The organism is Streptomyces sp. NBC_00237, assembly GCF_026342435.1.
Taxonomy (GTDB): Bacteria; Actinomycetota; Actinomycetes; order Streptomycetales; family Streptomycetaceae; genus Streptomyces.
This window is the reverse complement of sequence record NZ_JAPEMT010000001.1, coordinates 1,287,843-1,749,215: the sequence shown is the minus strand read 5'-3', so window position 1 is coordinate 1,749,215 and position 461,373 is coordinate 1,287,843. Positions and strand designations below refer to the sequence as shown.

The window sequence follows — 461,373 nt, the reverse complement described above, 5'->3', positions numbered from 1 at the left end:
GGGTGCCGCCGCTTCGTATCGGGCCGAAGCCGTCGCCGGGATTGAGGGTGGGGTTACGACGCCCCGGCGACGGATTCGGTGGTCTCACACGACGGGATCAGCGGCTGTCACTGCCCGTCGCCTGGGCCGCCGCGCGCCCCGCCTCCAGCCGCGCCACCGGAATGCGGAACGGCGAGCAGGACACGTAGTCCAGCCCCACCTCGTGGAAGAAGTGCACCGACTCCGGGTCACCGCCGTGCTCGCCGCACACGCCCAGCTTCAGGTCGGGCCGCGTCTTGCGCCCCGCCTCCACCGCGGAGCGCACCAGCGCGCCGACACCGTCACGGTCGATGGTCTCGAACGGCGACACCCCGAAGATCCCCTTCTCCAGGTACGCCGTGAAGAACGAAGCCTCCACGTCGTCCCGCGAGAAGCCCCACACCGTCTGCGTGAGGTCGTTCGTGCCGAACGAGAAGAACTCCGCCGCCTCGGCGATCTGCCCCGCCGTGATCGCGGCGCGCGGCAGCTCGATCATCGTGCCCAGCGCCAGCTTGAGGTCTATCCCCGTCGCCGCCTGCACCTCGGCGATGACCGCCTCGGCCTCCTCGCGGACGATCTCCAGCTCCTGGACCGTGCCCACCAGCGGAATCATGATCTCCGCCCTCGGGTCGCCCTTCGCGTTGCGCCGCTCGGCGGCCGCCTCCGCGATGGCCCGCACCTGCATGGTGAACAGCCCGGGAATCACCAGGCCCAGACGCACACCGCGCAGCCCCAGCATCGGGTTCTGCTCGTGCAGCCGGTGCACGGCCTGGAGCAGCCGCAGGTCGTTCTCGTTGGCGTCCTTGCGGGACTCCGCGAGCGCGACGCGGACCGACAGCTCGGTGATGTCGGGCAGGAACTCGTGCAGCGGCGGGTCGAGCAGCCGCACCGTGACGGGCAGGCCGTCCATCGCCTCGAAGAGCTCTATGAAGTCCTGCTTCTGAAGCGGCAGCAGCCCCTTCAGCGCCTCTTCGCGCTCGTCGTCGGTGTCCGCCAGGATCAGCCGCTCGACCATCTCGCGACGCTCACCGAGGAACATGTGCTCGGTACGGCACAGGCCGATGCCCTGCGCCCCGAAGCGCCGCGCCCGCAGTGCGTCCTCGGCGTTGTCGGCGTTCGCCCGCACCCGCAGCCTGCGCCGCCGGTCCGCGTACGCCATGATCCGGTGCACGGCCTCGACCAGCTCGTCGGCGTCGTCGGCGCCCGCGTGCATCCGGCCCTCGAAGTACTCGACGACCGGGGAGGGGACCACCGGGACCTCGCCGAGGTAGACCTTGCCGGACGAGCCGTCGATGGAGACGACGTCGCCCTCCTCGACCACGGTGTCGCCGACCGTCAGCCGACGCCGCTTGGTGTCGACCTCGATCTCCTCCGCGCCGCAGACACAGGTCTTGCCCATGCCGCGCGCGACGACCGCCGCGTGCGAGGTCTTGCCGCCACGGCTCGTCAGGATGCCTTCGGCGGCGATCATGCCGTCGAGGTCGTCCGGGTTGGTCTCGCGGCGGATCAGGATGACCTTCTCGCCGGAGCGCGACCACTTGACGGCCGTGTACGAGTCGAAGACCGCCTTGCCGACCGCGGCGCCCGGCGAGGCGGCGATGCCCCGGCCCAGCAGCTGCGTCTTCGCGCTCTCGTCGAAACGGGGGAACATCAGCTGCGCGAGCTGCGCGCCGTTCACGCGCTGGAGCGCCTCGGCCTCGTCGATGAGGCCCTGGTCCACGAGCTGCGTGGCGATGCGGAAGGCCGCACCCGCCGTGCGCTTGCCGACGCGGGTCTGGAGCATCCAGAGCTGGCCGCGCTCGATCGTGAACTCGATGTCGCAGAGGTCCTTGTAGTGGGTCTCCAGCGTCTCCATGATCTGCATGAGCTGGTCGTACGACGCCTTGTCGATCGACTCCAGGTCGGCGAGCGGGACCGTGTTGCGGATGCCCGCGACGACGTCCTCGCCCTGCGCGTTCTGGAGGTAGTCGCCGTACACACCGGCGTGACCGCTGGCCGGGTCGCGGGTGAAGGCGACGCCCGTGCCGGAGTCAGGGCCGAGGTTGCCGAAGACCATCGAGCAGACGTTGACCGCGGTGCCCAGGTCGCCGGGGATGCGCTCCTGGCGGCGGTAGAGCTTCGCGCGGTCGGTGTTCCACGAGTCGAAGACCGCGTTGATCGCGAGGTCCATCTGCTCGCGCGGGTCCTGCGGGAAGTCCCGCCCGGCCTCGTCGGAGACGATCTTCTTGAACTTCTTGACGAGCTTCTTGAGGTCGGCGGCCTCCAGGTCGGTGTCGACCTTGACCTTCTTCGCCGTCTTCGCCTCGTCCAGCGCGTCTTCGAACAGCTCGCCGTCCACGCCGAGGACGGTCTTGCCGAACATCTGGATGAGGCGGCGGTAGGAGTCCCACGCGAAGCGCTCGTCCCCGCCGACCTGCTGGGCGAGGCCGGACACCGACGCGTCGGAGAGGCCGATGTTGAGGACGGTGTCCATCATGCCGGGCATCGAGAACTTCGCGCCGGAGCGGACCGAGACGAGGAGCGGGTTGTCGGCCTGGCCGAGCTTCTTGCCCATCTTCGCCTCAAGGGCGTCCAGGTGGGCGCTGACCTCGTCGCGCAGCTCCTTGGGAGCGTCACCGCTGTCGAGGTAGACCTTGCACGCCTCGGTCGTGATCGTGAACCCCGGAGGCACCGGAAGACCCAGGTTGGTCATCTCGGCGAGGTTGGCGCCCTTGCCACCGAGAAGGTCCTTGAGGTCCTTGTTGCCCTCGGTGAAGTCGTAGACGAACTTCTGCTCGGAAGTCGGCTTCGCTACGTGGGGTTCTTTGTTTTCCGACACGGTCTCGGCTCCTCGAAGACGCGTTGGCTGCCCTGACGGCGAGGAACATACCCAGATCGAAGGTGTCTGGGTACGTCCACTTAACCGTCATACGGCTTTAACCACCCGTCCGCCAGCAGATCGAAAGTGATCCGGCGTGCGCAGGCCAAAGCCTCACGCCTTCAAAGCCTGAACGCATCATTACGGAGTGAGAGCACTCGGCACCAAGTAACAACTCTCCGTGACTCATGATCTCGGAGAATGAAAAAAGAAAGGGTGGCACTGGGTGCCACCCTTTGAAAAATGCAGCCCGCCTTCAGTCGCTCATCTGAGCGACTACACCATCAGGCGTGGCGAGAATCACGCTCCCGCACGCTCATCAGAGCACCCCGAATCTCACCCTCCGGACGTGTCCAGCTCCGCTTCGTCGCTGATCCCGGCACAGTCGTACGGGTCCTTCAGCCAGCCATCAGGCAGCACAACCCGCCCATTTCCGGACGTACGCCCCCGAGGCCCATCCGCACCCTCGGGCCACGGCTGGTCCAGATCAAGCTCGCTCAGATGAGCGTCCATTTCGGCGAGAGAAGACGCTACAGCGAGCTTCTTCCGCATCTCGCCGCCCGTGGAGAAGCCCTTGAGGTACCAGGCCACGTGCTTCCGGAAGTCGATGACACCCCGTGCCTCGTCGCCGATCCACTCCCCGAGCAGCTCCGCGTGCCGCCGCATGACGACCGCGACCTCGCGCAGCGTCGGCTTCGCACGCTCCTCACGGCCCTCGAAGGCCGCCACCAGGTCGCCGAACAGCCACGGCCGCCCCAGGCAGCCACGGCCCACGACGACGCCGTCACAGCCGGTCTCGCGGACCATCCGCAGCGCGTCGTCCGCCGACCAGATGTCGCCGTTGCCGAGCACCGGGATCTCCGGCACGTGCTCCTTGAGCCGCGCGATCGCGTCCCAGTCGGCGGTGCCGCCGTAGTGCTGGGCAGCCGTACGGCCGTGCAGCGCGATGGCGGTGACGCCCTCGTCGACGGCGATGCGACCGGCGTCCAGGAAGGTGATGTGGTCGTCGTCGATGCCCTTGCGCATCTTCATCGTCACGGGCCGGTCGCCCGCGTTGCCCACCGCCTCGTGCAGGATCGCGCGCAGCAGCGGCCGCTTGTACGGGAGGGCCGAGCCGCCGCCCTTCCGCGTCACCTTGGGCACCGGGCAGCCGAAGTTCAGGTCGATGTGGTCGGCGAGGTCCTCGTCCACGATCATGCGGACCGCCTTGCCGACGGTGACCGCGTCCACCCCGTACAGCTGGATCGAACGGGGCTGTTCCGTCGCGTCGAAGCGGATGAGCTGCATGGTCTTCTCGTTGCGCTCGACCAGCGCCCGCGTCGTGATCATCTCGCTCACGAACAGGCCCTTCCCGCCGGAGAACTCACGGCAGAGGGTGCGGAAGGGGGCGTTCGTGATGCCTGCCATGGGCGCGAGCACCACGGGCGGCTGCACGACATGGGGGCCGATGTTGAGCGAGGTCATTAGTTCATTGTCGCCCACTCGCCGCACCCGGTCGGCCTGAAGCCCGGCCCCCGCACACGAGCGGGCCCGGACCGCCGAAGCGACCCGGGCCCGTTCACGTACGAGGGATCAGCTCTGCTGGGTGCCTTCGGCACCCTCGGCGGCACCGGCCGCCTTCGCCCGCATCTTCTCCAGCAGCTCCGCCTTCTTGTCGGCGGCGCTCTGCCGGTCGGCGTTGCGGTGCGGGCCGTTGTTCGCCCGTTCGTCGCGGGACTGACGCTTGCGCTGGCCGCCGCCCTGGCCCACGGGGTTGTTGATGTTCTTGCTCGTGGTCATGGGTTCTCCCACAGTGAGGTGAAGTGATCTACGGATTCATCGGTGGGGGACGGGCGCGGCGACGTCGGTGCACGTCAGCAGGGGCCCGTCACGCTCTCACTCGTAAATCGGCGTCTGGAAGAACATGAGAATGAAGGTACCCCCTCCCCGCCCCGGCCCGCACCAGAATTGCTCGCCCACGCCCGCCGCTCCCCTGCCGCGCCCCTGCCGCTCCCCCGCCGCTCCGGGGTCAGCCGTTCCCCTCCAGGAAGCGCAGTACGGCCAGCACCCGCCGGTGGTCCCCGCCCGCCCGGGGCAGGTCCAGCTTGGCCAGGATGGAGTTGATGTGCTTGGCCACCGCGCTCTCGCTCAGCACCAGCTGCCCGGCGATCCCCGCGTTGGAACGGCCCTCCGCCATCGACGCGAGCACCTCGCGCTCGCGGTCGGTCAGCCTCTCCAGCGGATCGCTGCCCCTGCGGACGAGGAGCTGGGCGACGACCTGCGGGTCCAGGGCCGTCCCGCCGTCGGCGACCCGGCGCAGGGCCTCGATGAACTCCTCGACGTCCGCGACCCGCTGCTTGAGGAGGTAGCCGATCCCGCTGGTGTGCCGGGCGAGGAGTTCCGCCGCGTACCGCTCCTCGACGTACTGCGACAGCATCAGCACCGCCGTGTCCGGCCATCTCTCCCGTACGGCGAGCGCCGCCCTGATGCCCTCGTCGGTGAAGTCGGGCGGCATCCGTACGTCGACGACCGCGAGGTCAGGGCGGTGTTCTTCGACGGCGACGAGCAGCCCCTCCCCGTCCCCCGACTCGGCGACGACGTCGAAGCCCGCCATCTGGAGGATCTTCACGACTCCCATGCGGAGGAGGACGGAGTCCTCGGCTATCACTGCGCGGCGGCGCTGCACGGCAACTCCACGGTCATCACGGTCGGTCCCCCGGTGGGGCTGCTGAGGCGGAACGCGCCGTCGACGGAGGACACCCGCTGCGCCAGGCCGCGCAGCCCCGTGCCGCCCGAGGGGTCGGCGCCGCCCGTTCCGTCGTCGGTGACGATCACCCGAAGTATCCCTCCGAGGCGGGTCACGGCCACCTCCGCCCTCGTCGCGCGGGCGTGCTTGGCGATGTTGGTGAGGGCCTCGGACACGACGAAGTAGGCGACGGCCTCGACGGCGGGCGCGGTCCTCTCGGGGGCGTCCACCCGCAGCCGTACGGGGAAGGGCGCGCGGGCGGCGAGCCCCGACAGGGCCGGGTCCAGGCCGAGTTCGTCCAGGACCGAGGGGTGCAGGCCGCGCACCAGGTTGTTCAGTTCCTCGATGGACTCCTTCGCCGCCCGGTGGGCTTCTTCGACGACCTCCATGACGTCGGGCGGCAGATCGGTGCGGTCCTTCCACAGCGCCTTCGCGATGCCCAGGTTGAGGGCCATGGCGACGAGGTGCTGCTGCGCCCCGTCGTGCAGGTCCCTCTCGATGCGCCGCCGTTCGGCGTCGGCCGCGTCCACCGCTCCGGCCCGGCTCTCGGTCAGGTCGGACACCCGCTGCTGGAGGGCCTCGGCCTTGTCGTCCCGCAGCAGGGCGGGCGCGATGCGCTGCTCCAGCCGTACGAGAGCGGCGGCCGACGGCGGAACGGCGAACAGGGCCGCGACGCCTGCGGCCATGCTGAAGGCGGCCCAGGTGGTGTAGCCGTGGTGCGCCAGCCGGAATTCGGCGGGCAGCAGCCACACCCACACGAACACGGTCGTCGCGGCGACCGCGAGCAACGCCAGTACCAGCACGGCCAGTTCGACCAGCGCCAGGCACGGCCCGACCAGCCAGTGGTACGCGAACTGCCGTCGCGCGACCGCGAACCGCAGCCTCGGTATCTCCACCCCGCACAGCTCCCGGAACCGCCACCGCTGCGCCTCGGTCAGCCCGTACCCGGCGACGACGACCAGCGCGATGGTGATCGGCAGGACGAACGGCGCCGAGCCCGAGCTGCCGTCCAGGAGCCCGATGGCCTCGATCGTCCCCCACACGAACAGCGGCGCGGTGAGCAGGTGCAGCGGCACCCCCGCACCGACGAACGCGAGGTCGCGGCGCAGCCGCGTCAGGGCGCGGGCCCGGCGGGAGCGCCGCTCGGGGGCCACCCGGCCGGGGAGGGAGGTGAGCGGCCCGGGACTCACCCGGGTCAGGAGGTTCATGATCCGACGGTAGACGGCGGGTCCGACAACGCGCCATGAAGCCTGTTGCCGGGCAGGGGTGCAACCAGTGCCACCCCAAGTCGGCAAGCAGCGTTCCTGACCCGGGCCTCCGTAGTGCGGAGTGTTGATCACGAGCCCGACAGCCGGGCCCGTGAACGCGATCCGCGACCACGAAAAGCCCCGGAAGGACCGCCCCGCCATGGCACTCCTCGCCCTCAACACCCCGATCCCCACCACCCTTTCGGCCCTCTGGCAGGGCAGGCTCCTCACCCTCGCCGGGCTCGCCCTGCTCCCCTGGATGGGGTACCTGGCCGCGACCCTGCCGCCCGTCGAGGCCGCCGCCTGGATCGCGCTGGACACCCTGGAGGCCGCCTGCCTCCTCGCGGCGGGCACCCGCCTGCGAGAAGGGCGCGCCGCCCGTCTGCCCGCCGCCGGTGCGGCCCTCCTGCTGGCCGCCGACGCCTGCACCGACCTGCTGACCTCCGCGCCGGGCCCGGAGCTCGCCGCCGCCCTCGCCATGGCCGGGTGCGCCGAGCTCCCCCTCGCCGCGCTGTGCGCCGTCCTGGCACGCCGGAGCCCCCGGCCGCAGAAGCGGGCGACCGGGGGCTCGGGAACGTATCAGCGGGTCAGCAGCCGATGAGGCGGACCGCCAGGTACTCCTGGATCATGTCGAGCGACACGCGCTCCTGCTTCATGGTGTCGCGCTCGCGCACGGTCACCGCGTTGTCGTCCAGGGTGTCGAAGTCGACCGTCACGCAGAACGGCGTGCCGATCTCGTCCTGGCGGCGGTAGCGGCGGCCGATGGCGCCCGCGTCGTCGAACTCGATGTTCCAGTTCTTGCGCAGGTCCGCGGCGAGGCCCTTGGCCTTCGGCGAGAGCTGCGGGTTGCGGGACAGCGGCAGGACCGCGACCTTGACCGGCGCCAGGCGCGGGTCGAAGCCCATGACGACGCGCTTCTCCATGACGCCCTTGGCGTTGGGCGCCTCGTCCTCGCGGTAGGCGTCCAGCATGAAGGCGAGCATCGCGCGGTTGACACCGGCCGCGGGCTCGATGACGTACGGCGTCCAGCGCTCGTTGGCCTCCTGGTCGAAGTAGACCAGGTCGTGGCCGGAAGCCTTGGAGTGCGCCTTCAGGTCGAAGTCGGTGCGGTTCGCGACGCCTTCGAGCTCGGAGAACTCCTGGCCGCCGAAGTTGAAGCGGTACTCGATGTCAGCGGTGCGCTTCGAGTAGTGGGAGAGCTTCTCGGCAGGGTGCTCGAACCAGCGGATGTTCTCGGGGTTGATGCCGAGGTCCAGGTACCAGTTCCAGCGCTGCTCCATCCAGTATTCCTGCCACTGCTCGTCCTCGCCCGGCTTGACGAAGAACTCCATCTCCATCTGCTCGAACTCGCGCGTGCGGAAGATGAAGTTGCCCGGAGTGATCTCGTTCCGGAAGGACTTGCCCATCTGCGCGATGCCGAACGGCGGCTTCTTGCGCGAGGTCTGCTGCACCTGGGCGAAGTTGGTGAAGATGCCCTGCGCGGTCTCCGGGCGCAGGTAAGCCTTCGAGCCGGTGTCCTGGGTCGGGCCGAGGTGCGTCTCCAGCATGCCGGAGAACTGCTTGGGCTCGGTGAACTGGCCCTTGGTGCCGCAGTTGGGACAGTTGACGTCCGCCAGGCCGTTCTCGGGGGTGCGGCCGTGGTGCTTGGCCTCGTACGCCTCGATCAGGTGGTCGGCGCGGTGGCGCTTGTGGCAGGAGGTGCACTCGGTGAGCGGGTCGGAGAAGGTCGCGACGTGGCCGGACGCCTCCCACACCTCGGGGGCCAGGATGACCGACGAGTCGATGCCGACCACGTCTTCGCGCGCGATGACCATCGCGCGCCACCACTGACGCTTGATGTTCTCCTTGAGTTCGACACCCAGCGGCCCGTAGTCCCAGGCGGCCTTGGAGCCGCCGTAGATCTCACTGCTCGGGTAAACGAAGCCACGGCGCTTGCTCAGGCTGACGATGGTCTCGATCTTGTCGGCGGCCACGGTGCTCTCTTCATTACGACGACGAAGGTGTGTGTCCCCGCCGGTGCGCGCAGCTCCCGCGCGCGGCCCCCCTGCACGGCCACGACCCGGCACGGCCCGGCGAATGCCTCAGGTTACCGGCGTGCGGGGGCCCCGGATCAAATCGGTATCGGGGACAGAGCGGACAAGCGCACTATTGACAATCGTTTCCACTTTTGTTGAAAATGAGTGTCATGAACGTACGACGCCTCATACCCGTGACCGCCACCGCTGCCGCCGTCTCCCTCGGACTGCTCACCCTGTCCGCCTGCGGAGGCAGCTCCTCCGCCACGGAGGGCAAGAACGGCGGGGACGGCAAGGACGCAGCGGGGAAGCTGGACGTGATCGCGTCGTTCTACCCCATGCAGTACCTGGCCGAGCAGATAGGCGGCGACAAGGTCGCCGTCACCACGCTGACCAAGCCGGGCGTCGAGCCGCACGACCTGGAGCTCAAGCCCAAGCAGACCGCCCAGCTCGGCGAGGCGGACCTGATCCTCTACCTCGGGGGCCTCCAGCCCGCCGTCGACGAGGCCGTGAAGCAGTCCGGGGCCAAGGCCACCGTCGACGCCGCGACCCTCACGAAGATGGAGACCCACTCCGCCGAGGCCGGGCACGGCCACGAGCACGGCGCGGAAGAGGCCGGGCACGAGGGCCACGACCACGGCCACGAGCACGCCGAGGGCGGCACCGACCCCCACGTCTGGCTCGACCCGGTGAAGTACGCCGAGATCGCCAAGGGCGTCGAGAAGGCCCTCGCGAAGGCGGACCCGGTCAACGCCGCGACGTACAAGAAGAACAGCGAGACACTGGTCACGAAGCTGGACGGCCTGAATGTGGCTTTCCAGAACGGCCTGAAGAACACCGCCACCAAGACCTTCATCACCACCCACGCCGCCTTCGGCTACCTCGCCGAGCGGTACGGCCTGGAGCAGGAGGGCATCAGCGGCGTCGCCCCGGAGTCGGAGCCCAGCCCCGCCCGGATCAAGCAGCTCCAGAAGATCGCCAAGGAAGACAAGGTCACCACCGTCTTCTTCGAGACGCTGGTCAGCGACAAGACGGCGAACACCCTCGCCAAGGACACCGGCCTGAAGACGGACGTGCTGGACCCCCTGGAGGGCATCACGGACAAGTCCAAGGGCTCCACCTACATCGAGGTCATGCAGTCCAACCTCGAAGCGCTGAAGAAGGCCCTCGGCGCCAAGTGATCCCATCCCCCGCAGTCCCGGAGGCGCGAACCGTGCAGAACGACGCCGTCATATCCCTGAGCGCGGCCACCGCCGTGCTCGGCTCGCGCCCCGTGCTGCGCGGGATCGACCTCGCCGTGCAGCGCGGCGAGGTCGTCGCCCTGCTCGGTGCGAACGGCTCGGGCAAGTCCACCGCCGTACGCTCCGTGATCGGGCAGGTGCCCCTGACGGGCGGCTCGGTCGAGCTCTTCGGGACGCCGCTGAAGCGCTTCAAGCAGTGGGCCCGGGTCGGGTACGTGCCCCAGCGGACCACCGCCGCCGGAGGCGTGCCCGCCACGATCCGCGAGGTCGTCTCCTCCGGGCGGCTCTCCCGCACCCGCCTCGGACTGATGTCCAGGGCCGACAGGGCCGCCGTCGACCGGGCCATCGACCTCGTCGGGCTCGCCGACCGGGCCAAGGACTCGGTGAGCGCCCTGTCCGGCGGCCAGCACCAGCGGGTGCTGATCGCGCGGGCGCTCGCGAGCGAGCCCGAGCTGCTGATCATGGACGAGCCGATGGCCGGGGTCGACCTGGTCAGCCAGGAGATCCTCGCCGCGACCCTGCGCGCGCAGGTGGCCGCCGGGGCCTCCGTCCTCCTCGTCCTGCACGAGCTGGGCCCGCTGGAGCCCCTCATCGACCGCACGGTCGTCCTGCGCGACGGCCTCGTCACGTACGACGGGCCGCCGACCGACGGCACCGCGCTGCCGGGACACGACCCGCACCACCTGACCAAGGAGGACTGCCACCCGCACGCGGCCCCGGCAGCGGCCTCCCCGGTACCGACGGGACTGCTGACCTGATGCTGACCGACATCCTCTCCACCGCCTTCATGCAGCGGGCCCTGATCGCCGCCGTGCTCGTCGGCATCACCGCGCCCGCCATCGGCATCTACCTCGTGCAGCGCCGTCAGTCCCTGATGGGCGACGGCATCGGGCACGTCGCGATGACCGGTGTCGGCCTCGGCTTCCTGATGCAGACGAGCCCGGTGTGGACGGCCACCGTCGTCGCCATCGCGGGCGCGGTGATCATGGAGCTGATCCGCTGGTACGGCAAGACGCGCGGCGACATCGCGCTGGCCATGCTCTTCTACGGGGGCATGGCGGGCGGCGTCCTGCTGATCAACCTGGCGCCGACCGGCTCGAACGCCAATCTGTCCTCGTACCTCTTCGGATCGCTCTCCACGGTCTCGCAGGAGGACGTGACGGCGATCGTGATCCTCGCGGCCTTCGTGGTCGCGGTGACCGTCGGACTGCGGCGGCAGCTGTTCGCGGTCAGCCAGGACGAGGAGTTCGCGCGGGTCACCGGGCTTCCGGTGCGGGCGCTGAACCTGCTGGTCGCGGTGGTGGCCGCGGTGACCGTGACGGTCGCCATGCGCGTCGTGGGGCTGCTCCTGGTCAGCGCGCTGATGGTGGTGCCGGTGGCCGCCGCGCAGCAGATCTCGCGCAGCTTCACCGTCACCTTCGTGCTCGCCGTCGCCGTCGGCACGGCGGTCACGCTGGCCGGAACGGTCGCCTCGTACCAGTACGACGTGCCGCCGGGCGCCACGATCGTGCTGCTCGCCATCGCGGTCTTCATCGCACTGACGCTTCTGGCCGCACCCCTGGCACGACGCAGGGCCCGCGCGGGACACTCGACGGGGCCGACGGGCCAGGGCGACGCCGTGGCACCCGTGACGGCGAAGGTCTGAGGCGGGGCGCGTCCGCGCTCCTGGCACAATGGCCCGACGTATGTACTCGCGTAATGGGCAACCTGAGGAGGCACCTGTGACGACGGCGCCGAGCGGTGCGAGAGCGACGACGAACACCGCACCGGTGAAGGGCCGCTCCACCCGGCAGCGGACCGCCGTGGCGGCGGCGCTGGACGAGGTGGACGAGTTCCGCAGCGCGCAGGAACTCCACGACATGCTCAAGCACAAGGGCGACTCGGTGGGCCTGACCACGGTCTACCGCACGCTCCAGTCGCTGGCCGACGCCGGTGAGGTGGACGTGCTGCGCACCAGCGAGGGCGAGTCCGTCTACCGGCGGTGCTCGACGGGCGACCACCACCACCACCTGGTGTGCCGGATGTGCGGCAAGGCGGTCGAGGTCGAGGGCCCGGCGGTCGAGTCGTGGGCCGAGTCGATCGCGGCCCAGCACGGATATGTGAACGTGGCCCACACGGTGGAGATCTTCGGTACGTGCGCGGAGTGCGCGGCCGCCTGATCCAGCTCAGCACCCCGAACGCCCCAACTCCCTTGCGGAGTCGGGGCGTTCAGTGTTTTTCGGCCAACCCTCACCGACCACCGCACGCACTCCTGACAGATATTCAGCTTCCGTGGCACGCTCCTCACGCACACCGATTTCCGCACCGCTCCCCTCTTCGCAGAAGGAGTCAGCGTGAGACGTCGTCCCCACAGTGCAATGTTCGGCCTGGCGGCTGCCGTAGGCGGTCTGCTCGCCACCGGGGCGGTTCCCGCTTCCGCGGCCGACACGTCCTCCCCCTCCCCCGCCCTCTCCGCCGAGCAGCAGGTACGGAACTTCTGGACGCCGGAGCGGATGCGCTCGGCCCAGCCGCTGGACCTGCTGAAGGTGCTCCCGTCGACAGTCGCCCCCGCACGGGCGGGCGGCCCCGCCACCTCGGTTCCGGCCACGAAGGCGTTCCCGCAGAAGGGCGGCGCGTGGACCGGCGGCGGGGCGGTCGTGAAGACCTCGGGCCGGGTGTTCTTCACGTACCAGGGCCGTACGGCCTCCTGCTCGGGCAACTCCGTCACCAGCCAGAACAAGTCCACCGTCGTGACGGCGGGACACTGCGTGAAGATGCAGGGCGCCTGGCACACCAACTGGGTGTTCGTGCCCGCCTACAACGACGGCGCGACCCCGTACGGGACGTGGACGGCGGCCAAGACGTCCGCCACCGACCAGTGGGCGGCGAGCGAGGACATCAACTACGACGTGGGCCTCGCGGTCGTGAACCCGCTGAACGGGCAGAAGCTCGCGGACGTGGTCGGGGCGCAGGGCGTGCAGTTCAACGGCGGCTACAACAAGCCGATGTACGCGTTCGGCTTCCCTGCGGCCTCGCCGTACGACGGGAAGAAGCTGATCTACTGCTCCGGGAACACGACGAAGGACTTCCTGTTCTCGAAGGACCACAGCCTGGCGTGCGACATGACGGGCGGGTCCAGCGGCGGCCCCTGGTTCAACTCCTTCAACGAGTCGACGGGGACCGGGCTCCAGGCGTCCGTGAACAGCTTCGGCTACACCTTCCTGCCCGGCAGGATGTTCGGCCCGTACTTCGGCAACGAGGTGAAGGCCGCGTACGACAAGGCCCAGGCGAGCTGACGCCCTGAGCCGTGGGGGGCCGGTGCGGGCCCGCACCGGCCCCCTTCCCGGTCGGCTCAGACGTCCTGGTCGGTTCTGACGTCCCGGTCGGCTCAGACGGTCTTCGGCGGAAGCCTGACCACCGACACGAAGAAGTCGTCGATCTGACGGACCGCCGCGATGAACTGCTCCAGGTCCACCGGCTTGGTGACGTACGCGTTCGCGTGGAGCTTGTAGCTGCGCAGGATGTCCTCCTCCGCCGAGGACGTGGTGAGCACCACCACCGGAATGTGCGAGAGCTCCTCGTCCTTCTTGATCCGCTCCAGGACCTGCTTCCCGTCGTACTTCGGCAGGTTCAGGTCCAGCAGGATCAGATCCGGCCGCACCGCGTCGACGTGCGCGCCCTCCCGGTAGAGGAAGTCGAACGCCTCCTGGCCGTCGCGCACCACGTGCAGCGTGTTGTGGATCTTGTTGTCCGCGAACGCCTCGCGGGTCATCAGTTCGTCGCCCGGGTCGTCCTCGACGAGCAGCACCTCGATGGGTGTGGCGGGACTGGTCATGTACGCGCTCCTGCTCCTCAAGATGTGGGCCCCGGGCCGAACCCGGTGGCGCCGGTACCCTGCTCCCCGGCCACCGGCAGGCTGAAACGCACGAGGGCCCCGGGCTCCCCGCCCCCCGCGTCCTCCAGGCGAATGCTTCCCCCGTAGTACTCGACGATCTTCCGGCACAGGGCGAGCCCGATGCCCGTCCCCGCGTACTCCTCGCGGGAATGCAGCCTCTGGAAGAGGACGAAGACCTTGTCGGCGAATTCCCTCGGCACTCCGATGCCGTTGTCGCGCACGGTGAATTCCCAGTCCCCGCCCACCTTTTCGCATCCCACCTCGATCCGTACGGGCAGCCGCTCGGGATGTCGGAATTTGACCGCGTTGCCGATCAGGTTCTGCCAGAGCATGGCGAAACTGGTGGGGTCCCCGGTCACCACGGGCAGCGGCAGGTCGCGTACGACGATGTCGGCGGCGGACTCCTCGACGGCCGCCGCGAGGTTCGCCAGGGCCCGCTCCAGCGCCGCACCCATGTCGACGGCGACCGGGTCGGCGTCCAGGCGGCCGACCCGGGAGAAGGTGAGGAGGTCGTTGATCAGGGTCTGCATGCGCTTCGCGCCGTCGACGGCGAAGGCGATGTACTGCTTGCCCCGGTCGTCCACGACGTCCCCGTAGCGCTTCTCCAGGAGCTGGCAGAAGGAGGCGACCTTGCGCAGGGGTTCCTGGAGGTCGTGCGAGGCGACGTAGGCGAACTGCTCCAACTCGGCGTTGGACCGCCGCAGTTCGACGGTCTGCCCGTCCAGGTCGGCGGCCTGCGCGGCGAGCTGTGCCTCGCGCTGCCTGACCTCGGCGAGCTCGCCCGCGATCCGGCGGCGCATCAGGTCCACCGACGCGCCGACGGCCCGTACGTCCGAGGGCCCCGGCACCTCGATGCGCCGGTCGAACTCGCCGCCCGCGACCTGCTCGGCGGCGGTGCGCAGGGCGGCCAGCGGGCGGACGACCATGCGGCTCAGCAGCAGCGACAGGAGGACCCCGGTGGCGGCGATCACGCCGAGCATGACGAGGAACGTCACGTCGCGCAGGGTGCGCAGCCCGGCGATGTCGGCGCGGGCGGCGAGCCGCGCCTCGTCCATGTGCCGCTCCTGGACGTCCAGGAGGGCGCGCAGTTCGTCGAAGGACTTCTTGCTCGCCGCGACGCGCGGCTGCACGGCCGCCACGCTCGCGCCGCCCCTGATGGCCGCGATCAGGGGCTCGGCCTGCGTCCTGCGCCACTGGGCGGCCTTGTCGCGTACGGCGTCGAGATCGTCGGCGAAGGGCGGCCGGTCGCCCAGCAGCCGGGCCGTTTCGCGGAGTTGGCGGGGTTCCTCGCGCACGCCCGAGACGTACGGGTCGAGGAAGGCCGGCTGGCCGCTGAGGGCGTAGCCGCGCACCCCGGTCTCCTGGTCGAGGAGGGAGCGGTGGAGGAGGAGGGTCGCGGAGCGGCCGGGCTGGAGGTGGTCGACGAGGTCGGCGTTGCGGTCGTTGGTGCGGCTGAGCAGGCTCGCGCCGAGCCCGGCGCAGACGGCGAGGAGTACGGCCATGGCCAGGAGCACGAAGCGGATCCAGCCGCGCACGGAGAGCCGGGCGAACCGGCCCCGCAGCGCGCACACCACCCGGCCGGGCGCCGGGGCTCCCGCCGCGCCCTCGTCGGAAGCCTCCGGTCGCGCGCCCATGTCAGTCGCTCGCCCAGGCCAGGTGGAGTACCGCTATGTCGTCGGCGAGACCGCCGTGCGGGGCGGCGGCGACGGTGGCCGAGTGGACCAGCGCCTGGACGAACTCCCGCGCGGGCAGCGCCTCGTACTCCCTGGCGAGCCGCAGCAGTCCGTTCTCGCCGAGCCGGGTACGGGGCCCGGTGAGGCCCTCGAAGAGACCGTCGGTGAAGACCACGATGCCGGTGCCGGGGTCGAGCGGGAGGTCCGTCTCCGGCCAGGTGCCGGTGCCGGGGGCGATGCCGAGCGCCATCCCGCCGGGCGGGTCGTACCAGGTGGTGCCGGAGGGGGCGCGGACCAGGAGGCCCGGATGCCCGGCCCGCACGACGCGCACCGAGCGGCGGTCGGCGGGGAAGACGAGGCTGGTCAGGGTGGCGAAGACCTGCCGGGCGGACCGCTCCGCCGACATGATCTCCTCCAGGAGGCGGAGTTGGGCGGGTCCGGTGCAGCCGCTCAGTACGGCGGCCCGCCAGGCGACGCGCAGGCACACCCCGAGGGCGGCCTCGGCCGCGCCGTGCCCGGAGACGTCGCCGATGACGGCGTGCACGGTGCCGTCGACGGTCTGGACGACGTCGTAGAAGTCCCCGCTGAGCAGGCCCTGTTCCCGCCCCGGGTCGTAACGGGCGTCCACCTCGAAGCCCGTCGAACGCATCAACGGCACGGGCAGCAGACCGAGTTCGAGCCGGGCGTTCTCCTCGGCGCGCAGCCGCCCCTCGTGCAGGGCGACCGACGCCCGCTCGACCTGCTTGCGCTGGACGGCGTACCGGACGGCCCGGCTCAGGGTCTCGGCGTCGAGCCGCCCCTTGACCAGGTAGTCCTGGGCGCCCTCCGCGACGGCGGTCTGACCGGCCTCGCCCTCGACGAGGCCGGTCAGGACGACGATGGCGGCGTCCGGGTGCGCGGCGAGGAGCTGGCGCACCGCGTCGAGCCCGCGCACGTCCGGCAGGTGCAGATCGAGCAGCACGCACACCGGGCCGAGGTGTTCGGCGAGGAACTTGCGGGCCTCGCCCAACGTGGTGCACCAGTGGACGTCGGCGCGCAGGTCGCTGTCCCGCAGGACCTCCGTGAACAGCACGGCGTCGCCCGCGTCGTCCTCGACCAGCAGCAGGACCGCGTCGAGGTCCCTCGCGCCGGATTGCGTACCGGTCACCACGAGTCGCTCGGCCACTGCTTACCCCCCACCGGTGGAGGCGGCCGGTCCGCTGCGGACGGCGCACCCCCTTGCGGCCAGATCATACTGCCGGGGGCCGGGGCCTCAGCCCTGTTCGGGAACCTGCGGGAGGGGTGAAATCCCGCTGTCCCGCTGCTCGTTGGGGATCGCGCCGCCGAACCTGCGGTCGCGCTGCGCGTACTCGTAGCAGGCGTCCCAGAGGTTGCGGCGGTCGAAGTCGGGCCACAGCACGTCCTGGTAGACGAATTCGGCGTACGCGCTCTGCCAGAGCAGGTAGTTGGAGGTGCGCTGCTCGCCGCTGGGCCGCAGGAAGAGGTCCACGTCGGGCATGTCCGGGTAGTACAGGTACTTGGCGAAGGTCTTCTCGTTGACCTTCGACGGGTCGAGCTTCCCGGCGGCGACGTCGCGGGCGACGGCCTGGGCGGCGTCCGCGATCTCCGCGCGCCCCCCGTAGTTGACGCAGAAGTACAGGGTCATCGCGTCGTTGTCGACGGTCTGCTCCTGCGCGATCTGGAGCTCCTGGACGACCGACTTCCACATCTTCGGCATCCGGCCGACCCAGCGGATGCGGATGCCGAGTTCGTTCATCTCGTCGCGGCGGCGGCGGATGACGTCCCGGTTGAAGTTCATCAGAAAGCGCACCTCGTCCGGTGTGCGCTTCCAGTTCTCGGTGGAGAAGGCGTACAGCGAGAGGTTCTTGACGCCCATCTCGATGCAGCCCTTGAGGACGTCCAGGACGACGCCCTCGCCGACCTTGTGGCCCTCCGTGCGGGGCAGGCCGCGCTCCTTGGCCCAGCGGCCATTGCCGTCCATGACGATCGCGACGTGCTCGGGGACGAGCTCACCGGGGATCTTCGGGGGGCGCGCACCGGACGGGTGCGGCTCGGGGACCTTGTACTCGCGCTTGTTGCGCCCCAGAATTCCGCGTCGTGCCATGGTCCTTAGCTCTCCCTTGTCGCTTGCCTTGCGTACTGTCCGCCCTGCGTGCTCACGCCTTCTCCACGTACCTGAGCGAACGCAGACCCCGCTCCAGGTGCCAGTGCAGATAGGCCGACACCAGACCGCTGCCCTCCCGCGCGTGCCTGGGCTCGCACGCGTCGGCCGCCGCCCAGTCCCCCGTGAGCAGCGCGCTCAGCAGCCCGACGGCCTCCGCAGAGGGTACGACGCTCCCGGGCACCCGGCAGTCACCGCATATGACGCCGCCCGCCGACACGGAGAACAGCCGGTTGGGTCCGTCGATGCCGCACTTGGCGCAGTCGTCGAAGCTGGGCGCGTACCCGTTGACGGCCAGCGAGCGCAGCAGGAAGGCGTCCAGGATGAGGTTCGGGGCGTGCTCGGCGCGGGAGAGGGTGCGCAGGCCGCCGACCAGGAGGAGGTACTGCTGCACGGCGGGCTCGCCCTCGTGGTCGGTGAACCGTTCCGCCGTCTCCAGCATGGCCGTGCCCGCGGTGTAGCGGGCGTAGTCCGTGACGATGCCGCTGCCGTACGGGGCGATGATCTCGCCCTGCGTGCAGAGCGGCAGTCCGCGCCCGATCAGCTCGCTGCCTCGGGCGAAGAACTGCACGTCCACGTGGGAGAAGGGCTCCAGGCGGGCCCCGAACTTCGACTTGGTGCGCCGCACGCCCCTGGCGACCGCCCGGACACGGCCGTGGTGGCGGGTGAGGAGCGTGATGATGCGGTCGGCCTCGCCCAGCTTCTGGGTGCGCAGGACGATGCCGTCATCACGGAACAGACTCATGACATCCATTGTCCCGTACGTGGGGAGTCCCGCGGGCGGGGCTAGGGGAGCTCCCCCCGGCTGCGGGCGTTGACGTACGCCGTGGCGGCGCTGAGCCGCTCGGACGCCGTGGCGGGGCGCACGTCCCCCTGGTCGACGTTCCACTCGCGGCCGGCGCCCGCCGGGGTCAGCCGCAGCAGGCGGCCCACCTTGGCGACGACTCTGCCGACCCGTCCGTTGGTGAGGTCCACCACGTACGAGCCGAGAGAGGGCGGCTTCACCGCTCGTCCGGCGGCACGTGGCCGGCTCTCTCCCGCATCGCGTGCAATTCCTCCACGGTTGCCTCCGCTTCTCTGACGCATTCCGCACCCGGGATACACCCGTGGTACACCCGTGGTACGGATTTCCATCATTGTCATGACTTCCCGCCCTGCATGGATTTCACGTTTTGCATTACGGATACGGGGCCGTCTGACTACTCTCGGGTGAGGTCTGCTCTGCGGAAAGCGCAGGAATTCGAAGCTCCGCACACTCTCCCGAAAAGTTTCCGGGACCCGGACGCAACCTCCCGGGACTCCGCACGTCTGGTCGGTTGAAGGCGCCCTTCAGCCCATGTTCCAGACCGCGCACGCCACTTCCTCGGGAGAGAACCCCATGTCCTTGAACCGCCCCCGCCTGCTGGGCGCCGTCGCCGGTGTCGCCCTCCTCATCGGCGGTGCCTTCACGGCCCAGGCCGTCGCCGACTCCGGCCCGAAGCCCGCCCCCAAGGTGACCAGCACGGGCGACGCCGCACCGGCGCCCGCTTCCGCTCCCGCTTCCACTCCCGCGAAGGGCGGGGTCACGGGTCCGAAGGTCGTCACCCCGGGGACGCCGAAGGGTGTGTCTGACCCCGGCCCGGCCCCGGCCGGGAAGTCCGGTGACGCTCCCCGCGTGATCAAGCCGGGCAGGGGCGTCGCCCACGCACCGGCCCCCGCACCGCAGAAGTAGCGGCCGCACCGGAGCGGGCGGGCCCGCGCGCAGGCCCGCCCGCTCCCCCCTTTCCCGCCCCGCCGCCCCCGCTGGACCCGCACCACCGGATCGAGGCCCATGCAGTACGTCGTGCACGCCGCCCCTGTCGCACCCCCGTGGTGGTTCCGCCTGCTCGCCCGCCTGTCCGGGACGCGGGTGTCCGGGCCCCGGCAGGCGCGCCCGCTGCGGGCGGTGGCGGACACTCCGTACGACGGCGACGACGGCGAGCCGCCCACCCTCACCGACCTCTACCGCGCCCGCCGCCTCGACATGGTCCGGCTCGCCCTGTTCCTCGTCGACGACCTGCACACCGCCGAGGACGTCGTCCAGGACGCGTTCGCCGCCGTGTGCCGCACCCACGGGACCTCCCTGGCCGGGCTCCAGGACCCCGGGGCCTATCTGCACACCGCCGTCCTCAACGCGGCCCGCTCGGTGCTGCGCAGGCGCCGCACGGCGCGGGCGTACGTCCCGCCCCACCAGGCGGCAGGTCCGCCGGTCGACGAGGGCCTCCTCCTCGCCGAGGAACACCGCCATGTGCTGGACGCGCTCGGGGAGTTGACCGGACGCCAGCGCGAGGTACTGGTACTGCGCTACTGGTCGGAGCTGACCGAGGCGCAGATCGCCCAGACCCTCGGACTGTCGCGCGGAACCGTCAAGTCCACGGCGAGCCGGGCACTGGACATCCTCGAAAAGAAGCTGGGAAGCACACCATGACGCAGACGGAAGACCGACTGCGGGCCGCGTTCGCCGCGCGGGCGGCCCAGGTCACCCACGCGGACCTGCGCCGCGCGGCGCCTCCGCACGGGCCGCGCTGGGGGGTGCGCCGGATGCGGCACGTCGCGTACGCGCTCGTCGGCGCGGCGGCGGCGGTGGTGGCCGTATGCCTGCTCGTCCTGCTGCCCGGAAGCCCGCTGGACCCGGTACCGGTGCCGGTGCCGCCCGCGCAGTCGCCGCGCACCGGCGAACCCGCACGGCCGACGACGGGAGTGATCCCCGGGCCCGCCCCTGCGGTGACCCGTACTCCCTAGTGGTCCAGTGGTCCAGTGGTCTGGTGGTCTGGTGGTCTAGTGGTCTGGTGGTCTAGTGGTCTAGTGGTCTAGTGGTCGACGATCTCCTCGCGGGACTCGACCTCCCCGTCCCGCAGGATCAGGAACTCCCGCTCCCGCTCCGTCAGGACCTTCAGGAACCCGGGCTCGGCCTCCAGGACGTACCCGTGCAGCGCCTTCGGCAGCCCCTTCACCTCGATGCGCTCCAAGGGCATCCACGGCGTACGTACGAGAGCGGCGCTCAGCAGCATCGCCACGATCGCCACGCCCAGTACCAGGCCCATGAGGTGCCGTCCCGCCCAGCGCGAAGCCTCGCCGACCTGTCCGTGCGCTCTCCTGGCCAGCGCACCGAGGCCGACCATCAGTGCGGTCACGCCCAGGGACACCAGCAGCAGCCACCAGCGGTGGAAGCTCAGGACGTACGCGGTCATGCCCGCGACGGCGATGGCGAGCAGTCCGATCCCGGCGAGGTCCCACCGCCCGGTGCGGGGATCCGTGCGCCCCTCCTCGCGCAGCCGCGCGGACAGCAGGAACCCGCCGACCACCCGGAAGAGGAACGCCGGGAGCAGCACCGCGAGCAGGACGGCGGCGACGGCGGCGTCCGCGAGCACCGTGCCGAGCACGATGCCGATGCTGTCGTCGAGGTCGAGGGTGTGCAGGACGGCGAAGGCGGTGTGCCACTGGTAGCCGGAGACGGCGAAGAGGCGCAGGAGGAGGAAGAGGAACGCGGCGGTGGTGAGGGTGAGGCCGCTGCTCCAGCCGCGCTCGCCCTTCCCCTCGTCCCGTGCCTCCGCCGCCCGGGCCCGCTCCGTGTACTCCATGCGGACAAAACTGCCACACCCTGACAGAAAGGGCCCTCCGGCGCGTGCCGTGCGGCAGAAGTGCAGGGCAGGGGACCACAGGGCCGCCGGAGTGTCAGGACGGCGTCCGCGCGGCCGCCGCCAGCAACCGCGCCGCGTCCTCCCCGCCCAGCTGGAGAGCGGCCCCCACGGTGCCCAGCACGTCCCGCTCCGCCGCGTTGTACGGCCCGTCCGCGAGGGCGATCCGCGCCCCCTGGAGCAGCAGGGACTCCCGCCCCGCCGGAGCCAGGTGCGGAGCGAGCGGTTCCAGCGCCTCGTGGAGCTCGATGGCCAGCGTGGCGCTGTACGGGCAGTCGGTCCCCGCCTCCGTCTCCTGGGCCAGGTACCGCCCCGAGTCCGCCGACAGCGCCTCCACGAGATGCGTGAGCTGGTCCTCCGTACAGTCCTCGAAGCCCGCCGAGCGCACCGTCGCCGCCGCGGCGGCCGTCACCGTACGGGACGACGTACCGCCCGCCGCGAGGACCGCCAGCGCGACCGTGTGCACGGCGTCCCGGAGCATCGCCGAGAACCGCACCGTCGTCGGCCGGTCCAGCGCTTCCACCCCGAACTCCTCGGAACAGGAGGCGCATTGGACGACAGGACCGACCGCCCCCCGCCCGGCCACCGGAATGCCGAGGACCGTCAGCCGCTGCCGCCCCGCCCGCCGCGCGTAGTTGCGGTCGCCGCCGCAGCCGGGGCAGAAGAACTCTCCGTCGCCGACGGTGGTCCACGTGGTGCGAACGCCCCACAGTCGATGCGTTCGGCCTCGTCCTGACAGCACGGCGTACCTCCATAACGCTTCGGCACCTTTGCCGGGGTTGGACGTGATGTTAGCCACATCCGCGACGCCCCGTCAGCACCCCGGGAAAAGACCGAGGTCCCGCCCCCGGCAGCGCGCGGGCGGGACCTCGGGAAACGCGGGGGAAACAGTCAGGTCAGCGCGCCGCGCGGTTCACCGCGGACACAACTGCCTTCAGGGAGGCCCGAGTCGTGTTCGGGTCGATGCCGATGCCCCACAGGACCTGGCCGTCGATGGCGCACTCGATGTACGAGGCGGCCTGCGCGGAGGCGCCCTCGCTCATGGTGTGCTCCTGGTAGTCCAGCAGGCGGGCGTCGACGCCGACGGTGGTCAGTGCGTCGAAGAAGGCCGAGATCGGACCGTTGCCGACACCCGTCAGCACCGTCTCCGCGCCGTCCACGACCGCCTCCACCGTCAGGGTGTCGCGGCCGTCGGTGTCCGTCGTGGTCTGCCCGGAGCGGACCTGGATGCGGCCCCACGGGTTGTCGGCGTTCGGCAGGTACTCGTCCTGGAAGACCGACCAGATGGCCTTCGGGGTGACCTCGCCGCCCTCGGAGTCCGTCTTCTGCTGGATGATCTTCGAGAACTCGATCTGCATGCGGCGCGGCAGGTCCAGCTTGTGGTCGTTCTTCAGGACGTACGCGATGCCGCCCTTGCCGGACTGCGAGTTGACCCGGATGACGGCCTCGTAGGAGCGGCCGACGTCCTTGGGGTCGATCGGCAGGTACGGGACCGCCCACTCGATGTCGTCGACGGTCTTGCCCTGCTTCGCCGCGTCCGCCTCCATGGCGTCGAAGCCCTTCTTGATGGCGTCCTGGTGGGAGCCGGAGAAGGCGGTGTAGACCAGGTCGCCCGCGTAGGGGTGGCGCGGGTGGACCTCCATCTGGTTGCAGTACTCACTCGTGCGGCGGATCTCGTCGATCTGCGAGAAGTCGATCTGCGGGTCGACGCCCTGCGAGAAGAGGTTCATGCCCAGGGTGACCAGGTCGACGTTGCCGGTGCGCTCGCCCTGACCGAACAGGCAGCCCTCGATGCGGTCCGCACCGGCCATCAGCGCCAGTTCGGCCGCGGCGACCGCCGTGCCCCGGTCGTTGTGCGGGTGCACGGACAGGCACACGTGCTGGCGGCGGGTCAGGTTGCGGGACATCCACTCGAAGCGGTCCGCGTGCGTGGACGGCGTCGAACGCTCCACGGTGGCGGGCAGGTTGAGGATGATCTCGCGCCCCTCCTCGGGACCCCACACGTCGCACACGGCCTCGCAGACCTCCAGGGCGAAGTCCAGCTCGGTGTCGGTGAAGATCTCCGGCGAGTACTGGTACCCGAAGATCGTCTCCGGGCCGAGGATCTTGTCCGCGTACTCCATGACCAGCCGCGTGCCGTCCACGGCGATCTGCTTGACCTGCTCCTTCGTGCCTCGGAAGACCACGCGGCGGAAGGTGGGGGCGGTCGCGTTGTACAGGTGCACGGTGGCGCGGTGCGCGCCGCGCAGGGACTCCACCGTGCGCTCGATCAGCTCTTCGCGGGCCTGGGTCAGGACGGAGATCGTCACGTCCTCGGGGATCGCGCCGTCTTCGATGATGGAGCGTACGAAGTTGAAGTCGGTCTCGCCGGACGACGGGAAGCCGACCTCGATCTCCTTGTAGCCCATGCGGACCAGCAGGTCGAACATCTCGCGCTTGCGGGCGGGCGACATGGGGTCGATCAGTGCCTGGTTGCCGTCGCGCAGGTCGGTGGAGAGCCAGCGGGGGGCCTTGGTGACGCGGGCCTCGGGCCACGTCCGGTCGGGGATGTCGACGGCGTCGTACCGGCCGTACTTGTGGACCGGCATCCCGGACGGCCGCTGGAAGTGCACGGCGTTCGTGACGGGGGTGGGGTTGCCGACGGACCGCTCGGATGCGGACTGCTGGGGGGTCATTGCGTAGGGCTCCTCGGGTCTCCTGCAAGGGGACGGCCGACTGGTTGAGCGCAGCACCAGATCCCGCGGGGAGGGAGTCGGCCTACGACTACAGGCCCTCGCCGCGGCAGCTAAGGAGAAGCAGCCCGTAACGCATGATGTGCCGCAGCCTAACCGAGGGGCGGCGGGGGCGCCGGTCCGTATCAGTATGCAAGACCCGGCATGAGTGCCGTGGAAACTGTGATCCTTCACTCCAAGCAATGAAATATGGACCGAATCTTGGTCGCAGGTAGTGACACGGGGATGACCCAGTGCCACATTGCTCGCCATGGAAGCCATCCATCCCGTTTTCTGCACCATCGTGCCGCCCCACGTCCTCGACAAGCTCGCACGGGCCGAGGACCCCTCGCTCGCCGGACCCGCCCGCCGCACCCTGGAGGCTGACGCCCAGCAGCGCACGCACCGCCGGCTGACCACGGTCCTCGGCGCGCCGTCCCTCGCGCCCTCCCCGGGGGCCGCGGACAACAAGGTCCACCGCACCGTTCACGACGCCCAGCACAAGACGAACCTGCCGGGCAAGGTCGTCCGGAAGGAGGGTGCCGGGCCCGTCAAGGACGCCACCGTCAACCGTGCGTACGCCGGTCTCGGAGCCACTTTCGAGCTGTTGCTCAAGGCGTTCGGCCGCAACTCCATCGACGGCGACGGCATGCCGCTCAGCGCGAGCGTGCACTTCGACCGGGAGTACGGGAACGCCTTCTGGGACGGCGAGCAGATGGTCTTCGGCGACGGTGACGGCGAGATCTTCCTCGACTTCACGCTCCCCGTCGACGTCATCGGCCACGAGCTGGCGCACGGCGTCACCCAGCACACGGCGAACTTCAGCTACTTCGGCCAGCCGGGTGCGCTGAACGAGTCGGTGTCCGACGTCATCGGCTCCCTCGTCAAGCAGTACGTCAACGACCAGACGGCGTCCGAGGCGGACTGGCTGATCGGCCAGGGCCTGCTCGCCGAGCGCGTCCAGGGCGTCGCCCTGCGCTCGATGAAGGCCCCGGGCACGGCGTACGACGACGACGTCCTGGGCAAGGACCCGCAGCCCGCGACGATGGACGACTTCGTCACCACCGGCCGCGACAACGGCGGTGTGCACATCAACTCCGGCATCCCCAACCACGCGTTCTACCTGCTGGCCGACGCGCTCGGCGGCAAGGCGTGGGAGCGGGCCGGGCAGATCTGGTACGACACCCTCACCGCGGGGACGCTCACCGTCATCCCGACCTTCGCGGAGTTCGCGCAGGCCACGGTGGTGGCGTCGCGCAAGCGGTACAAGGACGGCGAGGAGACCGAGGCGCTGCTGAAGGCGTGGGAGCAGGTCGGAGTGCCGGCGCAGCCGAAGGCGAAGCTGTAGCGCTCCCGCTGCGGCAGCCGAAGGCAAGGCCGTAGCGCTCCCGCTGCGGACCGGTTCGAGCAAGGGGGCGTCCCGGAGGCCGGGGCGCCCCCTACCGGTCGCGCCGTCCCCGTACTAGAACGGACCCCATGGTTATTCAGGTAGTCCGCACCGGAGGTTTCGCCGGGATCGAGCGCCGCGCCGAAATCGACACCTCGGGCAGGCCCGACGCCCACGAGTGGCACGCCCTGGCCGGGCGGGCGGCGGCCACGGGAGGGGGCCTGCGCATGCCGGGCGCGGCGGTCCCGGACGGCTTCTCGTACGAGATCACGGTGGACGGGCAGACCTTCCGCTGTGCCGAGCCGCAACTGTCGGACGCCCAACGGGAGTTGATCTCCAGGGTGCTGAAGGAGGGCGCGTAACGACGCGTGGCGTCCGGACCGTTGACAGCGTTACCCGTCGGTACGGAGCATCTCCCCCATGACGACGCTGCCACCCGGCTCCCGGTACCCGCTGCCCCGCTTTCCCGCCAACTTCCTGTGGGGCGTGTCCACTTCCGCGCACCAGATCGAGGGGGCGGCGGCCGAGGACGGGCGCGGTCCCTCCTCCTGGGACGCCTTCGCCGCCGAGCCGGGCCGCGTCAAGGACGGCTCGAACGCGTCCGTGGCCACCGACCACTACCACCGCTACCCCGAGGACGTCGCCCTCCTCAAGGAGCTGGGCGTGGACGCGTACCGCTTCTCGGTCTCCTGGTCACGGGTGCTCCCGGACGGGGCGGGCGCGGTCAACAAGGCCGGGCTCGACTTCTACGACCGGCTCGTCGACGCCCTGTGCGAGGCCGGGGTCCGCCCGGTGCCGACCCTCTTCCACTGGGACACGCCGCTGGCCCTGGAGCAGGCGGGCGGGTGGCTGGAGCGGGACACCGCGTACCGGTTCGCGGAGTACGTGGACGTGGTGGCGGCCCGCCTCGGGGACCGGGTCGGCCGCTGGATCACGCTCAACGAGCCCGCCGAACTCACCCTGCTCGGACATGCGCTGGGCGCCCACGCACCCGGCAAGCGGCTCCTCTTCGACGCCCTGCCCGTCGCCCACCACCAGCTCCTCGCGCACGGTCTCGCGGTGGAGGTGCTGCGCGGGCGCGGCTCGGGCTCCATCGGCATCGCCAACTCGCACGGCCCGACCTACGCGGCCTCGGACTCAAAGGAGGACCGGGGTGCGGCCGACTTCTACGACCTGCTGCTGAACCGCCTCTTCGCCGACCCGCTGCTCCTCGGGACGTACCCGGACGGCATCGCGGAGATGCTCCCCGGCCCGGTCGAGGAGGATCTGCGGCTGATCTCCCAGCCGTTGGACTGGTACGGGATCAACTACTACCAGCCGACGAAGGTGGGCGCCCACGACCCGTCCCTCCCGGCGGACTTCGCGGGCATCGAGATTCCGCCGGAGATGCCCTTCTCCGTCCACCGCCTCGAAGGCCACCAGCGCACCGCCTTCGACTGGCCGGTGGTACCGGCCGCGCTCTACGAGCTGCTGGTGGGCTTCAAGGAGGAGTACGGCGACCGGCTGCCGCCCGTCGTCATCACCGAGAACGGGTGCAGTTACGAGGGCATCGACGACCAGGACCGGATCAGGTACCTGGACGGGCACCTGCGCGCGCTGAACGACGCGATGGACTCGGGCGTCGACGTGCGCGGGTACTTCGTGTGGTCCCTGATGGACAACTGGGAGTGGGCGGAGGGGTACGCGCAGCGGTTCGGCCTGGTCCACGTCGACTTCGACACCCTGGCGCGGACGCCGAAGGCTTCGTTCAGGTGGCTGCGGGACGAGCTGCGGGCGCAGAGGTGACACGGGGCCGGACGACGTCCCGTTGACAGGCGCGGCGGCCCCGGCCCTCCTCGGGGCTCCGCACTCCGCCCCCGCCTCGTCCCCTTGGGCGGCGGGGCCGCCCCCCGGGGGCGGAACGGGCGGGCAAGGGGGCGGCCCCGCACTGCGGGCCCACCCCGCTCCCGCCCCGCCCGCTACCGCCCGCGCATCCCGGGGGAGCCCAGCTCCACCCCGTACCGCCCGCGCCTAGAACCCGAGCTTGCGCAACTGCTTCGGATCCCGCTGCCAGTCCTTGGCGACCTTCACGTGAAGGTCGAGAAACACCGGCGTCCCCAGCAGCGCCTCGATCTGCTTCCGGGACTTCGTCCCGACGTCCTTCAGCCGCTGCCCCTTCGGCCCGATGATGATCCCCTTCTGGCTCGGCCGCTCGATGTAGACATTCGCGTGAATGTCGAGCAGCGGCCGGTCCGCCGGACGGTCCTCCCGAGGGATCATCTCCTCGACCACGACGGCGATCGAGTGCGGCAGCTCGTCCCGCACGCCCTCCAGCGCCGCCTCCCGGATCAGCTCCGCGACCATGACCATCTCCGGCTCGTCGGTCAGGTCCCCCTCCGGGTACAGCGGCGGGCTCTCCGGCAGCATCGGCGCGATGAGATCGGCCAGCAGCGACACCTGCTGGTCCCCCACCGCCGAGACGGGCACGATCTCCGCCCACGTGATCCCCAGCTCGCGCCCGAGCTCGTCGATCGCCAGGAGCTGCTCGCGCAGCTGCTTCGGCTCGACCAGGTCGGTCTTCGTCACGATGGCGATCTTCGGGGTCTTCTTGATCCCGGCGAGCTCCTTGGCGATGAACTTGTCACCGGGCCCGAGCTTCTGATCGGCGGGAACGCAGAAACCGATGACGTCCACCTCGGCCCACGTCGTCCGCACGACGTCGTTCAGCCGCTCGCCGAGCAGCGTCCGAGGCTTGTGGAGCCCGGGGGTGTCCACCAGGATCAGCTGCGCGTCCGGCCGGTGCACGATGCCGCGCACCGTGTGCCGGGTGGTCTGCGGGCGGCTGGAGGTGATGGCCACCTTCTTGCCGACCAGAGCGTTCGTGAGGGTGGACTTGCCCGCGTTGGGGCGGCCCACGAAGCAGGCGAAGCCCGCCCGGTGGGGGGCGAGGCCGGCTGCGGGGGTTTCAGGGGTACGAGCGCTCATGGCCCCCATTCTCCCCGATGCACGCCGAAGGGCCGACCAGTGGTCGGCCCTTCGGCGAAAGCTCCGGTGGGTGGCGGCGTCCTTACGCCAGCCCGCCCTTCGCACCGCAGGAGCCCCAGGCACCCGCGCCCTGGCCCGCGAGGACCTTCTCGGCGACGGCGATCTGCTGCGCCGGGGTCGCCTGGTGGGCGCTCGGGGCGTGCGCGGTGCCGCCGAAGGCCGCCCAGGTCTGCTGGGTGAACTGGAGACCGCCGTAGTACCCGTTGCCGGTGTTGGTGGCCCAGTTGCCGCCCGACTCGCACGCCGCGACGGCCGACCAGTTCGCACCGGAGGCGGCGGACGCGCTGCCCGAGCCGGTGAGGATCATCGCCGCTGCGGCACCGGCAGCGACGAAGGAACCGGTGATGCGGCGGGCGGCGGTGGTGCGGATCAGGGAGGAGAACACGTAGTGACCTAACGCTGGGGGACGTGGACCGCCGCATCCGAGGCACTTGCGGAGCCTCGTGCGCTTCCGAGGCACTTGCGGAGCCTCTTCACAGGAGGCCCTTGCGTGGCCCCTTGCGGCGTGCCTCCACACTCCCAGCGCCGGTGCCCCGATTCCACGGTCCTTCGTGAGGTGTACGGGGGCCGGACGGCCCGCCCCACCCGCCTTGCGGGGGCGTACCGAAAGCCCCGGGCCGAAGGTCCCGCCGCCCGCGTCCCACCGGCGAACGGGACCTTCGGCACGACGACGGGCGGGGGACTCCCGACCCACCGCCCGTCACTCACGTGTCCTGTGTCACAGCCCTGCGTCACCAGGGCTGCCCCGCCGGGGCCGGTTCACGCCTCGACGCGCGCCCGCACCGTCGCGTCCGGGCCCGCCACGAACACCGGGGTCCCGGCCCCGCCCAGGTCCCGTACCGCCGAGAGGTCCGCGGCGGCGGCCGTGTCGGCACCCGTCACCACGGCGGCGGCCTCCAGCGAGGACGCACCGCTCGCGACGGCCATGGCGACGGCGGTCCGCAGCGCGCTGAGGTTCAGGGAGTCCAGGGCGACGGTCCCGGCGACATAGGTGCGCCCGGTCTCGTCGCGTACGGCCGCGCCCTCCGGCACGCCGTTGCGGGCGCGGGTGGAGCGGGCGAGGGTGATGAGCTTCTGGTCCTCGGGGCCGAGGGGCGCTTCCTGCGCGGGCTGGGGCGTGGTCATGCCCCTGAGCATAGGGAAGCGCCCCGGCCCGCCCGTGCGACGGGTGGGCCGGGGCGCACGCCCGAGCGGTCGGGGCAGGTCAGACCTTCTTGCCCTCGGGGCCTTCCTTGGCGACCCTCTCCGCCTTGGCGACAGCCTTGGCGAACCCGTCCTCGAATGCCTGGATGTCGGCCTTCAGGAAGCTCATCTCGGCGACGGTGACGATGGCCCCGCCGACCCGTGCCTGCGCCAGGTCGTACTGCATGGAAGGCATCTCCGGGTCCGCCGAGGTGACCCGCAGCCGGATACCGGTCGAGCTGGCGCCGCGCTGAGGGACCGAAAGGTCCTCGTGCACCAGGGTCGACTTCCCTTCCTCGCCCTCCAGCTTGGCGGTGAACTTGCGACAGGCGGCAGGGACCGGCGGCATCTCCATCAGCTTCTTGGCCTCGGCCTCGGTGAACGCGGTCACCCCGGCCATCAGGATCGGGCCCTCCTGCGACTTGGTGAAGCCGAGGGCACCCGAGTTCTGCGGCTTGGGGCCGCCCTCCGCGCCGACCGCCGAGTCCAGCAGGAACTGGCACTCCGCCTTGTCCGACTTGCCCATCCGGAAGCCGGACCCGGCCGCGTCGCCCTCCGACAGCTCCGCGTCCTTGCTCCACCCCGTCGGCAGGTCCTTGACCTCCAGGAGGGCGGACTGCACCTGGCGCTGAGTGAACGGCTTGACGTCCGGCTTCGGAGTCGGCGTCGCCGACTTAGCGGCCGGGGTCTTCTTCGCCTCGCCCTTCGACTCGGCGTCCGCGCTGCCCTCGCAGGCGGTGAGCAGGACCAGGGACGAGGCGACCAGGGCCGTGGCGGCGGCTCGGAGCGGACGGATGCGCACAGGGACTCCAGGAAGGATGTTCGATTACTGTCGCGAACTTAAGCGCCAAGTAAAGGGAACTCCAAATCCAGGCACGCGCAGATATGGGGACACGAATACGGGGATACGCGGATACGGGGACACCGTGAAGGCACTCCGGACCGCGCGCCCGCGCAGGCGCTACCCCGCCACCGGGTACATCGCCCCCCGCCGCCCCTCAGGCGACGCCAGCCACTCCAGCTTCTCGGCGGTACCCGTGCTCGGACGCGGCGTGTGCAGCACGATCGTCAGGTCGGGGCGGGCCGGTACGCGCAACTGCGTGCTCTCCATGTTCAGCTCCCCCACCAGGGGATGGAGCAGGTCCTTGAACGTCTGGCCGCCCGGCGCGATGTCCCTGCGCGCCCACAACTCCGCGAATTCCGAACTGAGTTCCTTCGCTTCCGCAACGATCTCCCGGAACCCCTCGTCGTCGGGGCACTCCGAGCACGCCGACCGGAACTGCGCGACCACCCGGCTCGCGGTCGCCTCCCAGTCCTTGGCCCTGGAACGGTAGACGGGGTCGGAGAAGAAGGAGAGCAGGCAGTTCTGCACGACGTCGGGGCGCATGCCGAGCACCGCCGCCGCGGCGTCGTTGTACTGCACGGCGTTCCAGTACACGTCCATGATGTGCGCCGGGTACGGCATCCACGCGTCGATCAGACGGCGCAGCCCGCCGCACATGTCCGCGTCGCCCGGATCCACCTCGGGGGCGGGCGGGTTGAGCCCCGCGAGCACGTACAGATGACGGCGCTCGGAGCTGTTCAGCCGGAGCACCCGTCCCACCGAGTCCAGCACCTGCGGCGAGACCGTTATGTCCCGGCCCTGCTCCAGCCACTGGTACCAGCTGACGCCCACTCCGGCCAGCACGGCGACCTCCTCGCGGCGCAGCCCGGGGGTGCGGCGGCGCGCCCCGCCGTCCGGGAGGCCCGCCTGCGCGGGGCTGATCCGGGCCCGTCGGCTGCGCAGGAACTCCCTCAGCTCGCCGAGCCGGTGCTCCTTCATGCTCACGTGCCCACTGCCGCTCGCACTCGTCCCGCTCGCACTGTGGTGTGCTGCCGTCGCCATCCTGCGTGTCCCCCGATTCCGGCTGCCTGGTGGTGGCGCCAACAGGATAAGTTCCCGCTCCCCACGGACATTCCGGGAAAGGGAGGGTGTGGGACATGGCACTCGACACACCCCCCGAAACCACCGTACCGACCCCGGTCGCGGCCCCCGCGCCCGTCTCCGCCCCCGCCCCCGAGCGGCTGACCGGCCGCGCCGCGCTCGTCCTGTTCGTGCTGTGCGCCGCGCAGTTCATGGTGGCGCTGGACTTCTCCGTACTGAACGTGGCCCTGCCCGCGCTCGGCGCCGACCTCGGCATGAGCCAGTCCGCTCTCCAGTGGGCGGTCACCGCCTTCGCGCTCCCCTCCGGCGGCTTCCTGCTGCTCTTCGGCCGCACCGGGGACCTGTTCGGCCGCCGCAAGCTGTTCCTCGCCGGGCTCGCACTCTTCGGTACGGCGTCCCTGCTGGCGACGTTCGCCTGGGACCCGGCGTCCTTCCTGGCCGGACGCTCACTCCAGGGTGTCGGCGCCGCCGCGATCGTCCCCACCGGCATGTCGCTCCTCACCACCACCTTCCCCGAGGGCCCGCGGCGCGACCGTGCTCTCGGCATCAGCGGCACGCTGCTCTCCCTGGGCTTCACCGTCGGCATGGTCCTGGGCGGCGTCCTCACCGACACCCTCGGCTGGCGCTCCACGATGGGCCTGCTCGCGCTCTTCACGCTGATCGTGCTCCCGCTGGCCCCCGGCATCCTGACCGAGTCCCGCAACCCGGAGCGCCCGCGCCTGGACGTCCCCGGCGCGATCACCGTCACCGGTGGCCTGCTCGCACTGATCTACGCGCTCTCCACGGCCGCCGAGCGCGGCTTCGGCGACACGGACGTCATCGTCACCCTCGTCGTGGGCCTCGCGCTCCTCACCGCCTTCGTCGTCATCGAGTCGCGGGCGAAGGCCCCTCTGGTGTCCCTCCCCATGCTGCGCCGCCCGACGGTCGCCTGGGGCAACGTGGGCGGCCTGGTCACCTTCGCGACGATGACCACGGCCGTGTTCGTCCTGACCCTCTACCTCCAGGAGGTCCTGCACCTCTCGGCCTCGCAGACGGGCCTGGTCTTCGGCGTGCAGGGAGTCCTCTCGGTGGTCGCCGGCGCCCTCACCCCGAAGGTCGTCGGCCGCTTCGGCGCCCGCCGCACCCTGGTCCTGTCGCTCCTCGCGCAGGGCGTCCTCATGGCGGGTCTGCTCACCATCGGCAAGGACTCGGGTGCCGTTCTCGTGACGGTCTTCATCTCCCTGGCGAGCATGGTGCACCTGGGCGCGATCGTGTCGTACGGCCTGACGGTGACCTCGGGCGTCCCCGACTCCGAACAGGGCCTGGCCACCGGCCTGGTGACCACCACCCAGCAGGTCTCCATGACGATCGGCATCCCGCTCCTGGGCGTCCTCGCCACGACCCAGGGCGACCTCTTCTCGGGCGTACGCCTGGTCCTGGGCCTGGCAGCCGCCATCACCTTCGTCACAGCCCTGCTCGTCGCCATGGGCCTGCGCCGCAGGGCCTGAGTGCCGCAGGGGGGGTGCGCTACGCCCGGTCCAGGCGCAGCCGGGTCGCCTTCGGCATTCCGGCGACCACGAGGTCGTACGAGTCCTCGACCATCTCGCGCACGAGACGGTCGGGGACGGTGCCGTCGAGGGTGACGGTGTTCCAGTGCCGTTTGTTCATGTGCCACCCGGGCGCGATCGCCGGATGCTCGCTCCGCAACCGAATCGCCGTCTCCGGCTCACACTTCAGATTCACACCGAGCGGCACGGCGTCCAGAGCGCTCAGCGCGAAGACTTTCCCCAACACCTTGAAAACGGAAATCTCCGGAGTGAAGGGAAACTCCTCAACCGCTTCATTGAACTCAAGACAGAACGATCGAAGCTGAGCGGGCGTCATACCCCCAGTATGCCGCGCCCCACCAGAGCCCCATCAGGGGCGCGGGGAACTGCGCGAGCAACCACAACACACCCGCACCTACCCGAAACAGCCGCGCGGCGAGCGCTTTAGGTGAAGGGGCGGGACAGGGGAATCATCCCGCCGAAGGCGGACCGGGGCCCGGGCGCGGAGCCCCCGGTATGAACAGCACCCCCCGGGCCCGCACGGAAAACCCCGCCCCCCTAGGCGTCCTCGGACGCCACCGGCTCCGCCAACACCGTCACAATCTTGTTCCGCCGCCCCGCAGGCGACTCCGCCGTCAGCCTCACCCGCCGCCCGTCCGGCAGGTCAACCATCGCCGACGCCCCGGCGATCGGCACACGCCCCAGCGCCTTCGCCAACAACCCGCCCACCGTCTCGACATCCTCGTCGTCGAACTCGTCGAGCCCGTAAAGCTCCCCGAGATCGTCGATATCAAGCCGCGCGGTCACCCGGAACCGCCCGTCCCCGAGCTCTTCCACCTGGGCGACCTCACGGTCGTACTCATCGGTGATCTCACCGACGATCTCTTCCAGAATGTCCTCGATGGTGACGATCCCCGCCGTCCCGCCGTATTCGTCGATCACCACGGCCACGTGATTCCGCTCCTGCTGCATCTCCCGCAGCAGATCCCCGGCGTTCTTCGTGTCGGGCACGAAGACAGCGGGCCGCATCGCCGTCGACACCACATCGGATTCCGCATCCCGGTTGATGTGCGTCTTGCGGACCAGATCCTTCAGATAAACAACCCCGACAACGTCGTCCTCGTTCTCCCCGGTCACGGGAATCCGCGAGAACCCCGACCTGAGCGCCAACGTCAACGCCTGCCGCACCGTCTTGAACCGCTCGATCGACACCAGGTCGGTCCGCGGCACCATCACTTCGCGCACCAGGGTGTCCCCCAGCTCGAAGACCGAATGGACCATGCGCCGCTCGTCGTCCTCGATCAACGACTCCTGCTCCGCGAGGTCGACCATCGCGCGCAGTTCCGCCTCACTCGCGAAGGGCCCCTTCCGGAACCCCTTTCCGGGAGTGAGCGCGTTGCCGATCAGAATCAGCAACTGCGGAATCGGCCCCATGATCCGCGCCAGCGGCAGCAGCACGTACGCCGAAGCCGTCGCCGTGTTCAACGGATGCTGCCGCCCGATCGTGCGCGGCGAAACCCCCACCGCGACGTACGAGACAAGCACCATCACTGCGATGGCGACCAGCAACGCCTGCCACGTCTTGTCAAAAACCTCAAGGAAGCCATAAGTAACAAGAACGCCCGCAGCCATCTCACAAGCAACCCGCACCAACAACGCGACGTTCAGATACCGCGTCGGATCGGCCGCCACCTGTGCCAGCTTCGCGCTGCCGCGCTTTCCCGCCCGTACCGCCTCGTCCGCCCGGAAACTCGTCACCCGCGCGAGACCGGCCTCGGCGCACGCCGCCAGCCAGGCCACGACGACCAGGGCGACAGCTCCGACAATCAGTTGCGGGCTCATGAGACGGTCGGCGCCGGGGAGGGGCCGGTGTGGCCCTTCTCCGCCCGCCAGCCGTCGACGATGGCCGCCTGGAGGCCGAACATCTCGGCCTTCTCGTCCGGCTCCTCGTGGTCGTACCCCAGCAGGTGCAGCACACCGTGCACCGTCAGCAGCTGGAGCTCCTCGTCCATCGAGTGCTCCGTCTCCGCGTCCTTGCCCTGCTGCTCGGCGACCTCCGGGCACAGCACGATGTCACCGAGGAGCCCCTGCGGGGGCTCCTCGTCGTCCTTCGTCGGCGGACGCAGTTCGTCCATCGGGAAGGACATGACATCGGTCGGACCCGGAAGGTCCATCCACTGGATGTGCAGCTGCTCCATGGCGTCGGCGTCCACGACGATCACCGAGAGCTCGGAGAGCGGGTGGATGCGCATCCGCGTGAGGGCGTAGCGGGCGATGTCGAGGATCGCCTGCTCGTCGACCTCGGTTCCGGACTCGTTGTTGACGTCGATCGACATGGTGCTTGGCTGCTACTTCCCGGTCTGGCCGCCGCGTCCCTTGTCGGCCTCGGCGGCGCTGTCGTACTTCTCGTACGCGTCGACGATACGGCCGACGAGCTTGTGCCGTACGACATCCTCGGACGTGAGCCGCGAGAAGTGGATGTCCGGAACGTCCCCGAGGATGTCCTGGACCTGGCGCAGACCGCTCTTCGTGCCGTTCGGCAGGTCGACCTGGGTGACGTCACCGGTGATGACGATCTTCGAGTCGAAGCCGAGGCGGGTGAGGAACATCTTCATCTGCTCGGTGCTGGTGTTCTGCGCCTCGTCGAGGACGACGAACGCCGAATTGAGCGTCCGGCCGCGCATGTACGCCAGCGGGGCCACCTCGATCGTCCCCGCGGCCATCAGGCGCGGGATCGTCTCGGGGTCCATCATGTCGTGCAGCGCGTCGTAGAGCGGGCGCAGATACGGGTCGATCTTGTCGAAGAGGGTGCCGGGCAGGAAGCCCAGGCGCTCACCGGCCTCGACGGCGGGGCGGGTCAGGATGATCCGGTCGACCTGCTTGGACTGGAGCGCCTGGACCGCCTTCGCCATGGCGAGGTAGGTCTTGCCCGTACCTGCGGGGCCGATGCCGAAGACGACGGTGTTCTTGTCGATGGCGTCGACGTACCGCTTCTGGTTGAGCGTCTTGGGGCGGATGGTGCGGCCGCGGCTGGAGAGGATGTTCTGCGTGAGCACCTCGGCGGGGGTCTCGGTGACGGCCTCGCCGTTCTTGCCGCCCGCGCCGTTCCCATTTCCGTTGCCGTTCGCCCTGAGCATGGCGATCGAGCGTTCCACTGCGTCCTCCGTCATCGGCTGTCCGGTGCGGAGCACCAGCATCATCTGGTCGAACAGCCGCTGGATCAGGGCGACTTCCGCCGTCTCCCCCGTAGCGCTGATCTCATTGCCCCGGACGTGGATGTCGGCCGCCGGGAATGCCGCTTCGATCACGCGCAGCAGGGAGTCGCCTGATCCGAGCACCATCACCATGGGGTGCGTGGCGGGGATCTTGAACTCGGCACGGGCCTGCGGCTTACGTGTGGGTGTCTGAGTCATGGGCCGGCACTGTGGCCTGCACATACCTCCCGTTGCAGGGTTCTCGCTGCTCGACAACCTCTGGATTCCCAAGCGTACGACTCACCGCTGACAACACCCAGGGGGTTTTGGAAACGGGGTCGTACGGGTGTGCCAACAGGGCACTTCGGCCCGGCCACGAACTCCACTCGGTCCCCCGGACTTGCGGCCCCGGACCCCCGGGGCCCTCAGGCCCTGAACCCGATCGTCGGCACCGCTCTGCGCAGCGGCCAGGGCCTGGCCTGCGCCGGAAGGAGGTCCTCCAGGAACGCGTACCGGCGCAGCGCCTCCTGGTCCTGGGCCTCGTACCCGCGCACCTGCCGCCACCACGCGCCGATCTCCGACCACCCCGGCGCGGACAGCGATCCGCCGAACTCCTGTACGGACAGGGCTGCGGTCAGCCCGGCGAAGGCGAGCCGGTCGGCGAGTGGCCAGTCCGCGAGGGTGCCGGTGACGAAACCGGCGACGAAGACGTCCCCCGCTCCCGTCGGGTCCAGCGCCTCGACGGCGATCGCGGGCACCTCGGCACTCTCGCCGGTCGCCCCGTCCACCGCGTACGCGCCCTCGGGCCCCAGCGTGACGACTGCCAGGGGCACCTTCTCGGCGAGCTTGTGGGCGGCCCGGCGCGGACAGCGGGTGCGGGTGTAGCGCATGGCCTCCTCGGCGTTCGGGAGGAAGGCTTCGCAGTGCTCCAGGTCGGCGAGCGCGGACAGGTCCCAGCGGCCGGTGTCGTCCCAGCCGACGTCGGCGAACACCTTCGCACCACGCCTGGCGGCGGAAGCGGTCCACTCCTCGCTCCGCCCCGGTGCCAGGGAGGCGATGGCGGCACGCGCGCGGGGCGGGCAGGACGGGAAGGGCGCGGAGCCGCCCGGCGGGGGCGCCTCGTGCCCGTGCGACACCATGGTGCGCTCGCCCTCGTACGCCATGGAGACGGTGACCGGGGAGTGCCAGCCGGGGACGGTGCGGGACATGTCGAGGTCGATGCCCTCACCGTCGGAGAGTGCGTCCCAGCAGTACTCGCCGTAGTGGTCGTCGCCGAAGGCCGCAGCGAGGGAGGTGCGCAGGCCCAGGCGGGCGAGGGCGGTGGCCATGTTCGCCACCCCACCGGGGCTGGAGCCCATGCCGCGCGCCCAGGACTCGGTGCCGCGCACGGGGGCGCTGTCGAGACCGGTGAAGATGATGTCCAGGAACACCGTGCCGGTGAGGAACACGTCGCACAGGGGGCCGCCGGGGTCCCGCAGGCCGTCGAGCGGGTCGACCCGCCGGGCGGGGTCCTGGTCGCCTTGGTGGATGTGCGTGCTCACTGTGCGCTCCCCGTCGTGCGTTGCGTGCGTGTGGGTCCTGCGGTTTTGCGGCCAGTGTGCACGATCGGCGGGGCCGTACGGGGCTCTGTGAACAGGGCGTCACGTGCACGTCGCAAAGCCGCCGAGAAGCAAAGGGATCGCCCCGTCTACCCCACCCGCCCAACGGCAAACAACATGTGTCGTAGGTCACAGCACTGGTTCCCTTTTCTTGTGGTCTGCGCGCTTGATAAGAATTGGGCCGCGTTCCTGTCCGTCGACGGTCGCCCAACCCCCTCTGCCCTTCGGCCGTCATGACGTCCTGTCATCACGCACGTCTCCTCAGGAATGCCCGTGTTCTCGCGCTCCCGCGCCGCTTCGCCGCGCCCCGGTGCCTCCGTTCCCCTCCCGCCTCCGGTGCTCCCGAACGCCGCTCTGTGGCCGCTCGTCGCCGTTTTCACCGCGGGCTACCTCGCCGCGTACCTGCTGCCGACCGTCGTCGGGCGGCTGGCCTCCGGACTCGGGCTCACCCCGGCCGGGGCAGGTCTCGTCGGCAGCACGCTGCTGCTGTGCTCGGCCTCCGCGGGCTTCTCCCTCGCCTCCCGGGTGGAGCGGATCGGGCCGCGTCGTGCGGCCCGTGCGGGGCTGCTGCTGATGCTGCTGGGGTACGGCTGCGCGACCCTGGCCTCCGGTCTCGTGCCGGTGGTGGCGGGTGCGGCGGTCGGCTGCTTCGGCTCGGGAACGGCGACGGCGGTGGCCGCAGCGGGCATCGCCGCCCGGCGCGACCCCCACCGGGCATCCGTACTGGGCCTGTTGAGCGTCTCCGCGACGGCGGGCGCGCTGTACCTGACGGTGCCGCATCTGGACGGCGGACACCGGCCGCCCTTCGCGGCGCTCGCATTGATCGCCGTACTGGTGTGGCCCGCGGCGGGGCGACTCGCCGGGCGTCCGCGGGAGGACGCATCCGTCACGGCGTCGCCTCTTGAGGCGGCGGCGGCTGCGACCCGGCTGCCGCACCGCGGGGCGGGCCTGGTGCTCGCCGGGGCGATGCTCTGCTGGTCGATGTGCCAGAACGCCCTGTGGGGCGTCAGCAACCGCATCGCCACCGTGCAGGCGGGTCTCACCGAGGTGAGCGCCGGAGCGGTGTTCGCGGCGGCTCTGGGCGCCGGGCTGATCGGTGTCACCGCTGCCGGTGCTCTCGGGGCGCGGCTCGGGCGGGCGGTGCCGGTGGGTGTCGGCACGGCGTTCATCGCGCTCTGTGTGGCGCTGAGCTCGTCCGCGACGGGCGCTGGCTCCTTCGCGACGGGCGAGATCCTGTGGAACGCGGCCTACCCGGTGGTGCTGTCGTACCTGATCGGTCTGGCCGCGTCGATGGACCCGCGCGGCCGGTGGGCGGTGTTCGCAGGTTCCGCCTCCTCGCTGGGGGTGGCATGCGGCCCGGTGGCGGGCAGTGTCCTGTCCGAGCGGGCGGGCTTCCCGGCGATGGGGCTCGTACTGGGCTGCGTACTGCTGCTGACGGCGGTGCCGATGACGCTGGTGGCGCTGCACACGGGAGGCCGTCCGCTGGTCGCAGGGGCGGTACGGCGCAGGGGCGGGGCCCCTGCCGCCGTCCTGGCGGGCACATCGGGCGCGCTCGCCGGGCAGGTGCCTCAGGTGGGCGCACCGGAGCAGGAGGTCACGGAGATCTCCCTGCGGCCGCTCACCCGGCGGGTGCGGTCCCCGTTCGCGCGCAGCGCTGTGCCGCGGGTGCCGCGGGTGCGGGAGCGGCGGAGGGCCGGGGTGCGGTCGTGACGCGGGGTGCGGGGCCGGGGCCCGGCCCCGCACCCCGCCTCCGTCAGTGGATCCGGTACTTCTCCCAGAAGGGCGTGAGGTCCTTCGTGGTCGCCGCCTGCGCCGCGCGTTTGAAGTCGGCGGTGGTGGAGACGCCGAGCCAGTGGTCGCGGGCGTACTTCTTCAGCATGGCGGCCGTCTGCTGGCTGCCGAGGGTGCTTTCGAGGTCCTGCAGGGCGCAGGATGCACCGCTGTAGGCAACCCCCACGTACTCGGAGCGCCTGCCATCCGCGTAGAAGCCCATGGAGCGGGTCATCGCAGACGTGTCGTCCCACCACCAGGGGCCCTCCGCGCAGAATTCGGAAGTGTCCCCGCCCTCGTAGGTGTGCGCCGCGTACGAAGCGAAGCCCTCGTCGAGCCAGGGGTCGGCGAACTGGTCATTGCCGACGATCCCGTACCACCACTGGTGGGCGACCTCGTGCACGACGGCGGACATGTCCGGAGCCGTCGCCAGCATGACGAGACCGGGGAACTCCATGCCTCCGAAAGTGATGCCGTCGCTCATGACGAGGTCGATCTCGCCGTACGGGTAGCGGCCGAAGCGCTTGCCGAACTCGTCGATGGAGCCGACGCCGTCCTTCATCGCGAGGGCGACTCCCTCGGCCGAGGTGGTGGCGGTCCAGTACCCGTGCACCTTGATCCCGCCCGGCGAGGTGACCGTCCTGGTGCGGAAGGGCCCCGCCGCCCACACGAAGTCCCGTACGCCTCGTGCGACGTTGGTGCTGACCGTACGTCCCGGAGCTCCCGCGCGCCGGGTCGTGGTGCCCGTCGCGGGCACCTTCAGGGAGTCGGGGTGGTCGAGGGCGACCCGGAAGTCCCCGGCGAGGGTGAAGTAGCTCTCGCCGAAACCGACATCGGGGTCGAGGTGACGGCCCTTGGCGTCCTGCACGGACAGCAGCGGCAGCACGTTCCCCACGTAGCGGTGGGCGCCGTCGCGGCCGAAGCGGTGGACGCGGTCCGGGACGGTGATCGCCACGTCGAAGGAGACGTTCGCCCGCGCCCCGTACGGCAGCGGCTTCTTCAGGTCGATGCGCAGGGCCGAGCAGCGCACGGTGAGCGGATGCGGGGTGCCTCCCGCGACCTTGCTCACCCGCACCGGCGACGGCTTCCCCGGGGTGCCGCAGCCGTCGTCGGGGTGTCCGTTGCCCCACAGCCGTACGTCGACGAACCGCAGCGGAGTACGGGCGGAGTTGCGGAAGGAGACCGTCTGACGGCCCGTCCACGTGGTGCCGTCCGCGTCACTGCGCAGGCGTACGTCGTAGGAGGGCCGGTCCGGTGTCGCGGCCTGCGCCTGCGCCGGTGCGTCGGGCGCGGGACCCTGCGCGGCGGCCGACTGCGGGACGAGTAACGCGGCGGCTGCGAGCGCCCCCAGCAGAGGGCGCCATAATGTGATCGAGGTCATGACAAGCACGCTAGGGCGGCGGCACGCCCGGACGAGGGAGTTCCGGAGCACTGTCGCCGCGGGACTCCCTCCCGCCCCTCAGACCCGCTTCGGCACCGACACCCTCATCAGGTCGTCGGCGACCGTCAGTTCCCCTTCGAAACCCACTGCCCGCGCCTGACGCTCGAACTCCTCCGGGTCGCTGTAGCGCTGCGAGAAGTGCGTCAGGACCAAGTGCCGTACGCCCGCATCCCGTGCCGCCTTCGCGGCCTGCCCTGCGGTCAGGTGGCCGTGGTCGGTGGCCAGGCGGACGTCCTCGTCGAGAAACGTCGACTCGATGACGAGCATGTCGCAGCCTTCGGCGAGCACGTGCACGCCCTCGCACAGCCGGGTGTCCATGACGAACGCGAAGCGCTGCCCCCGGCGTTCCTCGCTCACCTCCGCGAGGGTGACGCCGTTCAGCACGCCCTCCCGCTGGAGGCGGCCCACGTCCGGGCCCTTGATGCCGTACGCGGCCAGCTTCTCGGGCAGCATGCGACGGCTGTCGGGCTCGACCAGGCGGTAGCCGTAACTCTCCACCGGGTGCGACAGCTTGTGGGCGGACAACGTGTATCCGGGAGTGGTGGCCAGGACGCCGTCCGCCGACACCGGTGCCTCGGCGATGTCGACGCTCTCGCGGTAGGCGGTGGAGTACCGCAGCCGCTCGAAGAAGTGCTGTCCGCTCGCCGGGTAGTGCGCGGTGACCGGGTGCGGGACCTGGTCGAGGTTGATGCGCTGGATCACTCCTGCCAGGCCCAGGGAGTGGTCGCCGTGGAAGTGCGTGACGCAGATCCGGTCGATGTCGTGGGCGGCGACCCCGGCCCGCAGCATCTGGCGCTGGGTGCCCTCGCCGGGGTCGAAGAGGAGGCCCTCGGCGTCCCAGCGCAGGAGGTAGCCGTTGTGGTTGCGGCGACGGGTGGGCACCTGGCTGGCGGTGCCGAGGACGACCAGTTCGCGAGCGGACACCGTTCGCCTACCCGGGGGGCCAGGTGAGACCGCGCCCGCCCAGGACGTGCGCGTGCGCGTGGAAGACCGTCTGGCCCGCGCCGGAACCCGTGTTGAGGATGATCCGGTAGCCGCTCTCCGCGACCTTCTCGTCGAGGGCGACCTGTCCCGCCTCGCGCAGCACGTCGGCGGCGATCTGCGGCTCGGCCGCGGCCAGCGAGGCGGCGTCCGGGTGGTGCACCTTGGGGATGACCAGGACGTGCGTGGGCGCCTGCGGGTTGATGTCCCGGAAGGCGAGGGTGGTCTCGGTCTCGCGGACGACCGTGGCGGGGACCTCCCCCGCGACGATCTTGCAGAACAGGCAGTCCGCCTGCGGTTCACCGGCCATGGACGGCCTCCTCGAAGATGCGGTGATCGGACACGGCGCATGCTATCCGCCCGCGTGCGCACCCGACCGGCCCGATGCGCACGGCCGGCCGGGGCCCGTGCTCCTGCGGCACCCGCCGTTACGGGCTGCGCCGCCTCAGTGCGCTGCGGCTGATCCAGTACGTCAGGAACACCGCCCAGATCGTCGGTGCCACCGTCGCCCCGAGGAACCAGGCGGGCAGCCCAGGTACCGCCGCCAGGACGACGCCCAGCGCACCCAGCAGTCCCACGGCGCCCGCCATCCACATCACCGGCGGACAGCCCCGGGCAAGCCGCAGCAGCGGGCCGCGCAGCCGCTCCGGCATCCTGCGGCGCACCCACCACCCCCACAGGAGCCAGATACCCACGAGCGCGGGCAGCCCCACGACGAGCGCCCCCGGCCCGCTGTCCTCCTGGACGGCCTTCGTGATCATGCCGACGGCGAGCCCCAGCAGGGCGACCCAGCGGGCGAGGGCGACGGTGTTCCACGCCATCACCTCCAGGTTGTACCGGCCGTCCCGGTCCCCCGGATCGAGGACGGATGCTTCCGCGAAGCCCTCCGCGGCCCGCTTCCAGCCGCCGCGACGACGGTGGTGCAGGTCGAGCAGGGCGAGGTTGTGCCGGGCCGCGGCGTGCCCGGGATCCAGGCGCAGGGTGGTGCGGTACGCCTCCACCGCCACGTCCGTCCTCTTGAGGCGGTGCGCGGTGAGCCCCACCAGGAAGTGCGCGTACGGCTCCTCGGGGGCGAGCGACACCGTGTGCCTGGCCACCTCGTACGCCTCCGTGACCTGCCACGGGCCGCCCTTCGACAGGACCTCCGCGACGGTGGCGTGCGTGCCCCAGCGCTGCGGGGCCAGCCTGACCGCCTCCCGGGCCGACCACTCGGCGGCCGGGAGGTTGCCCAGCGCGGCCAGTTCCTCCGACCGCACGATCAGCGCGGTGATGCTGCCCGGGTCCAGCCGCAGCGCCTGGTCCGCCGCGTGCAGAGCGCCCTGCGGGTTCTTGGCCCCGCGCAGGCTGCGGGCGAGCAGGGTCCACCCGTGGGCGTCGTCCGGATGGGACGCCAGGTGCGTTCCCAGTGCGGCGGCGGCCTGTTCGTACCGCCCGAGGTCGTACAGCCCCTCGGCCCGTTCCAGACTCATGAACGCCTCACGCCCGCACGCCTCACGCCCGCACGCCTCGCCACCGCACGCCTCACGACCGCCCCGCCCGTGCACCGGACGAGCGCATCGCCGCCCGCTCGAACCAGATGGTCAGCAGGGTGGGCACGAGCGCCAGCCAGAACAGGATCTGCGGCACCAGCCGTTCCGTCCACGGCACGGCGACCACCACGACCGCGCACAGCGTGCACCACGCGGCCTGCCCGACGGCGACCTTGCCCCAGAAGTTCGTCCGGACGAACTCCCCGAAGCTCAGCCGCACTCCGGTACGCATCCTCCGGTAGCGCCGCCACGCCCCGAAACCCCACACCGCGCCCATGACGGCGAGCGCGTACAGCCGGGTGCCCAGCGGCACGGGCAGGTCGGCGGGGCCTCCGCCGGGGAAGAGCCGCCCCGTCACCCCGGCGATCGCCACGCACAACAGCGCCAGCCAGCGGGTGCCGCGCAGCATCCGGTACACGGCGGCCCGGAGCGCCTGGTGCATCTCCCGGTCCTGCGGGAGCACGCCCAGCGCCGTCGCGTACGAGTCGGCCACCTCGGAGAGCTTCGCCGTCGGGTCGGCGGCCCTCGCCTCAGCGAGCACCTTGTGCGCCCAGGTGCACTCCGGATCGACGGCGAGCGCGCTGCGGGCCGAACTCTCCACGAGGTCCTGCCTCTTGAGGAGCTCGGCGTAGAAGTACACCGCGTGGTGCGCGTCCGGCTCCCCGGGAGCCAGCCGCACCGCCTCGAACGCCACCTCCAGGGCCGCGGGCCACTGGTCGAAGGGATGCGTCATCGACCGGGCGAGGGCGACGTGCGCGCTCCACTCGTCCGGTGCGCAGCGGACCGCCTCCCGTCCGGCGGCCAGCGCCTTGTGCCAGTTGGGGGCGCCGTGGAAGAAGTAGGAGCGCAGGATGTGGGCGTACGCGTAGTCCGGGTCGTACGCCGACGCCTGATCGAGGGCCCGCTCGGCCTCCTCGTACTCCCCGGCCGCCGTGTGGCACCGGAACATCCGCGCCCAGGCCCGGACGTCGGACGGCTCCTCCGCCAGCCGCCGGGCGAGGAGTTCGCGGGCCTCGGCGTGCCTGCCCACCTCTATGAGGAGGTCGGCCCGGTCCGCCGCCTGGTCCAGGGAGGACCCCGCCGCCCCGCTCACAGCTTGCGCTTCTTCTTGAGGTGCGCGAGCAGGTCGTCGTACATGCCGCCGTCGTTGGCGAACAGTGCGACGTTGCGCGCGGAGGAGAACCACGCCTCCGTGGAAGGCCGCAGCTGCCTGGCCGCCGACAGCAGGTCCTTCGTGTTGATCATGCGTACGGTGCCGGTGCGCGCGGAGTCCATCAGGGCGCTCTCCGACGCGCTGTCGCAGAGGTGCGCGAGGTCGGCCCCGGAGAACCCCTCGGTGACCTTGACGAGCTTGCCGAGGTCGACGGACTCGATGGGCCGGTCCTTGAGGTGGTAGCGCAGGATCGATTCCCGGGCGGGCTCGTCCGGCGGGAGCACCAGCAGGGTGCGGTCCAGGCGGCCGGGGCGGCGCAGGGCGATGTCGACGTCCCAGGGGACGTTGGTGGCGGCGAGGACGAAGACGCCCTCGTTGTCGCCCTCGACGCCGTCGAGTTCGACGAGGAGCTGGTTGACGGCGTTGCGCAGCCCGCTGTGGTGGGAACGGCTGCGCTTGGCGCCCAGGGCGTCCAGCTCGTCCAGGAAGACCACGCAGGGTGCCTTCTGGCGGGCCGTGCGGAACACCTCGTGGACGTTCTTCTCGGACTGCCCGATGTACATGTCGAGGACGTCGCTGAGCGACACCGACATGAACGAGGCACCCAGTTCGCCCGCGACGGCCCGGGCGATGAAGGTCTTGCCGCATCCCGGCGGCCCGTACAGCAGCAGTCCGCCGCGCAGGCTCTTGCCGAACAGCTTGCGCAGTTCCGGGTTGCGCATGGGTGCCAGGAACGCGGCCTCCAGGCGTTCCTTGACCTCCTGCATGCCGCCGACGTCGGAGAGGCGCAGGCCGCCGGGGGCCTCGATGTCGAACGCGGGGGCGCCGTCGGCGTCGCCGCCGCCGTCGGAGGTGAGCGGCCGCTCGAATCCCTCGGGGCCGCCCTGGTGACCGGATGCGGTGAAGCGCGGCGGCAGCACGTCGCCGACCTCCTGCTCGGCGGCCCGCCAGTCGAACCCGCCCTGTGACTGGGGCTGTTCCGGGGGTGCGGCGGGGGTGGCGGGCACGGCGGGGGTGGCAGGGGCGACAGGAACAGCGGGGCCGCCCATGGCGCGCATCATCAGTTCCCGCGCCTGCGGATCGCCGGGCGCGTGCGTCAGGGCGACGGCGGCCTCCGTGACGGCGGCTTCACCGTGCCCCGCCTCCAGCAGCAGGTGGGCGAGGTGCAGCCGTAGGGGGACGTCGCCGGGGGCGGCCGCGACGGCCGCGCGCAGGCTGGATATCAGAGGTGACTCGTCGGACATGCGGCCACCCTATGAAGGAGGTGCACCCCGGTGCCCGCTCGGGTCGCTGTCCGCGGCGCGGGAACCTCCCTCCCTACGGCTTCCCCAGCCCCGCCAGCAGCAGTTGCCCGTACTCCCGGTGCGCCAGCGGCAGCCGGTACGCGCCGTCCTCCTCCGGCAGCACCACCGACGCCTCGATCAGCGCCGTCAGTTCACCGCCGTCCGCGAACACCGTCTCGACCTGCTGCGCGGTGAACTCCCCCGTGAACGCCGACAGCCGTGCCCACAGCAGCCGTTCGGCCCGCCCGCACAGGTCGTGGCTCCAGGCGATCGCCCTCAGGAGGGTGCGGTGCCGGGCAGGCTGCTTGGGGCCGTGTATGAGCACCCCGAACCGTGCCCCCGGCTCGCACAGGCTGCCGTACAGCTGTTGCGGGGTGATGTTGCGGCCGAGCGTGCGGGCGGCCAGCAGGACGCTCAGCGGATCGCCGTCGAGGCGCTCGGCGAGCAGCCGTGTCCAGAACACCGGCAGATCCACCCCTTGCACCGCCGCCTTCTCCCGCAGGAGTTCGACGGTGTGCTCCCGCGACAGCGGCCGCAGCGCCACCCGGTGTTCGCCGGGCACCCCGACCGGGCTGCGGCTGGTGACCAGGATCTGGAGGCCGGGGCACGAGTCGTGCAGCCTGCCCACCAGATAGGCGCAGCCCGTCCGTACGTGCTCACAGGTGTCCAGTACGAGCAGGCCGCGACGCCCCGCGAGGAGCCGCAGCACCGCCTCCATGGGGTCGGTGCCGCTGCCGGGTGCGGTGCCCGCGTGGAGGGCGGCCGCGATGGTCTGCGGGACGAGGGCGTTGTCCGCGCAGTCGGAGAGGTCGGCACGGTGCACGGGGAGATCGGTGACGGCTTCTGCGAGGCGGGCGGCGAGGTGTGACTTGCCGACCCCGGCGGGGCCGGTGAGGGTCACCAGCCGGGTGTCCGCGAGCACCTCAAGAAGGTCGCCGAGGGCCGGGTCGTGGGGAATGCGGGGGACGGGAAGGCCGTATGCGGGGGGCATGGGCCCACTCTGGCCGGGCCCGGCTCCCCCGCGCGCCTCTGCGGACCGTAGATCCGTACACCTAATTCCCCTGGTGGGCGTTACGTAGGTATGCGGCAGCAGCCCCCCCCCTCCTGCCGCTCCCTCCCCCAGCGCACACCGGCTGAGCGTAACCAGGAAGTTGCCGAGCCCGACCCCAGCGCTCCACCCGACCGTGCGACGGCCTTGCGGTCACTTGCCCGTGGGGCAGCCGCACGTGGGTCCCGGGTCCGGCGCGGGATCGGGTCCGACGGTGACGGTCACCGTGACGGTGGGGCGCGGCGCGGGCGGCTCCGGGGCGGGCGTGGGGGCGGTGGTGGGCCGGGTGGCCGTAGCGGTGACCGTCCGGGTGGGCCGCCAGGTGGGCCGCTGGGTGGGCTCCGGCGGCGGGCGCCAGGTGGGCGGGCGGGACGTGGGGCGCGCGGAGCAGTCGCCGAGCACGTTCGCCCGGAACACCGTGCGTCCGCCGACCTCGGCCGTCAGGTCTCCGCGGACACAGCGGCCGTCGCGCTCCTCGGTGACCTTCCCGTCGACTCTGATCTCCTTGCCGTCCTTGGTCTGTCCCTCGCACGCCACTGTCGCGATGTTCCGCGCCGACGGCGCGGACGTCACCAGGGAGGGCCGCGCCGACGGATCGGCGCTCACCCTCGCGCGGTCGCCGACAGTGGCCGTACAGGTCATCCAGTTGACGTCGATCCCGGCGCGCTCCAGTGCCCGGGTGCCGGTCTGGTCGGTGGTCAGGGCCACCGCGAAGGAGTTCAGGCCCCCGCCGCCGCCCGGCTCGCAGGCGGCCACCCCTGCCACCGTCGCCCCGGCGAGGACTGCCGCCGCGAGGGTGCGCCTGTGCCGTAATCGCCTCCATGCCCCCATGGGAGGCAGCGTCCCACCGCCCCCGAGCGAGGGACAGACGCGTTTCAGCCGCCGAGCAGCAGCCACTCCTGGAGCTCCACCAGGTTCCCCTCGGGGTCCTTGAGGTGGGCCGCCCGCATCCGTGGGGTCATCGGCGCGGGCCCGTGCACCAGGACGGCACCCCGTCCGGTGATGTCCTCGCAGTACCGGTCCAGGTCGTCCACCCGCAGCACCACGAACGACCGGTGCCCCTCGGGTTCGTCGGCCACCTCCCCCAGCAGCTCGGCCATCACGGCCCTGTCCTGGAGTGCGATCCCCGCCGACCCCGTCGACAGGGAGAACTTCTCGTACGGCCCGTCCGCGAACCCGGACTGGGGCTTCAGCCCCAGCACCTCGCCGTAGAAGCGGTAACAGGCGGCGAAGTCGGAGACCAGCAGCCTCACTTGTGCGAGTTCCATGACGCTCTCCCTGTGTGCGAGTGACACCTGTGGTGGTCTGCGCAGTTCAGGTGCGGCCGGTCACCTGTGCCGGACGCGGTTCAGGACCACCGTCCGGTGCGTCCCAGCAGCAGAGCGGTGGCCGCCGTGCCCGCCGTGCTCGTACGGAGCACGCTGCGGCCCAACCGGTACGGTGCGGCCCCCGCCTGCGCGAAGAGCTCCAGCTCCTGCGGGGAGACGCCGCCCTCCGGTCCGACGACCAGCACGATGGAGCCTTCCTGAGGCAGCTCGGCGAGCGCCAGGGCACCACTGTCGGCGTCCCGGTCCTCGTGCAGTACGGCGGCGAAGTCCGCCGTGGCCAGAAGCGCACCCACCTGCTTGGTGCTCATGACGTCCGCGACCTCGGGGAAGCGCAGCCTGCGCGACTGCTTGCCCGCCTCCCGTGCGGTGGCCCGCCACTTGGCGAGGGACTTGGCACCCCGCTCGCCCTTCCACTGCGTGATGCAGCGCGCCGCCTGCCACGGCACGACGGCGTCGACACCGGTCTCGGTCATCGTCTCCACGGCCAGCTCGCCCCGGTCGCCCTTGGGGAGCGCCTGCACCACGGTGATGCGCGGCCTGGGCTCCTCCTCGACGACGGCCTTGGTGACCTGGACGACGAGCCGGTCCTTGCCCTCCGCCGCGACGACGACGGCTTCGGCGCCGTTGCCGCGCCCGTCGGCGAGGACGACGTCCTCCCCCGCTGTGAGCCGTCGCACCGACACCGCGTGCCGGCCTTCGGGGCCCTCCAGGACGTACTGGCCGCCCTCGGGCACTCTCTCCACGACGAACACCGGCGCCGTCATGACGTCGACCTCCTCAAAGCCATCTCCGTCCACGCCGAGTCCGCCTCGGCCGACAACACCTGTACGAGCCGCCCGGCGGGCAGGTCCCGGGCCAGCCGGTGCCCCTGCCCCGCCCACAGGGCCATGCCCTGGGCGTCCCCGACGCGTGCGGCGGCCTGCCGCAGCCCGGCAGTCATGTAGTGCACCTCCGGGTACGCGGAGGGCGCGTACGGGCCGTGCTCGCGCATGAAGCGATTGACCAGACCGCGCGCGGGGCGCCCGGAGAACGCCCGGGTGAGTTCGGTGCGGACGAACAAAGGGTTCTTCAGCGCGTTCTTGTGCATGGCGTGCGCACCGGACTCCGGGCACGCCAGGAACGCCGTACCGAGCTGCGCGGCGTCCGCCCCCGCGGCCCGCACGGCGGCGATCTGCGCCCCGCGCATCAGCCCTCCGGCGGCGATCACCGGAAGCTGCACGGTCTCGCGGACCTGCGTCACCAGCGACAGCAGCCCGAGCCCTCCGCTGCCGTCGGTCTGCGGGTCGTCCCGGTGGGTGCTCTGGTGGCCGCCCGCCTCGATGCCCTGCACGCACACGGCGTCCGCGCCCGCCCACTCGGCGGCCTGCGCCTCCTCCGGAGTGGTGACGGTGACGATCGTGAAGGTCCGTGCGTTCGCCAGGGCGTCGAGCTCGTCCCTGGAGGGACATCCGAAGGCGAAGGACACCACCGGCACCGGATCGTCGACGAGGAGCGCCAGCTTGGCCTCGTACCCGTCGTCGGTGCCGTGGTCGTCGCGCTCGGCGATCGGCGTCTCGTACCAGGCGCTCTCGCTCGCGAGCTGCTGCCTGTACAGGTCGAGGGCCGCGGGGTCGGCGGCGGGCTGCGGCATGAACAGGTTGACCCCGAACGGCTTGGAGGTCAGTGCGCGCAGCTGCTTGATCTCCTCGTACATCCCGTCGGCGGTCTTGTACCCGGCGGCGAGGAAACCGAGCCCGCCCGCCTCCGACACGGCGGCGGCCAGCTCGGGGCGGGACACCCCGCCGGCCATGGGCGCGGCCACGATTCCGCGCCGGCACAGCTCTCCCAGCGCGGGCACCACCCGGGTCTCAACAGACATGCCCGCATCGTTTCACGACACGGCCGACCCGCCGAATCGAACCAAAACGGGACCGGACCTGGTGGTCCGGCCCCGCTCCGACGCGAACAGGCTCAGCGCCCGCCGAAGAACGTCACAAGAACGCTCTAGCGCCCGTTGAAGGCGTCCTTCAACCGCGAGAACAGTCCCTGCTGCCCCGGCTGACTGTGTCCCCCGGGGGACGACCCCCGGACCCCCAGCACGGGTGCCAACGGCTCAGCGCCCGTTGAAGGCGTCCTTCAACCGCGAGAACAGTCCCTGCTGCCCCGGCTGGAACTGCCCCGTGGGCCGCTCCTCGCCGCGCAGCTTCGCGAGCTGGCGCAGCAGGTCCTCCTGCTGCGGGTCCAGCTTCGACGGCGTCAGCACCTCGACGTGCACGATGAGGTCGCCTCGGCCACCGCCCCGCAGGTGCGTCACTCCGCGCCCGTGCAGCGGCACCGACTGGCCCGACTGCGTACCGGGCCGGATGTCGATGTCCTCGACCCCGTCGAGCGTTTCCAGCGGCACCTTCGTGCCGAGCGCGCCCGCCGTCATCGGGATGGTCACCGTGCAGTGCAGGTCGTCGCCGCGCCGCTGGAAGGTGGGGTGCGGCTGCTCGTGGATCTCCACGTACAGGTCGCCCGCGGGGCCGCCGCCGGGGCCGACCTCGCCCTCGCCCGCGAGCTGGATGCGGGTGCCGTTGTCGACACCGGCCGGGATCTTCACCGTCAGGGTGCGACGGGAGCGGACCCGGCCGTCTCCGGCGCACTCCGGGCACGGCGTCGGCACGACCGTGCCGAAGCCCTGGCACTGCGGGCAGGGCCGCGAGGTCATGACCTGGCCGAGGAACGACCGGGTGACCTGCGAGACCTCTCCGCGCCCGCGACACATGTCACAGGTCTGCGCGGAGGTCCCGGGAGCCGCACCCTCGCCGCTGCACGTGGTGCAGACGACGGCGGTGTCGACCTGGATCTCCTTGGTGGTGCCGAAGGTCGCCTCGTTGAGGTCGATCTCCAGGCGGATCATGGCGTCCTGGCCGCGGCGGGTGCGCGAGCGCGGGCCGCGCTGGGACGCCGTACCGAAGAAGGCGTCCATGATGTCGGAGAAGTTTCCGAAACCGCCCTGGCCGAAGCCGCCCGCACCGCCTCCGCCGGAGGCGGACAGCGGGTCGCCGCCGAGGTCGTAGACCTGCTTCTTCTGCGGGTCCGACAACACCTCGTAGGCGGCGTTGATCTCCTTGAAGCGCTCCTGGGTCTTCGGGTCCGGATTGACGTCCGGGTGAAGCTCACGAGCGAGGCGCCTGAACGCCTTCTTGATCTCGTCCTGGGAAGAGTCGCGGCGCACGCCGAGAACGGCGTAGTAGTCCGTGGCCACTTACGACTCCGCCAGGATCTGTCCGACGTAACGTGCCACTGCGCGTACCGCTCCCATCGTTCCGGGGTAGTCCATGCGGGTCGGTCCGACCACGCCTAGTTTGGCGACTGCCTCGTCGCCCGAACCGTAGCCGACTGCGACCACGGACGTTGAACTGAGTCCTTCATGGGCGTTCTCGTGCCCGATGCGCACCGTCATGCCGGATTCGGTGGCCTCGCCGAGCAGCTTCAGCAGGACGACCTGCTCCTCCAGCGCCTCCAGTACGGGGCGGATGGTGAGCGGGAAGTCATGGCCGAAGCGGGTGAGATTGGCGGTGCCGCCGATCATCAGCCGTTCCTCGGTCTCCTCGACGAGCGTCTCAAGGAGAGTCGCGAGAACCGTCGAAACGGTTCCCCTGTCCTCCGGCTCGAACGACTCGGAAAGGTCCTGCACCAGTTGCGGCACGTCGGCGAACCTACGGCCCACGACCCGGCTGTTGAGCCGCGCCCGCAGATCCGCGAGAGACGTCTCGCCGAACGGCGCCGGGCAGTCGATCATCCGCTGCTCGACGCGGCCGGTGTCGGTGATCAGCACCAGCATCAGCCGGGCGGGTGCCAGTGAGAGAAGTTCCACATGCCGCACCGTGGAACGCGTCAGCGACGGGTACTGCACGACGGCCACCTGCCGGGTGAGCTGCGCGAGCAGCCGCACGGTGCGGGCGACGACGTCGTCCAGGTCGACGGAGGCGTCCAGGAAGTTCTGGATGGCACGCCGTTCCGGCGTCGACAGGGGCTTCACCCCGGCGAGCCGGTCGACGAACAGCCGGTATCCCTTGTCGGTGGGGATGCGCCCTGCGCTGGTGTGCGGCTGGGCGATGAATCCCTCGTCCTCCAGGGCCGCCATGTCGTTGCGCACGGTGGCCGGGGAGACGCCGAGCTGGTGCCGCTCGGTGAGGGCCTTGGAGCCGACGGGCTCCTCCGTGCCGACGTAGTCCTGGACGATGGCGCGCAGCACTTCAAGTCTGCGTTCACTGAGCATCGCGCACACCTCCAAGCCGTGATGTTCCCTGGTGCAGATCGGACATGTGGAGCTTGTGCCCCGGTGTCCCGCTTGGCACTCCCTGTGGGCGAGTGCCAGCGATTCCCCGGGCCAGTGTACGGCGGCGGGGCACATCCCGGGCAAGGGCGGCTGCTCACGCTAGCGTCACGGTATGGACATGCGATGGGAAGAGGCCGGCTGGGAACGTCTCGCTCCGGGCGTCGGCAGGCGTCGCCTGCCGGGCTGGGACGCCACGGTCGGCCTGGTGACAGGCGGGCAGGGGGCGCTGCTGTACGACACGGGATCGACGCTGCGCGAGGGTGCGGAGGTACGGATGCAGGCCGAGGCGCTCCTCGGCCGCAGAGTGACGCACGTCGCTCTCAGCCACCCGCACTTCGACCACGTCCTGGGAACGGGGGTGTTCGCCGGCGTCGAGGTCTTCGCCGCGGCCGGCATGGACACCCTGCTGACCTCGCAGCGCGAGTCGATGGCCACGGACGCGGCCCGGCAGGGTGTGCCGCAGGACGCGGCCGCCGAGGCGTCGGAGCTGCTGCGCGCCCCGCAGCACCTGGTGTCCGACGAACGCACCCTGGATCTGGGCGGCGGGCGCAGCGTGCTGTTCGCCAACCTGGGTCCCGCGCACAGCAGCCACGACCTGGTGGCCCTCGTACCGGGCGTGGAGGGCGGCCCCGAGGTCGTCTTCTGCGGAGACCTGGTGGAGGAGTCGGGAGAGCCGCAGGCGGGCCCTGACGCGGTCGGCAGGAGGTGGCCCGAGGCCCTGGACCGCCTCCTCGCGCTGGGCGGTGAGGACGCCGTGTACGTGCCGGGGCACGGGGCGGCGGTGGACGCGGCGTTCGTACGGGCCCAACGGGACGCGCTGGCGCGCCGTTTCGGGGACGCCTGGCTGGCTCCGCGGTGCGTGTCGTAGCGTCTGACGAATGCGCAGCTACAGCCCGGACTTCACGCCGCCGTGGAAGAAGCCGAAGCCCGTCCCCGAACTGCCCGCCGAGTACGACCTGGTGGTGGAGGAGGAGTCGACGGGCTTCTGCGGTGCGGTGGTCCGTACCGAGAAGACGGCGGAGGGTCCCACGGTCACCCTGGAGGACCGCTTCGGCAAGCACCGGGTGTTCCCGATGGCACCGGCGGGCTTCCTCTACGAAGGTGCGCCCGTGACGCTGGTGCGGCCGTCCTCGGGAGCCGGTCCCGCGCGTCCCGCCCGTACCGCTTCGGGATCCGTCGCCGTCGCCCACGCCCGCGCGCGCGTGGCGCGAGCGGGCCGCATCTATGTGGAGGGGCGGCACGACGCGGAGCTGGTGGAGCGGGTGTGGGGCGACGACCTGCGCATCGAGGGCGTCGTCGTGGAGTACCTGGAGGGCATCGACGACCTGCCGTCGATCGTCGCCGGGTTCGCACCGGGCCCGGACGCCAGGCTGGGCGTCCTCGTCGACCACCTGGTGCCCGGTTCCAAGGAGTCCCGGATCGCCGCACAGGTGACGGACGCGAACGTCCTGGTCGTCGGGCACCCCTACATCGACGTCTGGGAGGCCGTGAAGCCGTCCTCCGTCGGCATCCCCGCCTGGCCGCGGGTCCCGCGCGGCCAGGACTGGAAGACGGGCGTGTGCCGGGCCCTGGGCTGGCCCGAGAACACCGGGGCTGCCTGGCAGCACATCCTGGGGCGGGTGCGCTCGTACAAGGACCTTGAGCCGTCCCTGCTCGGTGCGGTGGAACACCTCATCGATCACGTGACGGTCGGCGACATCCCTCCGGGGTGAGTGGCGCCGGGCCCGGCCGTCGGTCTCCGCGAGGGCCGGCCTCCACCCGGCGGTCAGTCCACCAGGTCCCGCACCACCGCGTCCGCGAGCAGCCTGCCGCGCAGGGTGAGGACCGCCCGTCCCTCGGTGTAAGGACCGTCCTCTAGGAGGCCGCCCCTTACCGCCTTCTCCGCGGCGGCGAGCCCCGCGGGCTTCAGCAGTGAGAGCTCGCAGCCCTCCACGAGGCGCAGTTCGAGGAGGATGCGCTCGACCCTGCGGTCCTCGTCGGACAGCACCTCGCGTCCGGCGCCCGGGGACTTCCCGTCGCCCAGCGCCTGTGCGTAGGCGCCGGGATGCTTCACGTTCCACCACCGGACGCCACCGACGTGGCTGTGTGCTCCGGGACCCGCTCCCCACCAGTCGGCGCCGCGCCAGTACAGCTCGTTGTGCAGGCAGCGACCCGCTTCGGAGGTGGCCCAGTTGGAGACCTCGTACCAGGAGAACCCGGCTGCCGAGAGCGCCTGCTCCGTCATCAGGTAGCGGTCCGCGTGCACGTCGTCGTCGGTCATCGGGACCTCGCCGCGACGGATGCGCCGGGCCAGCTGGGTCCCCTCCTCGACGATCAGGGCGTACGCGCTCACGTGGTCGGGGCCCGCGCCGATCGCCGCGTCGAGGGACGCCTGCCAGTCGGCGTCGGACTCCCCCGGGGTGCCGTAGATCAGGTCGAGGTTCACATGGTCGAACCCGGCCGCCCGCGCCTCCGCGACACACGCTTCGGGCCGCCCGGGGGTGTGCGTGCGGTCCAGGATCTTCAGTACGTGCTGCTTGGCGCTCTGCATGCCGAAGGAGACCCGGTTGAAGCCGCCCTCGCGCAGCTCCGCCAGATAGGCCGGGTTCACCGACTCCGGGTTCGCCTCGGTGGTGACCTCGCAGTCGTCGGCGAGGCCGAACTCCTCGCGGATGGCCCCCAGCATCCGTACGAGATCGGCGGCGGGCAGCAGGGTGGGAGTGCCGCCGCCCACGAACACCGTGCGCACCGGCCTGGGGTCGTCTCCGAGCACCTTGCGCGCGAGGCGCACTTCCTCGATCAGCGTCGCCGCGTAGTTGTCGCGCGAGGCGAGGGCGCCGCCCGAACCGCGCAGCTCGGTCGCCGTGTAGGTGTTGAAGTCGCAGTAGCCGCAGCGCGTCGCGCAGTACGGCACGTGCAGATAGAACCCGAGGGGCCGCTCCCCCGCTTCCCGCAGCGCGTCGAGAGGCAGCGCCCCGTCCTCGGGCATGGGCTCACCATCAGGCAGTACGGAAGGCATGCCCCCATTGTCCGCCCTCCGCGCCCCTTCCCCGTCCCACCCCGGTCCGGGCCTCTGCGCACCGGCCTACTCGGCCTGGAGCACCAACAGCGCCAGGTCGTCGTCGGGCGGCTCGGACGCGAAGGAGTGCACCGCCCGGGTGATCCGCTCCGCCACCCCTTGCGCCGAGAGCCCCACGCACTGGGCCAGTTCCACCGCGAGCCCTTCCTCGTCGTCGAACATCACCCGGCCGCTGCGGCGCTCGGTCACCCCGTCGGTGACGCCCAGCAGCGTCTCCCCCGGTGCCAGGACGAACGTCTCGCTCCCGTACGCCGCGTCGTCGAGCACCCCGAGCAGCACTCCCGGGCGGCCCACAGCCCGTACCTGCCCGTCGGGCCGCAGCACCAGCGGCAGCGGATGCCCGGCGCTGGAGACCGTGCACCGCACCCCGCCGCCGTCCGCCTCCGTCAGCGGCTCCAGCTCCCCGTACAGCATCGACAGGAACCGTGCCTGCGGCCCGTCGGGGAGCTCCTGTCCACCGGCCGCCGCAACGAGCCGGGCGGCTGCGTCGGCGGACTCCGTCGCGTCGTCGAGGAGCAGCCTGTTGAGCCGGTCCAGCACCTCCGACACCTGATAGCCCTCGCGCGCGAGCAACCGCAGCCACGGGCGCACCAGCCCGGTGACCACAGCCGCCTCGGGGCCGTTCCCCTGAACGTCGCCCAACGCGAAGCACCAGCGTCCTTCGGCGGCGTGGAAGACGTCGTAGAAGTCGCCCCCGGCAAGCCCCTCACCGCGCGGCTGGTAGACGAGTTTGCTGGTCAAGCCGGGGATCTCGGCGACCTGGCTGGGCAGCAGGGCACGCTGGAGAACGTGCGAGATGGTGGCCTGCTGGGTGTAGCGGCGGGCGGCGCCCACCGCGAGTGCGACCCTGCGGACGAAGTCCTCGATCAGTCCGGTGACCTCGTCCGGGATGCGCGCTATCCCGGCTCTGCCGAGCATCAGGACGCCGACCCTGCGCCCACCCACCACCATGCGGCAGGCGAGCACCGCACCGGCCCCTCCGAAGCTCTCGCCCGCGCCCGGCCAGGGCAGTGGCACGGGGCCGCCGCGGGCGGAGTCCGGCACCTGGGGCGGTTCCTTCTCCAGCAGGATGCGCAGCTCCTCCACGCACGCCTCGCGCGCGTGCCAGACCCGGGCGAGCCGCGGCTCCGCCGACGGGCCGCCGCCCTCCGGGTCGAGCCACACGGCGCACCAGTCGGCGAGGCGGGGCACCAGGAGCTGTGCGGCGAGCGCCACCACCATGTCCTGGTCGAACTGTCCGGCGAGCAGGTCGGACGCCTCGGCGAGGAACGACAGGGCGCCGCGGTTGATCCAGTCGGGGTCCTCGTCGCGCATCGGCCGCCGGGGCAGCGGGGCGAGGATCTCGGCGGCCCTCAGTCCGCGCTGGAGGGCCCGCTGCGAGGCGAGGGTGGCGGGCGTGAGGGTGGGTTCGTCGACGGGTGACGGCTGCCAGCCCTCCAGCGGGAGGGCGGCCCAGACGGTCTTGAGGCCGGTCCGGTAGGTGACACCCCAGCTCTCGGCGAGCCCGGCGACGAGGTGCAGTCCCCGGCCGTACTCGGGGGCGCCGGAGCGATCACGGCGCTGCGGTTCGTTGCGCACGACCCGGGAGGGGTGGTGGTCGGAGACCTCGATGACGAGTGTGGCGGCCTCGCTGGTGGCGCCCGCGGGCTCGATGCGGCAGAGCAGTTCGACGGTCGTGCCGGCGTGCACCACCGCGTTGGTGACGAGTTCGTTGACGATGAGGCAAGCGTCGTCGGCGAGGCGGCCGACGAATTTCTCGTCGGTGGGCAGCAGGGGGGTGCCCGTCCAGTCCACGATGGCGGCCCGCAGGAACTTGCGGGCAGCGGACGGGGCGAGCGGATTGCCGGGCAGGTTGGTGCGGACGTAGGGCTGGATCTCGTGCCTCCCTGCCCGCGGGGCGGTAGCACGGGCCACGGCGTCCCGCTGCATCGGAATGGGTGTCACGGTGCGGCTCCTGATCGGTTGTCGCAGCGCGCCGCCTACGACTGATCGGTTGTCGCAATGCGCCGCTCGCGACAACCACAGGGTGACAGACTGAGCCCGCCCATAAGCACCGAGTCACCGAAGTGGGCCTCAATGAACGAAGATCGTGCCGTTTCGCGCCCAGGTGTCCGCTCCGGCGACCGCCCAGGATCACGTACTGCCACCAGCCCAGGAATCGCGTCGGCCGACGGCTCCCGCTCGGCGGACCACCCCGGCCAGGACTGGGTGCACGCCTCCGAGTTGCGCCCTCTGCTCGCCGCGATGACCGCTCTGCGGGACGGCGACTTCCGGGTGCGGCTGCCAAAGACGCAAGAAAAGACACCGGCCGAACTGTCCGCCGTCTTCCATCAGATCGCCACCCGCGAAGAGCACTACGGTGCGGAACCGGTCCGGGTGCGCAGGGAAGTCGTCCGGCACGGCACGCCCTGGTGGTGCCCGAGGTGAACGCCACACGGGTGCTGGACGCCGTGGCGGGCGGCGACCCCACCCAGTGCGTCGATCTGCACGACGGGAACCGGCAGTGGCACGACGACCTGCGTCGAATCGGGTGCACGGTCAACAAGAGTGGTCGACCAGCTTTTCCTGTTCACGGGCGAGGTCACCCGGGTGGCCCGGAAGGTCGACCCCAGGGACGGCTCGGCGGCCGCACCAAGGTGCCGGGACTTTCGGGCAGTTGGCTGGACGTGACGGAGGCCGTGAACACGAGGGCGTCCCGGCTGACGGCGCAGGTGCGTGACATCGCGGCGGTGACGACGGCGGTGGCCCGTGGTGACCTCACCCGTACGGCCACCGTCGAGGCCACCGGCGAGCTGCTCGAACTGAAGCTGACCGTGATCACGATGGTCGACCAGCTCTCGGCCTTCGCCGACGAAGTCACCCGCGTCGCCCGCGAAGTCGGCACGGTGGGCCAGCTGGGCGGCCGCGCCCAGGTGCACGGCGCCTCCGGCGTCTGGAAAGACCTCACCGACAACGTCAACTACATGGCGGACAACCTGACCACCCAGGTGCGCCCCATCGCCGAGGTGGCGTCCGCCGTCGCCCAGGGCGACATGTCCCGCTCGATCACCGTGGAGACCCGCGGCGAGGTCTCCGAACTCAAGACAACATCAACCTGGTGGTGTCCAACCGCCGCGAAACGACCCGCGCCAAGGACCGGCTGGATTCCAAGCTCGCCCTCCTGGGTGCTGCGCCAAAGTCAACGTGTTCCTGGAACTGCGCCGCAAGAACCGTCAGCCGGAACGGATGCTCGCCCAGGAGCGGCGCCAGTTCGGGCTGCTCGCCGAACAGTTGGCGCAGATCGGGGAACAGGTGGAGGCGGAGTGCCCGAACGCCTCCTCACCCCTGCGGGAACAGGTGGCCCGCATGCAGGAGACCCTGACGGAGATGCGCCGCGGCCGCAACGGCCAGGGGCGCGGCGCAACTCCGTATCGTCAGGGAACCCACTCACGTACTGCGGAGACCTCAGGCTTCCCTGGAACCCGCGTACATCTCGTCGATCAGGTGCTTGTACTCGCGCTCGACGACGGGCCTCTTCAACTTCAGGCTGGGTGTCAGCTCACCGTTCTCGACGTCCAGGTCGCGGGGCAGCAGCCGGAACTTCTTGATGGTCTGCCAGCGCTGGAGGCCCTCGTTGAGCTCCTTGACGTAACCCTCCACGAGGGACTGCGTCTCGGGGGCCGCGACGATGTCCGCGTACGACGTCGCCTTCAGGCCCTGTTCCTTCGCCCAGCCGAGGATCGTCGGCTCGTCGAGGGAGATGAGGGCCGTGCAGAAGTTCCGGTCCGCGCCGTGCACGAGGATGTTGGAGACGTAGGGACAGACCGCCTTGAACTGTCCCTCGACCTCGGCGGGCGAGATGTATTTGCCTCCGGACGTCTTGATGAGGTCCTTTTTACGGTCGGTGATCCTCAGATAGCCGTCCGCGGACAGCTCGCCGATGTCACCGGTGTGGAACCAGCCGTCGGACTCCAGGACTTCGGCCGTCTTCTCCGGCAGCCCGTGGTAGCCCTGCATCACGCCGGGGCCGCGGAGCAGGATCTCGCCGTCCTCGGCGATGCGGACCTCGGTGCCGGGGAGCGGCTTGCCGACGGTGCCGGTTCGGTACGCCTCACCCGGGTTCACAAAGCTGGCGGCACTGGACTCGGTGAGCCCGTACCCCTCCAGGATGTGGATTCCGGCGCCGGAGAAGAAGTACCCGATGTCGGGAGCGAGCGCCGCCGAGCCGGACACACAAGCACGCAGCCGCCCGCCGAACGCTTCGCGAATCTTGGAGAAGACGAGGGCGTCGGCGACCTTGTGCTTGGCGTTCAGGCCGAACGGCGCGGTGGCCTGTCCGGTGCGCCGGAAGTTGTCCTGCGTGACCTTCGCGTACTCACGGGCGACGCCAGCCGCCCACTGGAAGATCTTGTACTTGGCTCCGCCACCGGCCCGCGCCTTGGAGGCGACGCCGTTGTAGACCTTCTCGAAGATGCGCGGCACGGCGGCCATGTACGTCGGCTGCACGACCGGCAGATTCTCGATGATCTTGTCGATGCGGCCGTCGACGGCGGTGACGTGCCCGACCTCGATCTGCCCCGAGGTGAGCACCTTGCCGAAGACGTGCGCCAGCGGCAGCCACAGGTACTGGACGTCGTCCTTGTTGATCAGTCCGGTCGCGACGGTCGCCTTCGCCATGTACGACCAGCAGTCGTGCGGCAGCCGTACGCCCTTGGGGCGGCCGGTGGTGCCGGAGGTGTAGATGAGGGTGGCGAGCTGCTCGGCGGTGATCGCGGCGACGCGCTCCTTGACCGCCCCCGGGTTCTTCTCCAGGTACGCCGCTCCGCGGGCCTCCAGGTCGGCGAGCGAGAGCACCCAGCCCTCCGGGTCGCCTTCGACGGCCTGGGCGTCCTCGGCGTTCACGACGACGACGTGTGCCAGGTTCGGGAGCTCCGCGCGCTTCTCGCGGGCCTTGGCCAGCTGGGCGGCGTCCTCGGCGATCAGGACGCGGCTCTCGGAGTCGGAGAGGATGTACGCCGACTCCTCGGCATTGGTGGAGGGGTAGATGGTGGTGGTGGCCGCTCCGGCACACATGACGCCGAGGTCGCTGAGGATCCACTCCACCCGCGTGTTGGAGGCGAGGGCGACGCGCTCCTCGGGCCGTACGCCCAACTCGATGAGGCCCGCACCGATCGCGTACACCCGCTGGGCGGCCTGCGCCCAGCTCAGCGAGCGCCACTCGTCGGGTCCCCGGCCGCTGGACGGCGGCACCGGATACCGGTAGGCGTCTCCGTCGGGCGTGGCGGCCACGCGCTCGATGAAGAGGGCCGCAACGGACGGCGGCCGGTTCTCGATCATGGTCTGTGTGTCGCTCACGACGTCCTCCGGGCCCACGGCATTGCTGCGCGACTGGCTGGTATTTAACTGGCGAGTAACAAACGATCAGTGATCAGACTAGAGCGCATGGGCCTGGTGCGTAAGGGTCCCCGGGCCCTCCTTTTCATAACGGGTCGGGCAGGGCCCCCGGCAGACCCGAACGGCGGGCAGGGCCCGCCGCGCCATGGCGCGGCGGGCCCTGCCTCAGCTGTGTTCGTACGCGAGCACTCAGCTCACGGGGGAAGCCGCGACGGCCGGAACGGCCGCCGGGGGGGGCCGAAACGCAGGAAGCGCCCGTCCGTGGATCGGACGGGCGCTTTCATGGGAATCGCTCGGCAAAGCCTCCGGGGTTCATTCGGATTCAGCGCTTTGCCGTTGTTCTCAGGCGGACGGCTACTCCTCGCTCCACCTGTATGCCGCGCGGTCGGGCCGCCTACTTCTTGGCCTTGCCCCCGGATTCGTCGCTGGAGAGCACCGCGATGAACGCGTCCTGCGGAACCTCGACGCTGCCGACCATCTTCATGCGCTTCTTGCCCTCCTTCTGCTTCTCCAGGAGCTTCCGCTTGCGGGAGATGTCGCCGCCGTAGCACTTGGCGAGAACGTCCTTGCGGATGGCGCGGATCGTCTCGCGGGCGATGACCCGGGAGCCGATGGCCGCCTGGATGGGCACCTCGAATGCCTGGCGCGGGATGAGCTCGCGCAGCTTGGCGACGAGGCGCACCCCGTACGCGTACGCCGCGTCCTTGTGCGTGACGGCGGAAAAAGCGTCGACCTTGTCGCCGTGCAGCAGGATGTCGACCTTGACGAGCGCGGCGGACTGCTCGCCGGTGGGCTCGTAGTCGAGGGAGGCGTAACCGCGGGTCTTGGACTTCAGCTGGTCGAAGAAGTCGAAGACGATTTCCGCCAGCGGCAGCGTGTAGCGGATCTCGACACGGTCCTCGGAGAGGTAGTCCATGCCGATGAGCGTGCCGCGGCGGGTCTGGCAGAGCTCCATGATGGCGCCGATGAACTCGCTGGGGGCGAGGATCGTGGCCCGTACGACCGGCTCGAAGACGTCCGAGATCTTGCCCTCGGGGAATTCGCTCGGGTTGGTGACGATGTGCTCGCTGCGGTCCTCCATGACCACGCGGTACACCACGTTGGGCGCGGTCGCGATGAGGTCGAGGCCGAACTCGCGCTCCAGGCGCTCGCGGATCACGTCGAGGTGCAGCAGGCCGAGGAAGCCGACGCGGAAGCCGAAGCCGAGCGCCGCGGAGGTCTCCGGCTCGTACACCAGGGCGGCGTCGTTGAGCTGGAGCTTGTCGAGGGCCTCGCGCAGGTCCGGGTACTCGGAGCCGTCGAGCGGGTACAGGCCGGAGAAGACCATCGGCTTCGGGTCCTTGTAGCCGCCGAGCGCCTCCGTCGCCCCCTTGTTCAGCGAGGTGATGGTGTCACCGACCTTGGACTGCCGGACGTCCTTCACACCGGTGATGATGTAGCCGACCTCGCCGACGCCGAGACCGTCGGACGGCGTCATCTCGGGCGAGGAGACACCGATCTCCAGCAGCTCGTGGGTGGCGCCGGTCGACATCATCTTGATGCGCTCGCGCTTGTTGAGCTGGCCGTCGACCACACGGACGTACGTCACGACGCCGCGGTACGAGTCGTAGACCGAGTCGAAGATCATCGCGCGGGCGGGCGCGTCCTTGACGCCGACCGGGGCCGGTACGTCGCGCACGACGCGGTCGAGCAGCGCGTCGACGCCGACGCCGGTCTTCGCGGAGACCTTCAGCACGTCCTCGGGCTGGCAGCCGATGAGGTTGGCGAGCTCCTCGGAGAACTTCTCCGGCTGGGCGGCCGGGAGGTCGATCTTGTTCAGTACGGGGACGATCGCGAGGTCGTTCTCCATCGCCAGGTACAGGTTGGCGAGGGTCTGCGCCTCGATGCCCTGCGCCGCGTCGACCAGCAGGACCGTGCCCTCACAGGCGGCCAGCGAGCGGGAGACCTCGTAGGTGAAGTCCACGTGGCCCGGAGTGTCGATCATGTTGAGGATGTGGGTCTTGCCCTTGCCCTCGCCCTCGGTGGGCGCCCAGGGCAGACGTACTGCCTGGGACTTGATGGTGATGCCGCGCTCGCGCTCGATGTCCATGCGGTCGAGGTACTGGGCACGCATCTGCCGCTGGTCGACCACACCGGTCAGCTGGAGCATCCGGTCGGCAAGCGTCGACTTGCCGTGGTCGATGTGCGCGATGATGCAGAAGTTGCGGAGCAGTGCCGGGTCGGTACGGCTCGGCTCGGGCACGTGGAGAGGAGTCGCGGGCACGCAGGGTCCTGATTCTTGAGAAGACGGCACTGCGGATGCGTCGCGGCGGTGTGCGTCGGGCGCGCGCGTGCGTCGTTCTCGTCTCGGTCCGGAAGTTGTGAAGTCTTCCCATGGTCCCATGGCCGGGGGCCTGCGGCCGGTTTGGGCCGGTCGGGGGACGGCTGGTAACCTGGGCAGCTGTGTCTCGTGACCCTTGCGGGTGGCGGGGCGCACACATCGAGATTCAACCGAACCTGTAAAGGCTCTTTCGTGGCGAACATCAAGTCCCAGATCAAGCGGAACAAGACCAACGAGAAGGCGCGCCTGCGCAACAAGGCCGTCAAGTCGTCGGTCAAGACCGCCGTGCGCAAGGCCCGCGAGGCCGTCGTCGCCGGTGACGTCGAGAAGGCCACGCTGGCCGTTCGCGACGCTTCCCGCGCGCTCGACAAGGCCGCCAGCAAGGGTGTCATCCACAAGAACGCCGCCGCCAACAAGAAGTCGGCGCTGGCTGCCAAGGTCGCCACCCTGCAGGCCTGAGCATTCAGCTCTGAGGTACCTGTAGTGAATCGTCGGCGCCAGGATTCAGCGGACCCTCTCTACCGCTCCTGACCCGACACCCCCGCCGCGCACCGAAACGCGTTCGCCACGCGGGTGCGGTGGAAAACAGCTTGAACCCAGAACCCCGGTCTCCGTCCTTCCCCAGGACGGAAGACCGGGGTTCTGGCGTTCTAGCGTCCGCTCCGTGCCCGAGCCGCCTGCGCCACCGCGACCACGGCCTTCTCCAGGGCGTACTCGGGGTCGTCCCCGCCGCCCTTCACCCCCGCGTCCGCGTCGGCGACCGCGCGCAGTGCCGCCGCGACACCGTCGGCGGACCAGCCGCGCATCTGCTGGCGCACCCGGTCGATCTTCCAGGGGGGCATGCCGAGGTCCCGGGCGAGGTCTCCGGGGCGCGCGCCGCGCGGTGCGGAGGCGAGCTTGCCGATGGCCCGTACGGCCTGTGCGAGGGCGCTCGTGATCAGCACGGGCGCGACACCCGTCGACAGCGACCAGCGCAGGGCTTCGAGGGCCTCGGCGGCCCTGCCCTCCACCGCACGGTCGGCGACGGTGAAGCTGGATGCCTCGGCGCGGCCCGTGTAGTACCGGCCGACGATCGCCTCGTCGATGGTGCCCTCGACGTCCGCGACCAGCTGGGACACGGCGCTGGCGAGCTCGCGCAGGTCGCTGCCGATGGAGTCGACCAGCGCCTGACACGCCTCGGGAGTGGCGGAGCGGCCGAGTGCCTTGAATTCCGACCGTACGAACGAAAGGCGCTCGGCGGGCTTGGTGGTCTTGGGGCAGGCGACCTCACGGGCTCCCGCTTTGCGGGCCGCGTCCAGTAGGCCCTTGCCCTTGGCGCCGCCCGCGTGCAGCAGGACGAGGGTGATCTCCTCGGCGGGGGCGCCGAGGTACGCCTTGACGTCCTTGATCGTGTCGGCGGTGAGGTCCTGGGCGTTGCGCACGACGACGACCTTGCGCTCGGAGAAGAGCGAGGGGCTGGTCAGCTCGGCGAGGGTGCCGGGCTCCAGCTTGTCGGGCGTGAGGTCGCGCACGTCGGTGTCGGAGTCGGCGGCGCGGGCCGCCGCCACGACCTGCTGCACGGCGCGGTCGAGCAGCAGGTCCTCCTGCCCCACGGCGAGGGTGACGGGGGCGAGCGGATCGTCGGTCGAATTCTTCCTGGTGGCCATCGCGGTCAAGCATCCCACGGGGCACTGACAGTGCCCGCAGGGTGCCGCTCCAGGGGGCTTCTAGGGGGCGTCCGTCAGCGGGGCCTCCAGCCACCCCTCGTACTCCGCGGCCAGTGCGTCCAGCGCGGTGGCGTCGAGGCGCCCCTCGGGGTCCTCGACCACCACCAGCCACTGGGCGTCCTCGGCGTCGTCCTCGCCCGCCAGCGCGTCCCGTACGAGCTGGGGCTCCTCCGCCGTTCCGAAACGGTCGGAAAGCTCCTGAGCCACCTCCTCGGCGGCGTCCCGGTCCGGCAGCACCAACACATGTCGTACATCGCTCACACGGACATTGTCCGGCACACGTCCGCCGCCCCGCCGACGGGACCGGTTTAGGTGCCCGAGGCTACCGATGGACCCGATCAGGATGCCGGGGCGCCCGCCCCCTTGGGGATGATCTGGATGTCCAGTTCGACGGCGATGGAGGACCCGACGGCCGCGATGCCGTGGCCGAGCATCGTCTGCCAGGTGAGGGTGAAGTCCTCGCGGTGCAGTTCGGCGGTGGAGTGGACGGCGGCGCGGGTCTCGCCCTGGATGCCGTTGCCCATACCGAGGTACTGACTGTCGAGGGTGACGGTACGGCTGACTCCGTGCAGGGTGAGGGCACCGGAGACGGCCCAGCGACTGCCGCCGCGGTGCACGAAGCGGTCGCTGTAGAACTCCATCGTCGGATAGTTCGCAACGTCGAAGAAGTCCTTGCCCCGCAGGTGGTCGTCGCGCATCTTGACGTTGGTGTCGATGGACGCGGCGTCGATGACGACGTGCATGGCCGAGTGCTCCATGCGCTCACCGATGCGCACCGCACCCGCGAAACTGTTGAAGCGGCCGCGGATGCGGGCCAGGCCGATGTGCCGGGCGGAGAAGCTGATCTGGGAGTGCATCAGGTCGATCTCCCACTCGCCCGGCTCGGGGAGCTGCGGCGGGGCGGCGACCTGGAGGGAGATGTCACCGAGGCCGGAGTGGCCGCTCTCCGCCACGGTGGCGCTGCCACGGTACGGAGTGAAACCCTCGGCGGTGACGGCGAGCCGGTACTCGCCTGCGGGGACGGCCGCCACGAGGGTGCCGTACGGATCGGTCTCGCCTCCGACGATCCGGCGTCCGGCAGCGTCGGTGACGACGAACTCGGCCTGGCGGACGGGCTCGTTGACGGGGTCAAGGACGCGGCAGGTGAGGACTCCGGCGGAGGAGGGGACGGAGAGTCCGGAGAGCGGATTGGCGTGGCCTGCGGTGGTCGAACGTCGGCCGAGCCAGCGGGAGATCATGATGTGCGCACCCCCGTGCGATTCGTTGCTACAGGGACGCGGCGAAGCACGACGAACCGTCGGGATGGCGACCCTTTGACGAGAAAGCATTCGATCACCCTTGGGGCGTTCGAGGCAAACGGGAGGCTCGGTGCGGAGATGGGCAGGCGTGTCCCTGACGTCTGAATTGAGCATTCCGCTTAGGCGTACGCACTGCTCACCGGCTAATTACCCGGAGTAAGAGAAGGGTCAGAGCGGAGTCGCGGAGACCTCATGCAGCCGCCCATATTCTGGTACGGCCGCTCCAGCCCGGGTTCCGCAAGAGGCTCGGGGCCTCTCCGCGTAACGGCTGGAATCAGCCCCCCAGCGGCACCGCCGCCAACTCCTCCCCCGCGCCGACGACCGCGATCGCCCCGTCCCGGTCCGTACGCAGCACCACCGCGCCCTGCGCCCCGAGCGCGGCCAGGGCGGTGGGTGCGGGGTGTCCGTACGGGTTGTCGCGGCCCACCGGAACGAGCGCCAGCCGGGGTGCCACCCGGTGGAGCAGTCCCGGGTCCTGGTGCGCGGACCCGTGGTGGGGGACCTTGAGGACATCCACCGGCGGCAGGGCGGGATGGGCCCGCAGCAGACCCTGCTGTGCGGGCGGCTCCAAGTCTCCTGGCAGCAACAGCGTCAGCACCCCCTGTGGACCTTCGTGCCGTACGAACAGAGTGACGCTCGCGTCGTTCGGCTCACCCGGTACGGGGGCCGGGGGCGGAGGCGGCCACAGCACCCACCCGTCGAGCGGCCCCACGCGGTACCGCTCCCCCGGCCGGACGGCGGTCACCGGCACCCTCGCACGAGCTGCCGCCCGCCGGACGAACTCGGCCCGCTCCCTCGGTGCCGCCAGCGGAGTCGTCCGGATCTCACCGACGTCCCGGCCGCGCAGCACCCCGGGAAGCCCGCTCACGTGGTCGGCATGGAAGTGGCTGAGCAGCACCAGGGGGACCCGGGTGACGCCGAGGTCACGCAGGCACCGGTCCACCCGCACCGGGTCGGGCCCCGCGTCGACGACCACGGCTGAACCCTTCTCCCCGGCGGCGAGCACGGTGGCGTCCCCCTGGCCCACGTCGCACAGCACGAACCGCCACCCCTCGGGCGGCCATCGGTGGAGGAAGCCGGTGAGCGGCACCGGCCGCAGCACCGCGAGCAGCAGGAGCAGTACGCACACGAGGCTCAGCCACGGGTGGCGCGGGGCCCTGCGCAGGGCGAACACGACGGCGATGGTCACCGCCGCGAGCAGCGCCCCGCCCTGCCAGCCTCCCGGCCAGCCGATCTCCGCTCCGGGCAGCGCGGCTCCGGCCCTGGCGACCCCGGCGATCCACCCGGCGGGCCACCCCGCGACGCGGGCGAGCAGTTCGGCGACGGGCATCGCCGCGGGAGCCACCGCCAGGGCGGCGAACCCGAGCACCGTGGCGGGCGCGACCGCCAGCTCCGCGAGGAGGTTGCACGGGATCGCCACCAGGCCGACCCGGGCGGCCAGCACCGCGATCACCGGAGCGCACACCGCCTGCGCGGCGCAGGCCGCCGCCAGCACTTCGGCGAGCCGGGGCGGCACTCCGCGCCGTTGCAGCCCGGCGCTCCAGCGGGGGCCGAAGGTGAGGAGCGCCCCGGTGGCCAGCACGGACAGCAGGAACCCGTAACTGCGGCCAAGCCAGGGGTCGTACAGGATCAGCAGGAGAACGGCGGCGGCCAGCGCGGGGATCAGCGATCTGCGCCGTCCGGTGCCGATCGCGAGGAGGGTGATCAGGCCGCAGGCGGCGGCCCGCAGGACGCTCGGCTCCGGACGGCACACGATCACGAAGGCGAGAGTGAGGACACCTCCGCCCAGCGCCGTGGTCCGCAGCGAGAGCCCGAGCAGGGCTGCGAGCCCCCGACGTTCGGCGCGCGGGGCGAGCGAGGGCGGGCCGATCAGCAGCACCAGCACGATGGTGAGGTTGCTGCCGGACACCGCCGTCAGGTGCACCAGGTCGGTCGATTCGAAGGCATCGTGCAGGTCGGGCTCCATCCGGGAGGTGTCGCCGACGACCAGCCCGGGCAGCAGGGCCCGTGCGTCCGGCGGCAGGTCTTCGGTGGCCTCCTGCAGTCCGGCCCTGAGCGTTCCGGCCGTACGCTGCACCGTGTTCGGCGGCGTGATGGTCAACGGCCCCGCGTCGCCCGGCACGCGCAGCACTGCGGCGATACGGTCGCCGTCCCGCACGGGCGGCGCCAGCCGCGCCCCTGTCACCTTCAGCCGGGTGGAAGGCAGCAGCCGCAGCCACTGTGCGGTGGGCCCCCGGACCGGTGCGACGACGAGCACCGGTGTCCGTACGGCGGTCACCGCACCGTCCGTGGTGGTGACCCGGGTGAGTTCGGCGTCCAGGACGACGGCTCCGGGTGTCGCCCGGTCGCCCTGCACCCGGGGGCGGGTCCGCCGCGGATCGCCGGTGACGGTCGCCTCGACCTCCACCACGGCGTGCCTGCGAGCCAGTTCGGGCACCGGGCCGCGATGGAGGTCGGCCGAGTGCAGTGCGGCCGAGGCGGCTGCCGCCGCGGCGCAGAGGAGCGCGGTGACGACGGCGGTGACGCGCCGGGGCAACCGGCTTCCGGCCACTGTCGCGCCCAACGCCCCGCCCGCGGACGCGCCGCCCTCTGGCGCACGTCCCGCTCCGCTCCCCGGACTGACCGGCGCGCTGCGCGCCGGCCCGCGTGCCGTGAGCAGCACCGCCGCAACGGCCCCGGCCAGGACGACGGCGAGCAGCAGGACCGCTGTGGCAGCCGGGGCGCCCACCGTCACCGCGGCGGCTGCCCAGGCTGCCAGCGCGGGCGGCACCAGCCTCAGGTCGGCCGGTCCCTCCTGGTGCGGGTCCGAGGCTCCCAGCCGGTGCCCTGAGGCGGCGTGCACGGCCTGCCGGTGCCGGGCCGGACCTGCGGGGCGTCGGGGTGCCCGGGGTTGCGCTAGGGCGTCGGCGTCGGGTCCGTGGGAGCCGGAGCGGTTCATGGCCGTACGAGCTTCTGAAGGTCGCTGAATCTGCGGGCGCCGATCCCGTTGACCTCCCGGAGTTCCTCCACGGAGCGGAACCCTCCGTGCTGGGTGCGGTAGTCGACGATGTGGCGGGCCAGGACCGGGCCGACCCCCGGCAGGGTGTCGAGCTGCTCCACGGTCGCGGTGTTGAGGCTGACCGGTCCGGCGGGCGGTCCGGCTCCGGGGCCCACGCCCACTCCGCCGCCCGTCGCGAGTGCGGGCTGGGGCGGCCCTCCCACCACCACGTGTTCCCCGTCGGTCAGTACGCGGGCTCTGTTGAGCCCCTCGGTACTGGTACCGGCCTTGACTCCGCCCGCTGCCTCCAGTGCGTCGGTGACCCGCGATCCGGCGGGCAGCCGGTGCACGCCCGGCCTCCTTACCTTGCCGCTCACGTCGACGACGACGACGACCGCGCCGCCCGGGGCCGAAGGGACCTGCCCCGGCCCAGAAGCCGGCACAGGACCCGACGACGACTGGGGCAGCGGCGCTGCGGGCCGGGGCGCGGCGACGGCCCCTGCCGTTCCGGTCTTCTCCGGGATCCGTACGGCCTCCGGGCGACCGGAAAGGAAGTGGTGGAAGGCGAATCCGGCGGACACCACCAGCACGGCCGCCAACGCGCCCAGGGTCCGCGGCTCCATGCCGCACCGGACCTGCACCCACACGGGCACACGCTCCCGCGCGGCGGCCCAGGCCCGCTTCAGCCCGCCCGCGCCCCGTTGCCGCACTGCGGACGGGATCGCCGCGCCGGAGGGTCCGGAGGGTCCGGAGGGGCGAGGAGACGGGCGCGGGCTCGAAACCGGAGATGCGGGAAGCCGGGGCGTCGAGACCGAAGGTGACGAAGAGGCCGGATAAGCAGAAGAGGCCGACAGCACGGAAGCCAGGGAGGAGACGACAGCAGCGGCGACAGCCGAAGCGGAGACGGCCGGGGCAGAAACGGCCGGGGGTGGGGCTGTCGGCGAGGCATCCGTCGGGAGCCCGCCGGACGGACGTACCGCGGTGGGTGACGCGGAGGCCCGCGCTCCCAACGCCCGTGCCACGGCTGCGGGTCGCGCGAGGAGAGCATCCGCCCTCCGCCGGGACACCGCGGCGGCGGCTGCGGCCCCGCGCCGGCCGGACCGTACGACCGACGGGGTCCGGAGCCTCGTACGGGAGGAGAAGTGAGTGCGGCGACCGGGAACACGGCCCGGTCCTGTCGTTTCGTTGCGTGATCGAAGTGCCATGGACCCGACGGTAGGCAGATCCGCCCAACGCCGCTGATCTTGGTCAATTCCTGTGGATAAGCCACGAGTTGTGGAAAACTCGCCCACTCTTTCGAGGGATCTTCCCTGCCTCAGGGAACCTCCGCGCGGCGAGGCGGCATCCTCAACGCGTCGAGACCACTGCCCCGAGCAGCCCCGGCCCCGTGTGCGCCCCGATCACCGCACCCACCTCGCTGACGTGCAGGTCGACGAGTCCGGGCACCCGTTCACGAAGCCTCTGAGCCAGGGTGTCGGCGCGTTCCTGAGCCGCCAGATGGTGCACCGCGATGTCCACGGCCCGCCCACCGGCCTGCTCCACGGCAAGCTCCTCCAGCCGCGCGATCGCCTTGGAGGCCGTACGGACCTTCTCCAGCATCTCGATCCGCCCGTCGTCGAGCGCGAGGAGCGGTTTGACCGCGAGCGCCGAGCCGAGAAGTGCCTGCGCGGCACCGATCCGTCCGCCGCGCCGCAGGTAGTCGAGAGTGTCGACGTAGAAGTACGCCGAAGTACCCGAGGCCCGTTTCTCGGCGGCTGCCACCGCCTCGTCGATCGTCCCGCCCGCTTCAGCGACCTCGGCCGCCGAGAGGGCACAGAACCCGAGCGCCATGGCGATCATCCCGGTGTCCACCACCCGCACCGGCACGGGAGCCTCGCGCGCCGCGAGCACGGCCGCGTCGTACGTCCCGGAGAGCTCGGCAGGCAAGTGCAACGAAACGATGCCGGTCGCCCCTGCCTCGGCCGCCGCCCGGTAGGTCGCGGCGAACACCTCGGGGCTCGGCCGGGACGTGGTCACCGAACGACGCTTCTGCAGGGCCTGGGCAAGCGAACGCGCGGAGATCTCGGTGCCCTCTTCGAGCGCCTGATCGCCGAGGACGACGGTCAGCGGCACCGCGGTGATGCCGTGCCGCTCCATCGTCGGGTGCGGCAGGTAGGCCGTGGAATCGGTGACGATCGCGACATGGGCGGACATGAGCGGGAGGTTACCCGCAGGCGAAGCCCGGCGGCAGCCCGGCCCCTCGGCACCGGCTGCCGCCCGGCCGAACTCAGGTGGTGCTCTCGGGGCGGGGGGCCTTCTGCCACGGGTACGTGGGCTGGCGGTTCGGGTCACGGCCGGTGATCGCCTGGGGCGCGGAAGCCGCGGCGCTCCCGGAGTTCTCCTCGGGGGCCCCCGGCCCCGTGCCCGCGGTCCGCGGCCAGGTCTGCGAGGGTGTGGCGGTCGCTCCCGGCTGCCGGGCGGTGTCCCGCTGCTCCGGTTCCGGCTCGACCGCGGCCCAGTGCCGCAGCGCCCCGGACTCCATGCGGATCTGCTCGCTCAGCGAGGCGAGGTCGTCGTCCGCGAACTTCTGCGCCCGGTCCCGGACCGCCCACCGCAGCGAGTCCGCCGAGGAAACGACCTGTTCCGTACGCTCGCGGAGCTCGGGAATCCGATCGGCGGCCCGCTCCTTGTCGGGGTCCCGCTCCAGGCGGCGCAGCTCGTCGTCCAGCTGGTGACCGTACTCACTGAGCCGCTCGAACAGCGCGACGGATTCCGTCAGCGAGGCGTCGGAGGTCACGCCTGTGGTCAGCGCTTCCTGGGTGGCCCGCATGGACGTGCGCAGCGAGAGCCGCAACCGGGCCAGTTCGCTGCCCATGCCGGGCTGGCCGTAGCTCTTCGCCTTCAACGTGGTGTCCTCGACGGTGCGCCTGGCCTGGGCGATGGTGCGGTCCACTCCGCGACGGGCGGCTCCGACCGCCTTCACAGTGACGTACACCCCCAGTCCCACGAAGGCGAAGAAGAGCAGCGCCATGATCAGGATGACGACAGCTTCCATGACGCCCCTCCGCGATAGTCCGACAGACCCGGCCGAACGACCGGTCACCGGCTCACGAGTGAACCGGCTTCTCCACGGTAAACGGAGAGGGCAGGCGAGAGGTTCCATCGGAACCCCCAACCTGCCCGTAGGGGAAAGCCCTCAGCCAGTGTTCCCGGCTGCTCCTTTCATACGATTCCGGGCGTAGTGCCGGAACTGTCTCTCGGTGTTACGCCGGGACGATGTTCACCAGCTTCGGAGCCCGCACGATCACCTTGCGGATGCCCGCACCACCCAGGGCCGCAACGACCGCAGGGTCGGCCAGGGCCAGCTTCTCCAGCTCGTCGTCGCCGATGGAGGGGGAGATCTCCAGGCGCGCCTTGACCTTGCCCTTGATCTGGACGACGCAGGTCACGGTCTCGTCGACGACGTACGCCGGGTCCGCGACGGGGAAGTCCTGGTGAACGACCGACTCGCTGTGACCCAGCTTCCGCCACAGTTCCTCGGCGATGTGCGGGGCCAGCGGGGCGACCAACAGCACCAGACGCTCGGCGACAGAGCGCGACACCGGGCCGCCCGACTTCGTCAGGTGGTTGTTCAGCTCGGTGACCTTGGCGATGGCGGTGTTGAAGCGCATTCCGGACATGTCCTGACCGACACCGTCGATCGCCTTGTGCAGGGCACGCAGGGTGTCCTCGTCCGGCTCGGTGTCCGTGACAGTGGCCTCGCCGGTCGTCTCGTCGACGACGTTGCGCCACAGGCGCTGCAGCAGCCGGTACTGACCGACGACCGCACGGGTGTCCCACGGGCGCGACACGTCCAGCGGGCCCATCGCCATCTCGTACAGGCGCAGGGTGTCCGCACCGTACTCGGCGGAGATCTCGTCCGGGGTGACGGCGTTCTTCAGGGACTTGCCCATCTTGCCCAGGACTCGGCTGACCTTCTCGCCCTGGTAGTAGAAGCCGCCGTCGCGCTCCTCGACCTCGACCGCCGGGACGGCAATGCCGCGTGCGTCCCGGTAGACGAATGCCTGGATCATGCCCTGGTTGTACAGCTTGTGGAACGGCTCGGACGAGGAGACGTGCCCCAGGTCGAACAGCACCTTCGACCAGAATCGGGCGTACAGCAGGTGCAGCACCGCATGCTCCTGGCCGCCGACGTACAGATCGACGCCGCCGTGCGGCATGCCCTCGCGCGGCCCCATCCAGTACTGCTCGACGGCCGGGTCGACCAGCTTGTCGCTGTTGTGCGGGTCCAGGTAGCGCAGCTCGTACCAGCAGGAACCGGCCCAGTTGGGCATGGTGTTGGTCTCGCGGCGGTACTTCTTCGGGCCGTCCCCCAGGTCCAGAGTGACGTTGACCCAGTCCTGGTTGCGCGACAGCGGCGTCTCGGGCTGCGCGTCGGCGTCCTCCGGGTCGAAGGTGCGCGGCGAGTAGTCCTCGACCTCGGGCAGTTCCAGCGGCAGCATCGACTCGGGCAGGGAGTGCGCGATGCCGTCCTCGTCGTAGACGATCGGGAAGGGCTCGCCCCAGTAGCGCTGACGGCTGAACAGCCAGTCGCGCAGCCGGTAGTTGATGGTGCCCTCGCCGAAGCCGTTGTCGGCCAGCCACTCGGTCATGCGGATCTTCGCGTCGACGACGCCCAGCCCGTCTAGCGAGACGGTGTCTGCGGCTGCGGAGTTGACGATCTTCCCGTCGTACGAGGCGAACGCGTCGTCCCACTCGGCCGGGTCCTCGCCGCGCCCGTCCGTCGGCTCGACGACGCAGCGCATCGGCAGCTCGAAGGCTCGCGCGAACGCGAAGTCACGGGTGTCGTGCGCGGGCACGGCCATGATCGCGCCCGTGCCGTAGCCCATCAGCACGTAGTCGGCGATGAAAACGGGGACTTTTCCACCACTTACCGGGTTGGTCGCGTACGCACCGGTGAAGACGCCGGTCTTCTCCTTCGCGTCGGTCTGCCGCTCGACATCGGACTTCGCGGCGGCCTGCTTGCGGTACGCGGCGACTGCCTCGTCCGGAGTGGCGTGCCCGCCGGTCCACACGTCGTGGGTGCCCTCGGGCCAGGCATCCGGGACGATGCCCGCGACCAGGTCGTGCTCGGGCGCCAGCACCATGTAGGTGGCACCGAACAGGGTGTCCTGGCGCGTGGTGAAGACGGTGACCTTCTTGTCGGCGTTGCCGTCCACGGCGAAGTCGACGCGGGCGCCCTCGCTGCGACCGATCCAGTTGCGCTGCTGCAGCTTGATCGCCTCGGGCCAGTCCAGGCCGTCCAGGTCGTCGATCAGGCGGTCGGAGTAGGCGGTGATGCGCATGTTCCACTGGCGCAGCTTCGCCTTGAAGACGGGGAAGTTGCCGCGCTCGGAACGGCCGTCGGCGGTGACCTCCTCGTTGGCCAGCACGGTGCCCAGGCCCGGCGCCCAGTTCACGGGTGCGTCGGAGGCGTACGCCAGCCGGTACTCGCTCAGCAGGTCGGCACGTTCAGCGGCGTTCATACCGGCCCAGGTGCGGCCGCCGGGAACGGCACGCTCACCGCTCTCGAACTGGGCGACCAGCTCGGCGATCGGGCGGGCCTTCTTGGCGTCGGCGTCGTACCAGGAGTTGAAGATCTGGACGAAGATCCACTGCGTCCACTTGTAGTACTCGGGATCGATCGTCGCGAACGAACGGCGCTTGTCGTGGCCGAGGCCCAGGCGGCGCAGCTGGTCCTTCATGTTGGCCATGTTGGCCTCGGTGGAGGTCCGCGGGTGCGTGCCGGTCTGCACGGCGTACTGCTCGGCGGGCAGGCCGAAGGCGTCGAAGCCCAGCGTGTGCAGCACGTTGTGGCCGGTCATGCGCAGGTGGCGGGCGTGGACGTCGGTGGCGATGTAGCCCAGCGGGTGGCCGACGTGCAGACCCGCACCGGACGGGTACGGGAACATGTCCATGATGAACTTCTTGGGCTTCGCGGCCAGCTCCGCGTCGCCCGACAGGTCTCCGTCACCGGGGTTGGGCGCCTCGTAGGTGCCTTCCTGGTCCCAGAAGTCCTGCCAGCGTGCCTCGATGTCGGCGGCCATGGCAGCCGTGTAGCGGTGCGCGGCTGCCGTCTCGGCAGCGGCAGCGGCATTCATCTCGCTCATGATTTTCGAAGCTCCATCGATTTCGTCTCTGCCTACGGATCTCTGCCTGCGGAAATGAAAAATCCCCTCGCACAGGAGGGGACGCCGCGCCGAGTCCGACCAGGTGTTTTCACCGGTCGGTACTGATCAGCGCGGCTCACTAAGCAGAAGGCGTACGGCACGCATGGCGTCAGGGTACCGCAGGGGTCGCGGGCGCCGCATCGAGCTTGCCGGGGCGCGGATGGGGTGCGAGGTTCCGGCGGATGCGCTGCAGGGTTCTCCGGCCTCGTACGGCCTTCCTCCGTCAGGTGCTGCGCGGACCGTACCCGTCCGCACTCCCCGGGCACTGGGGAACCACCAAACCCCCCTGTGCCCCGCACCACGCCGCCTAGCCTCCCGCCACGGGACCACATTCCCGAGCTTCCGGAGTCCTCGCCCATGAATCTTCGTCCGCGTGCGCACCACAAAGCGGCCGCACCGGCCGTACCACCGGCCCCGGGCCGACGGCCCTCCCGACGCGCGTTCCCCCGCCTGCTGTCCGTCCTCGCGCTGCCCGTGCCGCCTCTGGTCGCCGTCCTCGGCGACGACGGTCTCCGAGCGGCGCTCGACTTCACCACGGGTGTTCTGACCCTCGTGTCGTTGACCGCGTCCGTCGCCTGGGGCCTACTCGCCACCGACCGGCTGCTGCTGCGACCCCGGCACCGGCTGATCGCGCAGGGGGTACACCGTGTCACCGCGATCTCCTCCCTGTGCCTGCTCCTGCTGCACCTCACGGTCAAGGTCGCGCTCGGCCACGTCTCGCTGCTGGCGACCCTCGTGCCGTTCGCGGGCCGCCCCTCCGGCACGGCGGTTCTCGTCGGATTCGGCTCGCTGGCTGGAGTCCTGATGGTCGCGGCCGCCACGACGGGGGCCTTGCGCAGCGCGTTCGCGGCCCCCGGCCGTGTGCTGCCGGGGCGGTGGCGTGCGCTGCACATGCTGGCGTACCCCGCGTGGTGCTCGGCCCTGCTGCACGGCCTGTTCACCGGTCGGCCCGCCGCCGGGTGGGTCGTCGTGACGTACGCCCTGTGCCTGGCGTCGGTGACGGCGGTGCTGTGTCTTCGGCTGCTCCCCGAGCGCCTCAAGAAGAGCATCGTTGCCGGCGCGCTGGCCCCGCCGCGGCACGGGCCCGCTCCGCGCCGGCTTCCCCACGGCAAAGAGCCGCGCGCCGCTCTGCCCCAGCCCCGGCACGCGCGTACCCCTACAGGAGACCGCAGGTGAACGCCCGCAACGCTCCCCTTCCCGACGTCCCGCACGTCATCACCGTCGGACTTCCCCACCTCACCAGCGGCTTCGACACGGCCGCCCGCCTCGATCTCGCCACCCACCTGAAGGTGCACGGCCCCCTCGCCCCTGTTCCGGGCGATCGGCTGGCCGCTCTCGCCGAGGACATTTCGCTCCTCGGCCGGGGCGGCGCGGGTTTCCCGTTCGCCGGGAAGTTACGGGCCGTGGCCAAGGCGGCGGCCCGTCGCGGACTGCGCCCCGTCGTGGTCGTCAACGCCAGCGAGGGCGAACCGGCCTGCCGCAAGGACTCCGTGCTGGTCAACCGTGCCCCACACCTCGTACTGGACGGTGCGCTGCTCGCCGCGGAGGCGCTCGGTGCGCACACCCTCGTCGTCGCCGTGACCCGGGACTCCACAGAGGCGTCGATGCGGGACGCTTTCGACGAACGTGGCCTCACCGACCGCCGTATCCGCAACCGCGGTATCCGTGCCCGGATCGTGCGCACTCCCGAGCGCATGGTGTCCGGCGAGGCGTCCGCCGTGATACGCGCCGTGAACGGCGGTCCCGCGCTGCCTCCCGGCCGCCGCGAACGCGCCGCCGAGTCCGGTGTGGCGGGCGCTCCCACCCTGTTGTCCAACGCCGAGACGTTCGCGCAGCTCGCGGTGGCCGCCAGATTGGGCCCGCGTCGCTATACCCGTACCGGTGTTCCCGACGAGCCCGGCACCGTCCTCCTCACCCTCTCGGGTGCCGTTGCCCGCCCTCTGGTGGTGGAGGCCCCCTCCGGTGTTCCGCTGGGCTACGTCCTGCGGTTGGCCGGTGCCCCACCGCTCCCCCAGGGTGTTCTGACCGGCGGCTACCACGGCAGCTGGATCGACGCGTACGCCGCACACGACGCCGCCGTGTCCCGAGCCTCCCTGGCGTCGTTCGGCGGGGCCCTGGGTGCGGGTGCGCTGCTGCCGATCGGCCCGGAGACCTGCCCCCTGGGCGAGACGCTGCGCGTCGCGAACTGGCTGGCCGCCGAGAGCGCGGGCCAGTGCGGGCCTTGCAGGCTCGGACTGCCCGCTGCGGCCGGTGGGCTCTCCGACGTGCTGGAGGGGGGTGGCCAGGCCGCGTTGGAGGCATTGCGAGAGGTCACCCAGGCGGCGAAGGGCAGGGGTGCCTGCAAGCACCCGGACGGCTCGGTACGGTTCCTGCTGTCCGCCCTGAACGCCTTCACCGACGATCTGGCGGCGCACGTACTGGGTCCCGGCTGCGGGCGTCCTACGAGCGCCGTGCTGCCCCTGCCCGCCCCTGCACGGCGCGGAACCCACCCCACCGAGGGAGCGCCCAGCGGCGAGAAGCTGGAGGTCGACTGGACCCTGTGCCAGGGACACGGCCTGTGCGCGGACGTGGTCCCCGAGCTGATCCGTATGGGGCATGACGGCTACCCCGCCTTCGCGGACGCCTCGGTGCCCCTGCATCTGCACGACCGCGCCCGCCGTGCGGTACGCCGGTGCCCCGCCCTCGCCCTGCGCCTGGAGGAGTCCCCTGCCGGGCGTGCTCCCGCCGCTTCCCCCCAAGCCCCTGGAGCAGGGCAGTAATTGACAGCCACCAACAGGGCCTGCGTACGACAAAGAGGCGGGCCGTCCGATCGGACGGCCCGCCTCTTCTTTCACTGTGGAGCTAAGGAGAATTGAACTCCTGACCTCCTGCATGCCATGCAGGCGCTCTACCAACTGAGCTATAGCCCCGTGCTGTGCACTTCGTGTCGTTTTCCGTGGTTTCCCCCGGCGACATCGCCAACTTTAGACGGTGCATCGCCGCATCACCAAATCCCTTTCCACGCCCTCTCGCAGCAGGCACACCATCCACCCAGCCACACCCCTAAGTGACGGTACGGTCACCTTCCGTGAGTACATCTCGGTTCGTAACCCCTGCTCTCGCACACAACGATCGCGCACGACCTCCGGCTGTCGTCGCCGGAGCGGTCTGCCTTCTTTCCTTCGCCACCTTCTGGGCCGCTCAACGCTTTGCCCGGGTATCGATGATCGACCTGACCGTCTATCGCGCGGAGGGAGCGACGGTGCTGTCCGGCGGGGACCTCTACGCGATGCGCGTCACTGCCGCGAACCTTCCGACGACGTACCCACCCTTCGCGGCACTGCTGTTCACCCCGCTGTCGCTGTCGGACCTCAACTTGCTGCGTGTCCTGGCGACGGCCGGCAACCTCGCCCTGCTGGTGGCTCTGGTGCACCTCTCCCTCCGGCTGGCCGGAGGGAGCCGCCCGAAGGCCGCACTGTGGTCGGCCGCGGCGGCCGTCTGGTGCGAGCCCGTGTGGACGACGTTGCGGTACGGGCAGATCAACCTCGCCGTCGCAGTCGCCGTCCTGTGGGACCTGACACGCAAGGAGGAGCACCGGTGGGCAGGGGTGGGCATCGGGCTCGCCACGGCAGTGAAAATCACCCCCGGGCTCTTCGTCGTCTTCCTGCTGCTGGCCGGACTGTCCCGGGGGCGACGGGCAGGTGCGTATCGCGACGATCCTTGGCTGCGACAGGCCGCGGTCGCTGTCGTCGCGTTCCTCGCCGCGACGGTCGGCTCGGCCGTACTACTTCCCCGCGACTCCCACACCTTCTGGACCCGGGCCCTCTTCGATTCATCCCGAGTCGGCAACATGGAGGACACCGCCAACCAGTCTCTGGGCGGCGTCCTGGCCCGTCTCCTGCACACAGGCGCACCCGGGGCGTGGTGGGGCGCCGTCGCCGCGCTCGTCGCCGTAATGGGGCTGTACACGGCCGTGGACGCCGCCCTACGCGGTGACCGTGCCCGCGCCGCCCTGACGTGTGCGGTGACGGCCCTGCTGATCAGTCCGATCTCGTGGTCACATCACTGGGTGTGGTGCGTGCCGCTGATCGCCTTCCTCGCCGTGCGAGCGGCGGGGGAAGGACGTGGCCGCAAGGCAGGAGCGTGGACGGCGGGCGCCGTCTTCTTCTCGTACGCACTGTGGGCGGTTCCGCACGGCCGCCATGGGCGTTCCGAACTCGATCAGGATCTCGGCCAGTTCGTCCTGTCCGCGAGCTATCCCGTGGTCGGACTGGCCTTCGTCCTCGCGGGCTTCGGTCTCACGAACTTCGCCAGGACGTACATGCCGGGAGGACGCGACTCCTGGGACGCGCACGCTACGCACGCACATGCAACGGGCGAAAAACGTCAGGCCCGCGCGAAGGAGTAGAAGCGCTTGAGGGTGCAGTGCTCGTCGAGCAGACGGCCGTAGATGGGCTCGCCCTCCAACTCTCGGTACGTCTCGATCGGATCGCCTTTTATGATCAGCGCCCGCGCGCACTCCTCACACCAGTACTGGTACTCGGAATTGACCGGTTCCATGTCGCGAACGATCGGTGTGCCGCTGCCGCACCAGTCACACTTCCGCCTGTGTGCGCCCATCGTCCCCTCCCCTTCGGCGGCCGCCCCCTCCGGCCGTCGATTCTGTCACGGCTCCGCAAGAGGGACAGCAAAAAGATCCCGCCCCCAGACGGGGACGGGATCTTGATTGTGGAGCTAAGGAGAATTGAACTCCTGACCTCCTGCATGCCATGCAGGCGCTCTACCAACTGAGCTATAGCCCCGCGTGTTCCCGGTGCTGCGGGGGTGTTTCCCGCTCTGCGCTGCGAACAAGAAGAACTCTAGCCTGTGACCTGCCGGAAAGTGAAATCCAGGTCGGTCACCTCTCCCGGAGGTGCCGGGAGGCCCCAGGGACGGCTCAGTCGTCGTCCCCGAGCACGGGCTCCGGGAGGGTCCCGGCGTTGTGCTCCAGGAGCCGCCAGCCGCGGGCGCCCTCGCCGAGGACGGACCAGCAGCAGTTAGTGAGTCCGCCCAGCCCCTCCCAGTGGTGCGACTCCAGCCCGAGAAGGCGGCCGATGGTGGTGCGGATGGTGCCGCCGTGGCTGACGACGACGAGGGTGCCGCCGTCGGCGAGCTTGTCGGCGTGCGCCAGGACTACCGGAGCTGCCCGGTCGGCGACCTCGGTCTCCAGTTCACCGCCGCCGCGCCGGACCGGCTCGCCACGCTTCCAGGCGGCGTACTGCTCGCCGTACTGCGTGACGATCTCCTCGTGCGTGAGGCCCTGCCAGGCGCCCGCGTACGTCTCGCGCAGACCGGCGTCGTGCGTCACGTCGAGCCCCGTGAGGGCGGCCAGCTCGGCGGCGGTGGCCGCGGCCCGCTTGAGGTCGGAGGCCACCATGGCGTCCGGCTTCAGCGAGGCCAGCAGACGTGCCGCACGGCGGGCCTGCGCCACTCCCGTTTCGGTCAGCTCGATGTCCGTACTGCCCTGGAAGCGGCGCTCCAGGTTCCAGGAGGTCTGGCCGTGCCGCCACAGGACGATGCGACGGCCACGGTTGCTCCCAGCTGCGCGCTGCCGTGCCCCTGTGCCGTTCAGAACGCGTCTCCGTCCAGGTCTCCGTCCCGCTCGCCGGCAGGGTTCAGCTTGGCGTGCTCCTCGGCCTTGCCGCGGGTCTTCACCGCGTCGTCGGGCAGAGCGATCTCGGGGCAGTCCTTCCACAGGCGCTCCAGCGCGTAGTAGACGCGCTCCTCGCTGTGCTGGACGTGCACCACGATGTCGACGTAGTCGAGGAGGATCCAGCGGGCCTCGCGGTCGCCCTCGCGGCGGACCGGCTTGGCGCCGAGCTCCTTGCTGAGCTTCTCCTCGATCTCGTCGACGATCGACTTGACCTGGCGGTCGTTGGGCGCGGAGGCCAGCAGGAAGGCGTCCGTGATGGACAGCACATCGCTGACGTCGTACGCGATGATGTCGTGCGCGAGCCGGTCGGCTGCCGCCTGGGCGGCAGCGTTGATGAGCTCGATGGAACGGTCAGTGGCGGTCACTAGCAGGCTTTCGTCGGCGGTCGGTGATTACCACAAGGGTCTCACGTACTGCTGACATGCCCCGCCGGAGTTTTCCGGCGGGGCATGCGCCGCCGTCCGGCTACCTGCGTCGTTCGGGAACCTTGTAGTCCTGGCCCAGGACGACGGCGACCTCCGCGTTCGGCGCGGCCACGCCCTTGGAGACGGCGGTCTGCGGCAGTCCCAGGGTCTTGGCGACCTCTTCGGCCGTCGACTTCTGCGCGACGTCGGCGTACGTGACCTTCGAGGTGGTCGCCTTGGTCGTCTTGCCGCCGTCGGCGAAGGTGTACCCGCCGTTGACCAGTGCGACCCGTGCGGCTTCGGCTGCCGTCGGCTTGCCGGTGGCGTTGCGCACCCCCACACGCACGGCGGCACCCTGCTCCGGGGCGGTGGCGGTGCCTCCGAGGACGGTCTTGACCACGGTGTCGGACTCGCTGACGCGCCCGTCCGAGCCGACCGGCAGAAGCACCGTCTTGTAGGCGCCCTTCTTCGCATGGGCGGCGAGCTTGGCCAAGGACGTGGCGAGCGACTGCTCCGGCAGCGACGGGTCAAGAATCATGCCGAGCGTCCGGACGGTGACGAGTGCGGTGTCCGGCCGGTCGGAGAGCTTCTTCAGGATGCCCTGCATGACGGCGCCGAAGCGGGCGAGCTGTTTGGCCTCGGGCTCGCCCGGTGCACGGTAGGTGGCGTAGGCCACAGCCATGTTGCCGCTGAGGTTCTGCCCCTTGCCCTGCTTCACGAGGGGTGTCCCGCCCTTCTTCGTGTCGGGCACGGCGGTGTCGGTGTCGATCTCGATGTTGCTGACCTGCTCGACGAGGTTCTCCAGGTACGGGGTGTCGAGCCGCCAGGTGCCCTCGATGCGGGTGCCGAGTGCTGTGCCGAGGGACTCGCGGGTGCCGGAGGCCCCGTCGTCGTTGACGGACTTCGCGAGGGTGGTGGCGACCCCGTTGTCGTCGGAGACATTGAGGGTGTTGGGCAGCAGCACGGTAGTGCCCTGCCCGGTGCTGGTGTTGTCGACGAGCAGCACTGTCGACGTCGCGCTGCGGTCCTTGACGTCGTGCAGGTGCAGGGCGATCACATCGCGCTTCTGGGCGCCTGTCGCGACGGGGCCGCCGCTCTTCTCGGAGGACATGCCGGGCAGCTTGTCCGTGTACCAGAGGTAGCCGACGCCGCCCACGACGACGAGCGCGAGGGCGACGCCGAGGGCGACGACACGGGAACGTCCACGCCGTTTGGCCTCTTCGCGTCGCTCCGTGCGGCTCTCGGTGAACTTCAGCCAGTCGATGACGTCTTCGGAGTTCTCGTCCGGCTCTTCGACGAAGGAGAACTGCTCGGTGGCGTACTCGGGTGTGCCGGGGCGTCGCGTGGGCGGCAGCGTCTCTTCGACGGCCTCGGTGTCGGGCGACGGGGGCTGACGGGCCTGCGGGGGCTCCGGGGCGGGAGCCTGCTGCGGGATCCACTGCTGCGGCGGCACTTGTTGCTGTCCGGTGTCGTATCCGTACTGCTCCGGGATCTGCTGCTGCGGAGCCTGGGGTGCGTACGGGTCGAACTGGGCGGTCTGCTGGGACGGTTGCGCGTAGGCGTCGTATCCGTACGCCTGCTGCTGGGACTGCTGCTGCGCCGCGTAGGGGTCGTAGCTCTGCTGTGGCTGTGGCGTCTGCGCCTGCGCGGTCTGCTGGTACACCGGCTGCCCGTACGCGTCGTAACCGATGATCTCCGGCTGCGGCTGGGCGTAGGGGTCCTGCGCGTAAGGGTCGTACGGGTTCTGGCGGTCGTTCACCGGTGCCCCATTTCCGTGCTGCTGCTCAGTGCCGTGTGCCGTCAGTCGCGGTACAGCTCGCGCTTGTCGATGTAGCGCACCACGCCGTCGGGCACCAGGTACCAGACCGGGTCGCCGCCACGCACGCGCGCACGGCAGTCCGTCGAGGAGATCGCCAGGGCGGGCACCTCCACCAGGGACACACCGCCTTCGGGCAGCCCGTCGGACGTGAGGTCGTGTCCGGGGCGGGTGACGCCGATGAAGTGGGCGAGGGCGAAGAGTTCCTCCGCGTCGCGCCAGGTGAGGATCTGCGAGAGGGCGTCCGCGCCGGTGATGAAGAACAGGTCGGCATCCACGTTGAGGGAGCGCAGGTCCCGCAGGGTGTCGATGGTGTACGTCGGGCCCCCGCGGTCGATGTCGATGCGGCTGACGGAGAACTGCGGGTTGGAGGCGGTCGCGATGACCGTCATCAGGTAGCGGTCCTCGGCGGGAGTGACCAGCTTGTGGCTCTTCTGCCACGGCTGTCCGGTCGGTACGAACACCACCTCGTCGAGATGGAACAGCGCGGCCACCTCACTGGCGGCCACCAGGTGGCCGTGGTGGATCGGGTCGAACGTGCCGCCCATGACGCCGATGCGGCGCTTGCCCGTGCCGTCCGCGCTGATGCCACCGGCCGGACCGGTAGGCGTTACCTGCTCTCCCATGCGTGCAGACCCTACTGGCCCGTCTGTCCGGCCCGGTCCCCCGGTCCGGTTCAGCGGTCCCGGTTGAAGCGGGTGGTGATCCACAGCAACAGCATGAGCGCGATGAAGGCGCCGCCGCCGGTGACGAGGGGGCTGAGGGAAGCGTGCTCGTCAACGTGCCCGCCGGCTTCACCGGAGGCGAGGGTCACGAGCTGGGACGCGGTCTGGTGGAGGCTCATCTTCGGCGGACCTATCGGGAGACGGAGGGGAGACTTCTGCAACATCGTATGCGCCGGGGGCGGGCACACTCACGCCGACTCAGTCGTTGAGCGGATATCGGCCCCTGGGCAACCGGTCCGGGCGGGGCCGCGTCAGCAAGGAGAGGGCCTCCGACGCTCCCCTCTACGCTGGGGCCGTCCGGGGGACGGGACACGTCTCGTACGAGAGCAGGGGTCATTCATGACAGACGGCAATCACGAGCAGGGACGGGACAACGGGGAGGACGGCGGGCACGAGAACCTGCCCGGTCGGCAGCGCCGGCGGTTCCCCGGAATTTCCTCGCGGGCGTACGAGCACCCGGCGGACCGGTCCGCCCTGGTGGCACTGCGCAAGCTGAGCGGTTTCGACACGGTGTTCAAGGCGCTGAGCGGACTGCTGCCGGAGCGAAGCCTTCGGCTGCTGTTCCTGTCCGACTCGGTACGGGTGAGCGACGAACAGTTCGCCCACCTCAACTCGATGCTGCGGGACGCCTGTTACATCCTGGACCTGGAGAAGGTTCCGGCGATGTACGTCACGCAGGATCCGAAGCCCAACGCGATGTGCATCGGTCTCGACGAGCCGATCATCGTGGTGACGACAGGTCTGGTGGAGCTCCTCGACGAGGAGGAGATGCGGGCGGTCGTCGGCCACGAGGTGGGTCACGCACTGTCCGGGCACTCGGTGTACCGGACGATCCTGCTGTTCCTGACGAGTCTGGCGCTGAAGGTGGCGTGGATTCCGCTGGGCAACATCGCGATCATGGCGATCATCACGGCGCTGCGCGAGTGGTTCCGCAAGTCGGAGCTGTCGGCCGACCGGGCGGGGCTGCTGGTGGGACAGGACCTCCAGGCATCCATGCGCGGACTGATGAAGATAGCGGGCGGCAACCACCTGCACGAGATGAACGTGGACGCGTTCCTCAAGCAGGCGGAGGAGTACGAGGCGGGCGGCGATCTGCGCGACTCCGTCCTGAAGATCCTGAACGTTCTGCCGCGTTCGCACCCGTTCACCACGGTGCGGGCGGCGGAGCTGAAGAAGTGGTCCGAGAGCCGCGAGTACCAGCGGATCATGGACGGCCACTACCCGCGGCGGGACGAGGACAAGGACACCTCAGTGACGGATTCCTTCAGGGAGTCCGCAGCGCACTACGCGGACACCGTGAAGACCAGCAAGGACCCGCTGATGAAGCTGGTCGGAGACATCGCGGGCGGCGCGGGCGACCTCGGAGGCAAACTCCGGGACAAGTTCACCGGCAGTTCGGGGTCGGGTTCCGGCAAGGGCGGTTCCGAGGGGAACGGCTCCGGGGCCTGAGCGACGTACCGGTCCGGCGCGGCCCGAGGGCCCGTCCGGACCGGTGTGTGGCGGATCAGGCAGGGGGCCCGGACGGTTGCGCCGCGGCGGCGAGGGTGCCGCAGAGCATTCCGGTCGCCGCCCCCGTGGCGTACGGATCGATGGCTGACGCGGTGGGGGTGGCGGGGGCCGAGGGCGTGCCCGTGGAGGCCGCAGGGGCCTGAGGCGCAGCCTCGGGAGCCTTCTCGCGCCTCTGGGGAGCCTTTCCCGGGTCCGGGGCCCGCAGGCCCGCCAGCAGGGGCTGCCAGGCGCGTTCCGCTCCCGGTGCTCCGCATGCCTGCGGGCCGGCGAGGGTGGACGAGGCGAGGAGTTCCGTACGGTGCCTGCGCAGGTCCTCCGCGTCGTACCGGAAATGCAGTTCGCGGCGGACGGTGAACAGCGAGGCCGCTTCGGGTCGTTCGGCGCCCTTCTGGGCGGCGGCCCTGAGCGGGTAGACGAAGGTGTGGTCGGTGGTGACGTCGAGGAGGTCCGGGCCGAGTTCGACGGCGCGCAGGGCTCCGCTGGCGCGTGCCGCGCCCGCCAGTGCCACCTTCCCCGGGTCGAAGCGGACCAGCCATCCTGATGCCTGTGCACCGGGTGCCGTAGGGGTGTCGAAGGCGGCGTCGAACTGGTCCTGCTGATCGGGGTCGAGCAGGAGACGCACCGGGCGGACCGCCCCGCCGGTGAGGACCTCGGGGTCGAGGGAGGACTGCACCAGGTAGTCCTTGGCGATGGTAAGTGCGGCCTGCACCTGGCTTTCGGAGAAGTGCTGGGTGCCTCGGGCCACGGGAAGCTGGATGCCTTCGGCGCCGGTGCGGAACTGGGCGGCAGGGCTGTGCAGGAAGAGTTCGGCGGGTTCCCCGCCGGGCACCCGGCCGACGGGGGCCAGGGGGACGACGGTCACGCGCAGGGCTTCGGGGTGGTGTTCGGAAGCGGGCTGGACGGGGGTGCGCACGCCCATGTAGACGGCGGTGGCGAAGGCGAGGACGACGAGCAGCACGAGGAGCAGTACCTGAGGGCGCCCGTTGCGCGCGGCCGGGGGAGGCGGCGCGGGTGGGAGCGTCCGGACGGCGGGCGCGTGGTCCGCCGCCCGTTCCGTTGCGGAGTACTCCTGGAGCCGGGCGGCGCGGACGAACGATTCGTCGAATACGACGGACCGGTAGTCGTCGTCACCACTGTTGGGGGTGCCCTCGGGCGGGGTGCCCTCGGGCGGGTCCGATCGACCTGCCATCGCTTCTCCCTGAGCCCTACGGTGGGGAGAGAGTCTCCCTTTCAGAGTAGGTCGCGAGAAGCGAAGGTAAACGCCCCGGTACGACAGAATTTCAGCGGAAGTTCCGTCATTCTGAGCGGCGTTGAAGGTTTGGCGAGGGATTCTTCGGATCCGGCGGATTCACGGTGTGCGGGGTTGCGCGGAAACGGCCGGAGCCGTGTATTCCGCCGATGCCGACGGGCCGTTGCCGGGGGTGCGGGGAAGAGTGGCGTCGACGCCACTTGTGCTGGCGGGTGCGGGCACCTGTCCGTCACGGCTGCCGGAGGCGCCCCGGTACACGGCGGCGAAGGCGAAGGCCACCATGCCGATGCCCATCAGCAGGGCGAGCATCCAGGCGACGGGCCGGTGCCAGCGGGAAGAATTGCGGTACGGACGCAAGGCGCCTCCGTACGGCCCGTAGGGGCCGGGGAAGGCGGGGTTGCCGTAGCTGTCGTAGCCGCCGCCCCTGTCGCCGTAGGGGACCGTTCCGTCGCGCGTCTCGTACGGAGCGTCGCCGTCAGGCGGCATCCCGCCCGCCCAGGCACGGGCGGCGTCCGCCTCCGCACGCGCTTCGGCGGCCGCCAACAGGCGTTCCACCGCGCTCGGTTCATGAAATTCGGCGGCTTTGACGAAGTCCTCGTCGAATACCACGGAGGCGAAGTCCTCGTCCGCGCCCCCGCGGTCGTCGTCAGGTTCCCAGCCATCCGAGAACGGCTTGCCCTCCACGTCGTCCGGCACTCATTCAGCGTAGACCCGAGCGGTCGTTTTGGGCAGAGAACGGACAGAGGACACGAGGGCGTCCGACGACGCGCGAACGGCACGACAGCGCGAGGGAGCGCGTGTGACAGTGCGCGCGAACGTGCACGAGGGCGCGAGGGAGTGCGTGCGACAGTGTCAGCGAATATGGCCGTCGCCGGTGACGATGTACTTGGTGGACGTGAGTTCCGGCAGTCCCATCGGTCCGCGCGCGTGCAACTTCTGCGTGGAGATGCCGATTTCGGCACCGAAGCCGAACTGCCCGCCGTCGGTGAAGCGGGTCGAGGCGTTCACCGTGACCGTCGTCGAGTCGACGAGCTGGGTGAAGCGCCGGGCTGCCCCCTGCGAGGTGGTGACGATCGCCTCGGTGTGACCGGAGGACCAGCGCCGGATGTGCGCGACGGCGCCGTCCAGGGAGTCCACCACGGCTGCCGCGATGTCGTACGACAGGTACTCGGTCTCCCAGTCGGCTTCGACGGCCGGTACGACGGTGGCCTTCGAACCTTCGGCATGCGCGAGGACACCTGCGTCGGCGTGCACGGTGACACCGGCCTCCGCGAGGGCGTCCAGGGCGCGCGGCAGGAAGGCGTCGGCGATGTCCTTGTGCACGAGGAGCGTCTCGGCTGCGTTGCAGACGCTGACACGGTGTGCCTTGGAGTTGATGAGGATGTCGACCGCGGTGTCGAGGTCGGCCTGTGCGTCGACGTACACGTGGCAGTTGCCGGTGCCGGTCTCGATGACCGGGACGGTGGACTCCTCGACGACGGTACGGATGAGGGAGGCGCCCCCGCGCGGGATGAGCACGTCGACCAGACCGCGGGCGCGCATCAGCTCCCGTACGGAGTCGCGGGACTCCCCCGGGACGAGTTGCACCGCGTCGGCGGGCAGCCCGGCTTCTTCGAGGGCGTGCCGCACGACACCCACCAGGGCGGTGTTGGAGGAGTAGGCGGAAGAAGAGCCACGCAGCAGTACGGCGTTTCCGGACTTCAGGCACAGGGCGGCAGCATCGACGGTGACGTTGGGGCGTGCCTCGTAGATGATGCCGACGACGCCGAGGGGGACGCGCACCTGCCGCAGGTCGATGCCGTTGGGGAGGGTGGAGCCGCGCACCACTTCACCGACCGGATCGGGCAGGGCCGCCACGTCGCGCACGTCGGCGGCGATGGCACGCACGCGCTCGGGAGTGAGGGTGAGCCGGTCGACGACCGATTCGGCGGTACCCGCCGTACGGGCGCGGTCCACGTCCTCCGCGTTGGCCGCGACGATCTCCTGAGTGCGGGCGAGGAGGGCGTCCGCGACGGCCAGGAGGGCGGCGTCCTTCGCCGCGCGCGGGAGCGGTGCGAGCACGGCTGCGGCCTCACGGGCGCGGGAGGCGGCGGCGAGGACCGGGGAGCGGTCGGCGGGGGCGGTGTGCTGGGTCATGGGGGCAGCGTAATCCGGTGCCTGTGGGGAGCCGGGCGGTGTTTCGGAGGCCGAGACGGCCCCCTGCCCCCGGACGGCAGTGGCGGGTGGGCATCAAGGTGCCCCATGTCGCGTGGGTACCCCCTTTGCCCACGTCACGGAACCGCTTCTGGATTCCGTTCCCGCCCCCCTGGGGCCACTGCCGGTGGGCTGCGTCGTAGATCAGTACGGGTGCACGCCCACCGGGGCAGCCGGGGGTGGTCCGTATCCTTCCGCGACGCGCTGGTGGTAGGTGTGGCGGTCGATGACTTCGAGGCCGACGATCTCCCAGGGCGGCAGTTTCGCGGTGGACCGGTGCTCGCCCCACAGACGCAGGGCGACGGCCGCCGCGTCGTGCAGGTCCCGAGCCTCTTCCCAGTAGCGGATTTCCGCGTGGTCACCGGCGTAACGGCTGGTGAGCAAGAAGGGATGGTCGTGCGCGAGCTGTTCGAGGCCGCGTCTGACCTCGGCGAGCGGGGCCTCGGCGCCGGAGACGCTGAGGGTGATGTACCAGAGGCGTGACACCTCGGGGTCCTGTCGCCGGGTTGGCCGGGGCTGCCGGTCGGGCTCGGTCTCCCGGCCGTCGCGGTTGTCGCCGCCGTCGTCGAAGTCAGCGCCCGCCCCGACGCTCGTCAGGGCTCGCTCGGCTGTCCCTCGGGGCGTAGCCCCTGGGCGCGCTCGTCTCACCGGCGGCCTCCTGATGCGTTTGTGTGCTGTACCCCCGCAACAAAGTTGACCAGTCCCGGGCCGGTTGCGGGCGGTTTTCCCGAAGGTCTCCACCGAGAGGCTGGACTTTCGGCCGTTTCGTGGACGCCTGGTGCGCATCTCGAATTGCTTGAGCGACCGCTCAACTAACTGTCAGTGGTGGAGCAGTACCAGGTCGTCGCGGTGCACGACCTCACGTTCGTACGCGGGTCCGAGTTCCTTGGCGAGGTCGCGGGTGGAGCGGCCGAGGAGTTGCGGGAGTTCCTTGGCGTCGAAGTTGACCAGTCCGCGGGCGACGGCGCGGCCAGTGCTGTCGCGCAGTTCCACAGGGTCGCCCGCGCCGAACTCTCCTTCGACGGCGGCGATGCCCGCGGGCAGCAGCGAGGTGCGCCGCTCGACGACGGCCCGTACCGCCCCGTCGTCGAGGGTGAGTGCACCCTGCGGGGTGGAGGCGTGCGCGAGCCACAGGAGGCGGTCGGCGCTGCGTCTGCCGGTGCGGTGGAAGTAGGTACCGGTGTCGCGCCCCGCGAGAGCGTCAGCGGCGTGAGTGGCGGAGGTGAGGACGACGGGAATGCCGGCGGCGGCGGCAATGCGGGCGGCCTCGACCTTGGTGACCATGCCGCCGGTGCCGACGCCCGCTTTGCCGGCGCTGCCGATCTCGACGTGAGCGATGTCGTCGGGTCCGGTGACCTCCGCGATGCGGGAGGTGTGGGGCTTGGCCGGATCTCCGTCGTACAGACCGTCGACGTCCGAGAGAAGGACCAGGAGATCGGCGCGCACGAGGTGGGCGACGAGGGCGGCGAGCCGGTCGTTGTCGCCGAAGCGGATCTCGTCCGTGGCGACGGTGTCGTTCTCGTTGACGATCGGCAGGGCACCCATGGCCAGCAACTGGTCGAGAGTGCGGTAGGCGTTGCGGTAGTGGGCGCGGCGGCTGGTGTCGGTACTGGTGAGCAGGACCTGGCCGACACGGACGCCGTAGCGGGCGAAGGAGGCGGTGTAACGGGCGACGAGGAGCCCCTGGCCGACGCTGGCTGCGGCCTGCTGGCGGGCGAGGTCCTTGGGGCGCTTCTGGAGGCCGAGGGGAGCGAGCCCTGCGGCGATGGCACCGGAGGAGACGAGGACGATCTCGCGGGCACCGCCGCCGCGCGCCTTCGCGAGGACGTCGACGAGGGCGTCGACCCGGTCGGCGTCGAGTCCGCCCGCGGCGGTGGTCAGCGACGAGGAGCCGATCTTGACGACTACTCTGCGTGCCTCGCCGACACCCTGCCTGGCGTCCTGACCCGGTCGTGCGCTTGCCCCTGCCACGTTCGTGCATCCCCTTGGTTCGCCTGCGCCGTGCCGCGCGCCGCTTCTCGCGTGCGGTCACCGTGTCCCGTGTCCGCGGCTCCCGTGTGCCGGGTCCGCGGGGGTTTCCCGCAATGTACGTGAGGGCCGTGGTGCGGTGCTCGGGAGTTCCGGCCCCCGGACGCGACGACGGCGGGTCCCGGACTTCTCCGGGACCCGCCGTCAACGTACGGGAGGTACGGGTGGTCAGCCCTGCGGGTGGCGGTGCCGCCAGCCCGCCCACGCCGACTCGACCATGTCGCGTACGTCGTAACGGGCTTCCCAGTCGAGTTCGGTGCGGATGCGGTCGGCTGCGGCGACGACGCGGGCGGGGTCTCCCGCGCGGCGCGGGGCCACCTCGGCCTTGACGTCCTGGTGGCCGCTGACCTCGCGGATGACGTCGATCATCTCGGCGACGGAGACGCCTGCGCCCTTGCCGATGTTGAGCACCAGGCGGGCCTCGGGGTCGGCGACCAGCTTGTGGGCTGCGGCGACGTGTGCGGAGGCGATGTCGGCGACGTGGATGTAGTCGCGGACGCAGGTGCCGTCGGGGGTCGGGTAGTCGTCACCGAAGATCAGTGGGGACTTACCTGCGTCGATGCGCTCGAACACCATGGGGACGAGGTTGAAGACGCCGGGGTCGCCGAGTTCGGGCGAGGCGGCACCCGCGACGTTGAAGTAGCGCATGCAGGCGGTGGCCATACCGTGCGCCTTGCCGACGGCCTGGACCATCCACTCGCCCGCGAGCTTGGTCTCGCCGTAGGGGCTCATGGGAAGGCAGGGGGTGTCCTCGGTGACGAGGTCGACGTCGGGCATTCCGTAGACGGCGGCGGAGGAGGAGAAGACGAAGTGCTTGATTTCGGCGGCGACGGACGCTTCCAGAACGGTCTGGAGACCGACCACGTTCTCTCGGTAGTAGAACAGGGGCTGTTCCACGGATTCGCCCACCTGCTTCTTGGCGGCGATATGCACCACACCGGTGACACCGTGCTTCTTCAGTACGTCGTCCAGGAGCGCACGGTCGAGCACCGAGCCGCGTTCCAGGGGAACACCGGAGGGAATCCGCGCCTCCGACCCCGTACTCAGATCGTCAAGGACCACAACGCTTTCCCCGCCATCGGCGAGAGCCTTTACCACGTGTGAACCGATGTATCCCGCACCGCCAGTTACCAGCCAAGTCATAGAGGCACTATACAGAGGCGCTTTGATCACTGATCGGGGCATCTCTGGGCAGGGGATCAGGGGCTTCACCCATGGGCTAGCCTGGCGAGGACTGTCGAAATCCTTCAAGATCCTTCAAGGCTCATCAGTTGGCCGTCCCTCGCATACCCGCAGTTGTGAGGGGTCAGTAATCAAAACGTACCGAGGACGTGAACACAGAGGTGGCCTTGTCAAGCCCGTCTCCCTCGCCGGACAGCCTCCCGACGACCGTGCCGGACATCAGTGTTGTGGTCATCGTCTACAACGATGCCAAGCGGTTGCCGACGGCCGTGCAGTCGGTCCTGGACCAGACGTTGCACAACGTCGAAGTGATCATCGCGGACGACTGCTCCACGGACGATTCGTACACCGTGGCCAGGAATCTCGCGTCCGAGCACCCACAGCGGGTCCGGGCGATCCAGCTGGAGGAGAACAGCGGCGGCTGCGGTGAACCGCGCAACCAGGGCATCGCGGTGGCGCGCGGCCGCTACGTGATGTTCCTCGACAGCGACGACACACTCGAACTCAACGCCTGCCGCAACATGCTGGAGGCCGCCGAGACCACCGGTGCAGATCTGGTGTCCGGCCTGTGCCTGCGCGTGCACGTCGACAGCAGACACGGCAAGACGACCGAGTGGTACCGCTGGCTGTACAACTCCACGCGCACGATCGACTCCGTCGCGGAACTGCCAGACCTGCTGGTGTTCGACACCCTGTCGACCAACAAGTGCTACCGGCGCGAATTCCTGATCGAAAGCAATCTCGCTTTCCCCAAGGGGATTCATTACGAGGACCTGCTTTTCTCTGCCCAGGCATATCTGGCAGCCTCCCGCATTACCTTGATTCCGAATACTGTTTACTTCTGGAACGTGGTCGAGAAGACCGAGAAGAAGTCGATCAGTAATCGCCGCAACGAAATCAATAATTTCGCCGACCGAGTGGAGATCCACCGGCGGATCGACGAAATTCTCAAGTCCCGCTCGATGGGCGACCTGAAGCTGCACAAGGACATCAAGTTCTTGAAGCACGACCTGGTCCTCTACCTGCGCGAACTGCCGTTCCTCGACGACGACTACCGGCACGCCTTCGCCGAGATGGCCCGGGAGTACGTCCAGTCCTTCGCCCCCGAGGCGTACAACGAGTTGCACCCCGCCCACGCCATCTGCGCGTACCTCCTCCTCCAGGAGGACTGGGACAACCTGATGCCGGCCATCGACATGCTCCTGAACCGGAGCAAGCTCGCGGTGCCGCTGGTGGAGAAGGACGGAAGGATCTACTGGTGCGAGGAGCACTTGGAGGATCCTCACGCCCGCGCCCTGCTCGACGTCACCGACCTCGGCTACCACACCAGGCCGGTGGACAAGCTGGACCTGCGCAACAGTCTCACCGGATACACCGAGCGCCCCACCGTCGTGGAGCTCGCCGGGGCGATCGTCAACCCGCTGCAGAAGATCGGTCCGGATGCGAAGCTGTCCGCCGAGATCGTGCTCAAGGCACGCCGCGCAAGCCTCCAGACGTTCCACTTCCCCGTCCGCAGCGTGCGCGTCGACGGCGACAGGGTGCGCTGGGAGGCCGCCCTGCCGCTGGCAAAGGAACTGCGTCCTCTGGGCATCGTCGACGACGTGTGGAATGTTCGGCTGCACCTGAAGGTCGACGGGAAGTTGACGGTGAACGCAATCACCGTCGGCAACACCGACATCGAACGCACCGGCATCATCACCGTCAAGCCGCGGCTGACGCGGCTGGCGGGCGACCGCATAGAGGCGGAAGTCTCCGGACGCGGTCACCTGGCGTTCCACCTCGTGCAACACAGCACGGCGTCCCAGAAGACGCGTGCGCTGATCCAGAACAACATGGACAGTCTGCCCGCGCGGATCGCCAAGACCACGTACCGCAAGGCCCGCGACGTGCGCAAGGAGCTCAACTCCGGCGCCCGCAAGATCGACGGCTATCACCGCATGATCAAGGCCCTGCCCGTCCGCAAGGGCACCGTGGTCTTCGAGAGCCACCTGGGCAAGCAGTACAGCGATAGTCCGCGCGCCCTCTATGAAGAGCTCAAGCGCCGTAACGCCCCCATCCACGCGATCTGGTCGTACGCGGGCGCGAAACCCAACGGCTTCCCGGACGACGTGGAACTGGTCAAGCGCTGGTCCTGGAAGTATCTGAGGGCGCTCGCGCAGGCCGAGTTCTGGATCGACAACCAGGGCTTCCCCCTGAAGCTGGCCAAACGCCCCGAGACGACGTACATCCAGACCTGGCACGGGTCCGCGCTCAAGCGCATGGGCTTCGACGAGCCGAGCTACCGGCTGATGTCGGAGACGGAACAGGCTTCTTACCAGAAGTCGCTGGACCGCTTCGACCACTTCGTGGTCCGTACCGAGCACGACGTGCGCACCCTTGCGCGCGCCTACCGCATGCCGGAGAGCAAGCTGCTGCGCACCGGGTACCCGCGCAACGACGCCCTGGTGAAGGGGCGCGACGCGACGGGTGAGAGCGCGCAGGTGAAGGACCTGAAGAAGCGGTTGGGAATTCGTCCCGGGCTGCCTGTCGTGCTGTACGCGCCGACGTTCCGGGCCAATGCCCAGGGCAAGGTGCAGAAGTTCGAGTTTCCCTTCTCCGTCGAGGAGTTCGCGGAGCGGTTCGGCGACACGTTCACGCTGCTGGTGCGCACGCACTACCTCAACCAGGTGGCGCTGCCTCCGGCGATGGCGGGGCGGGTCGTCAACGTCTCGGACGAACCCGACATCACCCCGCTGCTGCTCGCGTCGGACGCGCTGATCACGGACTACTCGTCGGTGATGTTCGACTTCGCTCTGCTTCAGCGGCCCATGGTGTTCTTCGCGTACGACTGGGAGGAGTACTCCCAGGACATCCGCGGCACGTACTTCAATCTCGTGGAAACGGCACCGGGTCCGGTCCCGCGCACCGAAGAGGCGCTGTTCACGGTGCTGGACGACCTTGACGGCGTACGCGCGCAGTACGGCCCGCAGGTGAAGGAGTTCGTGGACCGGTACGGCGAGTACGACCACGGTGACGCTGCCGCGCAGATCGTGGACAAGTTCTTCGGAGGAGAGGGCCGGAGCCGATGACTGGACGCGACATCTTCTTCGTGGCCAACGAGGTCGACGAACTCGGCGGTGTGGCCCGCTGGCAGACGCAGATGGCTTCGCTGCTGGCGGAGCGGGGACACCGAGTCACTGTCGTCGGCATCGCACCCGCCGAGGTCGCCATGGACCTCGGGGAGGACCCGCCGTACGAGACGGTGACGCTGTACGACCGGCGTCCGGTCGGCCGCAAGGCGGTACAGGGGCTGCGCGGCACGGTCGACGTGGCCGCACGGCTCCACAACTCCCGCCGGGAGGCCGGGATACTGGAGAAGTCCGCGAAGTTGTCGCACATGTTCCGCACCGCCGCACCGGGCGCGATGATCGTCGTGACGCAGGTATGGGCGATGGAGTGGGTCGAGCTGGCCGACACGGCGGGACACCCGGTCATCGGGATGAGCCACGAGAGCTACGAGTACTCCCGGCAGTCCTCACGCTTCGGCCGGGTCGCTCAGCACTACAAGGACATCGACCGGCTTCTGCTGCTCACGCAGGAGGACGCCGACCTGTGGGCGGTGAAGGGCCTCAACAACGTGGGGTTCATGCCCAACCCGCTGCCGATGATGCCCGAGACGGTCTCTCCGCGTACGGAGAAGACAGTCGTCAGCATCGGGCGGCTCAGCCACCAGAAGGGTCTCGACATACTGCTCGACGCCTGGGCGGAGGCCGCTCGGCAGATGCCGGGTTGGACGCTGAAGCTGTACGGCGCGGGCGAGCTTGAGCAGTCGCTCAAGAAGCAGGCCACGGAGCTGGGCCTGGACGATTCGGTCGAGTGGGCCGGGCAGACCCGGGACGTGGTCGGGGCGCTGCACGGGGCCTCGGTGTTCGTGCAGTCCTCGCGTGGCGAGGGCTTCCCGCTGGCGCTGCTGGAGGCCATGGCGTGCGGGGTGCCGTGTGTGGCCTTCGACTGTGCGCCGGGCGTGCACGAGATCGTCCAGGACGGTGTGGACGGGCTGCTGGCGCGTCCCGGCAACACTCCTGAGCTTGCCCGGCAGCTGGTGCGGCTGATGCAGAACCAGGAGTTGCGGGACCGGATGGGCGACCTCGCCCGGGAGAACGTACAGCGGTACTCGCCCGAGTCGATCACTCAGCGGTGGGAGGAGCTCTTCGAGTTCCTGGAGCGCTGAGGTTCCTGGAAAGCTGAGCGCGAAGACACGAGGGGGGCTCCCGGACCTAGGGTCGGGAGCCCCCCTCTTCTTTGGTGTTCAGCGGGCCAGCAGCCGCTGGAGGCGGCGGCGGACCACGTCCAGCATTCCGTGCACCCCACCGGCGATCCGCACCATCAGGGCCCCCCGTGGCGTCACGTGCACCTGGACGAGCAGGGGGCGTCCCAGACGCGGTACGACCCTGCGGCGGGCCACTCCGGGGTGGGCGGCACGGACTTCGGCGGGGATGCGCTCGCCCCCCGCACACACCACGTCGGCCTGCACCCGCCAGGACACCAGGCGGGCGGCGTCGGTCAGGTCCTTGGCGGTCACCTCGAAGGCGGCCTGCCAGCTGTCCGCGGTGCGGCGCAAGGGCTGTTCGCGGATCTTCGCGGGGAGGGCTTCGCGTTGGTCGGTCAAGCGCAGTACGACCCGTTTCGGGTCCAGCGGGCCGAGCAGGCCGTGGAGTTCCGGGATCGTCAGGGTGAACCCGAGCGTGCGCCCCACGAACGCGGTTCCGTTGACGGTCACCGGGAGCTTGTGCGGGGGCAGTGCCGTGAGTCCGTCGAGCAGCACCTCGGGCTGCCGACCGGACAGCACGGGCTCACCTGCCGCGTTGGTGTACGGGGGCGGCAGGAGGCAGGGAGGCTGCGCCGCCAGGCCCATGACCCTGTCCAGCTCGACCGGCTGCTCCCAGGCCGTCAGGGAACGGGCCAGCCAGCGGGACGGGGCTTCGGCTGCCTCGTACGCGGCGTCATCGAAGCCCGCGAGGTAGGTACGGGCATGCGCCCACCAGCCGGCCCGGTAGTCGGGTGCGCGCTGGGCGAGTTCCCGTACGTACATGGGCAGGTCGTAGTCGAGAAACTTGGTCTGGGCGGCGACGGCGAGAGCGTCCTGTCCTGCCGTGCGGAACACCTCGACGACGCGGCGGTGGGCCTCCACCCGGTGTTCCCAGTTGGCGAGGGTGGCACGGCGCAGGGAGATCGACAGGGCGGCGTCGGCGCGGCGGACATGCCAGACGTAGACAGGGGTGTCGATGACCGCCATACGAGGGGCTGCCGCGTACACCTTCGCGGTGAAGACGAAGTCCTCGTAGTGGAAGGCGCCGTCGGGGAAGACGGCTGCGTGTTCAGCGAGGAAGTCGCGTCGGTAGAGCTTGTTGACAGAGAGGGTATCGATAAGGAACTCGGGGTGGGCGGTGATGCCTTTGAGGACAGTGCCCGGCAGGGTTGCACCGGCGGTGGTGTCGTAGAGGGCGGGCGCCCATACGGTGTCGTGTTCCTCGGGGAGTTCGCGGCGCACGCACTGTCCGGCAACGACGTCGATGCCGGGGGCGGCTTCGGCGAGGAGCGCGTCGGCGGCACCCTCCGGATAGACGTCGTCGCTGTCCAGGAACATCACATAGGGGAAGGCAGCTGCGGAGATGCCGTCGTTGCGGGGGCTGCCGCAGCCCCCGCTGTTCTCTGTCCGGTGCAGGGGGCGCACCCGGGGATGCCGTGTGGCGAGGGCGTCAACCGCTTCGCGGGTGCCGTCGGTGGAGGCGTCGTCGACGACGATCACTTCACCGACAGCGTCTCCCTGAGCAAGGGCCGACTCGACAGCCGTGGCGATGCGGTCCGCGTCGTTGTAGACGATGACGACCACGGTGATCTGTGCGGGTTGCACCCTGATGCTCCTCAATGATGTCGCACCGGCCGTGCCGACCGGACTCTCCGCGCGCCGCTGCCCCGGGAGACCCGCCTCAAACTCCGGTGCAACCAACGTCACAGGCCGGTGGCCACCCCTGGGTCCTCCAGGGTAGACGCCTCACACCCCGACTTCCGCTTCACCGTATTTGACCGGACTGTCAGCACCGCCCTGGAACCCCTCACCCAGGCGGCCGCAAAGCGAACGTCTGCTCCCGCTTGTCTTCACTCAGCACTGACAACACCCGTCGAACTGCCGAACACGCCAGCCTCACAGCACGACCGGCACCCCGGCATGCCGTGCACGCTGCTTACGAACAGATGTAGAACGCCTCGATTGAACCTTGTTGTCCCCACGTACAACATTTAGGGATACATACACAAATACCTCGGCTCTGTCCTGCACCAGGACTTCACCGACTTCGAGATCCTGGCGGTCGACGACTGCTCGCCCGACGCGTCCGGTGCGATCCTGGACGAGTACGCCGCGCTCGACCCGCGCGTGCGGGTCCTCCATCTCGCCGAGAAGGCCATCCGCAACCGGCTGCACCCCCACCTGAAGAAGTCCGAGCCCTCCGGCGCCTTACGCTGACCCTTCACCCCAAGCTCCTCGACCTGCTTCAGGTCGTATGGAACAAGGCGTACCACCGCGAGTTCATTCAGGCCCAGGACTTCACGTTCCCACCCGGCTACCACGAGGACGCCCCCTGGACGTTCTGTTCGCTGATGGCGGCGGAATCGATCGCCACCCTGTGCCACGCCCGTGTGCACTACCGGCAGCGCCGCGAGGGCGGCAACATCCCGCGCACGACGAACCGCAAGCACTTGGACGTCGGTGTCGCTGCGGGTCTCCAACCACAAGAGCGGCAAACAGTACGTATACACGGTGGTGCTGGAACCAACTGTCGGTGGCCGACGGTTATCTGCAGTTCTCCGGCCGTCCGCTGGGGGCCAAGCTGACGCGGGCAGACTGGCGCGAAGGGCGTTAGTTGCTTCCTCTCCGGCACCTCGCCCGCGGACCTGACCGATCCTGAGCTGGTACTGAGGGCACTGACCTGGAGCACCTTTGGCTGGTCCGGGACAGTCAACTGGGGCTGCCGGACACCTTGAAGAGGGTGCCGTTCTGGTGCACCGAGTGGTTCGAGGCTCTGGCGCTCTGCAAGTACATCGTCACCAGCGCGCACCTGCCGCACTGGGTGGAACACCGTCCGGGCCAGGTGATCGTGCAGACCTGGCACGGCACGATGCTCCAGCGCATCGGTTTTGGACATCGACGGGCCGGTGGTCGAGACCTGATACCCGCGCAACGACTATCTGTACACGCCCGACCGTGACGTACGCGTCAAGGAGATCCGGGAGAAGCTGGACCTTCCGGAGGACAAGAAGGTCGTCTTGTACGCACCGCCGTGGCGCGACGGCCTGTCGCACGACAGGGGCCAGTTTCGTCTCGATCTTTCGTCTTCGACGTGTTGAAGTACCCGGACATCGCGGATCTGTATCTGGTGTCGGACGTACTGATCACCGACTATTCCTCCGTGATGTTCGACTTCGCGCCCACGCGGCGCCCGATGCTGTTCTTCACGGCTGATCGCGACGTCCGAGGAATTTGATGAGGGCGGTGCGCGAGGTGGACGACGGCAGGGCTGCGGCTCGGGTCGCGGACCACACGTTCGAGGCCGATACGGACCCGCGTCACGAGGACGTACGGAGAGAGCGCATGGAAAGGGGGCGTTGCTCCAAGAGTTTCGCTCTTGGAGCAACGCCCCCTTTTCAACGCGTCAGACGCCGGGCGAAAACATAACTGACGAGGTGTCAGAAAGGCTTGAACTCGTCGTATTCCTTCTGCGAATTGTCGCGCTCCGCCTCGCGGTCCTTGCGGCGGGTCGCGGCGGGGCGCGGCTCGTCCAAGCGGTGGTCCTCGCCTCGGCGGCCGAGCATCTCGGCGCCGGCCATGACGGTGGGCTCCCAGTCGAAGACGACGGAGTTCTCGTCGGAGCCGATGGCGACGGCGTCGCCCGCGCGGGCACCGGCCTTCATCAGCGCGGTCTCGACACCCAGGCGGCTGAGGCGGTCGGCGAGGTAGCCGACGGCCTCGTCGTTGCTGAAGTCGGTCTGCTGCACCCAGCGCTCCGGCTTCTCGCCGCGCACCCGGTAGACGTTCTCTTCCTCGTCGTGGACGACCTTGAAGCCGTTGTCGTCGACGGCCTTCGGACGGATGACGATGCGGGTCGCTTCCTCCTGCGGCTTGCGGGCGCGCATCTTGGCGATGCCCTTGGCCAGGGCGAAGGACAGTTCCTTCAGCCCCGTGCGGGAGACGGCCGACACGTCGAAGACCTTGTAGCCGCGGGCTTCGAGCTCCGGGCGGATCATGTCCGCGAGTTCCTGGCCGTCCGGGATGTCGACCTTGTTGAGGACGACAAGGCGCGGCCGGTCGTCCAGACCGCCGTACAGCTTGAGCTCCTCCTCGATGACGTCGAGGTCGGAGATCGGGTCGCGGTCGGACTCCAGGGTCGCCGTGTCCAGTACGTGGACGAGGACCGAGCAGCGCTCGACGTGCCGCAGGAACTCCAGGCCGAGGCCCCGCCCCTCGCTGGCACCGGGGATCAGGCCGGGGACGTCGGCGATGGTGTAGACGGTCGAGCCGGCCGTGACGACGCCGAGGTTGGGGACGAGCGTCGTGAACGGGTAGTCCGCGATCTTCGGCTTGGCTGCGGAGAGCACCGAGATCAGCGAGGACTTGCCCGCGCTCGGGTAGCCCACCAGGGCTACGTCGGCGACGGTCTTGAGCTCCAGGACGATGTCCGCGGACTTGCCGGGCTCGCCCAGGAGAGCGAAGCCGGGGGCCTTGCGTCGGGCCGAGGACAGCGCCAGGTTGCCGAGGCCACCGCGGCCTCCCTCACCGGCGACGTAGGTGGTGCCGTGGCCGACGAGGTCGGCGAGGACGTTTCCGTCCTTGTCGAGGACGACGGTGCCGTCGGGCACGGGCAGGATCAGGTCCTGGCCGTCCTTGCCGGAACGGTTGTCACCTGCGCCGGGCTGGCCGTTGGTGGCCTTGCGGTGCGGGCTGTGGTGGTAGTCGAGCAGAGTGGTCACAGCCTGGTCGACAACGAGGGTGATGTCGCCGCCGCGCCCGCCGTTGCCGCCGTCCGGGCCGCCGAGCGGCTTGAACTTCTCACGGTGTACGGAGGCGCAGCCGTGGCCTCCGTTACCCGCGGCGACATGCAGTTCGACGCGGTCCACGAAGGTGGTCATGGGTGTCCTCCAGTACAGGTAATGCGGAATGTCTACATACGTAACACGCCGAGGGCGGACACGCTTCCCCGGTTAGCCGGGAAAGAGCGTCCGCCCTCGGAACGTGCGGTGATTCGCTCCGAGCACCTCTATGAGGTGCCCTTACGAAAGCTGGCTTGTTCAGCCGGCGATCGGAACGATGTTCACGACCTTGCGACCACGGTGCGTACCGAACTCGACCGCACCGGCGGCGAGGGCGAACAGCGTGTCGTCGCCACCACGGCCGACGCCCGTGCCCGGGTGGAAGTGGGTACCGCGCTGGCGGACCAGGATCTCACCGGCGTTGACAGCCTGACCGCCGAAGCGCTTCACGCCGAGCCGCTGGGCATTGGAGTCGCGACCGTTCCGAGTGGACGATGCGCCCTTCTTGTGTGCCATGTCTCAGTCCCTTTACTTCGCAGCCGTGGGGATACCGGTGACCTTGATCGCCGTGTACTGCTGGCGGTGACCCTGGCGACGGCGGTAGCCGGTCTTGTTCTTGTAGCGGAGAATGTCGATCTTCTCGCCCTTGTGGTGGTCCACGACCTCGGCCGTGACCTTGATCCCGGCCAGGACCCACGGGTCGCTGGTCACGGAGTCGCCGTCGACAACGAGCAGAGTCGAAAGCTCGACCGTGTCGCCAACCTTGGCAGTGGAAATCTTGTCAACCTCAACGATGTCGTCGACAGCAACCTTGTGCTGGCGACCACCGCTGCGCACGATGGCGTACACGCGGATCTCACTCTCACTCGAAGACGGGACCCCTGATGCCAGCCGCTACCGGCATGAAAACAGGACGAGCGGCCTCTCCCGTACGCACCGAAGTGGCCCAGGAGGGGGTTGCTCAGGGGTTTGGCGCACAAAAAGACGCCGACGGTCAAGGTTACGGGGCCCCGACCGGTGGGTCAAACCGGGCTAACGCCCGCCGTCCTGCTGTCCACCCGACGCGCCCACGGCCTTCACCAGGGAGCTGTACGCGTCCCTGATGCCGTCCTCGGACAGGTCGAGGTGTTCCAGGATGGTGAAGCGCCCAGGACGCGTCTGCGGCGCGTACCGCACGGCCGTGACGAACTCCTCGACGGTGAAGCCGATGTCGCCCGGCAGCACCGGCATGGCGTGCCTGCGCAGTACGTCGGCGAACAGTCCGGCCTCCTCGTGGGCACCGCGCAGGTGCATCGCGAAGACGGCACCGATGCCGACCTGCTCGCCGTGCAGCGCCGAGCGCTTCGGGTACAGCAGGTCGAAGGCGTGGCTGATCTCGTGACAGGCGCCCGAGGAGGGACGGGTGTCACCGCTGATCGACATCGAGATGCCGGACAGGACGAGGGCCTCCGCGAGCACCGTCAGGAAGGCGTCCTGGGTGACAGTGCCAGGGTGGCGCAGCACCGCCTCACCGGCCTGCCGGGCCATGGCGGCGGCAAGTCCGTCGACCTTCTCGCCGTTGACCCGGTGGGACAGTTCCCAGTCGGCGACGGCGGAGATGTTGGAGAGGGCGTCGCCGATTCCGGAGCGTACGAAGCGGGGCGGGGCGTCCCGGATGACATCGAGGTCGATGAGCATCGCGATGGGCGTGGGCACGCCGTAGGAGCCGCGTCCGTTGTCGTTGTCAAGGATGGACACCGGGGAGCACAGGCCGTCGTGCGAGAGGTTCGTCGCGACGGCGACCATGGGCAGGCCGATGCGGGCGGCCGCGTACTTGGCCACATCGATGATCTTGCCGCCTCCGAGGCCGACGACCGCGTCGTACCGCTTGCGGCCCTTCATCTCCTCGGCGAGCTGCACGGCCGCGTCGATGGTGCCGTCGGTGACGGGGTACCAGTCGGCGCCCGGCAGAACGGGTGCCAGTTTCTCCTTCAGCATCCGGCCCGAGCCGCCGCTGATGGCGATGGCGAGCGCGCCCGAGCCGGAGATCCGCTGATCGGCGAGGAGGCCCGCGAGGTCGTCGAGGGCCCCGCGGGAGATGTCGACGGCGACCGGTGAGGGGATCAGCCGGGTCAGTACTGGCACGCGATCTCCCGGCCCTTGGCGAGGTCGTCGTGATTGTCGATCTCGACCCACTTCAGGTCGCCGATCGGGGCGACGTCGATGCGGAAGCCCCGGTTGACGAGCTCCTGGTAGCCGTCCTCGTAGTAGAGGTCGGGGTCCCGCTCGAAGGTGGTCTTCAGGGCGTCGGCCAGCTCTTCGGCGGCCTCGCCCTCGATCAGCGTGACACCGATGTACTCACCGGTGGCGGACGCCGGGTCCATCAGCTTGGTGATCCGCTGCACGGCGTCGCTGTCGTCCGTGATGACCTTCATCTCCTCGTCGGCGAGGTTCTTCACCGTGTCGAGGGCGAGGATGATCTTCTGGCCCTTGCCGCGGGCGGCGAGCAGCGTCTCCTCGACGGAGACCGGGTGCACCGTGTCGCCGTTGGCGAGGATGACACCCTCCTTGAGGACGTCGCGGGCGCACCAGAGGGAGTAGGCGTTGTTCCACTCCTCGGCCTTGTCGTTGTCGATCAGCGTGATCGTGACGCCGTACGTCTTCTCCAGCTCCTCCTTGCGCGCGTAGACGGCTTCCTTGCGGTAGCCGACGACGATCGCGACCTCAGTGAGGCCGACCTTCGCGAAGTTCCCCAGCGTGAGGTCGAGGACGGTGGTGTCGCCGTCGACGGGCACGAGTGCCTTGGGCAGCGTGTCGGTGTAGGGACGCAGACGCCGTCCGGCGCCCGCCGCCAGTACCAGGCCGATCATGGGGTTCTCCTTCGTGCGGGTCGTGCAGGGATGGTGCGTGGAGTGGTGCAAGGGGTGGCGCAGGAGGATGACGCAAGGGGTGCTGCGGGGCAAAGGGTACGGGGCGGCCTCCCCCGGTGGTGCGAGGGTGGCCGCCCCGAAGGTGGTGCGGGGCGGCCCTCGACGGGGCCCGCGTGAAGGGCCGTAGCCCTGGTGAGAGCCTGTAACCCCGGTGAGGAGTCCCGTCGAAGCCTGCCGGAGGAACCGGGGGAGACTTAGATCTCCTCCGCGACGTAGCCGCGCAGCCACGTCTTGAAGTCCGGACCGAGGTCCTCGCGCTCGGCGGCGAGGCGGACGATGGCCTTCAGGTAGTCGCCGCGGTCGCCGGTGTCGTAGCGGCGGCCCTTGAAGACGACACCGTGCACCGGTCCGCCGACGCTCTCGTCCGCGGCAAGGGTCTGCAGGGCGTCGGTGAGCTGGATCTCGCCGCCTCGGCCGGGCTCGGTCTTGTGCAGGACCTCGAAGACGGCCGGGTCGAGGACGTACCGGCCGATGATGGCGAGGTTGCTCGGAGCGTCCTCGGTGGCGGGCTTCTCGACCAGGCCGTTGATCTTGACGACGTCGCCCTCGGCGGTGGCGTCGACGGCCGCGCAGCCGTACAGGTGGATCTGCTCCGGGTCGACCTCCATCAGCGCGACGACGCTGCCGCCGTACGCCTGCTGGACCTCGACCATACGGGCGAGCAGCGGGTCGCGGGGGTCGATCAGGTCGTCGCCGAGGAGGACGGCGAAAGCCTCGTTGCCGACGTGCGGCGCGGCGCACAGCACGGCGTGACCAAGGCCCCGCGGGTCGCCCTGGCGGACGTAGTGCATGGTCGCGAGGTCGCTGGACTCCTGGACGCGCGCGAGGCGGTCGGCGTCGCCCTTCTTCGTGAGCGCCGACTCCAGCTCGTAGTTGCGGTCGAAGTGGTCCTCAAGGGCGCGCTTGTTGCGGCCCGTGATCATGAGTACGTCGGAGAGCCCCGCCCCGGCGGCTTCCTCGACCACGTACTGGATCGCGGGCTTGTCGACGACCGGCAGCATCTCCTTCGGAGTGGCCTTGGTCGCGGGCAGGAAGCGGGTGCCGAGCCCTGCGGCCGGGATGACGGCCTTGCGTATGGGGCGAGGGGTGGCGCTGTTGCTCATGAGGTTTCGAACTCTCCGTTTTTCAGGGGCATTTCACAGCCTTCGGGCCCTGGGAGGTCCCGGACAGGTCCCGACCGCGCCCCGGACAGATCTCGGGCAGGTCTCGGACAGGTACCGGATACCAGGGTGGCCAGCGCCCGGTCGGCGCTGGCCACCCTGGTTCCGGCCCGGGGGCCGGTTCCGCTGGGTACTGCGGGTGTTACGCGTACTTCTGGTGCTTGCCTGAGTGTCGCTGGTGCTGCCTGTTGCGGAGACAGCGGGTGATGCAGCGGACCCCTGCATCAGGTGAAGCACTGCCCCTGTCGGAGCAGTGCTTCACCTGGTGATGCGTCAGTCCTGCGCGGGGGCGGACACGGAGGGGAGCGTCTGCTCCGCCGCGGCCGTCTTCTTCGCAGTCTTCTTGGCCGCCGTCTTCGTAGCCGCCTTGGTCGCCGTCTTGGCGGTCTTGGCAGCCGTCTTCTTCGCGACGGTCTTCTTGGCGGCGGTCTTCTTGGCCGCTGCCTTCTTCGCCGGTGCGGCCTTCTTGGCGGCGGTCTTGCGCGCCGTCTTCTTGGCCGGGGCCGGAGCCTCGTCACCCTCGGGTGCCGGAGCCTCGGTCACCACTGCCTCAGTCACCGCGATCTCAGCCACCGCGGCCTCGGCGGCCACCGACGGTGCGGCGTCGACGACGAGCACGGCCGCTTCGACCGACCCCGCGGGCGAACCTGCGGGAGCCGTGGCCTTGCGCGTCGCCCTGCGGCGGGCCCGCGGCGGCGCGGCGTCGGCGACGGGCGCGGCGGTCTCGGGCTCGGCGGCCCGAGCAGCCGGAGCCTCCTCGACGACCGGCGCGGGTGCGACCGGCGCAGGTGCGACCGGAGCCGTCTCCACCACGGTCACCTCGGCGGCCTGGGCCTCCTTCGGCGCACCGGCCGGGGCCGACGCCTTCCGGGTGGCCCGACGGCGCCCACGGGGCGCCGCAGCGGCCTCCTCCACGACGGTCTCGACGACCGCGGGAGCGGCCTCGGCCACCGGGACCTCAGCCACGGAGGCAACAGGAGCCTCGGGGGCCACTGCGACCTCGGCGACCACTGCGGCCTCAGGGGTCTTCTCCACCGCAGCCTTCGCCTTCATCGGCGACGCGTGCTCGATGTAGTCCGCAGGCGAGGTCTTGCCGCGCGGCGCACCGGCCGGGGACGACGCCTTGCGGGACGCCCGGCGGCGCCCGCGGCCACGCGTGGCTGCGGCTTCGGCCTCCGCGGCGCTGTTGTACAGCTCCTCGTCCGGTACGAAGTCCGGGGAGGGCAGCGCGATCGGCGCGGCCACCTCGGCGGCGACCTCCGCCTCCGTCTCCACCTCAAGGGGCTCGTACGCCTCGTGGTGGTCGTGACCGGAGCCGTTGTCCTGACCGGAGTGCTCCGGGTGGGCGGAGTCCGAAGCGTGCTCGACGTGCTCGGCGTGGTCCGTGTGCTCGGAACCGCTGCCGCCCTTGCCGCGCTTCTTCGAGCGCTTGGAGCCGCCGCCACCGCCGATCGCGGTGGGCTGCTCCATGTGCACGATGACGCCGCGCCCGTTGCAGTGGACGCAGGTCTCGGAGAAGGACTCCAGGAGGCCCTGGCCGACCCGCTTGCGGGTCATCTGGACGAGGCCCAGCGAGGTGACCTCCGCCACCTGGTGCTTCGTACGGTCGCGTCCCAGGCACTCCAGGAGGCGCCGCAGCACCAGGTCGCGGTTCGACTCCAGGACCATGTCGATGAAGTCGATGACGACGATGCCGCCGAGGTCGCGCAGCCGCAGCTGGCGCACGATCTCCTCGGCCGCCTCCAGGTTGTTCTTGGTGACGGTCTCTTCGAGGTTGCCGCCCTGTCCGGTGAACTTCCCGGTGTTGACGTCGACGACGATCATCGCCTCGGTCTTGTCGATGACCAGGGAGCCGCCGGAGGGGAGGTAGACCTTGCGGTCCAGCGCCTTCATGAGCTGCTCGTCGATCCGGTACGTCGCGAAGACGTCGACCTCCGACGTCCAGCGCGACAGCCGGTCGGTGAGGTCCGGCGCGACGTGGGCGACGTACCCGTAGATCGTCTGCCATGCCTCGTCACCGCTGACGATGACCTTGGAGAAGTCCTCGTTGAAGATGTCGCGGACGACGCGGACGGTCATGTCCGGCTCGCCGTAGAGCAGCGTCGGCGCGTTGGTGGCCGTGTTGCTCTTCGCCTTCTTCTGGATGTCTTCCCACTGTGCCTGCAGACGCTCGACGTCGCGGCGCAGCTCGTCCTCGCTCGCACCCTCGGCGGCGGTGCGCACGATGACGCCCGCGTCCTCGGGGACGATCTTCTTGAGGATGGTCTTCAGACGCGCCCGCTCGGTGTCCGGGAGCTTGCGGCTGATGCCGGTCATGGAGCCCTCGGGCACGTACACGAGGTAGCGGCCCGGCAGGGACACCTGGCTCGTCAGACGTGCGCCCTTGTGACCGATCGGGTCCTTCGTCACCTGGACGAGTACCGACTGGCCGGACTTGAGAGCGGTCTCGATGCGGCGCGGCCCGTGGGCCATGCCGAGCGCCTCGAAGTTGACCTCACCGGCGTACAGGACGGCGTTGCGGCCCTTGCCGATGTCGATGAACGCGGCCTCCATGGAGGGGAGGACGTTCTGCACCTTGCCCAGGTAGACGTTGCCGACGTAGGACGTCGACTGCTCCTTGTTGACGTAGTGCTCGACGAGGATGTTGTCCTCAAGAACGCCGATCTGGGTGCGCTCGCCGTTCTGGCGTACGACCATGACGCGCTCGACGGCCTCGCGCCGGGCCAGGAACTCGGCCTCGGTGATGATCGGGACGCGACGACGGCCCTGCTCGCGGCCTTCGCGGCGGCGCTGCTTCTTGGCCTCCATGCGGGTCGAGCCCTTGATGGACTGGACCTCGTCGAAGCCGGTGCCCAGCTCGCGCTCGACGGCGGCCTCCTTCTTGCGGGGCTCGCGGACCTTGACGACGGTGCGCTCCGGGTCGTCGGACCCGCCCTGCGCCTCGTCGTGGCCGGAGTCACCGCTGCGACGGCGACGGCGACGACGGCGACGGCTGCTGGACGAACCGGCACCCCCCTGGTGCTCGTCGTCGTGCTCCTCGGAGTCGTCCTCCTCGGAGACACTGTCCGCGTCCTGCTGCGGCTCTCCCGCGTCCTCGTACCTCTTGTGGCCGTTGTCGGAGTCGGTGTCCTCGGCGTCCAGGGCATCACCCCGGCGGCGACGGCGGCCACCACGACGGCGACGGCGGGCGCGGCGGTCGTCGGAGTCGTCCGACTCGTCGTGGCCCTCGCCCTCGTGCGCCTGCTCGGCGTCCTCCTCAGCCTCGTCCTGCGGGGCTTCCTGGACCTCGGCACGGGCCTGCTCTGCGGGGGCGCTCTCGCCGCGACGGCGACGGCGGCGACGGCCACCGGACTGCGCGGGCTCGGCCTCCTGCACAGGTGCCTCGACGACGGCCTCGACCTCGACCGTCTCCTCCTCGTCCTCCTCCGGCTCCTCGACCGGCGCGGCGGCCGCGGCCATGGCGGCGGTCTCCGGGGTCTGGAACATGGGCTCGGCGAAGACCGGCGCCTGGAAGACGGCGACTGCGGGCCGCTGTTCACGGCGGCGCGAACGCGGGCCGCTCTCCTCGGCCTTCGCCTCGGCGGCAGGGGCGGCCGGCTCGGCGGTGAACTTCGGGGTGGCGACCGGACGGCTCGCCCGACGACGGGCACGCCCACGCGGCGCCTCGTCCTCGACGGGCTCCGGCGCGGCTTCCTTCACGGTCTCCGTTACGGCGACGGGCTCGGCCGCAGCCTGCATCCCGGCCGCAGCGGGAGCGCCCGCCGGAGCGGTGGCCTTGCGCACAGCGCGACGACGCGCACGGGGCGCGGGCGCCTCCTCGATGACCGGGGCCTCTTCGGCGGCGGCCTGCTCGTGCTCCTGCTCCTGCTCCTGCTCCTGCTCCTGCGGTACGGCGACGGGCTCGGCCGGGGTCTCGGCGGTGGCCGACGCGGGCGAGCCGGCGGGGGCGGTGGCCTTGCGCACGGCACGGCGACGCGTACGGGGTGCGGGCGCCTCCTCCGCGACGGGCTCGGCGGCGACGGGGGCCTCCATCACGGGGACCTCCACCGCAGGGGTCTCCGCCACGACCGGCGCGGTCTCCTCGACGACCGGCGCGGTCGCCTTGCGGGTGGCACGGCGACGGGTACGCGGCGCGGGGGCCTCCTCGGCTGCCGGAGCCTCCTCGACAGGGGCGGCCACAGCTGCCTCGGTCCCGGCCGGGGCACCCGCCGGGGCGGTCGCCTTACGGGTGGCACGACGGCGTGCCGGAGCGGCCGTCTCGGCGGCAGGAGCCTCCTCGACGGGGGCCTCGACGGGGGCCGAAGCGGTCTCGGCCGGGGCGCCCACCGGCGCGGTGGCCTTGCGCACGGCACGACGGCGCGTGCGCGGCACGGGGGCCTCCTCGGCGGACGGCTCGACGGGAGCGGCACTCTCGGCCGCGGGGGCCGGGGTCTCGTCGACGACCGGTGCGGGCGAGCCCGCCGGGGCGGTCGCCTTGCGCACGGCACGACGGCGCGGGCGCGCGGGGGCGGCGCTGTCGCCGACGCTGGTGTTCGCGGTGTTGTCAGTGGTGTCAGTGGTGTCAGTGGTGTCGGTCACGGCACCCTCTCCGGCCGGTATGGCCGGAGCCGCGGCCTCTACGGTCTTGGCGGCATCCGACGGTTCCGGCTGGTCCTGCTGGGTCGCGACGGCCCCGGGGGGACCGGCGGGACGCGAGGCCGCGCGGCGCCTGCGGCGCGGCGGCAAGGTGTCGCTGGGCGAAGTCTTCTCGGCCTCAGCGGGATCGATCGGCTCAAGCATGCGGGGTTCTCCCGTCGCGCTCCCGGGCGCCGCGCCTGAATCCGGTCCGGCCGCGGCCCACGCTGTGCGCGGGGCCACCGTCCGGGGCGCGGGCGCCGCACGGGAGCTGATCTCTAGCTCGCCGGTTCCGTACGTACGAAGACGTACGGCCTGGCGAAAGTCCGGTTAGTTACGCGGCCCGACCCAGGTGGCTCCCGAGTACCAGGGCTGCGCTGCAACGACTGCCCTCAGGCGGAACCGGAACCTTCAGGCGCCTTCGCGGCGGCGGGTGCGGGGGCTGTGGTAGAGCCTGCCTGCATCGCCTCGCGGTCGGGCGCGAGCGGGTCGGTCACCGTTCCGGACTCCTCGTCGAGAAGCCCCTGCGCCAGCCTGGTCACCGCTGCGGGGACCGGCGGCGCCAGGTCGGCCACAGCGCGGAGACCGGAAAGGACGTCGTCGGGTCGTACGGCGGGTGTCATGTGCCGCACTACCAGCCGCAGTATCGCACAGGGCTCCGCCGTGGGCCTATCTCCTGCCTCACCCTGTGGGCGGGCGACGCTCTCGGAGAGCGGTACGGATGCCATCTCCACGACGGCCTCGCGGGCGTCGAAGCTGCGCATGCCGTTCTTGGTGCGGCGCTGGACCTCGACGGTCTCGGCGGCGAGGAAGGTCTCGACGGCCTTGGCGGCCTCCTCCCCGCTCACGCCGTTCAGCCGCAGCTCCCAGACGGAGGCGGTGAGGCGGTCGGCGAGGCCGGAGGTGTGGGCCTCCACGGCGTCGATGATGTCGAGGCCGTCGGGCATCGACTCGTCGAGCAGTCCGCGCAGCGTCTGCGGGTCGCGGGTCGCGGTGAGGGCGATCTCCAGGTACTCGGCCTCGGAGCCGGTGCCGGTGGGGGCCGCGTTGGCGTAGCTCACCTTGGGGTGCGGGGTGAAACCGGCCGAGTACGCCATGGGCACCTCGGCTCGGCGCAGGGCCCGCTCGAAGGCGCGCTGGAAGTCTCGGTGGCTGGTGAACCGGAGGCGGCCTCGCTTGGTGTAGCGCAGTCGGATGCGCTGCACCGCCGGTGCGGGCGGCGGGCCTTCGGGCTGTCGCTTGCCCAGTGGTTCTTCTCCTCGGTGCGGGGCGGCGCGTCTTCCGCGCGCCCACAGTCCTGTGGGGTGTCCCCGCGCGGCGGTTCGCGTCCGGCCCGGCCCTGCTGAGCAGGGGGTCTCGGAGGTGGCTGCTGCGCCGGGGGCGGTCTTTGTACTACCCAGAGTACGCGCCGGTGGGCCGTGTGGTTCCCGGGGCCGGGATGATCCACTCCTGAGGTGGGCGGAGGTCTAGGAGGTTCGCTTCTCCAGCACGGGGGGCTCGCTGTCCACGGACGCGCTGACCGGGGCTGGGGTGGGGGCGGGGGCGGTGCCGCCCACCAGGCCCCGCCAGAGGTCACGGCGTGCCTCCCGCACGGCGGACAGCGCCGAGCGCACCGCCTCCCGTGCCGTACGGCCCGCCGCCGCGGCGGCCCGTTTGGCAGGCCGCCAGACGCCGTCACGGACCCAGTGGCCGACGGGGGTCATCACCTCGCGGTACGTCCAGGCCACGGGGCGGCCCAGGGTGTTCCACGCCAGCCACTTCAGCGCGCGGCCGAGCGCCCGGGACACGTACCCGGCGACCTGCCAGCAGATAGAGAGGGCCGATCCGATCTCCCTGCAGAGCCACACCAGCGGTGCGACGAGCAGGATCCTCACGCACCAGGCGACCGCGTGGCCGAGGGGGGTGAGTACCGCTGTGTACAGCCAGACGGCGGGGGTCACCAGGAGCGTGCGGCCCAACCACCCCAGGCCCTGCCCGAGCGGCTTCAGGACCCAGGTCCAGAGCGCCACCAGTGGTGCGATCAGCAGCCAGGTGCCGAGGAACTTCAGGGCCGCCCCCAGGGCGCGCCCCACCGCCGCGCCCGCCGCACCGAGGAGCTGTCCCAGCCACCGCAGCCCGTGTCCGAGGGGTGTCAGCACAGCGCCGTAGAGCCATCGCGACAGGGGCACGATGGCGTGTCGCCACAGGGCGGCCCACGGTGTGACGAACACCGCTCGGGCGAGCCACCCCAGCGCGCGGGCGACAGGGGTGAGCACCGCTTCGTACAGCCAGACGGCGGGGATCACCAGGAGCGTGCGGCCGAGCCACGCCAGGGCGCCGCCGAGGGGGTTCAGGACGCCCCTGCGCAGGAGTTCGCCGCCCGCGCGGAGCAGGTCCCAGACCACTCGTACGGGTACGACGAGGACGAGGACGACGATCCGGACCGGAATGCGGACGAAGGCGGTCAGGCAGCCTTCCTGCTGAACGGGCACCTGCACTGGTGGCTGTGCGCCGCGCACCGGTGCTGGTGGCTGTGCGGGCACCTGTGCTGGTGACTGCGTTGGTGCTTGCGCGGGCACCTGTGCCGGTGCTTGCGCCGGCTGCTGTGGTCGCTTGTCGAGATCCATGGACGGTCCTCCCCCGTTTCCCGTTCAGGACGCTGCGACGCCCCGTTCGGATGCTCCCCCGGCGCACGAAGAAGGGTCCGGCCGGAGGTGCGCTCCTCCGGCCGGACCCTTTCTGCGCCTGCGTCTGCGTCTGTTACTTCGGAACTACTTCACGACCGACAGGGGCAGCAGCTTCTTGCCCGTCGGGCCGATCTGGATCGACGTGTCCATCTGCGGGCAGACGCCGCAGTCGAAGCACGGGGTCCAGCGGCAGTCCTCGACCTCGGTCTCGTCCAGGGCGTCCTGCCAGTCCTCCCAGAGCCAGTCCTTGTCGAGACCGGAGTCCAGGTGGTCCCAGGGGAGCACCTCTTCGTAGGTGCGCTCGCGGGTGGTGTACCAGTCGACGTCGACGCCGTACTCGGGCAGCGTCTTGGCCGCGGCCTGCATCCACCTGTCGTACGAGAAGTACTCGCGCCAGCCGTCGAAGCGGCCGCCGCCCTCGTAGACGGCGCGGATGACCGAACCGATGCGGCGGTCGCCGCGCGAGAGCAGGCCCTCGACGATGCCGGGCTTGCCGTCGTGGTAGCGGAAGCCGATGGAACGGCCGTACTTCTTGTCGCCGCGGATCTTGTCGCGGAGCTTGGTGAGGCGTTCGTCGGTCTCCTCGGCGCTCAGCTGCGGCGCCCACTGGAAGGGCGTGTGCGGCTTGGGCACGAAACCACCGATGGAGACGGTGCAGCGGATGTCGTTCTGCCCGGAGACCTTGCGGCCCTCGGCGATGACGTTGACCGCCATGTCGCCGATCTGCAGGACGTCCTCGTCCGTCTCGGTGGGCAGGCCGCACATGAAGTACAGCTTCACCTGACGCCAGCCGTTGCCGTACGCCGTGGAGACCGTGCGGATGAGGTCTTCCTCGGACACCATCTTGTTGATGACCTTGCGCATGCGCTCGCTACCGCCCTCGGGGGCGAAGGTGAGGCCCGAGCGGCGACCGTTGCGGGTCAGCTCGTTGGCGAGGTCCACGTTGAACGCGTCGACGCGGGTCGAGGGGAGGGAGAGGCCGATCTTGTCTTCCTCGTACCTGTCCGCGAGTCCCTTGGCGATGTCGGCGATCTCGGTGTGGTCCGCGGAGGAGAGCGAGAGGAGACCGACTTCTTCGAAGCCGGTGGCCTTCAGGCCCTTCTCGACCATTTCGCCGATGCCGGTGATGCTTCGCTCCCGCACGGGGCGCGTGATCATGCCGGCCTGGCAGAAACGGCAGCCGCGGGTGCAGCCGCGGAAGATTTCTACGGACATGCGCTCGTGGACGGTTTCCGCGAGCGGGACGAGGGGCTGCTTGGGGTAGGGCCACTCGTCGAGGTCCATGACGGTGTGCTTGGAGATGCGCCACGGCACGCCGGACTTGTTCGGCACGACGCGGGCGATGCGCCCGTCGGGAAGGTACTCGACGTCGTAGAACGCCGGGACGTAGACGTTGCCGGTCTTGGCGAGGCGGAAGAGGACTTCCTCGCGGCCGCCGGGGCGGCCCTCCGCCTTCCAGGTCCGGATGATGGCCGTCATGTCGAGGACGGCCTGCTCGCCGTCGCCGATGACCGCGCAGTCGATGAACTCCGCGATGGGCTCCGGATTGAAGGCCGCGTGGCCGCCCGCCAGGACGATGGGGTCGTCGAGGGTGCGGTCGGCGGCGTTCAGCGGGATGCCCGCGAGGTCGAGGGCGGTCAGCATGTTCGTGTAGCCCAGCTCGGTGGAGAAGCTGAGGCCGAACACGTCGAACGCCTTCACCGGGCGGTGGGCGTCCACGGTGAACTGCGGCACGTCGTGCTTGCGCATCAGTTCTTCGAGGTCGGGCCACACGCTGTAGGTGCGCTCGGCGAGGACGCCGTCCTGCTCGTTGAGCACTTCGTAGAGGATCATGACGCCCTGGTTGGGGAGCCCGACCTCGTACGCGTCCGGGTACATGAGCGCCCAGCGGACGTCCGCGCTCTCCCACGGCTTGACGGTGGAGTTCAGTTCACCGCCGACGTACTGGATGGGCTTCTGCACGTGCGGCAGGAGGGCTTCCAGGCGGGGGAAGACCGACTCAACAGGCATCGCGGTGTCTCTCATGAGCGGGCAGGGGGACCCTCAAGCCTAACGCGGCCGGGAGGGTGGGTAGGAACGCGCGGGCGGTCGGGGTGCCGGTTGCCCTCGCTGCCGGTGCCCCACCCGCCCTCGCGCCTTCCCGGGCCGCGCCCGCCGCCGGGGCGGGCTAGATGCCCGGCACCCTCCCCCACACGCCCGGCAGCTCCCGTTCGCGGTCCGCCGCCCTCGCCTCCTCCTGGCCGTACAGCAGGCCCCAGACGAAGGCGGACTCCCCCGCCGCGTGTGCCTGGATCGCCAGGTTCCTCAGTTCGGTGCGGGCGACCACGCTGTCCTGGTGGTCGCCGAGCACGCTCTGGACCTCCTTGACCCTCTTGCGGAGCTTGTTCGCGGGTTTGCCGAGGGCGGGGCGGGCGGACTCCGCCGCGTAGCGCAGGCGTTTGGCGGCCTTGCGGGCGTCGTGGAGGGCGAGGTCGCGTTCGGCGCCCGGCGGGAGCGCCAAGGCGTGCTCGGTGCGGTCGGCGAGGCGGGCGTGGTCCTTGACGAGGGCCTGGTGGAGGACGGTCGTGGCGTTCCTTCTCGCCGCCGCCCGCAGGGGCGGGTCGGCGAGGAAGGCGTCCAGGGAGCGCAGGAGTTCCAGGTAGCGCTTCCCGTCGAGGACGGCGACGGTGCGGCGCCGGGAGCCACTGCGCCGGGCGACGGACCAGATGCGCAGACGTCCGCGCACAGGGCCCAGCAGGAGGGTGCGCGGGAGGGCGGAGAGACGGCTCAGGAGGCGGTCGGTGAGGACTTCCTGGTCGCGGTCGACGCCCAGTTCGCCTGCCAGCCACTTGAGTTCCTCGCCGAGCGGGTCGGTGACGGTGCGGTCGAGGACCTTCCGGTACGTCTTGAAGGCGCTGCGCATCCGGCGGGTGGCGACGCGGAGCTGGTGGACGGAGTCGGGAAGGTCACGGCGTACGGCGGGGTCGTAGATTGCCATCGCCTCGGCCTGTTCACGGACGTAGGCGAGGACGTGCGCACCAGCGGTGGTGCCTTCTTCGAGCGCCTGTGCTGGTGCCTGCGCCGGACCGCCGCCGGTCTCCGCGAGGGCGCGGGCCAGTTTGGACGGCGACTGGGAGGGTCGTACGCCCGCTTTGCGCAGCCTCTTGTCGACGGCGTCCAGGAAGGCGGGGTCGCCGTCGTCGGCGAGTTCGACCTCGATCTCCGTGAAGGAGGTGTCCGCGCCCGCTCCCCCCAGCCGCTGCGCGGTCACTCTGTCCACGCTGGCCTCGGCGAGCAGTTCCCCCGCGTTGTCCCGCAAGTGCCACACCTGGCGCGAGGACTTCAGCCGTACGGTCGCCAGCAGTGGCTCTCCCAGGGTGCGCGCACGCACCAGGGCGGACAGGGGGCGCGGCACGGTGTCCGCTGTTGCCGTCGGCGCTGTCAGGGGGAGGCGGATCTCGTCCCGTACGTTCGGGGCGACGGGGAGTTTGAGGTGCCAGCCCGCGTCGTCTCCGCCGGTGCGGCGGCGCAGGGTGATGCCGTGGGCGGCCAGCGCCAGGTCGTCGGTGTCGTAGTAGACGGCGTCGAGGTCGACGACGCCCCGGTCCTGGACGGACGAAACCCCGGCCACCTTGTGGAAGTCAGGCAGCCGGGGTTCGCCCTCGGTGTCGGTCGTGGTGGCTTCGTACTTTCGCTCGATCTCGCGCTTGGTGTCCGCCATGACATGAATCTAGACGGATCGCCGCGCCCCAGACAGGGGCACGCCATCACGCAGTTATCGGCCTCTGCACCCGGATCGACTGGAGGAGTCCGATCGCGACCCACACGGCGAACATCGAGGATCCTCCGTAGGAGACGAAGGGCAGCGGCAGGCCCGCGACCGGCATGATGCCGAGGGTCATGCCGATGTTCTCGAAGGACTGGAAGGCGAACCAGGCGATGATTCCGGCGGCGACGATCGTGCCGTACAGCTCGGTGGTCTCGCGGGCGATGCGGCAGGCCCGCCACAGGACGACGCCGAGGAGGACGAGGATCGCGCCTGCGCCGAGGAAACCGAGTTCCTCGCCCGCGACGGTGAACACGAAGTCCGTCTGCTGTTCGGGGACGAACTGTCCGGTGGTCTGCGAGCCCTTGAAGAGACCGGTGCCGGTGAGGCCGCCGGAGCCGATGGCGATGCGTGCCTGGTTGGTGTTGTAGCCGACGCCCGCCGGGTCGAGGTTGGGGTTGGCGAAGGCGGCGAAGCGGTTGATCTGGTACTCGTCGAGGAGGCCGAGGACGGCCACCAGGACGGCGCCGAGGACGCCCGCGCCGACCAGGCCGAAGATCCAGCGGTTGGAGGCTCCGGAGGCCAGCAGCACCCCCAGGATGATCATGGCGATGACCATGACCGAGCCGAGGTCGGGCATCAGCATGATGATCAGGATCGGTACGACGGCCAGGCCCAGCGACTTGAGCACCGTGCGGTGGTCGGGGTTGGCCTGATCGCCGGCGTCGACCCGGGAGGCGAGCATCATCGCCATGCCCAGGATGATGGTGATCTTCGTGAACTCGGAGGGCTGGAGGGAGAATCCGCCGCCGATGACGATCCACGCGTGCGCGCCGTTGACGGTCGCGCCGAGCGGGGTGAGGACCGCGATCACCAGGACGACGGAGAGCCCGTAGAGGATCGGCACCGCGCCGCGCAGGGTGCGGTGGCCGAGCCAGATCGTGCCGACCATCAGCGCGAAGCCGATGCCGGTGTTCATGAGGTGCCGGAAGAGGAAGTAGTACGGGTCGCCGTGGTTGAGGGTGTCGCGGCCCCTGGTCGCGGACCACACCAGGAGGGCGCCGAGGCCCGACAGTGCGAGCGCGGACAGGAGCAGGGGCCAGTCGAGCCTGCGCAGGACCGAGTCGCGTGCGGTGAGTTTGGCGAACGCGCCGCGCTCGGGCGCGTACCGCTGGACGGAGAAGCCGTGGGTGCTGCCTGCCATGGTCAGTCACCCACCCTCTGGATGCCGGTGCCTCGGGCGCCCGGGTTGCCGCCGCCCCTGCCGCCGGTGTTGGCGGGCGGCGGGCCCGCGACGCCGACCGGTTCGACGGGCTCGTCGGGCACGGGGACGTACGGCTTGATGTCGGGTGCGTCGATGGAGCCGTCCGCCTCGATCTTCGGGAGGTTCTTCTGGGGCTCGGGCAGGAGTGCCTTCTTCGGGTCGAACTTGCCGTCCTTGTCGAGCCCGTAGAGCGCGTTGTAGATCTTCCGGACGGCAGGTCCCGAGGCGCCGGAGCCGGTGCCGCCCTGCGCGATCGTCATGACGATCGAGTAGTCCTTGGTGTACGTGGCGAACCATGAGGTCGTCTGCTTGCCGTAGACCTCGGCGGTACCCGTCTTGGCGTGCATCGGGATCTTGTCCTGGGGCCAGCCCTGGAACCTCCAGGCGGCGGTGCCCCGGGTGGCGACTCCCGCGAGGGCTTCGTCTATCAACTTGTGCGTGCTCGCGTTCATCGGAAGCCGGCCCTGCGTCTTCGGCTTGATCTCCGTGACCTTCTTGCCGTCGGCGCTGACGACGGCCTTGCCGACGGAGGGGGTGTGGATGGTGCCGCCGTTGGCGATGCTCGCGTAGATCGACGCCATCTGTATGGGGGTGACGAGGGTGTCGCCCTGTCCGATGGAGTAGTTGACGGAGTCACCCGCGCGCATCTGGTTGCCGTCGATGCAGTTCTCGAAGGCGATCTTCTCGACGAAGCTGCCGTCCTTCTTGCCCTGCTTGCACCAGGCGTCCTTGTTGGCCGACCAGAACCGCTGCTTCCACTGGCGGTCGGGGACGCGTCCGCTGACCTCGTTGGGGAGGTCGATTCCGGTCTCCTTGCCGAGGCCGAACTGGTGGGCCGTCTTGTAGAACCAGTCCTTGGCGTTCTTCTTCGGCTTGGTGCCGCCGTCGCGCTGCCACTGCTGGTGCGCGAGGGCGTAGTAGACGGTGTCGCAGGAGACTTCGAGTGCGCCGCCGAGGCTGATGTTGCCGTGGCCCTTGGACTCGTAGTTGGTGAAGGTCTGACCGCCGATGGAGTACGAGCTGGGGCAGGGGTAGCTGCCGTTGAAGTCGTATCCGGCGTTGACGGCGGCGGTCGTCGGGATGACCTTGAAGATGGAGCCGGGGGCGGCCTGCGCCTGGATGGCCCGGTTGAGGAGGGGGAAGTTGGAGTCCTTGCCGGTGAGGGCGGCGTAGTCCTTGCCGGAGATGCCGCCGACCCAGGCGTTGGGGTCGTAGGTGGGGTTGGACGCCATCGCCACGACGCGGCCGGTCTTGGCCTCCATGACGACGACGGCGCCCGCGTCGGCCTTGTAGTTGGTGTTGGTGTTCTTGTCGAAGCCCTTGCGGGCTTCCTTCATCGCGTCGAGGAGCTCGTACTCGGCGACGGCCTGGACGCGGGCGTCGATGCTGGTGACGACGTTCGCACCGGGCTCCGCCTTGTCGGCCTTGGCGCGGCCGATGACGCGGCCCAGGTTGTCGACCTCGTAGCGGGTGACGCCCGCCTTGCCGCGCAGTTCCTTGTCGTACGTGCGCTCCAGGCCGGAGCGCCCGACCTGGTCGGAGCGGAGGTACGGGGAGTCGCTGTCCTTGGCCTTCTCGATCTCGGCGTCGGTGACGGGCGACAGGTAGCCGAGCACCTGCGCGGTGTTCGCCTTGCCGGGGGCGGCGTAGCGGCGCACGGCGGTGGGTTCGGCGGTGATGCCGGGGAAGTCCTCGGCGCGTTCACGGATCTGGAGGGCCTGCTGGGTGGTGGCCTTGTTGGTGACCGGGATCGGCTGGTAGGGCGAGCCGTTCCAGCAGGGTTGGGGGGTCTTGGAGTCGCAGAGGCGCACCTTGTCGGTGACGTCCTTGGCCTTCATGTCGAGGACGTCGGCGAGCCGGGTGAGGACGGCTTTGCCGTCGTCCTTCATCTTCATCAGCTCGGTGCGGGACGCGGAGACGACGAGCTTGGTCTCGTTGTCGGCGAGCGGGACGCCGCGGGCGTCGAGGATGGAGCCTCGCACGGCGGGCTGGACGACTTGCTGGACGTGGTTGTTCTTCGCCTCGTCGGTGTACTCCTGGCCGTTGCGGATCTGGAGGTACCAGAGGCGTCCGCCGAGGGTCAGCAGGAGGGAGAAGACGAGGATCTGGAGGACGATCAGCCGGATGGTGACGCGGGGGGTCCTGCCGGTCTCGGGGATGTTGCTCACAGGCGCTTCACTCCCTTGATGCGTCCGGCGCGCTGGGCTCGGTTGCGGGCGGCGCGCAGCCGCAGGCCGCCCTTCTGCTCGCCGATGCGCAGTCCGGTGCCTCCCGCGAGCCAGCCGGAGGAGACGTCGGAGGAGGAGGATTCGGAGAGGGGGTCGTTCTCGGCGCGGCGGGCGAGCGCCATGATGCCGGGGACGACGAAGGGTGCGAGGAGCAGGTCGTACAGGGCCGCGGTGAACAGCAGTCCGCCGAGGCCCACGTGGCGGGCGGCGGTGTCGCCGACGAGGGCGCCCACTCCCGCGTACAGGAGGGTGGAGCCGAGGGCCGCGGCGACGACGACCAGCATGGGGGCCGTCGCGGAGCGGAGCTTGCCGTTCTCGGGCTTGACGAGGCCCGCGAGGTAGCCGATGACGCACAGGACGAGGGCGTAGCGGCCTGCGGCGTGGTCAGCGGGTGGGGCGAGGTCGGCGAGGAGGCCCGCGAAGAAGCCGATGAGGGCCCCGCTGACGTGTCCGTAGACGAAGGCGAGTCCGAGGACGACGAGGAGGGTGAGGTCGGGCACGGCGCCGGGGAGCTGGAGTCTGGCGAGGACGGTGACCTGGACGACCAGGGCGACGACCACCAGGGTGGCGGAGAGCAGAATCCGGTTGAAGCGCATCAGGTTCTTCAGCTCCTGGTCACTGGTCGGCGGCGTTGCCGTCGGCAGCACCGTCGCCGTTGTTGTTTCCGTTGCCGTTGTTATTGCCGTTGTTATTGCCGTTGCCGTTGCCGTTGTTGGCAGCGCCACCGTTGTTCTCACCGACAGGGGGCTTCGGTGTCACGGTGACGGTGACCGTGGGGGCGGGCTTGGGCTTGTTCGGCAGGACGGTGTCGCGGGGGTCGGTGCGGGGGGCCGCGACGACGACGCCGACGATGTCGAGCTTGGTGAAGCCGACGTACGGACGGACGTAGACGGTACGGGTGAGGTCGCCGCCGGAGGGGTCGACGCGGACCACCTCGCCGACGGGGACGCCCGGCACGAAGGGCTTCGCGGCGCGCGAGCCGAAGGTCACCAGGCGGTCGCCGGGCTTGACCTTGGCCTTGCCGTTGAGGAACTGGACGCTGAGCGGGCGGTCGCCCTGTCCGGTCGCGAAGCCGAGCTCGTCGGTCTTCTCCATGCGGGTGCCGACGGTGAACTTGGTGTCGTTGGCGAGCAGCACGGTGGAGGTGTTGGGGCCGACGGTGGTGACCCGGCCGACGAGTCCGTCCGCGTTGACGACGGTCATGTCGCGCTTGATGCCGTCGTTGCTGCCGACGTCGATGGTGACGGTCCAGGAGAAGCCCTGGGCCGCTCCTATGGCGATGACTTCGGCGCCCTTGATGCCGTACTGTCCGGCGCCCGCCTTCTTCAGCATGCCGTCGAGCTGGCGCACGCGGCTCTGGTTGCGGTCGTCGCTGCCCAGGCGCAGCTTCAGTTCCTGGTTGTCCCGTTCCAGCGCTTTGAGCTGGTCGTGGTCGTCACCTGACTTGCGTACGGCGCCGATCGCGTTGCCGATCGGGTCGACGGCGGTGGCGACGCCCTTCTCCACCGGTCCGAAGACGGCGGCGGCGGCCTGCCTGGCTCCGTCGACGGGTGACTGTTCGCCGCCGCGGATGTCGACCGTGATCAGCGCGAACGCTACGGCGATCAGCAGCACCAGGAGCAGCCGGCTCTCTCGTGTGTCCCTCACGTGCGGCGGCCGTGCCTTCCTCGTCGGAAAAATGCGTATGCGTGTATATCAACGATCCGCCGCACGGGACGACAGGCCCCGTACGGCGGATTCTTCGGCAGCGCCCGGGGCCGGCAGGTGGCTCCCGGACGCTGTTTCCTCGTCCTTGCTATCTGCGGGGCTGGGCGTCCAGCACTTGCTGGAGCGCCTCGAACTCCTCGACGCACTTGCCGGATCCGAGCGCGACGGAGTCGAGCGGGTCCTCGGCGATGTGGATCGGCATGCCGGTCTCGCGGCGCAGGCGCTCGTCGAGGCCGCGGAGCAGGGCGCCGCCGCCGGTGAGGACGATGCCTCGGTCCATGACGTCGCCGGAGAGCTCCGGAGGGCACTTGTCGAGCGTCGTCTTGACGGCGTCGACGATCGCGTTGACCGGCTCCTCGATGGCCTTGCGGACCTCGGCGGCGGAGATCACGACGGTCTTCGGCAGACCGGACACGAGGTCACGGCCGCGGATCTCGGTGTGCTCGTCCTTGTCGAGGTCGTACGCCGAACCGATGGTGATCTTGATCTGTTCGGCGGTCCGCTCCCCGAGGAGGAGGGAGTACTCCTTCTTGATGTGCTGGATGATCGCGTTGTCCAGCTCGTCGCCCGCGACGCGGATCGACTGTGCCGTGACGATTCCTCCGAGCGAGATCACGGCGACCTCGGTGGTGCCGCCGCCGATGTCCACGACCATGTTGCCGGTGGCCTCGTGGACGGGCAGGCCGGAGCCGATGGCGGCGGCCATGGGTTCCTCGATGATGTGCACCTGGCGGGCGCCCGCCTGGGTGGACGCCTCGATGACGGCGCGGCGCTCCACTCCGGTGATGCCGGAGGGCACGCAGACCACGACGCGGGGGCGGGCCAGGTAGCGGCGCTTGTGGATCTTCAGGATGAAGTAGCGGAGCATCCGCTCGGTGATCTCGAAGTCGGCGATCACGCCGTCCTTCAGGGGCCGTACGGCAACGATGTTGCCCGGCGTACGGCCGATCATCTTCTTCGCCTCGGAGCCGACGGCGAGGATGCCGCCGGTGTTGGTGTTGATGGCGACGACGGAGGGCTCGTTGAGCACGATGCCCTTACCCCTGACGTACACCAGCGTGTTGGCGGTCCCGAGGTCGACAGCCATATCACGGCCGATGAACGACATTGGTTCCCTCTTCTTCCCCATGAGGATGCGTCGGGCCTTCCCGATTGGAGCGTTCGATGGCTTGTATCGGTAGGCGAAGTGGGTGGTGCGCTGAATGGTGTGGGCGCGGTGACTTCCATCGTAGTGCCGCATGTGCGGTCACCGCGCGAGGGTCCTTCGCCATTGTGAGCGGAACACATACCCGTCTCACCCATGGTGACGCTGTGTCGGAGGGATGCGTTCCCTCCGACGGGGCGCATATACCGAAGGGCGACCGAATTACTTCGGTCGCCCCAGGCAGGAGGCGCTGTTTGGCTGACATTCAGTCAGAAAGCGCCTGAGTCTCTACGGAGTCCGTACGGTTTCTCTACGGTCAGACGAGACCCGGGAAGAACAGCTTCAGCTCGCGCTCGGCGGACTCCTCGGAGTCCGAGGCGTGGATGAGGTTCTCGCGGACGATGGTGCCGAAGTCGCCCCGAATGGACCCCGGAGCCGCGGCAATCGGGTCGGTCGGACCGGCCAGCTGGCGTACGCCCTCGATGACGCGCTCGCCCTCGACGACGAGGGCGACGATCGGGCCCGAGGACATGAAGGCGACGAGCGGCTCGTAGAAGGGCTTGCCCTTGTGCTCACCGTAGTGCGCCTCCAGGGTGTCCTGGTCCAGGCTGCGCAGCTCCAGCGCGCCGATCGTCCAGTTGGCCTTGCGCTCGATGCGGCCGATGACCTCGCCGATCAGTCCGCGGCGGACGGCGTCGGGCTTGAGCAGGACGAGGGTGCGCTGGGTCACGGTGCGGGCTCCTTGAGTGCGGCGGTACGGATGCGGTGGTCCGCAGATTACAGGGCCGAACGGGGGACCTGTCACGCAGCGTCAGGTCCGCCCGGTCGCCCTGTCGGCTTCGCCGCGCGTCCTCACGCGCCGGACGGGCTGGAGGTGTCCTGGGCCGCCCACCGGGCCTTCGCCTCGTCGATCTTGCGCCCGTAGTGGATCGACGCCCACCACAGACCGCCGAAGACCAGACCGAGGAAGAACATCACCGGGACCCAGAAACCGCTCACCACGAGCCCGACCTGGAGCGCCCAGCCGAGCTGGAGCCCGCCGGGGCGCGTGATCATTCCGCAGAGGAGGACGGAGAGCAGCATCGCGATGCCGCACACCGTCCAGACCGTGGCCATCGACAGGTCCTCGGACTTCATCGCGACGAGTCCCGCGAAGCCGATCACGAAGAACTCGCCGATGAGAGTGGAAGCACAGAGCGTACGCATGGACGGATCTCAGCTCCTTCCCAGCAGCAGCCGGGCCTCTCCGACGGTGATGACCGATCCGGTGACGAGGACTCCGCCGCCGGAGAACTCGCCGTCTTCCTCGGCGAGGGTGATGGCTTCCTCGATGGCGTCGTCGAGACGGGCCTCGACCTGGACGCGATCGTCGCCGAAGACCTCGACGGCGATGGCGGCCAGTTCGTCGACGTCCATGGAGCGCGGGGTGGAGTTACGGGTGACGACGATCTCGGCGAAGATCGGCTCGAAGGCTTCGAGGAGCCCCCGTACGTCCTTGTCGCCGCTCGCGGCGACCACACCGATCAGCCGGCTGAAGCTGAACGCCTCGCTGACCGCCTCCGCGGCGGCCCGCGCCCCCGCCGGGTTGTGCGCGGCGTCCAGGACGACGGTGGGGCTGCGTCGGACGACCTCCATGCGGCCGGGCGAGGTGACCGAGGCGAAAGCCTTGCGGATGGTGTCGAGGTCGAGGGTGCGGGCGTGGTCGGCACCGATGCCGAAGAAGGCTTCGACGGCGGCGAGCGCGACGGCCGCGTTGTGCGCCTGGTGCGCCCCGTGCAGGGGGAGGAAGATCTGCTCGTACTCTCCGCCGAGTCCGCGCAGGGTGACCAGCTGGCCGCCGACGGCGATCTCGCGGGCGACGACGCCGAACTCCATGCCCTCGCGGGCCACCGTGGCGTCCACGCCGACGGCCTTCTTCAGCATGACCTGCGCCGCGTCGACGGGCTGCTGGGCGAGGACGACGGTGGCGTCCTGCTTGATGATCCCGGACTTCTCGGTCGCGATCTCGGCGGTTGTGGTGCCGAGGCGGTCCGTGTGGTCGAGGGAGATCGGGGTGACGACGGCGACGGCCGCGTCGATGACGTTGGTGGCATCCCAGGTGCCGCCCATGCCGACCTCGACGACGGCCACGTCGACGGGTGCGTCGGCGAAGGCCGCGTACGCCATGCCGGTCATGACCTCGAAGAAGGAGAGCCGGTAGTCCTGCGACGTGTCGACCATGTCGACGTACGGCTTGATGTCCTGGTACGTCTCCACGAAGCGCTCGGCGCTGATCGGGACGCCGTCCAGGCTGATGCGCTCGGTGATCGACTGCACGTGCGGGCTGGTGTAGCGGCCCGTGCGCAGCTCGAAGGCGCCGAAGAGGGCCTCGATCATGCGGGCGGTGCTGGTCTTGCCGTTGGTGCCGGTGATGTGGATCGAGGGGTACGCCTTCTGGGGCTCGCCCAGTACGTCCATGAGTGCCGCGATGCGGGTCACCGAGGGTTCGAGTTTGGTCTCGCCCCAGCGGCCCGCGAGTTCGGTCTCGACCTCGCGCAGCGCCCTGTCCACCTCCGGGTCGGCGGGCCGGGAGGGCACCGCGTCACCGGCGGGTGCGCCGCCGTGGGTGCGCAGGGTGCGGCTGCCCGCCTCGATGACGGCGAGGTCGGGATCGCGATCGGTCTCGGCCGCCACGATTTCTTCGAAGGCGTGGTCGTCGGGCTGGTCGTCGTGCTGGGGGAGGTCACTCACACCGCCAGTCTACGGAGGGGGTACGACAACGGCCGACAGGACCTTCGGCCCCTCCCCCTCGGGACCTTTTATCCCTTCCATACCGAACGGGTGTGTGACCCTGGTAGATCACGATTCGGGAGGTTATCGAGTGAGCGACGAGACCACGCAGGCCCCTGCGCGCATCCGCGGCGGCCGCACCAGCCGCGACATAGGCATCGACCTGGGTACGGCGAACACACTGGTGTACATGCGGGGGCACGGCATCGTCCTCAACGAGCCCTCCGTGGTGGCGGTGAAGGCGGGTTCGACGACAGCACTGGCCGTCGGCGCCGAGGCCAAGGAGACCATCGGCCGCACCCCCGGTTCGATCACCGCGATCCGCCCCCTGCGCGACGGTGTGATCAGCGACTACGAGGCGGCCGAGGAGATGATCCGGCACTTCGTCCGCAAGGCGGTGCCGGGGCGCTGGACCCGCACCCGCATGGTGGTGTGCGTACCCAGCGGTGTGACGCCCGTGGAGCGCCGGGCCATCGTGCACGCGGCGAACCGGGCGGGTGCGCGTGCCGTGCACCTCATCGAGGAGCCCATGGCGGCGGCGATCGGGGCCGGGCTGCCGGTGTCGTCCGCGCGCGGCTCCATGGTGGTGGACATCGGCGGCGGTACGACCGAGGTCGCCGTGATCTCGCTGGGCGGCATCGTGACCGCCCAGTCGCTGCGGGTGGGCGGCGACCGGATGGACGCCGCGATCACCGACTACGTGCGCAAGGAGCACCAGTTGCTCATCGGCGAGCGCACCGCCGAGGACATCAAGGTGGCGATCGGCTCGGCGTGGCCGGTGCCCGACGACCCGGCGCTGGAGATGCGGGCGTTCACGATACGCGGGCGGCAGAAGGTGGGCGGTCTGCCGATGACCCTCGACCTGTCGGTGTCCGAGGTGCGTACGGCTCTGAACGAACCCGTCGAGGCGATCATCGCGGCGGTGCGCACCACCTTGGAGGAGTGCCCGCCGGAGCTGTCCGGCGACATCATGGAGCACGGCATCGTGCTGACCGGCGGCGGCGCCCTGCTGCCCGGCCTGGATCTTCGGATCGCGGCGGCGACCGGCATCCCGGTGCACGTCGCGGACAATCCGCTGGACTGTGTGGCGATCGGCTCCGGCAAGTGCGTGGAGGACTTCGACAACCTCCAGAAACTTCTGAAGGCGAGCTGAGCAAGCGCTCAAAGAGTTGAGCGGTTGCTTAAAACATTGAGCGGTTGCTCGAAGAGTCGGGCAACCGCTCAACAGGAGCTAGACCCCGGCGGGGAGCACCGCGAGGACGCGGTACTTCCCGTCGTGGAGACCCGCCTCCAGGGTGCCGCCCATGGACTCCACCCGCTCCCCCATGGAGAACGTGCCGGTGCCCGCGGACACGGGTTGCTTGGCGGGGGCGGTGTTGGGCAGGTCGTTGCACACCTCGATGCGCAGGTGGACACCGTCGAGGGTGATCCGCACCCGGACCTCCTGGCCCGGTGCGTGCTTGACGGCGTTCGTCAGACACTCCTGCACGACCCGGTAGACGGCCGCCTGCCGCAGCGGCGACAGGGCACCCGCCCGTCCGTCGATGTCGAGGACCACTCGACTGCCCGCCTGTTCCCCCTCGCTCGCGAGGACGGCGAGCCCGTCGATGCCGGGTGTGGCGTCCTTCTCGCGGGCGCGCTGCACGATGATCTCGTTGAGGATGCGGTGCGCCTTGCGGGCCGTGTCGGAGAGCTCGTCGAAGTCCTTCTGATGGGCCTCGCCCCGCGCCCGTACGGCCAGCACCTCGGCCCGTACGGCGAGCAGCGTCAGCTCGCGCCCCACGAAGTCGTGCACGTCCCGCGCGACCGACAGCCGCTCCTGCTGCACGGCCTGGAGGGCCGCCGTGCGCCCCCGCTGGACCTCCAGCTCCCGTACGAGGTCCTGCCGGTACCCGGCGACGCCGACACCGGCCGCGAGCACGCCGATGGGCACGACGAGGCTCAGGAACTCCATCAGGGTGTCCGCCTGCTGCTCGGGCCAGCCCGGCATCAGGAACATGACGTACGCGAAGAGCCCGTACCCCAGTGTCGCGACGATCGCGGCGGCCCTGCCCCGGTAGCGGCCCACCGAGTACAGGGCGAACTGGATCAGGGTGAGTTCGTGCAGCCAGCCGAGGAAGCCGAGCGCTATGACGTACGGAATCCAGGGTGCGCGCCGGCGCAGCAGCAGCGAGCTCGCGCCCACAGCGAGGACGGCGGCGGCGGAGATCCCGTTGAGGGCGTTGTCCGCCTCGGCGAGCCCGGGGACGTCCAGCAGCATCAGGGCGAAGCAGATCAGCGGGATGAGCAGGTCCAGGGCGCGCCTGTCGACCGTGCGGCCTTCCAGCCAGTGACGGCCCGCCGCCCAGGCCCGGTGGGCCGCAGAGGCGGTGGGCTTGTCGTGCATACGCTCCATAATGCAGGGCCTTTCGCCCTGGTTGGTCGGACTTCTGTCCCGTTGTGCGTGATATGCGGCACTCGTCAGGGTGCATCAGACAGGGTGCACGACGCAGGGGCCCCGCACCACTCGGTGCGGGGCCCCTGCGTCGCGTATCGCTTGTGCCTACTGGGCGGGCAGGGCCTCGATCTGCGCGGTGATGCGCGCGATGTCGGCCTCGGCCTTGCTCAGGCGGCCGCGGATCTTGTCCACGACGTTGTCGGGGGCCTTCGCGAGGAATGCCTCGTTGCCGAGCTTGGCGTTCGCCTGGACGACCTCCTTCTTGGCGGCCTCCAGGTCTTTGGTGAGGCGCTTGCGCTCGGCGGCGACGTCGATGGTGCCGGAGAGGTCCAGGGCGACCGTGGCACCGGCGACGGGCAGCGAGGCGGTGGCGTGGAAGCCCTCGCCGGGAGCCGTCAGGCGCAGGAGCTGGCGGATGGCGGCCTCGTGCGGGGCGAGAGCCGTACCGTCCAGGGAGAGCTCGGCCGGGACCTTCTGGCCGGGCTGGAGGCCCTGGTCGGAGCGGAACCGGCGGACCTCGGTGACGACCTGCTGGACGAGCTCGATCTCCTGCTCGGCGCCCGCGTCGCGGAAACCGGAGTCCTTCGGCCAGTCGGCGATCACGAGGGACTCGCCGCCCGTGAGGGTCGTCCAGAGCGTCTCGGTGACGAACGGGACGACCGGGTGCAGCAGACGCAGGGTGACGTCCAGGACCTCGCCGAGGACCCGGGCGGAGACCTTCGCCTGCTCGCCCTCCGCGAAGAACGTCGTCTTGGACAGCTCGACGTACCAGTCGAAGACCTCGTCCCACGCGAAGTGGAAGAGGGCGTCGGACAGCTTGGCGAACTGGTAGTCGTCGTAGAGCGCGTCGATCTGCGCGACGACGGTGTTGAGGCGGGACAGGATCCAGCGGTCGGTCGCCGTCATCTGCTCGGGGGCCGGAAGCTCGCCCTCGACGGTCGCGCCGTTCATCAGGGCGAAGCGGGTCGCGTTCCAGATCTTGTTGGCGAAGTTCCGCGAGCCCTGGACCCAGTCCTCGCCGATCGGGACGTCGACGCCCGGGTTGGCGCCGCGGGCCAGGGTGAAGCGGACGGCGTCGGAGCCGTACTTGTCCATCCAGTCCAGCGGGTTGACGACGTTGCCCTTGGACTTCGACATCTTCTTGCCGGTCTCGTCGCGGACCATGCCGTGGAAGGCGATGGTGCGGAACGGGACGTCACCCATGGCGTACAGGCCGAACATCATCATCCGGGCGACCCAGAAGAACATCAGGTCGTAGCCGGTGACCAGGACGGAGTTCGGATAGAACTTCTCCAGCGACTCGGTCTGCTCCGGCCAGCCCATGGTCGAGAAAGGCCACAGGCCGGAGGAGAACCACGTGTCGAGGACGTCGGTGTCCTGGTGCCAGCCCTCGCCCGTGGGCGCTTGGTCGTTCGGGCCGACGCAGACCATCTCGCCGTTCGGACCGTGCCAGACGGGGATGCGGTGGCCCCACCACAGCTGGCGCGAGATGCACCAGTCGTTGAGGTTGTCGACCCAGTCGAAGTAGCGCGGGGTCAGCTCGGCGGGGTGGATGTTGACGCGGCCGTCGCGGACGGCGTCACCGGCGGCCTTGGCGAGCGTCTCGACCTTGACCCACCACTGCATCGACAGGCGCGGCTCCAGCGTGGTCTTGCAGCGGGAGCAGTGGCCGACGGAGTGGACGTACGGGCGCTTCTCGGCGACGATCCGGCCCTCGGCGCGCAGGGCGGCGACGATCGCGGAACGGGCCTCGAAGCGGTCCAGTCCCTGGAAGGGGCCGGGCGTGAGGATGATGCCGCGCTCGTCGAGGACCTGGATGGTCTCCAGGTCGTGACGCTGGCCGATGGCGAAGTCGTTCGGGTCGTGCGCCGGGGTCACCTTGACGGCGCCCGTGCCGAACTCCGGGTCGACGTGCGTGTCGGCGACGACGGGGATGCTGCGGTCGGTGAGCGGCAGCTTGATCTTCTTGCCGATGAGGCGGGCGTAGCGCTCGTCGTCGGGGTGGACGGCGACGGCGGTGTCGCCGAGCATCGTCTCGGCGCGGGTCGTGGCGACGACGATGGTGTCCTCGCCGTCGCCGTACTTCATGGAGACGAGCTCGCCGTCGTCGTCCTGGTAGTCGACCTCGATGTCGGAGATGGCCGTCAGGCAGCGCGGGCACCAGTTGATGATGCGCTCGGCGCGGTAGATCAGGCCGTCGTCGTACATCTTCTTGAAGATGGTCTGGACGGAGATCGACAGGCCCTCGTCCATGGTGAAGCGCTCGCGGTCCCAGGCGACGCCGTCGCCGAGGCGGCGCATCTGGCCGGAGATCTGGCCGCCGGACTCTTCCTTCCACTGCCAGACGCGCTCGACGAACGCCTCCCGGCCGAGGTCGTGGCGGGACTTGCCGTCCTTGGCGAGTTCACGCTCGACGACGTTCTGGGTGGCGATGCCCGCGTGGTCCATGCCCGGCTGCCACAGCGTCTCGAAGCCCTGCATGCGCTTGCGGCGGGTGAGGGCGTCGATCAGCGTGTGCTCGAAGGCGTGGCCCAGGTGCAGGCTGCCGGTGACGTTCGGCGGGGGGATGACGACGGTGTACGCGGGCTTGTCGCTCTTCGCGTCGGCGGTGAAGTAACCGCGTTCCACCCAGCGCTCGTACAGCGGCCCCTCTACGGCGGCCGGCGTGTAGGTCGTCGGCAATTCAGAGGTGGCTGCGGGCTGCGGAGTCTGAGAGTTCTCGGTCACGCCGCCAGTTTACGGGCCCGGGGCCACCGCTTCGAAACGCGTTTCTTTGGTAACAGTGCGGCCCCCGGGAGCCGTCCCGTCCCACCCGTCCGACAGGATGTTCGGGACGCATAAGCATCTGGAGGGGGAACCCGGCACATGAGTTACAACCAGCCCGGCCCGTACGGCGGCCAGCAGCCGCAGCAGCCGAACCCGTACGGCGGCCAGCCCGGCCCCTACGGCCAGCAGCCGCCGCAGGGCCAGCCTGGTTACGGCTACCCGCAGCAGGCACCGCCGCCGCAGGGCTACGGCTACCCGCAGCAGCCCCAGCAGCCGAACCCGTACGGGGCTCAGCCCCAGCAGCCCCCGTACGGCCAGCAGCCTCCCTACGGCCAGCCGCCGCAGGACCCGTACGGCCAGCAGCCGTACCCCGGTGGCCCGGAGCCGAAGAAAAAGAAGACCGGCCTGATCGTGGGCCTCGCGGTGGTCGTCCTGGCGGCGGCGGGTGCGGGCGCGTACTTCGCGTTCTTCCGGGGCATCTCGGACGACGGCCCGCACAAGCTGGTCGCTCAGGAGAAGGTGTTCGGCGGCACGTACACACAGGCGAAGAAGTCCGACGGGACGTCGAAGGACGACAAGTCCTTGCAGGAGTTCACCGCGGCGGGCGTCGCCAACCCGCAGCTGGTGGGCATGACCTACACGGACATCGACCTGTCCAAGGTGAGCCCGACGGACCCCAGCTCGCTCGAAAAGCTGAAGAAGGTCAAGTCCGTGAGCTTCAACGGTGCCTACGGCAAGATCAGTGACCCCGAGAAGGCGCTCGACAACTTCTTCGCCAAGCTGAAGGCCGACGCCGACAAGGCCACCGCCGAGAAGAAGGACGACGCCAAGCTTCTGGGCAGCCCGCAGGACTTCAGCCCGAGCTCGCTCGACAACGCCCTCATGCGGTGCCAGGCAATCCAGGGCAAGGACGTGCGGACCAAGGCCCTGGTCACGACCAACATCTGCGTCTGGGCCGACTACAGCACCCTCGCGGGAGGCTCCGCCAGCGCGGCCCAGCAGCCGCTGAGCATGGAGGAGACCGCGGAGCAGATCGCCAAGCTCCGCAACGACGTCCGCGTCAAGCAGTAGCGCCCGGCAACACGCAGGAGGGCCCGCCCAGTGGATTCCACCGGGCGGGCCCTCCTGCGTACGTACAGAAAGGGAACCTACGCCGACTTCTCGTGACGCCCGTCGGTCTTGCCGATGATCCGCGGCTCGCGCGGCACCAGTGTCGGGTTCACGTTGGAGTGGACGACCTCCTCGGTGATGACCACGCGGGCGACGTCCTTGCGGGACGGCACCTCGTACATCACCGACTGGAGGACCTCCTCCATGATGGCGCGCAGACCGCGCGCGCCCGTGCCGCGCAGGATCGCCTGGTCGGCGATGGCCTCCAGGGCGGGGAGGTCGAAGTCCAGCTCGACGCCGTCGAGTTCGAAGAGGCGCTGGTACTGCTTCACCAGGGCGTTGCGCGGCTCGACCAGGATCTTGAGGAGTGCTTCGCGGTCCAGGTTGTGGACGGAGGTGATGACGGGGAGACGGCCGATGAATTCGGGGATCATCCCGAACTTCACCAGGTCCTCCGGCATGATCTCCGAGAACTGGTCGCTCGCCTGGATCTCCCGCTTGGAGCGGATCGTCGCGCCGAAGCCGATGCCCTTGGCACCCGCCCGCGACTCGATGATCTTCTCCAGGCCCGAGAAGGCGCCGCCCACGATGAACAGCACGTTCGTCGTGTCGATCTGGATGAACTCCTGGTGCGGGTGCTTGCGCCCGCCCTGCGGCGGCACCGAGGCGGTGGTGCCTTCGAGGATCTTCAGGAGGGCTTGCTGGACGCCTTCGCCGGATACGTCGCGCGTGATCGACGGGTTCTCGCTCTTGCGGGCGACCTTGTCGATCTCGTCGATGTAGATGATCCCGGTCTCGGCCTTCTTGACGTCGTAGTCGGCCGCCTGGATCAGCTTCAGGAGGATGTTCTCGACGTCCTCGCCGACGTAACCGGCCTCGGTGAGGGCGGTGGCGTCCGCGATGGCGAACGGGACGTTCAGCATGCGCGCCAGGGTCTGCGCGAGCAGCGTCTTGCCGGAGCCGGTCGGGCCGAGCAGCAGGATGTTGGACTTCGCGAGCTCGATCGCGTCCTCGCGGCTGGCGCCGCCGCCGTTCTCACCGGCCTGGACGCGCTTGTAGTGGTTGTAGACCGCTACGGAGAGGGCCTTCTTCGCGGGCTCCTGCCCGACGACGTACCCCTCCAGGAACTCGTAGATCTCGCGAGGCTTGGGGAGTTCCTCCCAGCGGACCTCGCTGGTCTCGGCGAGCTCCTCCTCGATGATCTCGTTGCAGAGATCGATGCACTCGTCGCAGATGTACACACCGGGACCTGCGATGAGCTTCTTCACCTGCTTCTGGCTCTTTCCGCAGAACGAGCACTTGAGCAGGTCTCCGCCGTCACCGATGCGTGCCACGAGGTGAATCCCCTTCGCCTGGGAGTTGCCGGGTGCAGCGACTCCTGGTGCCTCAATCTTCGACGGTACCTTGCCTGACCCCCCGTTCGGGCCCCCCTTGGCACGGTTCACGAGGACGTGCACGGTGCCAAGGGGTGGGCAGGACCCGTTACTTCACGGTAGAGGCCGTCAGGCCGCAGCCGACGCCGTGCTCTTGCGCGTGGAGACGATCTGGTCGACGAGGCCGTACGCGAGGGCGTCGTCCGCCGTGAGGATCTTGTCGCGCTCGATGTCGTCGCGGATCTTCTCGATCGGCGTCGTGGAGTGCTTCGCGAGCAGGTCCTCCAGCTGGGTCCGCATGCGCAGGATCTCCCGGGCGGCGATCTCCAGGTCGGAGAGCTGCTCGCGGCCGGTCTGCGAGGACGGCTGGTGGATCAGCACGCGGGCGTTGGGGAGCGCCATGCGCTTGCCCGGCGTACCGGCGGCCAGCAGGACGGCGGCGGCGGAGGCCGCCTGGCCCATGCAGACCGTCTGGATGTCGGGCTTCACGAACTGCATCGTGTCGTAGATCGCGGTGAGCGCCGTGAAGGAGCCGCCGGGCGAGTTGATGTAGATCGAGATGTCGCGGTCGGGGTCCATCGACTCCAGGCACAGGAGCTGCGCCATGACGTCGTTGGCGGACGCGTCGTCGATCTGCACGCCGAGGAAGATCACGCGCTCCTCGAAGAGCTTCGCGTACGGGTCGTACTCGCGCACGCCCTGCGAGGTGCGCTCGACGAAGCGCGGGACGATGTAGCGGTTGTCCACCTGCGGGCCCGTGTACAGGCCGTTGTCAGGGGCGGAGAAGTTGCTCATATGGGTGTTCACCATCCTGGTGGCGTCTCTGGGGCAGGGTTACGGAGCAGTGACAGACGGGGTTCAGGCCCCGGTGCCGCCGCCGCCCGGAACACCCGAAGCAGCGGAGATGATCTCGTCGATGAGGCCGTATTCCTTGGCCTCCTCGGCGGTGTACCAGCGGTCGCGGTCGCCGTCGCGGATGATCGTCTCGACGGTCTGGCCGGAGTGCTGGGCGGTGATCTCCGCCATGCGGTTCTTGGTACGGAGGAGGTACTCGGCCTGGATCTTGATGTCCGAGGCCGTACCACCGATGCCGGCCGAGCCCTGGTGCATCAGGATGTCGGTGTTCGGCAGTGCGAAGCGCTTGCCCGCGGCGCCGCCGGTCAGCAGGAACTGGCCCATGGAGGCCGCCATTCCCATGCCGATCGTCACGACGTCGTTCGGGATGTACTGCATGGTGTCGTAGACGGCCATGCCAGCCGTGACGGAACCGCCGGGGCTGTTGATGTAGAGGTAGATGTCCTTCTCCGGCTCGGCGGCCAGGAGGAGCAGCTGCGCCGTGATCTTGTTGGCGATGTCGTCGTCGACCTGCTGGCCGAGGAAGATGATGCGCTCGCCCAGAAGTCGGCTGTAGACCTGGTCGCCGAGGCCTCCACCGAGGGACGGCTCGCCGGCGGCGTAGGGCATCAGATTCGTCACGTATTCCACCTGCTCGTCTCTGACGGCTCCGGCCGTCTCAGCGTCTTTGTACGGGGGGTCGGGCATCCCACCCAACCCGCCTACTCATGGACCCTAACGCGCAGGTAGGACAACGCCATCCCGCTTCCTGAACTGTTCGCTGGGAGCGCAAGGTGGTGGGTTCAGGTGTACGGGCCCGTGCGAGCGGGGCGCGGGCGGCTGTGCGCGTGCCGCGGGAGTACGGCGACGGGCCCGGCCGCAGCGAGTGCGTCCGGGCCCGTCGTCGTAACTCGGGAACTACTGAGGCTTACTTGGCCTCGGCGACGTCCTTGACCTCGGCGTCGTCGGCCTCGGCGGCGGCGTCGGCGTCGACCGTCTCGGCGGCCTCGTCCTCGTCGTCGTCGAGCTCGACGAGCTCACCGTTGGTGTCCTTGACCGTGGCGGCCTCGACGACGACCGCGAGGGCCTTGCCGCGGGCGACCTCGCCGACGAGCATCGGGACCTGGCCGCCCTCGACGACGGCCTGGGCGAACTGGTCGGGGGACATGCCGGAGGACTGCGCGCGACGCATGAGGTGCTCGGTGAGCTCCTCCTGGTTCACGTTCAGCTTCTCCTTGTTGACCAGCTCGTCGAGGATGAACTGGGTCTTGATGCCCTTGATCGCCTGCTCGGCGGTCTCGGCGTCGAACTCTTCCTCGGTCTTGCCCTGGATCTCCAGGTACTTCGCGAGGTCGAGGCCCATCTGACCGAGCTGGTGGTGCTCCAGGTTGTGCTTGCGGGTCTTGACCTCGTCCGCGAGGAGGTTCTCGGGGATCGGGACCTCGACGAGCTCGATGAGCTTGTCGAGCACGCGCTCCTGGGCCTGGGTGGCCTGGTCGTACTGCTTCATGTTCTCAAGGCGCTTGCGGCTGTCGGCGCGCAGCTCCTCCAGGGTGTCGAACTCCGACGCCATCTGGGCGAACTCGTCGTCCAGCTCGGGAAGTTCGCGGGCGGCGACGGCGGACACCTTCACGGTGACCTCCGCGTCCTTGCCCTCGGCGGAGCCGCCCTTGAGCTGGGAGGTGAAGGTGGCTTCGCCACCGGCCTCCAGGCCCTTGACGGCGTCGTCGATGCCTTCGAGCAGCTCGCCGGAACCGATGGTGTACGAGACACCCTCGGCCACGCCGTCCTCCAGGACCTCGCCGTCGACCTTGGCCTCCAGGTCGATCGTGACGACGTCGCCGTCTTCGGCGGCGCGCTCCACCGGTTTGGTGGTGGCGAAGCGACCACGCAGGTCCTCGACAGCCTTGTCGACGTCCTCGTCGGAGACGGTGACGGCGTCAACCTCGACCTCGATGCCGGAGTAGTCCGGGATCTCGATCGTCGGGCGGATGTCGACCTCGGCGGTGAAGGCCAGCAATTCGCCGTCCTTCAGCTCCGTGATGTCGACCTCGGGCTGACCCAGCGGGTTCAGCTCACCCTCGTTGACGGCCTCGGTGTAGAACTTCGGGAGGGCGTCGTTGACGGCCTCCTCCAGAACAGCGCCACGGCCGAACCGCTGGTCGATGACTCGGTTCGGGATCTTCCCCTTGCGGAAGCCCTTCACCGTGACCTGCTGGTTGATCTTCTTGTACGCCGCGTCGAGGCTGTCCTTGAGCTCCTCGAAGGGCACCTCGATGCTGAGCCGAACCCGGGTCGGGTTCAGGGTCTCCACGGCGCTCTTCACGGTTCGGTCTCCTTGGTGGCTGACTTCTGGGGGTTCTGCCGAACCGCTTCAGTGGGGCGGTCCTGCTGATCGAGCCCGGTACATCAGACACACGGGCACGCAGCTTGCATAGTAACGGCAAGCGGACGTGCTCCCACAATGCGATCTTGTGGGTGGACCTGGGACGGCCGCCGGACGGCCTGAAGCAGGATTGTGCTGGTCGGGGTGGCCGGATTCGAACCGACGACCTTCCGCTCCCAAAGCGGACGCGCTACCAAGCTGCGCCACACCCCGTCGGTGCGACACGTAGGGTACATGCCCCGGGGCACTGCGTCGGCCGCTTTACCGGCTCGTGGATACGGGGTGTGCGTCGATGCGCCCCGACCCGCTACAGTGCTGTCCGTACCCCGGTCGCTTCGGCGGCCGAACGGTGCGTGTGCGGGCGTAGCTCAATGGTAGAGCCCTAGTCTTCCAAACTAGCTACGCGGGTTCGATTCCCGTCGCCCGCTCCAGACAGCCTTCGGCCCGGTGAGTTCGCTCGCCGGGCCGGAGGTTTTTTCGCGTGCGGTCGTCTTCTTCAACGGGTTCTCATGGTTCTCAGCTGTTGGTGCTCACCTGTTGGTTCTCAGCTGTCGGTTCTCAACCGTTGGTTCTCAGCTGTGCGCCGGGCTTCAGAAGCTGATGGAGTTGAGGGTGCTGGCTATCGAGTTCAGGAAGCGCTGGATGTCGTCCGCCATGCCGGTGGAGGCGAGGAAGAAGCCGAAAAGCATCGCTACGACAGCGGGTCCCAGCTTGAGCGAGCCGCCTCGTATCAACACCACGAGGACGACTGCCAACAACAGCACCACTGACAGTGAAATGGCCACAACTGATCACACCCTTGGTCGGTCCGCCTTGCCGGCCCGGGGACTCACAGCCCAGTGCTTCCCCCGCTAGGCCATCGTGCCACCAACACCCCATCGCTGACTGCGGGGTGACACACAGTGGGACGGCCACGATGGCCGGATCAAGGCGTGATCTTGCCGCCGCAGTGGTGTAGGTGACACAAGAGGGTGACGTGCGACGGGTGACGTGTGTGCGGCGCGGGACTAGGGTGCCTCAAATGTCTCCGACTCCTCAGACACAACAGAGGGTCCCTCTTCCGCAGGTGCGGGAGCCGGTCCCCCCACTCGCCCCCGTAGGGGGTCCAGGGCGGAGACCGGTGGCGAAAGCCGCGCGGGGACAGGGGGGTGAGGGGCGCGACGCCTATTTCGACAACGCGAAGTACCTCGCGATCGTGCTGGTCGCTGTGGGGCACTCGTGGCCGCTCGTGCTCTCCGGGAGCAGGACCACCGAGACCCTGTACATGTGGGTGTACGTGTTCCACATGCCGGCGTTCATTCTGATCTCCGGCTACTTCTCGCGCTCCTTCGACATGAAGCCGCGGAAACTGATGCGGCTTGTTTCGAGCGTTGTCGTTCCGTATGTGGTCTTCCAGACGGCGTACGCGGTGTTCTTCGGCGTCATGGGGGACGAACGGGTCCCGGTGCGGATGCTGTCGCCGTGGTTCCTGATGTGGTTCCTGATGGCGCTGTTCTTCTGGCGGCTGCTGACGCCCTTGTTCATGGCGGTGCGGTGGCCGGTGACGCTCGCGCTGCTGCTGGCGGCGGGCGCTTCCGCCGTGCCGGGGATCAGCGAGCAGCTGTCGGCGCAGCGGATCCTTCAGTTCCTGCCGTTCTTCGTGCTGGGGCTGCGGCTGCGTCCCGAGCACTTCCGGCTGGTGCAGCGGTGGTCGGTGCGGTGGGCTTCGATTCCGGTGTGTGCGGTGTCGATGGCGTTCCTGTACTGGGTGGTGCCGCACGTCCAACTGGACTGGGTGTACCGCAACCACGCGTCGCAGGACATGGGCCAGCCGTGGTGGGTGGGGATGCTGATGACGTTCGCGATGTTCGCGGCGGCGCTGGTGCTGACCGCGTGCTTCCTGGCGTGGGTACCGAGGCGGCGCATGTGGTTCACCACGCTGGGCGCGGGGACGATCGGCGGATACCTGCTGCACGGTTTCGTGGTCCGGTACGCCGAATACGCGGGCTGGGCGGAGAAGTTCGGCCTGAACACCCCCCTGGGGAGGGTCGTGGTGACGGTGGGTGCCGTCGCCCTGGTGACGGTGCTGTGTACTCCTGTCGTACGCAAGGTGCTGAAGCCGGTGACGGAGCCCGATCTGGGGTGGGCGTTCCGGAAGGAGCCGAAGGACGTCAGCCGGTGAAGAGCGGCCGGCCGACGAGGTGGTACGGGGTGAGGGCGGTCAGGAGGATGCCCGGCGTGGCGTACAGGGTGGTCGCGGCGGGGTGTGTCAGTCGCGGCACAGGAGCAGCAGGGCGCGGTCGTCGTTGACGTCCTTGGCGACCGCTTCGATGAGGTGCCAGGCGGCACCCTCGAAGCCCGCCGCGACATAGCGGTCGGCCTCGCCGGTGAGGCGGTCGACGCCCTCGCTGATGTCCCGGCCGGGGGCCTCCACCAGGCCGTCCGTGAAGAGCATCAGGACGTCACCGGGGGCCAGTACGCCCTTGCCGGGGTCGAACTCCGCGCCGTCGTACACCCCCAGGAGGGGGCCCTCGCCGGACTTCTCCTCCCAGCGTCCGCTGCCCGCGTGCAGCTGGAGGGCGGGGAGGTGGCCCGCGGAGAGGAGTTCGTACTCCCCCGTCTCCAGGTCGAGGACCAGATGGATGGAGGTCGCGAAGCCCTCGTCCCAGTTCTGGCGCAGGAGGTAGCCGTTGGCGGCGGGCAGGAAGTCGTGCGGCGGGAGGGAGCCGAGGAGGCCGCCGAAGGCACCGGAGAGCAGCAGGGCGCGGGAGCCCGCGTCCATGCCCTTGCCGGAGACGTCGGTGAGGACGACTTCGAGGGTGCGCCCTCCGTTGGTGCGGGCGGCGACGACGAAGTCCCCGGAGAAGGACTGACCACCCGCAGGGCGCAGTGCCATCTCCCGGTGCCAGCCCTTGGGGAGCTGTGGCAGGGCGCTCTGCACGCGGATGCGTTCGCGCAGGTCGAAGAGCATCGTGCCGCCGCGTCTCCACGGCACGCCGACCCGGGCCCTGAACTGGGCGATGACCAGGCCGAAGAAGCCGCAGGCTGCGACGGTCAGGACGGTGCCGGGGGTGACGCGCGCAGGGCCCTGTGTGTACGGGCCGAGCACGACGGACTCGACGATCAGGGCGGTCGCCGCAGCCGCGTACAGGCCCAGCAGACTGGCCGGGCGGAGCAGCAGTCCGCCCGCGACGATCGGCAGGACGAGCATGGACGGCGCGCACCAGACCGGCAGCACGATCGTGCCGAAGGCGATGGCCGGGACGGTGAGCAGGAGGGCGGCCAGCGCGATCCAGTCGGAGCCGTCGCCGCGGAAGTAGTCGACGCCGGAGCGGCGCAGCCCGTTGCGGACCCGGTGTGCGGACTTCCGCCACCGGGCCGTGTACGAATCGACTCTCCGTGCCGCGCCCATTGTCGTGGACCCTATCCACCCTCACGGCTGCTTCGCAGGGGGACCCCCATGACATCGCGTTCGAAATGAGTGGCTTGTCATGACCGGCCACTGGTAGGGATGGGCATATGACGACGGAACTGCGAACGCTGACCCCGGCCGAGTGGGACACCTTCTACGCGACGCTCGAACGGGCCTTCGGGGTCACGGAGTCGAAGGAGGAGCGGGAGCTCTACCGCGACCTGACGGAGTTCGACCGCACGATCGGCGTGTGGGAGGGAGACCGGTGCATCGGCACCGCGGGCGCCTTCAGCTTCCGGCTGACGGTGCCCGGCGGGGCGTCGCTGCCGGTCGCCGGGGTGACCATGGTGAGCGTGGCCGCCACGCACCGGCGGCGCGGGGTGCTCACGTCGATGATGCGGCAGCAGCTGGACGACGTACGGGCGCGTGGCGAGGCCGTCGCGGTGCTCGTGGCGTCGGAGCCGGTGATCTACGGCCGGTTCGGGTACGGCGTGGGCACGTTCGAGATGCGGGCCGAGATCGACACCGCGCGGGTACGGATCGCCGTGCCCGAGGGAACGGACGACGTACGACTGCGGTACGCGTCGGTGAGCGACGCGGAGGTCCACCGCAGGTGCGAGGAGATCTACGCGCGGGCAGTAGCCGGGCGTCCCGGGATGCTGGCGCGTCAGCCGGGCTGGGAGCGGATGCCGGTGCTGGACCCGGAGAAGGACCGGGGCGGCGCGACGGCGCTCCAGTGTGTTCTGGCCGAGAACGCCGAGAACGCCGAGGACACGGACGGTACGGTGCTGGGCTTCGCCCGGTTCCGGGTGAAGCCGCAGTGGAGTGCGGCGGGGGCCGACGGGGTGGTGGTCCTGGAGGACCTGGAAGCGGTGGGGCCGAAGGCTCCGCAGGCCGCGGCGGCACTGTGGCGGTTCCTGTTCGACCTGGATCTCACGTCGAAGCTGACTGCCCGGAACCGCCCGTCGGACGACGCGTGGCTGCACCTGGTTTCGGACACGCGGCGCAGTTCCCTGGTGCTGCGGGACTCGATGCACGTACGGCTGGTGGACGTGGGGGCCGCGCTGGAGGGGCGGACCTACCGGACGCCGGTGGACGTGGTGTTCGAGGTGCAGGACGCCTTCTGCCCGTGGAACGAGGGGCGTTGGCGGCTGACCGGCGACGCGAAGGGCGCGGTGTGCGTACGGACGGCGGATCCGGCGGATCTGGCGCTGTCCGTGCGGGAGTTGGGGGCTGCCTACCTCGGTGGGGTCTCGCTGGCCTCGCTTGCGGCGGCGGGGCGGGTGCGGGAGCTGCGCGAGGGGGCGGTGGCGGAGGCTGCGGCGGCGTTCGGGTCGGATGTGGCGCCGTGGTTGCCGCATGGGTTCTGAGCGGGTGCTCCATGCGTTCTGGGCGGGTGCTCGATGCGCAGTGAGCGGGTGCTCAATTCGTTGGGGGCGGGTGCTCGATCTGTTCTGACCGGTCAGGGTTTCTGGCAGGTCGGGCACCAGAAGAGGTTGCGGGCGGCGAGGTCGGCGGTGCGGATCTCGCTGCCGCAGAGGTGGCAGGGCATGGCGGCGCGGCGGTAGACGTACACCTCACCGCCGTGGTCGTCCTTGCGGGGCGGGCGGCCCATGGCCTCGGGGGTGTGTTCGGGGCGGACGGTGTCGATGCGGTTGAGGCGGACGCCCTCGTGCATGAGGTCGACGAGGTCCTGCCAGATCGCGTCCCACTGGGCGTCGGTGATCGCTTTTCCGGGCGTGTACGGGTCGATGCCGTGCCGGAAGAGGACTTCGGCGCGGTAGACGTTGCCGACGCCCGCGACGACCTTCTGGTCCATGAGGAGCGCCGCGATCGTGGTGCGCGAGGCGCGGATGCGGCGGCGGGCACGGTCGGGGTCGGCGTCCGTGCGGAGGGGGTCCGGGCCGAGGCGGTCGTGAATGGCCTGCTTCTCGGCGTCGGTGATGAGGGTGCAGGTGGTGGGGCCGCGGAGGTCGGCTCGCGCCTCGCCGGTGGGGGTGGAGATGTGGAGGCGGACGGTCTCCGCCTTGGCACCGCGCCCCTGGGTGTCCTCGAAGGTGACCTTGCCGAAGAGGCCGAGGTGGATGTGCACCCAGCCGAGGGGGGCGAAGCCGAGGAAGAGGTGTTTGCCGTGGGCCTCGGTGGTGGTGAGGCGGTGGCCGTCGAGGAGGGCGGCGGAGTCGGCGAACTTGGCTTGGGGGCTGGTGATGCGGAGGGGGGTGGGGTGGGGGGTGTGGGTGAAGCGGGTGGCGTACTCGTGCGCGAGGCGGTGGATGGTGTGGCCTTCGGGCACGGGGCCTCCTCCGGAGGGGCGGGGGGGGTACGGGGGGGTGGCCGGGGCCCCTGTGAACGGTGTGGGCGGTGTCGGGGTGGGGCGGGGGTGCTCCGGGGTGGGCCCGGAGCGAGGGGGGCCGCCCCCTTGCCCGCCCGTTCCGCCCCCGGGGGGGGCGGCCCCGCCGCCCAAGGGGACGAGGCAAGGCGGAGCCCGAGGGGGCGAGGCGGGGGTGGAGCCCAAGGGGGCTAGGCGGGGGCGGAGCCCGAGGGGGCGAGGCGAAGGCCCCGCCGCCCAAGGGGGCTCGGCGGAAGGAGCCCAAGAGGGAGGCGGGGTGGGGGCGGGCCGGGGGTGGGGGCCTGCGGGAGGGGGGTCAGCTCTGGGGGTGGTGGGGCGGGATTTCGGGGAGGACGCCCGTGGTCTCGTACGCCGAGAGCATCTCGATGCGGCGGGTGTGGCGGGCCTCGTCCGAGTACGGGGTCGAGAGGAAGATCTCGACGAACTTCGTGGCCTCGGCCTCGGTGTGCATGCGCCCACCGATGGAGACGACGTTCGCGTTGTTGTGCTCGCGGCCGAGTGCGGCCGTCTGCTCGCTCCAGGCGAGAGCCGCCCGTACGCCCTTGACCTTGTTCGCGGCGATCTGCTCCCCGTTGCCGGAGCCGCCGATCACGATGCCGAGCGAGTCCGGGTCCGCGGCCGTCTTCTCGGCGGCGCGGAGGCAGAACGGCGGGTAGTCGTCCTGGGCGTCGTAGATGTGGGGACCACAGTCGACGGGGTCGTGGCCGTGGGCCTTGAGCCACTCGACGAGGTGGTTCTTGAGTTCGTATCCGGCATGGTCGGAACCGAGGTACACGCGCATGGGACGAGTGTGGCATGCGCCGCGCGGGGTAGGGCGCATCGGGGTAAGGACCTTGGTCGCTCGTCATTCGGGACGTACGGACGTACATCCGGGGCCTTCGTCCGTACAACGATCCGGAATCAGACCTTCCGGATCGCTTCGGGCTCGGCTTGAATGCGGAGGCTCGGCAGACCGAACGGTCTGTGAGGCAGACCGATCGTCTGCACCGGGTGTCATGACCTGCGGCCCGAAGACGTGCCCGAAGTAACGAATGAGGTTTGTGCATGAGTGCGCACCCGACTCAGTTGGAGAAGCCGGACAGAGGCTCCGACGGCGGCCCCTCGGACAACGGCGGCCTCCAGGCCGGTCTCAAGAACCGCCACCTGTCCATGATCGCGATCGGCGGCGTCATCGGCGCCGGGCTCTTCGTGGGCTCCGGTGCGGGCATCGCCGCGGCAGGGCCCGCGATCCTGCTGTCGTACGCCCTGGTCGGCGCGATGGTGGTGTTCGTGATGCGGATGCTCGGCGAGATGGCCGCCGCGCGGCCGTCGTCCGGGTCCTTCTCCGCGTACGCCGACCAGGCGCTCGGCCGCTGGGCGGGCTTCTCGATCGGCTGGCTGTACTGGTTCTTCTGGGTCGTCGTGCTCGCGGTCGAGGCGACCGCCGGCGCGAAGATCCTGGAGGGCTGGATTCCGGCGGTACCGCAGTGGGGCTGGGCCCTGATCGTCATGCTCGTGCTGACGGCCACCAACCTCGCCTCGGTGTCGTCGTACGGCGAATTCGAATTCTGGTTCGCGGGGATCAAGGTCGTCGCGATCGGCGCGTTCGTCGTCATCGGCATGCTGGCCGTCTTCGGCATCCTGCCCGGCTCGGACAACCCGGGGGCGGGACTCGCGCATCTGACGGACACCGGAGGATTCTTCCCCAAGGGGTACGGGGCGATCCTGACCGGTGTGCTGATGGTGGTCTTCTCCTTCATGGGCTCGGAGATCGTCACGCTCGCCGCCGGTGAGTCGGAGGACCCGCAGCGCGCCGTCACCAAGGCCACCAACAGCGTCATCTGGCGCATCGGCATCTTCTACCTCGGCTCGATCTTCGTCGTCCTGACGCTGGTGCCGTGGAACGACAAGTCGCTGGTCGCCGAGGGCGGCTCGTACGTCGCCGCGCTGAACTCCATCGGCATCCCGCACGCCGGTCAGATCATGAACGTGATCGTCCTGACCGCCGTACTGTCCTGCCTGAACTCGGGTCTGTACACGGCCTCCCGGATGGCCTTCTCGCTCGGCCAGCGCGGGGACGCGCCGCGCTCCTTCACCAAGGTCAGCAAGCAGGGCGTGCCGCAGATCGCGATCCTGTCGTCGGTCGTCTTCGGCTTCGTCGCCGTCTTCTTCAACTACATGTGGCCGGACACGGTCTTCCAGTTCCTGCTGAACTCGTCGGGTGCCGTCGCGCTCTTCGTCTGGCTGGTCATCTGCTTCACGCAGCTGCGCATGCGCGGGATCATCCTGCGCGAGGACCCGTCGAAGCTGGTCGTGAAGATGTGGCTGTTCCCGTACCTGACGTGGGCGACGATCGCGATGATCTCGTTCGTGCTGGTGTACATGCTGACCGACGACGCCGGGCGCACGCAGGTGCTGCTGTCGCTGCTGGTCGCCGTACTGGTGGTCGGTTTCGCACTGATCCGCGAGGTCGTGCAGAAGCGCAACGGCACCCTTCCCCCGGCCGCTTCCCGTGACTGACGGTCAGAGTGACTGACGGCCTGAGTGACTGACGGCCTGAGTGACTGACGGTCAGAGCGGTTCGAAGGACTCGGTGACCCGCTCGTAGTTCTGGAACGCTTCGGTGCGGGCGGGTGTCTTGAACCAGACGTTGAGCTGGTACGACTTCCCGCCCGCGTTGAAGCCGACCTGACGGCCCTGACGGGGCGCGCCCCCCTCGGCGTAGGTGTACTCCCAGATGACGGCGGGCCGCCCCTGGAAGGTCGTCCGCTCCAGCCGGATCTTCTGGTAGTCCTGCACGTCGCGCGACTCCCGCTCGAACGCCTCCCACTGCGTCAGCAGGTCCTCCCCCTGCGCGAGCGTGTACGCGGCGGCGATCTCCTGGCTGCCGTCCGGCGAGTGGTAGTGCACGTTGGCCGGGTTCTTGGCGCTGCGCCTCCAGCCGGAGGGCGGCACCCAGGAGAATCCGGTCTCGTTACGCGCTCCGGGCCGGGCGGCACCGGTGGGCGGGCGGGCCGTTCCGGCGACGGTCGGGGGCGGGCTCGCGCTCGGACTCGAACCGGGGTTGGCGGCCTTCTGGCTGGGGCTCTCCTGGCTCAGTACGAGGGCCAGACCGATGCCCGTGGCCACGACGACTCCGGCGGCTGCCGCGAGGAGGGGGCGGCGGGTTCTGGGGCGCGGGGAGGGTGGGGGTGGGACGGGGTCGCGGGTGAGGACGAGTGGGGTGTCCGGGGTTTCGGGCTCCGGGGCCGTTGCGACCGCTGGGCTCTCGGTGCTCTCGGTGCTCTCGGTGCTCTCCGCGCCCTCTGTGTTCTCGGTGATTTCTGGGCTCTTTGTGGCTCCGGTGGCAGTTGTTGCCTCCGGAGCCTCTTCTGTTTCCGGAGCCGTGGGGGTGTTCGGGGGCGTCGTGGTGTCCGGGGACTGCGGGGCGGCCTGAGTGGGCTCCCGGTCCGGGGGCGGAGGTGTGGCCGGGGCAGGGGCTGAGGCGTCGGGTGAGGGGGCGGGGGTTTCCTCGGCGGGCGTGGTGGCGGGTGGGGTGAAGTGGGTGGGGCTGTAGGTGCGGGGCGGCTGGTCTTCTGGGGTGGGCGAGGGGCGGACGGTGTCGGGGGCTTCGACCTCCGCCTCTGCGTTGACCTCGGTCTCGGCTTTGGCTTTGGCTTCGGGCTCGGCTTCGGCTTCTGGCGCGGCTTCGGCTTCGACGCGGTCGGTGGGGGTGATGCTGAGGGAGGTCGCCGTAGGGCCTCGGAGTCCCGGGCGGCGGCGGAAACGTACGCCTCGGCCCTGGTGCTGTGGCGTGGGGGCTGGGGCTCCCGTGGACGCGCCGGGTGTGTGCTCCGCCCCTGGCTCCTCTGCTGGTGTCTCCCCTGCTGGTGCTTCCTCTGCTAGCGCTTCCTCTGCTGGTGTCTGCCCTGCCGGAGCCGCGGGTGCTTCCTCCGTCTGTTGCTCCCCCGTGGCCCTGCCGGGCTCGCCTCCTGTGGGCCGACGCGTCACGGACTCGGGCGCGCTGCGCGTCCCGGTCGGCGGGACCCGGAGTTCGGTGGTGTCGGTGCGCCGATCGCCCCCGGCGACGGGCTCCGGTGCGGACGGGCGTTCCGGCTCGGGTTCGGGCTCGGGTTCGGGTTCCGGCTCCGGCGCGGGTTCCGGCGGGGTCGCCGGGCTCGGGTCCACCCGGGTCGGCTCGTGGCGGGGTTCCGGTGGTTCCTGAGGCTCCTCCGACGGAGGCACCGGAGGCACAGGAGGCATCGACGGCAGAGGAGGCACCGGCGTCGGCCGGATCGGGCCCGGTTCCACCAGGGTCGGCGTACGGGACGGGAGCAGGACCGCCGTCAGGGCGGCGTGAAGCTCCTCCACGGTGGGGCGGGCTTCCGGCTCCTTGGCCAGGAGGGCGGCCAGGACAGGGGCCAGCTCCCTCGCCTCGGGCGGTAGGTCCGGCTCCTCGTACAGGACGGCGTGGAGGGTGGCCATGGTGGTGGGGCGGGTGAAGGGGGACGTACCGGCGACGGCCGCACAGAGGGTGGCGCCGAGGGACCACAGGTCGGAGGGGGCGCCCTGCGGACGGCCGCCGACGCGCTCGGGTGCCATGTAGTCCGGGGAGCCGACCAGCATGCCGACGATCGTGAGGGCGGTGGTGTTCTGGATGGCGGCGATGCCGAAGTCGGTGAGGACGACGCGGTCGTTGCCACGGCCCAGCAGGACGTTGCCCGGCTTGATGTCGCGGTGCAGGACTCCGCGCGCGTGCACCTCGCGCAGGGCCGCCGTCACCCCCAGCCCGATCCGGGCCGCCTCCCGTGGTGACACCGGTCCGTCCTCGACCAGGAGTTGCTCCAGGGAGCGGGAATCGACCAGTTCCATCACGATCCACAGGCGTTCGCCCTCGTCGGCGACGTCGTACACCCGAACGACATTCGGGTGGTCTATACGTGCTGTGGCCCGCGCTTCCCGCAAAGTCCTTTCCCGGCGAATTCGGGTGTCCTCTGCATCCAGTCCGTCCATGCGCATTTCTTTTACGGCGACGGCGCGGTCCAGGATCTCGTCATAAGCACGCCACACGCGCCCCATGCCACCCTGGCCTATCGTCTGCCCCAACCGGTAACGACCGGCGATCAATAACCCCTGCATCCCGCCACTCGTATAGCCCGGCATTCCCGTCCCCCTCCCCAGCGCCTGCTGCGACCAGGACAGAAGCATTAACTTCCCACCATTGCATCACAGTTGGACGCAATCTTGTGGTACTCCTGCATGTACAGCCGACGCTTCAGCCGACGCTGCCAGAATAAGGGGGCTGGGAAATGCTCGAAAAGATCGGGAAAGAGATCATTGGCAAGCGCGCCGGATCTTGTCTCGCGGTCGCAGCCGCGTCCGTTCTCCTTTTGCCGACCGCGGCGTTCGCCGCCGATCCGACGCCCGGCAGCAGCGAGGGCGGGACCCCCGGCCCCAGCGCTCCTGCGGATCTGAAGATCTCAACCGAACTTCCCGAAAAGATTTCGGTCGACAACAAAACCGGAAAGACAAAAATCACCGCGACAGTGGCGAACAAGGGCAGCAAGGCGACCGGCCAGATCACCATGGCCGTCGTCGGCTTCGACGGTCTGAAGGTCGACGCCGCCCAGGGCTGCGTGCCGATCCCGGCCGACAAGCTGCCGAAGGGTTCGAACAGCGGGTTCGCCTGCATCGTCGCCGACCTCGCCGCGGGCGCGTCGAAGTCGTACGCCGTCGACGCGACCTTCGACCTCAAGAAGAAGGGCAAGATCTGCCTGCCGGTGACCGAGGGCACCAGCGAGAAGCTGCTGTGGCAGCAGGGTCCGGTCGACTTCGGCACCTCGAAGCCGACGCCGAACGCCCCGGACACCCCGCTGCTGCTGGGGACGGCGAACGTGCCGTTCGGTCCGGACGAACCGGCTCCGGCGTCCCCCTCGCCGGGCACGAGCAAGCCCGGTAAGCCCGGCAAGCCCGGCGGGCTGCCGCGCACCGGTGTCGGCTCCGACGCACTGCCGCTCGGCATCGCCGGCGGGCTGCTGCTCGCCGCCGGGGGCGTCGGGTTCTGGTGGTCGCGGCGGGACCGGGTGTCCTCCCACTGAGCTCAGTGAACACTGAGTGCGCGCTCGGTGAGCCGCGTACGAAGGAAGGGCCCCGGTCTTCACCGGGGCCCTTCCTCCACTCCGTACGGGCGAAGCCGTACGGCGTCAGCCCTTGCGGCCCACGAGCTTCCAGGCGGTCGGGAGCGCGCCCATCGCCAGGGCCGCCTTCAGGGCGTCGCCGATCAGGAAGGGGACCACGCCTGCGGCGAGCGCGGCGGAAAGGTTCATGCCGGTCGCGGCCATCAGGTACGGGACGCCGACCGCGTAGATGATCGCGGAGCCGACGACCATCGTGCCCGCCGTGCGCAGCATCGAGCGGTCGCCGCCGCGCCGGGCCAGCGCGCCGACCGCGGTGGCGGCGAGCAGCATGCCGATGACGTAACCGAAGGACGCGCCGCCGGGGCCCGACGTGCCGTTCTGGAACCACGGCACGCCCGCCATGCCCACCACGGCGTACAGCGCGAGGGCGAGGAAGCCCCGGCGGGCGCCGAAGGCCGTGCCGACGAGGAGCGCGGCGAAGGTCTGACCGGTGACCGGGACCGGGGTGCCCGGGACCGGGATCGCTATCTGGGCGGCGATGCCGGTGAGCGCCGCGCCGCCGACGACGAGTGCGATGTCTCGTACGCGAGTGGCCGGAAGCAGGTCGGCAAGGACCGCGCCGGGGCGGGTGGTTACGGCAGCAGTGCTCATCGGGACTCCGCGGTGAAGAAGGGGGGCAGTCAGGGACATGGCGACGTTAACCCGGGGGCCGTCGCCGGATCACCCTAGAGCGCCGACAAAGCCGGGAACAGGGGCTTGGTGGACTTCGTACAAAGCCCTGAAGGCCAGCTGACGCAGGCGTGACGCGCGTCACTGGCGACGAAGAGAGATAGGTCCCTTTTGCGCGGTGAGGTTCGGTGAGGAGACACTGTGGGGTCCCGCCAAAATCCCGCGACCGTCGAGCCCTGCTCCACGGTCCTTCGAGAGCACGAGCGTCATGCACGACCAGGCCGTACGAGATCCGCTTGACCAGAAGGAGCCCCTGTCCGCCGGGCTCAAGCAGCGCCATCTGACGATGCTCGGCCTCGGCGGGGTGATCGGCGCGGGGCTCTTCGTGGGCTCGGGCGCGGGCATCGCGGTCGCGGGGCCGGGGATCGTGCTCTCGTATCTCATCGCGGGCGCCATCGCGATGCTGGTGATGCGGATGCTCGGGGAACTGTCGGCGGCGATGCCCGCTTCGGGCTCGTTCTCGGTGCACGCGGAACGGGCGCTCGGCCGGTGGGCCGGGTTCAGTGTGGGCTGGCTGTACTGGTTCCTGCTGGTCGTGGTGCTGGCGGTGGAGGCCACGGGAGCGGCGAAGATCGCGAACGGGTGGGCGCCCGGGGTGCCTCAGTGGGCCTGGGTGCTGATCTTCATGGTGGTCTTCACGCTCGCCAACCTGGCGGCTGTGAAGAACTTCGGCGAGTTCGAGTTCTGGTTCGCGGCGCTGAAGGTTGGCGCGATCGTGTTGTTCCTGGCGCTGGGCGTGCTCGCGATCTTCGGGCTCCTCCCCGACACGGAACCGATCGGTCTGGCGAACCTGACCGGTGACGGCGGCTTCTTCCCGAACGGGGCGTCCGGCGTGATCTCCGGCGTCCTCGCGGTCGTCTTCGCGTTCGGCGGCCTGGAGGTCGTCACGATCGCCGCCGCCGAGACGGACGACCCGGCCCGCGCGGTCGGGCGTGCCGTGCGCAGTGCGGTCTTCCGCATCCTGTTCTTCTACGTCGGCTCGATGCTGGTCATCGTGACGTTGCTGCCGTGGGACTCGATGACGCCGGGGCTGAGCCCGTACGTCGCCGTGCTCGACCGGATCGGCATTCCGGCGGCGGGGACCATCATGAACATCGTGGTGTTCGTGGCGCTGCTCTCGGCGCTGAACGCCAATCTGTACGGCTCGTCCCGCATGGTCTTCTCGCTGGCCGAGCGCGGCGAGGCGCCGAAGGGGCTGCTGAAGGTCAGCGGGGGCGGGGTGCCGCGCCGGGCCGTGCTCGCCTCGGTCGCCTTCGGGTTCCTCTCGGTCGTCCTCAATCTGCTGTGGCCCGACACGGTCTTCCTGTACATGCTCAACGCGGTCGGCGCGGTGCTGCTGTTCGTGTGGGGGCTGATCGCGGTCTCGCAGCTGAAGCTGCGGCGGCGCATCGAGCGTGAGATGCCGGAGCGGCTGACGCTGAAGATGTGGGCGTTCCCGTATCTGACCTGGGCGGCGCTGGCCGCGATGGGTGTCGTCCTGGTCCTGATGCTGCTCGACGACACGGCCCGGCCGCAGCTTCTGTGGTCGGCGGGGGCGACGGCGCTGGTGCTGCTGGTGGCGCTGGTACGGGAGTTCCGGGCCAAGCGCGCCTGAGGCGGGGTGGGGCGCGGGGGTGTGGGGGTGTGGGGGTGTGGGGGTGTGGGGGTGTGGGGCGGGAGCCGCGAGGGGTGCGGGGCGGGCGTCGCGGGAGGGGGTGCGGGAGTTGCGCGCGAGGCGTGCGCGGATTTTCACGGTGTGTGAGCGTGGTGTCCGTATAGCGGTCGACGGTTCCCTCTGAGCGGTGACGTACCGAGACTGTGAGCCACTCGCAGCTCGCTCCCCCACCGTCTCAGCTAGTGAACAGGGCACGCCCATGTCTCGGACCTCCGCGCCCCCGCCGACGCCACAGACCACCGACGCCCCACCGACCTCCGACGGCACTCCCGCCTCCGACGGCACACTCGGACACGGCCTCAAGCAGCGGCACCTCTCCATGATCGCCCTCGGCGGGGTGATCGGCGCCGGGCTCTTCGTGGGTTCGGGCGCGGGCATCGCCGCCGCGGGCCCCTCCATCGTCATCGCGTACGCGATATCCGGCCTGCTCGTCATGCTGGTGATGCGGATGCTGGGCGAGATGTCGGCGGCGAACCCGAGCTCGGGTTCGTTCTCCGCGCACGCCGAGCGGGCGATCGGCCCGTGGGCGGGCTTCACGGCGGGCTGGGCGTTCTGGTTCCTGCTCTGTGTGGCGGTGGGCCTGGAGGGCATCGGCGCGGCGAAGATCATGCAGGGCTGGTTCCCGGGGTCCCCGCAGTGGGCGTGGGTGGCGCTGTTCATGGTGATCTTCCTGGCCACGAACCTGGCGGCGGTGAAGAACTTCGGCGAGTTCGAGTTCTGGTTCGCGGCGCTGAAGGTCGGCGCGATCTCGCTCTTCCTGATCATCGGCCTGCTGGCCATCTTCGGCGTCCTGCCCGGCAGCGACACCGCGGCCCCCGGCCTCACCAACCTCACCGGTGACGGCGGCTTCTTCCCCAACGGCAGCGAGGGCCTGATCATCGGCCTGCTGGCCTCGGTCTTCGCGTACGGCGGCCTGGAGACGGTCACCATCGCGGCGGCGGAGTCCGAGCACCCGGTGCAGGGCGTCGCCAGGGCGGTCCGTACCGCGATGTGGCGCATCGCGATCTTCTACATCGGCTCCATGGCGGTCGTCGTCACCCTGGTCCCGTGGGACGACCCGAAGGTCGCCTCGATCGGCCCGTACGTCGCCACCCTCGACCACCTGGGCATCCCGGCGGCCGGTCAGATCATGAACGTGATCGTCCTGGCCGCTCTCCTCTCCGCCATGAACGCCAACATCTACGGCTCCTCCCGCATGGCGTACTCGCTGGTCTCGCGCGGTCAGGGCCCGGCCTTCCTCGGGAAGCTGTCCGGCGGGGTGCCGCGCGTCGCGGTCCTGTGTTCGTCGGTCTTCGGCTTCGTGTGCGTGGCCCTCAGCTGGATCAGCCCGGACAAGGTCTTCCCCTGGCTGCTGAACATGATCGGCGCGCTGATCCTGGTCGTCTGGATCTTCATCGCGGTCTCCCAGCTGATCCTGCGCCGCCGCACGGAGCGTGAGACTCCGGAGAAGCTGGTCGTACGGATGTGGCTGTTCCCGTACCTGACCTGGGTGGCGCTGGCGGGCATGGCGGTCATCTTCGTCCTGATGCTGCGCCAGCCCGACACACGTCTCCAGCTCGCCGGGACGGGCGGCCTGACGGTGTTCCTGATCGTCCTCGGTCTCGTACGGCAGAAGCTGGCGAAGGCCCGCAACTAGCCCTCTCCGCCCCTCTCTTAGGTCCTGGGTCCGCACGCTCTCGGCGTGCGGACCCAGGACTTTTTACTGAGGCATACCTAAGCTGCTGAGTCGAATAACTGCTGGTAGCGTGCAGATGCATAAGACTTGCAATAAGCAATCGGAGGGGTCGGACGACATGGCCATCTACACGCTTCCTGAACTTCCGTACGACTACGCGGCTCTTGAGCCCGTGATCAACCCGCAGATCATCGAGCTGCACCACGACAAGCACCACGCTGCGTACGTCAAGGGCGCGAACGACACCCTTGAGCAGCTCGCGGAGGCCCGTGACAAGGACGCCTGGGGCTCGATCAACGGGCTGGAGAAGAGCCTGGCGTTCCACCTGTCCGGCCACATCCTGCACAGCATCTACTGGCACAACATGGCCTCCCCCAAGGACAGCGGCGGCGGTGAGCCGACGGCCGCCGACGGCGTCGGCGACCTCGCGGACGCGATCACCGAGTCCTTCGGCTCCTTCGCCAAGTTCAAGACGCAGCTGACGAAGGCCGCCGCGACGACGCAGGGCTCCGGCTGGGGCGTCCTCGCGTACGAGCCGGTCTCGGGCCGTCTGATCGTCGAGCAGGTCTACGACCACCAGGGCAACGTCGGCCAGGGTTCCGTCCCGGTCCTGGTCTTCGACGCGTGGGAGCACGCCTTCTACCTCCAGTACAAGAACCAGAAGGTCGACTTCATCGACGCCATGTGGGCCGTCGTCAACTGGCAGGACGTGGCGAAGCGCTACGCCGACGCGAAGAACCGCACGCCGCTCATCACGCCGTGAACGCCGTGTGAATTCCCCGCCGTGAGGCGGGACCCCTCATCGCCCTGCTCGTGATCGTCTTCTCAACTTTCACCGGGCGGGTGGAATGACGAAGAGCCCCTGCGAGGACATGACTCGCGGGGGCTCTTCTGTGCTCCTGTGCTGGCGCTCGGTCCGTGCTCCTGTGCTGGTGCCCGGCCCGCACCTGTCGCCTCTTCCTTCTCGCAGAGGCGGGCCAGGGGCGCGGGGCTCACCTGGGGAGGTAGCCGGTGCGGCCGACGGCGACGAACTCCTTCGCGAGCCCCGTCTCGTGGAGGCGGGCGAAGGGGGTGAACGGGACCCCGAACTCGGACTCGCCCCGGTCGAAGTTCCACGTCTTGTGGAACTCCACCCTGTAGTAGTGCGGATTCGGCCGCTCCACGCGGAACTGCACGCCTCGGACAGCGAGCCACCAGTCGGGGCTGGTGGAAGCGGCGATGGTGACGCCGTGCCAGGTGTCGAGGTGCGACCACTCCCCCGCCTCGGCCTCCATGAGGCGGGCGTTGACGGCGGCGCGGACGGACGGGAGCGCCACGAGGGTGCTGGCGTCGAGGCGGTAGGTGTCGCCGGTGCCGTCGAGGTAGTGGCGCAGGGCGGCGGCGGCGCGGCGCAGCCCGATCAGCCACCAGAGGCCCGCGAGAGCGGAACACCCTGCCCGCACCGCTCGGTCGGTCGGGCGGACGGGCAGGGTGGCATGGGGGGCGTTGTCGTTCGGCAGGGGCGGGTCGGTGCGGCCCCGGGCGGGGGCCGTGGCTATGTGGCTGTCGCTGCGTATCTCGCCGGTCTCCATAGGGGGACGCTAAGCGGGAAGGGCTCGGAGCGCCTGTTGAGCGAGGCGCACGAGGGTCACTCGAAGATCGGGTCCTGCGTGCGCGTCCGCTTGAGCTCGAAGAAACCGGGCGTCGAGGCGACCAGGAGGGTGCCGTCCCAGAGACGGGCCGCTGCCTCCCCCTTCGGCGAGGGGGTGACCACAGGGCCGAAGAAGGCGACCTGCTCCCCGTCCGCCCCCGGCACCGCGATGACCGGCGTCCCGACGTCCTGGCCGACCAGTGAGATGCCGGACTGGTGCGAGGCGCGCAGCTCCTTGTCGTAGGTGTCGGACGTGGCGTACGAGAGGAGGTCGGCGGGCAGGCCGACCTCGGCGAGGGCCTCCGCGATGACCTCGTCGGTGATGCCGCGCCCCTCGTTGTGGATGCGGGTGCCGAGTGCCGTGTAGAGCGACCCGGTCACGTCCTCCCCGTGCAGCTGCTGGGCCGCGATGACGACCCGTACCGGCCCCCACCCCTTCTTGAGGCCCTCGCGGTACTGCTCGGGCACGTCGCGCCCCTCGTTGAGGACGGAGAGGCTCATGACGTGCCAGTGGACCTCCACCGGACGCACCTTCTCGACCTCCAGCATCCAGCGCGAGGTCATCCAGGCCCACGGGCACAGCGGGTCGAACCAGAAGTCGACGGGGGTCTTCACGGTCTCGGACATGTCTCTCCTCATTGATATTTCAAGAGTCGCGCGCTGTGCGCCTGTCAACCACCTTGGCCCCCGTCCCATTCCCCTGCACGCCACGTCAGGAGCACATGGGAGGATCGGTCCTGTTTCGAGGAGTTGTCGAACAGTGTTCGCCGAAGAGCATTCGCCGAGCAGCCTGTGTCGAGCAACGTCTGACGCGCCACGAAGGAGTGCCCGTGCCCGGTGAGAACCTGTCCCGCGACGAAGCCCAGAAGCGGGCCGAGCTGCTGTCCGTCGACGGCTACGAGGTCGCGCTCGACCTGCGGTCGGCGGTCGGCGACCACGAGGGGGACGGCCCGCGCACGTTCCGCTCGGTGACCACGATCCGTTTCCGCAGCACCACGCCCGGCGTCTCCACGTTCGCGGACCTGGTCGCGCCCTCCGTCAACGCGGTGACCCTCAACGGCACGGAACTGGACCCCGCGAAGGTCTTCGACGGCGTCCGCGTCACCCTGGACGGCGTCGCAGCGGAGAACGTCCTCGTGGTGGACGCCAACTGCGCGTACAGCCGTACCGGAGAGGGCATGCACCGCTTCGTCGACCCGGAGGACGGCGAGGTGTACCTGTACACCCAGTACGAGCCCGCCGACGCCCGCCGGGTGTACGCCAACTTCGAGCAGCCCGACCTGAAGGCCCCGTACCGCTTCTCTGTGCGCGCACCCGAGGGCTGGACGGCGTGGAGCAACGGCGTCGGCACCCTCGAAGAGGGCGTGTGGACGTTCGCGGAGACGCAGCCGATCTCGACGTACATCACCGCCGTCCTGGCCGGTCCCTACCACTACGTCAGCGACTCCTACAGCCGCACCCTCGCCGACGGCACGACGCTCGACATCCCGCTCGGCGCGATGTGCCGTAAGGGGCTCGCGAAGCACTTTGACGCGGACGACGTCTTCCTGATCACCAAGCAGGGCCTGGACTTCTTCCACGACAACTTCGACTACCCGTACCCCTTCGGGAAGTACGACCAGGCGTTCGTCCCGGAGTACAACCTGGGTGCGATGGAGAACCCCGGCCTGGTGACCTTCCGCGAGGAGTACATCTTCCGCGGCAAGACCACGGATGCGGCGTACGAGGGACGCGCGAACGTCATCCTGCACGAGATGGCGCACATGTGGTTCGGCGACCTGGTCACCATGCAGTGGTGGGACGACCTGTGGCTGAAGGAGTCCTTCGCGGACTTCATGGGTTCCTTCTCGATGGTGGAGGCCACGCGTTTCACCGACGGCTGGATCACCTTCACCAACCGCCGCAAGGCGTGGGCGTACCGCGCCGACCAGCTGCCGTCCACGCACCCGATCACGGCCGACATCCGTGACCTGGAGGACGCGAAGCTGAACTTCGACGGCATCACGTACGCCAAGGGTGCTTCCGTGCTGAAGCAGCTGGTGGCGTACGTCGGGCGGGACGCCTTCCTGGAGGGCGCGCGCCGTTACTTCAAGGCGCACGCGTACGGCAACACCCAGCTGGGCGACCTGCTCGCCGCGCTGGAGGAGACCAGCGGCCGCGACCTGGGCGAGTGGTCGCGCTCCTGGCTCCAGACGGCGGGCGTCAACTCCCTCACCCCCCAGGTCACGTATGACGCCGCAGGCCGCATCACCGAGCTGGCGGTCGTGCAGGAGGCGGCCGCTTCGCACCCGGAGCTGCGCCCGCACCGCGTCGCGGTCGGCCTCTACCGCCTCGAAGGCGGCGAGCTGGTCCGTTACGCCCGTACGGAGACGGACGTGGCAGGGCCGCGCACCGTCGTCACCGAGCTGGCGGGCGCTGAGAAGCCCGCGCTGATCCTCGTCAACGACGACGACCTGACGTACTGCAAGATCCGCTTCGACGAGGGCTCGCTGGAGACGCTGCGCGCACACCTCGGCGACATCACGGACCCCCTCGCCCGCGCCCTGTGCTGGTCGGCGCTGTGGAACCTCACCCGGGACGCCCTGATGCCCGCCCGGGACTTCATCGACCTGGTACTGCGGTTCGCGGGCCGTGAGTCCGACATCGGCGTGCTCCAGATGCTCCACGCGTGGACGCAGACGGCGCTCGGCCACTACGCGGCGCCCGATTGGCGCGAGGAGGGGGCGCGGCTGCTCGCCGAGGGGGCGCTGCGCGAGCTGCGGGGCGCCGAGCCGGAGAGCCAGCACCAGCTGACGTGGGCGCGCTTCTTCGCCGCGGTGGCGTCCTCGGACGCCGACCACCAGCTCCTGGAGGGGCTGCTGGCGGGCACGGCGCGGATCGACGGCCTGGACGTCGACCAGGAGCTGCGCTGGGCGTTCCTGACGCCGCTGGCGGCGCACGGGCGCGCCGACGAGAAGGTGATCGACGCGGAACTCGCCCGTGACGACACGGCGTCCGGCAAGCGCCACCAGGTGCGCTGCCTGGCCGCGCGTCCTTCCGAGGCGGTCAAGGCGCAGGCGTGGGCGACGGTCGTGGAGTCCGACGCGCTGTCCAACGCACTCGTGGAGGCCACCAACGCAGGATTCGTGCGCGGCAGCCAGCGCGAGCTGCTCGCCCCGTACGCGGAGAAGTACTTCGCGGCGATCGAGCGGGTGTGGGCCGAGCGGTCCATCCAGATCGGCGTGCTGATCGTCCGCGACCTGTACCCGTCGCTCCAGGACCCGGCCGCCACGCTGGCGGCCACGGACGCGTGGCTGACCGCGCACGAGGGTGCTGCTCCCGCGCTGCGCCGTCTGGTGCTCGAAGCGCGCGACGACCTGGCGCGGGCACAGCGGGCGCAGGAGTGCGACGGAGCCTGACGGCCTCGGGAAACGGAGTTTTCCCGCACCCCGCCCGGGGTACTGCTCGGCAGTCGAACAGCCGTACTTTAGGGCGGGGTTGTCCCGGAATGTCGACGGGACTGTAACAGCGGTTAGAGACGGGGGTACGGGCGGGAAAGTCGTCGGCATGAACAACGACACGCACCCCCAGGCGCAGTCCACCCCGCAGTCGTCGCCCGTGGCCCCCAAGCCCAGGACCGGGTCCCCCGCGGTGTCCTCGGCGGCCGCGGCGGCCGCCGCCCGCGCCCTGCCCCTCAGCCACCTCTCCGACGTCCAGCGGCGGGTCCTTTCGACCGCGCAGCTGCGCGAGCACGGGATCTCGGCGGCGAAGGCGGCGGCGCAGTGCCGGGCGGGCGGTCCGTGGCAGCAGCTGCTGCCGGGGGTGTTCCTGCTGCACCAGGGCGTGCCGACGAGCGAGGAGCGGCTGCACGCGGCGCTGCTGTACACCGGGCGGGGCGAGGAGGGTGCGGTGATCACCGGCCTGGCGGCCCTGGCACTGCACAGGTTCTCGTCCGCACCGCCTCTGCTGGGGCTCGAACACCTCGACGTCATGGTGCCCCGTACGCGGCGGCTGCGCTCCGTCGGTTTCGTACGGATCGTCAGGGCGCACGCGCTGCCCGGTACGCAGGTGATCACCGGGCTGCCGGTGGCCCCGGTGGCGCGTGCCGTCGCGGACGCGGTGGCGCACCTGACGGACGCTGACCTGGTGCGGCGCATCCTGGCGGAGGCCGTGCGCGGCGGGCACTGCGAACCGGCGGCGATCGTACGAGAACTGAACCTTGCCCGGTTGCTGACCCGGCCGCACGTGAGTGACGCGGTGGACGCCCTGCTGGCGGAGGGCCGGTCGATCGCGGAGGACCGCCTCTACGCGATGGTGAGCGATTTCGGGCTGCCGGACCCGCTGTGGAACGTGGACCTGCGGCTGCCGGGCGGGCCGCACCTGGGCGGCGTGGACGCGTTCTGGCCGGACCAGTCGGTGGCGGTCGAGCTGGACACGCGGGCTCCCCGCCAGGACGAGGACGCGCTCTGGTCGGAGTACGCGCGCAAGCGCGAGCACCTGGAGCGCCTGGGCATCACCGTCGTCCACCTCACCCCCCAGAAGCTGCGGGAGGCGACGGACCAGCAGGCGGCCGTGGTGCGGACGGCGCTCATGGCGTCCGTCGACCGCGACCCGGCCGCCTACGTCGTCGTACTCCCCCGATGAGCCGGTGGGCGGCGGCGACCTGGGCCGCCGTCGGCACTCGGCAGGTCCTGCGGGTCAGGATGTGGACTTCACCCGGCCGGTGGCCGGTCGGGTGCGCCACAGTTCGAGGCCGGTGTCGACCAGTTCGACCCGGTCGAGGGCGCTGACGGCGTCGAGGGGGTGCCACGCGGCGAGGTCGGTGGAGCCGCCCGTCTCGTGGCGCAGTTCACCGCCGGTGACCCTCGCCTCGTACACGATGCGCAGGCCCTGGAAGTCCGCGAAGGACCCGAGCCTGCGCGGGTAGCGGCGGCGGATGGAGTCCAGCCCGAGGAGCTGGACCGGCTCGACGGCGTAACCGGTCTCCTCGTCGACCTCGCGCACGACCGTCTCCAGCGGGTCCTCGCCGTGCTCCAGGCCGCCGCCGGGCAGCGTCCAGCGTTTCGCACCGTCCCGGGCCACCCAGCGGGCCAGCAGCACCTTCTCGTCCCGTACGCACACGGCGTAGGCGGCCACTCTCAACTCTGCGTTCATTAGTTGAGGCTAGGCGGTACGCGGCCCACCGCACCTGGATCGGGCACAAACCGGTGCGGCGGGACCGGATCCGGAGCGGGCTCCGGTCCTGTCGGCGGCCCCACCTTTAGCGGGCATCGCCGCGTCGCGTCCGGCGGCTGTGGGGCGGGGGGACGCGGAGCGGCCGTCCCTTCCTCCCTGACGGGTCCGCGCGGTTCCCGTCAGGCGGCAGCACGCCAGTGGCGGGTTCCTGCCACGGCGTATTACACCTCAGTCAACTCTCCCCAAACAACTGTCACTTACGACATGCTGACCGGTCATTGGGCACCGAAATTCGGACTCTTTCTGTCCGGAGTTCTTCCAGATCCTTCACATTCAGGGATGCACATGACCGCCACCCCCCAGCCTTCCGCGCCGCGCGCGGGCGGCGTCAGACGTACCGCGCGAATAGCCTTCGCGGCCTCGCTGGTTGCCGCGCTGTGTGCGACCGCGCCGCTGCCCGCCTTCGCCGCGGGCACGCCCGACCCCACTCCCCCGGCTCCCAAGTCCGCCGAGGCCAAGCTCGGCAGTGTCGACGAGGCGCTGCTCACCGAGGCGCAGACGTCCGGCGCGAAGGACGTCACCGTGATGGTGGCGACCGCGCCGGGTGCGACGGAGCAGGTCAAGGCCCAGTTCGACGGCGTACCGGGGGCGAGCGTCGGGCGTACGGACGACGCGCTCGGCTACGTGCGGGCCACGCTGCCCATCGCGAAGGCCGAAGCCGCGCTGAAGTCGGCCGCGAAGCTCTCCAGCGTCCACGCGATCGACCTCAAGCAGGAGATCAAGCTCGACGACCCGACACCGTCCGGCGACCGCGCCCAGGGCGCCGCCAAGGCGGCTGTGGGCTCGTACCCGGCACCGGGGAAGGACACCCCCGCCGAGAACCCGTACAACCCGTCCTTCGAGACCGGCGCCGTCGACTTCGTGAAGAAGAACCCGACGGCGGACGGGCGCGGCGTCACCATCGGCATCCTGGACTCGGGCGTCGACCTCGGTCACCCGGCGCTCCAGAAGACCACCACCGGCGAGCGCAAGATCGTCGACTGGGTGACGGCGACGGACCCGGTGGCCGACGGCGACCTGACCTGGCGTCCGATGATCACCGAGGTCAAGGGCCCGACCTTCACGGCCGGCGGCCGGACCTGGACGGCGCCCGAGGGCACGTACAAGTTCAACCTCTTCCGTGAGAACTCCACCGCCGGCGGCGACGCCAAGGGCGACCTGAACCGCGACGGCGACACCACCGACGTCTGGGGCGTGCTGTACGACCAGGCTGCCGGGACCGTCCGGGTGGACCTCGACAACGACGGCGACTTCGCCGACGAGACCGCGATGACGCCGTACAAGGACAAGTTCCAGGTCGGCTACTTCGGCAAGGACAACCCGGCGACGGACGTCGTCGAGCAGGTCCCCTTCGTGGTCGAGTTCCGCAAGGACGTCGTCTACAACCAGGCCGGTGCCAAGGCCGACTTCGTCAACATCGGGCTCATCGAGAGTGAGCACGGCACCCACGTCGCAGGCATCACCGCCGCCAACAAGCTCTTCGGCGGCAAGATGAACGGCGCGGCCCCGGGTGCGAAGCTCGTGTCCTCCCGTGCCTGCACCTGGGACGGCGGCTGCACCAACATCGCGCTGACCGAAGGCATGACCGACCTGGTCAAGAACCGCGGCGTGGACATCGTCAACATGTCGATCGGCGGTCTGCCCGCGCTCAACGACGGCAACAACGCCCGCGCCGAGCTCTACACCCGCCTGATCGACACCTATGGCGTGCAGCTGGTCATCTCGGCCGGCAACAGCGGCCCGGGCACCAACACCATCGGCGACCCCGGTCTGGCCGACAAGGTGATCTCGGTCGGCGCGTCCATCTCCAAGGAGACCTGGGCGGCCAACTACGGCTCCGCGGTGAAGTCCGCGTACGCGATGATGCCGTTCTCCTCCCGGGGCCCGCGTGAGGACGGCGGCTTCGCGCCGACGATCACTGCGCCCGGTTCGGCGATCAACACCACCCAGACCTGGCTGCCCGGCGGCCCGGTCGCCGAGGCGGGCTACCCGCTCCCGGCCGGTTACCAGATGCTCCAGGGCACCTCGATGGCCTCCCCGCAGGCGGCGGGCGCCTCGGCGCTGCTGATCTCGGCCGCCAAGCAGGCCAAGCTGGACCTGACCCCGGCGAAGCTGCGCACCGCGCTGATCAGTCAGGCCGACCGCATCAAGGGCGCGCAGGCGCACGAGCAGGGTGCCGGTCTCATCAACGTCGTCGACGCGTGGAAGTCCCTGAAGAAGGGCGCCACCGCGCACGAGTACACGGTGAAGGCCCCGGTCGACACCGCGATGGAACAGGCGCTCAAGACGCCCGGCTTCGGCACCGGTCTGTACGACCGTGAGGGCGGCCTGAAGGCCGGTCAGAAGAAGACGTACGACATCACGATCACCCGTACCTCGGGTCCGGCCGGTGACGTCCGGCACGAGCTGCACTTCGAGAACAACAACGGCACCTTCAAGGTCGTCGGCAACGACGTCGTGAAGCTTCCGCTGAACACGCCGGTCACCGTGAAGGTCTCCGCGCAGCCCCGCACCGGCGGCATCCACAGCGCCGTCCTGGAGGTGTCCGACAAGGCCACCGAGGGCATCGACAAGCAGATCCTCACCACCGTCGTCGCCGCCGACGAGGTGGCGAAGCCCGGATACACGCTGAAGAAGTCGGGTACGGCAACGCGCAACGCCTCCACCTCGTACTTCGTGAACGTCCCGGCGGGCGCGAAGAACCTGGAGGTCGCACTCGGCGGACTCGCGGCGGGCAGCCAGACCCGGTTCATCTCGATCCACCCGTACGGTGTGCCGTCCGACCCGACGTCGACGACGAACTGCTACCCGAACTACAACAACCCGGCCAACACCTGCCGCCCCGACGTCCGCTCCTACAAGGAGCCGGCTGCGGGCGTCTGGGAGATCGAGGTCGAGTCGCGCCGTACGTCGCCGCTGCTGGACAACCCGTACACGCTGGACGTGACGCTGCTGGGCGCGGGCTTCGACCCGGCCGTCAAGGTCGTCCCCGAGGCGAAGGTCGGCACTCCGGCCCCCGTCGAGTGGAAGGTCACCAACAACTTCGGCGCGCTCACCGGCAAGCTGAAGGGCGGCTCGCTGGGCTCCGCGAAGGTCGCCAAGCCGACCATCAAGCAGGGTGAGACGCAGGAGACCACGGTCGTCCTGGGCGAGGGCGCCGAGCGCCTCGACGTCGCCATCGGCAAGGTCTCCGACGCCAAGGCCGACCTGGACCTGGTGGTCCTCAAGGACGGCAAGGAGGTCGGCAAGGCCGCCGACGGCGACTCCGAGGAGGCCGTCAGCCTGCTCAAGCCCGCCGCCGGTACGTACACGATCGTCGTGGACGGCTACTCGATCCCGGCCGGCACCACCACGTACGACTACCGCGACGTGTTCTTCGCGGCGTCGCTCGGTAGTGTCACCGCCGACGAGACGAAGCAGGTGGAGCTCGCCAACGGCGCGTCCGCCCAGGTCACGGCGTCGGTGAACGTCGGGGGCGCGGCGCCGGAAGGGCGCCAGTTCTTCGGCGAGGTGCAGCTGCTGAACGCACGCGGCACGGTCGCGGGCACCGGCAGCGTGCAGATCGAGAAGGTCGTCCAGTAACGGACTGATCTTCTTGTACGCGTGAGGGGCGGGCCGGGAAGTCTCCGGCCCGCCCCTTGCTCTTACCCCCTGCTAGATCTCGACCATGACCTGGTCGAGGGACTTGCGGACCAGGTCGGGGACCTGGCAGTCGTCCGCCGGGTAGCCGACCGGGATCACCGCGAACGCCTTCTCGTTGACCGGGCGGCCCAGCACCTCGGCCAGGAAGCGCATGGGACTCGGGGTGTGGATGAGGGCGGCGAGGCCGGAGAGGTGGAGGGCGGACAGGAGCATGCCCACCGCGATGCCGACCGACTCGTCGACGTAGTAGTGCTTGCGCTTGGTGCCGTCCTCGGCGAGCCAGTAGCGCTGCTGGAAGACGACGATCAGGGCGGGGGCGTCGGTGAGGTGGGGTTTCACCTCGTCGGTGCCGAGCGGGCGCAGGGCGTCGAGCCACTCCTCGCCGAGCCTGCCCTCGTAGGAGATCTGCTCCTCCTCCTCGGCGGCCTCGCGTATCCGGCGGCGTACGTCCGGGTCCTTGACCAGGACGAAGGTCCAGGGCTGCTGGTGGGCGCCGGAGGGGGCGGTGGCACCGCAGGCGATGGCGTCGCGGACGACCTGGTCGGGGACGGGGTCCGTGGAGAACTGGCGGACCGTGCGGCGCTCGTCCATGCGGGTGCGCAGCTCGGCGGCGCGGGCCAGGGATTCGGCCGCGTCCATCCGGGCGGGGGTGTAGGGCACCGGCCGGTAGGGGTCGCCGTGGGTCGGTTCCCACTTGTTCTTTGTCACAGTCATGGCCAGAGCATGAAGGGGGCAGGGGTCCTGTGTCCGGTGGTTCGGGAAATCCGGTGCCCGCTGTCCGCTCTGCGGACACTTCACGGTGCCTCGGTCCGTCCCTCGGACAATCGATTGGACAAGCCGGACGGCACCTCCCGCATCATGGGTGCCATCGCCGCAGGTCGTCATGCCTGCACACGCAAAGGACTGAGGAGTCACCGTGAGGGTCGGAATCGTCGGAGCCACCGGTCAGGTCGGCGGAGTTGTGCTGCGGATCCTCGCGGAGCGGAAGTTCCCGGTCACGGAGCTGCGGCTGTTCGCCTCGGCGCGGTCCGCCGGTTCGACGCTGGAGTGGGACGGCAAGCCGGTCACCATCGAGGACGCCTCGGCGGCCGACTACACGGGCCTCGACATCGTGATCTTCTCCGCCGGTGGTTCCACCTCCAAGGCGCTGGCCGAGAAGGTCGCCGCGCAGGGTGCCGTCGTCATCGACAACTCGTCCGCCTGGCGGCGCGACCCCGAGGTGCCCCTCGTGGTGTCCGAGGTGAACCCGCACGCGGTCGCGGACCGCCCCAAGGGCATCATCGCCAACCCGAACTGCACGACGATGGCCGCGATGCCCGTGCTGAAGCCGCTGCACGGCGAGGCGGGCCTCCTCACGATGATCGCCACCACCTACCAGGCCGTGTCCGGCTCCGGTCTGGCCGGTGTCGCCGAGCTCGACGGCCAGGTCAAGAAGGTCGTCGACCAGGCGGCGGAGCTCACCCACGGCGGCGACAAGGTCGAGCTGCCCGAGCCGAACGTCTACAAGAAGCCGATCGCGTTCAACGTGCTGCCGCTGGCGGGCAACATCGTCGACGACGGCTCCTTCGAGACGGACGAGGAGCAGAAGCTCCGCAACGAGTCCCGCAAGATCCTGGAGATCCCGGAGCTGAAGGTCTCCGGCACGTGTGTCCGGGTGCCGGTCTTCTCGGGCCACTCGCTCCAGGTCAACCTGCGTTTTGAGCGACCGCTCACTGTGGAGCGCGCGTACGAGCTGCTCGGCGGCGCACCGGGGGTGGCGCTCTCCGAGATCCCGACGCCTCTGGAGGCGGCGGGACAGGACGTCTCCTTCGTCGGTCGCATCCGCGTCGACGAGACCGTCGACAACGGCCTCGCACTGTTCCTCTCCGGCGACAACCTCCGCAAGGGTGCGGCGCTGAACGCCGTACAGATCGCGGAGCTGGTGGCGGCGGAGCTCAAGGGCTGACCCATCCCGCAACTCACGGGGCGGTGACACCGGGGGGACCGTGTGTCACCGCCCCTTCTCGTCTGTGCTGGGTCCGACCGTAAATCTCACTGCCGACAGGGCCCCGCGCCGTGGAAGGATGGCCCAGAACGTCACGATCCGAGGAGATGACAGGGTGCCCGGTACCAATCTGACCCGCGAAGAAGCGCAGGAGCGCGCGCGGCTGCTCACGGTTGATGCGTACGAGGTCGAGCTCGACCTCAGTGGTGCGCAGGAGGGCGGTACGTACCGCTCGGTGACCACGGTGCGCTTCGAGTCCGCCGAGGACGGGGCCGCCAGCTTCATCGACCTGGTCGCGCCGACCGTGCACGAGGTCGTGCTGAACGGTGAGGCACTGGATGCGAAGGCGGTCTTCGCCGCATCGCGCATCGCGCTTCCGTCGCTGCGCGGCGGGGCCAACGAACTGAAGGTCGTCGCGGACTGCGCGTACACCAACACCGGTGAGGGTCTGCACCGCTTCGTGGACCCGGTCGACGAGCAGGCTTATCTGTACACGCAGTTCGAGGTGCCGGACGCGCGGCGGGTGTTCGCGTCGTTCGAGCAGCCCGACCTGAAGGCGACCTTCCAGTTCACCGTGAAGGCCCCGACGGGCTGGACCGTGATCTCGAACTCGCCGACGCCGGAGCCGAAGGACGACGTCTGGACCTTCGAGCCGACGCCGCGCATTTCCACGTACATCACCGCTCTGATCGTCGGCCCGTACCACGCGGTGCACTCGGTGTACGAGGGCAAGGACGGGCAGCGCGTGCCGCTGGGCATCTACTGCCGTCCGTCGCTGGCCGAGCACCTGGACGCGGACGACATCTTCGCCGTCACGCGGCAGGGCTTCGACTGGTTCCAGGAGAAGTTCGACTACGACTACCCGTTCGCGAAGTACGACCAGCTCTTCGTGCCGGAGTTCAACGCGGGCGCGATGGAGAACGCGGGCGCGGTCACCATCCGCGACCAGTACGTGTTCCGCTCGAAGGTCACGGACGCCGCGTACGAGACGCGCGCCGAGACGATCCTGCACGAGCTCGCCCACATGTGGTTCGGCGACCTCGTCACGATGGAGTGGTGGAACGACCTGTGGCTGAACGAGTCGTTCGCCACGTACACCTCGATCGCCTGCCAGGCGTACGCCGAGGGCTCGAAGTGGCCGCACTCCTGGACGACGTTCGCGAACTCCATGAAGACGTGGGCGTACCGCCAGGACCAGCTTCCCTCGACGCACCCGATCATGGCCGACATCCGTGACCTGGACGACGTGCTGGTCAACTTCGACGGCATCACGTACGCCAAGGGCGCGTCGGTCCTGAAGCAGCTTGTGGCGTACGTGGGCATGGACGAGTTCTTCGCGGGCGTGCAGGCGTACTTCAAGGCGCACGCCTTCGGCAACACGCAGCTGAGCGACCTGCTGGGCGCCTTGGAGCAGACCAGTGGCCGCGACCTCAAGACGTGGTCGCAGAAGTGGCTCCAGACGGCCGGGATCAACATCCTGCGCCCGGAGATCGAGACGGACGCCGACGGCGTCGTCACCGCCTTCGCGGTGAAGCAGGAGGCTCCCGCGCTGCCGACCGGTGCAAAGGGCGTCCCGACGCTGCGTCCGCACCGCATCGCGATCGGCCTGTACGACCTGGACGGCGCGGGCAAGCTCGTGCGCACCGACCGCGTCGAGCTGGACGTCGACGGCGAACTGACCGCCGTGGACGCCCTGGTGGGCCGCGCGCGTCCCGCCGTCGTGCTGCTCAACGACGACGACCTGTCGTACGCGAAGGTGCGCCTGGACGAGGCGTCGCTGGCCTTCGTCACCGAGCACCTGGGCGACTTCACCGAGTCGCTGCCGCGCGCCCTGTGCTGGGCGTCCGCGTGGGACATGACGCGCGACGGCGAACTCGCCACCCGTGACTACCTGTCCCTGGTGCTGTCCGGCATCTCCAAGGAGTCGGACATCGGCGTCGTGCAGTCGCTGCACCGTCAGGTGAAGCTGGCGCTGGACCTGTACTCGGCGCCGTCCTGGCGCGAGGCCGGTCTGACGCAGTGGACCGAGGCGACCCGGGCGCACCTGGCGTCCGCCGAGCCGGGCAGCGACCACCAGCTCGCTTGGGCGCGCGCGTTCGCCGCGACCGCGCGCACGCCGCAGCAGCTGGACCTGCTGCGCGGGCTCCTGGAGGGCTCGGAGTCGGTCGAGGGCCTGGCCGTCGACACCGACCTGCGCTGGGCGTTCGTGAACCGTCTGGCGGCCGTGGGCGTCGTCGACGAGGACGAGATCGCGGCGGAGCTGGAGCGCGACAACACCTCGGCCGGCCAGCAGCACGCGGCCTCGGCCCGTGCGGCGCGTCCGACGGCTCAGGCGAAGGCGGAGGCGTGGGCGTCGGTCGTGGAGTCCGACGAGCTGACCAACTCCCTCCAGGAGGCGGTCATCGGCGGCTTCGTGCAGACGGATCAGCGCGAGCTGCTCGCCCCGTACACGGAGAAGTACTTCGCGGCGGTCAAGGGCGTGTGGGACTCGCGTTCGCACGAGATCGCGCAGCAGATCGCGGTGGGCCTGTACCCCGCGCTCCAGGTGTCGCAGGAGACGCTGGACGCGACGGACACCTGGCTGGCGTCGGCGGAGCCGAGTGCGGCGCTGCGGCGGCTGGTGTCGGAGTCGCGGTCGGGTGTTGAGCGTGCGCTCAAGGCGCAGGCAGCGGACGAGGCTGCCGGTGCGTAACACCATGTCGCCATGACATGGCGGAGGGCCCCGGCGCGGGTGGGTGTGCGCCGGGGCCCTCTGTTGTTCCCGTGCGTGCGGGACCGCTGTCCACCGCACGCACGGAGTCTGGTGCGCTAGTTGCTCAGGTCCTCGTAGCGGGCCTTGAGCTCGGTCTGGCCCTGCTCGGTGACGGTGCCGTGCAGGCGCATGCGGGCGACGCCGCCGTCGGGGAAGGCGTCGAGGCGCACGTGGGTGGCGACGGCCTGCGCGGCGAGCTTGAACCGGTGCAGGGTGTCGGGCTGGAGCTTCGTCCGGGGGAGGATCTCGAACCAGTCGCCGGTGTCGCCGTTGCGGCCGCTGAGCGCGATCCACCCGGCGGAGTTGCCCTTGAGGTAGGCGGTGTCGATCTCGACGGCGCGGACGGCGCCCTGGGCGACGAGCTTGAAGCGCACCCAGTCGTTGGTGTCGCGCACCCGGCGGCGGCGGTTCTCCCAGCCGTCGTCCATCTTGCGGGAGGTGCCGGGCAGGATGATCTGCGTCGGCGACGAGTAGAACTTGTCCGACGCGTCCTCGTAGGTGCCGCCGTTCTGTACGGCGACGAGGTCGACGGTGCCCAGGAGCTGGAGCCACTCGGGGTCCGGGACGACCTCGCCGTGCACGCGCAGGCGGGCGACGCCGCCGTCGGGGTGCTGGCACAGGCGCACGTGCGTGAAGCGGCGCTCGACGTCGATCTCGAACGCGTTGGCCGCGTGGCCCCTGACGGGTGTGACGGGAACGATCTCCTCCCACTTCACGTCGTCGGCGAGGAGCCGCTCGGGGCTCGGGGAGCCCTCGACGGCGGTCGCCTGGATGCTGACGCGCTGCGGGTAGTTGCCGCGGAAGTGGGCGGTGTCGACGATGATGCCCCGGATGACTCCGGCGGCACCGAGGCGGATGATCGCCCAGTCGTGGTCCTCGGCCTCGGGGAAGGGGTGCTGGGCGTCGACGCCGCGGCGGCGGCGGGTCTCCCAGCCGTCCATGATCTTTCCCTTGTGCCCGAAGTGCTCCGGGTCGAAGACGGCGCGTTCGCGGATGAGGAGGTTCTCGCGCTCGGCAAAGAACTCGTCGTTGGCGGCGATGACACCGGCGCCGAGGCGACGGTCGGCGAGGTCGACGAGCTCGGTGAACGGGAGGTCGCCCGCACCGCGGTAGTCGGCGTAGGGGTCGCCTCCGCCGTAGGGGGCTGCGTCGTTGGCGTGCGGGTCGCTCTCGTTGGTCGTCATGGGTACGACTGTGGCTCCCGCCCACCTCTCAGGTCCATCGAAAGTTTCCGCACAGGCTGTGAAGCGGAACTGAAAGGTGGGGGCGGGTTCCGCTCCTCACCTCTCAGCCCCGTGGGGGCGGGTTCCGCTCCCCACCTCTCAGCCCCGTTCGGCCGCGACCGTCCGCAGCGCCGCCAGCGTCCGGCCCACCGCGGGGCCGTCCTCCGCGCCCCGTCGCACCGCGGCCACCACGTGCCGTCGGGGCCGGTCGGCCTCCAGTACGCGCATGACGACACCGGTGCGGCGCTCGGCGGCGGCCATCCGGGGTACCAGGGCGACGCCCATGCCCGCCTCGACCATCGCCAGGATGGCGGTCCACCCGGCGGCGCTGTGCGCCTGTACGGGCACGAATCCGGCCGCCTCACAGGCGGCGGTGGTGATCTCCGACCAGGGACCGCTGCCGCCGAAGATCCATGCTTCGCCGGACAGGTCCGCGAGCCGCAGGCCGGGGGCGGCGGCGAGGGGGTGGTGCGTGGGGAGCGCCACGTCGAGGGGGTCGGCGAGCAGCGGGATGCGGGCGAACCGAGGGTCTCGGGCGGTGGGCGCGTGCGCGGCGAGCGAGAGGGCGAGGTCGACGGTGCCGTCGGAGAGGAGGTCATACGCCTCTGCCGCCTCGGCCTCCCGCACCCGTACCTCCAGGCCCGGATGCGTCACACGCAGGCGACGTACGGCGGGTACGACGAGGGCGGGCACGGCCGTCGAGAAGGCGCCGATCCGCACCTCTCCCGTGTCGCCCTTCGCGTAGCCCTCCAACTCGGCGTCCGCTCGTTCCAGTTGCGCGAAGACCGCCTCCGCGTGCCGGAGCACGAGGTGGGCCGCGTCGGTGAGGCGGACCCGGCGGCCGTGCGCCTCCAGGAGGGTGACGTCGAGCTGTTTGGCGAGGTTGGAGAGTTGCTGGGAGACGGCTGAGGGCGTCATCAGCAGCGCCTCGGCGGTGGCCGTCACGGTGCCCCTCTCGCGCAGGGTCCGCAGGATGCGCAGCTTCTTGATGTCCCACTCGGTCATGACCCGCAACTTATCGGGCTCCCTTGAACCGGGCGGTCCGGGTTGTCCGGGCGGTACGGGGGGTACGGGCGGTCCGGGTGCCTCCGGTGGCGCCGGTCGTGGCCCCGAGCACCACGCCGCCCAGGATGAGCCCCGTGCACAGCACCTGGAGCGGCCCGGTCTCCTCGCCGAGCACCGCGTACGACAGCAGCGCCACGCACACCGGCTGGAGGTAGTAGACGATGCCCGCACGGGCGGCGCCGATGAGGGAGATCGCCTTGTTCCAGGCGAAGAAGGCGACGGCGGAGGAGAAGACGCCGACGTAGAGGAGCGGGCCCACGGTGCCGGGGCGCACCTCGAAGCCGCCCTGGACGGCGAGGCTGATGCCGTACGCAGGCGCCAGCATCAGCGCCCCGAGGACGAACGTGCTGAAGAGGAAGGCCAGTCCGCCGATCTCCGCGGGCTTGCGGCGCAGCAGGGCGCTGTACGAGCCGAAGCACAGGGCGGCGGCGATCATCCAGAACGCACCGGCCGACAGACCGAGGGTGAGTGAGCCCTTACTCACCAGGAGCAGCACTCCGGTGCAGGCGATCAGCATGCCGACGACACGGCGGGCGCCGAGACGCTGTCCGCCCAGGCGCTCGTACACCGCCATGACGACGGGCGAGGCGGCCATGATCATGCCCATGGTTCCGGCGGGGGTGTCGAGTCCGGCCTGGTTGACCAGGGTGTTGTAGACGGTGACGCCGAGCAGGGCGGCGAGGGCGACGAAGCCGAGGTGCTCGCGGAGCACGGCGCGCTGCCGCCAGGTCGCGCGCACGGCGAAGGGAGCGACGGCGAGCAAGGCGACGATCCAGCGCCAGAAGGCGGCCTGAATCGGCGGTACGGAGTCGTGCAGACCGCGCGAGGTGACGAAGCTGCCGGACCAGACGACGGTGGCGACGGCGGCGAGCAGGAGGCCGAGACCCACACTCCTGCGTACCGTCGCCGTGGTCGTGCCTGTGGTGGTGCCTGTGATCGTGCCTGTGGTGGTGGTGCCGCTCGGTGTGCGGATGCGGTCGAGTACTGCCATCGCTGCCCCCGGGGTGGTGCGGTGATCGGTGAGATCACCACGGTCACACCGGAAAGACATTCAGGTCCATCGAAACTTTTCGATGAAACTGTTCAGGAGAAGCGAACAATGGCGACGTGAGTGAACGCACCGAGGGCGTCGGCGGCCCGTACGTTCAGTACGGGCCGCCGACGCCCTCGGAGGAGCGAAGTCCGGGTGTCAGACCTGCTTGCGCGACTTGTCGAGCACCATCACCAGGCCGGCGATGACCACGAAGAGGCCGATCGGGGCCGCGACGAAGAGACCGAGCGTCTCGGCGACGCTCAGGCCGGGGCCCGGGTCGTCACCGTCGTCCCGTACGGCCGCGAGCGCGGGAGACGACAGGAGCAGCATCATCAGCGTCGTACCGGTCGCGACAGCGCCGGCGCGCAGAGCGTTCTTCTTGTCCACGGTGCAAAAGTAGCGAACGCCTAAGCGGGGCGCTCGCCCGGGGGTGCCGTAAGGGGTTCCGCCCCTGCATCCGCACCCGCGTGCGCACCACTGTCAGAGGCTTCGCGGATCGCCTCCACGAGGGCGTGCAGGCGGGGTGAGGCGGCCAGTTCCTCCAGGGTGAGGGGGCGGCCGGTGGCGTCGGCGAGGGGCAGCCGCCAGTTGGGGTACTGGTCCCAGGTGCCCGGCAGGTTCTGCGGGCGGCGGTCGCCGACGGCGTCGGGCAGCCAGATGCCGACCATCCGGGCGGGGGTGCGCAGCAGGAAGCGGTGCACGGCCCGTACGGCCGCCTCCTCGTCCTCCCCTCCTTCGGGCAGCAGGCCCAGTCGGGTGAGGTACGAGAGCCAGTCGGTGACCTCTGTGGCCTCCTCGGCGCGCTCCCGCGCCAGCGGGCGGGTGAGCAGGCCCAGGCGGTGCCTCAGGGCGACGTGGTCGCCGGTGAGGCGGGCGGCGGTGGACGGCAGGTCGTGGGTGGTGGCGGTGGCGACGCAGCCCTCTCGCCAGGCTTCTGGGGGCAGCGGGCGGCCGGTGCCCGCCCAGTCCCGTTCGAACCACAGGACGGAGGTGCCGAGCACGCCGCGTGCCGCCAGCGCGTCGCGGACGCCGGGTTCGACGGTGCCGAGGTCCTCGCCGACGACGACGGCACCGGCGCGGTCCGCCTCCAGGACGAGGACGGCGAGCATCGCCTCGGCGTCGTAGCGCACGTACGCGCCTTCTGTGGGCGGCAGGCCCGCAGGCACCCACCAGAGGCGGAACAGACCCATCACGTGGTCGATGCGGACGGCCCCGGCATGCCTCAGGAGGTTGCGGAGCAGGCTGCGGTACGGGGCGTAGCCGGTCGCGGCGAGCACGTCGGGCCGCCAGGGCGGCAGGCCCCAGTCCTGGCCGCGGGCGTTGAAGGCGTCCGGCGGGGCTCCCACGGACATGCCCGGTGCGTACGCGTGGGCCTGGGCCCAGGTGTCGGAGCCGTCGGGGTGCACGCCGACCGCCAGGTCGTGCACCAGGCCGACGGCCATGCCCGCCTCGCGGGCGGCGCGCTGGGCGGCGGCGAGCTGGCAGTCGGTGAGCCACACGGCCCGGCAGTGGAAGTCGATGAGGCCGCCCAGCTTGGCGCGTTCGCGGGCGGTGTCGGCGGAGTCCCGGTCGGCGAGTGCGCCGGGCCACCGGGTGCGGTCCGGGCCGTACAGGTCGACGAGGGCCAGCCAGGTGGCGTGGTCCTCCAGTGCGGTGCCCTGTTCGGCGAGGAAGTCGCAGTAGGCGGCGCGGCGGCCGGGGCTCAGCGGCACCCCGGCCACGATCGTCAGCGCCTCCCGCTTGAGTGCCCATACGGCGTCCCGGTCGAGCAGCGCGTCCCTGAGGAGCACCCCTTCGCGCAGGGCGGCGGCCTCGGCGAGGAGTTCGCCCAGGCGGGTGCGGTCGGCCGGGTCCGTCACGTAACCGAACTCGGGTACGTCCTCGATCCGCAGGTGCACGGGGTCGGGGAAGCGCCGGGTGGAGGGGCGGTACGGGGAGGGGTCGGTCGGCGTGCCGGGGACGGCGGCGTGCAGCGGGTTGACCTGGAGGAAGCCCGCACCGAGGAAGCGCCCGGCCCAGGCGGCGAGGTCGGCGAGGTCGCCGAGGTCGCCCATGCCCCAGGAGCGGGTGGAGAGCAGCGAGTAGAGCTGGACGAGGAAGCCGTGCCGGGGGCCTTCGGGTGCCTTCGCGCGCGCGGGGGCGACGACGAGGTGGCAGGAGGCTTCGCGGCCGTCGGGCAGGCGGACGGACAACCGGTGGACGCCGTGCGGGAGTTGTGCCCAGTGGCCGCTCGCGCCCGTGGCCGCGGGGCCGTCGCGGTGCGCGGGCGGCGGGGCGGGCCAGGTGCGGGCCTCGCCCTGTTCGGTGGCAACCCGCAGTTCGGTGCCCTCCGGGAGCGCGGCGAGGGCCTCCGGAAGCGTCTGGGCGCCCCGCCACAGGACGAGCGTGGGCGGAAGCACCTCGGTGCGGGCGCGGGCGTCGTGGGCGGCGAGAGCGGCGTCCACGGCCTCGGGGGTGCTCGCGTCGACGTCCAGGGCGGCGAGCACGGCGACGGCGGTGGCCGCGGGAACGTGGACGGTGCGGTCGGCCGACGGGGAGTAGGACACGGCGACGCCGTACAGGGCGGCGAGCCGGGCCAGGGGGGCGGGAACGGGGGGCGGTTCCGGTGGTGAGGGCTCCGCGGGCGACGCGGGCTCCGCGACCGGCTCCACCGGTTCCTCCGGTGTCGTACGCCCTGCTGCCATCAGACCCCCGGGTACTGGTACTCCGTGCCGGACGCGGTGCCGTACGACGTCGGCTCGCTGGTGAGGGGCGTCGCGTCGGTGAGCGGGGGCTCACTGGTGAGCGGCGCGGCGTCCGCGAGGGGCGGCTCGCTGGTCAGGGGCGGCTCGGCGCCGCACCCGCAGGCACAGGTCCCGTCGAGGACGGAGTCGGGGCCCGAGACCTGTGGGGACAGGGCGGAGAGGAGGAGCTGGGCGGAAGCGGCCACGAGGGCCTCCCTTGATGGGGGACGCGGACTTCAGCGTCTCTACCCAGAGGGCGGAGTCGCAGACATTTACGGCCGTTGAACGTGAGCCGTGTCACATTCGTTCCCCCGGCGGGGAGTTGGCGCAAGAAGTTGAAGGAATCGGACACACGGCCGCAGACTGTCCGGCACATCCGGTGCGGACGGGCGAAACGCGGTCGGCGCTCGCATTGACACTGTCGGCGGACGGGTGATGGGCTCGGCGCGCGCAGGTCACGGAACGATCAATACCGCACGCGGCAGCAGTCGGCCGCGGACGGACACCGAAGCCGTACACCGCAGAGGTGCGCGGCACGTGAGCCAGAGGAGTACGGCGTGCAGTTGGGGCGCAGAAGGGGCGCGACCGCCGTCGCGTTCGCCGTGATGGGCGGCCTGCTCGGCGGTGCGCCGGGTGCGGTGGCCGCTCCGCCCGCCCCGGACGTTCCCGCTCCCGCGACGAGGGACAGCGACAGTGACTCCGCGCTGCCGCCCGTGTGGCCGCGCCCGCAGTCGATGCGTGCGGCCGGTGCCGGTGTACCGGTGGGTGACGAGGCGGTGCTGGTGGTCGCGCCCGGCACCGATCCGTACGCGGTGGACGCACTGCGCAGTGTGCTGCGGGGTGCGGGTGTGCACACCCTCTACGAGGTGGCACCGGGCGAGGCGCTGCCGCCGCGCGGTCCCGTGGTGCGGGCGGGGGCCGCCGACGAGGTGCTGACGGCTTTGCGCGCACCGGCGCGCGGGGACCTCCCCCAGGGGGGTTACCGGATCGCGGTGGGGAAGGTCGCGGGTCGCGACACGGTGGCGCTGGACGGTGTCGGCGCGGACGGTGTGTTCCACGCGGTGCAGACGCTGCGGCAGTTGATCCGTACCGGAGGGGGACGCCCCACGGTCGCGGGCGTCTGGGTGCGGGACTGGCCGGGGACGGCCGTGCGGGGCATGGCGGAGGGCTTCTACGGGCGCCCCTGGACCACCGAACAGCGGCTCGCCCAGATCGACTTCATGGGACGCACCAAGCAGAACCGCTATCTGTACGCGCCCGGCGACGATCCGTACCGCCAGGCCCTGTGGCGCGATCCCTACCCGGCCGCCGAGCGCACCTCCTTCCGGGTGCTCGCGGAGCACGCGCGGCGCAATCACGTGACGCTGGGCTGGGCGGTGGCGCCGGGGCAGGCGATGTGCATGTCGGACGACCGGGACGTGCGCGCGCTCACCCGCAAGGTGGACGCCATGTGGGCGCTCGGGGTGCGGGTCTTCCAGCTCCAGTTCCAGGACGTCAGTTACAGCGAGTGGCACTGCGGGCAGGACGCGGACGTGTTCGGGTCGGGACCCGCCGCCGCTGCGAAGGCGCACGCGCGGGTAGCGAGCGCGGTGGCCCGCCACCTCGCGGAGCGTCACCCGGGTGCGGAGCCCCTGTCGCTGATGCCGACGGAGTTCTACCAGGACGGGGCGACCGACTACCGGCGCGCGCTGGCCGCCGCGCTGGACGAGCGGGTGCAGGTCGCGTGGACCGGGGTGGGTGTGGTGCCGCGCACCATCAGCGGGCGCGAACTGGTCACCACCCGGAGCGCGTTCGGGCATCCACTGGTGACGATGGACAACTATCCGGTGAACGACTACGCGCAGGACCGTATCTTCCTCGGCCCCTACACGGGCCGTGAACCGGCCGTGGCGGGCCGCAGCGCCGCCCTGCTGTCGAATGCCATGGAGCAGCCCTCCGCGTCCCGCATTCCGCTGTTCACGGCCGCCGACTTCGCCTGGAATCCGCGCGGTTACCGGCCCGACGAGTCCTGGCGGGCGGCGATCGACGACCTGGCGGGCGAGGACGCGAAGGCCCGGGAGGCGATGCGCGCGTTCGCGGGCAACCACGCCTCCTCGATCCTGGACCCGCACCACGAGTCGGCGTACCTGCGGCCGTTGATGGACGCGTTCTGGACGTCCCGCTCCTCCACCGACGCCTCGGTGCGCGACGCGGCGGCACAGCGGCTGCGGACCGCGTTCACGGTGATGAAGGAGACCCCGAAGCGGCTCGGTGCGGCCGCCGGGGGCACGTTCGACGACGAAGTGCGGCCCTGGATCGACCGGTTCGCCCAGTACGGCGCGGCGGGTGAGCAGGCCGTCGACATGCTCCAGGCGCAGGCGGCGGGCGACGGCGCGGGCGCCTGGCGGCACTCGCGGGCGCTGGACGCCTCCCGTACGGCGCTGAAGGCGCCCCGGGTGACCGTCGGCAAGGGAGTGCTGGACCCGTTCCTGTCGAAGGCGGTGCGACAGGGCGCCGCGTGGACCGGGGCGGACCGGGAGCCGGGGCAGGTGACGCAGGGGCCCGGCACGTACACCGTGCGGCTCCGGCACGCGCGTCCGGTGTCGACGGTCACGACGATGGCCGACCCCGGAGCGACGGACGCCGCCGTGGAGGTGCACGTCCCGGGTGAGGGCTGGCGACGGGTCGGGACGCTCACCGTCGACGGGTGGACGCAGACAGCGGTGGGCGGCACCCTCGTGGACGCGGTGCGGCTCTCCTGGAGCTCGCTGGCTCCCCGGGCGCAGCGTGTGGTGCCGTGGTTCGCGGACGAGCCGGAGGTCAGGCTCGCGCTGTCGCGGGCGGAGGTCGACGCGGAGATCGGCGGGCCGCCGGTACGGGTGCGGGCGGCGCTCACCGGGCAGCGGCCGGGCGAGGTGCGCGGGGGGCTCGTCGCGAAGGCGCCCCGGGGCATCGAGGTCGTCGCGCCGAAGACGACCGTGGTGCCGCGCGGTGCGGACGCCTCCGTTCCGCTGGACGTCACGGTCGCGAAGGACACCCCGGCGGGCGAATACAGCATTCCGGTGTCGTTCGGCGACGGGGCCGAGCAGACGCTCACCGTACGGGCGGCTCCCCGCACCGGCGGGCCCGATCTGGCGCGTACGGCGCGGATCTCGTCGTCGGGCGACGAGACGGCGGACTTCCCGGCGTCGGACGCGGCCGACGGGAGGGCGGACACCCGCTGGTCCTCGCCCATCGGGGCGTCCGCGTGGTGGCAGGCGGAGCTGGCGGGGCCCACCCGGGTGGGCAGGGTGTCCCTGCACTGGCAGGACGCGCACGCGAAGGCGTACCGCATCCAGGTGTCGGCGGACGGCCGCACCTGGCGCACGGCGGCCACCGTCAGGGACGGCCGGGGCGGCCGGGAGACGGTGCGCTTCGACGCGAAGGACGCACGGTTCGTGCGGGTGCAGGGCGACGAGCGGGCGACCCGCTTCGGGTACTCGCTGTGGTCGGTCGAGGTGTACGCCGTCGCGGAATAGGCGGGGGGGCGGGCGCGAGTGAACGCTCACTCGCCGAACGCCCGCAGAGGGTGAGCGTTCACTCACCGCGGACCTGTGGGAGGTGAGCGCTCACTCACCTCCCACAGGTCCGCGGAGACAAAAAATCCCGGTCTCAGGCGGAGATGCCGTCGATCCGGGCCAGGGCGTCATCGGCGCCGAAGGGTTGCAGGTACGGCAGCCACCGCGGATCGCGGTGTCCCGTCCCGATGATGCGCCAGGCCAGCCCGGACGGCGGGGCGGGCTGGTGACGCAGTCGCCAGCCGAGCTCCAGGAGGTGCCGGTCCGCCTTGACGTGGTTGCAGCGGCGGCAGGCCGCCACCACGTTCTCCCAGGCGTGCTGGCCGCCGCGACTGCGGGGAATGACGTGGTCGACGCTGGTTGCGACGCCACCGCAGTACATACAGCGCCCGCCGTCCCTGGCGAAGAGCGCACGGCGGGTGAGGGGAACGGGACCCCGGTAGGGGACCCGCACGAAGCGTTTCAGCCGGACCACGCTGGGAGCGGGGACGACCCGGGTCGCACTGTGCAGAAAGGCGCCGGACTCCTCAAGGCACAGGGCCTTGTTTTCGAGTACGAGGACGAGCGCGCGGCGGAGCGGTACGACGCCGAGGGGCTCGTACGACGCGTTGAGGACCAGGACATGCGGCACGGATGCCTCCTTGTACGCCGGCGGCGCGTGGCTCGCGCCGGGACGATCTGGGACCAGTCTCCCCTCATGCCTGGTCGTGGCGCCACCACGTCCGGGTAACGGGCCACAAGTGTTTTGCACCACACGGGGGAACCGCCCGGCCGGGTGTCCGGAACCACAGGCTCGGCGCCCCACTGTCAACAGGGTGGGGCACCTTGCCCCGTTAGTGTGGTGGGTCTGCCACATCGCATGGAGGTGCCCGAGGTGTCCTGGTCCGCCCTACTGGTCGCAGATCCGCCCGCCGATCCCGTCACGTTCGACGAGGCTGCCGAGAAGGCGAGCAATGCCGCGAGCTGGGTGGAGCAGAACTGGTCCACCTGGCTGAGCGTGGGCCTGCGCATCCTGCTGATCGTCGTGATCGCCACGGTGCTGCGTTCGGTGATCCGGCGCACGATCACCAAGCTGATAGCCCACATGAACAACAGCGCGCAGGCGGTGGAGGGCACCGCGCTGGGTGGTCTGCTGGTGAACGCGGAGCGCCGTCGCCAGCGCTCCGAGGCGATCGGTTCGGTGCTCCGTTCGGTGGCGTCGTTCCTGATCCTGGGCACCGCCGCACTGATGGTGCTGGGTGCTCTGAACATCAACCTGGCGCCTCTGCTGGCGTCCGCGGGTGTCGCCGGTGTGGCGCTCGGTTTCGGCGCCCGCAACCTGGTCACCGACTTCCTGTCCGGTGTCTTCATGATCCTGGAGGACCAGTACGGCGTCGGCGACACCATCGACGCCGGGGTGGCGACCGGTGAGGTTATCGAGGTGGGCCTGCGCGTCACCAAGCTGCGCGGCGACAACGGCGAGATCTGGTACGTGCGCAACGGCGAGGTCAAGCGGATCGGCAACCTGAGCCAGGGCTGGGCGACCGCGGGCGTCGACGTCCAGGTCCGCCCTTCGGAGGACCTGGAGCACGTCCGTGAGGTGCTCTCCGAGGTCGCCGAGGACATGGCGAAGGCCGAACCGTGGAACGAGCGGCTGTGGGGACCCATCGAGGTGCTCGGCCTGGACTCGGTGCTGCTGGACTCGATGATCGTGCGCCTCTCGGCGAAGACGATGCCGGGCAAGGCGCTGGGGGTGGAGCGCGAGCTGCGCTGGCGGGTCAAGGCCGCCTTCGACAAGGCGGGCATCCGGATCGTCGGCGGTCCCGCGCCGGTGATCGAGGCGGACCCGGCCGACTCGTCGGCGGGCGTCGCCGCCCCGTCAGCGATGGCCAACCCGCTCTCCCCGCAGGCGATGGCGTCCAACCCGATTCCGCCCGCCGGGGCGACACCGGGGTCGGGCCCCGCCGCTCCCGCCCCGAATCCGAACCTGAACAAGTGACCACGCGGGGCCCGGACAAGCCCCGCACACGTAAGGGCCGGTACGCCCGGCTTCGTACCGCAAGAGGCACAACAGCCCCAAGAACGCACTTCTGCGCCCCCGCAGGTAACGCTTTGGTTGCCTCGGGGGCGCTTCCCATTGACGGGCCTTTCACCTGCGCCTTACGTTCCTCGCACCGAATAGGAAACTTTCCTAACAACGTAGTTGGGAGAGCAGGCAGCCGAGAGGCGGGTGACTTCGTCATGGCCACAACACCGGGCACACCGAGTGTTCTGCGAGCGATGAACGACCGGGCGGCACTCGATCTGCTGCTGGCGCACGGCCCTCTCTCCCGCACCCGGATCGGCAAGCTGACCGGCCTCTCCAAGCCGACCGCGTCCCAGCTGCTGGCCCGCCTGGAGGCCGCCGGGCTGGTCGTCGCGACCGGCACCACCGAGGGCCGCCCCGGCCCCAGCGCGCAGCTGTACGCGGTCAACGCCGGTGCCGCGCACGTCGCCGCGCTGGACGTCACCCCCGAGCGCATCCGGGCCGCCGTCGCGGACCTCACGGGCGAGACCGTCGGCAGCTTCGAACTGGCCACTCCCGGCCGCGCGTCGACGGGTGTCGTCCGCCAGGTGGTGCAGGCGATCGACGGGGCGGCGAAGGACGCCGGAATGGTCCCGGCCGACCTGCACCGGGTCGTGATCGGCACACCGGGCGCGTTCGACCCGAGCACCGGGCGGCTGCGGTACGCCTCGCACCTGCCGGGCTGGCACTCCCCCACGCTGCTCGACGAGTTGGCCGCGGTGCTGCCGATGCCGGTCGAGTACGAGAACGACGTGAACCTGGTGGCGGTCGCCGAGCACCGGCTGGGGGCGGCGCAGGGCCACGAGGACTTCGTGCTGCTGTGGGCCGAGGCGGGCCTCGGCGCGGCCCTCGTCCTCGGCGGGCGGCTGCACCGCGGCTGGACCGGCGGCGCCGGCGAGGTGGGCTTCCTGCCGGTGCCCGGCGCCCCGCTGATCCGCCGGGTGGCGCAGGCGAACGGCGGCGGCTTCCAGGAACTCGTCGGCCCCGTCGCCGTACCGAGGATCGCGAAGCGGCTCGGCATGGAGACACCCGAGCAGCCCGCTGTCGAGGTGGCCGTCGACCTGCTGGAGCGTGCGTCACGCGGGGAGACGGGGACGGCCGGACTGCTGCCCGAGTACGCGCACCGCCTCGCCGTCGGACTGGCGTCCGTGGTCGCGGTCCTCGACCCCGAACTGATCGTCCTGTCCGGAGCGTTGACCGCCGCGGGCGGGGAGCCGCTGCGGGCCCTCGTACAGACGGAGCTGGCCGATCTGGCCGCGCCCCGGCCCCGGCTCGTGATCGGTGAGATCCACCAGAACCCCGTGCTGAGAGGCGCGCTCCAGAGCGCCTTGGAAGCCACCCGCGACGAAGTGTTCGACACCTCGTCCCGCTAGCCCCCGTCCGCCCCCGTCACACACCCCCGTGCCCCGTCCTGTCCCTGGGAGCTTTGTCATGCGCAGAAACCGCCGTCTGACCGCCGCCGCTGTCGCCGTCGCCGCGATATCCGTGGTCGCCACCGCCTGTACCGGCTCCGCCGAGAACGTGTCGAAGGACGACCCGAAGGCCAACACCACGATCAACTTCTGGCACGGCTGGGCCCAGCCGAACGAGGTCAAGGCGATCAAGGAGAACGTCGACCGCTTCGAGAAGGCGCACCCGAACATCAAGGTCAACGTCGTCGGCAACATCAATGACGACAAGCTCAACCAGTCGCTGCGCAGCGGCGGTTCCAACGGCCCGGACGTCGTGTCGTCGTTCACCACGTCCAACATCGGCAAGTTCTGCTCCTCGGGCGCCTTCGCGGACCTGAAGCCGTTCATCGAGAAGTCGAAGCTGGACCTGGAGAAGACCTTCCCGAAGGTCATGCTCGACTACACCCAGTTCGAGGGGAAGCGCTGCGCACTGCCGCTGCTGGCGGACGCGTACGGCCTCTACTACAACAAGGACGCCTTCGAGAAGGCCGGGATCAAGGAGGCCCCGAAGACGTACTCGGAGCTCCTGACGGCCGCGAAGGCGCTGACGAAGACCAAGGGCGACGGCTACGAGCAGCTGGGCTTCATGCCCGCCTTCCACGGCTACGAGACGACCTCCGAGCACTACCTGGGCTCCTGGGGCCCGGAGTACTTCGACAAGGACGGGAAGTCGCAGGTCGCCAAGGACCCGGCGTTCGCGGACATGTTCACCACGCAGAAGAAGATGGTCGACGAGCTCGGCGGGCTGAAGAAGCTGGAGAAGTACCGCAACACCTTCGGTGACGAATTCGGCGCGAAGCACCCCTTCCACACCGGCCAGGTCGCCATGCAGATGGACGGCGAGTGGCGGCTGGGGATGGCGAAGGACGCCAAGACACCGTTCAAGATCGGTGTCGCGCCGATGCCGGTGCCCGACAGTCAGGTCGCCGACTACGGCAAGGGCTACCTGTCCGGCACGGTGATGGGCATCGCCCCGCAGAGCAAGAAGCAGAACGCCGCGTGGGAGCTCGTGAAGTTCATGACGACCGACACCAAGGCGGTCGTGGAGTTCTCCAACGGGATCCACAACGTGCCCTCGACCTTCGAGGCGCTGAAGTCGCCCGACCTGAAGATCGAGCCGGAGTTCAAGACCTTCATCGACATCGCCCGGCACCCGAAGTCCAACACCGCTGCGGGTGCGGTCAACGGCGCCACGTACCTGAACACCATCCAGGACTTCGGCTACCAGTACGAGAAGGGGACCGAGACGGACCTGAAGGCGGGTCTGGACAAGCTCGCGAAGCAGATCGACACCGACATCGCGAAGGCGAAGTAGTTCTCCCATGACCACGAACACGGTCCGTGCGGAGCGCGGGAAGTCCAGTCTTGCCGCGAAGCACAGAAAATCAGCGCTGCGTACGGCGGCCTTCATGTCGCCGTGGCTGATCGGCTTCGCGGTGTTCTTCGCGTATCCGCTGATCTCCACCGTGTACTTCTCGTTCACGAAGTACGACGGCTTCGGCGCTCCGGTCCTCAACGGCCTCGACAACTGGAAATACGTCTTCCAGAACTATCCGCTGTTCTGGCCCGCGATGCGCAACACGCTGTGGCTGGTCGTCGTGATGGTGATCTGCCGGGTCGTCTTCGGCCTCGGCATCGGTCTGCTGATCACCAAGATCAAGACGGGTACGGGAATCTTCCGCACCCTCTTCTACCTGCCCTACCTCGCCCCGCCGGTCGCCGCCACCCTCGGCTTCGTCTTCCTGCTGAATCCGGGCACCGGGCCGGTCAACGCGATCCTCGGCGACCTGGGCCTGCCCACTCCCGACTGGTTCACCGACCCGGCCTTCTCGAAGCCGGCACTCACCATCCTCGCGGTGTGGGGCATCGGCGACCTCATGGTCATCTTCATGGCCGCGCTGCTCGACGTGCCGAAGGAGCAGTACGAGGCGGCGGAGCTGGACGGCGCGTCCTCCTGGCAGCGGTTCCGCTTCGTGACGCTGCCGAACATCTCGCCGATCGTGATGTTCGCCGTCGTCACGGGTGTCATCCAGGCGATGCAGTACTACACCCAGCCGCTCGTGGCGGGGAAGGTCGCCTCCGGCATCATCGGCAACTCGGGCCAGCAGGTGGAGCCCGGCTTCCCGGACAAGTCGACCCTGACCCTGCCGCAGCTCGTTTACAACCTCGGCTTCCAGCGCTTCGACTACGGCGCCGCCGCGGTCACCGCGCTCGTCCTGTTCGTCCTGGCGATGGCCTTCACGGCCCTGCTGATGCGACGTCGCGGCGGCCTCCTCCAGGCAGGTGAGTGACTCCCATGTCCACCACGACACTTGAGCGACCGGTCAACACGGATGCGCCCACTCCGGCGCACCGCACCGCACGCCGCAAGGCGGCGCTGCACTGGATCGGCGTGCACTCCCTCGGGATCGCGGCGGCGCTGTTCTTCGTGCTGCCGTTCGTCTTCCTCTTCCTCACCTCCCTGATGAGCGACTCGCAGGCGCTCACCAGCGACCTGGTGCCGCACACCTGGGAGTGGGGCAACTACGTCAAGGTCTTCGAAACACCGGGCTTCCTCACCTGGTGGAAGAACAGCCTGCTGTACGCCGGTCTTGGCACTGTCCTCACGGTGATCTCGTCGGTCCCCGTGGCGTACGCACTCGCCAAGTTCCGCTTCCGCGGCCGCAATCTGTCGCTGCTGCTGGTGATCTCGATGATGATGCTGCCGCAGCAGGTCGTCATCATCCCGATGTACCTGTTCTGGTCGAAGCAGCTGGACCTCACCGGCACCCTGTGGCCGCTGATCATCCCGCTCGCCTTCGGGGACGCGTTCTCCATCTTCCTGCTGCGGCAGTTCCTGCTGACCATTCCCAACGAGTACCTGGACGCGGCGAAGGTGGACGGCTGCGGCGAATTCCGCACGCTGATCCGCATCGTGCTGCCGATGGCCAAGCCCGGCATCGCGGCGATCGCCCTGTTCCAGTTCTTCGCCCTGTGGAACGACTACTTCGGCCCGCAGATCTACGCCTCGGAGAACCCGGCGGCGTGGACGCTGAGTTACGGCCTGGAGTCCTTCAAGGGCGCGCACCAGACAAACTGGAATCTGACCATGGCCGCGACCGTACTGGTCATGGCCCCTGTGATCCTCGTCTTCTTCTTCGCCCAGAAGGCGTTCGTCGAGGGTGTCACGCTGACCGGAGTGAAGGGCTAGGTCATCACACTCATGAAGCTCGCAGTAGTCGGTGGAGGCTCCACCTACACACCCGAGTTGATCGACGGCTTCGCCCGGCTGCGGGACACGCTCCCGATCAGCGAGCTGGTCCTGATCGACCCCGCGGCCGACCGGCTGGACCTGGTGGGCGGACTCGCCCGCCGGATCTTCGCCAAGCAGGGCCACCCGGGCACCATCACCACCACCTCCGACCTGGACGCGGGCGTCGCGGACGCCGACGCGGTGCTGCTCCAGCTCCGCGTGGGCGGCCAGGCGGCCCGCAACCAGGACGAGACGTGGCCGCTGGAGTGCGGCTGCGTCGGCCAGGAGACGACGGGCGCGGGCGGCCTCGCGAAGGCGCTGCGCACCGTCCCCGTCGTCCTCGACATCGCCGAGCGCGTGCGTCGGGCCAACCCCGACGCGTGGATCATCGACTTCACGAACCCGGTCGGCATCGTCACCCGCGCACTGCTCCAGGCCGGTCACAAGGCGGTCGGTCTGTGCAACGTGGCGATCGGCTTCCAGCGGAAGTTCGCGAAGCTGCTCGACGTCGCTCCGGCCGAGGTCCATCTCGACCACGTGGGCCTCAACCACCTCACGTGGGAGCTGGGAGTACGTCTCGGCGGCCCGACCGGCGAGAACCTCCTCCCGAAGCTGATCGCCGAACACGGCGAGACCATCGCCGCCGACCTGCACATGCCGCGCGCCGTCGTGGACCGCCTCGGCGTCGTTCCCTCGTACTACCTGCGGTACTTCTACCAGCACGACGAGGTCGTACGGGAGCTGGGCACGAAGCCCTCCCGGGCAGCCGAAGTGGCGGCCATGGAGAAGGAGTTGCTGGCCCTGTACGGCGACCCCACCCTCGACGAGAAGCCGGAGCTGCTCGCCAAGCGCGGCGGCGCCTTCTACTCGGAGGCGGCCGTCGACCTGGCGTCCGGGCTGCTGGGCGGCGGCGGATCACCTGTGCAGGTGGTCAACACGTACAACAACGGCACCCTCCCGTTCCTCCCGGCCGACGCGGTCATCGAGACGCAGGCGCGCATCGACGCGAGCGGGCCGACGCCTCTGAAGGTGGCACCGCTGGACCCGATGTACGCGGGTCTCGTCGCAGGCGTCACGGCGTACGAGAACCTCGCGCTGGAGGCCGCCCTGCACGGCGGCAGGGAGCGCGTCTTCAAGGCGCTGCTCGCGCATCCCCTGGTGGGCCAGTTCGAGTACGCGGAGGCGCTCACCGACAAGCTGATCGCGCACAACAGGGAGCACCTGGCGTGGGCGTGAGCACCACCCGTGGCGTCGAGGACGGCAGCGTCCTCGCGATCGACGCGGGCAACAGCAAGACGGACGTCGCCGTGATCGGTGCGGACGGCCGGGTCCTGGGCACCGGCAGGGGCGGCGGTTTCCAGCCACCCCTGGTAGGGGTGCAGGTGGCGGTCGACGTGCTCGCGGGCGCGGTCGCGACGGCCATGTCAGCGGCGGGCGTCGCAGGCGTCGAGCACGTGTCGGCCTGCCTGGCCAACGCGGATCTCCCGGTCGAGGAGAGGGAGCTGGCGGCGGCGGTGCAGGCGCGCGGCTGGGGCCGTACGACCGAGGTCCGCAACGACACCTTCGCGATCCTGCGGGCCGGGGTGGACGAGCCGCGCGGGGTCGCGGTGGTGTGCGGGGCGGGCATCAACTGCGTCGGCATGCTCCCGGACGGGCGCACGGCCCGGTTCCCGGCGATCGGGAAGATCTCCGGGGACTGGGGCGGGGGCGGGGGGCTCGCGGACGAGGCGATGTGGTTCGGGTCGCGGGCGGAGGACGGGCGGGGGGCTCCGACGGCGCTGGCTCGGATACTGCCCGCGCACTACGGGGTGGAGTCGATGTACGCCCTCGTGGAGGCGCTCCACCTGGGGCGCATTCCGGCGGTGCGGCTGCACGAGGCGGCTCCGCTGGTGTTTTCGGCGAGTGCGGGGGGTGATGCGATCGCCCGGTCCCTGGTGCACCGGCTGGCGGACGAGGTGGTCGCGTTGTCCTCCGTGGCGTTGGGGCGGCTGGGGCTGCTGGAGGAGGAGGCGCCGGTGCTGCTCGGGGGGAGTGTGCTGGCGGCCCGGCATCCGGAGCTGGACGAGCGGATCGGCTCGCTGCTGGCGGAGCGGGCGCCGAAGGCGGTGGTGAGGGTGGTGGAGGTGGCTCCCGTGCTGGGGGCCGCGCTGATGGGGCTGGACCGGGTGGGGGCTCCGGTGGACGCGCACCGGGTGGTGCGCGGGCACTACGCGTAAGGGGTACGGGGGTGGGGCGGGGCCTTCTGACGGGTGCGGGCCCTGGGGGTGGGGCGGGGGCGCTCCGGGGTGGGCCCGGAGCGAGAGGGGCCGCCCCCTTGCCCGCCCGTTCCGCCCCCCCCCCCCCCCCCCCCCCCCCCCCCGGGGGGCGGCCCCACCGCCCAAGGAGGCTAGGCGAAGGCCCCGCCGCCCACGGAGGCGAGGCGGAGACGGGCAGGCCCCGCCGCCCAAGGGGGTTGGGCGGGCGGGGTGAGGTGGGGGAAATGCGGAGGACACGGGCCCGGTGAGGGCACCCATGGCCCCGGGGGGCGGCGACACATAGGATCGGCCATTAAGTGGCATGTCCCTGGCGCGAATTGGGCACCGCGGGACCCGGGCGAAATGATCGCCAGGGGTCCCGTACGGGAACCAAACGGATCTCTCCGACGTATTCATGTGGAGGGGTGCCCGCCGGAGGGCGGGCCAGCCGTCCACGACCGAGGGGGAGGTCTCGTGGCACACCCGCCGATGGGCGGCCCAGGGGGGACCGCCGTGGCTCCGACGCCCGCCGCGCCCGCCGCACCCGGGCCGCTTCAACCGCACCACCCACCGCCCGCCGCCCGCCGCAGCGCCTGGGCCGAGGGCAGGGACAAGCTGCGTGCCGCCGCGACGACCGAGCCCGGCCGCCTGCGGATCATCGGGGCCGTGCTGGCGGTGCTGGTGATCGCGTTCGGGGCGGTGACCGCCTGGCAGGTCGCCGACCGCAAGTCCGCCGCCGACGACGTGGTGACGCGCAGCCAGCCGCTGTCCGCGGACGCGGCGAGCATCTACCGCTCCCTCGCCGACGCCGACACGGCCGCCGCCAGCGGATTCCTCGCGGGCGCGCAGGAGCCGCCCGCAGTGATCAAGCAGTACAACGACGACATCGCCGAGGCATCCCGCCTGCTGGTCAAGGCCGCGGCGAACACCTCGGGCACGAGCGCCTCGGGGCAGCACATCGCCAAGCTCAACCAGGCGCTCCCCCGCTACACCGGCCTCATCGAGCGGGCCCGCGCCAACAACCGCCAGGGACTGCCGCTGGGCGGCGCCTACCTGCGGTACGCGAACGACCAGATGACGACCCAGCTGCTGCCCGCCGCGAAGAAGCTGTACGACGAGGAGACGGACCGCCTCTACCGCGACTACGACGACGCGACGGCCTGGCCGTACGTGGCGCTCGCGCTCGGCGTGCTGGCGCTCGGCGGCCTCGGCTGGGCGCAGCGGCGCAACTACCGCCGTACGAACCGGGTGCTCAACCACGGTCTGCTCGGTGCGACGGTCGCCTCCACCGCCGTCCTGCTGTGGCTGGCGGTCGGGCACACGGTGGCGGCGGCGGGCCTCGACGACTCGCGGACGTACGGACAGGAATCGCTGAAGGTCCTCAACGACGCCCGCATCAGCTCCCTGCAGGCGCGGGCGAACGAGAACCTCACCCTGGTCTCGCGCGGCGCGGTCACCACCGCGAAGGGCGACGACAAGTACGAGGCGGAGTACACGACCGGCATGGCCGACCTGGAGAAGCAGCTGGCCGGTGCGGGGCGGCTGGCCGACGACGGCGGGGGCAAGGGCCCGGTGCAGAAGGCCGCGGACAGCGTGAAGGTCTGGAAGAACCAGCACAAGGACGCCCGCGAGACCGACAACCAGGGCGACTACGACGCGGCGCTGGAGAAGGTCATCGGCACGAGCGACTCGACGGGCCAGTCCTTCAGCAAGGTCGACCAGGCGCTGGCGGCGGCCCTGGACTGGGAGCAGCGCGAGTTCACCGAGGCGGCCGAGGACGGCCGGGGCGCCCTGTCGGGCCTGGCGATCGGCGCGGCGGTACTGGCCGTGCTCGCGGCGGGCGCGGCACTGCTGGGCATCGGGCGCAGGCTTTCGGAGTTCAGGTGATGAGGGGGATGGGCGGACGCGACGCACGGAGCGCGGACGACGCACGGAGCGCAGAGGGCGCGCGGAGCGCACAGGGCGCGCGAGGTGCGGATGGCGCGCGGGGTGCACAGAAAGCGCACGACGACGCGGTGGCCGAAGGGAGCGCGATGAGGAAGACCGGTGCACGGTCCGGTGCCGAGAACACCGGGGCGGGACAGGGCGGTTCGCGTACGGCCGCCCGTACCCTGCGCGGCGGCTGGCGGCTGGGCCTGGTCGCGCTGGGTGCCGCGGTCGCCCTGACGGCGGGTGTCGCGGTGCTGCCGCTGCCCACCGACGGAGGCAGCGAGAAGGTGTCCGCCACGGGCGGCACGGCCGCGCAGGCCGCCGCGAAGGCACCCGACTGCGAGGCGCCCGAGAAGAGCCTGCGCGCGGCCTCGGTGGACGGCCCCACGATCGAGAAGATCAAGGCGCGCGGCAAGCTGGTCGCGGGCGTCGACCAGAACAGCTTCCGCTGGGGCTACCGCAATCCGGCCTCCGGCAATCTCGAAGGCTTCGACATCGACATCGTCAAGGCCATCGCGAAGGAGCTGCTGGGCAGCGAGGACAAGGTCATCTACCGGGCGATACCGACCAGTCAGCGCATCCCGATGCTGGAGTCCGGCAAGGTCGACATCGTGGTCCGCACGATGACGGTCAACTGCGACCGCATCAAGAAGGTGGCGTTCTCCCACGCCTACTTCCAGGCGGGACAGCAGGTGCTGGCCCCGAAGGAGTCCAAGATCACGGGGTACGACGACTCGCTCCAGGGCAAGAAGGTCTGCATGGCGAGGGGCTCCACGGCGCTCGACGCGATGACGGAGAAGTCGCACGGCGCGATCTTCAACACCCCCGAACTCCTCGTCCCCAACCAACTGGACTGCCTGGTGCGGCTCCAGCTCGGCCAAGTGGACGCGATCGTCACGGACAACGCGCTGGCCGCGAGCCAGGCGGCGCAGGACCCGGCGATCGAGCTGAAGGGCACGGAGCCCTTCACCACCGAGTACTACGCCGTCGCGACGAACAAGAGCGCCTCCGACCTGGTGCGCCGGATCAACAAGGTGCTGGCGGCGTACGGCAAGGGGCCGTGGCAGAAGTCGTACGACGAGTGGCTGTCGAAGGACCTCAAGGGGCTCACAGGACCACCGGCTCCGAAGTTCCTCGACTAGACGCTCCCGCACACAAAGAGACGGCCCACACACAAAGAGACGGCCCGCTCACGAGGCACCCGCACACGGGACATCCGCATACGAGACATCCGTACGAGAAGTCCGGACAAGAAGCAGGAGAGGTGATCGATGGGCGTCGCGGGATCGTCCCCCGGCTCGGCGGGCAGTGCCCAGGGCCCGGTGCTCGACCGGGACCAGGCGGACCGCGCGCTGGCGCGGCTCGGCGCCGAGCACGAGGCGATCGAGACGTCGCTGCTCGCCCTCCAGGACCATGCGGGCCGCCGCCTGCTGGAGGGTGCGGAGCTGACCGGGGTCACCAAGGACCGGTGGGCGTCCGCCGAGCAGTCGATCACCCTGCTGTGGACGTACTTCGACACGTACACGGCCGCCTTGGAGGGTGCGCGCGAGGTGCGGGCCCGGCGGCGCTGGCCGAGCCGGGAGGATCTCGCCGAGCTGACCGACGTCCTGACGGGCAAGGGCGTCACCGTGTCCGGCGGTGCGCACGCGCACGGCGCTCCGGCGTCGATCACGGGCCCGGCGAAGCTGTCCGAGCAGTTCTCGCTCGCCGCCCTGGTGAGCCGGATGAACGAGCTGTACGCGTCGTCCCTCGACATGGTCGTGGCGGCCGACGCGGTGTGGTCGGCGCTGCCCGCCCGGATAGACCTCCTGGCGGCGGAGCTGCACCGCACGCGTTCTCTGGCGCACTCGGTGGGCGTACGGCCCGGCGAGCACCCGGCGGGCGACGACCTGGAGTCGATCACGCAGGAGCTCGCGACGCTGCGCGCCCAGGTGGTGTCCGACCCGCTGGCCTTCTGGCGGCCCGCGCCCGGGAGTTCGGCTCCCGGCGGAGGCCGCCCGGACACCGACCGCTACGACCGTGCGGCGCGCGCCCTGGAGGAGGTGCGGCGGGAGGTCGACGCGGTGCTGACCGTGCGGCAGGACGCCGAGCAGCGGCTCGTACGGCTGCGGGACGTGCTCTCGCGCGCGGACCGCACCCTGAGCGAGGCCCGTTCCGCGCGGGGCGAGGTGCTCGCGAAGATCGCCGCGTCCGAGGTGCCCGCGGTGAGCGGCCCGCCGACCGCCCTCCAGGAGCTTCTCGCGGCGGCCGCCGAGTACCGCAGGCGCGCCCAGTGGCACCGCCTCTCGCCGTTGCTGGACTCGCTGGAGCGGGACGCGGAGAGCGAACTGATGCGCGCCCGGGAGTCATTGACGGCGGTCACCGCCCCGCTGGCCGTCCGCGCCGAGCTGCGCGGCAGGCTGGACGCGTACCGGGCGAAGGTGGCCCGGCACGGCATGGCGGAGGACCGGCAGCTCATCGAGCGCTACGACGCGGCCCGCCGGATGCTGTGGAGCGCCCCGTGCGACCTCCGCGTCGCCGAGCAGGCGGTGCTGCGCTACCAGGAAACGGCCAGGGAAGTCCTCGCGCCACGCCCTTCGGAAGCCCCACGGCCGCCCGCCGGGTACCCCCCGGCACCCACCTACGAGCCCAACGACCGCACCAACGGGGGTAATTGATGAGTACGACCTGCCAGCGCCCCGGTTGCGGGGGCAACTACGAGGACATGGGCGGCGGCGAGCTCTACTGCGACACCTGCGGGCTCGCCCCCGTGGTGTCGCCGAACGGGATGATCGCCGCGACCGCCACGGGCATCACCGGCGGCGGCAAGAACTCCTCGCGGGGCTCCGCGCGGGGCTCCAACAGCAGTTCCGTGCGCAGCAGTTCCCGGGCCTCCTCGCAGGCGTCCCGCTCCTCCCGCTCGGCGACGTCGCGGCGCTCCGTATCCGGCCGCCTGTCGCGCGCCCTGTCCGGGTCGACGACGTCCCGCTCGGTGTCGGTGCGCTCCTCCGGCAAGTCGACGGCCGCCTCCGGCCGCAACCGGCTGGGCGCGGGTCTGGTCACCGTGCCCGAGGTGCCGCGCCCCGACCCCCGTACGGCGATCATGGAGAACCCGGAGGTGCCCGAGCGCAAACGGTTCTGCTCGCGTTCCGAGTGCGGGGCGCCGGTGGGCCGTTCGCGCGGCACCAAGACCGGGCGCACCGAGGGTTTCTGCACCAAGTGCGGCAATCCGTACTCCTTCGTCCCGAAGCTGAGCACGGGCGACGTGGTGCACGGCCAGTACGAGGTCGTGGGCTGTCTGGCGCACGGCGGTCTCGGCTGGGTCTACCTCGCCGTCGACAAGGCGGTCTCCGACCGCTGGGTGGTCCTCAAGGGCCTCCTGGACACGGGTGACCAGGACGCGATGGCCGCCGCGATCTCCGAGCGCCGCTTCCTCGCCGAGATCGAGCACTCCAACATTGTGCGGATCTACAACTTCGTCGAGCACCTGGACACCCGCACCGGCTCCCTCGACGGCTACATCGTCATGGAGTACGTGGGCGGCAAGTCGCTCAAGGAGATCGCCAACGAGCGCCGCGACACCGGTGGCAAGCGCGACCCGCTGCCGGTCGAGCAGGCGTGCGCGTACGGCATCGAGGCGCTCGAAGCCCTCGGCCACCTGCACAGCCGCAATCTGCTCTACTGCGACTTCAAGGTCGACAACGCGATCCAGCAGCAGGACCAGCTGAAGCTGATCGACATGGGTGCGGTGCGCCGCATGGACGACGACGAGTCGGCGATCTACGGCACGGTCGGCTACCAGGCTCCGGAGGTCGCCGAGCTCGGCCCCTCGGTCGCCTCCGACCTGTACACGGTGGCCCGCACGCTCGCCGTCCTCACCTTCGACTTCCAGGGCTACACGAACGTCTTCGTGGACTCCCTCCCGGAGCCGGACAACATTCCGGTCTTCCATCAGTACGAGTCCTTCTACCGGCTTCTCGTACGGGCGACGGACCCCGACCCGGCCCGCCGGTTCGCCTCCGCCTCGGAGATGGCGGACCAGCTGACGGGGGTCCTGCGGGAGGTCGTGGCGCTCCAGACGGGGAAGCCCAGGCCCTCGCTGTCGACGCTGTTCGGCCCGGAGCTGCGGGTCACGGACACCGGCCTGTTCGCGGAACTGACGGGTTCCGTTTCGCAGTTGGGCGTACGGTCGCTGCCCGCGCCGCGCCGGACGAAGCAGAGCACGAAGGCACAGGCGCAGGCACAGGCGCAGGCGCAGGCCCGGATCCCGGCCCAGTCCCAGGGGCCGGGTCAGCCGCAGATCCTGGCCCAGGGGCCGGGCCGGCTCACCCCCGGCCAGCAGCACTCCGCCGCCGTCGCCCACGCCCCCACACAGGGCTCCCTCCCGATGCCTCCTGCGGCACCCGGCGCCCCGCCCACCCCTCCCGGCGCACCCCCGGCCGCCCCCGGAACGGCCCCCTCCGTCGCGCCGGAGAACGCGACCGCGTACCTGCTGCCGCTCCACGCACCCACCACCGCGCTCGCCCTGCCGGTTCCCCGCGTCGACCCGAACGACCCGAACGCCGGGTTCCTGGCGGGCCTGATGGCCTCGGCCCCGGCCGAGCTGATCACGGCACTCCAGCAGGCGCCGGGCGACTCGGTGGAGCGGCGGCTGCGCGAGCTGCGGGCCCGGCTGGAGATGGGTGAACTGCCCACCGCCTCGGAGACCTTGCAGGGCCTGGAGAGCTCCTACCCGGACGACTGGCGGGTGGTCTGGTACCGGGGCGTCGCCTCCCTGACGGCGGGCGACCATGAGACGGCGGCGCTGTCCTTCGACGCGATCTACGACGCGTTCCCCGGCGAGGCCGCGCCGAAGCTGGCGCTGGCGGTGTGCGCGGAGGTGCTCGGCCAGCTGGACAACGCCGCGGAGTACTACCGCCTGGTGTGGACGACGGACCCCAGCTACGTGAGCGCCGCGTTCGGCCTCGCGCGCGTGCAGCTCGCCGCGGGCGACAGGGCCGGTGCCGTACGGACGCTGGAGTCGGTGCCCGAGGCGTCGATCCACTACACGGCGGCACGCGTGGCGGCCGTACGGGCGAGGCTGCGGCGGCGCGCCGCGCAGGAGCCGTTGATCGACGATCTCCTGGCGTCCGCGGCGCAGGTGGAGTCCCTCCAGGGCTTCGGTCTGGACGCCGTACGCCGTGAGCAGTTGGCCACAGAGGTGCTGGGCACGGCTCTGGACTGGGTACTCTCCGGTGGGCACGGGGCCCGCCCCGTGCAGACCGCGCTGCTCGGCAGCCCGTTGGACGAGCGGGGCCTGCGCTTCGGCCTGGAACGTTCGTACCGGGTGCTCGCACGGCTCGCGCAGCGCGGCGACGAGAGGATCGACCTGGTGGAGCGGGCCAACCGCCTCCGCCCCCGGACTTGGGTGTGATGATGTCGCAGACGCACCAGCTGTCGGCCTGCCCCGGCTGCGAGGAGCCGCTGGAAACGGGCGACTCGTTCTGTGAGGTGTGCGGGTACGACCTGACGGTGGTGCCGGAGCCTCCGGCCGACCGCCCGACCGTGGCCATCGGGACGCACGAGGCGGAACACGGCACGGGGCCCGGACCCCGGGCTCAGGCCCCGGGCCGCCCGCTCAACGGATCGGGTACGGACCGGGAGGCGGGGCCGCACGCGCCCGCCTCCGAGCGGTCCGCGCATCCGCCGACCCAGGACGTCTCCGCACCCGACTTCGGCGGTGGGCGCCACGCGGCCGCCCGCGACCTGGACGACACCGGCGAGGACACCGCCGACATGCCCGTCGTCGAGCTGCCGCTGCCCCCGCTGCCCTCCGTGGACGACTACGCCCTCGCCGCTCCCGGCGCGGGAGCCCCGTCCGGCGCGGCGGCCGCCGAGCAGAAGGTGTGCGTGGCCTGCCGGGCCGGGCGCATCGACACCGACGGCTACTGCGAGAACTGCGGCCACGCCCAGCCCCGCGAGCGCGACCACCAGGAGTTCGAGCTGGGCACGGTCTCGGCCGTCAGCGACCGGGGTCTGCGCCACCACCGCAACGAGGACTCGTTCGCGATCTCGGAGGCGGTGCTGCCCGACGGTTCGACGGCCACGATCGCGGTGGTCTGCGACGGGGTGTCGTCCGCGACCCGCCCCGACGAGGCGTCCGCCGCCGCCGCGAGCGCCGCGAACGCCCTGCTCCAGGAGTCGCTGCCGCGCGGCACCCACCCGCAGCAGGCCCTGCACGAGGCGATCCTGGCGGCCGCCGAGGCGGTCAACGTGCTCGCCACCCAGCAGGCGCAGCCGATGGAGCACGACCCGCACCGCCACCAGAACGCACCGGCCTGCACGCTGGTCTCCTCGATCGTCGCGGGCGGCCTGCTGGTCGTCGGCTGGATCGGCGACAGCCGGGTGTACTGGGTGCCGGACGACCGCAGCGCACCGCCCGCCCGGCTCACCGAGGACGACTCGTGGGCCGCGCAGATGGTCGCCGCGGGCCTGATGGGCGAGGCGGAGGCGTACGCCGACGACCGGGCGCACGCGATCACGGGGTGGCTCGGCGCGGACGCGTACGAGATCGATCCGCACACCGCGTCGTTCAAGCCGGACCGGCCGGGAGTGGTCGTCGTCTGCACGGACGGTCTGTGGAACTACGCGGAGTCCGCGTACGAGATGGCGCAGGCCGTTCCCGTCGACGCGGCACAGCGTCCGCTGCACAGCGCGCAGGTGCTGGTGGGGCACGCGCTCGACGGCGGGGGCCACGACAACGTAACAGTGGCGGTCGTGCCGTTCCCGATGCTGCCGCAAGGGGCAGGCTCCGCCTACGCGTAGTCCGTCCCTTCGCATCCCTTCGCGATCCCTTCGCGATCCCTTCGCACCAGGGCGCTCCCCCACGGGCGTCCGTTCCCCCCACCCCACAGGACTCAGCAGGACTCACCAGGAGCCGATTCGATGGCCAATTTCTCCAAGTCCCACGCGCCGCAGTTCTCCGTCGACGTGTACCAGAACGAGTACCTGCCGGAGGGCGGCCGGGAGGTCAACGCGATCGTCACCGTGACGTCGACCGGCGGCGGCACGAGTGGCGGCGCACCGCTGGCGGGCGTCTCCGCCTCGCCCTCGTACATACCCGGAGCCGCCCCCACGGCGGCCGTGGTGATCATGGTGGACTGCTCGGGGTCGATGGACTATCCGCCGACGAAGATGCGCGGTGCCCGTGACGCCACCGAGGCGGCGATCGGTGCGCTGCGCGACGGGACCGCCTTCGCGGTGGTGGCCGGTACGCATCTGGCCAAGGAGATCTACCCGGGCCAGGGCAAGCTGGCCGTCGCCGACGCGACCACCCGGGGGCAGGCCACGGCGGCGCTGCGTTCGCTCACGGCGGGCGGCGGCACGGCGATCGGCACCTGGCTGCGGATGGCCGACCGGCTCCTGGCCACCTCCGAGGCGCCGATCCGGCACGGCATCCTGCTGACCGACGGCCGCAACGAGCACGAGGCGCCGAAGGACCTGGCCGCCACCCTGGAGGCCGTCGCGGGCCGTTTCACCTGCGACGCCCGCGGGGTGGGCACGGACTGGGAGGTGAAGGAGGTCACGGGCATCGCCTCCGCGCTCCTCGGTACGGCGGACATCGTCGCGGACCCGGCGGGGCTCGCCGCGGACTTCACGCAGATGATGGAGAACGCGATGGGCAAGGAGGTCGCGGATGTGAATCTGCGGCTGTGGACGCCGGTCGGTGTGGAGATCAAATTCGTCAAGCAGGTGGCTCCGACGGTCGAGGAGCTGACCTCCCGGCGGACCGAGGCGGGGCCCCGCGCGGGCGATTACCCGACGGGTTCCTGGGGCGACGAGTCGCGTGACTACCACGTGTGCGTGACGGTGCCGGAGGCCGGTGTGGGCCAGGAAATGCTGGCCGCGCGGGTCTCGCTGATCCTCCCGGACGCGGCGGGCGGCACCCCGCAGACGCTGTCGCAGGGGCTGGTGCGGGCGGTGTGGACGGACGACATGGTGGCCTCCACGTCCATCAATCCGCAGGTCGCCCACTACACGGGCCAGGCGGAACTTGCACAAGCAATCCAACAGGGTCTGGATCTGCGGAAGTCGGGCGATTTCGACGGCGCGACGTCCAAACTGGGACGGGCCGTACAGCTCGCGGCCGCGTCGGGGAACGCGGATACTGCGAAACTGCTTGCGAAGGTGGTGGACGTCGTCGACGAGGCGACGGGTACTGTGCGGCTGAAGGCGAAGGTCGCGGAAGCGGACGAGATGACTCTCGAAACGCGTTCCACGAAGACCGTCCGAGTGAAGAAGTAAGAACCAGTACAACCGTTTTCGATCACGGACTGTCTCTTGACCGAGGGACACCGAAAAGCTGTGTACGGCCTGCGGGCCGGACGAGGAGAGGGGGAAGCGCCGACATGCCGACCTGCCCGAACGGACACCAGTCGGGTTCCGACGACTGGTGCGAGGTCTGCGGCCATCGCATGGCCGGCGTCGCACCGCCGCCTCCGCCGCCCGCCTACGGATACCCGCAGCCCGATCAGGGGTACGGGCCCGACGCCACCGCCCAGGCGGAACTCTGCCCGCAGTGCCGCACGCCGCGCGAGCCGATGGCGCCGTACTGCGAGGAGTGCCGGTGGAACTTCCTCACCCAGCAGGCCACGTACGCCCAGCAGCCGCAACAGCCTCAGCAGCCGCACATGCAGCAGGGGTACGGGCAGCAGGGGCGTGACCCGTACGAGTACCAGGGGTCGCGGCCCTCGCAGATGAACCGGCCCGCGGAGCCGTATCCGCAGCAGGGGGGCTACCCCCAGCAGGGCGGCTACCCGCAGCAGGGGCAGGGCCAGCAGCAGCACGCCGGTGGCGGTGACGACGACTGGATGCTGACGCCGCCGTCGCAGCAGCAGGGCGGGTATCCCCAGCAGGGACAGCAGGGCGGCTACCCGCAGCAGGGTCAGGGTGGCGGGCACTGGTCCGCGACCGTGGCGCCGGACCGCGACTACTTCATGGCGATGATGCAGCGCAGCGGGCCGGAGGCGGGCGGTCTGAACCTGCCCGCGTACTCGCCCGAGCAGCAGATCCAGCTCAGCGGGCGCAACCAGATCACGATCGGGCGCCGTCGGCACTCCACCGGGGAGTCCCCGGACGTCGACCTCGCGGTGCCGCCGGAGGACCCGGGGGTCTCGCATCAGCACGCGGTGCTGGTGGAGCAGCCGGACGGGGGGTGGGCGGTCGTCGACCAGAACTCGACGAACGGCACCACGATCAACGGGGGCGAGGATCCGATCCAGCCGTATGTGCCGGTGCCGCTCCAGGACGGGGACCGGGTGCATGTCGGGGCGTGGACGACGATCACGATCCGGCGCGGCTGAGTTTTCCGGCGGGGCCGGGGTGAATGCCGGGGGCTCTGCCCCCGGACCCCGGCCCGCCTTCGGCGGGATGGGCGCGCGGTTCCTCGCGCCCCTGGTGCGGCGCTAGAGGGGCCAGGCGTAAGGGCCGTCGGGGTCGTCGAGCCAGGCCCATTGGCCTGATGACGTGACCGTGACGCCGAAGCGTTCGCGGCGGGGGCGGCCCTCCAGGTGCCAGAGCGCGAGGGCCTCGTGCGGGTCGAGGCTGCTCGTGCTCAGGGAGAGCAGGAAGCGGAAGAGGTCGTTCTCCAGTGCTGTGCGGGGGAGGCCGCCCGTGTAGCGGGGGGTGGGGGTCGCGAGGCCCCCGCGCAGCGGGACGAAGTAGGCGGGAGTGGGGAGGAAGCGGCCCTCCGCGTAGCCCTCGTCGCGGACGCGCAGGGCGATCAGCCCCGTCGAGAGGGGGGCGAGGATCCGTGCGCCGGGCACGCACTGGCGCAGCCACTCCGCGGGTACTGACGGCACCGTGCACGTGGCCATGATCCGGTCGAACGGGGCGCGTGCGGGGCAGCCCCCGGCCCCGTCGCCCGCCTCCACCACCGGCGCGTACCCGGCCTTCGCCAGGTGTGCCCGCGCCGACTCGACGATCTCGGCGTCGAGGTCGAGGGTGGTCACCCTGTCCTCGCCGAGGCGGTGCGAGAGCAGGGCCGCGTTGTAGCCGGTGCCCGCGCCGATCTCCAGGACCCGGTGGCCGTCCCGTACCTCCAGCTCGTCCAGCATCCGGGCCATCAGTGAGGGCTGGCTGCTGGAGGAGAGCAGGATGCCGTCGCGCACCCGGGTGGCGAGTGCGGTGTCCGCGTAGGTGCCGCGCAGCCAGCGGGCACGGCGGCGGGGGTCGGGATCCTCCGCCCAGAGGCGTTCGTAGCCGCCCGGCCCCGGCCGGAACCAGTACGGCACGAACAGATGGCGGGGCACGTCCGTGAAGGCCGCCCGCCAGGCCGGGTCCTTCAGTGCTCCGGCCGCGGCGATCTCCCGTACGAGAGAGTCCCGCTCCTCGGCGTACGAGTACAGGTCCCCGGACTCCGCTGTTGCGCCCATACGCCCACTGTGGCGCGGGCACGGGCCCCTTGGCGAGAGGGCAACGGGTCAGGGACGTCGGGGACGAGGACCCGAGACCTCCGCCGGGGTGTCTGAGACGATGGAACGGTGAACGAGATTCCGCGGGGAACGCTTCAGGAGCAGACCTTCTACGAGCAGGTCGGCGGGGAGGAGACCTTCCGACGCCTGGTGCACCGCTTCTACCAGGGAGTCGCCGAGGACCCGCTGCTGCGGCCGATGTACCCGGAGGAGGACCTCGGTCCGGCCGAGGAGCGGTTCACGCTGTTCCTGATGCAGTACTGGGGCGGGCCCCGTACGTACAGCGACGAGCGCGGGCATCCTCGGCTGCGGATGCGGCACGCGCCGTTCAAGGTCGACCGGGCGGCGCACGACGCGTGGCTGAAGCACATGCGGGACGCGGTCGACGAGCTGGGCCTGGAGGCCGAGCACGAGCGGCAGTTGTGGAACTACATGACGTACGCCGCCGCCTCCATGGTCAACAGTGAGGGCTGAACCGCCTTTTTGGGTAATGAAGTTGGGCGAAAAGGGCCCTTCCTTCAGCGGAACTCGGTGATCCGCTACCGGAATTCGGTCACGATCACATCAAGCCGGAACGGCGAAAGGTTTTCGTCCCTCTGATCGTCTGACAGCATCCGAACCGGCCAACGGGCTTCGGAAGCGCTTTCCAGGCAGGGCGTCAGGGGGACGGGTGTCAGGGTTTGTCTTTCTGCGGGTGCGCGCGCACCGGCTGCTGCTCACGGCGGCGCTGCTCGCGGTCCTGCTGACGACGTCCGTACTGGCGGCGCTCACCGCGTTCTCCGGCTCCATCGGGGACGCGGGACTGCGCCGCTCGCTCGGCTCCCGCGACGCCCCGGCCGCCGCGCTCACCATCTCCAGCGGCAGCATCGACAAGAACAACCGGCCCGCCGCCGACAAGGTCGTCGCCGAGGCCGCCCGGCGCACCTTCGACGGGCTGCCCACCCGCACCACCACGCTCGACCAGTCCGGCCCCTACGCGCTCCCCCGCACCCTCCAGCCCCCGGCCGCCCGCAAGGGCGACCCGGACCTGACCCGCTTCGCGGGCGTGGACCCCGGCAAGGTACGGCTGGTCTCCGGAGCCTGGCCGAAAGCCCTCCCGGCGGGCTTCGGCAACGGCACCGTCATCGAGGTCGCGCTCCCCGACAACGCAGCCAAGGCGCTGAAGGTGACCGCGGGACCCACCGTCCTCACGCTCACCGACCGCCTCACCGGCCCGCCGCGCACCATCCGGGTGACCGGCCTGTACGCGCCGAAGCAGGCCGCCGATCCGTACTGGAAGCTGGACGAGCTGGGCGGCCGAGGCATCCGGACCGGGTCCTTCACCACGTACGGCCCGCTGCTCGCGGACCCGGCGCTGCTGCGTTCCGGGCAGGTCTCCCAGGGCACGTCCGCCTGGCTCGCCACCGCCGACTTCCGCACCGTGGACTCCTCCCGGATCGACGCCCTGCGCACCGCCTCCCAAGGAGGCGTGCGGTACGTGAAGGCCACCGCACCGTTCACGACGGGAGCCGTCGACGTCGCGCAGGGGCTGCCCACACTGCTCGACCAGGCGCAGCGGGCACTCCTGGTGGCCCGCTCCACGCTGATGATCGTCTCGCTCCAGCTGATCCTGCTCGCCGCGTACGCCCTGCTGCTCGTGGCCCGGCTGCTGAGCGCGGAACGCTCCGGCGAGACGGAGCTCCTGATCGCGCGCGGCGGGTCCCGGCAGCGGATCGTCGGCCTGGCCGCGATCGAGGCCGTGCTCCTCGCGCTGCCCGCCGCCCTCGTGGCGCCGCTGCTCGCGGGGCCGCTGACCCGGCTGCTGTCCGGGCAGGGGGCGCTCGGGCGGATCGGGCTGACGCTGGAGACCGGCGGCCCGTTCGGGTCGGCGGGAATCTGGCTGGTCGGTGTGGGGGTGGGGCTCGGGTGCGCGGCGGCCGTCGTCGCCCCGGCCATCGCGGCGGGCCGCACCCGCAAGGGGCGCTCCGTGCCCGCGCCGATGAAGGCGGGCGCGGACCTGGCACTGCTGCTGATCGCGGTCGTCGCGTACTGGCAGCTGGACCGGCAGACCTCCGGCACCGGGCCGCTCACCGGCGACCGCACCGGCGAGCTGGGGGTGGACCCGCTGCTGGTGGCCGCGCCCGCGCTGGCGCTGCTCGCGGGCACCGTACTGACGCTGCGGCTGCTGCCGCCGCTGGCGAAGCTCGCCGAGAAACGGGCGGCACGGGGCCGTTCGCTGCCCGCCGCGCTGGCGGGCTGGCAGCTGGGACGGCGTCCGCTGCGCGGGGCGGGCCCGGTGCTGCTGCTGGTGCTGGCCGTCGCGATGGGCATGCTCGCGATCGGGCAGGGCGCGTCCTGGGACCGCTCGCAGGAGGACCAGGCGGACTTCCGCAGCGGGGCCTCGGTGCGGGTGCTCACCGGCTCCCGGGCGGACTCCGGGCAGGCGGACGCGTACGGGAGGATTCCCGGCGTACGGTCCGTCGCGCCCGCCGCGCGGCTGCCGATGCCCCTGTCGGACGGGCCGGTCGCGAGCGTGCTGGCCCTGGACACCGCCGGGGCGGGCGAGGCGCTGATGCTGCGCGAGGACCTCGTGGACGGCGACAGCCTCACCACCCGGGCCGAGGGCTTGCGCGTCCCCGAGGGCGAGCGGCGCACCGGCGTGGAACTGCCGGGCGGCGGCGCGTCCTTCACCCTCGACCTCGGGCTGCGCCGCTCCGACGGCAAGCCGTCCACGGTGTCCGGTACGGTCATCGCCACCGTGGAGGACCGGTTCGGTGCCGTCCACCGGCTGCGCGCAGGACGGCTCGCCGCCGACGGCCGCCGGACCGCGTTGCGCGTGGACACCGTCAAGGAGGCGGGCCCCCTGGCCGGACCGCTGTACCTGACGGGCCTGGAGATGACGCTCCCGCAGCCGTTCGACACCGACCAGTCCCTGGTCCTGACGCTGCACCGGGCGCTGGGCTCCGACGGGAAGCCGGTGCCCGCACCGGCCGCCCTCTCCTGGAGCGGGACGGCCGTCGACCCCCTGATGGTCCGCGACGGCGCGACGGACGCGGTCAAGACCCTCACCGTGCAGCCCGTCGAGGGGACCTTGATGGAGGCCGCCTTCCTGTCGGGCGTCGACCCCGCTCCGCCCGAGGAGCGCTGGGAGGAACGCACCACCACCGTGCGCGTGGACGCCGTCGGCACGAACGAGCGTCCGCTGCGGGCGCTCGCCACGGACGCCTTCCTGGCGGCCTCCGGGGCCAAGCCCGGCGCGGAGATCGACTTCGACGTGCACGGCGAGAGGCTGACCCTCGTCGTCGCCGGGACGCTGAAGCAGTTGCCCACCACCGGTCCCGCCACCGCCGACGCCGACGCGGCGAAGGCCGACGGCGGGGCGCTCCTGGTCGACCTGCGGGCCCTCAACCTGGAACTGACCCGCCGTCTGGCGATGTCCGTGCCGCCCTCCGAATGGTGGCTGGGTGCGGCTCCCGGCAAGGGCGCCGACATCGCCGCGTCGCTCCGTGCGCGCCCGGACATCGACCCGCAGCAGGTCCTCGTACGGGACGAGACGCTGCGGGAGCTGAACGACGACCCGCTCGGCGCGGGCCCGCAGGCGGCGCTCCTCGCGGTGTCCGTGGTGGCGGCGCTCCTCGCGGCGGTCGGGTTCGCGGTCGGCGCGGCGGGCTCGCTGCGGGAGCGCACCGCCGAGTTCGCGGTGCTCAGGGCGCTGGGCACGCCGTCCAGGCAACTGGCCCGGCTGATCGCGGCCGAGCAGTCGCTCCTGATCGGCATCGCGCTGGTCGTGGGGCTCGCCCTGGGCGCGGTGCTGACCCGGGCGATCGTGCCGCTGATCGTGCTGACCGGGCAGGCGACGCAGCCGCTGCCGAACGTGCTCGTCCAACTCCCGGCGGGGCAGATCGCGCTGCTGCTGGCCGGTGTCGTCGCCGTACCCCTGCTGGTCGTCCTGGTGCTCGCGGTGCGGCGCGGCGATCCGGCCACCACTCTGCGCGTCCAAGGAGGCGGCAACTGATGAGCCCCCGTGCTGGTGGCCGTTCCGGCCTCCCTACAGATGACGGTTCTGGTATCCCTACAGAGGGCCGTTCCGGTCTCCCTACAGAGGGGCGTTCCGATCACCCTGCTGTCGCCCCCTGGGTGCGCACCCGGCTGCGCACCGCGCCCGGTGCCGCCGTCGCGCTGGGAGTGCTGGTGCTGCTCACGGCGTTCCTCGCCGCTGCGTTTCCGCGTGCGGTGACGACGTACGAGGACGAAGGGCTGCGGCACGCGATCGACTCGGCCCCCGCCGGGCAGCGGGTGATCCAGGCCACGTCGAACGCCTCGTTCCGCTCCCTGGGCGACGCACCGGAGGAGTCCGAGCCGGCGCTGACCCCGGAGGACATGCGTCAGGGCCTCGCCGAGGTGCTCAAGGCGCCCGCGAAGCCGCTCCAGGTGCTGCCGGGGCAGGCGGTGCACGCGGTGCTCACGCCCACGGAGCTGGCCGCGACGGACACGTGGCTGCCCAAGCTGGCCCCGGCGGCGATGCCCTCCTTCGCCGTGACGGCGCGTTCCGGCCTCGCCGGGCAGGCCCGGTTCGTCGCGGGGCGCGCCCCCGTCCACCAGGGCGACAAACCCGCCGGTGCGGTCCTCGGCCTGGAGGCGGCGGTCAGTGAGGCCACCGCGCGCACCCTGGGCCTCACGGTCGGCTCGGTGGTGCACCTCGACGCGGAGTCCCGAGGCGCGACCTCGGGCAACTCCGCCCGGGTGAAGATCTCCGGGATCTTCGCGCCGCGCGCCCCGCAGTCCCTGTACTGGGCCGTCGATCCGAACCTGCTGAAGCCCGGCATCAAGGAGGAGGGCAACCCGGACCTGGAGCACTGGTGGTCGACGCTGCTGGTCGCGCCGGAAGCGGCACCGTCCCTCTTCCATCTCGCGCCCGAACTCGAACGGGTCTGGGAGGTCGCCCCGCGCACCGACCACCTCACCGCCGCCGAGACGTCCGCGCTGGTCCAGTCGATCGCTTCGCTGGAGAACGGGCCCGGGGCCAGCGCCCTGCGCGCCCGCATGAAGCAGCCGGTCACCGTCGGCACCGGCATCGAAGGCATCGTCGCCTCCTACGAGTCCAACCGGACGGCCGTCGCACCGGTCATCTCCGTCGCCGGTTACGGCGTGGGGACGGTCGCCGCGGTCGTCCTGCTCATGGCGGGCGCGCTCGCCGGGGCCCGCCGGTACGCCGAGCTGTCCCTCCTGCGGGCGCGCGGCGGCTCCGTGCGGGGCATCGCGGGGCGGCTGGGCGCTGAGCTGGGAGTGGTGGCGGTGCCCGCCGCCGTGCTGGGCTGGGCGGCGGCGTACGCGCTGCTGCCGCACGCCCCGCTCGCTCCCTCGCTGCTCGCCGCAGCCGCCGTCGCGCTGCTCGCCAGTGCGGCACTGCCGGTGCGGGCCGCCGTCTCCCATCTGCGACCGCGCGTCCACGGCGGCCGGGGCGACATCGCCCACGCCAAGCCGTCCCGTCGTCGTACGGTCGTCGAACTCACCCTGGCCGTACTGACCGTGGGCGCGGTCGCCGCCCTGCGCAGGCGCGGCACCGACGACGGGGCGGACGCGTTGATCAGCGCCGCTCCGGTACTGATCGGGATCGTCGCGGCGCTCGTCCTCGTGCGGCTGTACCCGCTGCCCCTGCGGTGGGCGGCGCGCCCGATGGCGCTGCGCCGGGGCGCGATCGGCTTCCTGTCGGCGGCGCGTGCGGGGCGTGCCCCGGTGACGGCGATGCTGCCGCTGCTGGCGCTGCTGATCGCCCTGACGACGGCGGCGTTCGGCGGTTCCGTACTGGCCGGGGTGAACGAGTCCCGGGACCGGGCGGCGACTGTCCGGGTCGGCGCGGACGCCCGGCTGGACGCGCGCGGCAAGGACGTCAGGGGGTACGACGAGCGGGCCGTGGCGGCGGTGCGCAAGGCGCCGGGGGTCCGCGAGGTCGTTGCGGTCGGGCTGGATTTCTTCCTGTCGCTGCCGGACAAGAAGAGCGAGATCACGCTGGTGGCCGTCGACCCGGTCGCGTACGCGCAACTGTCCGGCGGACCGGACGCCGGGGGCTTCGCGCCCGCCGCGCTGAAGGGCGGCAAGCGGGGCGGGACGTTCCCGGTGCTGGTGTCGCCCGACGCCGCGAAGCGGCTGCGCGGCACGGGCGACCTCGCCCTGCGCAGCGCGAGCCACGGGGACTTCACGGCCCGCGTCGCCGGGACCGTGCCGCGTACGCCGGTGCTGCCCGAGGGCGACTTCATGATCGTCAGCAAGGACGCCTTCGCCTCGGTCACCGCCAGGTCCCTGCTGGTCAGCGGCGACGGCCTGACGTCGGATGGGCTGACGAGGGCGGCGGGCGTACCGGGCCTCGTACATCTGTGGAGCGAGGAACGCGCGAGGTTCGTGGACCAGCCGCTCCAGGCGGGGGCGATGCGGATCTACACCGTGTCCGTCGCCGCCGGGGCGGGCTTCGCCGTCCTCGCGGTACTGCTGTCCCTGCTCCAGTCCGCCCCGGAGCGCGGCGCGCTGCTCGCCAGGCTGCGCACGATGGGCCTCAGCCGGGGGCAGGGCCGGAAGCTGCTGGTCCTGGAGGCGCTGCCGCAGGCGCTGCTGGCGGCGTTCGGCGGGGCGCTGGTCGGGTGGGCGGCGATCCGGCTGCTGGCCCCCGACATCGACCTGACCGCGCTGGCGCTGGCCACGAGCGGCCGGACCTCCCCCACCCTGTCCGCCGCGCTCGGCGCGGACACCGTCTCGCTGCTGGTCCCCGCTGTCGCGGTGGTGTGCCTGGCGGCCGGTGTCGCGGCGGTGCAGGCGTGGTGGACGACGCGACGCACCACCACGACCGAACTGAGGGCAGGAGACGCACGATGACCGAAACGGCGACGGGTACGGGGGCTCCCGCACGTACGGGGGCCTCGGGTACGGGTGTGACGCTCGCGGAGCTGGAACAGCGGGCGGCGTCCCGGCGCGACCGGCCCGAGTTCGGGCACGACGCGCTGATCAGCTGCGACCGGCTGGTACGGGTCTTCACCACGGACGGGGTGGAGGTGCAGGCCCTCCAGGGGCTGGACCTGCTGGTCAAGGAGGGCGAGTTGATGGCCCTGGTGGGCGCGTCCGGCAGTGGGAAGTCGACGCTGATGAACATCCTCGCGGGCCTCGACGAGCCCACGGCGGGCGCGGCGAAGGTGGCGGGCTGCGACCTGCTGGCGATGGGCGCGAAGGAGCGCCTGAACTACCGCCGCAACGTCGTCGGCTTCATCTGGCAGCAGACCGCCCGCAACCTGCTGCCGTATCTGACCTCGGCCCAGAACGTGGCTCTTCCCATGCAGCTCAAGGGCCGGGGAAAGGCGGCGGAGCGTACGGCCCGCGTGGACCACCTCCTGTCCATGATGGAGGTCGCCGACTGCCGCGACCGGAGGCCCTCGCAGATGTCGGGCGGCCAGCAGCAGCGGGTGGCCATCGCGGTGGCGCTCGCCAACGAGCCGTCCGTGCTCCTCGCCGACGAGCCGACGGGCGAACTCGACTCCACGACCGCCGACCAGATCTTCTCCGCGTTCCGCCGCGCCAACGAGGAACTGGGCACCACCATCGTCATCGTCACCCACGACCAGACGGTGGCCACCGAGGTCCGCCGCACCGTGGCCATCCGCGACGGCCGCACCTCCACGGAGGTCCTGCGCCGCACGGAGGTGGACGCGGCGACGGGCCAGGAGTCGGTGGTCGCCCGCGAGTACGCGATGCTGGACCGGGCGGGCCGCCTCCAACTCCCGGCGGAATACACGGAGTCCCTGGACATGCGGCACCGGGTGATGCTGGAACTGGAACCCGACCACATCGGCATCTGGCCCGACGACCAGTCCTGAAGTGCCCCGCGCAGCGGCGTGAACCCGAGCCCCCACGCAGGGCGAGCCGCATCAGGCCGGAGTCACCTGAAGCGCACCCAGCCCGCCGGAGGCCCTGCGCACCGACACCGATCCGTACGGCGTCCGCAACCTCAGCCAGCCCCCCGCAGCGAACACCGCCACCGGCGCCCCGGCCCGCAAGAACCCCAGCGACTGCGCCGCATGCACCGCCCGCAGCGGAAGCTCCGTCGCGCCCAGCGTCCGCGACCAGATGTCGTGCCCGATCCGGTCCCGCGCCTGACGGGTCCGCCCCGCCTCGCCCAACTCCTCGTCGCGCGCACGGAATTCGGCGACCGCAGCCGCCACCGCGCCCCGCATGGCTGCGGCGTCCGGCACGGGAGTGACCTCCCGCCAGCCGCCGCGCGGCGGAAGCAGACCGGCCCACGGCGGCCCGGTGACCGCGTCCGGGACCCGTACCGCACCGGTCGACTCCTCGACGCCGTCGAGGAGTTCACCCGCGGAGACGGTGACATCGAGTTCCACCGCCCGCGCCAGCCTCGCCGTACGCACGGCCAGGACGTCGAAGGACGGCGGACGCCCGAAGACGGCGAGTGCACCGCCGTGTGCCTGGAGGCGGACGGCGGCGGCCCGGTCGTAGCGGAGCAGACGTCCCAGGAAGGCGGCGAGGTCCGCCGCCTCCCCGGGTCCTTCGAACTCCAGCGTCCGGACCCCCGCCTGCACGCTCATGCCCGTCCCCTTGCCCGCTCCGTCATGCCCGCTCCGTCATGCCTGCTCCGTCATGCCGCGACGGCCTTCGAGCGGTCGGGCCCCGTGACGTCGGACGCCTTCGCGTCGTCGTCCAGGTACTCCAGCAGGAAGGACTTCTCCTCGGCGGTGATCCGCCGGGGCCGTCCCTCCGCCAGGTTGAACGGGACGACGACCGTGGCCGCCCGCACGTACACCTGGTCGGGGTCCTTGATCTCGTACGCGATCGTCAGGGACGCCGCGCCTATCTTCGTCACCCACGACTCGATCCTCACCGGCTCGTGCCGGTGAACGAGGGGCCGCACGTAGTCGATCTCGTGCCGGGCCACGACGGACCCGCCCGTGAAGGACGTGCTGCCCTCCCCCGGCGCCAGCCGGAACATGAAGTCGATCCGCGCCTCTTCCAGGTACCGCAGGAAGACGACGTTGTTGACGTGCCCGAAGGCGTCCATGTCCGACCAGCGCAGGGGGCAGGAGTAGATGTGCCGAGCCACCAGCTATCAGCCTCGCGTGAGCTTCTTGTAGGTGGCGCGGTGCGGACGGGCCGCATCGGCGCCGAGACGCTCGATCTTGTTCTTCTCGTACGACTCGAAGTTGCCCTCGAACCAGTACCACTTGGACTCGCCCTCGTAGGCGAGGATGTGCGTCGCCACCCGGTCCAGGAACCAGCGGTCGTGGGAGATCACGACAGCGGCACCCGGGAACTCCAGGAGCGCGTTCTCCAGCGACGACAGGGTCTCGACGTCGAGGTCGTTGGTCGGTTCGTCGAGGAGGAGCAGGTTGCCGCCCTCCTTGAGGGTCAGCGCCAGGTTGAGGCGGTTGCGCTCACCACCGGACAGCACGCCCGCGGGCTTCTGCTGGTCCGGGCCCTTGAAGCCGAAGGCGCTGACGTACGCGCGCGACGGCATCTCGACCTGGCCGACGTTGATGTAGTCCAGCTCGTCGGAGACGACGGCCCACAGCGTCTTCTTGGGGTCGATGTTGGCGCGGCTCTGGTCCACGTAACTGATCTTGACAGTGTCGCCGACCTTGATGGAGCCGCTGTCCGGCGTCTCCAGGCCCTGGATCATCTTGAACAGCGTGGTCTTGCCCGCACCGTTCGGGCCGATGACGCCGACGATGCCGTTGCGCGGCAGCGTGAAGCTGAGGTCGTCGATGAGGACCTTGTCGCCGAACGCCTTACTGAGGTTCTCGACCTCGACGACGATCGAGCCCAGACGCGGGCCCGGCGGGATCTGGATCTCCTCGAAGTCCAGCTTCCGCATCTTGTCGGCCTCGGCCGCCATCTCCTCGTACCGGGCGAGACGGGCCTTGGACTTGGTCTGACGCCCCTTGGCGTTGGACCGCACCCACTCCAGCTCTTCCTTGAGGCGCTTGGCGCGCTTCTCGTCCTTCTTGCCCTCGACCTTGAGGCGGGTGGCCTTCTTGTCGAGGTACGTGGAGTAGTTGCCCTCGTAGGGGATCGCGCGACCCCGGTCGAGCTCCAGGATCCACTCGGCGACGTTGTTCAGGAAGTAACGGTCGTGGGTGACGGCCACGACGGCACCCGGGTACTTCGCGAGGTGCTGCTCCAGCCAGTTCACCGACTCGGCGTCGAGGTGGTTGGTGGGCTCGTCGAGGAGGAGCAGGTCCGGGGCCTCGATGAGCAGCTTGCAGAGCGCCACGCGGCGCTTCTCGCCACCGGAGAGGTTGGTGACCGCCCAGTCGCCGGGCGGGCAGCCCAGGGCGTCCATGGCCTGCTCCAGCTGGGCGTCGAGGTCCCAGGCGTTGGAGTGGTCCAGGTCTTCCTGGAGCTTGCCCATCTCCTCCATGAGCTCGTCGCTGTAGTCGGTCGCCATGAGCTCGGCGACCTCGTTGAAGCGCTTGAGCTTGCCCATTTGCTCGGCGGCGCCGTCCTGCACGTTCTCCAGGACGGTCTTCGACTCGTCGAGCTTCGGCTCCTGCATGAGGATGCCGACGCTGTAGCCCGGCGACAGGAACGCGTCACCGTTGGACGGCTGCTCCAGACCGGCCATGATCTTGAGAACGGTGGACTTACCGGCACCGTTGGGGCCCACCACACCGATCTTCGCGCCGGGCAGGAAGTTCAGGAAGACGTCGTCGAGAATCACCTTGTCGCCGTGCGCTTTACGCGCCTTGCGCATGGTGTAGATGAACTCAGCCAAGAGAAACCGTCCGGCAGATCGTGGGGTGGGCAGATACACCCCATCTTGCCTGACGTCACTCCCCCGGCGGAAACCGGATACCCGGCGGGCGGCGGGGCCGGACGCCGGGGGTGGGGGGCCGCGTCCCTTGTCCTGCCTGGCCAAGGGGGGTGCCGGTTGGCCGCCGGAGGGATTCCGGCGGCTTTTGGCGGCTGTGGCGGCTTTGGCAGCTTTGGCGGCGGGTCAGTCGTTGGCGGGGGCTTCGGGACCCGGGGCGGCGGCCGGTGTGGTGCCCGGGGCGGGCTTCTTCTTGCGGAGCAGGACGATCGCTCCGGTGCCGAGCACGAGCAGGCCCAGCGCGATGTAGAGGATCGGCGTGGTCGCGCCCGAGGCGCCGGTCTCGGCCAGGTTCTCGCCGGTCCCGGGGGTGAGCGGGGCGGGGTTGCCGCCGGTGGCGGGGGTGGGGCGGTTGGCGGGGGCGTCGGCGGTGCCGATGGCGACGGAGCCCGCGGTCTCGCAGTCCAGGACGCCCTTGAAGTTCCCGCCCGGTCCTTCGGGGCCGGAGACCGTGAGGTCGTATGCCTGGTCCTCCTGGAGCGGGATGGTCACCGTGCGCGAGGCGTGCGCCGGGATGGTGTGCCGGGTGCCGAGCAGCTCGAAGGTGAAGGGGGCGTCGCCCGCGTTCGCGCCGGTGATGTCGATGCCGTTCTTGGCGCAGTTCTTCTTCGCGGAGAGCGCCGGGACGGCGCCCGGGGCCCCTTCCCCGGCCCAGGTGACGGTGGCCTCGGCGACGACGGCGGAGGCGCTGGAACCGGCCAGGATCTGGGTCTGGCTGTGCGTGTCGCTGACCAGGGCCCGCCCGATCGGGACCCTGGCGTCCGCCTGGACGGTGAGCGCGCTCGTGCCGGGGCGGGTGTCCGGCGGCAGGTAGAAGTAGACCTCGGCCCCGCGCGCGGCCTCCTGGACGGTCTTGCCGTCCTTGTCGACGACCCGCATCCCGTGGGGTGCGTCGCCCGCCGGTGCCACGGTGACCCGCTCCGCCCTGGTGCGGACGGTCACCGGGCCCACCCGCTCACCGGCCCGGCCCGCCACGGCCGACGGGTCGAGGGCGAGGGACGCCTGGGGCTCCGGGGTGTTCTCGGCGGCCCGCTCCAGGTAGGCGGCCAGCTTGCGGGCGCTGCGGTTGGCCGGTATGGCCTCGACGTCGTCCGAGAAACGCCAGATCGCGGCCTGGGTGCCCGCCGCGGCGGCCTTGTCGTCGAGCGACTTCACTCCCGCGTTCTTGGCGAGCTCGGAGAGGTCGTTGATCTGCGGGTAGGAGTTCTCCAGGATCCAGCGGATCTTCCCGGCGTTCTTGTTCTTGTACAGCGAGGACTGGTCCCAGCCGACCTCCCGGTACGTGGTCCCCTGGCGGGCCGCGGTGCGCAGGTCGACGCCGTAGCTCTGGAGCGTCCCGCCGCCGGTCACGGTCATCTCGTAGAGACCGGCCTCGGTCTTCCACTCCTCGCCGGCGTCGCGGATGGTGACCGCGCCGTGGACGGTGAGGGCGCCGAGGGTGGCGGCGACGCCGCCCGCGTTCCGGGGCTGCTCGTCGGCCGCTGCGGTTCCGGTGCCGAGCGCCGTGCCCGCGAGGAGCAGGCCGGGGGCCAGCGCGGCGACGGCCAGACGGCGGACGGTGCGGATCGTGCGGGCGGTGACCGTCGTTCGGGCGGTGACGGTCTTACGGGTCGGGCGGGTGGTGCGGCGCCTTCGCTCCGAAGCTGGCGCTTCGTCAAACATGCAAGTCCCCTCCGGGCGAGGTTCATTCGCATGGTGCGTCTGTGGGGAGTGCCTCGCCTGCAACCTCAAGAGCCCCATGGGTATCCGGGAATCCTAAGGAGGCTAGGCCGAACAGCCCCCCGCCATGCGTCCGGACGTCCGATTCCGAATCGGAATCGTTATCGCCCGTAACCCTCCTCTCCCGTATTTGTCGATAAGTACCCTCCATATGACGGGCATTCAGGACACGGCGGTGACGCTGTGTGGTGAATCCGTGCGCTCACTCCGTGTGGTGGGGTCCTGGGCCGCCGCCCAGCTCACCGGGCTCTCCCCGCCCCATCCGACCGTCGCGGGCGATCCGGACTTCGGTGCTCCGCCCGTGCCGCCCCCGGCCTTGGCGGCGCGGACCGACGCCGGTTCCACCAGGCTGGGGTCCGCCCTGGCCACCCGGCGGAAGGCGGAAGTTCCCCGGGTCAGGTCGTGGCCCACCGCCACGGCGTCGACGTCCGCCGAGAGCCAGCGCCGGTCGTCCTTGACCTCGTCCTTGACGCGCAGTCGGCCGTAGACGACCAGCGGGTCCCCCACGTCGACCGAACCGCTCAGGTTCTCCGCGAGCGCGCGCCTGGCCCACACCGTGTAGAAACTGGTCGGGCCGTCGACCCAGGTGTTCTGCTCCCGGTCGAAGCGCCGGGCCCGCACTGCCAGCCGCAGCCGGGTCACCCCGTCGCCCAGCGGCGATTCCGTGAAGATCGGCGCGGTGGCGGCGTTGCCGACCAGGGTCACCATCGTCTCGTTCATTGCTGCTCCCCCGTACTTCGCTCGACCGGCCGTCGTCCGGCCGGTCCGTCCATGCTGGCCGGTTTCCGGGAATCCCGCCGGGCCTGTGGACGGCGGCCCGGATGGGGAAAACCCCGCCACCCGAAGGGGTGACGGGGTCCTTGCCTGAGGGGGTCCGCGCCTGACGGGGTCCGCGCCGGACAGGGGCCTTGCCGGACGGCCTGGGCCAATGCCGGGCCAGTGCCGGACCGGCCAGTGCCAGTGCCGGACCGGCCGGGCTAGCCCGGACCCGCCCCCGTCCCCGTCACCGCCGCATACCGCTCCCGCACTTCCCGGTAGCGCAGCAACTCCGCCGAGACGGGGTCGAGGACCTTCGCCCGGCCGCAGCCCGCCGCCGCCTCGCGCAGCCGCCGTTCGGCGTCCTGCCCGTACCGTCGGGCGGGGCCCCTGGCCGCCGCCCAGCAGCCCCATTCCACGACCGGTCCGCCCGCCACCCCGGCCAGCATCAGCAGGAACGGCGGGAACAGGTCCGGCTCCAGCACCCCCAGGACCTGGCCCAACAGCCATAGTCCGCCGTAGATCTGAAGCAGCGTCATCGACGCCTGGGCGAGCACTGCGGCGGGCCACCACGCGGGCCGAGGAGGGCATCCCCTGCCCGGGCGGAGCCGCGCGTTCGGGGGCGGGGTGCCCTGCGGCGCGACGGCCGCCGCCGCGAGGGCGTCCAGTTCCTCCGGCAGCCCCTCGGCGCCGCGCACCGCGGATTCCCGTACGGCCTGCGCCCAGGGCGCGGGCAGCCCGTCGGTCGCGGCGTCAGCGACCGTCCGTACCGCCTGCTCGACCCGCTGGCGCGCGGTCACCTCCACCTCCCTCGGCCGGTCGAACGCCCGCCCCGGCAGGGCCGGTCCGCTGCCGCCGCCCGCAACCCGTCGCGCGTCGTACCAGCGCCACAGCCGCAGCCACGGCGACCCGCAGGCCCGGCCCGCGTTGCGCCGCCACTCCCGCTCGGCCGCCTCCCCGGCCGCCGCCGCGCCGACCGCCGCGGCGAGCCGGTCCGCGAACTCCTCCCGTGCCCGCTCCCCCAGCCCGGCCCTGCCCTCCGCCACGTACACCGGGCGCAGCCGGAGGGCCGTCGCGTCCACGTCGGCGGCGAGCCGCCGCCCGGCAGCGCCCCTTTCCTGTACGAACGTCCGCAGCAGTTCCCGGAGTTCCTCCACGCCGTCACCCGTCAGGGCGGAAAGCGCGAGGACGGTGGCTCCGGGCTCGCCGTGCTCGCCGAGCGCCATGCCGTCCTCGTCGAGGAGGCGGCGCAGGTCGTCCAGGACGAGGTCGGCACAGTCGCCGGGCAGCCGGTCGATCTGGTTGAGCACGACGAAGGTGACCTCCGCGTGCCCGGCGAGCGGGCGCAGATAGCGCTCGTGCAGGGCGGCGTCCGCGTATTTCTCCGGGTCGACGACCCAGATCACCGCGTCGACGAGGGCGAGCACCCGGTCGACCTGTTCCCGGTGCGCGACCACCGCCGAGTCGTGGTCCGGCAGATCCACCAGCACCAGCCCGCGCAGCCCCTCGTCGCCGCTGGTCCCCGCGCCCGTACCGGCCTGGAACGGCCGTCTGCGCAGCCGTCCCGGGATGCCGAGGCGGTCCAGCAGCCCCGCCGCCCCGTCGGTCCAGCTGCACGCGATCGGCGCGGACGTGGTGGGCCGCTTGAGGCCGGTCTCCGAGATCCTCACTCCGGCGAGGGAATTGAAGAGAGTGGACTTGCCGCTTCCGGTCGCGCCCGCGACGGCGACGACGGTGTGCTGCGCGGAGAGCCGCCGCCGCGCCACCGCCTCGTCCAGCACCCGCCCGGCCTCGTGCAGGGTGTCGTCCGCGAGCCGGGCGCGCGAGAGGCCCACCAGCTCCCGCAGAGCGTCCAGCCGTACGGACAGATCCGCCGCGTACTCCCCGCCCCCCGGCGGCAGGTCGCCGAACTCCTCCGGAGGGAAGTCCTCCGGCCCTCCGGCGCACATCTGAGGCTCGTGCGCGCCCGGCCCGCCCGCTGCGTGCCGGACCGCCGCCCGCCGCGCGATCAGCCCGTCGTCCCAGCCGCCCCGCTCCTTCGCCCCTCCCGCGTCCGTCACCGGGTCCACGTCCGGGTCCAGCACGACCGCATCCACATCCACGTCCACATCCGTCTCCGCACCCACCGCCGTCACCTCTCCTTCTTCGTCACGGACAGCGCGGCGATCAGCTCGGCCTGCGGCTCCGGCGTCACGTCCAGCGCGTCCAGGGGTGCCAGCCGTCGGTCCCGCTCGGCGTGCAGCACCCGTTCGATGTACGTCGTCACCAGCTCGCCGCCCCGGTCGCGCAGCCTGAGCGCGCCCTGGGCCCCGATCCGTTCGGCCAGCCGCTCCCCCGCCGAACGGGCCCGCCGTCCGCCCAGGAGCGTCGCCGCGAGGAGGGCCGCCACGGTTTCCGGGTCGGGGGCCGCCGGCCGTTCCATCTCCCGTACCTCTTCCTCCGCCAGCTCCTCCAGGACCCGCCGCCAGCGCCGTACGACCAGGCCGATGCGCTCGCCTGACTCGGGGTCGGGTCCTGCCGGAACCACTGCTTGCGCTGCGGGCTCGGCGCCCCAGGCGGCCCGTACGCGCTCGTCGGCGGCGGCGACGGCGCACTGGAGGAGGGCGATGAGGCTGTCCACCAGGGAGTCGAGCAGTTCCCCGTCGGTGGCGTCCGTCGGGTGGGCGCGCCAGCGGGTGAGGGCGTCGCCCGAGAGCACCGCGCCGCGCTCCAGCCGACTGCGCACCCGCTCGCCCTCCGACTCGTAGGCGTCCTCGACGGCCGACGTCAGCCGTACGGCGGCGGCGTACTGGGCGGAGACCGCACCCGCCAGCTCCGGCATCCGGGCGTTCAGCGAGTCCATGACGCCCCGTGCGGTACGGGCGACGGCCTGCTGCCGGGCGGCGGGATCACGCACCCGGTGGGTGAGCCACTCCAGCAGGGGGGCGACGGCCGTGGAGGGCAGCAGTCCGCTGCCGCCGCCCGCCGACTCGGGGAGTTCGGGGATGGTGAAGCGGGGCACCTCGCCGAGGCCCGCCCGGGTGAGCAGCGCCGCGTACTGCCGCGACACCTCGCCGACCACCTGGTGGGGCACCCGGTCGAGAACGGTCACCAGCATGGCGTCGTACTCCTTGGCGGTACGCAGCAGATGCCAGGGCACCGCGTCCGCGTAGCGCGAGGCCGTGGTCACCATCACCCAGACGTCGGCGGCGCAGATCAGTTCGGCCGCGAGCACCCTGTTGGCGGCGACGAGCGAATCGATGTCGGGGGCGTCCAGCAGGGCGAGCCCCACGGGCAGCGACTCGGAGGTCTCCACCCGCAGCACCCCGCTCTCCTCCTCGCCTCCCTCCTCCGTCTCCTCCTCGCACCGTTCCGGCAGCCATACGCGCGTCAGTTGGGGCAGTACGCGCTGTCCCGCGAACCAGTGGTGGTCGTCGGGATGGCACACCAGCACAGGTGTGCGCGTGGTCGGCCTCAGCACACCTGCCTCGGTGACCCGTCGTCCCACCAGAGAATTGACGAGCGTCGACTTCCCCGCCCCGGTGGACCCGCCGATGACGGCGAGCAGGGGGGCTTCGGGATCGCGCAGCCGGGGCACCAGATAGTCGTCGAGCTGTGCGAGGAGTTCCACCCGCGTCTGCCGCGCCCTGGGCGCCCCGGGCAGCGGAAAGGGAAGGCGCACGGCGGCGACACGGTCGCGCAGGGCGGAAAGTGCGTCAAGCAGCTGAGGCCGTACGTCCAAGGTCACCACATACGAAGAATGCCCAATTATGACCGCTTTTTGAAGCTTATAGACCGTCTCTGCGCGCCGATATCCGCGCAATCGGTGACAATGCGCACCCTGGGACACTTGGGGCGAGTGGGGCACAGGCATAACGAGTGCACAACACCCGGGGCGCGAGGCGCCAAAAGCGGTGCGAGATTCGTACCTGCCTGCGATTATCGGGGTCGCTTCACTGAACCTCCACATCGTGCCACGCAGGTGAAGCAACCGGGCCAAGGTGATCGGAGCCCTATCCTTGTCCCCGGCAACGGCCACAAACGGCCCCACAGGCCGACCCGGGCCCCAGGCCCACCACCCGGCCCCCGTAGCTCAGTGGATAGAGCAGGCGCCTTCTAAGCGCTTGGCCGCAGGTTCGAGTCCTGCCGGGGGCGCACACCAAAGCTGACCAGCGATGACGCTGGTCGGCTTTCTTTTTTGCCGACTCTTGCGGCTGCCGTGCCGCGCTCGGGCCAAGCGCCTTGTCCTCCCGGATGGTCGGCGACCTCTTGTGTACATTCGCCCGAAATGCACCAGTCGCTCACCAGCTCGGGAACTGCTCTTGGACATCTTTCTCGTCTCCGGCAACGTCGACGCTCCCGGCGGCAGCGCCCGGCGGGCGCGGGAGTTGGCCGGGATGTTCGCCGCGCGGGGGCATCGGGTGCGGCTGATCGGGATCGCACCCGTTCCCCAGGGGGAGCGGCGGGTGGCGCGCGGGGCGGATGTTCCGTACGAGGTCGGGATTCTGTACGGCGGGCTGCCGCCCGTCGCCCCCGCCGCGCCCCGGAATCCGCTGGCCCTGGTCGCGCGGGGGCGGCGGTGGGCGCACGAGCGGGGGATGCGGGCGAAGGCCGGGGAGTTGTCGGCGGCGTTCCGGGGGGTGCGGGAGGGGGTCGTCGTGGTGCTGGAGGGGTGGGCGCTGGAGTGGGTGGCGCTGGCGGACACCGCCGGGATGCCGGTGGTGCTGGTGAGCCATGAGGCGTTCGCCGTCACCAGGAGTGCGGCCCGGTTCGGGCGGTTGCGGTGGCTGTGCCGGACGGGGGTCGACCGGGTGCTCGCGCCGACCCGGCAGGACGCTGACTGGTGGGCGCTCAACTGGCTCACCAATGTGGGGGTGATGCCTGCGCCCGTACGGAGTGGGGAGGTGGCTGCCGCGGACCGTCGCGGCAAGTGCGTGGTGAGTCTCGGGCGGCTCGATCACGACAAGGGGACCGACATCCTGCTGGACGCCTGGGCGCTGGTCGCCCCGCGGTGTCCCGGCTGGCGGCTGCGGGTGTTCGGGGAGGCCGGTGGCGGTGCGCTCGGCAGGGCGCGCGAGGAGGCTCTGCGGAAGCAGTGTGCGGAGCTGGGGATCGCGGACTCCGTGGAGTGGGCGGGGTACGTCCAGGAGAGTGCGCGGGCGCTGCGCGAGGGAGCCTTCTTCGTACTGCCGTCGCGGCAGGAGGGGTTTCCGCTGGCGCCTCTTGAGGCGATGGGCGCCGGGTTGCCCTGTGTGGCGTTCGACGTGTCGCCGGGGGTGCGGGAGATCGTCACGGACGGGGTGGACGGGCTCCTGGTCCGGCAGGGGAATCTCGATGAACTGGCGCGGAAGATGGAGACGTTGATGGTGGACGAGGAGCTGCGGGAGCGGCTCGGGGAGGCGGCGCGGGGGGTCGTGCAACGGTACGCGCCGGAGGTGGTCGGGGAGCGGTGGGAGGCACTGTTCGCACTGTTGCGGCGCTAGCACCTCCCCCGGCGAGAGGTTGTTCGCGCTGGCTGGTGCGGCGCTGACGCCTCCCCCGGCGCGAGGTGGTTCGCACAGGTGCGGCGCCGGTGCCTCCCGTCGTGGCGGTCACCTGTCCGCGTCGTGGCGGTCACCTGTCCGCGACGTGGCGGCTACCTGTCCACGACCGCGCTCGCCACCAGCAGGGCGAAGCCCGCCACCACGAACAGGGTGCGCGCCCCGTGCAGGCGGTTCCAGCGGGTCTCGAAGGCGGCGCGGGCTTCGGTGTCCGTCGTCGGGGCGTTCTCCGACGTCGCGAGGGCGTTGTTGAGGGGGATGTTGCCGCCCGCCGTGACGGCGTGGTTGAGGACGGTGAGGGCCAGGCCGCCGATCAGCAGCCAGAGCTGGAGCGAGGTGCGGCCGCCCTCCGGGGGGACGATGAGGGCGGCGACGGGGAAGAGCACCGACGCGAACATCGTCGTCACGAAGATGCCGCGCGGCACGTCCTCGTTGATGCGCCGCATCGCCGCCGCGAACTGTTCGTCGGAGACCCGCGCGAGTGCGGGCATGATGCCCGTCCGGAAGATGAGCATCATGCCCGCGTAGAGGCCGACGGAGACAACTGCCAGTGCGAGCAGAAGAGTTGACATGCCGCACATGATGTACGGAGTCACCCCCGCACGGCATCCCCCTTACGTCACGAGACGATGTCCTTGCGGGAGAAGCCCCGGAAGGCCAGGGCGAAGAGGATCAGCGCGTACGTCACCGAGATCGCCGCCCCCTTGAGCATGCCGCCCCACTCCAGCTGTGGTTGCAGGGCGTCCACCCAGGCGAACTGCCAGTGCGCCGGGAGGAAGTCGCGCCAGTCGCCGAGGGCGGTCACCGCGTCCAGGACGTTCCCGACGATGGTCAGGCCGACCGCCCCGCCGACCGCGCCCAGCGGGGCGTCCGTCTTCGTGGAGAGCCAGAAGGCGAGGGCCGCGGTGACCAGTTGGGAGACGAAGAGATAGCCGACGATGATCGCGATGCGGGGGACGGCCGTGCCCGCCGACAGGGCCCCTCCGGTGGGGAGTTCCAGGGGACCCCAGCCGTAGGCGGCCGTTCCCGCGATCAGGGCGACCACCGGCAGCAGGATCATCGCCGCCAGGCTGAAGGCGAGGGCCACCGCCAGCTTGCTCCAGAGCAGGCGCGTGCGGGGCACCGGTGCGGCGAGCAGGTAGCGCAGCGACGACCAGTTGGCCTCCGAGGCGACGGTGTCGCCGCAGAAGAGGGCCACGGGGATGATCAGGAGGAAGCCCGCGGAGACGAAGAGGCAGGTGGCGGCGAAGTTCGCACCGGATGCGGTCGCCGTGTCCATCAGGTTGATGCGGCCGCTCGCGCTGCCCCCGCGTTCGGAGGGGGTGCCTCCGATGGCGAAGGCGGCGATCAGGACGAAGGGCAGGGCGCCCAGGATGATCGCCATGACCATCGTACGGCGGCGTCGCCACTGGCGTTTGGCCTCGACCCGGAGGGGAAGCGTGCGTCCGGGCCGGTAGCCGGGTGCCATGTCGGTCACGACAGTGCTCATGCGGAGCCTCCGATCAGGGTGAGGAACGCGTCCTCCAGGCGGCGGTGCGGTCCGACGCCCGTCAGCGGCACGTCCATGCGCACCAGTTCCGCGATGAGCTGCTGCGCGCTCGCGCCGTCGAGGCGGACCAGGAGCCCGCCCTCGGCCCGTACGGCCGTCTCGATGCCCGGCAGCGCGGTCACCTTCTCGATCACCGCTTCGGTGACCTCGCCGTCGACGGTGACCAGGAGGGTGTCGCCGGAGCCGATGATCTCGGCGACGGGGCCCGCCTGGACGAGCTTGCCGTGGTCCATCACGACGAGGTCGGTGCAGGACTGCTCGACCTCGGACAGGAGATGGCTGGAGACGATGACGGTGCGGCCGCCCGCCGCGTACCGGATCATCACGTCGCGCATCTCGCGGATCTGCGGCGGGTCCAGGCCGTTGGTCGGTTCGTCCAGGATGAGCAGGTCCGGCATGCCGAGCATGGCCTGCGCGATGGCCAGGCGCTGGCGCATGCCCTGGGAGTACGTCCGTACGGCGCGCTGGAGGGCGTCGCCGAGCCCGGCGATCTCCAGGGCCTCCTCGATGTGCGCGTCCGCCGTGGGGCGTCCTGTGGCCTGCCAGTACAGGTCCAGGTTCGCGCGTCCCGACAGGTGCGGGAGGAAGCCCGCGCCCTCGACGAACGCGCCGACCCGGGAGAGGACGGGTGCGCCGGGGCGGATGGCGTGCCCGAAGACGCGGATCTCGCCGCCGTCGGGAGTGATCAGGCCCATCAGCATGCGCAGGGTGGTGGTCTTGCCCGCACCGTTGGGGCCGAGGAGCCCGAGGACCTGGCCCTTCTCGACGCGGAAGGACAGGTCACGGACGGCGTACCGGTCGCCGGACGTGCCGTACCGCTTGCTGAGGGCGGTGATCTGGAGGGGGACGTCGGCGAGCGCCGGGTCCGGTGCCGGGGCGGTGGTGCGGCGGCGCGCGCTCAGCAGCAGGAGGGCCGCCACCAGGGCGCTCGCGAGCGGGAGCCCCCACACCCACCAGGCGATCCCGGCGGAGGCGGTGGCCAGCTTCGGGTCGGTGGGGACGCTGAGGCCGCCGCCGTCGAGCGACACGGTGTACGTCGCCGGCTCGGCCGGGGAGGCGTAGCCGAGGTCCGTCGCGGTGAGCAGGAGCCGCATCCGGTGCCCGGCCTGGAACGTGTGGTCGATGGCCGGGAGCGTGAGCTCGACGGTTCTGCCCGCCTTCGCGCCGGTGACGCGGACCGGGGTGACGAGCTGGTGCGGGAGGACCTGTTGGCCGTTGGCGCTCGCGTCGTAGACCTTCGCGAAGAGCACCATGTCGTCACTGGTGGACTTCACGCGCACCTTCACGGTGGGTGTTCCGGTGACCTGGACGCCCGTGTCGAGGGGCGCGGAGTCGTAACGGGCGTACTGGCCGGGGAAGTCGAGGGAGAGGCCCACACCGAGCCCGGAGAGCTGCGAGAGGGCGCCCGCGCCGGGCACGGAGGAGATGGCGGGCGGATTGGCGCCCGCCGGGTTGGCGAAGGTCTGCTCGGGCGCCCGGCCGGTCAGCGGAATGTTCCGGACGTCGCCGCGCAGGCCCGGGTAGCGGTCGGCGGTGGCGCCGCGCAGGTTGGCGGAGCCGTTGGTGGAGTCGACGCCTCCGGTGCGGCTGACGCGGAAGGCGGGACCGGTGTCGGCGGAGGTGTCCTTCTTGAGGTGCCGGTCGAACCAGGCGGAGACGCGCTCATCGGCGCGGTCGGTCTCCGGGTCGCCGCCGTCGTGCCCGCCGGACAGCCAGTCGACGGCGACGGGAGCACCGTTGCGCTCGATGGCACGGGCCATCTGGTCGGCCTGGCCGAGGGGGAACAGGGAGTCGCTCTGCCCCTGGAGGATCAGCGTCGGCACCTTGATGCGGTCGGCGACGGCGGACGGGCTGAGCGCCTCCAGGACGGTGCGCGCGGCGTCGTCCGGCTTGCCGCTGACGGCGACCCTTTCGTACAGCTCGCACAGCTTCGGTTCGAAGCGCTGGCAGCCGCCGCCGGTGGTGATGAAGATCCCGGCCCAGAGCTTCTTGAACACCCCGTCGGGGAAGAGGGACTGGGCGAGGTTCCAGTACGTGATCCGGGGGGCGATGGCGTCGACGCGGGGGTCGTACCCGGCGGCCAGCAGGGAGATCGCGCCGCCGTAGGAGCCGCCGGTGACGCCCACACGGGGGTCGCCGTCCTTGTCGAGCAGTACGTCCTTCTGCCGCGCGAGCCAGTCGACGAGGCGGGTGACGTCCTTGACCTCGGCGTCGGGGTCGTTGAGGCCGATCCTGCCGCCGGACTTGCCGAAGCCCCGGGCGGACCAGGTCAGGACGGCGTACCCGTCGCGGGCGAGCTCCTCGGCCTGGGCGCGGACGTCGTCCTTGGACCCGCCGAAGCCGTGCCCGATCAGGACGGCGGGGCGGCGGCCCGTACCGTCTCCCCCTCCCGCTCCCGCGACGAAGTACGAGGTGTCGATGCGTGCGCCGGGCATCTCCATCATGCGGTCGGACCTGTGCACCGGAACCGGGTCGTCCGCGGCGGCCACGGACGCCCAGACACCACCGCCCAGCAGCACCGCGAGCACCGCCACGACGGCGGCGGGCCGACGTCCGCGCAGGCGCCCACGCGGAAGTCGGCGAAGGGGATTCTCCATGCTTCCGACCCTACGGGTGCACCCCGGGCCTTTAGGCTGCCGCCAGGCGGAACTCGCTCCACTCCGAGGGGAGTAGGCCGCCCGGCCGCACTACCGCAGCCGGTGTACGTCCAGACCGGCACGCACACACCAGCGCAGGATGCCGGAAGCGCACACCAGCGCTGGATGCACGCAGCGCACACCAGCGCTGGATGCACACCCGACCCCCGAGGGAGCGCCCGCATGGAGATCCGCCGCGCCACCAGCACAGGCGAACTGATCGACGCCCAGCACCTGTACGACGGGCCCGCGCTCAAGGAGTGGGCGGCGCGCTTCCTCGCCGCCCCCGGCCATCTGATGCTGATCGCGTACGTCGACGGCTTCCCGGCCGGGATGGTCTCGGGCATCGAGATGACGCACCCCGACAAGGGCACCGAGATGTGCCTGTACGAGCTGTCCGTCGACGAGGCCCACCGCAGGCGCGGCATCGGGCGCGCACTCACCGAGGCGCTGGCGGCGCAGGCCCGGGAGCGCGGCTGTTACGGCATGTGGGTCGGCGTGGACACGGACAACGCGGCGGCCCTGGCCACCTACACGGCGTCGGGCGCCCGGTCCGACGGCGTGTTCGCGATGCTGACCTGGGACTTCGACGCCTGAGCCGCGAGCAGGACGCCCTCACGTGGCTGGAACCAACCCCGCCCCAGGTACGTTCGAATGGTCGATGCAGACTTTGTACTCACTTGTCCACCAGCAAAGGGATCGCACATGATCACGCTCAGCAAGGAAGACGGACCGGCGGACCTGGCCGGTGTGACCCACATGTCCATCGGGGTGTCCTGGGACCCCACCTCCGGCAGCAGCGGCGGCGTCCTGGGCAAGCTCATGCGCACGGTCGGCACGGACCTCGACCTGATCGCCATCGCCATGGCGGGCGGTGACCCGGTGCGGCTGGCCGGTCTGGACTCCCTGGACCCGCTGGGCAACGGCGGCCTGGTGCACAGCGGCGACAACCAGACCGGCAAGGGCGCCGGTGACGACGAGACGGTGACCGTCGAGTTCAGCAAGGTGCCGCCGAACGTCACGTCGATCGTGTTCGTCGCCGCCGCCTACAAGAAGGGCGCGGCCTTCTCCAAGGCTCGCAACATCAGCTTCAAGGTGTACGACGCCACGGGCGGCAGCGTCCAGCAGGTCGCGGACATCTGGCCGTCGCTGCTCACCAGCGACAACGGCTGCGCGGTCGCCAAGGCGGTGCGCAACGGCCAGAGCTGGCAGCTGGAGGTCATCAACACGACCGGCAAGATCAAGCAGGGCGACGAGCAGGCCCTGATGCGTTTCGCCGTCAACAAGTAGGCGTGCCGGGCGAAGCCGTGATCGTCGCAGGGCAGGCCGCACCCCAGCACCGCCGCAGCTCCCGAGGTCCGGCCGCCGCGCGTGGCTGACGCGGGCACGTGAGCAGAGGGGCGGGCACCTTCGCGGAGGTGCCCGCCCCCGCGTTTTCCACAGGTCTGTACAGGGGCTGACCTGCTCGGGTACGGTTCAGACCGCGTTGCCCGCCGTACGAGCGGGCCCAGGCCGAAGGAGGTGGGACCCATTACCGCTGTCGCAGGTTGGGTGCTCTCGCCTCTCGGTCGCCGTACGACTCCGTCATCGTCACTGTCGTAACGGACGTGGCCAAAGAGCGCCCTCGGTAATCATTCCGAAAGGCTCTCCCATGTCGCTCACCACGCTCTCCCCCGCGCGCTCTGCCGCTCCCTCCACCGCTCTGGTCTCCGCTGTCGTCGCACAACTGCGTGCGGCCGGCTGCGTGTTCGCCGAGGACGAGGCGGCACTGTTGCTGTCCACCGGCCGCAGGGGCGAGGCGCTCGCCGAACTGGTCGAACTGCGGGTGGACGGGCTGCCGTTGGAACACGTCCTCGGCTGGGCGGAGTTCTGCGGGCTGCGTATCGCCGTCGACCCGGGTGTCTTCGTCCCCCGCCCCCGTACGGAATTCCTCGTCGGGCACGCCGTCGCGCTGGCCGCCGCACGGCAGCCGGGGGCCGTCGTGCTGGACCTGTGCTGCGGGTCGGGCGCTGCCGCGGCGGTGCTCGGGGCCCGGCTGCCGGGCATCGAGCTGTACGCCGCCGACGTGGAGGGTGCGGCGGTGCGGTGCGCGCGGCGGAACGTGGAGCCGGTGGGCGGGCGGGTGTACGAGGGGGACCTGTACGCGCCGCTGCCCGCCGGGATACGGGGCCGGGTGGACGTCCTGGTCGCCAACGCCCCGTACGTCCCGACCCAGGACATCCCCCTCCTCCCCTCCGAGGCGCGCGACCACGAACCCCTCGTGGCGCTGGACGGCGGCGTGGACGGCCTGGACGTGCAGCGCCGGGTGACGGCGGAAGCGGCACGGTGGCTGGCACCGGGCGGCAGCCTGCTGATCGAGACGAGCGAGCGGCAGGCGGAGCGGACGGTGGCGGCGATGGTGCGGGGCGGGCTGGTGGCCCGTGTCGAGGAGGACGAGGAGACGGGGGCGACGGTCGCCATCGGGACTCTTCTGTCCTCCCTGTCTCCCCTGTCTCTCGTGTCCTCCGTGTCCTCCGTGTCCTCCCTGTGCCCTCCGGGCGGTCCCCCGCGCGCTTCCCTCGGTACGGCCCGTTGAGAGCCGGTGACGCGCTGACCGGGTGACCTGGGGTGGGCGGGGCGTTTGTGCGGGGGGCCGCCGCTGGTACCGGTGTGCGGTGACGAAACTACGCCGCTCCCTGATCTCCGCCGCCGCGCTGGTGGTCGCCGCCCTGCTGACCGGATTCGCGGACGGTCCGACCGCGGAGCCCGTGGACTGCCGGGTGGCCAAGTGCGTGGCGCTGACCTTCGACGGCGGGCCGGGCCGGTACACGGCCGAATTGCTCGACCTGCTGGCGGAAGAGCGTGTTCCGGCGACGTTCTTCCTGATCGGGAAGGGGCCGGTCTTCACGTACCCGGAGCTGGTGCGGCGGATGGCCGACGAGGGGCACGAAGTGGGCAACCACTCGTGGACGCACCCTCGGCTCACCGAGGTGCCGGTGGCGGAGGCGCGGCGGCAGCTGGTGCTCACGCAGGACGCCATCGAGCAGGTGACGGGGCGGCGGCCGACGCTGATGCGGCCGCCGCAGGGGCGGACGAACGCGGAGGTGGCGGCCCTGTGCAAGGAGTTGGGGTTGGCGCAGATCCTGTGGAACTCGCGGGCGCTGGACTGGCGGGAGCACGATCCGAAGGTGATCGAGGAGCGGATTCTGAAGTCGGCGAAGAGGGGTGGGGTTGTGCTGCTGCACGACATCTACGAGGGGACGGTGCCTGCGGTGCCGGGGATCGTGAAGGGATTGCGGGAGCGGGGCTTCACCCTGGTGTCGGTGGAGCGGCTCTTCGCGCCGGGGGTGGTGGAGGCGGGGGAGGTGTATCGCCACGCGTAACGCTTGGCGCTTGGCGGGGTGGGGCGAGGCGAGCGGTAGGGCGGGGCTCCCTCGGAGAGGGCGGGCGGCGGTGGGGTGGGGCGGGGCCAGCACCGGGGTGGGCCCGGAGCGAGGGGGGCCGCCCCCTTGCCCGCCCGTTCCGCCCCCCGGGGGGCGGCCCCGCCGCCCAAGGGGGCTAGGCAAGGCGGAGCCCAAGGGGGCGAGGCGGAGGCGGAGCCCAAGGGGTGGGTCGCAGCGGGTGTGCCCCGACTGTTGCTCGGTCGAGAAGAGGGAGCGGCCCCCGCCGGAGGTGAGGTTCCGGTGGGGGCCGCCAGGGAGCGGGGTCGGCCCGGGGGAAGGCCGACACCCGCAGGTGAGGGTGGGTCAGTTGTTGCGGGGGAAGCCGAGGTCGACGCCCGAGGGAGCGTCGGCCGGGTCCGGCCAGCGGGTCGTGGTGACCTTGCCGCGCGTGTAGAAGTGGATGCCGTCGTTGCCGTAGATGTGGTGGTCGCCGAAGAGCGAGTCCTTCCAGCCACCGAAGGAGTGGTAGCCGACGGGGACCGGGATCGGCACGTTGACGCCGACCATGCCCGCCTCGATCTCCAGCTGGAAGCGGCGCGCCGCACCGCCGTCACGGGTGAAGATGGCGGTGCCGTTGCCGAAGGGGGACGCGTTCATGAGGGCGACGCCCTCCTCGTACGTGTCCACGCGCAGCACGCACAGCACCGGGCCGAAGATCTCGTCGCGGTACGCGTCGGAGTCGGTCGGCACGTGATCCAGGAGGGACAGGCCGATCCAGTGGCCGTTCTCGAAGCCCTCGACCGTGTAGCCGGTGCCGTCGAGGACGACGGTGGAGCCCTGGGCGGCGGCGCCCGTGACGTACGAGGCGACCTTGTCGCGGTGGGCGGCGGTGATCAGCGGGCCCATCTCGGACGTCGGGTCGTTGCCGGGGCCGATCTTGATCTTCTCGGCGCGCTCGACGATCTTCGCGACGAGCTCGTCGCCGATCGCACCGACGGCCACGACGGCGGAGATCGCCATGCAGCGCTCACCGGCCGAGCCGTACGCGGCGGAGACGGCCGCGTCGGCGGCGGCGTCCAGGTCGGCGTCCGGGAGGACCAGCATGTGGTTCTTGGCGCCGCCGAGGGCCTGGACGCGCTTGCCGTTGACGGAGGCGGTGGCGTGGATGTGACGGGCGATCGGGGTCGAGCCGACGAAGGAGATCGCCGCGACGTCCGGGTGCTCCAGGAGGCGGTCCACGGCGACCTTGTCACCGTGCAGGACGTTCAGGACGCCGTCCGGCAGACCGGCCTCGGTGGCGAGCTGCGCGAGGCGCAGGGACGCCGAGGGGTCCTTCTCGGAGGGCTTCAGCACGAAGGTGTTGCCGCACGCGATGGCGATCGGGAACATCCACATCGGCACCATGGCCGGGAAGTTGAACGGCGTGATGCCCGCGACGACACCGAGCGACTGGCGGATCGAGGAGACGTCCACGCGGTTGGAGACCTGGGTGGACAGCTCGCCCTTGAGCTGCGTGGTGATGCCGCACGCCAGCTCGACGATCTCCAGGCCGCGGGCCACCTCGCCGAGCGCGTCCGAGTGCACCTTGCCGTGCTCGGCGGTGATCAGCGCGGCGATCTCGTCGCGGTGCGCGTCCAGCAGGGCGCGGTAGCGGAAGAGGATCGCGGTGCGGGTGGACAGGGACGAGGTCCCCCACGTCGCGTACGCGGCCTTGGCGGACGCGACGGCGGCGTCCACCTCCTCGACGGAGGCGAGGGCGACACGGGTGTCGGGGGCGCCGGTGGCCGGGTCGGTGACGGGGCCCCAGTTGCCCGACGCACCCTCGACGGTCTTGCCACCGATCCAGTGGTTGACGGTCTTCATGAACTGCACTCCTTCAGAGGTGGTGGCGTCGGGCTGCGACGTGCCGGTCGTACTGTTCGCGGGCCAGGACCGCCGACGGGCGGGTCGCGGTCTCGGCCACGGGAACATCCCACCATGCGGCGCCCGTCGCGGGGCCCGACACTGTGTCGCCCGTTTCGGTCCGGACGTAGACACATGTGGGAACCGTGCTCGCACGCGCCTCTTGGAGGGCTTCCCGCAGGTCAGCGATGGTTTCGGCGCGCAGGGTACGCATGCCCAGTGATGCGGCGTTGGCGGCGAGGTCGAGGGGCAGGGGGTCTCCCGTGTACGTGCCGTCGGGGGCGCGGAAGCGGAAGTCGGTGCCGAAGCGCTCCGCGCCGACGGTCTCGGAGAGGCCACCGATGGAGGCGTACCCACGGTTGTCGAGGATCACCACCTTGATGGGCAGACGCTCCTGTACGGCGGTGACGATTTCCGTCGGATTCATCAGGTACGTGCCGTCGCCGACCAGCGCCCAGACGGGGCGGTCGGGTGCGGCGAGCTGGACGCCGATGGCGGCGGGGATCTCGTAACCCATGCAGGAGTACCCGTATTCGACGTGGTACTGGTCGTGCGAACGGGTGCGCCACAGCTTGTGGAGGTCGCCCGGGAGCGAGCCGGCCGCGTTGATCAGGATGTCATCGGGGGTGACCAACGTGTCGAGTACGCCGAGGACTTGGGCCTGGGTGGGGGCGGCCTTGTCGTCGTGGACGGCGTACGCGGCGTCGACGTGCCTCTCCCAGCCCCCCTTCGCCGTACGGCATTCCGTCCGGTACGCCTCGTCGGTGCGGTAGTGCGGGACGTACTCGGTGCCGCCGTCGACGGGTTCGACGCGCGTCTTGCCACGCAGTTCTTCGCCCAGCCTGCGCAGGCCCGCGCCCGCGTCGCCGACCAGGGCGAGGCCGCTCAGCTTGTGGGCGTCGAAGTCGGTGATGTTGAGGTTGACGAAGCGGACTTCGGGGTTCTGGAAGAGGGTGCGGGAGGCGGTGGTGAAGTCCGTCCAGCGGGTGCCGACGCCGATCACCAGGTCGGCGGTGCGGGCGAGGTGGTTGGCGGCGGCGGTGCCGGTGTGGCCGATGCCGCCGACGTCGGCGGGGTGGTCGTACGGGAGGGAGCCCTTGCCCGCCTGGGTGGAGGCTACGGGGATGCCGGTCCGCGTGGCGAAGCGGGCGAGGTCGTGCTGGGCGCGGCTGTGGCGGACGCCGCCGCCCGCGACGAGGAGGGGGCGGCGGGCGGCCCGTACCGCCTTCGCGGCGTGGAAGGTGTCGTGCGGGTCCGGTGCCTGGGCCCGGACCCGCCAGACGCGGTCCCGGAAGAACTCCTGGGGCCAGTCGTACGCCTCGGTCTGGACGTCCTGCGGCAGGCAGAGGGTGACGGACCCGGTCGCGGCGGGGTCGGCGAGGACGCGCATCGCGGCGAGGGCGGCGGGGATCAGGGCTTCGGGGCGGGTGACGCGGTCGAAGTACGCGGAGACGGGGCGGAGGCAGTCGTTGACCGTGACGTCCCCGGAGTGCGGGACTTCGAGCTGCTGGAGGACGGGGTCGGCGGGGCGGGTGGCGAAGGTGTCGCCGGGGAGGAGGAGGACCGGGAGGCGGTTGACGGTGGCGAGGGCGGCGCCGGTGACGAGGTTGGTGGCGCCGGGGCCGATGGAGGTGGTGACCGCGTGGGCGGAGAGGCGGTTGCTGTGGCGGGCGTAGGCGGTGGCGGCGTGGACCATGGCCTGCTCGTTGCGGCCCTGGTGGAAGGGCATGCGGTCGGGGCCGAGCTCGGTGAGGGCCTGGCCGAGGCCCGCGACGTTGCCGTGGCCGAAGATGCCCCAGGTGGCGGTGAGGAGGCGGCGGCGGGGGCCGTGGTGTTCGGTGAACTGGTGGGTGAGGAAGGTGAGGAGGGCTTGGGCGGTGGTGAGGCGGCGGGTGTTCGGCGGGGGCATGAGGGGCTTCCTCCTCCGGAGGGGGTGGCGTTACGGGGGTGGGGCGGGCTTCCTGGCCGGGTGCGGCGGGAGTGGGGGCGGGCGGGGCCAGCATCCGGGTGGGGCGGGAGCGAGGGGGCTGGGCGGGGCGGAGCCGGGGTGGGGCCGCGGTGAGGGGGCCGCCCCCTTGCCCGCCCGTTCCGCCCCCCGGGGGGCGGCCCCGCCGCCCAAGGAGGCGAGGCGGAAGCGAAGTACAAGGGGGCTGGGCTCGTTCCGCTGTTAGCGGTAGGGGGTTCCGTGGTCGTCCTGGAAGGTGATGTGCCAGGTGCGGGTGGGGCCCGCCATGACGTTCAGGTAGTAGAGGGCGCGGTCGGGCGGTGCGATGGACGGCCCGTGCCAGCCGTTGGGGACCAGGACCGTGTCGCCGGAGCGGACCTCGGTGAGGAGGTCCGCTCCGCCGGGGCGGGAGGGCGACACCCGCTGATAGCCGATGCCGCAGCCGCCCTCGATCTCGTAGTGGTAGACCTCCTCCAGCACCGACTCCCGCCCCTGGACCGCCTCGTCGTGCTTGTGCGGCGGGTACGAGGACCAGTTCCCCGGCGGGGTGACGACCTCCACGGCGATCAGCCGGTCGCAGGCGAAGGCGTCCGCCGCCGCGAAGTTCCGTACCGTGCGCGCGGTGCGGCCGCCGCCCCGGGACTCCACGGGGACCTCCGGCGCGGGGCCGTGACGGGCGGGGAGTCGTCGCTCGCACTTCGCTCCTGCCAGGGCGAAGCGGCCTCCCGCACCGGAGGCGATCTGGGCGTGGGCGTCGCGCGGGAGGTACGCGAAGTCGGTGACCCCGTCGAACACCCCTGCTCTGCCCCGGAGTTCGATGATCACTCCGTCGACCAGGACGCTACAGGCCCCGGCCAGCGGCAGCACGATCCATTCGCAGTCCCCGGTGGGGAGGTGGTGGGAGCCGCCGGGCCGCAGTTCGAGCACGCGCAGCGACGCGTACTCCCAGCCCGCCCGTTTCGGTCCGATGTCGAGGACGTACGGCCCGTGCGCCTCGGCCCCGGCCGCCACATGGAGATGCTGGGGATGTTCACTCAACTTCCGTACCGCCCGTCGTCGTCAGCAGTGCGTCGATCTCGTGCCCGTACGGCATCGCGGACGAACACTCCAGGCGGGTGGCCACCAGCGCCCCCGCCGCGTTCGCCCTCCGTACGGTGTCCTCCAGGGGGCGCCCCGCGAGGAGCCCCTCGCACAGCGCCCCGCCGAACGCGTCCCCCGCGCCGAGCCCGTTGAGCACCTTCACCTCAAGAGGTGGCACCCGTACCTCCGTGCCGTCCCGGTGCACGGCGAGCACCCCCTCGGGCCCCTGCTTGACGACGGCGAGCGTCACCCCCGCGTCCAGCAGCGCGCGGGCCGCCTCCCGTGGTGCGCGCGCGCCCGTGGCGATCTCGCACTCGTCCACGTTGCCGACGGCGACCGTCGCGTGCCGCAGCGCCTGCTCGTAGTACGGGCGCGGGTCCTGCCCGGTCCAGAACACGGGCCGCCAGTCGAGGTCGAGCACGGTGTGCGGGGCGCGCGAACGGGCCGCGAGGGCCTCCAGGGTGGCGTCCCTGCTGGGCTGCGCGCACAGCCCCGTACCGGTGGCCCAGAAGGCGCGGGCGGCGCGCACGGCGTCGAGGTCGCTCTCGCCGGGGTGGATCTCCAGGTCGGGTGCGCGGGGCCGCCGGTAGAAGTACAGCGGGAAGTCGTCCGGCGGGAAGACCTCGCAGAAGGTGATGGGGGTGGGGTGGTCGGCGACCTCCGTGACCCACCGCGCGTCGACCCCGAAGGCCGCCAACTCCCTTCGCAGGTAAGCCCCGAAGGGATCGGCTCCGGTACGGGAGACCAGCGCGACGCGGCACCCCAGCCGGGCCGCGGCGACCGCCACGTTCGCGGCCGAGCCGCCGAGGAACCGGCCGAAGGTCTCGACCCGGTCCAGCGGCACGCCGGGCTGGAGCGGATAGAGGTCCACGCCGAGGCGGCCCATCACGATCAGGTCGTACACGAGCCCCTCCTCCGTGCGGATCGGCGTGGTGGCGGCGGGTGGACGGCGGCGGTTTCAGGTCTATCCGCGGGCTCGGAACACTGTCAATGGTTTGTCAGGACATACGGACGACCGCTTGCTCCCCTTCACCCCGACGCCCCTGCCAGGACGTCCCCTTGACACCCCTCCCGACCGGCCCGGACCCTTCCCCCATGGCCGCCGACGGACGTCACACGCGCATCAGGATCGGTTCCGCCCCGGACTCCTGGGGCGTCTGGTTCCCCTCCGACGACCGGCAGGTGCCCTGGCGGCGCTTCCTGGACGAGGTGGCGGCTGCGGGCTACGAGTGGATCGAGCTGGGTCCGTACGGCTATCTGCCCACGGAACCGTCCGTGCTGCTGCCGGAGTTGGAGGCACGCGGCCTGCGGACCTCCGCCGGTACGGTCTTCACCGCGCTGCACCGCGAGGGCGTGCGGCACTGGGAGTCGACCTGGGCACACGTCTCGGCGGTGGCCAGGCAGGCGCGGGGCGTCGGCGCGGACCACCTGGTGATGATCCCGGCGTTCTGGCGGGACGACAGGACCGGCGAGGTGCTGGAGGACTCCGTCCTGACGCCCGCGCAGTGGCGCACGCTCGCCGCGCAGACGGAGCGTCTTTCGCGGCAGGTGCGGGAGGAGTTCGGGCTGAAGGTGGTCGTGCATCCGCACGCGGACACCCACGTCGACGGCGAGGAGGCCGTCGTACGGCTCTTGGACGGCACGGACGCGGGGCTGGTGTCGCTGTGTCTGGACACCGGGCACTACGCGTACTGCGGGGGCGACAGCGTCAAGCTGATCGAGACGTACGGGGAGCGGATCGGCTATCTGCACCTGAAGCAGGTCGATCCGGTGGTGCTGGCGCGGGTCCGGGACGAGGAGCTGCCGTTCGGGCCCGCGGTGGGGCTGGGGGTGATGTGCGAGCCACCACGAGGGGTGCCCGAACTGGCACCAGTGCTGGTGGCAGCGCAGCGGCTCGCCCAGGCGCGCGACAGTGAGCTGTTCGCGATCGTCGAGCAGGACATGTATCCGTGCGCGGCGGACGTGCCGTTGCCGATCGCACGGCGGACGCGGGAGTTCCTGCGGGGGTGCGGGGCTTCCTGAAGGGGGCGGGGCTTCCTGGGCGGGGGCCATGTGCCGGTCTCTGATCAGCAGTCGCGGACTCCGGCGATCTTCTTGCCGCCGCGCAGGTAGACGTTGCTCACCCAGGCGAAGTCGCTTCCGCTGGGCAGCGTGACCTTGCTCCACCAGCGGTTCACGGTCCCGTCGGGGGCCTTCACCGGGGTCGTGTTCTTGTTTGTCTGGCAGTAGTCGAGGAGCCAGATGCGGGACTTGGTGGCCAGGACGTACGCGCTGGTGCGCGGTGCCACGCGGAGGTTGACGTTGTTGGCGTACAGGTACACCTCCTTGGCGTTCCGCGCCTGAGCCCCGGCCTCGGTCCGCTGCTGCTCGGCACTGAGGACGGGAGGCGAGGGCGTGTCGTCGGCCCGGACGGCGGGAACGGCCAGCAGTCCGGCGGCGAACACGGTGACTGCGGTGGCGGTAGCGAGTCGCGTGGGTGTCATGGAACGGGATTCCCCCTGGTGGGACCGGGTGTCTTCGACGACGAGCCTGCCCGCCGAACCCTCTTGTCCCGCTGCCCCGCCGCCCCACTTCACCCGATCGGCCCCGCACTACACCCCCGGGCGGGCCGGGCCGGGCACATCGGCCCGGCCCGGCCGGCGTGTCCTGGTCCTCCTCCGCACCACTTCCGTCACGGAGGTGTCCCGCGCGTCACGCTTGTCGCCATTACGCGGGCCTTCCGTCACAGGCACACCACAGGCCCACTCTCATCGTCACGGAGTGTCGTTCACGGGGCAGAGGCTGAGTGATCGCCAGCGACAGCCGCAGCTCCCCCGACGGCCCCCCGGCCGTGGCTGCGGACGTCGCAGGGAGGTGCACCGATGATGACGGACCACAAACTCTGGTCGTACAAGGAGATCGCCGCGCACATCCAGGTCCAGACGGACACCGTGCGCTCGTACCGCAAGCACGGTCTGCTGCCGCCGCCCGACCATGTGGAGGGCGGCAAGCCCTACTGGTACGCGGACACCATCCGGGGTTGGGTGGCGCGTCGGCCCGGCAACAGAGGGCGGCGCGACTGACCCGCCCGTCCTGCCTGGCAGGGCTGGCCGCCCGAGGCCGAGGGTGTGGGCCGCTCCGCGCCGCCCACCCCCCCTCGAAAGGCGAGACCACCCTCCCCCCTTGGGCTCCGCTTCCGCCTCGTCCCCTTGGACGGCGTCTCGCCCAGCCCCCTTGGGCGACGCCTCCGCCGAGCCCCCTTGGGCGGCGGGGCCGCCCCCCGGGGGCGGAACGGGCGGGCAAGGGGGCGGCCCCTCTCGCTCCGGGCCCACCCCGGAGCCGCCCGTTGTTACCTCCGCCTATGGGTGCGCCGCACCCCGGTGCGCCTGCGGCGGGCCGCCCCAGACCCTTCCCCAAGCTCTCAACTTCGTTCGAGCAGGGGAGACCCCACCCTTCACCTAAACTCGCGAGGCTTGGGGGTTCGGATGTGCGGGTGCGTCGTGGCTGGGCGCGCAGCTCCCCGCGCCCCTGAAGGGGCACGTCCACGCAAGCCCCAGCGGAGCCGGGAGCGCACGCGCGGCGGAGCCGCACAGGGGCACAGGCCCGCGCCCCTGACGGGGCACGTCTACCGCAGCCATCACCACGACTCCGACTCCACCCGCCCCAGCCTCGGCATCTCCCCCACCCCCGCCCGGCACTTCAGCGCCAGCAGCGGGAAGAGCAGCACGGACAGCATTCCCGCCCCGACCAGCGCCGCCGCCTCACTCTCGGCGAGCACCTTGTCGTCGACGCCGATGGTGGTGATCGCCACGACGAGCGGAAGCGCGGTGGAGCTGAAGAGCATCAGCGCCGTACGGTCCCGCCCCTGGAGGTCGGGCGGCGCGAGGAACCGTACCGGCAGCCCCCGTACGACCACGAAGAGGGCGAGGAACACCGGCAGCAGGAGCAGCGCCCGGCCCCCGTCCAGCAGCGAGCGCAGGTCGAACTCGATGCCGGTGACGACGTAGAAGACCGGCACCAGGAAGCCGAAGCCCATCGCCTCCACCTTGGAGAGGATCTCCTCGCTGCTGCCGGGAGCGGCCCCGTTCAGGACGAGGCGGGTGACCAGCCCCGCCGCGAACGCGCCCAGCAGCACGTCCAGGCCCAGCACCTGCGACAGCCCCAGCATCACGGCAAGGAGCAGCACGACGAACCGCACCGCGAACTGGCCGCTGCTGTGCAGCGTCTTGGCGATGACCGTGGAGAACCACGGCGGCTTGGGCCGCATCGCCCAGTACACCGCCGCCGCGGTGAGTACGGCGAAGGCGGCGAGCAGCGCCGTCGACTGCCAGGCGCTGCGCCCGCTGAGCAGCAGCGCCATCGCGATGATCGGCCCGAACTCGCCGACCGACCCGAACGCCATCATCACCGTGCCGAACCGTCCCCCGAGGTCGCCGGAGTCCCGCAGCAGGGGCAGCACCGTGCCGAGCGCCGTGCTGGTCAGGGCGGTGCCGATGAACAGGCCCTTGGAGAAGCCCCCGTCGTCGCCGAGGCTCGCGAGCAGGGTGCCGAGACCGAGGCCCAGCGCCAGGGCGGTCAGCCAGGCGGCGGCGGAGCGCTTCAGCGTGCCGAGGGGGACCTTGCCGAACTGGATCTCGTAGCCGGCGAGAAAGATCAGCATCGCGAGCCCGAGCTGCGAGAGCGCGTCGATCACCGCGCCGCGCTGCGCCCAGCCGAGGACGTCGGGCCCGATCAGGATGCCGAACAGAATCTCGAAGATGACGAGCGGAACGGGCAGCCAGCGTCCGATCCCGTACGCCAGCACGGGTGCGAGCACCGCGACGGCCATGATGAGAATGAGGGTCCCCGAATCTGACATAAAGGTCGTTTACCCCAGCTTTGTGGTCTGCGCGACACGAGTGAGGGGGCGTGGAGGCGGGGAGCGCTGGATTTGATACCCCCTAGGGGTATAGTGTGTGCAGCATCAGGAGGGCACGGCAGCCCCGTGGCCTCCCCGGGCACCACCGTCGCGCGTCACCCGCCCCGCGCACTTCTTCCCACGCACTTCTTCCCACGAGGAGCACCGACATGACTGCCGAGACCCAGACCGCCGCCACCACCGAGACCCCCCAGGCCGCGGGCTCCTGCTGCTCGCCGTCCGGCTCCTGCGGCACCTCCGGCACGGCGGACGTCACCGTGGGCGCCGTCACCACGGTGTACGAGGTCAAGGGCATGACCTGCGGTCACTGCGAGGGCGCCGTCTCCGGCGAGATCTCGGAGATCGAGGGCGTCAGCTCGGTCAAGGCCGTCGCCTCGACCGGTCAGGTCACCGTCGTCTCGGCCGCCCCGCTGGACGAGGAGGCCGTACGGGCCGCCGTCGACGAGGCCGGGTACGAGCTGGTCGGCGCCCTCTGACCGCCGCCCCACCGCTTTCGGGCCGTGCCCGGACCAGTTCCCCATACTGGTCCGGGTACGGCCTCGCCCGTTTCCTGGAGCCCCGATGAACAGCGCCACCCCACCAGCCCCCTCCGCCCCTCTCGACACGCATGTCGAGCTGGCCATCGGCGGCATGACCTGCGCCTCCTGTGCGGCCCGCATCGAGAAGAAGCTCAACCGGATGGAGGGCGTCGCCGCCACCGTCAACTACGCGACGGAGAAGGCGCGCATCGCGTACGACGGGGCGGCGGTCGGTGTCCCCGACCTGATCGCGACCGTGGTGAAGACGGGGTACACCGCCGAGGAGCCCGCCGCCGCGGCACCGGAGGCGGGGACGGAGGAGCAGCCGGCCGACCGGGAACTGGGTGTCCTGCGGCAGCGGCTGATCGTGTGTGCGCTGCTCGCCGCGCCCGTCGTCGTGCTGTCGATGGTCCCTGGCCTCCAGTTCGACAACTGGCAGTGGCTGTCGCTGACGCTGGCCGCGCCGGTCGTCGTCTGGGGCGCGCTGCCCTTCCACCGCGCCGCCTGGACCAATCTGCGGCACGGCGCGGCCACCATGGACACCCTCGTCTCGACCGGCACCCTGGCCGCCTTCGGCTGGTCGCTGTGGGCCCTGTTCTTCGGCGACGCGGGCATGCCGGGGATGCGGCACGGCTTCGACCTGACGGTGGGGCGTTCCGACGGCGCGTCCACCGTCTATCTGGAAGTGGCCGCCGGGGTCACCGTGTTCCTCCTGCTCGGCCGCTGGCTGGAGGCCCGCTCCAAGCGGCAGGCGGGGGCCGCCCTGCGCGCGCTGATGGAGCTGGGCGCGACGGACGCGACCGTACTGCGCGGAGTTCAGGAGGTACGGATTCCGGTCCGGCTCCTGTCCGTCGGCGACCGTTTCGTCGTACGGCCCGGGGAGAAGGTCGCCACCGACGGCACGGTCGTCGAGGGCAGCTCCGCCGTGGACGCGGCGATGCTGACCGGGGAGTCGGTGCCCGTGGACGTGGTCGTCGGCGACCGGGTCACCGGGGCGACGGTGAACGCGGGCGGCCGGATCGTCGTCGAGGCGTCGGCGGTGGGCTCCGGCACCCAGCTCGCCCGGATGGCGAAGGCCGTGGAGGACGCCCAGAACGGGAAGGCGCAGGTACAGCGGCTCGCCGACCGGATCTCGGCCGTCTTCGTGCCCGTCGTGCTGCTGATCGCGCTGGGCACCCTGGTGGGGTGGCTGCTGCTCACGCGCGACGTGACGGCCGCGTTCACCGCCGCCGTCGCGGTGCTGATCATCGCCTGCCCGTGCGCGCTGGGGCTCGCGACGCCGACCGCGCTGATGGTGGGCACGGGGCGGGGCGCGCAGCTCGGCATCCTGATCAAGGGCCCGGAGGTGCTGGAGTCGACGCGGCGGGTGGACACCGTCGTCCTCGACAAGACCGGCACGGTGACGACCGGCCGGATGGAGCTGAAGGACGTCCTGGTGGCCGACGGCGTCGACCGGGCCGAACTGCTGCGGCTGGCGGGCGCGCTGGAGCACGCGTCGGAGCACCCGATCGCGCGGGCGGTCGCGCGCGGGGCGGCTTCCGGGGCGGCTTCCGGGGCGGATGTTGGGGTGACTTCCGGGGCGGATGCCGGGGACGGCGGGCCGCCGCCCATCACCGGCCTTCCGCCCGTCACCGGCTTCGTGAACGTCCCCGGCCTGGGGGTGCGGGGCACGGTCGAGGGACACGCCGTCCTCGTGGGCCGGGAGAAGCTCCTGACCGACGCCGCGATCGAGCTGCCGGGCCCTCTGGCCGACGCGAAGGCCGCCGCCGAGGCCCGGGGACGTACCGCCGTCGTGGTCGCCTGGGACGGCGAGGCGCGCGGGGTGCTGACCGTCGCGGACACCGTGAAGGACAGCAGTGCCGAGGCGGTACGGGAACTGCGCGCGCTCGGCCTCGTACCGGTGCTGCTGACCGGGGACAACCGACGGGTGGCGGACGCGGTGGCCGCCGAGGTCGGCATCGATCCCGCGCAGGTGTACGCGGAGGTCCTGCCGGAGGAGAAGGCGGCCGTGGTCGCCCGCCTCCAGGGCGAGGGGCGGACCGTGGCGATGGTCGGTGACGGCGTGAACGACGCGGCGGCGCTCGCCACCGCCGATCTGGGCCTGGCCATGGGCACCGGCACGGACGCGGCGATCGAGGCGGGCGACCTGACCCTCGTACGCGGTGATCTGCGGGTGGCCGCCGACGCGATCCGGCTCTCCCGCCGGACCCTGGCGACCATCAAGGGCAACCTCTTCTGGGCCTTCGGCTACAACGTCGCGGCGCTGCCGCTGGCCGCCGCCGGGCTGCTCAACCCGATGATCGCGGGATTCGCGATGGCGTTCTCTTCCGTCTTCGTAGTGACAAACAGCCTTCGGCTACGTACCTTCACATGACGTACACCAATACACACGAACGCGTCGCATCCGTGGAGCACTGTGCAGCATCACGAAGTGACGTAGATCACTGTGTTTGGGGGGTAACCATTGGCCGGGGTCGCGAGTCTAAGAAGCGATGCCAAGAACGTCTTGGGGGATGTTCTACGCGGGATGTCTTGGGGGACGTCCCCGGCAAGCGTTGGCCGGGACACGTACACCGGGGAGCTTTGAGCGGCCCTCCCGTTCGCTACGTGTCCTGGCGGACCGCAGCAGGGCGTACGGCCGCAGGAAGTACGCCGTACGAATGCAGGACGCACGAGTGCAGGACGCAGGACGCACGACGCAGCACCCAGAGACTTCTGGCGGCGCAAGCCACCAGAGCCCGGTGGGGATCCCGTGGGGGGAATCCGATCCGGGAAAACAGGAAAGCGCCCCGCATCGTCGACCCGTGGGGGGATCGACGGCGGGGCGCTTTTCGCTGTACCGGGCCCGTGTGGGCGCCAGTACGGGGCCCGTACTCGGCCGGTTGTCCGGCCGTGCCGCGCCCGGAGCGGCGGAGGGTCAGCGACCCTCGACCGGGACGAAGTCGCGCAGGACCTCGCCGGTGTAGATCTGGCGCGGGCGGCCGATGCGCGAACCCGGCTCCTTGATCATCTCGTGCCACTGCGCGATCCAGCCCGGCAGGCGGCCGATCGCGAAGAGCACGGTGAACATGTCGGTGGGGAAGCCCATCGCCCGGTAGATCAGACCCGTGTAGAAGTCGACGTTCGGGTAGAGGTTGCGCGAGACGAAGTACTCGTCGTTGAGCGCGTGCTCCTCCAGCTTCAGCGCGATGTCCAGCAGCTCGTCGGACTTGCCGAGGGCCGAGAGGACGTCGTGCGCCGCCGCCTTGATGATCTTGGCGCGCGGGTCGAAGGACTTGTACACCCGGTGGCCGAAGCCCATCAGGCGGACGCCGTCCTCCTTGTTCTTCACCTTCTGGATGAAGGCGTCGACGTCGCCGCCGTCGGCCTGGATGGCCTCCAGCATCTCCAGCACGGACGCGTTGGCGCCGCCGTGCAGGGGGCCCCACAGGGCCGAGATACCGGCGGAGATCGAGGCGAACATGTTCGCCTGCGAGGAGCCGACCAGGCGCACGGTGGAGGTCGAGCAGTTCTGCTCGTGGTCCGCGTGCAGGATGAGCAGCTTCTCCAGCGCGGAGACGACGACCGGGTCCGGCACGTACTCCTGGGCGGGGACCGAGAAGGTCATCCGCAGGAAGTTCTCGACGTAGCCGAGGTCGTTGCGCGGGTAGACGAACGGGTGACCGATCGACTTCTTGTACGCGTAGGCCGCGATCGTCGGCAGCTTGGCCAGCAGCCGGATCGTCGACAGGTGGCGCTGCTCCTCGTCGAACGGGTTGTGGCTGTCCTGGTAGAACGTGGACAGCGCGGACACGACCGAGGACAGCATGGCCATCGGGTGCGCGTCACGCGGGAAGCCGTCGAAGAACCGCTTGACGTCTTCGTGCAGCAGCGTGTGCTGGGTGATCTCGTTCTTGAAGGTCGACAGCTCGTCGTCCTTCGGAAGCTCGCCGTTGATCAGCAGGTAGGCGGTCTCCAGGAAACTGCTCTGCTCGGCCACCTGCTCGATCGGGTACCCGCGGTAGCGCAGGATGCCCTGCTCGCCGTCGAGGTAGGTGATGGCGGATTTATAGGCGGCGGTGTTGCCGTATCCGCTGTCGAGGGTCACCAGACCGGTCTGGGACCGAAGCTTCCCGATGTCGAAGCCCGTGTCGCCGACGGTGCTGGCGATCACCGGGTAGGTGTACTCGCCATCGCCGTACCGCAGTACTACAGAGTTGTCGCTCTCGCTCACGTCATCCCTCACCGACGTAGTGCCTCTTCTTCGAGGTGCCCTGACTGTCTCTACCATCCCCCACTTGGCTCAGCAGAGTGCACTCGGGGTCGGCCAATAGGCCATTTCGCGGCACTGAGTGCCGCCAACCTGCTCATACTGCCCCCTTCGCCCCGGTTCCGGAACCCCCGGGTGATGTTTCCCACCGATGGCCCCCTGTGGTTTGCCGACCGGCCTGCCGAGGGGACGGTACGTACGTTCCGCCCGCGAGCCGGTGAGCGAGCGCGGTGCACCGGCGCCCGGCGGAAACGGTGCGCACGGCCTGCCCGATGGCCTTCCTCGAACCCACCAGGACCACCAGCTTCTTGGCCCGCGTCACGGCCGTGTAGAGCAGATTCCGCTGGAGCATCATCCAGGCCCCGGTGGTGACCGGAATCACCACCGCCGGATACTCGCTCCCCTGCGAGCGGTGGATGGTGACCGCGTACGCGTGCGCGAGCTCGTCGAGCTCGTCGAAGTCGTACGGGACCTCCTCGTCCTCGTCCGTACGGACGGTCAGCGTCTGCTCGACGGGGTCCAGCGCGGTGACGACGCCGACGGTCCCGTTGAAGACCCCGTTCTCCCCCTTGTCGTAGTTGTTCCTGATCTGGGTGACCTTGTCCCCCACCCGGAAGGTCCGCCCGCCGAACCTCTTCTCGGGGAGGTCGGGCCGGGCGGGCGTGATGGCCTGCTGGAGGAGCCCGTTCAGATTCCCGGCCCCCGCCGGGCCCCGGTGCATGGGTGCCAGGACCTGCACGTCCGTCCTCGGATCGAGCCCGAACTTCTGCGGAATGCGGCGCGCCGCCACGTCCACGGTGAGCCTGCCCACCTCCTCGTTGTCGTCCTCGACGAAGAGGAAGAAGTCCTTCATCCCCTGGGTGACCGGATGCTGCCCCTCGTTGATCCGGTGCGCGTTGGTCACCACCCCCGACTGCTGCGCCTGCCGGAAGATCTGCGTGAGCCGTACGTACGGAACCGGCCCGCCCTCCGCGAGCAGGTCCCGCAGCACCTCCCCCGCGCCCACCGACGGCAGCTGGTCCACGTCACCCACAAGGAGGAGGTGGGCACCGGGTGCCACTGCCTTGACGAGCTTGTTGGCGAGCAGCAGATCCAGCATGGACGCCTCGTCCACGACCACCAGATCGGCGTCCAGCGGCCGTTCCCGGTCGTACGCGGCATCCCCGCCCGGCTTCAGCTCAAGGAGCCGGTGCACGGTGGACGCGTCCGCCCCCGTCAGCTCGGACAGCCGCTTCGCCGCCCGCCCGGTCGGCGCGGCCAGCACCACCTTCGCCTTCTTCGCCCGTGCCAGCTCGACGACGGACCGCACGGTGAACGACTTCCCGCACCCGGGCCCGCCCGTCAGCACGGCCACCTTCTCCGTCAGCGCCAGCTTGACGGCGGCCTCCTGCTCGGGCGCGAGCGAGGCCCCGGTCTTCGTCGCGAGCCACCCGAGCGCCTTCCCCCAGTCCACGTCCCGGAAGCCCGGCATCCGGTCCTCGCCCGTCCGCAACAGCCGCACCACCTGGGCGGAGAGGGAGAGTTCGGCCCGGTGGAAGGGCACCAGATAGACCGCCGTGACGGGCTCGCCACCCGGCCCCTCCGGCCCCGGGACCTTCTCCCGTACGACCCCTTCCGGGTCCTCCGCCAGCTCTGCCAGACAGTCGATGACCAGCCCCGCGTCCACCTGGAGCAGCTTCACCGCGTCGCTGATGAGCTGCTCCTCGGGGAGGAAGCAGTGCCCCTGGTCGGTGGACTGCGAGAGCGCGTACTGCAAGCCCGCCTTCACCCGGTCCGGGCTGTCGTGCGGGATGCCGACCGCCTGGGCGATGCGGTCGGCGGTGAGGAAGCCGATGCCCCAGACGTCGGAGGCGAGGCGGTAGGGCTGGTTCTTGACGACGGAGATCGAGGCGTCCCCGTACTTCTTGTAGATCCGCACCGCGATGGACGTGGACACCCCGACGCTCTGGAGGAAGACCATCACCTCCTTGATCGCCTTCTGCTCCTCCCACGCGACGGCGATCATCTTGGTCCGCTTGGGCCCGAGCCCCGGAACCTCGACGAGCCGCTTCGGCTGCTGCTCGATGATGTCGAGGGTGTCGACGCCGAAGTGCGTGGTGATGCGGTCGGCCATCACCGGGCCGATGCCCTTGATGAGCCCGGACCCCAGATACCGTCTGATCCCCTGGATGGTGGCGGGCAGGACGGTCGTGTAGTTCTCGACGGTGAACTGCTTGCCGTACTGCGGGTGGGACCCCCAGCGCCCCTCCATCCGCAGGGACTCCCCCGGCTGCGCGCCGAGCAGCGCCCCGACGACGGTCAGCAGGTCCCCCATGCCGGACCCGCGTCCGGTGTCGACCCGGCCGACGGTGTACCCGGTGTCCTCGTTGGCGTACGTGATCCGCTCCAGCACCCCTTCGAGCACGGCCGCTCCCGGCCCTGCGCCCTTGCCCGCCCCTGTCCCGGCCCCTGAGCTGCTCATGGTCACGACGGTACCGCCGGGGTACGACAGTGCGGACGGGCTGTGGACAACTCCCGGAGCGGTGGCGATCAGGGCGAGTGCCTGGAAGTGGCGCGTGGGTACGGCGACGTGCCGGTGCGGGCCAGCATGGGCGTGACCGGACCGGCCGTGCGCTTCACCGCCGAGGGGTGGTCGTCCTTCGTGGGGGCCGTGAAGGGCGGATTCGCCGCCGCCCGACGTGCGGGGCCCTCAAGCGGCGAGGGCCCTGCCCTCCTCGGCACCCTTGTCAGCCTTGGAGCAGGTCCTTGGCGGTGGCCTGGTGCCGGGGCCGCGGACTCATCGTCATGACGAACTGGCCTTCGCTGATCTCGGGATGGGTGAATCCGGCGGGCCGGAGCGAGAAGCCTCCTGTGCACAAGCCGAGGGGCCCGGTCCGTCGACCGGGCCCCTCGGAGTCCCCCCTTGTCAGGTCTCCCCCGAATCCCCCCGGATTCCCCCGGAAGTCCTGATGCCACGTATGACCCGCGAAGGGGGCGGAGGGTTGTACGGGAGCGGGGTTTTCTTTGGGTGGTCATAAGGTGCCGACATTTGGGTGCAGACGTAGCGTTTCCGGTATGAACGACGACTCCTTTCAGCAGGAAGTGCTCAGCGAGCTGGGCGACGAACGGCTCACTGAGATCGCCGGGCTGCTCGGCACGGATGCGGCGGGCGCCCAGAGCGTGGTCGCGTCCACGGCGGACGCCTTTGCGGGCGGGCTCGCGGAGAAGGCCGAGAACGCGACTCCGGAGGAGGCCGAAGAGGTGCGGACGGCCCTTGCGGAGGCCGCTGATCCGCCCCTTCAGGGGGTGGCGACGCTCGGCGGGGGGCTGGGTGGGCTGGTCGGCGGCGGGATGATGGCCGGGATGCTCGGGAAGATGGCCAAGCCGGTGGCCAATGCCGTGGCGAAGAAGACCGGGCTGCCTGCGGCGAGCGTCACCCGAGCCATCGAGATCGCACTGCCGGTGGTGCTGGCGGTCCTGACGAAGCGGGCCACGGAGAAGAGGAATCCGGGGGCGGCGGGGGCTGCTCCGGCCGGGAGTGCGGGCGGCGGACTCGGGGACCTGCTGGGGCAGGTGCTGGGCGGCGGGAAGAAGTAGTGCCGCAGGGCGGGACACAGAAGGAGTAGTGCGACCGTTCGTTCGGTGGCCCGCTCGGTGCGTCTCTTTCTGTGATCATGCGCTTTGTGCGCAAATGTCCCCTGTGACGCATCCAGCCATTCCAGTCAGACGGCACCGGGCACGACGTGCGGCGGTGGGTGCGGCCACGGTGGCCGCGACCTTCACCCTGGTCGCTGTGAACCCGTTCGCCGGGAGCGGGCCGGGCGCTGCGGCTCTGGGCGCTGCGCGTGCCCTGTCGATCGCGGCGCCCCACCAGGACCAGGGCGCCGACGCGACGCTGGTCCGCCTGAATTTCCCGACCGTCGCGCCGCTCGGGCTGACCGCCTTCTCCGGCCGCTACGGCACCTCGCAGTCCGAGGGCGTTCCCGCCGAGGACGCGGGCGACTTCTCCGACCCGGACGGCGTGCTGCGGCACGTCACGATCCGGGGCACCGAGGTGAGCCGGACCTCCAGCCAGTCCGGAAAGGCTTACGCACAGGCCCAGTTGACGGCGCTCGACCTCACGCTCGGCACCCAGCGGAGCTTCCTGACCATCGCCCGCTCCCCCTCCGCGCCCGGTGGTTCGGTGAGCAGCCTGGACACGTACGCGGAGTGCGTGCCACCTCCGGTGGGCCCCTTCGCGCTCGCGTACGCGAGGACCGCGGCGGGCGTGATCGAGGCGTTCGGCCGACAGATTCCGGTGGGCACGACGACCCTGGACGTCTCCGGTGCGGACCTGGGCCGCCCGGCCGAGCTCGGGCCGAGCACGGTGACCATCACCTACCAGCCGTACCAGGATCCGCCGGGCGCCGCGGCGTCCCGGGTCGGCACGGCGCGGGCGGGCGTGGACATCACCGCCGACGCCGTGCTGAAGAACAAGGCGGGCGCGACCGTGTACACCGGGCAGGTATTGGATCTGCGCCTCGGCGACGTACTCGCACACTGCGTCCCCGAGCCGACGCCGACACCCACGCCGACTCCTACCCCAACGCCGACCCCCACGCCCACCCCGACTCCTACCCCAACGCCGACCCCCACGCCCACCCCGACGCCGACCCCGACCCCCACCCCCACGCCGACCCCCACCCCGACGCCGACCCCGACCCATTCCGGCAAGCCCACTGACGGCGGCAAGCCCCACGGGGGCGGCGGGCACGGCGGCGGAGGCGGGGGCCTCGCGCACACCGGCGCGGACACCGCAGGCCCCCTGCTGCCGGTCGCGGGCGTTCTCGTCGCCATGGGCGCCTTGTTGCTCTGGACGATCCGCCGGACGACGACGCCCCGCCACTGATTCCCGCACCGCCACTGAGCGGACCGCACGAGGCCCTGACGTCCGCAAGACGGCGCACGTCAGGGCCTCTGGGCGTTCGATTCGGCGTTCGCTACTCCAGCACGTGCTGCCGGTACCGCTCCACGATCTCCGTCAGGACCTCCGGGCCGGGGCGGGCCCACAGGGACTCGTTGAAGATCTCGACCTCGATCGGGCCGGTGAAGCCCGTCGCGTCGACCATGGACCGGAAGGCCCGCAGGTCGATGCTGCCGTCGCCCAGTTTGCCCCTGCCCAGGAGGACTCCTGCTGGGAGTGGGGTGATCCAGTCCGCGACCTGGAAGGAGTGGATGCGGCCGGTCGCGCCCGCCCGCGCGATCTGCGCGGGGGCCTGGTCGTCCCACCAGACGTGGTAGGTGTCGACCACCACTCCGACGTGGGAGGCGGGGAAGCGTTCCGCCAGATCCAGGGCCTGACCCAGGGTCGACACCACGCAGCGGTCCGAGGCGAACATCGGGTGGAGGGGTTCGATGGCGAGGCGGACACCGCACGCGAAGGCGTACGGGGCCAGGATCGCGAGCGCGTCGGCTATGCGTTCGCGGGCGGCAGCCAAGTCCCGCGCGCCGGGCGGGAGTCCGCCGGAGACCAGGACCAGGGTGTCCGTGCCCAGGGTGGCCGCCTCGTCGATGGCGAGGCGGTTGTCGTCGAGGGCTGCGGTGCGCAGTTCCGGGTCGGTGGCCGTGAGGAAACCGCCCCGGCACAGGCTCGTCACCGAGAGCCCGGCGTCCCGCATCAGCTTGGCCGCGCGCTCGACTCCGTACTCCTGGACGGGGGACCGCCAGAGGCCGACCCGGGAGATTCCGGCCGAGGTGCAGCCCTCGGCCAGCTCCTCCAACGACCATTGCTTGATGGTTTCTTGATTGATGCTCAGGCGGGACGGGGATGCGGCGGTCACTGGGGGACTCCGTGGACGGTGAGCAGGGCGCGCATGCGGGACGCGGCCAGGGCGGGGTCCGGGAACAGGCCCACCCCGTCGGCCAGTTCGTAGGCGCGGGCCAGGTGCGGGAGGGAGCGGGCCGACTGGAGGCCGCCGACCATCGTGAAGTGGGACTGGTGGCCCGCCAGCCAGGCGAGCAGGACGACGCCCGTCTTGTAGAAGCGGGTGGGGGGCTGGAAGAGGTGGCGGGAGAGGGCGACGGTGGGGTCGAGGAGCTTGCGGAAGGCCGCCGCGTCGCCCGTGTCGAGGACGCGGACCGCTTCGGCGGCCAGTGGGCCGAGCGGGTCGAAGATGCCCAACAGGGCGTGGGAGAAGCCCTGTTCGTCGCCCGCGATCAGTTCGGGGTAGTGGAAGTCGTCGCCCGTGTAACAGCGCACGCCCTCCGGCAGGCGGCGGCGCAGATCGATCTCGCGCTGGGCGTCGAGGAGCGACACCTTGATGCCGTCGACCTTGTCGGGGTGGGCGGCGATGACCTGAAGGAAGGTCTCGGTCGCCGCGTCCAGGTCGCGGGAGCCCCAGTAGCCGTCCAGGGCCGGGTCGAACATCGGGCCCAGCCAGTGCAGGACGACCGGTTCCGTGGCCTGGCGGACGAGGTGGCCGTAGGTGGCGAGGTAGTCCTCGGGGCCGCGAGCCGCCGCCGCGAGGGCGCGGGAGGCCATCAGGACGGCCTGGGAGCCGGTCGACTCGACGAGGGCGAGCTGTTCCTCGTAGGCGGCCGTCACCGTCGCCAGGTCATGTGCGCCTGGGGGGAGTTGGTCGGTACCGACGCCGCACGCTATCGCGCCGCCCACCGACTTCGCCTCGGCGGCCGAGCGGCGGATCAGCTCCGCCGCCCCCGCCCAGTCCAGGCCCATGCCGCGCTGCGCGGTGTCCATGGCCTCGGCGACTCCGAGGCCGTGCGACCACAGGTGACGGCGGAACGCGAGGGTGGCGTCCCAGTCGACGGCCGCCGGAGCGTCGGGGGACGTGTCCGCGTAGGGGTCGGCGACCACGTGGGCTGCGGAGAAGACCGTACGGGAGACGAGGGGGGCGCGCCCGGCGACGTGTGAGGACGGCTCGGTGCGGGGGGTGTGGGTGTACGTTCCGCCGCCCGCGACGGGGAGGGTGAGAGTGAGGGTGCTCACGGGATCAGCTCCGAGGTGTCGTAACGGCGGTCGCCGGGCGCGGACTTGGGCGAGAATCGGGGGGCCGAGGCGGGGAACGGCGCGTCGCCCGGCACCGACCGGGTCAGGTTCCGCGCGCTCACGGGGTCAGCTCCGGAGCATCGCGACGGCGGGACCCGGCCGAGGCCCCGGCGCGCGGGGAACATGCGTCCCCGGTCTCGCCCCCGCCCGCCACCGGCAGGATCAGCGCGCTCACAGGGTCAGCTCCGGGACGTCGTAACGGCGGCCCTCCGCCGAGGACTTGAGGCCCAGCTCGGCGAGCTGGACGCCGCGTGCGCCCGCGAGGAGGTCCCAGGTGTACGGCTCGTCGAGGACGACGTGGCGCAGGAACAGCTCCCACTGCGCCTTGAAGCCGTTGTCGAAGGCCGCGTTGTCGGGGACTTCCTGCCACTGGTCGCGGAAGGACTCGGTGACCGGGAGGTCGGGGTTCCAGACCGGCTTGGGGGTCGAAGAGCGGTGCTGGACACGGCAGTTGCGCAGCCCGGCCACGGCGGAGCCATGGGTGCCGTCGACCTGGAACTCGACCAGTTCGTCGCGGTTGACACGGACCGACCAGGAGGAGTTGATCTGGGCGATCGCGCCGCCCTGAAGCTGGAAGATGCCGTACGCGGAGTCGTCGGCGGTCGCGTCGTACGGCTTGCCGTGCTCGTCCCAGCGCTGCGGGACGTGCGTGGCGACCTGGGCGGTGACGGAGGTGACGCGGCCGAAGAGTTCGTGCAGGACGTACTCCCAGTGCGGGAACATGTCGACGACGATGCCGCCGCCGTCCTCCGAGCGGTAGTTCCAGGAAGGGCGCTGCGCTTCCTGCCAGTCGCCCTCGAAGACCCAGTAGCCGAACTCGCCCCGTACGGACAGGATTTCGCCGAAGAAGCCGCCGTCGATGAGGCGCTTCAGCTTCAGCAGGCCGGGGAGGAAGATCTTGTCCTGGACGACGCCGTGCTTGATCCCGGCGGCGCGGGCGAGCCGGACCAGTTCCAGCGCGCCTTCGACGCCCGTGGCGGTCGGCTTCTCGGTGTAGAGGTGCTTGCCCGCGGCTATCGCCTGCTTGAGGGCGTCCTCGCGGGCCGAGGTGACCTGGGCGTCGAAGTAGATGTCGATGGACTCGTCGGCGAGTACGGCTTCGAGGTCCGTGGACCACTCCTCGATGCCGTGCCGCTCGGCTATCGCCTTCAGGGCGTGTTCGCGGCGGCCGACGAGGACGGGCTCGGGCCACAGGACGGTGCCGTCGCCGAGGTCGAGTCCGCCCTGCTCGCGGATCGCGAGGACGGACCGTACGAGGTGCTGGCGGTAGCCCATGCGTCCGGTCACGCCGTTCATGGCGATCCGCACTGTCTTGCGTGTCACGTCAGTCCCCAGATCCTCTTCGTACGGCCGCCACGCGCTCGCGGCCATTGCCGTTTGTGCCGCTCATGGCGCTGAGAGAGCGCGCAGGAAGCACGTAGAAAGCACGCCGAAAACAGGTAGAAAGCGCTTTCTATGCGCTACGAGCCAAGAAGCTAACCTGTGCACGGCAGTGCGACAAGCCCCGGAGGCCGACCAGATGACCCCGGCGACCAGACGCACGGAGACCGGCCGGAAACCCGACGAAGACCGGGTGAACACCGGACGCAGACGAACGAAGGCGGATGAGGGCGGCGCGATGACAGTGACGTTGGCGGACGTGGCGGAGCACGCCCAGGTGTCCCCGGCCACCGTGTCCCGGGTGCTGAACGGCAATTACCCGGTGGCGGCGGCCACGCGCGAGCGCGTGCTGCGGGCGGTGGCCGAGCTGGACTACGTGGTGAACGGGCCCGCCAGCGCGCTGGCCGCCGCGACGTCCGACCTGGTCGGCATCCTGGTCAACGACATCGCGGACCCGTTCTTCGGGATCATGGCGGGCGCGGCCCAGGCGCACATCAACACGCCGCCCGCCGGAGCCGACGGCTCCGGCGCCGCCACCGCTCCCGTCCGTACGAACGCGGAGCGCCTCGCCGTCGTCTGCAACACCGGCGGCTCCCCCGCCCGCGAGCTCACCTACCTCACCCTCCTCCAGCGCCAGCGCGCGGCGGCCGTCATCCTGACCGGCGGCGCGATCGAGGACCCGGAGCACTCGGCGGCGGTCGCGGCGAAGCTCGCCAGGCTGGCGGCGGGGGGCACGCGCATCGTCCTGTGCGGGCGGCCCGCGCTCCCCCCGGCCGAGGGGGCGGCGGTCTCCGCCACGCTCTCCTTCGACAACCGCTCCGGAGCGCGCCGCCTCACCGAGCACCTGCTCTCCCTCGGCCACCGCCGGATCGGTTACGTCGCCGGGCCCGCCGAGCGCACCACGACGCGGCACCGCCTGGAGGGGCACCGGGAGGCCCTCTCCGCGGCGGGCGTCGAGGACGATCCGGCGCTCACGCTGCACGGGTCCTACGACCGGGCCACCGGCCGGGAGCGCGCCGAGCAACTCCTCACCCTGGCACCGGACTTGACTGCCGTCGTGGCCGCAAACGACACCATCGCGCTCGGGGTCTGCGCGGCGGCGCGGGAGCGGGGGCTGCGCATCCCCGACGACCTCTCGGTGGCCGGTTTCGACGACCTGCCGTCGGCGACGGACACCGTCCCGGCACTGACGACCGTACGACTGCCGTTGTATGAGGCGGGGGCGCGGGCGGGGGTGCTGGCGAGCGGGGCGGGCGGGGCCGGTGGGACCGGTGGGGTGGAGGAGGTTGCGGCGGAGCTGGTGGTGAGGGGGTCGACGGGGGCGGTGCGCGAGCACGGTCGCACAAAGGGGATAAAGCGGCATTCCGCTTGAGAGGACCCTTCCACCACTCCATTCTTTTCCTCATGACCTTCACCCCTTCCTCTCGGCCTTCCTCTCGGCCTTCCGCCCGCACGCGCCGCAGGTCATGCCGAGGGGCGGGGTGATGGACCTGCCCGCGCTGCGGGCGGGGACTCCGCTCGCGGTGACCGCCACGTGGGGCTCGCGCACGGTGTGCGGGATCGATGTCGTCGCCTTCGTGCTGGACGAGGACGAACAGGTCGCGTTCGACGAGGACTTCGTCTATCTCGGGGCGCCGGAGAACCCTGCGGGAACCGTGCGGCTGCTCACCGACGGGCCCACCGAGCAGACCGTCGCCGCCGATCTCGCCGCCCTCCCGCCGTCCGCCGCCCGGGTGGTCGTGGCGGCCGCCGTCGACGGCGACGCGACCTTCGGCGACGTGGGCCCGCTCCAGATCGCGGCGTCACTGGGCGGCGGCGAGGCGACGCTCGCCCGGGCCACTCTGGACGCCGCGACCACCGAACGGACCCTGCTGCTCGGCGAGTTCTACCGGCGGGCGGGGGCCTGGCGGTTCCGGGCGGTGGGGCAGGGGTACGACCACGGGCTCGACACGCTGGCCCGGGGGTACGGGGTGGACGTCGCCGCGTAGGCGAACGCCCCGAGAGCCCCGGACCTCAACCCCTGGACCTCAAGTCCCCCGGCCCCAAGTCCCCGGAACTCAGCGGCCGCCCGCGATGCGCAGGACCGTGCCCGTTGTGTACGAGGCGTCGGCGGACAGGAGCCAGGCGATGCCCGCCGCGATCTCGGAGGGGGCGGCGGCGCGGCGCAGCGGGATGGCGGGGGCCATGCGGGCGGGGCGGTCCGGGTCGCCCATGGTGACGTGCATGTCGGTGTCGGTCAGGCCGGGGGCGACTCCGTTGACGCGGATGCCGTCGGGGCCGAGCTCCTTGGAGAGGCCGAGGGTGATGGTGTCGACGGCGGCCTTCGAAGCGGCGTAGTGGACGTACTCGCCGGGGCTGCCGATGGTGGCGGCGCCGGAGGACACGTTGACGATGGCGCCCCGGGTGTGGTGGGCGGTCATGTCGCGGACGGCGCGGCGGCAGCAGAGCAGGGTGCCGAGGACGTTGACGTCGAGGACGCGGCGGAGGTCGTCGGTGGGGGCGTCGGCGAGGGAGGTGAGCTTGCCGGTGACGCCCGCGTTGTTGACGAGGTTGGTGAGGGGGCCGAGTTCGGCGGCGACCGTGTCGAAGAGGCGGTCGACGTCGGGTTCGTGGGAGGTGTCCGCCTGGACGACGAGGCAGCGGGCTCCGGTGGCGCGGACGGCTTCGGCGGTTTCCTCGGCGGCGGGCTCGTCCTGGACGTAGGTGAGCGCGATGTCGTGGCCGTCGGCGGCGAGGCGGTGGCAGGCTGCGGCTCCGATGCCTCGGCTGCCGCCGGTGATGAGGGTGATGGGGCGGGGCATGGCAGGGTCTCCTGGGGGTTGGGCGTCGCGCTCCCTGCATGATCCATGAGGTGGGGGTGTGAGATTCGTGCGGGTCCGGTGGGTGGTCGGCGTCACTACCGGGGGCTCCGCCCCCGGACCCCGGCCCGCCTTCGGCGGGGTTTGTGCCCCTGGCCCGCCCCTTCACCTAAAGCGCTCGCCGCGCGGCTGTCCCGTTCGCGTGCGGGTGCGTTGTGGCTGGTCGCGCAGTTCCCCGCGCCCCTAGAGGGGGCCCCGTGGCTGGTCGCGCCCGCGCGGCGGAGCCGCACATAGACACAGCCCCGCGCCCCTAAAGGGGCGCTTCTGCGACGGTGGTGAAGAAGGCTGTGTGGGCTGTTGCGCTTGCCGGGAGTTCTGGGTTCCAAGGGAGGATCTGGACGTCCGGGCCGAGGCGGGACGGGGGGAAGGGGGCCGCGTTGATGCGTGTGTCCGCGAGGACCACGTGGAGGGTGAGGGCGGCCGCGCTTTCCCAGGGCACCGTCGCCCAGTTCACGCCGCCCTCCGGGGGCGGGGACAGGAAGGGAACGCCCAGGGCGGACAGGGCGCGCAGGTCCGGCCAGGCGTGCGGGCGGGCCAGGTGGACGTCCGTGTCGTCGGCCGGGGAGAGCGCGAGGAGCGGCCGGGTGGAGGGGCTGATCAGGGATTTGAGCTTGGCCTGGGCGTCGGCGAGTTCGTGGGCCGCCTCCGGCGGCTCGGTGCTGCCGAGGGTCTCCGCGAGGGCGTGGAAGGATTCCCGTACTTCCGTCAGGGAGCGGCCCTGGCCGATGTCCAGGACGACCGTCGGGATGTGCTCTTCGAGGTGCTTGGCGGTGTCCGGTTCCATGCCGTAGACCGCGCTGCCGCCGTAGCTGACGGCGACGAGCAGGTCGATTCCGGCGGCGAGGACCGCGTCGGGGTCCAGGGCCGGGCCCGCTCCGAAGTACGTGACGTCGGCAAGGGGCAGGCCGCCCGACTTGGCCGGGTCGGGGGTGGGGCCGTCGTGGTAGGAGCCGAAGATTCCGGCGGGGCGCAGACCGTGGTCGTACAGGCTCGCGCCCGCCTGGATGTAGGCGGCGATACGGCGGGGGCGGGTGGGCGCGGTCACCAACTGGCCCCGGGAGTCGGTGAATTGCCACGGCGTGGATGCGGTAGTGGTCATGGCCGTGTCCTGCCCCGTGCGCAGCGGAGCTACGCGGTGCCGGGCGGGGCGGTTCCGGCCGGGCCGAGGGGGTACCGGGAACGGGGGTCGCGCCCGATGATGTGCAGGTCGCGACCCGCGCATCCGTACGCCGCACACGTACGCAGGAACGTACGCGGGACAGGTACAGAAGGAGTTGTCGCACGGTGAAGGTCGCCTTTTCCACCCTCGGGGTGCCGGGAATGCCCATGTCGGAAGTCGTCGCGCTGGCGGGGGCGTGCGGGTTCCAGGGGGTGGAGCTGCGGGCGCACCCGGAGGAGCCGGTGCATCCGGGGATCGGGAAGAAGGAGCGGGCGGAGGTCGTGGAGACGTTCGCGGCGGGCGGGATCGAGATCCTGACCGTCGCCGGGTACGCGCAGGTGGCCGCCCCCGGTGAGGACGGGCCCGTACTGGAGGAGATCCGGGGGCTGTTGGAGCTGGCGCGGGACGTCGGGGCGTCGTACGTACGGGTGTTTCCGGGGGCCGGGGACGACGTCGAGGGCGGGGACGGGCGGGCCGCCAGGCGGCTCGGTGCGGCGGCGGAGATCGCCGACGAGTACGGCGTACGCGTCCTGCTGGAGACGCACGACTCGCACCGCAGGGGCGTGGACGCGGCCCGGGTGGTCGCCGCCGTCGGGCACAAGGACGTCGGCGTGCTGTGGGACGTCATGCACACGTGGCTCGGCGGCGAGGACCCCGTCACCTCGTTCGGGGTGCTCGCCCCGCACCTCGGCTACGTACAGGTGAAGGACATCGCGTCGGCGGACGACACCACTCCGCTCGCGCTGGGGAGTGGAGTGCTGCCGCTGGACGCGTGCCTGGCGCAGCTCAGTGGGGCTGATGTGTGGGTGTGCTGGGAGTACGAGAAGCGGTGGTATCCGCAGGCGGCGGAGCTGCCGGGCCTGCTGGTGGCGGGACGGGAGTACCTGGCGTCGCGGGCTTCCTCGTGAACCGGAACTGGGCGAGGGCCACCCCGCCCACCAGCAGCGCAGCCGCGACCCAGCGCAACCCGCTGGCCTGCTCGTCGAGCAGCAGAGCCGCCGACGTCATGCCGAAGACGGGCACGAGGAGCGTGAAGGGGGCGACGGAGGAGGCGGGGTGGCGGCTCAGCAGGAAGCCCCACGCCCCGAAGCCGAAGACGGTGACGACCCAGGCGACGTAGAGGATGATCCCGACGCCCGTCCAGTCGAGGGCGGCGAGCGCCGCCACGTCGCGGTCCCAGCCCTCGAAGAGGAGGGAGAGGGCGAGGAGGGGGAGGACGGGGACGGTGGAGACCCAGACCATGAAGTTCAGGGGGTCGGGGGCGGCGGCCCTGCGGGTGAGGACGTTGGAGACGCCCCAGCAGGCGGCGGCAGCGATGACGAGGACGAAGGCGAGGACGGGTCCGCTCGCACCCTCGTCGTAGGCGGCGACGCCGATGCCCGCGAGGGCCACCAGCATTCCCGCCTGCCGGGTACGGGTGAGGCGCTCCCCCAGCGTCGCCATGGCGATGACGGCGGTGAAGACGGCCTGCACCTGGAGGACGAGGGAGGAGAGCCCGGCGGGCATCCCCTGGTCCATCCCGACGAAGAGCAGCCCGAACTTGCCGACGCCCAGGGCGAGTCCGACCCCGATGATCCACTTCCACGCCACCTTCGGGCGGCCGATGAAGAAGACGGCGGGGAGGGCGGCGGCGAGGAAACGGAGGGCGGAGAAGAGAAGCGGCGGGAAGTGGGAGAGGCCGACCTCGATGACGACGAAGTTGACTCCCCAGACGGCGGCGACGACGACCGCCAAGGCGATGTGCGCGGGGCGCATGGGCACGTGCGAGGGCATGGAGAGAGCGTCGCTTCCGGGGACCCTTTAGCACCAGCACGAGCTTCTTCATGGTGGGATGAAGCACTGCTGACGAAATGAGGCCCTCGTGCTCGATCTCGCCCGGCTGCGCGCACTGCACGCGGTGTCCGTCCACGGGTCGGTGGCGGGCGCCGCGACCGCGCTCGGCTACACCCCCTCCGCCGTCTCGCAGCAGCTCGCGAAGCTGGAGCGCGAGACGCGGACGAAGCTGGTGGAGCGGCGGGGGCGGGGGATCGTCCTGACGGACGAGGCCGTTCAACTGGCTGCGACCGCACAGGAGTTGCTGGCCATCGTCGAGCAGGCGGAGACCACGCTGGAGGAACGGCGGGGGTTGCCGGGCGGGCGGCTGGCGGTGGGGGCGTTCCCGTCGGCGGCGCGGGGGCTGATGCCGGGAGCGCTGGCGGAACTGGCCGCCCTCCACCCGGCGTTGGACGTACGGATGACGGAGGTCGATCCGCATCTGTCGGTGGACCTGGTGGCCAAGGGCGTACTGGACCTGGCGGTCGCCCACGACTGGGACATCGCACCGCTGCCCGCACCGGAGGGCGTCGAGCAGGCGGTGATCGGCGACGACCGCTGCGACCTGCTGGTGCCGGTGGGGCACCGATTCGCGGGGCGTACGGACGTCCGCCGGGAGGAGCTGGCGGCGGAGCGGTGGATCTGCCAGCCGCCGGGGACGGTGTGCCACGACTGGCTGATGCGGACGCTGCGGGAGGCGGGCTACGAGCCGGACATCGCGCACCAGGCGGAGGAGAACCACACCCAGGTGGCGCTGATCGCGGCGGGGCTGGGGATCGCGGTGATCCCCCGGCTGGGGAGGGGGCTCCTGCCGGAGGGAGTGGTGACGGTGCGGCTGGACCCGGTGCCGGTGCGGAGGCTGTACGCGGTGTGGCGGGTGGGGGCGGCCCGGCGCCCGGCGATCCGGGAGGCGGTGCGGGTGCTGCGGGGGCGGTGGGAGGGCGGGTGAGAGTGCGCTCCTCGTGCGGGCGGCTGGGGAGCGGTGGGGGCTCCGCGCTGGTCAGAGGAGGTGGTCGGCCCTGCCCGCCTTGATGTCGAGGATGAGGTTGCGGAGGGCTTCGCGGGTGTCGGTGAGAGGGGTGCCCTCCGCGCCCAGCACAGCGATGTAGCCGTTCCCGGCGTCGTCCGTCCCGAGCCGGAAGCAGCTCGCTCCCTCACCGCAGAACGGTTCTTCCCAGGCGATTTCCGACATGGGCTGTCTCCTCACAGGTCGCGAGCGATGTTGCGGATGAAGTCCCGTGATTTCTCGGGCGCGAGCGCGAGGCGCTCCATCCAGTCCAGGTGTGCACGGCACTGCGCGAGCTGGGCATCCCCATAGGGGAATTCGGGACCGTGCGTACTGTCTATCCGGAGGGTGTCCAGCTGAGGAACCGGCCCCTCGGCGTAGTTCACGGTCTGCCCCGCGCCGGGAAAGGCCCCGGCGCCGAAGGGGATCACCCGCAGCGTGATGTTCTCCCGCTCGGAGAGTACGTTCAGGTGCTCAAGCTGGGCACGGGCCACGTTCCGGCCGCCGAACTGCATCCGCAGCGCCCTCACCTGAGCGCTCCACGCCCACCACCTCGACCAGTACGGCCTGATCCTGGCCCTCGTCGACACCGAATTCATCGCGGTGGCGGGCAAGTTGACCTCCGACGCATACCTGGACGTCTTCCTGCGCCACCACCACAACTCCCTCCGCCTCATCGTCTGGGACCAACACCCGCCCCACACCGACCCCGACGCCACCTCACCGACACGTCGACGCTCGCCGCCCGCCCGCAACTGGACAGGCGCGTAAGCCCCTTGGCGGCTAGGCCCGGACCGACCGGCCATCGACGATCGCGCCAGATCCCCAGGCCCCGGCCCCCGCGACAACCGCAGCAACGCCCTGCGCATTCGCCCGCATACGCCCCGTATTCAGGGGGTGCAAAGAACAATCCGCAGAGCGAATCATTCGGAATGACATTCTTCAGCTGAATCGGTCATTTTGGTGCGCGGGCATCGCGAACAACTGATTTGAGCAACCCTCTGACCGAAACTCGACGATGGAACCCCGTGGACACCCTTGATCGCTCGGTGTAACTTCGTGATCACAAGCGGGGGAAACCTTCAACTCGCCTTACAAAACGGGGGTGGCGGCATGCGTTACAACGACTAATTCTAGTGAGTCACGGACAGATCTATGATCTGAGTCCAGTGACCACCAGCGAGTCTGCGGACAGAGCTCGACTCTGTATCCAGCGACCGCATTTGAGCAGTCGGGCTCGGGGAATCCCGAGCCCGACTCTCTGCGTGCATTCATGCATTAGAGGATGACGTCAAACTTAGAAATTCTGGGGCACAGCGATGACCACTTCGGTGCAGTACAACCCTCTGGACGCTGCGACGCTCGCGGACCCGTACCGGGTCTATGCGGAGTTGCGCTCAACGACTCCGATCTTCTGGCACGACCAGATGGAGTGCTGGGTGCTGACGCGCTACAAGGACTGCCAGTCGGTACTGCTCAACCCCGAGGTGTTCGCCACGGACTGGCGCCGAGCAGGAGAAACCGTCGCCGAGCCCTGGCTGAGCCTGCAGACTCTGGACCCGCCGGAGCATGCCCCGCTCCGCAGCCTGTTCATGAACGCGCTCCGCGGCCGGGACCTGAACGCGATCGGCGCGCGGGGTGAAGCCCTGGTCGACTCCGCGCTCGACAATTTGGGCGACAAGGCCGAATTCGACCTTATCCCCGAAGTCATCGCACCCCTCGCGCTGGCCACCATATCGGACCTGCTGGGCATCCAATGCCCGGAACTGTCCACATTCTCCAACATCTCCGACACCATTGTTCGCAGCATGGACGCGTCACTGGAACCGGATGACAAAACCCGCGCCGAACTGCGTAAACAGGGCATTGAGGCGCGAGCCCAGTTGAGCTCGCTGGTCGAGTCCTGGTTCGAGGCCGACCCCAACCCGGGAATGCTGGCCGACGTAACCAGTAAACGCGATTCCGTAGCGGTTCCGGACCACTTTGTCCGCAATACCGTGCGCGTTGTTTTCCAGTCCGGATACAGCTCGATCGTCTCGGGTGCCGGAAATGCGATGCTCGCGCTGCTACAGCACCCCGAATCAGTGGAAAAGCTGCGCGATCCGGAACTTTTTGCCACCGGGTTCGACGAACTGATGCGGTACGACTGCTCCGTCCAGGGCACCAGCCGTATGGCTACGCGCTCGACCACGATCGGTGACACCGCCATCGAACGCGGCGACGTGGTACTGGTGCTCTTCGGCGCGGCGAACCGCGACCCCGCCCAGTTCCCCCGCCCCGACGAACTGCTTCTGGACCGCAAGCCCAACCAGCACATGGCGTTCGGCCGTGGCCCGCACACCTGCGTCGGCAACCTCTTCACCCAGGTCACCTTGCAGGCGCTGATCAAGAGCGTCCTGCGACGCTCTACCCCGCTGCGGCTGGCCGCGGAACCGGTCCGTCGGCGCACCGCGACCATGCGCTACCTCGACACGCTGCCCGTCACCTTCAGCGCCGAGAACCCGACGGAGCAGACGGCCCGATGACCGCACCCTCGTCCGCACCCGCATCCCGTGTGCGGCGTCTCGTCTCGCGCGCCGTCCCGGCAGCGGGCCCGGTGCGCCAGGTGGCGTTCTCCACCCTCCTGACGACGATGGGTGACGGACTGTTCGTCACCGTCAGCACCCTGTTCTTCACCCGTGTGGTGGGGTTGAGCCTGGTCGAGGTGGGACTCGGCCTCACCATCGCGAGCCTGGCCGGCCTGCTGTTCGCCATACCCCTCGGGCACGTGGCCGACCGGAAGGGCGCGCACCGTGTCCTGTTGATCCTGACCACAGCGGTCATTCCGGCCATACTGTGCTACTTGTGGGTCCGCTCGTTCTGGCTCTTCGTCATCGTCGCCTGCGTAGTGGGAGTGCTGCAGCGAGGCTGCCGGACGGTGCTTCCGGCACTGATCGCGGACATCGCCGCACCCGACGACCGGGTGACCGCCCGTGCTCACCTCCAAGTGGTGACCAACGTCGGAATCTCCGTCGGTGCGGGAGCCGCCGGCATCGCCCTCTTCATCGACACCCGGACCGCGTACCAGGCCCTCGTCGTCGGCGCCGCGCTGATGTACGTCGCCTCGGCGGCAGTCCTGACCCGCCTCCCGAAGGGGCCCGCCGCCGCAGATCACCCCCAACGAGCCCGCATGTCACTGGTGTTGACAGACCTTCCCTTTCTCGCTTTCACCGGGCTCAACGCCCTCCTGGCACTGAACAGCGGGTTGATGGAAATCGCCCTGCCCCTGTGGATCGTCATGCACACCGACGCCCCGGCCTGGATGTTCAGCGCGCTGATCGTCATGAACACCGTGCTGGTCGTGCTCTTCCAACTGAAAACCAGCTCCCGCGGAGACAGTCTGGCCGGCGCGGCACGTTCCTCACGATGGGCCGGACTGTTCCTCGCTGCCACCTGCCTGCTCTACGCGGCAGCCGGCAGTGACGTGGGCGCGCTGCTCGCCGCGGCCATCCTCGTTCTGGCGATGATTGCCCACACCTGGGGCGAGATGCACCAGGTCTCCGGGGAATGGGGACTCAGCTTCAGACTCGCGCCCTCTCACGCGCACGGCCAGTACCAGGGAATGCTGGCCACCGGACGCGCCGCGACCAGCGTGGCTGCCCCGATCCTCCTGATCGCGGTCATCAGCGCGGGAAAGCAGGGATGGCTGGTCCTGGCCGCCCTCTTCGTGCTCTCCGGGCTGCTGGTACCGGCCACGGCACGCTGGGCAGAGCGAGCGGGTAACCGCACCTGAGCGCAGTCGCCCCGAAGCACAGAAAGAAGGTAGACAGGTGGAACAACAGACCCGCACAGGCGAAGTGCACGACATCGTCCTTCGCGGAAACCCTGTCCTGCACCAGCCGTGCCAGCAGGTCGTATCGTTCGACACCGCCCTTGCACAGCTCATCGACGACATGTTCGCCACCATGTACGCAGCGGACGGCGTGGGCCTGGCGGCGAACCAGATCGGTGTACCCCGGCGCGTCTTCGTCTACGACTGCCCGGACACCGACGGACGGCCGCAACGTGGGCACGTCGTGAACCCGGTTCTGCGCTCCATCAACCCCGGCGATCAGCAGATAGCGCACGGCGACGAGGGCTGCCTGTCAGCGCCGGACCGCTTCGCCCTGCTCGCCCGACCGGAATACGCCATTGTGGACGGCGTTGACCTGCACGGCAAGCCCGTCACCGTAGAAGCAACCGGATGGCTCGCTCGTTGCCTGCAGCACGAAACCGACCACCTCAACGGGATTCTCTTCACCGACCGGGTCCATGACACCCAGGACAAGCCGTAGCCAATCCCTAGGGTCCAGGCCCACCCAGGGCTGCCGTCAGTTTCCGGTGGTCGTGCTCGATCCGGGTAGGCGGTCGCGGCGGCGGGTTAAGCCCGTCGGTCGCTCGGGCTTCGACGAAAGGGCGGCATCGGGGTGGCCAGCCGCAGGCGCACCCCGATGCCGATCGACCGCGTGACGCGCGTTAGAAGCAGAGCCCGCGCCCCACCGGGAAGAGCACCTTCAACGGGTCGTCCGCCCGTTGGACCGGCACGGGCAGGCGGCCCGACGGGCGTACCTTCCCCGTGAGCACCCGGGCGGCCGCCCGCATCTCGACGTCCGTCCAGGAATAGGCGGCCAGGTGCGCCCGGACCCCCAGACCCGTCAAGTGGGCGACGTCATAAGGGTTCTGGACCGCGAGGGCGATCACCGGGACGCCCACCGCCACCAGTTCCGCGACCAGCGTCCGCTGCGCGCTCGTCGCCGACACGTTCCGCGTGGCGATGAGCACCGCGTCCGCGCCCGCCCGCGCCGCCGCCACCGCTTCGTCGATCTTGGCGCGGGAGGGGGCCGAGCCGGTCGACAACGCCATTGCCGTGAAGCCCAGTTGGGTGAGGGAGGCGGCGAGGACGGAGGTGGGCGGGCCCGTCGTTCCGGAGGGGGAGGCCGGGTCGACGCCGACGACCAGGACGCGGCGGTGCCTGCGGCGGGAAAGGGGGAGCAGGCCGCCCTCGTTGACGAGGAGCGTCGTCGTCGCGTCCGCGATGCGGTCCGCCGCCGCCAGATGGGAACGGATGCCGACCGTCCGGTCGACGCCCCGGTGGGTGACGTACGGACGGTCGAAGAGGCCCCGGCGGGCCTTGAGGCGGAGGATGCGCAACAGCGACTCGTCGAGGCGGGCTTCGGTCAGCTCGCCGCCCTTGACGGCGGCCAGCACCGCGTTCCAGGCGACCGCCAGGTTGGGCGGGTTGAGGAGCTGGTCGCAGCCCGCCTTCAGCGCGAGGACCGGGACGCGGTCGTCGCCGTACTTCGTGCGTACGCCCTGCATGCCGAGGGAGTCGGTCACCACCACTCCCCCGTAACCGAGTTGCTCGCGCAGGACGCCGGTGAGGATGGGGTGGGAGAGGGTCGCGGGGTCCTCGGCCGGGTCGAGGGACGGGACCACGATGTGCGCCGTCATGATCGAGTCGATCCCGGCGGCTATCGCGGCGCGGAAGGGCGGCGCGTCGAGGGCCTCCCACTCCTGCCGGGTGTGGTCGATGTGCGGGAGCTGGTCGTGGCTGTCGTCCTTGGTGTCGCCGTGGCCGGGGAAGTGCTTGGCGGCGGTGGCGATTCCCGCCCCCTGGTAGCCCTTCACCTGGGCGGCGACGAGGGCCGCGACCGACTCCGGCACCGAGCCGAAGGAGCGGACGCCGATGACCGGGTTGGCGGGGTCGACGTTGACGTCGGCGACGGGGGCGTAGTTCTGGCGGATGCCGAGGGCGAGGAGTTCGCGGCCCGCGATGCGGGCGGCCTCGCGTGCGTCCCGGGTGCCCCGCCGGAAGGCTCCCGCGCCGAGCGCCATGGCCCCCGGCATCAGAGTTGCGGGCTTGCCGACGCGGGCGACGATGCCGTGCTCCTGGTCGGTGGAGATGAGGAGGGGGATGCGGTGGTGTTCGGCCAACCCGGCCTTCTGGATGCCGTTGGAGAGGTCGGCGATCTGGTGCGGGTCGCGGGTGTTGTGCGCCCAGGCGAAGTAGATGATGCCGCCGACGTGGTACTTGGAGATCAGTTCGGCGGCGTTGCGTACGCCCGTCTCCTTGAGGTTCGCGTCGACGTCCGCCTGGTCGGGGGCGGTCGCGGAGTGCCCGTAGACCCGCATCACGAAGAGCTGGCCGACCTTCTCCTCCAGGGTCATGGAGGCGATCAGGCGTCTGAGCCGGGCGTCGGAATGTGCGGAGGGCCGTTCGGCGGCCCCGACGGGAGCGACTCCCGTGACGGCTGCGGCCACTGCGGCGGCGCTCGCGCCCAGCAGGGTGCGGCGGGATGGCGTGAAGGTGCGGATCGGCACGGGGGTACCCCTTCGTGAAGCCCTCGACGGACGCGTCAGTCCTTGACGGAAACTTCCAGCGGGGTCACGCTTCCCTGAAAGTAAGTACCCGTCAAGAGGCGTGCAGGGGTACGGAGTTGGGTCCTGCCGGAGAAGGGGGAGGGGCCGCCACCGGCGCATTCGGAGGGGGGCGCACCGGTGGCGGCGTGTGCTGCTGGCCGCAGGCGGTTGGAGAGGGGAGTCAGCGAACGCAGCCAGCAGCGTGGGCCGACACCGCTCTGCGGAGACTCACCAGCAGTACGGCAGTTGGACGGAGCGGGGCGCGGCTGGGTTCCCGGGATTTCATGGTCCCGGGAAATTGGTACGGGAGTGAGAGCGGGCGCGGGGAGTGACGCGGGAGGCCCGGGGGCCGGGCGGCCGAACTCGGGTGCGAGCAGGGCCCGTCGGCGTGCCCCGTACGACGTAAAAGCCCCCGTGAGCCTGGCGTGCGCCCGCCGCGACGGGCCACTCTGGGCGAAGGTGCAGAGGTATCGGGGGGATGCTGCATGCGCAAGAAGACAGACGCGGTCCGGGCCGGAGGCACCGCAAGGACCTGGGCCACCGCAAGGCCATCGGCCACCGCAAGGGCCGGAGTCACCGCAAGGGCCGGAGCCCCCGCAAGGACCTGGGCCGCCGCAAGGCCATCGGCCACCGCGAGGACCTGGGCCACCGCGAGGCCATGGGTCACCGGATGGGCCGCCGCCCTGCTGGCCGTCACCGCGCTCACCGGCTGTCAGACCGTCTTCGGGGGCGACGACGGCACCGAGGACCCCGGCAGGGCCGTCGACTCGCTGCCCGTCACCCCGTCCGGGTACGGGGCCGTCTTCCTCGACGTCCGCGAGTGCAGCTCGTACGGGAAGACCCCGCGCGAGGTCTCCTGCGGCAGCGAGCGCGCGGCGGCGAAGGTCACCGCCCGCTACAACGGGCAGGCGGGGAACGGCCCTTCGTGCCCGGTCACCACCGACTTCGTCCTGCACATCTCCGAGTCCAGCCCCACCGGTGACGAGAACGGCGACGGCGTCGTCCCGCGCGGCTACGCCTGCATGCGCAACCTCACCGACCCCCACCCGGGCGACCCCGGCGGAGGCGGCGGACCGCACACGATCGTCGGGGACTGCCTGTACATGGCGGGCGGCGGCCGGGTGAAGGAGACCGCGTGCGACGGCTCCGGGGCGCGCTCCCCGGAGTACGAGGTGACCCGCGCGGTCGACACCCGCCCCCAGTGCCCGCCCGCCACCCGGCTGTACGTGCAGCTGGGCGGCGGGAACCCGGTGGGCTGCGCCCGGCCGGTGTGAACCACGGGGGACGCTACGGGCGCAGCGACTGCTCCCTGTTCAGCTCGGTCCGGTCCAGGGCGGCGTCGTACGCGGTGAGCCGCTTCGCCGTCGACGGGTCGGCCTGGACGGCGGCGGGTGCGACGCCCGCCCACTTCAGGACCCGGGCGACGGCGGCGGCCCGCTCGTCGACGGGCAGGCCGGAGATGCTCGCGCCGTGGTTGGCGCCCGGCACGGTGTAGACGTGGTTGTCGCCGCCCGGGGCCGGGCGGAAGCGCTCGGCGCCCCACGGGTCGTTGCCGCCGTACACGTACATCATCTGGCGCGCGTTGCGGTTGACCCAGCGGTCGACGTCCTTCATGGCGTTGTCCTGCCACGTCATGGAGATCTCGCGGGGCACGTAGGCGCGCGGCTGGAAGTACTCGGGGCCGTACTTCATCAGGCCCTTGAGGTGCGGGTACGTGTACTGGGGGGCGCCGAGCTGGGTGCCCGCCTGGTAGTAGTACGGGGTGTACGGGTCCAGGCCCTGGTCGGTGTAGGACGCGAACGGGGACTTGGCGTCGACGTAGTTGTAGATGACGTCGTCGGAGGAGTCGGCGGCGGGGACGTCGGCGCACTCGGACTCGTCGCTGTACTGCCAGAACGCCCAGACGAAGTCGAGGACGGACGACTCGTACGACTTGTCGAGGCTGCCGACGGTGCGGAAGGTGGCCTTGTTCTCGGCGGCCCACTTCTTGAGCTTGGCGCTCAGCGGACCGCGCCGCACCAGGGCCTCGCGCTGCACCGCGTTGAGCTTGTCGCGGCACCCCTTGGTGGAGACGGTCTGGAAGAAGCGGTCGTACGCCGAGTCCTCGCGGTTGTTCACGTCGTTGGGGGCGACGTACGCGACGACGCCGTCCATGTCGCGCGGGTGGAAGCGCTCGTAGTAGGTGGCGGTCATGCCGCCCTTGGAGCCGCCGGTGGCCAGCCACTTCTTGCCGTAGATCTTCTTCAGGGCGGTGAAGACGCGGTGCTGGTCGTCGGCGGCCTGCTTGATGTCGAGCTTCGACCAGTCGGCGGGCTGCGGGCGGGACGGGGTGAAGAAGCGGTACTCCATCGACACCTGGTTGCCGTCGATCAGCCGGGTCGGCTCGCTGCGCGACGGGTTGGTGTAGAGGTCGTAGCCGCTGGTGAAGAAGACGCTGGGCCGGTTCACGTCCTTGTGCAGGATCGTCAGGCGCTGCTGGAAGGTGCCCTTCCAGGGGCGGGCGTGGTCCACCGGCTGCGTGTAGTTCAGGACGAAGAAGCGGTAGCCGTCGACCGGCTTCTCCTCGACCAGGCTCATGCCCGGTATCGCGAGGAGGCGGTCCTTGATGTCGGCCTGTACGTCGGACTTGGCGTCGGCGGCCGGTGCCGACGCGGGTCTCGGCCCGGCGGGCTCGGCGGCCTGCACCGCCCCTCCGGTCGCTCCGACGGCGCCTATGAGCACCGCTCCCGCGACCACTCCCCGGAACGTCTTGCGCATGAACCACTCCCCTGTCGGCACACGGACAACAGGGTGAACCTAGTTCCCTCAAACCCCTTTGTCACCAGGCGAGTTGGACAATTCAGCACAAGATCCAGCCCGAGGCGGTCCCCCTCCCCGCCACCGAGCCCTCCACCCGCACGCACCGGCTCTTCCCGTACACCGTCACCGGCCCCGCCCGCTGCGTGTACGTCCCCGCGTCGACGGCCGGCCTGCCGCCCCGCGCCTGGATGCTGACCCGTATCTTCTGCCGCACGCCCGACCTCTTGGCGACCGCCATGGCGCACACGTAGTTGCCGCTCCGGAACACGCGGACCTCGCCGGTCGCGAAGCCGTACGTCTTGACACGTGTCCCGGCGCAGGAGGCCGCCGCCGCGTCCGCCCGGCCCACGGCCGGACCGCCCACGGTCAGCAGCCCGGCCACGACCGCCACAGCGAACGCACCGGTCACTCTTCGCCTTATTCGTCCCATTGGACCCACGCCTGCCCCCACCCGCCCCGCCGAACACCTAACGCCCGACCGAACATGTTCGCCCCGCCGACCCGGGGATCGTATGCACGTACGACGCACGAAGGCCATGCATCGGTTGCACGGGCAAAGAGGACGACCGGCGGCGGACGGCGGAACAGGCGGTGAAGGGGGCGGTGAAGGGGGCGGCGGACCGGGCGTCCCCCACCGGCCCGGCCGACCGGCGGATCAGACCGCCGCCGGTTCGTCCTCCCCCACGAAGGTCCGCCACAGCCGCGCGTACGTGCCGTCCAGCGCGAGCAGCTCGTCGTGCGTGCCGTCCTCCGCGACCCGCCCGTGGTCCATGACCACGACCCGGTCCGCCCGGGCGGCCGTGGTCAGCCGGTGCGCGACGACCAGCGTCGTACGGCGGCCGGTGAGGCGGTCGGTCGCCTGGTTGACCAGCGCCTCGGTGGCGAGGTCCAGAGCCGCCGTCGCCTCGTCGAGGAGCAGCACGTCCGGGTCGACCAGCTCGGCCCGGGCGAGCGCGATGAGCTGGCGCTGCCCCGCCGAGAGGTTGCGGCCCCGCTCGGCGACCTCGTGCAGGTAGCCGCCGTCGAGCGTGGCGATCATGTCGTGCGCGCCGACCGCGCGGGCCGCCGCCTCGACCGAGGCGTCGGTGGCGTCGGGCCGCCCGTAGGCGATCGCGTCACGGACGGTCCCCGCGAAGAGGTACGCCTCCTGCGGGACGACGCCGAGGCGGTGCCGGTACGCGGTCATGTCGAGGTCGCGCAGATCGGAGCCGTCCGCGGTGACGCGGCCCGAGGTCGGGTCGTAGAAACGCGCCACCAGCTTGACCAGAGTCGACTTTCCCGCGCCGGTCTCGCCGACGAAGGCGACGGTCTGCCCCGCCGGTATGTGCAGCGAGACCTCCGACAGCGCCTCCTCCTCATCGCCGTACTTGAACGACACGTCCTCGAAGGCGATCTCCCCGCGCAGCGACAGCACGTCCTTCGGAGCGTCGGCCCCGACGGTCGACGTCGGCTCGCGCAGCAGTTCCTGGATGCGGCGCAGCGAGACCGTGGCCTGCTGGTAGCCGTCGAAGACCTGGGAGAGCTGCTGGACGGGGGCGAAGAAGAGGTCGATGTACAGCAGGTACGCGACGAGCGCGCCCGCCGTGAGCGTCCCGGCCTCGATCCGCCCCGCCCCGACGATCATCACGGCCGCGGCCGCCACCGACGCGAGGAGCTGCACGAACGGGAAGTACACGGAGATCAGCCACTGTCCGCGCACCCGCGCCTGCCGGTAGCTGCGGCTGCTGTCGGCGAACCGCTCGCGGCCCGCCCTCTCCCGCCCGAAAGCCTGCACGATGCGCAGTCCGGCCACCGACTCCTGGAGGTCGGCGTTGACGACGCCGACCCGGTCGCGGGCCAGCTCGTACGCCTGGACGCTCTTCTTCCGGAAGAAGTACGTGCCGACGACCAGCAGCGGAAGCGTCGCGAAGACGACGAGGGCGAGCTCCACGTCGATGACGACGAGCGCCACCATCACGCCGAGGAAGGTCACGACGGACACGAAGGCCGTCACCAGACCGGTCTGGAGGAACGTCGACAGCGCGTCCACGTCCGTCGTCATCCGGGTCATGATCCGCCCGGTCAGCTCCCGCTCGTAGTAGTCCAGTCCGAGCCTCTGCAACTGCGCGAAGATCTTCAGCCGGAGCGAGTACAGGACCCTCTCCCCGGTGCGTCCCGTCATCCGGGCCTCGCTGATCTGCGCCCCCCACTGCACGAGTACGGCGAGCAGGGCGAGCCCGGCGGCCGTCCACACCGCGCCGAGCGCGAGCTGGGTGACGCCTTCGTCGATGCCGTGCCGGATCAGCACCGGCAGCAGCAGCCCCATCCCCGCGTCGACGGCCACCAGACTCAGGCTGACCAGCAGCGGGAGCCCGAAGCCGCGCAGCAGGCGGCGCAGGTTGTACGAGTCCTCGGGGGCGACGGCACGGGCCTCGTCGATGTCCGGCACGTCGTCGGCGGGCGGCAGGGCGTCGACCTGGGCGAGCAGTTCGGGGGTGGCCGGCATCCCGGGCGCGTGGTCGGTGCCCTTGGCCGGGTCGGACTCGTCCCGTATCCACAGGTCGGGGGTGATGCCGCGCTCGGCGTCGAACTCGGCGTCCAGCTCCGCCTGCACCGACCGGTCGTCGGGCGCGGCGGGAACCGTCTTCGGCGTGTGCCCCGGCGATACGCCGCCCAGCTCGTCCGGGTCGGTGAGGAGGCGGCGGTAGAGGGCGGAGCGGCGCTCCAGCTCCGCGTGGGTGCCGATGTCGGCGAGGCGTCCGTTGTCGAGGACGGCGATGCGGTCGGCGAGGTTGAGGGTCGAGCGGCGGTGCGCGATCAGCAGCGTCGTCCGCCCCGCCATGACGCCCTTCAGCGCCTCGTGGATCTCGTGCTCGACCCGGGCGTCGACGGCGGAGGTGGCGTCGTCGAGGAGGAGCAGACGGGGGTCGGTGAGGATGGCGCGGGCGAGCGACAGCCGCTGCCGCTGGCCGCCGGACAGGGTCAGGCCCTGCTCGCCGACCTTGGTGTCGTACCCGTGGGGCAGCTCGTCGATGAAGCGGTCGGCCTGGGCGGCGCGGGCGGCGGCGCGTATCTGCTCGTCCGTCGCGTCCGGGACGCCGTACGCGAGGTTGGCGCGGACGGTGTCGGAGAAGAGGAAGCTGTCCTCGGGGACGAGGCCGATGGCGGCCCGCAGCGACTCCAGGGTCAGCTCGCGCACATCGTGCCCGCCGACCAGGACCGCGCCCCGCGAGACGTCGTAGAAGCGGGGCAGCAGCAGCGAGACGGTCGACTTGCCGCTGCCGGACGACCCGACGACGGCGACGGTCTCGCCCTCGCGGATCTCCAGCGAGAACCCGTCGAGGACCGGACGCCCCTCCTCGTACGCGAAGCCGACGCCGTCGAACTCGACGGTCGCGGGAGCATCCGCCGGAAGCTCCTTCGTCCCGTCCTCGATGGCCGGCTCGGTGTCGATCAGCTCCAGTACGCGCTCGACACCAGCCCGCGCCTGCTGCCCGACGGTCAGTACCATGGCGAGCATCCGCACCGGGCCGACGAGCTGGGCGAGGTACGTGGAGAAGGCGACGAAGGTGCCGAGGGTGATCTGCCCCCGGGTGGCGAGCCAGCCGCCGAGGGCGAGCATGGCGACCTGGCCGAGGGCGGGTACGGCCTGGAGGGCGGGGGTGTAGCGGGAGTTGAGCCTGACGGTCCTCAGCCGCCCTGCGAACAGCCGCCGCGAGACCTCGCGCAGCTTGCCGGTCTCCTGGTCCTCCTGCCCGAAGCCCTTCACGACGCGGACGCCGGACACGGCCCCGTCGACGACTCCGGCGACTGCGGCGGCCTGGCCCTGGGCGTACCAGGTGGCGGGGAAGAGGCGCTTCTTGCTGAGCCGGGCGATGAACCAGAGGGCGGGGGCGACGGCGAGGGCGACCAGGGTGAGGAGCGGGGACAGCCACGCCATGATCACGAGGGAGATGACGAAGAGGAGGACGTTCCCGATCGTCATCGGGAGCATGAAGAGGAGGCCCTGGATCAGCTGGAGGTCGCTGGTGGCGCGGCCGACGACCTGCCCGGTGGACAGCTCGTCCTGGCGGCGGCCGTCGAGACGGGTGATCGTCCCGTACATCTCGGTGCGCAGGTCGTGCTGGACGTCGAGGGCGAGCTTGCCGCCGTAGTAGCGGCGTATGTACGTCAGGACGTACACGACGACGGCCGCGCCTATGAGGAGACCGGTCCACACGGCGAGCGACCGGCTCCCCTTCCCGATCACGTCATCGATCACGATCTTCGTGATGAGCGGTACGAGGGCCATGACGGCCATGCCGAGGAGGGAGGAGCCGAGGGCGAGCAGGACGTTGGTGCGGTAGCGCCAGGCGTACGAGGTCAGACGGCGGGCCCAACCCGGCCCGCTCAGCTCTTCGGGTTGCTCTTTTCGTTCGTTCCCTGCCACGTGGTGCCTCCCGGTCGTTCCATGGTCCGCCGGAAGGCTCCAACGTCGCGAGCTGCGGATTTCATCCCGCCGCAACAAACGAACGGGGGTGCGGCAGCCCCTCTCAGTGCGCCGGAGCCTCCGGCACGGGCGGGATCACCTCGTGCGGGACGGCGGGCGGGGTGACGGCCGGAACCGGGGCCTGGAAGGTGCGCGGCTTGCCGCTCGCGGCGGGGTTCAGGTCGCGGTGGGCGGCGCGGGAGACGGCCTGGATGGTGTCCACGCCCTGCTGCATCGTCTTGTTGCCGTGCGTGAGGACGGTGATCGTGTAGTCGTGGCCGAGGCCGGTGAAGACGCCGAGGGAGTGCACCCGCCAGCCCTTCGTCGCGCGCGGCAGCCACCCGTTCTTGACCTGGACCTTCGCCGCGCCCGGCGCACCGGCCGGGGTGCCCCAGCGCTGGGCGGGGACGACGCGGGCCATCCGGTCCAGGGCGTACGCGCGGGAGGCGTCGGTGAGGACGGTGTTCCGCCGGGTCAGCAGGGCCAGGAGCTTGCTCTGCTCGGAGGCGTTGACCTGGGTGAGCCCCCAGTAGCCGTTCGCGCCGGGCTTGGTGCGGGTCATCCCGGCGGCCTTCAGGAAGGCGTTGATCTTCCCCGTGCCGAGCTGCTTCCAGAGCGCGCTGGTCGCGTTGTTGTCGGACTTGGTGATCATGGCGGTGACGCGGTTGCGCTCGGTGGCGCTCAGTGCCCGCTTCTTCTTCTGCGCGTCGTGCAGCAGAGCGCCGAGGACGGTGACCTTGACGATGCTGGCGGAGTCGAAGGAGTCCCAGGACCTCAGGGAGCAGTACGTGTTGGTCGACCGCTCGTAGAGGGCGAGGGCGACGGTGCCGGGGCGGCCGCGCAGGGCGGCGGTGAGGTCGGCGGTGAGCTTCTTCGCGAGCCCGGCCTTGTTGGAGCTGCACGTCACCGTGGGTGCGGCGGCGGTGGCGGGGCCTGCGGCGGCCACCGGGAGGAGGACTCCGGCGGCGAGGGCGGCGGCGGTGATCCCCCTGCGTATTCGGCGGTTCTGGATGGTGCTGGTGCGTGCGGACATGCTTCCCCGTCCCCCTGGACTCAAGTGGCTCGGGAGTGCCTTTCCGGCACTCCCGCCTCACATGACTCGGGCGGACGGAAAAGGTTGTACGTCACAGGGAAAGAGGAGGGACGGAATCTCGGCGTCACCCGAAACGACGGGATCACACCTTCGAGGGACTGCGTAACCGTTCCCACAGATATACGCTTGGCCGTCTATACGTTCTCACGCATGAGTGATCCTTTCGAGATCGAGATCGAGCCGGAGGTTCGGCTGTGGCTGATGAACCTGCCCGCCGACGACTACGAGGCGGTCGAGGACGCGGCAGAACGCCTCCGCCGCATGGCCACCAGCCTGCGGGAGCCTTTCTCCCGCTACCTGGGAGACGGCGTCCGGGAGCTGCGCTTCAACATCGGCCACGACCGCACGGCCGTCCGCATCACCTACTGGCTCGCCCCCGGCCACCGGGTCGTCATGCTGACCGTCTTTCGCAAGAAGCGGCAGCGGGAAGTCGCCGAAGTAGCCCGCGCACGGCGGGCCAAGGCCGAGTGCGAGGCCGAGCACAAACCTGCGGAAGACGAATTCAGCCGCACCGATTGAGGGAGGATGACCCCATGGTCAGTCACGCAGAGTGGAAGCGATCCCGGGACCGGAAGGTCGCCGAGGGGATTGCCGAGGACCCCGAGCGGGAGCGGCGGCGCAAGGAGCGCGATCTCGCCTGGGACCTCGGGCAGATCATCTACGACAGGCGTACCGCACTCGGGCTCTCGCAGACCGTGCTCGCCCGCCGGGCGGGCATGTCCCAGCCCCAGCTGTCCAAGATGGAACTGGGCGGGACCGTGCCCACGCTGCCGCTGCTGGGCCGCCTGGCGCTGGCGCTGGAAGCCGCGCTGACGATGGAGTTGAGCGGCGACACCTGGACGGTCGAGTTCCGCCCCTTCACCGAGGAGTCGGCAGTCGACGCGTCGGAGTCTCAGAGCCGACCGCCCGAGGTCAGGGTGGCTGCACAGGGATAGGACCCGCCCAACGGGCTACCCGTGCGTCGGCGCGAACATCCGCAGCCGCGCCGGGAGGACGACGACCGAGGGGCCGGGGGCCTTGAGCGCCGCCGCGAGGTCTCCGGCCAGCGTCTCCGGTGTCGTACGGACCCCGGGCACGCCGAAGGACTCCGCCAGCGCCACGAAGTCGGGCCGGACCAGCTCGGTCCCCGTCGGCTCCCTGTACGCCCCGTCCGCGTACTCGCGCAGGATGCCGTACCCCCCGTCGTCGACGATCAGCCACGTCACGGGGAGGTCGTGCTGCCGGGCGGTGGCCAGCTCCGCGATGGAGTACATCGCGCCGCCGTCCCCCGACACGGCGAGGACGGGGCTGTCGGGGTCGGCGACGGCCGCACCGAGGGCTGCGGGGAAGGCGTAGCCGAGCCCGCCCGCCCCCTGCGCGGAGTGCATGGTGTTGGGGCGGGCGGGGTCGAAGGCGGACCAGGCCCAGTAGGTCAGGATCGTCATGTCCCAGAAGCTGGGGGCGGCGGCCGGGAGGGCCTCGCGGATCGCGGCGAGAAGCTGCTGCTCCTGGTCGAGGCCCTGGGCCGCGATGCGGGTCCGGACGCGGTCGAGTACGTCCCGTACGGCGGTGGCGGCCGTGTCGTCCGGCCGGACCTCGTCGATGGTCTCCAGGAGTGCGGTCAGTGCGAGGCGGGCGTCGGCGTGGATGCCGAGGGCGGGGTAGTTGGACTCCAGCTTCCCGAGATCGGCGTCGATCTGGACGATCCGCCCGCGCGGGGCGAACGTGCGGTAGTTGGTGGTGAGCTCACCGAGCCCGGACCCGACCACCAGCAGGACGTCGGCCTCCTCCAGGAACTCGGTCATGTGCCGGTCCTCCAGCCAGGACTGGAGGGACAGCGGGTGCGTCCAGGGAAAGGCGCCCTTGCCGCCGAAGGTGGTGACGACGGGGGCGTTCAGCCGCTCGGCGAGCTGCCTGAGCTTCTTCGACGCGTCGGAACGGACGACTCCGCCGCCCGCGACGATCACCGGGCGGGTCGCGGTGGAGAGCAAGTGCGCGGCGACGGCGGTGAGTTCGGGACGGGGCGCGAGCTCGTGCGGGATGCCGTCCGGCGCGACCACGACCGGAATCTCCGTCTCCGCCTCCAGTACGTCCTGCGGAACCTCGACCCACACGGGCCCGTGCGGGGCACTCAGCGCGGACTCCCACGCCTCGGCGATCACGGACGGGATCTGGGACTGCGTACGGGCGAGGTGCACGGACTTCACGACGTCGCGGAAGGACGCCTGCTGGTCGCGGAGCTCGTGGAGGTGGCCTCGGCGCCCACCGCCCAGTCCGGCCGTCGGGACCTGGCTGGAGATCGCCAGTACGGGCGCGGAGGCGGCGGCGGCTTCCTGGAGGGCGGGGAGGGAGGTGAGGGCTCCCGGCCCGGTGGAGAGGAAGAGCGGGGCGGCCTCCCCGGTGACCCGCCCGTACCCGTCCGCGGCGAACCCGGCGTTGTTCTCGACGCGGAGCCCGACGTACGAGAGCTGCGAGCGGCGCAGGGCGTCGAAGAGGGCGAGGGCGTGCTGCCCCGGCAACCCGAACACGGTGGTCGCGCCGAGGCCCCGGAGGGTCTCCACGACCAGGTCACCGCCGGTACGCCCGGGGGGCGGGGCGAGGGCGGCGGCGGTCTGGGCGGGGGTGGGCCGCAGGACGAGGTCGTGGTCGTGGGTCATGGGGTCAAGCTTCGCTCATGGGGTGGGGTCATCTTCAGCCCGTCCGGCGCTTGAGGACGCGCGGGCGCAGCCGACCCAGCCCGTCCGGCGCTTGAGGACGCGCGGGCGCAGCCCGTGCAGGGGGCGAGGGGCGTAGCCCCAGGCGGTAACAGCACCCACCCACCGCCCCGCACCTTTCCCCCCCACCCCAGTCCGGGATCAGCCCCGCGCAGCGGCGATCTGCCGCGACATGATCGTCGTCAGCTCGTACGCCGTGTGCGACGCCGCCACCGACGTGATCTCCGCGTGGTCGTACGCGGGCGCGACCTCGACGACGTCCGCCGAGACGAGGTTGCAGGAGGACAGCCCCCGGATGATCTCCAGCAGCTCGCGCGAGGTGAGGCCCCCGGCCTCCGGCGTCCCGGTGCCCGGCGCGTGCGCCGGGTCCAGCACGTCGATGTCGATCGAGATGTACAGGGGGCGGTCCCCGATGCGCTGACGGAGCTGGTCCGCGACCTCGTCCACACCCCGCCGCATGACATCGGCGGACGTCACGATGCCGAAGCCCATCTTCTCGTCGTCCCGCAGGTCCTGCTTGCCGTACAGCGGCCCCCGCGTACCGACGTGCGACAGCGCCTCCGTGTCGAGGATGCCCTCCTCGACGGCCCGGCGGAACGGCGTTCCGTGCGTGTACTCCGCCCCGAAGTACGTGTCCCACGTGTCCAGGTGCGCGTCGAAGTGCAGCAGCGCCACCGGTCCGTGCTTCTTCGCGACCGACCGCAGCAGCGGCAGCGCGATGGTGTGGTCCCCGCCCAGCGTCATCATCCGCGCGCCCGACCCGAGCAGGTCGTCGGCGGCGGCCTCGATCGTCTCGACGGCCTCGTTGATGTTGAACGGGTTCGCCGCGATGTCACCGGCGTCCGCGACCTGCGCCAGCGCGAACGGCGACGCGTCCTGAGCCGGGTTGTACGGCCGCAGCAGTCGCGACGCCTCGCGGATGGCGTTGCCGCCGAAGCGCGCGCCCGGCCGGTAGGAGACGCCCGCGTCGAAGGGAACGCCGACGACCGCGACATCCGTACGCCCGCCGACCTCGTCCAGGCGCGGCAGCCGGGCGAACGTCGCCGGACCGGCGTACCGGGGAATGCGGGACGAGTCGACGGGGCCGCGGGGCTCGGAAGAGGGAGTGTTCATACCGTCGAGCGTAGGCAGGGCTGCGGATTCCGCACATGTACGGATGGATGAAGAGCCCGCTCCACCTGTACGTGACGGACAGAACCGCCTCCCACCACGCCCGGGCCCCCTCCGCGCTCCCGGAACCCGTGTGGTCCCTCCAACACCGCACTCCTCTGGACACCCCAGTGACCGGCCGGTAACTTTTGCCGGGTATCTGAGCAAGCGCTTAGCGGCCTGCACGCCCGAAGCGCCCGGCTCAAGGCAGGGATCCACCACTCGCAGAGGGAGCGTCACGTGCGCCGTACCGTATTCAACGAGGACCACGAGGCGTTCCGGGAGACCCTGAGGGCCTTCATCGAGGCCGAGGTCGTGCCCGTCTACGACGAGTGGTTCGCCGCAGGCCAGGCCCCCCGCGACTTCTACTACAAGCTCGGCGAGCTGGGCGTCTTCGGCATCAACGTGCCCGAGGAGTTCGGCGGCGCGGGCCTGAGCACGCACAAGTTCGAGGCGATCCTCACCGAGGAGACCACCCGCGCGGGCGTCACCTTCGGCGGCTCGGGCGTCCACGTCCTCCTGGGCCTCCCGTACCTCCTCATGCTCGCCACCGACGAGCAGAAGAAGCGGTACCTGGAGAAGTTCTGCACCGGTGAGGAGATGTGGGCCCTCGCGATGACCGAGCCGGGCACCGGCTCCGACGTCGCGGGCATGAAGACCACCGCCAAGCTCTCCGAGGACGGCTCGCACTACGTCCTCAACGGCGCGAAGACCTTCATCACGGGCGGCGTCCACGCCGACCGCGTCATCGTCTGCGCCCGCACCTCCGCGCCGACCGCCGAGGACCGCCGCTTCGGCATCTCCCTGTTCGCCGTCGACACGAAGTCCGAGGGCTACTCGGTCGGCCGCAAGCTCGACAAGCTGGGCCTGCGCACGTCCGACACCGCCGAGCTGGCGTTCGTCGACGTGAAGGTGCCCGTCGAGGACCTGCTCGGCGAGGAGAACAAGGGCTTCGGCTACCTCGGCCACAACCTCGCCTCCGAGCGCTGGGGCATCGCGTACGGCGCGTACGCGCAGGCCAAGGCCGCCGTCCGGTTCACGAAGCAGTACGTCCAGGACCGCACGGTCTTCGGCAAGCCGGTCGCCACCTTCCAGAACACCAAGTTCGAGCTGGCCGCCTGCCAGGCCGAGGTGGACGCCGCCGAGGCGGTCGCCGACCGCGCCCTCGAAGCGCTCGACGCGGGTGAGCTGACGGCAGCGGAAGCCGCCTCCGCGAAGCTCTTCTGCACCGAGGTCGCGCACCGCGTCATCGACCGCTGCCTCCAGCTGCACGGCGGCTACGGCTTCATGAACGAGTACCCGATCGCCCGTCTGTACGCGGACAACCGCGTGAACCGCATCTACGGCGGCACCAGCGAGGTCATGAAGATGATCATCGCCAAGGACATGGGCCTGTAGCACCCGCCTGCTACAACAACCCCCATGAACAACAAGGCACTTGAGTCCCTGCTCGATCTGCTCGACCTGGAGCGGATCGAGCAGGACATCTTCCGGGGCGTGAGCCGCTCGGCCATCGTCCCGCGCGTGTTCGGCGGCCAGGTCGCGGCTCAGGCCCTGGTCGCCGCCGGGCGGACGGTCCCCGAGGACCGCCTCGCCCACTCCCTGCACGCGTACTTCCTGCGCGCGGGCGACCCCTCGGCCCCGATCGTCTACACGGTCGACCGCATCCGCGACGGCCGCTCCTTCACCACGCGCCGGGTCGTCGCCGTCCAGCACGGCCAGCCGGTCTTCCACCTCTCCGCGTCGTTCCAGACGTACGAGGAGGGCATGGAGCACCAGGCCCCGATGCCCGCGTCCCCGGACCCGGCCACCCTCCCCACGGCCGCCGAGACCCTCCCCCGCTACGCGGACCGGTTCGTCGACCCGGGCACGGTGGACCGCCTCCTCGAAGCCCGTGCCGCGATCGACCTGCGTTACGTCGACTCGCCCCCGTACGCCACGGTCGGCGAGCCCCGGGACCCGCGCTCGCAGGTCTGGTTCCGTACGAACGGCAAGCTGGCCGACGACCACCTGCTGCACGTCTGCCTCGCCACGTACGTCTCGGACATGACGCTCCTCGACTCCGTCCTGCTGGCCCACGGCCGGGGCGGCTGGGCGACCGGCGACGTCGTCGGGGCGTCACTCGACCACGCGATGTGGTTCCACCGCCCCTTCCGCGCCGACGAGTGGCTGCTGTACGACCAGGAGTCGCCCTCCGCTTCGGGCGGCCGGGGCCTGGGCCAGGCCCGCATCTACACGCAGGACGGCCGCCTGGCGATCTCCGTCATCCAGGAGGGCGTGGTTCGCGTCCCGCACTGATCGGGCATACGGTCCGCATCATGGCGGAGGACAACACAACGGACACCCCTGCGGCACCCGACGGCGGCGGCGAGAGCACCTTCACGGTGATCGTCGCGGCGGTCGCCAACCTCGGCATCGCCGTCGCGAAAGCCGTCGCGGGCGCGATCAGCGGCTCCAGCGCGATGCTGTCGGAGGCGGCGCACTCGGTGGCCGACACGGTCACCGAACTCCTCCTCCTGACCGCGCTCAAACGCAGTGAGAAGCCCGCCGACGCCCGGCACCCCCTGGGCCACGGCCCGGAGCGCTACATCTGGGCGATGCTGGCCTCCGTCGCCACCTTCGTCGGCGGTGCCGTCTTCTCCCTCTACGACGGAATCCACACCCTCGCCCACGGCGAGCAGCTCGGCGATCCCCTCGTCTCGTACATCGTCCTGGGCGTGGCCTTCCTCCTGGAGGGCTACTCGCTGCGCACCGGCATCAAGCAGGTCCGCTCGGAGGCCGCCCGCCTGGGCGCACGCCCCGGCCGCTACTTCCGGCTGACGCCCGACACCGCCGTCAAGGCGGTCGTGATGGAGGACTCCGCCGCCCTGGTCGGCCTGCTGCTCGCCGCCTGCGGCCTGTTCCTGGGCCGGCTCACGGGCTCCGGCGTCTGGGACGGGATCGCCTCGATCCTCATCGGCCTGCTCCTCGTGTACGTCGCCTGGGTGCTGGGCCGCAGCAACGCCCAGCTCCTCATCGGCCGCGCCCTGCCCCCGGAGATGCGGGCGGGGGTCCGGGAGGAGCTCCTCTCCGTCCCCCACATCGTCGACGTCCTCGAACTGACCACCCTCATCCAGGGCCCGAACGAGATCCTGGTCGCCGCGAAGATCGACTTCCGGGACGTCTCGTCCGCCGCCGAGGTGGAGTGGGCCTGCGAGGAGGCCGAACAGCAGCTCCGCGAGCGCTACCCCGCCATCGCGCGGGTCTACCTGGATCCCACCCCCCGGCGAGGAGGGGGACGCGGTCAGCGCAGACCGGCGGCGTCCAGCAAGTAGTCCGTCATCGGCTCGTAGAAGAACGGGTCGACGACGTGGTCGTCCAGCGGAATGGTGACCGCCATGATCCCCTCCGCCTCGCCGAGGAACAGCGCCGGGTCGTTGCAGTCCGCGTACCCGATCGAGTCGATGCCGCGCTGCCCGGCGCACCCGGCCCACCCGTGATCGGCGAAGACCAGATCCGGCAGCGGCTCCCCGTTGCGCTCAAGACCGTCCAGGATCGCGGTCATCGGCGCGGGCGAGTGGGTGTGCCACAGGCTGGCCCCCCGCTCGAAGACCGCCACGTCGGCGAACTGCACGACGTACCCCTCGTCCGCCGTCAGCCCACCCGGAATCCGTACGACGTCGCACCCGGCGTCCCGCAGCGCCCGCGCGGTCGCGCCGTGCACGTTCAGCAGCGCCCCGGGGTGCCCGGTCGCGAACAGCACCCGCTGCTTGTCGGCGGCGGCCTTGCGCAGCCGCGCGGCGGCCCGGTCCAGGGCGTCCACGGTCAGCTCGGGGTCGATGGTGTCCTGCCCGTGCCGGTGCTCGGGGTCGTCGCTGACCCCGCACCGCTCCGCCATCACGGCCAGTACGTCCTGCTCGTCGGCCCACCGGTCACCGAGCTCGATGCCGAGCCAGTAGTGCCGGTCGCCGTTGGCCAGCTTTCTGTAATGCGAGAGGTTGTTGTCGCGTGGAGTGGCGACGTCGCCCGCGATGCGGGTGCGGACGAGATGGTCGACGAGGGCGGCACGGCTCAGTATCGGCATGGGGACCATTCTGCCGGGCGTGTTCGCGGGCGCACGGAGGGTTCCGGCGGGTGGGGCAACGCGACGCAGCCCCTGGCCGACCACGCCAGGGGCTGCGTCGTGCACAAGCGTCCGCAGGCCGGGTGCACTTACCGGCGCTGCGAAGCCCGGCCGTTCGTCAGCAGGTGACCGGAACGTTCAGGACCGCCGGGCCGGAGGGAGGGGAGCTGAAGGCGGACACGGCGAACTCGGCGTGGACCGTCGACCCGCACGGGGCGGTGCCGCTGACGCCGCGGACCTGAGTGGTCGTGGACTGGAAACGCACCGTCTGCGTCTGGGCGCCGAGCGAGGCACCGCCGACGACGCCGCCGGAGAGGGTCGTGATCAGGTCCTTGACCGGAAGCGTGGAGCCCGGGCTGGGCGGGCCCGCCAGGCTGATCTGACCGTACAACTGCACGTTGGTGCCGGTGACCGCGGCGCACACCTTCGTGGACAGGCCCGCCTGGAGGGCGGAAGGACCGCACGTCACGATCGTGGCAGGGGTGGTGGGGGTCTGAGCGGCGGTGGCCGGAGCCGCACCGAGTAAGACCAGACCTGCCGTCGCGGTGGCGAGCAGAGCAGTACGAGACATGAGGGTGGTTCTCCCTGTTCAGAAACGTCGTTCGTAGGCATCGCTGACGCACTCAGGATGCAGTCGCAATGTGACATTGCACTGAACACCAGTGTGTGTGGAGGCGGCGTGAAGGTCAAATCCCCTGTCTCCATGGGGTGTTCGCGCCTTCACCACGTGCGGGGCGGACAGCCACGTGAGGTGCCTCATCGGACGGACCGGAGGAACATCGCGTCAGGTGCGCGTGGCTCAGCGCGGCGCCCGGCACACCGCCCTAGCGTCTCCCCATGCTGATCATGCTGAACGCGAAGACCCTGGCCAAGGCCGTCATCGGCGCGGTGAACCGTCCCCTCGCCAAGCTCCGGTTCGCCCGGTCCGCGGGGGCGGCGGCGCCCCTGAAGATCGAGGTGGGGGCCCACACCAGCCGCCGCCCGGGGTGGATCGGCACCGACGTCTGCTGGCGGACCCGGCACTACCTGGACGCCACCCGGACCTGGCCGGTGCACCCCGCCTCGGTGAGTCACGTCTACGCGGACAACGTGATCGAGCACATCCGCCTGGAGCCGAACCGCCGCCTCTTCCGGGAGGCGCGCCGCGCGCTCGCTCCCGGGGGGCGGATCCGGCTGGCGACGCCGGACGTCGAGCACGCCGTACGGCTCTACACGGCGCGCGACGAGACGACGGTGCGGCAGATGGCGCGGGACCGGCAGGCGGGGTACGAGATGCACCACCCGGTGGACCTGCTGCGGTCGATGTTCCAGGACTGCGGGCACCACGAGGGGTACCTGTGGGACTTCGACACCCTGACGGCGGAGCTGGAGGCGGCCGGATTCACGGCTGTCCGGCGGTGTGCGGCGGGCGAGAGCGACGATCCGGCGCTGCGGGGCCTGGAGTCCCGGCCCGGACTCGCGCTGATCGTCGAGGCGGAAGCCGCCGTCTGAGACCCCGGCGGGTCAGTCGCCGAGCGCCCCGAAGGCTCCGTGGGCCAGGCGGCGCAGCAGGGCCTCCGTCGCGCCCCGGCCGGGCAGGCCCGAGCCCAGGTGGGGGGTGGAGTTGAGGAGGCCGAAGACGGCGTGGACGGCGGCGCGGGCCTCGGATTCCGGGGTGGCGGGGTGGAGGTCGCGCACCGCCGCCACCCACAGTTCCGCGTACTCGCGCTGGAGGCGGCGCACCCGGCGGCGGTCCGCGTCGCGCAGGCGGTCCAGTTCGCGGTCGTGCAGCGTGATCAGGGGGCGGTCGTCGAGGGCGAAGTCGATGTGGCCGTCGATCAGGGCGGCGAGCAGGACGGAGGGGTCGCCGGGGGCCGCGTCGACCCGGGCCCGGCCGCCCTCCAGGAGGCGTTCGCTGATGCCCAGCAGGAGTTCCGCGAGCATCGCGTCCTTGCCGGGGAAGTGCCGGTAGAGGCCGGGGCCGCTGATGCCGACCGCCGCACCTATCTCGTCGACGCCGACCCCGTGGAAGCCGCGCTCGGCGAAGAGGCGCGCGGCTTCCTTGAGGATCTGCTCGCGGCGGGTGGGGGCCGCGACCCGGGTCGTACCGCCGGGGGCGGCTTGGGTGCTCATGGCACCATTCTAGACCGGCGCGTTAGCGGTCGTTAACCTGTCGGACATCTCGCCCGGGCCCGCCGGGGCGGGCCCCGAGGGTGACCGCGCGCAGCAGCCATTCGACCGGGCCGTGCCCGAAGCGCCGCATCAGCGGGGCGCTCACCGCGAGCTGGGTCGCGTACAGGACGAGGGCGAGCAGGACGGGAACGGCCACGCCCAGTTTGCCGTACAGGCCGAGTCCGTACCCCGTGAAGATCAGGGCCATGACCAGGGACTGGGTCAGGTAGTTCGTGAGGGACATCCGGCCCGCGGGGGCGAGGACGGCGACGACGCGGCGGCCGGGGCCGGTGCGGAAGAGCAGGAGCATTCCGGCGAGGTAGGCCGCCGTGAGGGCCGGGGCGGTGAGCATGCCGAGGGCCGATCCGAGGGCGGCCCAGCGCCCCTGGCCCAGTTCCACAGTGGCGGCGAGGGCCGCGGCGGGCAGGCCCACGGCGAGTCCGATGCGTACGGTACGGCGCAGCGTGGCGGGGTCGGTGCGGTCGAACCAGCCGGTGCGCCCTGCCGCGAGCCCGCACAGGAACGCCGGGACGACCGTCCCGGCCCCGAGCAGCACCGCGAGCGCGGCGAAGGGCAGCTGGTCGAGGTTCGCGCCGAGGACGTCGGAGAAGGAGCCCCGGTAGGCGGTGGCGAGGGCGGCGGCTTCGGTGTCCGCGTCGGCGAGGTCGGCGGCGGGCGGCGGGACGAGCGCCACCAGCGCGGAGAGCAGGAGCAGCAGGGCGCTGAAGGCCCCCCACACCCAGTACGCGGCGGTGCGGGCGCCGCGCGGTGAGGCGTTGCGGGCGGCGAGCAGGATCAGGCCGAGGACGGCGTACGCCATGAGGACGTCGCCGCTGAAGAGGAGTACGGCGTGCAGCAGGCCGAGTACGCCCAGGCCCAGCATCCGGCGCAGGGTGCGCGGGACGACCTTGGCCCCGGCGCGCTCGGCGGAGGCCATCTGCATCGTGAAGCTGTACCCGAAGAGGAAGGAGAAGAGCAGGTAGAACTTCCCCTGGGCGAGGAACGCCACCAGCCACCGCACGACGGAGTCGACGGCCGTGCCGTCACCGTTCCCGGCTTCCCCCGCACCGCCACCGGCGGCGACCGCACCCGCCCCGCCCACCATGTCGGCCGCGCCGCTCATCATCAGCACGTTGACCAGCAGAATCCCGAGCAGCGCGAACCCGCGCAGGGCGTCGACCTCGACGATGCGCCGGGGCGCGGGCAGTGGCGGGAGGGAGTCACGGAGCGGGGCGTGCGGGGGCCAGTGCACGATTCCCGGCGGCGGGGGCCACTGCGCGGCTCCCGCCCGAGGCGGCCACTGCGCACCGGGCTGCGGCGGGGGCCACTGCGCGCCCCCGGGCGGTGGAGGCTGGTGCGCGGCACCGGGCGGAGGCCACGGGGCGGCACCGGGCGGCGGGGCGGAAACCGGAACGCCGGAAACCGGAACGTCGGGAGACGGAGGGCCGGGAGACGGAGGGCCGGGAGACGGAGGGCCGGGAGACGGAGGGCCGGTCGGTATCCCCGTCGGGTCTTGCATGCTCATGCGGCGAATGATCCCCGATCCGCCCCGCTCCCCGAAACCCCGTCCGCGCCCCGGGGTGGCCCCCGACCCCCACTGCCCCGGGCCCCTGCGCAACTCCCCTCCCCCGCCCGCCAGTCACCGTACGGCCACCCTGGACAGGACCGTTAGCGGTCGTTAACCTCGGAGGCACGTTAACGGTCACTAACCTCGCGCGCACCCCGCGCGACGCGCACCTCCGGCGGGCAAGGGAGCTCGACAGAATGCAGGAAGCACCGGTGCTGACCAGTACCGCGGACCCGTCATCGGCGGCCTGGCAGGCCAACGAGGCCGCCCACCGGGCACTGGCGGACGACCTCCGCGCCCGTCTCGCCACCGCCCGCCTCGGCGGCGGCGAGAAATCCCGGGCCCGGCACGTGGCGCGGGGCAAGCTGCTGCCGCGCGACCGGGTGGACACCCTCCTCGACCCGGGCTCCCCCTTCCTGGAGCTGGCTCCGTTCGCCGCGAACGGCATGTACGACGACCAGGCCCCGGCCGCCGGGGTCATCGCCGGGATCGGGCGGGTGAGCGGCCGCGAGTGCGTGATCGTCGCCAACGACGCCACCGTCAAGGGCGGCACGTACTACCCGATGACGGTGAAGAAGCACCTGCGCGCGCAGGAGGTGGCCCTCGAAAACCGGCTCCCCTGCCTCTACCTCGTCGACTCCGGCGGCGCGTTCCTCCCGATGCAGGACGAGGTGTTCCCCGACCGCGAGCACTTCGGCAGGATCTTCTACAACCAGGCGCGGATGTCGGGCGCGGGAATCCCGCAGATCGCCGCCGTCCTCGGCTCCTGCACGGCGGGCGGGGCGTACGTCCCGGCGATGAGCGACGAGGCCGTGATCGTCCGCAACCAGGGCACGATCTTCCTCGGCGGGCCGCCCCTCGTGAAGGCGGCCACCGGCGAGGTCGTCACCGCCGAGGAGCTGGGCGGCGGCGAGGTCCACTCCCGTACGTCGGGCGTCACCGACCACCTCGCCGAGGACGACGCGCACGCGCTGCGGATCGTACGGAACATCGTCGCGACGCTCCCGGAGCGCCAGCCGCTCCCCTGGTCGGTGAAGCCGGTCGAGGAGCCGAAGGTCGACCCCGCCGGGCTGTACGGGGCGGTCCCCGTCGACTCCCGCACCCCCTACGACGTGCGCGAAGTGATCGGACGCGTCGTCGACGGCTCCCGCTTCCAGGAGTTCAAGTCGGAGTACGGGCAGACGCTCGTCACCGGCTTCGCGCGCATCCACGGCCACCCCGTCGGCATCGTCGCCAACAACGGCATCCTCTTCTCCGAATCCGCCCAGAAGGGCGCGCACTTCATCGAGCTGTGCGACCAGCGCGGCATCCCCCTCGTCTTCCTCCAGAACATCTCCGGCTTCATGGTCGGCCGGGACTACGAGGCCGGGGGCATCGCCAAGCACGGCGCGAAGATGGTGACGGCCGTCGCCTGCACGCGCGTGCCGAAGCTGACCGTCGTCGTCGGCGGTTCGTACGGCGCGGGCAACTACTCGATGTGCGGCCGGGCCTACTCCCCCCGCTTCCTGTGGATGTGGCCCAACGCCAAGATCTCCGTCATGGGCGGCGAGCAGGCCGCCTCCGTCCTGGCCACGGTCAAGCGCGACCAGATCGAGGGCCGCGGCGAGGAGTGGCCGACGGACTCCGAGGAGGAGTTCAAGGACCCGATCCGCGCCCAGTACGAGCAGCAGGGCAACGCCTACTACGCGTCCGCCCGCCTCTGGGACGACGGCGTCATCGACCCCCTCGAAACCCGTCAGGTCCTCGGCCTCGCCCTGACCGCCTGCGCCAACGCCCCGCTCGCCGACCCCGCCTTCGGCGTCTTCCGGATGTGAGACGACACATGACTTCCCTGTTCGATACGGTCCTGGTCGCCAACCGTGGCGAAATCGCCGTCCGCGTGATCCGTACGCTCCGTGAGCTGGGCATCCGCTCGGTCGCCGTGTTCAGCGACGCCGACGCGGACGCGCGGCACGTGCACGAGGCGGACGCGGCGGTACGGATCGGCCCGCCCGCCGCAGCCGAGAGCTATCTGCGCATCGACCGCCTGGTCGAGGCGGCGGTGCGCTCGGGGGCGCAGGCCATCCACCCCGGGTACGGATTCCTCGCGGAGAACGCGGAGTTCGCGTCCGTGTGCGCGTCGGCCGGGCTCGTCTTCATCGGCCCTCCCGCCTCCGCGATCTCCCTCATGGGCGACAAGATCCGCGCGAAGGAGACGGTGCGGGCGGCGGGCGTGCCGGTCGTACCCGGCTCATCTGGCTCCGGCCTGACGGACGATCAACTCGCCGACTCCGCACGGGAGATCGGCATGCCGGTCCTGCTGAAGCCGTCCGCAGGCGGCGGCGGCAAGGGCATGCGGCTGGTCCGCGACGCGGCACTCCTGGGGGACGAGATCGCCGCCGCCCGCCGCGAGGCCCGCTCCTCCTTCGGCGACGACACACTCCTCGTCGAGCGGTGGATCGACCGCCCCCGGCACATCGAGATCCAGGTCCTGGCCGACGGACACGGGAACGTCGTCCACCTCGGCGAGCGCGAGTGCTCGCTCCAGCGCCGCCACCAGAAGATCATCGAGGAGGCTCCTTCGGTCCTGCTGGACGAGGCGACGCGGGCCGCGATGGGCGAGGCGGCGGTCCAGGCGGCCCGCTCGTGCGGGTACTCGGGTGCGGGCACGGTCGAGTTCATCGTGCCGGGCGACGACCCGTCCTCGTACTTCTTCATGGAGATGAACACCCGCCTCCAGGTCGAGCACCCGGTGACCGAGCTGATCACCGGCATCGACCTGGTGGAGTGGCAGCTGCGCGTCGCATCGGGGGCCGAACTCCCCTTCACCCAAGCCGACATCACCCTCACCGGCCACGCGATCGAGGCCCGCGTCTGCGCGGAGGACCCCTCCCGCGGCTTCCTCCCCTCCGGCGGCACGATCCTCGCCCTGCACGAGCCGCAGGGCAACGGCGTCCGGACGGACTCGGGCCTCTCCGTCGGCACGGAGATCGGCAGCCTGTACGACCCGATGCTGTCGAAGGTCATCGCGTACGGTCCCGACCGCCCGACCGCACTGCGGAAGCTGCGCGCGGCACTGGCGGCGACGGTGACCCTGGGCGTCCAGACGAACGCGGGCTTCCTGCGGCGCTTGCTGGCGCACCCGGACGTGGTGGCGGGCAACCTGGACACGGGTCTGGTCGAGCGCGACGCGGACTCGCTGGTGGACCCCGGGGTCCCGGCGGAGGTGTACGCGGCGGCGGGGCTGCTGGCACAGGCGGAGCTGAGCACCCCTTCCCCTGGCTGGGCGGACCCCTTCGACGCCCCCAGCGGCTGGCGGCTCGGCGGCACCCCGGCCTGGACGGCGCACCACTTCAAGGTGCCCGGCCATGACCCGGTGACGGTACGGGTCCGGGAGGGGGCCGTGCAAATTTCACCCCCTGGAGGGGGTACCCCCTGTTCGAGCGGAGCCGAGAACTTGGGGGAGATTGAGCAGCGGGGGCCCGGGGGCAGCGCCCCCGGCGTTTCCGCACCGGGTGCCCACGCGGCGGAGCCGCACGTTTCGCAGCCGGGAAGGGGCGGGGCCGGGGATGCCCTCCCCGCACGACTCGGTTCCGGCACACCCCAAGGAGCCCCGCTCACCGTCGAGGTCGGGGGCCTCACCCACACCCTCCACCACCACGGCGAGTGGCTGGGCCGGGACGGCGACGCCTGGCACCTCCAGGCGTACGACCCCGTCGCCGCCACCCTCACCGGCTCCGCCCACAGTGGCGCGGACGCCCTGACCGCCCCCATGCCCGGCACGGTGACCGTCGTCAAGGTGGCCGTCGGCGACCACGTCACCGCAGGTCAGAGCCTCCTGGTCGTCGAGGCCATGAAGATGGAGCACGTCATCTCCGCCCCCCACTCCGGCACCGTCGCCGAACTCGACGTCAAGGCCGGGGCCACCGTCGCCATGGACCAGGTCCTGGCCGTGGTCACCCCCGACGAGACCCCCGGCGAGACCCCGGACGAGGAGGAGGACACCAAGTGACCGCGCTCCCCATGGTCGTCCCCGACCCCCAACTCCCCACCCGCGTAAGGATCTACGAGGTCGGAGCCCGCGACGGCCTCCAGAACGAGAAGGGCACGGTCCCCACCGCGACCAAGGCGGAGTTCATCCACCGCCTCGCCGCGTCGGGCCTCACCACCGTCGAGGCGACGAGCTTCGTCCACCCCCGGTGGGTGCCCCAACTCGCCGACGCGGAAGCCCTGTTCCCGCTCCTCCAGGACCTGTCCGACACCGTCGGCCTCCCCGTCCTCGTCCCCAACGACCGGGGCCTCGACCGCGCCCTGGCCCTCGGGGCCCGGCACGTCGCGGTCTTCGCGAGCGCCACCGAGTCCTTCGCCCAGGCCAACCTCAACCGCACGGTCGACGAGGCCCTCGCCATGTTCGAGCCCGTCGTCACCCGCGCGAAGGAGGCGGGGGCGCAGGTCCGCGGCTACCTCTCGATGTGCTTCGGCGACCCCTGGGAGGGGGCCGTCCCCGAAACCCAGGTCGTGAAGGTCTGCCGAGCCCTCCTCGACATGGGCTGCGACGAGCTGAGCCTCGGCGACACCATCGGCGTCGCCACCCCCGGCCAGGTCGCCTCCCTCCTGACCGCCCTCAACGCCGACGGCGTCCCCACGGACACCGTCGGCGTCCACTTCCACGACACCTACGGCCAGGCCCTCTCCAACACCCTGGCCGCCCTGCGCCACGGCGTCACCACCGTCGACGCCTCCGCCGGGGGCCTCGGCGGCTGCCCGTACGCGAAGTCGGCCACCGGCAACCTCGCCACCGAAGACCTCGTCTGGATGCTGAACGGCCTCGGCATCGACACCGGGGTCGACCTCTCCCGCCTCACCGCCACCAGCGTGTGGATGGCGGAGCAACTGGGCCGACCCAGCCCGTCCCGCACTGTTCGCGCCCTCTCCCACAAGGACTGACGATGGACCACCGCCTCACCCCCGAGCACGAAGAACTCCGGCGCACCGTCGAGGAGTTCGCCCACGACGTCGTCGCCCCGAAGATCGGCGACCTGTACGAGCGGCACGAGTTCCCGTACGAGATCGTCCGCGAGATGGGCCGCATGGGCCTCTTCGGGCTGCCGATCCCCGAGGAGTACGGCGGCATGGGCGGCGACTACCTCGCGCTCGGCATCGCCCTGGAGGAGCTGGCCCGGGTCGACTCGTCGGTCGCGATCACCCTCGAAGCGGGCGTCTCGCTCGGGGCGATGCCGATCTACCGGTTCGGCACCGAGGAGCAGAAGCAGGAGTGGCTGCCGAAGCTGTGCGCGGGCGAGGCGCTCGGCGCGTTCGGCCTGACCGAGCCGGACGGCGGCTCGGACGCGGGCGGCACCCGTACGACCGCCGTCCTCGACGAGGCGACGGGCGAGTGGGTGATCAACGGGTCGAAGTGCTTCATCACCAACTCCGGCACCGACATCACCGCCCTGGTCACGGTCACCGCCGTGACGGGCCGTAAGCCGGACGGCAAGCCGCTGATCTCCTCGATCATCGTCCCGTCCGGCACCCCCGGCTTCACGGTCGCCGCCCCGTACTCCAAGGTCGGCTGGAATTCCTCCGACACGCGTGAGCTGTCCTTCTCCGACGTACGGGTCCCGGCCGCGAACCTGCTCGGCGAGGAGGGGCGCGGCTACGCCCAGTTCCTGCGCATCCTCGACGAGGGCCGCGTCGCGATCTCGGCGCTCGCCACCGGGCTCGCCCAGGGGTGCGTCGACGAGTCGCTGAAGTACGTGAAGGAACGGCACGCCTTCGGGAAGGCGATCGGCGAGAACCAGGCCATCCAGTTCAAGATCGCCGACATGGAGACGCGGGCGCACATGGCCCGGATCGGCTGGTACGACGCGGCGTCGCGGCTGGTCAACGGCGAGCCGTTCAAGAAGCAGGCCGCCATCGCGAAGCTGTACTCGTCCACGGTCGCCGTCGACAACGCGCGGGAGGCCACCCAGATCCACGGCGGGTACGGCTTCATGAACGAGTACCCGGTGGCCCGCATGTGGCGCGACTCCAAGATCCTGGAGATCGGCGAGGGCACGAGTGAGGTGCAGCGGATGCTGATCGCACGGGAGCTGGGCATGTCCGCCTGACCCTTCGATACCTCTCCATCCGCTTTCGTACGGGTGAAACCGGACAGCCTTCCGCGACCTTAAGAAGGTTAGGCTAGCCTTCCTAGGAATCGATGATTCCGGTCTGCCTCCCGGCTCCGCCCGTACGAAAGCGATCCTCCATGCCCTCCCAGCCCCGCCTCTCCCGTCCCACCCGTCGCGGACTCCTCGCCGTCGGCGGCGCGTTCGGCATCGGTGCCGCACTGGCCGCGTGCGGCGGCGAGAAGACCTCAGGCGGCACGTCGGACACGGGCGCGGCCGAGAAGTCCGGCCCCTGGTCCTTCGTCGACGACCGAGGTACGAAGGCCGAGACGAAGGCCGCCCCGAAGAACATCGTCGCCTTCACCGGGATGGCCGCCGCCCTGTACGACTACGGCGTCGAGGTCAAGGGCGTCTTCGGCCCGACCAAGGGCAAGGACGGCAAGCCGGACGTCCAGGCGGGCGACCTGGACATCTCCAAGGTGGAGATCATCGGCAACGCCTTCGGCGAGTTCAACGTCGAGAAGTACGCCAAGCTCATGCCGGACCTGCTGATCTCCGACATGTGGGAGAAGGGCAAGCTCTGGTACGTCCCGGAGGCGTCCGAGAAGAAGATCTTCCAGCTCGCTCCGCAGATCGGCCTCTGGGCCTCGCAGACCAACATGGAGAAGGCGCTGGCCCGCCGCGCCGGTCTGGCCGCCTCGCTCGGCGCGGACCTCAAGGCGCAGAAGACCGTCGACGCGAAGGCCCGCTTCGAGAAGGCTTCGGCGCGGCTGCGCGCGGCGGCGAAGGCCCACCCCGACATCACGGTCATGATCGGCTCGGCCTCCGCGGAACTCTTCTACGTCTCCCTCGCGAAGACGAGCGCGGACACCCTGTACTTCCAGGAGCTGGGCGTGAAGTTCGTCGAGCCGAAGGTCGACAAGGCGGGCTTCTTCGAGCCGCTGAGCTGGGAGAACATCGGCAAGTACAAGGCCGACGTGATCATGATGGACAACCGGTCGGCGGTGCTCCAGCCCAAGGACATCGCGGGGAAGCCGACGTGGGCGGGGCTGCCCGCCGTCAAGGCCGGTCAGGTCGTTCCGCGCGTCACGGAGCCGATCTACTCCTACGCGAAGTGCGCGCCGATCCTGGAGGACCTGGCCAAGGCCATCGAATCCGCGAAGAAGGTCTCCTGACCTTGGGGGGTGCGGCGGGTGTGCGGGCGCGTTCTGGTGGGGGTTCGTACGTGCGGGCGCGTCATGGCTGGTCGCGCAGTTCACCGCGCCCCTGACTGCCCTCGCCCAGCCCCCTTGGGCGGCGGGGCCGCCCCCCGGGGCCGCCCCCCGGGGGCGGAACGGGCGGGCAAGGGGGCGGCCCCCCTCGCTCCGGGCCCACCCCGGAGCACCCCCGCCCAGCCCCGACGCCGCCCGCCCCCTCCGAGGGAACCCCGCCCCACCCCCGTACCCCTGCCAGGAGGCCCCTGTGTCCGACACCACCGACACCACCATCCCCTTCCGCCTCTTCCACCTCTCCGTCCTCCGCACGGAGCGCCTCAGCCCCTCCCTCCTCCGCGTCACCTTCGGCGGCCACGGCCCGGACGGCCTCACCGGCTTCGCCTCCGGCGGGCGGGACCAGTCCCTCTCCCTGTTCCTCCCGCAGCCGGGGCAGGAGGAGCCCGTCCTCCCCCCGGAGACCGACCCCGACTGGTTCACCTCGTACCGCGCCCTCCCCGAGGGCACCCGCGCCGTCATGCGCTCCTACACCGCCCGCGCCCACCGCACGGACCCCGACGAGCTCGACATCGACTTCGCCCTGCACCCCGACGGCGGCCCCGCCTGCCGCTGGGCCGAGCAGGCCGCGCCCGGCCACCGGGTGGCCGTCCTCGGCCCCGCCGTCGCCGACAACGCCGGAGTCCGCTTCCGGCCCGCCGACGACACCGACCACGTCCTGATCTGGGCCGACGAGACCGCCCTCCCCGCTGCCTCCGCCGCGCTGGAGGAACTCCCCTCGGATCTGCCCGTCAGGGCCTGGATCACCGTCCAGCACCCGGACGACGCCGTGGAGTTGCGGGCCCCCGCCGGGGCCGAGATCACCTATCTCGTACGGGACGAGAACGCCCCCGCCCCCGTCGACGCGATCGCCGCCGCCGAAATCCCCGCCACCGGCACCCCGTACGTCTGGATCGCGGGCGAAGCCTCCTGCGTCCGCGCCCTGCGCCGCCACTTCGTGAACGACCGGGGCCACGACCGCCGCCGCATCACCTTCACCGGCTACTGGCGCCAGGGCCTCACCGAGGACGGCCTCCGCGAGAACCCGTCCGAGTACGAGATCTCGTAACGCCCCACGAAACCCCAAGAACCCCCACAAACAGGGAGGGGGTGCACCGGACGGTCCCGGCGCACCCCCTCCCCCCCTGCCCGGTCACCTCACGGAGCGGGCCACGGCACCTGCGTCGACCTGTAGTAGTCGATGCCGAGCGCGTCGAAGCGCGGACCCTGCTGGGCCAGCCGCAGCTTGTACGTCTCCCAGTCGTGCGTGGACTTCGGCGACCAGCCCAGCTCCGCGATGCCGGGCAGGCGCGGGTACGCCATGAACTCCAGCTGGTCGCTGGTGGCCAGCGTCTCCGTCCACAGCGGGGCCTCCACGCCGAGCACGGACGACTCCGGGGCGCCCGCCAGGTAGCTGCCCGGGTCCCAGTCGTAGGAGCGCCGCACCTCGACGTAGCCCGCCCAGTTCAGGCCCAGCGGAGTGGACTTGTTGTACTTCATGTCGAGGTAGCTGCGGTCGGCCGGGGAGAGCACCAGCTTGGTGCCGCCCTTCGCGGCCTCGACGACGGTCCGGCGCTCGGCCTCACTGGTCTTGTCGTAGCCCCAGTACTGGACGACCTTGTCCTTGACCTGGTCGGCGCCGACCAGCTGGTGCCAGCCCATGACCTTCTTGCCGTACGTGCCGACCACCTTCTGCGCGTGGTTCATCATCTTGGCGAAGTCCTCGTGGCTGGTCGAGTGCGCCTCGTCGCCGCCGATGTTGATGTACTTGCCGGGGGTCAGCTGCGCGATCTCGCGCACCACGTCGTCGATGAACTTGTACGTGATCGGCTTGCTCGCGCACAGGCTGCTGAAGCCGACCTCGGTGCCCGTGTAGAGCGGCGGCGCGATGCCGTTGCAGTTCAGTTCGGCGTACGAGGCGAGGGCCGCGTTGGTGTGGCCCGGCATGTCGATCTCGGGGACGACCTCCATCTTGCGGGAGGCCGCGTACCGCACCAGGTCCTTGTACTGGGCCTTGGTGTAGTAGCCGCCGGGGCCGCCGCCGACCTGGGTGGATCCGCCGTACGTCGCCAGCCTCGGCCAGGAGTCGACGGCGATGCGCCAGCCCTGGTCCTCGGTGAGGTGCAGGCGCAGGGTGTTGATCTTGTAGAGCGCGGCCTGGTCGACGTAGCGCTTGACCTGCTCGACCGTGAGGAAGTGGCGTCCGACGTCGAGCATCACGGCCCGGTAGCCGAAGCGCGGGACGTCCCGGACCGTGCCGCCCGCGACCTGCCACGGCCCGGCCTGCTTCGTCGGCTTCTCGACGGCGGCGGGCAGTTGCTGGCGCAGGGTCTGGATGCCGTGGAAGAGCCCGGCGGACGTGCGGGCGGTGATGGTGACGCCGCCGCGACCCGACTCCAGCCGGTAGCCCTCGCCGCCGAGGGACCTGTCCTTCCCGGCGAGCTTCAGCCGGATGCCGCCCCGGTCGTCCCGCGAGGTGACCGGCAGCCGGTACCCGGTGGAGGGGCGCAGCACCCTGGCCAGGGCCTCGCCGACCTCGCGCGCCTCCCGGGAGTGGCCCACCCTGATGTCGGTCTTCGGGCCGATCGTGTACGCGGAGCCGCCCGCCTTCACCTCGGAGGGGGCCGGAATGACCTGGCCCAGCGGGCGGGGGCCGTCGGCGGCCTTCGCCGCGGAGGCGCTGTCCGGGGCGGGCGCGGCACCGACCGAGGCCGTTCCCGCTACGGCGACCAGCAGTAACGGAGCGAGGAGGCGGGGAATCGTACGACGGTGTCTCACAAGGCGTCCCTTCGACGGGGCATCGCGGATGTGGCATGTTCGCGGCACGTACATGGCAGGACACATGGCTACCCGCCAAGTCACAGCCAGGTCAAGGGTGTAGACCAGTTCCTCACACCTACGGCGCAACCCGCCCGGTGCGAGAATTCCCCCATGGCGATGGCGGAAATCATGCAGAAGGACGGCACCTGGAGCTTCGAGGGGGACTCGGTCCGGCTCGTTCCCGGCAGCGACAAGGGGGTGAGCCTGCTGCGCCGCACGCTCGGGGAGATCACCGTGCCGCTGGAGGCGGTGGCGGGCATCTTCTTCGAGCCGGGGAAGAAGACCGGGCGGCTCAGGCTGCGGCTGCGCGAGGGGGCGTGCCCGCTGATGCAGATAGCCGGGGGGCGGCTGGACGATTCCTCGGACCCGTACCGGCTGGTCGTGGAGAACGACCGCACGGGCGTGGCCGAGTACTTCGTGGACGAGGTGCGCAACGCGCTGCTGCTGGACCAGATCGGCTCCGGTCCCGTCGACCGCTATCTGCTCGGCGGACCCGTGCTGCCGTACACGGCCGGGGCGGGCGACGCCTCGGTCACCGTGGACGAGCGGCAGGTCCGGCTGACGTGGACGTGGACGACGGAGACCTCGAAGTCCTCGGGCGGACCCCGGACGATCCCCCTCGCCGAGGTGATGGCGGTGGAGTGGCTGCCCGCCGTCGGCCTGGAGCACGGCTATCTGCGGTTCGTCACGTCCGCCGCCGGCCACACCATGCCACCGAAGTACGACCCGCACGCGGTCCATCTGTACGGGCTGAAGAAGGACCCCCTGATGGCGCTCGCGGCGGCCGCGGTGGTGGCGCGGATGCCGCATCCGCACGCGCGGGAGGAGCCCGAGGACGCGGTGCCCGCCGCGCTGGAGGCCGCCCCCCGGGACGCGGCGCCCGCCGCCGAGGACCACGACGTACTGCTGCGGCGGCTGCGGGAACTGGGCGAGCTGCACCAGGCCAAGATCCTCACGGACGAGGAGTTCGCGATGGCCAAGCAGGCGGTGCTGAAGCGCCTGTAGGCCGTCCCCTCCCCCCTTCAGGTCCAGACCAAGGGCCCTAATTTTCGCGATCAAGAAGAATCCTGCCCGATATCGGGCAGGATTCTTGCACAAGGGGTCACTCTCCCCCAGTATCGACGAGTGCTTGAACGCCGTACGCCCTCCGTGTCGTCGCACGACGACCTCGTCGACCATCTGGTCCGCTCCACCGCGCTGCCGCGCGGCGAGGCGGCCCGGGTGGTGCTCGACGTGCTGGCGTACTTCGACGAGACGACCGAGGAGTTCGTCCGCCGCCGCCACCGCGAGCTCCAGTCCGGCGGCTCCGTGAACGCGGAGATCTTCGACCGGATCGCCGCCGAGCTGCCGCACCGCGCGGTCGCTCCCCCGGAGCTCTCGCTCCGCCAGTTGCGGCGCATCGTCTACGGCTGATTCTTCTACGGCTGATTCGTCTACGGCTGAGCAGCACCACAGACCACTCGGAGGACAGTTCATATGTGCGGAATCGTCGGATACATCGGCAAGCGCGACGTCGCGCCCCTGCTGCTCGAAGGGCTCCAGCGCCTGGAATACCGGGGTTACGACTCCGCGGGCATCGTGATCAACACGCCCAAGGCGTCCGCCCTGCGCATGGTCAAGGCCAAGGGCCGGGTCCGTGACCTGGAGGCCAAGGTCCCCAAGCGCTTCGCGGGCACCACCGGCATCGCCCACACCCGCTGGGCCACCCACGGCGCGCCCTCCGACGAGAACTCGCACCCGCACCTGGACGCCGAGTCCAAGGTCGCCGTCGTCCACAACGGCATCATCGACAACGCCGACGACCTGCGCGCCAAGCTGCTCGCCGACGGCGTCGTCTTCGCCTCCGAGACGGACACCGAGACGGTCGTCCACCTGATCGCCCGCGCCCAGGCCGAGACCCTGGAGGAGAAGGTCCGCGAGGCGCTCCGCCACATCGAGGGCACGTACGGCCTGGCCGTCATGCACGCCGACTTCCCCGACCGCATCGTCGTCGCCCGCAACGGCTCCCCGGTCGTGCTGGGCATCGGCGAGAAGGAGATGTTCGTCGCCTCCGACGTCGCCGCCCTCGTCTCGCACACCCGCCAGATCGTCACCCTGGACGACGGCGAGATGGCGACCCTGAAGGCCGACGACTTCCGCACGTACACCACCGAGGGCTCGACCACCTCGGCCACGCCCACCACCGTCGAGTGGGAGGCCGAGTCGTACGACATGGGCGGCCACGACACGTACATGCACAAGGAGATCTCCGAGCAGGCCGACGCCGTGGACCGCGTCCTGCGCGGCCGGATCGACGACCGCTTCTCCACCGTGCACCTGGGCGGCCTCAACCTCGACGCCCGCGAGGCGCGCGGCGTGCGCCGGATCAAGATCCTCGGCTGCGGCACGTCGTACCACGCGGGTCTGATCGGCGCGGGCCTCATCGAGTCCCTCGCCCGCATCCCCGCCGACGCCGAACCCGCCTCGGAGTTCCGCTACCGCAACCCGGTCGTGGACCCCGACACCCTCTACATCGCGGTCTCGCAGTCCGGTGAGACGTACGACGTGCTGGCGGCCGTGCAGGAGCTGAAGCGCAAGGGCGCCCGCGTCCTGGGCGTCGTCAACGTGGTCGGCTCCGCCATCGCCCGCGAGGCCGACGGCGGCGTGTACGTGCACGCGGGCCCCGAGGTCTGCGTCGTCTCCACCAAGTGCTTCACCAACACGGTCGTCGCCTTCGCGCTGCTCGCCCTGCACCTGGGCCGCATCCGCGACCTGTCGGTCTCCGACGGCAAGCGGATCATCGCGGGCCTGCGCAAGCTGCCCGAGCAGATCTCCGAGATCCTCGCCGACGAGGACAAGATCAAGGAGATCTCGGAGGCGTACGCGGGCGCCCAGTCGATGATGTTCATCGGGCGCGTGCGCGGCTACCCGGTCGCCCTGGAAGCCTCCCTGAAGCTCAAGGAGATCTCCTACATCCACGCCGAGGCGTACCCCGCCTCCGAGCTCAAGCACGGCCCGCTCGCCCTCATCGAGCCCGCCCTGCCGACCGTCGCCATCGTTCCGGACGACGACCTGCTGGAGAAGAACCGCGCCGCCCTGGAGGAGATCAAGGCCCGCAGCGGCCGGATCCTGGCAGTCGCCCACCGCGAGCAGGAAAAGGCCGACCACACCATTGTGGTGCCGAAGAACGAGCCGGAGCTGGACCCGATCCTGATGGGCATCCCGCTCCAACTCCTCGCCTACCACACCGCGTTGGCGATGGGCCGCGACATCGACAAGCCGCGCAACCTGGCGAAGTCCGTCACGGTCGAGTAGTCGCTCCCGTACGAGCGCGAGAAGGGCCCCGTACGCCGCCACCACGGCCGTACGGGGCCCTTCCCTCCATCGGGGCCGGTTGTCGCCCAACTGCCGGCCCCAGCACGGTGCCTGACCAGCTGTCAGCCCGTGGCCGTCACGCCACGGCCCGAGGCGCGGCCCGGCAGTGCGGTGGGCCACTTCGCCCACACCGCCGTGGCCCCGTACCAGGCGAGGAGCCCGGCGAGCGCCGCGACCCAGCCCGCGACCTTCGCCGGCGTGCCCGCTTCCGCGAACCGGGCGATGCCCAGCAGCAGCAGGGACACGAACAGCAGCCCGTACATCACCTGCGGAAGCAGACCGCCGCCGGCGGCTCCCAGGGTGAGGCTGAGCGCCAGCAGGGCCCAGAGCAGCAGGAAGAGCCCTGCCGCTTCAGCGCTGACCGAGGTGTCCCCGGACGCGGTGCCCCAGGTGAACCAGAAGGCGCCGAGGCCGACGAACGCGGTCCCGTCGAACGCGTTCCGGCCCCGGAACTCCAGGAGTCCCGCGACGAAGAGCGTGATGCCGCCGACGAACAGCGCGACGGTGACGGCGCTCGCCGCCGAGATCCCGTCGAGCGCGCCGGTGTGGCCGATCCCGAAGGCGAGCAGGGTCAGGCCGAGTGCGAGATGGCCGAGGGTGGAGGCGGAGGCTGTGGTGCTGGTTCCCGCGGCGACGTCGTTGTCCACGGCGGGGCTCCCTTCCTGCGAGTACGCGCACTGGACGCGTACGGGTGGTGCGCTGTCCCCTGTCTTCGGGGGCTGCGACCTTTATCTACCCTTCACAAGGTTACAAATCACCCCTACGCGGGGGTAGTTTCAGGAATCGCCGACGTACGTCAAGGGCACCAAAAGGGCCAACTCGCTTACACGGAAGGCAAACTGAAAGTGCGTCACGAACCGGGAACGTTCGAGGGCGTTACGGGATGACGACGACCGGACGCTGCGCCCGCTTCGCCAGCCGCCCCGCGACCGAGCCGAAGAGCCGCCCCACGATGCCCTGCGTCGAGCCCACCACGATCGCGTCGGCCTCGTACTCCCGGCCGACCTCCTCCAGCTCGTGGCAGATGTCGCCGCCGCGCTCGACCAGGATCCACGGGACCTCGGACAGATAGTCCGCGCAGGCCAGTTCCAGCCCGAGGACTTCGGTGCGGTGGTCGGGGACGTCCACGAAGACCGGTGGCTCGCAGCCCGCCCACACGGTGGTCGGGAGCCGGTTGGCGACGTGGACGATGATCAGCCCCTGGCCGAGCCGCCGGGCCATGCCGATGGCGTAGGCGAGGGCGCGCTCGCTGGAGGTGGAGCCGTCGAAGCCGACGACGACACCGTGCCGGAAGGCGGGATCGCAGGAGTGTCGCGGATCTTCCAGCGCGTAGAGGTCACCGCTGCGCTCCGCACCGTATTCGGCGCGGGGATCGGCGACCTGCTTGCGGTCCGCGGGTTCGGGAGTTTCGTGACCGGCCATCGGTGTCTCGGCGTCTGAATCCTCAAGGAGCTGACAACGGAGCGGGTGGAAGGGACGGCGGAACAACTCGTTACGGCGTTTCGGGTGGCAGCCCGGCGGCAGCGGAGCTGTCCGGGAATCATCTTCCCAAGCCCATACCCCCAAGGGTACGGCCGCACTCCTCCACTGCCCAGACCCCGCAGGGGCGCGGGGTTCCTGGAGCATGCACGACCCCGGGCCGTATCGCAATGCCCGCTGGCCTGTACAGCGGTTTACCGCTGGGCCGTGCGGCGGTCCACCACTGGGCCGTACGGCCGTCCGTCGCTGCTCCGTACGGGCGCCGGTCAACGTGACCGTCCGGGCGGCCCGTTCGTTGGTCAGGGTCCCGCGTCCCCCCGTCCCCGTCCCCCACGCCCCCGGAGGGAGTACTCCGTGCCCGGTTCCTCGCCCTTCCCCTCGCCGTACGACTACGAACGTGACCGGCCCCACGGCGCGCACCTCCCCCAGGGATCCCATGGGTCGCACTCCACGCGCGGATCCCAAGGGCCACATGGGTCTCACGGGTCCCATGGGTCACAGGGGTCATACGGAGCCCACAGGCATCACGGCTCTCACACCTCGCACAGCGCTCACAGTCCTCACGGTTCTCACGGGCACCTCTCGCCACCCGAGGCCGATTCCATCCCGGTGGCCACTTCCGGCTCGGTGGCCGACCTGGTCCGCTGGGCGGCCTTCAGCTGTCTGCTCGTCCCCGTCGTGCTGCTCGTGTACGGCGCCCCTCCCGGCGGCACCGCCCTCGCGGCCGGGGGTCTCGCCGTCGTCACCGTCGTCTGCCGGCTCCTGCTGCGCCGCTCCGAGCGGATCGCCGCCCGCGACCTCGCCGAGGAACTCCAGACGGGCACCCACCGCGGTCGGCACAGCCGCACCGGCTCCGGAGCGCACCGAGGCGGCCGCAAGACGGACACCTAGCCGCACGGCCGGGACAGGTGGGGATTCCGGCCGGGTCGCGATCCGGCCCTGGACGAGTCCCGGCCGAGTTCCGACGGAGCCGCATACGGCTCCAAAACAAGAACAATGCGTGAAGAATCAACGGAATGACGCGCTCTGAGCGAGGTCGTGCGCCGGGTGAGTGACGGAATCGCACATGCGCGCCCGTAGTTTTTCAGCCAACTTCACCGACCTCCCCCACCCTTGGTGCAGTGGCCCGCCAACCCCGGTGCCACCAGGGAAGAAAGGACCGCTGGCCGCCCGCGCACCCTACGGGGACGGGCCATGAGCGGGAGGCGTACTTCCCTGCGACGCCCGGGAGTGGAACGCTTCCTGATCGAATGCTTCACGCCAAGTTGCCATGTCGACATAGCGGGGCTTTCGGAACTTGTCACGCCGACGCCACACAACACAGTAGATTCGATCATGGGTTATTCGACGGCGGGGGAACCGTGCAGGACCTAGAGGGACTGCGACTTCAAGGAGCAGTGTGCAGGAGCGACAGGCCCGTCACGAACAGGGAGCCGCGACCAGCGAGGGGGGCTTAGCGCCATGAGCCAGGACTTGGCCGCACCGCCGGAGGCCACCCGGAAGCTCTCCGGGCGCCGCCGCCGAGAAATCGTAGCGGTGCTGCTTTTCAGCGGGGGGCCCATCTTCGAGAGCTCCATTCCGCTCTCGGTATTCGGCATCGACCGGCAGGACGCGGGAGTTCCGCGCTACCGCCTGCTGGTGTGCGCCGGCGAGGAGGGACCCCTGCGGACCACAGGGGGACTCGAACTCACCGCGCCGTACGGCCTGGAGGCGATGAGCCGCGCCGGGACGGTCGTCGTACCGGCCTGGCGGTCCATCACCTCGCCGCCGCCGGCGGAGGCGCTGGACGCGCTGCGCCGGGCGCACGAGGAGGGGGCCAGGATCGTCGGTCTGTGCACGGGAGCCTTCGTGCTCGCCGCAGCCGGTCTGCTCGACGGCCGGCCCGCGACCACGCACTGGATGTACGCACCGACGCTCGCCAAGCGCTATCCGTCGGTGCACGTCGATCCGCGCGAGCTGTTCGTCGACGACGGCGACGTGCTGACGTCGGCGGGAACGGCCGCCGGGATCGACCTGTGTCTGCACATCGTGCGGACGGACCACGGGACCGAGGCGGCGGGGGCGCTGGCGAGGCGACTCGTCGTACCGCCCCGGCGCAGCGGCGGGCAGGAGCGCTACCTCGATCGGTCTTTACCCGAAGAAATCGGGGCGGATCCGCTGGCCGAGGTCGTCGCGTGGGCGCTGGAGCACCTCCACGAGCAGTTCGACGTGGAGACGCTCGCCGCGCGTGCGTACATGAGCCGCCGTACGTTCGACCGGCGCTTCAGGTCGCTCACTGGGAGCGCTCCACTCCAGTGGCTGATCACCCAGCGGGTGCTTCAGGCACAGCGGCTCCTGGAGACCTCGGACTACTCGGTCGACGAGGTCGCGGGGCGGTGCGGCTTCCGGTCGCCGGTGGCTCTGCGCGGGCACTTCCGGCGTCAGCTGGGGTCCTCGCCCGCCGCCTACCGGGCCGCGTACCGGGCCCGGCGGCCCGCCGGTGATCCGGTGGCGATCGGGTCGGCGCTGTCGGATGCCGTTCCGCAGCAGGTCAGGCGGGCGGCGGCGGCCTCGGCTGCGGTGCCGGTGGGGGCTTCGGCCCCCGCCCCGGACCCGGCCAAGGCCGAGGTCTACGCCCGCCGCCACTAGCCGGGGCCCTCGGGCAACGCGACCGGCCCCGCTCCCCGACTTCCTCGGGCAGCGGGGCCGCGTCCCGTACGGACGAACGGCACCGCGCCACTCAAGGGCCGCCGCGCCCCGTAGGGTGAGCCGCATGAACGATCGCATGGTGTGGATCGACTGCGAGATGACCGGGCTCTCGCTGACGGACGACGCACTTATCGAGGTGGCCGCACTGGTCACCGACTCGGAGCTCAACGTGCTCGGCGACGGCGTGGACATCGTGATCCGCCCGCCGGACGCCGCCCTGGAGACCATGCCGGAGATCGTGCGCCAGATGCACACCTCCTCCGGCCTGCTGGACGAGCTGGCGCGGGGGACGACCCTCGCCGACGCCGAACAGCAGGTCCTCGCGTACATCAAGGAGCACGTGAAGGAACCCGGGAAGGCCCCGCTGTGCGGGAACTCCGTGGGGACCGACCGCGGATTCCTGGCGCGGGACATGCAGGACCTCGAAAAGTATCTGCACTACCGGATCGTGGACGTGTCGTCGGTGAAGGAGCTGGCCCGGCGCTGGTTCCCCCGGGCGTACTTCAACAGTCCGGACAAGAACGGCAACCACCGCGCGCTGGCCGACATCCGTGACTCGATCGCCGAGCTGCGCTACTACCGGGAAGCGGTGTTCGTACCGCAGCCCGGGCCGGACTCCGACACCGCGCGGAAGATCGCCGCCAAGTACGTCATCCCTGCTGAGGGGGGCAAGTAGGAGGTTGAGGGGGCCCTGTGAGGGGCCCCGGAAAACCTGGGCGCGAGCACCCTCGCGAACCCTGTACACTTTTTCTCAGCCGGTCGGAAGAAAGCACCAAGAAGACCGGTCATGGTGGGTGTAGCTCAGTTGGTAGAGCACCTGGTTGTGGTCCAGGTGGCCGCGGGTTCAAGTCCCGTCACTCACCCTGTTTGATCAAGGTCTGACCTGCGAAAGCGGCTCGGGCCTTGATCTGTTTCTAGACCGTGGGAACAAACTGGGAACCGATCATGTGATCTGCGCCCTACCCTCGCCCCATGGCAAGCATCGTGGAACGCCCCAAGAAGGGCGGCGACAGCACCTTCCAGGTGAAGTGGCGCGAGGGCGGCGGCTGGGAAACAGAGCGCTTCGGCGACATCGACTCGGCCAAGTCCTTCAAGAAGCTCGTCGAGGCTCATGGCGGGCAGTGGCCGCACGGCTGGGTCCGTGGACAGGGATTCGTCGAGCCGGAGACCAACCCCGATGACGTCCCGCTGATCGAGTGGGCGCACCGGTACGCCGACCGGCTGACTGGCATCGACGAGCGCACCCGCAAGGACTACAAGCGGGACATCGACCGGCACTTCGCCCCGGCCACTCACACCCGGCGTGACGGGTCCGTGATGACGTACGGCGGCATCGTCCACACCGAGCGCTCGGGGGCCTCCACGCTGGCCACCTTGTGCAACGTGACGCAGGACGACGTGACCGACTGGGTCCGGGCACAGGAGACGGTGGTCAAGGACCCTGACGACCCCGCAGAGGTCCTGTCACGCAAGGCGAGTCCCAAGTCCATCGCGAACCGGCACGGCCTCTTGTGGTGCGTTTTCCAGGCCGCGCTGGACGCGACGCCGCCGCTCCGCGCCACGAACCCGTGCGCCAAGACCTCGTTGCCCCGGACGGACGCAGGGACCGAGGAGGAGATGTGCTTCCTGGAGCACGACGAGTACGTGCGGATCGTTGCCGAGATGCGCGCGTTCGACCCTGCCGCAGCCGACCTCTGCGACTGGCTGGTGGGCACAGGGATGCGGTGGGGAGAGGCGTCCGCCCTCCAGACTCAGGACGTGAATCCCCGAGCGGGGACCGTGAACGTCCAGAGGGCGTGGAAGCGACAGGAAGACAACACGTTCGCGCTCGGCCCCCCGAAGACCAAGAAGGCCCGCCGCATCATCGCGCTCACCGGCGCTCAGATGGACATGGTTCGGAGGTACACCACCGGCCGAGGCCCGGAGGATTGGATCTTCCGGGGCGGTGCGGGCAAGGCGTGGCGGCACAGCAACTTTTACCACCGGAAGTGGGAGCGGGCCCTCAAGGAAGCCCGAGCGAAGGGCTTCACGAAGAAGCCTCGACTGCACGATCTTCGGCACACACATGTGTCGTGGCTGATCGCGGCGAACATCCCGCTTCCGGCGATCCAGATCCGGCTGGGGCATGAGTCGATCACGACGACGGTCGACCGGTACGGGCACCTGGTCCGCGCCCTCGACGGCGAGATCACGGCGGCCGTCGAGGCTGCGATGGGGACCGCCCCAGCAGGGTCTGGGCTGAGGCAGGTCGTGTAGGCGCTAGGAGGCGTGTCTGATCTGGGGCGGCTCCCCCGCGGGGCCGTCCCAGTTCTGCGTCCAAAATTGCTGGTCAGCTAGGAACTTCAGGTACTCGACCATCTCGGCGCGGAGCCTCTCGGTCATCTCGGTTGCGAGGATCAGCCAGACAAGTTCGCCTTCGATCTCGACCGGGTAGCAGGCTCGTCCTCCGGGCAGATAGTCAACTAGCTCGATCCGTACCAGTGCCTGCGCTGCTCCGTCGTTGTCCGCCATCGAGCCCCCTTGCGTGGGTGCACCACGGAATCGCTCGCGTGTTCGAGCGCATGGATGCACTGAGCCTACCGATTCGCCCCCCAGGCGGACCCACCACGCTGCCACACTGGCCACACGGTGACCAGAGCCAACCCGTGAGTAGTCAAAAGTAGTATTAGTGCTGACGCGGGATCAGCCCTTGCCGCGGTTCGCGAACGTTTCTGCAATGGCCGAGAGCTGCGCGAGGTCGTCCTCCCCCATCTCCTCGATGCGCGCAATCAGCAGGCGCGCGCGGCCGTTAACCGACCGCACTTCACCCATCCCGAGGTACTGCGCCGCAGCCGCCTCCTGGAGGACACGCAGCGGCAGTTCCAGGCCCGCCGCGAGCGCCTTGAGCATTGGCTCCGACGGGGCGTCCGTGGGCTTACCGTTCTCCAGCTTGGAGATCCACCCGAACTTGGCTTGCTCGCCCGTCTGCCGGTCGAAGGCCGCCTCCGACAGCGTGCGGAGGCTGATGCCCAGCTCGGCGCGGCGGCGACGCACCAGGTCAGCCAACTGCGTCCTCTGTACTTGCTCAGCCATGAGGCCCATCCTGCCTGCTCGCTCCCCTGTCGCACGACTGGTGTCTACGTGGCGCGTGGGGCGTTCTGCACATACACCCTGATCATCGCACCCGCTTGTTCATGCTCCCGGACAAAGTGTCTACGGAAACACCCCGTGTGCGGTAGAGCGCACGGGGTGTGAGGCTCGTTTGCGCCATCTGTTCACGCACGTAGACAGTTCGTCTACGGACGTGTACTGTCGAGCTTGTTCACAGAAACGCACACTCTGTTTATGGAGGTGATACATGCGTGCCATTGAGGAAAGGGACCTCCTCGTCAGCCCTGACCTGCTGGTCCTCCTCATGGAGCGAACCGGCGACGGCTCGGAGATCAGCGTCCGCGAACTCGCCGAAGCCACCGGAGTCCACCCCAGCAAGATCGGACACCTGCGCACCGGAGAGCGGAAGACCGCCGCGCACGCCGAGGCATTGGCAATTGCCAGGCGGCTGGGAGTCGACCATCTCGTCCTCTGGGCGCCGGTTGGCCGCACAGTCCCCGCTCCGGCGTACGACCCGGAGGCGATCCCGGCATGACGCGCCACACCTACCCCGAGGCCGCCGCCATCCTCCGCATCGAGGAGTCGTGGCTCCGTCGGCACATCAAGCAACTCCCGCACACGAAGCTCGGCCGGACCGTGCGGTTCACGGACGCCGACCTCGACCGCATCGACGAACTGTTCCACCACGAGCCGACGTCCGGGCCTCTCGCCCGCGCCGTCGCAGCTCCCGCATCGACCGCCCCGCACCCGCTCGCGCAGCTCAGGCCGCTGCCGCCGCGCGGTGCCCCGGTCCGCATCGCCTGACCCACCACATGAAGCGGGGCCGCGTGGACGGTCCAGGTCCACAGCAGCCCCTCGGAACACCCCTCACCACACGAACTGAGAGGTACACCGTGATCACACAGACTACGTCCCAGCCGGAGCAGCGCACGCTCGCGGCCCAGGCACCCGCGATCGGCGTGCTGGTGTCGCTCGTCAGCCAGTACGGCCACCTGCCCCTCCCGTACATCACCTTCCGCACCACGCTGAAGCTCGACTTCCAGGTCGACTCGGTCGCCGCGTTCGAGTCGTGGCGGGAGGCGCTGGGCATCGATCCGTCGGCTGTCTCGCTGCACGTGACCGAGGCGCACGCTTGGCTCGCGGCTGACACCACGATCCACGACATCCCCGTGCACATCTCCGGGTTCGGGGTGCCGCTGTCCCCCGAGCAGAACGTGCTTCAGCAGACCGCGCTGGCGGTGACCGCGTGAGCGCGCACCGTGTGTCCGCCGCGACCGGTGTGATCCGGGCGGCGATGGAGCAGGGCCATACGGCGGCCGAGGAGTTGGCGGCGGCGCTGGAGGTGGCGCAGCTCCTCCAGGACCCGGACACGGCGGCTCGTACGGCGGCCCTCCAGGAGCAGGTGCTTCGGCGGCACGCGGCGGCGGAGGTCACCGGTCAGCTCGTGCTCGGGCTCGGACGGGACATCACCGCGTTCAAGGCCCGGATCGCCGAGCTGGAGTCTGCGCCGACGGTGATCTACAGGGCGGAGCACCCGGAGATCGGCCTCGTCCTCGGGACGTACGCCACGCAGGATGCCGCCTGCAAGCACTGCGAGGCGATGCTCGGCCGCAGGGACTCCGAACACCTGCTGATCACGTGGGTGCCGGACGACGGTGACCCGCTGCCCCCGGTGGAGCTGTGCGTTGGCGACGACGTCGTGCGCACGGGCTACCTCGTGACCCCGCTGGAGATCGACGCCTCGTACGACGAGGAGGCGGACGAGTGATCTGCCTGTACGCCGTCGCCGTTCTCGCCCTCGTCGTGCTCGCCGCGTTCTGCGCGCTCGGCCTCGATGACACCCACTACGACGTGACCCACCGGGGGAACCGATGACCGACCGTACGCCCGTTGACGGGCCGTTCCGTATCCACGTCGACCCGACCCCGTCCGGGGCCACCCTCGACATGTCGCACTACCTGCACACCCTGCTCGTCGCCCTCGCACACGCGGCGGACGAGGACGGGGAGTCGGTCCTCAACGACCTCGTCCACATCGCCGAGTTGGACCGGTCGGCCGGGGTGCAGGGCCCCGACTCGCACGCCGGACACGAGCGCGACGAGCGGGTGTCCGACCTCCTCGACGAGTTGGTCGACGGTGGCCGGGTCCCGGTCTACGGGGTGCAGGTGCTGCGCCTCGCGGACCGGCTCCGGGACATCGGCCAGCCGAAGGGCCTGCCGGGTCAACGAGGTGCCGCGTGAACCGGCTCGACCGGCTCCGTGTCGGCCCCGATAGCCCGCACCTCGTCCGCAAGTACTGCACGGCCCCGTACTGCAAGCGACCGCTCACCTACGGGGCGGCGGACTACTGCTCGACCTGGTGCGCGGACGCAGCGGAGAAGGCCACGGCTCCGGCCGCGACGGCCACTCCGCTCATCGTGTCCCGCTTCGATACCGCGATGGAGCCCGCGCCCGAGGAGAACGCCGTCCTCACCATCGGGTGCATCGCCGAGGACGGAACCCCGGTCGCGCTGCTCCTGGACCCCGAGGACCGGGCGAAGGTCGGCCGCTGGCTGCTCCCCGAGGGACCCCGCGACGAGCTGGACGACCGGCTCGGCCGTCTCGCCGACCACATCCTCGGCACCGGCGGCGAGTGGACCACCAGCCGGGCCCACCGCTGGCTCCTCGCCGAGGTCGACCCCGGGGTGTCCCGGCACCGAGCCCGGCACGCGCTCCAGCACCTGGCCGCAACCGGCTACCTGATCGAGCACACCCACCCCGGGCGCTGCTCGTACACCCCGAACTACCCGCAGGGGGAAGCCTGATGGAGACCACCGTGCAGGCCGGGGCTTCGGCCCCGGCCGCCGGGTCGATCACCGAGCCCGGCCTCTACGACATGACCGCCGAGCAGTACCACGCCGATCGGTCCTCGCTGTCCTCCTCCGGCGCCCGTCGACTCCTCGCATCCTGCCCGGCCTTGTTCCGGTACGAGCAGGACCACCCACAGCCGTACAACCCGGTGTTCGCCCTCGGAACTGCCGCGCACCGCCTGGCGCTCGGCGATGGGCCCGACCTCGTCGCGATCGAGGCGGACGACTGGCGCACGAAGGCCGCACGCCAAGAGCGCGACGAGGTCCACGCCGCTGGTGGGGTCGCGTTGCTGGCCTCCGACTTCGACCGGGTGCAGGACATGGCGGACGCACTCCGTCGGCACCCGGTGGCCTCGGCGCTGTTCGCCCCCGGGTCGGGGCGGCCGGAGGCGTCGCTGTTCTGGCGGGACGAGCCGACCGGGGTGATGCGGCGGGCCCGTTTCGACTGGCTGCCCGACCCCCGCAACGGCCGGTTGATCATCCCGGACTACAAGACGTGCCGCTCTGCCGAACCGGCCGCGCTGGCGCGGGCGGTGGAGGAGTACGGCTACCACCAGCAGGCCGACTGGTACCGGGCCGGTGCCCGTGCGCTCGGCCTCGCGGACGCGGACGCCGCTTTCGTCTTCGTCTGCCAGGAGAAGGCCGCCCCGTACCTCGTGACCGTCGTCGAGCTGGACGCCGCCGCGCTGCGGATCGGCGCCGCGAAGAACCGGCGGGCGATCGACACCTTCGCCCGCTGCGTCGAGACCGGTCACTGGCCCGGCTATGCCGACGACATTGCCTACCTCTCCTTGCCCGTGTGGGCGGAGATCCGTGACACCGAGGAGTACCTGTGAGCTACCAGGAGATCGAGCGCATCGCCCCCGTCGGTGGTCCGGCACGGGTCGGGCAGGGCACGGCGGTTGAGCAGTCGCGGGCGGTGGCCGAGGTGCAGGCCGCGATCGTCGTCGCGCAGCAGTGTCCCCGCGACATCACCGCCGCCGTCGCGGAGATGCGGCAGTCCTGTACTCAGATGTTCCTGGCCGAGCGGGCCCAGTTCCGGTTCCCCCGGGCCGGGTCCACGGTGGCCGGGCCGTCCGTCCACCTCGCCCGGGAGCTGGCGCGTTGCTGGGGCAACATCCAGTACGGGCTGGTGGAGATGCGCCGGGACGACGAGTACGGCGAGTCGGAGATGCAGGCGTTCGCCTGGGACGTCCAGAAGAACTCCCGCACTTCCTCGACGTTCATCGTGCCGCACAAGAGGGACCAGAAGGGCGGCCCCAAGGCCCTCACCGACATGCGCGACATCTACGAGAACAACGCCAACAACGGCGCCCGCCGGGTGCGTGAGGCGATCTTCGCGATCCTCCCGCCCTGGTTCGTCGAGGAGGCGAAGGAGCTGTGCGCGCGCACGCTCCGCGACGGCGGCGGCAAGCCACTGGACATCCGCATTGCCGACGCGGTCCGGGCGTTCGAGGGCATCGGCGTCACGGCGGACCGGGTGGAGACCAAGCTCGGGCGTCCGTCGGGGCGGTGGACCGAGCACGACGTGGCCCAGTTGATCGTGGTGTTCAAGTCGATCCAGCGCGGCGAGGTCTCTGTCGACGACGAGTTCCCTGCGGCCCGGGTCACCGTCGATGAGATCAAGGAGGTGGCCAAGCCCTGTCCGGCTGAGGCCGAGTCGGTTGGTTCTGCCTGGCCGACGACGGCGCAGCCCGGATCGGCGGCGACCGAATGACTGCACTGCGCTCCATCAGCTACGGCGGCGGCGTCCAGTCCACCGCCCTGCTAGTCCTGGCCGCCCAGGGCCGCATCAACTTCCGCACGTTCCTCATGGCGAACGTCGGCGATGACTCCGAGAGCCCGGCCACCATGCGCTACCTCGACGAGTACGCCCGCCCGTACGCGGCGGAGCACGGCATCGAGTTGGTTCTCCTCGACCGCGTCATGGTCCGCAGCGGTGAGAAGCGCACCCCGTACGGCCAGCTCACCAAGGAGGGTTCCCGGTCACTGGCCATACCGGTACGGATGTCCAACGGGGCACCCGGCACACGGTCGTGCACCGCCGACTTCAAGATCAAGACCATCGGGCGGGAACTCAAGCGCCGCGGTGCCACTAAGGACAACCCGGCCATCATCGGTATCGGCATCAGCGTGGACGAGATCCACCGCGCCAACAACCGGCGCTGCGAACCGCATGAGGAGATCGTCTACCCGCTCCTCGACCTGGGTCTCAGGCGTACCGACTGTGCACGCGTCATCCGTGACGCGGGCCTGCCCGTACCGCCCAAGTCCTCGTGCTACTTCTGCCCGTTCCACCGCCCCGAGACCTGGCACGACCAGCGTCGGGACGAGCCGGAACTCTTCGAGAAGTCCTGCCAGCTCGAAGAACTCCTCAACCGCAGGCGCGACGAACTCGGCAAGGACCACGTCTACCTGACCCGCTTCGGCAAGCCGCTCCGCGAAGCCATCCCCGACGGGGTCGACGTCCTCCCGATGTTCGACGAGGCCGACGGCCAGTGTGACTCCGGGTGGTGCATGACGTGACCACACCCACTCTGTTCGGCGACACGACTCCTGCGGCCGGGTTGTCCCCCCGCCCGGCCGCAGGACCCACCCCCCTCGTCATCGGCCTCGACCTCTCCCTCACCTCAACCGGGATCGCCGGGACCGATTGGGCCGACGCGCTCCGCACGAAGGCCCGCGGGCACATCCGCCTCGCCTGGCTCCGGCAGGAAGTCACCGAACGCGTCCGCGCCGCTGACCTCGTCGTCATCGAAGGCCCGTCGTACGGACACGGGGCGATGGCCGGGCACCACGAGATGGCCGGTCTGTGGTGGCTGGTCACCCACGACCTGTGGCGCCGCAAGATTCCGTACGCAGTGTGCCCGCCCGCCCAACGGGCGATGTACGCCACGGGCAAAGGCAACGCGACCAAGGGTGCCGTCCGCGATGGCGTACAAGCGCACTTCGGGATCGAGTGCGAGGGGCCCGGCAGGTACGACCAGGCCGACGCCGCGTCCATGGCCCACCTCGGACTCCACTGGCTCGGCTACCCCACCGCTGCCCTGCCTGCTACCCACTCCCGCGCCCTCGACGGCGTGCAGTGGCCCGAGGAGACCCCGGTGGTGGCGCGGTGACGAACTGGCGCAACTACGCCGCGTGCCTCGGCCTCGACGACTTCATGTTCCCCGGCAGCCGAGACGGCCACGGCATCCGCGCGGCCAAGGAGGTCTGCGACCAGTGCCCGGTACGGAGGATCTGCCTGCGCGCGGCCATGGCGGAAGAGAGCGGGCGATCCCTGGACAACCGGCACGGCATCCGCGGCGGTCTCAGCGCGAGCCAGCGGTACGGCCTCTACAAGCGGACAGCCCAGCAGTGCGCAGGAGTTGCTGCGTGACCCGCCGACCGCGCCCGCAGCCCCCGCCCACCACCGGGGTCCTCGACTGGCGCGACTCCTCGCACTGGTCCTGGCAGGCCAAGCAGTGCCGGTACTGCCCCGGCCTCACCCAACTCCGCGACAGCAAAGGCAAGCCTGCGCACAAGACGTGCGCCGAGGCAGCCCTCCAGCAGCAGGCCGCCGACGCGGCCGACGCGTACCAGAACGGAACCCTCTGATGGCCACCATCGCCCAGCCCACCGGCCCCCTCAACAAGAGCGCCCTCGCCGCGGCCGTCGCCGCCGAACTCGGCACCACCACCCACGAGGGCCACCGCGCCGTCGACGCCGTCCTCAACGCGATCACCCGCGCCCTCGCCGCCGGACACAGCGTCACCGTCACCAACTTCGGCAGCTGGCGCCCCGTTCCTCGACCTGCCCGCCAGGCCCGCAATCCGCAGACCGGCGAACTGGTCACTGTCCCTGCCCGCCAGGGGATCCGCGTGACGACGTCACCGCGACTCCGGGACCTCGTACGAACTGGCGCCGTAACCGCGTCGATCCGCAAGAACCCCAGCAGGTAACCCCGCCGCCTGATCCACGCCCCACGCCGTCCGGGGCGGACGACTCCCCGCCCCGGACCACCAACCGCACTACGCACCGGAGAGAAGCCGTACATGTCGTGGTTCAAGATCGACGATGGGTTCCACTGCCACCCCAAGGTGTTTGCAGCGGGAACCCCTGCGGTCGGTCTCTACGTCCGCTGCGGGTCATGGGCCGCGCAGCAGGTGACCGACGGCGTGATCCCGAAGCAGATCGCCAAGTTGTACGGCACTCCTCGAATGATCAAGGCCCTGATCGATGCCGGGCTCTGGCACCAGAGCGGCCACGACTGCGAGTCGTGTCCCCAACTCGACGCCAACTCGTACGCGATCCATCAGTACTTGGACCGCAACCCGAGTCGAGTTGAGACCGAGTTGGCGCGCAAAGCGAAGACAACACGGCAACAACGTTGGCGCGACGGAAAGAAGAAGGAGCAGGCCAACGGCGATGACGGGCCGCCTGTAGATGGGCCTGTAGACGCGTCTACAGGCCGTCACGGCGACGCTGCCCCCGTCCCCACCCGCCCCGTCCCGTCCCAGGTACTTCCTTCGGAAGTACCTCCTCCCCCTACCCCCTCCGCAGACACCCCCGGCACAGACGTGGCCAAGACCAGCGGAAGAGGAGAGATCCAACCCCTCATCGACGCCATGGCTGCCCGCGGCATGAACGTCTCCTGGACCTTCAGCAGCGCCGAGTGGCTCGACCTTCGCGACACCGTCCGGCGCACCGGCGTACCCGCCCTCGTCGACCACGCCGCCCGCGTCTGGCAGGCCGCCAAAAACCCGCCCTACTCGGCCCGCTACTTCCTCGGCGGCTGGTCCGGACTCCAGACCGCACCTGCGTACACCGGCCCCCGGGCCCTCCCCGCCACACCTCCCAGCAAGACCAGCGAATACCTCGCAGACATGGCGGCCATCGCCGAAGAACTCCGCCAGAAGAAGACCGGAGGCACCTGATGGAACCCGAGCAGCTGCCGCAACTCCTCGCGCAGATCGCCCTCGCCGACCCTCGCGTCCGCCGCGAGGACCCCATCGAGCGCCGCGCTCAGATCCAGATGTGGGCCGGAATCCTCGCCGATGTCCCCTACGACTACGCCCTCACCGCCACCCACCAGCACTACGCCCGCTCCACCTGGCCCGTCCTCCCCGCCGACATCGCCACCCGCTGGCAAGCCACCGTCCGCGACCGCATGGAACGCCACGCCGACCCCGCACCCCCGGTTGACCCGGACGACGAGGCCGCCTACCGAGCCGAGCTGGCCGCCGCCCGCCGAGACGTCGCCCACGGACACACCCCACCCGTCACCCTCCGCGAACTCGACGCAGGCCCCGCCGCCGAAGCAGAAGCCAGGCTCGCCGCCCTCGGCTCGTACGTCCCGCGCACCGTCGCCGCCGAACTCTCCGCGTTCCGGCCCCGCCGCGCCGAACGCGAACGCCGAGCCACCCAAGGGCTGCCCGACCCGCTGACGGTGACCTGTCCGTACGAGCCCTGCCGCGCCGCCCCCGGCAACCCGTGCGTCAACCACCGCCGCCACCCCCGCACCAGCACCCACCCCTCCCGCCTCGACGCCGCCACCACCGCACAACACGCCACCGAGGGAGCCGCATGACCCCCATCCCGGACGCCGCCCTCGCCATCGTCACCGCCGCCCTCCACGACGCCGACACCCTCCACGAAACCGGCCCCGCACGTGCCGACAGGGTCGCCCAGTACCTCATCAGCAGCGGCTTCACCATCACCCCCGACATCAGCGTCCACGCCGAGAAAGCCGCCTGACGCGCGGTCATCCGGTTCCCGCCGACCCCGCGCACCACGCGACCCACACCACCAGGAGGACTCGCATGACCGACTCGCATGAGACCCGCATGACCGCACAGTCCCGCCGCTTCCACCTCCAACGCGACCGCGACGTATCTGGCGTGTCCGGGACGGGTGTGGTCGCCCTCGGCGTCCTGTGGCCCGACGGAACCGCATCCGTCAGGTGGTTGGGTGACCGGCCCAGCATCGTGTTCTGGGACGACATGGCCGACGCGGAAGCCGTCCACGGGCACGGAGGGGCCACCCGTGTCGTGTGGGACGACGCGACCGACGAGGACGAACTCCAGCGCCTGCGGGACCGCAACGCCGAGCTGGAGGCGTGGGCTCACGGCTGCGACGGCGAAGGCTGCACCCTGCCGCACTCGTCCTGGTGCGACGGCGCCAAGGCATACGCAGCAGAGCACAACGGCTGCACCTGCGGTCTCCCCTGGGCAAACACCCCGCAGCCGCACGCCGGGCACTGCTGGCTGGTGAGCCCGCCTCGCGACGAGGTGGAGCAGATGCGGCGCGCCCTCGCCGAGAGGCCCGCGCCCGCCGATCGGGCCGCCGTGCTGCGCGAGGCTGCCAGCCGGTACGAGGCGATGCTCGCCAGGGCCGCCACGGAGCAGGACCCCCGCTACTGGACGGCGGTCCGCGACATCACGCTCGGACTCCGCCGCCTGGCCGACGACGCCGAGGGGAACACCTCGTGCTCGACACCCTGATCCTCGGCGCCCTCATCTGGATCAACGCCGCCGCACTCCTCGGCCACTTCCTCGTCCCACCCTGGAGCCGTCGATGACCGCCGTGACCTACCTCGCCATCCGCTGCGACGCCCTCGACGAGGCCGAAGTGCCTTGCGACACCGAGCACAGCGCCCCCATACGCGCACAGAACCCCACCGAGCTCCGCCGCCGACTCAAGGCCACCGGCTGGCGCCGCACCCGCGACGGCCGCGACCTCTGCCCCAACTGCGCCGAGGAGAACCAGTGACCCGCTACGCCCGCACCCAACTCCTCCTCGGCACCCTCACCATCGGCGCCGCCGCATCCGCAGTCGTCTGCATCCGCGCTCAACTCTGGTGGCACGCCGTCTTCTGCACGTTCACCGCGCTGCTCCTCGCCGACGCGATGACCCGCACCGCCTGGCACCACCACCAGACCGCCAGACGCCTCGCAGAAGCCATGGAACGCACCGCAAGGCCCCACGAGCCCCACAACGGTGCGTTCGTCGCGTGCTGCGCCATGTGGGCCGCCTCCCAAGTCGTCCACTCCGCAGGCTGCGCCATCGACACCGCGATGCGCACCCTCGACGCGTCGTGCTGCGAGCACTGGTGGACCTCCCTCGGCGCAGGCCACGCCGCCAACTGCCGCACCCGAGCCCGGAAGAGGCGAGCAGCATGACCGAGCCCCGGCACACCGCCGACACCATCACGGACGACGCACTCGACGTCCTGTACTCACGGCTGGCCAAGGCCGTGCGCGCGGTCGACATCCTCGCCGACTCGCACCGCCGTGCCGATCGTGCCGAGGCCGAGCGCGACGGGGCGTACCGCGAGCGCGCCCGCCTCGTCGCGCACCTCGCCAGCCTCTACCCCTCCCACATCGGACACACCGACCCGACAGCACCCGACTGGGCCGTGGTCATCATCGAGGCACCGACCGGGCAGATGAGCTGGCACATCGCTGAGAGGGACATGGACCTCTTCGCCCACGTGGAGCCGACGAACCGCATCTGTCGGGGCTGGGACGGACACACCACTGATGAGAAGTACGAGCGGCTGGCGCAGCTCATCCGCGGCGAAGGACACACCCTCTTCCGGGTCGAGCACGCGGAGGCTGCCGTCGCCCGCGTGCGTGCCTTGCTCGATACCCACCTCGGCCCGCTCGCCAGCTATGCCGTACGCCGCGCCCTCGACGGCAGCACGAAGGCAGGGACCGAAGAGACCAACTCCCCAATGTCCGGGGAGCGCTGAACACCTGCACGCAGTAGGGGCGCGCCTCTTGTCTCCCCAGACCAGGCACGCCCCAACGGTGATCGTCAGCCTACGCCCCGCACGCCCCCTGGAGCGCACGATGACCACCAGCCAGCACCTCCGCACCATTGCCACCCTGTGGCCGGACCTCCGCGACGCCCTCGGCGCACCCCCCACCGCGACGTGGCCCCCGTCCGGACTCCGCGCCTACCTGACAAGCCTCGACGAGCACGACGCGGACGAGGCCGCGCTCCTGCGCGCCGACGAGCGTTCCCCCGAGCAGATCGGCACCACCGCCGCCCCGCTCCGCATCCGCATCCTCGACACCATGCGCGAGGTCGAGACCGCCCTCGTCGAGCTGGCCGACCAGATCGCCGCCGAAATCCAGCGCTCGCCCATGCCCCGTGCCCCGCGCCAGTGGCCGGCGAGCGACCGGGTACGCCGCGACCACCTCGCCGCAGCCGACGCCGTCAACCCGCAGAGGTGGCGGTACACCGGGCAGCGCACCGCCCCGTACGCAGCGCTGTGGCTCTGCGCCCGCGTGGAGGGCCGTCCAGGCCCGTGCCGCCCCCTCGACGAGGCGCAGCACCACCGGATCAGCCGCGTCGCCGCAGACGCCGCCGAGCGCGTGGAACGAGCCCTCGACATCGCTGCTCGATGCGTCCCGCTCGCCGCCCCATGCCCCACATGCGCATCGCCCATCGAGGTCCACGGCGGAGCAGGAGCACACCCACTCGCCCGCTGCTCCGGGTGCGGCCTCGTCTGGTCAGCGGCAGACGCGCACGCGGCCTAGACACGGGACGGTGGGGGCCGGTGGCCAGGCTCGCCCGGCCCCCACCCGTAGTCATGAGGCTCCGCGCCTCGCCACTCGATCCACGGGGTATCAGCGGCCACCAGGTCCTCCGCGTCCTCGACCCCGGCGAGACGGAGCAGCTCAATAAGGTCCCCGTCTGAGTACGCCATGCCGAGGATCGCCCCGTCTGCGGTGACACGTCGGCCACCCTCGCCCTTCGGCGGGTGCACGGTTATCGGTGGGCCAGACATGGGTCCACCGTCACCCCGGACGGGCCCGGACGCATCCGGACAGCTACGCGGCAGGCTCTGGGTGGCGGACGACCCGCTTCAGCTCCGCCTCGACCTTGATACGGGGCTGCTCGGTCGCCTCAGCGTGCGCGATGGTCGCCTCGTGGACCGCCTGCGCGGTCTCCACGGTCAGCGTCCCGGCCTGAATCTCCGCCCACGCCGTACGTTCCAGCTCGATCAGGTCGGTTGAAAGTTCGATAGCCACTGGCGGATCGTATCCGCACAGCCGTGAGCCCCCGCCACGACCCGGCGGGGGCCCCTGCGCGTGGGCGTACCCCTACTCGGCAGACCGGTCCTTGAGGTCCGTGCGCTCACCCTGGCGCGACTTGCGCGCCGCGAAGTAGGGGCGGGCGAGACGGTAGTCGACAGCTTTGGAGCGGCCGACCGGCACCACGGCGGGGAAGTCAGGGTCCTCGCGGTGGAGCTGGGAAACCCGCTGGTGACTGATGGCGGCGACGACGCCGTCCTCCACCAGTCGGCGTGCGAGCTCGCGGAACGAAACCATGTCCGGCCCTCCTTCGGCCTCGGCCATGGGCACCATTCTCTCTGACTTCCTAGCCATATGGCTAGGAAGTCGCTACCTTGGATCGGGCAACAACAAGAACGGCCCCGGTCGGCGCTTGCGACGCCACATGGCCGGGGCCGGTCACCAACCTGACTTCACCAGGAGTGATGACCGTGCCTGATCGTATCTGTGCCACCCAGCCCGATGAAGGGCTCCGCCGCGCCCACGCCGCATCCTCGGCGACGAGGGCCCGCGTCCGGGCCGCCCTCGGCGTCATGGCCACCATGTGCCGCCAGCACCCCGGCGACCCGCTCGACGACGCCGGACGACTCTCCCTCGCCAACGCCGCCAGCCTCGCGGGCACCACCGGCGTCGCCGAGATCCTGTCCGCCGCCCCCCGCATCTGGGAGACCACCACCCGGGGCGAGTACGCGCTCGTCCTCGACAAGGCCGCGTACGCACTCACGGACGGGGCGGCCCAGTGAGCACCGACGAGGAGCAGCCGGACCTCCGACCCCGGCCGAGCCCGATCTTCGACGAGCCGACCACACCGGACACCTGCCGCGCCGACTACGACGCCGCCGAGGACATCCGCACCAGGCTCGACCTCCAGCAGGGGAGCACCCACTGATGCTCACCGCCCTCTGGTACCTGATCGTCGCCCTCTACATCGGCATCCTCGGCGCGGCCCTGGCGGTCCTGGTCCTCCTCGCCGTCCACCTCGCCCACTGACACACCGGCCGGGCCACCCCTGCTGTGGCCCGGCCCCTCTTCGCCCGGAGCTGCTCCGTGAACCGCTTCATTTGGTGGGCCGCCCTCGCCGTCATCGGCACCGCAGCCGCCGCCATGACCGCCTGGTCCCTCTACGTCGTCGCCCACGACATCTACGGCGTCCCCACCCAACTCGCCGTACTCACCGCCGCAGTCTTCGACGGCGCCGCCATCGCGTGCCTCTACCTCGCCAACGAGGCCGCCAAGGAGGTCCGTTCCGCGCTCGGCCCGCACCTCGCGACCCTCGCCCTGTCCGGCGTCTCCGTCTACCTCAACCGCCTCCACGCCGTCCACATCAACGGCGGCCTCGGCGCCACCCTGCTCTTCGCCGCGCCCACCGTCGCGCTCCTTCTCGTCTCCGGCCTCGCCTGGTCGGCCGTCCGGGCCCGCCGCCGCACGGCTGCCGGGGAGCGCCCGGTGACCCTGCCCCGGTACGGGGTGTGGGGCTGGCTCCTTGCCCGCGAGGAGGCGTGGGACGCCACGAAGAAGCGGGCCATCACCCACGTCACCACCAGCACGGACCCGATCCGGAACGAATCCGGAACCCGCCCGGACCGCCCCCGCACCGCATCCGCAGCCCTGCGCGACCACTTCACCGGCATGGACCCCGCCGACGCGATCCGCCTCGCGCACTCGGCCAAGCCGGGCACCCCGCCCGCCGAACTCGCCGCGGAACTCACCTCCTACGGCGTCCACGTCTCCGCCGTCCAGGTCGCCCTCGTCCTCGGCCACCAGCCCCCACAGGTTCGGATCGAGCGTCCGGACCCGTCCGGATTCACCCCGGACCCACTCCTCACCGGCAGAGCCGTCCCGCCCGTGACCAGCACGGACCCCGATCCGGATCGATCCGGACCCGCGCCGACGAACGTCCTCGAAGCCGTGAAGCTCGTCGCCGCCCGCGGCATCACCGACGAGGTCCAGGCGACCGCCGAGGCCGCCCGCATCCTCGGCCGCCCCGTACGGCAGGACACCGTCCGCAAGTACCTCACGACCAAGGCCAAGCCCAAGCCGGGTTCCGGGCGGATGGAAGGCGGCTACAACTGATGCTCCTCGCCCTGATCGGCTTCCCCCTGTGCGCGATCCTCGCCGCGCTCGGCGTCGCCGTCCGCGACCACCGTCGCCTCGTCGCCGCGATCGTCCTCGTCGCCGACATCACCGCAGTCACCGTCTGCGGGGCAGTGATGTCGGAGTGGCTCGCATGACCGAGACCCCGCTCCGCGACCTCGCCGACGCCTGGCACCTCGTCACCGTCCTCGGCCTCACCAGCCCTCAGGCCGCGTACGCCACCGACGCCGTGACGCTGCTCCTCGCCGGGCTCGCCCTCTGCCACGGCCACCACCGTGCCGCCGCCACCCTCACCGCCGCATGCACCGCGGCCACCCTGTGGAGCCACACATCGTGATCTACCTCGCCCTCGCCGCAGGCATCATCGCCGCGGTCATCGCCTACGCCTCCCGCTCGGCCGAGCGGCGTGAACTTGCCCTCGGGGCAGCCCTGCTCGCTCTGCTCATCGCCCTCATGTACGGGGGCCAGTGGTGACCGACCAGCCCATCACGCCGACCCGGATCATCCCCGCCGGGGAACCCCTCCCCATCCCGCCGAAGCCGACTGCGCCGCCCGCACCACCGCCTCCGCCGGACTGGTACCTCTCCGAGCCCACCCCTGCACCGCCCCCGCCCGCCCCACCAGCCGTGCCGCCCACCCGCGACATCCACTTCCACACGCACTACATCTTCACCGGACTGCCCGCGGTCCCCGAGCCCGAGCCCGGCCCGGCCTGGTGGACGAAGTGCCGCCCTATCTACAACGGCGTGTGCGTTCTCGCCGGGTCCCCGGTCACCACCTGGTGGACCGACGTACTCGGCACCGCCCGCACCGAGGCCGGACTCGCCGGAGCATGGGTCATCGCCCTCATCCCTCTCGGCATCCTCATGTTCGCCGATCAGGTGTACCGCGTCGCCGCCGCCGGAGCCGCCGAGGAGCTGTGGCTCCCCAAAGCGCGCGCTGCCGTGGCCCGGACGCTGCTGTGGTCCGCGCTCATCGCCACCGCCATCGTCCTGCCTGTCATCACCGCCGTGTACGTCCTGACGGGAGTACGCCCATGACCGTCACCCTGGCCGTCGGAATCGGCGACATGACCAGCGCCACCGTCTCCACCGCCGGACTCGTCCTCGGCATGGGCCTCTTCGCCGTCGAACACCTCACCTGGTGGCGCGGCGGCGGGGGTGCAGCAGCAGCCGGAGGCGCACCCGGAGGCAAGGCCAAGGACCCCAAGGAGCTGCTCCCCTTCTGGTCCGGGATCACCTTCGGCACGCTGATGGTGGGCTGCCCCGCAGGCATCCTCGGCTACCTCGCCGGGTTCCTGCGCTGGGGCGGCAACGGACTCGGAGGAGTCCTCCAGTCCTGGCTGACCGGCCAGAGCGCGCCCACGATCGCCACCGCGGCGCCGCCGCGCCTGGACGGCTACGGGGCCGTCGTCGTCTTCGTCGCGGTCATCGTGCTGTGGCTCATGCGCAAGAAGATCGCCAAGGCCAGCAAATCCCGCTTCAAGAAAGGCGTGTTCGTCGGCGTCCTCCTCGCCCTCGGCACCGGAATCTTCGCGGTCATCGGCGACCTCGTCGTCCCCGGGGCGAACTCCCTCGGCGCGTGGGCCCTCACCACCCTCACGACCGTCGACCTCGGGAGCCTCGTGTGACCACCGCCCAGTGGCTCCGTGCCGCCTGCCAGCGCATCGGACGCGGCTCCGGCTACCTCTGCTGGGCCCTCGGACACCGCACCGCAGCCACCGCACGCCGGTGGGCAGGCGGGATCCGCGGCTGGCTCAGCGAGGCCAGCGGGTGGGAGTGGTGTCTCCGCGTCGGGATCCTCCTCGTCCTCGGCCTCGTCGCCCGCAAGCTCGGCGGCGGACTCCTCGGAACCATCGCCGCCCACTCCGACCGGCTGGCCTGGCTCCTCTGGCCGATCACCATCGGGTGGTGCATCACCGCGTACCGAACCCACAACCGGCCCCGCGTCGTCACCACCCGGCCGACCGAAACCGCCGCCGAGGGTGCCGAGCCGGAGGGCGAGGAAGGCGAGACGCCACCGCCGACTCCCGCCCCGGCCAGCGCGCCCCCGACGCTCCCCGAACTCCTCGACGCTGCGGAGAAGATCGGCACCCCACACGTCCACATCGCCGTCCTCGCCGAGACGCTCGGCACCACCCCAGCCGCCGTCCGTGACCGTCTCACCCGCTCCCGCATCCCCATCGGGGACGTGCGAATGCGAGGACGCGGCAGCAGCACCGGCGTCCGGCACGAGGACCTCGCCCCCTACTACCCCACCCCGTCCGCCCCTTCTGACGGTGTTGTTGGCGCAGGTCAAGAGGCCAACAACAACGACAACAACACCTCGGGCATCCGCGTGACCCGCAACGCGGGAGGGGCTCAGATCACCGTCCACGACGGCTCGAAGCACCACACGACACGCAAGGGTGGAAGGGAGGTGAACGACGCATGATCCCCCGACTGTTGGCCGCACTCGACTACGGCTTCTGCGAGGTCTGCGGATGGTGGTCGAGGCCCAGGTGCGGGCATTGACGGCGCTGGCAATGTCTCCAGGCCACCACATTTGCAATGTGGTGACGGAACACATTGCAAATGTGTCGCGAAGCCCAATTTGGGCCGGGAATTGTAGCGCCCAGAGCATCCGTGTCTAATCACGGTAGAGTTCTTCTTGTCGGAACGGGGTGGTGCCTCGTTCCGTACGACGAAGAGCCTGACCCGGCGGCTACCGGATCAGGCCCTCGCGATGCAGTATGTGAGCCCGGCCGTGCATCATCCGGCCGGGCTCACTGCGTGAGCGGCCGTACGGCTGGACTCGTGTGGATGTTGGCAGTTACTGCACGAACTGCCCCACACAGGCGATGATCCCAACGAGTAGCGCCAGCACTCCGGTGGCAACCTGCCACCTCTCGGGGCCGGTCCATCGCTTGCTGGGCTTACCCATATCGGGAGTCACCATTGCTTCCTCCTTCTCCTCCAACGAGCCCCGACTGTCGGAGCTCGGTCACCGAACTTCCTTGTGGGTGTCGGTGAGTTCGTGGGAGGAGTGAGTGAAGCAGCGTCAGCCTATAACAGGGCACACGCATCGCGGCTGGCATGCCACATTGCACAACTCTCCTCCACTTCGGCAGAATTGAGGTGCGCTCCGCAGGTCAGGTCACGTAAAGGTCGCGCACCGAGGGCAGCGCTTCGAAAGTCCCGCACACACCGTCTGGGACTGGAATGACGCGGGGCCACACCCCAGATCTGGTGGTTGCATTGGGTCCGCGCGTGATCGGTCCCCGCGGGAGACACAGATCCGGCACTCCCGAGGCCCCGCTGCGGCCCACCCCCGACGCGGCGGGGCCCACTGCCCGAGAGGACGAGACGATGACTACCGCCTACTCCGGGCCCGGCGCTCTCTCCCTCCCCGACGAGGACGGCGTCACCACCGTGCCCGTGCACGTGGACCTCACCGTCGACCCGGTCACCGGGGAATGGCGCGGCACCTGCGAGCCAACCGGGCCGCTCACCCTGACGTACGAGCCCGTGGAACTGACACTGCCCGGCGGAACACCCACACCCGCGCACCTCCTCGAAGGCGTACGGCTGGAGATCTACGGAAGCGGCACTCCGCCCTGGGACTACGGACGTAGTTGACGCGCAGCCGATCACCCCTCACACTGGGCCGCAGATCCGGCGTGCCCGGACACGGACCGCCCCGCCACCATGTGCGGGGCTTCGTCATGTCTGTACCGCCCTCACAGCGACCCCAGGTACGCCATCATGACCCCACGCACCCGAGCAACCGTGGGGGATCATGGGCAACTACCGCGAACTGCAGTCCGCCGTCAGAGCCGAGAAGATCAAGCTGTGGCTCGGTTGGGCCTCCGGCAACGGCATCATGGCCATCATCGCCAGCGCCACCCGCAGCATCGCCATCGTCTCGGTGATCACACAGGTGCTACTCGTCGTCGTCTTCCTGCTGCTGACCTTCACCGTGTTCCGCATGACCGGTGCGCTCAACCGCAAGGTGGACGCCGCGCGAGCCGAGGTACTCGGCGACGTCTGACGGAGGTGGGCGCCCGTGACTGGCAACCCGCGCACCGGGCGCCCCTACCGCCGCCTCGTCGCCGTACAGCGCGCCCTCGGTTACCCGTGCTGGCTGTGCGGCCACGACATCGACCCCACCCTCCCGCCCACACACCGGGACTCCTTCACCCTCGACCACCTCGTCCCACTGTCGAGAGGCGGGAGCCTGCTCGACCCGGCCAATGCGAGGAGCGCGCACCGGCGTTGCAACAGCGCACGCGGCAACCGACTAGTGACCGCGCAGGCCCGCGCGTCGAGAAGGTGGTGACACCATGACCCACGTGACTGACGACCTGGTGGAGTTTCTGCATGCCCGCCTCGCCGAAGACGAAGCGGCGGCACGGGCGGCGAGTGAGCCCGAAGAGTGGGTGGAGAAACGCCCGACCTGGAACGTGCAGTATTGGGCTGATCCCGATAGGGCAGCCGTGATCGCTGACCCGGACTCCTCGGCCTATCCCGTGGTCACGAGCATCGCGGGCGAAGCCGAGGATGTTGCCGAGGTCTTCGTCAGGCACATCGCCCGCCACGACCCGGCCCGCGTCCTCGCCGAGGTCGACGCCAAACGGCGGATGCTGGATGCCTCACCCGCCGAGTGTCCTACCGGCTGCCGCACCGAGCACTCATTCAGCGGGTCATGCAGTCTGCGCTCGATGGGCCCGGCCTGGGAGGCTGGCGGTGAGCGCTGGGTACGGGGCGACAGCGAGACGCCGATGCACGCACCGCACACCTCCGAGTCGACGCTGCGCTTCCTCGCCCTGCCCTACGCCGCCCATCCCGACTACCGCAGCGACTGGCGACCGTAGAGGGAGGGCTGGTGCTGTACGTCATCACCGGTCCGCCGGCCGCGGGCAAGTCGTCGTGGGTCACCTCCCACGCCAAGGCGACGGACATCGTGATCGACCTCGACGTCATCACCCGCGCACTCACCGGCCCCGGAGCACCCCAGTGGAACCACGACCCCGTGGTGTCCAAGGTCGCCCTCCGCGCCCGGTACGCAGCCATCGACGAGGCAGTGAAGCACCGCGATACCACCGACGTGTACCTCATCCACACCATGCCCTCCCCCAGGTGGAAGGCCAAGTACCGGCGATGGGACGCGAAGGAGATCGTGGTCGATCCCGGTCGCGACGTCGTCACGCAGCGCGTCCGCGACATGCGTCAACCAGCGCTCGAAGCTGTTGTGACGCGCTGGTACACCCAGCAGCGCAAGGGTGGATCAAGGGCGATCACCCCCCAGTCGTCGCGCGCATGGTGACCTACTCCCCTCGGTGAGCGCCTGCGGAGCATGCCGCCCGGCAGTGCAGCACTGGGTGACGATCCGTGCTGACACGCAGGTCAGCCGCGTGATGATCTCCGTGAGGGAGGGGGGCCGTTGGTCATCGTGAACGCGGAGGAGCGGGCGACCCAAAAGCCCTTGTCGCCCGGATTTTTGCGCGGCCCGATTTCAAGATCATTCTCGGCCGTAGCGCTACGACCTCTCCAAGTTGGTCACGCTCGGTTACATGACTCTGGGTAACTAGTTGTGATCTTGGGAGGGGGGCGGCTGAGACGGATTTCTCTTCGAGCCCCGACGCGGACGCGGGGGCCTACCTACCCGCCCCCCTTGACCGCGCTGCCCACTGGCAAACCGACCGGCCCAACACCCCGCACCGTACCGGCCACCACTGACAACGGCGGAGGTGAGGCATGGTCGCCGACGAGACGGCCGCCGAGATCGACCAGCTTGGCGTCCGCGCCATCGCCCCCGGACTCGTCGCCCTGGCCCTCGCGCTCGCCGAGGCAATCGACGGGAGCGACGCCCCGACCTCCGTGGCCGTTGCTGCTGCGCAACTGCGCCCGCTGATGACCGACCTGCGGAAGCTCGCCCCGGCCCAGTCGAAGGGGGACGCACTCGATGACCTCACTGCTCGACGGGCCGCCCGCCGTGGCGCCTGACCTGCCGTACGGAGTCCAAGAGCCCCGCCTCACCACGGTGCCCCCGTTCGTCAGCTCGTCCGGGCAAGAAGCGATCGAACTCGCTGCGGTCGCCGGGCTGGAGCTGGACCCCTGGCAACAGCACGTGCTGCATGTGGGCCTCGGCGAGCGCGCCGACGGGACCTGGTCCGCCTTCGAGACCTGCGTCAACGTCCCCCGGCAGAACGGCAAAGGCGCGATCATCGAGGCCCGGGAACTTGCGGGCCTGTTCCTCCTCGGCGAGAAGCTGATCATCCACTCAGCGCACGAGTTCAAGACGGCGATCGTCGGGTTCAAGCGCATCGAGCAGCTCATCATGAACTGCGATGACCTGCGCAAACGCGTCGCCCGAGTGCGGCGGACAACCGGCGAGGAGGCCATCGAACTGCTCACCGGGCAGACGCTCCGGTTCCTCGCCCGAAGCTCAGGTTCGGGCCGCGGGTTCACGGGTCACTGCAACATCCTCGACGAGGCAATGCACCTCGGCGACGAGGGCATGGGCGCCCTGATGCCGACCATGGCGGCCGTGAAGAACCCGCAGGTGTTCTACCTCGGTTCGGCCGGGATCGGCAGGCTGTCGATGCAGCTCGCCCGTCTCCGGGCCCGCGCCTTGGCCGCGGTCGAGTCCGGGGTGCCGGACCCTTCGCTGGCGTACCTGGAGTGGAGCATCGACCCGCACGTCCGCGAGTGCCGGGTGGACTGCACCGAGCACGACGACCCTGCCGCCCCAGAGTCGGTGGCGCGCGCCAACCCGGCGTTGGGCTACCGGCTGAGCATGGAGCACACGGAGCGAGAGCGGCTCACCATGGGGCCGGATATCTACGCGCGCGAGCGTCTCGGTGTGGGTGACTACCCGAGCGACGGCGGCGACACGTGGTCGGTCATCAGCGAGGACGCGTGGCGGGCCCTGACGGACGGACAGTCCAAACCGAGCGACCCGGTGGCGTTCTCCCTCGACATGACGCCGGAGCGCTCCCACGCATCGATCTGCGTCGCAGGTCAGAGCGGTGAGGCCATACATGTTGAGGTGGTCGAAAACCGGCCCGGGACGGACTGGGTGATCGCCCGCGCGGTGGAGCTGACGAAGAAGTGGCGGCCCCGCTGCTGGGTCATCGACGGGGGCGGCCCCGCCGGATCACTCATCAAACCGTTGGTGGACGCGCTGACGCCCGAGGAGCAGGCAGACCTGCCGGAAGACGAGCGGACGCCACTGGCCCCGGTGGTGCAGCCGAAAGTCCGCGAGATCGCGCAGGGCTGCGGACAGTTCTACGACGCGGTGGTGTCCGGGGCCTTGGTGCACATCGATCAGGCTCCGCTGGCGACCGCGTTGGCCGGAGCCCGGAAGCGGGACCTGGGTGACGCGTGGGCGTGGGCGCGGCGCAGCGAGGGCATCGACATCAGCCCGTTGGTCGCGGCCACGTTCGCCGCGTGGGGGCTGACCGTCGAGGTCGAGGAACCGGAGGAGGAGGTGGAGCCGTGGGCCGCGTACGGGTAACTCGTGCCAGTTGGGCGCGTGCTGGTGTCCTTGCGGGCGGTGCGATGGTCACGATCGGCGTCGGCCTCGGTATCGACCTCGCGGCGGCGCTGATGACGGGCGGCATCCTCCTCATCGTGTACTGCCTGCTGCTTACCGACGTGGGCGGTAGCGGATGACGAACCTGTGGAGGAGCACCCGGGCCCGCACCGAGAACCGGTCCATCAGCACCATCGACGACTACGCGCAGGCCCTCCAGGAGTCCCTGGGGTACGGCGGGGTCTCGGCGCTAGGGATCACCCAGACGCAGCCCGGGCAGTCCGCGGAAAAGGCCCCTGGTGACCTCCCGGGATACGCGAGGCTGTTCGCCACGAACCCCGTCATCTGGGCGTGCATGGTGGCCCGGCAGTCGGTGTTCTCCGCGCCCCGGTTCCAGTGGCAGCGCCTCAACAACGGCGCTCCCAGCGAGATGTTCGGGACGCCGGACCTGCGACTCCTGGAACGCCCCTGGCAGGGCGGCACCACCCAAGACCTGCTGGCCCGGGTGATCCAGGACGCGGACCTCACCGGCAACTCGTACTGGACTCGCGACGGAGACGACCTCGTACGGATGCGCCCGGACTGGGTGCAGATCGTGCTGGAACGGCGCCGGGTGCGCGGGGGTGACCTCGGGTGGCGGCGGCTCGGCTACCTCTACCAGGAGCCCGGCGGGGCCCCGGTCGCGCTGCTCGCCGACGAGGTGGCGCACTTCGCGCCGACCCCGGACCCGCTAGCCACGTACCGGGGGATGTCCTGGCTGACTCCGGTGATCCGCGAAGCGCAGAACGACGACCTGATGGCAGGCCACAAGCGCCGGTACTTCGAGAACGCGGCGACGCCGAACCTGGTCGTACGGCTGGCTCGGGAGGTCAGCCCTGAGGCATTCGCCAAGTTCAAGGCCAAGATGGACAGCGAGCACCGCGGCGTGGAGAACGCCTACAAGACTCTGTACTTGGGCGGCGGCGCGGACGTGACTGTCGCTGGATCTGACTTCAAGCAGATGGACTTCAGCTCAGTGCAGGGCGCCGGGGAGACCCGCATCGCTGCGGCGGCCGGGGTGCCCCCGGTGATCGTGGGATTCAGCGAGGGCCTGGCTGCGGCCACGTACTCCAACTACGGGCAAGCCAGGCGCCGATTCGCGGACGGCACGATCCATCCGCTGTGGCAGAACGCGGCTGGGTCCTTCGCTCACCTGCTGCCCACTCCCAGCTCCGCACCGGGTGCTGGGCCGTCGACGGCGGTGCGGCTTTGGTACGACGCGCGCGACGTGCCGTTCCTGCGGGAGGACCGCAAGGACGCGGCCGAGATCCAGGGACTCCAGTCCCGGACGATCCGCGCCCTCGTCGATGCCGGGTACACCCCGGAGTCCGTGCAGCGCGCCGTGGGCGCCGAGGACTGGGGGCTCCTGGAGCACACCGGGTTGTTCTCGGTGCAGCTCCAGGCGCCCGGTACGGGTCCGCCAGGCCAGTCGACACCACCATCTGATGAGGAGGGGGCCTGATGCCCACCCTGCACCCTGCGGCGCGCGACCTGGAAAGGTCCGCGCCGTTCCTGCTCCAGCGCGCCGAGGGCGACGCGGAGGGCGACGACGGCCGCACCCTGTCCGGGTACGCGGCGATGTTCGGCGAGGCCACCGAGATCGATAGCTGGGAGGGCCGGTTCACCGAGACGATCCGCAAGGGCGCGTTCCGCAAGACGATCCGCGAGAGCACCCCGGTCATGCAGTTCGATCACGGTCGGCACCCGCTGATCGGGTCCCTGCCCATCGGGTCCATCTCCGACCTCCGCGAGGACGATGCGGGCCTGTACGTCGAGGCCCGGGTGACTGACAACTGGCTGATGCAGCCCGTCCGCGACGCCATCGCCGAGGGCTCCGTGAACGGGATGAGCTTCCGGTTCGAGGTCGTGCGCGAGGAATGGCGCGACGCGGCCGGGAAGGTCGTCAAGCCTGATCAGGTCATGGAGTTGCTCTACATGCCCGGCGACCGGGGCCCTCTCCAGCGCGAGCTGATCGAGATCCGGTGCCGCGAGCTGGGGCCCGTCGTCTTCCCGGCCTACGCGGGGACGAGTGTCTCCGTACGGGCCCGGGACATGGCCGACGGGCTCGCCGCGGACGACGCGATGGCACGGCGTATCCGCCACTCCCTGGCACGCGACGCTGGGGCGCCGTCGGTCCCCGAGGACCCTGAACTCCGCCGTGAGGTGGCGACCGCGCTGCTCTACCAGCAGCCTGGCCGGCCCACCCGGGGTGAACACCTCGTCGTGGTCGACATCCCCGCCGACCCGGAGCCGATGGCCCGGGCCCTCGCGGGCGCAGTCCGTTCCCTCCAGCGCAAGACCGATGGCGCGCCGCTCGCTGATGAGCACCCGCCAGCCCCCGCAGTACCTGACGCGCCGCCCGCCGATGGGCACCCGTCGCCTTCCCCTCGTACAGCACGCATGCGCCCGCAGCTCGCCGAGATCGGCGCGCTGATGGACGGCGTTCTGGCGTCCATCGACACCCCGAAGGAGACAGGCTGATGCCTGAACTTCAGCTCTCTCACCAGCAGGCGGTCATCCGTCTCAAGGACATCCGCGCCCAGCTCGAAGACCTGGAGAAGCGCGACGCACTCACCCGGGACGACGAGCAGACCTTCGACGAACTGACCAGGGAGTTCGCCGACGTCGACGACCACCGCCGCCAGCTGGAGCGTCGCTCCGCGCTGGAGCGGGTCCGCTCGGCGACGCAGGCCACCGACCGGGGCCCGGCCGCGCTCGCGGTCGAACGCGGCTCCTCCACGGGGTCGCGGGACTCGTACGACCTCGACCCGATCCTCAACCCCGATTCGGTGGAGGACCGGCGGTTCCGCAACCCGTGGGACCTGTCCGAGGTCCGCACGTTCTCCCGGTCGAAGGGACAGATCGGCGACGAGCTGCGCGCCCGCGCCCTGTCCGCGATCGAGAAGATGGGCGGCACGAACGACGTCGTCCGCCAGGCCGCGACCGAGATGATCGAGCGGTGGGACGACGGGGACTCGAAGATCGCCCGCATGTGCCTGGCGACGTCCTCGCCTGAGTACCTGCGTGGTTGGGCGAAGGTCGCCACCGGCCGTGGGCACATGATCGCGGTTGAGGAACAGCAGGCGCTGGAGCGTGCGATGTCCCTCACGGACAGCGCGGGCGGCTACCTGGTGCCGTTCCAGCTCGACCCGACGGTGATCATCACGGCGAACGGTTCGCTGAACCAGATCCGCCAGGTGGCCCGGAGCGTCGTCGCGACCGGGGACGTTTGGAACGGGGTTTCCGCCGGGTCTGTGTCGTGGTCGTTCGCGGCCGAGGCGACGGAGGCGAGCGACAACGCGCCGACGTTCGCGCAGCCGAGCGTGCAGCTGCACAAGGCGCAGGGTTTCGTGCCGATCAGTATCGAGGCCATGGAGGACCAGGCCAACGCGACGCAGGAAGTGGCGCGGCTCCTGGCGTTCGGCCGGGACGAGCTGGAGGCCACCAAGTTCATCAACGGCACCGGCTCCGGTGAGCCGTTCGGCATCGTGACCGCGCTGACGGGTACGGCGGCAGAGCTGACGCAGGGCACGAACACCGTGCCGCTGACCTCGGTGTACGGGCTCGACAACAGCCTCCCTGCCCGGTACCGGATGGGTGCCTCGTGGCTGGGCCACCGCAGCATCTACAACGTGGTGCGGCAGTTCGACACTGCGGGCGGCGCGGGCATGTGGGTGCAGCTCCAGGGCGACCAGCCCTCGCAGCTCCTCGGCCGCAGCACCTACGAGGCGGAGGCGATGACCAGCACGGTCACCACCGGCAGCCGCAACCTGATCTACGGCGACTTCTCGAACTACGTGATCGCCGACCGCGTGGGCATGACCGTGGAGTTCATCCCGCACCTCGTCGGCCCGAACCGGCGGCCGACCGGCCAGCGCGGCTGGTACGCGTACTACCGGGTCGGCGCCGACAGCGTGAACGACGGTGCGTTCCGGATGAACAAGGTCGGCTGACCGAACGGTCACAGCAGAGCGGGGCCAGGGCTGCGCGTCCCGGCCCCGTTTCGCTTTCGAGGAGAGAGAGGACTCATGCGCAGGACCGTCTACAGCGAATGCGTGGCTCGCCCCGCCCTCGCGGTGGCCACCCGCACCAACGGTGCCGCCAACGGGATCACCGTGGATCGGCACTACAACTCCAACGCGTTCCGCTCGGCGATGTTCATCGTCCACACCGGGACCATGACGGACGGCACGGTCGCCGTCACCATGCAGGACAGCCCCGACAACTCGGTATGGAGCACGGTCGACGCCTCGTTCGTCCAGGGCTCGCTGCCGTCGATCGCGAATACTGCGGATGACGCGGTGTTCGAGGTCGGCTACACCGGTGGCCAGCGGTACGTACGGATCGTCGCAACGACTTCGGGAGCCACGACCGGTGGAACGTTCGGCGCGACCTGCGTCTTGACCGGGGCCCGGCGCCGTCCGGCCGCTCACTGAGGAGCCGACATGGCAACCATCAAGCGCTGTTCTGAGCCGTTCGCTGCTGAGGTCGGCGGGATCACCCGCGTCATCGCGGCCGGGGAACTCATCAGCACCGATGACGCGATCTACAACCGCGACACCCGCGCCCACTTCGAGGACGTCGCCACGCACGTCGACCGGCAGGCGGAACGGCGGGCCTCCGGGGCGTCCGTGGAGTTGGCAACTGCGGAACCTGGGGAACCGCGGTCACTGACTCCTCCGGCCGAGGACTCCACCGTCGAGGAGGACGCGGACGAATCCCCCGTCGAGGAGGAGTCTTCCGAGTCCGCGCCGAGGCGCCGCACTCGCCGAACTCGCGGGTGAGGCAGTGGGCAGCTTCGCCCTTCTGCGCGACTCCTTCGGGGATGGGGTGGTGGACCCGGTTCTGTGGCCGCAGTCGTATGGCCCGGTCACCGAGGCGGGTGGGCGGGCGCTCATCCCCTGTACGCAGGGGTACGCGGCGCTGTGGTCGGCGGCTGCGTGGTCACTGAGCTGGGGGCAGATCTCCGCACGGGTGGACCCTCCGGCTCCGGGGGGTGCGTCGCTGGCCTCGGTGTCCCTGCTCGTCCTCACGGGGACGGCCGGGACGAACGCCGGGGTCATCGTGGACCGGGCGGCCGGAGTGTTGGGCCTGTACCTGCGCACCGGCTGGGCCGATGCTGGCGCGCTCTTCCCGCCGTATGACGCGGTGGCTCACGCGTGGCTGCGGCTGCGCGAGGACGCCGGGACCTTGTACTGGGAGGCCGCCCCGGACGGCACCACGTGGTCGGTGCTCCGCTCCGCGCCCTCACCCGCGTGGGCGGACCACACCGATCTGTCGCTCCTCATCGAGGCGCACCGAGACACCGGGGTTGACGACGTCGCGGGCATCGCGTCCCTGAACGCGTCACGCGGCGGCGTCCTCTCCGCAGGCACCGGGGCTGTGGCGGCACTCGGCTCTCACATCCGTTCCGGACCCACCCTGAGCGGAGGCTGACCATGCCGTACGACCTCGGGGCGGTGGTCCCGCTCGGGACGACCGTCCGCGACGCGGCCGGAGCCCTGGCGAACGCCGGGTCCATGGCCGTGACCATCGCTCTACCGGACGGGACGTCGAGCACCATCTCCCCTGTGGGCCCGGTGTCCACCGGGACCTACGCCTACGACTACCCGACCGTCCAGGCCGGGCGGCACACCGTGCGGTGGATTGCCACCGGGGTCTGTGCCGGGGCCTACACCGACAGCTTCGACGTACGGGAGGCGATGCCGCCGGGCATCCTCTCCCTCGCCGACGCGAAGAAGCACCTGAACAAGACACGCCCCAGCGACGACGACGAGATCCGCAGCTGGGTCGAGTCCATCACCGCAGGCATCGAGTCGCTGTGCGGCCCGGTCATCGTCCGTACTGTCGTCGAGCGGCACGACGTGCGCCGGGCCCGGACGCTGGCCCTGCGGACGACACCGGTCCTCACGCTTACCGCAGTCGATCCGCTGCTCTCCTCCGGTGCCGTAACGGACGTCGTGGACCTCGACATCGACCCGGACACCGGGGTCGTGCGGCGGCTCGACGGCGGGGCGCTATCTGGGCCGGTGAAGGTCACGTACACCGCGGGTCGCCGGGTCATTCCAGCGGCGCTCACCTCGGCGGCTCGAATCATCCTTCAGCACCTGTGGCGCACCCAGCAGGGCCCGGGTCGCCCGCAGGCAGGCGGGGACGATTACTCGGTGTCCGAGCCGATCGCCGGGTTCGGCTACGCGATCCCGAACAGGGCGTTGCAGCTCATGGAGCCGTACCGGCTGCCACCGGGGGTGGGGTAGATGGCAACCTCCGCTGTTCCTGGGGCGATCACGGCGCTGCTCGGCATCCTGCGGGCGGCGCCGGCGCTGGCCGAGGTGGAGGTGCTCGACGGGCCGCCGGTCGGCGATATGGCGGACGCGGACCTCGTCGTCGTCGGCTGGGCACCCGGGGCCGACACGGCGGCCGAGCTCGTCCAGGACTTCGCGTATGCCGGGGCCCGGCGGCGCGACGAGGAGTTGTCGATCTCGTGCTGGGTCGAGTCGTGGTCCGGGGATCTGGAGATCGGGCCGCGCAGGGAGCGGGCGTTCGCGCTGCTGGCCGTGGTCGAGGACGCGATCCGCGCTTCCGGAGGTGCACCCGAGGCACCAACGCTCGGCGGGACGGTCCTGTGGTCGCACCTGACGAGGGCGGCACTTCAGCAGTTCACCACTGATCAGGGCGTACGGGCAGGGATCGCGTTCACGGTCTCCTGCCGCGCCCGCATCTGACAAGGGAGTCAGCCCATGGCGCGAGTGCGCTACATCGGCGCCGAGCCGGTCACCGTGCCGGAACTCGGCAGCAGGACCGTGCAGCCGGACGAGGTGGTTGAGGTCCCCGACGCGCGGTTCGACGGGTACGTCTGCCAGACCGCTGTGTGGGAGCCAGTCGAGGAACCACGGGACGAGAAGCCCATCCCGGCCGCAGTGAAGAAGATGCCCGCGGCCAAGCCGCAGAAGCTGGAGGACTGAGGCATGGCCATCGGATCAGGTCTTGGCGCGCAGGTCGGCATCGCGGCCGAGTCGTCCTATGGGACGTTCCTCGCGCCCACCAAGTTCATCGAGTTCACCAAAGAGAGCATCGTCCTCAAGAAAACCACCGCGCAATCGGCAGGCATCGCGGCCGGTCGCCTGATGCCCCTGTCCTCTCGCCGCGTGGTGACGCAGCGCGAGGCGTCCGGCTCGCTGGAGATGGAGGTCACCAACAAAGGCATGGGTGTGCTGCTCCAGACCTTGATGGGCACCTCGGTGACTCCGGTGCAGCAGGCGGCCACCGCGGCGTACCTCCAGACGCACACGCTCGCGGACGTCGCGGGCAAGTCGTTGATGATCCAGAAGGGCATCCCTCTCACGACGGGGGCGGTGACCGACAAGTCGTTCGTGGGCTGCAAGATCACTGGGGCCGAATTCTCCTGCTCAGTCGGGGAGATGCTCACCGCTAGCTTCGACATCGACGCGAAGGACTGCGACGAGGGACAGACCCTAGCTGCGGCAACGTACCCGTCGATGAGCCCGTTCCACTTCGGTCAACTCGGCGTGAGGACCGGCAGTTACGGCACGGAGACCGCGCGGGACGGCATCCGGAAGGTCTCGGTGAAGATCGAGCGCGGCATGGCCGTGGACCGGTTCTATGCGAACAGCAGCGCGTTGAAGAAGGAGCCGATCTCCAACGAACAGGTCAAGATCACCGGCAGCTTGGAGATGGACTACGTCGACACCACTCTCGACGACCTCCACACCAGCGACGCGGCGACCAGCCTGGTCATCGAGTTCATCGGGCCGCTGATCGCGGCCACCCACTACGAGACGTTCCGGATCAAGCTCCCGGCGGTCCGGTTCGACGAGGGGCCCCCGACCGTCGATGGGTTCGACGTGATCAAGCCGACGATGAACTTCACCGCGCTGTACGACGGCACGAATCCTGTGGCCATCGAGTACATGTCGACCGACGTGACCCTGTAGCCGTGGCGGCCGGGTCCTTCCAGATCATCGGGACCGGCCAGCTCCTAGAGCTGCAACGGCGTCTGCGGGCGGCCGGTCACGAGAACATCCGCGCGTCCATGCAGCGGCGTATCCGCCGGGCTGCCGAGCCTCTGAAAGATGATCTCCAGCGCACCATGCGCGGACTGCCGATCCGCTCGGCCGGACGCGCATCCGGCAAGCGAGGCGGGGCCAGTCCGACGACGCGTCCGCTTCGGGACACGATCGCGTCCGCGATCCGGATCAGCGTCCGGACCGGCGGATCGCCAGGGGCCCGGGTGTGGATCGACCGGTCCGCGCTCCCGACGGATCTCCGCAACATGCCGACAGTGATCAACACCGGCAGGATCCGCCACCCCGTGTTCGGCAACCGCAAACGATGGGCCACCCAAACCGCCCCGGCGAACTGGTGGGACGGCACCGTCCGCAAGCACACCCCCCGCATGACCGCCGAGGTCGCCCGGATCGTCGACGACGTCCGCAACCGCATCGCCTGACAGGAGCTGACTTTGATCATCGTGTACACCCCGGCCGGTGGGGAGCCCGAGCAGTACGACGTGAACACCCTCCGCGTGTCCGAGGCATCCATCGTGGAACGCACCGTGGGCAGGGAGTGGGGGGACATCGAGAGCAAGCTCAAGAACAACGACCTCGACGGAATGCGCGGGGTCATCTGGGTACTGCGAAAGCGCAGCAACCCGTCCCTGCGGTGGGCCGACTGGGACCCCGGGATCAGGGAGATGCGCACGTTCTGGGACCTCGACGAGGTGGAGCAGGAAGCGGCCCAGGCGCTGAAGCTGCTGGCCGTCGAGGAGGACGTCACTGCTGAGGGTGCGGAGGACTTCGTCCGCGCCATGGCCAAGGCGTGTGTGGACCGCGAACGGGCGGCCGAGGTCATCGAGGCCGTGATCACCACACACCGTGAGACGTCAGTGGCCGACCCAAAAGAGGAGCCCCAGGCGGAGCCCGTGATGTCTCCGACTTTCGCCCCGATCCCAGCATCTCCCGAGCCCGCACCCACTGGCTTGGACTCTTCGCCCACGTCCTCCACATCCCACCCCGAGCCGTCGATGACCTGACCGTCGTCGACTTCCACGTGCTCACCGCATGGCTCGACGCCCACCAGGCACAACAGGCGCAGGGCGCCGAATGAGATAAGGCGGTGACCCGGTGGCCGATTCCCGCCTGAACTTCATCCTCAGTGGTCGCGACCAGCTGTCGCGCGTCCTGGACCGGGCAGGGGACGCGGCGAACCGTATGGGGCGCCGTCTCCTCGTCGCGCAGATCGAGGGATCCGCGGCAATCAACCGGCTGGCGGATACCTCGGCGAACCGGCTCGCCGGGATGCAGAAGGACGCGGACGCCAACGGCAAGGCTGTCGAGGCGCTCAAGAAGACGTTCGTCAGCCTCGCGCCTGCGGCCATTCCGGCGGCGGCTGGCATCGCCGGTGCGCTCGCTCCCATTGCGGCAGGGACTGGTGCCGCCGCGGTGGCTGCTGCCGCATACGGTGCGGCACTGGGTCCGCAGATCAAGGCCATGGGCGAGGCGTCCGAGGCGGAGAAGAAGCACGCCGAGGCAGTCGCGAAGTCCGGTGCCCGTTCGAAGGAGGCCGCTGCCGCGCAGGCGGAGTACGCGAAGGTGATGGCCAAGCTGCCCCCGGAGGTGCAGCGGGCGTCGGCGCAGCTCTCCGTACTGAAAGACACGTATCAGGCATGGTCTGACGGACTAGCCAAGGACACCATGTCGCCGGTGATCAAGGGCATTTCGCTCTTCACCGGGCTCCTCCCGAAGGCGCGCGGGCTTGTCCGTGGCACGTCGGGTGAGCTGGACCGTATGGTCACGATCCTTGGCGGGGGCATGGCCACGCCTGGGTTCGATGCGACCGTGGGCCGCTTCGAGCGCTTCGCGACCGGCACGCTGTCCAAGGTGAACGACGGGATCGTCCGGCTGATGCGGACGGGCGACACCGGCAAGATCGGCGGCGGTCTCCAGGAGTTCATGACGTTTGCGCAGGCGCAGGGCCCGGTGGTGGGCTCTGTCCTGACCAACCTGGGCCAAGCGCTTCTGAACGTCCTACGCGCCGGGTCCGAGGTCGGTGTTGGCATGCTCCAGGCGGTCGACGTCCTCGCCCGGATCGTGTCCGCGGTTCCCCCGGGGGCGATCGCTGCGCTGCTGCAACTCGCGGTCGCGATGCGGGTGGTGAAACTGGCCGCGCTCGGCTTCGCGGCGGCGCGCACGGCGATGGCCGCGTTCGGCGTCCAACTGGTGGCGATGCAGGCCGCAGCCGCGGCTACTCCGGGTCGGCTCGCTGCGGTGACAGCCTCGCTCGGAGCGTTGTCTCGGGGGGCGAAGCTGGCGCTGGCGGGGACCGGTATCGGTCTGCTGGTCATCGCTCTCGGCGAGTTGATGTCGATCGGCAAGCAGGCTCCGCCGGACATCGACAAGATGACCTCGTCCATCGGCCAGTTCGCCCAAGGCGGGAAGCTCAGCGGTGAGGCCGCGCGCGTGCTCGGCACGGACCTCGGCGAGCTGGAGATCTCGCTGCGGACCCTGTCCCGGCCGTCGAACTACGAGTCCACAGTCCAGGGCCTGACCAAGATTTTCGGCATGGACTCGACCGCCGTGAAGACGTCCAAGGAGCAGGTCGGGGCTCTGGACCAGGCGCTCGCGCAGCTCGTCAAGGGGGGCAACCCTCAGTTGGCCGAGGCTGCGCTGAAGCGCACTGCGGCTGGGCTCGGCGAGCTGGGTAAGAGCGAGCTTCGCGGGCAGCTCACCCAGTACAAGGACGCCCTGCGGGACATGGCGTTCGAAGCGAAGCTCGTCGCCGATTCACAGGGGTTGTTCGGTGCGCAGGCGCAGCAGGTGCAGGCAAAGCTGGCAGCGCAGAAGGCGTCGGCCGACGGGCTGCGGCAGTCGCTCCAGGCGCTGAACGACGTCAACCGTCAGGGCCTCTCCGGGATGATCGGGTTCGAGGCTGCACTCGACGCGACCACGGCTGCGATCAAGGGGAACGAAACCGCCCTCAGCATGTCGGGTGGGCAGCTCGACCTGAACAGCGCGAAAGCCCGCACGGCGGCCGGAGCGTTGAACGACCTCGCGGCGAAGACCGACGAGGCGGCGGCGCAGGCCAGGCAGTCTGGGGCTTCGTGGTCCACGGTGAACGGGATCTACGAGAAGGGCCGCACGGCACTAATCCGGGCTGGCGATGCAATGGGCCTCACCCGGCAGCAGGCTGCGGCGCTGGCGGCACAGATCCTCCGCACCCCGGACAAGACGGCGAGGCTGCGTGGCAACCTGGACGATCTTCAGGCGAAGCTGACCAGCGCGAAGGCGCAGTTGGGCCGTGTGCCGGACTCGCGGAAGGCTGCGATCCGGGCGCAGATCGCGCAGCTTGAAGCGCAGGTCGCCGCGGCGAAGCGGGCGCTCGCGTCCATCCAGAACAAGACGGTGACGGTCCGCACGAACTACGTGCAGACCGTTGCCGCGCAGCAGAAGCCGTCGTGGATGCTGGCGTCCGGCGGGCTGGTCGGCTATGCCTCCGGTGGTCTGACCGGATACCCGGGGGGCGGGGCGGTTCGTGGTCCGGGCACGGGGACGTCGGACAGCATCCTCGCCATGGTCTCCAACGGTGAGTACGTCATCCGCGCACGTTCGGTCGCCAAGTACGGGCTGGACTTCCTGAACGCGCTGAACGCGGGTCAGTTGGGAATGTCCGGGCTCGGCGGCTCAGCGATGGCCGGTGCAGGGGCCGAGGTGGGCCGGGGCCTGTCCTCTGGGATGGCTGCGTCTGCTGGTGGTGTGGAGTCGTCCGCGCGGGCGATGGCCGCTGCGGTGTCGGCTGGGGTGCGCGGTGAGCTGGAGATTGCATCGCCGTCGAAGAAGATGCAGGCCCTCGCGAAGCAAGCGGGGCAAGGTCTGATCGTGGGCCTGACCGGAAGCGCATCGAAGATCGCGTCCACGGCGAAGAGTCTGGCCTCGGCGATCTGGGCCGCCTTCAAGGGGCGGCGTACGAACGTCGACTCGTGGCTCGTCGCGAAGCTCAACCGAGAGAACGTCCGGCTCCAGGGCCTCGCCAAGCAGCGTGATGCGCTCGCGTCGAAGATCGCCACTGCTAAGGCGTACGCGACGGACCTGACGACGAAGGCCCGAGAAGGGGCGGCGCTCGGCGCGCTCGGGCTGGACGCGGAGGAGGTGTCGGCCGGGTCCATCAAGGGCGGGCTCGCGGCCAAGCTGTCGAAGATCAAGACGTTCACGAGCTACGTGAACGCCCTGGCCAAGCGGGGGCTCAGCAAGTCTCTGCTGCGGCAAATCCTCGACATGGGGCCGGAGCAGGGCTACGCCTACGCGTCCGCGCTGGCCGGGTCCAACTCGAAGGTGCTGTCCTCGATCAACAGCACGCAGGGACAGATCGAGAAGGCGTCGGCCTCCCTCGGCAACGCGGGCGCCGACGCGATGTACGACAGCGGGCGCATGGCGGGCAAGGGGTTCCTCACGGGTCTGCTCGGCCAGCAGAAGGACATCGAAGCCGCGATGCTCCGGATCGCCAAGGGGATGCAGAAGAGCATCAAGCAGGCCCTCGGCATCCGCAGCCCGAGTCGCGTCATGGCGGAGATGGGCCGCTACTCCACCGAGGGTCTCGCGCTCGGACTTGTCGACCGGCTCCCGGCCGTGGACAGGGCAATGGGTGTGGTGTCCAGCAGGGTCACGTCGGCTCGGCCCGCGATCACCGCAGGGACGTCCGGCGGCCGGGGCGGTGCGGCACCGGTGTACGTACAGATCGACGTGCACGGGGCCCTCGACCCGGTCGCGGTGGGCAGGGAACTCCGCCGCACCCTGCTCGAACTCAAGAGGGTCCACGGCGTCAACGTCGTCCTGGGAGTGGGGTGATGGTGTGGCGATCCTCGTCGAGGCCGGGTGGGGTGGGCTGATCACCGCCCCGGCCACCATCACCTGGACGGACATCTCCCAGTACGTCGACATGGTCCAGGGCATCGCCATCAGTCGTGGTGCCTCGGACGAGCTGTCGGAAACTCAGCCCGGGACGATGACGCTGCGCCTGGACAATGCGGACGGAAGGTTCACCCCGGGCAACAGCGCTTCCCCGTACTACCCGTTCGTCCGCCGCAACGCCCCAGTGAGGGCTGCGGTCACCACGACCACCGCCCGCACCGGGGTCGCCCCGTGGCCCGCCGCCATGCTCAGCGACGACTTCGACGACGAGCGGATCGACACCATCCTGTGGCCCTCGTCCTACGGCGGGGCGGTCGAGGTCGGCGGCAAGGCACGCGTCCCGCTGATCCCGGGCGGGTTCGCGGCATACCAGTCGGCGCGTTCCTGGACCCTGGCCGGGTCAGCGTTCTGGGCGAAGCTCGCCACCCTCCCCTCCACGCTGGGCAGCTCGGCGGCGTCGGCCGGACTCATGGCGAACAGCCTCACCGCCGGGACACGAGTCGGCTTCCAGTACAGCCCGGTCACGGGTGAGCTGCGGTGTGTCAGCGACGTCGGGTACTTCGACGCGGGCGCGACGGTGCTGACGTACTCGCCGATCAGCCACGCCTGGCTCCGCATGCGGGAGACCGGCGGCACCCTGTACTGGGAGACCTCGTCGACCGGGACCGGGTGGACGGTACGCCGGTCGATCGCCACCCCGGCATGGGTGACGTCGCAGGCCCTGGTCATCGAGATGCCAACGAGCCGAACCGGGGGCAGCACCGACTATGTGGAGTGGGACCTCTTCGGGCACCGGGTGCGCAGCAGGTTCTGGGGCACACTGAACGAGTTGCCCGTGGACTGGGAGGGCTTGGAGTCCAAGGTAACGGTGTCCGCGTCCGATCTGTTCAAGCGGCTCAACCGCTTGCCCTCGCTGAAGTCGTGTCTTGTCGAGGAGGTGCTCCTCTACGACCCGCGCGCGTACTACCCGCTTACCGAACCAGCCGGAGCGACCAGCGCGGGCGACCTGTCCGGGCGCGCGTCCGGGGCGCTCGCCCGCCTTCAGGTCAGCAGCGGAGGCACCGCCGATTTCGGGGCGGACGGTCCGCCGGCCACTGGTGAGACGTGTCTCTCGCTGGTCCCGGCGAGCGCTTCGGCGGGGAAGTACTTCTCTGCCAACCTGGGCTCGACCTTCCAGTCTGACTCGGGCCTGTACTGGAAGCTCGTCGAGTGCTTCTTCAAGACGAGCACGAACAGCCGCGCCCTGCTGGGGCTGTACTCGCCGGACTTGGATCACGAACTCGTCCTCGCCCTGAACGGGTCCGGCGTCCTGGTGGTCGAGCACATCGAGGACGGGCCTGGAACACGGCTCGTCCAGACCACCACGTCCGGCAACCTCGCCAACGATGTCTGGCATCACGTGGTGTACGACGAGGCCAACCGAGCCGTGTACGTGGACGGGTTCCTCGTCGGGACGTACCCGGCGATCAGCGGCATGGGCAACCTGCGCGGCCTCCACGTCGGCGGGTACCGGGGCGCACGCCTGTGGTCGGGGCAGATCGGGCACGTTGCCGTGTACCTCAACCCGGTCGCGCTCGGCGCGCTGCGGGCGGAGCACTACACGGCAGGGATGACGGCGTATGACGGGGAGGCGGCGGACGAGCGGGTGTCCCGGCTGGCCCGGTACGCGGGCATCACCGATGTCACCGTGTGGGGCAGCACCCACGACCCGGTGGCCGCGCAGGGCGAGGCCGGGACGGCGGTGATGCCACGGCTGCGGGAGGTCGAGGCAACCGAGTCCGGGAAACTCTTCGCGGAGCGCGACTGGTACGGGCTGGCCTACCAATCCCGCGACCTGCGCTACAACCCGGACCCGCTGTCCGAGGTGTTCACGATCGCCTACGCGGACCTGGAGCCGGGGACATCGCTCCGGGATGACGACCAGAAACTCACGAACCAGGTCGAGGCCAGCAGGCCGGGCGGTGCGACGCAGCGTGTGTCCGCCCCGGAGAGCGTGGCCGCATACGGAACGTACTCGCAGCAGCTCACCCTGCTGAAGACGAGCGACAACAGCGTTCTCGACGCCGCGTATTGGACGGTGTCCCGGTACGCCGACCCGGGCCCGGAGCTGCGTGAAGTCCCGGTCGAGGCGTTCACGATGACTGGGTACTCCGACATTCTCGACGCGGACATCTCGACGTACTTTTCCGTGACTGGCCTCCCGAGTCAGGCACCCGCGTCGTCGATGCGGGTCACCATCGAGGGCTACACCGAGACCATCCGCGAGAAGTCCCACACGATCCAGTTCCACACCAGCACCTCCGCCACCGACTCCGTGTGGGTCCTCGACGACCCCACGTACAGCGTCCTCGGCACCACCACCCGACTCGCCTACTGAGGAGCGTCAGCATGCCCATCGCCGTTGTCAGAGCCGAGCGGTACTACATGCCGCCGCCGCGCGAACCCAAGGACGTGTGGGACGACGTCCCGGCCGCCGAGCGGGTATTCAAGTGGATCGAGTACCGCATGGGCCGCCGCGTCGTCGTCCCGGAGGGGCCAGCCGAGCAGACGTACTTCGCGAGGATCAATCAGAACCGGTGGCTGGTCGACTGCGTCTGTGGCTCGGCGCAGATCGGAGCCCCGACCGACCCGCGCGCCGGGTGCACGGAGTGCGGGCTCGGCTGGTGCATGGTGATCTACCCGGACGATGTGGTCACAGTCGAGGCCGAGATGATGCAGCAGCCCCTGCCGCACCTGCGGAACTGGTGGCACGCAGACGACCCGAAGAACCCGGTACCTCCGGTGATCGTGGGTGAGCAGTGACGTTCACTCCGCGCACGTGGGCGGTGGGCGAGACCGTCACGGCGAGCATGCTCAACACTGAGATTCGAGATCAGTTCAACTCGATGTTCGGTGCGTGGACTCCGTACACCCCGACGTGGACGGCTGTCACGACACCACCGGCCCTCGGAAACGGGACGCTCACCGGGCAGTACATGAAGATCGGCCGCACCTGTTTCACGATCTTCGTGCTGACGATGGGGTCCACCACCACGTACGGGTCCGGGTTCTGGAAGATGTCGCTCCCCTTTACCGCAGCCACGGTGACTGGCGGATCTCCGGGTGTCTTCAACTACATCTACTCGCGCAGCCCTACACCGAACTTCATGATCGGTAGTGGCGCAGTACCCAACGGAGCGTCCAACACCGACCTCATGTACCTGCCCTCGCTCTCGGTCACTGGCGACTGGAACGCTCTCAACGACACCACCCCGGTCACCCCGGCGGCTGGCGAGATCCTTCGCGGCTTCGGCACCTACCAGACCGCGACCTGACCTCACGCCCCTAACACCTCACGCCCCGTGCCTCGTTGGCCGGGGCGTTCGTCATGCCTACTGGAGGAGGAGCACATGCCCGACCTGTGGATGCCCGGGGCCAGACGCCTCGACGTGGGCGATACCGCTCCGATGGACGGCGGCCCGGCGAAGGCGGTCGCGCACATCACGTGGGACCGCAACGCGACTGCGGCGAAGCCTCAGCCGCTGGTCTCCTTCGAGACCCTCACCGAATACTTCGGCCGGAATCCGGACGGGCGCCGAGCCGCACCCCACATCCTGTGGGACCCGTTCACCGGGAGGTTCACCCAGTTCGTCCCGGCGGACAGCCGGAGCAAGAGCCTCGCCGACCGCGCAGGCGGAACGCGAACAAACCGCGCGGGCAAGGTCGTGCTCCAGATCGAGGCGCTGTTCTTCCCGTACTGCCGCGTGGACGGGAAGGTGTACGGCCGCCTTGTCGACACCCCGTGCAAGGGCTGGCTGGAGCTGCTCGCGTGGGTGCGCTCTCACGGAGTGCCCGATGTGTGGCCGATGGGGCGGCCGAGCGACTTCGCGTCCCGGCGCGACGAGGCAACGTGGGCCAAGCAGGGTGGCTGGTACGGCCACTCGCAGGTGCCCGAGAACGATCACCAGGACCCGGGTTCCTGGCCCGCGTTCGCGCCCGCCCCTCCGAGACCGGCATACGAACCGTTCCCTGGGGCTGCGTTCTTCGTACTCGGCCGCCGGTCTGCGGTCATCACCGCGATGGGGCGCCGCCTCGTCGCCGAGGGCTGCGGCCGGTATCAGGTGGGTCCGGGCCCGGCCTGGTCCGAGGCCGACCGCCAGTCGTACGCCGCGTGGCAACGCCGCCTCGGCTACTCCGGGGACTCCGCCGACGGAATCCCTGGCGCTGAATCGTGGGCGCGACTCCGCGTCCCCAACGTCTGACCTGAGAGGACCCCCATGGACCAGAACCAGATCCATTTCCCTGATGCCGAGACCGTCATCAAGACCGGCACTGCGTACGCGAGAGACCTCGCCGAGCGCACCGCCGCGACGTTCGTCGTCGCCGCCGCAGGCGTGGCCGTGGCCGCTGGCCCTGCGGACATGTTCAGCGCCAGCTTCTGGGAGACCGTCGGAGCGGCGGGAATCGCCGCGGCCGGGTCCCTGCTGAAGGGAATGCTGGCCCGCGCGTTCGGCACGAAGAACTCGGCGAGCCTCGTCAAGGGCGTGTAGCGGTGGCCTGGTTACCGATCCGCTGACGTACTCGGGAGGACATGCTCGTGGACGCTGCGACCATCGGCGCTATCGGGGCGATTGTCGTCGGGCTCGCAGCGGCCACAGCCTCATGGGTCGGGCAGCGTGGATCAGCGCGAGCCACCCATCAGGGTGCGGTGATGACCGGGTACGGCGGGCTCGTGGATCAGCTCCAAGAGGAGCGCGCAGTCCTCCAGGGCAGGCTGAGTACCGCTGAGACGGAACTGGCCTTGGCCTACGCCGAGTTGTCCCGGGAGCGCGCTGACCGGGCTGCACTTCAGGCTGAGATCACTGCGTTGCGTACGGAGATCGCCGACCTTGAGCGGCAGCTCGACCAGCTGGGAGGACCATCCTCGTGAGGACGACGACCAGACTCCGGCGCCGCCGTCGCTCGTGCGGGCTGCTCCACCGCCGGTGGCGGTCGATCGGTGTGGCTGCGGTTCTCCTGGTCCTCTCCGGGGCCGTCGTGCTGGTGTGGGTACGGATCGAGGCCGAGTCCCAGCGCACGGCCCGGGTGGCTGCGGAGGCGGACCGGCGGGGCGAGGCAGTGTCCACTCTGGCCGGGGATGTGCGGGTGTTGCGTGCGCAGATCCAGGCGCGCGGCGGTACCCCGGCGGCTCCGGACCCGGCGACTGCGGTGGATGATCTGCCGGATCGGGCTGAGGTGCCGGTGCCGATCCCTGGGCCTCCGGGGCCTGCGGGGCGGCCGGGTGAGCGGGGTGAGCCTGGTCCGTCCGGATCGCCCGGGTCACCGGGTGTCCCGATCCCTGGGCCGTCGGGCCAGCCTGGTGCGGACGGGGCGTCGATCGTGGGCCCGGCCGGACCATCTGGGCCCACCGGCCCGGCGGGTCCAGCGGGTGCACCTGGCGAGCGCGGCCCGCAGGGTGAGCCCGGCCGGGACGGTACGGACGGCCAGCCTTGCCCGGACGGGTACACGCTCCAGTCCCCTGCGGGTGATCCGGACGCGCTGGTGTGCCGACGAGAAGGAGCCCCTCCCCCGGAGCCCTCGCCTGCTTCCCTCTTCTATCGACGGAACCCGTAGCTTCCCCCTCCTGCCTTCGGGCGGGAGGGGCTTTCGTCATGTCCGGGCTCCGCCCTATTCTTCGGATCATGATTCGCGCAGTGGTCTTCGACGTCGGTGAGTGCCTGGTCGACGAGACGCGGGAGTACGGCACGTGGGCCGACTGGCTCGGCGTACCCCGCCACACTTTCGCGTCGATGTTCGGCGCGGTGATCGCCCAAGGGCGTGACTACCGTGACGTGTTCCAGGAGTTCCAGCCCGGGTTCGATCTGTACGAGCAGCGGCAGGCCCGCGCTGATGCTGGGCAGCCGGAGCACTTCGACGAGTCCGACCTCTACCCCGATGTACGCCCTGCGCTGGCGTCTCTGCGTGAGGCGGGTCTGTGGCTCGGCATCGCAGGAAATCAGACCGTGCGCGCGGGCGGCATACTGCGGGGCCTGTTCACCGGGGACGTCGACCTGATCGGCACCTCGGACGACTGGGGCGCGTCCAAGCCAGACCCGCTCTTCTTCGAGCGCGTCGCCGAGGTGGTGCCGTTCGCCCCGGAGGAGATCCTCTACGTGGGCGACCGCGTCGACAACGACCTCCGCCCGGCCGTCGCCGCAGGCATGCCGACCGCGCTCGTCCACCGGGGCCCGTGGGCCACGATCCAGTGGAACACCGAGGAAGCGGTGAAGCTGCCGACGTTCCGTATCGACAGCCTTACCGAACTCCCCGGCCTGATCGCCAAGTTCAACGCTGAAGCGCGCTGACCGTCGCACGCCACCCGTGCATCGCATCGTCCAGCTCGACCACGCACGGGTGGTCACTCCACGGCTGAAGGGTGTTGCGCACGTCGCGCACGCGGTTCATACCAGTGGCGTACCAGGTGACGGAGAGCTGACCAAGAGCCTGCTTGGCCCAGTCGCACGCGGACTCGATCTCGCGCTCGCCTGCGGACGCTGCGGCGAGGTCGCCGAGGATCACGGCGCGCTGCTTGCCCGCGTCCGGCGGGAGGTCGTGGAGCACCTCGACGAGGGTCTGACGTGCCTGGGCGTACATCTTGGCCTTGAGCTGGGTGTTGCCCTTGAACGCGGCGAGCCGGGCCGGGCTGAACCAGTCCATCCACTCAGGCGACTTGAACTCACTCTCAGCGGCGAGGGTGGTCTCAGCGTCATTGATCAGCGCCAGGGCCGTCTTCGGGTGCCCGCACCTCGTCTCACACTCCGCTTGGACAGCATCGAGCCAGGCGAGGTACTCGTTCGAAGGCTGGCCGCGGCGGGCGTACGAGCGTGCCGCTCGCATCCGTTCCTGTGCCGTGGGACGGTCACCAGCCCATCCGGGAATGAACGCGGTGTGGGCGAGGATCGCTGAGCCGAGGAGTGTGTCGTCCGCTTCGGCCGCAGCTTGGAGCGCACGGACGTAGGTGTCGGCTGCGGCGTCCGGTTTCTGGAGGTCGAAGAACTCGATCCGCCCGGCCATCAATCCGGACTCGGCGAGGGCGCGGGCAAGGATGATGCGGGCTCGGCCTGCGGTCTCCGACATGAGGGCGGTGCCCAGCCTGGTGTGCTCGACCACGGTGGGGTGCATCTGGGTGGGCTGCACCGTCCAGTAGAGGCGCCGGTGGCTGGCGGTGATGAGCGCGTAGTCCGCAGCGACGCTGTCCGGCTGGAACCCTCCGGCTCCGCTGGGGAGGGGAAGGGGTGCCGGGCCCATTCCGCCGACGGCGGGGAGTCCCACGCGGGGGGTGTCGTCCGAGGAAGCCGGTCCCCATGCGGGGCTGAACCCGAGGTCGGCCATGGTGACGTTGCCGAGGACGTGTCGGAGGACGCGTTGGTAGTCGGCCTGTGGCCATGGTGGGTGCTCGGATTCCCAGCGCCTGACCTGTCGGACACTGACATCGAGTTGGCCCAATCCGAGGCGTGGGCCAGCATTGTTCAGCGCGTCGACGAGGGCTTGTTGGGTGGCGTACCCGGCGGCAACGCGGGCGGCCTTGAGCGCGGTGTTGCCGTTGGGGCGGGGCATGCGGGACCTCCATGTGGCTACTGGCCTTCACGGTACGGGTCAACTCAGGTGAAAGTAAGGCCGTTTGGTGTCCTCTCGAAGTCCCTTTTACGGCCTTCAATGGGACGTCTATCAGGATCACGATGGGGCACCACCGGCCAACCACGAGGTACAGAGGCGGCCCCAGTGCACACCCAAACCGGCACCAGAATCTCCGACTGGCTTGCCCGCGCACACGACGATCCGGCGACCGCGCACCGGGAGTGGGCGGCGCAGGCCGTGGCGCTGTTGCCGCTCGGCGTCAGCTTCGATGCCGTCCGTATCCCTGCCGCGGTCGTGCGGGCCGCGCTCGGTACGGACAACCAGGAAGCGATCACCCGCACCCTGCCAGTGATGCTCGGCGGCCCGGTGATCCAGGACGGCGCGAATTGGACGTACGCACTCGTGCCCACGGGCGGCATCGCCTCATGGCCGACCCAAGCGGGCACGTACTGCGGCACCGGTTGGCTCGCCGTCCCGCGCGTCGACCAGCTCGCCCCGCCCGGGCTGCACTGGGCTGTCGCCCCGGACGCCCCCGGGCGCCTCTGCAACCTGGTGGCCGTGGGCCAGATGCTGGCGGTCGGTGCCGCCCGCCTGTCCGGGAAGGAGCGAGGGTGATGGACCAGAACCTCTCTCAGCTCAAAACGGCACGCAGCTACCCCGAATTCGCCGCGCTCATGACGCATGGCGGCAGCTGCTCCACGTGCAGGGCCGGGACTCTGTGCCCGAAGGGCACGCGGCTGATGGCCGCCTGGGAGTCCTGCCGTCCCTGGCGGGAGAGGGAAGCGGCATGACCCGCTGCCCGAGCCGCGACGGGGACGGCCACCAGTTCCCGGATGAGGACGAGACCGGCGCGTACTGCGAACCCCACGGCGTGACGCTGCTGTTCTACGGCGATCCGATCACCGACGCGGATCTACCGGACGAGGTCAGCGAGCGGGACGCCGATCGCGTCAGCGATGAGGAGTAGCGAGTCGAGGCGGGCCGATGCGTGGCCCTGCTCGATGCGGTTGACGTTGTTGCGCTCGATCCCTGTAGCGAGGCCGACCTGCTCCTGGGTGAGGCCAGCGGCGCGACGGGCAGCGCGGATGTTCTCGCCGATGGCCTGGCGTCGGGTGAGTACCCAGTCGGGCCGGTCGGTGGGTGGCACCCTCCAATGCCATCGACCGCAAGATCAAAAGTCTGTAGCGTTTACAGCACTTTTCGCGATGTGGAAATAGGTAAACCAGATCTTCATCCATCCGAGTGGATGGACGGGTGACCCGCGTTGAAGCGGAGAGGAACCCTTCACCTCCACTCCCACGACTACCTCCCGGACACGCCCCCCAGGCATCCGGCGAGGTGCACTGTGCCCTCGACCTGATCAGTCGGGGGCACTGTTGCGTGCTGCGGTTGGGGTGCTTTGCACTCACCCCTGCGGTGACTTATGATCTTGCTACGGGCTTGTTCCCACGGGAACAGTCGGCCGCGTTATGCGGCATCGACTGGCACTGACTGACATCGAACTGCACCTGAATGTCCTGATATTCAGCGTCTCCGCAGGTCACATGTGGGTCACGAATCTGGTTCAAGTCCCGTCACTCACCCTGAAGGCTCAAGGCCCCGGTTCGAAAGAACCGGGGCCTTGGTCGTTTTCACGGGCTCTTGGTCGTTTTCACGGGGCCGGGTGCCCTGTGCGGCGGGGCGCGCGGGTCAGGACGACATGCGGGTGACCAGTTCCGTCGGGAGCATCAGCCGGGGCTGCGCGGGACGCGGGACGCCCACCGGCAGCGAGGCGCGGGCGATCTCGGAGAGCAGGGTCACCGCCATCAGGTGACCCATCTCCTCGATGGGCTGGCGCACGCTGGTGAGCGGCGGGTCCATCTGGCGGGCGATCGACGTGTCGTCGAAGCCGACCATCGCGAGGTCCTCAGGGACCCGCACGCCCCGTTCGCGCAGGACCTGGCGGGCGCCGACGGCCATCACGTCGGAGGCGACGAAGACCGCGTCCGGCGCGGGGGTGACGTCGAGGAGGGCTTCCATGGCTCTGCGGCCGCCCTCCTCGGTGAAGTCGGCGGGCGCGATCAGCGCCTCGTCGGCGACCAGGCCCGCCTCCGCGAGGCCGTCGCGGTAACCGGCCAGGCGGCACTGCGCACCGTAGATGTCCAGGCCGCCGGTGATGGTGGCTATCCGGCGTCGGCCGCGCGCGGCCAGGTGGGCGACGGCCTGCCGGGCGCCGGAGACGTTGTCGGCGTCCACCCAGGGCAGGGGCTCGTCGGCGGAGCGCCGGCCGCTGATGACGGCCGGGATGCCCAGTTCGGCGAGCAGGTCGGGGAGGGGGTCGTCGGCGCGCAGCGAGACGACCAGGACACCGTCGACGCGGTGGCCGGCCAGGTAGTGGGCCAGCCGGGCGCGGTCGCGGTCGTTGCCGACGATGGTGAGCAGGAGCTGCATCTCGGTGTCGTCCAGGGCGTTGTTGACGCCGCGCAGGATGTCGGAGAAGTACGGCTCGGCGAAGAAGCGGTTCTCGACTTCCGGGACCACCAGGGCGATCGCGTCGGTGCGGTTGGCGGCCAGGGCGCGGGCCGCCCGGTTGGGTACGTAGCCCAGTTCCGCGACGGCCGCCTCGACGGCGGCTCTGGTGCGCTCGCTGACCCTCGGCGAGCCGTTGACCACCCGTGACACCGTGCCCCGCCCGACGCCCGCTCTCGCGGCGACCTCTTCCAGCGTGGGGCGGCCCGCCCCGCGTGCGCCGCGCACCGTGCTCCGGTTGCCCGTTTCCCGTATCGCCATTGAATCGACTCCTCCCGGCCCGTCCACGCGTGCGGACGTTCCCAGACTCGGGTGCGTCCACACGCTTATGACGCCAAGTCTCTCTGTCCGGTGCCTTGACACCCCTGCGGGGAGCCGCGAACCTTCAACACATCACCCGTGGGAGCGCTCCCACCGTACCTGACCCGTCGGGCTTCAGGAGGACGCTATGCAGATCATCAGGACCACCGCACCGCGCAGGAACCGTTCCAGGACCGCTGTGGCATGGACGTCCGCAGCCGTGCTGCTGGGCGGCGCGCTGCTGTCGGGGTGCGCCTCGGACGACCCGGGCACCACCGGGGGCGCGGCAGGCAACGACAGCACGGCCGCCGCGAAGAAGGGCAGGACCGTGCTGAAGATCGGGGTCTTCGGCGCCTTCGGACTGAAGGAGGCCGGGCTGTACGACCAGTACATGAAGGAGAACCCGGACGTCGTCATCGAGCAGAACTCGATCGAACGCAACGAGAACTACTACCCGCAGCTGCTGAACCACCTGACCAGCGGGAGCGGACTGTCCGACATCCAGGCCGTCGAGATCAACAACATCGCCGAGGTCACGGCCACCCAGTCCGCGAAGCTGATGGACCTGGGCAAGACCCCGGGGGTGCAGAAGGACGCGTTCCTGCCGTGGAAGTGGGCACAGGGCACGGCCAAGGACGGCAAGACGGTCGGGCTCGGCACGGACGTCGGCCCGATGGGCCTGTGCTACCGCAAGGACCTCTTCGAGAAGGCCGGGCTGCCGACGGACCGGGAGGAGGTCGGCAAGCTGTGGGCCGGAGACTGGCGCAAATACGTGGAGGTCGGCAAGCGGTACAAGGCCAAGGCTCCCGACGGCACGAAGTTCCTCGATTCGGCGGCCGGGCTGATGGCCGCCGTCACCGGTGGCTCCGAGAAGCGGTACTACGACGCCGACGGCAAGGTCATCTACAAGTCGAACCCGGTGGTGAAGGAAGCCTGGGACATCGCGGCGGAGGCCGCCGGGGCCGGGCTGACGGCCAAGCACCAGCAGTTCCAGAAGGGCTGGGACCAGGGCTTCGCCAACGGCCAGTTCGCCACCGTGTCCTGCCCGCCGTGGATGCTCGGTTACATCCAGGACAAGGCCGGCGACGCGGGCAAGGGCAAATGGGACGTGGCGGCCGCGCCGAAGCCCTCCAACTGGGGCGGGGCGTTCCTGACCGTTCCGGAGGCGGGCAAGAACAAGGAGGCCGCGGCGAAGCTGGCCGCGTGGCTGACCGCGCCGAAGCAGCAGGCGACGTTCTTCGCCAAGCGCGGCAGCTTCCCGAGCGCCCAGGCGGCGTACAGCATGCCCGAGGTGTCGGGGGCCAAGCACGCGTACTTCAACGACGCGCCCATCGGGACGATCTTCTCGGCCGCCGCCAAGGGCGTGCCGGTGCAGATCCTCGGCCCGAAGGACCTCGTCATCGCGCAGAACCTCGCGGACATCGGCATGCTTCAGGTCGACCAGAAGGGCCGCTCGTCCGAGGAGGGCTGGAACGCGGCGGTGAAGGCGATCGACAACGCACTCGACCAGTGAGCGGACACCTGTGATGAGCAGCCCGAGCGTCAAGTCCGTCCAGGCCCCGTCCTCCCCCTCCGCCGAGGGGGAGGACGGCGGGGCCGCCGGGCGGGGCAACAAGGCCCGTACGCACAGCGCGTGGCGCAGCCGCCGCTACCGCTGGGACATGAAGTTCAGTCCGTACGCCTATGTGGCGCCGTTCTTCGTCTTCTTCGTCGCCTTCGGTCTCTTCCCGCTCCTGTACACCGGCTGGGCGTCGCTCCACCAGGTGGAGCTGACCGCGCCGACCGACATGAACTGGGTGGGCCTCAGGAACTTCAGCCGGCTGATGAGCGACGAGTTCTTCTGGAACGCAGCTCGCAACACCGTCACCATCGGCGTCCTGTCCACCGTTCCGCAGTTGGTGATCGCCCTGGGCATCGCCCATCTGCTGCACTTCAAGCTGCGCGGCTCGTCGTTCTTCCGGGTCGCGGTCCTGACCCCGTACGCCACGTCCGTCGCGGCGGCCACCCTGGTCTTCGTGCTCCTCTTCGGACGCGACTACGGGATGATCAACTGGGCGATCGGGATGATCGGCATCGATCCCGTCGACTGGCAGAACGGCGACTGGACCTCGCAGCTGGCCGTCTCCACCATCGTCATCTGGCGCTGGACGGGGTACAACGCGCTGATCTACCTGGCCGCCATGCAGGCCATCTCCCCCGACCTGTACGAGTCGGCGGAGCTGGACGGGGCCTCGCGCTGGCAGCAGTTCCGGCACGTGACGATCCCCTCGCTGCGGCCGACCATCCTGTTCACGGTGGTCGTCTCGACGATCGGCGCGACGCAGCTGTTCGGCGAACCGCTGCTGTTCAGCGGCAGCGCGGGCGCCACCGGCGGCTCGGAGCACCAGTTCCAGACGCTGGGTCTCTACCTGTACGAGCAGGGGTGGGTGAACCTGCACCTGGGGCGGGCGTCGGCCATCGCCTGGACGATGTTCCTGATCCTGGTGCTGATCGGGGTGGTCAACTGGCTGATCTCGCGACGCCTGACCAAGAGCGAGAAGGGGTCCCGGTCATGAGCACGACGGCCGTACGAGAAGAGGTACGGAAGCCCGGGGGCCGGAAACCGGGGCGGGCCCGCGAGGCGCGCGGGGTGCACCAGGCCGGGCGGCAGCGGTACGCGGGGAAGCTGACGTACGCGATCCTGATCGTCTTCACGGTCGGCTCGCTCTTCCCCCTGGTGTGGACGGCGATCGCCGCGTCCCGCAACAACACCCGGCTCGCGCAGACCCCGCCGCCGTTCTGGTTCGGCGGGAACCTGTTCAAGAACCTCGGCATCGCCTGGACCGACGCCAACATGGGCACGGCGCTGCTCAACACCACGGTGGTGGCGGGCTCGGTCGCCCTGGGCACGGTGCTCTTCTCGACCTTCGCCGGGTTCGCCTTCGCCAAGCTGCGGTTCCGCTTCAAGAACATGCTGTTGCTGCTGGTGATCGGCACGATGATGGTGCCGCCGCAGCTCAGTGTCGTACCGCTGTACATGATGATCGCGAAGCTGGAGTGGACCGACCAGCTCCAGTCCGTGATCCTGCCGACGCTGGTGAGCGCCTTCGGGGTGTTCTTCATGCGGCAGTACCTGACGGAGGCCCTGCCGACCGAGCTGATCGAGGCGGCCCGGGTGGACGGGGCGAGCAGCATCCGGGTGATGTGGCACATCGTCTTCCCGGCGGCGCGGCCGGCGATGGCCGTGCTCGGGATGCTCACCTTCGTGATGGCCTGGAACGACTTCTTCTGGCCGATCATCGCGCTCACCCAGAACGGCAGCCCGACCGTGCAGGTGGCGCTGACCGGTCTCGGCCGGGGCTTCATCCCCGACCAGTCGGTGATCATGGCGGGCGCCCTCCTCGGCACGCTGCCGCTGCTGATCGCGTTCGTGCTCTTCGGCAAGCAGATCGTCGGCGGCATCATGCAGGGCGCGGTCAAGGGCTGAGCTCCCGTACCCGCCAACCCCCTTCCCTCTCATCTCTCTCATCGGAGTTGAATCATGTCTTCTGGCAGCTTTCCGCCCGGCTTCCTGTGGGGCTCCGCGACCGCCGCCTACCAGGTCGAGGGGGCCGTGGCGGAGGACGGCAGGACCCCCTCCATCTGGGACCGCTTCTCCCACACCCCCGGCCGCACCGAGAACGGCGACACCGGGGACGTGGCCTGCGACCACTACCACCGGCGCGCCGAGGACGTGGCGCTGATGGCGGAGCTGGGCCTGACCGCGTACCGCTTCTCGGTCTCCTGGCCGCGCGTCCAGCCGACGGGGCGGGGGCCCGCCGTCCAGCGCGGCCTGGACTTCTACCGCTCCCTCGTCGACGACCTCCTCGACCACGGCATCACCCCGGCCGTCACGCTCTACCACTGGGACCTCCCGCAGGAGCTGGAGGACGCGGGCGGCTGGCCTGAGCGGGACACGGCGTACCGGTTCGCGGAGTACGCGGACCTGGTGGCCGGGGCCCTCGACGACCGGGTCGAGCTGTGGACCACCCTCAACGAGCCCTGGTGCAGCGCCTTCCTGGGCTACGGATCGGGGGTGCACGCCCCCGGCCGCACCGACCCCGTCGCCGCCCTGCGGGCCGCCCACCACCTCAACCTCGCGCACGGCCTCGGCACGCAGGCGCTGCGCGCCCGGCTCCCGGCGCGGGCGAAGATCGGGATCAGCCTCAACCCGAGTGTCGTACGGCCCCTGGATCCTTCGTCCGAGGCGGACGTGGACGCGGCCCGCCGCATCGACGCGCTCGCCAACCGGGTCTTCACGGGCCCGCTCCTGCACGGCGCGTACCCGCAGGACCTCGTCGCCGACACCGCCTCCCTCACCGACTGGTCGTTCGTCGGCCGCGGCGACGAGAAGCTCGCACAGCAGCGGCTCGACTGGCTCGGCATCAACTACTACACCCCGGCGGTGGTCTCCCACCCCGTCGGCGACGACGTGCCGCGCACGGACGGCCACGGCTCCAGCGACCACTCCCCCTGGCCGGGTGCGGACCGTGTCGCCTTCCACCAGCCGCCGGGCGAGCGGACGGAGATGGGCTGGTCGGTCGACCCGTCCGGGCTCTACGAACTCCTCGTCCAGTACGGGCGGGAGGCGCGGGGCGTCCCCCTGTACGTCACCGAGAACGGGGCCGCCTACGACGACAAGCCGGGCGCCGACGGCACGGTCGACGACCAGGACCGCATCGCGTACCTGCACGCCCATCTGGACGCGGTGCGCCGGGCGTTGGAGGTCGGCGCGGACGTGCGCGGCTACTTCCTGTGGTCGTTGATGGACAACTTCGAGTGGGCGTACGGGTACGGGAAGCGGTTCGGGGCGGTGCACGTGGACTTCACGACGCAGCGGCGGACGCCGAAGGCGAGTGCGCGGTGGTACGGGAAGGTGGCGAGGGAGGGGGTGCTGCCGCCGCTCGCGCCGGAGGATCGGGCCTGAAGCCGGGGGCGGGCCCACCGCCCCGGGGGGTCAGGGGAAGGGGTGGGGGGTGGAGCGGCGGAGGCGGGAGGGGCGGCGGACCACGCGGTGGGTGCGGCGGGAGGTGCGGGAGGTGCGGCCGCCGTTCAGGGCGAGCCAGATGCGGATTTCGGTGCCGCCGAGGACGGAGCGGCCTATCCGGACGTCGCCCCCCGTGGATTCCGCGACCCGGCGGACGATGTCGAGGCCGAGGCCCGTGGACCCCGCCCGGTCCCCCTTGTTGCCTCGGGCGAGCGCCGCCTCCGGGTCCGCTATCCCCGGCCCCGCGTCCGAGACGAGCACGATGACCGCGTCGTCGCCGTTGTGGACGTCCAGGGAGAAGGGCGTGCCCTCGGGGGTGTGCCGGAAGACGTTGCCGAGGAGCGCGTCCAGGGCCGCCGCGAGTTCCGGGCGCGCGACCGGGATGCGTACCGGACGGTCCACGCCCGCCAGCCGCACCTCCCGGCCCTCGTCCTCCGCGAGCGCCGACCAGAACTCCATCCGTTCCCGGATGACCTCACCGGCGTCGCAGCCCGCGACCGCCCCGGCCCCCACGGGCAGGGTCCTCGGGCGGTGTTCGCGGGCGGTACGGATGATCGTGTCGACCTCGCGCTCCAGTTGCTCGACGGCGGCCCGGGTCTGGTCGGCCGCCGGGCCGTCCCCGAGCGAGGCCGCGTTGAGACGGAGAACGGTGAGAGGGGTGCGCAGACGATGGGACAGGTCAGCGGCCAACTCCCGCTCGTTTTCGAGGAGTTGGACGACCTGGTCGGCCATGGAGTTGAAGGCGACGGCGGCCGACTTGAGTTCCGTCGGCCCCTCCTCCGGGACGCGCGCGCCGAGTTTGCCCTCGCCCAGGTCCTGGGCCGCGCCCGCGAGTCGCTGGGCGGGCTGGACCATCCGTACGCCGAGCCGGTCGGCGACCGCGACCGAGCCGACGATCAGGGCGAGGCCGACGCCCGCCAGGACGAGCCAGGCCGTCGCGACGCCGTTGCTGACGTCCGACTCGGGGACGAAGACCTCGACGATGGCGATGCTGCCGCTCGCGAGGGCCGTCGGCTGGAGGAGGACGGACCCGCCGGGGGCCTTCGCCGTGTAGGCCCGGCCGATGCGCTGGGTGGCGGCGACGTCCTCGGCGGCGGAGCGGCTGGCACCGATCCTCTGGGCCGGGTGGACGGCCTTGCCCGCCTCCCGTACGGCGGGAAGGTGGATGGCCATCCAGCCCTTGCTGCCGGGCTCGGTGATGGACATCGCGCGTTCGAGCTGCTCGCGGTCGGTGGTGATGGAGAGGGTCGGGCCGATGGAGGCGGCCTGGCGCTCGGCGCCCGAGAAGGCACGGTCGCCCGCCATCTCCCGTATCACCAGCCCCAACGGCACCGCGAAGGCGACCACGACCATCGCCGTGACGGCGAGACAGACCTTGACCAGGGCCCACCTCACGCGGGGGGCTCCAGTTTGACGCCCACACCCCGAAGGGTGTGCAGATAGCGGGGGTTGGCGGCGGTTTCACCGAGTTTGCGACGCAGCCACGACAGATGCACGTCAATAGTCTGGTCGTCGCCGTAGCTCTGCTGCCAGACCTCTGCGAGGAGTTCCTTGCGCGGTACGACGACTCCGGGGCGGCCCGCGAGGAAGGTGAGCAGGTCGAACTCCCGCCGGGTCAGGTCGAGTCGGGCCCCGTCCAGCTGGGCCTGCCGCCGCAGCGGGTCGATGGCGAGACCGCCCACCCGGATCACGCTGGGCGGCGGCTCGGCCCCCGCCGACGAGCGCGCCCGGCGCAGTACCGCCGCCATCCGCGCGGAGAGGTGCTCGACCGAGAAAGGTTTCGTCAGGTAGTCGTCCGCGCCGTCGTTCAACAGCCGTACGATCTCCGCCTCGTCGTCCCGCGCGGTCGCGATGATCACCGGTACGTCGGTGATCGAGCGCAGCATCTTGAGCGCTTCGGCCCCGTCCAGGTCGGGCAGTCCGAGGTCCAGTACGACCACGTCGAAACGGAAATGAGCGACCTCGCGCAACGCCTCCAGGGCCGTTCCGACGCTCCGCACGGTGTGGGACGCCTCGGTCAGATGCCGGATGAGGGCGGAGCGCACGAACTGGTCGTCCTCGACCACGAGCACACTTGCCATGGGCCGCACCGTACGCCATTCGAGTCCGCCGGACGCCCCGGGGACAACTCCCGCCACCACCCCGTGACCCGCTCCGCGACCCCGCCGGGGCTCCTGGCCGCCGACCGCTCGCGCGACCCCCCGACGCGGCCGGGTGGCGCGTGGTGCAGGATGTCCCGGATGCGACGAGGACTCCTCCACACCGGGGCGTGGCTGCTGGCCACCGGCGCCGCGGTCACCCTGTCGTGGTGGGGTGTGCACACGGTGATGTCCGGCACGGCGTACGATCCGCCGCGCGCCCTGCCGATCCCGAGCACCGCCCCCGAGCGGGGCAGCCTCGCCGAGGTGGCGACCCCGCAGTCCTCGTCCACCCGCCGCCCCTCACAGCCGCCCGCCACCACGCGGCCCCCGACGAAGCCTCCGGAGCGCCGCAGCCCGTCCGACGCCCCGAACCGGCGGAACGACACTCCCGTCGCACCCCCGGCCCCTTCCGGCAAGCTGAAGCCGGTGAACACGGACGCGGGGCGGGTGGTGTTCTCGCTGGGCGCCGACGCGGCGAAGCTGGTGTCGGCGCAGCCCAACTCGGGGTGGGCGGTGCAGGTGTGGAAGGACCCGTCCTGGATCCGGGTGGAGTTCACGGCGGGGGCGGAGAGGCTGACGGTGTTCTGCACGTGGCACGACCATCCACCGAGGGTCGAGGTCACGAAGTACCCGACGTAGTACTCCCCCGGTCGGCGCGGGAATCCCCCGGGAAGCGCCAGCCGTACGAGGGTGGCGCGCACCGCCGGAAGCTTGACGTCCGCCACACGGCACGCGCTGCGTCACTCGGCCCGTCTGCCTGTCTGTCTACCTGCCCGCGCACCCGTGTACCCGTCTACTTGAAAACGGAGGACGGGGGCACCGGGGACGGCCGTGCGCTCGCGTCCACGACCGGGGCGGCGCCGCCGGTGAAGTCGACGAGGTCCCGTCCGTGTTCGACCCGACCCGGATGCGGGTCGGTGGCGACCCGCCGGGTCCACTCGGCGACGGGGAGGGCCAGCCCGGAGGCCAGCAGTACGGCGTTCCCGAAGCGCTTGCCGCGCAGCACGGCGGGGTCGGCGGCGAGCGCCAGCTCGGGGAAGACCACGGCGGCGGTGGCGATCTGGCCGCGCAGGTGCGCCAGGGGCGGACCGTCGGCGAGGTTGGCCGCGTAGTGCCCGGCGGGCTTCAGTACCCGCCGTACGTCGGTGAGGAACTCGGTGCTGGTGAGGTGCGCGGGGGTGCGGGCTCCGCTGAACACGTCGGCGATGACCACGTCGGCCCAGGCGTCCGGGAACTTGGCCAGCCCCTCGCGGGCGTCGGCGCTGCGGACGCGGATGCGGGCGCCCGGGTCCAGGGGGAGTTGCCTGCGCACCAGTTGGGCGAGCGGGGCGTCGATCTCGACCACCTGCTGGGTGGAGCGGGGGCGGGTGGCGGCGACGTACCGCGCCATCGTGAACGCGCCACCGCCGAGGTGGAGGACCTGGAGGGGCTGCTTGGCGGGAGCGACCAGGTCGACGATGTGGCCGAGGCGGCGCTGGTAGGCGAAGTCGAGGTGGGTCGGGTCGTCGAGGTCGACGTGGGACTGGGGGGCGCCGTCGAGGAGGAGGGTCCAACTGTGGGGGCGGTTGCGGTCGGGTATGAGCTCGGCGAGTCCGCCGTCGACCTTCTCGACGAGGGCTTCGGGGGTGCGTTCGCGGGACTTCGGGGGGTTCTTCTTGGCCACGTGGCCAGTATCGGGGGCGGGGGGCGTGATGTCGTGCTGACCCCTTGGCGGGGGGCGGCGGGGGCTCTCCAGGGTGGGCCCGGATCTAGGGGGGGAGGCTGCGAAGCATGCCTCCAGGGGCGCGGGGAACTGCGCGACCAGCCACGACGCTCCCGCACGTACAAGCCGCCAACCACAACCGCACCCGCACGCCCGAGCAGATCACCCGCACCCGCGCGGGCAAACGGACACCGCTCAGAGCCCCGCAGGGATCAGCGGCAGCGGTCGGCGGCCTCGATGAGCCGAGCGGCCTCGCCCAGAGCCCTCCGCAGCGCCGCCGGGTCGGTGACCGGCACCGTCTCCGTGGGCGGCAGCAGCCATCCCGTCCCCGTGACCGGCGGCTCCGGGGCCGTGGGCGTCGTCGGCGCCGGGATACCGAAGGAGACCCCGCGCCCGAGCGTCTGCGTACACGCGCTGCCCGGCATGTCCCACCCGTCCGCCGTGCCCGGGGGCACCAGGAAGCCGACGGTGTCGCACCGTCCGTCGTGCAGGACGGGACCGACGGCGGCCGGGGCGGAGCCGACCGCACCGCAGAGCCCGGCCCCGGAGGCGGAGGCCCGGCGCAGGATGTCGACCGCCTCCAGCCCCTGCCGGGCGGGAACGGTGACCAGGTCCAGGGGCGCGGCCTCGGGGGCCTCGCTGGATTCCGGGCTGGGCCAGTGCTGGGCGGTCGCGTGCGAGGCGGCCGTACGCCCTGCGGCAGCGGAAGCGGGAAGAGCGGAAGGGGAGCCGACCACGTCCCCAGCCACTGCGGTCTCCGGAACAGCGGTCTCCATGCCGGCCTCCAACAAGGGAACCCTCCTCGTTCGAGAGGGAGCCGCACCCCCTCCGTTCCCTGTCAACGCGGCGACGGCGTCAACGGCTACGGCAACGCGCCGCCGCAAAGAATGGCAGTTCATGGCAGATCGTGGATGAGATATCCGGTTTGTAGGCAAACCCCGCGTGTCGGCACCGTCACACCCGGTACGTTCATGCCCCGCCCGGGGGTGCGCACATCCACCCCGGAGAGCGGCACGGAGCACCACGGAGCACCACCGCACCATCCGCCAGAGAGGGCACCGGCCATGGCGTCGTCATCAGCGAATCATCGGCCGCCCCCGCCTGCGCACCCCCGGCGGGCCGAACCCAACCTGGCCTTCCGGGCCCTGCGGGGGCACCGTTCGCCGGGCGAGTTCGCCGCCTCGGTACGGCGTGCGGCCCGCGAGATCGGCGAGCAGGTGGCGTGCGACGCCCGGTACATCGGGCGGGTGGAGGCGGGCGAGATCCGCTGTCCCAACTATGCGTACGAGCGGGTGTTCCTGCACATGTTCCCCGGTCTGACGCTGTCGGACCTGGGATTCACGGCCCGGGAGGCGGTACGCGGACGAGGAGCGCGCGGGGGTGTGAACCCGCCCCCCTCGCACTCCGGTACGCCCGCGTCGGCCCCGGCGGAGCGGGCCCCCCGGGTGCCCGGTGCGCGCACACCCCACCTGTCCCATACCGACGAGGAGAGCGACGTGCTGCGTCGCGCGTTCATTGCGAGCGGGTCCGCCACGGCGGCGACCGCTTCCGCCTTCGGCCCGCTGGGGGCCCTCGGGCCGCTCGACCAGGCCCGGGCCCGTACGGGCGTACCGGGCAGAGGCTCGGGCCGACCGGGCGTGAGCGAGGCGGCTGCCGTCGAGGAGGCGGTGCGGCAGATCCGGCTGCTCGACGACCGGCACGGCGCGGACGCCCTGTACCGGCACGCGGCGAAGCCGCTCCAGGCCGCGTACGCGCTGCTGGACGCGGGCACGGTGCGGCGCACGGTGTCGGACCGGCTGCACGCGGGGGCCGGTGAACTGGCGCTCACGGTGGGCTGGTTGGCGCACGACTCGGGCCGCTTCGACGAGGCCCGCTCGCACTACGCGGAGGCGCTCGCGACGGCCCGGGTGGCCGAGGATCCGGCGCTGGAGGCGCACGCGTTCTGCAATACGTCCTTCCTGGCCAGGGACGCGGGGCGGCCCCGGGAGGCGCTGCGGGCGGCGCAGGCCGGGCTGCGCGCGGCGCGCGGGCTCGGCTCGATGCGGCTGATGTCGCTGCTGACCCTGCGGGAGGCGGCGGGCTGGGCCGCACTCGGCGACCGTACGGGCTGCACGGAGGCTCTCGTACGGGCGAAGTCGCTGTTCCAGTGCGGGGCGTCGGCCGCCGATCCGGAGTGGATGAGCTTCTTCGGGGACGCCGAAGTGGCGTGGCTGGAGGCCCAGTGCTGGTCGGCGCTGGGCGACTGGCGGCGGGCCGCCCGGTTCGCGCACCGGGCGGCCGCCCTCCAGGACCCGCACTTCACCCGCAACCTGGCGCTCTACAGCGCGGAACTGGCCGACGACCTGGCCAGGTCGGGGGTGCCGGACGAGGCGGCGGCGGTCGGTCAGAAGGTGCTCGACCTGCTGGAACAGGTGCAGTCCTCGCGCGTGCACACGATGCTCGCGCAGACGATCCGCACGCTGCTGCCGCACCGCCGCTCCCCCGTCATCGGGGCGTTCCTGGAGCGGCACGCGAACACGGTCAGGCGGGCCTGAGCCGGGCTCGGCCCGGGCCCGCCCGGCGTCCCGGAGCGGGGGGCTCGGCGCGGGACGGCTCGGCGCGGGACGACTCGGCGCGGGACGGCTCAGCTCTGGGCGTCCAGGTGGCCCGTGTCGTTCCAGCGCTCCATCGCGGGTTCGCCGTACGCCCAGCCCAGTACCGACAGCGAGGTCGGGTCGAGCCGGATGTGCGCGCCGAAACCGATGCCGAGGCCCAGCCAACGGGCGCCCAGGGAACGCAGGACGTGCCCGTGGGCGAAGACCAGGACGTCGCGGTCGGCGGAGCGGGCCCACTCGACGACCTGGTCGACGCGGGCGGTGACGTCGGCGAGGGTCTCGCCGTCCGGGGCCCCGTCGCGCCAGATCATCCAGCCGGGCTTCTGGGCGTGGATCTCGGCCGGGGTGAGGCCCTCGTAGGCGCCGTAGTCCCACTCCATGAGGGCGTCCCACTCCTGGGCGCGGTCGCCGAAGCCCGCGATCGCACAGGTCTCGGCGGCGCGCACCAGGGGGCTGGTGCGGACCTCCACGTCCGGGAGGCCGTTCCAGGGGGCGCGGTGCAGTCGTTCGCCGAGCACCTTCGCGCCGTGGCGGCCCTCGTCGAGCAGCGGGATGTCGGTCCGGCCGGTGTGCTTGCCGGACAGCGACCACTCCGTCTGACCGTGCCGGGCCAGCAGGATGCGGGGTGCCATGACGTTCTCTCCCTTTTGCCTTCTTTGCGGCGTACGGGCCGGAATGGCACCGGCCTGTTCCATCATCGCTCACGGGGTGAGAAGCCGGATGCGGGGGTGTTGTCAGTGGCGGATGGGAGACTTCCGAGGGTGAACGCAACCCTGGGCAGCGGACCCGATCCCACGCCTCCGCACGTACGTCGTGACACGGCCGTTCCGGCTTCCGGTGCTGCCGCTGGTACGGATGCCGTTCCGGTGCGTCAAAGGCTCGCCGAGCTGAGAGGCGCGGCGGTCGCCCCGCATCCGATGGACGCCCGCGCGCTGGCGGCGCTGGCCGCGAACCCGGGGTGCGAGCGGCGGGCGCTGCTGGACGGGGCGGGGGTGAACAAGACGGTGCTCGCACAGGCGTTGGGGTCCCCCGCCGCGTACGGGCAGTCGCAGTTCGCCTTCATGCGCGGGAACGCCTTCGAGGCGCGGGTGAAGTCCGACGGGGGTACGGAACTGCTGCGGCTGCTGGGCGCCCCGGACCCGGCGGAGGCGCGCACCCCGGACGTGTCGGCGGCGGGTCCCGAGGGACGGACGGCCCGGACGGCGCTGGCGTTGCGGGACGCGACGGCCCAGAAGGCGTGGACGCTGCTCGACCATCCGATGCTCGCGTTGGAGGTGGCGGGGACTCCGGCCTACTTGGAGCCGGATGCGGTGGTGGTGCATCCGGACGGGCGGTGGACGGTGGTGGAGATCAAGTCCTTCCCGATGCTGGACGGTTCGGCGGACCCGGCGAAGGTGGGGGCGGCGGCCCGGCAGGCGGCGGTGTACGTGCTGGCGCTGGAGCGGGTGGCGGAGAAGGTGGCGGGGGCGGAGGTGGAGCATCGGGTGCTGTTGGTCTGTCCGAAGGACTTCTCCAATCTGCCGACCGGGTCGATGGTGGACGTGCGGAAGCAACGGTCGGTCACCCTGCGGCAGTTGGGGCGGATGCGGAGGGTGGAGGAGCTGGCGGCCGCCCTTCCGCCCGGGACGACGTTCGATCCGGCGCGCGGGGCGGAGGAGCTGGTGGCGGCGGTCGAGGCGGTGGGGGCCGCCTATGCCCCCGAATGTCTTTCCGCGTGTGAGCTGGCGTTTCACTGCCGGGGGCGGGCGAGGGACGCGGGGGCTGTGGAGGCGTTGGGGCGGGGTGTGCGGGGGGAGTTGGGGGGGCTCACGACGGTCGCGGCGGTACTGGACGCGGCGGAGGGGCGGGCCGGGGATCCGTCCGACCCGACGGTCGCGGCGTTGCGGAGGGCGGCGGCGTTGCGGGCGGAGGCGCTGAGGGGGGTGGGGTGATCCGTGCGGGTTCGGTGGGGCTGGGGTTACTGCTCGGGGGCTCCGCCCCCGGCCCCCGGCCCTTCGGCGGGATGAGTCCCCTACCCCACCCCTTCACCTAAAGCGCTCGCCGCGCGGCGTGTCCCGTTACGTGCGGGTGGGTCGTGGTTGCTCGCGCCCGCGCGGCGGAGCCGCACATGTCACAGCCCCGCGCCCCTGACGGGGCGGTCCTCAAAGCCTCCAGGAACCAGGCCCTTCACTCCATGTCGCTCATCAATACCCTTGCCCGGTTGCAGGCCACCCGCAGTGGGCGGGCACAGCCGCTTGCGACCGTTCGGCATCGGCATCTTTCCGAACGTCCCCTGGTCGTCGTCCCGTTGACCACCGCCGGGGAGGCGGGGGCGCCGCTCGGGGCGCTGGTGGGGACCGATCGGGAGCGGCCTCGGCTGCTGGCCGTGCCGCAGCCCCGGGACCGGGAGCTGCGGTTCGCGTTCCTGGCGGAGCTGGCGGAGGCCGTGCTGCCGTACGTGGACGCGTACGCCGACGACGTCGAGCCCGCCGAGCGGAACGAGACCGACCCCGAGACGAAGAAGCGGGTCAAGGTGGAGGTCGAGCTGTGCCGGGACGCGCCGCAGATCATCGTGCCGAACAGGGCGGGCGTCGCGTACGTGCGGTTGCTGGGGCGGTCGATGCGGTTCCGGCGGACGGTCGAGCAGGATCCCGACACCCCCTATCCGGCTCCGCCGCACATTCCGCTGCTGGGGCGTTGGCTGACGCACTACGGGGAGCGGGCCCGGGTTCCGGGCGCTTCGCTGCTGCTGTCCGCCACCGATCTCCTCGGGCGGCACTGGGCGACCGGGCAGAGCAACCTGGAGGACCAGCACCTCGGGGCGCTGCTCGCCTGGATCGATCCGGTGGAGGGGGGCGGCAGCGGGGCCGAGGCCGCCTTGCGGGCGGAGACCGGGCGCGATGCGCAGGGGCAGTTGTTCTGTCCGCCTGCGGGGCCCGCCACCGACCCGGCGTTCGACAACGTGCTGCTGGCCCCGGCCATCGACGCCTACGACCTGGCCCGGCAGCGGCTGGCCGCCGCCGAGGACGGTGGGAGTGCGGAGGAACGGCTCGGCGAGCTGACCGCCGCCGAGCGGCGGATCCGGGAGTTGCTGGCCTCGCAGATGCGGCCGACCTGGGATGCGGTGTGGCAGGCGCTGGATCTGGCGCGGGGGTTGCCGGAGGGGGTGCGGGCGGCCGAGCGGTGGACGCGGGACCGGTGGTCGTACACCTCGCACCGGGACAAGGTGCGGGCGGGCGAGCCGCCGCAGCCCCGGCAGGACAGTGCGGTGGGGGCGGCCCAGAAGCTGGCCTCCCGGGAGACCGAGCAGGGGCGGCTGGAGGCCCAGGAGGCGTTGGACGATCCGCTGGTGATGGCGGCGCGGCGGCTCGCGGGGGAAGCCTTCGTGAGTGAGGTGGTGGGGGTGGAGATGACCTGGAGCGAGGGGAAGCGGCCGAGTCCGCGGCCTCTGGTGACCGTCACGACCGCCGACCTGCCGCAGCTCGGCGGCGGGGAGCGGGCGGGCGAGAAGGTGAAGGTGCACCGGTCGCTGGAGGGCAGGGCGCAGAGCGCGGAGTTCGTGGAGCGGGTGGGCGAGGGGATGCTCGTGCTGCGGGTCGTCAACGGGATGGGGCGGAGCAAGGAGCCCGCGCCCGGGACGGTGCCCGAGGTGGGTGACCGGATCTGCTGGACCCTGTTCGAGCACGATCAGCGGGGCGGGGCGCAGCTCCCGGACCCGGAGGAGACCCCGTGGACACACGGGGGGCCGCCGGATGCCGTCGCGGGCGGGGCAGCGGGCGGCGTCGCGGGCGGTGCTGCGGACGGCCTCGCGCTTGCGGAGCGCCCCGATCCGGTGACGCCGGAGGACCTGTTGTGACCGGGCCCGCTGTGACCGCACGGCACCCCGCACGCTGCCCCGGCCTCCGCTCCGTACCGTCCGAGGAAGAGTCGTGAACCCGTGAACCAGTCCCACCAGGCCCCCGGCTCCCACCAGGCCCCCGACTTCGACCGCACCGGTTTCGACCCCGGTGCCGAGGCGGCGCGTGCCACCGCCGCGATCCTGCACGACACCCTCCACGGCACCCACCGGGGTGTGGTCGTGGACTCGCCGCCCGGCGCGGGCAAGTCCACGCTCGTCGTGCGCGCGGCCCTCGAACTGGCCGACGCGGGACGGCCGTTGATGGTCGTCGCGCAGACCAACGCCCAGGTCGACGACCTCGTGCTGCGGCTCGCCGAGAAGCGTCCCGGGCTGCCGGTGGGACGGTTGCACAGCTCCGACCCGGATCCGTACGACAAGGCGCTGGACGACCTCGCCCAGGTGAAGAAGTCCGCGAAGGCGGCGGATCTGGCGGGGCTCGACGTCGTGATCTCGACCGCGGCGAAGTGGGCGCACGTCAAGGGCGTCGAGCCGTGGCGGCACGCGATCGTCGACGAGGCGTACCAGATGCGGTCGGACGCGCTGCTGGCCGTGGCGAGCCTCTTCGAGCGGGCGCTGTTCGTGGGTGATCCCGGGCAGCTCGATCCGTTCTCCATCGTGGGGGCGGAGCAGTGGGCGGGGCTGTCGTACGACCCGTCCGCGAGTGCCGTGTCCACGCTGCTCGCGCACAACCCGGAGCTTCCGCAGCACCGGCTTCCGGTGTCGTGGCGGCTGCCCGCTTCGGCGGCGCAGCTGGTGTCGGACGCGTTCTACCCGTTCACGCCCTTCCGCAGCGGGACGGGGCCGGGCGAGCGGACGCTCCGCTTCGGGGTGCCGTCGGACGGGTCGGCGGTGGACCGGGTGGTCGACGAGGCGGCGCACACGGGGTGGGGCCTGCTGGAGCTCCCGGCCCGGCACACGCCCCGGACCGATCCGGAGGCGGTGGGGGCGGTCGCGCAGGTCGTACGACGCCTCCTCGACCGGGGCGGGGCCGCGCTCAGCGAACGCTCCGACACGCCGACGCCCCTGACGGCGGACCGCGTCGCGGTCGGCACCGCCCACCGCGACCAGGCGGCGGCGGTACGGGCCGCGCTCGCCGCCCTCGGGGTGACGGGGGTCGCCGTGGACACCGCGAACCGGCTCCAGGGGCGGGAGTTCGACGTGACGGTGGTGCTGCACCCGCTGTCGGGGCGGCCGGACGCGACGGCGTTCCACCTGGAGACGGGCCGCCTGTGCGTCCTCGCCTCCCGGCACCGGCACGCGTGCATCGTGGTGTGCCGGGAGGGCGTGACGGACCTGCTGGACGAGCATCCCTCGACGGAACCGGTGCAGCTGGGGGTGACGGTGAAGTTCCCGGACGGGTGGGAGGCGAACCACTCGGTACTGGCACACCTCGGCGAACACCAGGTGCCGTGGGTGCCGTGACGGTGACCGCCGGACGGAGTCCGGCACGCCGCCGGAGACGGCCAATGAACACAGCCCGGACGGGTGGGAGGCGAACCACTCGGTACTGGCACACCTCGGCGAACACCAGGTGCCGTGGGTGCCGTGAGGCGTACCGGCGGGCGGGCTGAGGCGTACGTGCCAGCTCTGGAGGCGTACCGCAGGTGGGCTGAGGCGTACGTACGGGCACCGTGAGGCGTACTTGCGCGTACCCGGACAATGGAGGGTGGCCGTCCGACCCCGGGGCGGCCCGATTGGGAGGAAGCACATGGCGGAAACCGAGCGGACCGAGCGGCGGCTGCGCCCCGCGCCGCTGCTCTTCGAGCCTGCGGAGTCGGCCGCCGACCCCGACCACTTCTTCGACCTGGAGTCGATCGAGGACCCGAAGGAGCTGCTTGCGCGGGCAACCGAGCTGACCCACGCGTTCCGGGCGGCGACGGACCGGGCGGTGGAGTTCCAGGCGGTGGCCGCGGCCCAGCTCGCGGACCCGAAGCGGTTCGACCGGCTGGTGGTGGGGGACATCGCCGAGCGGGCGGGGTGGACCGAGGACTACGCCGAGAAGATGGTGGAGTTCGGGCGGGGACTCCTGCGGGACGGGCCTGCGACGTAGGGGGCCCAGGGGAACACGGGTGCGAGGCATATGCCCCCGCCCCGTGCAGGCGGGCAAGATACGCCTCCGGGCGGGGGCGCGTACCCGTTTCCCGTAACTCGCGGAAACGGAGCACTTACCGCCGGTACACCTGGGGCATGACCACTCACGCCCCCGCCCCCACCTCCCCGCCGCTCGACCGCGCCACCTCCGCCGGTGCCGCGTGGCTCGTCTCCGCCTCCGCGTACCCGCGCAGCACCCTCTCCGCCTGGGAGATGCGGCCCTACGCCCCGGCCGTGCTGCCGTGCGGGAGCGTCTTCGACGTGGTGAACGTGGACTCGGTCTTCGGGCGGCGGATGCTGGACGCGCTGTGGGCGGAGGGGCCGGGTTCCGGGCCCGTGGCGGGGCAGCGCGGGCGGATGCTGCTCTTCACCGCCCCGGGGACCGCCCAGCGGCTGCCCGCGCTCCTCGAGTGGGAGCGGCGGGCGGATGCCGTGCCGCCGCTGCTGTGCCACGGGGCGGGCGACGCGGTGACCGTACCGGCGCTGCGACCTGCGGGGACGACGGACAAGGGGCCGAGGTGGGTGGTCGCGCCCGACGTGCGCCACCCCTGGCTGCCGGGTCCCGAGGTGCTGTTCTGGGCCTGCGTGCGGGCCTCGCGGTTATCGATTTTTCCTCCCGCCGATCAGGGTGCTAATGTCTACGACGTCAGCAGGCGCCGCTAGCTCAGTTGGTTAGAGCAGCTGACTCTTAATCAGCGGGTCCGGGGTTCGAGTCCCTGGCGGCGCACCGACAGAAAAGGCCCCCGAGCTTCGGCTCGGGGGCCTTTTTCGTGCGTACGAGAGCTACGCGGGCAGGGTCAGCCCGTCCAGACTCAGCCCGTCGTGACTCAGCCCGTCGTGACCTGGACCGTCCAGCCGCCCGAGCCCGTCCGGTCCGCCACCTCCACCTTCGCGCCCTCCCGCGCCACCGTGAACGTCTCGCCGACGCCCAGCGGTGCGTCCGCGAGCGGCGGGTAGACCGAGCGGTCCCAGCACGCTTCGGTGCGGGGGTGGGTGTCGACGACCTCGATGGGGCCGCCGCCGGAGGAGGTGCCGTTGCGGACGCGGTAGATCAGGACGCCCTCGGAGCAGGCCCCCCGGTCGTTGCCGGTGCCGCCGCGCGCCTCGATGGCCAGCGCCGTGTTCTCTCCCGTACGGACGACCGCCAGGCGTGCGTTGCCGCGCTGGCCGCCCGTGGGGGGCGGGGCGGACAGGGGGTCGAGGGTGAAGCGGGCGGTGGTGCCCCAGGGGACGCAGGCGACCTGCTCGGCGTCCAGCCAGCCCAGCTTCCACTTGTGCCAGCCGAAGGGGTCGGAGGCGAGTCCGAACTGGCTGCCCATGAGGTCCCAGTCGCCGACGTGGGTGTCCCAGTCGCCCTTGCCGTCGGCGGGGCGGTGGTAGAGGTCGGGCAGGTCGAAGACGTGACCGGTCTCGTGGGCGAGGACGTTGCGGTCCGGCGGGTGCTTCTCGAAGACGGTGACGACGCGGCGGATGTCCGTGCCGTCGGCGCGCAGCGGAGTGTCGAAGTTGACGACCTTCGTCGCGTCGGAGTCGACGCCCGGGGCGTCCGGGTCGGCGACCAGGTAGACGATGTCGTACCGCGAGAAGTCCACCCGGGCGTCGGCGGCGGCCACCGCGTCCCGCAGATAGGCGGTGCGCCGCTCGGCGGTCCAGTCGCGCCGTATCGCGTACGAGGTGGAGTCGGCGGGCATCGGAACCCAGTCCAGCAGGGGGTGCGGGCGCAGTTCGAACTTGCCGTACGAGGCGCGGCGGAAGAAGTCCCCGGTCGCGGGGAAGTGGTCGGAGGCGAGTTCGCCGGGAGTGAGGAGGGGGTCGGAGTCCGGGAAGGACAGGAAGATCATCACCGCGTCGAGGGTGGCGGTGGGCCGGGGGTAGTTCTCGTTCCAGGTGTCGACGCCGAGGGAGTGGTGGGCGGAGGTGCGGGGCAGGGCGCACGGCCCGGCGGTCTGGTCGGCGGCTGCGGGGCCCGCGACGAGCCCGGTGGCGGCGAGGGCGGCGAGCGCGGTGAGGAACGCCGCACTGCTGCGCAGCCGCCACCGGGACCAGTCGCCGGGCGCGGGGGGCATGGGCCCGCCCCCTTCGCCGCGCCGCACGGAACCCGGCGCCGGCCGGTCCCCTCCCCCGGGCGTCAACTCGTCCTGCACATCGACCTCCGGGCCCTCCGCAGCGGAATTCGGAACACCTCACCCACATTGTGTGGTTTTGCGGCAATACGCCCTGTTCCAGTGCGCCACTCGGGTGCCCGGGGCAACCTGCGGCGACACCCCGGCACATCACAGAAAGTCACAAGTGGTCATGGGAGCGGCAGGTCAAGGCACACCCGTGCAGAAACGATCGGCCGGGGCGGGCGGAAGGGCCGCCGGGCTCGTACCGGAGCGGGATTGCGCAGCGACAGAGCTGGATCGGCTGTCGCGCCAGCCTCTATGATCGGCACACTTTCCCGCGCGGAATCCGCTCCAGGGCGGCGGATCCCCTCCCTCGACCCTCCTCCGATCCCCCCACAGGAACGCCGACATCACGACCCCCGACATCACGCGCCAACACCTGTACGACTCAATCGCCCTGCGGGAGCACACGGTGAGCGGAATCCCCGAAGAGTCCGGCCCCGGCCCAGACCTCGCCTCTTCCGCCCCCTCCGATCCACCCGTCGTCACGGAGAGTGACCTCGGGGGCGGCGTGGGGAGCGAGCCGGAGGGCGAAGCGGGGAGTGCCGAGGGCCTCGTCGCGGCGTACGTCCCGGTCGGTGACCGGCAGGGCCCGCCGCTGCTGCCGTTCGAACCGCACCCGCGTGACGACGCCGACGCGCGCGACTACCGGGCCGCCTTCCGGGCCGCCCAGCTCGCGATGGCCCTGGTCACCCCCGGCGGCACGGTCGTCGCCGCGAACGCCGCGCTCGGCATGCTGCTCGGCGCCGATCCGGCGCAGCTGGCCGGGACGGAGGCGGCCGAGCTGGTGGACCTGGCGTCGGACGCCCGCACCTGGCACGCGTACCGGGAGATCCTGGACGGGCGGCGGACCCGGTTCCGCTGCACGCGCCGGCTCAAGCACCACGACGGGCACGCCCTGTGGGTGGAGGTCGCGCTCGCGCCCGTACCGGACAGTGCGAACGTGCTCCTCTCCGTGTCGGACATCAGCGACTGGCGGGAGTTGCAGGCGCGGCTGCGGCACCTCCAGATGCACGATCCGGTGACGCGGCTGCCGAACCGGGCGCTGTTCTTCGAGCGGCTTTCGGCCGCGCTGGAGACGTCGACGTACGAACGGGGCGGGACGGGCCGGATCGGGCTGTGCTACCTGGACCTGGACGGGTTCAAGGCGGTCAACGACACGCTCGGGCACCGGGTCGGCGACCGGCTGCTGACGGCGGTCGCGACGCGGCTGACGCGGTGCGCCGAGCAGAGCGCGTACGGGCCGGGGGGCGGGCATCTGGTGGCCCGCCTCGGCGGCGACGAGTTCGCGCTGCTCGTGGAGGAATCGACGGGGACCGAGCAGCTGGCGGAGCTGGCGCAGACGGTCCTCACGGCGCTTCAGCAGCCGTTCGACCTGGCCGGGCAGCGGCTGTCGGTGTCGGCGTCGATCGGGGTGGTCGAGCGCTCGGCCGCGGGGACGACGGCGACCGGGCTGATGCAGGCGGCGGACACGACGCTGTACTGGGCGAAGGCGGACGGGAAGGGCCGCTGGACGCTCTTCGACCCCGAGCGCAACGCGCACCGGATGACGCGGCAGGCCCTGTCGTCGACGCTGCGCCCCGCGCTGGAGCGGGATGAATTCGTGCTGGAGTACCAGCCGTTGGTGGATCTGGAGGGCGGTCTTGTGCGGGGCGTGGAGGCCCTGGTCCGGTGGCGTCATCCGCAGTTCGGGACCCTCGCGCCGAATCGGTTCATCGGCATCGCGGAGGAGGACGGGTCCATCGTCCATCTGGGGCGCTGGGTGCTGCGGACGGCCTGCCGGCAGGCGAGGCAGTGGCAGATGGACCACCCGGGCACCGATCCCCTGTTCGTGTCGGTGAACGTCGCGGTGCGGCAGGTGTGGGACTCGGACCTGGTCGGGGACGTGGCGGAGATCCTTCAGGAGACCGGCCTCGAACCCCGTCTGCTGCAACTGGAGTTGACCGAGTCGGCGGTGATGGGCTCGGCGGGGCGTCCGCTCCAGGCCCTCCAGGCGCTCAGCGACATGGGCGTGCACATCGCCATCGACGACTTCGGGACGGGCTACTCCAACCTCGCCTACCTGAGCCGTCTTCCGGTGTCCGTCCTGAAGCTGGACGGCTCCTTCGTCCGGGGCTTCCAGGACGAGGCCCACCCGAACCCGGCCGACGAGACGATCGTCGAGGCCCTGGTGCAGCTCGCGCACCGCCTGGGCCTCACCGTCACCGCGGAGTGCGTGGAGACGGCGGGCCAGGCGGCGCGGCTGCGCAGGATCGGCTGCGACACGGGCCAGGGCTGGCTGTACTCGCGGCCCGCCGCACCGGACCGGATCGCGGAGATGCTGGCGGAGCGGGCGGCGGGTTAGCCGAGGGGCAGGTCGTAGGCGTCGGCGATCAGCTCGTACGAGCGCAGGCGGACGCTGCCCGTGTGCGCGTTGGCGGTGATCATCAGCTCGTCGGCGCCGGTCCGCTTGGCGAGGTCGTCGAGGCCGGTGCGGACGGCTTCCGGTGTGCCGTGGACGACGTTCGACAGCCAGCCGTCGACGAACTCCCGCTCCGGGGCGCTGAAGGCGTACGCGGCCGCCTCGTCCGGAGTGGGGATCAGTCCCGGTCGTCCGGTACGCAGGCGGAGCATGCTGAGCGCGCCCGTGAGGACCTGGCGGCGGGCCTCGGCCTCGTCGTCGGCGGCGAGGGCGGCGACGCCGATGACGGCGTACGGGGCGTCCAGGAGCGCGGAGGGCCGGAAGGACTCGCGGTAGAGGTCGAGGGCCGGGATCGTGTTCTGCGCGGAGAAGTGGTGCGCGAACGCGAAGGGCAGGCCGAGGGTTCCGGCGAGGCGGGCGCTGAAGCCGGAGCTGCCGAGGAGCCAGAGCTGGGGGGTGTTGGAGTGCCCCTGGACCGGGCCGGGGACGGCGTGGATGCGGGCGTACGGATGCCCGTCCGGGAAGTCGTCTTCGAGGAACCGGGTCAACTCGGCCAGCTGGCGCGGGAATTCGTCGGCTCCCTCGTGGAGGTCCGCCGAGCGGCGCAGGGCCGCGGCGGTGGCGCCGTCGGTGCCGGGGGCGCGGCCGAGGCCGAGGTCGACGCGGCCCGGGGCCATCGCTTCGAGCGTCCCGAACTGCTCCGCGATGACGAGCGGAGCGTGGTTGGGAAGCATGACGCCGCCGGAGCCGAGGCGGATGCGGTCGGTGTGGGCGGCGAGGTGGGCCAGGATCACGGCCGGAGAGGAACTGGCGACGCCGGGCATCGAGTGGTGCTCGGCGACCCAGTAGCGGTGGAAGCCCCGGGACTCGGCGAGCTTGGCGATGGCGACGCTGGTTTGGAGGGAGGCGGTGGGGGTGCTGCCGACGCCCACGGTGGCGAGGTCGAGGACGGAGAGGGGGGTGGGGGCGGTGCCCCGGGCGATGGCGCGGATGGGGTGGGGGGTGGGTTCCACCGGGGTCCTCCTGCGGAGTGCTGCGTACGGGCGTCGTTCCTGGTGGAAACAGGAGGGAGGCTCCGGATATTCCCGGCCCTGCCCGCCGGGGCCCTTGGGCGGGGCGGGGCGGGGCTCTCACCGGGGCCCCTGCGCGGGGCAGGCAGGAGCGGGGCGGGGCCGCTCCGGGGTGGGCCCGGAGCGGCCCCGCCCCTGCACTCGCGCAGCACCGCCCGCTACCCGGCCCGCTACCCGGCGAACAGCCGCCCCAGTTCCGGCGCGCGCACCCGCCGTTCCGCCAGCCGCAGCCCCTCCCACACCGTGACCTGGTTCGCGGTCAGGACCGGTTTGCCCAACGCGGCCTCCAGCGCGCTCAGATGGGCCGCCGTATGGAGGGCCGTGTCCGGGAGGAGGACGGCCTCCGCGTCCGGACGGTCGCCCGCGCGGGCCAGGGCGAGAACCTCCTCGCGGCCCCACGTGCCGACCTCCGCCGCCGTGACGATCCCGCTCGCCCGCGTCGAGAGGACCTCGATCCCGGCCGCCTTGAGGAAGCCGGCGAAGAGCTCGGCCACGTCGGGCGGGTAGGTGGCCGCGACCGCGACGCGGGTCGCGGCCAGTTCCCGTACCGCGCCCACGAAGGCGAACGAGGTGGAGGAGGCGGGCAGCCCGGCGGCAGCGGCCAGCCGCCGGACCTGGTCGCGGGCGCCCTCCCGGCCGAACACGAAGCTCGCGCTCGTGCAGGCCCAGACGACGGCCTCCGCACCCGCGAGGCGCAGCTCCTCGACGCCCGCCGCCAGACGGTCCGGCGCGCCCATCTCCAGGAGGGCGTCCACGCGATGCGCGTCCGTGCCGATGTCCGTATGGACGAGGGGGAGGCGGACGTCGGGGGCGGCGAGCATCATCTCCATGCGCGGATAGTCGTCCTCGGCGGAGTGGCCGGGGTAGAGGAATCCGATCGCTGTCATGTCAGGTGAGACCTTCCTGCTCGGGGAGCGGCGGCAGTGGCGGCAGTTGCTGCGGGAACACCTCCGGCCCGTGCAGCAGCACCTCGGGCAGCACCTCCGTCGGCGGTACGACCCGCCGCCGCGCCGCCGCCATCAGCAGCCGCTGGTACGGCCCGACCGCCTCCACGCCCAACCGGCGCAACGCCGACCACATCGTGACCTGGTTGGCGGAGATGACCGGCATCCTCAGCTCCGCCTCCAACTGCGGAATCACGTCGTACGTGGGCAGGTTGGTGCAGCTGACGAAGAGGCAGTCGGCCGCGCCGACCACCGCCCGCCGCGCCATGTCCACGACGTCCCGGTACGGCACCTTCCAGATGTGCCGGGTCAGGCCGAGGAACTCGCGTCCCGTGACGACGATGCCCGCCTGTGCCAGGTACTCCTCCAGGGACTGCGTCACCGACTCCGTGTACGGGGTGACCACGGCGACCCGGCGGGCGCCGAGTTCGCCGAGCGCCTCCAGGAGCGCTCCCGACGTGGTCACCGAGGGGAGGCCGCCGGACTCGGTCGCACCGGCCCGGGACATCGCCTCGCACATGGCGCGTTCCCCGGCGAGGCCGTCGACAAAACTGCCCGAGGTGCAGGCGTACGCGACGACTTGGGGTTCGACGGCGATGAGGGCCCGGACCGCCTCGCGGAGCGTCTGGTGCTCGCTGACGAGCCGGGCGAGGTCGAGGCTGACCTCGACGGGGACGAAGGGGGTGCGGGTCAGGTGGAGGGAGATGCCGTCCGGCACCCACCGCCAGAGCTCCCGGTCGAGTGCGAAGTCGAACGGGGCCACTACCCCCACGCCGCGTTGCGGCTGTGGCCCGCCGAGAAAGTCCCCGCCGAGAAAGTCAATGTCCAATGCGGCCCCCAGATAAGGGTGTTGACGACCGTGGAGTGCGGGTACGAGTGTGGTCAATCCATACGCCATCCGGGTAAGTCAGACGTGACGAAACGGTTTCTCCGCCATGACAGATGTGACCACCGCGAACGAGTTGACCGATGCGCCTGCCGTCACCCTTCTCGTCCTCGACGCCGAACCACTGCCGCGCCTGGGCAGCCTGACCGGACGGACCCGCATTCTGCACGGTGACGATTCGACGATCGCCCGTCAACTCCCCCACGCGGACGTCCTTCTGGTCTGGGACTTCCTTTCCGACGCGGTACGGCGCGCGTGGCCGGGCCCCGGCGCACGCCCGCGCTGGGTACACACCGCGAGCGCCGGGGTGGACCATGTGATGTGCCCGGAGCTGACCGCGTCGGACACCGTCGTCACCAACGCCCGGGGCATCTTCGACCAGCCGATCGCCGAGTACGTCGCGGGCCTGGTCCTGGCCGCCGCGAAGGACTTCCACGGCACCAACGAGCTTCAGCGGCAACGCCGTTGGCAGCACCGCGAAACCCGCCGGGTGGCCGGAACCCGGGCCGTCGTGGTCGGCTCGGGCCCGATCGGCCGCGCCATCGCCGCGACCCTCGGGGGCCTCGGTGTGAAGGTCGCCCTGACGGGGCGCACGGCCCGCGCGGGGGTGCACGGGCCCGAGGACCTGATGCCTCTGCTGGCGCGTGCCGACTGGGTGGTGTCGGCGGCGCCGCTCACCGACGCGACGCGGGGCATGTTCGACGCGCGGGCCTTCGGCGCGATGGGCCCGGACTCGTACTTCATCAACGTCGGGCGCGGCCGTCTCGTCGTCGAGGACGACCTGCTCGCGGCCCTGCGCAACCGCTGGATCGGCGGGGCCGCACTCGACGTCTTCACCCGGGAGCCGCTCCCGCCGCAGAGCCCTCTCTGGGACGTCCCCGGGCTGACCGTCTCCCCGCACATGAGCGGCGACGTGATCGGCTGGCGCGAGGAACTGGGCACGCAGTTCCTGGAGTTGTACGCACTGTGGGCGGAGGGAAAGCCACTTCCGAATGTAGTCGACAAGAATGTTGGGTACGTCCCCCTGCATGACGAAGCCGACTGAGCCGACCGCGCTGACCGCGTTCACCGCCCACCAGCTCCTCGCCGCCTACGAGAAGGGCGAGTTGTCGCCCGTCGACGCGACGAGGGCGGTGCTCGACCGGGCCGAGGAGATCCAGCCGTCCCTGAACGCCTTCGTGTCGATCGACCACGACGGGGCACTCGCCCAGGCCCGCGCCTCGGAGGACCGGTGGCGGCGGCGTGCGCCGCAGGGCCTGCTCGACGGCGTACCGGCGACGGTCAAGGACCTCCTCCTCACGAAGGGCACCCCCACCCTCCGAGGCTCGTACGCCGTCTCAGCAGAGGGGAGTTGGGACGAGGACTCCCCCTCCGTGGCCCGCCTCCGCGAACACGGAGCGGTCATCATCGGCAAGACGACGACCCCGGAATTCGGCTGGAAGGGCGTCACGGACTCCCCCCGCTTCGGCATCACCCGCAACCCCCACGACCCGTCCCGCACCTCGGGCGGCTCCAGCGGCGGCAGCGCGGCGGCGGTCGCGGCGGGAGCGGCCCCGCTGTCGATCGGCACGGACGGCGGCGGCTCGGTCCGCATCCCCGCGTCGTTCTGCGGAATATTCGGCATGAAGCCGACGTACGGCCGGATCCCGCTGTATCCGTCGAGCCCTTTCGGGACGCTCGCGCACGCCGGGCCGATGACCCGGGACGCGGCGGACGCGGCGCTGATGCTGGACGTGATGGCCGGGGAGGCGGACTGGCGCGACTGGTCGCAGTCCCCGGTCACGGACGACGGCGTACGCCCCGGCCTCGGCGACGGGATACGCGGCCTGCGCATCGCCTACTCCCCCACCCTGGGCGGGCAGGTCAACGTCCACCCGGAGGTGGCTTCCCGGGTACGGGGCGCGGTCGAGGCCCTGGCCTCCCTCGGCGCGTACGTGGAGGAGGCGGACCCGGACTTCGCGGACCCGGTGGAGGCGTTCCACGTGCTGTGGTTCAGCGGGGCGGCCCGGGTGGCGCAGGGCCTGGGCCGCGAGCAGCGCGAGGCGATGGATCCCGGGCTGCGGGAGATCGTGCGTGCCGGGGCGCGGACGAGCGCGCTGGAGTACCTGGCGGCGGTGGACGCGCGGATGGAACTGGGGCGGCGGATGGGCTCCTTCCACCGGACGTACGACGTCCTCGTCACGCCGACGCTCCCCGTGACGGCCTTCGAGGCGGGGGCGGAGGCCCCCGGCCGCCTCGGGGTGCGGCGGTGGACGGGGTGGACCCCGTTCACGTACCCCTTCAACCTGACGCAGCAGCCCGCGGCGTCCGTCCCGTGCGGGGTGGACTCCCAGGGCCTGCCGGTGGGGGTCCAGCTGGTGGCCGCCCGGCACCGGGACGCGCTGGTGCTGAGGGTGGCGCACGCGCTGTACGCGGCGGGCGCCGCTTGACGGCCGACGCCCGCCTCCGAAGAGTGGGACACAGCCGCCCCCGGCCGTCTCACTTTCCTGAACGCCCTCCGCCGGCGGTCACCTCGTGAAGCCGTGGTCCAGGAGCCTGCCCGCGTCCTTCGCGCGGTTCACGTCCGAGGACGAGGCGAGCAGGGCGCCGTACAGGGTCTTGGAGCCTCGCTTCGTCGCGAAGACCAGGCAGTACTTCGCCGAGGGGCCGGAGCCGGTCTTGATGCCCAGGGTGCCCTGGTAGCTGGACAGCAGCGGATTCGTGTTGGTCCATTTCATGTCGCGGTGGCCGCCCGACCTGGTGACCGTGCGCTGCTTCGTGGACCTGGTGGCGACGACCGTACGGAAGGTGGCGTTCTTCATCGCGCTCACGGCGAGCTTCGTGAGGTCGCGGGCCGTCGAGTAGTTGCCGTTGCCGCCGCCCCCGTCGAAGGAGTCGAAGTGGGTGTTCTTCAGGCCGAGCGAGCGGGCGGAGGCGTTCATCTTGGAGATGAAGGACTTCACCCGGGCGTCCCGCGTCCGTCCCGTGCCGAAGGTGTCCGCGAGGGCGTACGCCGCGTCGCACCCGGAGGGCAGCATCAGCCCGTACAGGAGCTGGCGCACGGTCACCCTGTCGCCGACGATCAGGCGGGCGGAGGAGGCGGTGTTCTTGACGATGTAGTCGCTGTACGCCTTCTGGACGGTGACCTTGGAGTCCAGGTTCAGGCCCTTGCTCGCGAGGACCACCCTGGCCGTCATGATCTTGGTGGTGGAGCCGGTGGGAAGCCGGGTGTCCGCCGCCTTGGCGTACAGCGTCTTTCCCGTGCCCGCGTTCATCAGGAACGCTCCCCTGGCGGTGACGGTGGGGGCCTTGGGCGCCGTCGGGGCGGCCTTGGCCACGGAGGGCGACGAAGCGGCGGCGGCCTGCGCGGGGACCGCCGCGAGCCCGGCGGCCAGTACCGAACCGGCGGTCGCGGCCGCCGTCACGGCGATCGTCGAGGCGCGGCGCACGTGCGGGTTGCGCGCACCCCGAATTCCCGGAAAGCGGCCGGGCGCGTCGTTCGTCACGTTGTCTGCGATGTTCACGGTGGTGCTCCCAATGCCCATGTCGTACGGCCACATGAAGATGTCGCCTACCCCGCCTGACGAATGAGCGGGCGCAGGGGCACGGGTTCCGCCGAGATTTCCCACCGCGCGGTCACCTTCGCGGGCGGTCGGGGGTCTCGTTCAGGCCACTTCAGGGCCGGGGGCCCGACTGGGCCGCGCGGACGGCCATGAAGATCCCGGCGGGGAGCAGGACGAGACCGGCGAGACCTTGCGGGAGCCACGCCTCGTTGCCCGTGACGACGGCCGTGTCCGTGTCGCCCTCGTCCACGAACACGGCGACGGGCTCCCTCGGCGGTGCGGGGAAGGTCGTGTCGACCTCCAGGTACGGGATGTGGAAGGTGCCGTTCGTCGGCGCGAAGGACCCCACGCACTCGTACGCGGGATCGTCCTTGTCCGAGCTGTCGGAGACGACGCACGAGGCGGCGGTGAAGAAGCCCGGCGTCCCGGTCAGCTGGGTGTGCAGGCGCAGGAGCGCGATGCCCAGCAGGACCGCCCCGCCGCAGATCGCCAGCAGGATTCTCCACGCACGACCGACCGTCACTTTTCCCCCGATTGCTTCACCCATTCCCCACCTGCCTGGTGGGCCTGCGCAGATTAGCTGTCGGAGCCCCTCAAGCGGAATGGGTTTCTACGATCTTCCGAACGGCTGGAGAAAGCCTTTTCCCCAGCACCCCCTCCGTGCTGCGATGCGCCCCATGAACCACATCGTGCGCGAGGGATACCAGGGCACCGGTCCGGGAGCGATCACTCCCGACGGGTGTGCGGTCGAGCTGTACCGTCGGCTCCCTGTCAACGACGAGCCGCAGTGGATCGCGCGGGCGGTCGGCGACCGTCCCCGGGGCCTGCGCCTGCTCGAACTCGGCTCCGGCACCGGCCGCCTCACCCGCCCGCTGGCCGAACTGGGCCTGGAGGTGACCGCCGTCGACGAGTCGTCCGAGATGCTGGCGGCCTTACGGGAGGGCCTGCCCGGCGTCCGTACCGTACGCAGTCCCATCGAGGAACTGGAACTGGGCGGGAACCGGGGCGTCGAGCTGTTCGACGTCGTCCTCCTGGCGTCGTTCCTGGTGCACGCGGGGCCGGAGGGGGTGCGCGAGGGGCTGCTGCGGACCTGCCGCCGCCACGTCGCCGAGGACGGCATCGTACTGATCCAGCGCGAGGCCGCCGGGCGGCACGAGAACCTGCCGTACGAACGCCACCTCATGGGCGGGGGCGTGGTCCGCATCGTCTCCTCGGAGTCCTCGCGGGGAATCGGGCGGCCCGGGTCGCGGACGGTGATCGCCGAGTACTCCTACCCCGACGCGAAATGGACGCAGACCTTCCAGTCGTGCCCGCTGACGGAGGAGGAGTTCGAGGCGGCGCTGGCGGGGGCGGGCCTGACGGTCGACACCTACCTGGACCCGGACCGGTCGTGGGTACGGGCGGTCCGGGTCGGCCCGTAGGGCTCCGATCGGCGGACCGGCTCAGTGGAGCCGAGGACCGGCAGGTGGTCCGGGCTGCGGGGCGAGCTCCCCGGCGAGGCGCGCCTCCAGTCGGTCCTGGCGGGCCTGGACCCGGGCCACCATGCCGAACCGGGAGGCCACGTATCCGGCCCCGAGCAGCATCACCGCGCCGAACACGTACCGGCCCGACAGCAGTTGCAGGACGGCGATCGCCAGCATCAGGGCGGCACCGAACCAGCGCATCCAGCCGCCGCCCATGCGCTTGCTGTTCTGCAACCGGATCAGGTGCGCCATCGCCCGCCTGGCCACCGGGTCGCGCGGGATCTCCTCCCGCCGGGACAGCCGCATGACGACCGCGAGTTGGCGGTGGGTGAGGCCCGTCTCGGCGGTGAGGCGACGGAACAGCTTCTCGTTCAGCCAGATCAGGAGGACCGCCAGCACGACGGCACCGACGGCGATCCGGCTCCCGGCCCCGGGGCCGAGCCAGACCCAGCTGACGCCGGGCACCGCGCAGATGCCGAGGAACACGACGCCGTTGCTCGCCCACTTGGCGTCGTGCCAGCGCCACTCCCCCTCCCAGTCCACGTCACTGGGGCCGGTGGGAACTACCGGTTCCTGCGCCTGCTCGGGTCTCGCGTCCGCGTCCACGGTCTTCCGTCCTTCCGGTCCGGTGCAGGAGCGGATGGTACGGAGAAGAGGCCCGCGCGCCAACTCACGTACGGTGTCCGGCATGTGCCGCAAGCGTGAGCCAAGTCGGCATACGCACCCGGACCGCCCTCACGCCCGCCGGAAGCTCAGCGTCTCCCCCACCGCGCCCGCCCGCCACAGATCCTGGCAGGCGTCCGTCATCCGGTCCAGGCCCTCGACGACCGCGCCCCAGACGATGCCGGGGACCCAGCCCTGGTCACCGTTGAGGAGCAGGTTGTTGCGTTCGTAGAAGAGGGCGAGGTCGACGATGGTGGGCCGGTCCTGGCTGACGCCCTCGGCGGAGTAGCCGTGCGAGCCGGTGGCGAGCTGCGTGCCCGCGAAGGAGAAGTAGCAGAGGTCACCGGGGATGGGCGTGACGGTGGGGTTTTCGAGCGGGGGCTCAGCGTCGGCGAAGGCTGGAAACAGCGCATAGATCTCGTTGCGGGCGTACTTCGCGTGGTAGACGTCGCCGCCGAGCGGGAGGGCTTCCCAGACCGTGCGGCAGGTGATCGGGGCCAGGTCGTCGAGGAGTTTCGCGGTGCAGCGCACACCGCGCTTGTCGAGTGATATGTCCACGAACCGGTCGGTCATCTCCCCATCGTGCGCCGGAGTTCCGTGGGGTCAAGGGGGCGTCCGGGTTCCCAGGGGCTGGAATTGAGTGGAGTAGAACGCGAACTGCCGGGTAGCCGCGCGCCCATGGCTCCTACGAGTGACGGAAGACGACCCGGTGGCGAGAAACGACCACACATAACGAGACCGCACCTGCCGAGACGCACCCTGCTGAAGGGCGGGGCGGCGGCGCTGGGCGCGGCGGGGGCGCTCGGGGCCGCCGGGTGCGCCAAGGTGCCGACCGGGGACACCCTGGCCCGGCTGAAGTCGCAGGGGATCGTACGGCTGGGAATCGCCGGTGAGGCGCCGTACGGGTTCATCAACGACGAGGGGGAGTTCACCGGCGAGGCGGTCGAGCTCGCCAAGGTGATCTTCGGGCGGCTGGGGGTGCGCAAGGTCCAGCCGGTGGCCACCGACTTCTCCTCGCTGATCCCGGGCCTCAACTCCCAGCAGTTCGACTGCGTTTCGGCCGGTATGTACATCAACAAGGACCGCTGCGCGCAAGTCGTCTTCGCCGACCCGGAGTACCAGATGCTGGACTCCTTCCTGGTCAAGAAGACGAACCCGCTGGGCCTGAGGTCGTACCAGGACGTGAAGCGGAAGAAGGCGCGGATCGCGACCGGCACCGGTTACGCGGAGATCGAGTACGCGGTGGCCGCCGGAATCCCCGAGAAGGACATCGTGATCCTCCAGGACCCGGTGGCCGGGCTGAACGCCGTGTCCGCCGGGCGGGTCGACGTGTTCGCGGGCACCGCCCTGACCGGCCGCGAGGTGACCCGCAAGAGCAAGGACGTGGAGGCCACCGAGCCGTTCGCGCCGATCGTCGACGGCAGGAAGAAGATCGACGGCGGCGGCTTCGCCTTCCGCAAGCTGGACGCCGGACTGCGCGACGCCTTCAACGTGGAGATCCACAAGATGAAGAAGAGCGGAGAGCTGTTCCGCATCCTGAAGCCCTTCGGCTTCACCGCGTCGGAGATGACGACGCTCACGGCCGAGGAGCTGTGCCGATGAGCGCCGGGCTGTGGCAGCACTGGATTCTGCCGGGCATCTGGACGACCGTCCAACTCACCGTCTACTCCGCCCTGTTGGCGGCGGTTGTCGCCTTCGGTGTCGGCATGGCGCGTGCCCACCGGCTGTGGGTCGTGCGGTTCCTGGCGGGCGTCTACACGGAGGTCTTCCGGGGGACGTCGGCGCTGGTCCTGATGTTCTGGCTGTTCTTCGTCGTGCCCGGCCTGATCGGCTGGGCGTTCGTCCCGATGTGGGCCGCCGTGCTCGCACTGGGTCTCTCGTACGGGGCGTACGGGGCGGAGGTCGTGCGGGGCGCCCTCGCCTCGGTGACTCCCGCGCAGCGCGAGGCGGGGGTCGCGCTGAGCTTCACGCCCTGGCAGCGGATGCGGCTGATCCTGCTGCCGCAGGCGGTGCCGGAGATGATCCCGCCGTTCTCCAACCTGCTGGTGGAGCTGCTGAAGGGCACGGCCCTGGTGTCGCTGCTCGGCATCGGTGACGTGTCGTTCGCCGCGTACCTGGTGCGCCTGGCCACCCAGGAGAGCGCGCAGATCTACTCCCTCACCCTCGTCGTCTACTTCGTGATCGCGTTCCTCCTGACGCGCGGCATGAAGGCGGTCGAGCGCAGGGCCAAGGCCGGGATCGGGATCGACGTGAAGGCGCAGATCTCCGGGGGGACGCGATGAACGGGAACTGGGACTGGTCCGCGGTCGCGGACTTCATGCCGCGCTTCTGGGACGGGGTGCTGCTCACCCTCCAGGTGCTGGCGCTCGGCTCGCTGATCTCCTTCTCGCTGGGTCTGCTGTGGGCCTTCGGGCTGCGGTCGGCGTCGCGCTTCGTACGGTGGCCGGTGAACGTCGTCACCGAGTTCATCCGCAACACCCCGCTGCTCGTGCAGCTCTTCTTCCTCTTCTTCGTGCTGCCGGAGTGGGGCGTCCAGTTCTCGGCGCTCACCACCGGCACGGTCGCGATCGGGCTGCACTACTCGACGTACACGGCGCAGGTCTACAAGGCGGGCATCGACGCCGTGCCGGTCGGCCAGTGGGAGGCGGCGACGGCGCTCAGCCTGCCCGCGCACCGCACCTGGTTCGCGGTGATCCTTCCGCAGGCGATCCGCCGGATCGTTCCCGCGCTCGGCAACTACGTCGTCTCGATGCTGAAGGACACCCCGCTGCTCGCCGGGATCAGCGTGCTGGAGATGCTCCAGCAGGCCCGCCTGGAGAGCGCGTCGACCTTCCAGTACACCGAGCCGCTGACCGTCGTCGGCATCGCCTTCATCCTCATCGCCTATCCGGCGTCCCTTCTGCTGCGAGCCCTGGAGCGTCGTCTTGTCCGCTGAATCCGTAGACACGAACCCCGCAGTGCCCACGACGACGGACGAGCTGATCAGGTTCGACAACGTCACGAAGCGCTTCGGGAAGAACACCGTCCTGGACAATCTGTGCTTCTCGGTGCGGCCGGGCAAGCACGTGACCCTGATCGGCCCGTCCGGCTCCGGCAAGACGACGATCCTGCGGCTGCTGATGACGCTGATGAAGCCCGAGGAGGGCACCATCCACGTCAACGGGCAGCAGCTCTTCCCCTCCCAGGGCGAGAAGCAGCTCAGGGAGGTCCGCAAGAACATCGGGATGGTCTTCCAGCAGTTCAACCTCTTCCCGAACATGACCGTGCTCCGCAACATCACCGAGGCTCCGGTGCGCGTGCTCGGCCTGTCCAAGGACGAGGCCGAACAGCGGGCCCGCGACCTGCTCGACATGGTCGGGCTCGGCGACCGCTGCGACGCCAAGCCGACCCAGCTGTCCGGCGGCCAGCAGCAGCGGGTGGCCATCGCGCGGGCCCTCGCGATGCGCCCGCAGGTGCTGCTCCTGGACGAGGTGACCTCCGCGCTCGACCCGGAGCTGGTGGCCGGGGTCCTGGACGTCCTGCGCGACATCGCCCGCTCGACCGACATCACCATGCTCTGCGTGACGCACGAGATGAACTTCGCCCGGGACATCTCGGACGACGTACTGATGTTCGACTCGGGCCGGGTGATCGAGTCGGGTCCGCCGGAGAAGATCTTCGGCGACCCGGAGCACGAGCGGACGCGGGAGTTCCTGGGGGCGGTTCTCTAGGTCAGGGAACCGAGAAATGTGATCTGCCATGGGCATATGCCAGTGGTCGTCCTTCGCAGGTCACACGGGTGGCCCTCGCATGCCCGCCGGAACCGGTTTGTCAACCCCCGCCCCGCTGGCGGGGGTTGACGGCTATCGTGGCGTGACGACGCACGACCGACGCAGCGCAGAAGCAGACGCAGACGCAGACGTGAAAGCTGACGCAGACGTGGAAGCAGACGCAGGCGCACGACCGACGCAGCCGTACTTCACCTGTCGCAGGGGGACACCGTGGCGCTGAAGCCCGAGCCGACCACGCCGCAGCAGCCGCAGCGCTCGGTGCGGCACGCACTGCGCGTACTGGAATCGGTCTCGCGGCACGACGGCGGCGTCACGGCCGACCGGATCGCCCGCGAGAGCGGCCTCACCCCCACCGAGCTGCGCCCGCTCCTGCTCATGCTCCGCCGCGAGGGTTACGTCGAGCAGATCGCCGACGGCGCCTACGTGACGGGCGAGGCCCTGGAGCTGGTCGGCGCCCCCGGCACCACCCGCCGCGAGCTCGTCCAGCAGCGCCTCCAGCAGACCCTGGACCAGCTGCGCGACTCGGTCGGCGCCGCGATCTACCTCGGCCGGTACGTGGACGGCGAGGTCAAGGTGACCCAGGTCGCGGAGGGCCCGCTCACCCCCAAGGTCAACGAGTGGGTCGACTTCCGCTCCTCGGCGCACGCCAGCGCGGTCGGCAAGTGCCTGCTCACCCAGCTCGACCGGGACGGCCGCCGCGACCACCTCTCCCGCCACAAGACGGCCCGTCTCACCTCGCGGACGATCACCAATGAACGGGTCCTGTTCTCGAAGCTGGACGCCCAGCCCCCGACCGTCCCGGTCCTGGACCTCCAGGAGTACGCACTGGGGACGGTGTGCGCGGCGGTCCCGCTGACGGCGGGCGCCGCGGTGGGCTGCCTGGCCCTCTCCCTCCCCCTGGAGCACGCGCACCGCCTCCGGCAGGCGGCGGACGCGCTGAACCGGCGGGCGACGCCGATGGCTCTCTCGCTGTCGCTGTAATTCCGCTTCCGCTTCCGCACACAGCCCCCCGGCCCTGGAATTCCGGGCCTCCGGGGGCTACGGCATGCGTGGTCGCGAGCACCCCCTCGGACCAGGTACGATTTACGAGTCAAGCGCCGCTAGCTCAGTTGGTTAGAGCAGCTGACTCTTAATCAGCGGGTCCGGGGTTCGAGTCCCTGGCGGCGCACCTGACGAGGAGGCCCGGTACCGATTCATTCGGTACCGGGCCTCCTCCGTGTTTCCCCGTGTGCGGTGCTCAGCAGCAGCCGCCCTCCTCCATCTGCTCCCGCACCCCCTCCCAGCGCGCCTCCGCCCTGAGCGCCACCCCCGGCGCGGCCCGGCGCCCCTCGTACACCGCACCGAGCGCCTCGCGCTCGTGCACGCGTCCGCCCACGAGTACCGCGCTCACCTTCACCAGGTCGTCGAAGTCCTCCAGTGGGTTCCCGTCCACGACGGTGAGGTCACCCAGCTTCCCCACCTCGACGGTGCCCAGGTCCCGCTCCGCCCCGAAGAGCTCCGCCGGGGTCCGCGTCACGGACCGCAGCGCCTCCGCGGCCGTGAAGCCGCCCCTGACCATCGCCCGCAGCACGATGTGGAGCGTCAGCCCGACCGGTGTGATGGGCGTGTCCGTGCCGATCGCCATCCGCCCACCCCCGTCCACGATGCCCCGGTACGTCGCCAACTCCCTCCGCAGCGCCAGCCGTTGGGCATCCGTCGGAGCCTGGGCGGCGCTCGCCCTGACCGCCGCCGCGTCCCACGGCGGCATCATCGCCGTGACCCGTACGTCGTCGGCCAGCTCGGGGAAGTCGCCCAGCAGCGGCGACGCGACGAAGGGCGTCGCCAGCAGCTTCAGCCCGCCCTCCGTGTAGGCGGCGACGGTGTCCCCGTACGTGAATCCCTCGCTCGTCGCCCCGTGCCCCTGCTCGGCCCGCTCCGTGGCGATCAGGTGGCTGGTCAGGTCCTCCCCGCTCTGCACCCCCTGCGAGACGAGGTGCGACCCGGACAGCACCCCCAGCTCCTCGTGCCCGAACCGGGCCGCCCGCTCCATGTACGCGAGCGGGGCTCTGACGTACGTCTTCACGAAGTCCCAGTCCAGCGCGGCCCCCCGGGCCAGCGACCGGCGCAGCCCGTCCTGCGTCCGGTGGGCGCGCCCCATGCTGTAGGCCACGCGGGACCCGTCGAGGAGCTCGCCGGTGGTCAGCAGCCGGGGCCCGGCGAGCCGCCCGGCGACGACGTCCTCCCGCAGCCTGGCCTGCTCGTAGGAGAACCCGGCCAGGGACACGGTCGTCGTGATGCCGTACGCCAGCGACACGGCGGTCTGCCGGGCCCCGTACGTGTACTGCCAGGGGTGGGTGTGCGCGTCCCAGAGCCCCGGCAGGACGGTCTGCCGCGAGGCGTCGACGAACCGTCCGGCCTTGCGCCCCTCCCGGTGCGGTTCGATCCCGGCGATGCGCCCGTCCCGGATCAGGATGTCGACGTCGGACCGCACCCGCCCGTCGCCCGCGGTGCCGTCCCAGAGCCGTCCCGCGTGGACGACGACCTCGGCGGGTGCGGAGCTGCGGTAGTCGAGCCGCACCGGGATCTCCCGCCCGGCCCCCTTCGCGCCGCGCGTCGTGAGCCGTACCTTCCCCTCGGCCAGATAGAGGATCGTGCGCGAGTCGGCGGCCCAACTCGGTTGGTCGGCACCGTAGTCGGACACCTGCTTCGCCTCTCCCGCCGGGCTGCCGTCCGCCCCCACCGGCAGCACCCACAGCGCGGACTCGCTCACGCAGGCGAGCCACTTCCCGTCGTGCGACCAGGCGGGCCCGGAGGCGTACCGGTCGGACAGCGAGGCGAAGGGCGCGAGCGCGTGCAGCCGTGAGGCCCCGGTGGCGACCTCCACCACCCGGATGAGGTTGTACCCCTCCCGGAAGCGGTAATTGAGCCGGTTCCGGTCCGCGTACGCGACGTGCCTGCCGTCCGGCGACCAGCTCGGCGGACCGGGCAGCCCGCCCCCGCCGAGCGGTGCGGCCACGACCTTCTCGGCTCCGCTCGCGAGGTCCCGTACGACGAGTCCACCGGTCATGTCGAGGCAGGCGAGCCGCTTGCCGTCGGGCGAGAGCGCGGGATGCGTGCGCCCGCCCTGGGCCAGCAACTCCTCTTTCCCCGTCGCGAGTTCGACGCGCCGCACGGAGTTCAGCCCGTCGCGGTCGTCGACGTACAGCAGCCACCGCCCGTCGCGGCTGAAGGACGGACCCTGGAGGTAGCTGGTCGGTGCGCCCTCCACCACCCGCCTCGGCCGGGCGCCGCGCCCGGACGTCGGCTGCACCCACAGGGAGTTCAGCGCGACGAAGGCGAAGGAGCGGCCGTCGGGGGCGAGCACCGGCTGCTGGATGCCGCGCACGCGGCGGGTGCCGCGGGGCTCCAGCTCGTACCTCTTCACCCGGTACGAGGGTTGCTCGACCGGCAGCTCCGCGCGGAAGGGCACCTTCCGGCCGGTGGGGTCGCGGTGCGGGCGGACGATCTGGAACTGCCCGTCGAGGGTGACCAGCAGGTGCTCGTCGTCGAGCCAGCGCGGCGGGGCGACCGCCAGCGAGCCCTCGACCTGCACGTTCTTCCCGTCGACCACGAGGGATACGAACTGGAAGCGGGCGGTGGGCCCGGTGGCGGTGCTGCGCAGCCAGGCGGTGCGGCCCGCCGGGGAGACGGCGGGTGTCTGGAGGCCGCCGGGCGGCGCGGTGGCGGGCTCGGCGTGCACGACGGTGACGGCCCCCGACCCGTCGGCGGGGACCGAGGCGATCGTACGGGCCTGGAGCGAGGCTCCTTCGACGGCGCCGCGCACGAAGAGCACGCGGGTGCCGTCGCCGCCCCAGGCGGGGTCGAAGTCCTCCCAGGGCTTGTCCTGGTGCGGCCCCGACTGGCTTTCCCTGCCGGTGAGTTGACTGAGCTGCCCGGTGCGGACCTCGACGGTCCAGATCCGGTACGGGCTGCCCTTGACGGGGTCGCCGCCGCGTTCGGAGGAGAAGGCGAGGCGGGTGCCGTCCGGGGACCAGACGGGGCCTCGGTCGTCCCAGGGTCCTTCGGTGAGGCGGCGCAGTCCGGACCCGTCGGCGTTCATCACCCAGATGTGGAAGTGGCCCCCTCGGTAGGCGGCCAGGGCGACCTGGCGGCCGTCGGGCGAGAGGACGGGGCGGGTGGGTTCGAGGTCGGGCGGGGTGAGGGCCTTGGCGGGGCCGCCGCTCCCGTCGAAGGACCACAGGACGTTCTGGACCTCGGCGATGAAGTGGGTGCGGTGGGCGGTGGCGGAGCCGTTGGTGGCGGCGGTCAGGTGGAGGGTGCGGGGCGGAACCGGTGCGGCGAGGGCCTGCGGGCCCGTCGCCACCCCGGCCCCGCCCCCGACGGCGACGGCGCCGACCGTGACGGTTGCGGCCTGGAGGAAGGTGCGGCGGGGCATGGAAGGCAAGGTGACTCCCCCTGGGGTCTCAGGTGTGCTCACGAGCCTCACCAGGAAACGTCGAGGGGGTGGGGGGAGTCCATGGCGGCGCGCGTAGGGAGGTGGATTCCGGCCGACAATTCACGGGGTGGCAATGGGGGTTGGGGCGCACGCAATGTTGGGGGCGGGGACCGCATCACTGCCCGGCTCCGCCGGGGCTGGGGGGATGCGCGCCTTCAGGGGCGCGGGGCCGTATCACTGTGCGGCTCCGCCGCACGTGCGCTCCCTGCTCCACTAGGGCTTACGTGAACGTGCCCCTTCAGGGGCGCGGGGCTGTATCACTGTGCGGCTCCGCCGCACGTGCGCTCCCTGCTCCGCTGGGGCTTGCGTGAACGTGCCCCTTCAGGGGCGCGGGGCTGTATCACTGTGCGGCTCCGCCGCACGTGCGCTCCCTGCTCCACTAGGGCTTGCGTGAACGTGCCCCTTCAGGGGCGCGGGGCTGTATCACTGTGCGGCTCCGCCGCACGTGCGCTCCCTGCTCCACTAGGGCTTGCGTGAACGTGCCCCTTGAGGGGCGCGGGGAACTGCGCGGCCAGCCCCCACGCACCCGCACGTCTCCGGGACAGCCGCGCGGCGAGCGCTTTAGGTGAAGGGGTGGGGAGGGGCAGCCCGCCGCAGGCGCACTGGGGTGCGGCGCACCCATCGGCGGAGGTAACGGCGGGCGGCACCGGGGCGGGCCCCCTCGCGAGGGGTGCGCCGGTAGCGGGGCGGGGCGGGGGTGCTCCGGGGTGGGCCCGGAGCGAGGGGGCCCGCCCCCTTGCCCGCCCGTCCCGCCCCCGGGGGGCGGCCCCGCCGCCCAAGGGGGCGAGGGAAGCGGAGGGCGGAGCCCAAGGGGGGCGAGGCGGAGGCCCCGCGACCCGAGGGGGCTGGGCGGAAGCGGAGAGGGGCTGGCCCGCCGCCTAAGGAGGCGCGACGGGAGCGGGAGGGGATGGCCCGCCGCCTAAGGAGGCGAGACGGGAGCGGGAGGGGATGGGGGTGCCGGAGCGGCAGGGCGAGAGTGGGGGGTGGACGGGATTCGGGTGGGGAGATCCGTAGGCGTCGAGCACCGGAAACCTCCGCGTCATTCACCCGTACGGCACGAGCCGCCCCCCGCCGAGGCCGGGGACGGCTCACACCTCCCGCAGTGACGGGACCCGTCAGAACTTCACGTCCGAGCAGGCGTAGAACGCGTTCGCGGTGTCGTACACGTTCCACACCGCCAGCACGACGTGCCTGCCGGTCTTGCCCGAGGGAATCGTTCCCTGGTGGGTCAGCGTCGCGGGCGGCTGCTGGCCGCCGTACGGCACGTTCAGGAACGGCTGCGGGTCGAGCGAGGCCCGGGTGAGCGGCTTGCTCGGGTCCCAGCCCTGCTTGGTGATGTAGTACCGGAAGTCCGACGTGCGGTGCCGCGCGGTGAACTGCCAGCGGAAGGAGTAGCTCTGGCCGCCCGAGACCTGGGTGGCGGGCCAGGCCCCGGCCCTCGGGTCGTCGAGCTGTGCGAAGCCGCTGTTGCCGCCCGCACATATCCGGCCGTCGGCCGGTCCTGACGCCGGGAAGCCCTTGGGGCCCTCGACGCTCTGCGGTTCCCACTGGATGGATCCGCAGTTCTTCACCGTGCCGTTGGCACAGAGTTTCTGGCGGCTGATCGGGGAGTCGGTGTACCCGTGACTGTTGGCGCTGCTGGTGGCCAGCATGGCGCTGCCCGCCACGGCGAGTCCTACGACGGCAGCACTCATTGCCCTTTTACGCATGATCGCTCCAGGAGAACGTGGGGGAGTTCTGTGAGCCGTACGGGAGGTGCTGTACGGGAGGTACTGATCACGCGCGCGTGGCCAAAACTGGGGATTGCGGTCTAGACCAAGGCCCAATGTAGGGAGGACGGTTGGACATGTCCAGACCAATGCCGGAAGTTAAGAGGGCTTAAGGAAAGTCGACCGGAATCCACGCCTTCGCCCCCCTGCCGAAGGCTTCCGCCGCTACCTCCCCCCGAGGTACGCCACCATCAACTCCCGCACCAGAGAACGCCGTTCGTAGTCGTCCAGCTCCCCCACGAGCCCCCGCGCGGTGAGCCTGCGCACCGTGTCCTCGACCGCGTCGACCGCCGCGCCCAGCGCCCGCTCCCGGTCGGCCGCGTCCAGCGCCGCGAACCGCCTGCGCCGCATCGCCTCCGCGACCTCGGGTGCGTACTCGATCCGCAGGGGCTGTACGGAGAACACCTCGACCCCGGTCGCCGCCGCCCGCGCGGCCACCTGCCGGGTCAGCGCGTCCCCGACCGCCGCCGCGTCCCGAAGGGTCCGCCCCCCGCCGCCCGCCTTCGCCCCGAGCGCGTCGGCGGGCAGCTGCGACAGCACTCGCGCGAGCCCCGCCTCGACCTGCCCGCGCAGCTGCCCGGCGTGGTCACGGACCGTGAGGGTGGCCCGCGCCGGGTCCGCCACCCGCCACACCACCAGGACCACGACGCGCAGCGGAATGCCGTTCCGGTCGACGACGGACAGCGGCTCGCTCCGCCAGTGCTTGAGCCTGACGTCCACCCGTCGGCGCACCAGCAGCGGGCTCAGCCACACCAGCCCCGTCCGCCGCACACTCCCCCGGTACGCCCCGAAGAGCGTGAGCACGAACGCGTACCCCTCCTTTCCCCGGGTCAGCCCGCCGAACGCGCACAGCCCCACCCCCACCAGCCCGGCCAGCGCCCCCCAGTCACCGATCCTCATGCCGTCGTACGTCCGCAGGGGCAGCCCGAGCAGCGCGCGCACGGGCCCCGGGGCCAGCCCCACCCACCACAACACCGCCGCGCATCCGGCCGCCGCCGCGAGACCCACGCCGACCGCCGCCCAGCCGGGGCGCGCCGGACCCGGCCGCTCCACCGGCGCCCGGTGCGCGGCCCCGGTCTCCTCGGGGGCGGGAGGGGCGGCGGCCACCCTGCGCTGCTCACCGGTACCGCGCCGCCGCCCGACGACGGCCACGCCCGAGGAGACGACGGCCTCCCTCGGCCCGTCACCGATCCTCGGCCCGTCACCGATCCTCGACTCGTCGCGGGTCCCCGGCTCGTCACCGATCCCCGGCTCGTCGCGGAAGAGAAGGTGCACGGGGATCTCGGTGGTCGCCTCGTTCCTGATCACCGGACTCCGGCCGGTGACCCCCACGGCCCCGCCCGCCCCACTCACCCCGCCCGTCCCGCTCGCCCTGCCCGTCCCGCTCGTCCCGCTCGCCGTCGTACCCACGGAATCGCTCATCGCCGCACACCCTCCGTCGTCGCACCCTCCGCAGCCCCCGTGGCGAACAGCCGCCGCCACGTCTCCGGCCCCGGGTAGCCGTCCGCCGCCGCGCCCCGCCAGCCCTGCGCCCGCTGGAACGCCTCGACGTTGCGCCGGTCGGCCTCGCCCCAGCGGGGGCCGGGACCGACCCTGTAGTGCTTGCCGAAGCCCCGCTCCGTCAGCCGCCGCCCCAACTGCTCCACGTACGCGTTGGACTGCCCCGCCCGGAAGTGCTTCGCCCCGGGATACACGGGGGCGCCGGGCGCGCCCTGCACGGCCGTGGAGCCGACGAGGCCCTTGTAGCGGTAGGCCAGATAGCGGTCCGCGTTGTTCCAGTAGCCGAGCGGGGTGGACTGGTGGCGGGTCCTGGGACGGGTCTGTTCGTACGCGAGGTAGTGGCCGTGGGTGTAGTCCGTCCAGCCGCCGAAGATGGTGACGTGGGAGCCGTCGTGCGGGTCGTCGGTGTTGTGGAAGAGCAGGATGTCGCCGGGCTGGAGCTGGTCACGGTCCACCTTGACCCCGTAGTCGGCGAGGCTGCCCGTCCACTCGTTGCCGCTGAGCCCCCAGGCCATCGAGACGTACCCCGAGCAGTCCTGCCGGTACCCGTCGCTCCAGTACTTCTCCATGCTGTACGGGACCCCGGCCGCGACCCAGGTCTTGGCGCGCTTGACGATCTCGGAGCGGGTGGCGGGCTTCAGCTTCGGCGCGGCAGCGACACCGGAGGGGCCGGGGGCACCGGCCCCGGGGGAACGAGAAGCGGAATCAGATCCTCCGTGCAGCGGCGCGGCCTGCCCCTGCGGCACCGGGACATCCAGCTCCTCTCCCTTCCCCCTCTCCTTCTCCTTCTCCTTCTCCTTCTCCCCCTCCTCCCCTCCCCTCCTCTCCGCCCTCTTCTCCAGCTCGTAGTGCGCACTGTGGTCGTGGTACCCCTCCCCGTCCGGCGTCGTCTCGGCCGCTCCCGCCGCTCCCCCGCCGCCCAGCACCACTCCGGCCGCCGTGACCAGCACCAACGCCGTGCGTGCGGCGTGACCCCCGTCACGTACGGAAAGAGAACGCGTCCGGCACTCCCGGCGGCGGGCCGCACAGCCGGTGCAGGGACAGTCGGCGGCGGGCTGAATCTCCTCGAACTGGATCACACGCCGAGTGTCCCAACTGCCCGGACATACCGCATCTTGACGGTACGAAATATTTGAAGACGGACATCCCGGTCACTCGCTGGTTCAAACCACTCTCGAACATCCGGTAGAGTTCTCCGAGTCAGCAGGCGCCGCTAGCTCAGTTGGTTAGAGCAGCTGACTCTTAATCAGCGGGTCCGGGGTTCGAGTCCCTGGCGGCGCACGCGCAACCGAGACCCTCCCACCACCGGTGGGAGGGTCTCGGTCATTCCCACGGGTCCGGGCCCTCCCCGGACTCCCCCCGGGTCCCGGCGACCCTGCGATCAGCGACCCTTGCGATCACATGAAGAGTCGGGGAACCTATCCTGGAGCCAGTGGCTCCAATGGGGCGGACGGTTCGACGAGTTGAGGCTCGGACGGCCGACGAGGGGACGGCCGGGCCATGCGGGGCGCGTCAGCGCCCCACCGGGCGGGGGCCCCTTTCACTGATCGACATCAGGGCGGGCATCATGCAACCGGAAGGTTGCCGTCCTGTGTCTGTGGTGATGGCGGCCTCGCCATTGATGCGTTCGGGGACGGTCGAGGGGGACCGCCAGCGAGCGAAGAGACCTACGAACTCACGCAGCCAGCTTTGCGTGCGGGGGGATGACTCATGACGTCGACGCCGAGCGGCGCCGGGCAGTACCACGACCCTACCCACGACCCCACCCAGACGACGCAGCTGCGGGTTCCCCCCCAGCCCACGTCGGGCGGACAGGGTCGCCGACAGCAGAAGGCGCTGCCCAAGTACGACTACGAGCACTACAGCCGCCTCGCCGGTCCGCTGACCCAGCCGGACCCGAGCAAGCCGTACCGGGTCCAGTACCGCTCGCTGATCTCCCAGGAGCCGCACCGCATCCGTGCGGCCCTGCTGCTGTGCGCCGCACCGCTGCTCTCGCTCGGCCTCTTCGTCTGGCTGATGCAGCCCTCGCACTGGACCGACCGCGACCCGAACCTCCAGGACGACCTCCTGCGCGCGCTCGACGTCGTCATGCTCGTGTCGATCGGCCTCATCGAGCTCTTCCGCACGCTGAACGTGATCTCCAACGCGCACGCCACGCTCGTCGCGCGCGACCCGATCCCGGTCGTCCCCGAGACCGGCACCCGGGTCGCCTTCATGACCTCCTTCGTGCCCGGCAAGGAACCGCTGTCGATGGTCACCAAGACCCTGGAGGCGGCCGTCAAGATCCGCCACCGGGGCCTGCTGCACATCTGGCTCCTCGACGAGGGCGACGACCCCGAGGTCAAGGCCGTCTGCGAGCGCCTGGGCGTGCACCACTTCTCCCGCAAGGGCATCGCGAAGTGGAACCAGAAGAAGGGCGCGCACCGCGCGAAGACCAAGCACGGCAACTACAACGCCTGGCTGGACGCGCACGGTGACGACTACGACTACTTCGCCTCGGTCGACACCGACCACATCCCGCTCCCGAACTACCTGGAGCGCATGCTCGGCTACTTCCGCGACCCGAACATCGGCTTCGTCATCGGCCCGCAGGTGTACGGCAACTACGACACCTTCGTCACGAAGGCCGCCGAGTCGCAGCAGTTCCTCTTCCACGCCCTGATCCAGCGCGCGGGCAACCGCTACGGCGCCCCCATGTTCGTGGGCACGTCCAACGCCGTGCGCATCAAGGCGCTGAAGCAGATCGGCGGTCTGTACGACTCGATCACCGAGGACATGGCGACGGGCTTCGAGATCCACCGCGCCAAGAACCCGGCGACGGGCAAGAAGTGGCGCTCGGTCTACACCCCGGACGTGCTGGCCGTCGGCGAGGGCCCCACCGCCTGGACCGACTTCTTCACCCAGCAGCTCCGCTGGTCGCGCGGTACGTACGAGACGATCCTCAAGCAGTACTGGAAGGGCTGGGGCACGCTGCCCCCGAGCAAGCTCTTCAACTACACGATGATGATCATCTTCTACCCGATGTCCGCCATGAACTGGATCCTGGCCGCACTCTCCTGTGCGCTGTTCCTGGGCATGGGCGCCTCGGGTGTCCAGATCGACCCGGTCATCTGGATGATGCTGTACGGCAACGCCTCCGCGCTCCAGATCGGCCTGTACATCTGGAACCGCCGCCACAACGTCTCGCCGCACGAGCCCGAGGGTTCCGGCGGTCTGGCCGGTATGGCGATGTCCGCACTGTCGGCGCCGATCTACGCGCGCTCGCTGTTCGACGCCGCGCTGCGCCGCAAGTCCAGCTTCGTCGTGACGCCCAAGGGCGACTCGTCCAGCCCGGACACGCTGTTCGGCACGTTCCGCATCCACCTGTTCTTCATCCTGATCTTCGGCGGGTCCATCGGCGTCTCGTACTGGCGCGGGCACTCGCACCCGGCGATGGTCACCTGGGCCACGCTCGCCCTCCTCATCACGGCGGCGCCGATCATCGCCTGGCGCCTGGGCATGCGCGCGGAGAAGAAGAACGGCAAGCCCGGACCGCAGCAGGGCCCCGGCTCCGCGGGCACCGCCCCCGAGTACGGCGACCAGCAGGCGTTCCCCGGCCAGCACCAGGGGCAGTACGGCGACGGCGGTCACGCGCCGCAGCAGAAGCCGAGCTGGGCCGCGCCCGACCAGACCATGCAGATTTCTTCCCTTGGGGGACGTAAGAAATGAGTTTCCGTCCGAGCCGCCGGGCCAAGCGCCTCTCCATCACGGCGGCCGTGGTCGTCGCCGTGGCGGCGTTCAACGGGCCCGCGCTGTACCGCTTCGGTTCGGAGCAGTACCACGAGTACAAGATCAACCGCCAGGAGTACAAGGCGGAGAACGGCAAGTGGGACTTCCTCGACGTCCCGACCGACAAGAAGATCAACACGATCCACTCGGCGCTGCTGCACACCGGCAAGGTCCTGCTCATCGCGGGGTCCGGCAACAACCAGAAGAACTTCGACGCGGGCAAGTTCGAGTCGGTCCTGTGGGACCCGAAGAACAACACCTACAAGATGATCAAGACCCCGAAGGACATGTTCTGTTCGGGTCACACGCAGCTGGGCGACGGCAAGCTCCTCGTCGCGGGCGGCACCAAGCGGTACGAGAAGCTCGAAGGTGACGTCACCAAGGCCGGTGGCCTGATGGTGGTGCACAACGAGAACCCCGACAAGCCGATAACGATCCCCGCCGGGACCGTCTTCCAGGGCAAGAAGAACGGCAAGACGTACGTCTCCAAGGACCCGGTCCTGGTGGAGAAGGCCAAGAAGGTCTTCGCCACGACCGGCCCCAACAAGGGCAAGTTCCTGCGCACCGAGGCCGGTCTCGGCCGGATCTACGTCGAGGCCAAGCAGTCGGGCAAGCAGTACGAGTCGGGCGCCCAGGACAACTACGCCATCCCCTCGCTGACCGGCGCCAACGCCCGCAACACCTACGGCGTCGCCGAGAAGCTCGCCCTGGACAAGAAGGACTTCCAGGGCATCCGGGAGGCGTACGAGTTCGACCCGGTGGCGGAGAAGTACATCACCGTCGACCCGATGAACGAGGCGCGCTGGTACCCGTCGCTGACGACGCTCAAGGACGGCAAGGTCCTGGCGACCTCCGGCCTCGACGACATCGGCCAGATCGTCCCGGGCAAGGACGAGATCTACGACCCGAAGACGAAGACCTGGAAGTACACGGGCTTCGAGCGGCGGCTGCCGACGTACCCGTCGCTGTTCACGCTGAACAGCGGCAAGCTCATCTACACGGGCTCCAACGCGGGCTACGGCCCGGCTGACGTCGGCCGTGAGCCCGGCATCTGGGACCTGACGAACAACAGCTTCAAGAAGATCCCGGGCATGAGCGACCCGGACCAGCTGGAGACCTCGGCCTCGGTCATGCTGCCCCCGGCGCAGGACCAGCGGTTCATGGTCATCGGCGGCGGCGGCGTCGGCGAGTCGGAGAAGTCGACGGAGAAGACCCGCCTGGTCGACGCCGACGACGACAACCCGACCTTCAAGGACGGGCCCTCGCTCGACAAGGGCACCCGCTACCCCAGCGCCTCGCTGATGCCGGACGACACCGTCCTGATCACCGGCGGCTCCGAGGACTACCGGGGGCGCAGCGACTCCAACATCAAGGAGGCGCGCTCCTTCGACCCGAAGACCAACAAGCTCAAGCGGCTCGCCGACCCCGAAGTGGGGCGCAACTACCACTCCAGCTCGGTGCTGCTGCCCGACGGCCGCGTCATGGTGGCGGGCTCCGACTCGCTGTACTCGGACAAGGCCAACACCCGGCCGGGCGTCTTCGAGCAGCGGATCGAGATCTACACCCCGCCGTACCTCTACCGCGACTCGCGGCCGAAGCTGAACGACGGGCCGAAGAAGATCGCTCGGGGCGGCACCGGCACGTTCACCTCGCAGCACGCCTCGTCCATCAAGACGGCGAAGCTGATGCGGCCGAGCGCGGTGACGCACATGACCGACATGGACCAGCGCAGCATCGCGCTGGAGTTCAAGAAGACGGCCGACGGCATCACCGTCACCGTCCCCAAGAACCAGGCGCTGGTGCCCTCCGGGTACTACATGCTGTTCGTGACGGACGACCAGGGCACGCCTTCCGAGGCGGTCTGGGTCGAGGTCCCGTAGGGATCCACGCAGGTACGAGTAAGGGGCGCCCTCCCGGAGGGCGCCCCTTACTTTTTGTGCTGTACCGGACTTTTTGCGCTGTACCGGACTTGTTGTGCTGTACCGGCCTGCTGCGGCCTGCCGCACCCGGCCTGTCTACTGGGCGTTCTTCGCCAGGCCCAGCGCGTAGTCCGCGAACCAGCGGCCCGCCTGCGGGCCGCCCTTGCAGGTGCCGTCGGACTCGCCGGGGCGCTTCACCCAGAGCAGGGCGTGCACCTGCGGGTCGCCGGTGTTGGTGGTGGGCGACTCGCCGAGCGCGCGGCCGGGCGGGTTGCACCAGCGTTCCTTCGGGTCGCCCTTGGTGTAGGGGCCGTTGCCGTTGCGGCTGGTGTCGATGACGAAGGGCTTGTTGCCGACCTTCGCGGACAGCTCCTTGCCGTACTTCTTGCTGGCCTCGGTGGAGTAGTAGTTCGAGACGTTCACCGAGAAGCCGTCGGCCTCGTCGATGCCCGACCACTTCAGCGGCTCGAAGATCTGGTCCGGCTTGCCCCAGCCCGCGTTGCCCGCGTCCAGGTAGACCTTGGTCTTGGGCTGCTTCTTCAGGGTCTTGATGGCGCCCTTGAGGAGGTCGTAGCGCTCCTCGTGGAACTTCCCCGGGGTGCAGGTGTCGACCATGTGCAGGACGGCGTCCGGCTCCAGGATCACGGTGGCGGGGCGGTCGCCGATGCCCTCGGCGACCTCCTTGACGAACTTCCGGTACGCGTCGCCGTCGGCGGCGCCGCCGCCGGAGTACTGGCCGCAGTCGCGGTGCGGGATGTTGTAGAGGACGAGGATCGCCTCGCGGTCGGCCTGGGCGGCGGCCTCGGTGAAGCCCTTCGCCTGGTCCTTGGCGTTCTCCGGGATCAGCCACTCGCCCGCCGGCTGCTGGGCGATCTTCTTGATCAGGTCCTTCTTGGCCGGGTCGCTCTCCCCGGCGAGCGCCTTCGCCGCCTTCGCGTCCGGATTGACCCAGTACGGGTCGTCGCCCTTGGGGAGCTGCGTGACCGGGGCCTTGCCGCCCGTGCCCCCGGCGCTGTCGCCGTCGTCCGAGCTGCAGCCCGTCAGGAGCAGGGCGGCCCCCACCGTGACCGCCCCCAGTGCTCGCACACGTCCGCTGTAACTGCCGTACATCGACTCCCCCTTGGGCGCCTGCCGAAGACTGACCGTCTCCACGTGACTGCTCGAAATGAATGAACGTCTCAAAGTGACTGACTGTCTCGAAGATGAAAGAAGTTCCCGAGGCAGCCCCCCAGCCGCCCCTGCCCGGCCGCAGCCGGTCGAATCCAATCCTTCCATACGGAACGTGCGCCCCGTCCGTCGCGTTCCCGGTCCCGTTCCCGGTCCCTCGGAAGCCGTCACACCGCGTTCGGCCTGCCCGTTCGGCAAGGACGCACTACGCTGGGGCGACTGCGAGGACGCACGACGCGGCGCCGCGGGGCCGCACGCGCCCCACCGCTCGCTTCGAGCACTTCAGGTCTCTTCGGGACGCTTCTGGACTCTTCGGGAGGAGGCTGTGGTCAGCACTCGCATGACCGCCCTGCTCGCCGAGCTGGCGGTCCGCCGCACCGCCGGACTCGACGAGCCCTTCGCCCGGCGCTGCGCCGACGTGCTCGGCGTGGACGGGCTCTCGGTCAGCCTCTCCGTGGGCCCCGCCTCTCCCGACGGCGCGCCCGGCGAGCCCGTGTGGTTCTCCGGGGCGACCGGCGCCGCTCTGGAGGACCTCCAGTTCACCGTGGGCCAGGGCCCCGCCCTGGACGTCCAGGCCACCGGCGCGCTGGTGCTGGACGGTGACCTGGATCAGGTGCCCTGGGAGCGCTGGCCCGCCTTCCTCCCCGCGGCGGCGGACCTGGGAGTGCGGGCGGTGTTCGCGCTGCCGCTCCAGATCGGCGCGATCCGGCTGGGGGTGCTGACCCTGTACCGGGCCGCTCCCGGCGGCCTGAGCGAGCAGGAGCTGCGGGACGCGCTGGTCTTCCGCGACACGCTCACGCTGGCCCTGCTCGGTGCCGGAGACGGACTGGCGGGAGACGGACTGGCGGGAGACGGCCACACCGGGGACGGAAACACCAGGGACGGAAACGCCGGGGACGGACACGCCGGAGACGTTCACACTGGAGGGGAACCTCCGGACCCGCCGTCCGGAAGATCGCCGGCCCAGGACTTCACGGACTACACGCTCTACCGCGCCGAGGTGCACCAGGCGACCGGCATGATCGCGGCCCGGCTCAAGGTGGCCCCTTCGGCCGCCCTGGTACGACTGCGGGCCTACGCGTACTCCTCCGACGTGCCCATCCTGGAGGCGGCCAGGGACGTGTTGGCACGGCGGCTGATATTCACCCCCGAAGGCGCCTCGCGGGACGGCGACGGACTGGGGAAAGCACGATGACGAATGGGAAGCGCTCCGGGCGCTCCACCCGGCAGTACAACAGATGTGGGTGACGTGGCATGGACAGCAACGTGCGCGAGCAGAAGATCGCGGCGGCATTCGTCGAACTCGCCGACACTCTGGTCGACGACTTCGACGTGATCGACTTCCTCCAGCGGCTGGCCACCCGCTGCGTGGAACTCCTGGGCGGGTCCGCGGCCGGGCTGATGCTGGCCACACCGCACGGCGACCTCCAGACCGCCGCCTCGTCCGACGAACGCGCGTGGCTGCTGGAACTGCTGGAGATCCAGCACCAGGAAGGCCCGTGCCTGGACTGCTACCACAGCCGCACCCCGGTCCTGCCGGTCGCCCTGGACAGCGCGGACGCCGTCGCCCGCTGGCCGGTGTTCACCCCGCGCGCCCGGGAGTACGGCTTCCGCTCCACGTACGCGATCCCGCTGCGGCTGCGCGAGACGGTGATCGGCGCGCTGAACCTGTTCGTCGACACCCCGCTCCCCGAACTGGGCCCCGGCGACGTGCAGCTCGCCCAGGCGCTGGCGGACGCGGCCACCATCGGCATCCTCCAGCAGCGCACCATCCGGCAGGGCGAGCTGGTCGCCGGGCAGCTCCAGACGGCGCTGACCAGCCGAGTGCGTCTGGAGCAGGCGAAGGGCATGCTCGCCGAGCGGTGGGCGGTCTCGGTGGACACGTCGTTCGACATGCTGCGGGGGTACGCGCGCCGGAATCAGCGGCGGCTGACGGACGTGGCGCTGGCCGTCGTCCTGGGAGAGCTGGACCCTGCCGAGGTACGAGGGGACGACCCGGGCCACGCGTAGCGACTTTGCCGTGACTTTGCGTCAATTGCCCTCTGGAGAACGCGGCTTGACCGCTCTACAGTGGTGGTGCGGCCCCAGCCCCCGGCCCGTTGAACCGAGTTGGCTCTTCCCAGAACCTCCCGCGACGGCGCCGGGCTTCTCCCGCAGTTCGTGCGCGCGCGGTCGAGGACCAGCCCGGCCGACAGCTCCGGGGGGAGCGAGCGGTCGGCCGGGCCAGGTACTCCTCTCGCCCGCCCGGTGTCCAGGCGTTCACCTGGGCTTTCCCTCACGCCGGGGTCCCATTGACAGTGCACGGCCAGGCTGGGACTCTCCGGGGGACAACTTCACACGTCGAGGCGACGGCGATCAGGAACTCCGGTGCGACTCCGGGACGGTCCCGCCACTGTGACCGCGACTCCCCCTGGGAGCGCGGAAGTCAGGAACTGAACCGTCGCCTCTCCTGCCATGGGGCGTGGAAACCCCAGAAGGAGGGCTCACCCCGTCATGTCCGCGTCTGCCCCGCAGTCCGCACAGACCGCCACCGACCTCGCGGCCGCGACCACCCGCACCCGGGATCTGCTGATCCTGGCCGCCGCGGTGATCGTCTCCCTGATCGCGCTGTACGCCGTGTTCATGGACAACGGCCACATCATCTCCGCGACCGGCAGCTATCTGCACGAGTTCTCGCACGACGGGCGGCACCTCTTCGGTGCCCCCTGCCACTGATCGGGGACGCACGCACCATGAGCAACCCCACTCTCACCCTGCTCGGCCGAGGCGTCGCGGCGGGCGGGGCCGCCGGTCTGGTCACGGGCCTGTTCTCCCTGCTGCTCGCGGAACCGGTGATGGACCGGGCGATCGTCCTCGAAGAGGCGCGCTCGGCCAAGGAGGAGGCCGCCGAGCACGCCCACGCGGCGGCCGGTGCGGTCGCCGACCACCACGAGGAGCTCTTCACGCGCGGCCAGCAGCACTTCGGCCTCGTTATCACGGCGATCGTCGCGGGCCTGGCACTGGGCGCGCTGTTCGCCGTCGCGTACGCGCTCGTGCACCGTCGTACGGGATATCTCGTACGGGCCTGGCCGCGCGCCCTCGCGTTCTGCGCGGCGGCCTTCGTCGCCGTGGCCCTGCTGCCGGGGCTGCGCTACCCGGCGGCCCCGCCGGGCGTCGGTGACGCCAACACGGTCGGCGAGCGGCAGCAGTTGTGGCTGGCCGCCGTCGTGATCGGGATCCTCGGCATGCTGCTCGCGTGGCAGTTGTACGTCCGGCTGGCCCAGAAGCCGGAGCCGCTGCGGCAGGGGGCGGTGTTCCTGACCGGGGCCGCCACGCTCGCCGTGCTGTTCCTGCTGCCCGGCAACCCGGACGAAGTCCCCGTACCGGCAACGCTGTTGTGGGACTTCCGGGTGCTGTCGCTGGGGTCGCAGCTGCTGCTGTGGGCCGTGTTCGCGGCGGTCTTCGGCGGGCTGGGGCTGCGAGCGGCGGCGAAGGCGGGGGTCAACTCCCCTGCCGCTGCTCAGGACGTGGCAGGAGCCTCCGCCGCGCCCGTCAGGTAGGCCGAGACGACCACGTTGGCCGTGTAGTGCTTGGCCGCGTGGTCGTACGTGCCGCCGCAGGTGATCAGCCGCAGTTCCGCGCGGCCCTCCTCGCGGGGGCCGTACGCCTTCTTCGCGTCGAACTTCTCCCGGCTGAAGACCTGGACGTCGTCGATCGTGAACTCGGTGACGGAGCCGTCCGCCCCGGTGACCTTGACCTGCTCGCCGGGGCGGGCGGAGCTGAGGCCGTAGAAGACCGCCGGTTTGCTCTGGGTGTCGACGTGCCCGACCATCAGCGCGACCCCGCTCGCGCCGGGGCGGGTGCCGTCGCCGAACCAGCCGACCTCCCGGGGCTTCTCGTACGGCGGCGGATCGACCGCCCCCGTGCCATCGAGCCCTCGGGCGCTGACGGGGGCGGTGATGCCGAGCGAGGGAATGTCGACACGGCCGGGGCGTACGCCCGCGACGGGGTCGTGCGCGTCGGGGAGTTCGACCTGAAGCAGTGGGCGTCCCACCGCGGCCACGTCACCGGTGGTCGGTGCGGCGCTGCCGCCCGGCCCGTCGGTGAGGTCGCGGCCCCACAGCCACAGCCCGAGGAGCAGCACCGCCCAGGCGACGCCCGTGAGCATCCGGCCCTTGCCGGAGGAGCTCTGGTCGGTGGTCATGTCACTCCCCTGTCAGCGCGTCGACGTGGTGCACCCGGTGCGGGCGGGATGGCGATTACTAGTGCGAGCCGTTGCGGCGCTTGCGGACGGAACGGCCCGCGATGGCGATCGCCGCCGCACCCGCGAGGCCGAGGCCGATCAGGGTGTGCGGGGTGCCGGGACCGTCCGACTCGGCGGCCAGTGCCGTGCCGCCGCCGCCCGCGCGGACCGGGGCGGTCGGATGGACGTTCCGGTGCACGATGGTGATCGTCCCGGCCCTGGGGTGGTCGTGGCCGTCGCACGTGATGGTGACGTCGTACGTCCCGGCCGTGGCCGTGGACCTGATCTGGGTCTCCCCGAACAGCGGGACGGCCTTGCCGCCTCCGCCGCCCAGCTCGGCGTCGGCGACGAAGACCTCGGACTTGGCGGCACCGGTGGTGCCCTCGCAGTCACTGGCCTTGACCGACACCTCCCCGCCCGGGGCGTTTGTGGACGGGGTCAGCGTCGCGGTCACCGAATCGTGGGCGTATGCCGGACCGGCCAGCATGAGTGTCGCTGCTGTTGCGACACACAGAGCATGCAGTTCTTTACGCATTGTGAACCTCCTGGTAATCCGAAGATTCACGTGCGCGAACGATTCCGCATCCGCAGGGGCCTGTCACTGCGCCGTACGGGCCCCTGCGGGTGATATGCGACCCGCCGCGCGCCTCAGATCCGCTCGACGAGGTCCGCGATCGAGTCGACGACGGAGGACGGCCGGAACGGGTACCGGTCGATGTCGTCCTTGCCGGTGAGCCCGGTGAGGACCAGGTAGGTCTTCATGCCCGCCTCCAGACCAGCCAGCACGTCGGTGTCCATGCGGTCGCCGATCATGGCGCTGGTCTCGGAGTGCGCGCCGATGGCGTTGAGCCCGGTGCGCATCATCAGCGGGTTGGGCTTGCCCGCGAAGTACGGCTTCTTGCCCGTCGCCTTGGTGATCAGGGCGGCGACCGCGCCGGTGGCGGGCAGCGGGCCCTCGGCGGAGGGGCCGGTCTCGTCGGGGTTGGTGCAGATGAACCGGGCCCCGCCGTTGATCAGGCGGATCGCCTTGGTGAGGGCCTCGAAGGAGTACGTACGGGTCTCGCCGAGGACGACGTAGTCGGGCTCGTGGTCGGTGAGGACGTACCCGATGTCGTGCAGCGCGGTGGTCAGGCCCGCCTCGCCGATGACGTACGCGGTGCCGCCGGGGCGCTGGTCGTCCAGGAACCGGGCGGTGGCGAGCGCGGAGGTCCAGATGTTCTCCACCGGCACGTCCAGGCCCATCCGGGCGAGGCGGGCGTGCAGGTCACGGGCGGTGTAGATGGAGTTGTTCGTCAGCACCAGGAAGGGCTTCTCCGTGTCGCGGAGCTTCCGGATGAAGGCGTCGGCGCCGGGGATCGGGACGCCCTCGTGGATGAGGACTCCGTCCATGTCGGTGAGCCAGGATTCGATCGGCTTGCGCTCTGCCATCTGGTGGGACTCCCGCCGTACGTACACACATGAGAGAAGGGGGCGCGCACAACCCTGTGCACGCCCCCAGCCTAGTCTCCGCAGGCCGCGGGGACTCAGCCGTCTCAGGCGGTGATGCTGACGCCGTCGATCGTCCAGTACCAGTTGTTGCCGCCCGTGTAGCGGAAGCGGACCTGGGCGGTGGTCGCGCCCGCCGGGACCTGGAGCGTGATCCTCTCGACGCGCGAGGAGGTGTTCGCGGTGTACGTCTTCACGACGACCGGGGCGGCGCTCCCGTACGACACCAGGACCTCGCCCTTCTGCGGGGACTCCTGGCGGTAGTACGTCGTGTAGGTGAGCGTGGCGGCCGTCCCCGGGGCCACCGTGAACTTCGGGCTGATCAGCGTCGAGTCGAAGGTCCCGGTGAAGGTCCTGTCGGTCCACTCGTCGCCGTCGGCGACCGCGAAGACGTTACGGGCCCGGACGTTCAGCTCGCGCTGCTGGCTCTTCTCGGCCTGGGTCCAGAACTCGTCGGTGGTGAAGGACCAGCCGCGCCACTCGGTGACGCCGCCCGTGCCCATCGCGGAGTTGTCGACCGACCAGCCGCTGGGCGCGACGTGCGTGAAGCCGAGGACGTCCGCGCCGACGCCGGTCTCGTCGACGCGCTTCTGGAGCGAACCGCGCAGGGAGTCGAAGGCGTCCGGCACGGCCTGCTGGACGGCCCGGCCGTCCAGGCCCCACGCCGGGTCGACCGCGACGCCCAGGTGGTGGAGGGCGGAGACGGCGACGTCGGGCATCTTCACGTCGTGGCGGGTGACCCCGGCGGGCAGCCCGCCGCCGCTGGCGATCAGGAAGGTCTGGCGCTCGTCCCAGCTGTCGCCGCCGTGGCCGCCGGTCGCGGTGTGCCCGTGGTCGGCGGTGATCATGATGAGCCAGTCCTCGTCGCCGTACGTGGCACGGGACTTCACGGCGGCGACGATCTCGCCGACCTGGGTGTCGACGCCGTGCAGCGCGTCCAGGTACGCCTGGCTGGCGTTGCCGCTGGCGTGGCCCGCGTGGTCGACGTTGTCGAGGTGGACGAAGACCGCGTCGACGTCCGTCGCGACCCGGGCGACGGCGCGCTTGGTCGTGCCGGTGTCGTACTCGGCGGACGGGGTGGAGACCCGCTCGTCGACCTTGGCGGAGAAGATGACGTCGGTGACGGGGTTCCAGGACGCGACCGCGTACGTCTTCAGGGCGGGTCTGGCGGCCTCGGCACGGGTCATGAAGTCCGGGTACTGGGCCAGGTTGTGGCCGGTGAAGTCGTTGTTGACCACCTTGTGCTTGTCCGGCCACACGCCCGTGATGAGGGTGCTCCAGCCGGGCCCGGAGGAGGTGGGCGCCATCGGGTTGGTGTAGATGCTGGAGGGTGCGGTGACGCCGGAGGCCATCAGCGCGTCCAGGTTCGGCGCGTCGGCGTCCTTGATCCGGCGGACCATCGCCCCGTCCAGGCCGATGACCAGGACCTTCGGGGTCTTGGCCGCCCGGCCCGCGCGCTCTGCGGCGGCGGCCGACGTGGCGGAGGCGAGCGGGCCCGCCGTGGCGGCGACGGCGGCGGCACCGAGGAGGACGGCGCGGCGCGAGATGCCTTGGGACATGTCTTTCTCCAGGGAAACGGGTGGCGCGCGGAAGGGGGACCGAACTACGGGTGGAATCAGCCGACTTGTACGTTGTCCACGGCCCAGTACCAGCTGTTGCGGGCGTCCCGCATCCGGAACTTGACCCGGACCGTGCGGGCCCCCTTGGGCACGGGCACCGTCAGCTTCTCGACGGTGTTCTTCGCGTCGGCGGCGTAGTGCTTGACCAGGTGGTCGGCGGCTCCGTCGAAGGAGACCAGGACATCTCCGCGCTGGGTGCCGTCCTGCACGTAGTGGCTGGCGTACGTCAGCGTCACCGACGTCTTGCGGGCGACGCGGTACGCGGGCGAGACGAGCGTCGAGTCGAACTCGATGCCCTTGGACGGGTTGCCCTTGTCGTCCCACTCGTCGGGGTCGGCGACCGCGATCACGCCGCGCCCCCGGGTGAACGCCTCGCGTCCCTGCGCCCTGTCGGCGCGGGTCCAGAACTCGTCGGTGGTCAGCGTCCAGCCGCGCCACTCCTCGACGCCGCCGGTCTTCGGCATCCGGGAGTTGTCGATGGTCCAGCCACCCGCCGGGGTGTGCGTGAAGCCCAGCACCTCCTGGGGCGTTCCGGTCTCGTCGACGGCGGGCTTCAGGAGCGGGTACGAGGCGTCGAAGCCGTCCGCGAAGGGCCGCTGGAGCGGGTGTCCGTCGAGGCCCCACTCGGGCTTCGGCGTGATGCCCAGCGCGTGGAAGACGGTGGCGACGGTGTCGACGTGGCGGCCGTTGACCGGCTTGGCTCCGGCGGGGATGCCGGGACCCTGGGCGATCGTGAAGACCCGGCGCTCCTCGATGGAGGGCCCGCCGTGACCGCCCGCGTCGGCGTGGCCGTGGTCGGTGGTGAGGAGAATCGTCCAGCGCTCGCGGCCGTACGTCTTGCGGGACGTGATCGCGGCGAGCATGCGGCCGACGTAGCCGTCCATCAGGTCGATCTGCTCCAGGTACTTCGGGCTCATGGCACCGGAGTTGTGGCCGACGATGTCGCTCTGGCCGAAGTAGACGAAGCAGACGTCGGGGTTCTGGTCGCGCAGGATCGACTCGGCGGCCCGGGCGATGGTCGCGTCGTGCCCCACGTAGCCGTCCGCGTCCCCGTCCAGCACCAGCTTGGCGCTGGCTCCGGCGGTGACGGTCCCCTCGGCGTCCAGGGGCTTCCAGTCGATGGCGGCGAACGTGGACAGTTCGGGCTTCACTTCGCGCAGGCGGGCCAGGAAGCCCGGGTACTGGGCGTAGTTCTTTCCCTGGAAGCTGTTGTCGACGACGCCGTGCTTGTCGGGCCACACCCCGGTGGAGACCGTCGACCAGCCGGGTCCCGACGACGTCTGCGCGGTCGGCGGGGAGTAGAGCAGGCTGGTGGCGAAGGTGCCCCTGGCGATCAGGGACTTGAAGGTCGGAGCCTTGGCGGCGGCGATGCGGTCGTGCCGCAGGCCGTCCATGCCGACGACGAGGACCTTGTTCCTGCTGGTGCCGTTGGGAAGTTTCGGGACGTCGGCGGGGGCTGCGGCGGGCGCGGCCTGGGCGGCGCCGCTCAGGGCGCCTCCCGACACCACGGCCGCCGCCGCCGCGGTGGCTGTTCCGGCGAGCACGGTGCGGCGGGACATACCTCGGGGCATTGCTGATCCTCCAACGGGGCCGGTGCTGTTGAGATCGAGGCAGAGCGGGACGTGCGTGACGTACGTGGCCTGGGCCTGGCCGTGCGAAGGTCCGGAACGCGAGAGTCTGGACCAGACCCGTTACCTTTGCGTGATAGTGGGTGGCTGGTCCAGACCCTGGTGGTGAAGCTTGGCCGAATGGTTACCGACGGCCGGGCGGCGCGGGGTTACGAAGCTGGGCTACGGGGCTGGGCTACGAGACCCGGCTGCGGGGCCGGGCCACGGGGATCAGCTGCCCGTCGCGGTCTTCCAGGCGTCGACGTACTCCTTGAGGTTCTTGTCGATGTCGGCCCAGTCCGGGGTGAACACCTCGACGCCGGTGAGGACCTTGTCGAGCGCGACGGCGTTCGCGTCCTTGGGCTGGATGTTCGTGCGGGCCGGGAAGCCGCCGCCGATGGCGCTGACGTCCTTCTGCGCCTCGTCGGAGAGCATGAAGTCGAGGAGCTTCTTGCCGTTCTCGGTGTGCGGGGCCTTGTCGACCAGCCCGGCGGCGTACGGCAGCGCGAAGGTGGAGGGCTTGGCGCCGCCCGCCTTCGCCGGGAACCAGATGCCCAGGTTCGGGGCGGACTTGGACTGCGCGAAGTTCATCTGCACGTCGCCGTTGGCCACCAGGATCTCGCCCTTGTCGACCTTCGGTGCGAGCTTGGAGGTCGAGGAGGACGGGCCGACGTTGTTGGCCTGGAGCTTCTTCAGGTACGCCATGGCGGCGTCCTTGCCGTTGAAGTCGTACATGGCCTTGATGACGACGGCGGTGCCGTCACCCGCGACGCCCGGCGTGGAGTACTGGAGCTTGCCCTTGAACTTGGGGTCGAGCAGGTCCTCCCAGGTCTTGGGGCTGTCGCCGGGCAGCTCCTTCTTGTTCTTGATGAACCCGAAGTAGTTGTTGACGACCGAGGTCCACTTGCCGTCGGACGCCCTGTTGCTGGGGGCGACCATGTCGGAGTTGGCGGGCCTGTACGTCTGGAGGAGGCCCTTGGAGTCGGCCTGCTGGATGAACGGCGGCAGGGTGACGATGACGTCGGCCTGGGTGTTGGACTTCTCGCGCAGGGCGCGCTGCACCATCTCGCCCGAGCCGCCCTCCACGTACTTGACCTTGATGCCGGTCTTCTTCTCGAAGTCCTTGAAGACCTTGTCGTACCAGCCGTCGCCCTTCTCGCCCTTGAGGCCGTCGGCGCTGTAGACGGTGACGATCTTCTCGTCGGAGGACGAGGCTGCGGAGGAACCTCCGCAGGCGGAGAGGGAAGCGGCGAGGGCGAGGCTGCCGACGACGGCGGCGAGCGGCTTGAGGGTGCGCTGCATGGCGATTCGTATCCCCTTGGACGTCTACGGATATCTACGTGATCAGCTTGATCAGCGTGATCAGCGTGATCAGCGGAAGGAGGCTTTGGTACGGATGCGGGAGACCGCGAGCAGGACGAGCAGCGTGGTCCCCATGAGGACGACCGCGACGGCCGATCCCGCGAAGAGGGAGCCCCGGTCGGTGGCGGTGAAGATCTGCACCGGCAACGGCATCCAGTCCGGCGGGTAGAGCATCATCGTGGCGCTCAACTCGCCCATGGACAGGGCGAAGCAGAGTCCGGCGGCCGCGTTCAGGGACGGCAGCAGGAGCGGCAGCTTCACCCGCCACAGGACGTACGAGGGACGGGCCCCGAGAGAGGCGGCGGCCTGCTCGTACATCGGATCGAGTCGTACGATCGCGGCCGAAACCGACTGGTAGGCGAACGCCGTGACAAGAATGGTGTGCGCGAGGATGACGATCCAGCGCGTGCCGTTGAGCAGGAACGGCGGCTGGCTGAACGCGACCAGCACCGCGAGCCCGACGACCACCGACGGCACGGCGACCGGCAGCATGAACAGGGCGTCCAGCACCCGCTTCCCGCCCTTCTTGAGGGCAGCCGCGGCGAGCGCGGCCCAGCTCCCGAAGGTCAGCGCGAGGACGCTGGCGGCGAGGGCGGTGACGAGGCTGGTGGTCAGCGCCTGGAGCGATTCACCGCGTACGGCGGCCCCGTAGTTCTCGACGGTCGGCCGGGAGGGGAACGCCCCCGACCAGTGCGTCGAGAAGGACGCCGCGACGATCACCAGCAGGGGAAGCGCGAAGAGCGGAAGGAAGAGGAGGAAGAAGACGACCCAGGTCGCCCACTTCCCGGTGCGGCTATGCACCAACACGACGGCTCACCACCCGGTACATTCCGTAAAGCCCCACGGATATCGCGATGTTGACGACGGCGACGACACAGGCGGCCGGATAGTCCGACTCCAGGATCGCCTTGCTGTAGACGAGCATGGGCAGCGTCGTGACGCCTTTCGCTCCCGTGAAGAGCACGATTCCGAATTCGTTCAGGCACATCACCAGGACGAGCGCCCCGCCCGCCGCGAGCGCGGGCAGCGCCTCGGGGAGGATCACCTGCCGCACGATCCGCCAGGTCCGCGCCCCGAGCGACGAGGCCACTTCGAGCTGCGAGGTGTCGATCTGCGAGAAGGCGGCGAGGAGGGGGCGCATCACGAAGGGCGTGAAGTACGTGATCTCCGCGAGCAGCACGCCCCACGGCGTGGTGAGGAAGTGGAAGGGCCCTTCGGCGGCTCCGGTGACTCCGGTCCACACCCCGTTCGCCATTCCCACGGTGCCGTAGATGAAGAGCAGCGCGAGCGTGATGAGAAAGGACGGGAAGGAGAGGAACACGTCGATGAATTTCGCGACGGCCTTTCCGCCGGGGAAGGGGACGAAGGCGATGACGAGCGCGAGCACGAATCCGAGGACGAGGCATCCGACGGTCGCCCCGAGGGCGAGCCATACGGTCGTGGTCAGCGCTTCCCGGAACGCCTCGGAGGCGAACACGTCGCCGTAGGGCGCGAAGGAGACCTCTCCCGTGTCGGCCGTGAACGACTGCTGCACGACCAGCGCCAACGGATACAGAAACACCAGCGCCAACACCGCCACGGGCGGCACCGCCCACACCCAACGAGGCACCCCCCGCGCGGACTTGCCGCCACCGCTCGCCCCTTGGGCAGCTGGGCCGCCCAGAGGGCGAGTGGGGTATCCCCTGCTCGAACGAAGTTGAGAGCTTGGGGAAGGGTGGGCAAGGGGCGGCCCCGGCGGAGCCGCACCGTGCACCGCCCCCCGCCCACCTTCACGGACCTCAGCCACCGGACACCCCCGCTCCCAGGAGCACCGCGTCCTCCGCCGCGAAGTGGAGCGTGACCGGCTCCCCGAGCACCGGCGTCTCCCGCAGCTCCCGCACGTCCGCCTTCACCCGGTACCGCCCACCGCCGACCTCCACGTACAGCCGGTGCGTGGACCCCCTCCACTGCACCTCGCTGATCTTCCCGCGCAGCGCGTTGGGCCCCTCCCCGAGCCCGACCAGGTGCGGCCTGACGCACAGCGTGGCCGTGGCCCCGACAGCCGCGCCCCCCGTGTCCACCCGGAGCTCGACCCCGTCGAAACGGACTCCCCCCGAACCCACCTCCACCGGCAGCAGATTCGCGTTGCCGACGAACGAGGCCGTGAACTCCGTCCGGGGCCTGCGGTACAGCTCCTGCGGCGTCCCGCAGTCCTGAAGCCGCGCCTTGTCCATGACCGCGATCCGATCGGCCAGGGTCAGCGCCTCGACCTGATCGTGCGTCACATAGAGGATCGACACATCGGGCAACTCCCGGTGCAGTCGCGCCAGTTCTGCCAGCATCCCCGACCTGAGCTGCGCGTCCAGCGCCGACAACGGCTCGTCGAGCAACAGCACGCCCGGCCGGATCGCCAACGCCCGCGCGATCGCCACCCGTTGCTGCTGCCCGCCCGACAACTCCCTCGGGTAGCGCTTCGCGTACGAAGCCATCCCGGTCATCTCCAGCGCCTCGGCGACCCGCCCCGGGATCTCTCCCTTGTCGACCTTCTGCGCCTTCAGCCCGAAGGCCACGTTGTCCTCCACCCGCAGGTGCGGGAAGAGCGCGTACTGCTGCACGACCATCCCGATGCCCCGCCGGTACGGCGGCAGCGCGGTGACGTCGCGGTCCCCGATGAACACCCGCCCCGAAGCGGGCTTCACGAAGCCCGCGACCGCCCGCAGCGCCGTCGTCTTCCCGGACCCGGAGGGCCCGAGGAGCGCCATCACCTCACCGGGTTCGACGGTCAGGTCCAGCGAGTCCAGGACGACGTTCTTCCCGTACGCCACCGACACGGACTCGAAGCGTATGCCGCTGCTCATCGGCCCAACTCCGCCAGCAGCGCGGGCAGTTCGGCGATGGAACCGAGCACGTACGTGGCCCCGTGCGCCTCCAGCTGCGTACGCCCGTGCGCACCGGTCAGGACACCGGCGACGACGCCCGCCCCGGCCCTCACGCCGCTGAGCATGTCGTACGAGGTGTCGCCCACGACCACCACGTCGGCGACTCCCGCCACGGCCCCCGTACGGAGGAAGGCGGTGAGCACCATGTCCGGGTACGGGCGGCCCCGGCCCCCGGCGTCGGCGGGGCACAGGGTCAGCCCGACCAGGTCCTGCCAGCCCAGGGCCGCGAGGATCGCGTCCTGGGTGACCCGGGCGAAACCGGTGGTCAGCACCACCGTGCGACCGTCGGCGGTCAGCTTCTCGACGGCCTCCCGCGCACCGGGGATCTCGGCGATCCTGCCCCCGTCGACCAGCTCCCCGTACGCCTGCTCGAAGGCGGTGTTGGCCTGCTGGGCTTTCGCTTCGTCGCCGAAGAGGTGCCGGAAGACGGAGATCTTGGACTCGCCCATGGTGGCGCGGACGTAGTCCAGCTTGCTGTCGAAGTCGGGGGTCCCGGCCTCCACGCCCAACTGCTGGGCCGCTGCGGCGAATGCCTGCTCGACGAGGCCGCCGTCGGCGACGGTCGTACCGGCCATGTCGAGTACGACGAGGTCAATGCGGTTGCTGCTCATGTCTGACGTTCACCAGCCCAATTCGTTCGCGGTCTTCTCGGCGATGGCGGGCGAGCAGGTCATCCCGCGTCCGCCCGGCCCGGTCACCAGCCATACGCCGGCCTGCACCTGCTCCCGGTGCACCACACGGCTCTTGTCGACGCACTGGGCGTAGACCCCGGCCCAGCGCCGCCGGATCTTCGGAAGCGGACGCCCCAGGAAGCTCTCGGCCACGGCTGCGACGTGCTCGTACGGCTCCTCCTCCACGTCGAAGCGGAAGGGGTGTTCGTACTCGTGGGTGTCGCCGATGGTCAGCCCGCCGTCGCGCCGTTGCACCATGAGCAGCTGCATCTTGTGGGCGGCGGCGGTGGGCGTCTGGTCCTGCCCGCCGTTCAGGGCGTCGAGCGCTCCGCCCGCGTACGCCGGGTAGTAGCGGAAGCTGTCGGCGTCGGCGACCGAGGTGGTGAGGGTCTCGCCGAGGGGCTCGGTCTGCATCATCTGGAGGCGGACCCGCCGCACGGGCAGGTCGGGGGCGAGCTCGCGGACGAGTCCGCCGAGCCAGGCACCCGTACAGAACACGACGACGTCTCCCCGGTGCACGTCGCCGTGATCGTCGCGCACAGCCCCTTCGCCGACGACGTCCCGGACCTCACGCCCGCCGAGGAAGGTGTACCGACCCGAGGCCAACAACGCTTCTTTCAGGGCGAGTTGCGCGGTGCGGGGCTCCACGGCGGCGTCCCGCTCGCACCACAGCGCGGCGAGGAAGTCGCCGCGCAGGGCGGGGTTGATGCCGCGCGCCTCGTCGGCGGTGAGCAGCTTGTAGCCGCGTTCCGCCGCGTCGTCGCGGGTCAACGCCGCTTCGGCGACGGCGAGTTCGAGTTCCGTACGGACCGGGGTGAGGGACCCGATGGCCCTGAAGCCGAGCTCGGGGACGCGGGCGCCGATGCCCTCCCACAGTTCGCGGGCCCGCAGCGCGGTGTCGAGTTCCTCGCCGCCCGCACGCCCGCTGACCCAAATCTGGCCGAAGTTGCGCAGGCTCGCGCCGCGCGCCTCGCTCTCTCGCTCGATCTGTACGACCTCGTGGCCGCGTTCCACTGCGTGCCAGGCGTGCATGGTTCCCACCACGCCGGCTCCTACGACTATGACTCTCACGGCGGCTACGCTCCTCGGGACGGATGTCCGCCCCGGAGCCGCCCGGCAACGGCACGGTGAACAGCCCCCCAAGGCTGGCTCAGACCCGTTATCCCTCCGTTACCTTCACGCGTCGGACCGACTGCTCCCGCCCCGCCCCGCCCTCGCCCTCCGGCTAGCTGTTGAGCTGCGTGGAGAAGCTGAACCGGTCGCCCCGGAACAGCATCCGCACCCGCTCCAGCGGCTTCCCCGTCACATCACGGGACCACCGGTGCATCAGCAGCATCGGCAGTGCGGGCGGCGTACCGATGAGCAGCGCCTCGCGCGGAGTGGCCAGGACGGTCTCGATGCGCTCCCCCGCCCGCCCCAGGCCGATGCCGACCTCTTCACTGAGGTAGGCGTAGAAGGAGGAGTCGGGTTCGAAGTCGACGTCGAGGCGCGGCACGCGCTCCACGGCGACGTAGCAACTCTCCAGACCTATCCGCTCGTCGTCGGCGAGCAGCACCCGCTCCAGGTGCCAGACCGGTGCACCGGGCTCGACACCGACGTCAGGAGCGAGGCTCCGGGGGCAGGGGAAGCTCTCCAGGCCGATCAGATTGCGGCCGGGGCGGCGGCCCTGACGGCGTACTCCTTCTGTATAACTGGCCAACGCCAGGGGCTGCTCCAGCTTCGGCCCGGCGGCGACGGTCCCCCGCCCCTGTCGTCGCACCCGCCCCTCCAGCAACAGTTCGCGCAGGGCCTGGCGGACGGTGTCGCGGGCGACTTCGTACCGCAGTGCGAGGTCGCGTTCGGTGGGCAGCAGCTGGCCCTCCGCCAACTCGGCGATCAGCTCGGCGAGATGGGCCTTGACGGCGTAGTACTTGGGGATGCGTCCGTGCTCCGGGATGCCGGACCGGACGGGCGCGCCGGGGTCCTGGTGGTGCGTGTTCGGGTAGTCCACGTCAGGGATCGTCGCAGATGACGGAGCGCGTCGCCTCAGCGCTTCGGCGGCGTCCGCATCCGCCGGGAACCCACCACCAGGGCTCCGCCGCCGAGGAGGAGGGCGGCGGCGGTGCCCCCCAGTCCGAGCAAGGGGCTCGGACCCGACTGTGCGAGCTGGTGCGGGCTTCCGGCGCCCACCGCGTAACCGTCCTCGTCGTCGGGGGTGCCGGAGCTGGCGCCGATGCGGAACCGGTAGTCGTCGGACTGCCCGACCCACTCGCCGTCGTCGCCCAGGCGCTGCACGATCGCCGCGTTGGCGACGACGTCGTCGGCCCCCGCCTCCTCGGTGAAGCCGAGCCGTACCCGTACCGTCCGGGTCTCTCCGGCACCGACGCCGAACCCTTCGAGGTCCTCGCCGAAGACGCCGATCAGCTCGTCCCGGTCCGTGCGGACGAAGGGCACGGTGTGCCAGCGGCCGTCCGAGGAGAACTCCGCGACGACGTGACCGGGCCGGAGGGTGCGCCTCTGGTCGGCGAGGACGAGCACGGGGTGGACGCCCCGGCAGGCGGTGTCGGTGGTGTTGGCGAGGTCGAGGGCCCACTCGGTGCGGTCGCCGCCGGGGCGGTAGGTGGCGGGGGCGCTGTGGATGCGGGTGGTGAGGGGGAAGTCGACACTGTCCGGATCACCGCAGGTGGGGGTGAGGGCTTCGCGGGTGTCCCCGGTCTCCCTGGCCCCCCTGGTCTCCCTGGCTCCCCTGGTCTCCCCGGCTTCCCTGGTCTCCCCGGCTTCCCTGGTCTCCCCGGCTTCCCGTTCCCGGGGGAGGAGCCGGGACGGTGCGGCTTGGTCGGCGGCGGAAGCGACCGCACCCGGCGCGGGCACGAGGGCGGCGACCATGACTCCCAGCACCAGTGCGCTGCGCAGACGCATGGGGTGGCCCCTTCGGTTCACGAGTGCGGACAGGGGGCGGAACATGATCGGTGACCCTGTCACGCCGACGACCCGCGAAGAGCGCGCCACGGCCCCGTACGGCCGAACAGCGCTCAAAGACCCCTCCATCAGCCCATGTGCGCTCCTCCCCCACCGCGCGGCCCTTTTTGCACTTCCCCACCTGCGTTGTTTAAGTGGAAACCATGACGTCCACAGCTGCTCCCACCTCGCCCGATCCCTCCGCCGACACCCCGCTGCGGGTGGCACTGCTCGGGTACGGGCTGGCCGGTTCCGTATTCCACGCGCCGATGATCGCCGCGACCGAAGGACTGGTCCTGGACACGGTCGTCACGTCGAACGAGGAACGCAGGGCGCAGGCCCTGGCCGAGTTCCCGGAGGTACGGTTCGCGGACTCGCCCGACGAGGTGTGGGCGCGGGCCGCCGAACTGGACCTGGTGGTCGTCGCCACCCCGAACAAGACCCACGTCTCCCTGGCGAAGGCGGCCCTCGCGGCGGGCCTGCCGGTGGTCGTCGACAAGCCCCTCTCCGCCACGGCGGCCGAGGCCCGCGAGCTGGCCGCCCTCGCCGACGAGCGCGGTCTGCTCCTGTCCGTCTTCCAGAACCGCCGCTGGGACAACGACTTCCTCACCCTGCGCGCGCTCATCGCCGAGGGCGAACTGGGCGACGTACAGCGCTTCGAGTCCCGGTTCGAGCGGTGGCGTCCGCAGCTCAAGGGCGGCTGGCGCGAGTCGGGCGACCCGACGGAGATCGGCGGCCTCCTCTACGACCTGGGCAGCCACGTCGTCGACCAGGCCCTCGCGCTCTTCGGCCCCGTCACCCAGGTGTACGCGGAGTCGGACGTCCGCCGCCCCGGCGCGGCGGCCGACGACGACACGTTCCTCGCCCTCACCCATGCGAACGGCGTCCGCTCCCACCTGTACGTGAGCGCGACGACGGCCCAGCTGGGCCCGCGCTTCCGGGTCCTGGGCTCGCGGGCGGGCTACGTGAAGTACGGCCTGGACCCGCAGGAGGCCGCCCTCCGCGACGGCAAGCGCCCGGGGACTTCGGCAGCCTGGGGCGAGGAGCTCAAGGAGATGTGGGGCCACCTCGGCTCGGGCGAATCCCCCCTGACGGGCGGCGGCGTTCCGGTCCCCACCCTGCCCGGCGACTACCGCGCCTACTACGCGGCCGTCGCCCACGCCCTCCGCACCCGTACGGCTCCCCCGGTCACGGCCCTGGAGGCCGCCGCAACGATGACCGTCCTGGAAGCCGCCAAGAAGTCCGCCGCCGAGGGCATCACGGTCCAGCTCTGACCTGCACGGGGGTGCGGGCACTGCGCCGCACCCCCGTTCCCCTACGCCCCCTTCAGCTCCTGCCGCTGCCTCCCCAGCCCCGCCACCTCAAGCTCCACCACATCCCCGGCCCGCAGGTACGGCTTCGGCTCCGGCTGCCCCATCGCCACGCCCGCCGGCGTCCCGGTGTTGATGACGTCGCCCGGGTAGAGCGTCATGAACTGGGACACATACCGCACGATCTGTCCCACTCCGAAGATCTGCTCCGCCGTCGTCCCGTCCTGCTTCAGCTCCCCGTTGACCCAGAGCTTCACCGGCAGCGCCTGCGGGTCCGGCACCTCGTCCGCCGTCACCAGCCACGGCCCGAGCGGGTTGAACGTCTCGCAGTTCTTCCCCTTGTCCCACGTCCCGCCCCGCTCGATCTGCCACTCCCGCTCGGACACGTCGTGCGAGGTGGCGTACCCGGCCACGTACGAGAGGGCCGCCTCCGCGCTCTCCACGTACCGGGCGGTCCGGCCGACGACGACGGCCAGCTCGACCTCCCAGTCGGTCTTCACGCTGCCCCGGGGCACGAGCACGGTGTCGTACGGCCCGACGACCGTGTCCGGCGCCTTCAGGAACAGGATCGGCTCCTCCGGAGCCGCCGCCCCGATCTCCTTCGCGTGGTCGAAGTAGTTCAGCCCGACACACACGACCTTGCCGATCCGCGCCAACGGCGCCCCGATCCGCAGGCCCGTCGCATCCAGCGCGGGCAGCGTCCCCGCCCGCGCGGCCTCGCGCACCCGCTCCAGCGCGGCGGAGTCGGCGAGCAGGGCTCCGTCGATCTCCTCCACGACCCCGGACAGGTCACGTACGGTCACGCCGTCCTCGTCGAGCAACGCCGGACGTTCCGCACCGACGGGCCCCACACGCAGCAGCTTCATACTGACGATCTCCTTGTGGTCGAAGGTCGCGCCCAACCCGACCGCTCACACACCGCGGCCCGGCCACCGGAGAATTGTCCGATCCTCCAAGGTCGACGCCCACTCCGCAAGGCCGCGTTCACGGACTGGACCGATGCCCCCCACCCGCCCTCATCCCGCGCCCTGCCCCGCCAGCGCGGCCTTCTCCGCCTTCGCGGGCCGCTCCCGCTGCAACCAGGCCCGCTCCGCGACGGTCCACGCCGTGGTCGTCACCAGGTACAGCCCGGCCGCCAGCGGCACCACCGCCGCCGTGACGATCGTCCCGAACGACAACAGCGGCAGCCACTTGAACAGCCCCGCCCCGACAGCGGTCCCGGACGTCCCGGCCCCACTCGCCAGCTGCGCGAACTCCGAAGAGGCCGCGTTGCGCCGCGCCCGCCGGAACGACCACGTCGCCACGCACGCGATCAACGCGAACACCCCGAGATAGACGACCCCCTGCGCCCCGAACACACCCCCGTCACCCAGCGCGTCACTCCACCGCGACCCGAGCGGCGCCGCGAACAGCCGGTGTCCGAGCAGCTCGTTCACTTCTCCGCCGACCTTCGCCGACGAGAAGACGTGGTACATCACGAAGAACACGGGCAGCTGGACCAGCATCGGCAGCATCCCCGAAAACGGCGAAACCTTCGCCTCCGCATGCAGTGCCAGGATTTCCTTCTGCATCCGCTCGGGCTGCTTCGCGTACTTCTTCCTCAGCACGGCCAATTGCGGAGCCAGCGCCGCCCGCGCCTTCTCCCCCCGTACGGCAGCACGGGCCAGCGGATGAAAGGCGATACGCACCAGCATCGTGAAGACGACAATGGCGGCAGCGGTCGCCGAAAGGGCGAAAACCGGCTCCAGAACACGGGCGAGCAGCTCGACCAGAGAAGCGAAAAGGGAATACACGGAAAGAGCCCTCCGAGGGTCTCGTCGTACCGAAGATGAAGGAGAAACATCGGCATGACGACCCACGAGGGGCTCTCGGCGGAACTCTCAGCGCCAGCACATCGGCGCTTCGTGTACGTGTGCGAGTACGAGGTCCCCTACGCGGCCGTCGGAGACAGCCGCCCGGGTGCCCTCGGACGGGGCCTGCCCGCCGCGTCGGGGTCCCGTTGGGCGAGGAAGGCGGTGCGCCGCTCCCGGTCGCGCAGGGCGGTCCGCACCTTCGTACGCGGTACGGACGGAGCCGTGCGCCCGGCGAGCAGCGCGCAGGCGATGAGCGCGGCCCCGGCGGTGGCCGTGGCGGCGAGCGCGACGGCGCCCGCGAAGCCGAAGCCGCCGAGGTCGAAGAGGACCTGGGCGAGCAGGAAGAACATCAGCAGCGCGTAACGCGCACGTGCCACGTTCCCGATCACACCCACCCCTCCTCTCTCTTCGCTCCGTACCACTCAGCGTGCCACGGTTGTGGCGTCCTTGGCCAGGGGGTCACCCGCGGGCGAGCACCTCGCTGTCGGGCCGCTCGTCGCGTTCACGCGGCCCACCGTAGGAGACGCCGAGCGCGACCAGGAGGTTGAGTGCGAGCGCCACGATTCCCGCGTTCGTCCCCCAGACCGGGTCGTTGCCGGTGAACACCAGCGCGCACACCACCCCCACCCCCACCACGAGCCCGCTGAGCGCCCCGGCCAGCGTGAGCTTCCGCCACAGCAGCCCCAGCAGCAGCATCGGAAGGAGCTGGGCCATGCCCTCGTACGAGATGAGCGACAGCCGCACCAGCGTGTTCGGCGCGGTGTACGTGAGGACGAGCGCGAGGGCCCCCGCGACGACCACGACCACCTGTGACGCGGCCTTCTCCCGGCCCTGCCACCGGGGTACGAGCCCCAGCACGCTCCGCCCCCACATGGTCCCGATGACCAGCATGAACACGGCCATCGGCACGATCGAGGACAGCGCGGCGGCAACCCCCACCACCCCCACCAGCCACGCGGGCAGCGAGTCGACGACCAGCTTGAACAGCGCGAGGTTGGAGTCCGCGCCGGTCAGCCCCGGCACCACGAAGAGCGCCGCGATGCCGAGCAGCATCGGCACGAACAGCAGCACGTTGTACGCGGGCAGCCACATGGCGTTCCGCCGCAGCCCGTCCGCGGACCGCGCCCCGAGATACCCCGCCACGGTCGTCGGGAAGATGACGACGGTCAGCGAATTCAGGAAGGACGTCGTGATGAACCACCACTGCCCGAACCCGCTCTCCCCGTGCCCGGGAAACGTCAGCCACTCCGCCTTCTCCGCCACGACCCGCTCAAGGAACGGCTCGTATCCCCCGAAATAATGCAGCGGTACGTAAACGGCCAGGAACGCGAGCGTCAGAATCACCAGCGCGTCCTTCAGCACCGAGACCCAGGCGCTCCCCCTGAGCCCGCTCACGACCACGAATCCAACAGTCACCGCGAATCCGATGAAATAGGCCCAGTTGAGACTGATGGCGCCATAGGAAATGGTCGATACGACCACTCCCATCCCGGTGATCTGCAATTGGATGTACGGCAGCAGGAACACCGAAGCCAGCACGGCGACAAGCGCCCCGACCCACTTCCTCCCGTACCGGTGGGCCACCATGTCGGTGATACCGACCAGTTCGTGCTTGCGCGCATACGCCCACAGCATCGGCCCGACCACGTACCCCACCGCGTAACCGCACGACATGTACGCGACGACGTACAGCACCGGAGCCCCGTAGTTGTACCCCCATCCCGCGGCCCCGAGATAACTGAAACTCGTGTATCCCTCACCGGCCATGAGCACCCAGATGAAGACGGCGCCCAGGCTCCGCCCGCCCACGGACCACTCGGCGAGCCCGCCCCCGCCGCCCCCGCGACCGCGCATGGCGAGCAGCCCGAGCCCCACCGTCCCCACCATGAAGGCGCCAAAGATGGACGTGGCCACCACAGCAGAACTCATCGCCTGTGGTCCCCCCGCCAGGTCAACCACACGGCGAGGGGCGTCAGGAGCGTCGCCCCCAGCAGCCACACGAACAGGAACGGCAGCCCGAGAACGACCGGTTCCACCCGGTTCACGAGCGGCAGCGCACCCAGGTACAGGACATAGGGCACACCCAGCCACAGCAAGTGCGGCCGCCGCCGCAGCACATGTGCCCGAGGGCCCCCGTCCGGCTCCGGCTCCGGCTCCGGCTCCGGCACTGTCACCGGCGCCCCGTCTTCACGATGATCATCACTAACCACGCCGAGACCCTAGCCCCCCGGCCCCTGCCGGGGCGCCATCCGCGCCAGCTTCGCCCACACCACGAGCCGGTACCGGGACGTGAACTCCGGCGTGCAGGTGGTGAGCGTGAGGTAGTACCCCGGCTCGCTGAACCCCCGCCCCGGCTTCACCGCACTGCGCGGAACGGCCGCGACGACCCCGACGTCCCGGGCCGACGTCTGCGCCACACCCCCACTCACCACATACGTATAAACAGCCCCTCGCGTCTCCACGACCACCTCGTCCCCCACCTCCAGCCGGTTGACGTACCGGAACGGCTCCCCGTGCGTGTTCCGGTGCCCTGCCAGGGCGAAGTTCCCCGCCTCGCCCGGCTGCGCGGTCCCCGGGTAGTGCCCGACATACCCCTTGTCCAGCACCCCCCGCTTCCCGACCCCCTCGGCCACCGGTGCCACGACCCCCGCCCGGGGGATCCGTATCACCGCGTACGCCTGATCCCACCGAGGCGACGTGGACGGCCGGGGAACCTTCCCGACCGGCCGTCCGCCCCGCGTCGGCACTTCGACACCCGGGCGCGAACCCTCCCCGCCCCCCGCACCCACACTCGCACTCGCACTCGCACCCGCACCCGCACCCGCACCCGCACCCGCCGAAGCCTGACCGTCCTCCGGCCCGCCCACGGGCACGTCCTCCCCCGCCCCGGCCTCCCCGGAGTCGGCCCACTCCTCGACCAGCACCCGCACGGTCTCCTCGGCGCCGCTCCGCGCCTCCCGGTTCGTCCACCACACCTGATGCACCACCAACAGCATCAGCACCACCCCGCACGTCACCACCACCTCCCCGCCCACCCACAACCACCGGGCCGCCCCCACCGCCCGGACCCGCCCCCGCGCATCCCCCACCCGCCGCCCCACGGGCCTCCGGCCCCGCCACCCCAGCCCCGTACGCGACACGGCCCGCCTCAGCCCGGTGGGCAGCAGGGCGACACAGGTGGGCACAGGGCGGCCCCCGCCCGGGCGCGCGGCCCCGCCCCGCACCCGCACCCCCGACTCCGGCCGCCCCCACCTCCGCACCCCGCCACCTCCCCACTCGGCCCACCCCACCCCGTACGACAAGGACAAGCCCCAAAGAAGACCAGGCCAGCAAAGAAAACCGGGCCCGCAAAGAAAACCGGGCCCGCAAGATAGCCCCCGCCCTCTCAACTCACCACCCCCCAAGGCGACGTTCCCCCGTCCCCCCACCGGGGAACGCTCCCCCCATGCACACCCCCACCCCCTCCCCGGCACCCTCCCCCGCCTCCTCCCCGAACCCGCCCCCGCAGCTCCCTCTCACCCGCGCCCCTTACCGCAGTACGGTGTCCCCCATGCGCCCCGACACGCCTTCGCCCGCCGACCACACGACCGAAGCCGAGCGTCTGCTGCGCACCGCGGCGCAGTACCCGGAGGACCAGGAGCCCCTTCTCCTCCAGGCGGCGGCCCACCTCGAACTCGCCGGAGACCGGGCCCGCGCCGCCACCCTCTACGACCAGCTCCTCACGGCCCCCACCGCCGAGAGCACCCCCCTCATCAAGGCCCTCAAAGCGGCCAACCTCTGGGAGTACGGTCACGAGGCCGAGGCCCGCGCGATCATCGACGGCATCCGCACGTCGGCCCCCCGCGCCCCCGAGCCCTGGGTGGTCCTCGCCGAAGCCCTCGAAAACCACGACGAGCTTCCGCAGGCCCACGACGCCTACACCACCGCCCTCACCCTCCTCGTGAACCCCTCCGAGGAAGTCCCGTACGCGACCCGCCCCCTCCTCACCGGCCGCCACCGCGTCCGCCGCATGCTGGGCAAGGCCCACGACAGCTGGGACGCCCTGGCGGACACGGTCAACCCGGCCTCCGTCCCCCTCGACGAACTCCACGACCCGAAGCGCCTCTGGGCCCTCGGCTCCTCCGACCCCGCCGAACTCCGCGCCGAGATCACCCGCCTCCAGGCAGAACTCGGCAGCTACCGCGCCGCACTCTCCCGCCCCTTCCCGGTGGCCCTCCTCCACTGGCCGGCCACCGAGTACGCCGAACTCCTCTCCACCCACCCCACCCTGGCCGCCGAATACCCGCCCACCCACGCCGAGCACCTGGCCACCCTGGAGTCCTCCCTGCGCGAACTGTCCTCGGCAGGCACCCCCAACCTCGGCGTCGTCACGGGCTCCATCCCCTCCTACGAAGCCTTCGCCGCCTCCGAACGCACCTCCCCCGACTCCCCCTCCCTCCTCGCCGAATACGCCACCACCCTGGCCGCGAGGGGCCGCGCCGTCCCCTGGCCCCCCACCGCTTCAGCCTCCTGCTGGTGCGGCTCGAACACCCCGTACCGGGACTGCCACGGAGTACCGAACCCGGCCTGAGCCGACCCACCACTGCGGCCCCACCCGACGAAAACCTCGTCCTCCAGGGGCCGCACACCGGCACAAGGTCACACCAGCCAAGGACTCACCCTGAGCATCGATGACTGAATCTCTTGTCGGTGGCACCTGTTATTAATCAAGGTGTCGACTCACAGGAGGCCACAGCGTGACCGCAGCGATCAGCGCATCCCAACCCGCGCCCGGAATCTACGAGCAGTTGATCACTCTCCGGCTCACCCAACAGCTGAAGGACCTTGAGGTCGGCGGCTGGCGGGCGATCGACGGCGACGTCGGTGCCGAGTCAACACCCCATGTACTGGCCCGACATGTAGCGGAAACCGTGCGCCAGCTGCTGCACAACCTGCCTGCTGCCGACCGCGTCCACGCGGCCAACCACATCCTTGAGTCCATCGGCACGCTCGAAGGAGCTCGCGAATGGGTCGACTTGATCGCGGACGGCCCGCGCCAACTCCTCTCCATCGCCGAGGAAGAGGCACCCGGGGTCTACGCGATCCGGCCCGCCACTCCTCTCTCCGAGACCGCACTGATCACCAACTCCCCCGAAGACCCCAACCTCGGCTTCGAGTTGCGCGCCGAACTAGCGACGGCCGACCGGGTCGACCTGCTCTGCGCCTTCGTGAAGTGGCACGGCTTGCGGGTCCTGGAGCAATCCCTGAAGTCTGCTCGCGAACGGGGCATCCCGATCAGGGTCATCACGACGACCTACATCGGCGCCACCGAGCGACGCGCCCTCGACCGTCTCGTCCAGGAATTCGGCGCCGAGGTGAAGATCAACTACGAACTTCGGTCGACCCGTTTGCACGCCAAGGCATGGCTCTTCCGGCGCAACAGCGGGTACGACACCGCGTACGTCGGCAGCTCCAACCTGTCCAAGGCGGCACTGCTCGAAGGTCTCGAATGGAACGTGAGGCTCTCCTCCGTCGCCACCCCGGCCGTCCTACGGAAGTTCGAGGCGACCTTCGACTCGTACTGGAGCGAGGCCGCCTTCGAGTCATACGACCCTGAACGCGACGGGGACCGGCTGACCGAGGCACTACGCGCGGCCTCCGGCAAGATGGGGCAGCCTGGCGAGCGCCGCATCCAGCTCTCCGGCCTCGACGTTCGGCCCTACCCGCATCAGCGGGACATGCTGGAGCGACTGGAAGTGGAACGCACGGTCCACGACCGGCACCGCAACCTGCTCGTCGCTGCCACCGGCACGGGCAAGACCGTCATGGCCGCACTCGACTACAAGCACCTGCGGCAGAAGCTGGGACGCGACCTACGGCTCCTCTTCGTCGCGCACCGCCAGGAGATCTTGCAGCAGTCCCTTCGTACGTATCAAGACGTCCTCAACGATGCCGAGTTCGGGGAGCTTCTCACCGGGAACGACAACCCCGAACGGTGGACGCATGTCTTCGCGAGCGTCCAGTCGCTTCACCCGCGCACGCTGGAGCAGCTCTCGGCCGATCACTTCGACGTGATCGTGATCGACGAATTCCACCACGGCACAGCCCCCACGTACCGACGCATCATCGACCACTTCCTCCCCGAAGAGCTCCTCGGCCTGACAGCAACTCCCGAGCGCATGGACGGGAAGAACATCCAGGACGAGTTCTTCGACGGCCGGATCGCGGCGGAGATGCGTCTCTGGGAGGCCCTGGAAAATGAACTCCTCAGCCCCTTCCACTACTTCGGTATCACCGACAACACCGACATGCGGGCGGTGGAGTGGAAGGGCGGCGGTTACGTCGCCAGCTCACTCAGCAACGTCTTCACGGGCAACGACGCTCGGGCTCGCCTCGTCATCAAGGCCGTACAGGACAAGGTGTTGGACCCCGGCTCGATGCGAGCCCTGGGCTTCTGTGTGTCCGTCGCCCATGCACACTTCATGGCGGACGCCTTCCGCCGGGCGGGCCTCGGTGCAGCGGCCCTGTCAGGTGAGAACACCCGCACCGAACGGCAGCAGGCCCTCGCCGATCTCCGCAACGGCAAGCTCCACGTCATCTTCTCGGTCGACCTGTTCAACGAGGGATTGGACGTCCCCGACGTCGACACTCTGCTCCTGCTGCGTCCCACCTCCAGCGCTACGGTCTTCCTCCAGCAATTGGGGCGCGGCCTCCGTCGTAGCGAGGACAAGGCGGTCCTGACCGTCCTCGACTTCATTGGCCAGCACCGCAAGGAATTCCGCTTCGAGAACCAGTTCCGGGCGCTCACCAACCTGACCCGCAAGCGCCTTCAGCAGAGCATCGAGGACGACTTCCCTCAGCTCCCTTCGGGTTGCCAGATCATCCTGGAGCCCAAGGCCAAGAAGTTGATCGTGGAGAACATCAAGAACCAGCTCGGCGTGAACGTCACCGCCCTCGCGCGCGAGGTCGCGTCCTACGGCGAAGTGCGCTTGGCCACGTATCTCGATGAGAGCGGCCGTGAACTGAAGGAGCTCTACCGTGGAAACGGCAACTCCTGGACGAGACTCCTCCGACGCGCTGGACTCCTCGATGGACCGGAGCCCGAAGGAGAGGCGGCTCTCCTCAAGCGCATGCCGTCATTCCTGCACGTAGACGATCCGGTGCGAGTAGCCGTCTACTCGAAGCTGCTGCGCGACGAAGCTCCGTCGTACGCCGACCTACCCGAGCAAGAGCAGGCATACGCACGTATGTTGTTCTTCTCCCTGTGGCCCCTTAGCGGCTTCGACAGTTACGAAGCGGGCTTCGCATCGCTGCACCTCCAGCCTGCGGTACGCGACGAACTCCTCCAGGTCTTGGCCTACAACCTGGCCCACACCGAGCACGTTCCCCGCCCGCTGGAGGGCGAGCTCGCCGGTCTCCCTCTCACCGTGCACGGGTCGTACTCGCGCGAGGAGATCCTCCCTGCCCTCGGCCAGTCCACCTACAACAAGTTCCTCCCCGGGCATTTCCGGGAAGGCGTCAAATGGTGCGAGAGCTTCAAGACGGACGCTCTTCTCATCACCCTCGAAAAAGACGAGAAGGACTTCTCGCCGGAAACCCGCTACCGCGACTACGCGATGAGCGAGACAAGGTTCCACTGGGAGTCCCAGAACCAGACGTCAGAGACGTCACCAACAGGCCAGCGCTACCAGCAGCATGCCTCCGAGGGCAGCCACGTCCTTCTCTTCGCCCGCCGCTACAAGACCACGGACATCGGCAGCTCTCAGCCTTGGATGCTGCTGGGCCCTGCCGAGTACGTACGCCACGAAGGAAGCAAGCCGATGGCCATCACCTGGGATCTGGAACATCCGCTTCCCCCCGAGGTGTTGACCTATTCGGCGATTGCTGCATAGGAAACATACGAAGACGACCAGCCATACACAGGGGGCCTACGTTGCAAGAAGTCACCGGAGCACCCGTACGCAGACGAGAACTCCATACCCGCTACGGAGGACGCCAGCAGGGGGGAATTAGTCCTTCACGGCAGAGCCCCCGAGTCATGCTCTTCACCGACCCTTCTCGTGGCCACCCCAACGGCTACTTCGACGGGTGGGGCGACGACGGGTGCTTCCACTACACCGGTGAGGGACGGTACGGGGACCAGCGCATGATCCAAGGGAACCTCGCGGTGCTGACTCATACGGATCAGAACCGCACGATCCACCTCTACCGATCCATCTCCAGCGGAGTAGTGGCCCTCGTCGGAGAATTCACGCTGGACTCGCAACGCCCTTGGTACACAACCGATGCCCCCGACAGGGATGGCGATATCCGCAGCGTCATCATGTTTCGGCTGCGTCCCATAGACGTGTCACCATCCACAGCGGAGATCCCCTTCACTCCGCCGCAGCAGACCCTTGTAGAAGACGTTGAAGTAGAACAACTCCATGTCGAGTCCATGGCCGTCAACCCCAGCAGCGTTCCACGGCTAGCAGATCGGAACGAGGCCAAGCTGGTCCGGGCGTACCGTCGCTACCTACGCTCGCAAGGCCATTCCGTAGGCCGTAAGAGGATTCTCCCGTCCGGAGAGATCAAGCCCCTCTACACCGATCTCTTCGACAGTACTCAGAACCTCTTGATCGAGGCGAAGGGAACCGTCACACGTGAGGCAGTCCGCATGGCCATAGGTCAACTCTTCGACTACCGGCGGTACATAGACCCGCGTCCGGACATAGCGCTCCTCCTCCCGTCGCGCCCACGAGCCGACCTCATACAGCTCTGTCACTCCGACGAAGTTGCCGCGTTCGCCATATGGCCCAAAGGAGAGAAATTTGAAAGCAGCCGCACTCTGTAGCGGCCTCTTTACCTTCAACGGAACTTCTCCGCGTTGACCGCCTTGCAATAGTCCATCTTGAGCACCTCTACGATCTCTTCAATCCGTGAGAGTACGTACATGACCGCCTCTTCCCCGTATGCACCCAACGGTGGCGCCACCTCGCTCCACTGCACCGGTGCGGAAGTAGCGACCACGTTGGCGGCAACTTCTACTCCCACGAGGAAGGCGTCATCCCGACTCCCGGTGGAGACCAGCGGATACACCGTCACTTCCCACAAATCCCCTACACTCTGGACGGACTTGATAAGGAACCAGAGGCTGCTGGTGTCGTGGAGTTGATACGAAGCATCGCCGAGTTCCGCCAAGAACTCGGCGATGCGAATGGGCGCGTACGCCATCATCCGGCCCGCCTGCACTCGGCGACGTAGTGATCTTGCGCGTGCTCCAATACCGCCACTGGGTCACTCCCCTGGACCATCAAGCAGTACAGCAGGTCTGCGATGAGTGAAGTCGCCGAGTCTTCCAGCACGGGAACTCTCGTCAGGCTGAGGTCCACCACCCCCTCATCCCCTCGGTAGGCCACCAGAGCCGCCAGCGCCCGTTCCACCTTCCAGCGTTGCCCGCACGCAGCCATCGAAAATTCACACCACACCGCCTTACCTGTTGCCGTCTGCACCGTTCCCCAGTCCAGCGCCATGCCGACCAGCAGGTGAAGACCACGCCCGCACTCCGCACCACACTCAGGCTCACCGAAGATCGGAGGCTGGTGGCTCGTGTCGTGCACCTCGACTCGCAGCGTCGCAGCACTCGCTTCCATGACCAGGGTCGCCGCGGAACGTTCACCCACGTGCTTGATGACGTTCGTCGCAAGCTCGGTGACCGCCAACTCCACCTCATCAGCGAGGTCGAACGCGCTCCACTGCCGGAGGTGTTCGCGCACCGACCTGCGGAGCACTCGCATCTCTGCCGGTTTCGCTTCGAAGGCCAGCACACAGCGGGCCGGGGATCGGGTGATGGTGACTGCGTTGTCGCGCATGGCCGCACTCCCTCTCGTAGCCACGACAGCAATGCACATGCCGTATCCATACGACTGCGCTGCGTAGCGATACGTCTGCGAGTATGGCCCGTGAGAAGTCACCTCGTGCAACTTCTCACGAAAACTTCCCTCGAAAGGCTCGCGGGGAAGGCAACTTCGAGTGAAATATCCATAGTTGAGGAGACCGCTGGGTCGCCCAGCGAGCAGAGATCGGAGACCCCGTGCCCACCGGACCCACCACACGCAGACGCCAACTCGGCGCAACACTCCGCAAGTTGCGCGAACGAAGAGACATGACATTGGAGGAAGCCGGAAAACTGATCGGCGTCTCCAAGGCCACCATCAGCCGTTACGAGACGAAAGAGGGGCCCATCAAGTGGCCGATCGCCGATGCCCTTTGCAGGTCCTACGGCGCCAGCGACGTTGAACGCGAAGCGATCATCGCCCTTGCGAAGGAAGCCCGGGTCCAAGGTTGGTGGACCTCGCTGGGCAGCAAGATCCCCGAGTCAATGAACTTCCTTCTGACGCTCGAAGACGAGGCCCTCCAGGAGAACCACTTCGCCTGCGCCTACGTTCCCGGCCTCCTCCAGACCCGCGGATACGCAGAGGCAATCGTCAGGGCCTCCGACATGCGTCAGCCCGCCAAGGAAGTGGAACGTCAGGTCAGCATCCGCCTGAAGCGCCAAGAGATCCTCAAGCGTTCCACGCCTCCGCACATCTGGGCCGTCCTGGACGAGTCCGTGATCCGGCGCTGCGTTGGCAGCACCAGCACCATGCGGAGTCAACTGGACTACCTCTTGGCCTGCGCGGATGCCCCTCATGTGACCCTACAAATCCTGCCGTTCGCCTCCGGCGCCCACGCTTCCGCCATGGGCAGCTTCGTTATCCTGGGCGGCCAACAACCCTCCCTGGACGTCGTGTACCTGGACATTCTCACGGGGGCGCTCTTCCTTGAGAAGGAGGAAGAGTTGGACCGCTACCGCCAGGCATTCGATTACCTGCGCGCACAGGCACTCGACATCACCGCCTCGGCGGCGCTGATCAAGAGAGCCCACAAGGAGATGTCATGACGAACGATGCCCTTGACTGGTTCAAGTCCTCGTACAGCGGGGGTGCGAACACCGAGTGCGTAGAGGTCGCGGGCACACAAGCTGGGACTGCCATACGAGACAGCAAGGCCAGGGGAGGCCCAAGGCTCGCGTTCAACGATGACTCTTGGGTCCAGTTCGTCGACGCCCTCCGAAGCAACAGGCTGTAGCCCCGCAAGAAGCCCCCGAAGCCTGAGTTTCGATGAGCGAGCCATCAATTTGAGCCATCAACGCAAGTCCCCGAGCACCGCTTCGAGTTGTAGACGCTCGGCCTGAGCTGGGAGTGGCCGGTGTGGGACAGGAGATGAACGGGAGTAGGAAGGGCTAAACAACCTCTTCTGGCCAACTATTCACTGTTTGGGCACTTGATCTCCACATCACTGTCATCATCGGCCCCTCGGTTCACTTCTGATGCCTTGGGGGCTCACGTTGTTGGGGATACGTATGGGTGGTGCGCGGCAGCGTGCGGTGACGGCGGGTGGGGTGGTCGTGGTGGCGGCGGTGACGTTGGCCGGGTGTGGGGGTGGCACCCCGGTGGACGCCAAGCCGGTGGGGGGTGCGTCCACGCCGACGGCGGCGGAGCCGTCGGCCACGGAGGCGGCGCCGACGCCGACGCCCGCAGGGGGTGTGCTCGGGCTCATCGATGACACCGCGAGGGTGAAGAGCGTCAAAGCGGTGGTCGTGGACGTGCTGGCGAACGACACCTTCAAAGCTCCGGGTGGCGGCGACGCCGAAGCCTTCAAGAAGGCGGTGCAGAAGGGGGAGTTCACCTTGGCGCTGGAGGCTCAGCCGACTGCGGGGACGGCCGTCGTCAGTGCGGGTGGGAGCAGCTTCACGTACACGCCGCAGGTGGGGTACGGAGGTGCGGACGAGTTCACGTACAAGGTGACCGTCGAGGGCGTCAGCGGTACGGCCGTCGTGCGGCTGACGGTATCCGCGCCCAAGCCCCCGCCCGTGAAGACGAAGAAGCCCGCGCCGCCGGTCCGCTACAAGAACTGTGCCGCGGTACGTGCCGCCGGTGCCGCGCCGATCAACGAGGGGGACCCCGGCTACGCGCGGCACCTCGACCGGGACGGGGACGGGGTGGGCTGTGAGCCGTACGAAGGTGGAACCGGTGGGACCGGCGGGGGCTCGGGGTCCGGTGGGAGTAGCACCTCCGGGGGGAGTGGGGGCGGCAACGCCTCCTACAAGAACTGCTCCGCCGTGCGCGCCGCCGGTGCCGCGCCCATCCGGCGGGGCGACCCCGGGTACGGGCGCCACCTCGACCGGGATGGTGACGGGGTCGGGTGTGAGTAGGCGGAGGTAGGCAGGCTCCGCTTTGAGGGTCGAGGCACGTCGGACGGGTTGCCCCTCGGGGCGGGGCAGCCCCCGGCGCAGGGGTGGTCGATCGCGCGCCTGGCGGGAATGCGTACCTTCATCGGCACGAGGCGTGCGGGGGCGGACCGGAGTGGGCGGGAGGCCGGGCGGCAGGCTGGAGCGAAGGTGGGTTTCGGCCGGTTTGGGCGGCGACTTTTGGTCATTGAGCGACCCCTCCCGTGCCCCTCCCCTGCCGCACTGTCATCATCAGCCTCTTAGCTAGCTTTCGAATGCCCGGACGAATGATGGATTTCGGGTCGAATGCCTCTGGGGGGCACATGCAGTGGGTGAGAGGTGCCGCTCGTCGGCAGGCCGTGATCGTCAGTGGGGCCGCCATGACCGTGGCCGTGGCGCTGGTCGGGTGCGAGGCGAACGCGGCCGACTCGAAGCCCGGGGCCGCGGGAGCGAGTGACGGAGTCGTCGCGCAGGCGGCGAAGGCCGGGCCGCCGTGGATGCAGCTCGTCGACGACGCGGACGACACGGAAGGGGGCGAGAAGGTCGTGGTCGAGGTCCTGAAGAACGACACCCTCGCCCCGGCCGGTATGCCCGCCGCCCCCTTCCTCGGGGCCGCGGAGACGTCCGACTACGAGCTCACCCTCCACACCAAACCCCGGCACGGGAAAGCCTCCCTCAAGGGCAACCGCGTCACCTACACGCCGTCCCCCTCCTACATCGGCGAGGACGACTTCATGTACGAGGTGAAGATGAAGGGGATGAAGGGGAAGTCGGTGGGCGCCAAGCCCGTGAAGGGAACCGCCGTCGTACGGATCACCATGAACACCGCCGCCCCCGGCGCTGCCAAGGCCAAGAAGGGCTAGTACGGGCCGGTAGGCGCGGTGGGCCAGGCGGGGCGGGTGAGGCCGTACCGCCCCGGCGTCGTAGCGGTCGTGCGGCGTGGTGTCAGGCGCCGAAAGCCTTTGACGCCGTGTAGATGAGGAGGCCGACCAGGGCGCCGACCACCGTTCCGTTGATGCGGATGAACTGGAGGTCGCGGCCGATGTGGGCCTCGATCTTGCGGGAGGTGTGGGTGGCGTCCCAGCCCGCGACCGTGTCCGTGATCAGGGACGTGATCTCGGAGCGGTAGGTGGTGATGACGTACACCGCCGCCCCCTCGACCCAGCCTTCGAGCTTGCGCTGGAGGCGGCCGTCCGTGGCCAGGCGGGTGCCCAGGGAGATCAGGGAGGCGCGGACGCGGAGGCGGAGTTCGGAACGGTCGTCGTCGGCGGCGGCGAGGATCATGGCGCGGACCGCCGACCACGCGGAGGCGATGACGTCCTGGACCTCGGGGCGGTTGAGGATCTCGGCCTTGAGGCGCTCGGTGCGGGCGCGGGTCTCGGTGTCCGACTGGAGGTCGGTGGCGAAGTCGGCGAGGAAGCGGTCGATGGCTCCTCGGGCGGGGTGGGTCGGCATGTCCCGTATCTCCGTGACGAAGCGGAGCAGCTCGCGGTAGACGCGGTCGCCGATCTTGCGGTCCACGAAGCGGGGGGTCCAGCCGGGGGCACCGCCCTGGACCGCGTCCATGACGGAGTCGCCGTGTTCGACGAGCCAGTCGTGGGCGCGGGTGCAGATCAGGTCCACCGCACGGTGGTGGGCGCCGTCGGCGACCACCTTGTCGAGGGCCTTGCCCAGGCCGGGGGCGATCTCGGCGGATTCGGCGCGGCGGGTGATGGCCTCGCCGACCACCGCTTGCACGTCGGAGTCGCGGAGGATCGTGAGCGCACCGCGCAGGGCCGTGGCGAGCTCCTCGGTGACGCGGTCGGCGTGGGCCGGGTCGGCGAGCCAGGCGCCCAGGCGGCCGCCCATGTCGAGGGGGGCCAGGCGGGCGCGGATGACCTCCTCGGAGAGGAAGTTCTCGCCGACGAACTCGGCCAGGGAAACGCCTAGTTGATCCTTCTTGGTGGGGATGATGGCGGTGTGCGGGATGGGGATGCCCAGGGGGTGCTTGAAGAGGGCCGTGACGGCGAACCAGTCCGCCATCGCACCCACCATTCCGGCCTCCGCCGCCGCCGCGACATAGCCCGCCCAGCCGCCGAGCCCGCTGTGCTGCGCCCATTTGGCCAGGACGTACACGAGCGCGACGAAGAGGAGCAGGCCGGTGGCCGTCGCCTTCATGCGGCGTACGCCCCGCTGCTTCTCCTCGTCGGCCTCGCTGAAGGCGAAGGGCTGGCGGGGGGAGGCAGGAGGGGTGGGGCGGGGGGCGGAGTGGGCAGGCTTCTCGTCCGGGGTGCCGCCGGAAGTGTGCCCCGGGCCCGGTCCGCGATCGGGCTTCGCCGCCGGGCCGGGGCCCGGGTTCTGCTCGGGTCCCCGTTCGGAGGCAAGCGTTCCGTTGTCTTTACGTTCCATACGTTCCATGCGTTCCATGCGTTCCGCCCATTGCCCTTCGCCCGTCGCCCTTCGCCGGTCCGGCCTCGTGCCGTCCGTCCTGCTGCCCGGTCCGGTCCGGTCCGATCTGGTCCGGTCGTACAGGAGCTCCGTACTCCTAGGACCCCTCAGCACAGTCCCTACCTGTCTTACTCCCGGAACGCACCTTGAGTTCCCGACGTCTCACTCCTCAAGGCCGTACCGCATCATTGTGATCATCAGACAGGAGCGGTGATCAGTTCGAGCATCGCGCTTCGAGGATCGGACTTCGAGGATCAACGAGGAGTACCCCCGCATGACCCGGCGCCACGGATACGCCCTGCTGGCCGCTCTGGCCACCATGGTCGTACTCATCTCCTGCGGCATCTTCGCCGCCACCCGCCTCATCGGCGGCGACGGCGCCGCGCGTGCCGGGCAGCAGGGGGACCGGGGGCGTGGAGAGAGCGCGCGGCACGGTGGGGACGGGCTGCGGCCCGCCGCGAACAACCGGTGGATCGGGACGTGGGCGGCCTCGCCGGTCGGGCCGGAGCCGCGTACGGCACGGGGGCTGGCCGGGCATACGGTGCGGAACGTGGTGCACACCAGCATCGGGGGGAACAGCGCGCGGATCACGCTGTCGAATCGGTTCGGGGACAAACCGCTGCTCATCTCGCACGCGTCGGTAGCGGTCGCGGCCGGGAGCGGGACTCCGGCAGCCGCGCCCGGGACCATGCGGGGGGTCACGTTCGGGGGTAAGCCGTACGTGATCGTGCCCGCCGGGGGGAGCGTCGTCGGGGACCGGACCGTGATCGAGGTGCCGTACGACGGGGACCTGCTCGTGACGACGTACTCGCCGAGGGCGAGCGGGTACGTCACGTATCACCCGCACTCGCGGCAGACCGGCTTCAGCGCCGTCGGGGACCACACCGAGGACGTGTCGGGCCGCGGGTACCTCAAGCGGACCAACAACTGGCGGTACCTGACCGGTGTGGACGTGCTGAACGCGCGGGCCGACGGAGCCGTGGTGATGTTCGGCGACTCGATCACGGACGGGATCTCCTCGACCCTGAACGCGAACCGGCGGTGGCCAGACGTCTTCGCGGACCGGCTGCGGGACGAGCCGGGGGCACCGCGCTACGGGGTGCTGAATCAGGGCATCAGCGGGAACCGGCTGCTCAGCGACGGGCGGGGACCGAGCGGGCTGTCGCGGTTCGCGGCGGACGCGGCGATGCGGCCCGGCGTCAAGGCGGTCGTGGTGCTGCTGGGGATCAACGACATCATCGCGCCGCCGCACGAGCGGGACCCGGGCCGGATCGTCGAGGGCCTGCGGGAACTCGTGCGGCAGGGGCACGCGCGGGGGCAGCGGGTGATCGGCGGGACGCTGCTGCCGTTCGGCGGGCACCCGTCGTGGACGGCGGACCGGGAGCGGGTGCGGGGGGCGGTGAACGACGCCATCCGGGCGGGGAAGGTGTTCGACGGGGTGGTGGACTTCGACCGGGCGGTGCGGGACGGGTACGCGCCGGTGCGGATGCTGGCTCGGTACGACTCGGGGGACCATCTGCATCCGAGCGATGAGGGGTATCGGCGGATGGGGATGTGGGTGGAGTGGGAGATGTTGGTGCGGGGAGGGGCGGGCGCTTCGACCGTACGGTCCTGACCGGGACCGCACCGAGGTGCGGCTCGGTTGCGCGCTGGGGCTTGCGAGAACGTGCCCCTTCAGGGGCGCGGGGAACTGCGCGACCAGCCACGACGCACCCGCACGTGTGCGGGACTGCCGCGCGGCGAGCGCTTTAGGTGAAGGGGCGGGACTGGGGCGGCCCGCCGAAGGCGCCCCGGGGCGCGGCGCGCCCATAGGTGGAGGTAACGGCGGGCGGCACCGGTCCGGCTCTTGCGAGGGGCGAGGCGGTACCGGGGTGGGGCGGGGCCGCTCCGGGGTGGGCCGGGAGCGAGGGGTGCCGCCCCCTTGCCCGCCCGTTCCGCCCCCGGGGGGCGGCCCCGCCGCCCAAGGGGACGAGGCGAGCCCCGCCGCCCAAGGGGACGAGGCGAGCCCCGCCGCCCAAGGGGGCTGGGCGGAAGCGGAGCCCGAGGGGGCGAGGCGGAAGCGGAGCCCGAGGAGGCGAGGCGGAGGCCCCGCCGCTCAAGGGGGCTGGGCGGAGGGCCTGGCGGCCAAGGGGACGGGCGGGACGGGGTCAGAGTTCCTTGCGGCGTTCTTCGCGCAGACGCGCCTTCTCCGCCTTGCGGAGCTTGCGTTCGACCCCCACCCCACCCATCAGCGCGAAGCCCGTGACCCGCACCCTGGGCGAGCCCGGAGTGCCCTCCCCCGTCGCCTTGTCGTCGAAGTCGCCCATGATGCCGATGCCATTGACCTGCACGTGGAGGTTCTGAGGCACCTTCACCACGATGCCCCCCATGATCGTGAAGCAGCGGATCGTCACCTCACGCTCCTCGAAGCGGGCCTCGCGCAGGTCGATCTCGCCGCCGCCCCACATCGCGAACGCGGTGAAGGTCCTCGGCACGCTCCACGTGCCCCACCTCTTGAAGCCGCCCCAGAAGGCGAACGCCCCCTTCGACGTCGCCGGAACGCCGATCCGGCTCGCCCAGCTCTCCGTCGCGCCGCCGCCCCGCAGTTCCGGGAGGACCATGGGGGCCGTCTCCGCGGACACCGGCAGGTCCCGGACGAGGACCTGCAACTCCCCGTGCGTACGGGACCTGAACACGGCACCGAGCCGCTCGTCGAACTCCTCCATGTCGAGCCGCCCCTCGGCGACGGCCTCGCGCAGCACTTCGGCCACACGCTCTCGATCGGCGTCGGACGCCCGCAGTTCGGGAAGGTCACTCGCACTGGAACTGGTCATACGAGTCAGATTAACCGCGCGCCCCGCGCCCCGTCCGTCCCGCCCGCGTACATCTTCGCGATCACCGCCTCGATGTCCGGCTCCCGGATGGACAGATCCAACAACGGGTACGCGGCCGCGATTTGAGCGACCAGCGGAGCGGCCGAGACCGAAGCGGGGAAGGCCAGCCACTGCCTCGGCCCCTCCACCTTCACCACCCTCGCCAACTCGGTGCGTACGGGCGGCATTTCGTGCTCCAGGTCGACCACGAGCGTCCGCTCGCTCTCCCCCACCTCGTGCAGTCCCGCGAGCGCCCCGTCGTACATCAGACGTCCGTGGTCGATGACCATCACACGCTTGCAGAGCTGCTCGATGTCGGTGAGGTCGTGGGTGGTGAGCAGGACGGTGGTGCCGAGTTCGGCGTTCAAGTCCCGCAGGAACTGGCGCACTTTGGACTTCGACACGACGTCCAGGCCGATCGTCGGCTCGTCCAGGTACAGCACCTCCGGGTCGTGGAGGAGTGCCGCCGCGATGTCGCCCCGCATGCGCTGCCCGAGCGACAACTGCCGTACGGGCACGTCCAACAGCTCGGCCAGGTCGAGGAGTTCGACGCAACGCGCCATGTTCACGGCGAAGCGCGCGTCCGGGATGCGGTACATGCGGTGCATCAGCCGGTACGAGTCCTTCAGCGGCAGGTCCCACCACAGCGTCGTGCGCTGCCCGAAGACGACGCCGATGCGCTGGGCGAGCCTCGTCCGCTCCCTCGAAGGGTCGATGCCCGCGACGCGCAACCGCCCGCCGCTCGGCGTGAGGATGCCGGTCAGCATCTTGATGGTGGTGGACTTGCCCGCCCCGTTGGGGCCGATGTACCCGACCATCTCGCCGCGCGGAATCGTGAAGCTGATCCCGTCGACTGCTCTGACCTGCCGTTTCTCCCTCCGTAGGAAGCCTGTCTTACGCCGTACGCCGAAGACCTTCTCGACGTCCTCCACCACGATCAGATCCATCGCCCGTCCACTCCGCTCCCGTAGAACGCACTCCCTCAGCTCCCCGTGCTCCGGTACGTCCGCACCCCCGCCCGCCACAGCAGCCCCGCCACCACCCAGAACCCCACCGCCACCACCGGCGGCAGGAACGCGAACCACTCGGGCACGTCCAGCGGATACGGCCGCCCCAGCACGTACATCACCGGAATCCAGTTCACGAAGGCCAGCGGCAGCACGAAGGTCACCCCGCGTACGAGGTCCTTCGCGAACACCGTCGGCGGGTACGAGAGCAGCGCGTTGCCCCCGAAGGTGAACGCCGACTGCACCTCCGCCGCGTCCTGTGCCAGGAACTGGAAGGCGCCGCCCATCGTGAACAGCGCCGCGAAGATCGCCGCCCCGCTCACCAGCATCATCGGCACCATCGCCACCTTCAGCGCCGTCCACTCCACGCCGTCCACCTGCACGACGGCGTACGCGAGCACTCCCAGCCCCTGCCCGGCCCTGCCGAGGCGCCGCAGCGCGAAGTGGTCGGCCGCCAACTGCGCCAGTACGGGCGCGGGCCGCACCAGCAGCGTGTCGAGCGTCCCGTCGCGGACCCGCTGCCCGACCTTCCCCATGGTGCCCATCGCCAGGTCGCCGATCCCGAGGGCCGCGCCCGCCACCCCGTACAGGAACGCCACCTCACCGAGCGAGAAGCCGCCGAGGCGGTCCACGTGCCGGAACATCAGGAGTACGGCGACGAAGTCGAGGCCGGTCGCCAGGAAGCTGCCGAGGGTCGTCAGCGCGAAGGACGTCCGGTACGCCATCGTGGAGCGCACCCACATCATCGCGATCAGCCCGTACGCCCGGAACCCGTCCCGCGCGAGCGCCAACCGGCCGCGCACGGGCACGAGTTGCTCCGCCGCGGACCTCTCGCTCACCGGCCGCTCACCCACCCTGCACCACCACCCGCCGCGTCGCCGCCGCCTGCACCAGCCGCCCCACCAGCAGCAGCGCGCACGCCCACCCCGCCTGGAAGGCGTACGCCCCCAGCAGGTCCCAGCCCGTACGCCTGCCCAGGTACACGTCCGCCGGAACCTGGAGCAACGAGGACCACGGCAGCGCCCGTGCCACCTCTCCCAGCGCCCCCGGGAAGAGGTTGAGCGGCAGCAGCATCCCGGAGAAGAACATCCCCGCCAACCACGAGATCTGGACCGCCCCCGCCCCGTCCAGCAGCCAGAACGCGCTCAGCGCCACCAGGTAGCGCAGCGCGAAGCTCACCACCACCCCCAGCCCCACCGCCAGGACGAAAGCGCCCCACCGCCACCACGGCGTCGGCATCGCCACCTCGAAGGCGAGCCCGCCGACCGCCATCGGCACCACTCCCCGCCCGAGCAGCTGGAAGGCACTGCGGCCCAAGTCGGCGCAGAGCCACCAGAGTTGGAGATCGGCGGGTCGGTAGAGGTCGGTCACGACGGCACCCGTACGAATGCGCTCCATGAAGTCGTTCTCGAAGCCGCCGCCGATCAACGAGGCGGCGGCCAGCAGGGCTTGGCCGATCCAGACGTACGCGATGGCCTCGGGGAGCTCGTAGCCGCCGAGGCGCGGGCGCTGGTCCCACAGGGCCGTGTACGCGTACGCGAGGATGAAGCCGAAGACGGTGTTGGTGAAGACGCCCGCCAGGGTCGCCGCCCGGTACGTGGCGTACCGGCGGAAGCCCCCGACCGCGACGAGCCCGTACAACCGCCAGCGCACCCGATCCCCTTCCACGGGTAGTCGCCGCACCCGCACCTCCCCCACCCCCTCGCTCGTTGTGCCACTTGGCTCACCGCATGCCGCCAACACCGAAGCGCACGACCCTAGCCCAACGGGGTCACCGCCCGCGAGCAATTACTCGCCCTGTGTGAGGACGAGTGGGGTTCGCGGTGAAGCACGGTGTTTTATGGAGGCACAAGCGAATCGCCCGATACGACACCGTTATGCCGGAGTGTGAACCTCTGGCCGCGTCCGAGGAGTCTCCACAGGCATGAGCGACGAGCCACAGCAGCAGCCGGGCTGGGCCCCCCGGGACCCCTCCATCCCGGCCCCGGGCCCGGACTCCGCCTCGAACCCGGACAACCACCAGGCCGGAGAAGAGGCCACCACGGGCAAGAAGGGCAAGAAGAAGCGCCCCAAGCGCACCGGCTGGCGGCGGCTGATCCCGACCTGGCGGATGCTCCTCGGTACGTTCCTGCTGCTCGCGGCGCTGCTCTGCGGCGCCTTCGTCGCCGGGTACACGATGGTCAAGATCCCCGCCGCGAACGACACCGCGACCGCCCAGTCCAACGTCTACCTCTACGCCGACGGCACCCCCCTCGCCCGCGACGGCGAGGTCAACCGCGAGAACGTGAAGCTCTCCCAGATCCCCATGGAGATCCAGCACGCGGTCCTCGCCGCCGAGGACCGGGGCTTCTACAGCGAACCCGCCGTCGATCCGCAGGCCATGGTCCGCGCCGCCTGGAACACCCTCACCGGCAAGGGCAAGCAGTCCGGCTCGACCATCACCCAGCAGTACGTCAAGAACTACTACCTCGCACAGGAACAGACCGTCACCCGCAAGGTGAAGGAGTTCTTCATCGCGATCAAGCTCAACCGGGAGGAGTCCAAGGACTCCATCCTGGAGGGCTACCTCAACACCAGCTACTTCGGCCGCAACGCGTACGGCATCCAGGCCGCCGCCCAGGCGTACTACGGCAAGGACATCGACCAACTCGGCGCCCCCGAGGGCGCGTACCTCGCCTCCCTCCTCAACGCGCCCAACGCGTACGACGTCGCCACTCACCCCGAGAACCGGGGCAAGGCGCTCGCCCGCTGGAACTACGTCCTGGACGGCATGGTCAAGGAGGGCTGGCTGGGGCAGGCCGAACGGAAGAGGACCACCTTCCCGCAGCCCCAGCAGGCCAAGCCCGCCTCCGGCCTGTCCGGGCAGCGCGGCTACATCGTGCAGGCCGTCGAGGACTACCTGACCAGCAACAAGGTCATCGACGACGAGACCCTCAACACCGGCGGTTACCGCATCACCACCACCCTGGAGAAGCCCCGCCAGGACGCCTTCGTGAAGTCCGTCGAGGACAACGTCATGAAGAAGCTCGACGCCAAGGAGCGCAAGGCCGACCGCAACGTGCGCGTCGGCGGCGCGTCCATCGACCCGGCGACGGGCAAGGTCGTCGCGATGTACGGCGGCATCGACTACACCAAGCAGTACGTCTCCAACGCCACCCGTCGCGACTTCCAGGTCGGCTCCACCTTCAAGCCGTTCGTCTTCACGGCGGCCGTCGAGAACGGCTCGACGACCCAGGCCGGAACGCCGATCACCCCCAACACCATGTACGACGGCACCAACAAGCGCCCCGTCGTGGGCAGTTCCATCTACTTCGCCCCGGAGAACGAGGACGACGTCTCCTACGGCAACGTCTCCGTGCGCACCGCCACCGACAAGTCCGTCAACGCCGTCTACGCGCAGATGGCCGTCGACGTCGGCCCCAAGAAGGTCAAGGAGACGGCGGTCGCCCTCGGTCTCCCCGAGGAGACCCCCGAGCTCTACCCCTCGCCCTCCATCGCGCTGGGCGTCGCCACCGCGAGCGTCCTGGACATGACCGAGGCGTACGCCACCCTCGCGAACCACGGCAAGCACGGCACGTACTCACTCGTCGAAAAGATCTCCAAGAACGGCACCGACCTCCCCCTCCCCAAGCAGGAGATCAAGCAGGTCGTCTCACGCGCCGCCGCCGACACCACCACCTCGATCCTCCAGAGCGTCGTCGAGGGCGGCACCGGCGCGGCGGCCAAGGCCGCGGGGCGCCCGGCCGCCGGCAAGACCGGCACCGCCGAGGAGGACAAGGCGGCCTGGTTCGCGGGCTACACCCCGGACCTGGCGACCGTCGTCGCCGTCATGGGCGCCGACCCCGACACCGCCGTCCAGAAGCCGCTGTACGGGGCTCTGGGCCAGCGGCGCATCAACGGCGGCGGCGCCCCCGCCGAGACCTGGGCGCAGTACACGGCCGCGGCCCTCCAGGGCAAGGAGGCCCAGGACTTCGAGCTGGAACTGGAGGCGGGCGCCGAAGCCCCGGTCAATCCCCCGCCGGTCGCTCCGCCCGTCGCTCCCCCGCCGGGCCAGAACACCGGCGGCCAGCAGGACCCCGGAGCCGACAACGGCGGCGCGGCGGCCGACGGCGGCCAGCAGGGCGGCCAGACCGGCGGCACCGCGGCCACCGGAGGCGGCAACACCGCCACGAACACCGGCGGCAACGACACCGGGGGCACCAACAGCGGCGGCCTGATCGGCGGCGACACCACCGCAGGCGGGGACGCCACCGGAGGCGGCGACCAGGGCGGCGGTGACGACGGAGGCACCACCAACCCCGTCGGCGGCCTCATCGGAGGCAGCGACAACGGGGGCGACGACGGCGCCGGAGACACCCGCCGCCCGGCAGGCAGCGGAAACGCCCCGCCCAACGCGCGTTAGGGCCTGTCCGGCGGATCAGGTCGCAAGGAGTGACCTGCGACTGCTCGGTGCGGCCGAGCGGGGCATGGTGCGTGCAGCTGCAAGGCGGAGGAGGGAGACATGGCGGAGCCAGATGGGGTCTCCCCTGCTCGAACGAAGTTGAGAGCTTGGGGAAGAGTGACGACAACGCAGCAGGTGTGCGTGCCAGGGCACGCGACCGCGACAAGATCCGCCGGACAGGCCCTAGTGTCCCGAGGTCGCCTTCAGGCCGACCACGGCGACCAGTAGCAGGCAGACGAAGAAGATCCGGGCGGCGGTGACGGGCTCGTTCAGGACGAGCATCCCGACCACCGCCGCACCGGCCGCACCGATACCGACCCACACGCCGTACGCCGTACCGATCGGCAGCGTCTTCGCCGCCTGCGACAGCAGCACCATGCTGACCACGATGCCCGCACCGGTGAACACGCTCGGCCACAGCCGGGTGAACCCCTCGGTGAACTTCATGCCGATCGACCAGCCGACTTCGAGCAGACCGGCGACGATCAGAAGAACCCATGCCATGACGGCACCTCCACAACGAGAACGCGAACAACTCACGGGTGCGTCGTCTTTGCGATGAACCATGCGGTGCACGCATGCGGTTCAGCCCGGTACGGCGCGTCTCGTCGGGGTCCCCCCAACGTAGCAAAGCCCGCGCAGAAGGGCCTGGTGACGGTGGTCACCAGGCCCTTCGCACGTGGTTCTACGGGTACCGACTTCTACAGGTACAGACTTCTACAGGTACAGACCGGTCGAGTCCTCGGACACTCGCTCCGACGCGACCGCGTGCAGATCCCGCTCCCGCATCAGTACGTACGCCGTGCCCCGCACCTCGACCTCGGCACGGTCCTCCGGGTCGTACAGCACCCGGTCACCGGGCACCACGGCCCGCACGTTCTGCCCGACGGCGACCACCTCGGCCCACGCCAGACGCTTGCCGACGGCCGCCGTGGCCGGAATCAGGATGCCGCCGCCCGAACGGCGCTCGCCCTCCGGAGAGTCCGACTTGACCAGCACGCGGTCGTGCAGCATCCGGATGGGCAGCTTGTCTTCTGTGTCGTGGTGGTGGTTCTTCTCGCTCACGCCACGCAACCTACCTGTCCGCGCCCGTACCGGCCGAGAGAGGGTCAGCCCTTGCGCCGACGCGTGGACACGACCAGCAGCCCCACGACCGCCACCGCGACCACGGCCACCGGCACCAGCCGGTCGATGCGGGGAGCCCCGTCGGCGTCCACGAACTGCGCCCGGACGTCCGTCACCTTGCGGTTCACGGCCACGAACGCACGCCCGGCGGTCTCGTCGACCGCCGACTTCGCCTTCGCCTTGACGTCACCCACGATCGTCTTCGGGTGCAGCCGTACACCGATCTCGTCGAGCGTCACAGCGAGCTGGTCGCGCCTGCGGACGATGTCCGCCTCGATCTGCGCAGGGGTCCTGGCTTCCGACACTGCGCCGCCTCCGTGGTCCGGTCCGGTATTCCGTCAACGAGCAGTCTGTCAGCTCCTGCCCGCTCGCACCCATCGGCACCCCCATTACGCTCAAGCCGTAACCCACCCCTACCCGTACTCCGGAGTCCCCATGAGCGAGCGCCTCGTCCCCGGCGACACCGCCCCCGCCTTCACCCTGCCCGACGCCGACGGCAACGACGTCTCCCTCGCCTCCCACCAGGGCCGCAAGGTCATCGTGTACTTCTACCCGGCCGCCCTGACCCCCGGCTGCACCAAGCAGGCGTGCGACTTCACCGACAACCTCGACGTCCTCGCGGCCGCCGGGTACGACGTCATCGGCGTCTCCCCCGACAAGCCGGAGAAGCTCGCGAAGTTCCGCGAGAAGGAGTCCCTGAAGGTCACCCTGGTCGGCGACCCGGAGAAGACCGTCCTGGAGGCGTACGGCGCGTACGGCGAGAAGAAGCTGTACGGCAAGACGGTGACGGGCGTCATCCGCTCCACGATCGTCGTGGACGAGGACGGCAAGGTCGAGCACGCCTTCTACAACGTCAAGGCCACCGGGCACGTCGCGAAGATCATCAAGGACCTGAAGATCTGACCCGCAGGGGCCTCAGCGGGGGCCTCAGCAGGGGCCTCAGCAGGGGCCTCACCTGACCTGCGTGACAGAGATCCCACCCCCATCCGGGTGGGATTTTTGTTTGCACCGGTCGCAATCGCGCAGACGTACCTCCTGGAACACCTGCCCGGAGAGAGGACCGCCCATGACGCCCACCGCCCCCGAGAAGCCCGAGGATCCCGAGGCGGTCAAGCGTCACCGCACCCTCTTCCGCGCCCTGCAACGCCGCAAGAACCCGCCGCTGCGACGGTCCGACATCACCGTCACCGACGAGGCAGCCGTCAAGAGAGCCGTCAAAGCCGCCTCCCTCGGCAACGCCATGGAGTGGTTCGACTTCGGCATCTACAGCTACCTCGCCGTCACCCTCGGCCATGTCTTCTTCCCTTCCGGGAACGACACGGCCCAGCTCCTCTCCTCCTTCGCGACCTTCGCGGTGGCCTTCCTGGTGCGCCCGCTCGGCGGCATGTTCTTCGGCCCGATGGGCGACAAGATCGGCCGCAAGAAGGTCCTCGCCCTGACGATGATCCTGATGTCGGTCGGCACCCTCTCCATCGGCCTCATCCCGTCCTGGGACTCCATCGGCGTCTGGGCCCCGATCCTGCTGATCTTCTTCCGGATGCTCCAGGGCTTCTCCACGGGCGGCGAGTACGGCGGCGCGTCCACCTTCATCGCGGAGTACGCCCCCGACAAGCGCCGCGGCTTCTTCGGCAGCTTCCTGGAATTCGGCACGCTGGCCGGTTACGTGGGCGCGGCGGGCCTGGTCACCGCCCTCACGGCCCTCCTCGGCAACGACGCCATGCGCGAATGGGGCTGGCGCGTGCCCTTCCTCGTCGCCGCCCCCATGGGCCTCATCGGCCTCTACCTCCGCCTGAAGCTCGACGAGACCCCGGCCTTCCAGAAGCTGGAGTCCGAGACCGCCCGCGCCTCCGAGGCCGCCGACGCCGTCGAGAAGTCCACCAAGGGCGACCTCGGCCGAATCTTCCGCGACTACTGGCCGACCCTGATCCTCTGCATCTGCCTGGTCGGCGCCTACAACGTCACCGACTACATGCTCCTGTCCTACATGCCCACCTACCTCTCCAAGGAGCTGGGCTACTCGGAGACCCACGGCCTCCTGATCCTCTTGGCGGTGATGGCCTTCCTGATGGTGATCATCAGTCAGGTCGGCAAGCTGAGCGACCGCTTCGGCCGCAAGCCCCTCCTGATGACCGGCATGGTGGGCTTCTTCGTCCTCTCCCTCCCCGCCTTCCTCCTCCTCGGCCAGGGCAGCATCCCGGCGATCGTCGCGGGCCTGCTGATGCTGGGCCTCTCCCTGGTCTGCCTCCTGGGCACGATGTCCGCCGCCCTCCCGGCCCTCTTCCCGACCTCGGTCCGCTACGGCTCCCTCTCCGTGGGCTACAACCTCTCCGCCTCGATCTTCGGCGGCACGACGCCGCTGGTGGTCACGGGCCTGATCGCCTGGACCGGCAACAACCTGATGCCCGCCTACTACTCGATGGCCGCGGCCCTGGTCGGCATCATCGCGGTGGCCTGCATGAAGGAGACCGCCCAGCAGCCGCTGGCAGGCTCCCCTCCCTCGGTCGAGACCAAGGAAGAGGCCGCCGAACTGGTCGAGGCCCAGGCCCGCGAGCCGAAGTTCTGACGGTCCGCTCTGCCCGGCGGTGCGCGCACCTTACGATGGGGGCGCGCAGGCGGCCGTGGTGGAATTGGCAGTCACGCTGGGTTTAGGTCCCAGTGGGGTAAAACCCGTGGGGGTTCGAGTCCCCCCGGCCGCACGCAGCACGAAGGGCCGCCCGTTTCGTACGGGCGGCCCTTCGTCGTACGTACGATGCCGGGCTCAGCCCAACAGCTCCCGCAGCACCGGTACCAGCCCCCGGAACGCCTTGCCCCGGTGGGAGATCGCGTTCTTCTCGGCCGGGGTCAGCTCCGCACACGTCACCTCGTACCCCTCCGGCTGGAGGATCGGGTCGTAGCCGAAGCCGTTCGTGCCGACGGGGGCGTAGCGCAGGGTGCCCGGCATCGTGCCGAAGACGACGCGTTCCGTGCCGTCGGGGAGGGCGAGGGCCGCGGCGCAGGCGAAGTGGGCCGCGCGGTGTTCGGGGCCGATGTCGGCGAGCTGGGCGAGGAGCAGGTCCAGGTTGGCGTGGTCGTCGCCGTGGGTGCCGGACCAGCGGGCGGAGAAGATGCCCGGGGCGCCGTTAAGGACGTCGACCGCGAGGCCGGAGTCGTCGGCGATGGCGGGGAGGCCGGTGGCCTTCGCCATCGCGTGGGCCTTCAGGAGGGCATTCTCGGCGAAGGTGACGCCGGTTTCCTTGACGTCGGGGATGTGGGGGTAGGCGTCGGTGCCGACCAGGTCGTAGCCCAGGTCGGCGGAGGCCAGGATCGTGCGGAGTTCGGTGATCTTGCCCGCGTTGCGGGTGGCGAGGATGAGGCGGGTCGTCATGGGTCCCAAGTTACCGACCTGGTTACGGGGTGCAGACCTTGCCGATCTCGGAGGCGGCGGAGGTGACGGGGGTGAGGTCGGGAGTCGCGTCGCCGCCGTCGATGGACTTGCGGACGTTGTCGACGCCGGTGCCGAGGTCCTTGACCGCCTTGGAGAGGTCGGCGTTGTCGGTCTTGTCGCCGAGGGTCTTCAGCTCGCGGTCGATGTCGTTCAGGGCCTGCTGGGAGGCGAGGGGATCGTTCGCGGCGTTGGAGATCGCCGTCCCGAGGCGATCGACGCTCGCGGCGATGGTGGTGGCCGTGTTCGCGCAGTCGAGGGCCTTGTCGATGGCTCCGCAGCCGACGAGGGAGCCCGCGGCGAGTGCGGTGGCGGCGAGGGCCAGGGCGGTGCGGCGTACGTAGGACTGCATGGAGCGGGTCCTCCCCCGGAGGGACGGCAACGGGTGGACGGGCGTACGGGGTTGAAGCCGTACGCCCGTATCCGTTACGACGCGGGAGGGGCGTCCGTGGTTGCTGCGGTGAGGGCGCAAGCCTGGAGGGCGGCGAGGTCGGCGCAGCCTCCGGCGGCCAGGTCCAGGAGGGCGTTGAGTTCCTTGCGGTCGAAGGGCTCGGCCTCGGCGGTGCCCTGGACCTCGACGAAGCGGCCGTCGCCGGTGCAGACGACGTTCATGTCGGTGTCGGCGCGGACGTCCTCCTCGTAACAGAGGTCGAGGAGGGGCGCGCCGTCGACGATGCCGACGGAGACGGCGGAGACGGTGCCGGTGAGGGGTTCGCGGTTGTGCTTGATGAGCTTCTTGGACTTGCCCCAGGCGATGGCGTCGGCGAGGGCGACGTACGCGCCGGTGATGGCGGCGGTGCGGGTGCCGCCGTCGGCCTGGAGGACGTCGCAGTCCAGGACGATGGTGTTCTCGCCGAGGGCCTTGTAGTCGATGACGGCGCGCAGGGAGCGGCCGATCAGGCGGCTGATCTCGTGGGTGCGGCCGCCGATCTTGCCCCGTACGGATTCGCGGTCGCCCCGGGTGTTGGTGGCGCGCGGGAGCATCGAGTACTCGCCGGTGACCCAGCCTTCGCCGCTGCCCTTGCGCCAGCGGGGGACGCCTTCGGTGAAGGAGGCGGTGCAGAAGACCTTCGTGTCGCCGAAGGAGACGAGGACGGAGCCCTCGGCGTGCTTGCTCCATCCGCGTTCGATGGTGACCGGGCGGAGCTGTTCGGGGGTGCGGCCGTCGATTCGAGACATGGGGTCGAGCCTAGTCGGTGTGGGTGAGGGGGCCGTTCCGCAAGGGTGCGGGGAATGCCGGAGGGCCCGTTTCCGTGGCTGGAAACGGGCCCTCGCGGGGTGACCCTCGCGGGCCGGGTGAGCTCAGTGGCTCAGTGAGCCGGGTGGCTCACGCTCACATCATGTCTTCGATCTCACCGGCGATCGGGTCGGCGTCGGTGCCGATGACGACCTGGATGGCGGTGCCCATCTTGACGACGCCGTGGGCGCCGGCGGCCTTGAGGGCGGCCTCGTCGACGAGGTCGGCGTTGATGACCTCGGTGCGCAGGCGCGTGATGCAGCCTTCGACCTCTTCGATGTTGTCGAGCCCGCCGAGCCCGGCGACGATCTTCTCAGCCTTGGTGGCCATGGTGTTTCTCCTTGAGTGGTCAAAGGTCGCTGCGTCACGCTGCGTCGGCCCAGCGTTGGCCGCTTTGTCACGTTAACCCACGGTTGGCCCATCTTCTCGGGCGCGGGTGGGGGTCGTGGCGAAAGATGACGATCACCGGTGGTGCGTGGTCGGTCGTACCCCGGGACCGTATCGCAACTGGTCTACACCAGTGTGCAACACCCGCGCGGGATGGCTTGTTCCGGGAGGACGCCCATGAGTGTGCAGAGCACGACGGCATCGTCGCCGAAGTGGTGGAACGGCCTCTTCCAGGGGCTCCAGAAGATGGGCCGCAGCCTTCAGCTGCCGATCGCGGTCCTTCCGGCGGCGGGAATTCTGCTCCGACTGGGGCAGGACGACGTGTTCGGCGACAAGGGGCTGGGCTGGACCAAGGTCGCCAAGGTCATGGTGGGCGCGGGCGGCGGGCTGCTCGACGCGAACCTCGGCCTGCCGCTGCTGTTCTGCATCGGTGTCGCGATCGGCATGGCCAAGAAGGCGGACGGTTCGACCGCGCTCGCCGCGGTGGCGGGCTTCCTCGTGTACTACAACGTGCTGCGCCAGTTCCCCAAGGACTGCGCGGTGGGCGCGAAGGCGGTCGCGACCGGATGCCAGGCGGCGGACAACACCGTGGCGGCCTTCACCTACCAGAATCCAGGTGTGTTCGGCGGCATCGTCATGGGCCTGCTGGCGGCGTACTTCTGGCAGAAGTACCACCGCACCAAGCTGGTCGACTGGCTCGGCTTCTTCAACGGGCGACGCCTGGTGCCGATCATCATGGCCTTCGTGGGGGTCGCTTTCGCCGCCCTGTGCCTGTGGGTGTGGCCGCCGGTGGGCAACGCACTGGAGAGCTTCAGCGACTGGATGATCGGGCTCGGCGCACTCGGTGCGGGCGTCTTCGGCGTCGCCAACCGCGGGCTGCTGGTGATCGGTCTGCACCAGTTCCTGAACGTGCCTATCTGGTTCCAGTTCGGCAGCTACACCAAGCCGGACGGCTCGGTGGTGCACGGCGACATCAACCGCTTCCTGGCGGGCGACCCGACGGCCGGTCAGTTCACCACCGGCTTCTTCCCGATCATGATGTTCGCCCTCCCGGCGGCGGCGCTGGCCATCACGCACTGCGCCAAGCCGCACCGGCGCAAGGCCGTCGGCGGCCTGATGCTGTCGGTGGGTCTGACGTCGTTCGTCACCGGCATCACGGAGCCACTGGAGTACTCCTTCCTCTTCATCGCGCCGATGCTGTACGCAATCCACGCCGTGCTGACGGGTGTGTCGATGGCAGTTTCGTGGGCGCTCGGCGTGAAGGACGGGTTCACCTTCTCGGCGGGGCTGATCGACTACCTCCTCAACTGGAAGCTGGCGACGAACCCCTGGATGATCATCCCGATCGGGCTGTGCTTCGCGGTCGTGTACTACGCGCTGTTCCGCTTCGCGATCACCAAGTTCAACCTTCCGACCCCGGGCCGCGAGCCCGAGGAACTGGAAGAGGAGCTGGAGAGGGAGAACGTCAAGTAGCTGCATACGGCAACGGGTTAAGGGGCTTACGGCCCTCCCCCGCAGGCCCTCGGACCTTCACGGTCCGGGGGCCTTTGTCTGTTTTCCCACGCTATGCACCAGGGGGCGGAATCAGAGGTTCCTTATCTCGCCCTCATCGTGTTACAACTGGTCTACACCACTGAGTGGTTTAGACCACGCGATCCCGAGTTCGTCGGGCCGCGTACCCCCGGAGACGCCGCCGTCCCCAACTTCTCCCTGTCCCCTGGCGGCGCCTTGCCCCGATGGAGGATGAGATGTCCAAGGCCACCGCCGCCGCCCCCGCGGCCGACAAGAAGAAGGGCGCGGGCGCGATGGCCGTCATGCAGCGCATCGGCCGCAGCTTGATGCTGCCGGTCGCCGTGCTGCCTGCGGGAGCGCTGCTCATCCGCCTCGGTCAGCCCGACATGCTCGGCCGTGACTCCTTCGGCTCGGTCATCAACAAGATCGCCTCGTTCATGGCCGCGGGCGGTTCCGCGATCATCGACAACATGGCGATCCTGTTCGCCGTCGGTATCGCGATCGGCTTCGCGAAGAAGTCGGACGGCTCCACGGCGCTCGCCGCGGTCACCGGCTACCTGGTCTTCCAGAAGGTCCTCGCGACCTTCACCGACGGCAACCTCCCGAAGGTCGCCGCAGTCGTCGACGGCAAGATCGTCATGAACGAGGCCCCGGTCAACGCCGGTGTCCTCGGCGGTGTCGTGATGGGTATCGTCGTCGCCCTGCTGTACCAGAAGTTCTACCGGACCAAGCTGCCCGACTGGGCGGGCTTCTTCGGCGGCCGTCGTCTGGTCCCGATCCTCTCCGCCTTCGCGGGTCTGGCCATCGGCGTCGTCTTCGGTTACATCTGGCCGGTCCTCGGCGCGGGTCTGCACAACTTCGGTGAGTGGCTGGTCGGCTCCGGCGCGGTCGGCGCGGGCATCTTCGGTGTCGCCAACCGTGCGCTCATCCCGGTCGGCATGCACCACCTGCTGAACTCCTTCCCGTGGTTCCAGGCCGGTGAGTTCGACGGCAAGCACGGCGACATCGCCCGCTTCCTGGCCGGTGACCCGAACGCCGGACAGTTCATGACCGGCTTCTTCCCGATCATGATGTTCGCCCTCCCGGCGGCCTGCCTCGCGATCGTCCACTGCGCCCGCCCCGAGCGTCGCAAGATCGTCGGCGGCATGATGTTCTCGCTCGCCCTCACCGCCTTCGTGACCGGTGTGACCGAGCCCATCGAGTTCACCTTCATGTTCCTGGCCCCGGTGCTGTACGCGGTCCACGCGGTGCTGACCGGTGTCTCGATGGCCCTTACCTGGGCACTCGGCATGAAGGACGGCTTCGGCTTCTCGGCCGGTGCGATCGACTTCCTGCTCAACCTGGGCATCGCGACGAAGCCCTGGATGCTCGTCCTGGTCGGCCTCGGCTTCGCGGTCCTCTACTACTTCGTCTTCCGCTTCGCGATCACGAAGTTCAACATTCCCACGCCGGGCCGCGAGTCCGACGAGGAGCTCGCCGAGCTCCAGAAGGCCGAGGCCAAGTAAGCCCGGCCTGCGGCACGCATGATGGAAGGGCCCCCGGAACCGATCGGTTCCGGGGGCCCTTCCGCGTTCCTCGGCCTGTGTCTTGCGTCTTGCGTAGCCCTGCTAGACCTCGTAGACCGCGCCTCGGCGGGCCACGTCCGCCGGGCCCCGGTACGCGGCGCGGGCGTCGGCGAGGTTGCGGTCGGCGTCGGTCCACGGCGGGATGTGGGTGAGGACGAGGCGGCCGACGTCCGCGCGGGCCGCGTGCTCACCGGCCTCGCGGCCGTTGAGGTGCAGGTCCGGGATGTCCTCCTTGCCGTGGAGGAACGATGCTTCGCAGAGGAAGAGATCGGCGCCCTCGGCCAGTTCGTGCAGGGCCTCGCAGGGGCCGGTGTCCCCGGAGTACGTGAGGGTCCGGCCGCCGTGCTCCAGCCGGATGCCGTACGTCTCGACGGGGTGGCGGACCTTCTCCGTGCGGACGGCGAACGGGCCGATGTCGAAGCTGCCCGGCTTGAGGGTGTGGAAGTCGAAGACCCTGCTCATGGAGTCCGGGGTGGGGGTAGCGCCGTGGGCCGTGGTGAGGCGCTCGTCGGCGCCCTCGGGGGCGTAGACGGGGATGGCGGGGGCCATGCCGCCGTCGTGGCGGTAGTAGCGGGTGACGAAGTACGCCGTCATGTCGATGCAGTGGTCGGCGTGGAGGTGGCTGAGGAAAATCGCGTCCAGGTCGTACAGACCGATGTGGCGCTGGAGCTCGCCGAGGGCACCGTTGCCCATGTCGAGCAGCAGCCGGAAGCCGTCGGCCTCGACGAGGTAGCTCGAACAGGCCGATTCCGTGGAGGGGAACGACCCCGAGCAGCCGACGACGGTGAGCTTCATTGAGCTGGGCCTCCGTGGGTGCGGGTGGGGGGTGGACAGGGGGGTGCGGGAAGGGTTCGAGCGTACGGCGCGGGGAGGGGGCTCGCTCCTTGGCCGGGGGCCGTTGTGGGGCAACTCACCTGGGGTGTCACCGGTTCGGGGGGAGCGCGTGGGGGCGCGAACTGGGGGTGTGGGGCGCGGTGTTGGGGCTCCCTCTCCGCGCGGGGCGCGGCTCCGCCTTCAGGGGCGCGGGGAACTGGGCGGCCGGCCACGACGCGTCCGCAAGGAGCGGAGCCCGGGGCCCCGGGGCCCGCGGGGTTGATGGGAGGGGGTGTCGGGTACTGTCGGGCCCGCCGTGCCGTCGTGCGGGGTGGGCGGTACCGTCGGGCGCATGGATACCTCGTGGTGGCTGGCGCTGCTCGGCGTGGTGGTGCTGGCACTCATCGCTGCGCTCACCGACGGGTGGGGACGCGGGCAGCGGGCCAGGAGGCGGCCCGGCGGCCGGACCAGGCCCCCGGGACGGCCGACCGGCCCCCGGCCCCGGCCGGGCAAGCTGCCCAAGCGGCTCCCCCGGCCCGGCGAGATCTGGTGGGCCGAGGTTCCGTACGAGGACGGCCCGGGGTCGAAGGACCGCCCGTGCCTGGTCCTGAACGTCCGAGGCGAACAGGCCCTCGTCGCGAAGATCACCAGTAAGTGGCACCACGACCGCTCGGGCGTGATCGCCCTGCCGCCGGGCTCGGTGGGCGACGCCCAGGGGCGGCCCAGCTTCCTGGAGACGGACGAGCTGCGCGACGTGGAGCTGTGGGACTTCCGCCGCCGCGTCGGCGTCGCGGACCCCACGGTGTGGGACCAGGTCCGGCACCTGGCGACCTAGGACCGGAAGGGCCGTGTCTCGCGGCGGGCGCGGGGGGTTAACACCCCGTCCCCTCTCCGAGAAGCCGAAGAGTTGTCTGTGTCTGCGACCTCGCTCCGTCCTCCGCCCTCCGTCCGCACGGGTCCCGCCCGCCTCATCCCGCGCCCCTCGTCCCACCGCGACCTCCCCGACCGGCTGGACTGCCTCACCAGCCTCCGGTTCTTCGCCGCGTTCGCGGTGTTCACGCACCACTTCACGGGGATCGGCAACCACTCCGGCTACGGCACGGCGCCCCTCCTCTTCCCGTACTCGCTGATCGGCGGGCACGGCGTGACCTTCTTCTTCGTACTGTCCGGGTTCCTGCTGGCGTGGGGTCACCGCCCCGGGCAGCACACCGGGGCGTTCTACTGGCGGCGGGTCACCCGGATCTGGCCCGCGACGCTCGCCGCGGCACCGCTGGCGGTGTACGCGTTCCACGTCGTTCCGCACAAGGACATCGACGGGCCCAGCCTGCTCGCCTCGCTGTTCCTGGTGCAGTCGTGGTTCCCGGGCGTGACGCCGAACCTGCCGGGCAACGGGCCCACCTGGACGCTCGGCGCGGAGCTGTTCTTCTACGCGCTGTTCCCGCTGGTGATCCGGTGGGCGCGGCGCACCAGGACGGGCGTGCTGCTGGTGGTGTGCGGGCTCGGGCTGGTGGCGATGTTCGCGACGAGCGTCTGCGCGAACACCCTCCTCGACGGGCCGACGTCGAGCTGGGTGCAGCGCCATCCGGTGTTCTTCTTCCCGCAGTTCGTGCTGGGGCTGACGATGGCGCTGGCGCTGCGGCGCGGGTGGCGGGTACCGGTGCGGCCGGTCGTTCCGCTGGCGCTGCTCGCCCTAGTGACGTACGGCTACTACCAGGCGAAGGCGGCGTGCGCGCCCCAGGCGGGGGCGTACCTCGACGCCGGGATCCGGCCGGTGCTGGCGGTCCTGGCCGTGCTGATCGTGGTGGCGTTCGCGCAGCGGGAGGCCGCCGGGCACGCGGGGGTGCTCCAGTCGCCGGTGATGGTGAAGCTCGGGATGTGGTCGTACTCCTTCTATCTCGTGCATCACGCCGTCTTCAGGCTGTGCATCGAGCGGTGGGGCCGCGCCGGGGACCACAACGGGGTGATCATCGACCTGCTGGGGGTCGCCGTCCTCTCTTTGGCCCTGTCGTGGGCCGTCTTCCGTTACGTGGAGGATCCGGCGGCCCGTTGGCTGAACCGGCGGATGCCGCAGCGGTGGAGGAAAGCGAAGGTCTAGTGCACGCCTGGTGCGCGGCTGGTGGGCGCCCGGTCCACCGATGGAGGGCGTCCCCCGGGTCGCCTATCGTGGATCTCATGTCTCACCTGCCCCGCACCACGCAGCAGCCCTCCTCGACTGACGCGACCGAAACGACCACCGAGGTGGACGCCCGAATATCCACGGCGTCCCCGGTGGAGCACCCGCTCCGGGACATATTCTTCGTGTCCAACAGCGTGGACGAGCTCGGCGGCGTCACCAGCTGGTCGCACCAGATGGCCCGGCTGTTCAGCGACCTGGGCCACACCGTGCAGGTCATCGGCATCACCCCGGCCCCCGAGGGCAGGCAGGCCGCCCTGGGCGACGGTCTTCCGTACGGCACGACGTCGCTGTACGAGGCCCATCCGCCGAAGGGCCAGAGCCTCAAGGGCGTCTCGGGCCGCCTCAATGTCGCCGAGCGTCGCAGGCAGGCGGCGCGGCGGGCGGGCATGGAGGAGCAGGCCGCGAAGCTGACGCGGATGTTCCGGGCGGCGAGGCCCGGTGCCGTGGTGATCGTGACCCAGGTGTGGGCGATGGAGTGGGTGGCCCTCGCGGACACCAAGGGGCTCACCGTGATCGGCATGAGCCACGAGTCCTTCAAGGCGTCCCGCAAGACCTCCCGCTTCCAGCGGATCAAGCGCTGGTACCCGGAGGTGGACCGGCTGCTCGTCCTCACCCGGGAGGACGCGGACCTGTGGATCTGCCAGCAGATGAACAACGTGGGCTTCATGCCCAACCCGCTGCCCTTCTTCCCCGACGAGCCCTCGCGGCGCGAGGCCAAGACGGTCGTCAGCATCGGCCGCCTGTCGCACGAGAAGGGCGTCGACATGCTCCTCGACACGTGGGCGCAGGTGGCCCCCGGTCACCCGGACTGGCGGCTGAAGATCTTCGGTACGGGTGAGGACGAGGCCAAGCTCCAGCAGTTGGCGGCGGACCTGGGCATCACCGGGTCGGTGGACTGGATGGGCCGCACGGACGACGTTCCGCAGGCACTGCGCGAGAGTTCGGTCTTCACGCTGACGTCGCGGGACGAGGGATTCCCGCTGGCCCCCATGGAGGCGATGGCCAGTGCGGTGCCGTGTGTGGCCTTCGACATGGCCCCCGGCATCCGGGAGATCATCACGGACGGGGAGGACGGCTACGTCGTCCGGCCGGGCAACACCGCCGAATTCGCCGCCCGCCTGGACAGCCTGATGTCCGACAGGGACCTGCGGGACCGGATGGGCACGGCGGGCCGGGAGAGCATCCAGCGCTTCTCGACGGAGAGGATCACCGCCCGCTGGGAGGACCTCTTCGCCTTCCTGGAGCGGTAGACCGCACGAGAGGAGAAGGGGGGCCCAGGCGCACGCCCGGGCCCCCCTTCTTTCTGCTTCTTTGCTGCTCAGGCCCAGAGCTGGCCGTGCAGGGCCTGGATGGCGGCCTCCGTCGTCGGGGCGGTGTAGACGCCCGTCGACAGGTACTTCCAGCCGCCGTCGGCGACGACGAAGACGATGTCGGCGGGCTCCCCCGCCGTGACGGCCTTCTTGCCCACGCCGATCGCGGCGTGCAGGGCCGCGCCCGTGGAGACGCCCGCGAAGATGCCCTCCTGCTGGAGGAGTTCGCGGGTGCGGGTGACCGCGTCCACCGATCCGACGGAGAAGCGGGTGGTGAGGACGGAGGCTTCGTACAGCTCGGGGACGAAGCCCTCGTCGAGGTTGCGCAGGCCGTACACGAGGTCGTCGTAGCGCGGCTCGGCGGCGACGATCTTGATGTCCGGCTTGTTCTCGCGGAGGTAGCGGCCGACGCCCATGAGGGTGCCGGTGGTACCGAGGCCCGCGACGAAGTGGGTGATCGACGGAAGGTCCGTGAGGATCTCCGGGCCGGTCGTCGCGTAGTGCGCGCCCGCGTTGTCGGGGTTGCCGTACTGGTAGAGCATCACCCAGTCCGGGTGCTCCGCGGCGAGCTCCTTGGCGAGGCGTACCGCCGTGTTGGAGCCGCCGGCCGCCGGGGAGGGGATGATCTCCGCGCCCCACATGGCGAGCAGGTCGCGGCGCTCCTGCGAGGTGTTCTCGGGCATGACGCAGACGATGCGGTAGCCCTTGAGCTTGGCGGCCATCGCCAGGGAGATGCCGGTGTTGCCGCTGGTGGGCTCCAGGATGGTGCAGCCGGGGGTCAGCCGCCCGTCCTTCTCGGCCTGCTCGACCATGTGGAGCGCGGGGCGGTCCTTGATCGAGCCGGTCGGGTTGCGGTCCTCCAGCTTGGCCCAGATACGGACGTCGTCGGAGGGCGAGAGGCGCGGCAGGCGGACCAGCGGGGTGTTGCCGACCGCGGCGAGCGGGGAGTCGTACCGCATGTCAGCGGGAGCCGCCCGCGACGGCGGGCAGGATCGTCACGCTGTCGCCGTCGGCGAGCTTGGTGGAGATGCCGTCGAGGAAGCGGACGTCCTCGTCGTTGAGGTAGACGTTGACGAAGCGGCGCAGCTCGCCCTTGTCCTTCTCGACGATGCGCTCCTGGATGCCGGTGTGGCGGGTCTCCAGGTCGGCGAAGAGGTCGGCGAGGGTGGCCCCGTTGCCCTCGACGGCCTTCGCGCCGTCGGTGTGGGTGCGGAGGATGGTGGGGATGCGGACCTCGATGGCCATGGCGTGGGCTCCTGTCGGGAGTACGTGAGTACGTGTCGTACGGCGGTACGTGGCGGGAAGGGCGCGCGGTGTTCCGTCCCCCGCGCAGGGGCGTGCGGTCACGCGGATCGTACGGGCGGTGCTCCGGCCGTACTGGTCAGGCGGTCTTCGTCGGGCAGGTCGTACAGATGGCGCTGTCGAGCCTGCACAGGTCGACGTGCAGGCGCGCTACGAGCAGCACGGTGCTCGGCGTCGTCTTCGCTGTCACGTCGTGGGCAACCATGCGGTCATCGTATAGATTCCCGGCCCGATTCCCGGCATGTGATCTCGTCTGGCGAGACGTATGCGTCCGTCAGGTGGACGGCGGGAGGTAGACCACGGTGGGTGCGCCGGTGGTCGGATGCACGCTGACCTCGGCGTTCACGCCGTAGACCCGCTTGAGGAGGTCGGGCGTGAGGACCTCTGCGGGAGTGCCGTCGGCGACGATGCGTCCGGCGTCCAGGACGTAGAGGCGGTCGCAGTAGTAGGCGGCGAGGTTGAGGTCGTGCAGGGCGAGGAGGTTCGTCGTCCCCAGGTCGCGCACCAGGCTGAGCACTTCGAGCTGGTAGCGGATGTCGAGGTGGTTGGTCGGCTCGTCGAGGACGACGAGGGCGGGCTCCTGCACCAACGCCCTTGCCACGAGGGCCCGTTGACGCTCACCGCCGGACAGGGAGGGAAAGGCGCGGTCGGCGAGAGCGCCTATCCCGACCCGCTCCAGTGCCTCGCTCACGTGCTTCTGGTCGGCGACGGTGTCGGCCTCCCAGAACTTCTTGTGCGGGGAGCGGCCCATCGCGACGACCTCGCGGACGGTCAGCTCGAAGACCGCCTGCCCGTCCTGCGGTACGGTCGCGAGCCGCTGGGCGCGCTTCTTGGCCCCCATGGCGTGCAGGTCCTCGCCGTCGAGGAGGGCACGGCCGTGGCTGGGGACGAGCGTCCCGTACACACACCGCAGGAGGGTGGTCTTCCCACTCCCGTTGGGTCCGACGAGACCGACGGTCTCCCCCGGCCTCGCTTCGAGGTCGACGGAGTCGACGAGATGCCGCCCGTCGATCCCGTACGACAGTCCTTCGGTACGGAGATGGCTCATGGGGAGACTCCTTGGTCGGCGGGCCGCGCGGGGAAGGCTTTCAGGGGACCGGGGCCGTTTCGATATGCGGCTCCGCCGCGTGGGCGCGACCAGCCCCCACACACCCGCACGTACAACTCCCCGCCGCGCGGCGAGCGCTTGAGGGAAGGGGCGGGGAGGGGAGATCGCCTCGCGCAGCGGCCTGAACCGCGACCACCCCCCGACCCCGAGGCAACGACCCGCCTCACGACGGCATCCCCTCCGGCCTCCTCCGCAGGAGCCACAGGAAGAAGGGCCCGCCGATCAGGGCGGTGAGGATCCCCACCGGAATGTCCTGCGGCTCCGCAATGACACGCGCGCCCAGATCAGCGAGGACCAAGAAGGCGGCCCCCGCCAGCGCGACGACCGGCAGCAGCGTCCGGTGCGAGGCGCCGACGAGCATCCGCGCGGCGTGCGGGACCAGCAGCCCGATGAAGCCGATCGCCCCGGACACGGACACCAGCACCCCCGTGACCAACGACGTGAGGACGAAGACCCCCGCCCGGAACCGCGACGTGTCGAGCCCGAGGACGGTCGCCCCCTCCTCCCCCACCAGCATCAGATCCAGCGGTCGGGCGAGGGCGACGAGCAGCACGGTCCCGGCCGCCAGCACCACCGCAGGCAGCGGCAGCATGTCCCACCGGGCACTCCCGAGCCCGCCCAGCGTCCAGTACATGGCCTCCTGGAACTGCTCCCGCTTGGCGGAGGTGACCATGACGAGACTGGTCAGCGCCGACAGGACGTACGCGACCGCGACCCCCGCCAGCACCAGCCGCGTCCCCGTCATCTGCCCCCCGCGCCGGGCCAGCGTGTACACGAGGACCAGCGCGAGCAGCGACCCCGCGAACGCCCCGGCGGGCATGGTCACGGTCGTCGCGAGCCCCAGCCCGCCGCCGATCCCGAAGACGATGACGAGCACGACCCCCGCCGACGCCCCGGAGGAGATCCCGAGCAGGTACGGATCGGCCAGCGGGTTGCGTACGAGCGCCTGGAGCACCGTGCCGACCACGGCCAGCCCCGCTCCGACGATCGCCCCGAGCAGGATGCGCGGCATGCGCACGTCCAGCACGATCGTGCGGAAGGGGCTCGGCCCGGCCTGCCCGGTGACGATCTCGACGACCTGCCCGGCGGGAATGCGGACCTGCCCGAGGGCCAGCCCGGCGATCATCGCCGCCGCGAGGGCTGCGGCGAGGACCGTCAGGACGAGGGTGTAGCGGAGCGGCCCGCGAGCGGGCGGAGTCTTGCAGCTCACGGCTGGGCTACTTCTTCAGCTCGGGGTGGAGCTGGAGGGCGAGCCGTTCGATGGCGGCGGGGGCGCGGACGCCGACGAGGATCTCGGAGAGCGGCATCACGGCGAACTTCTTGTTCTTGATCGCCGGGACGTCCTTCAGCACCGGGTCGTCGAGCAGCCGCTTCTTCTTCTGTTCGACGGTCGTCGAGCCGTAGTCGATGATCATGATGACGTCGGGCTTGCGGGTGACGACCTGCTCCCAGGAGGCGTCGGTGAAGGACTTCGGGATGTCGGCCATGACGTTCTTGCCGCCCGCGCGGGTGATCATCTCGTTGGCCATGCCCTTGCCGCCGGCGGTCTGGGCGGTCTTGTCCCCGCTGTCGTACGCGAAGACGCTGACCGGCTTGACGTCCTTGAGCCGGGCCGCCGTGCCGTCGATGGTCCTCTTCGCCCCGGCCACCCACGCGTCGGCGCGGTCCGCGACGCCGAAGGTGCGGCCGACCTCGGAGATCTCGCGGTAGATGTCGTCGACGGCGCTGGAGCCCTCGGTGCAGTACTCGATGTTGAGGCGGGACTCGATGCCGGACTTCTTGAGGTCCTCGCGGCCCCGGCCCTGCTTGGTGTCGAAGGCGGAGGCGTAACCGCCGTAGACGAAGTCGGGGTTGGCGGCGAGGAGCTTCTCCTGGGAGGGGTACTCCTTGGCGACGACCGGGATCGCGTCGTACTCCTTCGCGTACTTCGGGAGCACCTTGTCGTCGAGGTAGGCGGAGCCGGTGATGGACTTGGCGAGGCCCAGTTCCAGCAGCACCTCGGTGGCGTGCTGGTTCATGGGCAGGGCGCGCTCGGGGGCCTTGGTGAAGGTGGTCTTCACGCCGCAGTTCTCGACGGTGTACGGGAAGCCCTTGGCGGCCTTGGCCTGCGGCTTCTTCTCGCTGGGCTGGTCGCTGCCGCAGGCGGTGAGCGGGAGCAGGGCCGCGACTGCGGCGGATATGACGAGCGCGGTGCGGGCATGGCGGACGGACATGCGGGGGCCTCCTCGGGGGATTTCCTCGTCCCCTCGTACGGATGGGAGGCGGCAGGCCAGTTCCTGGCTATCCGGACGGGGCTGCGGGGCCACGTCCGGTCACAGTGGCGGGACCGTGCCGGATTCGCACCGGCTTCCTGGGCCCTGCCGCCCATTCGCGGACAGTGTCTCACCTGGGGGTTCGCCCCCCACTAACCGGTGCGCATCCGAGCCTCGCGGGGGCCTTACCGTGCCGCCCCCTCCGCGACGGGGCTACCCGACGAGCTCGATCTCTTCCTCCGTGATCACGCCGTCCACGATCCGGTACGAGCGGAACTGGAAGTCGCCCAGGCCGTCGGTGTCGGCAGTCGAGACCAGGACGTAGTGCGCGCCGGGCTCGTTCGCGTACGTCACGTCCGTACGGGACGGATATGCCTCGGTCGCCGTGTGCGAGTGGTACACGATCACCGGCTCCTCGTCCCGGTCGTCCATCTCCCGGTACAGCTTCAGCAGGTCGCCCGAGTCGAACTCGTAGAACGTGGGCGAACGGGCCGCGTTCAGCATGGGGATGAAGCGCTCGGGACGCCCGGTGCCCTCCGGGCCCGCGACGACGCCGCACGCCTCGTCGGGGTGGTCGGCCCGCGCGTGGGCCACGATCTGGTCGAAAACGGTCCGGGAAATGGTCAGCATGCGGCCAGGATATGCAAAGGGTCCCGCCCGTACCGAGGGATGGTACGAGCGGGACCGCATCGCGAGACGGGCTACTTCCCGGCGGCGAACTTCTCCGGGTTCCTGGCCTTCATGACCAGGTAGGAGACGCCCAGGAGCAGGGCCCAGATCGGGGCGCCGTACAGCGAGATCCGGGCGTCCTCGTCGATGCCCATCAGCACGATGACCATGAAGATGAAGGCGAGCGCGAACCAACTGGTCCACGGGGCGCCCGGGGCCCGGAAGGACGACTTGGGCAGCAGGCCCGCGTCGGACATCCGGCGGTACTTGATCTGCGAGCAGAGGATCATGATCCAGGCCCACATGCCGGAGATGGTGGCGAAGGAGACGACGTAGTTGAACGCCTCGCCCGGCCACTGGTAGTTGATCCACACGCCGACGAGCATCAGGGCGGCGGAGAAGGACGTGCCCGCGAGGGGCAGACCGCGGGCCGTCAGCTTGGTGAAGAACTTCGGGGCCTGGCCGTTGAGGGCGAGGTCGCGCAGCATCCGGCCGGTGGAGTACATGCCGGAGTTGCAGGAGGAGAGGGCGGCGGTGAGGACCACGAAGTTGACGATCGCGGCGCCGACACCCAGGCCCATCTTCTCGAAGGCGGCGACGAACGGGGAGATGCCCGGCTGGAAGTGCGTCCACGGGACGACCGACAGGATCATGATCAGCGCGCCGACGTAGAAGACGGCGATGCGCCACGGGACGGTGTTGATGGCCTTCGGCAGGACGGTCTTCGGGTCCTTCGACTCGCCCGCCGTGACGCCGACCAGCTCGACGGCGAGGAACGCGAACATGACCATCTGGAGGGTCATGAGGGTGGAGCCGACGCCGTTGGGGAAGAAGCCGCCCTCGGACCAGAGGAGGGAGACGGAGGCGGTGTCCCCGGCGTCGGAGAAGCCGAGCGTCACCACTCCGGCGCAGATCAGGATCATGCCGATGATGGCCGTCACCTTGACCATCGAGAACCAGAACTCCAGCTCGCCGAAGAGCTTGACCGAGATCAGGTTCGCGCCGAAGAGGATGACCGTGAAGATCAGCGCGAAGACCCACTGCGGCTGGTCGAGCCAGCCGGAGGCGTCCTTCGTCCAGTACTGCATGTACGCGGAGGCGGCGGTGACTTCCACGATCCCGGTGACGACCCAGAAGAGCCAGTACGTCCAGCCGGTCACGAACCCGAAGAAGGGGCCGAGGAACTCGCGGGCGTACTCCGAGAAGGAGCCGGACACCGGGCGGTACATGAGCAGCTCGCCGAGCGCCCGCATGATGAAGAAGATGACCAGGCCCGCGATGGCGTACGCGAGGATCAGGCTGGGTCCCGCCTTGGAGATGCCCTTGCCCGCGCCGAGGAAGAGGCCCGTTCCGATGGCGCCGCCGATGGCGATCATCTGGATCTGGCGGGCGCCGAGTCCTCGCTGGTAGCCCTCGCCCGAGTTGTCCTCGGTCGCGCCTTCGGCCTCACTGCCGTCGCCGTGCTTCTTGTCGACCTGCACTGAGGTCATGATCGTGCGCCTTTCTCCATGCGATCCGGCCGTATCGCTTCTGCTGCGCGGCGCGGATCGACTGTGACGATCCTTTTCGGGGCGGGTGCCCCCGGATGTGGAATGGAGTGCATCGCCGGGTTCGTCCGGCGTCAGCGCCCCCACGGAACAGGGGTGGCGTCCGTGGGTGGTCGTGCAGATCTATCACGGCGGAGGGGGTGATCGATCAGTGGTTTGTGCCCTATTGCACAGGCAAATGCAGACAAAACTCCCCTGCTACGGCAAAGCGTGCAGGGGAGTTTGACCTAACCGTTATTCGGATTTGAGCGTCCGCTGAGCGAACACGTACGGTCCAGCAGGTGATACGGGCACCCGAAGCGGAATGCGGCTGTAGGGCCTCACGGGAGCCCCGCACGCAGCCTTACGGGAACCCCACGGGAGCCCCACGAAAGCCTCACGGCATCGAGGTCTGCGCAGCCTCACGGCATCAAGGTCTCCACGAGCGTCTCCTGCATCCCGCCCAGCCACAGGTACGCCATCACCATCGGCTTGCGCGGGTCCTCGTCGGGCAGCCGGTAGAGGTCCTCGCTCTCGTCCTCCTCGGTGATGTCGAGGCGGGAGGCGATGGTGAGGCGCAAGTCGTTGAGGGTGCCGAGCCAGCGCCGTGACTCCTCGGGGGTCAGCTTCAGCACGAGACCGGGCTCGCCCTCGTCGGCGGCCGAGGCCAGCGCGTCCAGGTTCCGTACGACGGAGAGGGCGTCCTCGCGCTTGCGGGTGCGCAGGTCGTTCTCCGTGAAGCGGCGGAACTCGGCGGAGGACTCCCGCTGCCGCGCGTCGGGCTCGGCGCGCGGATCGACGTACGCCTCGGGGAAGAGACGGGCCAGCGCCGGGTCGGCGGGGGCCTCGCTCGGGCCCTCCGCGAAGAGCGCGGCCAGCGGGTCGGCGCCCTCGACGGGCTCGTCGCCGGGCCCGATCAGTTCCAGGAGCTGCACGGCGAGCGAGCGCAGGATGGAGGTCTCCACGGTGTCCAGGGCGATGGCCGCGCCGCCGTCGGGGACCGCCTCGAAGTAGCCCGCCATCAGTTGCGGTCCTGGGAGAGGGTCGCCCACAGCCCGTACCCGTGCATCGCCTGCACGTCGCGCTCCATCTCCTCGCGGCTGCCCGCCGAGACGACGGCGCGCCCCTTGTGGTGGACGTCGAGCATCAGCTTCTTCGCCTTCTCCTTGGAATACCCGAAGTACGTCTGGAAGACGTACGACACGTAACTCATCAGGTTGACCGGGTCGTTGTGGACCAGGGTCACCCAGGGGGTGTCCGGCTCGGGGACGACAAAGGTCTCCTCGGCCGACTCGGGACGTTCGATCTCTACGGGGGCGACACTCACCCTTCCCATGCTGCCACCGCAGGGGGGCGGTCGCACAAACGGCCTCACCTCCCCGAACGGCCCCACCTCCCCACCTAGATCTCGTCACTCTGACGAAATCAGGGGTAGCATCCGTCGTATGAACACAGCGGATCTCGGGCTGCCGGTGGATGTTCCCTCGACGGCTCTCTTCACCGACCAGTACGAGCTGACCATGCTCCAGGCCGCCCTGCGCGCGGGCACGGCCGACCGGCGCTCCGTCTTCGAGGTCTTCACGCGCAGGCTGCCGTCCGGCCGCCGCTACGGCGTCGTCGCCGGTACGGGGCGGGTGCTGGACGCCGTGGAGAACTTCCGCTTCGACGCCGACGTCATCGCCTTCCTCCGCGAGCAGGGAATCGTCGACGAGCCGACCCTCGCCTGGCTCGCCTCGTACCGCTTCAGCGGCGACATCTGGGGCTACCCGGAGGGCGAGGTCTACTTCCCGGGCTCGCCGATCCTGCGCGTCGAGGGCAGCTTCGCGGAGTGCGTGCTCCTGGAAACGGTCATCCTCTCGATCCTCAACCACGACTCGGCGATCGCGGCCGCCGCCTCCCGCATGTCGGCCTCGGCCGGGGGCCGCCCCCTCATCGAGATGGGCGCGCGCCGCACCCACGAGCTGTCCGCCGTCGCCTCCGCCCGCGCCGCGTACGTCGGCGGCTTCGCCTCCACCTCCGACCTGGCGGCGGGCTTCCGCTACGGCATCCCCACCGTCGGCACCTCCGCGCACGCCTTCACCCTGCTCCACGACAACGAGCGCGACGCCTTCCAGGCCCAGGTGGACTCCCT

The 461,373-nt window shown here is 70.5% G+C and carries 411 protein-coding genes, 10 tRNA genes, 8 pseudogenes and 2 riboswitches (1 of these 431 cut by a window edge); of the genes and pseudogenes, 210 read left to right on the top strand and 219 right to left on the bottom strand.

Annotated features, from left to right (window positions below):
* Nucleotides 1-97 precede the first annotated feature (97 nt).
* The 5 genes from ppdK to OG897_RS07650 form a co-directional block, all read right to left on the bottom strand.
* On the bottom strand, nt 98-2,836 hold the full coding sequence (gene ppdK, locus OG897_RS07670; protein WP_266654112.1) for a pyruvate, phosphate dikinase: 2,739 nt from the start codon (nt 2,834-2,836) through the stop codon (nt 98-100).
* Between the two features lie 375 nt (nt 2,837-3,211).
* The gene (dusB, locus tag OG897_RS07665; RefSeq protein ID WP_266654110.1) at nt 3,212-4,339 is read right to left on the bottom strand and encodes a tRNA dihydrouridine synthase DusB; all 1,128 of its coding nucleotides are present in this window, start codon (nt 4,337-4,339) and stop codon (nt 3,212-3,214) included.
* Between the two features lie 108 nt (nt 4,340-4,447).
* A complete protein-coding gene (locus OG897_RS07660; protein WP_266654108.1) occupies nt 4,448-4,654 on the bottom strand; it encodes a DUF6243 family protein in 207 nt (68 codons plus the stop codon).
* 229 nt (nt 4,655-4,883) lie between these two features.
* Entirely contained in the window at nt 4,884-5,522 is a 639-nt protein-coding gene (locus OG897_RS07655; RefSeq protein WP_266656653.1) for a response regulator transcription factor, read from the bottom strand.
* Nucleotides 5,519-6,808 (bottom strand): sensor histidine kinase, encoded by a 1,290-nt coding sequence (locus tag OG897_RS07650; RefSeq protein ID WP_266654106.1) that lies wholly within the window; start codon nt 6,806-6,808, stop codon nt 5,519-5,521. Before OG897_RS07650 ends, OG897_RS07655 begins: the two co-directional genes overlap by 4 nt.
* Nucleotides 6,809-6,959: 151 nt before the next feature.
* On the opposite strand from OG897_RS07650, the gene OG897_RS07645 reads away from it, so the two are divergent.
* Nucleotides 6,960-7,448: a hypothetical protein gene (locus tag OG897_RS07645; protein WP_266654104.1), complete on the top strand. Its 489-nt coding sequence runs from the start codon at nt 6,960-6,962 to the stop codon at nt 7,446-7,448.
* Here the strand turns inward: OG897_RS07645 and OG897_RS07640 are convergent.
* On the bottom strand, nt 7,435-8,820 hold the full coding sequence (locus tag OG897_RS07640) for a glycine--tRNA ligase (RefSeq protein ID WP_266654102.1): 1,386 nt from the start codon (nt 8,818-8,820) through the stop codon (nt 7,435-7,437). The two genes, OG897_RS07645 and OG897_RS07640, sit on opposite strands and share 14 nt — an antisense overlap.
* Before the next feature lie 212 nt (nt 8,821-9,032).
* Between OG897_RS07640 and OG897_RS07635 the strand changes: the two genes are divergently transcribed.
* The 5 genes from OG897_RS07635 (at nt 9,033) to OG897_RS07615 (ending at nt 13,378) form a co-directional block, all read left to right on the top strand.
* The gene (locus tag OG897_RS07635; RefSeq protein ID WP_266654100.1) at nt 9,033-10,043 is read left to right on the top strand and encodes a metal ABC transporter substrate-binding protein; all 1,011 of its coding nucleotides are present in this window, start codon (nt 9,033-9,035) and stop codon (nt 10,041-10,043) included.
* 32 nt (nt 10,044-10,075) lie between these two features.
* Nucleotides 10,076-10,861: a metal ABC transporter ATP-binding protein gene (locus tag OG897_RS07630; protein WP_266654098.1), complete on the top strand. Its 786-nt coding sequence runs from the start codon at nt 10,076-10,078 to the stop codon at nt 10,859-10,861.
* Complete coding sequence (locus OG897_RS07625; RefSeq protein ID WP_266654096.1) at nt 10,861-11,748, top strand: metal ABC transporter permease; 888 nt, start codon at nt 10,861-10,863, stop codon at nt 11,746-11,748. The genes OG897_RS07630 and OG897_RS07625 overlap by 1 nt, the downstream gene beginning before the upstream one ends.
* A 76-nt stretch (nt 11,749-11,824) precedes the next feature.
* Nucleotides 11,825-12,262: a Fur family transcriptional regulator gene (locus tag OG897_RS07620; RefSeq protein ID WP_266654094.1), complete on the top strand. Its 438-nt coding sequence runs from the start codon at nt 11,825-11,827 to the stop codon at nt 12,260-12,262.
* 198 nt (nt 12,263-12,460) lie between these two features.
* On the top strand, nt 12,461-13,378 hold the full coding sequence (locus OG897_RS07615) for a serine protease (protein ID WP_266656651.1): 918 nt from the start codon (nt 12,461-12,463) through the stop codon (nt 13,376-13,378).
* A gap of 92 nt (nt 13,379-13,470) precedes the next feature.
* Here OG897_RS07615 and OG897_RS07610 read toward each other — a convergent pair whose 3' ends face one another.
* The 6 genes from OG897_RS07610 to OG897_RS07585 form a co-directional block, all read right to left on the bottom strand.
* Nucleotides 13,471-13,917 carry a response regulator gene (locus OG897_RS07610; protein WP_266654092.1) on the bottom strand — a complete coding sequence of 149 codons (447 nt, stop codon included), beginning with the start codon at nt 13,915-13,917 and terminating at the stop codon, nt 13,471-13,473.
* Between the two features lie 17 nt (nt 13,918-13,934).
* Nucleotides 13,935-15,611, bottom strand: a complete 1,677-nt coding sequence (locus tag OG897_RS07605) for a CHASE3 domain-containing protein (protein WP_266654090.1) — start codon at nt 15,609-15,611, stop codon at nt 13,935-13,937.
* Nucleotide 15,612: 1 nt separating this feature from the next.
* Complete coding sequence (locus OG897_RS07600; protein ID WP_266654088.1) at nt 15,613-16,815, bottom strand: PP2C family protein-serine/threonine phosphatase; 1,203 nt, start codon at nt 16,813-16,815, stop codon at nt 15,613-15,615.
* Between the two features lie 87 nt (nt 16,816-16,902).
* Nucleotides 16,903-17,754 (bottom strand): isoprenyl transferase, encoded by an 852-nt coding sequence (locus OG897_RS07595; RefSeq protein ID WP_266654086.1) that lies wholly within the window; start codon nt 17,752-17,754, stop codon nt 16,903-16,905.
* A gap of 52 nt (nt 17,755-17,806) precedes the next feature.
* The gene (gene recO / locus OG897_RS07590; RefSeq protein ID WP_266654084.1) at nt 17,807-18,556 is read right to left on the bottom strand and encodes a DNA repair protein RecO; all 750 of its coding nucleotides are present in this window, start codon (nt 18,554-18,556) and stop codon (nt 17,807-17,809) included.
* 41 nt (nt 18,557-18,597) lie between these two features.
* A complete protein-coding gene (locus tag OG897_RS07585; protein WP_266654082.1) occupies nt 18,598-18,816 on the bottom strand; it encodes a hypothetical protein in 219 nt (72 codons plus the stop codon).
* A 373-nt stretch (nt 18,817-19,189) separates the two neighbouring features.
* Between OG897_RS07585 and OG897_RS07580 the strand changes: the two genes are divergently transcribed.
* From OG897_RS07580 to OG897_RS07570, 3 genes are all read left to right on the top strand, one after another.
* Nucleotides 19,190-19,522 (top strand): hypothetical protein, encoded by a 333-nt coding sequence (locus OG897_RS07580; protein WP_266654080.1) that lies wholly within the window; start codon nt 19,190-19,192, stop codon nt 19,520-19,522.
* A gap of 99 nt (nt 19,523-19,621) precedes the next feature.
* Nucleotides 19,622-20,257 (top strand): RNA polymerase sigma factor, encoded by a 636-nt coding sequence (locus OG897_RS07575; protein WP_266654078.1) that lies wholly within the window; start codon nt 19,622-19,624, stop codon nt 20,255-20,257.
* Nucleotides 20,254-20,571, top strand: coding sequence for a hypothetical protein (locus tag OG897_RS07570; protein ID WP_266654076.1), 318 nt, complete (start codon nt 20,254-20,256; stop codon nt 20,569-20,571). Before OG897_RS07575 ends, OG897_RS07570 begins: the two co-directional genes overlap by 4 nt.
* A gap of 68 nt (nt 20,572-20,639) precedes the next feature.
* On the opposite strand, the gene OG897_RS07565 is transcribed toward OG897_RS07570, so the two are convergent.
* The 3 genes from OG897_RS07565 to leuA all read right to left on the bottom strand — a co-directional run bounded on the left by OG897_RS07565 (nt 20,640) and on the right by leuA (nt 24,142).
* The gene (locus OG897_RS07565) at nt 20,640-21,410 is read right to left on the bottom strand and encodes a hypothetical protein (RefSeq protein ID WP_266654074.1); all 771 of its coding nucleotides are present in this window, start codon (nt 21,408-21,410) and stop codon (nt 20,640-20,642) included.
* 94 nt (nt 21,411-21,504) lie between these two features.
* Entirely contained in the window at nt 21,505-22,206 is a 702-nt protein-coding gene (locus OG897_RS07560) for a TerB family tellurite resistance protein (RefSeq protein WP_266656649.1), read from the bottom strand.
* A gap of 157 nt (nt 22,207-22,363) precedes the next feature.
* Nucleotides 22,364-24,142, bottom strand: coding sequence for a 2-isopropylmalate synthase (leuA, locus tag OG897_RS07555; RefSeq protein ID WP_266654072.1), 1,779 nt, complete (start codon nt 24,140-24,142; stop codon nt 22,364-22,366).
* 307 nt (nt 24,143-24,449) lie between these two features.
* Between leuA and OG897_RS07550 the strand changes: the two genes are divergently transcribed.
* From OG897_RS07550 to OG897_RS07540, 3 genes are all read left to right on the top strand, one after another.
* Entirely contained in the window at nt 24,450-25,526 is a 1,077-nt protein-coding gene (locus tag OG897_RS07550) for a M4 family metallopeptidase (protein WP_266654070.1), read from the top strand.
* Nucleotides 25,527-25,654: 128 nt separating this feature from the next.
* Nucleotides 25,655-25,927: a protealysin inhibitor emfourin gene (locus OG897_RS07545; protein WP_266654068.1), complete on the top strand. Its 273-nt coding sequence runs from the start codon at nt 25,655-25,657 to the stop codon at nt 25,925-25,927.
* Between the two features lie 58 nt (nt 25,928-25,985).
* Complete coding sequence (locus tag OG897_RS07540) at nt 25,986-27,350, top strand: GH1 family beta-glucosidase (protein ID WP_266654066.1); 1,365 nt, start codon at nt 25,986-25,988, stop codon at nt 27,348-27,350.
* 225 nt (nt 27,351-27,575) lie between these two features.
* Here the strand turns inward: OG897_RS07540 and era are convergent, their stop codons facing one another.
* From era to OG897_RS07515, 5 genes and pseudogenes are all read right to left on the bottom strand, one after another.
* Entirely contained in the window at nt 27,576-28,538 is a 963-nt protein-coding gene (gene era, locus OG897_RS07535; protein ID WP_266654064.1) for a GTPase Era, read from the bottom strand.
* 94 nt (nt 28,539-28,632) lie between these two features.
* Nucleotides 28,633-28,881, bottom strand: a pseudogene (locus OG897_RS07530) (transglycosylase family protein); the annotation flags it as partial.
* A 467-nt stretch (nt 28,882-29,348) separates the two neighbouring features.
* Nucleotides 29,349-29,714, bottom strand: a complete 366-nt coding sequence (locus OG897_RS07525) for a cytidine deaminase (protein WP_266654062.1) — start codon at nt 29,712-29,714, stop codon at nt 29,349-29,351.
* Between the two features lie 79 nt (nt 29,715-29,793).
* Complete coding sequence (locus OG897_RS07520; protein WP_266654060.1) at nt 29,794-30,573, bottom strand: hypothetical protein; 780 nt, start codon at nt 30,571-30,573, stop codon at nt 29,794-29,796.
* 159 nt (nt 30,574-30,732) lie between these two features.
* Nucleotides 30,733-31,593, bottom strand: a complete 861-nt coding sequence (locus OG897_RS07515; protein WP_266656647.1) for a helix-turn-helix transcriptional regulator — start codon at nt 31,591-31,593, stop codon at nt 30,733-30,735.
* A 158-nt stretch (nt 31,594-31,751) separates the two neighbouring features.
* On the opposite strand from OG897_RS07515, the gene OG897_RS07510 reads away from it, so the two are divergent.
* Nucleotides 31,752-33,182 (top strand): MFS transporter, encoded by a 1,431-nt coding sequence (locus tag OG897_RS07510; RefSeq protein ID WP_266654057.1) that lies wholly within the window; start codon nt 31,752-31,754, stop codon nt 33,180-33,182.
* A 19-nt stretch (nt 33,183-33,201) separates the two neighbouring features.
* Here the strand turns inward: OG897_RS07510 and OG897_RS07505 are convergent, their stop codons facing one another.
* From OG897_RS07505 to OG897_RS07485, 5 genes are all read right to left on the bottom strand, one after another.
* Entirely contained in the window at nt 33,202-33,558 is a 357-nt protein-coding gene (locus tag OG897_RS07505; RefSeq protein ID WP_266654055.1) for an MmcQ/YjbR family DNA-binding protein, read from the bottom strand.
* Nucleotides 33,559-33,779: 221 nt separating this feature from the next.
* Entirely contained in the window at nt 33,780-35,063 is a 1,284-nt protein-coding gene (locus OG897_RS07500; RefSeq protein WP_266654053.1) for a hemolysin family protein, read from the bottom strand.
* Entirely contained in the window at nt 35,060-35,557 is a 498-nt protein-coding gene (gene ybeY / locus OG897_RS07495) for an rRNA maturation RNase YbeY (RefSeq protein ID WP_266654051.1), read from the bottom strand. Before ybeY ends, OG897_RS07500 begins: the two co-directional genes overlap by 4 nt.
* A gap of 12 nt (nt 35,558-35,569) precedes the next feature.
* Entirely contained in the window at nt 35,570-36,634 is a 1,065-nt protein-coding gene (locus tag OG897_RS07490) for a PhoH family protein (RefSeq protein ID WP_266654048.1), read from the bottom strand.
* A gap of 206 nt (nt 36,635-36,840) precedes the next feature.
* Nucleotides 36,841-37,893 (bottom strand): PfkB family carbohydrate kinase, encoded by a 1,053-nt coding sequence (locus tag OG897_RS07485; RefSeq protein WP_266656645.1) that lies wholly within the window; start codon nt 37,891-37,893, stop codon nt 36,841-36,843.
* 456 nt (nt 37,894-38,349) lie between these two features.
* Here OG897_RS07485 and OG897_RS07480 point away from each other — a divergent pair, with 456 nt between their 5' ends.
* Entirely contained in the window at nt 38,350-39,723 is a 1,374-nt protein-coding gene (locus tag OG897_RS07480; protein ID WP_266656643.1) for an MFS transporter, read from the top strand.
* A gap of 43 nt (nt 39,724-39,766) precedes the next feature.
* On the opposite strand, the gene OG897_RS07475 is transcribed toward OG897_RS07480, so the two are convergent.
* From OG897_RS07475 to hrcA, 13 genes are all read right to left on the bottom strand, one after another.
* Complete coding sequence (locus tag OG897_RS07475; RefSeq protein ID WP_266654046.1) at nt 39,767-41,164, bottom strand: M1 family metallopeptidase; 1,398 nt, start codon at nt 41,162-41,164, stop codon at nt 39,767-39,769.
* Between the two features lie 78 nt (nt 41,165-41,242).
* On the bottom strand, nt 41,243-42,148 hold the full coding sequence (locus OG897_RS07470; RefSeq protein ID WP_266654044.1) for a ribonuclease Z: 906 nt from the start codon (nt 42,146-42,148) through the stop codon (nt 41,243-41,245).
* Between the two features lie 7 nt (nt 42,149-42,155).
* A complete protein-coding gene (locus OG897_RS07465) occupies nt 42,156-42,515 on the bottom strand; it encodes a histidine triad nucleotide-binding protein (RefSeq protein ID WP_266654042.1) in 360 nt (119 codons plus the stop codon).
* A 118-nt stretch (nt 42,516-42,633) separates the two neighbouring features.
* A complete protein-coding gene (locus tag OG897_RS07460; protein WP_266654040.1) occupies nt 42,634-43,674 on the bottom strand; it encodes a tetratricopeptide repeat protein in 1,041 nt (346 codons plus the stop codon).
* A 52-nt stretch (nt 43,675-43,726) separates the two neighbouring features.
* Nucleotides 43,727-44,827, bottom strand: a complete 1,101-nt coding sequence (locus tag OG897_RS07455; protein ID WP_266654038.1) for a tetratricopeptide repeat protein — start codon at nt 44,825-44,827, stop codon at nt 43,727-43,729.
* The gene (locus OG897_RS07450; RefSeq protein ID WP_266654036.1) at nt 44,824-46,131 is read right to left on the bottom strand and encodes a 26S protease regulatory subunit; all 1,308 of its coding nucleotides are present in this window, start codon (nt 46,129-46,131) and stop codon (nt 44,824-44,826) included. The genes OG897_RS07455 and OG897_RS07450 overlap by 4 nt, the downstream gene beginning before the upstream one ends.
* A 73-nt stretch (nt 46,132-46,204) precedes the next feature.
* Complete coding sequence (locus tag OG897_RS07445) at nt 46,205-47,161, bottom strand: AAA family ATPase (protein WP_266654034.1); 957 nt, start codon at nt 47,159-47,161, stop codon at nt 46,205-46,207.
* Nucleotides 47,162-47,371: 210 nt separating this feature from the next.
* A complete protein-coding gene (locus OG897_RS07440; protein WP_266654032.1) occupies nt 47,372-48,049 on the bottom strand; it encodes a hypothetical protein in 678 nt (225 codons plus the stop codon).
* A 44-nt stretch (nt 48,050-48,093) separates the two neighbouring features.
* Complete coding sequence (locus tag OG897_RS07435) at nt 48,094-48,486, bottom strand: VOC family protein (RefSeq protein ID WP_266654030.1); 393 nt, start codon at nt 48,484-48,486, stop codon at nt 48,094-48,096.
* 80 nt (nt 48,487-48,566) lie between these two features.
* Complete coding sequence (locus OG897_RS07430; RefSeq protein WP_266654028.1) at nt 48,567-49,310, bottom strand: 16S rRNA (uracil(1498)-N(3))-methyltransferase; 744 nt, start codon at nt 49,308-49,310, stop codon at nt 48,567-48,569.
* A complete protein-coding gene (locus OG897_RS07425; protein WP_266656641.1) occupies nt 49,307-50,386 on the bottom strand; it encodes a nitronate monooxygenase in 1,080 nt (359 codons plus the stop codon). Before OG897_RS07425 ends, OG897_RS07430 begins: the two co-directional genes overlap by 4 nt.
* Before the next feature lie 252 nt (nt 50,387-50,638).
* Nucleotides 50,639-51,775, bottom strand: coding sequence for a molecular chaperone DnaJ (dnaJ, locus tag OG897_RS07420; protein ID WP_266654026.1), 1,137 nt, complete (start codon nt 51,773-51,775; stop codon nt 50,639-50,641).
* Nucleotides 51,776-52,792, bottom strand: a complete 1,017-nt coding sequence (hrcA, locus tag OG897_RS07415) for a heat-inducible transcriptional repressor HrcA (RefSeq protein WP_266654024.1) — start codon at nt 52,790-52,792, stop codon at nt 51,776-51,778. It lies immediately after the preceding gene.
* A 172-nt stretch (nt 52,793-52,964) separates the two neighbouring features.
* On the opposite strand from hrcA, the gene OG897_RS07410 reads away from it, so the two are divergent.
* Complete coding sequence (locus tag OG897_RS07410; protein WP_266654023.1) at nt 52,965-53,720, top strand: MBL fold metallo-hydrolase; 756 nt, start codon at nt 52,965-52,967, stop codon at nt 53,718-53,720.
* Between the two features lie 10 nt (nt 53,721-53,730).
* Nucleotides 53,731-54,564: a DUF3097 domain-containing protein gene (locus OG897_RS07405; RefSeq protein ID WP_266654022.1), complete on the top strand. Its 834-nt coding sequence runs from the start codon at nt 53,731-53,733 to the stop codon at nt 54,562-54,564.
* Nucleotides 54,565-54,617: 53 nt separating this feature from the next.
* On the opposite strand, the gene hemW is transcribed toward OG897_RS07405, so the two are convergent.
* The gene (hemW, locus tag OG897_RS07400; protein ID WP_266654021.1) at nt 54,618-55,850 is read right to left on the bottom strand and encodes a radical SAM family heme chaperone HemW; all 1,233 of its coding nucleotides are present in this window, start codon (nt 55,848-55,850) and stop codon (nt 54,618-54,620) included.
* 66 nt (nt 55,851-55,916) lie between these two features.
* Nucleotides 55,917-57,839 (bottom strand): SpoIIE family protein phosphatase, encoded by a 1,923-nt coding sequence (locus OG897_RS07395; RefSeq protein ID WP_266656639.1) that lies wholly within the window; start codon nt 57,837-57,839, stop codon nt 55,917-55,919.
* A 315-nt stretch (nt 57,840-58,154) separates the two neighbouring features.
* Here OG897_RS07395 and OG897_RS07390 point away from each other — a divergent pair.
* Nucleotides 58,155-58,999 (top strand): annotated as a pseudogene (locus OG897_RS07390) (HAMP domain-containing protein); the annotation flags it as partial.
* A gap of 355 nt (nt 59,000-59,354) precedes the next feature.
* Here the strand turns inward: OG897_RS07390 and OG897_RS07385 are convergent.
* Both OG897_RS07385 and lepA read right to left on the bottom strand, forming a co-directional pair.
* Nucleotides 59,355-61,244, bottom strand: a complete 1,890-nt coding sequence (locus OG897_RS07385; protein ID WP_266654019.1) for a long-chain fatty acid--CoA ligase — start codon at nt 61,242-61,244, stop codon at nt 59,355-59,357.
* A gap of 433 nt (nt 61,245-61,677) precedes the next feature.
* Nucleotides 61,678-63,546, bottom strand: coding sequence for a translation elongation factor 4 (gene lepA, locus OG897_RS07380; protein ID WP_266654018.1), 1,869 nt, complete (start codon nt 63,544-63,546; stop codon nt 61,678-61,680).
* 249 nt (nt 63,547-63,795) lie between these two features.
* On the opposite strand from lepA, the gene rpsT reads away from it, so the two are divergent.
* The gene (rpsT, locus tag OG897_RS07375; protein ID WP_185026347.1) at nt 63,796-64,062 is read left to right on the top strand and encodes a 30S ribosomal protein S20; all 267 of its coding nucleotides are present in this window, start codon (nt 63,796-63,798) and stop codon (nt 64,060-64,062) included.
* A gap of 191 nt (nt 64,063-64,253) precedes the next feature.
* Here rpsT and holA read toward each other — a convergent pair whose 3' ends face one another.
* From holA to leuS, 8 genes are all read right to left on the bottom strand, one after another.
* Nucleotides 64,254-65,249 carry a DNA polymerase III subunit delta gene (holA, locus tag OG897_RS07370; protein WP_266654017.1) on the bottom strand — a complete coding sequence of 332 codons (996 nt, stop codon included), beginning with the start codon at nt 65,247-65,249 and terminating at the stop codon, nt 64,254-64,256.
* Between the two features lie 60 nt (nt 65,250-65,309).
* Nucleotides 65,310-65,570 (bottom strand): hypothetical protein, encoded by a 261-nt coding sequence (locus OG897_RS07365; protein WP_266654015.1) that lies wholly within the window; start codon nt 65,568-65,570, stop codon nt 65,310-65,312.
* 77 nt (nt 65,571-65,647) lie between these two features.
* On the bottom strand, nt 65,648-66,547 hold the full coding sequence (locus OG897_RS07360; protein WP_266654013.1) for a YceI family protein: 900 nt from the start codon (nt 66,545-66,547) through the stop codon (nt 65,648-65,650).
* 334 nt (nt 66,548-66,881) lie between these two features.
* On the bottom strand, nt 66,882-69,449 hold the full coding sequence (locus OG897_RS07355) for a ComEC/Rec2 family competence protein (protein WP_266654011.1): 2,568 nt from the start codon (nt 69,447-69,449) through the stop codon (nt 66,882-66,884).
* A 92-nt stretch (nt 69,450-69,541) separates the two neighbouring features.
* On the bottom strand, nt 69,542-70,207 hold the full coding sequence (locus tag OG897_RS40785) for a ComEA family DNA-binding protein (protein ID WP_323188000.1): 666 nt from the start codon (nt 70,205-70,207) through the stop codon (nt 69,542-69,544).
* A gap of 724 nt (nt 70,208-70,931) precedes the next feature.
* Complete coding sequence (locus OG897_RS07345) at nt 70,932-71,777, bottom strand: DegV family protein (protein WP_266654009.1); 846 nt, start codon at nt 71,775-71,777, stop codon at nt 70,932-70,934.
* Nucleotides 71,778-71,850: 73 nt separating this feature from the next.
* Nucleotides 71,851-72,618, bottom strand: coding sequence for a hypothetical protein (locus OG897_RS07340; RefSeq protein ID WP_266654007.1), 768 nt, complete (start codon nt 72,616-72,618; stop codon nt 71,851-71,853).
* A gap of 208 nt (nt 72,619-72,826) precedes the next feature.
* Complete coding sequence (gene leuS / locus OG897_RS07335; protein ID WP_266654005.1) at nt 72,827-75,712, bottom strand: leucine--tRNA ligase; 2,886 nt, start codon at nt 75,710-75,712, stop codon at nt 72,827-72,829.
* A 528-nt stretch (nt 75,713-76,240) separates the two neighbouring features.
* On the opposite strand from leuS, the pseudogene OG897_RS07330 reads away from it, so the two are divergent.
* Nucleotides 76,241-76,801 (top strand): annotated as a pseudogene (locus OG897_RS07330) (hypothetical protein); the annotation flags it as partial.
* 143 nt (nt 76,802-76,944) lie between these two features.
* Nucleotides 76,945-78,531, top strand: a complete 1,587-nt coding sequence (locus OG897_RS07325; RefSeq protein ID WP_266654003.1) for an NADH-quinone oxidoreductase subunit NuoF family protein — start codon at nt 76,945-76,947, stop codon at nt 78,529-78,531.
* A gap of 77 nt (nt 78,532-78,608) precedes the next feature.
* Here OG897_RS07325 and OG897_RS07320 read toward each other — a convergent pair.
* Nucleotides 78,609-78,681, bottom strand: a tRNA-Ala gene (locus OG897_RS07320).
* A gap of 158 nt (nt 78,682-78,839) precedes the next feature.
* Here OG897_RS07320 and OG897_RS07315 point away from each other — a divergent pair.
* Nucleotides 78,840-80,159, top strand: a complete 1,320-nt coding sequence (locus OG897_RS07315) for a glycosyltransferase 87 family protein (RefSeq protein ID WP_266654001.1) — start codon at nt 78,840-78,842, stop codon at nt 80,157-80,159.
* Here OG897_RS07315 and OG897_RS07310 read toward each other — a convergent pair.
* From OG897_RS07310 to OG897_RS07280, 7 genes are all read right to left on the bottom strand, one after another.
* Nucleotides 80,138-80,371, bottom strand: coding sequence for a hypothetical protein (locus OG897_RS07310; RefSeq protein WP_185026367.1), 234 nt, complete (start codon nt 80,369-80,371; stop codon nt 80,138-80,140). The genes OG897_RS07315 and OG897_RS07310 overlap by 22 nt on opposite strands.
* A 109-nt stretch (nt 80,372-80,480) precedes the next feature.
* A tRNA-Ala gene (locus OG897_RS07305) sits at nt 80,481-80,553 on the bottom strand.
* Nucleotides 80,554-80,687: 134 nt separating this feature from the next.
* A complete protein-coding gene (locus OG897_RS07300; protein WP_266656637.1) occupies nt 80,688-81,362 on the bottom strand; it encodes a histidine phosphatase family protein in 675 nt (224 codons plus the stop codon).
* Nucleotides 81,359-81,808 carry a ribosome silencing factor gene (gene rsfS, locus OG897_RS07295; protein WP_266653998.1) on the bottom strand — a complete coding sequence of 150 codons (450 nt, stop codon included), beginning with the start codon at nt 81,806-81,808 and terminating at the stop codon, nt 81,359-81,361. The genes OG897_RS07300 and rsfS overlap by 4 nt, the downstream gene beginning before the upstream one ends.
* Before the next feature lie 100 nt (nt 81,809-81,908).
* Nucleotides 81,909-83,606 carry a LytR C-terminal domain-containing protein gene (locus tag OG897_RS07290; RefSeq protein ID WP_323187998.1) on the bottom strand — a complete coding sequence of 566 codons (1,698 nt, stop codon included), beginning with the start codon at nt 83,604-83,606 and terminating at the stop codon, nt 81,909-81,911.
* 41 nt (nt 83,607-83,647) lie between these two features.
* Nucleotides 83,648-84,289: a nicotinate-nucleotide adenylyltransferase gene (gene nadD / locus OG897_RS07285; RefSeq protein ID WP_266653996.1), complete on the bottom strand. Its 642-nt coding sequence runs from the start codon at nt 84,287-84,289 to the stop codon at nt 83,648-83,650.
* 50 nt (nt 84,290-84,339) lie between these two features.
* Complete coding sequence (locus OG897_RS07280) at nt 84,340-84,507, bottom strand: hypothetical protein (protein WP_266653994.1); 168 nt, start codon at nt 84,505-84,507, stop codon at nt 84,340-84,342.
* Between the two features lie 220 nt (nt 84,508-84,727).
* Between OG897_RS07280 and OG897_RS07275 the strand changes: the two genes are divergently transcribed.
* Complete coding sequence (locus OG897_RS07275; protein WP_266653992.1) at nt 84,728-85,837, top strand: M48 family metallopeptidase; 1,110 nt, start codon at nt 84,728-84,730, stop codon at nt 85,835-85,837.
* Between the two features lie 55 nt (nt 85,838-85,892).
* Here the strand turns inward: OG897_RS07275 and OG897_RS07270 are convergent, their stop codons facing one another.
* The 6 genes from OG897_RS07270 to galE all read right to left on the bottom strand — a co-directional run bounded on the left by OG897_RS07270 (nt 85,893) and on the right by galE (nt 92,510).
* Nucleotides 85,893-87,086, bottom strand: coding sequence for a hypothetical protein (locus tag OG897_RS07270; protein WP_266653990.1), 1,194 nt, complete (start codon nt 87,084-87,086; stop codon nt 85,893-85,895).
* 159 nt (nt 87,087-87,245) lie between these two features.
* Nucleotides 87,246-87,842 carry a hypothetical protein gene (locus tag OG897_RS07265; protein WP_266653988.1) on the bottom strand — a complete coding sequence of 199 codons (597 nt, stop codon included), beginning with the start codon at nt 87,840-87,842 and terminating at the stop codon, nt 87,246-87,248.
* Nucleotides 87,843-87,998: 156 nt separating this feature from the next.
* Complete coding sequence (locus OG897_RS07260; RefSeq protein ID WP_266653986.1) at nt 87,999-89,282, bottom strand: glutamate-5-semialdehyde dehydrogenase; 1,284 nt, start codon at nt 89,280-89,282, stop codon at nt 87,999-88,001.
* Nucleotides 89,283-89,483: 201 nt separating this feature from the next.
* On the bottom strand, nt 89,484-89,987 hold the full coding sequence (locus tag OG897_RS07255) for a hypothetical protein (protein WP_266653984.1): 504 nt from the start codon (nt 89,985-89,987) through the stop codon (nt 89,484-89,486).
* A gap of 171 nt (nt 89,988-90,158) precedes the next feature.
* Nucleotides 90,159-91,310 (bottom strand): glutamate 5-kinase, encoded by a 1,152-nt coding sequence (proB, locus tag OG897_RS07250; RefSeq protein ID WP_266653982.1) that lies wholly within the window; start codon nt 91,308-91,310, stop codon nt 90,159-90,161.
* A 225-nt stretch (nt 91,311-91,535) separates the two neighbouring features.
* On the bottom strand, nt 91,536-92,510 hold the full coding sequence (gene galE / locus OG897_RS07245) for a UDP-glucose 4-epimerase GalE (protein ID WP_266653979.1): 975 nt from the start codon (nt 92,508-92,510) through the stop codon (nt 91,536-91,538).
* A gap of 206 nt (nt 92,511-92,716) precedes the next feature.
* On the opposite strand from galE, the gene OG897_RS07240 reads away from it, so the two are divergent.
* Nucleotides 92,717-95,617: a CDP-glycerol glycerophosphotransferase family protein gene (locus OG897_RS07240; protein ID WP_266653977.1), complete on the top strand. Its 2,901-nt coding sequence runs from the start codon at nt 92,717-92,719 to the stop codon at nt 95,615-95,617.
* On the top strand, nt 95,614-96,759 hold the full coding sequence (locus OG897_RS07235; RefSeq protein WP_266653975.1) for a glycosyltransferase: 1,146 nt from the start codon (nt 95,614-95,616) through the stop codon (nt 96,757-96,759). The genes OG897_RS07240 and OG897_RS07235 overlap by 4 nt, the downstream gene beginning before the upstream one ends.
* Nucleotides 96,760-96,837: 78 nt before the next feature.
* On the opposite strand, the gene OG897_RS07230 is transcribed toward OG897_RS07235, so the two are convergent.
* On the bottom strand, nt 96,838-98,442 hold the full coding sequence (locus OG897_RS07230; protein ID WP_266653973.1) for a glycosyltransferase family 2 protein: 1,605 nt from the start codon (nt 98,440-98,442) through the stop codon (nt 96,838-96,840).
* 396 nt (nt 98,443-98,838) lie between these two features.
* Here OG897_RS07230 and OG897_RS07225 point away from each other — a divergent pair, with 396 nt between their 5' ends.
* Both OG897_RS07225 and OG897_RS07220 read left to right on the top strand, forming a co-directional pair.
* The gene (locus OG897_RS07225; RefSeq protein WP_323188051.1) at nt 98,839-99,054 is read left to right on the top strand and encodes a glycosyltransferase; all 216 of its coding nucleotides are present in this window, start codon (nt 98,839-98,841) and stop codon (nt 99,052-99,054) included.
* A 454-nt stretch (nt 99,055-99,508) separates the two neighbouring features.
* Nucleotides 99,509-100,057: pseudogene (locus OG897_RS07220) on the top strand (CDP-glycerol glycerophosphotransferase family protein); the annotation flags it as partial.
* A 217-nt stretch (nt 100,058-100,274) separates the two neighbouring features.
* Here OG897_RS07220 and obgE read toward each other — a convergent pair.
* The 19 genes from obgE to OG897_RS07125 form a co-directional block, all read right to left on the bottom strand.
* The gene (gene obgE / locus OG897_RS07215; protein ID WP_266653971.1) at nt 100,275-101,714 is read right to left on the bottom strand and encodes a GTPase ObgE; all 1,440 of its coding nucleotides are present in this window, start codon (nt 101,712-101,714) and stop codon (nt 100,275-100,277) included.
* Nucleotides 101,715-101,873: 159 nt separating this feature from the next.
* Nucleotides 101,874-102,131 carry a 50S ribosomal protein L27 gene (gene rpmA, locus OG897_RS07210; RefSeq protein ID WP_018103204.1) on the bottom strand — a complete coding sequence of 86 codons (258 nt, stop codon included), beginning with the start codon at nt 102,129-102,131 and terminating at the stop codon, nt 101,874-101,876.
* A 12-nt stretch (nt 102,132-102,143) separates the two neighbouring features.
* Entirely contained in the window at nt 102,144-102,464 is a 321-nt protein-coding gene (gene rplU, locus OG897_RS07205) for a 50S ribosomal protein L21 (protein WP_185026398.1), read from the bottom strand.
* A 183-nt stretch (nt 102,465-102,647) separates the two neighbouring features.
* Nucleotides 102,648-103,739, bottom strand: coding sequence for an iron-containing alcohol dehydrogenase family protein (locus tag OG897_RS07200; protein ID WP_266653966.1), 1,092 nt, complete (start codon nt 103,737-103,739; stop codon nt 102,648-102,650).
* Nucleotides 103,727-104,464: a phosphocholine cytidylyltransferase family protein gene (locus tag OG897_RS07195; protein ID WP_266653964.1), complete on the bottom strand. Its 738-nt coding sequence runs from the start codon at nt 104,462-104,464 to the stop codon at nt 103,727-103,729. Before OG897_RS07195 ends, OG897_RS07200 begins: the two co-directional genes overlap by 13 nt.
* A 254-nt stretch (nt 104,465-104,718) precedes the next feature.
* Nucleotides 104,719-105,627 (bottom strand): UTP--glucose-1-phosphate uridylyltransferase GalU, encoded by a 909-nt coding sequence (gene galU, locus OG897_RS07190; RefSeq protein ID WP_266653962.1) that lies wholly within the window; start codon nt 105,625-105,627, stop codon nt 104,719-104,721.
* A gap of 330 nt (nt 105,628-105,957) precedes the next feature.
* On the bottom strand, nt 105,958-110,463 hold the full coding sequence (locus OG897_RS07185; protein ID WP_266653960.1) for a ribonuclease E/G: 4,506 nt from the start codon (nt 110,461-110,463) through the stop codon (nt 105,958-105,960).
* A 227-nt stretch (nt 110,464-110,690) separates the two neighbouring features.
* The gene (locus OG897_RS07180) at nt 110,691-111,503 is read right to left on the bottom strand and encodes a TIGR03936 family radical SAM-associated protein (RefSeq protein WP_266653958.1); all 813 of its coding nucleotides are present in this window, start codon (nt 111,501-111,503) and stop codon (nt 110,691-110,693) included.
* Nucleotides 111,504-111,764: 261 nt separating this feature from the next.
* Complete coding sequence (locus tag OG897_RS07175; RefSeq protein WP_266653956.1) at nt 111,765-112,769, bottom strand: hypothetical protein; 1,005 nt, start codon at nt 112,767-112,769, stop codon at nt 111,765-111,767.
* 279 nt (nt 112,770-113,048) lie between these two features.
* Nucleotides 113,049-114,974, bottom strand: coding sequence for a TIGR03960 family B12-binding radical SAM protein (locus OG897_RS07170; RefSeq protein WP_266653954.1), 1,926 nt, complete (start codon nt 114,972-114,974; stop codon nt 113,049-113,051).
* A 157-nt stretch (nt 114,975-115,131) separates the two neighbouring features.
* Nucleotides 115,132-116,664: a CYTH and CHAD domain-containing protein gene (locus tag OG897_RS07165; protein WP_266653952.1), complete on the bottom strand. Its 1,533-nt coding sequence runs from the start codon at nt 116,662-116,664 to the stop codon at nt 115,132-115,134.
* A 46-nt stretch (nt 116,665-116,710) separates the two neighbouring features.
* A complete protein-coding gene (gene rodA, locus OG897_RS07160; protein ID WP_266653950.1) occupies nt 116,711-117,913 on the bottom strand; it encodes a rod shape-determining protein RodA in 1,203 nt (400 codons plus the stop codon).
* 2 nt (nt 117,914-117,915) lie between these two features.
* Entirely contained in the window at nt 117,916-120,141 is a 2,226-nt protein-coding gene (mrdA, locus tag OG897_RS07155) for a penicillin-binding protein 2 (protein WP_266653948.1), read from the bottom strand.
* A complete protein-coding gene (mreD, locus tag OG897_RS07150) occupies nt 120,138-120,797 on the bottom strand; it encodes a rod shape-determining protein MreD (protein ID WP_266656633.1) in 660 nt (219 codons plus the stop codon). The genes mrdA and mreD overlap by 4 nt, the downstream gene beginning before the upstream one ends.
* A gap of 19 nt (nt 120,798-120,816) precedes the next feature.
* Nucleotides 120,817-121,848 (bottom strand): rod shape-determining protein MreC, encoded by a 1,032-nt coding sequence (gene mreC, locus OG897_RS07145; protein ID WP_266653946.1) that lies wholly within the window; start codon nt 121,846-121,848, stop codon nt 120,817-120,819.
* A 148-nt stretch (nt 121,849-121,996) separates the two neighbouring features.
* A complete protein-coding gene (locus OG897_RS07140) occupies nt 121,997-123,016 on the bottom strand; it encodes a rod shape-determining protein (RefSeq protein WP_185026424.1) in 1,020 nt (339 codons plus the stop codon).
* A 352-nt stretch (nt 123,017-123,368) separates the two neighbouring features.
* Entirely contained in the window at nt 123,369-123,782 is a 414-nt protein-coding gene (ndk, locus tag OG897_RS07135) for a nucleoside-diphosphate kinase (RefSeq protein ID WP_266653943.1), read from the bottom strand.
* Between the two features lie 122 nt (nt 123,783-123,904).
* Nucleotides 123,905-124,258: a DUF4233 domain-containing protein gene (locus OG897_RS07130; protein ID WP_266653942.1), complete on the bottom strand. Its 354-nt coding sequence runs from the start codon at nt 124,256-124,258 to the stop codon at nt 123,905-123,907.
* Nucleotides 124,259-124,267: 9 nt separating this feature from the next.
* Complete coding sequence (locus tag OG897_RS07125; protein ID WP_266653941.1) at nt 124,268-125,782, bottom strand: folylpolyglutamate synthase/dihydrofolate synthase family protein; 1,515 nt, start codon at nt 125,780-125,782, stop codon at nt 124,268-124,270.
* Nucleotides 125,783-125,912: 130 nt separating this feature from the next.
* Between OG897_RS07125 and OG897_RS07120 the strand changes: the two genes are divergently transcribed.
* Nucleotides 125,913-126,974, top strand: a complete 1,062-nt coding sequence (locus OG897_RS07120) for a rod shape-determining protein (protein WP_323187996.1) — start codon at nt 125,913-125,915, stop codon at nt 126,972-126,974.
* Between the two features lie 78 nt (nt 126,975-127,052).
* On the opposite strand, the gene OG897_RS07115 is transcribed toward OG897_RS07120, so the two are convergent.
* Both OG897_RS07115 and OG897_RS07110 read right to left on the bottom strand, forming a co-directional pair.
* Entirely contained in the window at nt 127,053-128,207 is a 1,155-nt protein-coding gene (locus OG897_RS07115; protein WP_266653940.1) for a sensor histidine kinase, read from the bottom strand.
* 156 nt (nt 128,208-128,363) lie between these two features.
* Nucleotides 128,364-130,985 carry a valine--tRNA ligase gene (locus OG897_RS07110; RefSeq protein ID WP_266653939.1) on the bottom strand — a complete coding sequence of 874 codons (2,622 nt, stop codon included), beginning with the start codon at nt 130,983-130,985 and terminating at the stop codon, nt 128,364-128,366.
* 138 nt (nt 130,986-131,123) lie between these two features.
* On the opposite strand from OG897_RS07110, the gene OG897_RS07105 reads away from it, so the two are divergent.
* Complete coding sequence (locus OG897_RS07105) at nt 131,124-132,095, top strand: hypothetical protein (protein WP_266653938.1); 972 nt, start codon at nt 131,124-131,126, stop codon at nt 132,093-132,095.
* Between the two features lie 77 nt (nt 132,096-132,172).
* Here the strand turns inward: OG897_RS07105 and clpX are convergent, their stop codons facing one another.
* From clpX to OG897_RS07080, 5 genes are all read right to left on the bottom strand, one after another.
* Entirely contained in the window at nt 132,173-133,468 is a 1,296-nt protein-coding gene (gene clpX, locus OG897_RS07100) for an ATP-dependent Clp protease ATP-binding subunit ClpX (protein WP_266653937.1), read from the bottom strand.
* Between the two features lie 168 nt (nt 133,469-133,636).
* Nucleotides 133,637-134,317, bottom strand: coding sequence for an ATP-dependent Clp protease proteolytic subunit (locus tag OG897_RS07095; RefSeq protein WP_323187995.1), 681 nt, complete (start codon nt 134,315-134,317; stop codon nt 133,637-133,639).
* A gap of 48 nt (nt 134,318-134,365) precedes the next feature.
* Nucleotides 134,366-134,971 (bottom strand): ATP-dependent Clp protease proteolytic subunit, encoded by a 606-nt coding sequence (locus tag OG897_RS07090; protein WP_266656629.1) that lies wholly within the window; start codon nt 134,969-134,971, stop codon nt 134,366-134,368.
* Between the two features lie 298 nt (nt 134,972-135,269).
* A complete protein-coding gene (gene tig / locus OG897_RS07085) occupies nt 135,270-136,667 on the bottom strand; it encodes a trigger factor (RefSeq protein WP_266653935.1) in 1,398 nt (465 codons plus the stop codon).
* 196 nt (nt 136,668-136,863) lie between these two features.
* Nucleotides 136,864-136,940: transfer RNA gene (locus OG897_RS07080), tRNA-Pro, on the bottom strand.
* Between the two features lie 144 nt (nt 136,941-137,084).
* Between OG897_RS07080 and OG897_RS07075 the strand changes: the two genes are divergently transcribed.
* Nucleotides 137,085-137,158: transfer RNA gene (locus tag OG897_RS07075), tRNA-Gly, on the top strand.
* Nucleotides 137,159-137,317: 159 nt separating this feature from the next.
* Here the strand turns inward: OG897_RS07075 and OG897_RS07070 are convergent.
* The gene (locus OG897_RS07070; RefSeq protein WP_266653934.1) at nt 137,318-137,512 is read right to left on the bottom strand and encodes a hypothetical protein; all 195 of its coding nucleotides are present in this window, start codon (nt 137,510-137,512) and stop codon (nt 137,318-137,320) included.
* Between the two features lie 335 nt (nt 137,513-137,847).
* Between OG897_RS07070 and OG897_RS07065 the strand changes: the two genes are divergently transcribed.
* Nucleotides 137,848-138,888, top strand: a complete 1,041-nt coding sequence (locus OG897_RS07065) for an acyltransferase family protein (protein ID WP_266653933.1) — start codon at nt 137,848-137,850, stop codon at nt 138,886-138,888.
* A gap of 87 nt (nt 138,889-138,975) precedes the next feature.
* Here the strand turns inward: OG897_RS07065 and OG897_RS07060 are convergent, their stop codons facing one another.
* Nucleotides 138,976-140,118: a PP2C family protein-serine/threonine phosphatase gene (locus OG897_RS07060; protein WP_266653932.1), complete on the bottom strand. Its 1,143-nt coding sequence runs from the start codon at nt 140,116-140,118 to the stop codon at nt 138,976-138,978.
* Nucleotides 140,119-140,225: 107 nt separating this feature from the next.
* On the opposite strand from OG897_RS07060, the gene OG897_RS07055 reads away from it, so the two are divergent.
* Nucleotides 140,226-141,488 carry a GNAT family N-acetyltransferase gene (locus tag OG897_RS07055; protein WP_266653930.1) on the top strand — a complete coding sequence of 421 codons (1,263 nt, stop codon included), beginning with the start codon at nt 140,226-140,228 and terminating at the stop codon, nt 141,486-141,488.
* 92 nt (nt 141,489-141,580) lie between these two features.
* Here OG897_RS07055 and OG897_RS07050 read toward each other — a convergent pair whose 3' ends face one another.
* Both OG897_RS07050 and OG897_RS07045 read right to left on the bottom strand, forming a co-directional pair.
* Nucleotides 141,581-142,411 carry an Fpg/Nei family DNA glycosylase gene (locus OG897_RS07050; RefSeq protein WP_266653928.1) on the bottom strand — a complete coding sequence of 277 codons (831 nt, stop codon included), beginning with the start codon at nt 142,409-142,411 and terminating at the stop codon, nt 141,581-141,583.
* Between the two features lie 352 nt (nt 142,412-142,763).
* Nucleotides 142,764-143,249, bottom strand: a complete 486-nt coding sequence (locus OG897_RS07045; protein ID WP_266653926.1) for a ribose-5-phosphate isomerase — start codon at nt 143,247-143,249, stop codon at nt 142,764-142,766.
* 263 nt (nt 143,250-143,512) lie between these two features.
* Here OG897_RS07045 and OG897_RS07040 point away from each other — a divergent pair, with 263 nt between their 5' ends.
* Entirely contained in the window at nt 143,513-144,967 is a 1,455-nt protein-coding gene (locus OG897_RS07040) for an amino acid permease (protein ID WP_266653924.1), read from the top strand.
* A gap of 51 nt (nt 144,968-145,018) precedes the next feature.
* Here OG897_RS07040 and OG897_RS40780 read toward each other — a convergent pair whose 3' ends face one another.
* Nucleotides 145,019-147,505: a protein kinase gene (locus tag OG897_RS40780; protein ID WP_323188049.1), complete on the bottom strand. Its 2,487-nt coding sequence runs from the start codon at nt 147,503-147,505 to the stop codon at nt 145,019-145,021.
* Nucleotides 147,506-147,735: 230 nt separating this feature from the next.
* Here OG897_RS40780 and OG897_RS07030 point away from each other — a divergent pair, with 230 nt between their 5' ends.
* Nucleotides 147,736-148,524, top strand: a complete 789-nt coding sequence (locus tag OG897_RS07030) for an LPXTG cell wall anchor domain-containing protein (protein ID WP_266653922.1) — start codon at nt 147,736-147,738, stop codon at nt 148,522-148,524.
* A gap of 105 nt (nt 148,525-148,629) precedes the next feature.
* Here OG897_RS07030 and OG897_RS07025 read toward each other — a convergent pair whose 3' ends face one another.
* A complete protein-coding gene (locus OG897_RS07025; protein ID WP_266653920.1) occupies nt 148,630-149,214 on the bottom strand; it encodes a biotin transporter BioY in 585 nt (194 codons plus the stop codon).
* A gap of 286 nt (nt 149,215-149,500) precedes the next feature.
* Here OG897_RS07025 and OG897_RS07020 point away from each other — a divergent pair, with 286 nt between their 5' ends.
* From OG897_RS07020 to OG897_RS07010, 3 genes are all read left to right on the top strand, one after another.
* Nucleotides 149,501-150,886: an amino acid permease gene (locus OG897_RS07020; RefSeq protein ID WP_266653918.1), complete on the top strand. Its 1,386-nt coding sequence runs from the start codon at nt 149,501-149,503 to the stop codon at nt 150,884-150,886.
* 259 nt (nt 150,887-151,145) lie between these two features.
* The gene (locus OG897_RS07015; RefSeq protein ID WP_266653916.1) at nt 151,146-152,582 is read left to right on the top strand and encodes an amino acid permease; all 1,437 of its coding nucleotides are present in this window, start codon (nt 151,146-151,148) and stop codon (nt 152,580-152,582) included.
* A 157-nt stretch (nt 152,583-152,739) separates the two neighbouring features.
* Entirely contained in the window at nt 152,740-153,384 is a 645-nt protein-coding gene (locus OG897_RS07010; protein ID WP_266653914.1) for a superoxide dismutase, read from the top strand.
* A gap of 229 nt (nt 153,385-153,613) precedes the next feature.
* Here the strand turns inward: OG897_RS07010 and OG897_RS07005 are convergent, their stop codons facing one another.
* Nucleotides 153,614-154,192 carry a hypothetical protein gene (locus tag OG897_RS07005; RefSeq protein WP_266653912.1) on the bottom strand — a complete coding sequence of 193 codons (579 nt, stop codon included), beginning with the start codon at nt 154,190-154,192 and terminating at the stop codon, nt 153,614-153,616.
* 56 nt (nt 154,193-154,248) lie between these two features.
* Nucleotides 154,249-154,878 (bottom strand): DsbA family protein, encoded by a 630-nt coding sequence (locus OG897_RS07000; protein WP_266653910.1) that lies wholly within the window; start codon nt 154,876-154,878, stop codon nt 154,249-154,251.
* Nucleotides 154,879-155,081: 203 nt separating this feature from the next.
* Here OG897_RS07000 and pepN (OG897_RS06995) point away from each other — a divergent pair, with 203 nt between their 5' ends.
* Both pepN (OG897_RS06995) and OG897_RS06990 read left to right on the top strand, forming a co-directional pair.
* Complete coding sequence (gene pepN / locus OG897_RS06995; protein WP_266653908.1) at nt 155,082-157,649, top strand: aminopeptidase N; 2,568 nt, start codon at nt 155,082-155,084, stop codon at nt 157,647-157,649.
* A 148-nt stretch (nt 157,650-157,797) separates the two neighbouring features.
* Nucleotides 157,798-158,874, top strand: a complete 1,077-nt coding sequence (locus OG897_RS06990; RefSeq protein WP_266653906.1) for a hypothetical protein — start codon at nt 157,798-157,800, stop codon at nt 158,872-158,874.
* A gap of 54 nt (nt 158,875-158,928) precedes the next feature.
* On the opposite strand, the gene OG897_RS06985 is transcribed toward OG897_RS06990, so the two are convergent.
* Nucleotides 158,929-159,384: an NUDIX hydrolase gene (locus OG897_RS06985; protein ID WP_266653904.1), complete on the bottom strand. Its 456-nt coding sequence runs from the start codon at nt 159,382-159,384 to the stop codon at nt 158,929-158,931.
* 366 nt (nt 159,385-159,750) lie between these two features.
* Here OG897_RS06985 and OG897_RS06980 point away from each other — a divergent pair, with 366 nt between their 5' ends.
* Nucleotides 159,751-163,047, top strand: coding sequence for a S8 family serine peptidase (locus OG897_RS06980; protein ID WP_266653902.1), 3,297 nt, complete (start codon nt 159,751-159,753; stop codon nt 163,045-163,047).
* Between the two features lie 72 nt (nt 163,048-163,119).
* Here the strand turns inward: OG897_RS06980 and OG897_RS06975 are convergent, their stop codons facing one another.
* The gene (locus OG897_RS06975; protein WP_266653900.1) at nt 163,120-163,821 is read right to left on the bottom strand and encodes a nitroreductase family protein; all 702 of its coding nucleotides are present in this window, start codon (nt 163,819-163,821) and stop codon (nt 163,120-163,122) included.
* A gap of 202 nt (nt 163,822-164,023) precedes the next feature.
* On the opposite strand from OG897_RS06975, the gene OG897_RS06970 reads away from it, so the two are divergent.
* Together OG897_RS06970 and pepN (OG897_RS06965) are read left to right on the top strand one after the other, a co-directional pair.
* Nucleotides 164,024-165,052, top strand: a complete 1,029-nt coding sequence (locus OG897_RS06970) for an aspartate-semialdehyde dehydrogenase (protein WP_266653898.1) — start codon at nt 164,024-164,026, stop codon at nt 165,050-165,052.
* 154 nt (nt 165,053-165,206) lie between these two features.
* Complete coding sequence (pepN, locus tag OG897_RS06965) at nt 165,207-167,783, top strand: aminopeptidase N (RefSeq protein ID WP_266653896.1); 2,577 nt, start codon at nt 165,207-165,209, stop codon at nt 167,781-167,783.
* A 116-nt stretch (nt 167,784-167,899) separates the two neighbouring features.
* Here pepN (OG897_RS06965) and alc read toward each other — a convergent pair whose 3' ends face one another.
* The 6 genes from alc to OG897_RS06935 form a co-directional block, all read right to left on the bottom strand.
* Nucleotides 167,900-169,027, bottom strand: coding sequence for an allantoicase (alc, locus tag OG897_RS06960; protein WP_266653894.1), 1,128 nt, complete (start codon nt 169,025-169,027; stop codon nt 167,900-167,902).
* Between the two features lie 138 nt (nt 169,028-169,165).
* Nucleotides 169,166-170,071 (bottom strand): LysR family transcriptional regulator, encoded by a 906-nt coding sequence (locus OG897_RS06955; RefSeq protein WP_266653892.1) that lies wholly within the window; start codon nt 170,069-170,071, stop codon nt 169,166-169,168.
* A gap of 10 nt (nt 170,072-170,081) precedes the next feature.
* Nucleotides 170,082-171,122: a DMT family transporter gene (locus tag OG897_RS06950; protein WP_266653890.1), complete on the bottom strand. Its 1,041-nt coding sequence runs from the start codon at nt 171,120-171,122 to the stop codon at nt 170,082-170,084.
* 198 nt (nt 171,123-171,320) lie between these two features.
* Nucleotides 171,321-171,551, bottom strand: coding sequence for a hypothetical protein (locus tag OG897_RS06945; protein WP_266653888.1), 231 nt, complete (start codon nt 171,549-171,551; stop codon nt 171,321-171,323).
* Between the two features lie 20 nt (nt 171,552-171,571).
* Complete coding sequence (gene malQ / locus OG897_RS06940) at nt 171,572-173,848, bottom strand: 4-alpha-glucanotransferase (RefSeq protein WP_266653886.1); 2,277 nt, start codon at nt 173,846-173,848, stop codon at nt 171,572-171,574.
* On the bottom strand, nt 173,848-174,093 hold the full coding sequence (locus OG897_RS06935; RefSeq protein WP_266653884.1) for a hypothetical protein: 246 nt from the start codon (nt 174,091-174,093) through the stop codon (nt 173,848-173,850). Before OG897_RS06935 ends, malQ begins: the two co-directional genes overlap by 1 nt.
* A gap of 351 nt (nt 174,094-174,444) precedes the next feature.
* Here OG897_RS06935 and OG897_RS06930 point away from each other — a divergent pair, with 351 nt between their 5' ends.
* Entirely contained in the window at nt 174,445-177,384 is a 2,940-nt protein-coding gene (locus OG897_RS06930; protein ID WP_266653882.1) for a beta-N-acetylglucosaminidase domain-containing protein, read from the top strand.
* A gap of 133 nt (nt 177,385-177,517) precedes the next feature.
* Here the strand turns inward: OG897_RS06930 and OG897_RS06925 are convergent, their stop codons facing one another.
* Nucleotides 177,518-178,054: an HNH endonuclease gene (locus OG897_RS06925; protein WP_266653880.1), complete on the bottom strand. Its 537-nt coding sequence runs from the start codon at nt 178,052-178,054 to the stop codon at nt 177,518-177,520.
* 228 nt (nt 178,055-178,282) lie between these two features.
* Here OG897_RS06925 and OG897_RS06920 point away from each other — a divergent pair, with 228 nt between their 5' ends.
* The 14 genes from OG897_RS06920 (at nt 178,283) to OG897_RS06855 (ending at nt 197,633) form a co-directional block, all read left to right on the top strand.
* Entirely contained in the window at nt 178,283-179,401 is a 1,119-nt protein-coding gene (locus OG897_RS06920; protein ID WP_266653878.1) for a mechanosensitive ion channel family protein, read from the top strand.
* Nucleotides 179,402-179,643: 242 nt separating this feature from the next.
* Complete coding sequence (locus OG897_RS06915) at nt 179,644-180,840, top strand: ROK family transcriptional regulator (RefSeq protein WP_266653876.1); 1,197 nt, start codon at nt 179,644-179,646, stop codon at nt 180,838-180,840.
* A 58-nt stretch (nt 180,841-180,898) separates the two neighbouring features.
* Nucleotides 180,899-182,233: an ABC transporter substrate-binding protein gene (locus tag OG897_RS06910; protein WP_266653874.1), complete on the top strand. Its 1,335-nt coding sequence runs from the start codon at nt 180,899-180,901 to the stop codon at nt 182,231-182,233.
* A gap of 7 nt (nt 182,234-182,240) precedes the next feature.
* Nucleotides 182,241-183,209, top strand: coding sequence for a carbohydrate ABC transporter permease (locus OG897_RS06905; protein WP_266653872.1), 969 nt, complete (start codon nt 182,241-182,243; stop codon nt 183,207-183,209).
* A gap of 5 nt (nt 183,210-183,214) precedes the next feature.
* On the top strand, nt 183,215-184,108 hold the full coding sequence (locus OG897_RS06900; protein ID WP_266653870.1) for a carbohydrate ABC transporter permease: 894 nt from the start codon (nt 183,215-183,217) through the stop codon (nt 184,106-184,108).
* Between the two features lie 12 nt (nt 184,109-184,120).
* Complete coding sequence (locus tag OG897_RS06895) at nt 184,121-185,386, top strand: 6-phospho-beta-glucosidase (RefSeq protein ID WP_266653868.1); 1,266 nt, start codon at nt 184,121-184,123, stop codon at nt 185,384-185,386.
* Nucleotides 185,383-186,366, top strand: coding sequence for an N-acetylglucosamine kinase (locus OG897_RS06890; protein ID WP_266653866.1), 984 nt, complete (start codon nt 185,383-185,385; stop codon nt 186,364-186,366). The genes OG897_RS06895 and OG897_RS06890 overlap by 4 nt, the downstream gene beginning before the upstream one ends.
* Before the next feature lie 633 nt (nt 186,367-186,999).
* Entirely contained in the window at nt 187,000-188,271 is a 1,272-nt protein-coding gene (locus OG897_RS06885) for a hypothetical protein (protein WP_266656627.1), read from the top strand.
* 146 nt (nt 188,272-188,417) lie between these two features.
* Complete coding sequence (locus tag OG897_RS06880) at nt 188,418-189,455, top strand: glutamate ABC transporter substrate-binding protein (protein ID WP_266653864.1); 1,038 nt, start codon at nt 188,418-188,420, stop codon at nt 189,453-189,455.
* Nucleotides 189,456-189,584: 129 nt separating this feature from the next.
* Nucleotides 189,585-190,970 carry a hypothetical protein gene (locus tag OG897_RS06875; RefSeq protein ID WP_266653862.1) on the top strand — a complete coding sequence of 462 codons (1,386 nt, stop codon included), beginning with the start codon at nt 189,585-189,587 and terminating at the stop codon, nt 190,968-190,970.
* A complete protein-coding gene (locus OG897_RS06870) occupies nt 190,970-193,705 on the top strand; it encodes a serine/threonine-protein kinase (protein WP_266653860.1) in 2,736 nt (911 codons plus the stop codon). Before OG897_RS06875 ends, OG897_RS06870 begins: the two co-directional genes overlap by 1 nt.
* Nucleotides 193,706-193,707: 2 nt before the next feature.
* Entirely contained in the window at nt 193,708-195,096 is a 1,389-nt protein-coding gene (locus OG897_RS06865) for a PP2C family serine/threonine-protein phosphatase (protein WP_266656625.1), read from the top strand.
* Between the two features lie 120 nt (nt 195,097-195,216).
* Complete coding sequence (locus OG897_RS06860) at nt 195,217-196,575, top strand: VWA domain-containing protein (RefSeq protein WP_266653859.1); 1,359 nt, start codon at nt 195,217-195,219, stop codon at nt 196,573-196,575.
* Nucleotides 196,576-196,679: 104 nt separating this feature from the next.
* Entirely contained in the window at nt 196,680-197,633 is a 954-nt protein-coding gene (locus OG897_RS06855; RefSeq protein WP_266653857.1) for an FHA domain-containing protein, read from the top strand.
* Between the two features lie 102 nt (nt 197,634-197,735).
* Here OG897_RS06855 and OG897_RS06850 read toward each other — a convergent pair whose 3' ends face one another.
* Nucleotides 197,736-198,704: a methyltransferase domain-containing protein gene (locus OG897_RS06850; protein WP_266653855.1), complete on the bottom strand. Its 969-nt coding sequence runs from the start codon at nt 198,702-198,704 to the stop codon at nt 197,736-197,738.
* A gap of 108 nt (nt 198,705-198,812) precedes the next feature.
* Here OG897_RS06850 and OG897_RS06845 point away from each other — a divergent pair, with 108 nt between their 5' ends.
* The 4 genes from OG897_RS06845 to OG897_RS06830 all read left to right on the top strand — a co-directional run bounded on the left by OG897_RS06845 (nt 198,813) and on the right by OG897_RS06830 (nt 206,581).
* The gene (locus tag OG897_RS06845) at nt 198,813-199,217 is read left to right on the top strand and encodes a globin (RefSeq protein ID WP_266653853.1); all 405 of its coding nucleotides are present in this window, start codon (nt 198,813-198,815) and stop codon (nt 199,215-199,217) included.
* A 196-nt stretch (nt 199,218-199,413) separates the two neighbouring features.
* Nucleotides 199,414-202,737 (top strand): ABC transporter permease, encoded by a 3,324-nt coding sequence (locus OG897_RS06840; RefSeq protein WP_266653851.1) that lies wholly within the window; start codon nt 199,414-199,416, stop codon nt 202,735-202,737.
* A 122-nt stretch (nt 202,738-202,859) separates the two neighbouring features.
* Complete coding sequence (locus OG897_RS06835) at nt 202,860-205,589, top strand: FtsX-like permease family protein (protein ID WP_266653849.1); 2,730 nt, start codon at nt 202,860-202,862, stop codon at nt 205,587-205,589.
* Nucleotides 205,586-206,581 (top strand): ABC transporter ATP-binding protein, encoded by a 996-nt coding sequence (locus OG897_RS06830; RefSeq protein WP_266653847.1) that lies wholly within the window; start codon nt 205,586-205,588, stop codon nt 206,579-206,581. The genes OG897_RS06835 and OG897_RS06830 overlap by 4 nt, the downstream gene beginning before the upstream one ends.
* Nucleotides 206,582-206,632: 51 nt before the next feature.
* Here the strand turns inward: OG897_RS06830 and OG897_RS06825 are convergent, their stop codons facing one another.
* The 7 genes from OG897_RS06825 to OG897_RS06795 form a co-directional block, all read right to left on the bottom strand.
* Nucleotides 206,633-207,307, bottom strand: a complete 675-nt coding sequence (locus OG897_RS06825; protein ID WP_266653846.1) for a hypothetical protein — start codon at nt 207,305-207,307, stop codon at nt 206,633-206,635.
* A 50-nt stretch (nt 207,308-207,357) separates the two neighbouring features.
* Entirely contained in the window at nt 207,358-207,819 is a 462-nt protein-coding gene (locus OG897_RS06820) for a thioesterase family protein (RefSeq protein WP_266653845.1), read from the bottom strand.
* 6 nt (nt 207,820-207,825) lie between these two features.
* Complete coding sequence (ettA, locus tag OG897_RS06815; protein ID WP_266653844.1) at nt 207,826-209,490, bottom strand: energy-dependent translational throttle protein EttA; 1,665 nt, start codon at nt 209,488-209,490, stop codon at nt 207,826-207,828.
* A 222-nt stretch (nt 209,491-209,712) separates the two neighbouring features.
* Nucleotides 209,713-211,248, bottom strand: coding sequence for a TQXA domain-containing protein (locus OG897_RS06810; RefSeq protein ID WP_266653843.1), 1,536 nt, complete (start codon nt 211,246-211,248; stop codon nt 209,713-209,715).
* A gap of 219 nt (nt 211,249-211,467) precedes the next feature.
* Nucleotides 211,468-212,025, bottom strand: a complete 558-nt coding sequence (locus OG897_RS06805) for a single-stranded DNA-binding protein (protein WP_266653841.1) — start codon at nt 212,023-212,025, stop codon at nt 211,468-211,470.
* Between the two features lie 257 nt (nt 212,026-212,282).
* On the bottom strand, nt 212,283-214,121 hold the full coding sequence (locus tag OG897_RS06800; RefSeq protein WP_266656623.1) for a YfjP family GTPase: 1,839 nt from the start codon (nt 214,119-214,121) through the stop codon (nt 212,283-212,285).
* A gap of 71 nt (nt 214,122-214,192) precedes the next feature.
* Complete coding sequence (locus OG897_RS06795) at nt 214,193-215,782, bottom strand: dynamin family protein (protein WP_266656621.1); 1,590 nt, start codon at nt 215,780-215,782, stop codon at nt 214,193-214,195.
* A gap of 340 nt (nt 215,783-216,122) precedes the next feature.
* Here OG897_RS06795 and OG897_RS06790 point away from each other — a divergent pair.
* Together OG897_RS06790 and OG897_RS06785 are read left to right on the top strand one after the other, a co-directional pair.
* Nucleotides 216,123-216,195, top strand: a tRNA-Arg gene (locus OG897_RS06790).
* 167 nt (nt 216,196-216,362) lie between these two features.
* The gene (locus tag OG897_RS06785; RefSeq protein ID WP_266653839.1) at nt 216,363-217,523 is read left to right on the top strand and encodes a glycosyltransferase; all 1,161 of its coding nucleotides are present in this window, start codon (nt 216,363-216,365) and stop codon (nt 217,521-217,523) included.
* Nucleotides 217,524-217,675: 152 nt separating this feature from the next.
* Here OG897_RS06785 and OG897_RS06780 read toward each other — a convergent pair whose 3' ends face one another.
* The 3 genes from OG897_RS06780 to OG897_RS06770 are packed head-to-tail and all read right to left on the bottom strand — an operon-like array spanning nt 217,676 to nt 221,726.
* On the bottom strand, nt 217,676-218,152 hold the full coding sequence (locus tag OG897_RS06780) for a DUF1772 domain-containing protein (protein ID WP_266653837.1): 477 nt from the start codon (nt 218,150-218,152) through the stop codon (nt 217,676-217,678).
* A gap of 47 nt (nt 218,153-218,199) precedes the next feature.
* Nucleotides 218,200-219,069: an ABC transporter permease gene (locus OG897_RS06775; RefSeq protein WP_266653835.1), complete on the bottom strand. Its 870-nt coding sequence runs from the start codon at nt 219,067-219,069 to the stop codon at nt 218,200-218,202.
* The gene (locus tag OG897_RS06770) at nt 219,066-221,726 is read right to left on the bottom strand and encodes an alpha/beta fold hydrolase (RefSeq protein ID WP_266653833.1); all 2,661 of its coding nucleotides are present in this window, start codon (nt 221,724-221,726) and stop codon (nt 219,066-219,068) included. The genes OG897_RS06775 and OG897_RS06770 overlap by 4 nt, the downstream gene beginning before the upstream one ends.
* Nucleotides 221,727-221,948: 222 nt before the next feature.
* Between OG897_RS06770 and OG897_RS06765 the strand changes: the two genes are divergently transcribed.
* The 4 genes from OG897_RS06765 (at nt 221,949) to OG897_RS06750 (ending at nt 225,127) form a co-directional block, all read left to right on the top strand.
* Nucleotides 221,949-222,362 carry a GNAT family N-acetyltransferase gene (locus OG897_RS06765; protein WP_266653831.1) on the top strand — a complete coding sequence of 138 codons (414 nt, stop codon included), beginning with the start codon at nt 221,949-221,951 and terminating at the stop codon, nt 222,360-222,362.
* A 108-nt stretch (nt 222,363-222,470) separates the two neighbouring features.
* Complete coding sequence (locus OG897_RS06760) at nt 222,471-223,055, top strand: TerD family protein (RefSeq protein ID WP_266653829.1); 585 nt, start codon at nt 222,471-222,473, stop codon at nt 223,053-223,055.
* 361 nt (nt 223,056-223,416) lie between these two features.
* Nucleotides 223,417-224,340, top strand: a complete 924-nt coding sequence (locus OG897_RS06755; protein ID WP_266653827.1) for a putative protein N(5)-glutamine methyltransferase — start codon at nt 223,417-223,419, stop codon at nt 224,338-224,340.
* Nucleotides 224,341-224,419: 79 nt separating this feature from the next.
* On the top strand, nt 224,420-225,127 hold the full coding sequence (locus tag OG897_RS06750; protein ID WP_266653825.1) for a polysaccharide deacetylase family protein: 708 nt from the start codon (nt 224,420-224,422) through the stop codon (nt 225,125-225,127).
* A 363-nt stretch (nt 225,128-225,490) separates the two neighbouring features.
* Here the strand turns inward: OG897_RS06750 and OG897_RS06745 are convergent, their stop codons facing one another.
* The 4 genes from OG897_RS06745 to iolC form a co-directional block, all read right to left on the bottom strand.
* Nucleotides 225,491-226,990, bottom strand: coding sequence for a CoA-acylating methylmalonate-semialdehyde dehydrogenase (locus OG897_RS06745; RefSeq protein WP_266653823.1), 1,500 nt, complete (start codon nt 226,988-226,990; stop codon nt 225,491-225,493).
* A gap of 13 nt (nt 226,991-227,003) precedes the next feature.
* Nucleotides 227,004-228,938: a 3D-(3,5/4)-trihydroxycyclohexane-1,2-dione acylhydrolase (decyclizing) gene (iolD, locus tag OG897_RS06740; protein ID WP_266653821.1), complete on the bottom strand. Its 1,935-nt coding sequence runs from the start codon at nt 228,936-228,938 to the stop codon at nt 227,004-227,006.
* Between the two features lie 258 nt (nt 228,939-229,196).
* Nucleotides 229,197-230,012: a 5-deoxy-glucuronate isomerase gene (gene iolB / locus OG897_RS06735; RefSeq protein ID WP_266653819.1), complete on the bottom strand. Its 816-nt coding sequence runs from the start codon at nt 230,010-230,012 to the stop codon at nt 229,197-229,199.
* A complete protein-coding gene (gene iolC, locus OG897_RS06730; protein ID WP_266656619.1) occupies nt 230,005-230,940 on the bottom strand; it encodes a 5-dehydro-2-deoxygluconokinase in 936 nt (311 codons plus the stop codon). The genes iolB and iolC overlap by 8 nt, the downstream gene beginning before the upstream one ends.
* A 209-nt stretch (nt 230,941-231,149) precedes the next feature.
* Between iolC and OG897_RS06725 the strand changes: the two genes are divergently transcribed.
* Nucleotides 231,150-232,076 (top strand): sugar phosphate isomerase/epimerase, encoded by a 927-nt coding sequence (locus OG897_RS06725; protein ID WP_266653817.1) that lies wholly within the window; start codon nt 231,150-231,152, stop codon nt 232,074-232,076.
* A gap of 44 nt (nt 232,077-232,120) precedes the next feature.
* On the opposite strand, the gene OG897_RS06720 is transcribed toward OG897_RS06725, so the two are convergent.
* The gene (locus OG897_RS06720; RefSeq protein WP_266653815.1) at nt 232,121-232,537 is read right to left on the bottom strand and encodes a peptidase M23; all 417 of its coding nucleotides are present in this window, start codon (nt 232,535-232,537) and stop codon (nt 232,121-232,123) included.
* Nucleotides 232,538-232,918: 381 nt separating this feature from the next.
* On the opposite strand from OG897_RS06720, the gene OG897_RS06715 reads away from it, so the two are divergent.
* Nucleotides 232,919-233,116: an AlpA family transcriptional regulator gene (locus OG897_RS06715; RefSeq protein WP_266656617.1), complete on the top strand. Its 198-nt coding sequence runs from the start codon at nt 232,919-232,921 to the stop codon at nt 233,114-233,116.
* A 554-nt stretch (nt 233,117-233,670) separates the two neighbouring features.
* Here the strand turns inward: OG897_RS06715 and OG897_RS06710 are convergent.
* Complete coding sequence (locus OG897_RS06710; protein WP_266653813.1) at nt 233,671-234,891, bottom strand: cation:proton antiporter; 1,221 nt, start codon at nt 234,889-234,891, stop codon at nt 233,671-233,673.
* Between the two features lie 209 nt (nt 234,892-235,100).
* Between OG897_RS06710 and OG897_RS06705 the strand changes: the two genes are divergently transcribed.
* Both OG897_RS06705 and OG897_RS06700 read left to right on the top strand, forming a co-directional pair.
* The gene (locus tag OG897_RS06705) at nt 235,101-235,427 is read left to right on the top strand and encodes a heavy-metal-associated domain-containing protein (RefSeq protein ID WP_266653811.1); all 327 of its coding nucleotides are present in this window, start codon (nt 235,101-235,103) and stop codon (nt 235,425-235,427) included.
* A gap of 85 nt (nt 235,428-235,512) precedes the next feature.
* Complete coding sequence (locus OG897_RS06700; RefSeq protein WP_266653809.1) at nt 235,513-237,843, top strand: cation-translocating P-type ATPase; 2,331 nt, start codon at nt 235,513-235,515, stop codon at nt 237,841-237,843.
* A gap of 543 nt (nt 237,844-238,386) precedes the next feature.
* On the opposite strand, the gene OG897_RS06695 is transcribed toward OG897_RS06700, so the two are convergent.
* Nucleotides 238,387-239,682 carry a citrate synthase gene (locus OG897_RS06695; RefSeq protein WP_266653807.1) on the bottom strand — a complete coding sequence of 432 codons (1,296 nt, stop codon included), beginning with the start codon at nt 239,680-239,682 and terminating at the stop codon, nt 238,387-238,389.
* Nucleotides 239,683-239,815: 133 nt separating this feature from the next.
* Nucleotides 239,816-242,179 (bottom strand): ATP-dependent RecD-like DNA helicase, encoded by a 2,364-nt coding sequence (locus OG897_RS06690; protein ID WP_266653805.1) that lies wholly within the window; start codon nt 242,177-242,179, stop codon nt 239,816-239,818.
* Nucleotides 242,180-242,221: 42 nt separating this feature from the next.
* Between OG897_RS06690 and OG897_RS40775 the strand changes: the two genes are divergently transcribed.
* The 3 genes from OG897_RS40775 (at nt 242,222) to OG897_RS06675 (ending at nt 244,585) form a co-directional block, all read left to right on the top strand.
* Nucleotides 242,222-242,506, top strand: a complete 285-nt coding sequence (locus tag OG897_RS40775; protein WP_323187993.1) for a DUF397 domain-containing protein — start codon at nt 242,222-242,224, stop codon at nt 242,504-242,506.
* A 266-nt stretch (nt 242,507-242,772) separates the two neighbouring features.
* Nucleotides 242,773-243,294: a DUF937 domain-containing protein gene (locus OG897_RS06680; protein WP_266653803.1), complete on the top strand. Its 522-nt coding sequence runs from the start codon at nt 242,773-242,775 to the stop codon at nt 243,292-243,294.
* A 169-nt stretch (nt 243,295-243,463) separates the two neighbouring features.
* Nucleotides 243,464-244,585 carry a hypothetical protein gene (locus OG897_RS06675; RefSeq protein ID WP_266653801.1) on the top strand — a complete coding sequence of 374 codons (1,122 nt, stop codon included), beginning with the start codon at nt 243,464-243,466 and terminating at the stop codon, nt 244,583-244,585.
* A 91-nt stretch (nt 244,586-244,676) separates the two neighbouring features.
* On the opposite strand, the gene OG897_RS06670 is transcribed toward OG897_RS06675, so the two are convergent.
* The 4 genes from OG897_RS06670 to OG897_RS06655 all read right to left on the bottom strand — a co-directional run bounded on the left by OG897_RS06670 (nt 244,677) and on the right by OG897_RS06655 (nt 248,065).
* The gene (locus OG897_RS06670) at nt 244,677-245,516 is read right to left on the bottom strand and encodes a sugar phosphate isomerase/epimerase (protein WP_266653799.1); all 840 of its coding nucleotides are present in this window, start codon (nt 245,514-245,516) and stop codon (nt 244,677-244,679) included.
* Nucleotides 245,513-246,682: a dihydrodipicolinate synthase family protein gene (locus OG897_RS06665; RefSeq protein WP_266653797.1), complete on the bottom strand. Its 1,170-nt coding sequence runs from the start codon at nt 246,680-246,682 to the stop codon at nt 245,513-245,515. The genes OG897_RS06670 and OG897_RS06665 overlap by 4 nt, the downstream gene beginning before the upstream one ends.
* Entirely contained in the window at nt 246,679-246,804 is a 126-nt protein-coding gene (locus OG897_RS06660; protein WP_266653795.1) for a hypothetical protein, read from the bottom strand. The genes OG897_RS06665 and OG897_RS06660 overlap by 4 nt, the downstream gene beginning before the upstream one ends.
* A 109-nt stretch (nt 246,805-246,913) precedes the next feature.
* Nucleotides 246,914-248,065, bottom strand: a complete 1,152-nt coding sequence (locus OG897_RS06655) for a Gfo/Idh/MocA family protein (protein WP_266653793.1) — start codon at nt 248,063-248,065, stop codon at nt 246,914-246,916.
* A gap of 295 nt (nt 248,066-248,360) precedes the next feature.
* Here OG897_RS06655 and OG897_RS06650 point away from each other — a divergent pair, with 295 nt between their 5' ends.
* Together OG897_RS06650 and OG897_RS06645 are read left to right on the top strand one after the other, a co-directional pair.
* On the top strand, nt 248,361-249,494 hold the full coding sequence (locus OG897_RS06650; RefSeq protein ID WP_266653791.1) for a LacI family DNA-binding transcriptional regulator: 1,134 nt from the start codon (nt 248,361-248,363) through the stop codon (nt 249,492-249,494).
* Between the two features lie 85 nt (nt 249,495-249,579).
* A pseudogene (locus OG897_RS06645) lies at nt 249,580-250,110 on the top strand (TerD family protein); the annotation flags it as partial.
* Nucleotides 250,111-250,179: 69 nt separating this feature from the next.
* Here the strand turns inward: OG897_RS06645 and OG897_RS06640 are convergent.
* Both OG897_RS06640 and OG897_RS06635 read right to left on the bottom strand, forming a co-directional pair.
* The gene (locus OG897_RS06640) at nt 250,180-250,923 is read right to left on the bottom strand and encodes an SDR family oxidoreductase (RefSeq protein WP_266653789.1); all 744 of its coding nucleotides are present in this window, start codon (nt 250,921-250,923) and stop codon (nt 250,180-250,182) included.
* A gap of 307 nt (nt 250,924-251,230) precedes the next feature.
* Complete coding sequence (locus tag OG897_RS06635) at nt 251,231-252,079, bottom strand: ABC transporter substrate-binding protein (RefSeq protein WP_266653787.1); 849 nt, start codon at nt 252,077-252,079, stop codon at nt 251,231-251,233.
* 185 nt (nt 252,080-252,264) lie between these two features.
* Here OG897_RS06635 and OG897_RS06630 point away from each other — a divergent pair, with 185 nt between their 5' ends.
* Nucleotides 252,265-253,047 carry a sugar phosphate isomerase/epimerase family protein gene (locus tag OG897_RS06630; protein ID WP_323187992.1) on the top strand — a complete coding sequence of 261 codons (783 nt, stop codon included), beginning with the start codon at nt 252,265-252,267 and terminating at the stop codon, nt 253,045-253,047.
* 13 nt (nt 253,048-253,060) lie between these two features.
* On the opposite strand, the pseudogene OG897_RS06625 reads toward OG897_RS06630, so the two are convergent.
* A pseudogene (locus tag OG897_RS06625) lies at nt 253,061-253,894 on the bottom strand (EamA family transporter); the annotation flags it as partial.
* 106 nt (nt 253,895-254,000) lie between these two features.
* Between OG897_RS06625 and OG897_RS06620 the strand changes: the two are divergent.
* Nucleotides 254,001-254,900 carry a LysR family transcriptional regulator gene (locus OG897_RS06620; RefSeq protein WP_266653785.1) on the top strand — a complete coding sequence of 300 codons (900 nt, stop codon included), beginning with the start codon at nt 254,001-254,003 and terminating at the stop codon, nt 254,898-254,900.
* Nucleotides 254,901-254,951: 51 nt separating this feature from the next.
* Here the strand turns inward: OG897_RS06620 and OG897_RS06615 are convergent, their stop codons facing one another.
* Both OG897_RS06615 and OG897_RS06610 read right to left on the bottom strand, forming a co-directional pair.
* A complete protein-coding gene (locus OG897_RS06615) occupies nt 254,952-255,143 on the bottom strand; it encodes a hypothetical protein (protein WP_266653783.1) in 192 nt (63 codons plus the stop codon).
* An 11-nt stretch (nt 255,144-255,154) separates the two neighbouring features.
* Nucleotides 255,155-255,481: pseudogene (locus OG897_RS06610) on the bottom strand (Scr1 family TA system antitoxin-like transcriptional regulator); the annotation flags it as partial.
* Nucleotides 255,482-255,572: 91 nt separating this feature from the next.
* Between OG897_RS06610 and OG897_RS06605 the strand changes: the two are divergent.
* From OG897_RS06605 to def, 4 genes are all read left to right on the top strand, one after another.
* On the top strand, nt 255,573-255,728 hold the full coding sequence (locus OG897_RS06605; RefSeq protein WP_266653781.1) for a hypothetical protein: 156 nt from the start codon (nt 255,573-255,575) through the stop codon (nt 255,726-255,728).
* 548 nt (nt 255,729-256,276) lie between these two features.
* Nucleotides 256,277-257,482, top strand: a complete 1,206-nt coding sequence (locus OG897_RS06600) for a cytochrome P450 (protein ID WP_266653779.1) — start codon at nt 256,277-256,279, stop codon at nt 257,480-257,482.
* Complete coding sequence (locus OG897_RS06595) at nt 257,479-258,729, top strand: MFS transporter (RefSeq protein ID WP_266653777.1); 1,251 nt, start codon at nt 257,479-257,481, stop codon at nt 258,727-258,729. Before OG897_RS06600 ends, OG897_RS06595 begins: the two co-directional genes overlap by 4 nt.
* 37 nt (nt 258,730-258,766) lie before the next feature.
* Nucleotides 258,767-259,270 carry a peptide deformylase gene (gene def, locus OG897_RS06590; RefSeq protein WP_266653775.1) on the top strand — a complete coding sequence of 168 codons (504 nt, stop codon included), beginning with the start codon at nt 258,767-258,769 and terminating at the stop codon, nt 259,268-259,270.
* Between the two features lie 181 nt (nt 259,271-259,451).
* Here the strand turns inward: def and OG897_RS06585 are convergent, their stop codons facing one another.
* Nucleotides 259,452-261,296 carry a glycoside hydrolase family 3 protein gene (locus OG897_RS06585; RefSeq protein ID WP_266653773.1) on the bottom strand — a complete coding sequence of 615 codons (1,845 nt, stop codon included), beginning with the start codon at nt 261,294-261,296 and terminating at the stop codon, nt 259,452-259,454.
* A gap of 722 nt (nt 261,297-262,018) precedes the next feature.
* Here OG897_RS06585 and OG897_RS06580 point away from each other — a divergent pair.
* Nucleotides 262,019-262,609, top strand: coding sequence for a hypothetical protein (locus OG897_RS06580; protein ID WP_266656613.1), 591 nt, complete (start codon nt 262,019-262,021; stop codon nt 262,607-262,609).
* Between the two features lie 13 nt (nt 262,610-262,622).
* Here OG897_RS06580 and OG897_RS06575 read toward each other — a convergent pair whose 3' ends face one another.
* The 4 genes from OG897_RS06575 to OG897_RS06560 form a co-directional block, all read right to left on the bottom strand.
* On the bottom strand, nt 262,623-264,092 hold the full coding sequence (locus OG897_RS06575) for a S28 family serine protease (RefSeq protein ID WP_266653771.1): 1,470 nt from the start codon (nt 264,090-264,092) through the stop codon (nt 262,623-262,625).
* A gap of 82 nt (nt 264,093-264,174) precedes the next feature.
* Nucleotides 264,175-264,543 carry a hypothetical protein gene (locus OG897_RS06570; RefSeq protein ID WP_266653769.1) on the bottom strand — a complete coding sequence of 123 codons (369 nt, stop codon included), beginning with the start codon at nt 264,541-264,543 and terminating at the stop codon, nt 264,175-264,177.
* Nucleotides 264,544-264,789: 246 nt separating this feature from the next.
* Nucleotides 264,790-268,542, bottom strand: a complete 3,753-nt coding sequence (locus tag OG897_RS06565; protein WP_266653768.1) for an ABC transporter ATP-binding protein — start codon at nt 268,540-268,542, stop codon at nt 264,790-264,792.
* A 103-nt stretch (nt 268,543-268,645) separates the two neighbouring features.
* Complete coding sequence (locus OG897_RS06560) at nt 268,646-269,614, bottom strand: serine hydrolase (RefSeq protein ID WP_266653766.1); 969 nt, start codon at nt 269,612-269,614, stop codon at nt 268,646-268,648.
* A gap of 210 nt (nt 269,615-269,824) precedes the next feature.
* On the opposite strand from OG897_RS06560, the gene OG897_RS06555 reads away from it, so the two are divergent.
* Together OG897_RS06555 and OG897_RS06550 are read left to right on the top strand one after the other, a co-directional pair.
* Nucleotides 269,825-270,193 (top strand): type II toxin-antitoxin system RelE/ParE family toxin, encoded by a 369-nt coding sequence (locus OG897_RS06555; protein WP_266653765.1) that lies wholly within the window; start codon nt 269,825-269,827, stop codon nt 270,191-270,193.
* A gap of 14 nt (nt 270,194-270,207) precedes the next feature.
* Entirely contained in the window at nt 270,208-270,609 is a 402-nt protein-coding gene (locus tag OG897_RS06550) for a helix-turn-helix domain-containing protein (protein WP_266653764.1), read from the top strand.
* Between the two features lie 15 nt (nt 270,610-270,624).
* Here OG897_RS06550 and OG897_RS06545 read toward each other — a convergent pair whose 3' ends face one another.
* Together OG897_RS06545 and speB are read right to left on the bottom strand one after the other, a co-directional pair.
* Complete coding sequence (locus OG897_RS06545; RefSeq protein WP_266653763.1) at nt 270,625-272,310, bottom strand: thiamine pyrophosphate-binding protein; 1,686 nt, start codon at nt 272,308-272,310, stop codon at nt 270,625-270,627.
* A gap of 198 nt (nt 272,311-272,508) precedes the next feature.
* Nucleotides 272,509-273,480 (bottom strand): agmatinase, encoded by a 972-nt coding sequence (gene speB / locus OG897_RS06540; RefSeq protein ID WP_266653761.1) that lies wholly within the window; start codon nt 273,478-273,480, stop codon nt 272,509-272,511.
* A gap of 276 nt (nt 273,481-273,756) precedes the next feature.
* Between speB and OG897_RS06535 the strand changes: the two genes are divergently transcribed.
* The 3 genes from OG897_RS06535 to OG897_RS06525 are packed head-to-tail and all read left to right on the top strand — an operon-like array spanning nt 273,757 to nt 276,830.
* Nucleotides 273,757-274,914: an acyl-CoA dehydrogenase family protein gene (locus OG897_RS06535; protein WP_266653759.1), complete on the top strand. Its 1,158-nt coding sequence runs from the start codon at nt 273,757-273,759 to the stop codon at nt 274,912-274,914.
* Between the two features lie 24 nt (nt 274,915-274,938).
* Entirely contained in the window at nt 274,939-275,814 is an 876-nt protein-coding gene (gene tesB / locus OG897_RS06530) for an acyl-CoA thioesterase II (RefSeq protein WP_266653757.1), read from the top strand.
* Between the two features lie 20 nt (nt 275,815-275,834).
* On the top strand, nt 275,835-276,830 hold the full coding sequence (locus OG897_RS06525) for a cation diffusion facilitator family transporter (RefSeq protein WP_266653755.1): 996 nt from the start codon (nt 275,835-275,837) through the stop codon (nt 276,828-276,830).
* Here OG897_RS06525 and OG897_RS06520 read toward each other — a convergent pair.
* Complete coding sequence (locus OG897_RS06520) at nt 276,800-277,579, bottom strand: phosphatase (protein ID WP_266653753.1); 780 nt, start codon at nt 277,577-277,579, stop codon at nt 276,800-276,802. The two genes, OG897_RS06525 and OG897_RS06520, sit on opposite strands and share 31 nt — an antisense overlap.
* Before the next feature lie 157 nt (nt 277,580-277,736).
* Complete coding sequence (locus OG897_RS06515; RefSeq protein ID WP_266653751.1) at nt 277,737-278,189, bottom strand: hypothetical protein; 453 nt, start codon at nt 278,187-278,189, stop codon at nt 277,737-277,739.
* A gap of 266 nt (nt 278,190-278,455) precedes the next feature.
* On the opposite strand from OG897_RS06515, the gene OG897_RS06510 reads away from it, so the two are divergent.
* The gene (locus OG897_RS06510) at nt 278,456-279,109 is read left to right on the top strand and encodes a methyltransferase domain-containing protein (protein WP_266653749.1); all 654 of its coding nucleotides are present in this window, start codon (nt 278,456-278,458) and stop codon (nt 279,107-279,109) included.
* Nucleotides 279,110-279,121: 12 nt separating this feature from the next.
* Here OG897_RS06510 and OG897_RS06505 read toward each other — a convergent pair whose 3' ends face one another.
* Together OG897_RS06505 and OG897_RS06500 are read right to left on the bottom strand one after the other, a co-directional pair.
* Nucleotides 279,122-279,730, bottom strand: a complete 609-nt coding sequence (locus OG897_RS06505) for a TetR/AcrR family transcriptional regulator (protein ID WP_266653747.1) — start codon at nt 279,728-279,730, stop codon at nt 279,122-279,124.
* A 22-nt stretch (nt 279,731-279,752) separates the two neighbouring features.
* Nucleotides 279,753-281,021 (bottom strand): DUF418 domain-containing protein, encoded by a 1,269-nt coding sequence (locus OG897_RS06500; protein ID WP_266653745.1) that lies wholly within the window; start codon nt 281,019-281,021, stop codon nt 279,753-279,755.
* Nucleotides 281,022-281,533: 512 nt separating this feature from the next.
* Here OG897_RS06500 and OG897_RS06495 point away from each other — a divergent pair.
* The 6 genes from OG897_RS06495 (at nt 281,534) to OG897_RS06470 (ending at nt 289,741) form a co-directional block, all read left to right on the top strand.
* A complete protein-coding gene (locus OG897_RS06495) occupies nt 281,534-283,150 on the top strand; it encodes a carboxyl transferase domain-containing protein (protein WP_266653743.1) in 1,617 nt (538 codons plus the stop codon).
* Nucleotides 283,151-283,167: 17 nt separating this feature from the next.
* Nucleotides 283,168-285,327, top strand: coding sequence for an acetyl/propionyl/methylcrotonyl-CoA carboxylase subunit alpha (locus tag OG897_RS06490; protein ID WP_266656611.1), 2,160 nt, complete (start codon nt 283,168-283,170; stop codon nt 285,325-285,327).
* 11 nt (nt 285,328-285,338) lie between these two features.
* Nucleotides 285,339-286,262 (top strand): hydroxymethylglutaryl-CoA lyase, encoded by a 924-nt coding sequence (locus OG897_RS06485; protein WP_266656609.1) that lies wholly within the window; start codon nt 285,339-285,341, stop codon nt 286,260-286,262.
* Nucleotides 286,259-287,425 carry an acyl-CoA dehydrogenase family protein gene (locus tag OG897_RS06480; protein ID WP_323188048.1) on the top strand — a complete coding sequence of 389 codons (1,167 nt, stop codon included), beginning with the start codon at nt 286,259-286,261 and terminating at the stop codon, nt 287,423-287,425. Before OG897_RS06485 ends, OG897_RS06480 begins: the two co-directional genes overlap by 4 nt.
* A gap of 140 nt (nt 287,426-287,565) precedes the next feature.
* A complete protein-coding gene (locus OG897_RS06475; RefSeq protein ID WP_266653739.1) occupies nt 287,566-288,600 on the top strand; it encodes an ABC transporter substrate-binding protein in 1,035 nt (344 codons plus the stop codon).
* 286 nt (nt 288,601-288,886) lie between these two features.
* Nucleotides 288,887-289,741 carry a siderophore-interacting protein gene (locus OG897_RS06470; RefSeq protein WP_266653737.1) on the top strand — a complete coding sequence of 285 codons (855 nt, stop codon included), beginning with the start codon at nt 288,887-288,889 and terminating at the stop codon, nt 289,739-289,741.
* Nucleotides 289,742-289,830: 89 nt separating this feature from the next.
* Here the strand turns inward: OG897_RS06470 and OG897_RS06465 are convergent, their stop codons facing one another.
* Nucleotides 289,831-291,504, bottom strand: coding sequence for a beta-N-acetylhexosaminidase (locus OG897_RS06465; RefSeq protein ID WP_266653735.1), 1,674 nt, complete (start codon nt 291,502-291,504; stop codon nt 289,831-289,833).
* Between the two features lie 105 nt (nt 291,505-291,609).
* Between OG897_RS06465 and OG897_RS06460 the strand changes: the two genes are divergently transcribed.
* The 3 genes from OG897_RS06460 (at nt 291,610) to glmS (ending at nt 294,786) form a co-directional block, all read left to right on the top strand.
* Nucleotides 291,610-292,497 (top strand): DUF4429 domain-containing protein, encoded by an 888-nt coding sequence (locus OG897_RS06460; RefSeq protein ID WP_266656607.1) that lies wholly within the window; start codon nt 291,610-291,612, stop codon nt 292,495-292,497.
* Nucleotides 292,498-292,617: 120 nt separating this feature from the next.
* Nucleotides 292,618-292,905, top strand: coding sequence for a hypothetical protein (locus tag OG897_RS06455; RefSeq protein WP_266653733.1), 288 nt, complete (start codon nt 292,618-292,620; stop codon nt 292,903-292,905).
* 63 nt (nt 292,906-292,968) lie between these two features.
* Nucleotides 292,969-294,786: a glutamine--fructose-6-phosphate transaminase (isomerizing) gene (glmS, locus tag OG897_RS06450; RefSeq protein ID WP_266653731.1), complete on the top strand. Its 1,818-nt coding sequence runs from the start codon at nt 292,969-292,971 to the stop codon at nt 294,784-294,786.
* Nucleotides 294,787-294,908: 122 nt separating this feature from the next.
* Here glmS and OG897_RS06445 read toward each other — a convergent pair whose 3' ends face one another.
* Together OG897_RS06445 and OG897_RS06440 are read right to left on the bottom strand one after the other, a co-directional pair.
* Nucleotides 294,909-295,493, bottom strand: a complete 585-nt coding sequence (locus tag OG897_RS06445; protein ID WP_266653729.1) for an acetate uptake transporter — start codon at nt 295,491-295,493, stop codon at nt 294,909-294,911.
* 229 nt (nt 295,494-295,722) lie between these two features.
* Nucleotides 295,723-296,268 (bottom strand): universal stress protein, encoded by a 546-nt coding sequence (locus OG897_RS06440; protein ID WP_266653727.1) that lies wholly within the window; start codon nt 296,266-296,268, stop codon nt 295,723-295,725.
* Nucleotides 296,269-296,934: 666 nt separating this feature from the next.
* On the opposite strand from OG897_RS06440, the gene OG897_RS06435 reads away from it, so the two are divergent.
* The 5 genes from OG897_RS06435 (at nt 296,935) to OG897_RS06415 (ending at nt 301,269) form a co-directional block, all read left to right on the top strand.
* Nucleotides 296,935-297,216 carry a hypothetical protein gene (locus tag OG897_RS06435; protein WP_266653726.1) on the top strand — a complete coding sequence of 94 codons (282 nt, stop codon included), beginning with the start codon at nt 296,935-296,937 and terminating at the stop codon, nt 297,214-297,216.
* Nucleotides 297,217-297,786: 570 nt separating this feature from the next.
* The gene (locus OG897_RS06430) at nt 297,787-298,953 is read left to right on the top strand and encodes a helix-turn-helix domain-containing protein (protein ID WP_266653724.1); all 1,167 of its coding nucleotides are present in this window, start codon (nt 297,787-297,789) and stop codon (nt 298,951-298,953) included.
* A 124-nt stretch (nt 298,954-299,077) separates the two neighbouring features.
* Nucleotides 299,078-299,689 (top strand): oligoribonuclease, encoded by a 612-nt coding sequence (orn, locus tag OG897_RS06425; protein WP_266653722.1) that lies wholly within the window; start codon nt 299,078-299,080, stop codon nt 299,687-299,689.
* Nucleotides 299,690-299,803: 114 nt separating this feature from the next.
* Nucleotides 299,804-299,876 (top strand) — tRNA-His (locus OG897_RS06420).
* Nucleotides 299,877-299,985: 109 nt separating this feature from the next.
* On the top strand, nt 299,986-301,269 hold the full coding sequence (locus OG897_RS06415; RefSeq protein WP_266653720.1) for a site-specific integrase: 1,284 nt from the start codon (nt 299,986-299,988) through the stop codon (nt 301,267-301,269).
* A 3-nt stretch (nt 301,270-301,272) separates the two neighbouring features.
* On the opposite strand, the gene OG897_RS06410 is transcribed toward OG897_RS06415, so the two are convergent.
* Nucleotides 301,273-301,524 (bottom strand): hypothetical protein, encoded by a 252-nt coding sequence (locus tag OG897_RS06410; RefSeq protein ID WP_266653718.1) that lies wholly within the window; start codon nt 301,522-301,524, stop codon nt 301,273-301,275.
* Between the two features lie 171 nt (nt 301,525-301,695).
* Nucleotides 301,696-302,085: an XRE family transcriptional regulator gene (locus OG897_RS06405; RefSeq protein ID WP_266653716.1), complete on the bottom strand. Its 390-nt coding sequence runs from the start codon at nt 302,083-302,085 to the stop codon at nt 301,696-301,698.
* Between the two features lie 265 nt (nt 302,086-302,350).
* Between OG897_RS06405 and OG897_RS06400 the strand changes: the two genes are divergently transcribed.
* The 21 genes from OG897_RS06400 to OG897_RS06300 all read left to right on the top strand — a co-directional run bounded on the left by OG897_RS06400 (nt 302,351) and on the right by OG897_RS06300 (nt 313,476).
* Nucleotides 302,351-302,638, top strand: a complete 288-nt coding sequence (locus tag OG897_RS06400) for an XRE family transcriptional regulator (RefSeq protein WP_266653714.1) — start codon at nt 302,351-302,353, stop codon at nt 302,636-302,638.
* The gene (locus OG897_RS06395; protein WP_266653712.1) at nt 302,635-302,907 is read left to right on the top strand and encodes a helix-turn-helix domain-containing protein; all 273 of its coding nucleotides are present in this window, start codon (nt 302,635-302,637) and stop codon (nt 302,905-302,907) included. The genes OG897_RS06400 and OG897_RS06395 overlap by 4 nt, the downstream gene beginning before the upstream one ends.
* An 89-nt stretch (nt 302,908-302,996) precedes the next feature.
* Nucleotides 302,997-303,353, top strand: a complete 357-nt coding sequence (locus tag OG897_RS06390) for a hypothetical protein (protein ID WP_266653710.1) — start codon at nt 302,997-302,999, stop codon at nt 303,351-303,353.
* A complete protein-coding gene (locus OG897_RS06385; protein WP_266653708.1) occupies nt 303,350-303,871 on the top strand; it encodes a hypothetical protein in 522 nt (173 codons plus the stop codon). The genes OG897_RS06390 and OG897_RS06385 overlap by 4 nt, the downstream gene beginning before the upstream one ends.
* 103 nt (nt 303,872-303,974) lie before the next feature.
* The gene (locus OG897_RS06380; protein ID WP_266653706.1) at nt 303,975-304,343 is read left to right on the top strand and encodes a hypothetical protein; all 369 of its coding nucleotides are present in this window, start codon (nt 303,975-303,977) and stop codon (nt 304,341-304,343) included.
* On the top strand, nt 304,340-304,906 hold the full coding sequence (locus OG897_RS06375) for a hypothetical protein (protein ID WP_266653704.1): 567 nt from the start codon (nt 304,340-304,342) through the stop codon (nt 304,904-304,906). The genes OG897_RS06380 and OG897_RS06375 overlap by 4 nt, the downstream gene beginning before the upstream one ends.
* Nucleotides 304,906-305,787, top strand: coding sequence for a PD-(D/E)XK nuclease-like domain-containing protein (locus OG897_RS06370; protein ID WP_266653702.1), 882 nt, complete (start codon nt 304,906-304,908; stop codon nt 305,785-305,787). The genes OG897_RS06375 and OG897_RS06370 overlap by 1 nt, the downstream gene beginning before the upstream one ends.
* Entirely contained in the window at nt 305,784-306,668 is an 885-nt protein-coding gene (locus OG897_RS06365) for a hypothetical protein (protein ID WP_266653700.1), read from the top strand. The genes OG897_RS06370 and OG897_RS06365 overlap by 4 nt, the downstream gene beginning before the upstream one ends.
* Nucleotides 306,665-307,477, top strand: coding sequence for a phosphoadenosine phosphosulfate reductase (locus OG897_RS06360; RefSeq protein WP_266653698.1), 813 nt, complete (start codon nt 306,665-306,667; stop codon nt 307,475-307,477). The genes OG897_RS06365 and OG897_RS06360 overlap by 4 nt, the downstream gene beginning before the upstream one ends.
* Entirely contained in the window at nt 307,474-308,070 is a 597-nt protein-coding gene (locus OG897_RS06355) for a hypothetical protein (RefSeq protein WP_266653696.1), read from the top strand. Before OG897_RS06360 ends, OG897_RS06355 begins: the two co-directional genes overlap by 4 nt.
* On the top strand, nt 308,067-308,330 hold the full coding sequence (locus tag OG897_RS06350; RefSeq protein WP_266653694.1) for a WhiB family transcriptional regulator: 264 nt from the start codon (nt 308,067-308,069) through the stop codon (nt 308,328-308,330). The genes OG897_RS06355 and OG897_RS06350 overlap by 4 nt, the downstream gene beginning before the upstream one ends.
* Nucleotides 308,327-308,548, top strand: a complete 222-nt coding sequence (locus OG897_RS06345; RefSeq protein ID WP_266653692.1) for a hypothetical protein — start codon at nt 308,327-308,329, stop codon at nt 308,546-308,548. Before OG897_RS06350 ends, OG897_RS06345 begins: the two co-directional genes overlap by 4 nt.
* Nucleotides 308,548-308,892, top strand: coding sequence for an HU family DNA-binding protein (locus tag OG897_RS06340; protein ID WP_266653690.1), 345 nt, complete (start codon nt 308,548-308,550; stop codon nt 308,890-308,892). The genes OG897_RS06345 and OG897_RS06340 overlap by 1 nt, the downstream gene beginning before the upstream one ends.
* A gap of 93 nt (nt 308,893-308,985) precedes the next feature.
* Entirely contained in the window at nt 308,986-309,867 is an 882-nt protein-coding gene (locus tag OG897_RS06335) for a hypothetical protein (RefSeq protein ID WP_266653688.1), read from the top strand.
* Nucleotides 309,867-310,520 carry a cell surface glycoprotein gene (locus OG897_RS06330; protein ID WP_266653686.1) on the top strand — a complete coding sequence of 218 codons (654 nt, stop codon included), beginning with the start codon at nt 309,867-309,869 and terminating at the stop codon, nt 310,518-310,520. Before OG897_RS06335 ends, OG897_RS06330 begins: the two co-directional genes overlap by 1 nt.
* Complete coding sequence (locus OG897_RS06325; protein WP_266653684.1) at nt 310,517-310,687, top strand: hypothetical protein; 171 nt, start codon at nt 310,517-310,519, stop codon at nt 310,685-310,687. The genes OG897_RS06330 and OG897_RS06325 overlap by 4 nt, the downstream gene beginning before the upstream one ends.
* A 65-nt stretch (nt 310,688-310,752) precedes the next feature.
* Nucleotides 310,753-311,433 (top strand): hypothetical protein, encoded by a 681-nt coding sequence (locus tag OG897_RS06320; RefSeq protein WP_266653682.1) that lies wholly within the window; start codon nt 310,753-310,755, stop codon nt 311,431-311,433.
* A 73-nt stretch (nt 311,434-311,506) separates the two neighbouring features.
* Complete coding sequence (locus OG897_RS06315) at nt 311,507-311,701, top strand: hypothetical protein (RefSeq protein WP_266653680.1); 195 nt, start codon at nt 311,507-311,509, stop codon at nt 311,699-311,701.
* Nucleotides 311,698-312,111, top strand: coding sequence for a hypothetical protein (locus tag OG897_RS06310; protein WP_266653678.1), 414 nt, complete (start codon nt 311,698-311,700; stop codon nt 312,109-312,111). The genes OG897_RS06315 and OG897_RS06310 overlap by 4 nt, the downstream gene beginning before the upstream one ends.
* Nucleotides 312,108-312,683 carry a hypothetical protein gene (locus OG897_RS06305; protein ID WP_266653676.1) on the top strand — a complete coding sequence of 192 codons (576 nt, stop codon included), beginning with the start codon at nt 312,108-312,110 and terminating at the stop codon, nt 312,681-312,683. The genes OG897_RS06310 and OG897_RS06305 overlap by 4 nt, the downstream gene beginning before the upstream one ends.
* 100 nt (nt 312,684-312,783) lie before the next feature.
* Nucleotides 312,784-313,476: a hypothetical protein gene (locus tag OG897_RS06300; RefSeq protein WP_266653674.1), complete on the top strand. Its 693-nt coding sequence runs from the start codon at nt 312,784-312,786 to the stop codon at nt 313,474-313,476.
* 294 nt (nt 313,477-313,770) lie between these two features.
* On the opposite strand, the gene OG897_RS06290 is transcribed toward OG897_RS06300, so the two are convergent.
* Nucleotides 313,771-313,971 carry a hypothetical protein gene (locus OG897_RS06290; RefSeq protein ID WP_266653670.1) on the bottom strand — a complete coding sequence of 67 codons (201 nt, stop codon included), beginning with the start codon at nt 313,969-313,971 and terminating at the stop codon, nt 313,771-313,773.
* 72 nt (nt 313,972-314,043) lie between these two features.
* Entirely contained in the window at nt 314,044-314,298 is a 255-nt protein-coding gene (locus OG897_RS06285) for a hypothetical protein (RefSeq protein ID WP_266653668.1), read from the bottom strand.
* A gap of 146 nt (nt 314,299-314,444) precedes the next feature.
* On the opposite strand from OG897_RS06285, the gene OG897_RS06280 reads away from it, so the two are divergent.
* The 36 genes from OG897_RS06280 to OG897_RS06105 all read left to right on the top strand — a co-directional run bounded on the left by OG897_RS06280 (nt 314,445) and on the right by OG897_RS06105 (nt 342,907).
* Nucleotides 314,445-314,756 carry a hypothetical protein gene (locus OG897_RS06280; protein WP_266653666.1) on the top strand — a complete coding sequence of 104 codons (312 nt, stop codon included), beginning with the start codon at nt 314,445-314,447 and terminating at the stop codon, nt 314,754-314,756.
* On the top strand, nt 314,753-314,902 hold the full coding sequence (locus OG897_RS06275; protein ID WP_266653664.1) for a hypothetical protein: 150 nt from the start codon (nt 314,753-314,755) through the stop codon (nt 314,900-314,902). Before OG897_RS06280 ends, OG897_RS06275 begins: the two co-directional genes overlap by 4 nt.
* A gap of 158 nt (nt 314,903-315,060) precedes the next feature.
* Nucleotides 315,061-316,086: a hypothetical protein gene (locus OG897_RS06270; protein WP_266653662.1), complete on the top strand. Its 1,026-nt coding sequence runs from the start codon at nt 315,061-315,063 to the stop codon at nt 316,084-316,086.
* Nucleotides 316,086-316,244 (top strand): hypothetical protein, encoded by a 159-nt coding sequence (locus OG897_RS06265; protein WP_266653660.1) that lies wholly within the window; start codon nt 316,086-316,088, stop codon nt 316,242-316,244. The genes OG897_RS06270 and OG897_RS06265 overlap by 1 nt, the downstream gene beginning before the upstream one ends.
* Nucleotides 316,241-316,444 (top strand): hypothetical protein, encoded by a 204-nt coding sequence (locus tag OG897_RS06260; protein ID WP_266653659.1) that lies wholly within the window; start codon nt 316,241-316,243, stop codon nt 316,442-316,444. The genes OG897_RS06265 and OG897_RS06260 overlap by 4 nt, the downstream gene beginning before the upstream one ends.
* Nucleotides 316,441-316,581 carry a hypothetical protein gene (locus OG897_RS06255; protein ID WP_266653657.1) on the top strand — a complete coding sequence of 47 codons (141 nt, stop codon included), beginning with the start codon at nt 316,441-316,443 and terminating at the stop codon, nt 316,579-316,581. Before OG897_RS06260 ends, OG897_RS06255 begins: the two co-directional genes overlap by 4 nt.
* Entirely contained in the window at nt 316,578-317,147 is a 570-nt protein-coding gene (locus OG897_RS06250) for a hypothetical protein (protein WP_266653655.1), read from the top strand. The genes OG897_RS06255 and OG897_RS06250 overlap by 4 nt, the downstream gene beginning before the upstream one ends.
* Nucleotides 317,144-317,737, top strand: a complete 594-nt coding sequence (locus OG897_RS06245) for a hypothetical protein (protein WP_266653653.1) — start codon at nt 317,144-317,146, stop codon at nt 317,735-317,737. The genes OG897_RS06250 and OG897_RS06245 overlap by 4 nt, the downstream gene beginning before the upstream one ends.
* Nucleotides 317,734-318,540 carry a hypothetical protein gene (locus OG897_RS06240; protein ID WP_266653651.1) on the top strand — a complete coding sequence of 269 codons (807 nt, stop codon included), beginning with the start codon at nt 317,734-317,736 and terminating at the stop codon, nt 318,538-318,540. The genes OG897_RS06245 and OG897_RS06240 overlap by 4 nt, the downstream gene beginning before the upstream one ends.
* 914 nt (nt 318,541-319,454) lie before the next feature.
* A complete protein-coding gene (locus tag OG897_RS06235) occupies nt 319,455-319,724 on the top strand; it encodes a hypothetical protein (protein WP_266653649.1) in 270 nt (89 codons plus the stop codon).
* A gap of 160 nt (nt 319,725-319,884) precedes the next feature.
* Complete coding sequence (locus tag OG897_RS06230; protein WP_266653647.1) at nt 319,885-320,136, top strand: hypothetical protein; 252 nt, start codon at nt 319,885-319,887, stop codon at nt 320,134-320,136.
* Between the two features lie 15 nt (nt 320,137-320,151).
* Entirely contained in the window at nt 320,152-320,424 is a 273-nt protein-coding gene (locus OG897_RS06225) for an HNH endonuclease (RefSeq protein ID WP_266653645.1), read from the top strand.
* A gap of 4 nt (nt 320,425-320,428) precedes the next feature.
* Nucleotides 320,429-320,959 carry a DUF6221 family protein gene (locus OG897_RS06220; protein WP_266653643.1) on the top strand — a complete coding sequence of 177 codons (531 nt, stop codon included), beginning with the start codon at nt 320,429-320,431 and terminating at the stop codon, nt 320,957-320,959.
* 11 nt (nt 320,960-320,970) lie between these two features.
* Nucleotides 320,971-321,411 carry an AAA family ATPase gene (locus OG897_RS06215; protein WP_266653641.1) on the top strand — a complete coding sequence of 147 codons (441 nt, stop codon included), beginning with the start codon at nt 320,971-320,973 and terminating at the stop codon, nt 321,409-321,411.
* A 431-nt stretch (nt 321,412-321,842) separates the two neighbouring features.
* The gene (locus OG897_RS06210) at nt 321,843-322,091 is read left to right on the top strand and encodes a hypothetical protein (protein WP_266653639.1); all 249 of its coding nucleotides are present in this window, start codon (nt 321,843-321,845) and stop codon (nt 322,089-322,091) included.
* A complete protein-coding gene (locus OG897_RS06205; RefSeq protein ID WP_266653637.1) occupies nt 322,051-323,604 on the top strand; it encodes a terminase in 1,554 nt (517 codons plus the stop codon). The genes OG897_RS06210 and OG897_RS06205 overlap by 41 nt, the downstream gene beginning before the upstream one ends.
* A gap of 154 nt (nt 323,605-323,758) precedes the next feature.
* Entirely contained in the window at nt 323,759-325,123 is a 1,365-nt protein-coding gene (locus tag OG897_RS06200; protein WP_266653635.1) for a phage portal protein, read from the top strand.
* Nucleotides 325,123-326,142 (top strand): HK97 family phage prohead protease, encoded by a 1,020-nt coding sequence (locus OG897_RS06195; protein WP_266653633.1) that lies wholly within the window; start codon nt 325,123-325,125, stop codon nt 326,140-326,142. Before OG897_RS06200 ends, OG897_RS06195 begins: the two co-directional genes overlap by 1 nt.
* The gene (locus OG897_RS06190) at nt 326,142-327,614 is read left to right on the top strand and encodes a phage major capsid protein (protein ID WP_266653631.1); all 1,473 of its coding nucleotides are present in this window, start codon (nt 326,142-326,144) and stop codon (nt 327,612-327,614) included. The genes OG897_RS06195 and OG897_RS06190 overlap by 1 nt, the downstream gene beginning before the upstream one ends.
* 75 nt (nt 327,615-327,689) lie before the next feature.
* The gene (locus tag OG897_RS06185; protein ID WP_266653629.1) at nt 327,690-328,097 is read left to right on the top strand and encodes a hypothetical protein; all 408 of its coding nucleotides are present in this window, start codon (nt 327,690-327,692) and stop codon (nt 328,095-328,097) included.
* Nucleotides 328,098-328,106: 9 nt separating this feature from the next.
* Nucleotides 328,107-328,445: a hypothetical protein gene (locus tag OG897_RS06180; protein WP_266653627.1), complete on the top strand. Its 339-nt coding sequence runs from the start codon at nt 328,107-328,109 to the stop codon at nt 328,443-328,445.
* Between the two features lie 4 nt (nt 328,446-328,449).
* Nucleotides 328,450-329,097 (top strand): hypothetical protein, encoded by a 648-nt coding sequence (locus tag OG897_RS06175; RefSeq protein ID WP_266653625.1) that lies wholly within the window; start codon nt 328,450-328,452, stop codon nt 329,095-329,097.
* 2 nt (nt 329,098-329,099) lie between these two features.
* On the top strand, nt 329,100-329,918 hold the full coding sequence (locus OG897_RS06170; protein ID WP_266653623.1) for a hypothetical protein: 819 nt from the start codon (nt 329,100-329,102) through the stop codon (nt 329,916-329,918).
* Nucleotides 329,919-330,386 (top strand): hypothetical protein, encoded by a 468-nt coding sequence (locus tag OG897_RS06165; protein WP_266653621.1) that lies wholly within the window; start codon nt 329,919-329,921, stop codon nt 330,384-330,386. It abuts the gene before it with no gap.
* A gap of 15 nt (nt 330,387-330,401) precedes the next feature.
* Complete coding sequence (locus OG897_RS06160) at nt 330,402-330,626, top strand: hypothetical protein (protein WP_266653619.1); 225 nt, start codon at nt 330,402-330,404, stop codon at nt 330,624-330,626.
* Between the two features lie 3 nt (nt 330,627-330,629).
* Complete coding sequence (locus tag OG897_RS06155; protein ID WP_266653617.1) at nt 330,630-331,616, top strand: phage tail tube protein; 987 nt, start codon at nt 330,630-330,632, stop codon at nt 331,614-331,616.
* 2 nt (nt 331,617-331,618) lie between these two features.
* Nucleotides 331,619-332,131, top strand: coding sequence for a hypothetical protein (locus OG897_RS06150; RefSeq protein ID WP_266653615.1), 513 nt, complete (start codon nt 331,619-331,621; stop codon nt 332,129-332,131).
* Nucleotides 332,132-332,143: 12 nt separating this feature from the next.
* A complete protein-coding gene (locus OG897_RS06145) occupies nt 332,144-332,713 on the top strand; it encodes a hypothetical protein (RefSeq protein WP_266653613.1) in 570 nt (189 codons plus the stop codon).
* A 91-nt stretch (nt 332,714-332,804) separates the two neighbouring features.
* Nucleotides 332,805-336,521, top strand: coding sequence for a hypothetical protein (locus tag OG897_RS06140; protein ID WP_266653611.1), 3,717 nt, complete (start codon nt 332,805-332,807; stop codon nt 336,519-336,521).
* Nucleotides 336,522-336,525: 4 nt separating this feature from the next.
* On the top strand, nt 336,526-338,961 hold the full coding sequence (locus OG897_RS06135; RefSeq protein WP_266653609.1) for a LamG-like jellyroll fold domain-containing protein: 2,436 nt from the start codon (nt 336,526-336,528) through the stop codon (nt 338,959-338,961).
* An 11-nt stretch (nt 338,962-338,972) separates the two neighbouring features.
* Complete coding sequence (locus tag OG897_RS06130) at nt 338,973-339,386, top strand: hypothetical protein (RefSeq protein WP_266653607.1); 414 nt, start codon at nt 338,973-338,975, stop codon at nt 339,384-339,386.
* Entirely contained in the window at nt 339,383-339,898 is a 516-nt protein-coding gene (locus OG897_RS06125) for a hypothetical protein (RefSeq protein WP_266653605.1), read from the top strand. The genes OG897_RS06130 and OG897_RS06125 overlap by 4 nt, the downstream gene beginning before the upstream one ends.
* Before the next feature lie 75 nt (nt 339,899-339,973).
* A complete protein-coding gene (locus OG897_RS06120) occupies nt 339,974-340,825 on the top strand; it encodes a peptidoglycan-binding protein (RefSeq protein ID WP_266653603.1) in 852 nt (283 codons plus the stop codon).
* A 15-nt stretch (nt 340,826-340,840) separates the two neighbouring features.
* Nucleotides 340,841-341,113 (top strand): hypothetical protein, encoded by a 273-nt coding sequence (locus OG897_RS06115; RefSeq protein ID WP_266653601.1) that lies wholly within the window; start codon nt 340,841-340,843, stop codon nt 341,111-341,113.
* A 41-nt stretch (nt 341,114-341,154) separates the two neighbouring features.
* Nucleotides 341,155-341,493: a hypothetical protein gene (locus tag OG897_RS06110; RefSeq protein ID WP_266653599.1), complete on the top strand. Its 339-nt coding sequence runs from the start codon at nt 341,155-341,157 to the stop codon at nt 341,491-341,493.
* Nucleotides 341,494-342,244: 751 nt separating this feature from the next.
* Nucleotides 342,245-342,907, top strand: a complete 663-nt coding sequence (locus OG897_RS06105) for an HAD family hydrolase (protein WP_266653597.1) — start codon at nt 342,245-342,247, stop codon at nt 342,905-342,907.
* On the opposite strand, the gene OG897_RS06100 is transcribed toward OG897_RS06105, so the two are convergent.
* Nucleotides 342,888-344,159, bottom strand: a complete 1,272-nt coding sequence (locus OG897_RS06100; protein WP_266653595.1) for a transcriptional regulator — start codon at nt 344,157-344,159, stop codon at nt 342,888-342,890. The genes OG897_RS06105 and OG897_RS06100 overlap by 20 nt on opposite strands.
* Before the next feature lie 165 nt (nt 344,160-344,324).
* Between OG897_RS06100 and OG897_RS06095 the strand changes: the two genes are divergently transcribed.
* The 3 genes from OG897_RS06095 to OG897_RS06085 are packed head-to-tail and all read left to right on the top strand — an operon-like array spanning nt 344,325 to nt 345,147.
* Nucleotides 344,325-344,795 carry a hypothetical protein gene (locus OG897_RS06095; RefSeq protein ID WP_266653593.1) on the top strand — a complete coding sequence of 157 codons (471 nt, stop codon included), beginning with the start codon at nt 344,325-344,327 and terminating at the stop codon, nt 344,793-344,795.
* Nucleotides 344,795-344,971, top strand: coding sequence for a hypothetical protein (locus OG897_RS06090; protein ID WP_266653591.1), 177 nt, complete (start codon nt 344,795-344,797; stop codon nt 344,969-344,971). Before OG897_RS06095 ends, OG897_RS06090 begins: the two co-directional genes overlap by 1 nt.
* Nucleotides 344,968-345,147 carry a hypothetical protein gene (locus tag OG897_RS06085; RefSeq protein WP_266653589.1) on the top strand — a complete coding sequence of 60 codons (180 nt, stop codon included), beginning with the start codon at nt 344,968-344,970 and terminating at the stop codon, nt 345,145-345,147. The genes OG897_RS06090 and OG897_RS06085 overlap by 4 nt, the downstream gene beginning before the upstream one ends.
* Here the strand turns inward: OG897_RS06085 and OG897_RS06080 are convergent.
* Nucleotides 345,094-345,327, bottom strand: coding sequence for a helix-turn-helix domain-containing protein (locus OG897_RS06080; RefSeq protein ID WP_266653587.1), 234 nt, complete (start codon nt 345,325-345,327; stop codon nt 345,094-345,096). The two genes, OG897_RS06085 and OG897_RS06080, sit on opposite strands and share 54 nt — an antisense overlap.
* A 542-nt stretch (nt 345,328-345,869) precedes the next feature.
* Nucleotides 345,870-346,949 (bottom strand): LacI family DNA-binding transcriptional regulator, encoded by a 1,080-nt coding sequence (locus tag OG897_RS06075; RefSeq protein WP_266653585.1) that lies wholly within the window; start codon nt 346,947-346,949, stop codon nt 345,870-345,872.
* A gap of 187 nt (nt 346,950-347,136) precedes the next feature.
* Between OG897_RS06075 and OG897_RS06070 the strand changes: the two genes are divergently transcribed.
* Genes OG897_RS06070 through OG897_RS06055 form a run of 4 tightly spaced genes read left to right on the top strand, consistent with a single transcriptional unit; the run spans nt 347,137 to nt 351,933 of the window.
* Nucleotides 347,137-348,501, top strand: a complete 1,365-nt coding sequence (locus OG897_RS06070) for an ABC transporter substrate-binding protein (RefSeq protein ID WP_266653583.1) — start codon at nt 347,137-347,139, stop codon at nt 348,499-348,501.
* A 13-nt stretch (nt 348,502-348,514) separates the two neighbouring features.
* Nucleotides 348,515-349,543, top strand: coding sequence for a carbohydrate ABC transporter permease (locus OG897_RS06065; RefSeq protein WP_266653581.1), 1,029 nt, complete (start codon nt 348,515-348,517; stop codon nt 349,541-349,543).
* A complete protein-coding gene (locus OG897_RS06060; protein ID WP_266653579.1) occupies nt 349,540-350,454 on the top strand; it encodes a carbohydrate ABC transporter permease in 915 nt (304 codons plus the stop codon). Before OG897_RS06065 ends, OG897_RS06060 begins: the two co-directional genes overlap by 4 nt.
* Before the next feature lie 54 nt (nt 350,455-350,508).
* Complete coding sequence (locus OG897_RS06055; RefSeq protein WP_266653577.1) at nt 350,509-351,933, top strand: GH1 family beta-glucosidase; 1,425 nt, start codon at nt 350,509-350,511, stop codon at nt 351,931-351,933.
* A 30-nt stretch (nt 351,934-351,963) separates the two neighbouring features.
* Here the strand turns inward: OG897_RS06055 and OG897_RS06050 are convergent, their stop codons facing one another.
* On the bottom strand, nt 351,964-353,388 hold the full coding sequence (locus OG897_RS06050) for a HAMP domain-containing sensor histidine kinase (RefSeq protein ID WP_266653575.1): 1,425 nt from the start codon (nt 353,386-353,388) through the stop codon (nt 351,964-351,966).
* Nucleotides 353,385-354,074: a response regulator transcription factor gene (locus tag OG897_RS06045; RefSeq protein WP_266653573.1), complete on the bottom strand. Its 690-nt coding sequence runs from the start codon at nt 354,072-354,074 to the stop codon at nt 353,385-353,387. The genes OG897_RS06050 and OG897_RS06045 overlap by 4 nt, the downstream gene beginning before the upstream one ends.
* 159 nt (nt 354,075-354,233) lie before the next feature.
* Between OG897_RS06045 and OG897_RS06040 the strand changes: the two genes are divergently transcribed.
* Nucleotides 354,234-354,773 (top strand): hypothetical protein, encoded by a 540-nt coding sequence (locus tag OG897_RS06040; RefSeq protein WP_266653571.1) that lies wholly within the window; start codon nt 354,234-354,236, stop codon nt 354,771-354,773.
* A 154-nt stretch (nt 354,774-354,927) separates the two neighbouring features.
* Here the strand turns inward: OG897_RS06040 and OG897_RS06035 are convergent, their stop codons facing one another.
* Both OG897_RS06035 and OG897_RS06030 read right to left on the bottom strand, forming a co-directional pair.
* The gene (locus tag OG897_RS06035) at nt 354,928-355,797 is read right to left on the bottom strand and encodes a spermidine synthase (RefSeq protein WP_266653569.1); all 870 of its coding nucleotides are present in this window, start codon (nt 355,795-355,797) and stop codon (nt 354,928-354,930) included.
* 251 nt (nt 355,798-356,048) lie between these two features.
* On the bottom strand, nt 356,049-356,612 hold the full coding sequence (locus OG897_RS06030; RefSeq protein ID WP_266653567.1) for a hypothetical protein: 564 nt from the start codon (nt 356,610-356,612) through the stop codon (nt 356,049-356,051).
* A 288-nt stretch (nt 356,613-356,900) separates the two neighbouring features.
* On the opposite strand from OG897_RS06030, the gene OG897_RS06025 reads away from it, so the two are divergent.
* Nucleotides 356,901-358,370 (top strand): tetratricopeptide repeat protein, encoded by a 1,470-nt coding sequence (locus tag OG897_RS06025; RefSeq protein WP_266653565.1) that lies wholly within the window; start codon nt 356,901-356,903, stop codon nt 358,368-358,370.
* A gap of 89 nt (nt 358,371-358,459) precedes the next feature.
* On the opposite strand, the gene OG897_RS06020 is transcribed toward OG897_RS06025, so the two are convergent.
* Complete coding sequence (locus OG897_RS06020; RefSeq protein ID WP_266653563.1) at nt 358,460-359,062, bottom strand: histidine phosphatase family protein; 603 nt, start codon at nt 359,060-359,062, stop codon at nt 358,460-358,462.
* Between the two features lie 129 nt (nt 359,063-359,191).
* Here OG897_RS06020 and OG897_RS06015 point away from each other — a divergent pair, with 129 nt between their 5' ends.
* The 6 genes from OG897_RS06015 to OG897_RS05990 all read left to right on the top strand — a co-directional run bounded on the left by OG897_RS06015 (nt 359,192) and on the right by OG897_RS05990 (nt 365,125).
* Complete coding sequence (locus OG897_RS06015) at nt 359,192-360,361, top strand: hypothetical protein (protein ID WP_266653561.1); 1,170 nt, start codon at nt 359,192-359,194, stop codon at nt 360,359-360,361.
* Nucleotides 360,362-360,603: 242 nt separating this feature from the next.
* Nucleotides 360,604-362,265, top strand: coding sequence for a hypothetical protein (locus OG897_RS06010; protein ID WP_266653559.1), 1,662 nt, complete (start codon nt 360,604-360,606; stop codon nt 362,263-362,265).
* A gap of 81 nt (nt 362,266-362,346) precedes the next feature.
* Nucleotides 362,347-363,729: an AAA family ATPase gene (locus tag OG897_RS06005; RefSeq protein ID WP_266653557.1), complete on the top strand. Its 1,383-nt coding sequence runs from the start codon at nt 362,347-362,349 to the stop codon at nt 363,727-363,729.
* Nucleotides 363,730-364,015: 286 nt separating this feature from the next.
* Nucleotides 364,016-364,357 (top strand): hypothetical protein, encoded by a 342-nt coding sequence (locus OG897_RS06000; RefSeq protein ID WP_266653555.1) that lies wholly within the window; start codon nt 364,016-364,018, stop codon nt 364,355-364,357.
* A gap of 137 nt (nt 364,358-364,494) precedes the next feature.
* Nucleotides 364,495-365,061, top strand: coding sequence for a bifunctional DNA primase/polymerase (locus OG897_RS05995; RefSeq protein WP_266653553.1), 567 nt, complete (start codon nt 364,495-364,497; stop codon nt 365,059-365,061).
* Nucleotides 365,052-365,125: transfer RNA gene (locus OG897_RS05990), tRNA-Lys, on the top strand. The genes OG897_RS05995 and OG897_RS05990 overlap by 10 nt, the downstream gene beginning before the upstream one ends.
* Nucleotides 365,126-365,225: 100 nt before the next feature.
* Here the strand turns inward: OG897_RS05990 and OG897_RS05985 are convergent.
* On the bottom strand, nt 365,226-366,464 hold the full coding sequence (locus OG897_RS05985; protein WP_266653551.1) for a M6 family metalloprotease domain-containing protein: 1,239 nt from the start codon (nt 366,462-366,464) through the stop codon (nt 365,226-365,228).
* Nucleotides 366,465-367,242: 778 nt separating this feature from the next.
* On the opposite strand from OG897_RS05985, the gene OG897_RS05980 reads away from it, so the two are divergent.
* Entirely contained in the window at nt 367,243-368,907 is a 1,665-nt protein-coding gene (locus OG897_RS05980) for a bifunctional diguanylate cyclase/phosphodiesterase (RefSeq protein WP_266656605.1), read from the top strand.
* Here the strand turns inward: OG897_RS05980 and OG897_RS05975 are convergent.
* From OG897_RS05975 to OG897_RS05965, 3 genes are all read right to left on the bottom strand, one after another.
* Nucleotides 368,904-369,977: an LLM class flavin-dependent oxidoreductase gene (locus tag OG897_RS05975; protein ID WP_266653549.1), complete on the bottom strand. Its 1,074-nt coding sequence runs from the start codon at nt 369,975-369,977 to the stop codon at nt 368,904-368,906. The genes OG897_RS05980 and OG897_RS05975 overlap by 4 nt on opposite strands.
* Nucleotides 369,978-370,204: 227 nt before the next feature.
* Nucleotides 370,205-370,921, bottom strand: a complete 717-nt coding sequence (locus tag OG897_RS05970) for a decarboxylase (RefSeq protein ID WP_266653547.1) — start codon at nt 370,919-370,921, stop codon at nt 370,205-370,207.
* A 1-nt stretch (nt 370,922) separates the two neighbouring features.
* The gene (locus OG897_RS05965) at nt 370,923-371,801 is read right to left on the bottom strand and encodes an aspartate/glutamate racemase family protein (protein ID WP_266656603.1); all 879 of its coding nucleotides are present in this window, start codon (nt 371,799-371,801) and stop codon (nt 370,923-370,925) included.
* A gap of 112 nt (nt 371,802-371,913) precedes the next feature.
* Between OG897_RS05965 and OG897_RS05960 the strand changes: the two genes are divergently transcribed.
* Together OG897_RS05960 and OG897_RS05955 are read left to right on the top strand one after the other, a co-directional pair.
* The gene (locus tag OG897_RS05960; RefSeq protein ID WP_266653545.1) at nt 371,914-372,909 is read left to right on the top strand and encodes a D-2-hydroxyacid dehydrogenase; all 996 of its coding nucleotides are present in this window, start codon (nt 371,914-371,916) and stop codon (nt 372,907-372,909) included.
* A complete protein-coding gene (locus OG897_RS05955; protein WP_266653543.1) occupies nt 372,893-374,293 on the top strand; it encodes an amidase in 1,401 nt (466 codons plus the stop codon). The genes OG897_RS05960 and OG897_RS05955 overlap by 17 nt, the downstream gene beginning before the upstream one ends.
* A 78-nt stretch (nt 374,294-374,371) precedes the next feature.
* On the opposite strand, the gene OG897_RS05950 is transcribed toward OG897_RS05955, so the two are convergent.
* Together OG897_RS05950 and OG897_RS05945 are read right to left on the bottom strand one after the other, a co-directional pair.
* Nucleotides 374,372-375,292, bottom strand: a complete 921-nt coding sequence (locus tag OG897_RS05950; RefSeq protein WP_266656601.1) for a D-alanyl-D-alanine carboxypeptidase family protein — start codon at nt 375,290-375,292, stop codon at nt 374,372-374,374.
* Between the two features lie 226 nt (nt 375,293-375,518).
* On the bottom strand, nt 375,519-375,929 hold the full coding sequence (locus OG897_RS05945) for a hypothetical protein (RefSeq protein ID WP_266653541.1): 411 nt from the start codon (nt 375,927-375,929) through the stop codon (nt 375,519-375,521).
* Between the two features lie 154 nt (nt 375,930-376,083).
* Here OG897_RS05945 and OG897_RS05940 point away from each other — a divergent pair, with 154 nt between their 5' ends.
* Nucleotides 376,084-376,827, top strand: a complete 744-nt coding sequence (locus OG897_RS05940; protein ID WP_266653539.1) for a bifunctional 2-polyprenyl-6-hydroxyphenol methylase/3-demethylubiquinol 3-O-methyltransferase UbiG — start codon at nt 376,084-376,086, stop codon at nt 376,825-376,827.
* A gap of 21 nt (nt 376,828-376,848) precedes the next feature.
* On the opposite strand, the gene OG897_RS05935 is transcribed toward OG897_RS05940, so the two are convergent.
* Both OG897_RS05935 and OG897_RS05930 read right to left on the bottom strand, forming a co-directional pair.
* On the bottom strand, nt 376,849-377,475 hold the full coding sequence (locus tag OG897_RS05935; RefSeq protein WP_266653537.1) for a hypothetical protein: 627 nt from the start codon (nt 377,473-377,475) through the stop codon (nt 376,849-376,851).
* A gap of 129 nt (nt 377,476-377,604) precedes the next feature.
* On the bottom strand, nt 377,605-378,105 hold the full coding sequence (locus tag OG897_RS05930; protein ID WP_266653535.1) for a DUF3830 family protein: 501 nt from the start codon (nt 378,103-378,105) through the stop codon (nt 377,605-377,607).
* 105 nt (nt 378,106-378,210) lie between these two features.
* On the opposite strand from OG897_RS05930, the gene ehuB reads away from it, so the two are divergent.
* From ehuB to OG897_RS05900, 6 genes are all read left to right on the top strand, one after another.
* Nucleotides 378,211-379,134 (top strand): ectoine/hydroxyectoine ABC transporter substrate-binding protein EhuB, encoded by a 924-nt coding sequence (ehuB, locus tag OG897_RS05925; protein ID WP_266653533.1) that lies wholly within the window; start codon nt 378,211-378,213, stop codon nt 379,132-379,134.
* Complete coding sequence (gene ehuC / locus OG897_RS05920) at nt 379,131-379,814, top strand: ectoine/hydroxyectoine ABC transporter permease subunit EhuC (RefSeq protein WP_266653531.1); 684 nt, start codon at nt 379,131-379,133, stop codon at nt 379,812-379,814. The genes ehuB and ehuC overlap by 4 nt, the downstream gene beginning before the upstream one ends.
* On the top strand, nt 379,811-380,467 hold the full coding sequence (gene ehuD, locus OG897_RS05915) for an ectoine/hydroxyectoine ABC transporter permease subunit EhuD (RefSeq protein ID WP_266653529.1): 657 nt from the start codon (nt 379,811-379,813) through the stop codon (nt 380,465-380,467). Before ehuC ends, ehuD begins: the two co-directional genes overlap by 4 nt.
* Nucleotides 380,457-381,242 carry an ectoine/hydroxyectoine ABC transporter ATP-binding protein EhuA gene (gene ehuA, locus OG897_RS05910; protein ID WP_266653527.1) on the top strand — a complete coding sequence of 262 codons (786 nt, stop codon included), beginning with the start codon at nt 380,457-380,459 and terminating at the stop codon, nt 381,240-381,242. Before ehuD ends, ehuA begins: the two co-directional genes overlap by 11 nt.
* A gap of 270 nt (nt 381,243-381,512) precedes the next feature.
* Complete coding sequence (locus OG897_RS05905; RefSeq protein WP_266653525.1) at nt 381,513-382,283, top strand: IclR family transcriptional regulator; 771 nt, start codon at nt 381,513-381,515, stop codon at nt 382,281-382,283.
* Nucleotides 382,284-382,396: 113 nt separating this feature from the next.
* Nucleotides 382,397-382,470: transfer RNA gene (locus tag OG897_RS05900), tRNA-Lys, on the top strand.
* Nucleotides 382,471-382,539: 69 nt separating this feature from the next.
* Here OG897_RS05900 and OG897_RS05895 read toward each other — a convergent pair.
* From OG897_RS05895 to OG897_RS05880, 4 genes are all read right to left on the bottom strand, one after another.
* Entirely contained in the window at nt 382,540-385,716 is a 3,177-nt protein-coding gene (locus tag OG897_RS05895; protein WP_266653523.1) for an amidohydrolase family protein, read from the bottom strand.
* Nucleotides 385,717-386,891: 1,175 nt separating this feature from the next.
* Entirely contained in the window at nt 386,892-387,485 is a 594-nt protein-coding gene (locus OG897_RS05890; protein WP_266653521.1) for a lytic polysaccharide monooxygenase, read from the bottom strand.
* Between the two features lie 225 nt (nt 387,486-387,710).
* Nucleotides 387,711-388,967, bottom strand: a complete 1,257-nt coding sequence (locus OG897_RS05885) for an SPFH domain-containing protein (protein ID WP_266653519.1) — start codon at nt 388,965-388,967, stop codon at nt 387,711-387,713.
* A complete protein-coding gene (locus OG897_RS05880; RefSeq protein ID WP_266653517.1) occupies nt 388,964-390,124 on the bottom strand; it encodes a peptidoglycan-binding protein in 1,161 nt (386 codons plus the stop codon). The genes OG897_RS05885 and OG897_RS05880 overlap by 4 nt, the downstream gene beginning before the upstream one ends.
* Before the next feature lie 128 nt (nt 390,125-390,252).
* Between OG897_RS05880 and OG897_RS05875 the strand changes: the two genes are divergently transcribed.
* From OG897_RS05875 to OG897_RS05865, 3 genes are all read left to right on the top strand, one after another.
* Nucleotides 390,253-390,326, top strand: a tRNA-Lys gene (locus tag OG897_RS05875).
* Nucleotides 390,327-390,755: 429 nt separating this feature from the next.
* Nucleotides 390,756-392,753 (top strand): cellulose synthase catalytic subunit, encoded by a 1,998-nt coding sequence (locus OG897_RS05870; RefSeq protein WP_266653515.1) that lies wholly within the window; start codon nt 390,756-390,758, stop codon nt 392,751-392,753.
* Nucleotides 392,750-394,693 (top strand): galactose oxidase-like domain-containing protein, encoded by a 1,944-nt coding sequence (locus OG897_RS05865; RefSeq protein WP_266653513.1) that lies wholly within the window; start codon nt 392,750-392,752, stop codon nt 394,691-394,693. The genes OG897_RS05870 and OG897_RS05865 overlap by 4 nt, the downstream gene beginning before the upstream one ends.
* A gap of 135 nt (nt 394,694-394,828) precedes the next feature.
* Here OG897_RS05865 and OG897_RS05860 read toward each other — a convergent pair whose 3' ends face one another.
* Complete coding sequence (locus tag OG897_RS05860; RefSeq protein WP_266653511.1) at nt 394,829-395,842, bottom strand: glycoside hydrolase family 6 protein; 1,014 nt, start codon at nt 395,840-395,842, stop codon at nt 394,829-394,831.
* Between the two features lie 382 nt (nt 395,843-396,224).
* On the opposite strand from OG897_RS05860, the gene OG897_RS05855 reads away from it, so the two are divergent.
* The 4 genes from OG897_RS05855 (at nt 396,225) to OG897_RS05840 (ending at nt 399,438) form a co-directional block, all read left to right on the top strand.
* On the top strand, nt 396,225-397,094 hold the full coding sequence (locus tag OG897_RS05855; protein WP_266653509.1) for a GAF and ANTAR domain-containing protein: 870 nt from the start codon (nt 396,225-396,227) through the stop codon (nt 397,092-397,094).
* A gap of 59 nt (nt 397,095-397,153) precedes the next feature.
* Complete coding sequence (locus OG897_RS05850) at nt 397,154-397,909, top strand: GAF and ANTAR domain-containing protein (protein WP_266653507.1); 756 nt, start codon at nt 397,154-397,156, stop codon at nt 397,907-397,909.
* 344 nt (nt 397,910-398,253) lie between these two features.
* Nucleotides 398,254-398,334: riboswitch (cobalamin riboswitch) on the top strand.
* 58 nt (nt 398,335-398,392) lie between these two features.
* Entirely contained in the window at nt 398,393-398,614 is a 222-nt protein-coding gene (locus OG897_RS05845) for a CbtB-domain containing protein (protein WP_266653505.1), read from the top strand.
* 17 nt (nt 398,615-398,631) lie between these two features.
* Nucleotides 398,632-399,438: a CbtA family protein gene (locus OG897_RS05840; RefSeq protein WP_266653503.1), complete on the top strand. Its 807-nt coding sequence runs from the start codon at nt 398,632-398,634 to the stop codon at nt 399,436-399,438.
* Here the strand turns inward: OG897_RS05840 and OG897_RS05835 are convergent.
* The 13 genes from OG897_RS05835 to OG897_RS05775 all read right to left on the bottom strand — a co-directional run bounded on the left by OG897_RS05835 (nt 399,399) and on the right by OG897_RS05775 (nt 412,681).
* A complete protein-coding gene (locus OG897_RS05835) occupies nt 399,399-400,082 on the bottom strand; it encodes a class F sortase (protein WP_266653501.1) in 684 nt (227 codons plus the stop codon). The two genes, OG897_RS05840 and OG897_RS05835, sit on opposite strands and share 40 nt — an antisense overlap.
* A gap of 58 nt (nt 400,083-400,140) precedes the next feature.
* Nucleotides 400,141-400,608, bottom strand: coding sequence for a hypothetical protein (locus OG897_RS05830; RefSeq protein WP_266653499.1), 468 nt, complete (start codon nt 400,606-400,608; stop codon nt 400,141-400,143).
* Between the two features lie 161 nt (nt 400,609-400,769).
* Nucleotides 400,770-401,549, bottom strand: coding sequence for an HAD-IIA family hydrolase (locus OG897_RS05825; RefSeq protein WP_266653497.1), 780 nt, complete (start codon nt 401,547-401,549; stop codon nt 400,770-400,772).
* Nucleotides 401,550-401,653: 104 nt separating this feature from the next.
* Nucleotides 401,654-403,165, bottom strand: coding sequence for an alkaline phosphatase family protein (locus tag OG897_RS05820; RefSeq protein WP_266653495.1), 1,512 nt, complete (start codon nt 403,163-403,165; stop codon nt 401,654-401,656).
* A gap of 56 nt (nt 403,166-403,221) precedes the next feature.
* A complete protein-coding gene (locus OG897_RS05815) occupies nt 403,222-404,796 on the bottom strand; it encodes an alkaline phosphatase family protein (RefSeq protein WP_266653493.1) in 1,575 nt (524 codons plus the stop codon).
* Nucleotides 404,797-405,063: 267 nt separating this feature from the next.
* Nucleotides 405,064-406,134: a 2-aminoethylphosphonate ABC transporter substrate-binding protein gene (locus OG897_RS05810; protein WP_266653491.1), complete on the bottom strand. Its 1,071-nt coding sequence runs from the start codon at nt 406,132-406,134 to the stop codon at nt 405,064-405,066.
* A 69-nt stretch (nt 406,135-406,203) separates the two neighbouring features.
* Nucleotides 406,204-407,001 carry an ABC transporter permease gene (locus tag OG897_RS05805; protein ID WP_266653489.1) on the bottom strand — a complete coding sequence of 266 codons (798 nt, stop codon included), beginning with the start codon at nt 406,999-407,001 and terminating at the stop codon, nt 406,204-406,206.
* Nucleotides 406,988-407,857 (bottom strand): 2-aminoethylphosphonate ABC transporter permease subunit, encoded by an 870-nt coding sequence (locus OG897_RS05800; protein ID WP_266656599.1) that lies wholly within the window; start codon nt 407,855-407,857, stop codon nt 406,988-406,990. The genes OG897_RS05805 and OG897_RS05800 overlap by 14 nt, the downstream gene beginning before the upstream one ends.
* Before the next feature lie 115 nt (nt 407,858-407,972).
* Nucleotides 407,973-409,031, bottom strand: coding sequence for an ABC transporter ATP-binding protein (locus tag OG897_RS05795; protein ID WP_266653487.1), 1,059 nt, complete (start codon nt 409,029-409,031; stop codon nt 407,973-407,975).
* Complete coding sequence (locus OG897_RS05790) at nt 409,028-409,723, bottom strand: phosphonatase-like hydrolase (RefSeq protein WP_266653485.1); 696 nt, start codon at nt 409,721-409,723, stop codon at nt 409,028-409,030. Before OG897_RS05790 ends, OG897_RS05795 begins: the two co-directional genes overlap by 4 nt.
* Before the next feature lie 9 nt (nt 409,724-409,732).
* Nucleotides 409,733-410,854 carry a TIGR03364 family FAD-dependent oxidoreductase gene (locus tag OG897_RS05785; RefSeq protein WP_266653483.1) on the bottom strand — a complete coding sequence of 374 codons (1,122 nt, stop codon included), beginning with the start codon at nt 410,852-410,854 and terminating at the stop codon, nt 409,733-409,735.
* Between the two features lie 154 nt (nt 410,855-411,008).
* Nucleotides 411,009-411,773 carry a GntR family transcriptional regulator gene (locus OG897_RS05780; protein WP_266653481.1) on the bottom strand — a complete coding sequence of 255 codons (765 nt, stop codon included), beginning with the start codon at nt 411,771-411,773 and terminating at the stop codon, nt 411,009-411,011.
* A 35-nt stretch (nt 411,774-411,808) separates the two neighbouring features.
* Nucleotides 411,809-412,681, bottom strand: a complete 873-nt coding sequence (locus OG897_RS05775; protein ID WP_266653479.1) for a hypothetical protein — start codon at nt 412,679-412,681, stop codon at nt 411,809-411,811.
* A 203-nt stretch (nt 412,682-412,884) separates the two neighbouring features.
* On the opposite strand from OG897_RS05775, the gene OG897_RS05770 reads away from it, so the two are divergent.
* The gene (locus tag OG897_RS05770; RefSeq protein WP_266653477.1) at nt 412,885-413,994 is read left to right on the top strand and encodes a Gfo/Idh/MocA family oxidoreductase; all 1,110 of its coding nucleotides are present in this window, start codon (nt 412,885-412,887) and stop codon (nt 413,992-413,994) included.
* Between the two features lie 41 nt (nt 413,995-414,035).
* On the opposite strand, the gene OG897_RS05765 is transcribed toward OG897_RS05770, so the two are convergent.
* From OG897_RS05765 to OG897_RS05740, 6 genes are all read right to left on the bottom strand, one after another.
* Entirely contained in the window at nt 414,036-414,896 is an 861-nt protein-coding gene (locus tag OG897_RS05765; protein WP_266653475.1) for a fumarylacetoacetate hydrolase family protein, read from the bottom strand.
* A 150-nt stretch (nt 414,897-415,046) separates the two neighbouring features.
* Nucleotides 415,047-415,823: a YidC/Oxa1 family membrane protein insertase gene (locus OG897_RS05760; RefSeq protein ID WP_266653473.1), complete on the bottom strand. Its 777-nt coding sequence runs from the start codon at nt 415,821-415,823 to the stop codon at nt 415,047-415,049.
* Nucleotides 415,824-415,960: 137 nt separating this feature from the next.
* Nucleotides 415,961-416,233: a DUF6412 domain-containing protein gene (locus tag OG897_RS05755; RefSeq protein ID WP_266656597.1), complete on the bottom strand. Its 273-nt coding sequence runs from the start codon at nt 416,231-416,233 to the stop codon at nt 415,961-415,963.
* 109 nt (nt 416,234-416,342) lie between these two features.
* Nucleotides 416,343-417,812, bottom strand: coding sequence for a sodium:solute symporter (locus OG897_RS05750; RefSeq protein ID WP_266653471.1), 1,470 nt, complete (start codon nt 417,810-417,812; stop codon nt 416,343-416,345).
* Entirely contained in the window at nt 417,809-417,970 is a 162-nt protein-coding gene (locus tag OG897_RS05745) for a DUF3311 domain-containing protein (protein ID WP_323188047.1), read from the bottom strand. Before OG897_RS05745 ends, OG897_RS05750 begins: the two co-directional genes overlap by 4 nt.
* A 132-nt stretch (nt 417,971-418,102) precedes the next feature.
* Nucleotides 418,103-418,879, bottom strand: a complete 777-nt coding sequence (locus OG897_RS05740; protein WP_266656595.1) for a class E sortase — start codon at nt 418,877-418,879, stop codon at nt 418,103-418,105.
* 554 nt (nt 418,880-419,433) lie between these two features.
* Here OG897_RS05740 and OG897_RS05735 point away from each other — a divergent pair.
* From OG897_RS05735 to OG897_RS05725, 3 genes are all read left to right on the top strand, one after another.
* A complete protein-coding gene (locus OG897_RS05735) occupies nt 419,434-420,453 on the top strand; it encodes a hypothetical protein (protein WP_266653467.1) in 1,020 nt (339 codons plus the stop codon).
* Nucleotides 420,454-420,619: 166 nt separating this feature from the next.
* Nucleotides 420,620-423,754: a DUF3427 domain-containing protein gene (locus tag OG897_RS05730; RefSeq protein ID WP_266653465.1), complete on the top strand. Its 3,135-nt coding sequence runs from the start codon at nt 420,620-420,622 to the stop codon at nt 423,752-423,754.
* A 146-nt stretch (nt 423,755-423,900) separates the two neighbouring features.
* Complete coding sequence (locus tag OG897_RS05725; RefSeq protein ID WP_266653463.1) at nt 423,901-424,695, top strand: restriction endonuclease; 795 nt, start codon at nt 423,901-423,903, stop codon at nt 424,693-424,695.
* A gap of 14 nt (nt 424,696-424,709) precedes the next feature.
* Here the strand turns inward: OG897_RS05725 and OG897_RS05720 are convergent, their stop codons facing one another.
* The gene (locus OG897_RS05720; RefSeq protein ID WP_266653461.1) at nt 424,710-425,078 is read right to left on the bottom strand and encodes a hypothetical protein; all 369 of its coding nucleotides are present in this window, start codon (nt 425,076-425,078) and stop codon (nt 424,710-424,712) included.
* A complete protein-coding gene (locus OG897_RS05715; RefSeq protein WP_266653459.1) occupies nt 425,075-425,713 on the bottom strand; it encodes an ATP-binding protein in 639 nt (212 codons plus the stop codon). Before OG897_RS05715 ends, OG897_RS05720 begins: the two co-directional genes overlap by 4 nt.
* Nucleotides 425,714-425,934: 221 nt before the next feature.
* Here OG897_RS05715 and OG897_RS05710 point away from each other — a divergent pair, with 221 nt between their 5' ends.
* The 4 genes from OG897_RS05710 to OG897_RS05695 all read left to right on the top strand — a co-directional run bounded on the left by OG897_RS05710 (nt 425,935) and on the right by OG897_RS05695 (nt 428,975).
* Nucleotides 425,935-426,783 (top strand): helix-turn-helix transcriptional regulator, encoded by an 849-nt coding sequence (locus OG897_RS05710; protein WP_266653457.1) that lies wholly within the window; start codon nt 425,935-425,937, stop codon nt 426,781-426,783.
* Nucleotides 426,780-426,971, top strand: coding sequence for a DUF397 domain-containing protein (locus OG897_RS05705; RefSeq protein WP_266653455.1), 192 nt, complete (start codon nt 426,780-426,782; stop codon nt 426,969-426,971). The genes OG897_RS05710 and OG897_RS05705 overlap by 4 nt, the downstream gene beginning before the upstream one ends.
* Nucleotides 426,972-427,230: 259 nt before the next feature.
* Entirely contained in the window at nt 427,231-428,097 is an 867-nt protein-coding gene (locus OG897_RS05700; protein WP_266653453.1) for an excalibur calcium-binding domain-containing protein, read from the top strand.
* A 395-nt stretch (nt 428,098-428,492) separates the two neighbouring features.
* Nucleotides 428,493-428,975 carry an Ig-like domain-containing protein gene (locus OG897_RS05695; protein WP_266653451.1) on the top strand — a complete coding sequence of 161 codons (483 nt, stop codon included), beginning with the start codon at nt 428,493-428,495 and terminating at the stop codon, nt 428,973-428,975.
* A gap of 82 nt (nt 428,976-429,057) precedes the next feature.
* On the opposite strand, the gene OG897_RS05690 is transcribed toward OG897_RS05695, so the two are convergent.
* Nucleotides 429,058-430,509, bottom strand: coding sequence for a DUF445 domain-containing protein (locus OG897_RS05690; RefSeq protein WP_266653449.1), 1,452 nt, complete (start codon nt 430,507-430,509; stop codon nt 429,058-429,060).
* Between the two features lie 304 nt (nt 430,510-430,813).
* On the opposite strand from OG897_RS05690, the gene OG897_RS05685 reads away from it, so the two are divergent.
* Entirely contained in the window at nt 430,814-432,154 is a 1,341-nt protein-coding gene (locus OG897_RS05685; RefSeq protein WP_266653447.1) for an SGNH/GDSL hydrolase family protein, read from the top strand.
* A 532-nt stretch (nt 432,155-432,686) separates the two neighbouring features.
* On the opposite strand, the gene OG897_RS05680 is transcribed toward OG897_RS05685, so the two are convergent.
* From OG897_RS05680 to OG897_RS05665, 4 genes are read right to left on the bottom strand one after another with little or no spacing between them, the layout of a single operon-like run.
* A complete protein-coding gene (locus tag OG897_RS05680) occupies nt 432,687-433,352 on the bottom strand; it encodes a DUF1707 domain-containing protein (protein ID WP_266653445.1) in 666 nt (221 codons plus the stop codon).
* A 5-nt stretch (nt 433,353-433,357) separates the two neighbouring features.
* Entirely contained in the window at nt 433,358-434,338 is a 981-nt protein-coding gene (locus OG897_RS05675) for an ATP-binding cassette domain-containing protein (protein WP_266653443.1), read from the bottom strand.
* Between the two features lie 35 nt (nt 434,339-434,373).
* A complete protein-coding gene (locus OG897_RS05670; RefSeq protein ID WP_266656593.1) occupies nt 434,374-435,207 on the bottom strand; it encodes an ABC transporter permease in 834 nt (277 codons plus the stop codon).
* A gap of 37 nt (nt 435,208-435,244) precedes the next feature.
* Nucleotides 435,245-436,081 carry an ABC-2 family transporter protein gene (locus tag OG897_RS05665; protein WP_266653441.1) on the bottom strand — a complete coding sequence of 279 codons (837 nt, stop codon included), beginning with the start codon at nt 436,079-436,081 and terminating at the stop codon, nt 435,245-435,247.
* Between the two features lie 241 nt (nt 436,082-436,322).
* Between OG897_RS05665 and OG897_RS05660 the strand changes: the two genes are divergently transcribed.
* Nucleotides 436,323-438,800 carry a transglycosylase domain-containing protein gene (locus OG897_RS05660; RefSeq protein WP_266653420.1) on the top strand — a complete coding sequence of 826 codons (2,478 nt, stop codon included), beginning with the start codon at nt 436,323-436,325 and terminating at the stop codon, nt 438,798-438,800.
* A 222-nt stretch (nt 438,801-439,022) separates the two neighbouring features.
* On the opposite strand, the gene OG897_RS05655 is transcribed toward OG897_RS05660, so the two are convergent.
* The 3 genes from OG897_RS05655 to OG897_RS05645 all read right to left on the bottom strand — a co-directional run bounded on the left by OG897_RS05655 (nt 439,023) and on the right by OG897_RS05645 (nt 440,269).
* On the bottom strand, nt 439,023-439,343 hold the full coding sequence (locus OG897_RS05655) for a multidrug efflux SMR transporter (RefSeq protein WP_266653418.1): 321 nt from the start codon (nt 439,341-439,343) through the stop codon (nt 439,023-439,025).
* A gap of 213 nt (nt 439,344-439,556) precedes the next feature.
* A complete protein-coding gene (locus OG897_RS05650; RefSeq protein WP_266656591.1) occupies nt 439,557-439,853 on the bottom strand; it encodes a co-chaperone GroES in 297 nt (98 codons plus the stop codon).
* 95 nt (nt 439,854-439,948) lie between these two features.
* Complete coding sequence (locus OG897_RS05645) at nt 439,949-440,269, bottom strand: DUF3618 domain-containing protein (RefSeq protein ID WP_266653416.1); 321 nt, start codon at nt 440,267-440,269, stop codon at nt 439,949-439,951.
* Between the two features lie 130 nt (nt 440,270-440,399).
* Here OG897_RS05645 and bcp point away from each other — a divergent pair, with 130 nt between their 5' ends.
* From bcp to OG897_RS05630, 3 genes are all read left to right on the top strand, one after another.
* The gene (bcp, locus tag OG897_RS05640; protein ID WP_266653414.1) at nt 440,400-440,867 is read left to right on the top strand and encodes a thioredoxin-dependent thiol peroxidase; all 468 of its coding nucleotides are present in this window, start codon (nt 440,400-440,402) and stop codon (nt 440,865-440,867) included.
* 163 nt (nt 440,868-441,030) lie between these two features.
* Nucleotides 441,031-442,527, top strand: a complete 1,497-nt coding sequence (gene proP, locus OG897_RS05635; RefSeq protein ID WP_266653412.1) for a glycine betaine/L-proline transporter ProP — start codon at nt 441,031-441,033, stop codon at nt 442,525-442,527.
* A 49-nt stretch (nt 442,528-442,576) separates the two neighbouring features.
* Nucleotides 442,577-442,660: transfer RNA gene (locus OG897_RS05630), tRNA-Leu, on the top strand.
* A gap of 62 nt (nt 442,661-442,722) precedes the next feature.
* On the opposite strand, the gene rdgB is transcribed toward OG897_RS05630, so the two are convergent.
* The 4 genes and pseudogenes from rdgB to OG897_RS05610 all read right to left on the bottom strand — a co-directional run.
* Nucleotides 442,723-443,328, bottom strand: coding sequence for an RdgB/HAM1 family non-canonical purine NTP pyrophosphatase (gene rdgB / locus OG897_RS05625; RefSeq protein WP_266653410.1), 606 nt, complete (start codon nt 443,326-443,328; stop codon nt 442,723-442,725).
* A 22-nt stretch (nt 443,329-443,350) separates the two neighbouring features.
* Entirely contained in the window at nt 443,351-443,737 is a 387-nt protein-coding gene (locus OG897_RS05620; protein ID WP_266653408.1) for a hypothetical protein, read from the bottom strand.
* Between the two features lie 74 nt (nt 443,738-443,811).
* Nucleotides 443,812-444,564 (bottom strand): ribonuclease PH, encoded by a 753-nt coding sequence (rph, locus tag OG897_RS05615; protein ID WP_266653406.1) that lies wholly within the window; start codon nt 444,562-444,564, stop codon nt 443,812-443,814.
* 154 nt (nt 444,565-444,718) lie between these two features.
* Nucleotides 444,719-444,991: pseudogene (locus OG897_RS05610) on the bottom strand (glucose PTS transporter subunit EIIB); the annotation flags it as partial.
* 195 nt (nt 444,992-445,186) lie between these two features.
* Between OG897_RS05610 and OG897_RS05605 the strand changes: the two are divergent.
* Together OG897_RS05605 and OG897_RS05600 are read left to right on the top strand one after the other, a co-directional pair.
* Nucleotides 445,187-446,482, top strand: coding sequence for a PTS transporter subunit EIIC (locus OG897_RS05605; RefSeq protein ID WP_266653404.1), 1,296 nt, complete (start codon nt 445,187-445,189; stop codon nt 446,480-446,482).
* Nucleotides 446,483-446,757: 275 nt separating this feature from the next.
* Complete coding sequence (locus tag OG897_RS05600) at nt 446,758-448,026, top strand: PTS transporter subunit EIIC (RefSeq protein WP_266653402.1); 1,269 nt, start codon at nt 446,758-446,760, stop codon at nt 448,024-448,026.
* A gap of 102 nt (nt 448,027-448,128) precedes the next feature.
* Here OG897_RS05600 and OG897_RS05595 read toward each other — a convergent pair whose 3' ends face one another.
* On the bottom strand, nt 448,129-448,881 hold the full coding sequence (locus tag OG897_RS05595) for an MBL fold metallo-hydrolase (protein ID WP_266653400.1): 753 nt from the start codon (nt 448,879-448,881) through the stop codon (nt 448,129-448,131).
* 370 nt (nt 448,882-449,251) lie between these two features.
* Here OG897_RS05595 and OG897_RS05590 point away from each other — a divergent pair, with 370 nt between their 5' ends.
* The 3 genes from OG897_RS05590 (at nt 449,252) to OG897_RS05580 (ending at nt 452,325) form a co-directional block, all read left to right on the top strand.
* A complete protein-coding gene (locus OG897_RS05590) occupies nt 449,252-449,734 on the top strand; it encodes a type II toxin-antitoxin system PemK/MazF family toxin (RefSeq protein WP_266653398.1) in 483 nt (160 codons plus the stop codon).
* Between the two features lie 78 nt (nt 449,735-449,812).
* Complete coding sequence (locus tag OG897_RS05585) at nt 449,813-450,994, top strand: acyltransferase (RefSeq protein ID WP_266653397.1); 1,182 nt, start codon at nt 449,813-449,815, stop codon at nt 450,992-450,994.
* A gap of 77 nt (nt 450,995-451,071) precedes the next feature.
* Complete coding sequence (locus tag OG897_RS05580) at nt 451,072-452,325, top strand: glycosyltransferase (RefSeq protein ID WP_266653396.1); 1,254 nt, start codon at nt 451,072-451,074, stop codon at nt 452,323-452,325.
* Between the two features lie 68 nt (nt 452,326-452,393).
* Here the strand turns inward: OG897_RS05580 and OG897_RS05575 are convergent, their stop codons facing one another.
* From OG897_RS05575 to clpS, 10 genes are all read right to left on the bottom strand, one after another.
* Entirely contained in the window at nt 452,394-453,344 is a 951-nt protein-coding gene (locus tag OG897_RS05575; RefSeq protein ID WP_266653395.1) for a PLP-dependent cysteine synthase family protein, read from the bottom strand.
* Nucleotide 453,345: 1 nt separating this feature from the next.
* Nucleotides 453,346-453,630 (bottom strand): MoaD/ThiS family protein, encoded by a 285-nt coding sequence (locus OG897_RS05570; RefSeq protein ID WP_266653394.1) that lies wholly within the window; start codon nt 453,628-453,630, stop codon nt 453,346-453,348.
* 136 nt (nt 453,631-453,766) lie between these two features.
* Nucleotides 453,767-453,892: a putative leader peptide gene (locus OG897_RS05565; RefSeq protein ID WP_266653392.1), complete on the bottom strand. Its 126-nt coding sequence runs from the start codon at nt 453,890-453,892 to the stop codon at nt 453,767-453,769.
* Nucleotides 453,893-453,961: 69 nt separating this feature from the next.
* Entirely contained in the window at nt 453,962-454,735 is a 774-nt protein-coding gene (locus tag OG897_RS05560) for an ABC transporter ATP-binding protein (RefSeq protein WP_266653390.1), read from the bottom strand.
* Between the two features lie 223 nt (nt 454,736-454,958).
* Nucleotides 454,959-456,005 (bottom strand): iron ABC transporter permease, encoded by a 1,047-nt coding sequence (locus OG897_RS05555; RefSeq protein WP_266653388.1) that lies wholly within the window; start codon nt 456,003-456,005, stop codon nt 454,959-454,961.
* Between the two features lie 7 nt (nt 456,006-456,012).
* On the bottom strand, nt 456,013-457,008 hold the full coding sequence (locus tag OG897_RS05550; RefSeq protein ID WP_266653386.1) for an ABC transporter substrate-binding protein: 996 nt from the start codon (nt 457,006-457,008) through the stop codon (nt 456,013-456,015).
* Nucleotides 457,009-457,044: 36 nt separating this feature from the next.
* Nucleotides 457,045-457,178, bottom strand: a riboswitch (cobalamin riboswitch).
* Between the two features lie 82 nt (nt 457,179-457,260).
* Nucleotides 457,261-457,677 carry a M67 family metallopeptidase gene (locus tag OG897_RS05545; RefSeq protein ID WP_266653384.1) on the bottom strand — a complete coding sequence of 139 codons (417 nt, stop codon included), beginning with the start codon at nt 457,675-457,677 and terminating at the stop codon, nt 457,261-457,263.
* 71 nt (nt 457,678-457,748) lie between these two features.
* Nucleotides 457,749-459,206 carry an amino acid permease gene (locus tag OG897_RS05540; RefSeq protein ID WP_266653382.1) on the bottom strand — a complete coding sequence of 486 codons (1,458 nt, stop codon included), beginning with the start codon at nt 459,204-459,206 and terminating at the stop codon, nt 457,749-457,751.
* Nucleotides 459,207-459,664: 458 nt separating this feature from the next.
* Nucleotides 459,665-460,264, bottom strand: coding sequence for a DUF2017 domain-containing protein (locus tag OG897_RS05535; protein ID WP_266653380.1), 600 nt, complete (start codon nt 460,262-460,264; stop codon nt 459,665-459,667).
* Entirely contained in the window at nt 460,264-460,578 is a 315-nt protein-coding gene (clpS, locus tag OG897_RS05530) for an ATP-dependent Clp protease adapter ClpS (protein ID WP_266653378.1), read from the bottom strand. Before clpS ends, OG897_RS05535 begins: the two co-directional genes overlap by 1 nt.
* Nucleotides 460,579-460,687: 109 nt before the next feature.
* On the opposite strand from clpS, the gene OG897_RS05525 reads away from it, so the two are divergent.
* A protein-coding gene (locus OG897_RS05525) for a nicotinate phosphoribosyltransferase (protein ID WP_266653376.1) crosses the window boundary here: on the top strand, nt 460,688-461,373 show its 5' portion. 643 nt of this gene lie beyond the right edge of the window; only the first 686 of its 1,329 coding nucleotides appear in the window; it begins with the start codon at nt 460,688-460,690; its stop codon lies beyond the right edge, outside the window.

Coding starts and splice junctions, on each gene's coding strand:
- OG897_RS06710 (WP_266653813.1), bottom strand. CDS start 234,891: ATGTCAGATTCGGGGACCCTCATTCTCATCATGGCCGTCGCGGTGCTC.
- OG897_RS06850 (WP_266653855.1), bottom strand. CDS start 198,704: ATGGGCGCAACAGCGGAGTCCGGGGACCTGTACTCGTACGCCGAGGAG.
- OG897_RS06810 (WP_266653843.1), bottom strand. CDS start 211,248: ATGTTTGACGAAGCGCCAGCTTCGGAGCGAAGGCGCCGCACCACCCGC.
- OG897_RS06475 (WP_266653739.1), top strand. CDS start 287,566: ATGCCCTCCCAGCCCCGCCTCTCCCGTCCCACCCGTCGCGGACTCCTC.
- OG897_RS06990 (WP_266653906.1), top strand. CDS start 157,798: ATGAACAACGACACGCACCCCCAGGCGCAGTCCACCCCGCAGTCGTCG.
- OG897_RS06725 (WP_266653817.1), top strand. CDS start 231,150: ATGGCCGCCGACGGACGTCACACGCGCATCAGGATCGGTTCCGCCCCG.
- OG897_RS05695 (WP_266653451.1), top strand. CDS start 428,493: ATGACCGTGGCCGTGGCGCTGGTCGGGTGCGAGGCGAACGCGGCCGAC.
- nadD (WP_266653996.1), bottom strand. CDS start 84,289: ATGGGAGAGCAGGTAACGCCTACCGGTCCGGCCGGTGGCATCAGCGCG.
- OG897_RS07140 (WP_185026424.1), bottom strand. CDS start 123,016: ATGTCGTTCATCGGCCGTGATATGGCTGTCGACCTCGGGACCGCCAAC.
- OG897_RS06055 (WP_266653577.1), top strand. CDS start 350,509: ATGTCTTCTGGCAGCTTTCCGCCCGGCTTCCTGTGGGGCTCCGCGACC.
- OG897_RS06100 (WP_266653595.1), bottom strand. CDS start 344,159: ATGCCCCGCCCCAACGGCAACACCGCGCTCAAGGCCGCCCGCGTTGCC.
- OG897_RS05660 (WP_266653420.1), top strand. CDS start 436,323: ATGAGCGACGAGCCACAGCAGCAGCCGGGCTGGGCCCCCCGGGACCCC.
- OG897_RS07020 (WP_266653918.1), top strand. CDS start 149,501: ATGCACGACCAGGCCGTACGAGATCCGCTTGACCAGAAGGAGCCCCTG.
- mreD (WP_266656633.1), bottom strand. CDS start 120,797: ATGCGCTTCAACCGGATTCTGCTCTCCGCCACCCTGGTGGTCGTCGCC.
- OG897_RS05580 (WP_266653396.1), top strand. CDS start 451,072: ATGTCTCACCTGCCCCGCACCACGCAGCAGCCCTCCTCGACTGACGCG.
- OG897_RS07195 (WP_266653964.1), bottom strand. CDS start 104,464: ATGATCGGCCTGGTACTGGCGGCGGGCGCCGGACGGCGTCTGCGTCCC.
- OG897_RS07360 (WP_266654013.1), bottom strand. CDS start 66,547: ATGATCTCCCGCTGGCTCGGCCGACGTTCGACCACCGCAGGCCACGCC.
- OG897_RS07310 (WP_185026367.1), bottom strand. CDS start 80,371: ATGGGCGCACACAGGCGGAAGTGTGACTGGTGCGGCAGCGGCACACCG.
- OG897_RS06400 (WP_266653714.1), top strand. CDS start 302,351: ATGCGTGCCATTGAGGAAAGGGACCTCCTCGTCAGCCCTGACCTGCTG.
- OG897_RS07475 (WP_266654046.1), bottom strand. CDS start 41,164: ATGACCTCGATCACATTATGGCGCCCTCTGCTGGGGGCGCTCGCAGCC.
- OG897_RS06905 (WP_266653872.1), top strand. CDS start 182,241: ATGACCACGAACACGGTCCGTGCGGAGCGCGGGAAGTCCAGTCTTGCC.
- OG897_RS05655 (WP_266653418.1), bottom strand. CDS start 439,343: ATGGCATGGGTTCTTCTGATCGTCGCCGGTCTGCTCGAAGTCGGCTGG.
- OG897_RS05535 (WP_266653380.1), bottom strand. CDS start 460,264: ATGGCGGGCTACTTCGAGGCGGTCCCCGACGGCGGCGCGGCCATCGCC.
- OG897_RS06880 (WP_266653864.1), top strand. CDS start 188,418: ATGAGGAAGACCGGTGCACGGTCCGGTGCCGAGAACACCGGGGCGGGA.
- OG897_RS05820 (WP_266653495.1), bottom strand. CDS start 403,165: ATGTCCCAAGGCATCTCGCGCCGCGCCGTCCTCCTCGGTGCCGCCGCC.
- OG897_RS07060 (WP_266653932.1), bottom strand. CDS start 140,118: ATGGGCGCGGCACGGAGAGTCGATTCGTACACGGCCCGGTGGCGGAAG.
- iolD (WP_266653821.1), bottom strand. CDS start 228,938: ATGCCCCCGCCGAACACCCGCCGCCTCACCACCGCCCAAGCCCTCCTC.
- OG897_RS06235 (WP_266653649.1), top strand. CDS start 319,455: ATGACTACCGCCTACTCCGGGCCCGGCGCTCTCTCCCTCCCCGACGAG.
- OG897_RS06380 (WP_266653706.1), top strand. CDS start 303,975: ATGACCGACCGTACGCCCGTTGACGGGCCGTTCCGTATCCACGTCGAC.
- OG897_RS40780 (WP_323188049.1), bottom strand. CDS start 147,505: ATGGGGCGCGTGTGGCGTGCTTATGACGAGATCCTGGACCGCGCCGTC.
- OG897_RS06315 (WP_266653680.1), top strand. CDS start 311,507: ATGACCGCCGTGACCTACCTCGCCATCCGCTGCGACGCCCTCGACGAG.
- OG897_RS06875 (WP_266653862.1), top strand. CDS start 189,585: ATGGGCGTCGCGGGATCGTCCCCCGGCTCGGCGGGCAGTGCCCAGGGC.
- OG897_RS06060 (WP_266653579.1), top strand. CDS start 349,540: ATGAGCACGACGGCCGTACGAGAAGAGGTACGGAAGCCCGGGGGCCGG.
- OG897_RS07565 (WP_266654074.1), bottom strand. CDS start 21,410: ATGGAGTACACGGAGCGGGCCCGGGCGGCGGAGGCACGGGACGAGGGG.
- OG897_RS06680 (WP_266653803.1), top strand. CDS start 242,773: ATGAACGACGACTCCTTTCAGCAGGAAGTGCTCAGCGAGCTGGGCGAC.
- OG897_RS05970 (WP_266653547.1), bottom strand. CDS start 370,921: ATGACAGCGATCGGATTCCTCTACCCCGGCCACTCCGCCGAGGACGAC.
- ehuD (WP_266653529.1), top strand. CDS start 379,811: ATGAACGGGAACTGGGACTGGTCCGCGGTCGCGGACTTCATGCCGCGC.
- OG897_RS07055 (WP_266653930.1), top strand. CDS start 140,226: ATGACGACGGAACTGCGAACGCTGACCCCGGCCGAGTGGGACACCTTC.
- OG897_RS07515 (WP_266656647.1), bottom strand. CDS start 31,593: ATGAAGGAGCACCGGCTCGGCGAGCTGAGGGAGTTCCTGCGCAGCCGA.
- OG897_RS07605 (WP_266654090.1), bottom strand. CDS start 15,611: ATGGGCGCGCGACCGGAGGCTTCCGACGAGGGCGCGGCGGGAGCCCCG.
- OG897_RS05860 (WP_266653511.1), bottom strand. CDS start 395,842: ATGTACGGCAGTTACAGCGGACGTGTGCGAGCACTGGGGGCGGTCACG.
- OG897_RS06650 (WP_266653791.1), top strand. CDS start 248,361: ATGACAGTGACGTTGGCGGACGTGGCGGAGCACGCCCAGGTGTCCCCG.
- OG897_RS06745 (WP_266653823.1), bottom strand. CDS start 226,990: ATGAAGACCGTCAACCACTGGATCGGTGGCAAGACCGTCGAGGGTGCG.
- OG897_RS05685 (WP_266653447.1), top strand. CDS start 430,814: ATGACCCGGCGCCACGGATACGCCCTGCTGGCCGCTCTGGCCACCATG.
- OG897_RS06335 (WP_266653688.1), top strand. CDS start 308,986: ATGTCGTGGTTCAAGATCGACGATGGGTTCCACTGCCACCCCAAGGTG.
- OG897_RS06895 (WP_266653868.1), top strand. CDS start 184,121: ATGAAGCTCGCAGTAGTCGGTGGAGGCTCCACCTACACACCCGAGTTG.
- OG897_RS06705 (WP_266653811.1), top strand. CDS start 235,101: ATGACTGCCGAGACCCAGACCGCCGCCACCACCGAGACCCCCCAGGCC.
- OG897_RS06030 (WP_266653567.1), bottom strand. CDS start 356,612: ATGGAGACCGCTGTTCCGGAGACCGCAGTGGCTGGGGACGTGGTCGGC.
- OG897_RS07430 (WP_266654028.1), bottom strand. CDS start 49,310: ATGACGGCGCCGGTGTTCGTCGTGGAGAGAGTGCCCGAGGGCGGCCAG.
- OG897_RS05715 (WP_266653459.1), bottom strand. CDS start 425,713: ATGCGCGACAACGCAGTCACCATCACCCGATCCCCGGCCCGCTGTGTG.
- OG897_RS06955 (WP_266653892.1), bottom strand. CDS start 170,071: ATGACCGAGTGGGACATCAAGAAGCTGCGCATCCTGCGGACCCTGCGC.
- OG897_RS06950 (WP_266653890.1), bottom strand. CDS start 171,122: ATGGCAGTACTCGACCGCATCCGCACACCGAGCGGCACCACCACCACA.
- OG897_RS05980 (WP_266656605.1), top strand. CDS start 367,243: ATGGCCCTGGTCACCCCCGGCGGCACGGTCGTCGCCGCGAACGCCGCG.
- OG897_RS05790 (WP_266653485.1), bottom strand. CDS start 409,723: ATGAGCAGCAACCGCATTGACCTCGTCGTACTCGACATGGCCGGTACG.
- OG897_RS06910 (WP_266653874.1), top strand. CDS start 180,899: ATGCGCAGAAACCGCCGTCTGACCGCCGCCGCTGTCGCCGTCGCCGCG.
- OG897_RS05890 (WP_266653521.1), bottom strand. CDS start 387,485: ATGCGTAAAAGGGCAATGAGTGCTGCCGTCGTAGGACTCGCCGTGGCG.
- OG897_RS05985 (WP_266653551.1), bottom strand. CDS start 366,464: ATGCCCCCCGCGCCCGGCGACTGGTCCCGGTGGCGGCTGCGCAGCAGT.
- OG897_RS06755 (WP_266653827.1), top strand. CDS start 223,417: ATGTCGCTCACCACGCTCTCCCCCGCGCGCTCTGCCGCTCCCTCCACC.
- OG897_RS05940 (WP_266653539.1), top strand. CDS start 376,084: ATGAACCACATCGTGCGCGAGGGATACCAGGGCACCGGTCCGGGAGCG.
- proP (WP_266653412.1), top strand. CDS start 441,031: ATGACGCCCACCGCCCCCGAGAAGCCCGAGGATCCCGAGGCGGTCAAG.
- OG897_RS07130 (WP_266653942.1), bottom strand. CDS start 124,258: ATGCGTACGCTCTGTGCTTCCACTCTCATCGGCGAGTTCTTCGTGATC.
- OG897_RS07015 (WP_266653916.1), top strand. CDS start 151,146: ATGTCTCGGACCTCCGCGCCCCCGCCGACGCCACAGACCACCGACGCC.
- OG897_RS06190 (WP_266653631.1), top strand. CDS start 326,142: ATGCCTGAACTTCAGCTCTCTCACCAGCAGGCGGTCATCCGTCTCAAG.
- OG897_RS07500 (WP_266654053.1), bottom strand. CDS start 35,063: ATGAGCCCGCAACTGATTGTCGGAGCTGTCGCCCTGGTCGTCGTGGCC.
- OG897_RS07570 (WP_266654076.1), top strand. CDS start 20,254: ATGACGCAGACGGAAGACCGACTGCGGGCCGCGTTCGCCGCGCGGGCG.
- OG897_RS07185 (WP_266653960.1), bottom strand. CDS start 110,463: ATGCTTGAGCCGATCGATCCCGCTGAGGCCGAGAAGACTTCGCCCAGC.
- OG897_RS06340 (WP_266653690.1), top strand. CDS start 308,548: ATGGCCACCATCGCCCAGCCCACCGGCCCCCTCAACAAGAGCGCCCTC.
- OG897_RS06265 (WP_266653660.1), top strand. CDS start 316,086: ATGCTCCTCGCCCTGATCGGCTTCCCCCTGTGCGCGATCCTCGCCGCG.
- OG897_RS07235 (WP_266653975.1), top strand. CDS start 95,614: ATGACTGGACGCGACATCTTCTTCGTGGCCAACGAGGTCGACGAACTC.
- OG897_RS05720 (WP_266653461.1), bottom strand. CDS start 425,078: ATGATGGCGTACGCGCCCATTCGCATCGCCGAGTTCTTGGCGGAACTC.
- OG897_RS05815 (WP_266653493.1), bottom strand. CDS start 404,796: ATGCCCCGAGGTATGTCCCGCCGCACCGTGCTCGCCGGAACAGCCACC.
- OG897_RS07625 (WP_266654096.1), top strand. CDS start 10,861: ATGCTGACCGACATCCTCTCCACCGCCTTCATGCAGCGGGCCCTGATC.
- OG897_RS06330 (WP_266653686.1), top strand. CDS start 309,867: ATGGAACCCGAGCAGCTGCCGCAACTCCTCGCGCAGATCGCCCTCGCC.
- leuS (WP_266654005.1), bottom strand. CDS start 75,712: ATGAGCGAGATGAATGCCGCTGCCGCTGCCGAGACGGCAGCCGCGCAC.
- OG897_RS05955 (WP_266653543.1), top strand. CDS start 372,893: ATGACGAAGCCGACTGAGCCGACCGCGCTGACCGCGTTCACCGCCCAC.
- OG897_RS05605 (WP_266653404.1), top strand. CDS start 445,187: ATGAGTGTGCAGAGCACGACGGCATCGTCGCCGAAGTGGTGGAACGGC.
- hemW (WP_266654021.1), bottom strand. CDS start 55,850: ATGCCTTCCGTACTGCCTGATGGTGAGCCCATGCCCGAGGACGGGGCG.
- OG897_RS06070 (WP_266653583.1), top strand. CDS start 347,137: ATGCAGATCATCAGGACCACCGCACCGCGCAGGAACCGTTCCAGGACC.
- OG897_RS07395 (WP_266656639.1), bottom strand. CDS start 57,839: ATGCAGCGGGACGCCGTGGCCCGTGCTACCGCCCCGCGGGCAGGGAGG.
- OG897_RS06325 (WP_266653684.1), top strand. CDS start 310,517: ATGACCCCCATCCCGGACGCCGCCCTCGCCATCGTCACCGCCGCCCTC.
- OG897_RS07410 (WP_266654023.1), top strand. CDS start 52,965: ATGGACATGCGATGGGAAGAGGCCGGCTGGGAACGTCTCGCTCCGGGC.
- OG897_RS06210 (WP_266653639.1), top strand. CDS start 321,843: ATGGTCGCCGACGAGACGGCCGCCGAGATCGACCAGCTTGGCGTCCGC.
- OG897_RS07525 (WP_266654062.1), bottom strand. CDS start 29,714: ATGACCACGCCCCAGCCCGCGCAGGAAGCGCCCCTCGGCCCCGAGGAC.
- OG897_RS06160 (WP_266653619.1), top strand. CDS start 330,402: ATGGCGCGAGTGCGCTACATCGGCGCCGAGCCGGTCACCGTGCCGGAA.
- dusB (WP_266654110.1), bottom strand. CDS start 4,339: ATGACCTCGCTCAACATCGGCCCCCATGTCGTGCAGCCGCCCGTGGTG.
- OG897_RS06285 (WP_266653668.1), bottom strand. CDS start 314,298: ATGGCCGAGGCCGAAGGAGGGCCGGACATGGTTTCGTTCCGCGAGCTC.
- OG897_RS06440 (WP_266653727.1), bottom strand. CDS start 296,268: ATGGCCGGTCACGAAACTCCCGAACCCGCGGACCGCAAGCAGGTCGCC.
- OG897_RS06545 (WP_266653763.1), bottom strand. CDS start 272,310: ATGACCCACGACCACGACCTCGTCCTGCGGCCCACCCCCGCCCAGACC.
- OG897_RS06805 (WP_266653841.1), bottom strand. CDS start 212,025: ATGAACGAGACGATGGTGACCCTGGTCGGCAACGCCGCCACCGCGCCG.
- OG897_RS07000 (WP_266653910.1), bottom strand. CDS start 154,878: ATGTCCGAGACCGTGAAGACCCCCGTCGACTTCTGGTTCGACCCGCTG.
- OG897_RS06825 (WP_266653846.1), bottom strand. CDS start 207,307: ATGAGCGTGCAGGCGGGGGTCCGGACGCTGGAGTTCGAAGGACCCGGG.
- glmS (WP_266653731.1), top strand. CDS start 292,969: ATGTGCGGAATCGTCGGATACATCGGCAAGCGCGACGTCGCGCCCCTG.
- OG897_RS06065 (WP_266653581.1), top strand. CDS start 348,515: ATGAGCAGCCCGAGCGTCAAGTCCGTCCAGGCCCCGTCCTCCCCCTCC.
- OG897_RS07490 (WP_266654048.1), bottom strand. CDS start 36,634: ATGACTCAGACACCCACACGTAAGCCGCAGGCCCGTGCCGAGTTCAAG.
- OG897_RS05540 (WP_266653382.1), bottom strand. CDS start 459,206: ATGACCTCAGTGCAGGTCGACAAGAAGCACGGCGACGGCAGTGAGGCC.
- obgE (WP_266653971.1), bottom strand. CDS start 101,714: ATGACCACCTTCGTGGACCGCGTCGAACTGCATGTCGCCGCGGGTAAC.
- OG897_RS06915 (WP_266653876.1), top strand. CDS start 179,644: ATGGCCACAACACCGGGCACACCGAGTGTTCTGCGAGCGATGAACGAC.
- OG897_RS05565 (WP_266653392.1), bottom strand. CDS start 453,892: ATGGTTGCCCACGACGTGACAGCGAAGACGACGCCGAGCACCGTGCTG.
- OG897_RS06700 (WP_266653809.1), top strand. CDS start 235,513: ATGAACAGCGCCACCCCACCAGCCCCCTCCGCCCCTCTCGACACGCAT.
- OG897_RS40785 (WP_323188000.1), bottom strand. CDS start 70,207: ATGGAGCCGCGGACCCTGGGCGCGTTGGCGGCCGTGCTGGTGGTGTCC.
- OG897_RS06550 (WP_266653764.1), top strand. CDS start 270,208: ATGGTCAGTCACGCAGAGTGGAAGCGATCCCGGGACCGGAAGGTCGCC.
- OG897_RS07435 (WP_266654030.1), bottom strand. CDS start 48,486: ATGGAACTCGCACAAGTGAGGCTGCTGGTCTCCGACTTCGCCGCCTGT.
- OG897_RS05995 (WP_266653553.1), top strand. CDS start 364,495: ATGACCACTCACGCCCCCGCCCCCACCTCCCCGCCGCTCGACCGCGCC.
- OG897_RS06230 (WP_266653647.1), top strand. CDS start 319,885: ATGGGCAACTACCGCGAACTGCAGTCCGCCGTCAGAGCCGAGAAGATC.
- OG897_RS05570 (WP_266653394.1), bottom strand. CDS start 453,630: ATGGCCATCGAGGTCCGCATCCCCACCATCCTCCGCACCCACACCGAC.
- OG897_RS06370 (WP_266653702.1), top strand. CDS start 304,906: ATGGAGACCACCGTGCAGGCCGGGGCTTCGGCCCCGGCCGCCGGGTCG.
- OG897_RS05765 (WP_266653475.1), bottom strand. CDS start 414,896: ATGAAGCTGCTGCGTGTGGGGCCCGTCGGTGCGGAACGTCCGGCGTTG.
- OG897_RS05680 (WP_266653445.1), bottom strand. CDS start 433,352: ATGACCAGTTCCAGTGCGAGTGACCTTCCCGAACTGCGGGCGTCCGAC.
- OG897_RS06520 (WP_266653753.1), bottom strand. CDS start 277,579: ATGCCGATACTGAGCCGTGCCGCCCTCGTCGACCATCTCGTCCGCACC.
- OG897_RS06870 (WP_266653860.1), top strand. CDS start 190,970: ATGAGTACGACCTGCCAGCGCCCCGGTTGCGGGGGCAACTACGAGGAC.
- rodA (WP_266653950.1), bottom strand. CDS start 117,913: ATGGCAGGCAGCACCCACGGCTTCTCCGTCCAGCGGTACGCGCCCGAG.
- OG897_RS06040 (WP_266653571.1), top strand. CDS start 354,234: ATGCGACGAGGACTCCTCCACACCGGGGCGTGGCTGCTGGCCACCGGC.
- OG897_RS07340 (WP_266654007.1), bottom strand. CDS start 72,618: ATGGAAGCTGTCGTCATCCTGATCATGGCGCTGCTCTTCTTCGCCTTC.
- OG897_RS05770 (WP_266653477.1), top strand. CDS start 412,885: ATGACGTCCACAGCTGCTCCCACCTCGCCCGATCCCTCCGCCGACACC.
- OG897_RS06120 (WP_266653603.1), top strand. CDS start 339,974: ATGCCCGACCTGTGGATGCCCGGGGCCAGACGCCTCGACGTGGGCGAT.
- OG897_RS06025 (WP_266653565.1), top strand. CDS start 356,901: ATGGCGTCGTCATCAGCGAATCATCGGCCGCCCCCGCCTGCGCACCCC.
- OG897_RS07345 (WP_266654009.1), bottom strand. CDS start 71,777: ATGTCCGCCCATGTCGCGATCGTCACCGATTCCACGGCCTACCTGCCG.
- OG897_RS06920 (WP_266653878.1), top strand. CDS start 178,283: ATGGAGGTGCCCGAGGTGTCCTGGTCCGCCCTACTGGTCGCAGATCCG.
- galU (WP_266653962.1), bottom strand. CDS start 105,627: ATGAGCAACAGCGCCACCCCTCGCCCCATACGCAAGGCCGTCATCCCG.
- OG897_RS05740 (WP_266656595.1), bottom strand. CDS start 418,879: ATGCTGTTGGTGGTGCATCAGGTGTGGTGGACGAACCGGGAGGCGCGG.
- OG897_RS07275 (WP_266653992.1), top strand. CDS start 84,728: ATGACAGACGGCAATCACGAGCAGGGACGGGACAACGGGGAGGACGGC.
- OG897_RS07090 (WP_266656629.1), bottom strand. CDS start 134,971: ATGCCCTACGCCGCCGGCGAGCCGTCCCTCGGTGGAGGCCTCGGCGAC.
- OG897_RS07405 (WP_266654022.1), top strand. CDS start 53,731: ATGCGCAGCTACAGCCCGGACTTCACGCCGCCGTGGAAGAAGCCGAAG.
- OG897_RS05575 (WP_266653395.1), bottom strand. CDS start 453,344: ATGCGGTACGACTCCCCGCTCGCCGCGGTCGGCAACACCCCGCTGGTC.
- OG897_RS06115 (WP_266653601.1), top strand. CDS start 340,841: ATGGACCAGAACCAGATCCATTTCCCTGATGCCGAGACCGTCATCAAG.
- alc (WP_266653894.1), bottom strand. CDS start 169,027: ATGACGACCAACGAGAGCGACCCGCACGCCAACGACGCAGCCCCCTAC.
- OG897_RS06510 (WP_266653749.1), top strand. CDS start 278,456: ATGCTGATCATGCTGAACGCGAAGACCCTGGCCAAGGCCGTCATCGGC.
- OG897_RS05895 (WP_266653523.1), bottom strand. CDS start 385,716: ATGCCCCGCCGCACCTTCCTCCAGGCCGCAACCGTCACGGTCGGCGCC.
- OG897_RS06105 (WP_266653597.1), top strand. CDS start 342,245: ATGATTCGCGCAGTGGTCTTCGACGTCGGTGAGTGCCTGGTCGACGAG.
- malQ (WP_266653886.1), bottom strand. CDS start 173,848: ATGGCAGCAGGGCGTACGACACCGGAGGAACCGGTGGAGCCGGTCGCG.
- OG897_RS07170 (WP_266653954.1), bottom strand. CDS start 114,974: ATGCCTGTTGAGTCGGTCTTCCCCCGCCTGGAAGCCCTCCTGCCGCAC.
- OG897_RS07575 (WP_266654078.1), top strand. CDS start 19,622: ATGCAGTACGTCGTGCACGCCGCCCCTGTCGCACCCCCGTGGTGGTTC.
- orn (WP_266653722.1), top strand. CDS start 299,078: ATGAACGATCGCATGGTGTGGATCGACTGCGAGATGACCGGGCTCTCG.
- OG897_RS05675 (WP_266653443.1), bottom strand. CDS start 434,338: ATGGATCTGATCGTGGTGGAGGACGTCGAGAAGGTCTTCGGCGTACGG.
- OG897_RS06775 (WP_266653835.1), bottom strand. CDS start 219,069: ATGAGCACTGTCGTGACCGACATGGCACCCGGCTACCGGCCCGGACGC.
- OG897_RS05795 (WP_266653487.1), bottom strand. CDS start 409,031: ATGAGCAGCGGCATACGCTTCGAGTCCGTGTCGGTGGCGTACGGGAAG.
- OG897_RS06615 (WP_266653783.1), bottom strand. CDS start 255,143: ATGTCGGAAATCGCCTGGGAAGAACCGTTCTGCGGTGAGGGAGCGAGC.
- OG897_RS05930 (WP_266653535.1), bottom strand. CDS start 378,105: ATGACCGACCGGTTCGTGGACATATCACTCGACAAGCGCGGTGTGCGC.
- era (WP_266654064.1), bottom strand. CDS start 28,538: ATGGGGGCCATGAGCGCTCGTACCCCTGAAACCCCCGCAGCCGGCCTC.
- OG897_RS06505 (WP_266653747.1), bottom strand. CDS start 279,730: ATGAGCACCCAAGCCGCCCCCGGCGGTACGACCCGGGTCGCGGCCCCC.
- OG897_RS06690 (WP_266653805.1), bottom strand. CDS start 242,179: ATGAGCAGCTCAGGGGCCGGGACAGGGGCGGGCAAGGGCGCAGGGCCG.
- OG897_RS05845 (WP_266653505.1), top strand. CDS start 398,393: ATGTCCGCGTCTGCCCCGCAGTCCGCACAGACCGCCACCGACCTCGCG.
- OG897_RS06195 (WP_266653633.1), top strand. CDS start 325,123: ATGCCCACCCTGCACCCTGCGGCGCGCGACCTGGAAAGGTCCGCGCCG.
- OG897_RS06515 (WP_266653751.1), bottom strand. CDS start 278,189: ATGTCTCGTACTGCTCTGCTCGCCACCGCGACGGCAGGTCTGGTCTTA.
- OG897_RS05725 (WP_266653463.1), top strand. CDS start 423,901: ATGCTCTTCACCGACCCTTCTCGTGGCCACCCCAACGGCTACTTCGAC.
- OG897_RS06720 (WP_266653815.1), bottom strand. CDS start 232,537: ATGACACCCACGCGACTCGCTACCGCCACCGCAGTCACCGTGTTCGCC.
- OG897_RS07045 (WP_266653926.1), bottom strand. CDS start 143,249: ATGCGCGTGTACCTCGGTTCCGACCATGCCGGATACGAACTCAAGAAC.
- OG897_RS06460 (WP_266656607.1), top strand. CDS start 291,610: ATGGCGGAAATCATGCAGAAGGACGGCACCTGGAGCTTCGAGGGGGAC.
- OG897_RS06575 (WP_266653771.1), bottom strand. CDS start 264,092: ATGCGCAAGACGTTCCGGGGAGTGGTCGCGGGAGCGGTGCTCATAGGC.
- OG897_RS06110 (WP_266653599.1), top strand. CDS start 341,155: ATGCTCGTGGACGCTGCGACCATCGGCGCTATCGGGGCGATTGTCGTC.
- OG897_RS07445 (WP_266654034.1), bottom strand. CDS start 47,161: ATGCCCCCCGCATACGGCCTTCCCGTCCCCCGCATTCCCCACGACCCG.
- OG897_RS05865 (WP_266653513.1), top strand. CDS start 392,750: ATGAGTTTCCGTCCGAGCCGCCGGGCCAAGCGCCTCTCCATCACGGCG.
- OG897_RS06495 (WP_266653743.1), top strand. CDS start 281,534: ATGCAGGAAGCACCGGTGCTGACCAGTACCGCGGACCCGTCATCGGCG.
- OG897_RS07580 (WP_266654080.1), top strand. CDS start 19,190: ATGTCCTTGAACCGCCCCCGCCTGCTGGGCGCCGTCGCCGGTGTCGCC.
- OG897_RS06765 (WP_266653831.1), top strand. CDS start 221,949: ATGGAGATCCGCCGCGCCACCAGCACAGGCGAACTGATCGACGCCCAG.
- OG897_RS06155 (WP_266653617.1), top strand. CDS start 330,630: ATGGCCATCGGATCAGGTCTTGGCGCGCAGGTCGGCATCGCGGCCGAG.
- OG897_RS06090 (WP_266653591.1), top strand. CDS start 344,795: ATGGACCAGAACCTCTCTCAGCTCAAAACGGCACGCAGCTACCCCGAA.
- leuA (WP_266654072.1), bottom strand. CDS start 24,142: ATGACCCCCCAGCAGTCCGCATCCGAGCGGTCCGTCGGCAACCCCACC.
- OG897_RS05595 (WP_266653400.1), bottom strand. CDS start 448,881: ATGAAGCTCACCGTCGTCGGCTGCTCGGGGTCGTTCCCCTCCACGGAA.
- ybeY (WP_266654051.1), bottom strand. CDS start 35,557: ATGTCGATCGACGTCAACAACGAGTCCGGAACCGAGGTCGACGAGCAG.
- OG897_RS06525 (WP_266653755.1), top strand. CDS start 275,835: ATGGCGGAGGACAACACAACGGACACCCCTGCGGCACCCGACGGCGGC.
- OG897_RS07260 (WP_266653986.1), bottom strand. CDS start 89,282: ATGACCCAGCACACCGCCCCCGCCGACCGCTCCCCGGTCCTCGCCGCC.
- OG897_RS07540 (WP_266654066.1), top strand. CDS start 25,986: ATGACGACGCTGCCACCCGGCTCCCGGTACCCGCTGCCCCGCTTTCCC.
- OG897_RS07550 (WP_266654070.1), top strand. CDS start 24,450: ATGGAAGCCATCCATCCCGTTTTCTGCACCATCGTGCCGCCCCACGTC.
- OG897_RS05735 (WP_266653467.1), top strand. CDS start 419,434: ATGCGCCCCGACACGCCTTCGCCCGCCGACCACACGACCGAAGCCGAG.
- OG897_RS06300 (WP_266653674.1), top strand. CDS start 312,784: ATGACCACCAGCCAGCACCTCCGCACCATTGCCACCCTGTGGCCGGAC.
- OG897_RS07005 (WP_266653912.1), bottom strand. CDS start 154,192: ATGGAGACCGGCGAGATACGCAGCGACAGCCACATAGCCACGGCCCCC.
- ehuB (WP_266653533.1), top strand. CDS start 378,211: ATGGCTCCTACGAGTGACGGAAGACGACCCGGTGGCGAGAAACGACCA.
- OG897_RS07465 (WP_266654042.1), bottom strand. CDS start 42,515: ATGGCCGGTGAACCGCAGGCGGACTGCCTGTTCTGCAAGATCGTCGCG.
- OG897_RS06360 (WP_266653698.1), top strand. CDS start 306,665: ATGACTGCACTGCGCTCCATCAGCTACGGCGGCGGCGTCCAGTCCACC.
- OG897_RS05870 (WP_266653515.1), top strand. CDS start 390,756: ATGACGTCGACGCCGAGCGGCGCCGGGCAGTACCACGACCCTACCCAC.
- OG897_RS07030 (WP_266653922.1), top strand. CDS start 147,736: ATGCTCGAAAAGATCGGGAAAGAGATCATTGGCAAGCGCGCCGGATCT.
- OG897_RS05600 (WP_266653402.1), top strand. CDS start 446,758: ATGTCCAAGGCCACCGCCGCCGCCCCCGCGGCCGACAAGAAGAAGGGC.
- OG897_RS05840 (WP_266653503.1), top strand. CDS start 398,632: ATGAGCAACCCCACTCTCACCCTGCTCGGCCGAGGCGTCGCGGCGGGC.
- OG897_RS06305 (WP_266653676.1), top strand. CDS start 312,108: ATGACCGAGCCCCGGCACACCGCCGACACCATCACGGACGACGCACTC.
- OG897_RS07650 (WP_266654106.1), bottom strand. CDS start 6,808: ATGAACCTCCTGACCCGGGTGAGTCCCGGGCCGCTCACCTCCCTCCCC.
- OG897_RS06000 (WP_266653555.1), top strand. CDS start 364,016: ATGGCGGAAACCGAGCGGACCGAGCGGCGGCTGCGCCCCGCGCCGCTG.
- OG897_RS05750 (WP_266653471.1), bottom strand. CDS start 417,812: ATGAGTTCTGCTGTGGTGGCCACGTCCATCTTTGGCGCCTTCATGGTG.
- OG897_RS06855 (WP_266653857.1), top strand. CDS start 196,680: ATGCCGACCTGCCCGAACGGACACCAGTCGGGTTCCGACGACTGGTGC.
- OG897_RS07505 (WP_266654055.1), bottom strand. CDS start 33,558: ATGACGCCCGCTCAGCTTCGATCGTTCTGTCTTGAGTTCAATGAAGCG.
- clpS (WP_266653378.1), bottom strand. CDS start 460,578: ATGGGAAGGGTGAGTGTCGCCCCCGTAGAGATCGAACGTCCCGAGTCG.
- OG897_RS06560 (WP_266653766.1), bottom strand. CDS start 269,614: ATGTCCGCACGCACCAGCACCATCCAGAACCGCCGAATACGCAGGGGG.
- OG897_RS06245 (WP_266653653.1), top strand. CDS start 317,144: ATGACCGTCACCCTGGCCGTCGGAATCGGCGACATGACCAGCGCCACC.
- rdgB (WP_266653410.1), bottom strand. CDS start 443,328: ATGACGACCCGCCTCATCCTCGCCACCCGCAACGCGGGCAAGATCACC.
- OG897_RS06200 (WP_266653635.1), top strand. CDS start 323,759: ATGACGAACCTGTGGAGGAGCACCCGGGCCCGCACCGAGAACCGGTCC.
- galE (WP_266653979.1), bottom strand. CDS start 92,510: ATGACTTGGCTGGTAACTGGCGGTGCGGGATACATCGGTTCACACGTG.
- OG897_RS06830 (WP_266653847.1), top strand. CDS start 205,586: ATGACCGAAACGGCGACGGGTACGGGGGCTCCCGCACGTACGGGGGCC.
- OG897_RS06985 (WP_266653904.1), bottom strand. CDS start 159,384: ATGAACGCAGAGTTGAGAGTGGCCGCCTACGCCGTGTGCGTACGGGAC.
- OG897_RS07440 (WP_266654032.1), bottom strand. CDS start 48,049: ATGGGGGCATGGAGGCGATTACGGCACAGGCGCACCCTCGCGGCGGCA.
- OG897_RS05705 (WP_266653455.1), top strand. CDS start 426,780: ATGACGAACGATGCCCTTGACTGGTTCAAGTCCTCGTACAGCGGGGGT.
- OG897_RS05960 (WP_266653545.1), top strand. CDS start 371,914: ATGACAGATGTGACCACCGCGAACGAGTTGACCGATGCGCCTGCCGTC.
- OG897_RS06760 (WP_266653829.1), top strand. CDS start 222,471: ATGATCACGCTCAGCAAGGAAGACGGACCGGCGGACCTGGCCGGTGTG.
- OG897_RS06865 (WP_266656625.1), top strand. CDS start 193,708: ATGTCGCAGACGCACCAGCTGTCGGCCTGCCCCGGCTGCGAGGAGCCG.
- OG897_RS07610 (WP_266654092.1), bottom strand. CDS start 13,917: ATGACCAGTCCCGCCACACCCATCGAGGTGCTGCTCGTCGAGGACGAC.
- recO (WP_266654084.1), bottom strand. CDS start 18,556: ATGAGTCTGTTCCGTGATGACGGCATCGTCCTGCGCACCCAGAAGCTG.
- OG897_RS07025 (WP_266653920.1), bottom strand. CDS start 149,214: ATGAGCACTGCTGCCGTAACCACCCGCCCCGGCGCGGTCCTTGCCGAC.
- OG897_RS06410 (WP_266653718.1), bottom strand. CDS start 301,524: ATGGCGGACAACGACGGAGCAGCGCAGGCACTGGTACGGATCGAGCTA.
- OG897_RS06085 (WP_266653589.1), top strand. CDS start 344,968: ATGACCCGCTGCCCGAGCCGCGACGGGGACGGCCACCAGTTCCCGGAT.
- OG897_RS06220 (WP_266653643.1), top strand. CDS start 320,429: ATGACCCACGTGACTGACGACCTGGTGGAGTTTCTGCATGCCCGCCTC.
- OG897_RS05560 (WP_266653390.1), bottom strand. CDS start 454,735: ATGAGCCATCTCCGTACCGAAGGACTGTCGTACGGGATCGACGGGCGG.
- OG897_RS05830 (WP_266653499.1), bottom strand. CDS start 400,608: ATGCTGGCCGGTCCGGCATACGCCCACGATTCGGTGACCGCGACGCTG.
- OG897_RS07270 (WP_266653990.1), bottom strand. CDS start 87,086: ATGGCAGGTCGATCGGACCCGCCCGAGGGCACCCCGCCCGAGGGCACC.
- OG897_RS06415 (WP_266653720.1), top strand. CDS start 299,986: ATGGCAAGCATCGTGGAACGCCCCAAGAAGGGCGGCGACAGCACCTTC.
- OG897_RS06485 (WP_266656609.1), top strand. CDS start 285,339: ATGGTCGTCCCCGACCCCCAACTCCCCACCCGCGTAAGGATCTACGAG.
- OG897_RS06900 (WP_266653870.1), top strand. CDS start 183,215: ATGTCCACCACGACACTTGAGCGACCGGTCAACACGGATGCGCCCACT.
- OG897_RS07450 (WP_266654036.1), bottom strand. CDS start 46,131: ATGTCCGACGAGTCACCTCTGATATCCAGCCTGCGCGCGGCCGTCGCG.
- OG897_RS06260 (WP_266653659.1), top strand. CDS start 316,241: ATGACCGAGACCCCGCTCCGCGACCTCGCCGACGCCTGGCACCTCGTC.
- OG897_RS06075 (WP_266653585.1), bottom strand. CDS start 346,949: ATGGCGATACGGGAAACGGGCAACCGGAGCACGGTGCGCGGCGCACGC.
- OG897_RS05650 (WP_266656591.1), bottom strand. CDS start 439,853: ATGCTGCACGACCGCGTGCTGGTCAAGTCGGACTCTCCGGAGGGCGAG.
- OG897_RS07165 (WP_266653952.1), bottom strand. CDS start 116,664: ATGGCGGACACCAAGCGCGAGATCGAGCGAAAGTACGAAGCCACCACG.
- OG897_RS06980 (WP_266653902.1), top strand. CDS start 159,751: ATGACCGCCACCCCCCAGCCTTCCGCGCCGCGCGCGGGCGGCGTCAGA.
- OG897_RS06780 (WP_266653837.1), bottom strand. CDS start 218,152: ATGTCAACTCTTCTGCTCGCACTGGCAGTTGTCTCCGTCGGCCTCTAC.
- OG897_RS06395 (WP_266653712.1), top strand. CDS start 302,635: ATGACGCGCCACACCTACCCCGAGGCCGCCGCCATCCTCCGCATCGAG.
- OG897_RS05545 (WP_266653384.1), bottom strand. CDS start 457,677: ATGCTGACCATTTCCCGGACCGTTTTCGACCAGATCGTGGCCCACGCG.
- iolC (WP_266656619.1), bottom strand. CDS start 230,940: ATGGGCCGCCTCGGCGTGGACCTCTATCCGCTCCAGCCCGGCGTGCCG.
- bcp (WP_266653414.1), top strand. CDS start 440,400: ATGAGCGAGCGCCTCGTCCCCGGCGACACCGCCCCCGCCTTCACCCTG.
- OG897_RS05755 (WP_266656597.1), bottom strand. CDS start 416,233: ATGTTCTTCCTGCTCGCCCAGGTCCTCTTCGACCTCGGCGGCTTCGGC.
- OG897_RS07115 (WP_266653940.1), bottom strand. CDS start 128,207: ATGCACGACAAGCCCACCGCCTCTGCGGCCCACCGGGCCTGGGCGGCG.
- OG897_RS07040 (WP_266653924.1), top strand. CDS start 143,513: ATGAGTGCGCACCCGACTCAGTTGGAGAAGCCGGACAGAGGCTCCGAC.
- OG897_RS05825 (WP_266653497.1), bottom strand. CDS start 401,549: ATGGCAGAGCGCAAGCCGATCGAATCCTGGCTCACCGACATGGACGGA.
- OG897_RS06130 (WP_266653607.1), top strand. CDS start 338,973: ATGCCCATCGCCGTTGTCAGAGCCGAGCGGTACTACATGCCGCCGCCG.
- rph (WP_266653406.1), bottom strand. CDS start 444,564: ATGTCTCGAATCGACGGCCGCACCCCCGAACAGCTCCGCCCGGTCACC.
- OG897_RS06185 (WP_266653629.1), top strand. CDS start 327,690: ATGCGCAGGACCGTCTACAGCGAATGCGTGGCTCGCCCCGCCCTCGCG.
- OG897_RS07615 (WP_266656651.1), top strand. CDS start 12,461: ATGTTCGGCCTGGCGGCTGCCGTAGGCGGTCTGCTCGCCACCGGGGCG.
- OG897_RS06860 (WP_266653859.1), top strand. CDS start 195,217: ATGGCCAATTTCTCCAAGTCCCACGCGCCGCAGTTCTCCGTCGACGTG.
- OG897_RS06770 (WP_266653833.1), bottom strand. CDS start 221,726: ATGGAGAATCCCCTTCGCCGACTTCCGCGTGGGCGCCTGCGCGGACGT.
- OG897_RS07660 (WP_266654108.1), bottom strand. CDS start 4,654: ATGACCACGAGCAAGAACATCAACAACCCCGTGGGCCAGGGCGGCGGC.
- ehuC (WP_266653531.1), top strand. CDS start 379,131: ATGAGCGCCGGGCTGTGGCAGCACTGGATTCTGCCGGGCATCTGGACG.
- OG897_RS06320 (WP_266653682.1), top strand. CDS start 310,753: ATGACCGACTCGCATGAGACCCGCATGACCGCACAGTCCCGCCGCTTC.
- OG897_RS06595 (WP_266653777.1), top strand. CDS start 257,479: ATGACCGCACCCTCGTCCGCACCCGCATCCCGTGTGCGGCGTCTCGTC.
- OG897_RS05835 (WP_266653501.1), bottom strand. CDS start 400,082: ATGACCACCGACCAGAGCTCCTCCGGCAAGGGCCGGATGCTCACGGGC.
- OG897_RS07545 (WP_266654068.1), top strand. CDS start 25,655: ATGGTTATTCAGGTAGTCCGCACCGGAGGTTTCGCCGGGATCGAGCGC.
- OG897_RS06430 (WP_266653724.1), top strand. CDS start 297,787: ATGAGCCAGGACTTGGCCGCACCGCCGGAGGCCACCCGGAAGCTCTCC.
- OG897_RS05850 (WP_266653507.1), top strand. CDS start 397,154: ATGGACAGCAACGTGCGCGAGCAGAAGATCGCGGCGGCATTCGTCGAA.
- OG897_RS06165 (WP_266653621.1), top strand. CDS start 329,919: ATGGCAACCTCCGCTGTTCCTGGGGCGATCACGGCGCTGCTCGGCATC.
- OG897_RS07635 (WP_266654100.1), top strand. CDS start 9,033: ATGAACGTACGACGCCTCATACCCGTGACCGCCACCGCTGCCGCCGTC.
- OG897_RS07010 (WP_266653914.1), top strand. CDS start 152,740: ATGGCCATCTACACGCTTCCTGAACTTCCGTACGACTACGCGGCTCTT.
- rpmA (WP_018103204.1), bottom strand. CDS start 102,131: ATGGCACACAAGAAGGGCGCATCGTCCACTCGGAACGGTCGCGACTCC.
- OG897_RS06600 (WP_266653779.1), top strand. CDS start 256,277: ATGACCACTTCGGTGCAGTACAACCCTCTGGACGCTGCGACGCTCGCG.
- OG897_RS06555 (WP_266653765.1), top strand. CDS start 269,825: ATGAGTGATCCTTTCGAGATCGAGATCGAGCCGGAGGTTCGGCTGTGG.
- OG897_RS06405 (WP_266653716.1), bottom strand. CDS start 302,085: ATGGCTGAGCAAGTACAGAGGACGCAGTTGGCTGACCTGGTGCGTCGC.
- OG897_RS05775 (WP_266653479.1), bottom strand. CDS start 412,681: ATGCGTCTGCGCAGCGCACTGGTGCTGGGAGTCATGGTCGCCGCCCTC.
- OG897_RS06180 (WP_266653627.1), top strand. CDS start 328,107: ATGGCAACCATCAAGCGCTGTTCTGAGCCGTTCGCTGCTGAGGTCGGC.
- OG897_RS06465 (WP_266653735.1), bottom strand. CDS start 291,504: ATGTACGTGCCGCGAACATGCCACATCCGCGATGCCCCGTCGAAGGGA.
- OG897_RS07095 (WP_323187995.1), bottom strand. CDS start 134,317: ATGGTGAACACCCATATGAGCAACTTCTCCGCCCCTGACAACGGCCTG.
- OG897_RS05620 (WP_266653408.1), bottom strand. CDS start 443,737: ATGCAGTCCTACGTACGCCGCACCGCCCTGGCCCTCGCCGCCACCGCA.
- OG897_RS05690 (WP_266653449.1), bottom strand. CDS start 430,509: ATGGAACGTATGGAACGTAAAGACAACGGAACGCTTGCCTCCGAACGG.
- OG897_RS07460 (WP_266654040.1), bottom strand. CDS start 43,674: ATGAGTCTGGAACGGGCCGAGGGGCTGTACGACCTCGGGCGGTACGAA.
- holA (WP_266654017.1), bottom strand. CDS start 65,249: ATGGCCACCAGGAAGAATTCGACCGACGATCCGCTCGCCCCCGTCACC.
- OG897_RS05885 (WP_266653519.1), bottom strand. CDS start 388,967: ATGAGCGATTCCGTGGGTACGACGGCGAGCGGGACGAGCGGGACGGGC.
- OG897_RS05810 (WP_266653491.1), bottom strand. CDS start 406,134: ATGCAGCGCACCCTCAAGCCGCTCGCCGCCGTCGTCGGCAGCCTCGCC.
- OG897_RS07280 (WP_266653994.1), bottom strand. CDS start 84,507: ATGAGCCTCCACCAGACCGCGTCCCAGCTCGTGACCCTCGCCTCCGGT.
- OG897_RS06635 (WP_266653787.1), bottom strand. CDS start 252,079: ATGACCACTACCGCATCCACGCCGTGGCAATTCACCGACTCCCGGGGC.
- OG897_RS07105 (WP_266653938.1), top strand. CDS start 131,124: ATGAGTTACAACCAGCCCGGCCCGTACGGCGGCCAGCAGCCGCAGCAG.
- OG897_RS06020 (WP_266653563.1), bottom strand. CDS start 359,062: ATGGCACCCCGCATCCTGCTGGCCCGGCACGGTCAGACGGAGTGGTCG.
- OG897_RS06205 (WP_266653637.1), top strand. CDS start 322,051: ATGACCTCACTGCTCGACGGGCCGCCCGCCGTGGCGCCTGACCTGCCG.
- OG897_RS06975 (WP_266653900.1), bottom strand. CDS start 163,821: ATGACTGTGACAAAGAACAAGTGGGAACCGACCCACGGCGACCCCTAC.
- OG897_RS07510 (WP_266654057.1), top strand. CDS start 31,752: ATGGCACTCGACACACCCCCCGAAACCACCGTACCGACCCCGGTCGCG.
- speB (WP_266653761.1), bottom strand. CDS start 273,480: ATGAACACTCCCTCTTCCGAGCCCCGCGGCCCCGTCGACTCGTCCCGC.
- tesB (WP_266653757.1), top strand. CDS start 274,939: ATGAACAACAAGGCACTTGAGTCCCTGCTCGATCTGCTCGACCTGGAG.
- OG897_RS06640 (WP_266653789.1), bottom strand. CDS start 250,923: ATGCCCCGCCCCATCACCCTCATCACCGGCGGCAGCCGAGGCATCGGA.
- OG897_RS06170 (WP_266653623.1), top strand. CDS start 329,100: ATGCCGTACGACCTCGGGGCGGTGGTCCCGCTCGGGACGACCGTCCGC.
- OG897_RS05590 (WP_266653398.1), top strand. CDS start 449,252: ATGGATACCTCGTGGTGGCTGGCGCTGCTCGGCGTGGTGGTGCTGGCA.
- OG897_RS06045 (WP_266653573.1), bottom strand. CDS start 354,074: ATGGCAAGTGTGCTCGTGGTCGAGGACGACCAGTTCGTGCGCTCCGCC.
- hrcA (WP_266654024.1), bottom strand. CDS start 52,792: ATGCTCAGTGAACGCAGACTTGAAGTGCTGCGCGCCATCGTCCAGGAC.
- OG897_RS05550 (WP_266653386.1), bottom strand. CDS start 457,008: ATGTCCGTCCGCCATGCCCGCACCGCGCTCGTCATATCCGCCGCAGTC.
- OG897_RS06715 (WP_266656617.1), top strand. CDS start 232,919: ATGACGGACCACAAACTCTGGTCGTACAAGGAGATCGCCGCGCACATC.
- OG897_RS07595 (WP_266654086.1), bottom strand. CDS start 17,754: ATGGCACGACGCGGAATTCTGGGGCGCAACAAGCGCGAGTACAAGGTC.
- OG897_RS06010 (WP_266653559.1), top strand. CDS start 360,604: ATGTCGCTCATCAATACCCTTGCCCGGTTGCAGGCCACCCGCAGTGGG.